We start from the raw sequence: 461,373 nt of genomic DNA, 5'->3' as shown, positions 1-461,373 counted from the left end.
GTGTTCCTGCGCCCCGTGCCGTTGCCTCCGGAGCCGCCTCCTGGCGCAGCGCCGTCGCCCTCAGGCGTGCTCGCGGTGCCGGTATCGGGTGGCGCCGCTGCGCCCGCGAGCATCTGGACGATGGCGTCGAAGGCGAGCTGCATCTGCCCAGGGTCGACATGCTCGGCCTTCTGGCCGAAGATGTGGCGGCGAAGCCGCTCCAGCTCGATGCTGGCGAGCTCGTAGAGCTTGCGGTACTCGTCGCGCTCGTGCGCGGCGCGCGCCAGCTTGTCCTTCAGCTCATGAATCTGCTCATCGAGCGACTTGCTCACGAGGCGGTAAGTACTCGTGACTTTTTGCTTTTTGAAGAGGGTTGTTGCAGGAAAAAGAAGGGCTCTCGAGGCAATGCAGCGCGTGCGCTGCCCGGCAGAGCGCGGACAGGTCGGATGAGATCACGAGCCTGGAGGCGGAGCCATCTCGCAGAGGCGCACGTCGCGCCCCAGCTTCGAAGGCGTGAGCGCGATGCCCTCGAGGATCTTCGCCAGCTCGGCCGCGTCGATGACGACGCTCGTAGCTCCCGGCGTGACTGCACGCGGGGCTCGAAACGTCCCGCGCTCTAGACGCTTGTAGAGCAGGCAATACCCGCGGCGGTCCCACCACAGGGCCTTGCAGCGGTCGGCGGCTCGGTTGAAAAAGAGGAACAGCGCTCCAGAGAGCGGATCCTGCCGCAGCACCTCGCGCACGACAGCGCCGAGGCCATCGAACGAGCGGCGCAAGTCGAGCGGCTCGGTGGCGACGTAGATCGAGACGCGGCCCGGGATCACCGCACGCCTCCGAGTGCGCGAACGACGCGCGCCAGCGTATCCTCATCGAACGTCGGCGGCACGCGCACGACCGCCCCGTCCGGAAACACGATCTCCAGCGCGGTGCCCGGCGAGCACGCCGTAGCGCTCGACGGGGCGACCACCACAGGCAGCAACGCGGGCAGCGTCGCCTTCTCCGAGCGCTGCCGGTACTCGCTCCGCTTCATCCCCAGCCGGCGGCTCCAGGAGTAGAGCGTGCCTGCGCTGACCCCCTCCTGCTCCGCGAACACGCGGGCGGAGTGCCCGCTCTTGTGCCAGCGCGCTACCCGGTCGCGCCAGATGAGTCTGCTCTCGTCCATCCGCACCTCCGGCGCGGCTTTCTACGCAGCGCAGAGGCTCCAAGACAGCATGCGGGTCGCCGAACGGGTACGCAGAAAGTGACGCACCACGGGGTGACGGAAGCCGCGGCCGCGTCGATGTCCCAGCTCGCGCCGGAGATTACCCCGGCAGGAAGGACGACGATGACCATCGAATCCGAGATATTGGCCGCTGTTCGCTCTGCGGAGCGCGGCTTCCGCCCTGGGCCATGCGCGAGCGGCCCGCTCGGCGAGCTCTTCACCGACGCGCTTCCCATGTCCCACGAGGGCCTTTCCGGTGACGGGAGGCGGCGGTGATCGCGAAAGAGAAGGAGGCTGAGATCCTGCGCCTCTACCACGGCGAGAAGTGGCCCGTGGGCACCATTGCCGCTCAGCTTGGGTTGCACCATACCAACGTGCAGCGCGTGCTCGGTCAAGCGGGCGTCGACCCGAAGGTCGTCGCGCCGCGCCCGTCGATGGTCGACCCATTCGTGCCCTTCATCGTCGAGCAGCTCGGCAAGTATCCCTCGCTGCGCTCGAGTCGCCTCTTCGGCATGCTGAAGGAGCGCGGTTATCCGGGCGGTCCCGATCATCTGCGCCGGGTGATCGGCCGTCTCCGCCCCAAGAAGCCGGCAGAGGCATTCCAGCGGCTCCGCACGTTGCCCGGCGAGCAAGCGCAGGTCGACTGGGCGCACTTCGGCAAGCTGACTGTCGGCCGGGCGCTGCGCCCGCTCTGGGCTTTCGTCATGGTGCTCAGTTACTCGCAGCGGCTCTTTCTGCGTTTCTTCCCGGGCGCGGCGATGCCCTTCTTCGTGCGCGGGCACGTCGAGGCGTTCGCCGACTTCAACGGCGTCCCGCGCGTGCTGCTCTACGACAACCTCAAGAGCGCCGTCGTGGAGCGCCACGGCGACGCAATCCGGTTTCACCCCACACTGCTGGCGCTGTGTTACTGAGCACCGTCGTTGATGCCGATGGTGCGCCTGTCGATCCAGCTCTTTGATGGCAGGGTGCTCGACCCACCGGAGAACACCATCACCGAGGCGGATCAGGTGCGATGACGGGGGTGTCCGAGGGCAGCAAGCTGCCAGGGGGCTCCCCGGCCATGCATTGCGCCGAGTCCGATAAAATTCTCAGCGTAGCTACTCCTGAGCATGCTCGCGTTGGTCGAATCCAGGAGCACAGGAAAAGAGGGAGCGCACATTCCGTTCGCCTCTCGAAAATTACCAGCACGACTCCTCGTCCGTCGGCGCAACGAACGGAGTAGGTCAGCGGCAGGAGCGGAGCATCGGCGCGGCGCCGGCCACAAAATAGGCGACGGGAGGAGCTCGTTTGGCCGCGTGCCCCCTCCCGTCGTGCTCCGAATCGCTTGAAAGAGCGGAGCCCTCAACAGATCGTCCATTTGGACCTCGATGTCAAAGGCTGGCTCGGTTCCCCGCCCACCGTAGAGCGCGCGCGGCCAGCCCGCTGCCCCCGTTGCGGCGCGGCGGGGTGCCCGCTGGGGGGCGGGTTGGGGCTGTGGGGTCACGGAACGCGGTCGCGGCAGGTGCGCGGGCCGCTGGCTGCCGGCGAGCGCGGCGGGCTCGTCACGATCGAGGCGCGCCGCTATCGATGCCGCCATTGCAGCGCCGCGATCACGGTCGTTCCGCGGGGCGTCGCGCCGCGACGGCACTTCGCCGCGACGGCGATCGGTCTGGCCCTGCTGCTCGTCGGCGTCGCCGGTGCAGCGCTCATCGATGTGCGGCGGCGCGTCAGCCCTTGGTCCGCCAGCTTCGATGCTGACAGCTGGGTGACCGTGCGGCGCTGGCTACGCGCCATCGACCAGGGGCACCTCTTTGCGGCGGTCCGCCCCAGTCCCCTCGCTTCATCGCTGCGGCAGCGGGCCGAGCGGGCCGCGATGACGCTCGTCGCGATGGCGCCTTTTGCGGCCGAGGTCCCCGAGGCCGCCGTCATGGCGGGCGCCGCGCGGGCTGCGTGATGGCAACAGGCCCGCTCGCCGGGCTCATGTCGGACCCCACCCGGTTGGATCCTCGGTCGGCGGAGCGCCTTGCGCTTGGATGGCTGTGCGGCCGGTGCGGTGTCACCGGCGCGGAAAGGACACGACGTGCAAGACCCCCTCCAGCCGAAGGACCAATCGGAAGCGGTAGCGCTCTATCGCAGCGAGATCATCGGCTCGCTCATGCACCGCGAGCTCGACCGCGGAGAGCTCGCCGAAGCGCTCGCCGACCTGAGCAAGCAGCGGTTTCGCCCACCGCGCGCCCATTCTCCGCGCACATACTCCGTCCCCACGCTCGAGCGCTGGTATTACGCGTACAAGGCGGAAGGCCTCGAAGGGTTGCGCCCCAAGCCCCGTAGGGACAAAGGCCGGGCGCGTGAGCTCACCCCCGAGCAACGACGGATGCTGCTCGATATCCGAGAGGAGCACCCGAGCGCCTCGGTCTCGCTCATCCTCGACACCCTGATCGCGGCGGGCCGGCTCGACAAAGACGCCATCTCCGCCACCACGGTGCGACGGCTGTACGCCGAACACAGCCTCGATCGCATCGCGCTGCGCGATCGCACGGGCGGCAAGGTGCGGCTGCGCTGGCAGGCCGAGCACCCCGGCGCCCTGTGGCACGGCGATGTGTGTCACGCATCGCCGATCCTCGTTAACGGCAGCCCGGCGCCGGTGCGGATCCACGCGCTGCTCGACGACGCCTCCCGGTACATCCTCGCGATCGAGGCGATGAGCGCCGAGCGGGAGGTCGACATGCTGGCGCTCTTCATCCGGGCGCTGCGCAAGCACGGCGCTCCCGACGCCCTCTACCTGGACAACGGCTCGACCTACCGCGGGCACACCTTGCACCTTGCGTGCGAGCGACTCGGCACCACCCTGATCCACGCCCGCCCGTACGACGCCCCCGCGCGCGGCAAGATGGAGCGCTTCTGGAGGACGTTGCGCGGGAGGTGCCTGGACTTCATCGGAGCGCTCGGGTCGCTCCACGACCTCAACGTCCGGCTCTACGCATGGATCGACGAGCACTACCACCGCACACCGCACGCGGCGCTCTTCGGCAAGTGCCCCGCGCAGGTCTACGAGAAGTATCCCCACGTCACCGACGACCTCGACGAGCGGAAGCTGCGCGACGCGCTCACGACCCAGGCCCGCCGGCGCGTGCGGCGTGACAGCACGCTCTCGATGGATGGGGAGGACTGGGAGACCGATCTCGGCTTCCTCGCCGGCCACCTCGTCACAGTGTCGAGGTGCCTCGTCACGCCGAACGAGCCGCCCTGGATCGAACACGAGGGCAAACGCTTCGCCCTGCACCGGGTAGATCCGGTGAAGAACGCCCAGCGGCCGCGACCGGCCTGCAACCTCGATGTCGCTCACGAGGCGCGCGTCCCCTTCGACCCGCCGAAAACGCTCCTGGACAAGGCTCTCGGACGGACGCCTCGCGGTGACGAGGAGGGATGACCATGGACTTCTGCAGCTACTTCAGCTTCACCGCAGAGCCATTTTCCAAGGAGGTCGAAGACGGCGAGCTTTGGCTCCCCCCGTCCAAGCAGATGCTCCTCGAGACGCTCATCGAGGCGGTGCACGCCAGAAAGAGCGTGCTGCTCGCCGGTGACCCCGGCGTCGGCAAGACGTGTCTGCTCCGCGCGCTCCGTCATGCCCTTTCGCCGCAGACGTTTCGCTTGACCTACTGCGCCAACGTGACCCTTGGACGCCGGGACTTCTATCGCCAGCTCTGTCTGGCCCTCGGTCTCGCGCGCTGCAGCACCGCTGGAGACGTCTTCTACGCGGTCAGCACGCACGTCGAGGAACTCGCGAAGGAGCGCGTATTTCCGGTTTTCGTCCTCGATGAGGCCCATCTACTTCATCAGGACACACTCGATCATCTTCACATACTCCTTAATTACGCCTGGGATAGCCGCGCATTGCTTTCGCTCGTGTTGCTTGGCTTGCCCGAGCTCGGCGAGCGGCTCCGCGTGCGCCGCAATCGATCCCTGTATTCACGCCTCCATTACCGATTGACCATCGACCCGCTCACGCCGGACGATACGGCCGACTATCTGCGTGTACGTCTCGGCCGAGTCGGCTGCACGAAAGAGCTCTTCACCTCGGACGCGATCGCGATGCTGCACGAGGCGGCCGCTGGCAGCCTGCGCGACACCGATCGACTCACCACCGCCGCGCTCCGCGCCGCTGCGCGCAAGAAGCGCAAGCTCGTCGAGCGCGACATCCTGAGCCGCATCCTGCAGCTGGACGCAGAGGAGGCCGGATGAACCCCGTCCCCTTGGCCGAGGGGGACACGCGGCGCGGCGACGCCGCGGGCAGCGCAGCCGCCGCCCTCGTCGCGGCCCTCGCGCTCGCCCGCGACGCGCTCACCGCGCGCTACCCGGGCGACCCGGATCCGCTTTGCCCTCGCCTCTACGCCGTCGACGTCGTGCTCCACTACCTCGATCGGCTCGACGACGCTCTCGCTCGCTATCACGCCGTCCTCGACGGCGATGACCGCCTCCCCCTCCGCATCGACTGAGAGCGCCGGCGCTCTGCGACCGCCGCAGTCACCCGACGCATCGCCTCGCTGCAATCGCGGTGAGCGGAGATCCAGCTCGATGATGGCCATCACAGAGCCGGATCTTCCGGCCATCAAACAGCCTGCTCGGTAACAAGTGTTACTGAGCACCGTCGTTGATGCCGATGGTGCGCCTGTCGATCCAGCTCTTTGATGGCAGGGTGCTCGACCCACCGGAGAACACCATCACCGAGGCGGATCAGGTGCGATGACGGGGGTGTCCGAGGGCAGCAAGCTGCCAGGGGGCTCCCCGGCCATGCATTGCGCCGAGTCCGATAAAATTCTCAGCGTAGCTACTCCTGAGCATGCTCGCGTTGGTCGAATCCAGGAGCACAGGAAAAGAGGGAGCGCGCATTCCGTTCGCCTCTCGAAAATTACCAGCACGACTCCTCGTCCGTCGGCGCAACGAACGGAGTAGGTCAGCGGCAGGAGCGGAGCATCGGCGCGGCGCCGGCCACAAAATAGGCGACGGGAGGAGCTCGTTTGGCCGCGTGCCCCCTCCCGTCGTGCTCCGAATCGCTTGAAAGAGCGGAGCCCTCAACAGATCGTCCATTTGGACCTCGATGTCAAAGGCTGGCTCGGTTCCCCGCCCACCGTAGAGCGCGCGCGGCCAGCCCGCTGCCCCCGTTGCGGCGCGGCGGGGTGCCCGCTGGGGGGCGGGTTGGGGCTGTGGGGTCACGGAACGCGGTCGCGGCAGGTGCGCGGGCCGCTGGCTGCCGGCGAGCGCGGCGGGCTCGTCACGATCGAGGCGCGCCGCTATCGATGCCGCCATTGCAGCGCCGCGATCACGGTCGTTCCGCGGGGCGTCGCGCCGCGACGGCACTTCGCCGCGACGGCGATCGGTCTGGCCCTGCTGCTCGTCGGCGTCGCCGGTGCAGCGCTCATCGATGTGCGGCGGCGCGTCAGCCCTTGGTCCGCCAGCTTCGATGCTGACAGCTGGGTGACCGTGCGGCGCTGGCTACGCGCCATCGACCAGGGGCACCTCTTTGCGGCGGTCCGCCCCAGTCCCCTCGCTTCATCGCTGCGGCAGCGGGCCGAGCGGGCCGCGATGACGCTCGTCGCGATGGCGCCTTTTGCGGCCGAGGTCCCCGAGGCCGCCGTCATGGCGGGCGCCGCGCGGGCTGCGTGATGGCAACAGGCCCGCTCGCCGGGCTCATGTCGGACCCCACCCGGTTGGATCCTCGGTCGGCGGAGCGCCTTGCGCTTGGATGGCTGTGCGGCCGGTGCGGTGTCACCGGCGCGGAAAGGACACGACGTGCAAGACCCCCTCCAGCCGAAGGACCAATCGGAAGCGGTAGCGCTCTATCGCAGCGAGATCATCGGCTCGCTCATGCACCGCGAGCTCGACCGCGGAGAGCTCGCCGAAGCGCTCGCCGACCTGAGCAAGCAGCGGTTTCGCCCACCGCGCGCCCATTCTCCGCGCACATACTCCGTCCCCACGCTCGAGCGCTGGTATTACGCGTACAAGGCGGAAGGCCTCGAAGGGTTGCGCCCCAAGCCCCGTAGGGACAAAGGCCGGGCGCGTGAGCTCACCCCCGAGCAACGACGGATGCTGCTCGATATCCGAGAGGAGCACCCGAGCGCCTCGGTCTCGCTCATCCTCGACACCCTGATCGCGGCGGGCCGGCTCGACAAAGACGCCATCTCCGCCACCACGGTGCGACGGCTGTACGCCGAACACAGCCTCGATCGCATCGCGCTGCGCGATCGCACGGGCGGCAAGGTGCGGCTGCGCTGGCAGGCCGAGCACCCCGGCGCCCTGTGGCACGGCGATGTGTGTCACGCATCGCCGATCCTCGTTAACGGCAGCCCGGCGCCGGTGCGGATCCACGCGCTGCTCGACGACGCCTCCCGGTACATCCTCGCGATCGAGGCGATGAGCGCCGAGCGGGAGGTCGACATGCTGGCGCTCTTCATCCGGGCGCTGCGCAAGCACGGCGCTCCCGACGCCCTCTACCTGGACAACGGCTCGACCTACCGCGGGCACACCTTGCACCTTGCGTGCGAGCGACTCGGCACCACCCTGATCCACGCCCGCCCGTACGACGCCCCCGCGCGCGGCAAGATGGAGCGCTTCTGGAGGACGTTGCGCGGGAGGTGCCTGGACTTCATCGGAGCGCTCGGGTCGCTCCACGACCTCAACGTCCGGCTCTACGCATGGATCGACGAGCACTACCACCGCACACCGCACGCGGCGCTCTTCGGCAAGTGCCCCGCGCAGGTCTACGAGAAGTATCCCCACGTCACCGACGACCTCGACGAGCGGAAGCTGCGCGACGCGCTCACGACCCAGGCCCGCCGGCGCGTGCGGCGTGACAGCACGCTCTCGATGGATGGGGAGGACTGGGAGACCGATCTCGGCTTCCTCGCCGGCCACCTCGTCACAGTGTCGAGGTGCCTCGTCACGCCGAACGAGCCGCCCTGGATCGAACACGAGGGCAAACGCTTCGCCCTGCACCGGGTAGATCCGGTGAAGAACGCCCAGCGGCCGCGACCGGCCTGCAACCTCGATGTCGCTCACGAGGCGCGCGTCCCCTTCGACCCGCCGAAAACGCTCCTGGACAAGGCTCTCGGACGGACGCCTCGCGGTGACGAGGAGGGATGACCATGGACTTCTGCAGCTACTTCAGCTTCACCGCAGAGCCATTTTCCAAGGAGGTCGAAGACGGCGAGCTTTGGCTCCCCCCGTCCAAGCAGATGCTCCTCGAGACGCTCATCGAGGCGGTGCACGCCAGAAAGAGCGTGCTGCTCGCCGGTGACCCCGGCGTCGGCAAGACGTGTCTGCTCCGCGCGCTCCGTCATGCCCTTTCGCCGCAGACGTTTCGCTTGACCTACTGCGCCAACGTGACCCTTGGACGCCGGGACTTCTATCGCCAGCTCTGTCTGGCCCTCGGTCTCGCGCGCTGCAGCACCGCTGGAGACGTCTTCTACGCGGTCAGCACGCACGTCGAGGAACTCGCGAAGGAGCGCGTATTTCCGGTTTTCGTCCTCGATGAGGCCCATCTACTTCATCAGGACACACTCGATCATCTTCACATACTCCTTAATTACGCCTGGGATAGCCGCGCATTGCTTTCGCTCGTGTTGCTTGGCTTGCCCGAGCTCGGCGAGCGGCTCCGCGTGCGCCGCAATCGATCCCTGTATTCACGCCTCCATTACCGATTGACCATCGACCCGCTCACGCCGGACGATACGGCCGACTATCTGCGTGTACGTCTCGGCCGAGTCGGCTGCACGAAAGAGCTCTTCACCTCGGACGCGATCGCGATGCTGCACGAGGCGGCCGCTGGCAGCCTGCGCGACACCGATCGACTCACCACCGCCGCGCTCCGCGCCGCTGCGCGCAAGAAGCGCAAGCTCGTCGAGCGCGACATCCTGAGCCGCATCCTGCAGCTGGACGCAGAGGAGGCCGGATGAACCCCGTCCCCTTGGCCGAGGGGGACACGCGGCGCGGCGACGCCGCGGGCAGCGCAGCCGCCGCCCTCGTCGCGGCCCTCGCGCTCGCCCGCGACGCGCTCACCGCGCGCTACCCGGGCGACCCGGATCCGCTTTGCCCTCGCCTCTACGCCGTCGACGTCGTGCTCCACTACCTCGATCGGCTCGACGACGCTCTCGCTCGCTATCACGCCGTCCTCGACGGCGATGACCGCCTCCCCCTCCGCATCGACTGAGAGCGCCGGCGCTCTGCGACCGCCGCAGTCACCCGACGCATCGCCTCGCTGCAATCGCGGTGAGCGGAGATCCAGCTCGATGATGGCCATCACAGAGCCGGATCTTCCGGCCATCAAACAGCCTGCTCGGTAACAACGAGAAGCGCCGCGCCCGCGAGCACCGCGGTCTCGATCGCCTCGCACGCGCCGCCCGCAGCAGCCAGGCATTCCTCCGCATCGTGGCCGAGCGCGGCGGCAACGTCGGCAGCGCGATCGCCCGGCTGCTGCAACTGCTCGACGCCGTCGGCGCTGCCGCACCCTTTTTCAGGACCACCTGTGCCCACGCCGAGCCGTGGGTCGACGCCGCCCCGCGCCCAGCATCGTCGACCACGGCGAGAGCCGCAAGGGACCATGCCTATGGCGATGGTCGGGCGCTTACGTCTCGCCGCCATTGCCGGTGCCCTGCCGTCGCTCTCGCATCGCACGGCAAGCCTATGTCCCTGGCCTGCTCGACGTCAGGATGCGCTCTGCCGAACGGATACCCCGATGACCCTGCGAAAAACGCCGTCAGGTGGCCCCATGCCCCTGCGAACTGGCAGATTTCCGTCCAGGCGCAAGCGTAGGAGGGTCGCATGCGGCCCAAGAATCGGTCGCTGCGGTATTCCAACGAAGACCCGTTTAGGATAAGCTATTGTAGCGTGAACCGATGGCCCAGAAGGCTAACGTTCACGATCAATGTAAAACTCTGCCCGCTCTGCCGAGAATGCGCCATTTGAGAGGGAGGATGACCCATGTTGGGCGAGCGTTATGTGGTTAGAACAGGCGACAGCCTTTGGCGAATTGCGAGTGAGACACTCGGCGACGGTGGACAATGGCCTCGTATTTGGCGGTACAACAATCGCCGTGAAGTGATCGCCGTTACCGGAAGCGGACTACCCAATCCCGATCTCATTCGGCTTGGTCAAACCCTTCTCATTCCCGTGCTTCCAGGGGCAGCAAAGTCAATACCCAGGTGCTCCATGCACACCCGCCCCAAAGCAAGCCTGTCGTCCGGCTCACGGCAGGCCACAACGTTTTTACCGAAATCATCACAATATTTGCCACCACTCAGCTCCTACTTGCTAATGAACCAACTGGCCAGCATGAATTCGCCTATATCTATCAAATACCGACTTGAAGATTTGCCGAGCCATGAAATCGACGTCGGCACCGCCGTCATCATCGAACGCACGAACGGCGACATTTTCCTCATGACCAAGAAGTCGTACCCTGCCATCTACGTGACTCAGCGTAAGCAGATCGAGCTTCAGGTCACAGACGAGGCCAATCAGAATTTTGGAAAGCTGATCGGCGACAAACGCTACATATTCGATCCGGAAAGAAAAATTGTAACGTTTCGCTCGATGCTTGTCAGCCAGAGCAATGCTCCGGACACCGTAGCAACAGCTTTCGGCGTCGAGATGTCGTCTGAAAGTCCGATTCCGACATTGCGTGTTGAAATACGCCTTCCGAAGGTCCTCGAGGGTTCCATCGGCGTTTTCCGCTATTGTGCCGCGAACGTGAGCATTTCACTTCAGATCACGCCGAGGCCGCAATTTCCGCGGCCGGGGCCGCAGCCGCCCGGGTTTCCTTTGCCGCTGCCGCTCCTGCTGCCTCCAGTCGATTGGGATGGTGTCATGGGGAGAGGGCTCGTTGCGGCTGGGAGCGCTATCATTGTTGGCAGCATAATCGAAGATTTTTTTACAATGGGTATCGGCGTTGCGGACGACGTCCCTTCATTTGCCGCTGGCGGTACGATGATAGCCCGAGGTATGATGATGATCCAAGGGGCATCTATGGCTCTCCCACGCGCCGTAGCACCGGCCAACCTGTCGCTGAGAACTACGGTGAGTACGACACGGGCGGCGCCCTGAAACTCAGGCCGCACCGCTGAATCGATCGCGGCTACGCGTTGTCCTATATTCGACTTTCGATCGTTCCGCGACAGATTTGAAGGACACGGCACGAGAAGAGCCGGTCGCTCACAAAAGGAGCGTGAGAGACAACCTTATGCTTCATCAACCGTGCTACTCCTGCCACCTTTTCTTTCTCGATCCCGTGAGCGTTCTGCGACTTGCCGACCCCCGCCTAGCCGATGGGCTTCACGTCCTCCCTGCGCTCGACGAAGAAGCACGTCGCCAGGTCGCTCATCTTCGCCTTCAGCATCTTCGGGGATACCGAAGTGGCTCGATTGACGACACGCCGCCTGCCCGTGCTCCTGCGAAAAATTTCCCAGTGAGTGACGATCATCTGCAACTTGCGCACTTGCGACAGCACGTTCGGCGATCAGGTGCTCGCCAGCGCAGCCATGGCCGGCTGCTCCATGACGTCCACGTTCTCGTCCTGGAGGGCGATTTGTACCGGGAACCCTCCGCCGTGCCGGCGACGCGGCTCGCGGAGGCATCCGAGGAGAGCAAGATATGTGCGCATCGAGAGGATGCGCACGAGTCAGTTGGCCGACGGATCACCAGGGTCGTCATCGCGAAGCTGACGGTGCTCGCCATTGAAGATTTGCTTGCCCGGCCCAGGCGCAGTCCATGAGGCCGAGCCTTGACGCTTTGGAGCGCCAAGACGATGCGCTCTACTGCTGAGCGGCAGCGTATGAAATCATTCCCATCGAACCGGAGCCGGTCGTAGCTCGCTCACAGTGCTAGAGGACCGATCAGTTTGATTTTGTGGTAATCCCGAGCGCTTCGATGGAAGGCTCGACGGCCTCGCCGGGCCATGATCTCGTCCGCGCCTGGAGGTGCACGGATGGAACGATGGTTGCCGCCGGTGGAGCTGTCGCGGCAGGAACAGGCGCTCATGAAACGGTTGAATCGGGTGCGAGCCCTGTTCGGCTTTCTCAGGCTGCACCGGCACGAGCTATTCGACGAGACGTTCCAGGAGCAGCTGGAGAGCATGTACCGGACCACGGGAGCAGGTGAGCCGCCGCATCCGCCGGCGCTGATGTGCATGGTCACGCTGCTCCAAGGCTACGTCGGCGCATCAGATGCCGAGGCGGTGGAGCTGTCGATCGTCGACCTTCGCTGGCAGATGGTGCTCGGTTGCCTGGGGGCGGCCACGCCCGCGTTCGCGCAGGGCGCGCTGCAGGCGTTCCGAGAGCGGATGGTCGAGCATGAGATGGACCGGATGCTGCTGGAGCGGACCGTGGCGCTCGTTCGGTCGGGCGCGATGACGGAGAGCGAGAAGCGGGCGGTGTCCAAAGCGCTGCGCGTGGCCATCGATAGCCGCCCTTTAGCGGGAGCCGGGCGGGTTGATGTTACCGAGCAGGCTGTTTGATGGCCGGAAGATCCGGCTCTGTGATGGCCATCATCGAGCTGGATCTCCGCTCACCGCGATTGCAGCGAGGCGATGCGTCGGGTGACTGCGGCGGTCGCAGAGCGCCGGCGCTCTCAGTCGATGCGGAGGGGGAGGCGGTCATCGCCGTCGAGGACGGCGTGATAGCGAGCGAGAGCGTCGTCGAGCCGATCGAGGTAGTGGAGCACGACGTCGACGGCGTAGAGGCGAGGGCAAAGCGGATCCGGGTCGCCCGGGTAGCGCGCGGTGAGCGCGTCGCGGGCGAGCGCGAGGGCCGCGACGAGGGCGGCGGCTGCGCTGCCCGCGGCGTCGCCGCGCCGCGTGTCCCCCTCGGCCAAGGGGACGGGGTTCATCCGGCCTCCTCTGCGTCCAGCTGCAGGATGCGGCTCAGGATGTCGCGCTCGACGAGCTTGCGCTTCTTGCGCGCAGCGGCGCGGAGCGCGGCGGTGGTGAGTCGATCGGTGTCGCGCAGGCTGCCAGCGGCCGCCTCGTGCAGCATCGCGATCGCGTCCGAGGTGAAGAGCTCTTTCGTGCAGCCGACTCGGCCGAGACGTACACGCAGATAGTCGGCCGTATCGTCCGGCGTGAGCGGGTCGATGGTCAATCGGTAATGGAGGCGTGAATACAGGGATCGATTGCGGCGCACGCGGAGCCGCTCGCCGAGCTCGGGCAAGCCAAGCAACACGAGCGAAAGCAATGCGCGGCTATCCCAGGCGTAATTAAGGAGTATGTGAAGATGATCGAGTGTGTCCTGATGAAGTAGATGGGCCTCATCGAGGACGAAAACCGGAAATACGCGCTCCTTCGCGAGTTCCTCGACGTGCGTGCTGACCGCGTAGAAGACGTCTCCAGCGGTGCTGCAGCGCGCGAGACCGAGGGCCAGACAGAGCTGGCGATAGAAGTCCCGGCGTCCAAGGGTCACGTTGGCGCAGTAGGTCAAGCGAAACGTCTGCGGCGAAAGGGCATGACGGAGCGCGCGGAGCAGACACGTCTTGCCGACGCCGGGGTCACCGGCGAGCAGCACGCTCTTTCTGGCGTGCACCGCCTCGATGAGCGTCTCGAGGAGCATCTGCTTGGACGGGGGGAGCCAAAGCTCGCCGTCTTCGACCTCCTTGGAAAATGGCTCTGCGGTGAAGCTGAAGTAGCTGCAGAAGTCCATGGTCATCCCTCCTCGTCACCGCGAGGCGTCCGTCCGAGAGCCTTGTCCAGGAGCGTTTTCGGCGGGTCGAAGGGGACGCGCGCCTCGTGAGCGACATCGAGGTTGCAGGCCGGTCGCGGCCGCTGGGCGTTCTTCACCGGATCTACCCGGTGCAGGGCGAAGCGTTTGCCCTCGTGTTCGATCCAGGGCGGCTCGTTCGGCGTGACGAGGCACCTCGACACTGTGACGAGGTGGCCGGCGAGGAAGCCGAGATCGGTCTCCCAGTCCTCCCCATCCATCGAGAGCGTGCTGTCACGCCGCACGCGCCGGCGGGCCTGGGTCGTGAGCGCGTCGCGCAGCTTCCGCTCGTCGAGGTCGTCGGTGACGTGGGGATACTTCTCGTAGACCTGCGCGGGGCACTTGCCGAAGAGCGCCGCGTGCGGTGTGCGGTGGTAGTGCTCGTCGATCCATGCGTAGAGCCGGACGTTGAGGTCGTGGAGCGACCCGAGCGCTCCGATGAAGTCCAGGCACCTCCCGCGCAACGTCCTCCAGAAGCGCTCCATCTTGCCGCGCGCGGGGGCGTCGTACGGGCGGGCGTGGATCAGGGTGGTGCCGAGTCGCTCGCACGCAAGGTGCAAGGTGTGCCCGCGGTAGGTCGAGCCGTTGTCCAGGTAGAGGGCGTCGGGAGCGCCGTGCTTGCGCAGCGCCCGGATGAAGAGCGCCAGCATGTCGACCTCCCGCTCGGCGCTCATCGCCTCGATCGCGAGGATGTACCGGGAGGCGTCGTCGAGCAGCGCGTGGATCCGCACCGGCGCCGGGCTGCCGTTAACGAGGATCGGCGATGCGTGACACACATCGCCGTGCCACAGGGCGCCGGGGTGCTCGGCCTGCCAGCGCAGCCGCACCTTGCCGCCCGTGCGATCGCGCAGCGCGATGCGATCGAGGCTGTGTTCGGCGTACAGCCGTCGCACCGTGGTGGCGGAGATGGCGTCTTTGTCGAGCCGGCCCGCCGCGATCAGGGTGTCGAGGATGAGCGAGACCGAGGCGCTCGGGTGCTCCTCTCGGATATCGAGCAGCATCCGTCGTTGCTCGGGGGTGAGCTCACGCGCCCGGCCTTTGTCCCTACGGGGCTTGGGGCGCAACCCTTCGAGGCCTTCCGCCTTGTACGCGTAATACCAGCGCTCGAGCGTGGGGACGGAGTATGTGCGCGGAGAATGGGCGCGCGGTGGGCGAAACCGCTGCTTGCTCAGGTCGGCGAGCGCTTCGGCGAGCTCTCCGCGGTCGAGCTCGCGGTGCATGAGCGAGCCGATGATCTCGCTGCGATAGAGCGCTACCGCTTCCGATTGGTCCTTCGGCTGGAGGGGGTCTTGCACGTCGTGTCCTTTCCGCGCCGGTGACACCGCACCGGCCGCACAGCCATCCAAGCGCAAGGCGCTCCGCCGACCGAGGATCCAACCGGGTGGGGTCCGACATGAGCCCGGCGAGCGGGCCTGTTGCCATCACGCAGCCCGCGCGGCGCCCGCCATGACGGCGGCCTCGGGGACCTCGGCCGCAAAAGGCGCCATCGCGACGAGCGTCATCGCGGCCCGCTCGGCCCGCTGCCGCAGCGATGAAGCGAGGGGACTGGGGCGGACCGCCGCAAAGAGGTGCCCCTGGTCGATGGCGCGTAGCCAGCGCCGCACGGTCACCCAGCTGTCAGCATCGAAGCTGGCGGACCAAGGGCTGACGCGCCGCCGCACATCGATGAGCGCTGCACCGGCGACGCCGACGAGCAGCAGGGCCAGACCGATCGCCGTCGCGGCGAAGTGCCGTCGCGGCGCGACGCCCCGCGGAACGACCGTGATCGCGGCGCTGCAATGGCGGCATCGATAGCGGCGCGCCTCGATCGTGACGAGCCCGCCGCGCTCGCCGGCAGCCAGCGGCCCGCGCACCTGCCGCGACCGCGTTCCGTGACCCCACAGCCCCAACCCGCCCCCCAGCGGGCACCCCGCCGCGCCGCAACGGGGGCAGCGGGCTGGCCGCGCGCGCTCTACGGTGGGCGGGGAACCGAGCCAGCCTTTGACATCGAGGTCCAAATGGACGATCTGTTGAGGGCTCCGCTCTTTCAAGCGATTCGGAGCACGACGGGAGGGGGCACGCGGCCAAACGAGCTCCTCCCGTCGCCTATTTTGTGGCCGGCGCCGCGCCGATGCTCCGCTCCTGCCGCTGACCTACTCCGTTCGTTGCGCCGACGGACGAGGAGTCGTGCTGGTAATTTTCGAGAGGCGAACGGAATGTGCGCTCCCTCTTTTCCTGTGCTCCTGGATTCGACCAACGCGAGCATGCTCAGGAGTAGCTACGCTGAGAATTTTATCGGACTCGGCGCAATGCATGGCCGGGGAGCCCCCTGGCAGCTTGCTGCCCTCGGACACCCCCGTCATCGCACCTGATCCGCCTCGGTGATGGTGTTCTCCGGTGGGTCGAGCACCCTGCCATCAAAGAGCTGGATCGACAGGCGCACCATCGGCATCAACGACGGTGCTCAGTAACAGTTGAGGACACGATCAAGCTGCTCGGCCATGCAGCACGCAGCATCGTCCGCGTCGTGTCGAAGATCACGGAGCGCCCGCCCGAGGAGATCTGTCGCAAGGCGGGCATCCCGCTGCTTCTGGCTCCCAGCATCAAGGCCGGGCTCGATCTCGATTGGAGCGACCCGAGACAGAAGGCGGCGGCGATTCAGATCCTGGAGCGGCAGGTCTCGTCCCTGCAGCAGTGGGTGGACCGCCATCTGGACGACGTTGTCGAGCAGCCGCTCCGCTTCTATCTGGATGCGGTCACACAGGTTCGGGACCAAGACCTGGAAACGGCTGAGGATGGGACCGTTCGCATCCGTCAAGGTGTTGCAGCTGACCGCCGTGTCTCCATCGAGGACGCCGAGATGCGCCACGGAAGAAAGAGCCGCTCGAAGAGGTTCGATGGCTACAAGGAACATATCGCACGCGACCTGGACCTTCCCGTCATCGTCGCCTGCGCTGTCACGCCAGCGAATCGCCCCGAAGAAGAGGGGGCCGCACCGATCGCCAAGGACATCCAACGTCAGCGGCTGTGCCTCGGCGAGCTCCATATCGATCGCGCCTATGTGAACAGTCCCGTCGTTGACGACGTGATACGCGACGGTGGCCAGGTGTTCTCGAAGCCTTGGGGACAGCGTGCTCGCAGACCCAACCTGTTCAGCAAGCGCGACTTCAAGATCGACCTGCGCACCAAGACGATCACCTGTCCGGCGGGACAGGTCGAGGTATTCGAGCCGGGCGACACCGTCGAGTTTGATCCTGAGGAGTGCGGCGCGTGCCCCCTCCGAGCCAGGTGCACCCAAGCCGCCTCGGGACGGGGACGGACCGTGTCCATCGCGGAGGACGAGGCTTTGCAGCGCAAATTCCGGAAGCTACAGCAGACGGGGGCAGGTCGCGCCGTGCTCCGCCAGCGGGTGGCTGTGGAGCATGCGCTCGCCCACATCGCGGCACGAAAGGGCCACACTGCACGCTACATCGGCGCCAGGAGAAATCTGTTCGACCTCCGGCGCGCAGCAGCGATCCAGAATCTCGAGGCGGCCCAACGCCTGATGCAGCAGGCAGCGTAACCTACCGTAATTTAATCGTTTTCAATGTGTTCGCCGCTCTAGAGCGCGAGACGTTTCGAGCCCCGCGCGCGGTCACTCCAGGAGCTACGAGTGTCGTCATCGACGCGGCCGAGCTGGCGAAGATCCTCGAGGGCATCGCGCTCACGCCTTCGAAGCTGCGGCGAGACGTGCGCGTCTGCCAGGTGGCTCCGCCTCCAGGCTCGTGATCTCATCCGACCTGTCCCGGCTCTGTCGGGCATCGCGCGCGCTGCATTGCATCGAGAGCCCTTCTTTTTCCTGCAACAACCCTCTTCAAAAAGCAAAAAGTCACGAGTACTTACCACCTCGTGAGCAAGCCGCTCGAAGAGCAGATTCATGAGCTGAAGGGCAAGCTGGCGCGCGCCGCGCACGAGCGCGACGAGTACCGCAAGCTCTACGAGCTCGCCAGCATCGAGCTGGAGCGGGTTCGCCGCCACATCTTCGGCCAGAAGGCCGAGCATGTCGACCCTGGGCAGATGCAGCTCGCCTTCGACGCCATCGTCCAGATGCTCGCGGGGGCAGCGGCGCTCCCCGACTCCGGCACCGCGAGCACGCCTGAAGGCGACGGCGCTGCGCCAGGAGGCGGCTCTGGGGGCAACGGCAAGGGGCGCAGGAGCACCCCGCACGGACGGCAGAAGTTGCCCGAGCACCTGCCAGTCGAGCGGATCGAGCTGCTGCCGCCGGAGGTGCGCGATGAGCGCGCCGCCGAGATGGTCCGCATCGGCGAAGAGGTGTCCGAGACGCTGGAGTGGAGGCCCGCGAGCTTCGTGCGGCTTCAAATCGTGCGACCCAAGTTTGCCACCAGGGGCGAGCCCGAGGCCGGCGTCGTCATCGCGGATGTAGCCGACAGCCCCGTGCCCCGCTCGCTGGCCGGGCCAGGGCTGCTCGCGCACGTGCTGGTGAGCAAGTATGGCGATCATCTGCCGCTGCATCGGCAGGAGAAGATCTACGAGCGCCAAGGGGTACACCTGGCGCGCTCGACGCTCTGCGGCTGGGTCAGCTCGTGCGCCGAGGTGCTGGGGTATCTGGTCGCCGCCATGGCCAAGGACGCGCTCTCCGCCCATTGCATCGCCATCGACGCCACGGGAGTGCTCGTCCAGGCCAAGGACAAGTGCCGGCGTGGACACTTCTGGGTGCTCGTGGCCGACCGAGACCACGTGCTCTTCCGCTTCACGCCGCGTCACAACCAGGATGGCCCCAAGCAGTTTCTTCGCGGGTACAAGGGCTACGTCCAGGCCAACGCATCGAGCGTCTACGAGGAGCTGTTCCGGACCGAGCAGGTCACCGAGGTCGGCTGCTGGGCCCATTGCCGCCGGCGCTTCTTTGAAGCGATGTCCTCGGACCGGGAGCGTGCGATGACGGCGCTCGGCTTCATTCACCAGCTCTTCGCCATCGACAAGACGACCAAGGACCTGGCTCCCGGTCGCCGCACCGAGCAGCGCCGAAGCCATGCCCAACCCGTGCTCGATGCCTTCCGCGCGTGGCTCGACAGCGAGGAGCTGCTCGTGCTGCCCAGGAGCCCCATCGCTGGCGCCATCGGGTATGCGCGCAACCAGTGGCCCGCGCTCATCCGCTTCCTTGAGGATGGGCGGCTCCGCCTGGACAACAATCGCAGCGAGCTGGAGCTCCGCAGAGAGGCACTCGGGCGTAAAAACTGGATCTTCGTAGGCAGCGACGACGGGGCGGAGTGGAACGCCGTCATCGTGTCGCTGATCGCCTCCTGCGCCCTGCACCAGATTGACCCCTGGGCCTACCTGCGCGACGTGCTGATCCTGTTGCCGAGCTGGCCGCGCGATCGGGTCCTCGAGCTCGCTCCCAAGTCCTGGAAGCAGACCCTCGAGAACACCGACGCTCGGCAGCGGCTCGCTGTCAGCCCGTGGAAGGCGCCGGTCACGCTGGCCGCGTGAGCGCATCGAAGCCTGCTCTGCGCCACGGGTAGCGTCCGGCGACGTCGCGCTGGGCGTGGGCTCCGCTCGCCGGCGTTGCCGCGACGACGCCGTCTCTGCGCCATCGATCGCGGCGGACGCGCTCGACTTGCCGAGGCGCCGCCTTCGCACGCCGGCGTCACCGGTCCCGCGCTTCGCCGGCGTCGCCTTGGGGTCCGTCAGTCCGGTCTCGCCGCCATTGCCGGTGCCCTGCCGTCGCTCTCGCATCGCACGGCAAGCCTATGTCCCTGGCCTGCTCGACGTCAGAATGCGCTCTGCCGAACGGATACGACGGATGGGGGCGCCCGCGTGGGAAGGGCTTTTCTGAGCCGACGCAACCGTGCTCAGAGAGGGCGGCGATGAAGATCTTGAGGCGCTGCGCGTAATGCGTACACCGCGGCGCCCCGGAGTCGTCCTCCCGGGTTGCGCAGGCGGAGCGAGCACTCTCCTTGATGGCCAGCCTCGTAGAGCGGAACCCTTCACCCTCATGCACCATGCTCGATGCGGCGGGCTGCGGCATCAATCTGGGCGCGCGGTCATAGGCATGCTGGCGATCGCGACGGAGCTGTAATCCGTACCATCGCCGATTCGCTCGGGCATGGTCCAGGAGGTGCAGTTGTTCATTGGCATCGCAATGCAGCGTGCGTGATGGATGGTCCCCGCTGTACCGGTTGCGTGAGTGGAAGAGTCAAGCACATAGGCAAGCTCAACGAATGCCTTATTCGGCGCGCCAGCACCCACACCGCGAGTCAACGCTGGAGATCCGACAATATGGATATCGGGAACTGGCTCTTCCGGGAAAGACCAGCTGTCATCATCCGGGTTGAAGAAACTCGTGAAGAGCCTTCCCGCTGTCTCGCTAGAATTCGATCGGTAGGCGACCACGGCGCGCCCATGGTCAAGCGTAGTGAGCGCGACCTGCTGATCCGTAGTGTGCCCCCCCCTCCAGGTCAACTCGCTCCAAGTCGACGTTCGTGCTGTGTACTGCTTCGTGTGGATCACCCCTCCAGCATCAACGAAGACCACTAGCAAATCGGCGGTTTCGTCGCGAAGCGCTGCAATTGTGGGTGGAACGGATCCCGAACTCTTACCGAGCGTCTCTGCGTCTCTTAATCCAAGTCCAGAGGGTTTTATTTTCACCTGAACCAGGTAGTAACCATCTTTTGAAGTCGTGAACGCTACCGCCCTATCACCTGACGACAGCACTGCGACATCAGGTGCTAGTTCTATCTGATCCGATACCTCCGACACCGTGTCAGGCATGCCCCATGCTTTCGGCGAGAAGTCCCTCAGTTGGTACTCAGAGTTACTAGACAGATACGCAGCACTTACAGAATCGTCATTTGAGTCAATCGCTGGCCACGCTTTAATTGCTACATGTCCATTACCCTGATATAAAGGCATCCTACCAGCCGGACGCCATCCGGTTGTGTATTCCCATTGCACAGAGTAAAGGATAGAACTACTCGCATCCTTGCTGTCACGAACCAACCCAATCCCGTGCTCTCGGTTAAGGGCCACTGCCACTCGGCTCGTTGTCTGCGTACCGCTGATCGTCATCGGTGTCCAACCATCCCCGGGGTGATAGTGGGCGCCGAGTATGTTGGGCGCCCCACCGATGAGCAGTAACGTGTCCTTTTGGCAGACCCTGTTATCGCCTGCCTTCGAGCAAAACGCCCCAGCAACACATTGACTATCGACGCTACAACTTGTCGGACAGGCTTGATTCGCACAGACGTACAGATCGCAGTGCGTTGATTCACCCGCGACGCACGCCCCCATGCTATCACAATGTCCTGCTGCAATCGCGGCATTGGCACCGATGTCACACGTTGCTGCCGGACCACATCGATGCCCCATAGTCTCGAATCTGTTCACTGGACATTCGGCATTCATGCCATCACATTGCTCGGCAACGTCGCATTCGTTTTCGGCTGCGCGACACTGGCGGGTGCTCGGGAGGTGAGAACACGTTCCTTTCGGATTCTCATTGCATGCCACACAATCATTTGGATCTCCGCCACCGCATTCCTCGTCGCAACAAACACCGTCGACGCAAAGCATTTCACCGCATTGCGTATCGCGACTACACACATGGCCGAGCACGAACAGCCTAGTACAAGCGCCCTCTTCGCACGTATAAGGTCTACAATCTTCGATGGCGTGTTCGCATTTACCTATCCCATTACAGGTATAGGCATGCTCGAGCATGAACCCGTTATCTTGGCATTTCGCTGGATTACCGCACGGGGTGGGGCTCGGGTAGTATTCGCACTTCTTGCCTCCATCACAATAGCCTGTTTGACCGCACGAGGACGGTTCATTCCGCTCGCACTCGTCCGCCGGATCTAGGCCACGCGCGACGGGCCCGCAGAATCCGTCTTGCCCTGTGCCCCGGAGCGCCTGCGTGCAGGCCTCGCAGGTGCCGGTGCATGTGTCATTGCAGCAAACGTCATCCATGCAGACAAGTCCATGCTCACACTCTGTGTCTACGTCACATGGCTGTCCCTGCGGCCTCTTCGGCAAACATATTCCTTCTTGGCAGATTCCGGTTTCGCAATCATTGTTGTTGATGCATTTCTTGCCAACATCACACTTCGCATCACAGGATCCACCGCAATTGACATCCGTTTCGTTCCCACTCTGGCGGTCGTCTATGCTGCAGCAGAATGCGCCCTCGTTCAGCACGTTGTTGCAATTATCATCCTCCGAGTTACATTCTTCTGGAGTGTCCGTTGCAACAGGAATACACCTAATTTTCCCCTCTTGGCTGTCGCACCTGATTACACCATTTTTGCATTTGGCAGGAAGGCCAGTGTCACATTCCGCTCCAACACCCGGCACATCGTCCGTTTCACCATCACAATCGTTATCTTTGCCGTCGCAGGTCTCCAACCTGGGCAGCACATCGTCCACGCAGTCGCCCCACCGGCCGCCGACGCATTGCTGCCTTCCATAGGCGCACAGGCCTTTGCCGACAGTTCCCTCTGGCCCGCCGTAACAGAACTGCTCATCTCCGTCATTGCAAGAATACCCCTCGTCTACTTCGCCATCGCAGTCATCGTCCAGGCCATCGCGGGTCTCTTTGCTAGGGATGACAGCGTCGGTGCACTGTCCCCAGACCCCGTTCTGACAGCGCTGATGTCCCCCGCGGCAGAGGCCTTTCTCCTGTCCCAGCGTGTCCTGCGAAGCTGGATAGCACAACTTCTCGTCATCACCGCTGCACGGGCATTCCTCTTCGTCAATGGCACCGTCACAGTCGTTGTCTATCCCGTCTCCACACTGGTCGCGATCTGCCCCGGCAAGCGGCGGGCAAGTCGCGGGCAGACCCAGCTGGTCGCACGCATTGACTAGCATCCAGCAAGCGCCTTTATTCTTATGACATTCGAGAGGCTCCAGCTGAGTTTCACTGAAGCTGTTGCACGGGTTGTCCTTGAAATCCGGGTCGACTCCCAGGATATCCGCACAACTCGGCACCACGCCCAGGATGAGCAGCATGAGGAGCACGACCGCGCGGTGTGCCTGCCGAACGCGCGAAAGCGTCGTCCGCGCGCCGTGCGACGCCCGCTGGACCGCCTCTGTACCGCGTAGCTCCAACTTCACCATACCCACTTCACCTCACCGACAACCTGTCGCTCCTGCAAGTTCACCTTGAGCTCTGGCTGTTGCGTGGCCCCAACCCACCTCGGCACTTTGCCCACGCGCGCAGCATCCGGCTCGGTCAAAAACAGCACCGCCGCAGTGCCCAGGCCGGCCAAGCCGATACCGAAGCTCACCGTGCTCACCGTGCTCATCGTCCCCGCCAGCTCGGCCGCCTCCTCCCCTTCCCGGTTGCAGAAGCCGTTCTCGCAGTTCTTCTCGATGGTCCGCTTCTGGCTCCATGTTATTGCACCCGTGATCGCGCATGTCACAGCGCCGGCGAGCCCGATGCCTCCCGTGATGTACGCGACGAGCCGTCGCGCTGCGAGACCTTCATCCACGGTGGGCGGCAGCAGCGCAGGAACATGCTCGAGCGGGCGGCTATACCGCCTGGTCTTCGGCTCGTCGCCTGGCTCCGCCACGGTCAGCTCGATCGTGAGCCGCTCCCGCTTGTTCACGAAGAACCGTTTGTCGCGCGGCGGTCCCCCGGGCGGCTCGGTCCTCACCCACTGCGGCCCCGGGTCGACCGGCAGCGGCACCCCCAACACGACCGGCACAGGATCCGGGCTCGCCTCCGACGCCCGCGTCACCTTGGTGCCTACCGGCGCCGTCTCCGGCAACCGGAACGTCACCCATGGGATGTCGGCGTCCAGCTTCTCGCGTCGCTCCAGCGCGAGCTTCTGCCGGTCCGCCTCGTCCTTCTGCTCCGGCGGGGAAAGACGCTCGAAGAGATCAAGGTACTCGTCATAGTGGAGCGCCGCGGTGGCGATGCGCCCCGCCCTCTCTTCACACTCGGCCAGGTGATAGAGCGTCCGCGGCCTCTTCTCTAGCCGGTAGCTCTTGCGGATAGCAGGACACGCTGCGCCGTATCGGCTGGCCTGGAGATCCGCCAGTCCTTTGTCGAGAAGTTCGTCCGCCTCAGTCGCTGCAGCGCTTGACGCCGCCCCAAGCAGCGCAAACCCGAGCAGGGCTGCAATTCCCCTCGGCACACGGCGCCGACGTCGACGTTGAGCGGGAAGAGAGGAGAACGATCGGGCATGCTCCGCGCACATTGAACCGAGATTAACGGAGTCGCCGCGGCGGCAGCAAGAAGGTCGAGCCAGCATCCAATCGATGACAGGTACCCGCCGGGTGATGGCGGCGAGCACTGAACGGTGACGCCTGGAACGTCCTCGACGTTTTGACTACGGAACGCGCGTGCTCCTTGTACCTCAATAGGGGCGCCGTGCAGATCGAGAACTGTTGCTGGTTCGCCGAGCCCATCCTGAGGTCGTCACGAGCGGCCAGCGGACGCTGAGCATCACGAGGCGCTGCATCATCGTGCTAACCTGACGAACTTGTTGATCGATTTGGCGGCGCCGCGACGGCTCCGCAATTTTCTTCCACGCGCCGCGCGCCCGCATATACCATCGTTTATATGCCGTACGCGCCCGGCACCCGGAGGCGCCGGACACCGCTCCGCCGCGTCCTCTGGGCCATGCTGGCAGCCTGCGCTCTCGCCGACTGTGGCTCCTCGCTGCGACCGTTCCGTCTTCTCGTCGAGGTCCACGTCGCCGCGCGGGCGAACCAGAACTCTCCTATCCCCGTGACTCTGCTGGCGATTTATGACCAGAAACTCTTTCAGCAGCTCTCCGAAATGTCGGCGAAGCAGTGGTATGAGCAAAGGGACCAGCTGCGGCGCGATTTTCCGTCCGGGGACGCTTTCACCGAGTGGGAGTGGGAGTTCGTGCCTGGCTACACTCCCCCTCCTGCCGTCGTGGAGATCCCCCGAAACGCGAACGCGCTCGTGTTCGCCAACTACCGGTCGCCCGGACCGCACCGCATCCGCCTCGGTCCCCACCAGCGGATTCGGATCGATCTGGACGGGGAAGACCTCTCCGTGACCACGCTCGAGGCCATGGAGAGCAGCCGATGACCGCCGGTGACGTCCCGCGCAGCCGCTCGTCGTGCGAGGCCCCTCCCGGGCGGCCCTGCTCTTCTCGGGGAGCTCAGGGATGAGGCGCGCCGCAGAGGTGCCCGCAGCCGTCCAGTGGCACGACGGGATGCTGCTGTCGCCGCAGCATTTCCAGGAGTCCGCGCGGCGATCCGAGCGGCTGCTCGACTATCACCTCGGGCAGCTGCACCCGTTCCATTACGGGGTCCATCACCTCGAGATCGACGTCGGGCTGCTCGCGAGCGGAACGCTGCGCGTCCTCGAGCTCGAGGCGGTGCTGCCCGACCACCTCCTCGTCCACCACGCGGCGTGCGACCCCGAGCTTCAGGTCGACCTCAAGCCGCACGCCGCCGAGCTCGCGGCGGGGCCCCTCACGGCGTACCTCGCCGTCCCGAGAGAGCACCTCGGAGGGGCGGCGGTCGGAGGGGAGTTCGCGCGCTACCGTTCGATCGAGGGCGCGCCGATCCCGGACGAGAATACGGGAGAGGAGCCGCTCCCCATCCCGCGCCTGGTCCCGCTCGCGCGGCTCCTGGTCGCGGCTGCGCCCCCCGCCCGCTTCGTGTGCCTGCCCCTGGCGCAGGTGCGGCGCGAGGGCGAGGCATTCGTGCGCACCGAGTACCTGCCGCCCTGCATGGCCGTTCCCCTCGCCTCTCCTCTCGGCATTCTCTGCGGGCAGATCGTTGCTCGGTTGCGCGAGAAGGCGCTGCGGCTCGCCGACAGGCTCAGCGCACACTCATTGACCAAGGAACGCGAGCTCATCGCCGAGCTACGCCGGCAGATCCAGGCGCTCGTCGCGGCGCTGCCGCCGTTCGAGGTCGTGCTGGGCACGGGACGCTCCCACCCTTACGCCGTGTACCTCGGGCTCTCAGCCCTGGTCGGTCAGCTCGCGGCCCTGGCCCGCATGCCCGTCCCGCCGGTGCTGCCTGCGTACCAGCATGACGACCTGCGGACCACCTTCCGAGGCGCACGCGACCATGTCTTCCGGCTGGTCGACGAGGGCATCCTGGAGTCGTTCACGGCGCATCCCTTCGACTTCAGCGAGGGGCGCTACAGGGTGGAGTTCCAACGGCGCTTCGCCAGACAGCCGGTCCTCGTCGCTGCGCGAGGTCGGCGCGGGACGCCGGAGAAGGACGTCATTGCCTGGGTCGAGAGCGCGCTCATCGGCTCGGTCCGCCGCGCACGCGAGATGCAGCAGAGCCGGGTGCTCGGCGTTGGGCGCCGGCGGGTGGATCGGTATGAAGATCTGATCGCGCCGGGAGGGACCGTGCTCTTCCAGCTCGAGGAGGCGAGCCCGTACCTCGATTCGGATGAGCCTCTCCTCGTCTTCAACGCGGGAGATCCCACCGCGGCGGCCGGACCAGCAGAGCTGGTGCTCTACGTGAAGGTAGGCGACGAACGAGCATGACGGCAGGATTCACCACGCCCACGCATGCGCCGCGGAAGGAGGGCGCCGAGCCCCTCCAGGGGAGCCCCGCACACGGCCTCGCAGGAAGCACGCTCCTGCTCGACGCGTTTCACAGCTTCTACGCCGAGGTCGCGCGGCAAAGACAGCTCCTCGCGCTCGCTCACGGGGCGCTCACGCCAGGCGTCGACACGGTGCGGCAACGACTCATCGACTTCCTTGAAACCCAGGCCATCGGGCTCAGCCGAAAGCTCACCAAGCACGAGCTCCGGGCCTACGACGACGCCCAGTACGTAATGACGGCCATGGCGGATGAGATCCTGCTTCGAGCCGATTGGGCCGGCCGGCACGCGTGGACAGAGCGTCCGCTCGAAGCGCACATCTTCCACACGTACGACGCGGGCGAGCGCATCTTCCGTAAGCTCGATGACATCCTCGACGGGCGCGCGACGGCGCCCTCCGCACTCCTGCTCGTCTACCTGGCTGCGCTTGCGCTCGGCTTCCAGGGAAAGTTTCGCGCGCTCGGCAAATACGGCGAGCCCGAGATCTACCGGCAGGAACTCGCGCGACACCTCCAGCGCGTCGATCCTTTCCTGGGCACGCGGCTCACCGAGATCTGCCCCGAGATGCACGCGCACACCCTCGGGAGTGCGCCGCGGAGCCGGCTGCCAGCGCTGCGGCACGGGGTTCTGCCGCTCATCGCAGTTGCGCTCTGCCTGGTGCTCGCCGGCCAGCTGCTCTGGTCCTACCGCGTCTCCGACGTGGTGGAGGCACTCGACCGGATCGAGGGCGCATCGTGAGCTGGTCGTTCGCGGTCGCCCTCGTGCTGCTCGTCGTGGCGCTCGTCGCGCTGGGGCTCTTCCTCCGGGCGCGCCGCAGGCGTCGCACCGTCACGGGAACGACGAGCGACGCCAACATTGAGCGCGAGATGACGCGGCTCTTCGCCGCCGCGCGCGCGGAGCTCGGAGCATCGCCCGAGAAGGTCCCGTGCTTCCTCGTACTAGGTGCTTCCAGAGCCGGAAAATCGACGCTGCTTGCCGGCGCCGGGCTCCGACCGCGGCCGGGCTCGACCGCGCGCCGGCTCGGCGCCCCAGGTAGCTGCCAGCTGTGGCTCTTCGAGCGGGCGATGTTCGTCGAGCCGACGGGAAGCTTGCTGATAAGCGAGCCGCAAGGCGGAGCAGCACCGCACGCATCCGGCTTCGGCGCCGTTCTCGAGGCGATGCGACACGCGCGACCCGAGCGGCCTGTCGACGGCGTGCTCCTCGCGCTCTCCGCCCGCGACCTGCTCGACGACGACGGCGGAGCGCCGGCCCAGCGGCGGCAGGTCGCCCTTCTGCGCCAGCGGCTCGACGAAGCCCGTCGCCTCCTCGAGATGCAGTTTCCTGTCCACCTCACGATCACGCAGAGCGATCGACTCTCCGGGTTTGACCGCTTCGTTCAGGAGCTCGATCCCGAGCTTCGCCAGGCGACCATCGGCTGGGCTCAGCCGGGCGCGCCCTCGTCGGCGAGCTCCGCCGACATCGTCGACGAGGCGTTGAGCAGCGTGAGCACGGCGCTTTCGGTGATGCAGGCACGCCGCATCGCATCGGATCGGCCCTTCGACAAGGGCGTCGAAGCGTACTTCCTCTTCCCCGAAGCACTCTTCGCGCTGCGTGATCCCCTGAGAGCGGCCGTGGAAGAGTTCCTCCGCCCGCAGGATGGCGAAGAGCCGGTCATACTCCGGAGCGTTTCCTGGGTCGGACTGGAAAAGCCCGAGCCCGAGCAGGCCGAGGCGGCTTCGGAAGAGCTGGCGGGGGAGACCGTGCTCTTCGCGCGGGATCTCATCGAGAGGAAAGTGCTCGCAGAGGCAAGCATTGCGTACCCGACCCGCCTCGCGCTGCGGCGGCGAAGCCGCGTCCTGCGCGCGCTGAACTGGGCAACGGTGGCGCTTGCGCTTGTCTACAGCGTCTTCCTCGCGCTCGATGGCAACCGGCTAGAGCGCCACGCCGCGTCGCTTCTCCCCTTCCTCCACGACCTGTCCTCGGATCTGCGCGACATGCAGCTCGCGGACCCGAACAGCGATCCCTCAGGCACGGTGCGCAGGGAGCGGTCCGTCCGGCTGCTCAAAGGGCTCAGCACGATCGAGACCGACCGGCTCCGCTCCATGCTCGTGCCAGGATCGTGGCTCAGCGGCATTGACGAGCGCGTCGCGAGAGCGATCACGACCGCCTACCAGCGGGTGATCCTCGAAGCGTTCCGCGTGGGCCTGGAAGGGAGGACGAGCCCGCTCTTCGCGGATGTCACGCCGCTCCCCCAAGGCGCGGAGATCGCCGCGGCCACCTTGGAGCATACGCCGGAGTACGTCGTCCTCGAGGCATGGCTGCGCGACGTGGCCGCGTTCGAGGGTCAGGTGGCCCGCTTCGACGCGCTCGCGGCCGGACCGCCGAAGGAGCGGTCTGCGGAGGCCGGCGAGGCGCGAATGCTCAGCGTGGCCGATCTGGCAGACGCTCTCTTCCAGCATCGATCGGTGCCCGCGCGCACGACGGCCTACCAGCGGAGCGCGCTGCTCGCCCTCCCGCGCCTCCCTCCCTTTGACCTCGCGGCATACCGCGATGCCGCACACGCCAAGTCCGATCGCCTCTTCGCCCAGCTTTTCAAGCGCGTTTCACGGACACTCGACGAGGACGCGCTGCGGGGCGACGTGGACGCGCTCCTCCGAGGGCTGAAGGACCTCGAGCACGGCGGACCGGAGTACCGAACCGGAGATCTCTCCTCCCTCCACGACGCCATCGTCCGCATCGAGGCACGGCTCGCTGCGCCGACGCTCTCATGGATGGCGGCCGACAAGCTCCCGCCGAACCCCGCGCTCGACCGCCTGCTCGACGCGGTCCGCGCCTCGAAGCTGCTCGGCGCACAAACCTACAACCTCGTGAAGGATGACGGAGAGGGGCGGCTGCTGCTCCTGAAGAGCTACCTCGGTGGCGCAGAAACCGCGCTTTCCGGGCCGTTGCTCGTTCGTAAAGAGGGCGTGGTGCAGCTCGAGCTGTCGCCATTCGTCGCCGCCCTGAAGGCGCCCGCTGCCGTGCTCCTGCGCCAGCGCTTCATGGCGCCGACGGACAACGCCGACCCGGTGCCGGTGAGCCTCAACGACGCCCGCCTGAGCTGGAACGTGGAGGAGCTGAAAGAGGGAGTGAAGTTCCTCAAGGAGTACGAGGCTTTCACGCAGGAGGAGGGGCTCAAGCGCTTCCCGGAGAAGGTACGGGGTACGCTCGGAGAGCTTGCTCGGCGCGAGCTGCGGGACAACGTCCTCGTCGCGGTCGGCAAGGCCGCTCGCCGGGAGATGGCTCCGCCGCCGAGCGAGTCACGGCGCGTCGAAACGGTGCGAACCGACGTCGCGAGCCTCTCGCTGGCGAGCGAGCCGCTCCGGGAAATCCTGGGGTTCGCGGGGCGCCTCGGGCTGGAGGAGGTGCGCGACCGCGTCCGCGCGCTCGTGCGCGGCCAGGGCGCGCACCTGCTGACGCTCGCCAGCCGGGTGCTCGAGGCCGACGGGCTGTACGAGGTGAAGAACGGCACGTTCGTCTGGTGGAGCGGCGAGCGCAGCCCCGCGTTCGAGGCGTTCGGCGTCGCCGAGGGTGACGGGGCGCAGCTCGCGGAGTACGTGGTCGCCCAGCGGGGTCGGGCCGACTCCCTGACCCGCGCGCTCGCCGAGCCGGTCCTCGGCCTGCTGGAGAGCGCCGAGGTCGCGGCCGATGCGCAGTCGGTCAGCGGCCTGGCGCCGTGGCAGCACATCGCAGGGGCGCTCCGCGACTACGAGAGCAAGAAGGCCGGCAACAGCATCGCCGCCCTGGAGCGATTTCTCGTCAGCGACCTCCCTGCGATCACGTTCGAGACCTGCATCGCGCAGCTCGAGCGCGTGCCGGTCGACGTGCGCTCCGATGACTATTTCGCCAAGCGGCGCCGGCGTATCCTCGTCCTGCTTCGTGACCGGTGCGCAACGCTCGCGGAGGACGAAATCCGCACGAAGTACCCGGGCCTGCGCCGCTTCTTTCACCGGGCGCTCGCCGACCGTTTCCCCTTCGCTCGGCTCGATCCGGGCGTGGAGCGGGAGGACGCGAACCCCGACGACGTTCGGCTCTTCCTCCAGAACGCCAGCGACTTCCGCAAGCGTTTCCGGCCCGCGCTGTCGCTGCGCGGCGGCGCCGCCGCCCGGGCCGTCGTGCGCTTCCTCGATCGCACCGAGAAGGTGCGTGAGTTCCTCGCTCCGATGTGGGCGCAGGGAGACTCGACGCTGGACGGCTCGTACGACGTCACAGTCGGCTTTCGCGCCAACCAGGCGCGTGAGGTGGCAGGCAATCAGATCGCCGAGTGGAGCCTTCGCATCGCCGAGGAGCGGCTGTTCTTGGGCGGACCGAAGCCCACGGCGACCTGGCGGATCGGCGACCCGGTCCAGCTCCCGCTCCGATGGGCCAAGAACAGCCCCGACATCCCCTCGGTCGAGCAGAGCGTCGGCACGGTCGCGAAGGAGCGGACGGTGACCTTCGAGGAGCGTGGGCCATGGTCGCTCCTCCGGCTCATCGCCATGCATGCGCACTCCGTCGACGAGACGGAGCTCAAGAAGGAAGACGCCACCGCGAACCTCCTCCAGCTCGTCGTCAATACAATCCCCGACCCGGCGGGCGGCTGGGTCGAGCGAGCCGGTGCGACCGGCGGAGTTGCCCGCGTATTCGTGCGGCTCGGCCTGGTCGGCAAGGAGAAGGACAAGCCTCTCAAGTACCCGGATTTCCCAACGGCCGCTCCGGTGCTCGACACCGAGTAGCGCGGAACAGGCGGACAACGAGTCACCATATGGCTACGGGTACGATCGCGGTCGACATAGAGCGCCTCCTCGCTCCCATCTCGCAGGCCACGCCCGCCGGTGCCCCGCTCCGCTACGAGGGCACCTACGATCGAGTCCGCGAGGCCCGGCGCGAGGACGATCCCACGCTCCCCCAAGGCGTGTGGGTGACGCGCCTCAAGGCGGCGGACTGGAAGCTCGTGGCCGAGCTCTGCTCCGAGGCGCTGGAGCGCCGCTCGAAGGACCTGCAGATCGGCGTCTGGCTCGTCGAGGCATGGGCGCAGCTCGGCGGACTCGGCGCGATGGCGCCGGGGCTCCGGCTGATCGCGGGGCTCTGCGACCGTTACTGGGACGTGATGTTCCCCGCGCTCGACGACGACGGCATGGAGGCACGAGGTAACCTCATCGGCTGGCTGGACGAGGTGCTCGCGCGGAAGCTCCGGATGCTGCCTCTGGTCGAAGGCAGCGAGGACCGGCCCCCCTGTACGCTCGCCGACTGGGAGAGCGGCCGGACCGACGGCAGCACAGGCGAAAACGCGCGCTCGCCCGAAGCCCTCGCAGCTCGCCTCTCTCTGGTCGAACGGTCGTGGTGGACGGCACTGCACGGCGACGCGCGCGTCGCGCTATCGGCGGCCGAGATGCTGGAGCGAAGCCTCGCAGCGAGGATGGACCGCCCCCCACTCCTCCATCGGACCCGCAGCGCGCTGCGCCTGCTCGGCTCCGCCACGGCGTCCGCCCTCGGCGAGCCCGGAGGCGATACGCCCGCGCCCGGCGCTGGAGGCCCCCCGGCGCAGACCGCGCTGGACGCCGCTCCCGCGCGAGGTCCCGGAGCGGCGATCAACAGCCGGGTAGAGGCATACCGCCAGCTCAACGAGGCAGCCGATTACCTGCTTCGCACAGAGCCCCACAGCCCAGTTCCCTACCTTGTGAAGCGCGCCATCTCCTGGGGCAACATGTCGCTCGCGGAGCTGCTCGGCGAGTTCGTGTCGAGCGCAGACGACCTGGTAGCGATCTACCGGCTGCTAGGTATGCGCGGCCGGGAGGAAGGCGACTCTGGATGATTTCATGAACTCACCGGCGCCGATCCGATCCGTGGATCAGATCGGCCCGGACGCGCGAGGGTGGATTGGTCTCAGGGAGAGCGTCAGCGCGAGATGCACGCTCGACCGAGGCCGCGGGAGAAAGGAACGACCATGACCGAGAGCAAGCAACAGTGGCTGAGCAAAAATCGTCCGCCGCGGGTGCAGATCACCTATGACGTCGAGACAGGGGGCGCGACTGAGAAAAGAGAGATTCCGTTCGTCGTCGGGATCATGACCGACCTATCAGGCACCTCCGAGGCGCCGCGGCCGAAGCTCAAGGATCGCAAGTTTATAGAGATCGATCGCGGAAATTTCAACGAGGTTCTTGCAGCAATCAAGCCCGAGGTCACGTGCCTCGTCGACAACAAGCTCACGGACGAGGGCGGCAAGCTGAAGGTCAGCCTCTCCTTCAAGAGCATGGATGACTTCCGGCCCGAGCAAATCGTTGAACAGGTCGAGCCACTTCGAAAGCTGCTCCGAGCTCGAGAGCGACTGAACGACCTGCTCGCGAAGCTCGACGGTAACGACGACCTGAGCGGAATACTCAAGCAAGTTGTCGAGGACACCACCAAGCTCCAGGCGCTCAAGCAGGAGCTCGAGAAGAACCAGGGCGGCTGAGCCAAAGGCTTCAGACGGGAAGGGGATATAGTCATGGCAGATGTTAACACGAAACCGGTCAGCTCGGCGAGGACAGCCCCCGCCGCAGAGATGAGCCTGATTGACCAGATCCTCGCTCAGGGGATGATCCGCGGCGGGGCGGAGCCGCAGCGACAGCACGCACGCGACCTCATCGACGAGTTCGTGAGCCAGGTCCTCGATGAGAAGATACAGCTCGGCACCGACACGGTGGCGGCCATTGAGGCGCGCATCGCCGAGATCGACGCACGGATCAGCTCACAGCTTGACGCCATCTTGCACCACGAGGAGTTCCAGCGAGTCGAGGCGCGCTGGCGGGGGCTGAACTACCTCGTGACGAACACCGAGACGTCGACGCGGCTGAAGCTCCGTGTCCTCAACGTGAAGAAGGACGAGCTGCGCAAGGATTTCGAGGGGGTCGCCGACTTCGACCGAAGCGCCATGTTCAAGAAGGTGTATGAGGAAGAGTACGGGACCTTCGGCGGTGCGCCATACGGGCTGCTCGTCGGGGATTACGAGTTCGACGGTACGAAGCCCGACGTCTATCTCATAACCGAGCTCTCCAAGGTGGCGGCTGCAGCGCACGCGCCGTTCATCGCGGCGGCATCGCCCGAGCTCTTCGATCTGCCGAGCTTTACGCAGATCGCTGCGCCAGGCGACCTCGCCAAAGTGTTCGAGAGCACCCAGCTCATGAAGTGGCGCGAGTTCCGAGAGACGGAGGACTCCCGCTACGTCGGCCTGGTGCTCCCCCACGTCCTCATGCGCCTGCCATATGGGCCCAAAGGAGAACCGGTCGAGGGCTTCAACTACGAGGAACAGGTGGGCGACGGCGACAGCAACTTCCTCTGGGGGAACGCCGCCTACGCTCTCGCCCAGCGAATCACGAACGCCTTCGCGCTCTATGGCTGGTGCGCCGCCATCCGCGGCGTCGAGGGCGGCGGTCTCGTCGAGAGCCTGCCCTTGCACACGTTCAAGACGAGCGAAGGCGATGTGGTCACAAAGATCCCGACCGAGGTCGCCATTACCGATCGGCGTGAGAATGAACTGTCAGAGCTCGGCTTCATCGGGCTCTGCTCCAAGAAGGGCAGCGCGCAGGCAGCCTTCTTCGGCGTCAGCACCACGAACAAGCCGAAGACGTACAGCCTGCCGCAGGCGAACGCAAATGCCCGTCTGAGCGCACAGCTCCCCTATGTTCTCGCCGCGTCTCGGTTCGCGCACTACATCAAGGTGCTCATGCGCGACAAGATCGGAAGTTTTTCTTCTCGAGAAAACATCGCACACTACCTCAACAACTGGATAGCCGACTACGTACTTCTTAACGACAGCGCCGGCCAGGAGACCAAAGCGCGGCTGCCGCTGCGCGAGGCGCGGATCGACGTCATGGACGTCCCCGGCAAGCCTGGTGCGTACCGAGCAGTGGTCTTTCTCAAGCCGCATTTTCAGCTAAACGAGCTCACGGTCTCGATGCGGCTGGTGGCGGAGCTGCCGCCGCCAGTCGCTTGATCTGAAGCGGCGCGTGCCGCCGGCCGACCGCCGCGTCTGGGAAGAGGCGCGGCCGCGCATAGGTAACCCCATCGTGTGATAGTGACGGAGGAGAAAGGAACATGCAAAACCTCTTCATGGAGTTCGACGGCGTCAAAGGCGAGAGCACATCGGACCAGGGTAAAGACCTGATCGAGCTCCTATCCTTCAATCACGGCGTGTCTATGCCGCTGACAGCTGGGCCATCGAACATGAGCCGCGCGAGCGGCCGATGCGTCCACAACGATTTCTCGGTCGCCAAGTACCTCGACATAGCTTCACCGACACTGAATCTCAGGTGCTGCGGCGGCGAGGACATCAAATCGATAAAGGTGCATCTATGGAAGGCTGATGCCTCCGGCAAGCCGCACAAGTACATGACGTATACCTTCGAGAGCTGCATCCTCACCTCCGTCTCAGTAACCGGCGGTTCGGATCAGCCGATCGAGAATATCACCTTCAACTACAAGAAGGTGACCTGGGACTATTCCCAGCAAAAACAGGACGCCCCGGGCGGCGCAAAAGGCAAGAGCTCGGCGAGCTTCAGCCTCGAAGAGAACAAGGGCAAGTGATCGCACAGGGCCGACGGCACGCCGCGGCATCGGCCTTATCGGCAAGGGCGCGTGATGGACGATAATTGGGGAGCGGCGGAAGCGGGGCGCGTGCCGCTCTTCGACCGCCTCGTCGACGAGGACCTGTCGCAGCGGATCGAGGCACGGCCGAAGCGCAGCCATAACCTCGACGGGCTGCGCGCGTCGGTGCGCCGCGATCTCGAGAGGCTCCTCAGCACACGCTGCCCTGTGCCAGGGGACGTGGCCCTCTCTCGTCAGCGCACGGTCATCGACTACGGCCTGCCGGACCTCGAGCTCGGCGGCCGTAGCCATGTCAAGGAGGAGCGGCTCCGCGTCGCGCGGACCGTACGGCAAGCAATCGAGGCCTACGAGCCGCGCCTCACCCGGGTCGAGGTGGAGCTGCTCGACCCCGAAGGCGGCACGCGCTACCGCGTCGCGATCCGTGCGATGCTGGTCACCGAGCAGGTCCGCGAGCCGCTCAGCTTCACCATGCCACTGCCGGAGACCGGATGACGACGAGCGACCACGACGCCGAGCTGCTTGACCTCTACACCCGTGAGCTCGCGTATCTACGGGAGCGCGGCGCTGAGTTCGCGGCGGCGTACCCCAAGATCGCCGCGCGCCTCGGCCTCGAAGGCCGTCACGCGTCGGATCCACACGTCGAGCGCCTCCTCGAGGCGTTCGCGTTTCTGACCGCACGCCTCCAGCGCCGGCTCGACAGCGATCTTCCCGAGCTGACCACCGCACTGCTCGGCGTCCTCTACCCTCCGCTGCTCTCTCCCGTGCCGTCGATGGCGGTCGCGTCGTTCGATGTGAACTCGAAGGATAGCAAGCTGACCTCGGGCCACGTGATCGAGCGTCACACGCCGCTCTTTGCGGAGGCGCGCGGAGGCCCGACCTGCCGGTTCCGAACCTGCGCCCCGGTCACGTTATGGCCGATCGAGGTTGAGAGCGCCGACTTCGTCGCGCCGGAAGCGCTGGATCTACCGCCGGGCACCAGCGGGGCGATGGCCGCGGTCCGCATCCGCTTGCGGAGCGGCGGCCCTCCGCTGGGCGCGCTCGGCATCCAGCGGCTGCGCTTCTTCTTGGGTGGTGGAGCCCTGAACGGCTACCGCCTGTACGAGCTGCTCTTCGGCAGCACACTGCGAGTCCTCTGCGCCGGGACAGGCAGCGGCCGCGATCTCGCCGTGGCGCGCATTTCTCCTGTCGGCTTCGGGGCCGATGAGGAAGCGCTTCCCTACCCCGTGCACGCGTCCCCAGGACATCGACTGATTCAAGAGTACTTCGCTTTTCCAGAGAAGTTTCTGTTCTTCGATGTAGAGTTCACGCGTTTTCCCGAGGGCACGGCGTGCGACCTGCTGTTCCTGCTGGACCAGCGACCGCCGACGAGCCTCGTGCTGCGGTCTGACACGTTTCGGCTCGGTTGCACGCCGATAATCAACCTGTTTCCGCGCACGACCGACCCGATCCGGGTTGATCACAGATTTCCGGAGTATCGCCTCGTCGCGGATGCGCGCCGCGAGCGCACGACCGAGATCCACTCGATTCACAAGGTCGCGGCCACGGCGCCAGGTGAGGCGGAGCAGGTGGAGTACGAACCGTTCTTCTCGTTCACGCACCACGCCGAGGGAACTGGCCCGCAGGCGTTCTGGCACGCCCGTCGGGTCCCGACGTCGCGTGACGACGTGCCCGGCACGGACGTGATGCTCTCATTCGTCGACCTCAATTTCTCCCCTCGGAGGCCTCCATCGCGGGTGGTATACGCCTCCGTACTGTGCACCAACCGCGACCTCCCTGAGGAGATGTCCGCCGGCGTGTCGCTCTCCCGGGAGCGCGGCGCCGCCATGGGCCGCATCACCTGCCTCACCAAGCCGACCCCGCAGCGCGGTGCTCCGCTCGGAGGACAGGCGCTCTGGCGTCTCGTCTCGAACCTGTCGCTCAACCACTTGTCCATCTCGGGGCCGGGCGGCGCGGACGCGCTGAAGGAGATGCTGCGCGTTTATCTCTTCGCGTCGGCTCCAGAGGCGGAGCGCCAGATTCAGGGCATCGCGGGCGTGTCGGCACGTACCGTGACGCGCCGGCTGGGCGTGGACGCATGGCGCGGCTTCTGTCGTGGCACCGAGGTGACGCTGACTCTCGACGAGGAGCAGTTCGTCGGCTCAAGCCCGCTGCTGTTCGCGGAGGTTTTGAGCCGGTATCTCTCGTTGCACGCGCATGTCAACTCTTTCACCGAGCTCGTGCTGAGGAGCACGGGGCGCGCGGAGGTATGGAAGCGATGGCGACCGATGACAGGCGCGAAGACGCTCCTCTAGACGACTGGGACTGGATCTTCGCCGACGCCCGGCGCTTCGACTTCTTCCAGGCGGTGGCGCTGCTGGAGGGTCTGTCGGAGGGCTGCCGGAGCGTGGGCGAGAGCGCGGAGCCTGCAGCGGAGGCGGTACGGTTTCGCGGGGCGATCGACCTCGCGTTCCCCGAGACGGACGTGGCCGGGATCGAGCGCCGGGCGCACGACGGGGAGCCCGCAGTGATGACGGTAAACTTCATGAGCCTCGCGGGCGCGCTCGGGCCGCTGCCGCCTCCGTTCGCGGAGCTGGTGTACCAGCGGGCCGCGCGTCGCGACTACGCGCTCCGCGATTTCCTTGACATCTTCAACCACCGCCTGCTCTCGCTGGTCTACCGTATCCGCAAGCGGCATCGAATCGGGCTGGGCGTGGCGTCTCCGGAGCAGGACGACGCGGCGCGGTACCTGTATGCGTTGATCGGCCTCGGGCTGCCGTCGCTTCGCGGAAGGCTGGCGGTGAGCGACCGCGCACTGCTGGAGCCCGCGGCGCTGGCAGCGCGAGAAGTGCGGCCGATGGCGGGCCTCACGGCGCTGCTGCAGCACCACCTCGGCGTGCCCGTCGAGGGGGTGCCGCTCACGGGGGCATACCACCCGATCGAGGAGAGCGACCGGACGGCGATCGGGCCGTCGGGGCGCAACCGAGGGCTCGGGCGAGGGGCGGGGCTCGGGCGGCGGGCGTGGGACCAGGAGGGGGGGTTCGAGCTCGTGGTGGGACCGCTGTCGCTCGCGGACTACCTGCGCTGTTTGCCCGGCGGAGACCTGCTCGGGCCCCTGTGCGCTCTGGCGCGGCTCTATGCGGGCGAGGCGCTGAGTTTCACCGTGCTTCTGCGGCTCCGGGCCGAGGAGGCGCCGGCGGCGCGCCTCGGGCAGCGGCGCGGGGCGCGGCTCGGTGTGACGGCGTGCCTCGGCGGCGGCGCGCGGCGGCGAGGGCCGATCGAGAAGCGGCTGCGAGGGGCGGCGCTCCAGGGCACGAGCGGCGTCGACGTGGGGGCAGTGCCCGCGAAGCGGTCCGGTTGAGCGGCCCGCCCGCTGTGCGCTCCGATTCTCCGGGAGGGACGCCGAACACCGATGCTCCAGCTCCGAAACCAGACCCCTTTCAAGGCCAGCATCGCCGTCTTCCAGGACGCGCACGGGGTGGACACGTTGTATGTCGCGATCCGCGCAACCTTCACCTTCCGAGGCGGCGCGCTGCGCGTCGCCGATGCGCAGGAGCCGCTGAAGCTCGCGGACGAGTACTGGGGCGAGCCGGGACAGACCAGCCTGAAGCACGCCGCCGATATGCACCTCGGCAAACCTGCGACCGACGTCGTGCTGGTCGGTGAGGCTGTCGCGCCGCGCGGGCGTGCGGTGCCTTCGCTCGATGTCTCGCTCGCGGTCGGCCCCGTCGCCAAGGTGGTCCGCGTTTTCGGTGATCGCGAGTGGCGCGGTCTGCTGGATCTCCGCATCTCTCCACCGATCCCGTTCGAGCGCATGCCGCTCGTCTACGAGCGCGCCTTCGGCGGCGTGCTGAAGCACGATCCCGAAAAGGGCCCTCTGGAGATCGATCAGCGCAACCCCGTGGGCGTCGGCTTCGGCCTGCGGAGCGCCCCGGTGGAGAAGGCGGTGCGGCGGCTGCCCAACCTCGAGGACCCGGCGCACCTCATCTCCGGCGTGCGCAATCGTCCGCCGCCCGCGGGCTTCGGCTTCATCGCCCCCTCCTGGGAGCCGCGCCGACGTTACGCGGGGACGTACGACGACGCCTGGCAGGAGAGGCGCGCGCCGTACCTTCCCGCGGACTTCGACGCGCGCTTCTTCAACGCGGCCTCGCCGGGCCTCATCTGCTCGAGCCACCTGCGCGGCGGCGAGCCGGTGAAAGTGCAGAACGCCGGGCCGGATCCGTGGGATACGCGGCTGCCGCTCTGTGAGCTCGACGTGAAGGTCGCGATCGAGCGCGACATCGAGCGGCCGCCGATGCGGCTCCAGACAGTGGCGCTCGAGCCCGGCGCGGGGCGGCTCGGGCTTGTGTGGCTGGGCGCGGTCGGCTGCGACAAGAGGGCGCTCAAGGTGAGGCTCGTGGACATCGACATAACGCGCCTCGAGCTGAGCGGGCAGAGATCGTGATGACGACGCGTTGCGCGGACATCCTGCGGGTAGGGATCGTAAGTTCCGTCGGGCTGAGCGTTGAGGTGACGGGCGCGGCGATCCGGGCGGGGATCAACCGGTTCCAGGAGAGCTCGGTCCTGGACCGCCGCTTCAATCCGCTAGTGATGGCGCTCGTGGCGACGCCGGATCTGCCGTCGCTCACGCCTGCGGTTCAGGGCATCGCCGGGCTGACGGCGCGGCAGATCCGGATGCTGCGGCTCGCTGGATCCCCGCTCCGGGCGTGCCTCGAGGGCGCGCCGCCCGGGCCGACCGCGGTGCTGCTCGCGGGGCCCGAGGCGTTCCCGAAGGGTCGCCCTGCGCCTGTCGGGCCGACTTTCCTGGAGCAGCTCGCGGCGCAGGCGGACATCGCGATCGATCTGGCCCGCAGCCGGGTATTCCCCGCCGGCCGCGCGGGCGTCTTCCCGGCGCTCGCCGCGGCGCTGGAGGGGCTTTCTACGCGCCGGTATGATCGCGTCGTGGTGGGCGGCGTGGACACGCTCCTCGATCTCTACCTGCTCGGGACGCTGGACCTCGAGGAGCGGCTGCGCGCGGCCGGGGTCTTCGACGGCTTCATTCCTGGAGAAGGTGCGGCGTTCCTGTTGCTGGCACGTCCGGGCGCTGGGCTCGGGGGCGCGCCGCTGTCGCGGGTCGTCTCGGTGGGCACGGCGGAGGAGCAGGGGCACCGCTACAATGAGGCGGCGCCGTACCGCGGGGATGGACTCGACGCGGCGATAAAAGCCGCGTTCGCGGCCGCACCGGGGGCCCCGGTGCAGACGGTTTACGCCGGGTTCAACGGCGAGAGCTTCTTTGCCAAGGAGTGGGGTGTGGCGATGGCGCGGCACATGAAGAAGATCGCCGAGGATTTCGTGATTGAGCACCCGGCGGACTGCGTGGGCGACGCGGGCGCGGCGCTCGGAGCCATGCTGGTCGGCTTGGCAGCGATGTCGCTCTCGGAGGGCCACCGGCAGCCTCGCTGCCTGGTGTGGGCGCCGTCGGATCTGGCGGCGCGCGGGGCGGCGATCCTAGACAAGGGCTGAGTCAGTAGCAGGAGGAGCGAGCGATGGGAACGACGGTGTTCGCGAACATGCGCGGCGTGGTGCACAAGCAGAGCGGCGGCATGAGCATGGTGTTCCCCGACGTCTGCAAGACGCCCACGCCGGGAGGGCCGGTCCCGATCCCGTACCCGAACATCGGGCAGGCGTCGGACACCTCGGACGGGCCGAAGAAGGTCACGTGCGACGGGAAGATGCCGATGGTGAAGGGCGCCAAGTACGCGAAGTCGAGCGGCGACGAGGCGGGGACAGCGGGGGGCGTGGTGAGCGGGTTGAACCGGGGGGAATGCGAGTTCATGATGTACTCGTTCGACGTAAAATTCGAGGGGAAGAACGTGTGCCGGCTAGGAGATCCGCTGTTCCACAACAAGAAGAACATCATGGGGTGACGTGCCCGCGCGCTTCCACCCGCCGCGATCATCGAGGTGATACATGGAGATCGGTGAGACGGTCACAGGCGTTCAGGCCATGATCGAGCGGAAACAGTGCGTTATTTGCGACAAACAGCACGAGGCCCCCAAAGACGAGCCTGTCGAGCCGACGGTAGGCAAGAGCGGATGGGAGCGTGACAAGAGCATGTCAGGCGTCTTTGACGGCGCCAATGCCGAGCGATGCAAGATCTACAAGGACAACACGTACCCGCCCCAATACACCTCGGAAGGTCACCATAGCCTCGCCTACTCGAGCTTTGTGAAGAATGGCAAGGACGAGCTTCAGCGGTTGAACCACTTCCTCAACAGCGCAGGGTTTCGACCCAACGATAGCCCGAACATCATCCAGCTCCCCGGGCGGGGTGGCGATCCTGGAGCGCCAGCAGCGCTCGAGAAGAGCTTCCAGGCGTTCTGGGTCTCCGTAGAGTCAGGAAAGCCGCTTCAGCTGCACGTCGGGCGTCATAAAACCAGCTACTTCGCCAAGTCGGAGATTCTGGTCCGCAGGATTGCAGAGCTCATATCAAGCCCGACGCGGTGCGAGCAGTCGGATCTGAATAGCCTCAAGGAGAAGCTGAAGTGGTATGCCGATCGGGCTGTCAACCATGCATTCACATGCGTCGCAACGGCTACAGGAGGTTGGGTATGCCACCCAGAAAAGCTGCTGGAAGCCCAGGGTGCCTATAGAGATCACAGCGGCCAGTTCTCGCCATCAGCGTGGCCGGAAATCCGGCTGAACACTGTACCCTTCCGCTGAGCTCGCCGAGGGCTGGACATGTACTATATCATGGAGATGAATCTCGAGCTCGCCGTGATGGCCTCGTTCGAGGAGGCACGCCCCGGGCATGATCTCAAGTGGATGCACGGCCAGCGCTTCGCCTTTGACGTGACCCCGGCCGGGTTGAAGATCATCCTCGAAGAGCCGTTTGACGAGCACATGACCGACGGAGAGGAGAGCGAGGGCGTGCAGCCAGAGACGCTCCCGGATTTCTTCGAGCTCATGCGGGTCCCCATCGGCTCCGGCCGCCTGCGCAACGCGCTGCTGGGCGCAGGGGTGGACAACGTCGAGTACTACCCCGCGCTCCTCGTCGAGTCCTCCGGCCGGACAATGGAAGGCCTCCAAGCGATGAACGTTGTGGGGCTCGTCGATGCCATCGACCGGGGCGCGTCTGCTCTCGTTTCGGACGACGATCAGATCGTGCGCATCGACGCCCTCACGTTGAACGAGCGCGCCATCGGCGATCTGAAGATCTTCCGGCTCCTGGGGTACCGGGATATCCTCGTCGTCCACCCTGCGGTCGCCGACGCCGTTCGCTCCCTCGCCGGCGTACGGCTGTCCCCAGCGCAAGGCTGGAGTGATGAGCACCGGTTTTGACCTCAGGGCAAGGGCCTCATGCGATGCGCCCGGCCGACCCCCGCGAGGTGCCGCGAGCGCGGTATGCCCGCGCTCCCCGGCTACAAGGCTTAGATGCAATGGTTGCAGCGGGCGACTCGACTGCCGAGTCGGCTCGTCTAAGCTAAGTGTTGGGTATGCCAAGCTCCGTCCGCTGCCGCCCCCCCCGCGCGCGCACCTCGAACACCCCCAGTCGCGGCCTCAAGAAACATCGCTCGATCGCCGCCGCCGCCCTCACCGGCTGTCTCCCGCGCCGCAGCACCTCGTTGAGCCCCTCGAGGCCGACCTCCCTCCCCGCCAGGTACCGCCTCCCTGCCGCGAAGTCGCCCTGCTGCCGCACCCACCACCGACCCACCGCCGCCGCATCGGGCCACGGCAGCCCGTCGTCTGGATCAGGGCCCACGTCCTCGTCCTCCGCGTCGTCGCTCGGCCCCGTCTCTTCCAGGGGCACCCCCTCGAGCTCCTCCTTGGCGAGATCGACCCCGGTGATCGACGCCAGCGCCCGGCCGGCCAGGCGCGCCAGCCCGGGCGCGCTCATCCGCTCGATCAGCCACGGCACGAGCGCCGGATCCCCGAGCGCCCCCACCCCTACAGTCACCACCCGCAGCGCGCCTGGCGACCCCTCCAGCCGCTCCAGCCACCGCGCCCCTGCGCGTGGGCCAAGCCGCCGCAGGGCCACCCCCGCTGCGTGCTCGGCGAACGCGCCGCTACCGGAGGCGATCTCGAGCAGCACATCCACCCCACGCGCCTCCCCGAGCAGCGCCGCCGACCACGCCGCCCAGAACCGCACCGCGGCGTCCTCCGCTCCGAGCGCCGGCCGCGTTTGCTCGAGCCCCTCTACAAACCCGAGCTCCCCGAGCGCCTTGAGCGCGCGCGCCCGCAGCCGCACCTCCCCGGCCGAGAGTGCTTCCCGGAGCGCCGGCCCCGGATCCCGCCGCTGCGCCGCGCTCGCCGCGATCCCCACCGCCCTGAGCACCGGAGGCGCCCTCGCGTCGAGCAACGCCGGCAGCACGTCCTTCACCACGAGCCCCGGCGCGGCCCACCCGATCGCGGACACCACGCCCCGCGCAATCGCCGGCTCCTCCGCGCCGCGAGCGATCCACCGCGCAATGTCTCCCTGATCCCGCCGCACGAGCGCGAGCGAGAGCGCTGCGAACACCTCGCCCGCCCCCCCTTCCGCGGCCGCGGCCGCGGACATCTGCAGCGCCCCCGCCCCGCCGCGCCGCAGCAGCTCGAGCTGCGCCGCGAGCCGCTCGTCGAGCTCCGCCAAGCCCATCAGATCGTATCGCGGGTCGCGCGCCGCGCCGTCGCGCTGGCACCACAGGAATCCTGCGTTGTCCACCGCCTGCACGAACACCTCCGCCTCCGTGATCGACAACGGCCCTCCTCCCTCGAAGACCTCCGCGGTGCGGACGTCAGTTGTTCTTCACCTCGCTGCCCTTGACCGTGACCTTCCCTCCGCCCTTGAGTGTGAGGTCTGAGCCGGACTCCCCCGTCAGCGACTGCCCCGCCTTGAGCTTCATCGACTGCTCGCTCTTGAAGGTCACCGTCTTCGCCTCGATGACGAGGTTCCCCTTCACCTTGAGGACGTAGTTCCCCTTCACCTCGTGCGAGAAATCGCTCTTGTTCACGTGGGTTTCGCTCCCCTCGACGACGAGGTCGCGCTTCCCCTTGACGGCATGGGACTCGTTGCCTTGGGAGACTTCAATCGCCAGGTTTCCCTTCGACACCGTCAGGGCGTCGTTCCCCTCTTCGATCGTGACCACGCGGTTCTTCGTCACGCTGACCGTCTGGTCGTTATCGACGCTCAGGTCGTGATCGTTGCCGACGGTGATCGACTGGTCGTGTTGGACGCGGATGGTCCAGTCGTTCTCCACCTCCACGACCATGTCCTTCTGAGCGTGCATGTAGAGCTCTTCGCTGTCCTTCCTGTCCTCGAAGCGGAGCTCGTTGCCCGCGGCTCCCTCCTTCGAGGAGCGGGACAGGAGGGTGCTCTTCGTCTGCTCGCCAGGAAGCGCGTAAGGGACCACCTGCTCCGCGTTGTACACCGCCCCAGTGCAGAGCGGGCGGTCAGGATCGCCCCCGAGGAAGCTCACGACGACCTCCTGGCCGATGCGCGGCAGAAACCAGCTCCCCCAACCTCTTCCCGCCCAGCCCTGGGCGACGCGGATCCAGCAGGAACTGTTCTCATCGTTCTTGCCATACCGATCCCAGTGGAACTGCACCTTGATGCGCCCGAACTCGTCGGTCCAAATCTCCTCGCCGCTCTTGCCGACAACGATAGCCGTCTGCGCTCCTGGAATGACAGGTCTCTGTGTGACCCGTGGGGGCCGGAAAGGGGTGCCCTTGGGGACGGCCGCGAAGGAGTTCTGGTACTCGTCATTGCTGGCGCGATGTGTGACGGCCACGAGCATGTACTCGCCGTTCACGTCGTCGCGCTCGTGTTGGATCAGCTGGAAGGTGTGCCCGGCGGTTAAGGAGCGGCACAAGGTGTTACCAGAGATGCGGCGGACTGCGGCCTCCTCCGCCTCCATCCGACGCGTCGCGAGCGCGTCGCCAGCGCTCTTGTCAACATAGCCACCTGGATACTCGAAGATCGCGAGCTTCGGATCATTGCCGCTGGCCTCGCTCAGCAGCGACGTTCTGGGCGCCTTGAAGTCATAATCGGTAATGGCATACGATCCAGGCACGACCTCCTCGATGAGCTCGCACGCCGTCATCGCGTCCTCGCCGCGCGTGGAGCTCTCGACGGCGCCCACGTAGCGCACGGGGCCGAGCTCGGGACAAGGGGAATTTCCCGCGCTATCGTCTGCTAGGACGAGCGTGTGCTTTCCGTTCTCGTGGCGGAAGTAATAATATATGCCCTCGTCCTCGAGCAGGCGTGAAACGAAGTCGAATGCGGTCTCCTGATATTGGACGCAGTACTCTCGCGGATCGTACGTGCCCGTCAGCTCGTCCGTGTAATCAGGGAAGCCGAAATCGTCAAATACCTGCTTCACGATCTCGGGGACCGACTTGCCTTGAAATATGCGGGAATCTTTGGTCTTGGTAAGAAACCAAAGCCAAGGACGGAGCTCGGCGCGGTAGGCGGTCCGTGGCTCGCTGCCGCCCACGTGAGCGCGGCTGGCCTGTCGAAAGCGGCTGATAATGCCGTGGACGTAACGCGCGCCGCCGCTGGAGAGGCGTATGACCGCGGTGACGCCCTGGCTGATGATGGAGGAGAAGTCGATCGCGCGCTCCTCCGACACGAGATCGAGCTCGAACCAGAAGAGACTCGAGATGCGCTCCTCGCCGCGAAAACCCGCGAGGGCGATCGCATCGGGGCCGAGAGGGCTATGGATCGCGAGGATCGTCGTCGCCTGGTCGTAGGGCATGGCGCGCTCTGGCCTTTCGCTCCGCGAGCCTACCACAGAGCGCGGCGAGGCCGCAGCACCGAGGCGCATCCTGCTCAGAGTTGGCGCGCGCCGCGCGGTGTGCGACAAGGGTCTCGCTGTCCTCGCGTGCGCTGGTGCATCGTGAATCCCTACGACGACGTTACCTACGACGACCTCCCCGTCCCCGAGACGCACCCGGGGCACCTCGGCGCAATCGCCGCACTGTTCGGCCTTCGGCCCGCGCCGCCCGAACGCTGCCGGCTGCTCGAGCTTGGCTGCGGCCGCGGCGCCAACCTGATCGGCATGGCTGCGGCGCTGCCGGGCAGCGCGTTCATCGGCGTGGACGCATCCGCGCACCAGCTCGCGCGAGGGCGCGCCGACGCAGAGGCGCTCAGGCTGCAAAACATCAACCTTCACACGATGGACATCTTCGATGTCGACGAGCGGCTCGGCGCATTCGATTACATCGTCTGCCACGGCGTCTACTCCTGGGTAGCGCCGGCGCTACAGGAGAAGATCCTGTGGATCTGCCGGGCGCTGCTTGCACGCGAGGGGCTCGCGTACATCAGCTACAACACCCTGCCCGGCTGGCACCTCCGAGGCATGCTGCGCGACGTGCTGTTGCGAGAGGTGCCGGCGACCGCTACACGCACGGCGCGCATCTCAGCAGCGCGGGACATGCTCGCGCTGCTCGCGCGCGCGTCAGGGCGAGACGGGGCGCATGCGCTCCTGCGCGACGAGGTACAGCTACTCGAGCGGATGTCGGACGGGGACTTGTTCCACGAGCACTTGGCTGCTGAACACCGGGCGTTCTACTTTCGTGACTTTGCGCGGGCGGCATCGAAGGAGGGGCTCTCGTACGTAGCGGACGCACACCTGTGGACGATGATGCCCGACCGGCTCGGCGATGCAGTGGCGCAGGAGGTGGCGGAACGTTCGCGAGGACTTATCGATACGGAACAACTGCTCGACTACCTCGATCTGCGGTTCTTCCGACGTTCGCTGCTCTGCCATCGGGAGTTGCAGATCGAGCGCAAGCTGACATGGCGGCGGCTGGAGGGGCTGTGGCTTAGAGCAGCGTTGGCGCCGTCTGAGGGGCCGGACGGGCACCGCGAGCACGAGGCCTCGTTTGTGCTGTCGCGGGGCGCGGAGCTCACAACAACGAGCCCGCTGCTCAAGGCGGCGCTCGTGCGGCTTGGGGAGAGTTATCCGGCGGGCGTGGGGTTCGAGGCACTATGTCATGAGGTCCGGGGTCTCACAGGCGCGGACGACGAGGAACTCGAGGTGCTGGGCAAGAACTTGCTCGGGCTGGTAGCGCGGGGCGCGGTGGAGCTCGACGCATGGGCGCGGCCGTGCGCGGCGGCTGTGGCGCCACGACCCACCACGACGGCGCTCGCACGGCTCGAGGCCGCGCAGGGGCGCGCAGGGTGCACGACGCTGCTCCATGAGCGGGTCGCGGTGGACGCGTTCGACAGAGCGCTGCTCGTGCGGATGGATGGGTCGCGGAGCTGGGAAGTGTTGGCCGCTGGGACGGCGGAAGAGATCGCAGCGGGGCGGCTGACCGTGGAAGTGGATGGGAAGCCCAGGCAGGAGCCGGCTGTGCTCCAGGAGATCACGGAGCAGAAGCTCACGCGGCTGGCGCGCCGCGGGCTTCTGCTGACGGGCTGATGCCGGCGGTGGGGTGGGCATGATGGGGCTCGTAGCGCTGCTCGTCGCGGCGGTGGTCGTGGGGATTTTTGCGGAACGGGCACGACGGCAGCTGCGGAGAGAGCTGGAGGGAGCGCGGCGTGCGCTCGCCGCGGGCGAGGCGGCGCTGGGCAGCGCCACGAGCCTCCGCGAGGCGGCGGAGATCGACGCGACGCTGGCACGCGAAGGCGCAGGTGCTCGAGCTCGCAAAGCGGAGGCCGCGTGGTGCGAGGCTGAGGTCGCGCGCCAGGCACGAGACGCGGCGCTGCATGAGGCTGAGGCTGCACGCCAGGCATGGGACACGGCGCTGCACGAGGCTGAGGCCGAACGTACGGCGAGACACGTCGCACAGACAGAGTTGGTACTTATGCGGGCTGCCGCAGAAGAACAAAGGCGGACGGCTTTCGAGGAGGCGCGACAGGCGCACGCCGAGCGCGATTCATTCGCGCTTGAGGCGCATGTGTTGAGGGCGGAATTGTCCGCTGTTCGCGAGCAGTTCGGGGAGAGGCGCCGTAGGCGGATATGGCGGGGAAGATGGCTACGAAGAGGGTGGCAGCAAGGTCCCCCAAGGGTTGGGAGGTTACGGCGTGGTGGTGCCAGGCTTGCGGGCAGGGAGGCACGCGGCCGAATCGTTGCTGCAGATAGCTGGTGCTGCCGCTGAGCCCGACGAGGAGCGGCACCTGCCTGGAACTGGCAGTCGCATCGGCTGGTCTGAGGTTTCGACGTTTTACATTGGCAGCGCGCCGGCATACGCCGATCATGGTCGCCTTGACGGGGCGCAAGAGAGCAACGTCTGCACGATCGACAGGGGTGGAGGGACGCAGCCGTGACGAAAGAGGAGCATCCTGCTGGGACGAAATTTGCAGCGCTCCTCGAGACGCAGCCGATGAGGTCGCGGAAGTGACGGGCGTCGAGCAGGACGATGGGACCGATGCGGTGGAGCACGGGGCAAAGATGCTCCTCGAGTTCCTGCTCGAGGAACACTCCGCATCCGGACTCGAACAGCCGACGCTGCCGGAGCGCATCAACGGCGTCGTCATCGGCGCGCTCGCCGCGTTCGGAAAGGAGGGTGAAGCGCGAGTCGTACTCCCCGGCGAACCAGTCGGGGACGCAACCGCACGTGCCATGGAGGTGCTCTCCACGGAAGATGTGGGACGCGACGTGGCCCTCTTGTTCGAAGGCGGCGACCCGCGCAGGCCAGTGGCGATGGGGTTGGTTCACCATCCAGAGAGCACCGCTCAGCGCCTACCGGGCAATGTGGCCGCCTACGAAGAACGCAAGGGCAGGCTGATGAGTTTGCTATTGATGGTAGCCTCTATAGACTGTTCCCGGCCCCGAGAAAAGCTCGATAGCCTACTCGATGAAGGTTTGTATCGATGGTGAACCATGGCTCACTTCGCGGCGCCTCCCGATGGGGAACTAGGGGAATACGATGTCGACAATCGCTTGGCCGTGGGCTCAATCTGGAGGATGCAGGTCGGGGTTGGAGGGCAGGGCGCAGAAGTCGCCCTTTGGGGGGGAGCCGGGCTCAGTGTTCGATCGAACAACCCCGGTGTGATTGCAAACCCGATTGCGGAAAGGACGTCAGGGGAATTCCGCGTTTTTCGCCTGAAGGGACTCACCATGGGCGCTACCATGTTAGAGGCGAGCCCTGGCTCCGGGCCTCCGTGGGTCTCCCTGCAGGTACAGGTCCTCGCAAAGCTCGAGCGCAAGACGAACGGAGATCACTACATCACACTGAGCAAGCCGCACATGGCCTTGAACGCCTCCGACACTCCCGTCACCTATCACATGCAGTATGACCGGTTCATCTCGAGCAGTGCCAGGCCGGCTGACGTCATGGCCATGGCGACATCAACAGGCGTGCTCAAGCACCTTGTTTTCAGCTCACACGGCCACATTAAACGTGAACCGAATGGCGCGATTGTTAGCATAATCAACATTGGCACCGGCCTGACAAAACAGGACGTTGAGGTGTTCGATAAGTTGAAGCAGACCATGGGTGGTGGGGTCATCTGGTTCGGTGCTTGCGGGATCGGTAACGACAATGAGCAAAACAAGGAACGGGCGGTTCGCTCGACGTGTTACGTTGTCGCCCCTGTCATGTATATGCAGCCCAGGTCTGGGCAACCGAGGAAAGTCCCACTCGGAAAGATCGACATGTATGACCGCTTCATTCCCAAGGTGTTCACGCCAAGTGGCGGAATGATGCCATGGCCGAGTTTTCTTCAATTGGGCAAGCGACTCGGGTTTCAGTTCTAATGGTGAGATTAACTCTTCGACGCTTCGCACCATGGCTACTGCTCGTCGGCTTGTTCGACTGCAGGCTCGGCTGTAGCAACGAGCACAGGGTGTCACAAGACGCCGGCGCAGTGGATCCGAGAGCCTCCGTGTTCTGGTTGCGGAATACGTCTGTACTTGCAGACGATCGCACAACGTTCGTCCACCGAGTGGACACCCCCACCTTAGTCGAGTTACTACCTGATGGGCGTGTTCGCTCAGCCCCGGACGTCCGAGAACATTTCGAGGGGTATTTGAACCCGTCGCTTCTTGCATCCCCTGCGAAGACGGAGGGATTGGCTCTCTATGCGCACAGAACGACCGACTTGCACCTCCGATCCCCGGACGGTCCGTTGATGGGCCGCGTTCATCCGGGTGCCCTGATCAGTGTCGTTCCGGCGAAGTCTGGGTACCTCTCGCTCGCCCTCCCATCCTTCTCTGACAGCTCGCCATCCGAGCTTGGCAAGCCGGTCATTGCGCTGGCCTCCGCCGGGGCCTTTGGCCCCGAGCAGGTGGCGCTCGAAGTTCCGGCACCGGAGGGCCGCCTTGTTGAAGATTTCCCACCCGGTGTGGAGATCGCACCGGCTGCCGGGGCGGAGCCCTTTGCTGTGACGCGATGTGGAGACATCCACGTTCTTGCCGTGCACGAGCAGAAATCACATATCTCTCAGTTCCATGCTGGTGTTGAGCTGCTCGGCTGGGTTGATGCTCCAATCGAGGCGACTCGAGGGCCTTTTCGTTGCAAGCTCCGCGAGATTTTCAGACGAGGGTCCAAGTTGATTGCCCGCGACGGAACCTCGGCCGACGAGGTAGAGGTTTCGGCGGTGCCCTCGAACTACGCATACGGCGAGAACGAGGAAGTTTTGCTCGACCTCATCAAGAGCGGCAAGACCGTCTATTGGCTTACCAGCACGAAGAAAAATGCCCCCCGCTGCGGTCCATGGCGATTCAAGGGAGCGCGGCCGCAGGGGGGAGCAACGGCGTTCGTTGGGCAACTCACGGGCCACCCCGTTCTCGTCGGGAAAGAGCGAATGCTTCCCTCGTTCAATTGGGAGTATAAGCTCTCAGGAAAAACTCGCCCCGGTGAGCTTCTGCTCATGGGACCTCACTTCATGTCGCACACGGGAGCATCGCGAGGCGGGTACCGTTGCACAAACGCATACACTATTGTTGGCAAGACGGAAGATGCGTTACGCGTCTTTCCTGGTGAATGGTCCGTAGATCGAGTGGCCTGGCATATCGATGACGAGGAACGATGGTTTCTTACGAAAGAGGCCTGTGAGGAACGAGGGCGCTCGGCAGGGTCAGCGCTACGGGAAAGGTCGACGCAGCCTCCGGCGGGATTTCATGTGACATGCTTTGAGGAGCTCGCGGACTGATTGACGGGTAGTCTGCGGCGCATCATCTGAGCTCATCCGAAGGGGGCCTTGAGACATGTTCCACCTCACCGCTCGCGTCGCCTGGCACGACTCGCGTTGGAACGGGCGCGTCTGCCGCGTCCCGTCCTGCAATTCCTTCTGCACCGCGCTCGACCGGATCCGCGAGGAGCGCGACGACGCGCGAGAAGACGCCCTGGCTGGGAGACCGTGGAGCGGCCTCAAGCTCGACGATGTGCCGCCGTGCCAGGCCGAGTCCGGCGCGTTCATGAGCCCGGAAGCGTGGACGCGGCGCTTCACCCATCCTTACGCCGGCATCAAGAAGGCCGAGGAGACGCACGGGCACCTCGTGCCCACGCTCGTCAAGGCGCCGCCGTACTCCACCTTCGTCGTGCCCTTCGCCTGGATGCTCAGCAACGAGCAGGAAGGCATCGACGCGAAGCTCCCCGAGCCGCTGCCGCCCGATGAAGAAGCGCCGTTCTCGAGCCCCTGGGCCTTCGGGAGGTCGCGCCAGGAAGCGCTGCTCCAGCTCTTCTTCGGTCGCCTCGTTCCCGAGCGATCGCTCGTGTTCTTCTACTGCAAGGAGGGGCAGCCGCTCGGCGATACGATCTCGCGCCTGGTTATGGGCGTCGGGCGCATCACGGCCATCGCGCCGCCGAAGTCCTACGATACCGCGAAGAAGAAGCCCTCGTACGTGATGTGGGACCGGTTGATCCAGCACTCGATCCGCCCGGACGGCGATGACGGCTTCTTGCTGCCGTACCACGACTACCTCGAGCCGACCGGCGATCCCCGCGAAGACGCCCGGCGGCTCACGCAGCTCAGGGAGATCGCCGCCCCTGCCGATCCCGCACACGTGCGGGTCTTTTCGTACGCGGCCGAGCTCGCGCCAGCCGACATCGCGCTCTCCACGCTTGTTCGATGCCTCGAAGCTGTACGCCGGATCCGGACGCACGGCGTCGCGAAGGGTCCGTGGGAGCGCCGCGAGGAGTGGCTCAACGCTCAGATCGCGACGACCTGGAAGGACCGCGGCGCCTTCCCTGGACTTGGACCCGCCCTCGAAGCGCTCGGGCTGCGCCTTGGAACGGCGCTCGCGCTCGAGCTCCTCTCCTCGAACGCGGTGGCGCGGGACGCGGATCCGTGGCCCGTCGTCGACGCAATCCTCCGGGGAAAGAAGAAGCCACCGCAGCGCGCCTACGCTCCCGACCTCGAGGCGGTTCGCGAGACCTGGACGAATCTCACCGACGAGCAGCGGGATCTGCTCCGGCTGCTCTCCCGGTTCGCGCTTACGTCCGCGCAGGCGAAGCGCTGGTACGATGTGGCCGAGCGGGCGCGGGGAACCACGGCCAAGGTCTCCGACCGAGAGATCCTCGAGAACCCCTATCGCATGAGCGAGGTCGATCTCGGAAACTGGAACGACTCGCCCGTGTCCGTTGGCATGATCGATCGCGGCTTGCTCCCCGAGGCGACCATCGCCGCGAAGCATCCGGTGCCGGCGCCCTCAGCGGTGGGGTCACCCAACGATCCCCGGCGCATCCGGGCCGCCATGGTTGCGGTGCTGCGACGGGCGGCCGAGAAAGGCGACTCGCTCCTCGGTACCGCAGACGCGCTCCAGGAGGTCGCCAAGGTGGATCTCGCGCACCCGTGCGTTGTCGGGAGCAATTGGCCGGCAGCGAACCGCTCGGCGCTCCAGAACGTGATCGAGCTCGTCGATGTCGTGACCGACGACAGGGGCACGTCGACCGCTGCCCTCCAGCTCACCGAGCTCAAGGGGCGCGAGGACCGTCTGCGGTCGACGCTGTCGAAGCGGGCTGGTAAGCCGATCATGCCCGTGAAGGCCGACTGGAAAACGCTCCTCATCGAGGCAATCACGGGCGCGGGCGGGAGCTTCGACCCCAAGAACGAACGCCACGCGCTGGCGATCGCCGAGCAGTCTAGCGCGCTCGCGCGTCTCACGTCGCGTCGCCTCAGCGTTCTCATCGGGCGCGCGGGCTCAGGGAAGACGTCGGTCCTGGGCGCACTGATGCTCTGCCCGCCGCTCGCCAAGGACGGGATCTTGTTCCTCGCCCCCACCGGCAAGGCCCGCGTCCGCCTCGCCAAAGCGACGAACGCCGAGGCGATGACGGTGGCGCAGTTCCTCCATCGCCTCAAGCGCTACGACGGCGCCCGTCAGCGGCCACGCTTCGAGGGCAAGGAGAAGTACCGCCAGGAGAAAACGATCGTCATCGACGAGTGCTCGATGCTCACGATGGACGATCTCTTCGCCGTGCTCGAAGCGATCGACCTCGCTCATGTGCAGCGGGTCATCCTCGTGGGCGATCCGAACCAGCTTCCGCCTATCGGTGTGGGCCGCCCGTTCGCGGATCTCGTCGCGTTCCTGGAGACGACGACCGCAGCAGCCGACGACGGAGCGTCGCTCGGCGACGCGCTCGCTCGGCTCACCGTGGAGGTGCGTACGCTGGCATCGTCGAGCGAGCCGTCGGACACGCTGCGGCTCGCGTCGTGGTTCACCAGGGAGCCGCAGCCGATCGACGCCGACCGCGTCCTCGGCGATCTCGAAGCGGGCACGCCGTTCAACGACCTCGAGGTGGTGCTCTGGAAGACGCCCGACGAGCTGCGGGCGAAGCTGCTCGAGGCCTTCGCACGACACCTCGGCGTGAAGGACGCGAGCGACGTCGCCAGCTTCGACGGAGCGCTGGGCCTCAACGACAAAGGGTGGGTCCCGTTCGACAAGCCCGACGGCTCGGAGCGGTGGCAGATCCTCTCCCCGGTACGCATGCACCCCCACGGGGTGCATGACCTGAACCGGTGGATCCAGCGGCAGTTCCGCGCGAAGGAGCTCGACGCCGCCGTGAGGCGGTGGGCCCCGAGCCTCGGCGACGAGAACATCGTGGCGAAGGACAAGGTCATCCAGACCGTGAACCAGCGGCGCAAGGCGTACGACTGGAAGGAGCGGAACGCCTGCGAGCTCGACATCGCGAACGGAGAGATGGGGCTCGTCAGCAAGGTGAAGGACAACCTCAAGGTGGCCTTCGCCGGCCGTCCGAACGTCACGTTTGACTACTGGCCCAGCCAGTTCGGCGACGGTCGCGCGCCGCTCGAGCTCGCCTACGCGCTCACAGTCCACAAGGCCCAGGGCAGCGAGTTCAAGAAGGTGTTCGTCGTACTGCCCAAGGGCTCACGTCTTCTCACGCGCGAGCTCGTCTACACCGCGCTCACGCGCTCGCGCGAGCGGCTGGTGCTCCTCGTCGAGGGGAACGACGCGACGACGCTGTTCGACCTCACCCGCCCGGAGCGCTCCGAGACGGCGCGACGCAACACCAACCTTTTCCAGGGCGCAGTCCGCCAGGGCGCGGACGAAGTGCCCTACGCCGAGCACCTCATCCACCGGGCCGCGAAGGGCCACCTCGTGCGCAGCAAGTCCGAGCTCGTCATCGCCAACATCCTGTGGGAGCTCAACGTCGAGTACGAGTACGAGCGCGCCTACGACGGCCAGGCCGAGGCACGTCGCGTCCGCCCGGACTTCTCGTTCGTCATGCCCGACGGCGACCTGGTGATCTGGGAGCACCTCGGCATGCTCGACCGCGAGGACTACCGCCGCGGCTGGAACTGGAAGCGCAACTTCTACGAGCGCAACGGGTTCGTGCTGGGGAAGACGCTGTTCACGTCGCAGGAAGGCGAGCGGGGCGCGCTCGATACGCTCACCCTGAAAGAGATGGCGCGCACCATCAAGAAGCTCCTCGAGTAAGGCCATGGACAAGGAAGAGAGAGCGCAGATTGAGCAGGTGCTATCGCGGCTCTCGCGCGAGGACTGGGACGGGTTCCTCGCGAGCGACGAGGGCGCGCGGGTGGGCGAGCGGCTCGACGCCGTGCGGGCGGCGCTCCGTGGATCGGGAAACCTGTCGCCCGGGGCACCCTCGCGTCCGATCGCCGAGGTCGTCGATCTCCTGGGCCATCGGCTGCTGTCCGACGGCGCGACCGGCCCGTGGCTCCGGGAGAAGATCCTCCAGAACCTGCCGACGACGAGATACAAGAAGCTCGAGGCCCTCTACCGCGAGGTCGGAGGACGGCGCGCGGCGCCGCTGCACGGCAACATGACGCAGCAAGGCGCAGGCTCGCGCGTGATGGCAGCCTACTGGCACCAGGGCAGCACCTGGGCGCGCAGCTTCTGCGAGATCGCCGGGCTGCCCGAGCTGCTCGCGAAGTGCCGATCGAACCCCCTGCCCGACGACGAGGAGGTCGTGCCGGTCGAGCCGTTGCCGCCGCTGCACGACTTCCAGATCGAGGTGTACGCCGCCATCCGGAAGATGCTCCTTGGCGGCACCGGGGAAACGGCGTTGCTGTCGCTCCCTACCGGGGCCGGCAAGACCCGCGTGGCCGTGGAGGCGATCTGCGATCACCTCGCCGAGGAGCGGCAGCGGTGCAATGTCGTGCTCTGGATCGCGCAGAGTGACGAGCTCCAGCGGCAGGCGTGGGAGTGCTTCCGGCAAGTCTGGCAGGTGCCGCCGCAGCGCGCGGGGAAGATCATCCGTAGAACGCCGCCGCTCAGCATCGTGCGGCTCTGGGGTGGGCGCGATCCGGATTCGATCGAGATCGGCGACGAGCCCACCGTGCTGGTCGCAGGCATCGATCAACTCGCGAGCTGGGTGGACAACAGGCCGGACTTCTTTGAGAGCTTCCCGATCCGGCGGCTCGCGTGCGCCGTCGTGGATGAAGCTCACTCGCTCGTCACGCACACGCAGCGCGAAGTGCTCGTAGCGCTTGGGCTTTGCGCGAAGCGTGAGTGGCGTGCGCTGCAGGGAGCGGCCCCCGTCATCGGCCTGTCCGCGACGCCGTGGCGCTCGGACGACGAGGAGAGCGCGACGCTCCAGCGGTACTTCCAGAAGCAGCTGCTACGCCCTGACTCACTGGGCCAGAAGCCAATCCAGGCCCTCCAGCAGCGGGGAATCCTCGCTCAGGTCAACGCGGAGCGGCTCCGCGTCGAGGGGACCCGCGCGATGACGGACGCCCAGCTTCGCCGCTTCGAGCAGTTCAGGGACCTTCCCGGCGATTACGTCGCGCAGCTCGGGCTCGAGCACGACCGCAACGCCCGGATCCTCAAGCGCCTCGGCCGGCTCCGGAAGCGCAGGCGCGCACTCGTCTTTGCGTGCTCCGTCGCGCACGCGGAGGTCCTAGCCGTGGCCCTGAACCGCGCCCTTGACGATGGCTGCGCCGCGGTGGTGACCGGGCAGACACCGAGGGCCGAGCGCGCTGCTGTTATCGAGCGCTTCCGCGACGGCGACGGCCTGCGATTCCTCTGCAACGTCGGTGTGCTGACGACGGGCTTCGACGCTCCTCGCGCGGACGTGGTCTGCATCACGCGGCCGACGACGAGCGCGTTGCGGTACGAGCAGATGGTCGGTCGCGGCCTGCGCGGCCCAGAGAACGGGGGGACTGCAGAGTGCCTCGTCGTCGACGTGCAAGACGATGGGCTACCGGAGGGCATCCAGAGCTACAGCCGCGTCGCCCATCTGTGGGATGGCTGACACATGCCGCTCCCCGAGACAGGACCGCAGAGAGCCCATGACAAGGTTCAGCATGCCGAGCGCTGACACGGAGTCATCAGCTCCGACTGTACGTCTTCCTTAGAACCTATCGCAGTAGGAAGTACCTGGGATCTCAGGAGACTATCATCGGGAACATGTGGAACCCCTTGCTTCATCTATTTTGGCCACGAGGCAGCTCTGGATCGGGGTAAGGCCAGAGATTGGTCATCGGTCCGGGAAGCAATTTCCGTTGCTCGAACTTGGGCGGTTGCTTCTCGGATGATGGCAACCTATCGATCACCCACCCCGTAAAGCACCGGTGCTCCGGGTCTCGCGCGTAGCCTCTGCTCGGATCCTTCTCGTGCTCCTCCGTCAGCAACCGGATCATGCCGGAATTCTCGGGATCTTCGCTGACTCTGAACAGTGCCGTGCCCTCGATCCGCTCACCGAACTGTTTGGAGTATTTACCTCCGTGGACTACCACAAAGCTACCGTAGCTTGGCACTTTGCCGTCGCCGCGTGCGTAGTAGAAGTGGATGATGTCACCGAGGTCGACCTCCCTTACCCGATCCGACTGGCTGCCATTACGCTCCACGGCCGAACGGCAGAGAAAGTGCCTTGCCACCGCGAGATGACGAGTCTCGTAATAACCGACCTTGCTCTTGGTTGCTTTATATATCCACTCCTTCATTCGTTACACTCCTTAACGGAAGCAGTCATAGGCATTACCCATCATCGCCTTCGACAGTGCCGCTTACTTCGCCCCATCACCCCTGCTTCGACCTTGTGGCAGTCCCGAGCGCCTCCTCGGCTTCGTTGGATTCACAGCGGGGCCACTCCTCGCCGGCTTGCTTTGCGTACATGGTCTCGAAGAGCTGAGTACATGGAACACATTGCCAATATTGACTTAGGAGGCGCGAAAAGGCCCTTCCCGAGCTTGCAACCGTGACTTATCCTACACTACTGGGAGCAGATGATGCGCCGACCCGTTGCCGCCGTGATCGGAAGCACTCGCGCGACGGCCGACCAGCTCGAGCTTGCCCACGAGCTCGGGACGGCTCTCGTCGACCAAGGATTCCGGGTGCTCACCGGCGGGCTCGGCGGCGTCATGGCCGCGGCGCTCCGGGGCGCGCGCTCGTCGGCGCGTTACCAGTCCGGAGATACCATCGCCATCCTCCCCACGTACCGGGCGGGCGACGCGAGCGACGCCGCGGACGTCGCGATCTGCACGGGGATGAACCACGCCCGCAATGCCGTGCTGATAGCATCCTCTGACGTGGTGCTCGCGGTCGGGGGGCGGACCGGTACACTGGGAGAGCTCGCGCTCGCATGGGAGCTCGGGCGACCCATCGTCTGCGTTGGCAGCTCGGAAGGATGGGCGACGCGTCTCGCCGGCGAGACGCTAGATGACCGGCGCGGCGATCGCGTGCACGGCCCCCTGGCACCTCGCGAAGCAGCGCACCTCGCCCTGACCCTCGCCGAGGCGGTCGTTCCTCCGCCCTCGTTCGTATGACGGGGCAGCTCGCGGTCCTCTGCTACCACCGGGTGCTGCCGGATGCCGACCGCACCGGTGATGCGTGGCCGTACTTTTCCCGCGGGACGGCCGTCTCGCTCAGCAGCTTCGCGCGCCAGGTGGAGCAGCTCATGCAGCACGTCACGCTCGTGGGCGAGGCGGCAGTCTCCGCCTGGGCCGACGGCCGCATGGAGCTCGATGTCCCTTCCGCCTGGATCACGTTCGACGACGGCTATGCAGATGTCGTCGAGCACGCAGCGCCGGTGCTCGCAGCGGTGGAGGCTGCGGCGAGCGTCTTCGTCACCACGTGCACGCTCGCGACGCCGCCTCGGGCGCTGCCCGCGGATCGCTGGTACTCGGCGCTCGCTCGCGCACGGAGGCGCCGGGGCACGCTCGTGGTGGGTGGGCACCGCAGGGAGTTCGATCTCGACCGTCCCGACGATCGGGCGCGGCTCGTTGATGGCCCCGAGCGGCGGCGTTGCCTTCAGGCTCCCGAGGAGGAGCGGGATGCGATCCTGGCCACGCTGGGCGAGACGCTGGACGCGCCAGCCGAGCCCTCGCGGCGGTTGTACCTACTGGCCGAAGAGCTTCGTGGCCTCGTGCGGCGAGGCTGGTCGATCGGAGCCCACGGCGCGACGCACAGGCCGTTTCCGGTGCTCGCTGCTCCAGCACTCACGGCCGAGCTCGACGAGACGGACCAGGTCTTCGCTCGGAACGGCCTTCCGAAACCGACGACCATCGCTTACCCCGATGCAGCGTGGTGCGAGGGGTCCGAAGGAATCGTCGCGGCGCATGGCTACCGTCTCGGCCTCCTCCTCGGCAACCAGGTGACCTCCCGCCAGCCGCTGCGGATCTGCAGGTTCGTGGTGCCGGACGAGCCTCGCTGGGTGGAGCAGACGCTGCTGCCAGCGCTCAGGAGACGTGGATGAGCGCCGCATGGCATCGCGAAGCGGAGTGGCTCGACCGCGTCGGGCGCTGGGTTGCCCTCCACCCCGTGGCCGGAAGCACGTCGGTCCTGGAGGTGGCGACCGAGGTTCACGCCGAGCTGCGCGGTCTCGGCTTCGCCGTGGAAGAGCTGCGGCGCCCCGGGCATGCTCCACTGCTCGTCGCGCGACGTCCCGCGCCGATCGGGATCCCGACGATCGGGCTCTACGGCCATTACGACGTCGAACCCGTGCACGAAAGCTGGCACGGCGACGCGCTGCGGCTCCGGGTCGCCGCGGGGCGCGCCTACGGGCGTGGCATCGCGGACAACCTTGGACCGCTCGCACAGCGCCTCCTGGCGGCGCGAGACGTGCGATCCTGGCCCGGCGTGCTCTGGGTGATCGAGGGAGAGGAAGAGACGGGCTCGCCTGTGCTCGCCGGGCACCTTGCCGCCCTGCGAGAGATCGACGTGACGGTGTGGCTCGACGAGACCGGATACTTCGAGGTCCCGGAACGGCAGCGCATCCTGGCGTTCCGATCGGACAAGCGCCTCGATGATCTTTGCCGCCGCTGGCGGGAGCTCTCCCGCGAGGAATCGGTCTCGGTGGTGCTCGAAGCCCGCGCACTGAACCGCGTCTCAGCGGCATCCGCCGGGCCCGTCAGCTCGCTCTTCGACGAGCGGCCCTATGCGGCTTTCGGACCCAACGACGCGCACTCGAATGTCCACGGCGCCGACGAGTCGCTACCGCTCGGCACGCTCGCGCTGACGGCGCGCCAGCTCGTCGCGACGCTGGAGCACATGGCCTCCGGGGAGCAGTCATGAAGGTCATCGCGTTCCATGTCCAGCACGACGCGGGGCTCGCCGTGGCCCACGACGGCGTGCTTGAGCTCGCACTCGAGCTGGAGAGGTTGTTCGAGGAGCGGTACTTCGCGAGCGCGTGGGATACGGAGATCTTCCGGACGCAGTGGCGGCGGGCGATCGAGGTCGCCGTACGAGCGACGGGGATCGAGCGCTTCGACATGGCCGTGACGAGCTGGGTGATGCCCTCGCTCCGCCGCATCCTCGCCGAGTTGGTCTCGGCCGAGCGCTGGGTAACCGTCGACCATCACCGCGCCCATGCCCTGCACGGGATCCACGACGCGCCCTTTCGGCGCGCCCTCGTCATGTCCTTCGACGGTGGCGGGAACGACGGCACGTGCAACCTGTTCCGCGCGTACGACCGGGCTCTCACGCACCTTCGCCGCGTACCGCTGAACCTCGGCACCCCGTACCGGTTGCTCGCCACCGCCATGCCCGAGGTCACGGGACGGCGCCCTCAGCCGCGCGCGGGGCACCTCTCCCTCGCTGGCAAGCTGATGGCCTATGCCGCCTTGGGGCGCATCCGCGAGGCGTGGCTCGGCCCGGTCGAGGAGTACTACCTGAACTTCCAGGAGCCATTGCAGGCCCTCTACTCGCTCGGCGAGCAGCTTGGCCTGGAGCTCGAGGCCGACGCGGTCGCCGAGGACGAGGCGCGCGATCTCGCGGCGACGAGTCAGGCGGTGTTCGAGAAGCTCGTGCTCCGGATCCTCCGAGAGCACCTCGCGGAGCACGACGAGGGGATCGTGCTCACGGGCGGGTGCGCGCTCAATGTGCGGGCCAATGAGCTCGTCCGCCGGTCGTTGGGTTGCCCGGTCCATGTGCCGCCCGCGCCCAACGATGCCGGCATCGCGACGGGCGCGCTGTGGTCCGTCGAGCCGCCGTCAGCTCCGCCGGACGTGTTCGTGGGGCCATGGCTCGTCATGGACGTGGGCGAGCGCGAGCTCGTGCGGCGCGGGGCCGTGCGGACCGGCGTCGAGGAGATCGCGTCGCTGCTGCGCCGCGGCGCCGTGATCGGCGTCGCCCACGGCCGCGCCGAGCTGGGGCCACGAGCGCTCGGCCACCGCTCGCTGCTGGCGCTGCCCGGCTCTCGAGAGGTGAAAGAGCGGATCAACGCCCGCATCAAGTCGCGGGAGTGGTACCGGCCCTTGGCCCCGGCCGTCGCGGCGGCGCGAGCAGGAGAGTTCCTCCTGGATGCGGCCCCCTCGCCCTACATGTCCTTTGCCGTCGAGATGCGCCCCGAGGCGCTCGTCCGCTTCCCTGCCGCAGCGCACCTCGACGGGACGGCGCGGGCGCAGATCGTCGCGCCAGAGACGTTCCTGGGGCGGTTGCTCGAAGCGCTCGAGCGGCAGGGTGAGCCGCCCATCGTGCTGAACACGTCCTTCAACACGAAGGGTCGTCCCCTCCTCCAGCGCGCCAGCGCGGCGCTCGACGCGCTCGACGAGACGCACCTGGACTTCGCCTGGATCGAGGGCTGGTTGGTGCCGCGCGACGCGGCAACCATGCAACGGTTCGCAGGAGGAGTGCTCCCATGACCCAGCGACCGCGCCTGCTCTGCGACGCCAACCCGATGGCCTACGGGTCGAGCTCGGCGCTCCTGGCCATCCTGGAGCACGCCGACGCCGAGGCGAGCGCGCTGGTACGCGACGTCACGGCCGAGCTGCTCGGCGCCGACCCGGCGATCGCGCGCACCATCGCGGTCGACGTGAAGGATCCCGACGCCGTAGCGAGAGCGCTCGAAGGAGAGCGCTTCGACGCGGCGCTCGTGGTCTCGAACCTGGCCAACATCGAGGTCTACCGCCGGCGCGGGCTGCCGATCTTCTTCGTGGATATCCTGTACTGGTACAGCGCACGCAAGGACCATGCGGTGTGGACGGCTGCGCAGCGCGGCTATGCGCAGGCGTTCCCCGGCGTCCGTGAGCGGGTCGAGGCCCTGCCGCCAGCCGTGCGACCGGTCGTGATCGGCCCCTTGATCCGGACCATGCCTCTACGGTCGAAGGCGCCGCAGGGCACCTTGATCAATCTGGGCGGGGTGCGCTCGCGCTTCATCGATCCTGGCCGGGCGCCGATGTTCCTCGAATGGGTCGCCCGGATCCTGCACGAGGTGGAGCCGCTGCTGCCTCCCGGGCCGATCCTCATCGCCGCCGGGAACGATGCGTGCACCGTGCTTGGTTCCATCCTGCCGCCGCGGGCGAAGGCCATGAGCCTGCCGCAGCCGGCGTACTTGCAGGCGCTCGCCGACGCCGCGCTGTTCCTGACCGCCCCCGGGCTCAACGCGGTCTTCGAGGCGCTCTGGCTCGACGTTCCTGTAGTGTTCCTTCCCCCGCAGAACGCCACGCAAGTGCTCCAGCTCGCCCGCTACGAGGCCGTGGAGCTCGTCCCGCCTGGCATCAACCTCCCGGGCCTGGTCCCTGCGCTGGACCTGCCCGAGCGGATCGACGACGAAGGCGCCTACACCGAGCGGGTGCTCGCAGCGCTCCGGACGGCGTTGCGCTCTGCTGCGGTGCTGGAGGCAGCCGCACGCCACGTCGCAATGCAGATCCGCGAGGTCGCCTCTCGCGAGGCCGCCCGGCGCCGATTCCGGTCGTCGCTGGGCGCGCCGGGCGGGGCGGCGATCGCGAGCGACATCCACGGCTTCTGGCGAGAGCGCGCTCCTTGAGCAACCTGATCGACGCCGCCGTCATCGTGCCCACCACTGGGCGCCGGCCTATCTTGCTGCGGAGGGCGCTCGCTTCGGTGCTCGCTCAGTCCCTCAGGCCACGCGAGATCCTCGTGATCGTCGACGCGGCGGCGGACGCCGTGCCCGGTGTGGCCGCGCAGATCGCAGGGCTCCCCTGCACCGTCCTGGCGGTGAGGGAATCACGAGGCGCTGGAGCCGCGCGCAACCACGGGGCCCGCGTGGCGCGCACCCACCACCTGTGCTTCCTCGATGACGACGATGTCTGGAAGCCCGGTTATCTCACCGCGGTCTTCGCGGACGGACCGGGCTTCGATCTCGCGCTGACCGCCTTCGAGAAGCACAACCGCGACGGGGTGCGGCCCGAAAAGGTTCCCCCGGAGACGCTTGATGCGGGGGTGTTCCTGGTGGCCAACCCCGGTCTGCGGGGCAGCAACCTCGTCGTCACGCGGGAGCTCTTCTGGGCAGCCGGGGGCTTCTCCGAGAGCCTGCCGTCGTTCAACGACATGGACTTCGGCCTCCGCCTCGTCGCAGCGCAACCGCGCCGTTATCGGCGAATCCTCACACCCTTGGTCGAGTACCACGCCCACGACGGGGAGCGCCTGTCCTGTCGCGGAGCGCAGGCCATCCCGCCCGGGATCGAAGGGTTCCTGCAGCTGCATGGGTCGAGGATGGATCACCGGCAGGAAGCTGCGTTCCGTGCGCGCGCGATCGACCTCTGGCGTGTAGACCCCTGGGCTCCGGCGGCGCTGGAGCGGCGGCTGAACCAGGCGCTCGCCGTGGGCACCATCGCGGCGCACTTCCCAGGGCTGCTGCATGCCGCGGAGACGGCCCTGATCGAGGCGACGTGCCGCAGCGACACGGAGGTCGACGAACGGCAAGCGTTCATCGACCGCCTGTGCGAGGCGTTCGAGCGAGATGGCGCTGCGCCGAGGCTTCGGTCCCTGCGCATCGTCGTCATCACGACGGACACGGCCGGGAGCGTGGCAGGGCTCCTCGCGTCGCTTCAGCACGCGCTCGAGCGTTCACGCTGGCGGGCCAGCGCAGGGGGGCCACTCGCCGAGCTGCTCTTCGTTCGCAACGACCGCGATCCCGAAGTCGACGACGAGCACGGTGCCACGCTGCGGACGTGGACCGACCCCAGGATCGTGGTCGCCGAGGTTCACGTACCGAGGTCGTCCCGCCCGCTCTCCCTGTGCGAGGCCAGGGCCTTCGCGTTTCGGGCCGCGCGCGAACGCGGATGGGAGCCATCCCCCGAGGCGCCCGTGTGGTCCCTCGACGAGGATTTCCGCTTCGAGGTCCTGGTTCCCTCGATCGAGCGCGGCTTCCGGCGCATCGCCGGAGGCGCGCTGCTGCATCGGCTCGAGCTCCTGGCGCTGCGTTGCAGCTCGAGCGGCATCGATGCGCTCGTCGGCGGCAACAGCGGGGCGGCGCCCGTGCCTGCGCTCGGCCTCCTTCGGCGGCAGCTCTTCGATCTGACGTCGACGCAGGCTCCAGGGGTTCAGACCTCAGAGACGGGGCGGAGGCTCGCGACCTGGCTGCGACGGCGTGATCCCTACTACGATCTGACGACGGATCGGAGCGAAGACCTCTGGATGCCCCTGCGCGCGGCCTGGTGGCGTGCGTCGGGTGAGTGGGCGTGGGACGAGGTGGTCGAACGGCTCATGCTCGGGTTGCCGGTGACGCGGCCGGCGCTGCCGTCGCTCGACGAGATGCCTCCGACCGCATGGGGGCACCTCAATGCGGCGACGGTCGCGGGCGGCAACACGGTGCTCTTGACGCCGCGGGTGCTGCGGCCGGAGGCGTTCGTCCAGGTTCGGTGGGGCTCGGTACGATCACGGCGAGGCGACACCACGTGGTGCATCAACTGCCGGAAGAGCGGGGCGATGATCGCACGCGCTTCCATCCCGATGCTTCACGAGCGGACGCCACGACGGGGCACACCGGCGAGCGAGGCCACGGTACGCGATGCGGTGGCCGATGCCCTTGGAGTCGGCCTCTATGAGACGCTCGGCACCCTGGGGCGCGCTGAGCAGGAGGCGACCAAGCGCGGCGCAAGACGGCGACTGGCTGCCGTGATCGAGAACCTTGCCGCCGCTACGGCTCAGCTGGAAACGCCGGGGAATCCCTTCCCGTCAGAGCCCCGCACGAGGCTGATCGCGTTCTTGCGCGACGTTGCGGGCGCCCTGGCGGGTGTGCGGCTGGACGAGATTGAGCTCAGCGATGCTCAGAATCAGGAGCAGAGCTCCCCCACGGCTGCAGGCACGAGCGCAGGCGCTGGTTCCGAGAATCTCGTACAACCGGACGAGCAGACGCTTACCTAGCTCTCCGCGTACCGACCGAGCGTGCACCTCGGACGCCGCGCAGCACCACGCGCCGACGTCCTGGTACTGTTCTTGAGCGTAAGGTGGCAGGGGCAACGGTGGTCCACCGACTCCAGTCACGACTATTCTGGCGGCGACCGAAGCCCTGCGAGGTGAACATGGCGACGACCGGAGAGCGATTTGGGAAGGTTCGGCGCGAGCACGTGGAGAAGGCATGCCGGGAGCTCACGGCGAGCGGGGCGTCGACGGGCGGCGGGTCCTATTTCGTCCGCTTCGACGGCCGCGACCTGCCGGCCAAGCGGGTCCTACGCGACGCCTACCGTCACGCCAACGAGCGGGAGATCGAAGCGAAGGCCTTCAGCGGCGGCCAGTTCACGGCACGCATATTGCAGAAACTCGGTTTTGAAGTAGTCGTCCGCTGATCATTCGATCAGATCATTCAGGCGCTCTATGTCCTCGCGGTCGAGGTCCTGTAATTTCCAGAGTTCGCAAAGCTGACCCAGGCCGACTCCTTCGAGACAGTGCGGTCCTCAGTGCCACGTTCCGAAGCCGAGTGGCTTGATCGTGCACAAGAGCGGGTGTTGACGCTCAGGCTGATTGATGGCGTCGCGCGCCGGCTGGCGGATGACCATCACCGTCTTGCGTGGCCCTTAGGCGCGGCCATGTGCCTCCTCCATCAAGGATGGTTGAGCGAGATGTCGGCCTGAAACCATAGTGCGACTGATCCCGAACAACGCGGGCTTCGGTCTGCGACGCGGGCGGAGATCGCCTCGCCGGGCATCATCCCATGCCCGCCTCGAGCCGGACCGACATTGGGCCTTGGGCCCACGGCGCCCCGCGCCGGCAGCACGGTCAACCCCGACGAGAGCCGCCAAAGGCCATGCCCGCTGAGAGCTCGGTCGCGGCACCACCCTAACCGTGGTGCTGTCACTTACCCAGACGAGGTGCCACATGAAGGTCGGAAGCTCATTACAATTTCCTCTCCGAATTTCTACCTTCACATCCAGATAAGCCTCATTTACCCAGCCCGGACGCCTCAGAAGCGACCCTGAGTCATTTCGTTCAGGGAATAATTTTCCAGGTATGCCAACTGATCGCTCCCCGCCGGCTCTTGACGTCGTATGACGCTGCGGGATAGGTTGCACCGGAACCTGACGGTTCGTGACAGTTGTTACGCTCTGCAACCTGAACATACGAACAGAAATGAGTTTCGTCCTCGACGGAACTACCTATTTCTCTGCCGCTGAGGTAGTCCGCGACATTGGCGTGGCTCGCCAGACGCTCTGGCGTTGGAGACAAGACGGGAAGATCCCGGCGGGTCGGCGCTATCGGGAACATCAGGTGGTATTTACAGCCGAGGAATTCGCCGCGATACGTGAATTCGCGCACCGGATTGAGCCCATCAACGATGCACCTCCCAACCAGTTGAGATTGTTCAGTGGTCGGCGTGCCCAACGCTGAGGAGGGACTATGTCGAGTAAACCGAAAGCTGTTGTACTTCTGAGCGGCGGACTTGATTCCACGACTACCCTGGCCATCGCGCAGAGCGAGGGGTACCACGTTCACGCCCTCACGTTTCGATATGGCCAGCGCCACGAGGGCGAAATCGAAGCCGCGCGCCGTGTTGCGCAGCGCTTGGGCGTCGCTCAACACGTTGTCGCACAGATCGACCTTCGGACGTTCGGCGGCTCAGCGCTCACAAGCGACATAGCAGTGCCCAAGGGGCGCTCTCTCGATGCTATCGGGACCGGCATCCCTATAACCTACGTCCCTGCCCGGAACACGATCTTCCTGTCGTTCGCCCTCGCATGGGCCGAAGTACTAGACGCGAGCGACATCTTCCTCGGCGTCAACGCCCTCGACTACAGCGGTTACCCAGACTGCCGTCCAGAATACATCGAGGCATTCGAGCGGATGGCAAACCTCGCAACGAAGGCAGGTGTCGAAGGTCGGCAGCATCTCAAGATCCATACCCCGCTGATCCTCCTGACCAAGGCGCAGATCATCCAGCGTGGTTTGGCACTCGGCGTTGAGTATGGGCTGACGCTCACCTGTTACGACCCATCTGCTCAAGGCGAGGCGTGTGGGCGGTGCGATGCCTGCCTCTTGCGCCTGAAGGGTTTCGCGGAGAGCGGACTCGCGGACCCAGCTCCCTACCGCGTCGACGCGCGTGCACTCGCATGACTTACTCAGTCAAAGAGATTTTCTATACCCTGCAGGGTGAGGGAGCCCAAGCTGGCCGGCCTGCCGTCTTTTGCCGCTTCACGGGGTGCAATCTTTGGACAGGGCGCGAGGAGGATCGCCAGCGAGCCATTTGTCGCTTCTGCGATACAGACTTCGTTGGCATGGATGGACCGGGCGGCGGAAAGTTCCAAACCGCCCGAGACCTCGCCCAAGCCGTCGCGGACGTCTGGCCTCGTAATCCGGCGCGTGTCGCCCCGCGTTACGTCGTCTGTACAGGAGGCGAACCGCTCCTTCAACTCGATGACGCACTTGTCGAGGCGTTCCATGCCGAGGGGTTCGAGGTCGCGATCGAGACCAATGGAACCCAGCTCCCACCAAGGGGGATCGACTGGACGTGCGTGAGCCCCAAGGCAGGTACTGACCTGCTGCTTCGCTCCGGGGATGAGTTGAAACTCGTATTTCCCCAGGAAGGCGCCGAGCCTCACGTCTTCGAGTGCCTCGATTTCTCGCGCTTCTATCTGCAGCCGATGGATGGCCTGTTGCGGCAACGAAACACCGAACTCGCGCTCCGCTACTGCTTGGAGCATCCGCAGTGGCGGCTCAGCCTTCAAACGCACAAGATGCTCGGTATCCCCTGAGAGGGTGATGAATGGAGATTTTCAAAGAGTTCACCTTCGAAGCCGCGCATCGGTTGCCGAACGTGCCACCCGGTCATAAGTGCAGCCGGCTGCACGGGCACTCCTTCCGCTGCGAGATCCACGTGCGCGGAGACGTAGGGCCGGAGACGGGCTGGGTGCTGGATTTCGCGGACATCAAGGCCGCGTTCGAGCCTGTGCACAAGGTCCTCGATCATAATTTTCTCAACGAGATCGAAGGTTTATCAAATCCGACGAGCGAGAATCTCGCGAGGTGGATCTGGGCGCAACTCGCCCCGTCGCTGCCGGGGATCTCGGCTGTCGTCGTTCGAGAGACGTGCACCTCCGGCTGCATTTATCGAGGAGAGGGGTGAGATGGAGGACGTGCAAGGTCGCCGTGATGCACGCGGCATCCCCATCAACCAAGCTGGAGTCAGCGATCTCGCTTACCCGATCGTGGTGCTCGATCGTGCCCGCGAGCGGCAGCACACCATCGCAAAAATATCAATGTCCGTAGGGCTGCCCCATGACTTCAAGGGGACCCACATGAGCCGCTTCATCGAGGTGCTCGAGGAGCACCGCGGTGAGGTGACGGTGCGCACCCTGCCGCGGATCCTGCGCGCCCTGCGCGAACGGCTGCATGCAGAGACCGCGCAGATGAAGGTCGTGTTCCCCTATTTCCTGGAGCGGCGCGCCCCGGTGAGCGGCGCCTGCGGCCTGATCGACTACGAGTGCTCACTCACCGGCGAGACGAGCGGCACGAGCGAAGACTTCGTGCTCGGCGTCCGAGTGCCAGTCACGACCCTCTGCCCCTGCAGCAAGGCCATCAGCGACTACGGCGCGCACAACCAGCGAACCTACGTAACCATTGAGGTCCGTGGGACGTCGCCTATGTCCGACTCGTCGAACTTCATCTGGATCGAGGAGCTCGTCGAGGTCGCCGAGGCATCGGCGTCGGCCCCCGTGTACCCCCTCCTGAAGCGTCCGGACGAGCGCCACGTGACCATGCAGGCCTACGACAACCCGGCGTTCGTCGAGGATGTCGTGCGCGAGGTGGCGCTAAAGCTACAGGAGGATCCGCGCGTCGCCTGGTTCAGGGTGCACGCGAAGAGCGACGAGAGCATCCACAACCACAGCGCGTTCGCGCAGGTCGAGCAGGCGCGGGTGGGCAGGCAGGAGCCGCCGCGGCGTCCCCTTGGCAGGGATCCGGCAGAGGTGTAGCGTGCCGCGCCATTTCGGGCAGAATCCAAGGTGAACGTGACTCGTCCCATCGTCCAGATTGTCGCCGGTTGCACCGATCGGAAGCGGCTTCCGATCCCGGCCGATCTGCGCATTCGCGCAGTCCGCGCGAAGCGTCCGGGGGACCTCTTCGGCACTTGGTGGCGCGCACTTGAGCAGCACACCTCGCGGGCAGTTCCGGCGGTCGATCTCTACGGCGGCGATCATTGGACCGTGGTCCGCGACCTGCCGCGCGTCGCACACGATGCGGGACTCGACGCCCGCCTGTGGGTGGCGTCCGCTGGGTACGGACTCGTGCCCGCGGAAGCGCACCTCCGCGCGTACGGCGCGACGTTCACGCCCGGCCACCCCGACTCCATCGCGGAAGGCAGCGCGAGCGATGAGATCGCGCGCCGCTGGTGGCATTCGCTGGCCGGGCGGCCGGGGCCGCACCGGACCGCACCCCGGACCCTGGCGGATCTGGCGCTTGCGTCTGCGGGTGCGAAGCTGCTCGTCGTGGCCTCGCCCCGCTACGTCCGCGCGGTGGCGGACGACTTAGTGCAAGCCGTGTCCGCGCTGCGGGATCAGGACGACCTGCTCATCGTCTCCGGAGATCCAGGGGCTTCCCACGAAACGCTGCGCCGGAACTGGATCCCATCTGTCGCGTCCCTACAGACGACGGTCGGCGGGAGCCGACTCTCCCTCCATGCACGCATCGCCCGGCGCATCCTCGAGGAAGCCGCTCGACGCGGGATCGCCGCCACCGCGGTACGAGATCGCTTCATCGATCTAGCCCGCGCGGCGCCGCCTCCTCAGCAGTACGATCGAACCCCACTCGACGACGAGGCCGTTCGTAGCTTCGTCGCCCAGAACCTTCGAAGCAATCCGGCGGCCACGCACACGCAGTTGCTCAGGGCCCTCCGTGACAGCGGGCGCGCATGCGAACAGTCACGGTTCAGGCAACTTTTTCTCGAGGTAAAGGAACGTTGATGGCGCGCGCCGCGAAGAAGACGACCGCCCACAAGGGGATCATCCGCCGTGCGGTGATCCGTCGCAGAGCACTGCGCATCATGCAGGACCCAGAGCGACCTCTCTATCTCTTCAGCCTCCGCGCTGAAGAGATACTGAAGATCGCGGACATCTCGCGCATCGCACGCGACGCTCAAGGCGAGTTGCTCGGCTACCAACGCCCCGAGGTACGCCAGCACATCCGGAACATCCAGGCCTATCTCGACGGCCGCCAAGGCGGCATGCTGTTCCCGAACTCGATCATCCTGTCCCTCTCCTCGTCCGTACGCTTTCAGCGAGAGCGCGGCCCCGAGGCCGATGACGGCCTCGCCCATGCAGGGACCATCGTGATCCCGATCCCAGGCATCGACGACCCAAAGCCCGCCTGGATCGTCGACGGCCAGCAGCGTGCGATGGCCCTTTCTCGGAGCCAGCGCAACGATTTCCCTGTCGCTGTCAACGCCTTCGTCGCCGACGATATCGCCACGCAGCGGGAGCAATTCCTTCTAGTAAACAGTACCAAGCCGCTGCCACGCGGACTCATCACTGAACTCCTTCCGGACATCGACACGACTCTGCCGGCGAACCTCGCCATCCGGCGTGCCCCCGCAGTCCTCTGCGACCTTTTGAATCGAGATCCGAAATCTCCCTTTTTCGGCCTGATTCGCCGGGCTTCGTCGACGAAGGCGGCGCGAAAGACCGAGGTGCTCGCTGATACGTCTGTCATGCAAATCCTGCAGGAGAGCCTCACAACCCCCTCCGGCTGTCTGTTCGCCTACCGCAACGTAGCCACCGCGCAGACTGACTTCACCAGCATCCGAAAGCTCCTGCTCATTTACTGGAGTGCTGTACGGGACACCTTCCCCGACGCCTGGGGGCAGCCGCCGACCCAGAGCCGCCTGATGCACAGCGCCGGATTGCGTGCGATGGGCCGCTTGATGGACAGGGTGATGGGATCCATCGACATCGACGCTTCCGACGCGCGGCGGCGCGTGCTCCGTGAGCTTGCACCGCTCACCCGCGTCTGTTGCTGGACGTCGGGCTCCTGGAGCGACCTCGGCCTGCGGTGGAATGAGGTCCAGAACGTGCCCACACACGTCCGCGGCCTGACAGACTTCTTGCTTCGGACCTACCATGATCGAGTGGGGGTGGCGCGGTGAAGTACTTCCTGCCTGACAGCCAGGACCTGGTCGATCCGAGCTTCGACTTCGAGCGGGAGCGAAGGTCCGCGACGCGCCTGCGCCAGCGCGACGACCTCTACGCCCACGAGATTTTCGCGGAACGGGTGCTCGACGGCATCCTGGTCTCGAAGGGCATCGTCGACGGCTCCGAAAACTCCGGGGGCCGCTACACGCTGGCGCAGCGCCACCGCCTCCTTCGCGTCGGGGCGCGCGAGTTCTTCCGCATCGATCGGAAAGACAACATGCCCATCACAACGATGGGTGACTGCGGAGCCTTCACGTATGTCAAGGATCAGGTGCCGCCGTACACTGTCGACGAGGTGATCCGATTCTACGTTGATTGCGGCTTCGATTACGGCATCTCAGTTGATCATGTGATTCTCGCGTACAGCACTGAGTGGGACAAGCCGGGCGCCAAGGTGCCGGACGAGCTGCGCGAGCGACAGGAAATCACGCTTGAGCTCGCGCAGGAGTTCTTCACACGATGGAAGAACGATCGCCTCCCGTTCCAACCGCTCGGCGTCGCGCAGGGCTGGAGCCCGCGCTCTTACGCACGGGCCGCCCAGCAGCTCCAGAAAATGGGATATCGCCACGTCGCAGTCGGCGGGATGGTTCCCCTCAAGACGCCGGAGATCCTGGCTGGGCTCGAGGCCATCGACGGCGTACGGCGGAAGGATACCCGGCTTCATCTCCTCGGGGTCACACGCACTGAGCAGATGCAGGCCTTCGCGAAGATGGGCGTCGAGAGCTTCGACAGCACCTCGCCGCTTCGGCAGGCATTCAAAGACGATAAGGACAACTATTACACGATGGACCGCACGTATGTGGCTGTGCGTGTCCCCCAGGTGGAGGGGAACCCGAAGCTGCAAAAACGGATCTCGTCGGGCAACGTGCCGCAGGGCAAGGCCCGCGAGCTGGAGCGTGCCTGTCTCGAGGGGATGCGGAGACTCGACGCGGGCGAGGTCAAGGTCGACGTCGTACTCGACGCCCTCCAGCGGTACGACGACCTGTGCGGCGTTCCGTTGAGCCATCGCGACGCGTATCGCGAAGTGCTCACCGATCGCCCCTGGACGCAATGCCCCTGCGACGTCTGCCGCGAGCTCGGCCATCATGTGATCCTGTTCCGTGGCGCGGAGCGGAACCGTCGCCGCGGTTTCCATAATACGTGGGTGTTCTACCGAAAACTTGCGCGGGAGCTCGGCGGTGGCGTCGCCGAAGCCACCGCGCGAGAGTCTCCACGCGCAACTCGCATGTCCGCCCCTGAGGTATTCTCATGACGACCGAGCTCTGTTTCCCAGCCATCGAGTTGCGCCAGTCGCCTAAGCGCACCCTCTACACCTTCGCGGTGGACGCTAAGCTGGTGCCGAAGTTCGCGACGGTGTCCCGCATCCGGCGGAAGGACGGAGACGAGCTCCAGGGCTACCAGCGGCCGGAAGTCCTGGCGCACATCGAGGAGATCCGAGCCTACGTGGAGAGCGAGTCCCCTATGATCCCGAACGCCGTGGTGCTGGCGTTCGACTCTCGTGTGCGCTTCGAGCCGCAGGCGGGGCCAAGCAGCCCCTATGCTCGCCCTGGGACGCTCTTCATCCCGATCGATGATGAGGCACCTGAGGAGGAGCGGCCCGGCTTCATCGTCGACGGTCAGCAGCGCCTCGCGGCCATCCGGGATGCGACCGTGGATTCGTTCCCCATTTGCGTGAGCGCGTTCGTGACGGACGACGTGCGTGAGCAAACGGAGCAGTTCATCCTCGTCAATTCGACGAAGCCGCTCCCGAAGGGGCTCATCTACGAGTTGCTTCCCGGTACCGATACCGCTCTCCCGACGCTCCTCCAGCGCCGGAGGCTGCCTGCTTTTCTCATGACGCGGCTGAACCAGGACAAGGCATCTCCTCTCCATGAGATGATTCACACAGTGACGAATCCGTCGGGCACCATCAAGGACAACTCGGTCCTCAAGATGCTGGAGAACAGCCTGAGCGACGGCGTTCTCTATCGCCTGCGGGACGGGAGCGGGAGCGAGATGGATACGGACACCATGCTCGGCGTCCTCTTCGCGTTCTGGAGCGCTGTCAAAGAGGTGTTCGGCGAAGCGTGGGGGCAGCCCCCCAAGAAATCGCGCCTGATGCATGGCGCCGGTATCGTGAGCCTCGGGTTTCTCATGGACACGATCTCGGAGCGGTACCGCAAGAAGGGGCTGCCGACCAAAGCGATGTTCGCGAAGGACCTGAAGCCGCTCAAGCCGCTCTGTCGCTGGACCGATGGGTACTGGGATTTCGGGCCCGGGCAGCAGCGGAAGTGGAACGAGGTCCAGAACACGACCAAGGACATCCAGATGCTGACCAACTACCTCGTGGTGCAGTACAAGTCGCTGGTCTGGAACCGCCCGGGGGCGCCCACGGGGCGTCAGCTCCCGTTGACTGTCAGTCGCTGATCGGAGGTCCGCTAAGGCGAGATGCGAGCATGAGCCAACCCCTGGAACCTGCCGACGTACAAAGCCTGCTGGGACGCTTCCTCACGAAGGGTCTACGGCCGAACGTCGTCTCTCCGAGCGCCTTCTTCGCGCGCAAGACGCTCCGCGAGGCGGCGACGAGTTGGTACCTCGACACCGATGGCTTCCCTTCGCTCCTCGGCGCGCGAGTCCGTCCGCTCGCGCACCAGCTCTATGCGGCCTTGCGGGTGCTGCGCGATCGCGAGCAGCGGTTCCTCCTCGCGGACGAGGTCGGGCTCGGAAAAACCATCGAGGCAGGGCTCGTCCTGCAGGCCCTCTGGCATGGTGCGCCCGATCTGCACGTGCTCGTCGTCGCGCCGGGGTCGATGGCCGAGCAGTGGCGTCGCGAGCTCTATCTACGCTTCGGAGCGCGTCCGTTCTCCGTCATCAGCGCGGTTCAGCTTGGCGAGGCGGAGCGCACTCGCTGCATCGCCTCGCGCCAGTTGATCGTCACGATCGGTGCTTTGACGCGCGACGCGCACCTCCGCAGGCAGATCGCGGAGCGCCCTTGGGACGCACTCGTCATCGACGAGGCCCATCACATCGACGCGTCGCACCCGCTCTATGCCTGGTTGCATGGGCTCGCCAGGGCGACCAAACACGTGCTCGTGCTCTCCGCAACGCCTTCGCGCCGCGAGTTGAAAGGCCTCGCAGCGCTGCTTTCGCTCGTTTCTCCCACCGAATACGCGCCCGGCGATGACAGGCGCTTCGAGGAGCTCGCGTCGAAGCGACAAGAAACATGGATCGCCATCGACCAGGCACGACAGCTTCTCGACGCCGCGGGCGACGAGCTCCGCTCGGAAGGCGCCGTCGACGTCAGCATCGTCGTCGACAGCTGGCCGGCCGAGCTTCTCGCCGAGCCGCGCATGGCGGCCTGGCTACAGGAGGCGCGCGAAGAAAAGAAGCCCAAGGCCGCGCTCGAGCTCATGCGCCGGGCGGTCGTCTGGGCTCGCGAGCGCTGGTGCATCGATCACCGAATCATCCGCACCCGCCGCCGTACGCTGATGCAATTGGATCAGGAGTTCAGCAAGCGCATTCTCGAAGCCGAGCTCCAGTACGACGCGAGCCCGTTCGAGCTCGAGGTCGCCCGCATGCTGAAGGGGATGGCGGCGCCGCAGACCTCGGATCAGCGTGTCTTCGCGGCGATGCTCAACCAGCTCGCAGCCTCTACCCCGGAGATCCTTGCGGAGTTCGTGCAGAAGCGGATCGACGCGCTCGGCCGGCTTCCGTCGACGGACGACGGGACCCTCGCGCTCGCTTGGAACAGCGACCTGGGCTCGGAGGAGGAAGCGACCCTGCTCGAGGAGGCGCCCAGCCGCTGCTCTCCCATGCCTCCAACCGTCGACGGTGAGAACGAGCGCGGGTGGCTCGTGCGCCTTCAGCGCGCGGCGAAGGCTTGGGCGAAGAGCGACGGAGCCGTCCCCCGCCGCCACCAGGAGGCGATCACCTGGATCAAGGAACACGCGGCGCAGGACGCGAGACGTCGCTTCCTCGTCTTCGCCCAAAGCGCAAACGTTGTCGAGGCCTTCGCCGATGCGCTGCGCGACCAGTTGGACGAAGACGCTCGAGTCGTCACCTTCCACCACGAGAAAAGCGAGCAAGATCTCGACCGGGCGGCTTTAGAGTTCACCCGCTCGCACCGCGGCGCCCGCGTGCTCGTGAGCGATGCGCTCGGCGCCGAAGGCCGCAATTTCCAGGTCGCGTGGGCCATCGTCCACCTGGACCTGCCGTTATCGCCAGCCCGCATCGAGCAGCGCATCGGCCGCGTCGATCGGCTCGGACGCCCGTCGGAAGAGCCCATCCGCTCGGTGATCGTCCTCGGGCCGATGCCTGACGAAGAGGTCTTCCACAAGGCCTATCGGGACATCTTCCATGTCTATCAGGAGTCCATCGGCGGATTGGAATTCGTGATTCCGAGCCTCGTGCGCCGCCTCCGAGAGGCTGCGGCCCCTGGGGCGAAGACCGACGTTCTGCTGTCCAACGTGGCAAAAGATGTCGAAGCTTCGCGCGCCGGCGCGGACGAGGCCTTCCAGGCTGTGCACGACGTGGCCCGCCCCGCGCTCAACGCGGCTCGCGAACTCGCCGACAGCCTCGCGGAGGAGCGGGATCTGGATCGGGCCCTCGAGCCGTCTTACTGGCTCCGGGAACTAGGCGCCAGCATTGACAGAGACGAGCAGGGCGGTTGCACAATCAAGCTCTTTCCGAGCCGCCTCGAGGACGAGGCGAGACATCTGGCCGTCCCCGGGTTCACCGGTACGTGGCTGCGTGACTCCGCCCTCCAGGACGAGACGCGCCAGTTCCTTGGTCCGGGGCATCGGATCATCGACGGTTTCTGCGCCCTCCTTGATACCGCACCTCACGGTCGAGCGGCACTCTTCCGCCGCCGGCTGGGCCCTGCGAACAAAGGAGTCCTGTTCGCCATGCTCGTCTTCGTGACCGAGCTTCCGGATGCGGAGGCGTTTCCGGCCGGTCTCGTCGACCGCGCGCGCGCGGTCATCGGACGCGACGTCAATCTCGTGGTGCTGCGCTTCGATGCACCGCAGCAGCGCTGGGAGACCGAACGCAAGCAGCCGGTGATCGACCGCTTGCAGCGACCCTTCGGGCGAGCAATGGGCAGTGGGGACATCGACGCCACGGAGCGCGCGGACGCGCTCTTGAACGATTTGGACGTCTCCGCGCTAGAGCAGGCGGTGCGGGATGCGCAGGCGGAGGTTCAGCATGAAGCGCTCACGAATGGACAGGAGTTCGCCGAAGACCTCCTCGAAGCGTGGGCCGACGACTTTGCGTACTTGGATGCTGTGATGGAGTTCGCCGAACCGGTTGGACGCGAGGGGGCGAAGCGCGAGCGCCAGCTGCGAGAGAAGCTGCTGGACAAGGTCCGATCCCTCACGCCGCGGCTCGACGCGCTAGCGCTCGTCGTCGGGGAGGGCTGAGAGGTTGCGATGACTTGGCCGGACGAGCTCTCGCAGCGGCTGCGCGAACGACTGCGCTCCGCGAGTGCCCCCGCGGACCGCGGCGCACTCGTTCGGGAACTGGCGCGCCTCGCGGACGGTGACGTCGTTGTGGAAGCCTCCTCGCTCACAGGCGTCGACCATCGCCGCTTCGGGCTGCTCGTGACGCTGCAGGGCCAGCGCGCGCGGGTGCGCCAGGCCGATCTACCACCGGCGCTGCCGGTCGAGCTGCGGGAGGAGCTCGCTCACGTGCTGGTCGTCGGTCGCGGGCTCCGGCGGCCGGATCGCTTGATGGCGGCGGACGCGTTGCTGCGCCGGCTGTCGCCGTATACCCATTATCGAAACCCGACGCAGAAGGCAGCCGCGCGCGCGGTCCTCACGATGCCCGGCGGAAGCGTGCTGCTCGCGACCATGGCGACCGGCACCGGCAAGAGCCTCCTCTTCGAGCTCGGCATTCGATGGTGGCGCGAGCAAGCCGAAGAGGGCGTCCATCCCGTCGCGGTCGTCCTCGTTCCGACCGTGTCTCTGGCGCTCGCCCACGAAAACGCTTGCCGGCGATTCCCTGGTCTCGAAGGCGCTGCGGCGATCACCGGGGATACCGACCGCGCCTTGCGCGAGCGCATCGAATGCGATTTTTTGGAGGGGAAGGTACCGCTCCTCTTCGTGTCGCCGGAAATGGCCCTGGGACGACTCGGAAACACGCTGCGCATCGCCGCGCGGCCCGTCGGCCACCCCGAGAGGCCGTCGGCCGTGCGCGCGCGTCTCGACGCCATCTTCGTGGACGAGGCGCATGTCGCCGCAACCTGGGGCAAGAGCTTTCGGCCGGAGATGCAGCGGATTCCCGCCCTGATCCGCGCGCTCCGGGACGATCATCCGGCGCTCAAGACGGTGCTGCTCTCGGCGACCATCGACGATGAAACCCACGCGCTCCTCCGGAGCCAGTTCAGCCGCGGCGACGGCCGCTGGTTGGAGATCGCGGAAAGCATGGCCCGCCGCGAGTTCGATCTGGTGCAACATCGCTTCGAGACCTCCGAGGATCGCGATCGCGCCGTCGTCGACCTCGTCGACGTGTTGCCCCGTCCGGCGCTCGTCTACACGACGCAGGTCAAGCACGCGCAGGCCATCGCCGCGAAGCTGAAAGAACGCGGCTACGCGCGCATCGGGGTCTTCACGGGCGAAACGGGGGGAGACGAGCGCAAGCAGATCGTCGAGGCGTGGCGGGTTGGCACCCTCGATCTGGTCGTGGCCACGAGCGCATTCGGCATGGGAATCGATCAGCAGGACGTCCGTGCCGTCGTCCATGCCTGCCTTCCGGAGAGCGCGAGCCGCTACTATCAGGAGATCGGCCGAGCCGGGCGCGACGGTCACCAGGCGTTCGCCTTGCTGCTCACGGCGCCGGGGGACGCCAGGCTCGCGGTGGGGCTGGCGGTCGGCGCCACGCTCCGTCTGGACGATGCCGCTGAGCGCTGGAATGCCATTCTTCGCTCGGCCGAGTATGCCGGCGAAGATCCCTGGACCGGCAGGCAGCGCAGGCGCGTGAATCCGAGGGCGCACGGAGACCAGCTCCCCCACGAGCACTCCGGGAAGCAAAACCGTCGCTGGAATGAGTCGATGCTCGTTCAGCTGCAGCGCTACGGCGCGCTCGAGATCGAAGCGAGCGAATGCGACGTGGACTCGTGGCAAGTCGTTATCGACCCAACGTATGCAAACCTCTGGGAGCCCGAGTTGGCCGAAGGTATGCTCCAGCGCTTGCAAGAGGTACGCACGGCGGAGGAGGGGGCGGCGAACTCGGCAGTCCATGATTTCGTCGAGCTATGGCGGGATGGGACGCGCTGCCAGCTCGCGGCCCTCTTCGAGGTCGTCGAGGCGGGGCGGGCGACCGCGCCGCCGTGCGGGCACTGCACCGTTTGCCGAGACGCGGGCGAACTGCCGGCCAAAGCGGATGGGCACGGGGGAGCTTCGGTGCAATGGCCGACGCCGGCCGGCGCGAAAAGCTCGGCGCGCGTTCTGCTCGTCGACGAGCTCCGCCTGAAGATGCCGCACGCTTGGCTGCCTAGCCTGGAGGCGCGCGGTGTCGAGCAGATTGTCGCGCCAGACGACTTGGCCGATGCGATTGCGGAGGCCTGGGCAGGCTCGACCAGGCGGGCCGGGTGGGTGCTCGCGTGGTCGGAGGTGCTGCGCAACACCGCTCCTGCGCGGCCTTTCGGTGTTTCCACGGCCGTCGTGCTGCCCACCTCCCCGGGCGAACGACTCCGCCCCTTTGCGCTCGCACAAGGCTGGTCGCGCGAGGGACTCCTCTCCCTCTGGGTCGCGCCCGCCGGAACGGAGATCGATCACCAGCGCCTCGAAGACATCGTCACCAATCAGCCCGCCATCGATTTGCCGAAGGAGACGCTTCGATGACCGCGCCCGGAACGGTTCTCGGAGACCCCCACGTGCGGCCCGACGCCGTGCTAGCGCTCATGCGCTTTCTCGACCAATGCAAGGCAGAGCCGACGGAGGAAGAAGTCTGCGCGTGGATGTTGCCCGCCACGGCGTCCACCACCTCTCCGGATCGGATCGAGAATCCGGCGACGCGTGTCAGAGACGTACGGCACGTTGCCGAACATCTCGATCTCATTGTCAAGGGTCGTTATAAGCTCGTCAAAGAAGCGCCAAAGGACTGGGACGAGTTCGGTGACCTCCTGCACAAGAATTTCATCGAACGACGCCAACACGACGTAATCGACACCTATGCATCGATGGTGGTCGAGATCGAGTTGCGAGGCACCGGGTGGCTCATGGGCAGCGTAGCGAGTATCGCGAACAAGCTCGCCGATCGGGTGAAGCAGGAAAATCAATCTCAGAAGGGGGCCCTCTTCAACCCCTCTCGCTGGGCAGGTTTTCGGGCTTGGGCGATCGCCATGGGGCTCGGTCTCCCCGGGCCCGACAAGCTTGCACCCTTTCTTCCGCATCCTGCGGCGAGGCTCGCACGCGTAGTGCGTACGCTCGACGAGCTGGCCCATGGTCGCGAGATGCGAGCCGACGTCTTCCTCGAATCGATCGGTCGCCGAATGCCTTATTTGGATCACGGCGAACGCTACGACGCTGCCTGGTTCAGGGTGAAAGATCGCCCGGCGCGTGAGGTCTCGCGGGTGCTGTCGTATACGCTGCTCGATCTCGAGCGCAATAGGCACCTGGAACTGCGTTACGAGGGCGGTGACCGGCCCGGCGCCAGGCGTCTCGCCGACGGAGTACGTGCGTTCGCCACCGTGCGACTCGGAGAGGCTGCGCGATGAGCTTCGTCAAGTATGCGTGTTGGAGCGACGGCGAGATCAACACCTTCGTGCGCACCACCGCGCTCGAGGGAGGCAAAGCCGTCTTTCTGGGCGTTCACCTGCCCATTGTCGGCTTCGAATGTGTGGCGGGGCAGCTGCCCGAGCCGACCGAGGAAGCCCTCTTCCAGGCGCTTCTTCAGCGTCGTGCCCACGTGCTCGTCGTCGTGGAAGGCGAACCGGGTTCGGGCAAGTCGCATCTGATTCAGTGGCTGCGCTATCGCTGGCCTGGCGACGGCAACGATCATGTGGTCGTCGTTCCGCGGAGCGATGGGAGCTTGCTTGGCGCACTGGAACGGCTTCGGACGGAGCTCGGCGAGCCCTTCGCGGAACCGCTGCGCGGCCTCGGACAGGTCGCCGAGCACTCGCTGGAAGGACGTGCGCAGGCATTTCTCGGGCAGCTCGTCACGTTTTGCCAGAAGACGAGCTATGCGCAGGGCCTGCGTCTCCCAAAACATGCCGACTGGCTCGATCATACGTCCGCCTGGCGCATCCTGAACCACAATGCGCTCCGCAGCGAGTGGCCAGCTCCGCGAGAGATCGTCAACATCCTAGGCGGCGCGGAAGGCAAGCGCGATCAGCGAATGGCACGCTTCGCGCCGGCGCACGTCGTCCAGATGGTCGAGCTCATCCTCGCCAGCGGAGGCAAGATCGGGTCACTCGCTCCCCAAGCGCTCTTCGTCCAGCTCCAGCGCGAGGTGAACTCGGTCGTCCGGGGAGTGGTGAAAGAGCATCGCGACGACGACGTCGACACGCAGATCGCCGCGCTCGGAAACGGCGCGCCGAACACGACGAAGCTCCTCGAAGCCCTGGATGCTCGGTGCGAGCACGCGGTCCAGGGGCTTCTGGGCATCCAGCGCGACGAACTGCAAAAGCGCTTCCTCGAGGTGCGCAGGCGGCTGCGGGCCGCGAACCGCCGTCTAGTGCTTCTGCTCGAGGACATCACCAATCTGCAAGGTGTCGATCAGCAACTCATCGAAGCCCTTTTGCCATCACCCGCGACCCCCGAGGAGAGCGATCTTTGCGATCTCGTCGCGGTCCTCGGCGTGACGCCGGAGTACCACCAGAAAGCCATCGAAGGTCACGGAAATCTGCGCGATCGGCTCGCGTTTCACATCCGGCTCACGACTTCCGATGAGGACGAGGTGCTCAAACGGAAGGCGCGCTTCCTGCTCGATCCCGAGATCCGCGCGCGCTTCGTCGCAACCTATCTCAACGCCGTTCGCACAACGCATGTGCGAATGAAGGCCTGGGTCGAGCGCGATCCCGACAGCCCCAGGCCGAATGCTTGTGAGACGTGCCCTCGCCGCAAGCCTTGCCACGCGGCGTTCGGTTCTGTCACGATTCCAAAGGTAGCTCATGGTCCGGTTGGGCTTTACCCTTTCACGCGCGATAGTATCGAACGGTTCTGGGGTCGTCTCACGGATCCCGAGCGCAAGCGCACTCAACAAACGCCCCGCGGACTGTTGATCAATGTCATCTCAGTTGGACTAAAGCAACGCGAAGACTTGGTCCGAGGGCATTTTCCGACGGAGGAGTTCGAGCACCGCAGCATCGACAAGATCCGGCCTGGGGCAAGGCTCAATGAGCCACTCGAGAAAGTCTCCGCGCCCGAGGAACGCAAGCGCCTCACGCGGGCGATCGTCTGGTGGGGAGACAAGGACGACGGAAGCGTTCGTACGGAGTCTGGCGGTCGCATCTACTCGGGGATCCCCCAGGGGGTGATGGCGGCGTTCGCCCTGGAGTGGCCGGGTGAGGGAATCATCCAGCCGGCACCCGAGGATGCGCTCGACACGGATGCAGGCGAGACACCGGCAGTGGCCATGGCTGCGACTGTCGAGGTGATTCCCGTCGCGGCTCCGGCGCCGGCCGAGAAATCAGCGGCTCGCCAGAATACTAAACCCCAGGAAGCCGTGCCCTCGGCGCCCCCTCCCCCGAAGCACGAGTCGGTGCTTCCGAGGGAGTGGAGGGAAAGAATCGAACACCTGGATGGATGGGCGGGCGGTGACGATCTCGTGAGCCCAACAGCGTGGGAATCGTTGCTCTTTTCCGCTTTCAACAAACTCGCCCCGGAGGAACTCGGCAGTCCGAGATGGCTCTGGCACCGGACGATGACTGAAGACAACGTCGTCCTGCAGGGGACGCGTCAGAACCCGGATACCCTCCAGTTGGTGATCCAGCGAGGACCGGTGGTCCATCACGGTCTCACTTCTCTCGCCTGGCTGAGGCACGGGACAGTGGCCGATGAGGTCAAGCTTGTGGAGCACTTCGGACATGTGGCCCGGTTTCAGGCCGAGCTCGCGCGGAGGGCCGTCGAGCACGTCCGTGGTATCGAGGCTAAGGTGAAAGAGTATCTCGGCGGCGATCCGGGGGAACTCGCCGCCAAAGCGCTCGTGGTGCTCGCCTGGCTCTGGGCCGAGCCGCCCGCGCAGGGCGAGAGGCCTCTACCCGCAGCACAGTGGCAATTAGCCTTGAGGACGAGGCGCTCTCGCGCCGGTCTCACGAAATCGTGGACGAGCCTGGGGGAGTCGTACCAGGGGTTGATCGACGCTCTCCGGGAGATCGTTGCCGAGACCGAGCGCGTCGGCCAGGAGCCTCAAACGGACACAAGCTTGGATTCGGCGCTCCTCGATCCGGCAGCGATTGAGCGTGCCGTGCGCGAACTGGTCGAGGCCCCGACGCGATGGCAGCCGACGCAGAAGACCTTTCCCGCGAAGAAGCTGCGTGAATTTCTTGCACCCGTCCACTACATCGTCGGCAAGCTCCGCGCCGAGTTCGAGAGCGCGATCGAAGCCGAGGACCATGCCACGCTCGCTCTCGTGAAGGCGATCGATGGTCATACCGGGGGCAACGACGTGGAAGGATTCCTCGCCCGCACGCGACAGACCGTCGAGGGTCTCAAGCAGATCGACCCGAACTTCCTCCCAACGAACCTCGCGACCGAGTTCTCGCAATCACTCAAGGAAATGTCGCAGTGCGAGCTCGGCGCCGGCAGCGAGGGGGTGCGGGCCGCGGACGATGCAATCGCCGAGCTCACGGGAGCGCCGCCCGAGGCCGACATCCCGACCAAGCTCATGCGGGTGGTGAGAGCCCCGCGCCTCAATCTCGCGACCATGCACAAGGCTGTCGACTTGGGGGCGCGCGCCATCCAACACGCACACGACAAAGCTTCGTGCTGGATGGCGGAGAGCGGCGTTGAGGGAACCGACGAGATCGAGGCGGCCGCCGCACGCATCGAGCAAGCGGCGAAGAAGGTCGTCTCGGCGCTGGGCAAGGGAGGCGGCGATGCGTGACACCAATGCGCTCGTCGACGAGCTGATCGGGTGGCTCGACAGGGGAGAGCTCGCCAAAGCGGCCGAGCGGCAGCGCCTCGGTCGAGAGCTCGGAGAGCTGGAGGAAGGGCTCCGCAAAGGGAAGGCCGATCTCGATCGGCTCGACCGCATCGCGGAGGCGGCCCTTCTCCTGCGCGAGGCTCCCCGCGCCGACGTGCGCCGCGAAGTCAAGCGCCTAACCGACACCGCGTCCGCGCTCCGCCACGCACAAACGCCCGATGCGCTCCGCGCGTTCCGCCAGCACCGATGGAAGGACGTGGGCGACGCCGGCAAGGCGCTAGAGCAGCAACTCGTGCTTGCCTGGCGCCGCCGTTGCGATGCGATCTTCGTCGATCACGAGGCGCTCGCGAAGATGCTCATCGGCTTCCAGGTGACCCGTTCGCTGGGCAAGCAGATGGCCACGACGGCGTCGAAGGGGCTCGCGCTGCGCTCGCGCTTCCCGGACCCGAGTATGCGAGCGGAGCTCGAGATCCTCGTGAGCGAAGTCGGCGAGCAGCGCGAAAAGCTGGAGCAGGCTGGCCTGACCGAGGACGTGAAGCAACTCCTGCTCGCCGTCATGCGGGGCAACGCGACCCTCGCCGATCTCTCGAACCAAGCGCTGGATTGGCTGCGAAAGGCGGACGCCCTCCGGTCGTTTCGAATCAACCTGCGCAATCCGCAGTAGCCGAACGCACCGAGGCTTCAGGAGGAGACACGCGTCCGCCCTGCGACGAAGGCGCCGAAACGCTCGAGGATCGTCCGGCTCGTGCATACCTCTGCTAGCGCGTCGTTCATCGAACCGTTGCCGGTCTGGAGGCACCCGGGGCACCCATCGACGCAGAGCTTCGCGCTCAGACGGTAGGCCAGCTCGGCGAGCCGCCCGTCGGGCGAGAGCGTCCCTTCGTCGAGGGCATCGTCGAGATTGCCGTATACTTCCAGGAGCGCCCCGAGTCGTGGGACGAGAGGCGCACGATCGCGGGCCAGCCGGACGATTGTGCTCACCAGCTCCCAGTCGGTCGGTTCGCGGTTGAACTCACCCGCGGTCCGCCGGCGCACGGCGAGCACCTCGCCGAAGAGGTCGAGCAGGTCGAACCGCACGGGGCCGATGGTCTCCGCGCCGTAGATCAGGCGGAGCACGACGTGGAGCGTCGCGCCCTCGTGCGCCGGATCGAGACCGAGTTCGCCCGCCAGCTGCGCGACCCAGGCAGGGTCGCGCGGGTCGTGCGAGCGCCAGCGCGGGTGGTCCGCGAAGCGCGCGTGGACGCTCTCGAGGACCCGATCCGACGCGGCGTTGGGGCAGGCAACGAAGCCCTCTTGCCTCCAGGCAGCGAGGACGACGGGCGCGCGCTCGAGGAAAGCCCGTGTCGTTCCGTCGCCGCCGCCGCCGCGCTCGCACACGGTCAAGACGTCATCGGCGTCACGGCCATACTGAATCGGGACACGCGCGTGCCCAATCACGTTACGCTCGTCGCCGAGGCCATGGATCACGAACAGTTGGCGGAGACGTGTGAGCAGCCCGAGGAGCACCACCGATCGGAGATAATCTCTCAGCCGTTCACGCTTCGTCGTCTCGTTCCATACTTCCTGTAAGGCGCGATCGAGGCCCGAGGTGGCGAGCCCGTCGAGGAGCGCCTTGACGCGTCGTTCGGTGAGTTGGGGGTGCGCCCGTAGGTGTTCCTTCCAGCCGGTGCAGAGCGCCTGCTGGAGCCGGATCGTGTTGCGGCGCGAGAGGCCGATGCGCAGGTCGTCCCGACAGGCTTGAACGGCGGCGGCGGTGGTGCAGAGATCGGCAAGTTGGCGCGCCTCGAACCGAGTCAGGCCCGCGCTGCCGGCCCGGGTGATGACGAGATACCGCAGGAGCTGACCATGGTGCCAGCGACTGCGGGCTTCGTCTCTGGCGAGTGCAGCGATCTCGGCGTCGAGGAACGCATCGAGCACGCCCCGTTCGACCGAGATGCGAATGCCTTCGGGGCACATCCCGTAACCCACCACGCGGGGTGTCTTTCCGTCGTCGGGATCTACGAAGACCTGGCGGGCATAGATGCGGTCGCGGCGGGGCGTATCGAGCACGATCTCGATGTCGCTGCACCAGTAGGCCTGGGTGACTCGGAGCCCGGTAAGCTTCGACCCCCCGCGCGCACGATGGACGAACAGCGTTCCGCCGGCAAACCCTTCGAGCGCGGGAATGGGCAGCGCTTCGGGCGCACGCTCCTCGACGGCAACGACGAAGCCCTGGAGCCGAGCCTGTGTCTTGTGGTGGATGGAAACGGCCCCCTGCACACCGGCGGAGTTCTCCACGGCGCGCTCCTGGGCGGCGTCCCAGGCCCACCAAGGCTCCCAATTCGTATTCGACAGTTTCCCGGCGACGACCGGCGCCATCTTCGTAGGACGGATCACCATGGGATGAAGCGAATCCTTCAAGGCGATCCGCACGTCCTCGGGGACGAGTTTCAAGCGGCTGGCAGCGTCGGAGCCGGGCGCGAGGCTGAACTCTTTCCACTCGTCTTTCCCGCGCTCCAGCCAGGACGCTTCCACGCCGGCGGGAGGCCGCCAGTGGGCCTCCTGCAAGCCCCAGCGCATGGTCACCCGCCCCGGGGCGCACTCCGCGAGCCCCAACGTGACGTCCTCGGGCTTCGTTTGTTTGGCGATGCTGAGCTGAGGAGTGTTGCTCGCGTCGAAGAGGCGCTTCGGAGTCCACGGCAACTGTTCTCGCCACCTCGAGATAGGCTCTCTCTGCCCGTCGCTGCTCTCTGCCTCTCGCCATGCGGCGTTCCAGAGCTCTTGGAGTGATGAGAAGTCGAGCTCCCGATAGATCCCGGGGCCGAAGACGGCGCACACGGCTTGGTCGGCCTCGCAAAGCGCGTCCTGAGGCACAGGCTGGCTCGCTTGCCAGCCGGTCCGCGCCGAAAACCGCGCTAGCATGTCCAGCACCAGAGTCAGCGCCTGACCGCGCTGGACGAAGAAGTTGCCCATGTTGATGGGTACGCGGAAGTCGTCTGCGTCGAGCATTTGCCGCGGAGACCGGAAGTACCATGCGTCTCGCGGCGAGTGGATCGACAACGTCACGCCGGTGAGTGGCCGATCCGCGGTGCGCCGCCCGCCCCGCCCCTTGCGCTGCACGAAGCTCGCCAGGTTGGTCGGCGCGTAGTGTTGGTAGACGAGGGAGATGGCCGGATCGTCGTATCCGACTTCGAGCGTCGACGTGGCAAACACGATATCGGATTTCCCGATCATCCGATCGACGTTGCCGCCGGTGCCCGAGAATACCGGCAACCGACACACCTGGTAGGCGTCGCCGGGCCGCTGCGGACACCCATCTGCGCGCACCTGACGCGCGTCGGTCGCCGCAAAGTACCAGCATTCACCTTCACGGAACCGCTCGCAAGTCTCCGGCTCTTCGCAACAAGCCGTACGCAGGCGGCTTGGATCCTGCGGATCGGGTCCATACAATCGCGTCCGGAATGCAGCGAGCTCCTTCTGTTTCTCGGCATCGATGTAGTCGCCGTGCAGCCGCTTCAGCTTGTCGATGGAATCGAGGAAGACGATGCCCCGGAAGCCTCCCTCGTTCCCCGAGCGCCGGCGCATGCCGTGGCTGAGCAGCAAGAGGGACTGGATCGTGGCCGACGTGCCGGCGACATCCTTGCCCCGCGACTCGACCTCGGGCTGGACGAAGTAGAAGTACTCGCGCCCTCGCGGGTTATCCAGGCGCTCGCTGGCCGTCGGGCGGATGTGCGCGACCTGGTCCGGTGCGTGTCCGGAGAGCTCGGCCCAAGCACGGACGGGATCACCGAGCGTCGCGCTCATCCCGATGGCGAGAGGGTGCTCCTGGCCGTTGACACGGCAGCGCCAGAGCAGGCGCCGCAGTGTCCAGCCGATCTGTGCACCATGAATGTGGGCATAGAGATGAATTTCGTCCGCGAGGAGCGCCCGCGGCGGAGCGTAGCGATTCGCATAGTCGCCGAAGATCACTCCATAGCGTGGATTGTGGAGCCATTGATGGAGCGACTCGGTCACCGGGAGGAAGAGCGCTGGAGGATCGCGCTGGAGACCAACCTTGGTACCGACCCATCCGGCATAGGTCCACGTACACCCGTTGCAACGGAGCGTATCGGCCTCGTCGCCCTCCGTCCCCTGCTGAAGGATGAGCCGCCCGCCGCACACGGGGCAGGGGAAGAAAGGAAAGACCCATTCCGTGGGACCGATGCGCTGCCATGGATCGTCGTTCGCGAGCACCTGATCGGCACTCGGCCATCGTTCGCGGACGTCGCCCGTTTGCAGTCCGACCGTGATGAGAATGCCGAGTTCGTCGCCGAGGGCCTGCGCGTAACGAACCAGGCGCGCGGCCTGGTTCACCGCGAGCCGGATGCGCGGGTAGACGAGCACGGCGCGGGTCCCACGGACGCCGCGCAGCCGATCGATCGCCGAGCCAACGAGCAGCGGAAGGCACGCCGCCTCGGTCTTGCCGGCGCCGGTGTCGGCCGTGATGACGGCGGCGGGGCTCACCCCGCTTGCGCCGAGCCAAGCGGAGACGAGGTGTTCAAGGCTCCGGCGCTGGAAGCCCGAGAGGCGGAGCGGCTCTTCCGTTCGCAGTTCGAAGACTGGTCGAAGTGCACGGGGGAGCGCCTTGAGGACGCGGAGCACGATGGTGTCGTTCGGAAACTTCGCGGCGATCGCAACGATGGCGTTTTCGATGGGCACGTCGCGCACGGGTTTATCGCGCCTCATCGCTAGCAGCTTGAGCGAGCGCACCAGGAATGGCCGGCGGTCCTGGTCCCCGGCGCGGAATCGCTGCTTCACGTAGCGCAGCTCGCGAGCGAGCTCCGCCATGCGCGAGCGCACCCGGCCTTCACGGACGAGCACGAAGCCGTGCTCGGCGAGGCGCGCAGCCGCGTCGGTGATCGCGCGCAGGCTCTGGAGCGTGGCGAGCTGCGATTTGGTTTCGGCCGCCGCGCGCCACTCGGCGAAGGTCACCCACGCTTCAAAGACACCGAGCTCGATGCGGCCGGCTTCGATGTCTTCGAGGCAGTTCAAGAGAGCGAAGTCCTGGTCTGAAAGCGCCGAATCGGGCGGAGGGGGTACGGCAGCAACCGCGTCACCGGAACTCACGACATCGACGGTGATCCCCTTCTCCGATTCCACGAGCTCGATGACGTGCTCGTCGGCCAGCTCCCGGAGGATCGGCAGGAGTACGTCGTTTTCGTGCGCGTCGCACCAGATGAAGCGATCGCGCACCCCGCGCCGCCCCTTCGAGGTCAGGTAATACGGCGACAGCTCGCCTCGACGGCACTCGGCGACCACAGCTGCGATGTTCGCGCGGACGCTCTCGCCCGTACAGGCGAGCGGAAGGAGACCGTCGACCATCGGCTGAAGGCTCCAAAAGAAGCCCGTGGATCCGGGTCGCCCGGTCATCGTGAGGCGCCCCAGTCGGAACAGGTCGCGGTATTCAGCGAAGGACACCTTCCTCGGCCGCAGCGCGCCATCGACCTTATCGCTCGTCGTCGTCCCCCACTTCTCGTTCCGCGTGGCGAGATCGCGGATCTTGGCGTCGATCTCTTGAAGCGCCTCGGTCATGATCACAGCAGGCTCGACGGCCACCGCGCGCTGCTCGATCTTCGGAAGCGGCACGGTGTCGTCGAACGCGCGCAGCCGGACGTCCACCCGCACGCCGAAGCCGAGCGCATGATGCGCGAAGCTATCGGCGAGCTGGCTGCCAAACACCCACTCTCGCAGGATGCGGACGGCGTCGAAGACGTCCTCGTCCGGAGGAAGTACCTCGAGCAGCCGCCTCGAGAGGACGACGATGAGCTTGGAGCGCGGGCGCGTGATGGCCACGTTGAAGCGCTCCGGCGCGTACAAGAAGGCCGCTTCGGCCTGCGCGAACTCGGGATCGGAAACGCCGTACGACATCACGATCGCGTCACGCTCGCGGCCCTGGATGCGATCCACCGTCTCGACGGTGCAGCCGTCGCCGTACCGGCCCGCGCGCAATCGCCTCCGGATGGCCACGTTCTGTGCGCGGTGCGGGGTGACCACGGCGAGGCCCTTCGACCAGACTTGGTCGCCGTACTGCCGGCCCTTCCCATCGACGAGGCGCGGAGCGAGCGCTTCGATGAGCTCGGCGACGACCGCCGCTTCGAACGGGCTCGTCGTCGCCGCCGGGGGCCCGTCGTGCAAGAGGATGCAGACGGGAAACTCCGGGTCGAGTGCCACCTTCAACCAGGGAGTGAGTTCGGCGCCCCATCCATCCACGAGCCCGAGCCTGCGGTCGGCGACCGGCTCGGCGGAGACGTACTCATCGTAGAAGAACTCGGAGGGAGGGTGGGCGAGTGGCGCGTTGAGACGGAAGGTCTCGACCAGCGCGAAGACCGGCACGTTCGCGTCGCGCAGAAAGGTATAGAACGAGCCGGTGAGCGTCGTGTTCACCTCGCTCCACGCCTCGACCCCGATGGGCGCGAGTTGCTTGTCGTCGCCGGCGACGACGATCCGGCCGTCATCCTTCAGAGGAGCGAGCGCCATCAGCGCCTGTCCGACCTTCATCTGAGAGGCCTCATCCAGGCAGACGAGGTCGAAGATCTCCGCGTCGAGCGCGGGATCCCCCCCATGATGGCCTTTGGAAAGGGCGCGAAAAGCGCCCCAGGTGGTCATTCCGACGACGGCCTGGTCTCGAGCGAGCCACGTCGCGAGCTCGCCGTCGTCGATTTTCGACACGCCGGGGCCGGCGACAGCGTCGCCGCCGAGGACGGCGATGTCGACCTCTTCGGTGAGGGTCTTTGCGTGTGCGGCGATGTCCTCGAGCACGTTGTGGATCGCGTTGCGCGTGAAGGCCGTCACCAGCACGCGGCACGGCCGGCCGGCGCGCCGGCGCGCGAGGAGATAGCCGAGGATCATCCACGCGAGCACCGTCGTCTTGCCAGTTCCCGGGGGGCCGAGCAGGAGCGCGCAGCGAGGCTCGGCGAGGCCGAGATAAGCCGCTTCCTGCCGATCGCGCAGCGCATTCACGCCAGCGGCGCGCATGCCGGGCCCGACGATCGCGTGGAGACCGTCGAGCCAGTCCTTCTGCGAAGTCTCGTCGGCGGAGCCGAGCGACGCGGGGGCGGCGACGAAACGGCGAATGATCTCGGCCTTCACAGAGCCTCCCGATCCCGAGCGAGGTGGCGGAGAAACGTCGCGAGCCGCTCGCTGTTCACGTCGAAATATCCGCGGTCGAGGATCCACCCGTCCTTCCCCAGCCGAGCAAGGCACCCCTGGAACACGGGCGACTCGAACACCTTGCGCCCCATGGTGAGGAAGACCAGAGAAGGATCGTCCTTGGGTGGGTGCAGTTTCACGCTAAGCTGATCCCAGATGGACGGATCGAGGACGCGATCGGGATGCCCATCCGAGAGTAGCAGCATGAAATCGCCGGGGGCGATGTCGGCGTCGATCGCCTCGGCCGGCTTTTTGAAGAGGAACCAGACGCCACCTCCTTTATTTGTACCCTGCTTGACTAGCTGCATCGGCCCGATGCAGCTCAGCCGGGAACGGCGGCGATCGACGGGCTGCGCTAGCTCGTGCAGCGTGGCGACGAGCCCGGTGTGCTTTTCGAGGAGCGCCTGAGCGCGCAGGATCTCCAGCGAGGGAGCATTCAACGGATCGACGGTGGCGTGGAGCTGGAAGGGAGCCTTCTTCAGGCGCAGGAACCGGTCGGGCGGCGGGAGGGCGGCGTCGGTCGCCTCGAGCCAAGCCGCGAGACCGGCCATCGCCGAGAGCCGCGCGCCGACGTCGTCGACGATGGCTTTCTGATCCGCGCCGCCTTCAGCGAGCTCCCGGCAGCGCACGAGAGACAGGCGAGACGAGAACGGCCGCGCAAACTCCCTCGCAGGGACATAGGGATCCTTCGGAGCCGGTCGCGACGTCGCGAGCGCGGCGCTCACGCGGGCGAGGTCGTACGAGACCCGGGCGGGCAGAGCGAAGAGCTCTTCCACGACGCTGCGAAGCGCGCTCGCCGGCAGATGATGGTAACCGCGATACGACGGTTCCGGCACGACGAAATCGGGCGGAAAGATGCGCACGAGCTCGAGGAGCTCCGAGATGATACGTGGATCGTGCAGGTTACGCCCCAGGGCCTCAGCGAGGTCCACCGACTCGGCCGACTCGAAGACGAAGACGTGCGCCACGTTCGCCGCGCCACGAACGTTGGCTTCGTGGGCGCGTCGCAGGGTGTCACGCACCACGCCGAGCGCTTCGAGGAGCGCGCCGGCTTCATCCTCCGCACGGGCGACGAGCCGGATGACGCGCGCGCTCTCCGTCCCCTCTTCGATCACGCTCGCGCCGATCGTGGCGAGGCGCGCCGCCATCGGATCGCGATCGGCGACCAGATGAATCTGAACATGCGTCTTCGGCGGCATGCGCAGCGTCACACGTCCGGGAATGCGATGAGGCGCGCCGGCAACGATCGCCACTGCCCGCTCGACGATCTCGCGTCCATTGGTCGACAGTCGCCAGTCGGCGAACGTGGGCTGGAGCACCTGCCCACGCCCGTCGACGAGCGCCCCGACCGTCGTGATTTGCATGCGGCGCAACGTGCTCTTGCTCTGCTGCGACAGCCCCGGCACGGCGCTGACGTCAAGCTTCCGGGGAGGTAGAGTGTCGGCGATCGCCATGCTGCAATGCGGGAGATACGAGCATTGCTCGCATTTGAAATAGATGTGGAACCGCGTGTCATCCAACTCGTGACGGACGGTGCGTGCCGCGGCTTCGCGCAGCTCGCGACGCGCGAAATCCTGGATCACGGCCTCGTAGCTTCGGAGCGGAAAAGCGCTGACTTCCCACGGTTCTGCCGCTGCCCCCGCGGGCCGGTGCCAGATCTCTCCGATCGCATCGACGGAAGCGTCGACCGCGTTCTGCTCGAGGACACCGCGAAGCATCCATCCGTACCAGGCCAGCTGCATCTTGTGGAAAGGCAGCGCCGCATGCGTCGACTTGATGTCGACGAGGCGAAGCACGCGGCGCCCGTCGGACTGCTGTGCGAGCAAGAGATCCACGATGCCGCGGCGAAATTCGATATCCATCGCTTCCAGACCAAGATCCCTCCGGAGCGCGCTCGTGCCGGTGAGGACGAGCTGGTAGGCCGCGGTCGTGCCGGTGCTCCCACGGAGGAACTCGAGGCTCATCCGCTCTCCCAGATCGCTCTCTCCGCTGGGCGGGACGAGCAGGCCGACGCCGCGCATCTTCTCGTACGCCGAGACGACCGCCCCCTCGTACTCCCGGCCAAAGTCGGCCCAGGGAGCGGGCAAGGTCTGCTCTAGAATTGGAATGGTCTTGCGGAGCCGGTGGTCCATCGTCTCGTATACGAGCTTTCGCTCGCATCGATACTGGAACCAGTTTTTGATAGCCGACGCGCTGAGCGATAGTTTCATGATCCGGTACGATCGCTGGTAGCCTCGCCGAGAGGCACGTTGTCCCCAACATCCGAGAGCTTCGTGAACAGCCACTCCGCAGTTTGCTGGTCGACCGTGTCGATGCGCTCCATTTCCTGCGTGTCGCGCCGCCCGGTCCTGGCCCGCACCCCTCCGCTCTGCGCCTCCCTCATCGCTCCGACGAGCCGCTTCTGGGCGTCGCCGGCGGCGTACCTCTCCGGTTCTCGGTCGAACGCGAGGCGAGCTGCCGCCGCGAGCACCCGGGCATCCCGCGCGCCGATCTGCTGCCGCTGGAGCGCCTGTTCGGCCGCCGTGTCCGCCTCGCGGTGATGGCCGACCGTGAACGAGAGCACAGCGTCGAGCCGGCCGTCGCCGAACTCGGGATAGGGCCCTGCGAGCAGGGCGTCCGCCACGATGGGCAGATCCGCTTCGAATCCGGGCATGGCATGTCCGGTATAAACCTTCGTCCAGCTCGTGCGGAGAGCCGCAGCCTCCGCAGTGAACCCCGTCTTTTCGAGCACCGTCGCGCTGAAGAAGAATCGGAGCGCGTCGATCGGGTAACTCCCCCAATTCGGGGCGATGCGCTGCTCGTTCGTGACCGAGCGCGGATCCCGAGCCAGGAAATCGCCCAGCGCTCCCGCGAATGCCGGTCCTGCAGCCAGGCAACCCCAGAGATCGGCGAAGATCTCGCCGAGCCACGCGCGCCACGCAGGCCGGCGGACAGCGGGCACGCCACGCGCCTCCATCGCCTTATCGAGCAACCTCCCGAGCGTCACGGTGAGGCCGAAATCGTCTTCGACCGTGTGGCCGACCTCGTGGGCGACGACGAGCAACTCAGGCAGGAATTCGGCCTGGAACCACGGAATGCCGATCACCGGGATCGGCAGCGCCGCCAGGATCTTTTTGAACGCGATCGTGCTGAAGACCTCTCCCGGCACGGCCTCTGCTGAAAACGAGGAGTATCGGGATATCACGAATGGGCTCGAACCACCGTTGAAGAAGACGAGCGGCGGCTCCCTGCTCGGGCTCCCCTGCGCGCGCTTCAACGCCGGTTCGTAGCAGGCCCACGCGAGCTCGTCGGCGACCAGCAGGTAGTCGCGGAACAACGCGACGTCGCGAAGAACGAGCTTGCTCCGGAAGAACTCCCAGATCCGATGGACTTCGAGGATCATGCGCTCCAACGTGCGACATGCGGCGAGCACGTGCATGGGAGACGAAGCCGCGGGGAGGGACTCCGGACCGGCGTCGATGCGTTTCTCAATCTCCACCTGGAGCCGTCCCAGGATCTCGGCGAGGCGGCGAATCTGCGTGTGGTGTTTCTCGAACGGGCCATTCGCCTCGCTGATCTTCTTCCAGTGCTCGAACTCGTTTCCGAGCGCCCCGAGCTTGCGCCGGATCTCGATCGTCTTGCGGTTCGGGAGCTCCATGGGACCTCGTGCGTCAGCGGTGTGGTACCGGGCGGCGGTTCGGCGTGCTGGTGAAGAGAGCGATGGCGAACGCAGCGATGTCCCCGCGACCGTGGAAGTCCACAGAGAGCTTCTCACCCACCTGGTCCCTGAGCATGCCCTGGTCCCTGAGCATGCCCTGGACGCTCGCCCGGGAATCGCCCAGCGTGTCGCCGGTGGCGAGACCACGAAGCAATAGGTCGTACGCCATCTCCTGCGCATCCGCTGGAAACAGCCCTGTCGCCACGATCGGCGTCGATGCGTCCAACCTGTGGAGCGCGGCAGCGAAGTTATTTCGCAGCAGGAGTTGCCGGAAGATCTCCGTTTCACCGGTGGGTCGGTAGGTGTCGAGAATCAATGTGGTAGTTGTCTCCATCCCGTTCAGCACACGGGCGAGCATCGATGGAAGGAAAGCTTCGGATTTGCGCATCTCTGCCCAGTAGCTGCTCCGCGTCGCTCCACCACCGGAGAAATCGAGCTGAACACCGCCATGGGCCGAGGCTTCCGTGAAGCCCGTACGAACGTGAACGAGCACAGGCTCGAGCGCCGCCACCTTGACGACGTCGTCGAAGGATGGGTCTTCGAAAATCCTGACATCGAGCCCCAAACGCCTGTAGAGCGCGGCGATCGCATTACCGTAGTAACCCTTCCGGCGGCTCCGCTCCTCGACCGCGGCGCTCGGCTGGAGAATCGCCACGACGGGGCGCTGGCTCTCGGGTCGATGGCGTGTGAAGAATTCGCTCTCGGCGTTCACCGACTGGCGGTAGATGCGGAGTCTCCCCTTGAGGGGGCTCCGAGTCTCCTCAATATCGAAGACCAGGACGCCGAGTTCCCAGGGAATCGCGGCGAGCGGGCCATCGTCGACCTCCAGATGGAATGCGAGTGGCTCTGTGATGCTCTTCGCGTGCTGGAACATCTCGACGGCGAGGTGATCGAAAAGAATGCCTCCCATCTCGTCGACGACGCGCCTGGGCTCGGCGGACAGCGCCTTCACGAGGCCGTAGGACACGACCTCGCTGCCGCGGGTGAAGCCGCTCGCCACGACCTCTTGGAGAAGACTGTACTCCCGCGTCTCGTACGTCCACAAGCGTCGCCGCGGAGCGCGCTGATCCATGAGAATCTGCGTGGGGTCGAGGAGGCGGACGCGAACGCGGATCTCGGCCTCCGTCCCCATCTCCTGCGGAGCGAGGGCGCGAGACGACGAGAGCCCCGCCGGCTCGCGGGCGAGCTCTTCGCGCAGGGCTCTGCTGCGTTTTCGCCATGCCGGCGGAGCGTTGGTCAGGTACTCGTCTGCTTCGGCAGCCACCTCCGCGGCTGCGGGATGCGCGATCCTCTCGAGCCGCTCCGCATGCTCGAGCGCGAGCACGCCCGCCAAGAGCCCTGGAGCTTCCGATTTTTCCATGAATGGCGCAAACGGCCTCCTCTCGTTGAAGAAGGAGCGCGCGAAGAACGGCCAGTCGGGGAATTCCAGCCCGAGTCGGTCGAACGCGAGGAGAAGATCGCGCAGCAGAACGAGAGAGCCGGCTTCGTTCACGCGAGAACGCGCCTGCTCTAGCATCTGTAAAGAACGCTGGCCATCACCGAGGACGCGCAGCAACTCCGCTCTTCGAAGAAGATACCGCGCGAGCTCCGCCGGACGCATACCTGACTCGCGCTCGAAATCGTCGAGAGCGAGCAGGGTCAGGAGGTCTGGTCCGGGAGTCTTCAGAGCTCCCGTCGGACAGCGGGCCAGCGCATCGGTGAGCTCGAGCCGCGCCCGCGCGGATTCCATCCGGCCGAGCGCATTCACGAGGAGATCGCCCCAGCGCTGCCGGATGGACGCGTCGGCGCTGGCGAGCCCCTCCAGCGCGAGCTCCGCGAGCAGATGGGGAGCCCTCGCCGATCCGAGTTGCGCCTCGGCACGCGAGAGCTCCGCCTCCGCCGCACCGAAGTCGCCGCGCCGCCGCGACAGCTCGACATATTGGATCGCGAAATGGACGGCTGCCTCGCTTCCATCGCCTAGCGGGAGCGTCGCTGCTTCCCGCAGCATCGCCTCGGCGCCTCGCACGTCGTCCGCGAGGTGGAGCGAGATCTCGACGCAGCGCTGGAGGCAACGCGCGCCGTGCTCGTCACTGCTCGGCGCGCTCCATTCGTACCACTCGGAGCGAGCCCGGCTCAGAGTGCGCATGGCACCGTCGACGTCTAGCGACGCGGCGAGGATCATGCCCTCCAGCTCGAGTCCGGAGGCGCGGAGCTCGCGCACGCGCCGCGGATCGATCCCCCGCTTCTCAGACGACTCCGATTCGCTGGCAACCTGGTCCAGCGCCCAGCGAACAGGCTCGAGAGCGCAGGCGGGATCACCGAGGCTGAGGAAGGCACGCGCCCGCAAATGAGCGAGCTCGATCGCCTCGGCGCGCGGCGAGCCCGCGGTCTCTTCTCGACCGAGGAGCTCGAGCGCGCGGGCGGCGCGACCCTGGCGGAGCACGATGTCGATCCGGAAACAGTGCCATCCGAGCACGCGCGCCTGCGCGTCTCGACTCGCGCGGGCGATGGCCTCCTCGCTGGTCACGACAGCCGCATCGTGACGATCGAACACCAGCTGCAATCGCGCGAGGTCCTCGAGGGCGCGCAAAACCTCCCAGGGCGCGACGGCGACACCCTCCTTGGCGCGCGCGACCGCTTTCAAGGCGTAATCGACGGCTCCGACCCGACCCATCTCCCCGAGCACTGCGGCGTATTCGGACTCCAGCAGGAAGCGATCGCGTGAATCGGGGACCGCCTGGACGGCGCCGTCGAGCATCGCGAGCGCGTCCCCCAGCCTGCGTTCGTTCCGAAGGACCTTCGCTCCCGCCACCGCGAGCTCGGTGGGAGACGGCCGCAGCTGCGGGTCAGGGCCGAGCTCCTTCCGGATGCGCTCGGCGGCGTCGAGCGCGCTCTTTGCTTCGCTCCAGTAGAGGCTCGCCGAATTGCCCGCTGTTCGGGCCAGATCGATGCACGAGGCCGCCCGCTCGTATTCTGCTTCGGCCTGCGTGGCGCGCGAGAGGATCTTGGCGTGCTTCCGGTCCTCACGCAGCGGTTGCGGCTGGCCGGACTCGTCGACGTATATCGAGCTCACGAGGCGACGCGCGAGGGCGTATCTCCGTTTCGCGTCGTCCTCGACTTTCGCCCGACCGATGGCTGAGCGAAAGTAGCTCCCCGCGTCTTCGCCGCGGAGCTGGAAAGCGTGGTAGACGGACTCGATCGTCCACTCGGTCCGGTGCTCGCGATCGATCTCGGCGAGGTGCTCGAAGTGCTTCAGCGCAGCTTCGTGCAGCATCCGGAAGACGTCGTGCTCCCGGAGCAGCCGTCGCATCGGATTGACCACGTCCGAATGGAAAGTGAGCTCGTCGCGTTTGCTGTCGTAGGTGACCCACGAGCTGCCACCCGCAAAGCGGGTGAGTCGACCCCAGAGCTCACGGAGGAAGCCCTCCTCCGGCGCGTCGGGCAAGCGCACCTCAGGACCCTGGGGAAAGACTTTCTCTTTCCGGACTCGCTCCGGTAGCCCATGGCTGGGATCGTCGTAGTTCGCGTCGCCGGCCATCGCGGCCGGGAGGAAGCGCACCATCACATCGCGCAGGAACGGGAAGGTCAGCCGACTCGGCACCGCGCCATAACGCAGCAGCCATTGCAGCTGCGGATCGGGGAGTCGCTTGACCACGCGCTCGATGAGGTAAACGAGATCGACGCTCGGGTAGTCGCGGATCTCCTGTGCCCCGAGCGTGGGCTCCTGCTGAAGCGTGTCGGCGAGCAGGGCGACTTTGAAGGGCAGTCCTTCCGCGCGCTCGATCGCTGCATCGACGGCTTTGCTCTGCGGAATCCCGCGGATCTCGACGAAATACCGGCGCGCATGCTCGGGCAGGAAGGGCTCGACCGGCAGCGTCGTGGTCACCGCCCCGAAGCGGGTTTGGAAGCCCGGCAGGCGCTCGTGCGGACCTCCGTCCCCCGCCGCGTTCTCGCCGAGATCGTACCGGCCCGAAAGGATGATGCGGATCATGGGGCAAACCGCGTGCAGCTCCGCGAGGTAGTCGAGCGCCTTGGAGAGCTGCTCTCGCCGGTAGAAGAGGGCCTCTTCGAGCGTGTCGAGGATCAGAATCACCGGCTTGTCGAGACGCGCCTCCCGGAGCGCCGACGTGAAGCGATCGGTGATCTCGGCAGCGAACTTCACGCGGTCGGCCTCGGATCGGTGCGCGGCGGTCCGTTGGTACTCGGACGCTTCGCGGGCGAGCGTCGAGAACGCGGTCCCGGCGATCTGGCGATGCAGGTGTTCGGCGAACTTTGCGGCGAGGAGCCACGGCCGGCCATCCGGTGAGGAGGCCACGTCCAGATCGTGGTCGAAATCGATGCACGCGCACGGGATGCGCCGCGGCAACGGAACGCACACCCGCGCGATGAACGAGCGCAGGGCCATCGTCTTGCCCATTCCGCCGCGCGCAAACACCTGGAGAATCCAGCGGTCCTCGCGGGTGAGCAGGGCCTCGAACGCCTCCTTCAGCGCGGGTCGCTGGAGGAATCGTCCGGTCTGATAGTATTCGTCGGCGAAGTGGCTCCGTACGTCGAGGTAGATGCAGCGATCGGCATGGAGAGCCATGAGCTCGCCCTTGGGGGGAACGTGCTCGACACCATCGACGCCGAGCGTGTGCCCCTCGAGGAGGAGCCGGAGCAGATCCCAGCAGCGGGCGAGATCGAAGACCCTGTCCGCTTCGTCGTAGAGCACCTCGAAGAGCGCACGCGCCCGGTCGGGCGCGACGAGGGCAGCGTGATAGAGCGCGTCGTCGCGCATGGCGCCCCCACGGGCCATGAAGTACAGGAGCAGCGTGCGCTCGATCGCCACGAGCTCCTCGGGCAGCGCGGCGCCGGCGGCCGGCGGGCCGCTGGGGAACCAGCCCCGGAGGTGCTCGGCGCGCGCCCCGGTCTTCACCCGGTACACACCTGGCTTGCGCGGCACAGCCTCGACCGCGTCATTCTTCAGAAGGCGTTCGAAGGGTAGGTCTTCGCGCCCCGGGACCTTGCTGAGCGTGGTCGTCCAGAGCTCCTCGTCGAACCAGCGCACCAGCGCGGCGCGGCGAAGCGCGTCACGCTCCTCGGGCGGAATCAGCGAACGGGCGATGTCTGCGAGACCCTCTCCTTGCTGAAGGCGGCGGATGATCTCCTCGTACGACATGGGTAGCGATTCCATCATCGTGCCGTCCGTACAGGCTTCAGAAGCTGTTGCACGAGACGCAGTCTACCGGGCTTCCAGGAATCCGTCAGCTGCACAGCATAGGCAGTCAGTAAATTCGTTTGTTCACCGAAATCATTGTAGTGACAGAACTCGCAAGCCAGCTCGAGAAACTCCTCCGGCCTGAACGCCAGGACGCGGACGACGTGCTCGTTCGCCGCACGGCCCGGCACGAGCGACTCGAGGTCGAGCTTCTCGAAATCACGTTCTCTGACTGCGAGGACGACACGGACGTTGCGCACGCGTCCGTCCATGATGGGCTTGAGTAGCAGCGGCTTGACGTATTTCTTGAAGTCTTCGTGAAAGGCAAACTCCAGGTGATCGATGACGACGAGTAGAGGTTCGTCCTTGGCGGCCTGTTCGAGGCCGTTCCGGAACGACTGGAAGATGCGCGTGATCGAGTTCTCCGCTCCGCGTTGGAGCCGGCGATTCGGATCGATATCGACGGGCTCGGTGAGCGGCAGATCCGACACCGGCGGCTCCTTGCCGTCGAGCAGGTGGTCGAGCTCGAAAAGAAAGCGCCGAAATGCCGGCTCCGGGAGCGGCTGCCGAATCGGTGAGCTGATGTCGTCGAGATCGTCCCCACGAATACGGTGAAGGATGGAAAGGAATCCATGCGACTCTTGCCCATTGAGATCAACGTAGCGTCCACGTCGGCCTCGGATGGCATGACCCTGAAGACACCAGCGCAGAAGCGCGCTCTTTCCCACATGGTCTTCGCCGCGAACAATGACGAGGTTGCGCTTGTCCTTGCTCGTGGGCTCGACTTTCTGCCAGAGCGAGCGCCGCTCGAGCCGACGATCCACGAAGTCGTATAGATCTCCAAAGTCAGTGGCGCCGCTGATCTGCTGGGACGCCTCGTCTGAAATCCTCGGGTCCAGCGGGAGCACGCGCTCGGGCGGAACAGTGAGCACGAGCCGGGGAAGTGTCCAGTGGCGCTCGATACCGGCGAGCGCGGTGATGTCGACACGCGCGGCGGCGACCGCGAGGTCGAGAGGGCGGCAGCGCGCCAGATCGCGGTAGACACGCCTGGCGATGGCCGCGGCGGCCTTGTCCCGCACGTCGCCGCGCATGCCGAGGACCGCGACGGCGCCGGCGTCGAGGAACGCGCGCGAGATGTTCCAGCCCGCCGCCTCCTCGATCGAGGAGCGGCAGGCGTTGAGAAACGCGAAGCGCGGCGCGCATGCCGAGAGCATGGTGTGGATGTCGTCGGCTTTCCATAGATTCGCACTGTTGGACGTTTCATCCCAGATCTCGAGCGCCGGCCGCCCGGACGCCCTGTCGATCATCCCGTGTCCGATGAAATGGAAGACGTGTGGTTGAAACGCGACAAGGAGATCACGCAGCGTCTTGAGTGAAGGCTGGCGAAGCACCTCGTAATCGACCGCATGGCGGAGCTGGCGAAGCGCGGTCTCCACTTCCTGCAGCTCTTTCCGCCAGTCGATGGCCGAGTCGTCGGGAGCGCAGCCCACGACGACCAGGACCCGGACCGGCCACTCCGGCGTGGGCGTGGGCGTTTCGAAGTTAATCGTGCCCAGAGCCAGCGGATGTTTGTCGCTCGCGAACAGGCGTCGCGCATCGTCGCGCATGATCTCCCAGGGCACCGCGCCGAGCTCTGCGGGCCGGACATCGATGATGGTGCGAATCCCTTCCAGGCGCTTCCGCAGCTCTCGCCAGGTCGCGCCGATTCCGCTCTTGTCCAGAAGCAGGTGGATATACTCGCCGATCTCCCCGAACACCGCCTCGGGCGTCGTGCTCGGATCCGGCAGCATGCTCAACGCCGGTCGCGGGAACGGGCTGTCCTTCAGGATCAGGTCCTTCGGCAGCCAACCTTGCGCGATGGGCTGGGTCTGCCAGTTCTGCCGGCCGTCGTCGAAGAACAGCTCCACGGGGTAGTCCGACGAAGGGGCGCTCGCTTCTCCGATCCGGATGACCAGTGTCTTCATCTCCGCTTCCCGATGGCTTTCGACCGTTTTGTGCCGTTCGTCATCATGTTGATGTACGCGAAGGTCCTTGCCGGAGCGTTCCAACGACGTTCGCGAGCCCGCGCAGTGAAGCATCCATTCCGAAACCCCAGACGAACGCTCCGACGTAATCGCCGAAGGTGCCGAAGAGCTTGCCGTTGTAATACGTCGTCGTGAGGGCCGAGGTGGTCGCGATCCCCAGCGCGAGTGTCGAGAGCCCGAGATCCATCCACCTCATGCCCCGGCCGAGCTGCGCGATCGCACGGTCGCGGGCGGACGGCGCCACAGAGATCGACGTCTCGGCCTTGGCCACCTCGGCGCCCCCAGCGAGCACAGAGACCTTCACCGCGAAGCGGCCGGGGCGCCCGTACTCGTGTGTCGCCTGCGGCCCGGGGGTCGTTTCCCTTAGATCGTCACCGAACTCCCACGCGAACTGGGCGCCCGCGATCTGGGTGGGATCGCTCACCGCTAGCACGAACGAGAGCCGCGAACCGACGACGCGCGACGCGTGCGAGTCCTTCACCTCCAGGGTCGGGCGTTGTTCGGGGGGAGCCGCCGCCCCCGACTCGGGTGCGCGCCCGAACCGCGGTCCGCCCACCGGTGCCGCCGCCACAAGGTCCTCGCATTTCTTCATGGATTCCTCGGCGGCGTCCGCACGCTCGGCGAGCAGGAACTCGCGTGCTTTCTTCATCTCATCGACGAATTCCGGCACGCTGGAGAGCGTTGCTGCGGATTGCCCCAGCACGTCGAGCCGCTTGCACAGATCGAGGATCTTGTCGTGCTGTTGCGCCTTCAACGCCGACAACCGCTTCTCGATCTCGTCGAGCTCTTCGCCCGCCTTGCTCGAATCAGTTTGCGTCTCGATCCTGGAGAGCCGTTCGGCGAGCACGGCGAGTTCGGTGGTGTTGGCAGGGGTTTCGACCAAGCGCCGCAAGCGCTCCAGCTGGGCCGAGAGGCGCAGCATCCTGAGCATCGTCTCCTGCGCCGGACGCCAACGCTTGTTCAGATAATCCACCCCGAAGGCCGCCCCGACGCCCAGGGTGATGGCGACGAGTGGTGCCCAGACGTCGTCGGTCACTTCGATCAAGAGCGGAATTCGGGTCGGTCCCCGGCCGAGCACAGGGGCTTCTAGAACGACGGCGCTGGCGAACTCACCGGTGCGATCGAATCCCTCGAACACGAGATTCAACGTACCTGCCTTGCATGCGCTGGAATCCGCATCGACCCGCACTGTCCCTGGACCGAGGAGCCGCTGTCCCTTGTCGAGCCGCGCGCGCTCGTAGACTGATTCGAAGGTTGCCGCGCACGGTTCGATCGTCGTCCCCCGTTTCGAGCGCACCTGCCAGGAGAATATCGTCGCGGCGGAGGAAAACGGCGTCGGGCGCAGGAGCCGGACCACGAGCGGGCTCGCTGATTCGAGTGTCTCGGGACGCTTCAAGGTTACGATCGTGGCGATGCTCTCGGGTGCCAAGGACTTGCCGGCATCCGAGGGAGCGTTGGCATCCACGGCGACACCAGATAAACGGAGGGTGACCTGGTAATCGCCCGACAATGCGAACACGTTTTCGTCGGCCACGAGCTTGATCATCCAGCTCGTTTCACGATCGGAGGCACGCCTCTCCGCGGTCGCATCGACGCCCGCCGGCGATGCCAGTGATTTACCATCGGGGCCTTTGATCTCCTCGACGAGGACCTCGAAATCCTTGATCTCCCTTTCGGCGGAGACGACGAATGCCAAAGGCTCGGCCGGCGCCCCGAGCGGCCCGAGGTTGAACGCAAGCCCTTCCCTTACGCGAAGCTTCGAAGAAGGCTCCGCGGCTGTCGGGTTCGCCAACGTGGCGACGAGCAGCACAGCTCCGGCGGGCAGGAAGGACCATGAGCGGACCATTCGCTGACGATGCACTGAGAAGAGCATGCAGATCAAGCTGAACGGAGCCGTCGCCGGCCAGCTTCACGCCCTGCTCGACGATGTTCTCCACGCCGGGGACCCCTCGTACACGAGCTGCAGCGCTTAGAGTGGGTGCGGGCCGGGCTTGGTACGTTGCCGGAGGGCCTGGAGCGTAGACAGGCCTCAACTAGGGCCCGTCGGAGCGCAAGGCCCGGAGGCGAGCGTACCCACGCCCGACCCGCACCCGCTTGCATGATATTGAAAATCCTTGCGAAATCGGCGGAATAAGAATTGCGGAAGATCGCTCCCTTCCAGGAGTACGATATATGTGAACGGCTCCTAGACTTGGCTCAAGGCCCTCCGCATCGCCGCCGTCGTCCTCATGACGATCGCTGAGGTGATCGCCGCCTGCGTGGACTGGCGCCCGCCGTCTCCGCGGCGCATCCGTGCCTGCGGGGTTCATCTTCGTTCCCTCACTTGTTCCCGTTTCCCGCGCCAATCGGGCGCCAAGGAGATCCCATGCCCACCCCGTCCGTCTCGTCTCCCACCCCGTCCAACCCCGTCCCCACCACGCCCTTCATCATCCGCGTGATCAGCGCCGACTCAACCAAGAAGGGCGCCGCCGCGGCTGTCGCCGGCCTGCTCGTCGCCGTCGTCTCGGAGGCGCTCTGGCCGCCGCGGTGAGCGAGTTGGTCGGCGAGGCGCTGCTGGAGCTGATCCGACAGGGCTTGCCCCGACGCATGCTAACGGCCGCGGAGATGCTCGAGTGGCTCCGGGAGGCGGCTACCCCGCCTCCGGGCGTCGAGCTTTTCAGCGCCGACGGCGCGGCCTTCACCGGCATCATGATCGTCGACCGGAACCGGCCGATCCTCATGCTTGCCGCCCGACAGAGCCCGGCACCACGCATCCACATGGGCCCGTCCGTGCCGCCCAGCACACCGCGCTACGGTTCTCCGTACGGCCAGCGGTCCCTGTTCGACGAGGACGACGAGCCCTACTGGCGCGACGGCCATGCCGGCTGGCCGCGATGAGGCTGTCCTCGGGGCTCAGCACCCAGGCGTGCAGCTCGGGGGCGCCCTGGCCGCGCCCGAGGACGAGTTGCTCCGCATCGTGCTGCGCAGCCGGCGCATCGCGGACCGGCTCGCCCGCGCCGCAGGCGGCTGGAGAGACCTGAGCGAGCACGAGCTGGAGCGGCTCGGGCTCACGAGTGTCCAGCGCAGCGCCGTCCTGGCGTTGCAGCAGCTCGTCCGTAGCGGCTACCCCTCGCTGCCGAAGCACAAGTTCTCCTGCTCGGCGGACATTGCCCGCATCTACGCCGACCGGCTGGGCGGGCTCGTTCACGAGGTGATGCTCGGCATCGCGCTCAACGGTCGCAACGAGTTCATGGCCGAGCTCGAAGTGGCACGGGGCGGGAGGCACGGCGCCGCGCTCACCGTCGCCGACGCGCTGCGGCCGGTCATCCGTACCGGCGCCAGCGCGTTCGTCCTCGTGCACAACCACCCGGGCGGGGATCCGATGCCCAGCCCGGAGGACATCGCGCTCACGACGGCGATGAAGAGGGCTGCTGACCTCGTGAGCATTCCTCTGGTCGACCACATCATCATTGGAGGTCGCGGCGGAGGATTCAGCTCCATGCTCGACCTCTGCATCATCCAGTAAGAAGACTGCCGACAGACCGTACCGACTGCATCGTCGAGCTGCGCTGGTCGACAGCCGCGCTGACGATTCATCACATTACAAGGTCACATTCCTGAGGGCGCCCGCTGGCACGAGCTCTCGTGCTCCGGGCGCCTTTCCGTTTTCGAAGAAAGGAACATCTCATGCGCATCAACGGTCGTACGCTCCGCCCCTCGACCCTGGCCGAGCGCCGTCTGCTCTTGTCGCTCGGCACCGCCTCCCTGCGCGTGCCGCGCAGCATGAATCCGTTCGCCGTCGCCCGGCGGCTGCGTCGCGCCGCGCTGGGCAACAGCCCCGATCACGAGTTCGCCCGCAACCTGATCAACGCGAAGAAACGGCCCGACCAGCTTCCGGTGCCCTCGCCGGACCTGGACCTCCCGGAGCCGACGAATCCCGATGAGGGCGTGATTATCCATGGCCGGGCGGCGTAGCGGCCTCGCAGGGCTGGAGCGCGTTCTTCGCGCACACGAGCCCGGATCGCACAACATCGGGGACTACGTCGCCGAGCACGACGAGGAGCTCGCGGTGCTGCTCGGCGTTGATGCCAGCGAGCTCCGGGCACTGGCGGGCCAGCTCGATGAAGCAGCGGCTCCCCGAGTTCGCGCGCTCCTCCAGCACCGAGCTGAAGCCCGCACGCTGCGTCATCAGGCTGCCCGTCGCGATGCCGTCTTGGCGGCAGCGCAGCGGCTTGCCATGACGGCAGTCTGGCGGGAAAGCACGGCGCTGCTCGCGTCGAACGTCCTCCTCGGCGACCTGCTCGCGGATGTGACGATCCAGCACATCAGCCTGGTGAGCCGTATCTTCGCGATACATCTGCCCCGCAAGAAGCTGGTCGAGGTCGCAGAGGTTCTTCCGCGGCAGTTCGCTGATCTGGTGAGCTGGGTGGACCGGACCGGACTCCACTTTCGATGGCGCCAGGGGCGTGGCGGGCTGAGCCTCTACTCGCAGGTGGTGCCAGCCAGCGAGTCCGCCCAGGTCCTCAACGTCAGCATCCCGGCGCCTGTCATTAAGAAGCACCGGCCGGCTCCGGCGTCAGCTTCCCCGGGACGTCGCATCCAAGACGCTCCGCGCCCGAACCCCACGAACGCAGCGCCAGCTGCCCCTCGCAGCGCGGGATGGCTCGCCGAAGCTCTCACCGAAGCTGCGTTCTCGGCCTAGCAGTCACCGCGGTCCATCGTCTTCTGGTGGACCGCTGCTCTGGGCAGCGTGCGGGTCGATCGCGCAGGGCCCGCTTCTTCTCCGCCGCCACACACACTCTCTCCATGACAAGGAGTCCACACCATGAACAGCGCACCGGCAACGCTCGAGCGCGCCCAGCGGCGGCTCGCCGCCGCGGGCGGTCGCCACATCGGCGATCTCATCTCCTGGAACACCGACCGCATCGATGTGACGCGCGAGGCAGCTCGCCGCGTCTTCGCGACCGAGGGGCTCGGCCACCTCATCCCGGACATGGAGCCGGCCACCGCGCTCTCGCGCGCTGCGGCCGAGGTGAAGCGCCCGTCCGGCATCCTCGTCCGGCCGTTCGCGCGGCCCAAGGGCGACACGAGCGCCGCGGTGGGCATCTACGTGCAGAAGACCCGCGAGGGCGAGGCCGGCGACGAGTACGTCTGCGGCGCTCGCAGCCGGGTCGACCGGCACACGAGCACCATCGTGGGCCTGCCGCCCGACGGCGCCCCCTCGATCGCCGAGGCCCTCGCGCACGCCGAGGCGATGGCCGCACACGGAAACCATCTCGTCGCGCACGCCGAGACGCGGGACATCTCCTTCGCCATGGTGGCGACGGCCAAGGCGCTCTCCGGCGTGCCGTTGCGGGACCGAGGCGGGTTCTACCTGCTGCCGCCGTCCACCTGCGGTGCATGGCTCCGGCTCCGGCCGGGGCTCGAGCAGCTCGGCGTGAAGCCGATCCGGATCGAGATGCACGACGCGCCCGACAACGTCGCGGTCGCCAGGGCGGCAGCACAGGGCGCGCTGGAGGCGGATGTCGCGGAGCTCATCGCCGACCTCGACAAGGCGGCCTCGGAGGGCATGCGCCACAACGCGCTCGCTCGGCGGGTCGAGCTCTGCAAGGAGCTGACGGCCAAGGCCGAGCTCTACCGCGGCGTCCTCGCCGGTGTCGCTGACCGCATCACGGCGCGGGTCAAAGAGCTCCAGCACAGCTTCCAGCTCCAGCTCGATGGCGGTGATGGCGTGTCGTTCACCATCCCCGTGGTCAACGACTGAGAGAGCCGGGATTGCCCGAAGGGGAAACGCCTCGCCGTGGGTGACACCGCGGCGAGGCACCGGCGCAGCATGCCCGCTGCGCAGACACACGAGGTGATGATGAAGTCCACGACCAACAATTCGGTTGATATGACCTCTGTGCGGCACAGGTTCCGGACCGTGCGCGACAGCTTGCTTGCCACTTTCCGGGAGCGCGAGAACGCCGTCGAATGCATCCTGCTCGCTGCCCTCTCGGGTAATCACGCGCTGCTCGTGGGTCCTCCGGGAACGGCAAAGAGCGCCTTGTTCTTCGGTTTCTTGTCGTGTTTCCCCGATGCGCGGAAGTTCCAAACGCTGGTCACCAAGTTCGGAACCGAGGACGAGTACTTCGGGCCGGTGAAGCTCAGCGCCCTGAAGAACGATCTCTGGGAGCGCAACCTCGACGGCCGGCTCGCCGGGGTCGAGTGCGCCTTCCTTGACGAGGTGTTCAAGGGGTCCGACTCGGTGCTCAACGCCTTCCTGTCGGCGATGAACGAGCGGCTCTACAAGGGCCGGCCGATCCCGCTGCGGATGCTGGTCGGGGCCTCGAATGAGCTGCCCGAGGAGGAGAACCTGGCGGCGGTGTACGACCGCTTTCTGCTGCGCGATCTGGTCGAGTACGTGCAGGCCGATGCGACCTGGATGCAGCTCGTCGCGACGCCGCCCGCCTACACGGCCTCGGCTCAGATCAAGCTCGCCGAATGGGACGCGGCGCGGGCGGACGTCGGCCGGGTGACGCTGCCCGAGCGCATCGTGCAGGAGCTCCTCCGGATCCGGAACGAGCTCAAGGTCAACGGGATCGTCGTCTCCGATCGGCGCTGGATTGCGCTCACCCGCGTGCTCCGGGCCGCCGCCTGGCTCGACGACTGCGCCGAGGTCGAGCTCGATCACCTCGCCGTGCTCCGGTACGGCCTCTGGCAGAAGCCGGACGATCGCGCTCGCGTCGTCGCCGTGCTCGAGACGGTGGACCGGAGCGCGGTGGCGAAGGCGATCACGGTCGTGGACGAAGCCCTGCGCGCCTATGCCCACCGGCCGACGGAAGTGGCGGCCTACCTGGAGACGCTCCCCAAGCTCGCCGCCGACATCACCGACGCGGCCAAGCGCGTGCAGGAGCAGCTCAAGGAGGGCGTGTCCCGCCGGGCGCAGGCGCGCATCCAGCCGAAGCTGGACGAGCTGAAGAAGGTCCACGACGCGCTCAAGGCCGATCTGTCGAGGCGCTACGCCCTGTAGGAGGTCGCGATGGGGACCTTCCTCCAGGCTCGGCGCGCACACCGCGCCGTGGCGGTTGCAGCGGACCAGGATGCCGCTGCGGCCGGGGACCTCTGGAACGCGATCGTCGGGGCAGGGAGCGAGCCGCTCGCGGGCTCGTTCGCCGAGGCGGTGCAGGACACCGCGCCGGTGGAGCACGCCGCGCTGCTCGCGTCCGACGACGTGGCGGCGGCGTACGCCTTCGAACGGTTGTGGGGCTGCCTCCCGGCCCTGCCCCCAAGGGCGTCGCCCTTCGAGCTGCGCGGCATCGCCCGGGAGAGGTGGGCAGCCTTCGATGCGCAGGCCCGGCGCACCGAGCATCTTGCCGGGGGGTTCGGCTGGGACGTCAGCTCGGCGTGGACCCACGCCCGCGACGTCGAGCTTGCCCACGGGGACCTCCACCAGGTCGAGCGCATCGCTCGCCTCGCTGGGCGCATGTACGCAGCGCTGCGAGGGGCCCGCGCCCGCCGGGTCCACGGCGTGCCCGCAGAGGTCTACTCGGTCGAGCAGGGCAACGACGTGTCCCGTCTGCTGCCGGCCGAGCAGGTGCTGCTCATGGAGCCCGTCCTCGAGACGGTGGTCCTGGAGCGGATCGCCTCCCGGCGGGCAGCCCAGTACGCCGTGCGCGGCGAGGCGAAGAAGTCGAAGGGACCGCTCGTGATCGCACTCGACGAGTCCGGGAGCATGCACGCGGTGCGCAACGAGTGGGCGAAAGCCGCGACCGTCGCGCTCTGCCGCGTCGCCTTCGATGAGAAGCGGCCGGTCGCGGTGGTCCACTACTCGACCTCCACCGTGGTCCAGGCCATCAGGCCCGGCGACACGGAGGCGGTGCTGCGGATGGTGCGTCACTTCCTCGGAGGAGGAACGGCCATCGGCCTCGCGCTCGGCATGGCCGTGCAGCAGGTCCGGCAGCTCGCCCGGCGGGGCCATCAGGGCGCCGACGTCATCCTCGTCACCGACGGCGTGGACGGGGACCAGGCGGCTCAGGAAGCGGCGCTCAGCGAGGGCCTGGCGCTCGGGGTGCGGCTCTGGACGGTGGCCATCGAGTGCGAGGTGCCCGAGACCTCACCGCTCCGGGCCAAGGCCGCGCACTACATGCGCCTCGGCGGTGCAGAGCTCGCGAAGGGTGAAAGCGTCTCTCTCCTGGCCGGCGCCACGTAATCCCAACCCGAGGAAAACAAGATGCCGGACAACGACGAGCTCGAGTTCGAGGTCATCGAGGCGTACACGCGCGCCCAGGCCATCGCCGATGGCACCCTGATGGACGTGACGTCAACGGCGCGGGAGATGGGGGTCAAGCTTCCCGTCGCCGTGACGCACTCCGTTTGGAGCCGCTACATCATGCTGACTCCGGCAGCGCTGCGGGCCCGCAACGACGAGCGCGGCAGACTCTGGGATGTGCTGTGGCTGTTCCGTGCGGCGGCCCAACGCGCACCGGAAGCAAACGAGATCGTCTTCTCGCTGTACGTGATTACCGATTCCGCCAAGCCCTCGTTGGTGGAGCTCAAGGCGGTCTGCGGTCCCGGCGACAACGCCGAGCCGGTGATCACGATCATGCTGCCGGAAGAAGATTGAGGCGACCGCAGCTTCGGGCTGGTCCCGGAGCTGCATTCTTGCTGCTCCTGCAGCTCTCGCGTGCTGCACACCGTCTCTGTGACGCAGCAGCGCGCCCATCTCCGCTTCAAGTAGTGCAACCCGCGGCGACGCCAATCGCCCGGGCTGCGTGGCCGAAACCTCGTACCCCGAGGTCCCGACATGCTGAATGTAATCCGCCCGCCCTCCGCGGGCCAAGGGGGCCGTGCGCCGTCGCGCCGGCGCCCTCGCTCCCATCCGCCTTTCCCGACCGACATCGGAGCAATCCGCACCGCCTCCAGCAACCAGCTGGGGCTGTACGGCTCCCGCTCCTGCCCCGCAGGAGGCATGAGCGTCCGCGTGCGAAGCCGACGGCACACCGCTGCCGACCCGCACCTCTCGTCGCCAACCATGGCCACGCGCGCCGCACAGGCGGCCGGCACCACAGGACACAGCGGGCCGCGCGCTCCCGGGGCGGCTGACCGCTACCGAAACTTTGAGAGGGGCGGGTGAGCCGCGGGCGCAAGGGGGCGCGCCATCCACCCGCCGCGCCACATCCCCCGGCCCGACCGAGCATCGCGGCCGTCATGGCGGAGCGGGCCTTCATCGTGGCCACGCTCATCTCCTGCGGCGTCCCGGCGCGCGACAGCGCCGACGTTGCGCAGGCGGTCGTCCTGGGTGCCTGGCAGGCGATTGAGGCGGGCCGGTATCGTCCCGACCCGGCTGCAAACGCTCGGCAGGTGCTTCGCCGCTGGCTCCGCGGTGTCGCCTGGCGGCAGGCGATGCACTACCTCGAGAGCGCGTACGTGCGTCACGAGGTCCTGCACCACGAGGCGCTCGGTCCTCTGCGCCACGTCGTGGGTCTGAATCTCGAGGCGCAACTCCAGGCGCGCGCCGAGATGGAGGCGCTTCTCGCGCTCTGGCAGATGCCGCTCTGGGCGCGCGAGGTGCTCGCCCTGGCGGCTCTGGGTCATGAGGGCACCGAGATCGCGAGCGTGCTGCACCTGCACCGCGGAACCGCTGTCAGCCGGCTCCGCCGGGCTCGCAAGCTGCTTGCGCGCATGCGTAAGCGACAGGGGGGCCGATGAACCTCGGCGATCCCAAGCACCGCAGGCGTGTCACGTTCCCCGGCAAGCCAGTCACCCAGTGCGTATCTCCCCACGATATCGAGACCTACCTGGAGTCGAAGGGCTACCCGTCGGCGCTCTCGGAAGAGCGCGACTGGCCGAGGGGCATCCCCTACGCCTGGTTGCCGCCCAGCTGGCCGGAACCGCGCGCCCCGCCGATCCACATCCAGCCTCGCATCGTGCGGGGACCACGGCTGTGCTCGCAGCCGATGGAGAAGGTCATCGAGGTCATCGCGCACAACGAGGGACGCACGCCCGGCGAGGTGCTGCGCGAGATCGCCATGCACTCTCAGCTGGAGAACGGCGAGAAGCTTCATCCGCCCCGCCATCACGACGCACACTGTTCTGAAGGCAATCCACCATGACAGAGACTCGCCAGTACCCGGCAGACGACGACACATGGGACGGACATACCGAACGCCCGCCACCGAACGGCTCCATCCGACTCGACGACGCGAGCTACATGCGCAAGTGGATCACGGCGCTTCGGGAGCAAGTGGACCAGGGGCTAAACGCGGCGGAAGATGCCACGCGCCCCGTCCAAGAGCGCGTTCTCTCCCGACACGAGGCGCGCCGCCGCATCGAGAAGGCGACGGAGAGCATCTACAACCTGCTCGACGCTGCGGAGCGCGGCCTCCCCTGACGACCGCAGACGCAAGGGCGCCCGCCTGCGCAGGCTCTGTCTGCTGCGGCACGCTCTCCTGTCTCGGCAACACCCTCACCAGCAAAGGACCTTCCCCATGAACGCTCACGTCAGCAAGGCCCGCGCCGTCCAGTCCGTGGTCGGTGCCATCGAAAAGCAATTCGGAAAGGGAGCCCTCATGTGCCTCGGAAGCGGTGACAGCATCCCCGAGATCCGCGTCATCCGCACTGGCTCGCTCGCGCTCGACGCCGCCCTCGGCGTCGGCGGGTACCCGCGCGGCCGCGTCGTCGAGATCTACGGCCCGGAGTCATCCGGCAAGACCACCCTCACGCTGCACGCCATGCGCGAGGCCCAGCGGACGGGTGGTGTCGCGGCGTTCATCGACGCCGAGCACGCGTTCGACGTCACCTACGCGCGTGCGATCGGCGTCGACACCGACCGGCTCCTCGTCTCCCAGCCGGACAACGGCGAGCAGGCGCTCGAGATCGCGGAGATGCTGACCCGCTCCTCGGCTGTCGACATCATCGTCATCGACTCGGTCGCCGCGCTCACGCCGAGGGCCGAGATCGAGGGGGACATGGGCGACCAGCACCTCGGTCTCCAGGCACGGCTGATGAGCCAGGCACTCCGCAAGCTCACGGGCATCGCGCACCGGACCGAGACTACCCTGATCTTCATCAACCAGCTCCGCCACAAGATCGGCGTCGTCTTCGGCAGCCCCGAGACGACCACGGGCGGCAACGCGCTCAAGTTCTACGCGAGCGTGCGCCTCGACGTGCGCCGGGTCGGGATCGTGAAAGCGGGCGAGGAAACGGTCGGGGCCCGCACGCGGGTCAAGATCGTCAAGAACAAGCTGGCGCCGCCCTTCAAGGAGGCGGAGTTCGACATCCGCTGGGGCAAGGGGATCGACGCCGCCGGCGACCTCGTCGATCACGGCCTCACGACCGGGGTGATCCAGAAGAACGGCGCGCACCTGGCCTTCCGCGGCGAGCACATCGGCCACGGGCGCGATCGAGCTCGCGAGGCGCTGCTCGCGAACGGAACGCTGGCCGCCGCTGTGCGCGCCGGCGTCGAGGCGGCTGGGCACGAGCCCCAGGCTCGCCAGCGGGTCGAAATCGCGGGGACCTGAGCCCTCAGCAGCGACGACCAAGAGCAGGTGGACAGCCCGCGGCGCTCCCCGGTGGGCTGTCTCCCCGGCCCCGAGATCCACCCGCAGTCATCGCTCCACGCGAGCGGGTTTCAGCCGGGTGACTGCACCTCGCTGGAGTTCCCCCGCGACGGCTGCCGATCCCGTCGCGCGGCGCAGGCCGCACTTTCCCATCAGCAACCGAGGAGAAATCATGCTCCAGAGGTGCTCGACGCGCTCGATCTCGGGGATGACCGGGTGCGCCTCTCCATCGTGCATCGAGACAAGAGCGGTGCAACAGCGGTGGATCGGGTCGGGTACAGCGACGCGCTCGCCAGGTGCGCGGAAAGGCGGATGACGCTCTCGCGGCTGTGGCTGTCGGGTGCGCTCGGCGGGATGCACAACATGTGAGCTCAGGCGTCGCAGCAAGCGTCAACGCAAGTTCAGCACACGCACGGGGATAAGAAACGTGAAGGAGGACGACCATGAACATCCTGCGTCACGTCATCCAGCTCATGCTCGACATCAACAAGATCCAGGCCGAAGCCGTGTTCAAGGTGTACGGTCGATTCGGTCTCTACCGGCGGCTGTACATCGCCTGTGGCTTCCCCGAGGGCACCGCAAAGCGGCTCGAGGAACGGCTGCTCGCGCTCGGCCACGAGGGCGTGGCGGAGCAGCACGAGATTCTGTGCCGGTTCGTACGGGGTGACATCGGCGTTGTGCAGCTCTTCGAGGAGCTGACTCAGTGGTTCTCAGACTACATGGAGAACTGCCAAGCCGCCGCGATGGACGAGGTGCACGCTGCTGCCTGATTCCAGGCGCGGGGAGCAGGAGGACGGGCGGATGCTCCCGCCGTTCTCCTTCTTTAGCACCTCCTTCGGAAGCCTGTCGCCCCGACCCCAGTGCCCACGAAGTCAATGCGGCTGAACAGGCGATCGAAGAAGACTCTCCGCTCCTCATGCTTCACCGCCGCGCGACGGCCCAGGCGACTGCGGCCAGCAGCAGGAGGTTGATGTCCGCGACCGCTGTCCCGATCCTCTTGCGGCGTCCCAGAAGATCGTCCTGGCGCAGCCACATTCCGAGCGTGCCGGCGCACGGTGACATCCGTCGGCACGCCGCGATGGTGTGCATCCGCCGATTCCTGGGCCAGCACGCCGCCGTGGCTTTGGCCGACGAGGACCGCAGGCACGTCGCCTGTACGAGCTCGCTGTGACCAATCGCCAATGCGGAGATGCTGGATGTCTGGAAGGCCGGCCTCCGCTCTAGCTTCCTCTGATGGAGCGGCCCCCTCGGCGATGCGCGGCCCGCACCACGAGCCCGAGCTGAGCCGGTGCGTCGCGTATTTCACTGCACTGGCGAGGGTGAAGCCCTCGGCCCAGGAGAGCGAGGTCGCCCATGTCTTCGCTCCGTGGGTCGCCAAGAAGCTGGTCCGCAGGAGCGACGATGGCCACGCGTGCCCGTCGTGGGAGCCGGAGCAGTCGGCATCCATGAGCTCGCTCGATGCCTGGCACAGCGCGGAGGTCTTGCGCAGCGACGTGCCCCCGCTCGAGCCGACATGCCCCCCGGCAGAGGGAGGCCGCCCGGCCTCGCCGATGGCATGGCGAAGCGCCGGCGCCCTCCTGGCATGCGCAACGCAACGCCAGGCACAAGCGCCGCGCGCCCAACGTGCTCCTTGCAGACAGCATTGCGACTCCTGTTACATTGCGCCCGTGATCAGCGATCCCTTCGAGCTCCACGCCGGGGCGTTCACGCCCGCGGACCTGCGCGTTGTCTCGTTCCGCGGGCGTGAGGCGCTCTCCGAGCTGTTCTCGTTCCAGCTCGTCGTGCAAGCCACCCCCGAGCTCGAGGGCCGCGACGCCGAGCTGCTCGGCAGCCTCGCCGCCTTCGTCCTGCGCGATGGGCGCGGGGCCGAACGCCGCATCGAAGTTGTCGTCGACCAAGTGCGCGCAGACGCCGCGTTCATCGCGCGGACCGGCCCGACCTGGCACCTGCGCCTCGTTCCGCCGCTCGCGCTCCTCCGGCGCCGGACCACGAGCCGCATCTTCCAGGACGAGACCGTGCCGCAGATCCTCCAGCACGTCCTTGCCGCGGCCTCCATCCCGGTCGATCTCCGCCTCTCGCGGACGTATGCGGTCCGCAGCTACTGTGTGCAGTACCGCGAGAGCGATCTCGCGTTCGTGCGACGGCTCGCTGCCGAGGAGGGGATCGCGTTCTGCTTCGCAGACGCGCCGCCAGGCACCGTGGGGACCCGCGCCCCCGTGATCTTCCTCGACGACCCCGCACACTACCCCGCAGCGTTCGGCGTCGAGTCCGGCGCCCTCGTCCTGCGTCCTGATGAGGGCCTCATGCCGACAGGGCGCGAGATCAGCTCCTTCAGTCTGCGGCGATCCATCAAGCCAAGCTCGGTACACCTCAGGGACTATGACTTCCGCAGGCCAAACCTGGTCCTGAGCGAGCGGGGCGGGCCCAAGGCGAGCGGGCCGCCACCGCTCGAGGTGTACCAGCACCACGCTGACTACGACACGCCGGATGTCACACCCGATCGCGCGCGGGTGTTCCTGGAGCAGGCCCAGCGCCGAGCGGTCGTGGGCAGCGGCGAGAGCTGGGTGCGCGAGCTCGCGCCGGGGCGTCGCTTCGAGCTCAGCGCCGAGGCCTCCCCCGGGATCGAGGGAGCCTACGCCGTGACCCTCGTCATCCACGAGGGCCATACACCCGAGCTGTCCGGGCGACCCGCGGAGCGCACCTACCGCAACCGGTTCGAGTGCATCCCGGCGACCACGCTGCTCCGGCCGCGTGCGCCGGCACGCAAGCCGAGGCAGGTCCTCGAGACGGCGGTGGTCACCGGGCCGGCAGGGCACGAGGTCCACACCGACGAGCACGCGCGCGTCAAGGTGCAGTTCCACTGGGATCTCGCTGGGCAGCGTAACGAGAAGAGCTCGGCCTGGCTGCGTGTCGCGCAGAGCTGGGCGGGCGCGTCGTTCGGCGCGCAGTTCGTGCCGCGCGTGGGCATGGAGGTGCTGGTCGGCTTTCTCGGCGGGGACACCGACTGCCCGGTCGTGCTCGGGTGCCTGTACAACGCCACGCATCCGCCGCCCTTCCAGCTCCCTGGGGAGAAGCTCAGGAGCGGCCTCCGAACCCAGAGCTCACCAGCTGCGGCCGGCTCCAACGAGCTCAGCTTCGACGACACCGCTGGCGACGAGCAGATCTACGTGCATGCGCAGCGCGACCTCGACGAGCGGATCGAGCGGCGCCGGACGACACTCATCGGTGAGGACGAACAGACCGACGTGCGCGGCAACCAGCACAATCACGTCGCTGGTGAGCGACATGAGCGTATCGGAGGAAGCCGGCGGGGCAGCGTCGGCGGCGATCACGAGGAACGGGTCCAAGGCCACCAGACCGTGCGCGTGGACCGCGACCAGACGAACGAGATCGGAGGGAGTCGGCGGCTCGTCGTGGGCGGCGTATCCAAGGAGGTTTTCATGGATGACGCAGTCACGCTCTGCCAGGACACCTACACGCTCCACGTGGAGCGTCAGGCAGCGGTGACCGTCGGTTCTCGCGGTGATTCGTCCCGGAGCGACTTCTACGTCTTCGGCGATCACACGACCGGAGCCGCGGGCAATCTCGTACTCACGGCGAGCCGATCGCTCACCCTGCAATGTGGCGATAGCATCATCGCCCTCACGCCCGAGGGCGTGAAGATCGGCGGCAACGTGCTCGCGCTGGCCGGAGCGAACGGGGCGAGCATCAAGGGCAAGGGCCCTGCGCTCGACCTGGGCGAGGAGGCTGAGCTCGTTGCCAAGAAGATCCGGATTTTCTCCCCGAACGCCTCGCTCGATCTGGACGACGATGCGCACCTGCGCGGCAAGCTGGTCAAGCTCAACTGCGACTCGGCCGACCTGCTCTCCGACGACGAAAACAAGGAGCCGCCGAGGACCCGGCCGCTGCGGCTCAAGCTGTCGGACGTCGCGATGGTGCCCTACGCGGAAAAGAACTATCGCCTCACGGTCGACGGTCACGTTCACGAGGGAACCACGGGCCCGAGCGGTGAGCTCGAGCTGGAGGTACCGGAAGCCGCAAAGAGCGCGGTGCTCGTCGTCTGGATCGAGAGTTACCCGGAGGGGCCACGCCAGCAGTGGACGCTCAGCCTGCGCGAGAGCGCGCCAGCGGACTCGGTGCCCGGCGCAGCGCTCCGGCTGCGCAACCTGGGCTACTACGAGGGACCGCTCCGGGACGACATGGCCGAGCTACCCGAGGGAGCCGTGCGAGGGCTCAAGGATTTCCAGCGAGACCATGGCGTGCAGGTGACCGGTAAGCTCGATGCGGCGACGGTCGCGAAGCTGAGGGAGACATACGGCCACTGAAGTCGTGATGCGGGCGCGAGTGAGGCAAACAAGGTCTGATTGAGGTGTTGCATGAACTGGACGGATGGCGGTGGCGGCGCCGGGGGAGCGAGCGGAGGGAACGACCCGCGATTCGATGGGGCCGAGGGCGGGCCGCAGGCGTACGATTATCACACGCCCGATCCCCACGAGCCCGAGGCGCTGCCGCCCGAGCAGCCACCGGCCCCTCCACCGCCGCCTCCTCCCCCGAGCACCTTGCCAAAAGATCCGCCACCACCCGCGGCTGCAGACGTAAGCCCGGGACCTGACAACCACATATCCCAGGCAGCCGGCACGCCCTTCACGGGCGCGTTGCCGAAGTGGGTTCTCGAGATTACCAAGACGCAGGACGCCGCCGATCTGGAGCTTACCTACCCCAAGGGCGGGCCGACCACCAAGCGAACCGTTCGGCTCTATTGGTTCCGATTTCTTGGCGTCGGTTTCCTGTCTGAAAATGTGATGGGTATCAATCGGGAGCTCCTCAAGAAGCTGCTTCGCGCGCAGGAGGAGCTCTATCGACAGTACCGCGAATCGATGGGCGCTCCGGTCGACGATGCCGATGATCAGAAGAAATTCAAGGAGTGGTGTGCGGCGAAGGAGCTTGTCGGAGGACAGGGGAAGCGCGGCGGGGGCAACCACCGAGATGGGAGTGCGATCGATATCGAGTATACGGCCTCGCCGTGGGTACCGATCTACGGCGGCGATGGCCCAACCGGCGAGATCCACAACAACAGGAACGTCGAGTGGAGCAGGATCAACGTGTGGGAGCCTTGCTTGGAGGTGTGCCAGCGGGCCACGCTCTTCTGCTTCGGCCACAGCATTCAGCCGCGCAAGTCGAGCGATGCATCACGCTCCTACGATACGTTCAAGAAGGTCCATGATGGCCTGGCAGGCTACCTCGCCTACCGTTATCCCAACGGCGCACAGGGGGACCTGACCGAGGCATCCCTGAGCGACTTCATCAACCGTGTCAAATCTGAGAAGGATACAACGCTCAGCGGTTGCAAGATTTTACTCCGCGATGGGAGCGGAAAGCTCGCTGAACGGAGCCCATACGACGAGCAAGGGGGCCTTGATGAGCGGCTCCTGGGCGAGGCGTATGCCCAGATCGAGGCCGATCGCAAAGTGATGCGGTACGGCATGGTGAAGAACGCCTTGAAGATCAACGCCGACCGAATCGATGAGAGCGCGACCAATTTCCGAGAGCCCTGCCGAGGGTTTCTGATGCTCAAGAAGGATGTCGTGCTGGCGCTGATCAAGGTGGGCCTGCGCTGGGGAGGACAGGACTTTGGCGACATGATGCACTTCGATATGGGATTCGAGGTACTCAACGAGTTCTACGATATCGCCGTCGCACACAAGGCATCGCAGTCATTGAATATGCTGGGGACGAAGGACGATGTCGGCCTCCAAAAGCTGAGGGATGCGGCCGCGGCAGTCAAGAGTGCAGCAGAGACAGCGGGGCCAGCAGCCAACCAGGCGAGCCTCGCCGGCAACACGGCGAAGGAGGACGCATGCCGCGCGGCGGTGCGCTCGGCGGACGCAGCGCTCAGCAAGGTTGTCGCTGCCGGTGATGCCGTGAAGAGAGCAGCCGCCAGCGAGAAGATGCCAGAAAACAAGAAGCAAAAGGCGCTGGATGCTGCAGACGCGGCGCTGGCGGCAGCCAAGCGGGCTGAAACCGAGGCACAACAGGCGGCCGCGATGTAGGTCGACGCCATGTCCGAGCCGTTCCGATCCGGTATAATGAGGCGCGAGATGAGTCGTCTTGTTCTCCTTGGTCTGTTCGTTGCAGTCGGTGTGACCTCCTCTGCCTGTCGGCCAGCGGCGCGACAAGCCCAGCCCGAAGCCGGTGTCGCGCACGCCGCTCCTCGTCCGTCGGCAGCGTCGAGGGAGCAGGTCGGCCTATGTCCACCGATTCAACGCGCCCGGGTGGCCACGTTCAATGAAGAACAACGCACCCATGACAAGCGCTGGCTCTTGCCCGAAGTGGTGGAGAGTCCGCCCAGAGAGCCCGTGCAGGAGGACTCCGAGGTACCGCTGGACGAAGCCAGCGCGCGGGCGCGAGGTGCCACCTCTAGCAACGATCCGGTGTGGATACTGGGCGACGGGGTTCCGCCGTGCCGGATGATGCCGGCGCAGTATCTGCTTCAGCGCGAGAGCTGGGGACCCCAGATCGCGAGAGTCGTGCGGGTGCTCGAGGGGGTGTGCCCTGAGCAGGGTCGGTCGGCACGGTCGGTCGTGTTTCAGCAGACCGAATCGCCGGAGAGGTGCCTCTTGCATAAGAAAGAGACATTGACCCAACGTGCTCCACCCGAAGGTCTCATTCCCCAGAAGCGTTGCGAGGAGCCGGAGTGCCGCTACATGGAGGCGGTGGGCGGCGGTGAACTACCCGGTGCTGGCGGAAGCGCGGTGCTCGAAGTTACAGCCACCTGGCTCTACCCTACGGAAGAGCAAGAATGTTCCTGGGCGCACGACGATTTCTACGGCATCTTCGTCCAGGCGAGAAAAGACCTACCGTTTACCATGATTCCCAAGGTGGACGGCCTTTTCGGTGTCCTGGTCGACGATCGAGGACTCCGTGCCGTGATCGGCGACGCACTATGGATCATGACCTTCGTGCCTATTGCGCTGTCTGGGCAGCCGGAGAAACCGCTCAGCGTGACGGCTCACGTGGCCCACCATGAGGAGAAGACCTGGAACTCGCTCGCACCCTACTGCGGGCCGTGAGCCGGTGGTTGCCGCGAGAGAGGGAGAAGCGAACATGCCAGCGCATGGGCCGAAAGCAGGCAAGCCCGGGGCAAAGCAAGGGGACAAGATCGTCGGCATCGACACGCACGTGGTGATGATCCCCTCGCCGGGCGGGCCGGTGCCCACCCCGACGCCGCTGCCTTTCAGCGGGACGTTGAGCGGCGATCTGAGCCGCGACGTGCTGTTCGAGGGCAAACCGGCCGCGATCCAGGGCAGCACCGCGGCGAATGCGCCCGCACATGTACCTCCAGGGGGCACGTTCCAGCGGCCGCCGTCGAACCAGGCCCGTGTTCATGCGGGCAGCAAGACGGTGCTCATCAACAACAAGCCCGCCGCGCACCTCGGGGATCCGGCGATGACCTGCAACGACCCGGGCGACGCGCCGAACGGGAGCGTGATCGCCGCCGGGACCGTGCTGGTCGGCGACTAGGGCCGGAGGATGGCGGCAGGCACGAAGCCCGCAGCAGGGGCGCAGGAGGCGGGCGAAGGGATCTCGCTGGCGCAGTACGCAGCCATCAGGGCGGCGGTGACGGAGGGGTTCCCGCTGGCGGACGTGCTCGCGGTCGAGGGGCTCACGCCGCGTACGTTCGCGCGGGCCGATCTTGCCTGGAAGCAGCGGCTGGCCGCCGAGCCGGAGCTGCTCGCGGCCTACAAGCAAGAGCTGGCACAGGCCGAGGACTGGCTGGATCGACGGGTCGAGCCGCTCGCGGAGGACCCGACCGCCTGGGCGAGCTTCCTTGCTGTCTTCGCGGCGCACCCGGCCCCGTTCGAGCTGCTGCAGGAGAAGGACCTAGGCATGAACGACGTCGCGCGACTCCGCCGCCGATGGGTGCGGCGCGTTGATGAGGACGCGAAGATCGGCGAACTCCTCAAGGATCTCCACGCGAAGCCCGGGAAGCTGGGATCGCTCCGGGTCGGCCCCCGGGTGCTGCAGCCGTCGAGGGTGGCCGAGGCGCGGGGCTCGGGGAAGGCGGTCGCAGATAAGCACTCTGCGGCGGTGCCGCTGGGCGAGCCCAGGCTGGGCCTGGCCGAGTACGCCGCGCTCTGCGCGGAGCTCGATGCGCTGCCTCAGCAACGCGAACGGGTATTGCGGCGCCACCGCTTGGCCGATGAGGAGATGCGGGCAGCGCTGGATCGGCAATGGCGGGCAGCGCTGGGGCGTGACGCGGCGCTGGCGAAGGACCTCGAGCGGCTCCACGCGCATCACGCGCGTCGGCTGGAGATGCTCCTCGCCCGAGCGCGGGAGGTCGGCAACGTCGAGCGCTCGCCAGCATCCGTCGCCGCCTCGTTCGCGCCTGCCGCGCCGTCTTCCGAGGCGATGGCCGGTCCTGGAGCGCCCCTCATGACCCCGGCGGCGCTGCAGGGCACCGGGCCCCTGCTGGATGTCCCCCGAGGCGCAGCGGTCCCCTTCGTGCCCGTGCACGCCCAGCTCGCGACCGTAAAGGCAGAGCCGAAGCCTCTTCGCGCTGCGGAGTCGCTCACCGGCACCGCTCCCCTGCCCGACATTCCGCGAGGGCCGGAGCTGCCGTTCCCTCAATCGGGTGCAGCGAAGGTGGTGAAGCGCCCGCCTCCTGTGATCGCGGAAACCGCACCGCTCTCTGATATTCCCCGCGGCCCCGCTCTCCCGTTCACGGCCGGAGCATCGGGGACTCCCGTGCCGTCCACACCGACAGCCCGGCCGCAGCAGCCGCGAGCTCCCTCGGAGGTCGCAGAGACGTCACCGTTGCAGGCTCCCCCTTGCGGCCCGGTGATCCCCTTCATGGCAGCGGACCCCACGAGGCGTGCCGGAGCTGTGGCAGCATCGAAGCCCGCTCCGCCGGCCGCTGCAGACCTCCGGGAAACGTCGCTGAACCTCGCAATTCCCCGTGAGCTGCTGACGCAAACCGCGTCCTCGCCGGCCCCGGTGACCGGAGCAGCCTCCCAGACCGCCAAGGTATCGCCGCCTTCCACGCCGTCGAGCACGGCCGGGGACGGAGGTACAGCGCCCCCTTCCGAGCCGCTGGAGACGATCCTGCCGCTCGCCCAGTATGCCGCGCTCTGCGCGGAGCTGGCCCTATGCCCCACGACGGCCGAGGAGATCTTCCGGCGCTACGGCCTGGGTTCCGGCGAGATGCGATCAGCGGTCGATGCGGCCTGGAAGGAGCGGCTCCGAGAGCACCCGGCGGAGTACTCGAGGTGGCAGGACATGTACCAACGCTACTACGCGCACTTCGCCAGGCGAGGTGCGCCCCCGCGGTGAACTGTCTCGATGTTGCGATACCCGATCGCCGAGATGGATATTTACCCACCACGGCCACCGCCGGCACGTACAGCCGGAAGCAGCACATGCAGGGCACCGGCATCCAGTGGTGTGATGACACCGTGAACCCGACGATGGGCTGCGACGGCTGCGAGCACTGGGGTGCGCAGCGCAAGTCCTGCTACGCCGGCGTGCTGCACAAGCGCAAGGGCGGAAAGCACCCGGGGTTCGCGCCGTCCTTCGAGCGCGTGATGCGGTTCGCGGGGCGCATGGCGAAAGCGGCGAGGCTGTCGGAATCTTCGCGACCGGAGCCGGCTCCACAAACCCTGGCTGGACGGCTCGCCGCGCCTGATCTTCGTCTCCGACATGTCCGACGCCCTCTCGAGCGCGATCTCGTTCGCCTCCCTCGAGCAGGAGATCATCCGCAACGTGACCAGCCCCGAGGGGCAGCGGCACCGGTGGCTCTGGCTGACGAAGCGGCCCCAGCGCATGGCCGAGTTCTCGGCGCAGCTCCGCGCGTGGGGCATCCGGTGACCCTCCAACCTCTGGGCTGGCACGAGCATCACCTCGGCCGCGATGATGAACCGCATCGACGCACTACTCGGCGTTGGCGACGCGTCGACCGTGCGGTTCCTCTCCGTCGAGCCGCAGGTTGAAGCGATCGACCTGGACGCCTGGCTCCCCACGATCGACTGGGTCATCCAGCGCGGTGAGTCGGGGGAGGACGCGCGCCCGTTCGACGTCGCGTGGGCGCGGAGGCTACGCGATGCCTGTCGGCGGGCGAAGGTGCCGTACTTCCTGAAGCAGCTCGGCGCGAACGTTCTCCTCGACCACGGTGAGCTCAAGCTCCGCGATCGGCATGGGGGCAAATGGTCGGAGTGGCCTGACGACCTGCCGATCCGGCAGGTTCCGACATCGGACATTGTGAAGGCGCGCTTGCGGCCGGACATCGTCAGGAAGGCGCTTGGGAAGTCCGGCCGGATGCCTCGGCCGGCCGAGTGAGTGTCGGTCGAAGCTGCTGGCTATGTGCGCGCGAGGAGCCTCCCCTCGGGTATATTTCGCCCATGACACGCAAAGGGACAACACCGTGCGGCACGACCAGATCGCCGCTGTGATATCGTGCCAGAGCGCGCCCGAGCGCTCGCCTGTCGGCGCGTCGTCGACGTGGAAACCGAACGTGTGCGGATCGACCGGCAGATCAAGCTCGCCGTCCTTCGACGCGACCACGCCCCGTGCGCTCCCGTCGCCGGCGCGGGCCGCGCGCTGGGGCTGCTCGCTGCTGACGGGCGCGTCGCTAGTGGGACTAGAGTGTTCGCCGGTACCGAGGCTCGGATGGCTGGTTCGAGAGAGGAGGCGAGCGAGGGGATAACTCCGCCCGCTCTCCCGGGCGCACCGCCATGCTTCACCTCCGGGTGCGGGGTGCGTGCCCTCGTGGAGCGGCTCGCTGCGGCGACAGCGCTGCTGAGCCTGAGAGCGCTGGCGAGCGGCAAGACTCCAGCATCGATTCGAGGCAAGCGGCGGGTCCGAACATCGGCCCAAGGTTACGCGCGCCTCGCGTGCCACCGGCAGCCTGAGCAGTCAACCGATCGCCTCGTGAACGACCCGGGTCGCCACCTCATCACCGAGGGCGGTGGCGCGGCTCAGGGTGCGCGCGAGCCGCCGACCACGGCAGCGCGAGGCGACGATCGGCCGTCGCGCTCTCCCAGCTCCGGGACTCGGCGGTTGGGCTCGCGTTGGGTCCATACCTCCGAAGGGCAGCGATCCGTCGTCTCTCCCCGCCGAGAGACCGGTGAAGGCGACAGATCGCGACGGTTCGCCATCGCAAATTCGTCCTTCCGCCACAACGTACTACGCTCGCACGGCGCCAGTTCGCCTCACGTGCTCGCACGTTCTGCGCATCAAAGCACCACCGACGCCGGAGCAGGTGGCAGCCTGAATAGAATGAGAACGAAATGAGTCAGCTCTTCGTCTTGCTCATCGCACCTTATCACTCCACTGCGGCGGCGAGCGTCAAAACATTTTCCGCAAGCACCCACTCCACGGCTCTCGGGCTACAATCACGAAGGAACCGTCGGACAGTATCGATGATTTCCTTGGGCCGAGTTCTCACCACCTCCGGATGACCGAGTGAGGTCAGATAGAGAGCAGCTTTCGATCGGTGCTCCTTCTTCGTTATCCTGGAAAGGTTGAACGCGCAGACATCAGACGCTTCCCCCTCCACAAATTGACGCAGGGTATCCAGCAGCGCCGCAGAGTTCTCCATCACAAATTTCAGGTAACGTTCCCCTGGAGTTGGCTGGTGCGACAGAATCGCGAAGATGAGATACGTCTTCGCTTGATCGCTGACGCACAGGTCATACGCCGCCTCCAGCGCTGGCAGCGATCTCGCGAATTCTCGCCGGCGAATCAGGTGACTCGCGAACACACGCGTCTCGTCGGTGCCTTCGAGGAGCTTGCAGAGGAACAACTCGTCTGGGAGCTCGATCGCGTCACGCAGGAGGTCCAGCAACCCGAGCCTGCAAAATGTATCCTGGAGACATTCCTTCGACTCTTCCACCGCGTCACGCAGGTTCCGTGAGACGTACCTTGCGATGAAGTAGTCCAGGAACATACGATGATCCCATGCGACGAGGTCGTTGCGAAAGAGAGGCGCTATCAACGCTTGATTCTTGTAGTGCTTCAGCTCTCCATGCGGGACGCCCTGTTCTAGAAGTGCGCCCTCGAGCCATGCGTCTCGGAACACGAGGGCGGCGTTATTCACTTTTGCCTCGCCCCGCTCCCGTGCGACCTGGCACGCATACATCCAGGTTCTGTACGCGAGCAACTCGAGCGCTCGGCGCACTCGTTCCGCATCAACGCCCCTCAGCTTGGACGCATAACCTTCCCAGACATAATCGAACACCCCCAGAAGCGTCTGGCTGCGGATGGTCCCCCCGCTGGCGACGGCGTCGCAAAGCAGGTCGAGCACCAGCGGCCTCCTGCAGAGCTCCCTCAGGTTCTCGTTGTCGCGCAGTACTCTCCTGATCGAATCTGCTTCCGCTGGTCCGTGGGTGTTCCCCACGAAGGCGGAGACCTCATCGTCCTTCCACAGGCGTAGCAGGACGAGCTTATGGTCTTGTGCCTCTTGGTTAGAGAGGAGCCAGTGCTTCGGCACGCTCAGGCTGCGGTCCATGCTGATCGTCGCAAAATGATGACGAAGCATGTTGACACGCCCCGAGATCACGAAACGAATGCTCCTGTCACTGGCCACACGCGCGTCATTCGCAATGCCAGAAGCCAGGGCGATCAGAGTTTGGGCGAGGAGCGGGTCGGTGATCTCGTCGATTCCCTCGAGAACGACAATTAGGGGATATTCGCAGGAGGGCGGGACGCGCATCGCTGTCATCGCGCCTCTGAGGCCATCGAAGTCAAACGCCTCGAGCAACGTGCGAGCTGCATCGGGTCGCGACGTGACAACCTTGCGCAAATCAGCGCCCTTAAGTGCGACGCGCGACAGATCCACGTAGGCCACGACCAGAGGCTTAGTGCTGTGAGGGTTAGTGCAGAGCCTGGTTATGAGTTCCAGGCAGAATCGTGTCTTGCCCGTGCCGAATTCCCCGCTAACGTAGGTCACGGGAGGCATGTTCGCTCGCCACGCATCGAAGTCGAACGGCTTCCCCAGCCGCATGACGAACGCACCAGGAAAGTAGCCTGCGTTGTGCCGACGCGCAGCGTCGCCGAGCTCCTTCAGATACGTATATGTGCTTCGGATGAAGTTCTCCTGAATGCCGTCGGGGAAGAACACCTCCAGCGCTCCGGGGCGGTCCATGCGTCGTTCGTGCAGCCTTCTGCAGCGCACGACGTCCCTGCCGGCCAGCGCGGCCATGGTCCGCTCATCGATCGCTTGCGCATCCGCCACCACCAAGGTTTTCACCTGCGGCCAGCACGCGATGAGACTTTCTACTTTACTGTACAGGATCGACGGCTCAACGGGCAGGAGCTCGGCCTTCTCGTTTAGCTCCGCCGTGCCCGCGACCTCGGCCGAGGGCGCACGCGTGTAGAGGAACGAGATCGTGGCGATGGCCGCGCTGAGGCCGAGCGAACCACCCTCGATGCGTGACGTGGAGAAGCCCTCGAGCACGGGGAACGAGAGCGCCTCCGTCAGGTGCTTCGGACTGGGCGTCGCGTCCATCTGCCCGACCTCGTAGAGGGCGCCGTTCTTGGCTGCCACGACCGCCGCCCGTGCGCGCTCGTCCATGGGCGCGCTGGGCAGGCCGCCGTCGTCTACCCGGATGCGGACCGCACGGCTCGGGAGCAGCACGAAGGTCTCGCCGGGAATCAGCGACGGCGCCTGCCATGGGGGCATGGGGGTCATTGGCTCTTCGGGCGCTGCGCTCGCCGCCATCAGGGCAGCGATCCTGGCGTGTTCTCGTGCGTCGAAGACGACCTCTGATCGCAGGATCCGCTCACGCGCTATGCGGGCGTCAGCCAGCGGCACTCCCGGCCCGAGTCGCTGACTCTCGTTCAGCGCCTTCACGAGCGCTTCCTGAGCTACTGCGGTGCGGTTCACGGCCGTACCTCGAAACCTACGTAGAGGCGCTCTTCCGGCTCATCCTCGACCTCGAGCACAATGGGGTCCGCTCCGCTCTCGGTGGGTTGGGGCCCGCGCCGGGCCCAGAGCAGCAACGCGTCCACCGCGTCCGGCGCGCCCTGCACGACGAACTCGACCTTGTCCTTGTCCTCCGTGTTGCGCACCCAGCCGGCGAGCCCGAGCTGGGATGCCCGCTGCTTCAGCGACGCGCGGTAGTGGACCCCCTGCACCTTACCCCTGGCTGTCGCGCGGACCGTGACGTGCTCGCTCTCGCCGAGCAGAATCGACTGCCTGAAGACTTCGCCATCGGCGGGCGCGATCTCGATCAACATCGGCGCACCACCGGCGTGCATGTTGGCGATGGCTTTCCAGACGCCGTCTTCTCGCCGGGCCAGCTCCCCGCCGAGCGTGACCGACCGGAGCGGCTCCGACTCGCACACGACGATCTCGATCGACCGATCCGTGTACGTGACGAGATCGGCCCTGCATCGAAGCGACTCCGGAAGGGGTAGCTCCTGCTCACTGTAGAGCTCCCGGCCGACGACCTCCGTTCCGGCAGCCTCGGCCAAAGGCGGCAGCGCGACGCGCAGCGGCGCGCCGAGCTTTACCAGGATCTCCTCCAGCGCGCGCCGCGGATCGACGCGGGACGGCGCTTCTCCCACCTCGGCGTGGCCTTCTATTTCGGCCGTCTCCTCGAATCGATCGAGCCAGTCCCACGACATGTCTATCCAGTCGCGATCCACGCGTTCGAGCGCCGCGTCCACCTGATCTCGTGTCAGCTCTTTGGTCAGCCGGCGATCGAGCGACCTTGCGGCAGCCTCGAGCTCGCTCAACGCCCACGGCTTACCGGGCGACGTCCTGTCTTCGAGCGCGACCCGAACCCCCCATGCCAACACGGATTCGATGTCGCTTCGCAGCGCGACCAGGCTGTCCATGTCGCCCGACTCTCGGCCCTCGCCGCTCGAGAGCGCCGCCTCGGCGTGCTTCAGCCGGGTGAGCAGGACTGCCGTCACCGGCTGCGCGGACGAGGGCATCTTGTGGCGGAAGAGCTTGGTTGCCTCCCTGGGATCGACGGCGCCTGCTCGCAGCAGGTTGCCTGTGTCGATGAGCCTCTGCGCTGCGTCCGCCGCTCCGCTGACCTCGACGTGCGAGCCGGCGCGGAGCCGAGCCATGGTGGCAGCGATTTTGCTGGCCCTGACGGCAAATATGTTAGTAGCTCTGGTGATCATGAGAGAATTCTCCGTGCAATCGGACGTGATCGTGGAGGACAACCAACGTTGCTTGCGTCAAACTAGACCTTGCTCTGCGGCCTCAGCCCAATCGCGGAGCTTTTTGAACGCACGGTAAAATCTTTTCTTCGCACTTTCAGGTTCGATCTTCAACATCGTTCCGATCTGCTTGAAATCGTACCCTTGGTACACCAGAAGCACGGCCTGCATCTCGCACGGGGTGAGGTGGACCGCTGTGAGCACCGAGGCGAGTGACGGAAGCAGGACCCTGCCGTCGAACGGCTCCACGCTGCTTGGCTCGGGAAGCTCTCCCGTCTCAGTGACGAGATCACAACCGCGACTCCTTCGCCTGGCGAGCGAGATCGACTGATGTTTTGTTGCGACGATGATGAGCCTGCCTATGTCATCGCCGAGCTTCCAGTAGGAGTTACTCATGACGATTCGGCACAGGCAGTCATGCGCGATGTCCTGGGCTTCCTCGCTCCACCGCAGGACGCTGCGCGCTACGGGGATGCACCGCCGTATCAAGGCGGGGATGCTGGGCGCGATGGCCTCCCAGCGCTCCGAGATGGTGGACGGGCTGTAGGTGACCCTGAGGTGCTCGTCGAGCAGTGCGATCGGTCTGGCAGGGAGCATCGGGGAACCCTCTCCTCGGCTGGTGGGCGGCATCTTCGAGGAGACAACGATCCGCGGGTTCGAGCGGGGGACAAGCACGCCGTCGTTTTGTGATACAAATAACTACATTGGCGCTCAATGTCGCATAAAACGGGCTGCGGTCTGACTCGTTTGGTTTCCGCGACGGAGCTCAGGTCGGGCTTGTGGTCGTGTAGCTGACGCGGATCCTCCCTCCCTTGAGCCGGATCTTGCCGAGAGCGAGCCGGCCGATCTGGCCCGACCGCTCGATGTGTGTGCCACCACACGGGACGGGCGGAAACGAGCCGATCTGGATCGTCCTCGCGCCATCAGGCGCTACCGCGGCGATCACAGGCAGGTCGGATGCCACGGCTGCGAGCAGGTCCTCCTTGAGGGAGGCCTGGATCTCTTCAATACGCGGCGGAGCCGACCCCTCGAGTTCAACGCGCGATTCGCCGGGCCAGTGATGGCCGCCGCACGCGCGCAGCGATGGCCAACGTCGCTCGAGCAGCGCAGCGATCAGATGACCGGCCGAGTGCGCGCTCTCTTGCTGGGTGCGCCACACAGGGTCGATGCGCAGGCAGACCTCGTCACCGATCTCGGGAACGACAGGCCCGGCGATGAAGTGGTCGACCTGGCCGGACTCCGTTATGGAGACGTGAGTGACCGGGATTCCTCCGATATCCCCGCGATCCGCCTTCTGTCCACCTCCTTGAGGGTGGAACAGGGTCTCGTTCAGCCGAACCCACGGGGCAGCGCCGCGGCCGACTGCGGTGACCACGGCGGTCGACTCACGAGAGCGATCCCACAGGTAGCGCTTTATCGTCATGGTTCCTCCTTCGCGATGGCCGTAGCGGCAGCCACCCTCGACTGGCCAGGCGCGCGAGCCGCTGGTGCGTTGTCGCCCAAGCTCGTCCTGGTTCGCCGCTCCCGGGGTCTGCGTTCCATGGGGCCCCTGTTGTGGCCCGCCTCCGCCGGCCCTTCCGCGACAAACCAGGGACGAGCTTGGGTGACGCGATACTAGCTAGCTCCAGATGGTTAGCGGCTCGTGATCGCCACGGAAACCGATGAAACACGAGACCGTCACGCGCTGGCCAAAGCTCGGCCTGACCGCGTGAAGGCGCGTCGAGTCGAACAGAATGAGCTCGCCCACCTCGGGCTGAAGAACAGCGGCAGGCCCGTCCAGGAGACTTCGATCAAGTCCGTAACTATCGCGAGCGCTCTGAGCCCGACGCGCATCGTACTCGGCGCGACCGTAGGAGGTGGGCCAGAGCTCGAGCTCCCCTCCTCTTTCAGCGGAGCACACATAGATGTTCGCCGCGAGCTGCGCCGTGAGCGAGCTGGCCCGCTGGTCGCCGGGCGCGTCCCAGCTGAGCACGTCTTGATGAGGCACGGCTTCCGCACCCCCCTCGAACACACGCACCAGCCCGGCGAACATCGGACGCTGATCGTCGAGGGTCTCGAGCCGGACGCCGCCGGTCCACGCATCTGCGAGCTCGACGCGCAGCTTGTCGAACGGCGCGAGCCAGGGCGCACAGGCCATGCGGAGCGCGCGGATCGCCGCGATGGCCTGTGCATAATAGGCTGCCTGCAGGTCGGGGCGCTCGATCGTCTCGAAGAAGGCCTGTCCGACTCTCCCGATGTCGGGCGCGTTGGCGTAGCGGCCGAACAGGGGGCTGTCGATGAGCCGGGACTTGATAATGCCGCACTGGGAGGCCTCAATGAACCCCGGCAGCCGGACCGCGAGGGCCGCTCCGCTGGTGATCGCCGTCACGCAGGCGGTGTCGAGCTCTCCTTGTGTCATGATGCGTCGATCAGGACGACCGGTCGAGGACGGGACATTAGAAATCACGGGCTCGGCTTGCATAGCTTCTCCTCCGTGCCTCAAGAACGAACCAGTGCTCGATTCGGGGACAGCTCCTCGACCGTGTTTCCACCCGCACGCGCGCCCCATCCTCATCCTGGAGCCGCTGCCAGCGCCTCGATCGGAGACTTCACCGACAGCGTCTATGAAACGACGGCACTCACGGCTCGCCTACACGAGCCCGATCGGGTTGCTATTGAAGACCTGCGTGACCGCGCTCGCCGCATCACGAACCCGCTCGTGAAAGCCTGGGAAGACCACACGTCGCGAGCTTTCCCGGCAGACGCTGCGACCGAACTGCGTGGGAGGCGGAGCGTCGAGCACGTCCCCTGGACGATCGGGCACCAGTTGCTGATGGGCACGCGAAGGACCGACGACGGGCAGGAGCGTCGCCTACATCCCGCCGTCAAGCTCGCCGGGTCCAGATCGAGCATCTCGGTCACCGGAACGTCCCGGAGCCGGTGCCGGGACACGGGGCCGCGTACCAAAAGTTTGCCAAATCTCGGGGCCCCTTGTGTCCCCAGCTATCCGCTCCCGACGTTCGCCAAACCTCGCCAAGCGCCGGCAAGACTTCAAGAATTCAGCGGAGGAGAAGGGATTCGAACCCCTGGTTGAGTTGCCCCAACGGCGGTTTTCAAAACCGCTGCCTTCGACCGCTCGGCCACTCCTCCAAATACTTAGAACGACTTGCTTTTCTGCCCGTTCTTGCGGCGCCTGTCAACGCCTCCGTGCCGGCCGTTGCCCATCCCCATCCATTGCCCATCGCGGGCTAGGGCGCCAGCCCCGACGAGGGAGCGACCGGGGCGGTCGGCGCCTTGGTCTGCTTCGCCGCCGCATCCCGGAGCACGCGCAGGCGCCGGGACGTGAGCGGCACCATCCGCTCGTGGCCCGACTTCGACAGGTCGACCTCGCCCTCGTCGATCGCCTGGCGAACGATCGGCTGGGCGGCGTCGAGGTCGACGTCCATGTGCGGAACAGCCCGACGGCGTCGCCGAAGGTGGTGCCTGTGGGGCTCGGCGACGCGGGTGGCGCCGGCACCGCGGCGCCCGCTCGCGGCTGGTCGGGATTTGCCCGAGCTCCTCGAGTTGCGCGATGAGACGCCCTTCTTCTGCATGGTGCGGCCTGCGAGGTCTGCACCTGGGCATCCCTCCGGTAGCGCACGCGCTCGCCGGCTCTTCGATCTCGGTGCGGGATTTCAATGACCCACCGGAGCTCGCCGCTCCGGATCTTCTCGCGGACGATCATGTCGGAGTCCTCCCCGACCTGGCCGTGCACCCAGGGAAACAAGAAGTGCCACGCGCACGACGCGGTCGCATCACAGGGTCGCCTCCGCGCACCAGCGGCAGGAGAACTGCACGCGCCAGAGGCGACCGAACTTGCGCGCCCGAACGCCGTCGACCTCGGCTTCGAGTGCTCGCAGCGGCTCGTGTTTTCCCTCTGCCCAGCGTCGAGATCCCGGCCCCGACACGCCCCCCGAAGCGTCCCAGAACGGAGGCGGAGTCCCGCATGGGAGCTGCGAGCACCCGAGGAGCAGCGTAGACTGCCCGGCGATTCGCCGGACAGTCCCACAGCATGTGCGGATCAGGATCGAACCGGACCCTTGCTCGTGCGTGCTCCAAGGACTGAGACCCAGGCGCGACGGGTACCGCATCGAGCCGCTCCTTCCAGCGGCTCCAGCGAACCGCTGGATGGCTCGCTCCTGCGCCCCGCGCGCATCGCCGTCACGCGCTCGCACCTCGGTGAGATCCTCGATCACCGCGAGGTCGACCTGCGCATCCGGCGCGCGGGGCTGGACGTCGACCCGGGGGTTGTGCCCTTGTTCGGCCGCATGGTGCGCGTTCACGTTCACTCCCTGGTTGGCGAGGAGGACGAGGCGTGAGCGCGCTGTCCAGCCACGCGCTCGCGGCGGTCGCGGCGCACGTGCTCCCTGGAGTCCCGGGAGGCGCGGCCGCCGAAGGCCCCGAGCTCGCGTTCCTGCGCGGCCGGCTCGCCGAGGTCGCGCCCGACGGCCAGGGCTTCGCCAGCGCGCTCCCCGCGGCGTTCGCGCAGCCAGCGGCCGCCGACCGCCCGCTCTTCCTGCTGGCGCGCGCGATCGGGCTCGCGCCGATCGAGCTGCTCGCCGTCGCGCTCGCCGCCGCGCTCGAGGACGACGCGCGCGTGGGTCGCGCGCTGGCCTTCGCGCAGGCGCCCGTGGGCGGCTCGCGGCCCACACTCGGCCTCCTGTCGGCTGCGCTCGCCGAGACCGTGCCGCCCGACATCCGGCCCATCGACGCGCTCGTCACGGGCCAGGCAGCGGGCACGGGGCTCCTCGCCATCCTCGACGACGCGGCGCCGCTGCTCGAGCGCCCGGTCTCGGTCCCGCTCCCGCTCTGCCTGGCGCTCGCGGGCCGCGATGCCGCGCTCCCCGGCACGACGCTCGGCCTCGACGACACGCCCGCGGTGCCGCTGCCGCCCACGCTGCTCGAGGCCGCGCGCCACCACGCCGAGAGCCTCGCCGCGTCGCCCGGTGGGCTGCTCGTGGTACGCGCCCGCGGCCGCGCCGAGGGCCGCACGGTGGCGGCGGAGATCGCTGCCGCGCTGGGCCGGCGCGCGCTCTTCCTCGAGACCGACCGCCTCGCGGGGCTCGGCCCGCTGCTCTTGCTGCGGGGGCTCTTGCCCGTCTTCTGCCACGAGCTCGGGCCGAGCGAACGCAAGATCCTGCCCGCGATCCCGGGGTACGAGGGTCCGGTGCTCGCGCTCGTCGGCGCGGAGGGGAGCGTGGCCTCGACGGCGGGGGGCGCGCTCTCGTGGTCGATCCCGGTCCCGCTCGCAGGGGAGCGCGAGGCCTTGTGGAGCGAAGCGCTCGGCGGGGACGAGGCGCTCGCCGGGGCGCTCGCGCGGGAGCACCGGCACGGCAGCGGCCGCATCGCGCAGCTGGGCCGCGTGGCGCGGCATCACGCGCGCCTCGCGGGCCGGCCGCGACCTTCGGTGGAGGACGTGCGCGCGGCCTCGTGGACTGGCGAGGGCCCGGGGCTGGAAGGCCTGGCCGAGCCGCTGCCGCAGGCCATCGCGGAGGAGGCGCTGGTGCTCCCGGCCGCGCTGCGCTCCGATCTGGAGGCGCTGGTGCTGCGCTGTCGTTGGCGCGATCGCCTGGCGGAGGGCCTCGGCCCCTCGGCGCGGGCGCGCTACGCGCCGGGGGTGCGGGCGCTGTTCCATGGGCCCTCGGGGACGGGGAAGACGCTGGCGGTCGGGTGGCTCGCGACGCGGCTCGGGCTGCCGCTCTACCGGGTGGATCTGGCGAGCGTGATCAGCAAGTACATCGGCGAGACGGAGAAGAACCTGGCCCAGCTCCTCGCGCGCGCGGAGGAGGCAGAGGTGGTGCTGCTCTTCGACGAGGCGGACGCGCTGTTCGGCAAGCGCACCGAGGTGAAGGAGGCGAACGACCGGTTCGCGAACGCGCAGACGAACTACCTCTTGCAGCGGATCGAGTCGTTCGACGGGATCACGATCTTGACGAGCAACAGCAAAGGGAGGTTCGATCCCTCGTTCATGCGGCGGCTGGATGCCATCCTGGAGTTTCCGCTGCCGGGGCCGGAGGAGCGGCGGGCGCTGTGGCTATCGCACCTGGGCGAGGGGCACACGCTGACGCCGCAGCAGGTGAATCAGCTCGCGGCGCTCTTGGAGCTGGGGGGCGGCCATATCCGAAACATGGTGCTTTCGGCGGCGGTGACCGCGAAAGCCGAGGGGCGGGCCATCGGGCAAACGGATGTGCTCCGGGCGGCGGCGAGCGAATGCAAGAAGGTGGGTAAGGGCGTGCCGGGGGAGCTCTGGAGGGGGTAAGCGCTCAGGATGGGCGCTGTTTCAGGCTGGCGGCGATGCGAGCGGCCATGGAACGGGCCTGCTCGTCCGGATCCTTCGCGGCGACTTCCTCGACGAGGGGCAGCACCTCCGGCCAGCTCCGATATGCGATCGCGAACAGCGTGGCTTGACGGAGGAGAGGGTCGGGCATGGATAGATAGTCTCTGAAGATACGCAGTACCTCTTCGTTGAACTTCGGGCAGATGACGGCGAGCCTGTTAACCACGTTAACGCGCTGATCGTGGATTAACAGATCTGACCACGCCTCGTCGGCGAGGTCCTCGAATTCATACACTGGGAGTCGCTTCTTGATCTCATGCACCAGTTCTTTGACGCGAGCGGCACGAACCCAGAGAAATGTCTGCCTGGAGATCGCGTCCTCGACATAGTTGATGGCAGCGCGCTTATCCGGCGTGGCCCAGATCTCTTCGTAGGATCCGGTCTTCGGATCTTTCTCGACCGTACGTTGCAGCTCCAGGCCCATTTCCCGAACAGCATCACCAAAGCCTGATCGGCTCGTGAGATCCATCTCGAGAATCAAGTATTCCTCCGAGCGCTCATCATGCCGAGCACTGTCCGTCATGCGCATTACCCCTCGGTGCTAGCCGCATCGCCTCGCTGCCACAACACCATCAGCTTGTCACGAATATGCTTCTTGATGTCATCGTCCGAAGGCTTGCTCCCTTCAGACACCGTCATCTGGTTGGCCATGAACCAGCGCTTGAGCGTCTCCTTCTCGCGACGAATGCGCTCATCGTATGCCTGCTTCTGCTTCAAAAGAGGCTCTAGCTCCTTCGAGATTGCGGTCGCGAGACGCGGACTATTTTTGGCAACATTTCCCTTTCGCGCAATCTCCTTCTCCAGCCATTCGTACCTCGCCACACGCTCTCCACGTGCGAGCATCAGCGCGCCCCGAGCCCCTTCTTGCGCGCCCGCAAAGGCCGCAGGATGCAGGCCCTTTCCGATCGGCCCCATCGCTTCACTCATTGTCAAACCATTGTTCAGCATGAGCTGCGTGAGCATTCCGGAGTAGAGTAGATCACGGGTCGCACGCGGTCTCTCGGAACGTGGGCTTGCCTCCCGGCCGAACCACAGACCAAAGGCCTCTCCGAGCGCGCCTCGTTTCTTCGCATCAAGAAACGCAGCGTCGTTGACATCTCGGCCTTTCAGCATCGCCTCGAACGCGCTCGCTGCGTTGACGCCCCCTAGCGCATCGTGGAGTTTTTCATAACTACGCGCCCCGCTATCCCGCGCAGCCGACGGGGCATAGATCGCGTCCCCCCATTTATCGTGGGTATCATGCCTGATGTCGACATGGGCCACCTGATCACCGTTCCTGACCGTCCCAACCCGGTAGAATGTTGGAGGGTCGGTGCTACCGTGTGCCATCTGAATCGCCAGTGCCGTCGGATGTTCCGCTTGACGCATATCAACTGGATCCGCGTTGGTTCCAGCTCCAGGACCCCGAGCTTGCTCTTTGGAGGGACCAGATTTGAACAGCTCCTCCGCCACTTCGTCGATAAGCTTTACGATATCTTGCCAGGGGTATACATGCCCCTTGGCGACCTGGATGTCCGGGTTAACGGTAGCGACGAAGTTGACCGTTCCACTCGTTCCCTCGATCGCCAGCCGTCGGAGTCGATAGGCTAGACGCCAGATCGCAAGCCGCGCGACGACCTGGAGGCGTCCCGGCTTCCTCGCCAGCAGCTGTTCGATCTTTGGCGGCAACTCGCGCTGAACGCGCTCCACCCGCGCCTGCACATCCTGCTCGCGCCTCTTCTTCCTCCTCTCCCGCCACTGCCGGTAACGCTCGCGCAGCGCCTGCACGCGCCGCTGGATCCCCTGCAAGAACCGCTGCACCCCCCGCGGCAGGCGCCGGTAGATCGCCCCCATCCCGCGCCGGATGGCCGCCCCCGCCCGCGCAAGCCCCCGCCGCGCCGCCGCCATCGCCCGGCCCGCGCCCCGCCGCACGGCCCCCGCCGCACGCCGCGCCGCGCCCGCCGCACGCCGCGCCAGCGCCCCGATCCGCTGCGCCAGCGCCCTCACCCGCCCCGCGACCGCCCCAGCGGCCCTGCCCAGCCGCAACAGCAGCCAGTTGGACACGAAGTCGATCACCACCACCGCCGCCGCCGCCACCGCCGCCGCGAACTGCGGCCCCGCGTTGCCCCCCTTCACCGCCCTCAAGAACGCGAAGAACAGCCCGAACGCCTGGATGACGCGGCTCACCGACCCCCAGGCCGCGCGCAATCCCTCGATGATCGTCAACAGAGCGCCCGCCGCCGGCACGAGCGCCGAGACCAGCTTCTCGATCAGCAGCTGGATCAACGCGGGCGGGATAGCCGCCTTGATCGCGCCCCACGCCATCCGCGCGATCTGGGCGAAGTCGATCCCCCCGCGCCGCAGCACGTTCCAGATCAACCGGCCGAGGCCGAGCAGGCCCTCGACCTTCTGGTTGAACCACTGCTTGACCGCGCGCTTGAACGCCCCCCACAGGTGGTTGCGCACGCCGTCCAGCGCCGAGCGGCCCAGGTTGCGCAGCCACTGGAGCGGGCTCGGGCGGATGTCGTTGATGAGCGCCATGAAGGCGCCGAGGCCCTCCGCCACCGACCGCGCGAACTGGATCGCGCCCTGCACGGAGCGGTTCACCGCGTCCACCGCGGCGAGCAGCCCGCGCTCGAGCAGGCCGAGCGCCGCCTCGAGGCCGCGGCCGAGCAGGTTCAAGAAGCGCTGCACGCCGTCGCGCAGGCGGTTGGCGTAGCGATCGACCGCGGCGCAGGCGCGGAGGACCCCCTCCCGCACGGCGCGACGGAAGCGGTCGCGCAGCGAGGGGAAGCCGGCGAGGACGCGATCGCCGATGGCGATGAGCCGGTCGCCGACGCGCCGGATGGCCGCCACGACGGCCTGCCGCGCTCGCTCGATGACCGCGGCCGCGAGCCGCTGCGCCGCCTGGATGGCCGCACGCACCGCCGCCCGCGCTCGCTCGAACGCCGCCCGGATGCCCTGCTTGACCCGCTCGAAGAACGCCCGCGCCTGGTTGGCGATCCAGCCGAGCACGCCGCTCGACTCCTGCTGCGCGCTCCGGCGCTGCTCGGCGGCCTCCCGCTCACCCTGACGCCGCGCCGCCGCCGCCTCGTGCTCACCCTGCTGCACGTGGCCCGCCGCCTCGCGGTTGGCCGCCGCCTCGTGGCGCGTCACCTCGCGGCCCGCGTCCGCCGTCGCCCGGCCCGCGTCCCGGCCCGCGTCCCGGACGAGGTTATCCTGCGCCTGCGTCCACGCCCGCCGCTGCGCGCGTGCGTCGGCCTGGGCCTCGGTGCGCGCAGCGGCCTGCTCGCCCGCGCTCTGCGCGACGGCGGCCGTGATCTGCTGCTGCGCCCGCGCCCGCTCTTCCGCCGAACGCTCGCCGTGCTCGCGCCGCCGCGCCGCCATGGCCACGCGCGCCGAGCCCACGGCCGCGCGGACCTCGCCGCCGCGCTCCTCCTCCGCGATCGCAGAGATCGCCTCCTCGGCCCCGCCGCCGCCTGCACCGCCGCTGCCGCCTGTGCTCGCGCCAGCGCCGCCGCTTGCGCCTGCGCCGCCGACCTCGGCGCGCAGCGTCTCGCGTGGCACGTTCGGGTAGATTCGCCCCTCGCCGAGCGGCGCGGACGCGTCCGCGCGCCCCTGTGCGTGCGCCTCGCCGGCGCGCTGATCGAGCGCCGCGCGCTGCGCCTGGACCCGCGCCGGGTCGGCGTTGCCCTCCAGCACCATCCGCGGCGGTGGGCCGGCGGGAACGTCGAGGCCGGGATCCGTGGCGGGCAAGCTGCGCAGGGCCTCGCTCATCGAGGCCGCGTCGACCTGGCCGCCCGCGGGCGCGATGGGCTCGGCCACGGCGGCCACGGGCTGCGGGGGCTCGGGCGGCAGCGGCTCGGGCGCTGACGCGACGGTGGCCTCGCCCTCGGGGGCGCGCTCCACGGTGGCTGAGCCGCCCTCGGCCGGAGGGGGCTCGTCGGCGCCCGCCTCTTCGCGCGTGAGCGGCGAGCCGGTGGGTGCCGCCATCTGCGGCGCGTTCTCGGCCAGCTCCGCGCGCTGCGCCGCCACCGAGCTGGAGGCGGCAGCAGAGACGCTGCGAAGAGCGCCCTGGAGCTGCGCGGGCGGCAGGTGGGCCACGGCGCCGAGCGCCGCGGCCGGGTCGTCCTGCGGGATCGGGGGGGCCGGAGGCGGCGGGCGATCCTGCACGGCTGCGCCGCCTCCGCCTCCGCCTCCGCTTCCGCCGCCGCCAGCGTCGTTGTCCGGAGCCTCCGCGGGCATGGAGACGGCGGGGGACCGGTCGGCGGCGCCCTCGGCGGCAGGCGCGGCGCCCTCGGCGGCAGGCGCTGCGCCCTCGGCAGGCGCGGTGCTTTGGGCCTCTGCGGCGGGGGCGCTCCCCTCGGCTTCGAGAGGCGCGGCGGGCGTCTCGGCCGCAGCCTGCGGCGCGGCAAGCGCGGCAGGCTGAGGTGGCTCGGGACGCTCGTCCGGTGCGGGCGCGGCCTCACCCCTGGGCTCTGGGCCGTCGCCGGCTGCTCCCTGCGCGGCGCCGCCTTCGGCCGGCGTCGGTGCCTGCGAGGCTTCGGCTTCCGGCGGCGCCCCGGCGGGCTCCGCGGCTTCTCCGCCCCCACCGGCCCCGGCTGGCGCGGCTTCTCGCTGCACGGCGGACGCGGTCTGCGCGGCGGGCGCGCCCGCCGGCACCGGCGGGGGCGCGCCGCCTGCAGGCTTTTCGCGCGCAACCGCCGGCTCCGCGTCCATCGCCGGCTCGGCCTCCTCGCCACCGGAGGCTTCGCCGCCTGCCGGCGCCTCACCGCCCGCCGGCGCCTCACTGCCCGCCGGCGCCGCGCCGCCCGTAGGCGCCTCGCCGCCCGCAGGCGCCTCGCCGCCTGCTCGCGCTTCGCCGCCGCCCGTCTCGGCGGGTGCAGCCTCTGCACCGCCCGCGGATTCCGTGCCCCCCGCAGCGTCGCCCGTGGAGCCAGCGCTCTCCGCGGCGCCGCCCCCCTCTGGCACCGCCACCTCTTGAGCCGCAGGGGCGCTGCCGGCGGCGGCCTCCACCGAGCCGCCCGCCGCAGCTTCGACCGCTGCCTTGCCCCCCACGGCCTCCGCAGCCGCCGCGCCCGGCGTTGCAAGCGCGGCGCCCGACGCACCGGCATGGGGCGCCGCCGGCGATCGGCCTTGCTCCTCGGCCACAGCGGGCGACGTTTCCTGCGGGGGCCGCGGCTTGGCCTGCTCCTCGCCGCGTCGAGCCACTGTCGTGGCGGTCCCCGCCACGGCGGCAGCGGCCGCCGCTGCCGTGGGCGCCGGTGCCGACCCCTGCTGGAGGATGTGGCTCAGCTCGTGCGCGAGCAGGCGGCGCGCAGGGGTGGCGCTCTCTCGCAGAGGCTCAACGTCGCCGCCGGCCCGCACCGGCGGCGCTGCGTCCGCCTCGCGGGCACGCTCACCCGAGCGAGGCTCCTCCTCGGCGCGCTCCTCCTCGGCGCGCTCCTCCGCCCGCGCGCCCTCGCGCGCCTCGTCGCCCCGACCTCCCGAGAGGTAGAGCGGCATTCCCGCCCGCGCGCCCGCGCTTCGCGCTTCCGCAGCGAGCTCCACGGCAGCCCCGTCGGCGCGGGTGCCTCGAGCCTTACGCCGTGAGGCCGCGTCCGACGAGCGCTTCTCGCGCTTCTTGGTCTCGAGCTGCGTGGCCATGGCAGAGGCTGACCGCCAGCTCACGATACAGGCGCACCGCCCGCCGCGCGAGCCATCTCCCCCGCGGACTTCCCCTGCCGAGCCGCGCCGCGACCGTCGGGGATGACGTGGCATTCGTCAGCATTCTCGAGTCCGGATTCACAGCGCACGAACGACGAGAACGCGCGGAGCTCATCCGAGATCTCTGGCGCCGACGGCGAATCCAACCGCTGCGATGAGGCGAGGCCGGCCGCTGTCCCATTGCGGCCCCATCACCGCGCTGCGGTCATCCGCTGTCGCGCTGATAAAGCGATGCGCCTCGATCCACTCGAACTCGTCAGCCCCGGCCAGGCGCTGCGCCCCCCACCGCCCTTTGCCCCCCGCCCTTACTTCTCCCTTCCCGCCGCCGTCGCTGCCGTCCCTGCGGCCTCGGCCCCTACCCCGCCCTTCATCACCTCCGCGAGCCACTTCGTCGCGCCCGCACACGTCCCCACCGCGCTGACCTCCCCTCCCCCGCGCCGCGCATACGGTCCTGCCACGATCGCCACGTCGCTCCCTCGCGCCGTCCACGCGATCGGCCCGAGCGACGCCCGCCGCCGGCACGCCTTTCCGAAGCGGCGCTCGATCACCTTCCCCGCCTCTGCCGCGTCGGCCGCGCTGTCGAACCGCAGCCGCCACGCGAGCGCGAACTCTCGCCGCGACGGGTCCTCCGGATCATCGCGCCGCGCCACGGCAAACCGATCCCCACCCCACCCCGCCGCCGCGCCGTTGGCCGCATCGCGGTGGGCGTACGCCGCGAACGCGATGCGCAGCGCCTGCTCGCCCATCACGTCGTCGAAGACGACGCGGAACCCTGGACCGAGCGCCGCGGCCGTCGGGACCGCCACCGCGACGGCGGGCTCCCGCGCGGCGAGCTTCTCGGGGTGGAGCAGCTGCTCGGTGGTCTCCGGCAGCGCGCGCCAGACCGCGTCGACGGAGGCCCATCCGCCCTCCCGGCGCAGCGCCTGCACGAACGCGAAGCCGTCCGTGTACGGGGCGCCCAGCGACTCCTGCAGCACGAGCGGCGTGTCGCCCACGGACGACAGCGCCGTCGACATCGCCACGAGCTTCCTGAGCATCGACTCGTCGACCTGGAACGCCGAGCCGACCAGCACATCGAACATCGCGCTCATCGCCTCGCCCTCGACGAGCGCGTGCGTGGCCGCCAGACGATCGCTGTCGCCGAGCTTGAAGTCGAGCAGCCTCCCCAGCGAGAAGCTCTGGTCCTGGAGCGCATGGACGAGCTCGTGCGCCAGCGTCTCCTCGGCCTCGGCGTCGCTGAGATCGTCGACGAGGTACATCGTCGCGTCCTCCGGCTCGTAGAAGCCCGCGATGCGGCCCTCGAGCAGGCGGTACATCCCGGCGGTGAAGTCATAGTCGGCCGGGATGAGCTCGAGCGCCGCGAGCACCTCGCGCTGATGATCGAGCACCCCGTCGGGGATCTCTCGCTCCACGTGCGCGCGGACCCGCTTCAGGATCTCCCCGCGAGCGAGCACGCGGCTCCGCACCTCGCGGTGCACCGGCAGGCCTCGCGCCTTCGCCACGCGCGCGAGCACGCGCGCGATCTCGTCGCCGGTCACGCGAGCCTCGTCCTCGTCGAGCTCCCCCTCGTCGACCCGGCCCGAGCCCCCAGCCGGAGGAGGTGCGGCTGACGCCGCAGGGCGCCCCGAAGCCTGCGCTCGCGGCGGCGCCGCAGGCGCGGTCGCCGGCGTGCAGCCCGCGAGCGCAGCCAGCCCGATCAGCAGAGCGCCCCCGACGGGCCTGGCCGCCGCGCGCGCCGCCGCCCCGAGCGGCGCGCCGCGCCGGCCGCCGCGCCTCGACGCAGCGCACGCCGGGCTCGCCGCGCAGCGCGCCGGGCTCGCCGCGGCAGCCTCTACGACCCCGCGCCGGATCACGGCTGCTCCTTGGCGGGCGTGCGGAGCGCGCGGATCGCCTCCGCGTAGCGCGCGACCCGCGCGTTGAACGGCAGATCCTCGCCCGGCGCCACGGCGCCGAACACGGCCGAGCCCGCGACGAGCGCCCGCGCACCGGCGGCGATGACCTGCCCGGCGGTCGACGGCGCGACGCCGCCGTCGACCTCGAGCGCGATGTCCAGGCCCGCTCGATCGATCGCCTGGCGCAGGCTCCGCAGCTTGGCGAGCGCCTCCGGGATGAACCGCTGGCCGCCGAACCCGGGATTGACGCTCATCACCAGCACCAGGTCGATGTCCCCCATCACGTGCCGGATCGACTCTTCCGACGTATGCGGGTTCAGCACGACGCCCGGGCTCGCGCCTGCGTCCCTGATCTGCTGGATCGTCCGGTGCAGGTGCGGCGACGCCTCGACGTGGACCGAGATCCGATCGGCGCCGGCGGCCGCGAACTCGGCGACGTAGCGCTCGGGCTCCACGATCATCAGGTGGACGTCGAGGGGAAGACGCGTCGCGGCGCGAACGGCGCGAACGACGAGGGGCCCGATCGTGATGTTTGGTACAAACCGGCCATCCATCACGTCGACGTGGATCCAGTCGGCGCCAGCGGCCTCAGCGGCCCGGACTTCCTCCGCGAGACGACCGAAGTCAGCCGACAAGATCGACGGAGCGACGATGATTTTCTCGTGACGCACGGAGTAGCGCTAGCAGGCGTGACGCGCGGCGGCTAGCCAGGGACATCCACGAGCGCGCTTACGGGGAGGCCGGCGCGGCTGCTAGGCTGCGCAGGTCTGCGCGAGACGTCGCTGTCGTGCGCGCGGACGCTGCAGATCGAAGGCAGGGATCCGAACCGTTCGAGTGAGGTGATGCATGGAGACACGGCCGCTGACGAAGCCCGACTACGACCGGATCGTGGGCGAGATCGATCGGTGGTGGGCAGGCCCAACCAGCGCGCTCGCGCACCCGATCTTCTTTTACGAGCTCGGCAGGCTCGCCCGCGTCGTCGAGGATCGCGGGCTGCTCGTCGGCTTCCTGCTCGGGTTCAGGTGCCCGGACGCGGCGATCGGTTACGTGCACCTCGTCGGCATTCACCCTGACTACCGCCGCCGCGGCGTCGGCAGGATGCTCTATGCAGCGTTCGAGGAGGACTGCCGCCGCGAGGGCTGCCGGCAGCTCAAGGCGATCACGACCCTGGGCAACGAGGGCTCGGTGCGCTTCCACGCCGCGGTCGGCTGGTCAGCGGCCGAGGTCGAGGACTACGCCGGGCCTGGACGTCCTCGGATCGTGTTCACCAAAGATCTCTAGGGCGGATCGCGCGGAGCAGGCTCGTGTTGCGGCGTACGCTCTCGACGGGGTACATCTGCTCGGAGCCGCGAGGTGAAGCGATGCGAGAAGGCGGGCATGTGCACGACGTGGTGGTAGGCGTTCTCGGGTCAACCGGCAGGACGGTCGCCGCGGGCGCCCTCGGTGCATCCAGGTGAACCGCAACCCTGAGCTGGTCGTGCAGCTGCGCGACATCGGCCTGTTCGGAGGCCTGGGCGATCACGTCCTCCAGGGCCTCGCCGACGCGCTCGAGCTGCTCGATCTGGAGCCGGGGGCCGTCGCCTTTCGCGAGGGCGACAACGGCCGCGAGATGTTCGTGCTGCTCGCGGGCGAGATGGAAGTGCTCAAGCGGTCGAAGCGCGACGTCGAGGCTCGGGTCGCTGTCCTGGGGCCGAACGACTGGTTTGGCGAGATGTCGATCCTCGACGTGATGCCCCGCTCTGCGACCGTCCGAGCGATCGCCCCGTCCCGCTTGCTGCGCGTCACCGCGCATGATCTCGACGCCCTCTACCGGCGCGATCTCAAGTCGTACACGCTGCTGGTGCTGAACATCGCGCGCGAGATGTCGCGCCGCCTCCGCGTCGCGGACAGCCTGCTCGCCGAGCTGGTAGCGAACATGCTCGACGAGTACGCGCGGCCACGGCGACCCGGGATCTGAGCCTGCACGATCGCGTCGCGGGGCACGGCTGACGGCGCGCGGCGGCCGCCGCAGACAGCCCGCTGCGGCGGCGCTCCCGAGGCCCTCTGCTGCTCTTCGGGGGCCGTCGCCCGGACGTGCCGGGGGGAGAGCCAGCGCCGCCGCGTCGGGCGACGTCGAGCGCCAGGGCTGCGGGCGCTAGGCCCCTCCGTCGCCTCATCCGCTGTCTTGACTTGTCGCTCCGCCAGCTTCGCCACCCGCGCCGCCCGCACCACCGCCGCCTGCGCCACCGGCGCCGCCCGCACCACCACCACCGCTGGCTGCGCCACCCGCGCCGCCCGCACCACCGCCGCCTGCGCCGCCCGCGCTGGCGTCGGGGCTCGCGCTGCCGGTACCACCTGCGCCCGTCGGGCCGGCTGCGCCCGCGCCCGTGCTGCCGGCCCCGCTTGAGCTGCCGGTGCTCGATCCGGCCGCATCCGGCAGGAGGCCACCGCCGCTCATTCCGTCCTCTTCACCGGTACCGCTGGCGTCGCCCCCGCCTGCGCCGGTCGCGCCGGGGTCGCTGCAATCACCGCACCCGATGCCCTCAGAAGGAGGCTCGGGTTGTGGATTGAAGCCACAGCCCGCGAGGACGACCCCGAACACAAGGACGACAAGCTGGCGCATAAGCTCCCTCCTCATAGCACCCTGCGCATTTCCCTGCCCGCCTGCGCGGCGCCCTGGTCCGTGGGAACGCTCTTCGAGCGCGATCCGTCGCCCGCTTCCTCTCGCTCGCCCTCGCCGCTGAGTCGGCGCCGCCGTCAGGCCCGGGCCGCGGGCTCGCTCAGCGGCATCCCACCTCTCCAGCGCCCCCTTCACCGCAGGGCTCGCCGACCGCGCCACCGGCACCACCCGCGCCACCGGCACCACCCGCGCCGCCCGTGCCGCTGTCGCCACCCGCACCGCCGGCACCACCCGTGCCGTCGGCGCCACCGGCACCACCCCCGCCGCCCGCCTCGCCAGCGCCACCACCGCCAGCGCCAACCGGGTCAGCGCCACCCGTGCCGGTGCTCGCGGAAGAGCCGTTGCTGGCGCCCGTGCCGCTACCACCCGAACCTGAGCTGCCGACCGTTTCGCCCGCCCCCGTGCCGCTCGACGCCCCCGAGGGATAGGGATCCCTGTCATCGATCGGCAGGTCGGGTTGCGGGTTGAAGCATCCGACCGCGAGGAACAGAGCAAGGAACAACAGGCTTCGCATGGCGGGTACGCCAAGCATTGCAATCAATATGCCATGCGAAATAGCCGGGAAGTGCCTCGATGGGTCCGCGGTTGACGCGGTGCTCAGGCACACTCTGGCACGCCGCTCGGGCGGTTGGATCCGACACTTCCCTCCGCGCCGTGCCCTGCGCCGATGGGTCCGGCGCAGGGCGTCGCCCTGGTGTCCACGACGGCAGCTCGCGGTATCGTGCGGCGTGATTTCTGAAGACCTGGGGAACGTCGCGTCGCGGCTCGAAGAGGTGAGGCGCCGGATCGCGAGCGCCGCGGTGCGGGCCGGGCGCGGGCCGGAGGAGGTGCGGCTCATCGCCGTGTCCAAGGGGAAGCCTGCGGAGGCCATCCGCGCCGCCTATGCCGCCGGGCAGCGCGATTTCGGCGAGAGCTACGCGCAGGAGCTCGTCGAGAAGGCCGAGGCGCTCGCCGACCTCGACGGGATCGTGTGGCACGCCATCGGCCAGCTCCAGCGGAACAAGGCGAAGCTCGCCGCGCGCGTCGCGCAGGTCGTGCACTCGGTCGACCGCGAGGAGCTCGCCGTGGAGCTCGATCGGCGCGCGGCCGCGCTCAACCGCACCCTCGACGTCCTGCTCGAGGTGAACGTCGGCGACGAGGCCTCGAAAGGCGGCTGCGCCCCCGGCGATTTTGCGACGCTCCTCGGCGCGGTCGGCCGGTGCGCGCACCTCCGGCCGATCGGCCTGATGACCATCGCGCCGTTCCTCGAGGACCCGAGCGACGTCCAGCCGTTCTTCGCGCAGCTGCGCGCCCTGCGCGACGCGCACGGCGGCCGGGCCGCGCTGCCCGAGCTCTCGATGGGCATGTCGCACGATTTCGAGGCAGCCATCGCGGAAGGCGCGACGTGGGTCCGCGTCGGCACCGCCATCTTCGGAGCCCGCGGATAACGCGGGCCGCGCCGCGCGCCGCAGCCCCGGCGCGGCCGAAGCGGACGCGGCGCTGCCGCGAGGCCCCGACGAATTTTCCTCCGGGCCCTCGGACAAGCCGCGCCGGGACGTTAGACTCCCCCGCGTGGTGCAGGCGAAGGCGGCGAGCAAGCCCTCCTCGATCGGCGTCGGCGTCCGCGCGGCGCTCGTGGCGACGGCGAGGTCGGCCGCGTCGCGCCTCGGCTCGGGCATCGCTGCCGGCGGCGCCGCCGCGTGCGCGCTGCTCGCGCTCGGGTGCGGGCCGGGCGCGATGCCCGCGTCGCTGCGCCACCCGCTCGTCGGGGGCGCCGCGCCGGAGTTCCACGCGGCGTCGACCGCGGCGGTCACCGTGGGCGTGCCCGGCACCCGGAGGACGCGGGTCACCGTGATCGACTTCTGGGCGTCCTGGTGCGCGTCGTGCAGCCGGACCATGCCGGCGCTCGACCGGCTCTGGCGCGACCGCAAGGCGGACGGGGTGGCCGTGATCGGCGTGAACGTCGACGACTCCGAGGCCGCCGCGGAGGCCGCCGCGTTCGAGCTCGGCGCTACGTTCCCCATCGTCGCGGACCTCGATCAGCGGCTCACCGGGACCTACGGCGTCGCCCAGGTCCCCCTCACGTTCGTCATCGACGACGCGGGCACCGTGCGCTGGGTCGGGCGCGATCCGGCGAGCGCGCGCCGCGCCGTCGAGATCCTCCTCTCGGAGCGGCCCGCGCGCGCGCGGTCGGCCTTCGAATGAGCGCGCCCCGGGGCGGCGGCGGCGCCCGACGGCGGCCCGCAGGTGACGAGCCGACCCTCTTCGACGCCGCCCGGCAGCGGGAGCCGGAGCTCAAGGCCACGGTGCCCCTCGCCGAGCGCATGCGCCCGCGCTCGCTCGAGGACATGATCGGCCAGGGCCACCTCCTCGGCGAGGGCAAGCTGCTCGCTCGCGCCATCGCGGCCGACCGGATCCCCTCCATGATCCTGTGGGGCCCGCCGGGCGCCGGAAAGACGACGCTGGCGCGCGTCGTCGCGCACACCACGAACGCCCGCTTCGTCCCCTTCAACGCCGTGCTGGGCGGCGTGCCGGAGCTCCGCGAGATCCTCGCGCAGGCGCGCGCGGCGCGCTCGTACGAGGGCAAGCGGACGATCCTGTTCGTCGACGAGATCCACCGCTTCAACAAGGCCCAGCAGGACGCATTCCTCCCGCACGTCGAGGACGGGACGATCACGCTGATCGGGGCGACCACCGAGAACCCCTCGTTCGCGGTCAACGCGCCGCTCCTCTCGCGGTGCAAGGTCTTCCGGCTCCAGGGCCTCGACGCCTCGGAGCTCGTCGAGCTCCTGCGCCGCGCCCTCGAGTCGCCCGCCGGGCTCGCCGGCGCGGTCGCCGCCGACGACGACGCGCTCTCGGCGATCGCGGCGCTCGCGCAGGGCGACGCGCGCAGGGCGCTCACCACGCTGGAGATCGCCGCGGACGAGGCGGCGCGCGCGGGCGCGTCCACCATCACGCGCGAGGCCATCGCCGGCGCGAGCGAGCACAAGACGCTGCTCTACGACAAGGCCGGCGAGGAGCACTACAACGTCATCAGCGCCTTCATCAAGTCGATGCGCGGCTCCGATCCCGACGCCGCCATCTACTGGCTGATGCGCATGATCGAGGCCGGCGACGACCCGCTCTTCCTGCTGCGCCGGATGATGATCTTCGCCTCCGAGGACATCGGCAACGCCGACCCGCGCGCCCTGGAGATCGCCGTCGCGGCGGACGCCGCGTTCCGGCGCATGGGCATGCCGGAGGGGCTCTACCCGCTCACGCAGGCGGCGCTCTACCTCGCCACGGCCCCGAAATCGAACGCCTGCAAGACCGCCTGGCAGTCGGCGCAGGCCGCCGTGCGCGAGCACGGCGCGCTCCCGGTCCCGCTCACGCTGCGCAACGCGGTCACGCGGCTGATGCGCGACGAGGGCTACGGCGAAGGCTACCGCTACGCGCACGACGAGCCGGGCGGCGTCGCGCAGGGCGAGACCTACCTGCCCGAGCCGCTCGCGGGCAGCCGGTTCTACGAGCCGACAGACCGCGGCTACGAGCGGACCATCGGCGAGCGCCTTCGCCGGGTCCGCGGCGAAGGAGAGGGCGGCTAAGGCGCGGCCCGAGCTCCGCCGCGCGCCGCCCTCACGGCGTCACGGCTCGTCGTCGTCGCCGCCCGCGCCGGCGAGCGCCTGCTGGAGCTCGCTCAGCGCGTGCTGATCTCCCTTGCCACGCGCGACCACGATGCCGTCGGCCAGCCAGGCGCGCCCTTCGTCCAGGCGGCCCGCCTTCACCAGCATCGTCCCGCACATGAGGTACATCGGCACGTAGCTCGGATCGATCGCCCGGAGCGCTCCGAACGTGGCGAGCGCGTCGTCGTGGCGTCCTTGCCCCGCGTACTCCAGCGCGAGCGCGTACCAGTGGAACGGATCCTTCGACCCATCCCGGGTCATCTTCTCGAGCATCAGCAGCCGCTTGCTCACGTCGCCTCCACAACCCCGATGAACGGCAGGTTCCGATAGCGCTCGGCCCAGTCGAGCCCGTAGCCGACCACGAATTTGTCCTCGATCGTGAAGCCCAGGTAGTCGATCGGCACCTCGACCCGCGCGCGCGCCGGCTTGTGCAGGAGCGCGCAGACCTTCACGCTGCTCGGCATCCTCGTGCGGAAGAGCTGGAGCAGGTGCGAGATCGTGAGGCCCGTATCCACGATGTCCTCGATGAGGAGGATGTCCTCGCCCTCGATCGGGCGGGTGAGGTCCTGCGTGATCTGGACGACGCCGGTCGAGGCCGTGCCCTCGCCGTAGCTGCGCACGCCGAGGAACTCGATGCGCACCGGGAGGTCGATGTGGCGCGCGATGTCGGCGGTGAACACGAAGCTCCCCTTGAGCACGGAGACGAGCACGAGCCGGCGCTCCGCGTAGTCCCGGGTGATCTGCGCGCCGAGGTCGCGCACGCGAGCGCCGATCTGTTCGGCGGACAGGAGCGTCCGGACATTCGCCATGGTGCCCGCTAACATCGCGGCGCCCGCGCCACCAGCGCCGAGGCAGGCCTCCCGCGCCACGCCGCGATCCCGATCGCGCGGCCCGGATCGCGCGGTCGCTCTGCTGCTGCCCCGGTCGAAACTGGGGTAGTCTCTGCGCCGCCCGCGATGCCGCTCCCTTCTCTGCCCGACGCTCCCCCGCACCTCACCTCGCGCACCCCGCTGTCCGTCCGCTTCTGCGAGACGGATCTGATGGGCATCGTCCACCACGCGAACTACGTCATCTACCTGGAGGCTGGCCGCATCGACTGGCTGAAGCGACGCGGCCTCTCCTACGAGGAGATGGTGCGGCGCGACCTTCACCTCGCGGTCGCGGAGCTGCGGATCAAGTACCGCCAGGCCGCGCGGTTCGGCGACGACCTCGTTGTCGAGACGACCTGCCGCGAGGTCCAGCGGGTCACCGCGCGCTTCAGCTACCGGATCCTCCGGGGCGAGGACGTGATCTGCGACGGCGACATCCTCCTCGCGTGCCTTGGGTCGAACCTGACGCTGACGCGGATCCCCGACGACATCGTCCAGCTCCTGGCGAGCCCCGAGACGACGGCCGATCGCTAGGGCAGGGGGCCTGGCCGCGCCGTCCGCCGCCTCCGGTTCAGCCGCCGCCGTCGCGTCAGTCGCCGTCCGCCGCCCCGGCCTCGGCCCCGCTGCGCACGATGCGCGCCGGCATCTCGACCGTCTGCGGCGGCTCGATGCGCTCGCCGAGGAACGTGCGCCACTGGACGATGTAGCGCCCGCGCTGGGGCCCGATGACGTAGCGCTCGCTCGCCTGCGGCACGGCGACCGCGGGGATGCCGTCGACGAGCAGGTAGAGCAGCGCGTCGGTCTGGTTGACCGCGACGAAGCCCTCGCCGGGCGCGCCCGGGTCGACGCTCGCGGGCAGCTGGAGCGGCTCTGCTCGGATGGCCGCGAGCTCGTCGCGCGTCAGGAAGACGCCGCCCTGCGCTGACGGGAGCCCGGCGGCGGCGTACGCGGCGCTCGGGGGCGGCATGAGCATGTCGGTCGAGGTCAGGTCCGTTCGCCGCGCGATCGACGTGGCCTCGAACGCGATGCCGCCGCCGCCTTGCCAGGCATAACTCGCGTAGAGCGGCACCTCGCCCGCCACGCACTCGGGCGACTTCGGATCCACGCCGAGGATCTCCAGCAGCGCCCGGCAGAGCAGCGGCCCCCCGTCGCCGGCCTCGGGCACCCTGCCGAGCTCGATGTACAGCGCGCCGAGGCTCGCGTGCACCTCGACCTTGCGGACGTCGACCTCGAGCCGCTTGCCGTCGCCGACCGGACGCGCCGAGCCCGTCGACAGCGGCGTCACGTCGACGCGCCGCTCGCCGAGCAGCGTGCGGAGCGCCCCCGGCGGCACGACCCGGTACTGGGTCAGGGACGGCCAGAGCAACACCTCGCCGTACACATCGTGGCGCGCGCGGAGCTCGGAGCCCACGGGCAGCGGGAGCGCCCGCGACGTGAAAAGGACCCGCATGCGGCCCGTCTCCGCGAGCTCGATCTTCCACGTCAGCTCGGTGAGCTTCTGCGCCGCGTGGATGCCGGCGGCGGCCACCTCGGGCGCCTTGAGGGCCTGCGGCACGTCGCGGAAGCGGAAGGCCGCCTCGAGCGTGACGCCGGGGAGCTCGCGGGGCGAGAGCGCGTCCTCCGGCAGGGGCGTGGCGGGCGCGAGCGGCAGCGGCGACTGCGAGCTGGCCTCGGACATGATGAGCCGGCCGTAGTCGTCGGCGATGATCTTCGCGGTCGCCTCGCCGACGGAGGCGTCGAGCAGGTCCGGCGTCTCGTTCGCGAGCGGCGCGGGAAGGATCTTCGCGTTCGGGCTCGCGCCGGCCTCCACGAAATCGACGGGCTGGTGGCGCGACGGCTCGCACGCGGCGGCGGCGAGCAGCAGGAAGGCCGCGGCGACGCGCGTGGGGATCACGGTTCCGGCGCGGACGTCGATCACGGCTCCCGCTCGAACGAGTGGATCACGTGGACCCGCGGATCGAGCGGCGGCGGGTCGGGCGCGCACTGCGTGTCCAGGAAGACCGCGGCGCACCGGGGATGGCAGCCCAGCAGCAGGTTGCAGTTGGCCGCCTCGTTGTCGAACACCGCGATGACGTGCCCGAGCCGCGAGAGCTGCGGCGCGACGCTCCGCTTGAACTCTGTGTCGGGCATCTCGAACCTCGGCTTCACGACGAGCTCGGTGCCGATGACCCCGATGGGGAAGCCGAGGTCGCGCAGGCTCGCGAACGAGCCGAGCGCCATCTTCGGCAGATCGCGGCCGGTGAGGTACACGAGGGTCGCCCCCGCCGCGTGGCAGTCGCGCGCGTACTGGCTCGCGCCAGGCACCTCGACGTCGTGCCGGATGTGCGGATCGTTGAAGAAGCGGGCCCGCCAGAAATCGAACGCGTGCAGGTGGAGCGCCTCGTCATGGATGCCGAGCCGCTGCAGGTTGTCCTGAAACCCGTACACGATGCCGTCGGGCGACGCGCGCTCGAGGAGGGCCGCGGCGTGGGGGTGCTTGCGGCGCCACTCCTCCGCCAGCTCGTGGAGGATCGCCACCACCCGCGGCCGGTTGTCCATGAGGGTGCCGTCCAGATCGAAGACGATCACCGGAGGCCCCGCCGACCGGTCGGCCGCGCGCTCGACGATGGATCCCAGGAGCCGCGTCCGCTCGAGAGGGACGAGGCGCTTCTCGTAAAACAGCGTGCTCAATGTCGTCGCGCCGCGGAAACGCGCATCTTCCGCGCGGCTCCTCGCGCGGCACCGTAGCGCGAACTCGCCCTTCCCAGAAGCCGAGGCGCCCACCCCCTCGCCAGGCCCTGTGACCCGGCGGTAAGTGTGCCGAAACATCCTACATTGTTGGCCAATCCATTCCGTTCTTCATAGGATTTTCCAAATCGGGACCCCTCGAGGCTCCGAAGGAAGGCCCATGCAGAACCGCATCAAGACCGCTCTGGCCCTGGCGATGGCGCTGACCGCTGTGGCGGGCTGCTCGAAGACCCCTCGCGATCGCCTGCAGGGGCGCTGGTATGGCGACGCGATCGAGAACGCTCCTGTGGAGCAGCTCACGAAGGCGACCGGATGGGTGAAGGGAACGGCGCTCGAGTTCAACGGGAGCAAGGTGACGGTGACCGTGCCCGCGGAGACGCCGCGCAGCGGCACCTTCAAGGTGAGCAAGGTCGACGGGGATCAGGTGACCGTCGCGTTCCTCCGTCCGGAGGGCGGGCTCGATGAAGCGGAGTTCCGCTTCGCCACGGATCAGACGCTGCGCTGGGAGATCGGCGACGGCCGCACCATCCTGCTGACGAAGGCGAAGAACTGAGCCCGACGCCGCGTCCGCCCGGCGCTGCCGCCGGGCGCCGCTGCCGGGCGCTCCTGCCGAGCGCCCCGGCTGAAGCGCGCGCTCGGCCGCCTACCGCCGCACCCGCTCCCTCCGCACCCGCGTGAGCCACCGCGCCTCGCCGCGCTCGCCGTCCCGCGCGAGCAGCACCACCACGTCCTCCGAGAGCGGCCCGGTGAGGCGCCGCCGCGCTTCCTCGATGGAGCGCACCTCGACGCCGTTCACGGACAGGAGCCGATCGCCGGGCTCGATGCCGGCCTCCTCGGCCTCGCTGGCCGGGGGCACCGACACCACGGTCACGGTCTTTCGCTCCTCGCCGAGCGTCACCGCCAGGCTCCCCGCGCCCTTCGGGTCTTGCCGCGCGCCGTCTCCCGGCAGCGCGATCCTCACGCGCTCGGTCGTCCTGCCGGCCCGGACCTGCACCGGCTGCGACTCGGCGCGCCCGAGATCCGCGCTGTACGCCTCGATGACCGCCGAGCCCTCGGGCAGGCCGCCGAGCTGGAACCGCCCGTCGCGGTCGGTGGTCACGACGCCCGGCGGCAGCGGGCCGAGCGGCAGGTACGTCGGCACGCGGTCGCGCGCGACGCGGGCCCCCGCGACCGCATCGCCGCGCTGATCGACGACCTGGCCGGCGACCTCGCCCGCCTCGGACAGGTCGATGCGCCCGAGGTCCGTCGGGCGATCCCGATCGCCCGCGATCGTGACCCGCAGCGTCGCCGGCGCATACCCGTCGCGGCTCACCGTCACGCGGAACTGCCCCGGCGCGAGGTCGCCGAGCGTGAACGCGCCCTCCGCGTCGCTCGTGGCGCGGCGCGGTCCCGTCGGCGAGAACAGCGTGATCCGCGCGCCCTCGAGCCGCTCCCGCCCGCCGCGCCCGGTCACCGTGCCGGTCGCCTTGAGGGCGGCGCCCATCTCGAGCCGCAGCTCCTTCGGCGCGGCGTCGACCTGCTCGACGCGCGGGGACTTGCCGGAGCGCACGAGGCTGATCCGGAGCGGCAGGCCGGCGGCGTCGGGCAGCAGCGCGTCGCCGTCGTCGTCCGTGAAGAGCGTCTTGCGGAGCGGAACGGCGACGTCGAGCGAGAGGACGCGCACCTCCGCGCGATCGAGCGGGTAGCCGCGATCGTCGGTGACGTGGATGGCGACCGCCTCGCGCACCTTCGGGAGCACGACCTCGATCTCCTTGCGATCGCGCTCCGGGACCTCGACGACGAGCCGCGCCACGACGTCCCCCGGCGACTCGGCCCGGGAGACCGAGACGAGCACCTCGTCGGGGACCGCGGCGAAGGCGAACGTGCCGTCGTCCGCGGAGTACGTCACCCGCTCGAGCGAGCCGGCGGTCGCGGCCAGCTCGACGCGCGCGCCGGCGACCGGCTTGCGGTCCTCCTCGAGCACGCGGCCCTCGAGCAGGCCGCCCTGGCGCATCACCACGCGCACGTGCGCCTCGCCGCCCGGCTGCAGGGTCACGATCTCGCTGGGCGTCTCGACGTACTCGGGGTGCCGGACGATGGCGTGGACGCGCCCAGGGGTGACGGGCTCGGCGCGGAACGTGCCGTCGGCGCGCGTGACCCACGGCTCGCCCGACCGCACCGAGGCGGCCGGCAGGGCCGTGTCGCCGCGCGGCAGGTCGGGGATGGGGCCCGGCATGACCCCGAGCTCGCCCGCGGGGATCAGCGGCGCCGGGCCGGGCAGGGCGCGCTCGAACTGCTCGTCCCTGAACTCGGCCATCGCGGTGGTCTCGTCGATGGGCATCCCCTCGGCGTCGGCGCCGACGACCTCGATCGTCGCGCCCGGGACCGGGTAGCCGCGGTCGTCGACGACCTCGCCCACGAGCGCGCCGCCGCGGAGCAGGGGGATGCGCACCTCGACGGCGCCGGCGTCGACCTGCACGGCGTTCCTCGGCACGAAGCCGGCCGCCAGGGCCGAGGCGCTCGCGTACCCCGGCGCGATGGGCCCGAGCGTCACGGACCCGTCGTCGCCCGTGCGGCCGTGCAGCGGGAACGCCGACAGGCCCTGCTCGACGAGCACGACGTTCGCGCCCTTCACGGGCGGCGCGTCCTCGCCGTCGCCGTCGGTCACGAGGAGCCGCACGTGGCGGCCGGGCCCGAGGACGAGCTTCACCTCCTTGCCCTCGCCGCGCCGCACGGGCACGGCCAGCGCGGTCGCGCTCACGGCGGCGCCGCGCCGGGCCTTGAGGTCGTACACCCCGTCGCGGAGCCCGGCGATCCTCGCGGCGCCGGACGCGTCGGTGGTCGTGCTGCGCGCCGGCCACAGGCCGGTGCCGGCGGCGAGCACGGTCGCGCCTTCGGCCGGCTGCCCCTCCGCGTCCACCACGCGGACCGTGAGCGCGCCGAGCCGATCCATGCGGAGCCTGAGCGGCGCCGGTCCGGGCACGATGCCCGTCCGCACCGTGTCCTCGAAGCCGAGCGCCGACGCGCGCACGACGTAGGGCGCCGCCCCGAGCCGATCGAGCCGCGCGCGGCCGCCGCCTTCTGTCGTCGCCACGAAGGGGAGGGGATCGGCGGTCGCGACCGTCACCTCGGCGCCGTCGATCGGGCGCTCGGCGTCGTCGACGACCAGCACGTCCAGCACCTTCGCGGGCCGCAGCACGAGCTCGACGGCGCGGGGGCCTGGCTCCAGCGCGACGCGGGTCGAGGCGCGGGCCCGCTCCGCGCCGTACGCCATGATCCAGGCCTCCCCGGAGGGCAGCCCGGCGAACCGGGCCTCGCCCGCTGGATCGGTCGCCTGCTCGCCAGCGAAGTAAGCGCGGTCCTCGCGCATCGCGAAGACGCGCACGGTGGCGTCCTTCAGCGGGCGCCCCTGCTCATCGCGCACGGTGGCGGTGAGCTCTGCCGCGCGCCCTTCCACCCACGCGGGCACCGGCGGCGCCGGGATCGGCGCCCGCGGCAGGAACCGCGGCCCCAGATCGCGCAGCGTTGTCGCGGCGAGGAAGCAGATCAGCGCGGCGATCGCGGCCAGGACGGTATCCAGCCGCGACCGGCGCTCGGGCGGGTCCGCTTCCGCTGCGGGTTGCTTGTCCTGCTCGGCCACGGCCTGGATTTTTACTCCGGATCCGTGAAAACGCCGAACGTCCAGGCGTCGTTCCCGCGCAGTGGCCCGATCTCGCGACGTCGCGCCGATGTCCCGAGATCAGGCCTGGCGGCCGTGGTGCTGCTCGATCACGGCCTGGATCTCCTCCTCGGACAGGATGTGGTCCGTGGCCTTGGCCTTCGCCAGGATGGCGTCGACGAGCTCCTTCGAGGGCTCGATCTTCCGCTGCCGGAGCCAGTAGTTCACGTTGGAGGCCCCGGACATGTAGCCCACGCAGATCTCCTGCTTCCGCCCGAACATGCCGGCGGGGACGCCGGAGTAGACCCTGTCGGCCATCCAGGAGTCGCCCTTCGACTCGGCCTTGATGATGGCCGCCGCGTGCACGCCGGTCGCCGTGCGGAACGCGTCCCGTCCGACCAGGGGATAATTGATGGGCACCTCCCAGCCGACCGCCTGCGCGGCCGTCGTGCAGTACTCGAGGAGGTGGGTGAGGTCCTGGTGCTCGAGGAGGCCGAGGAGCTTCATGTTGAGCAGGATGAGCTCCATCGCGGCGTTGCCGACCCGCTCGCCGATCCCGAGCGCGGTGCCGTGCACCCGGTCCGCGCCGAACTGGAGCGCCCAGATCGCGTTCTCGAGCGCGAGGCCGCGATCGTTGTGGCCGTGCCAGTCGATGCCGACCGACGCCCCGGCCCCCGCGACGATGGCCCGCGTGAAGTTGATGAGGTTGCGGACCCCATCCGGCGTCGCGTGCCCGACGGTATCGCACAGGCACAGCCGGGACGCGCCGTGATCGATGGCGACCTTGAAGAGCGTCGCCAGCACCTCGGGGCGCGAACGCGTCGTGTCTTCCGTGACGTAGGCGACGGGGAGCCCGGCCTTCACGCCCGCGTCGATCGCCGCGGCGCTCCGCTGGGCGATGAGGTCGACGTCCCACGCCTCCGCGAGCTGGCGGATCGGGCTCGATCCGATGAAGGCGTAGATCTCCACGGGGATCCCTGCGCGCTGGGAGATCTCGATCATCGGCGTGATGTCCGAGACGACCGTGCGGCCTGCGCAGGCGACGCGGAGCGGCAGGTTGTTGTCTGCCACCTCCCTGCACATCCGGAGCACGTCCTCGAAGGCCCGCTGCGAGCTGCCGGGCAGGCCGACGTCGGCGATCTGGATGCCGATCTTGGCCATCAGGTGGAGCAGCTTGAGCTTGCTCTCGATGTTCGGGTCGGCGACCGAAGGGTTCTGCAGGCCGTCGCGCAGGGTCTCGTCGAAGAAGCCGATGTCCTTCGGAATGACCCTCCCGACGCGACCCACCTCGTTCCAGTCGTAGATGAGCTCGGCCGGGCGGATACCGGAGGCAGTGATCGCCATGCTCTATTATAGGAGCGCCGCGCTCGACGCCGAGCCTGAAACGAAGCGCTTCCGGGGCGCTCGACATGACGCAAGGCGCTGGTGAAGACGCGGACATAGATGCTGGCAACTCCACGTGGCAACTCCGCGTCGCGATGCTGCGTCGCAACGCCGCAACGAGCGCTCCGTCACATCGTCACCTCGCCACCTCGAGCGCCGCGTTGAGCACGAGGGCGCGGGGCAGGGTGCAGCCCAGCCATAAATAGCGCCGGGGCGAGGACAGAGCAGGCGGCCACGAGCGCGCTGCGCTGCGCGATGCGGCTCCCGGCGGCGCGGGCCGGCTCGGGTGTGCGGCGAGCGCTCGGTCGAACGTTCGGTTGAACGTTCGATTGCGCGCTGCGGTGTGCTGGCCCTGCGCGCCTGGCAAGCCTAAGCTTGCGGCCACGACGATGTGGCAATCCCTACCTGAGTTCGGGACCGGCGTCCTTTACGCCATTCTGGTCACCGCGGCGTACACCTTCGCCGTTGGGCTCGCGTCGGCGCGCGGGCGGCCGCGGCTGCTCCAGGCGGCCCGCCTCGGCGCGTACGGCACGATCGCGCTGGTCGGCCTCGCGGTGCTCGTGCTGGCGTACGCCTTCGTCAGCCACGATTTCCGCATCGCCTACGTCGCGCAGTACAGCGACCGGTCGATGAGCACGCCGTACCTCATCGCGGCGCTCTGGGGCGGGCAGGACGGCTCGCTGCTCTGGTGGATGTTCCTGACCGCGGTGTTCTCGGGGGCGTGCGTCGCCTGGCTGCAGCGCCGGTACCTGGAGCTCCAGCCCTACGTCATCGCGACGCTGATGAGCGTCCTGATCTTCTTCGCGGCGCTGATGATCTTCGCGGTGAACCCGTTCCGGACGAGCGTGGCGGGCGCCCCGCTCGACGGCAACGGGCTGAACTACCAGCTGCGCAACTTCTACATGATCATCCACCCGCCGAGCCTCTACATCGGCTTCACGAGCGCGGCGGTCCCGTTCGCGTTCGCGATCGCCGCGCTCGCAACGGGCCGGCTCGACAGCGAGTGGATCGTGGCGACGCGCAAGTGGATGCTCTTCTCCTGGCTGTTCCTCTCCATCGGCAACGTGCTCGGGATGCTGTGGGCGTACGAGGAGCTCGGCTGGGGCGGCCCGTGGGCGTGGGATCCGGTCGAGAACGCCGCGTTCCTCCCGTGGCTCACCGCGAGCGCCTACGTCCACTCGACGATGATCCAGGAGCGCCGCGGCATGCTGAAGGTGTGGAACGTCTCGCTCATCTGCGGGACGTTCTTCCTCACCATCTTCGGCACCTGGCTCACGCGGTCGGGCCTCATCGCGAGCGTCCACTCGTTCGCCCAGTCCGGCATCGGCATCTGGTTCGTCGGCTTCATGGCCGTGATCGTGGCGACGTGCACCGCGCTGATCGTCTACCGCCTGCCGCGGCTGCGCAGCGACGGGCAGTTCGAGTCGATGCTGTCGCGCGAGGCCGCGTTCCTCTTCAACAACTGGGGCCTCTTCAGCATCATGATCTTCATCGCGGTCGCGACGGTGTGGCCGCGCATCAGCGAGTGGCTGCTCGATCAGAAGTCGACGCTGGGGCCGACGTTCTACAACATGTGGCTGCCCCCGGTCGCGCTCGTGGTCTTCCTGCTCATGGGGGTCGCGCCGCTGCTCGGGTGGCGGAAGACGTCGCCGGAGCTCTTCCGGAAGAGCTTCCGCTGGCCTGTGCTGGTCACGGTCGTCACGGCGGCGCTCCACCTGGCGCTCGGGAAGCGGGTGGGCTTCGCCCCGTTCGTCGCCGTGGACCCGATCTACCCGGGCCAGCTCGGCGACGCGCTCGCGAAGCTCGCGTCGACCTACCCGTTCTTCACGGTGTCCATCGCCGCGTTCAACGTCTCCGTGGTCGTCCAGGAGTTCGCCCGCGGCATCGGGGCGCGCCAGAAGCGCGGGAGCGAGTCGCTCTTCGCCTCCTTCTACAACCTGATCGCCAGGTCGCGGCGCCGCTACGGCGGCTACATCGTGCACGTCGGCATCGCGGTGATGTTCCTCGGGTTCGCCGGCCGCGCGTGGGGTGTCGACAAGGAGATCAGCCTCCACCCGGGCGAGTCCGTGCAGCTCGAGGAGTACCGCCTCACCTACGCTGGCCCGCGCATGGAGGTCGACAGCGAGAAGCGGATGGTCTTCGCCGACCTCGACGTCGAGCGCCACGGCGCGCCGGTCGGCCGGATCAGCCCGGCGAAGTTCATCTACAAGGCGTCCCCGGAGGCGCCGTCGACCGAGGTCGCGCGGCACATCACCGTCAAGAACGACCTCTACGTGATCATCGGGATGGCGAACCCGCAGACGAAGGTCGCTTCGTTCCAGATCCACGTGAACAACCTGATCTCGTTCATGTGGTTCGGCGCGGGGATCCTCATCCTCGGGGCGCTCATCGCGATGTGGCCCGACATCTCGCTCGAGGAGGCCGGCGCGTTCGGCTATGTGCGGGCGGCGGGGTCCGTCACGGCGTCGGTCGTGTTCGCCTTCCTGCTCGCCGGCGGTCCGTCGCAGGCCTACGGGCACTCCATCCAGGAGGGGCTCGGGCGGCCTGTCCTGCTCGCGCCGGGCGCAGCGGACGGCGACGTCGGCGCCCCGGGCTCCGGCGCGTCGGTTGATCCCGGGCGGGCGCCCGCGATCGGTGCCATCCTCCCGACCGCTGCCCCGTCGAGGCAGCCGGCGTTCGAATGAGCCGCACGCGAAGACTCCTCCAAGGCATCACCCTCCTCGTCGCGGGCGCCCTCGCCCTCGTCGTCCTGCTGCGCTCGCCGGAGTTCGCCCACGGGCAGCAGCTCGGCGAGGGGATGCAGCGCACGGGCGTCGTAGGCATCGCGAACGACATCGAGCGCAAGCTCTTCTGGAGCCTGATCTGCACGTGCGGCTGCCCGCGCGAGACCCTCGGGACGTGTACGTGCGGCACCGCGCACGAGCGCCGCGACCAGCTCCGCGCGGCGCTCGCGTCGGGGCTGTCGATCGAGGCCATCCAGGCCGCCTACGCCGAGCGCTACGGGCCGGAGGCGCTGGCCGTGCCGCCGAACAAGGGGAGCCAGCGGCTGCTCTACCTCTTCCCGCTCGGCGCCATCGTGGTCGGCGCCGGCATCGTCATCGCGACGCTGCGCCGATGGAAGCGGCGCAGCGACGAGGCGGGCGCCGCCGGCGAGCAGCGATCCCCGAAGGGCGTTGTCCCCGGCGCGCGTGACGATTACGACGACAAGCTCGACGAGGAGCTCAAGAGCCTCGACCGCGAAGACCGCGAAGACCGCTGATGAGCGCCGAACAGTCCGCAAAAAGCGCCGCCTCGGCCACGGCCGACGAGACCGTGACCCGGGGCACTGACTCGCCGCTGGAGCGGCAGATCGTGCACTACGCCCGCTTCGGGCTGCCGCTCGTGGCGCTCGTCGGCGCCGGCGTCGCGGGGCTCGTCGCGGGGCCACCCGCGGCGATCCTCGTGCTCGCGGGCGGCGCGCTCGTCGCGGTCATCGCCATCCTCTGGGCGAGCCTCCGCGTGCTGGTGGGGGAGACGCCGCTGAGCGGGGCCGACGCGTACGCGATCGGCGCGCCGCGCACGGAGGAGGAGCAGAAGCAGGCCGTCCTGCGCGCGCTCAAGGACCTGGAGTTCGAGCGGAGCGTCGGGAAGATCAGCGACGAGGATTACGCCGAGCTCGTCACGAAGTACCGCGCGGAGGCCAAGCGGCTCCTGCGCCTGCTGGACGCCGACGCGCAGCCGCGGCGCGAGCAGGTCGCGGGGCTCGTCGCGAGGCACCTCCGGCGCGCTGGGCTCGAGGACGACGCGCCCGAGGCGGAGCCGGGCGAGGACGCCGGCGCGGGCGAGCCGGAAGGCGCCGCCGCGGAGGCCAGGCCGGGGAAGGGGAGGCGCGCCAAGGCCAAGCGGCTGGAGACGCCGGAGGGCAATCGGGAGCCGGCGGCGGACGGCGAGCGCGACGAGACCGCGGCGACGTCGGAGCGCGCGGCGACGCGGGCCGCGGCGTGCGGGGTCTGCGGCACGCTGAACGACGAAGACGCTGTGTTCTGCAAGAAGTGCGGGACGAAGTGCGCGCCCGGCGCGCCTCAGGACGACCAGGCTGCGACGGGCGACGCCGCGGCCAGCGTCGACGAGAACGACGGCAGGAGGGCTTCGTGATGCGCAGGACCGGAACCGCGCTGGCCGCGATCGCCGCGCTGAGCATGACCGCCGCGCAGGCGGTGCAGGCGCAGCCAGCCGCGTCGGCGCAGCCCGCAGCCGGCAAGGCCGCTCCAGCGCAGCCCGCAGCCGGCAAGGCCGCTCCGGCGCAGCCCGGGGCGGCGAAGCAGGATGCGAAGCCGTCGGCGGGAGCCGCGCCTGTCGGCACCGGCAGCCCTGCCGCGAGCGCGACGGCCGCGGCCGCGGGCGCGGCCGACGCCGGGAGCGCCCTTCCGCCGGGGCATCCCGAGGTGGGGGAGGGGCTCCCTTCCGGCCATCCGCCCGTGGGAAAGCCTCCCGCGGGAGACGCCGCGTCCCGGCGCGCATCAGAGCAGCTGACGGGCCTGTTCGATGCGCCCGACGACACCGTCCAGGAAGATACCGGGCTTCCCCCCGGCGTCCTCGTGCTCACCGTGCAGGACCCGGACGGGCGGCCCGTCCCTCGCACCTCCGTCGATATCGACGTCCTGCAGAGCTCGGTGGCGAGGGGCGACTCGCGCGAGCGCATGAGCCGAGAGACGGACGACGCGGGCACCCTCCGGCTCGAGAACCTCACGATCGGCAACGGCACGAGCTACGGCATCTCGGTCACGCGCGACGGCGCGACGTTCTCGCTCCCGCATTTCGGGCTGAACGCCGAGGCCGGAAAGCGGGCCGTGCTCCACGTCTACGACGCCACGCCGGACGTGAGTCGCCTGATGGTCGGGACGCAAGGCATCGTCTACCTCCAGCTGCGGCAGGACTCGATCTCGGTGGAGCAGCTGTTCCAGGTCTTCAACCTCGGCCGCGTCGCCTGGCTGCCCGACGAGACGTTCGCGCTCCCGCGCGACTACAAGGCCTTCAACAAGAGCGAGGGCATGGAAGAGGAGATGCGCTTCGAGGAGGTCAAGGGCACCGGCGTGGCGCTGCGCGGCACCGTGAGCCCTGGCCGTCACGAAGGGCAGTTCCGCTGGCAGGTCCCGCTCCAGGGCGAAGAGCGCCAGACGATCCGCATCGAGCTCCCCCCGCGCATCGCCCAGATGCGGGTGATGGCCGAGGCGTCGACGTCGATGACGCTGAACGTCGCCGGCTTCCCGGCGGCCCAGCGCACCCAGAACCGGGACGGGAAGAAGATCCTGATCACCGAGATGCAGGGCACCCGCACGGAGGGCGGGCTGAAGGTCATCGAGATCACGCTCGGCGGTCTGCCGACGCCGGGCGTGGGCCGGTGGATCGCGCTGCTGCTGGCCGGCGCAACCGTGATCGCCGGGGCCGCGCTGAACCTGGCCCGACGGCGCGAGCAGGATCGCGGGCCCGACGACGAGGAGCGGCGGGAGCTGATCGAGGCGCGGAACGCGCTGCTCGACGAGTTCGTCGCGCTCGAGCGCGCGCGGAAGCGGGGCGACGTCGGTCCCAAGACGTACGACCGTGTCCGTGCGGCGCTCCTCGACGCGCTCGCGCGCATCGTGGCCATGATCGAGGCCAGGCCGGCGCGCGCTGCGCGCAAGACGACGGCTGGCGCGCGCGAGGCTGCCGGCGCGCTCAAGGCGGACGCCGCGGGCTCCCCGCGCCCCTGAAGGGCGGGGGCGGCACCGGACGTCGGACCGATGCCGGGGTGGAAGGCCGGTCTCGCCGCGGGCGCAGCCCTCCTGCTCGGCGCCGTCGTCGTGCTCGCGCTCCGTGGCGCGGGGCCGCCCGCGCGCTGCGCGCCGGGGATGGTCGCGCTCGGCCCGCGATGCTGCGGTGAAGGCCAGCGCCTCGACGCCGGCCGCTGCGCTGGCGCGCCGACGCGCTGCAGCGCCGGCCTCACGGTGACCGCCGCTGGTTGTGTCGCGCAGAGCGCGATCGTCCGCATCGCCGCCGGGACGCTGCGCCTCGGGCCGAGCGACTGGGAAGCGCAGGGAATCGTCGACCCGCGCGCGGTGTTCGTCCCGGCGTTCTCGCTCGACGCGTTCGAGATCACCGAGCAGCGCTATGCGGCCTGCGTGGAGGCCGGCGCGTGCGCCCCGCTGCCGCTGCGCGGTGAGCCCGGCGTCCCTGTGACAGGCATCACCCTGGCGGAATCGGCTCGGTACTGCGCCTTTGCGGGCGGGGCGCTCCCCTCGCGTGATCAGCTCGCCTTCGCTGCGGCGGGCCCCTCGGGCCGCCGGTACCCGTGGGGAGACACCGGCGCGGTCTGCCGGCGCGCCGCCTTTGGCCTGCGCGCGGGCCCGTGCGGGTGGGGCGCGACGGGCCCCGAGCTCGCTGGTTCGCGCCCTGACGGCGCCGCCGTACACGCGGATGGGCGGGTGTTCGATCTGGCCGGCAATGTCGCCGAGTGGGCGGCCCCCGAGCCGCCCGAGGGCGAGTTCTCGGGAACTCACGGCGGATCATGGACGGATGGGGCCGCGGCGGCGCTTCGCACCTGGAATCGTCGGCTTGTCCCGGTATCCATCCGAGCGCCGGATCTTGGCTTCCGGTGTGTCTATCCACCGTAGCGCTCGCAGCGCGCCCAGCTCGCCGGCGCGCCCGTGGAGGGGGGCGGGGGGACGGGGTGGGATGGGGCAAGGCGGCAAGGCGACGATCGGGCAAGGCGAGGGTGGGGGAGGGGAGGGGGAAACAACCTCGCTTCCCGCGCGCAAAACCTTCCGGAAACGCGCTCCGTCGGCTCCGGATGGAGTTAGAGTCGTGAGTCCCAATGACTGTCGCGCTTCTCTCGATCGGGACCGAGCTCACCCGCGGCGAGATCATCAACACCAACGAGGCCTGGCTCGCTGCCGAGCTCACCGCAGCGGGCTTCACGGTCAGCGAGTCCAGCACCGTCGACGATGACGTCGATCGCATCGCCACGGCGATCCGCCAGCTCGCGAGCTCGCACCGGCTGGTGATCGCCACCGGCGGCCTCGGTCCCACGACCGACGACCTCACCGTGCGGGCCGCGGCGCGCGCGACGGGCGCCGACCTCGTGCGCGACGAGAGCACGCTGCTCGCCATTCGCCGGCGCGTCGAGGCCCGTGGCAAGGCGATGAACGCAGGCCACGAGAAGCAGGCCGAGGTCCCCGCCGGGTCGGAGATCCTTCCGAACTCCTCCGGCACCGCGCCCGGCTTCGGCGTCCACCTTGGCGAGTCGACCGTGTTCTTCCTCCCGGGCGTGCCGCGGGAGATGAAGAGCATGTTCGCCGAGCAGGTGCTGCCGCGCGTGCGGCCGGCTGCTCCGAACAACACCTTCCAGGTCCGCCTTCGCACCTACGGCCTGCCCGAGGCGACGCTGGGCCAGCTCCTGAAAGGCGTGGAGGAGGCTTATCCCGGCGTCACGCTCGGCTACCGCGTGCACTACCCGGAGGTCGACGTGAAGGTCCACGCCCGCGCCGGCACGCAGTCGATGGCGCACGAGCTGGCCTTGAAGGCGACGGCTGACGTCCGTGAGCGGCTCGGCACCGCCGTGTACGGGGAGGGGGGCGACGCCTTCCCGGAGATGGTCGGGCGCGCGGTGCGTGCCCGTGGCTGGCGGCTCGCCGTGTCGGAGTCGTGCACTGGCGGGCTGATCTCTCACCTGCTCACCAGCTACCCGGCGAGCGACTACCTCGTTGGCGCCGCGGTCACCTACGCGAACAGCGCCAAGACGCGGCTGCTCGGCGTCGCGGAGGACACCCTGCGCGGCCACGGCGCGGTGTCGGCCGAGGTCGCCGCCGAGATGGCGCAGGGCGCCCGCCGCCTCTGCGAGGTCGACGTCGCCATCTCCGTGACCGGCATCGCCGGTCCGACGGGCGGCACGGCGACAAAGCCGGTCGGCCTCTGCTACTGGGCTGTATCGCACCCCGGCGGCCTCGTCGTGCGCGATCGCGTGTTCTCCGGGGATCGCGAGGAGGTCCAGCTCGGCGCCGCCTACGCCGTCCTGGACCTCCTCCGCCGCATCGCCGGCAATCTTCCTGAGCGCTGACGCAGGCCGAGCGCTGACGCAGGCGCGGGCTGGCGAGCGTCAGTTTGGCGCTGCGCGCGTGAACGTGAGCCCTCCGCCCCCGCGGTCGATGCGCACCGCGTCTCCCTGCTTGAACTCGCCGCCGAGGATCCGCTTCGCGAGCTCGTCCTCGATGCTCCTCTGGATGGCGCGCTTCAGCGGCCTGGCGCCGTACTGCGGATCCCACCCCTGCTCGATGAGGTAGCCCTTCGCCTCCGACGAGATGGTGAACAGCAGGCCGCGTCGGTCCAGGCGCTTCCTCAGCAGATCGAGCTGAATATCGACGATCTGCTCCATCTGCTCGCGCGCCAGCCGCCGGAACACGATGAGATCGTCGAGGCGATTCAAGAACTCCGGGCGGAAGTGCTTCCGCACCTCCTCGACGACGGCCCTCCTCACGAGCTCGGCTTTCTCGTCCGCCGGCAGGTTCGCTCGCTCCTCGATCGCCGCGGCCGCAGGCGTCCCGAGGTTGGATGTCAGGATGATGATCGTGTTCTTGAAATCGACCGTGTGCCCCTGGCCGTCGGTCAGGCGTCCATCGTCGAGCACCTGGAGGAGCGTGTTCCAGATGTCCGGGTGGGCCTTCTCGATCTCATCGAACAGCACCACGCTGTACGGCCGCCGGCGCACCGGCTCCGTGAGCTGACCGCCCTCCTCGTAGCCGACGTACCCGGGCGGCGCGCCGATCAGGCGGGCCACCGCGTGGCGCTCCCCGTACTCGCTCATGTCGAGCCGCACCATGGCCCGCTCGTCGTCGAAGAGGATCTCGGCGAGCGCGCGCGCGAGCTCGGTCTTGCCGACGCCCGTCGGCCCGAGGAACAGGAACGATCCGATCGGCCGGCGCTCGTCGCCGAGCCCGGCCCTCGAGCGCCGGATGGCGTTCGAGACGGCGCGGAGCGCGTCCTCCTGTCCGACGACGCGCCGGCGCAGCTCTTCCTCGAGGCGCAGGAGCTTCTGCATCTCGCTCTCGAGCATCTTGGAGACGGGGATCCCGGTCCACTTCGAGACGACCGCGGCGATGTCCTCGTCGGTGACCTCCTCCTTCAGGTAGCTCTGCTTCGACTGCACCTGGGAGAGGGTGCCGCGGATCGACTCGAGCTTCTTCTCGATCTCCGGGATCTTGCCGTAATGGATCTCCGCGGCGCGCCCGAGGTCGCCCGCGCGCTTCAGGCGCTCCTCCTCGAGCCGGAGCTCCTCGATCTGCGGCTTGAGCTGGCGCAGCTCGGAGATGAGCTCCTTCTCGCGCATCCACTGCGCCCGCATCGCGTCGCGCTGCCCCTGGAGATCGGCGATCTCGCGCCGCACCTCGTCGAGGCGGGCCTTGCTCGCCTTGTCGCTCTCGCGCTTGAGCGCCTGTTCCTCCATCTGCAGCTTGAGCAGGTCGCGCTCGACCTGATCGATCGGCGTGGGCAGGCTGTCGATCTCCATGCGGATCTTCGACGCTGCCTCGTCGACGAGATCGATCGCCTTGTCGGGCAGGAAGCGCTCGGTGATGTACCGATTCGACAGGACGGCGGCCCCGACCAGCGCCGCGTCTTGGATGCGGATCCCGTGGTGGACTTCGTACTTCTCCTTGAGGCCTCGCAGGATGGCGATCGTGTCCTCGACGCTGGGCTGCGAGACGAGCACTTGCTGGAACCGCCGCTCCAGCGCCGCGTCCTTCTCGATGCGCTTCCTGTACTCGTCGAGGGTGGTCGCGCCGATACACCGGAGCTCGCCGCGCGCGAGCGCGGGCTTCAGCATGTTGGCCGCGTCCATGGCGCCCTCGGCCGCGCCGGCGCCCACGAGCGTGTGGAGCTCGTCGATGAACAGGATGATGCGCCCGTTCGAGCCCTCGATCTCCTTGAGCACGGCCTTGAGCCGGTCCTCGAACTCCCCGCGGAACTTCGAGCCCGCGACCATGGCGGCGAGATCGAGCGCCGCGATGGTCTTGTCCTTGAGCGACTCGGGCACATCGCCCGCGACGATGCGCTGCGCGATGCCCTCGACGATCGCTGTCTTGCCGACGCCGGGCTCGCCGATCAGCACCGGATTGTTCTTTGTGCGTCGCGAGAGCACCTGGATGACGCGCCGGATCTCCTCGTCTCGGCCGATCACCGGATCGATCTTGCCCTGTCGAGCGAGCTTCGTGAGATCGCGCGTGTACTTCTCGAGCGCCTGGAACTTCCCTTCCGGGTCCCGGTCCGTCACGCGCTGATTGCCGCGCACGGCCGCGAGCGACGAGAGGAGCTTGTCGTACGAGAGCCCTGCTCGTTCGAAGATCGATTGGATCTCCTTGTCGGCCTTGGTCCCGGCCAAGAGGATGTGCTCTGTCGAGATGTACTCGTCCTTGAGCGCCTTCGCCTCGTCTTCGGCCTTTTGCAGGACCGCGAGCGTGCGCCTCGACAGGTTCGGCTCGGCGCCGCCGCTCACGCGAGGATAGGTGTCGATCTTCGCGTCGAGCAGGCGCAGCAGGGCTGTCGGATCGGCGCCTGCCTTCTGCACCAGGGGTGCGCCGACGCCGCCGTCCTGGCTGACGATCGCCCGCACAAGGTGCTCGGGATAGAGCTCGGGGTTTCCCCGACGGCTGCCGAAATCGACAGCCTCTCGTATGGCCTCTTGGGCCTTCGTCGTCATTCGCTCGATTCTCATGGCCCCTCGAAGCTAAGGCGGGTGCCCCGCCTAGCAAGGGGACGGTCAGGCAAGCAGCTTGCCAAACACGCCGAAGGGCCTCCGAAGAGATACCGAGCGAACCTAGCCGGAGAGCGATGCAGCGGCGGCGCCGTGTCAACCCCCGACCGTGCGCCTCGAGCGCGGGGCCCGGCGTCCCGCACCCCTGGGGCGCGGGGCGATGCACCGCGCTGCCGGGCGCAGGAGCCGCGCCGGGCGCGCAGGAGCCGCGCCCGGCGGAGGGCTCAGATATCGAGGTTCTTCACGTTGAGGGCGTTCTGCTCGATGAAGTTGCGCCGCGGCTCGACCTGATCCCCCATCAGGATCGTGAAGAGCTCGTCCGTCTTCACCGCGTCGTCGATGCGGACCTGGAGGAGAGTCCGCGCGTCCGGGTTCATCGTGGTTTCCCAGAGCTCGTCGGCGTTCATCTCGCCAAGGCCCTTGTAGCGGCTGATCGAGATGCCCTTCTTGCCGCGCTCTTCGATGTACTCGACGAGCGCCTCTCCGTTCTCGATGGCCTCCTCGGCGCTCGAGGTGCGCGCCCGGTACGGGGGCGCGCCGATGGACCGGAGGTCCTGCTCGATCGACCAGGCTTCCTGGTACTCCGGCGAGTTCACCAGATCCCAGTCGATGACGCTCCTCCGAGCGCTCGCGCCCGGGCGCGGCACGACCTCGATCCGGCTCGTCCCGTGCTCCGTGTCCCGGGGCGTCGCCAGCGTGAGCGGGAACAGGTCCGGATAGCGCTGCTTCAGGTAGGCTCGGAGCTCGTCGGCCGCCGCGGCGACCTTCTTTGTCTCGCGCAGGTCGTCGCGCCCGAGCCCGCTCGACCGCAGCACCGCCGCCACGATCCGCGCGTCACAGCGCTTGTCGATGTTGGAGAGCACGGCGCGGAACCGCTTCAGCCGCTGCGCCAGCCGGTAGAGCGGCTGCCCCGAGATGCCCGCCGGGGCCCCGCTGGCGGAGATCTCCAGCCCGTCCACGGCGTTGCCCACGAGGAACTCGTCCAGGGCCGCCTGGTCCTTGAGGTACAGGTCGCGCTTGCCCTTGCGCACGCGGTAGAGCGGCGGCTGCGCGATGAACAGGTACCCCTTCTCCATGATCTCCGGCATCTGCCGGAAGAAGAAGGTCAGAAGCAACGTCCGGATGTGCGAGCCGTCGACGTCGGCGTCCGTCATCAGGATGATCTTCTGGTAGCGGAGCTTGTCGATCTCGAAGCCGCCGGCGTCGTTGATCCCGCACCCGAGGGCGGTGATCAGCGTGCCGACCTCGGCGGAGCTCAGCATCCGATCGAGCCGTGCCCGCTCGACGTTCAGGATCTTCCCCTTCAGCGGAAGGATCGCCTGGAAGTGCCGGTCGCGCCCCATCTTGGCGCTGCCGCCGGCGCTCTCGCCCTCGACGATGTAGATCTCGCTCTTCTCCGGGTCCTTGGACTGGCAGTCGGCGAGCTTGCCCGAGAGCGACGTCACGTCGAGCGAGCCCTTGCGGATCACCTCGCGCGCCTTGCGGGCCGCCTCGCGCGCCTTCGCCGCGACGACCGCCTTCTCGATGATCTTCTTCGCGCTCTGCGGGTTCTCTTCGAAGTACTGCCCGAGCTTGTCGCTGACGGCGGCCTCGACGATGCCCTTGACCTCGCTCGACACGAGCTTGGATTTCGTCTGCGAGTCGAACGACGGGTCCGGGTGCTTGATGCTGAGCACGCACGTCAGGCCCTCGCGCGCGTCCTCGCCCTGCAGGCCCTGCTTCAGCTCCTTGAAGAGGTTGTGCGCGCTCCCGTAGTTGTTGATCGTCTTCGTGAGCGCGGCGCGGAGCCCGGTGAGGTGGGTGCCGCCATCCTTGTTGTGGACGTTGTTCGTGTAACAGAAGATGGCTTCCGTATAGGAGCCGTTCCACTGCAGCGCGACCTCCACGCCGACGGGCGGCGCCGCGGAGCTCCCGCGGCCGTTTGCGCCGTCGCCTGGGGCGCCGACCTCGTGCTGCGAGACGAAGCTGATCACGTCATCGTGAATCGGCTCCTTGGTCTTGTTGAGGAGCGACACGAACTCCGAAATGCCCCCCTTGTACTCGTAGATTTCCGCCCTCCCGTCGGGGCGCTGGTCGTGGAGGTGGATGATGAGCCCGGCGTTCAGGAACGCGAGCTCGCGCAGGCGGCTCGCGAGGATGTCGAAGCTGAACTCGACCGTGCTGAAGACGATCGGATCGGGCTTGAAGGTGAGCTTCGTCCCCGTCTTGTCCGTGACGCCGATCCCCTTCAGCGGCGCCTTCGGCACGCCCCGGGCGTACTCCTGGAACCAGAGCTTTCCTTCACGCTTGATCTCGAGCTTCAGCCACTCGGAAACGGCGTTCACGGCGCTCACGCCGACGCCGTGCAACCCCGCAGAGACCTTGTAGCTGGAGTTGTCGAACTTGCCGCCGGCGTGCAGGACGGTCATGACGACCTCTGCCGCGCTCACGCCCTTCGCGTGCATACCGACCGGGATGCCGCGGCCGTTGTCCTCGATCGACACCGAGCCATCGAAGTGGACGGTGACCCTGATCTCCGTGCACGCGCCGGCGAGGTGCTCGTCGACAGCGTTGTCGACGGCTTCCCAGACGAGGTGGTGCAGCCCCGATCCGTCGTGTACATCGCCGATGTACATGCCGGGGCGCTTTCGCACCGCTTCTAGGCCTTCGAGCGCCGTGATGCTGTGGGCGTCATACGACGCCTTGGTGAGGTCGGTCGGCTGGCTCAGGGTGGGTTCCGTCATCTCGGTCCTGGTGGCGCGCCCGCCGCCTCTCACCGGGGGCGCAGAGCGGCGGAGGCCGCTCGGATTGCCGGAGTTCTTGCAGTGGAGGGGCCGGCTCGATGGCAGCTCGTCAGGTGAGACCCGGGCGCCGCGGCCGCGGCGCCGGATCGATTCCAGGGCCACGAGCGTTCATGCGCGGACCGCTCGTCGATGCCCCGTAAAGACTGCGGAAATGTAGCCGAAATCAGGGGCTCGGGCAAGCGTTTCGCCGGGTCCGGAAGCCTCGTAACACCGTATTTTCGGTGGCCGTCGCGGGCGCGTCCTGAGCATCCCAACTCGTGCGCTGCGGGGCCGGGATCAACGCGTTTGGCGGCGGTCGCAGCGCGCTAGTTCGGCGCGCGTCGCTCGGCGCGCGTCGCTCGGCTCGGCGCGCCGGCGCGCGCCCGCGACGAACGTCAGCCGACCGCGCCGCCTTCGACGTGGAAATCGCGCCGCTCCGAGGAAGGTACGCCCGGCGTGACGATGAGATCGCGCCGCGTGGTCGTCAGGAATACCTGTCCGCGCGCCATTCCGAGGAACATGAACAGCGCCGCGGTCCGGTCGGGATCGAGCTCGCTCGACACGTCGTCGAGCAACAGGATCGGTTCTATGCCCCGGACGGAAGCAATGGCGGCGGTCTCGGCGGCCTTGAGCGCGAGCGTGAGGGCTCTGTGTTGCCCCTGGGAGGCGACCACGCGGGCCGGGTGGCCGTCGAGCTCGAGCAGCAGGTCGTCTCGGTGGGGGCCGAAGCCGGAGCTCGGCCGGTGCGCGTCGCGGCGGCGGTGCTCGCGCAGCGCCGCGCGCGCCTGCTCGGCGTCGCCACTGCCGCCTGGCGCATACCGCGCGGCCAGCGCCAGGTCGGGCGCGGCGATGCGGGCGAAGGCGTGGGTGAGCTCCGGGGCCAGCGCCTGGACGGCGGCCTCTCGGGCGCGCGTCAGCGCCGCGCCGTGGAGCGCACAGAGCTCCTCGAAGGCGTCGAGCTCGGCGCCCGCCTGGCCTGGTGCGCCCCCGCCGCGGTGGAGCAGCTCGTGGCGCCCGCGGAGCGCCTGCGCATAGCGGGCCCGGTGGTCGGCGCTCCGCGGGTCCATGAAGAGCGCCAGGCGATCGAGCAACGTGCGCCGCGCGCTCGAGGGCCCGGTCGACAGCGCGAGCTCCTCCGCGTGGAAGGCGACGACCGGCGATCGCGTCGCGAAGCTCGCCAGGCTCGGGGGCCGGTTGCCGTCGATCCGCACGACGCACCGCTTCTGCTCCACGGCGGCCGTCTGCTCGCGTGCGAGCGGCTGGAGCGCGTCCCGGCGCTCGACGAAGCGGGCGCGCGCGCTCGCGACGGAGGCGCCGTGGCGGACCAGCTCGGCCAGCCGGTGGGTGCGAAAGCTCCTCGATGTCGCGGCGAAGTAGATCGCCTCGAGCAGGCTCGTCTTCCCTTGCCCGTTGTTGCCGGCGATCACGTTGATGCGCGGCGCGGGCTCGACATCCACGCGGCCGAGGTTCCGGAACTCGCGGATGTGGAGCCGCTCGAGGAGGAGGCTCGGGGAGCGCCCCGGGAGCTCGTCGGAGGGCGCGCTCAAATCCGCATCGGCATGATGACGGCGACGTAGCTCTGCTGGTTCGACTCGCTGCCGGGCCGGATCACGGCGGGGTCGAGCTCGCCGGAGATGCCGAGGATGACCTCCTCGTCGTCGATCGACGCGAGCACGTCGAGGAAGTACTTCGCGTTGAAGCCGATGGTGACCTCGGGCCCGCTGTAGTCGACGGCGATCTCGTCGAAGCCCGCGCCGGTGTCCGGGCTCTCGCTGGTGATCCGGAGCGTCCCCGGCGCGATCGACAGCTTGACGCCGCCGGTGCGGTCGTTGGCGGCGAGCGCGATGGCGCGGAGGGCCTCGGCGAACGCGACGCGGGGGGCGCGGACCGAGCGCTCGGTGACGGACGGGATGACCTGCTGGTAGGGCGGGAACTGCGCGTCGACGAGCTTCACCGAGAACTGCATCCCGGCGATGTTGAAGAAGGCGTTGGGCCCGCTCTGCGTGATGGCGACCATCGGGGTCTCCTTCTCGGCGCGCGCCTCTTCGGCGAGGCGGCGGAGCTCCGTGATCGCCTTGAGCGGGATGAGCATGGTGGCCGTGGCGGAGCTGCCGGAGACGGTCGCCTCCATCTTGGAGAGGCGATGGCCGTCGGTGGTCACCATCCTGACGCGATCGCCGGCCCACTCGAACAGGGCGCTGTTGACGTGGGCGCGCGTCTCGTCGGTGGAGATCGAGAAGTGCGTCCGGGTGATCAGGAGCGCGAGCTGCTCGACGGGGAGCTCCAGCGAGGGCGCGTCGACGGCCGGCGCGGGCAGCTGCGGAAACTCCGATCCGGGGAGCCCGGGGAGCGTGTAGCGCCGCGGCGATCCGACGGCCTTGAGCGACGTGTGTGCGCCCTCGGTGGTGGTGATCTGGATCGGGCCATCGGGCATGGCCTTCACGCGCTCCAGAAGGTCCCTGGCGGGGACCGCGACGGTGCCGCCGGTCTTGATGTCCGCGTGGGTCTGGCCGGTGACGCCGAGGTACAGGTCGGTCGCGGCGACGCGGACCGCGTTGCCCTCGGCGGCGAGCAGGACGTTGGCGAGCGCGGGCATGGCGCTCTTCTTGTCCGCCACGCCTTGGCAGCGCGCGACGAGGCGAAGCAGATCTTTCTTGGGGATCACAAGGTCCATAGCCGACTCCGGAGCAGCTCCCTTTAGCAGGGTTATCACCCGGGCGTGGGCCGGAAATGATCGCTCCCGTGACCTTGCGGAACGCCTCTCTCTTCCATGAAATAGATAGGTAAATACGACGTCGTCGTCGTAGGCGCTGTGGAGGGCGGGGATAACTCGGAATGCGCAACGAATCCAATGAGTTAGAAGCGGACGCCCTGGGGTAAATGGACCGTCCTCAGGGGTAGGTGGACAGGGGAGAGCTGGCGGGGGGCGTGTCTCCCCCGATTTGCCCCCAGGGTTGCCGACGGGGTTATCCCCAAGGTTCCCCCAGGGGAGTGTGCGGGGTGACGTGGAACCGAGCGCAGCTTGTGAGCTCGGCCCGACGCGCTGTGCAGTTTCGAGCGACACCCGGATGGAGTATTTCAAATTGTACGGACTTGAGCTCGGTGCGGTGCATCCACTGCGGTAGCCACCACGATCTCGCGGTGGTCGTGTGTCCGTCGACCGGCCTGGTCATTGCGCCGAGCGAGGCTCCATTTTCCCGCGCGGGCCCTCGATCTGGCGTGCCGCCGCCTCAACCGCTCCCTCGCCCAGCAGCACGTCCTTCGTCGAGACCGGCGCCACCTCTTCCGAGGGGGCCGTCGGCCGTGGCACCGAGCTCACCGGCGCGCGGTGCTCCGGTATCGCCTCCGGATCAACGCGCCTTCCCGTCACGCGCCCCGTCGGCTGCCGCGGCAGGCTCGCGGATCCCGGTGTGGCCGACGAACAACGGCGCGAGCCCGACCTCGTCTGGGCGCTCGCTGCTCGGCCATGTGATCGGCGACAAGTACGCGGTCACCGCCATCATCGGAGAGGGCGGCATGGGCGCGGTGTACGAGGCGGAGCACCTCCAGATCGGACGGCTTGTCGCTGTCAAGGTGATGCATCCGCGGGAGAGGACGCAGCGGCGCGAGGCGATCTCGAGGCTGGAGCACGAGGCGCGGGTCGCAGGGCGGATCGGTCATCCGAACATCTGCGAGGTGTACGACATGGGGTGGCTCCCTGACGGCAGCCCCTACCTCGTGATGGAGCGTCTCCGCGGGGAGACGCTGGCGCAGCGGATCGATCGCTGCGGTGTCGTTCCGCCGAACGAGCTCGTCGACATCATGCTGCAGGTGCTCTCGGCGCTTGTGACGGCGCACGATCGGGGGGTCGTCCACCGTGACCTGAAGCCGGAGAACATCTTCCTCTCGGAGCGCGCTGGCATGTTGCCGGTGGCCAAGCTGCTCGATTTCGGCATCTCCCAGGCCTCGGGCGTGGATGGGGTGATGGATCTAACCCGCACCGGCATGGTGATGGGCACGCCGTACTACATGGCGCCCGAGCAGGCTCGCGGGGATGTAGAGCTTGACCGCCGGCTCGATCTGTGGGCTGCGGGCGTGATCCTCTACGAAGCGCTGACCGGCCAGCGCCCCTTCGTGGCGGGCAACTACAACGCGCTGCTCGTCCAGATCCTCACGCTCTGGCACCGTCCGGTGACGGAGCTCGATCCGACGATTCCGCCGGGCCTCTCGCGCCTCGTGGACCGCGCCCTGGCGAAGTCGCGGGACGAGCGATTCCAGAGCGCACGGGAGTTCCAGGAAGGCCTGCGTCGGTTCAAGAACCAGGCGCCGGTGTCGCCGCAGAAGCGCCGTCCGGAGCGCGTCGCCGTTCGGAGCGTCGTCGACGAACAGTCCGATGACGGCACGATGACGTTCGCTCGGCTCGGAGAGGGCGAGGAGGGGCGCGATCCGGGCGGGGTCGTCGTGGCGGGCGCTCGCGGCGCGCAGGCGGGAGCGAGGAACGATCCGCAGATCGCGAGCTGCAGCAACGGACTTCAGGCCCGTCGCGGCGCGCGGTCGCCGGGGGATTCCGATGGTGGCGCCGCGTGCGGGCCCAGCGAATCGGCCGCCGACCTGGACGAGGGGCAATCTCGAGACGACGAGTCGGAGGATCGGCCGACCATTCCTTCGTTGAGCCCGATCGAGAGGTACGAAGAGCTCTCGGAGGATGCCGAGGCGACTGTCGTTGATCCGCCCGCGTTCCCGGAGGACATGACCAACGTCGTCCGGGGCGAAGGTCGCGCTCGAGGCGGCGACCGAGGCTGACGGAAACGCGAGCGCAGGAGCGAGGTGAGCGCTGTGAGCACGATCGAGCGCGTGGTGGCCCGTGGCGTCGTGAAGACGTATGGAGCGACGGCGGCGTTGCGCGGCGTGAACGCGACCATCGAGGCGGGGCGGTTGACGCTGATCGAGGGGGCGAACGGGTCAGGCAAGTCGACGCTGCTCGGGATTCTCGGCACCGTGATCCGACCCACCTCGGGCGCTGTGAGTTACGAGCCACTCGGCGACGACGCCGGGATGGCGCGCGGCACCATCGGCTGGCTGTCCCATGAGTCGCTGGCGTATCCGGACCTCTCCGGTCGGCAGAACGTCGAGCTGGCGGCCGCTTTCCACGGGCTCGACGCGCACGAAGCGTGGCGTCAGGCGGAGGAGCGCTTCGAGCTGGGCAACTTCGCGGTAAGGCCGCTCCGCACGTGCTCGCGCGGCCAGCGTCAGCGCATCGCGCTTGCGCGAGCGCTGGTACACCACCCGTCGTTGGTGCTGCTGGACGAGCCCACCACGGGCCTGGATCGCGCCGGGGTGGCGCGGCTCCTCACGGTCGTGGACGCAGAGGTGGCGCGTGGCGCCGCGGTGGTTGTGGTGTCCCACGAGCCGGAGGTCTTCCGAGCTCGCGCAGCCGCCCGTCTCGTCCTGGAGCGCGGTCGCGTCGTCACTGAAGCTTCCTGACGGGGCGCGCCAATCCCGCTGGGACGTCGGCTCTGCGCCGAGCTTCGCGCCTTGCACAGCTCGACGCCGCCCGCTCAGGACGGGGAGTACGGCGTGAGCTTCGCGAGCCCCGGAGTGGTGGAGGGATGGAACCGCCAAGTCGCCACAAGACACCGGGAGATTCGTGTTCTTCTTGGCGTCCTTGGCGAGCTTGGCGGTTCAAAAGACCCGGCCTTCGGCCAAGGTACCCACCACCTCGGACGCCATTGGCCGTGACGGCCTTTTAGAGACCGAGCTGCGCCACGGCGAGCTGCGCCGCGGCGAGCGATTCCGGCGCGGTTGGGGCGGCGCGCGGCATCACAACGCACTCGGGGGTCGTGCCGAGCGCATGAAGCTCTCCCGCGTTCGTACCGGTCGATGCATCGGGAGCTGCTGGCGGGTTCAGCACGATGATGGCCGGCGGCAAACTAGGAGCTAGCGCGCGGAGGGCGAGCATGCAGCAAGCGACCTCGTGGAGGATGCCCAGCCGATCGAGGCCGACCAGCACCAGCGCATCGGGGGCGAGCGCGCGGACGAGGTCTGCATTCGTCAGCCCTGGGCCGAGGGGGGAGAGGAGCGCGCCGGCGCTCTCGACGATCACCAGAGGAGCTGGCTGCCTGTCGACCCACGAGGCTGCGACATCGAGAGAGATGGCGCGCCCGCAGCGGCGCGCTGCGAGGTGAGGGGAGAGCGGCTCACCGAAGCAGTACGGTGCTGGCTCGGGTTGAACCGGGCTGACGAGCGCCAGGTGCTCGGCGTCGCTGGTCGAGGTGCCGTCGACACCCGACTCGATCGGCTTCAGGCCGCAGACCTTGTGGCCGCGAGACGCCAGCGCTGCGACAAGCGCCACCGACACATGGGTTTTGCCCACTCCGGTCCCGGTTCCGACCACCGCGACCCGGATCTGTCCTGTTTCACGTGAAACAGGACGGCCCCTCATCGCAACGCCTCCCGGAACCCTGCCAGGGCGCGCTCGACGTCGGTCTCGGAGAGAGCCGCGCTCGCCGTAATGCGAAGGCGCGACGTACCTGCCGGCACCGTCGGCGGACGGATCGCCTGGACGAGGACGCCCGCGCCCGCAAGGCGTTGAGACATCTCCACCGCGGCCCCCGGCGACTTCAAGACCCAGGGAAGGATAGGGCCCGATGAGCCAGGAAGCAGCGGAGCTCCCAGCGCTTGCAGACCGGAGCGGAGCCGGCGGGCGACCCTCGTCAAGCGCGCCCGAGCGGCGTCGTCCGCAGCAGCACGGCGGACGCGATCCACCGAAGCGAGCGCCACCATGGGGCTGATGCCGGTCGAGTACACGAAGCTCCTGGCGCGGTTCCACAGGTAGGTCCGCAGCGTCGAGGAGCCGGCGACGAAAGCGCCGTGAAGACCGAGCGACTTGCCGAGCGTGCCGATGAGCACGTCGGGGCGAACTCCGGCCTCGGCGCAGAGGCCGGTGCCGCGCGGGCCGCAGACACCGAGGGCGTGCGCCTCGTCCACCACGAGCGCGGCATCGTGGCGATCACAGAGCTCACGGAGGTGAGGGAGGTCGGGCGTGTCGCCATCCATGCTGAAGAGCGATTCGGTCACCACCCAGCGGCGGCGAGCGCCCCTGGCCCGCACGAGAGCGCTCTCGACCGCCTCTGCGTCGAGGTGGCGAACCACCTCGATCGTCGCTCCGGAGAGACGGCAGCCGTCGATGAGCGACGCATGGTTCAGCGCGTCCGACACGATGACATCCCCCGGCCTGGCCAGCGCGGCGACGGCGCCGACGTTGGCCGCATACCCCGACGAGAACAGCAGCGCCGCCTCCATCTCCAGCCATGCGGCGATCTCCCGCTCGGCCATCAGATGGGCCTCGTGGTTTCCGCTCACCAGGCGGGATGCGCCCGCGCCGCTCGCGCTCGCTAGCTCCGAAGGCAAGGGGAGCCCGGCGTAGCCGAGGTAGTCGTTGGAGCACAGCACCAGCATCCCGGCGGGAGCCGCGGCCGCAGGAGGCGTGCGCAGCAACCCGGCGCGCTCCATCTCGGAGAGCTCGTCCTGCAGATGGCGAAGGGCATTCATCCCTCCAGGAATGGGATCGATGGCCTGGAAAGCTTCATCCGAGGGAGCAAGCATGCGATCTCCAGTCAGCAGCAGGGCCGATCAGCGGGATCGCCCTCGCCAAGTACGGACAGCCCAGCTCACTGCGTGCTGTCGTTCGCTCCGCTGGGCGACGGCGACTCCGAACCGGCGCCGAGGACCGCGTCGACCCGCTGCAGGATACGGCCAAAGGCATCCCGCGCGCGCCCCGCGATCGCCGACGCTCGGGTCTTCTCCTGCTCCAGATCGTGCGCGAGCGCGATGGCGGCGAGCAACATGGCCTGGGGGGTCACGGCGCGGCCGGCGGGCACAACGGTAGCGAGCTTCTGATCGACGACCGCAGCGAGCCGCTGGAGCTCCTCATCGCTCGCGGAGGTCACCACGCGGTAGGTCTGACCTCCTACCCGTAGCTGCACTGTGCGGCGCGCCATTGCCCCCGGACGCTACCATGAACCCCAGCGGGCGCGCAGGGCGGGCTGCGTCGTGCGAACGGAGAGCCTCACCCGCGACGGATGGGCGACGCGCTCTGGAGAACTTCACCACACGGCGCTGGCGCCGCACCTCAGAATTCAGGCGCGCTCACCGCGAGCGCCCTGTAGCATCGCCCATCATGGCTACCGCGGGCCGCCCAGCCGCCTTGGTCGCCGCGCTCCTTGGCGTCGTTCTCCCCCACGGCACCGCACGCGCCGAGCCCCAGGCGAGCGCCGGCGTCACGGTCGGCATCGCCGGCGCTGGCCTCGACCGGAAGCTGTGGGATTCCACCGTCTTTCACGCCGGGCTGCGCGGAGACGTCCTGTTCGGCCGCGCCGCCAACGACGACTTCGGCGTCGGACCTTACGCAGAGGTCCTCACCCACGCCTTCGACGAGATCCAGACGGGCGCCGGCGTCTCCGTGCTCGCGCCCATCCTCGACTCGTTCCCGCTCGTCCTCTCCACCGGCGTCTACGGCCGGTGGAGCGAGGACGCCGACGCCGTGGAGCCAGGGATCGCCGCCGCTGTCTTCTGGGGGGCGCGCAGCTACAACTTCCACGCGCGTTACGGGATGAGCACAGGGCTGCTCGCGCAGCTGCGCTTCGGGCTCGGACCCTCGAAGGAGACCGCGGTCGTCCTTGCGGCCCAGCTCGATCTCGCGCTGCTCAGCCTCCCGTTCGTCTACTTGTTCGAGGCTGCGAAAGGGCCGTCACCCGAAGCGGCCCCGGTGCGTCGCACAAAACCGGCGCGCTGACCGCGCCTCGCGCCAGCGCCCCCGGAGAGCGCGCTACAAGCCGCGCTACAAGGGGACGCTCTGGAGGTACTCCGCGCAGGTCGTGTGGAGGGCGCGGCAGTCCACAGGGCCCAGCGCGCCAGGACAGGTAGCCTCGGCATCGTCGGCCTCCTCGCAGTCCTCACCCGCAGGGTTCTCGCAGCACTCCGGCGGCGCCGTGTCGACACACGTGCAGCCGAAGCAGACCCGGATGGGGTACGTCCACTCCGCGGTCTCGACCTCCTGGCCGCCCAGCGTCCTGCCTCGCACCACCACCGTCGCCCACACCTGCACGTCGTTGCCGCGCTGCGCGGCCTGCCGACGCAGGGCGTCCATCGTGGCGCCGTCGAGCAGAAGGACATCGGCGCAGTTGTAGCCGGGCTCGCTGGATGCACCCGGGTCGACGGTGCCCGTGATCGGAACGACGTACCCCGGCGTCACATCGTTGCCCTCGATGTCGGTGACACGGACCTCGGCCTCGTAGAGCTGGACGCGCGACGTCTCCGTGCGGAGGACGTCCGAGTCGCCGCGCTGCACGATCTGGTTGCCCACCAAGAGCATCGCGGAGTGGCTGCCCTGGAACGCGGCGTCCACCGCGTCCTCGGTCCAGAACCCTTCGCTGGGGCTGCAGGTCGCGTTGCACCGCCCCTCTTCTGACTTCTCCGCCATCCGCATGCGGATGAACAGGCTGCTCTCGTTGTCGGCGCATGCAGACCCGAGCAGCCCACCCGACGTCGCGAGCAGCGCGAGCGCGCACAACCTCCTCGCAAGGCCGGGCGCTGCGTTCACGGATCCTTCTCCTTCATCAGTCATGGCAAACGCCTCCACCGTGGAAATGAGCATCAGCGACGAACAACGACAGCCGCTGGCGCAAGTCGCCCTGCTGGATCGTACTGCGCGAGCCGATCCACGGCCGGGGCGAAAAGAGTAGCGGGTCGGGCCGCAGAGCGGCAAATTCGCGATGGCCGCCCGGCGAGCGACGTCACCGCGCCTCGCGGGAATCACGCGTGAGCCCCAGATACGCTACGATGCCGCCGGCCCGATGAGCAAACCCGAGGAGAGCGGATCCGTCGGCGACTGGAGTCGCCTCGCGATCACCGAGCGCGCCGAAGGCGTCCGCATCTCGATCCAGGTGCGCCCGAGGTCGTCGCGGTCGGCCATCGTCGGGGTGCGCGAGGGCGCGCTCGACGTGTCGCTGACCGCGCCACCCGTCGAGGGCGCCGCCAACGCGGAGCTCGTCAAGCTGCTCTCGCGCGCGCTCGACGTGCGCCAGAGCGATGTCCAGATCGCCCTCGGCGCGAGCGGCAGGAGCAAGGTCGTCGCCGTCCGCGGGCTCAAGGAAGCCGAGGCGCGAGAGCGGCTCGCCGGGGCGAAGCGATGAAGGAAAACGTCGTCCGGTTCGAGAAGTGGGAAGGTCTTGGCAACGATTTCATCCTGGTCGAAGCCGTCCCGATGACCGCCGAGGCCGCGCGGCGCCTCTGCGATCGGCGGTTCGGGATCGGCGCCGACGGCGTGCTCGTCATCGATCGCGAGCGGCCGCGCATGCAGGTCTGGAACGCCGACGGGAGCCGCCCCGAGATGTGCGGCAACGGGATCCGCTGCGTCGCGGCCTACCTCGTCTCCCGAGGCACCCCCCAGAAGGTGCTCACCATCGCGACCGACGCCGGCGACAAGCGGTGCGAGGTCACGCGGGCGGGCGATCGCTTCGACGTGCTCGTCGGCATGGGCCAGGCCCGCATGGGCGAGCCGCTCGTGGTCACGGCGCTCGGCGCGGAGCACCGGTTCGCCAGCGTGGACGTCGGCAACCCGCACGCGGTGACGTTCGATTCCTACACGGAGGACGCGATCGACCAGCTCGGGCCGATCGTCGCGACCACGCCGGCCGAGGGCGTCAACGTCGAGTTCTGCCGCGTTCGGCCGGCCGAGCACGGCGAGGCCGCGCGCATCGACGTGACCGTCTGGGAGCGCGGGGTGGGCCGCACGCTGGCGTGCGGCACGGGCGCCTGCGCCGCGGCGGCCGCGGCGTGTGCCCAGGGCCGCGCGCCGTATGGAGCGCCCCTCCGCCTGGCGCTGCCGGGCGGCGCGCTGCGCATCACCGTCGCCCCCGGATCCCTGGAGCTGCTCATGCAAGGCCCGGCGCGCCGGGCGTTCTCGGGCGAGGTGGTGATCGCGTGACCGCCTCGCTCGAGGGGGTCTGGAGTCCTGGCCGGGCGCCGGCGCACGACGTCTCGCTCAAGGTGCTCGCCGTCATCGCCGACGCGGCGACCCGCACGCTGTTCTCGCGGGTCATCACGTCCGACCAGCTGATGCTCGCCGGCGATCTCTCGGAGGGCATCGTCCTCGCCGAGACCGCCGCGCCCGACATCGCCTTCATCGATGTCGGGCTCGGGGACGGCGCCGGCCTCGCCATGGTCCACCACCTGAAGGCCCTCGCGCCCGAGGCGACCGTCTTCGCGCTGGCGACGAGGGCGGAGCTCGAGGCGGGCGCCCATGCGGTCGCGCTCGGCGGCGCTGGGCTCTTCCTCCTGCCGCTCGGCGGGGACGAGGTGCTGAACGCGGTCGGCTCGGTGCGGCTGCGCTTCGCGGAGCGGGCCCTCCGGATGCAGCTCGAGCAGGAGTCCGCCCGAAGCGCGCGCGCGGCCGGGTGGATCGCCCGCCTGGCCGAGCTCGCCGATGCACGCGATCGCACCGCGGCGGCCCAGCAGCTCGCCGAGGTGTTCGTCGAGGCGACCGGCGCGGCGGCTGCTGCCGTGTACCTCGCCGCGGGGGAGCGCTCCAACGAGCTGGTCCGCTCCGCGGCGACGGGGCCGCTCGACCGCGCTCCCGCCTACGGGACCGAGACCGACATCCTCGATTTCGCCCGGCGCGAGCAGCTCATCGTGGTCCCGCTGTCGCTCCGCAAGCTCTCCGCGGGGCACCTCCTTCTCCAGAAGGAGCCCGGCCGCAGCTCCGCGTTCCCCTCGGTCAGGCGCCCGGACAGCGCCGCCTCGACGCCACGGCGCGCCCCGCTCCTCGACGGCCTCGTCAAGCTGCTCGCCACGCAGGCGACGACGGCGCTCGCCTTGCTCGGCGAACGCGAGCGCTCGACGGGCGGCGCCGCGATGAAGGACCCGGCGTCGAGCGCCTACTCCTTCGCCTACTACGTCGACGTGGCCGGCCGGGAGATCGACAAGGCCAGGCGGCACGGCCGCCGGTTCACGATCGCCACCATCGTGATCGAGCCCGACCCGGCGGCCGCACCGGAGCGCCCGGGCGAGCTCGCCTTCTGGAGGATCACGCCGGCGCCCCCTGCGAACACGCTCAACCCGGGTCAGGTCGCCGAGCACCTGCTCCGCGCCGTGCGCGACACCGACATCCTGGCCCGCGTCGACGAGAACGAGTTCCACCTGCTCATGCCCGAGACGGCCGGCCTGGACGCCCACGCCTGCCATCGGCGGATGCTCTCCCACGTCGCCGAGAGCGAGAAGCGCGCCGGCTATCTGCCGAAGGGGCTGCTCGTCGGCGTCGCCACATTTCCCCATGACGGCCAGAGCCTCGCCCAGCTGCTCCGCATCGCCAGGCGGCGCGCCGACGCCACGAAGTCCTCGATCGTCCACCGCATCTCCCAGGATCGGCGGAGCATCGGCGAGATCTTGAGCCTCCTCGTCCGCGAGGCCCCCGCTTCCGGCGAGCCGTCCGCGATCTCGGCGCCCCGCGCGCTCGAGCTGTCGGTGCCCGATACCGTCTTGCTCGCGACGTCGGTCGTCAGGAACGCGCTCCGCGGGGGCGCCGTGTTCCTGCTTGTCGCTCACCACGACGGGCTGAGCCTGGGCGCGCAGGTCAAGGCGCTGCTGGCCTCGCCGCGCGACGACGTGGTGCTGCACGCCGTCGACCTCCGCTCCTCGCCAGGGTGCGAGGACATCGAGGCGCTCTGCGTCCTCGCGGAGCACGGCGCGTATGCCCTGGTCGGGCGCAATCAGGGGGGCATCGTGAAGGGGTTCCACGCCGCCGATCCGCTGCTCGCGGACTTCCTTGCCGAGCGGCTCGGCCGGGCGGCCGGGCTGCGGGTCTTCGGCTGACCAAGAGGACGGCGATCCAGTGTCTCGCAGGGTGCTGCTTGTTGATTCGGACGTGGACGCGCTCGGCGCGCTCGCGTCGGCGCTCAGGGCGCGTGGTCTCACGGTGACCAACGCGAACGGCGCGTTCGAAGCCGTGGAGCAGGCGTTCAAGCGCCGGCCCGACGTCGTGCTCGCCGCCAGGGCGCTCGACGAGGACAGCGCGCTCGCGGACGCGTTCGCCGCCGTCCCCGACCTCGCCGAGACCCCGATCCTGTTCCTCGTCGACGGCGCCGAGGGCGATCTGGACCCCGACGAGGTCCCGCGCGGCGACGTCGATCACATCGTCTCGCGGATCACCGAGGCGTCGCCGCGCGGCTCCAAGCCGACGATGCCGCAGGAGATCCGCGGCGATCTCCAGCAGGTCCCGCTCGTCGACCTGCTCCAGCTGCTCGCGATGAACCGCCGGAGCGGCACCCTCGGCATCACCACGCCGGCCGGGGCAGGGGAGCTCCGGCTCTCGGCGGGGGAGGTGATCGATGCCGTCTACCGCCGCCTCGAGGGGGAGAAGGCGCTCTACCGGCTGCTCGGCGAGCGTGACGGCCACTTCGCGTTCTCACCCGGCGAACCGACGAGCGTGCGCCGCATCATGGCGCCGACCTCGCGCCTCCTGATGGAAGCGCTCCGCCAGGTCGACGAGGTCCAGCGGCGGCGAACCGATCTCGCGCCGGCCGGGGAGGCCTTCCTTGTGACCGAGCCGGCGAGCGACGATCTCGACCTGTCCCCGCTCCCGGATCACGAGGTGCTCAGCGTCGACACGGCCTTCGACGAAAGCGCCGCGACGTCGGCGAGCGGCGTCACCTCGGTGCCCGACATCACCGCCGCGCCCGTGCAGACCAGCGACGCGAAGGGCAGCCGCGTCGGATCGATGCCGCCGCCGCCGACGCTCCGCGCGGCCGAGCCGACCATGTTCCGGCTCGAAGCGCTGCGCTCCCCGACGACGTCGCCGCCGGCGCCGCTCGGGGAGCCGGCGGAGCGAGCGGCCGTGGCCGAGAAGCTCGCGGCGCTGCTCCAGATGCCGCACAACCTCGACGAGCTGCTCGACGAGATCAGCGCGCCGGATCTCCTCATCCTCGAGGTCCTGATGGAGCTGACGGCGTTCGGGAAGATCCGCCGCGTCTCGCTCGCCGACCTCACAACGCCGTTCGCCCCGGCGGAGCACCTCCCGGTCCTCCGCTCCCTCGTGACGCGCCTGGCCCGGCCGGGCTTCGCGGCGCCGCCCCACCTCGTCATCGCCGCGAGCTCGCGCCGCCTGACGACGCTCTCGCACGCGGTCCGCCGCATCGGCGACGCCATCGTCCCAGCCGAGCCGCCGCCGCACGCGGCGATCCCGAGGCCGCTCGGGGTGATCCGGCTCGGCGATGGCGTCGAGCTCGCCCTGATCGGTCTCCCGATCGAGGAGAGCTTTGCCCCGGCCTGGCCGCTCGCCCTCCACGGCGCGGCTGCGGTCGTCCGCCTCGGCGACGCCGGGCAGGGCGCGCTGGCAGCGCACTGCGAGGCCCTGGAGCTCCTGCTGCTCGACGCAGAGGCCATGATGGGTCCGCTCGACCTCGCCTCGCCCGCTCAGATCACCCTGCTGGTCCGCGCCGCGCTCGAAGCCGCCGCGGGCGTATGACCGGCCGACGCAAACACCGCATCAGAACGGATCTTCCGGATTTCTCCCTCGGAAACCAGCCGTCGGCGCCATCGATATCGCGGCTCGCAGCGTTGCAAGGGCAGCTTTCTGCTATCGTCGCACACGCCTCGCTTCAGCAGTCCGGCGAGGAGAGGAGCGCCATCGTGCTTATTGGAGTTCCCAGGGAGATCAAGACACGTGAGTACCGCGTCGGCATGACGCCCGCGGGAGTCCGGGCTCTGGTCGGGCACGGGCACAAGGTCCTCGTGGAGACCGGCGCCGGCGACGGCAGCGGGATCTCCGACGAAGCCTACGGACGCGCGGGCGCCCTCATCGCCAGGTCGGCGGCGGAAGCGTGGAGCGCCGACATGGTCGTGAAGGTGAAGGAGCCGCTCCCCTCCGAGTACGGCCACTTTCGCCCGGGTCTCGTGCTCTATACCTACCTGCACCTGGCCGCCGAGCCGGATCTCACGAGGGAGCTCGCCAGGCGAGGCGTGACCGGCGTCGCGTACGAGACCATCCAGCACGACGACGGCTCGCTGCCGCTGCTCCGGCCCATGAGCGAGGTGGCCGGCAGGATGGCCGTCCAGGTAGGCGCCTCGTGCCTGGAGAAAGAGCGGGGCGGCAAGGGCGTGCTCCTCGGCGGCGTGCCGGGGACGCGGCGCGGCCGCGTGGTGATCCTCGGCGGCGGCGTGGTCGGGCGGAACGCGGCGACCATCGCGGTCGGGATGGGGGCGCAGGTCACCGTGCTCGACGTCCGCGCCGAGACGATGAGCTACCTCGAAGACGTGTTCGGGGGCGCGATCGAGACGCTCTACTCCAACGCGGAGAACATCGAGACGATGTGCGAGCGCGCCGATCTCGTGGTCGGCGCGGTGCTCGTGCCCGGCGCCAAGGCGCCCCTGCTCGTGACCGAAGAGCTCATCCGGCGCATGGAGAGAGGGACGGTCGTCGTCGACGTCGCCGTGGATCAGGGCGGGTGCATCGCGACCTGCCGCCCGACGACCCACGACAACCCGACCTACGAGGTGCACGGGGTCGTTCACTACTGCGTCGCCAACATGCCGGGCGCGGTCTCGCACACGAGCACCTGGGCGCTCACGAACACGACGATCGGCTACGCGGTGGCGATCGCCAACCAGGGCATCGTCGCCGCGGCCAAGGCCGACAGGGCGGTCGCCCTCGGCATCAATACCTACGGCGGCCAGGTGACCTACGGCCCCGTCGCGGCAGCCCACCGGATGGAGTACGTGTCGGTCGACCGCGCGCTCGGCTGACCCGGGAGCGCGACCTCGTGGCAGCGAGAAAGAACAAGAAAATCGCGATCATCGGTGGTGACGGCATCGGCCCGTCCGTCATCGCCGAGGCGAAGCTGCTGCTCGAGCTCTACCAGGCTCGAGCAGGGCTCCCGATCGATCTCTGGGAGCTCGATCTCGGCGCCGACCGGTACCTGCGCGACGGGACGACCTTCCCGAACCAGATCCAGGTCGCGATCCAGCGCGAGTGCTCGGCGGTGCTCCTCGGCGCGCTGGGTGATCCCCGCGTGCCCAACCTGGAGCACGCGCGCGACATCCTCTTCGGCATGCGCTTCGGTTACGACCTCTACGCCAACGTGAGGCCCGTCCGCGCGCTGTCGGACCGGCTGGTGCCGCTCAAGGGCCGCACCGCCAGGGACATCGACTTCGTCGTGTTCCGCGAGAACACCGAGGGGATCTACGTCGGGATGGGCGGGCAGTTCAAGCGAGGCACCCCCGACGAGGTCGCCATCAACGAAGACGTGAACACGAGGAAGGGCGTGGAGCGCATCATCCGCGCGGCCTTCGACTACGCGCGCGCGAACGGGCGGACGCGGGTCACCATGGCGGACAAGTCGAACGCGATGCGGCACGCGCACGAGCTCTGGCTGCGCGTCTTCCACGAGGTGCGCGCCCAGTACCCGGAGATCCAGTCGAACCACGTCTACGTGGACGCCCTCTGCCTGTACGTCATCCAGGACCCGGCGCAGTTCCAGGTGATCGTGACGAACAACCTGTTCGGCGACATCGTGACCGACCTCGGCGCGGCGCTGCAGGGCGGGCTCGGCATGGCCGCGAGCGCGAACGTACACGCCTCGGATCCGGCGCGGGTCGCGCTGTTCGAGCCGGTGCACGGGTCGGCGCCGCCGCTCGCCGGCAAGGACGTGGCGAACCCGTTCGCGGCGATGCTCACCGCGGGGCTGCTGCTCGCCCACCTCGGGTGGCCCGAGGAGGAGCGCCGCATCGAGCGCTGGGTCTCCCGGGCGCTCGATCAGGGGATGTGCACGGTCGATGTGGGCGGCACGCTTGGCACGCGCGCCGCCGGGGCCTGGGTCCGGGAGCAGATCGCCGCCGAGCTGGGACCGCCGTGAGGTGACCGGGGGGCGCCGGCGCGCGCCTCGGGTGAGCGCGCGAGGTCTCGATCGCCGAGAAGTTCGGGTGTCCGATCCTCCTGTGATACGGGACCGCCAATGGGCGTAGGATCGAGGGCAGTGGAGCACGCGGGGCCGCGCAGCAATGCAGCGAGCGAGGCTCGGCACGAGCGGCTGGGCGGGGCGCGGGCCGAGTTCGTGGCGAACCTGGGTCGCCGCGTGGCCGAGCTCCGCGAGATGGTCCGGCGGATCGAGGCCGACGGGGATGCGCCGCGGCTCGTGGAGGAGCTGAAGCGGCGCCTGCACTCGCTCGGCGCCGGGGCGCGCCTCCTGCGCTTCGTGCGGGTCGCCGAGCGGCTCGCCGAAGGAGAGTCGCAGCTCGCGAACGGCGCGAGGCTCAGCGGCGAGGCCGCCGCCGCCCTGCGGAAGCTGCTCGAGGAGCTGCCCGCCCTGGCCTGGGGGCAGTCGGCCATGGGCGAGGCGCCCGCCCCGCCGCGCTCGAGCGCCGCGGTGCGCGAGCAGCCGTCGGCCCCGCCGCGCGCGAGCGCCGCCGCGGATCAGCCGAACGCGCGCGGCGCCGACGCCCGGCCGGAGGGCGCCGCCAAGGGTCAGGCCACGACCTGGATCGCGGACGTGAGCAACGGCCGCTCGCTCGCGCCGCTCTCGCTCGACGAGGACGAGGAAGCGGGCGCGCCCTCGTCGCGCGCCGCGGATCAGGCGCCGGCCGCCGAGGCGCCGGAGGCCGCGTCGGCCGCGTCGGCCGCGTCGATCGACGCGCCGATCACGGTCCTCGTCGTGGGCGCCGCGCCGCTCGCCGAGGCGCTCGCGCCGGGGGGCGACGACGTCGTGCCGTCGTTCGAGGTGGAGCGCACCGACGACGTGGAGACGGCGATCGATCTGGCGCGGGCCTTCGCTCCGGATCTGGTCCTGCTCGACGCCGACATGCCGGGCGCGCGCGGGCTCGCGGAGGCGCTGGCCGCCGATCCGCTGACGGACCTGGTCCCCGTCGTCGCCGTCGGCCGCTTCGCTCGGCCGGAGGACGCGGCCCCCTACCTGGCGCTCGGCGCCGCGCGCGCGCTGCCGAAGCCCGCGTCGCCCGACGCGCTCCGGCGCGCCGCCGCGGAAGCAGCGGCCTCCTCCGTTCGCTCCGAAGCCGCGCGGGCCGCGCGCGGGCCGCTCGGGGCCGTCAGCCTCGACGAGCTCGGGGCGCGCCTTGCGGAGGAGCTGCGCCGCGGCCTCTGCGACGCCGCCGATCCGAGGAGCCGCGGGTCGAACGTGGATCTCGGCGACGGCGCCGAGGTCCTCGCGGCGCTCTGGGGCGCGGTGGCGCGCATCCGCGATCTCGTGACCATCCGCTCGCAGGGCGGCGTGCGGTTCTCGCCGAGCGGGCCGGAGGGCGCGCTGCCGCTCGCCCCGTGGATGATCCCGCCCAGCGCGCCCGAGGCCGAGCGCTCGAGGCTGCACAGCGAGATCCGCGCGAAGGGGGCGGCGCGCGGGGCCAGCGCGCCCCGCGCGGCGCCGAGCGAGGCGGCGCTCGCGGCGATGGACATCGTGGTGGCGGACGACGATCCGGCGGTGACGTGGTTCCTCGCCGGCGTGCTCCGGGCCGCGGGGGCGAACGTGCACGAGGCGCACGACGGCGCGCGGGCGCTCGACCTCGCGTACCAGACGACGCCGGATCTCGTCGTGAGCGACGTGCTCATGCCGCGGCTCGACGGCTTCGCGCTCTGCCGGGCGCTCAAGCGCGACGTCGTGCTGCGCGACGTGCCGGTCATCCTGCTCTCCTGGAAGGAGGACCTGCTCCAGCGGCTCCGCGAGCTCGGCGCCCAGGCCGACGCCTACCTCCGCAAGGAGGAGAGCGCCGCGGCCTTCGTTCAGCGGATGCACGAGGTCCTGCGGGGCAGGCGGCGCGTCGCGGAGCGCATCGCGACGGGCGGCGAGGTCCGCGGCCGGCTCGACGGCATGACGACGCGGACGCTGCTGTCGCTCTCGTGCGCGCACCGGCCCGACGCGCTCGTGTCGGTCCGGGACGCCGCGTTCCTGTACGAGGTGCTGCTCAAGGACGGCCGCCCCGCCGCGGCGACGAGGACGGCGCAGGACGGGACGTTCCACCGCGGCCCCTCCGTGCTCGCGGCGCTCCTCGGCGTCGGCTCCGGCCGCTTCGTGGTGACGCCCGCGCCCGAGAGCGAGCTCCGGGCGCCGCCGCGCCCCGGCTTCGAGGGGACGCTCGCGGAGCAGCTCATGCCGGCGATCGCCGCGGCCCGGGCCGCCCAGCGGCTGTTCCATGGGCCGCCGCTGATGCAGGTGGAGCGCGTCGTCCTCGATCTGGAGGGGATGGGCGCGACCACCGAGGCGACGCCCGAGCCGGCGCGCTCGCTCTTGAAGGCGCTCGCGCGGGGGACGTCGCCGCGATCGATCATCACGTCGGGGGAGTTCGCCGCGAGCCTCGTCGAGGACGTGCTGAACGACGTCGCGGCGCGCGGCGGCGTGCGCCGCGTGATCGGCCGCGAGGGCGAGGACCTGCTCGCGCCCGCCGTGGCCTACGAGGAGGAGACGCTCCGCGGCGTGCGGCGCCACCCGCCGCCGGCTGCCGTGGCGCTGCCCCCGGAGCTCGCCGGCGACGACGCTGCCGCCGCATCGTCGCGCGCATCGGCCGAGCTCAGCGACGACCAGCTCACGGTGGTGCCCGGCTCGGTGGCGCCGCGATCGGCCGCGCCGGCGCGCGGCTCGGTGGCGCCGAGCTCGGCGGTGTCGCTGCCCGGCCCGGCGGTGTCGGTGCCGGAGTCGTCGGCGTCCATCTCCGTGCTGTCCGTGGACGCCGACGACGAGGACACGGCGTTCGCGAGCGCGCGCAAGGAAGACGCGAGGACGCTCGCGAGCGCCCTGGTCAACCCCCGAGTCCCGAGCGATCTCGCCGAGCTGCGAGGCGACGTGAGCAGCGCGCGCCCGGTGTGGACCTCCCAGGTCGAGGCCGCTGCGCTGGCGGGCGTGACGCCGGCCGTGCCCGGCGTGGCGCCGGCGCCGCGCAGGCCGGAGGCCTCGCTGCCCGCGCTGGAGTACCCGAAGCCCGAGCGGCTGCTGACGCTGGGCTCGCTCCCGCCGCCGCCCGTCGTCGAGGCGCCGGCGGCGCGCAAGGCCTCCACGGCGCCGCCCGCTGCGCGGCCCGCGGATCCCGCGCCCGCGCCCGCGCCCGCGCCCGCCATCGACGAGTCGCCCACGCCTCGCCGCGTGCGCCGGCCGTCGGCGTACGTGCCGACGCCGCAGCCGCCCGCCCGAGACAACCGCACCACGATGTGGGTCCTCTTCGCGGTGGCGGCGTTCGTCTTCGCGGTGGGCGCGCGGCTGTCGCGGGATCACGAGCTGCAGAGCGCTCAGCCGCCCCCCGAGCAGGCGGGACCGTCTGCGGCGGAGGCAGCGGCCGCTGCCCCGGCCTCGCCAGGCGCTGCCGCGCCGGCCGTCGCCGGCTCGTCGGGCGCGGTCGTGGCGGCGGCGCTCACCACCGCGCCGGCAGGGGCGGCCGCCGGGCCGATCGGCGAGACGACGTCGAACCCCGTGCTGCCCGAGGATCTGCCGCTGTCCGCCGAGCACAAGGTGCCCGATGGCCAGGGCATGCTCGAGGTGATCGCCGGCGCGGGCGACACGCTCTTCGTGGACGGGCGGAAGGTCGGCACCGGAAGCGTCAAGCTGCCGCTCGCGCCCAAGGACGGCGCCTACGAGATCCGGGCGAAGCTCCGGGACGAGGAGCGCGTGCGCTTCGCGGTCGTCAAGGCCGGTCGCCTCACCCGGCTCCGCGTCGCGCCGCCCTGGCGGCGCTGATCGGCGAGGCGCGCTGCGCCGGCGGGTAGCAGGCGCGCTGCGCCGGCGGGTAGCAGGCGCGCTACGCCGGCGGATAGCAGGCGCGCTACGCCGGTGGGCTCTCGACGGCGGGGGCCGCCTAAGAAGGGCGGGCGAGCTCGTCGATTCGCCGGGACGGTGACAGGGGCGATACCGGCCGGCGAGCAAGCTCCGACGCGACCTGGTGTTCCATCATTCCGGCAGGGTGGGGGAATGCCCTCGCCACCCCGCTGCAGCCTCCGCCGCAGAGAGGTCCCGGCGTGCGCCGCGGGGCGCCGTCGCGCTCCACGACCGTGAGGACCTCGCGCGATCCCCGCTCGTGGTACAGCACGCCCCGTGCGCGCCCGCGTGATCCGAACCCTCCGTCCCTCTGCAGCGCTCACGCTCGCCTCCGCCGCGGCCGCGCTCCTCTCCGGCTGCACCGGGTGCGAGACGTCGACCCGCGATCTGCCTGCGGACGCCCCGGCCGCGGCGGCCGCGAGCCCCCCGGCGGCGCCGCTGCCCGTGGCGCGCGACGTCGTGCACCTCGTCGACGAGCTGCCGAGCTGCGATCTCGAGCACCGAGGGCTCCTGTTCGATACGGGCGCGGGCGCGCTCCTCGGCCGCTTCGCGTGGCAAGGGACCGTGCCCACCGGCATCCAGGCGGTCGAGCACGCTGGATCCACCTGGGCGCGCATCTCGGAGCGGCAGATCAAGCTCACGTTCGTCCTGCCGTCCGCGAGCCCCATCTTCGTGTCCGCCCGGGCCGTCGGGCTCACCTCCAAGTACGCCACCGTCTCCCTGGACGACCAGCTCCTCGGCACGCTCCGCCTCCAGCGCGACCAGATCCGCATCGCCGCGACCCCGACCACCACGCTCCCCGCCGACCCCGGCCTGCACACCCTCACGCTCCAGTTCTCCGGCCGGCTCCGCGAGGGGGAGTCGTTCGCCGACGTCGACTGGGTGCGCGTCGGCATCCCCGACGAGGACCCGGCCACGTACGGCCCCCCGACGCTGCGCGACGTCGTCGCGCCCGCCGCCGCGCTGTCGGGCGTCCCCCACCGGTCCATCGCGCTGCGCGCCCCGGGCGCGGTCCGCTGCGCCTTTCGCCCTTCCAGGGTGACCCGCCTCCGCACCGCCATCGGCGCGCTGGGCGCGGGGGAGGGCGACGCCGAGATCCGCGTCCTCCGCGACGGCCAGGAGCCCCTCGTGATCCATCGCGTCCACGTCGAGGGCGGCGACAAAGCGACCTGGACCGACGTCGATCTGCCGCTCGCGCCCTTCGCCGGCTCCCTCATCTCCCTCGAGCTCCGCGCCGCCGCCGCGGCCCGCGGCGGACGCATCCTCTTCGGCGACCCCGTCCTCGCCGGATCTCAGGAGCCCCCTCCCCCCGTGCCCGCGGCGCGCGCCGTCGTGATCGTCGCCCTGAACGGGGTCGAGCGGCCCGATCTCCCCCCGTGGAGCGGTCACCCGGAGCCGCACCTCGCCACGCTCTCGGAGCTCGCCACGTCCGCGACGACGTTCGATCACCACCGGGGGCCGAGCACGGTCGTCTCCGCCGTGGCCGCGTCGCTGCTCACCGGCCTCCCGCCGGCGGCCCATACCGTCGTCGACACCGGGGCCCGCCTCCCCGCCCACGTGACCACCATCGGCGCCATCGCGAGCGACAGCAGCGTCCGCACCGGCTTCTTCACCGGCGTCCCCACCACCTTCCGGGCGTTCGGCTTCGGGCCCGGCTGGTCCCGGGTCCTCGAGCACCCCCCGACGAGCGGCGAGACGGCCACCACCCCGATCGACGCCGCCACCGCCTGGATCAGCGAGACCGTCCGTCAGGACGCTTCCAACCGCCTCCTCGCGTTCGTCCACGCGCGCGGCGGCCACCCGCCCTGGGAGGTCAGCCCGAAGGAGCTGAACGCCCTCAAGCCCGCCGAGTACGCCGGCCCCATCGAGCCGCGCCGCGCCGCCCAGGTGCTGGCCAGGCTGCGGAGCCGGCGCCGCGATGTCCTCAGCCCCGAGGATCGCGACCGGATCCGCGACCTGTTCTCCATCGCCCTCGCCGCCCAGGACCGCGCCCTCGGCAACCTCATCGGGGCCCTCAAGACCGCCGGCCTGTGGGACGAGACCCTCTTCATCGTGACCGGCGATCTGGCCAGCGGGCGCTCCGACGCCGCGCTCTACGCCGAGGGCGTGGACCTCCAGGAGCCCATCCTGACGCTCCCGCTTTATGTCCACTTTCCCGGTGATCTGTACGCCGGCCAGCGCATCTCTGCCCCGACCGAGATCGTCGACGTCGCGCGCACGGCGCTCGCCGCCCTCGGCCTCTCGTTCGCCCGCAAGCCGCTCGGGAGGGATCTGGCGGCGGTCGCGTCGGGCCTCGAGGGCGTCGAGCGCGGCCCCCAGATCGCCGCCCTCGGCGATCGTTACTCCACGCGCTGGGGCAACCTCGTGCTTTCGGGTCGGCTCGGCGTTCCCCCCTTTCTCTGCGACCTCGACGTGGACCCGACCTGCGCCTTCAACCGCCGCGAGGTGATGCCCCTCGCCACCGTGGCGCTCTTCCGGCGCACCGTGACGTTCGACCTGTCCGTGCGCGCGCCCGCGGCGCAACGGGAGCCGGCCACGATCGACGCGGACACGGCGGCCGTGCTCAACGTATGGGGCGCGCAGTGAGGCCCGCGCGATCGACGCGCGCCCGCGCCCGCGGGCCGAGCAAAGCCCGCTGACGGCGCCCGGCGGCGCGCGTGCGCCGGGCGCGGGCAAAGGCGTCCGCGACATCGCGGAGGCCGCGCGGGATCACGCGCCGGCGGCGACATGACGCCTCGCTGCGAGGCAGCACGCCCCACGTCGCGCGCGCCGCGACGCCCCCTGCGCGGGTCGATCGACGTACGCCCGCGCCCGCGCGTGCGCGTCGCGCGCTCGCTTCGCGCGCGGGAGGCGCCTGGCATGCTTCGCGCAAACCCCGCAGACCGCACAGGCCAAGAGCGCCTCGACGGCGCTTCATCTTTCCCTGAGAGGAGTCCCCCGCATGAAGGCGACCGACCTATTGAAGGAGCATCACCAGGAAGTCGAAGAGCTCTTCGAGCGCATGTCGCAGGCCGACAACGACGAGATCGGCGCGCTCCGGGACGAGCTCGTGGCGACCCTCGTGAGCCACTCGGCCATCGAGGAGGAGATCTTCTATCCCGAGAGCCGCGAGGCGCTCGGCGCCTCCCCCCTGATCCCGACCTCGTACGAGGAGCACGCCCTCGTCGAGTTCATGTTGCAGAAATTGCTCAGCACCGAGCCGGGTGACGAAACCTTTCACGCCAGGCTCGACGTGCTCAAGGAGCTCGTGCAGCACCACGTCGAGGAGGAGGAGAAGGAGCTCTTCCCCCAGGTCGAGAGCGCCATGGGCGCCGAGCGCCTCGAGGAGCTCGGCAGCCGCCTGGCGATGCGCTTCGGCCAGGTGCGCGAGAGCGACGTCGAGGCGCTCCTCGCTCGGAACGTCGCGAAGAGCATGCCCGCCGCCGGCCGCCGCGCCCGCACAGCGAAGCCGTCGGCGCGCAAGGCGGCGGCCAAGCGTCCGCCCGCGAAGCGCGCACCGGGGAAGCGCGCGTCGACGCAGCGCGCCGAGCCGGCGCGGGGCACGCGCGCGCAGAAGGGACGCCGCACCGCCGCGACCGGACGGAAGAAGACGGCGCCCACGTCGCCCACGCCGCCCGCGAAGGCCGGGCGAGCCGCGACCCCACGGAAGGCGAGCCGGCCGGCAAAGACCAGCCGCACGGGCCGCAAGGGCGGTCGCACGAGCAGCGCCTCCGCACGCTGACCGTCACGAGCGCGCCAGCGCACATCGGCGCACGCCGCGGGACTGGTCCAAATTGGAACAGGAAGGCGGGGAGGCAGGGAGAAAAACCTAGTAAATCTCTCTGCCTCCCTGCCTCCCTGTGATCTTTCTCGGGCAAAGCTGACCCTCACCCACGTCGCGGTAGGTCAACGGCGCGAGCTCCGGCCGGAGGGGGCGGCGGGCCTCGCGCCGTCCCCCAGATCGAACAGCGGAAGCGTGCCACCGGCCTTCGGAGGAGCGGCCTTCGTGGCGGCGTGCTCCGCCGCGATCTCGTGCAGCAGGGCAGGGTCGTCGTGGGCGACCGAGTTGACCCGCGGCGAGACGGGGCGCGCCGCCAGGGCGCCGCGAGGCGCCGGCCGGAGCAGCGCCTCGGCCCGATCCGCGTCCGCGCCGCCGCCGAGGCCGAGCCAGAGGTCCACGTCCTCGGGGTCCAGCAGGACGGGCATGCGGTCGTGGACCGGCGCGACGTCGGCGTTCGCCTCGGTGGTCAGGATCGTGAAACGGAGGTCGAGCCCCCCCGTGTCGGGGGCCTTCGCCGGCTGGCAGAGCCCGGCCAGGCGGAGCAGCCCGCCCCCCGCAGGGTGGAACCAGGTCGGCCGCCGCGCGCCCTTGGGCCCGCTCCACTCGTAGAAGCCGTCCGCCGGCACCACACAGCGGCTCGACGCGAACGCGTCGCGGAACGTCGGCTTCGTCCGCGCGCTCTCGGCGCGCGCGTTGGCCAGCAGCGAAGGCCCGGCGCTGCCGCTGGCGAAGCGCCCCACGAAGCCCCAGGTCGCTGCCACAAGCGCGCGCTGGCCACCCCGCGCGCGCAGCACCGGGTGGACGGTCGCAGGTGCGATGTTGAAACGAGGTCGAAACATCGCCGCTATCTCCGGATCAGCGGCAATCGACCGAGCCGGACCGCTGCGCGAGCGGCCCCCGCCGAGAGACGCCTCGAGCATCGCGGCGAGGGTCGCAAAGTCCGGAAGGGTGAGGGTGAAGCGCGCGCACATAACACTAGATTAGCGGCTTCGGGGCGCCTACAAGGGCGCTCCGGACGTTGGAGGAGGCCGCATGGTCGACAGCTTTGGCACCAAGAGCACGCTGACGGTTCAAGCCGAAACATTCACCTACTACAAGCTCACTTCGCTGGCGCAAGGCGGCGCGTCGATCGACAAGCTCCCGTTCTCGCTCCGCATCCTCCTGGAGAACCTCCTCCGCCACGAGGACGGGCGCGTGGTGCGCAAGGACCACGTGGAGGCCGTCCTCAACTGGGACCCGAAGGCCCGCCCCTCGCAGGAGATCGCCTTCCACCCCGCGCGCGTGCTGCTCCAGGACTTCACCGGCGTGCCCGCCGTTGTCGATCTCGCCGCCATGCGCGAGGCGCTCGCGAAGCTCGGCGGCGACTCGCTCAAGATCAACCCGCTCCAGCCCGTCGACCTGGTGATCGACCACTCGGTCCAGGTCGATCGATTTGCGTCCTCGACGGCCGTGAAGGTGAACGCGGCGCTCGAGTTCGAGCGCAATGAGGAGCGTTATGCGTTCCTCCGCTGGGGGGCGCAGGCGTTCACGAACTTCCGCGTGGTGCCGCCCGACCAGGGCATCTGCCACCAGATCAACCTGGAGTACCTCGCGGGCGCCGTCATGCGGCAGGGCACGCTGGTCTACCCGGATACGCTCGTCGGCACCGACTCGCACACCACGATGATCAACGGGCTCGGGGTCGTCGGCTGGGGCGTCGGCGGCATCGAGGCCGAGGCGGCGATGCTCGGCCAGCCGCTCTCGATGCTCATCCCCGAGGTCGTGGGCTTCAAGCTCCACGGCAGCCTGCCCGAGGGCGCGACCGCGACCGATCTCGTCCTCACGGTGACGCAGATGCTGCGGCAGAAGAAGGTGGTCGGGAAATTCGTGGAGTTCTACGGCCCCGGCCTGAGCGCGCTCTCGCTCCCGGACCGCGCCACGATCGCCAACATGGCGCCCGAGTACGGCGCGACGATCGGCTTCTTCCCGGTCGACGACGAGACGATCGCCTACCTGCGCTTCACCGGCCGGCCCGCGCAGCTCGTCGCGCTCGTCGAGGCCTACTACAAGGAGCAGGGGCTGTTCCGCACGGACAGCACCCCGGACCCGGTCTTCAGCGACACCCTGTCGCTCGACCTCGGCGACGTGGTGCCGTCGATCGCGGGCCCGAAGCGGCCGCAGGACCGCGTCACGCTGCGCGACGCGAAGCGCGCCTTCCGCGCCTCGCTCCAGGGCATGCTCGAGAAGGAGTTCGCCGCCGCCGACGCGCCCGCGGTCAAGGCGTTCCTCGAGGAGGGGGCCGGCCACGCCGCAGCGCGCGTGCCCGCGCTCGAGAAGATCATGCGCCCGGCGGAGATCACCGAGGGCGACACGCGCTACACGCTGCGGCACGGCTCGGTCGTGATCGCCGCGATCACGTCCTGCACCAACACGTCGAACCCGGCGGTCATGCTGGGCGCGGGCCTGCTCGCGAAGAAGGCCGTCGAGCGCGGGCTCACGGTGAAGCCGTGGGTGAAGACGTCGCTCGCCCCCGGGTCGAAGGTCGTCACCGACTACCTGCGCCAGGCGGGGCTCCTGCCGTACCTGGAGGCGCTCGGCTTCCACATGGTCGGCTACGGCTGCACGACGTGCATCGGCAACTCCGGGCCGCTGCCTGACGTGATCGGCGACACGATCCGCAACAACGATCTCGTCGTGGCGAGCGTCCTGTCGGGCAACCGCAACTTCGAGGGCCGCATCAACCAGCACGTGCGGATGAACTTCCTCGCCTCTCCGCCGCTCGTCGTCGCCTACGCGCTGCGCGGCGACGTCGACGCCGACCTCTTCAAGGAGCCGGTCGGCACGGACCGCAACGGCGAGCCGGTGTACCTCAAGGACATCTGGCCGAGCTCGTCCGAGGTCAACGAGGCGATCCGGACGGCCGTGCGGCCCGAGCAGTTCCAGGTGCAGTACGAGAACGTCTTCGCCGGCGACGAGGAGTGGCAGAAGCTCGCGGTCCCGGGCGGCCAGACGTTCGTGTGGGACGAGGGCTCGACCTACGTGCGCAGGCCGCCGTTCTTCGAGGGGCTGTCGAAGGAGCCGGCGCCGCTCAGCGACATCCGGGCCGCGCGCGTGCTCGCGCTGCTCGGCGACTCGGTGACGACCGACCACATCTCCCCGGCCGGCAACATCGCCAAGAACAGCCCCGCCGCGAAGTACCTGGTCGAGCACGGCGTCGCGCCCGCCGACTTCAACTCGTACGGCGCCCGCCGCGGCAACCACGAGGTGATGATGCGCGGCACGTTCGCGAACATCCGCCTCAAGAACGCCCTGCGCCCCGGCGAGGAAGGCGGGATCACCGTCCACCTGCCGGACGGCGAGAAGACGACGATCTACGACGCGGCCATGCAGTACAAGGCCGAGGGCGTGCCGCTGCTCGTGATCGCCGGCGCCGAGTACGGCACCGGGTCGTCGCGCGACTGGGCGGCCAAGGGGACCAAGCTGCTCGGCGTGCGCGCGGTCATCGCGAAGAGCTTCGAGCGCATCCACCGGTCGAACCTCGTCGGCATGGGCGTGCTCCCGCTCGAGTTCGCGCCGGGCGAGGACGCGCAGACCCTCGGGCTCACCGGGCGCGAGGTGTTCGAGATCGACGGCATCTCGGACAACCTCACGCCGGGCAAGAAGCTCAACGTCGTCGCGACCGGCGAAGGCGGGGCGAAGAAGACCTTCACCGTCACCGCGCGCATCGATACGCCGAACGAGGTCGACTACTACCAGCACGGCGGCATCCTCCAGTTCGTGCTGCGCAGCCTGGGCGCCAGCGCCTAGCGCCTCCCGTCGCGCCGCTCCCCGCCGCGCGTCTGGCGGGGAGCGCGGGAGCGGACCCATCTTTGAATGCGGAGCGGCGCGTCGCGGCTGCTGACGCGCGTGCGGGCTTCGGCTAAACCCTGGGGCATGCTCGATCCTCGCTACGTCGCAGAGCACCTCGATGAGGTGCGCGCGGCGCTCGCTCGCCGCTCGCCCGCCGCAGCCGCCAGCCTAGGAGACGACTTCGCGTCCACGGTCAGCGCGAGGCGGTCCAACATCCAGTCGCTCGAGCGGTGGCAGGCGGAGCGCAACGCGGCGAACGACGCGATGGCGCGCCTCGACAAGAAATCGCCCGAGTTCGCGCAGAAGCGCGACGAGCTGAAGGCGCTGTCGACGAGGATCAAGGAGGCCGAGCAGGTCGTCTCCGAGCTCGAGAAGCGGATGACCGAGGTGCTCTCCAGCGTGCCCAACGTGCCGGATCCGTCGGTGCCCGTGGGCGCGGGGGAGGAGGACAACGTGGTCGTCCGGGTGTGGGGCGAGAAGCCGAGCTTCTCGTTCACGCCGAAGAACCACTGGGACATCGGCACGGCCCTCGGCCTGCTCGATTTCGAGCGCGCGGCGAAGCTCTCGGGCGCGCGCTTCACCGTCCTGATGGGCGCCGCCGCCCGCCTCGAGCGCGCGCTCATCTCGTTCATGCTCGACCTGCACACGCGCGAGCAGGGCTACCTCGAGGTGCTGCCGCCCTTCCTCGTGAAGGACTCGGCCCTGTTCGGCACAGGCAACCTGCCCAAGTTCGCCGAGGACCTGTTCAAGACGCAGAAGAGCGACCCGGAGAGGGCGTACGACCTGTACCTCATCCCGACGGCCGAGGTCCCGGTCACGAACCTCCACGCCGACGAGATCCTGGACGGCGCGTCGCTGCCGATCGCTTACACGGCGTACACGCCGTGCTTCCGCAGCGAGGCGGGCAGCCACGGGCGCGACGTCCGCGGGCTCATCCGGCAGCACCAGTTCGACAAGGTCGAGCTCGTGCGGTTCTCGGCGCCGGAGGACTCGGCCCGCCAGCACGAGCTGCTCACCGCGCACGCGGAGGAGGTCCTGAAGCGGCTCGGCCTGCACTACCGGGTCTCGGCGCTCTGCACCGGCGATCTCGGCTTCGGCTCGCAGAAGACGTACGATCTCGAGGTGTGGCTGCCCGGCCAGGGGGTGTACCGCGAGATCTCGAGCTGCTCGAACTTCGGCGAGTTCCAGGCGCGCCGCGCGCAGATCCGCTACCGGCCCGAGCCGAAGGCGAAGCCGCGGCTGGTCCACACGATGAACGGGTCGGCGCTCGCGGTGGGGCGGACGGTCATCGCGATCCTGGAGCAGTACCAGCAGGCGGACGGCACGGTGGTCGTGCCTGAGCCGCTCCGGGCGTTCATGGGCTGCGAGGTCCTCCGCGGCAGGTAACGGCGATGGCAGCGGACGAGCAAGCCAAGCGCGAGCTGCCGGAAGCGAAGAGCGCGCGCAACGGAGGGGACGGCGAGCGGCGCTCGCAGATCCCGGAGCCGCCGGGCGCGCGCAGCGGAGGGGACGGCGAGCGGCGCTCGCAGATCCCGGAGTCGCGGGGCGGGCGCAATGGAGGGGACGGCGAGCGGCGCTCGCAGGTCCACCCGCCCGCGACGAGCGCGGAGACGTCGATGGCGCTCGCGCGCCGGCGGCTGCTCGACCTCTGCAAGCGGCACAAGGACGAGCTCATCGACGACTGGATCGAGAACGTCCTGGCGCTGCCGCCGGAGCGGGGTCGGTACACGGACCGGCCCGTGGGCGAGGTCACGGAGAACGTGCGCTCGTGGCTCGCCGCCTTCACCAGGATCCTCGAGGACGGCAGCGAGACGCTGCTCGACGAGTTCATCACGCACCTCGTCGAGCAGCGCTACGCGACCGGGTACTCGATCAGCGGTCCCCTGATCGCCGCGTCCGAGTTCCGCACCGCGGTCGCGGGCGTCCTCGACACGACGCACGACGACGCCGAGGCGGACGGCTCGACGTCGATCGACGTGCTCCGCGCCGTCGACGCGCTGCTCCTCCAGTTCGAGCACCGCTTCGCCGAGGCGTACGCCCAGCGCTCGCTGTTCGCCTCCGAGGAGCGCTACCGCGAGATCGTCGAGCTCTCGTCCGACGTCCTCGCGACGATCGATCAGGAGGGGATGCTGACGCGGCTGAACGTGCGGTTCGAGGCGCTCTTCGGGCACTCGCGCCAGGCGTGGATCGGCCGGCCGATCACCGCGCTCGCGGTCGCGGCGGACGTGCCGGCCCTGCGCATGCTCGTGATGTCGGCGTCGCGCGCGGAGGCGCCGCGGGAGGCCACCATCCGCTGCGGGACGCGCGCCGGGCTGACCAAGGTGATGACGGTCCGGATCACGCGGCTCTACGGCGAGGACGCCTCGCTCGCGCTCATGCGCGACGTCACCGAGGAGGTCGCGCGCCGCGCGCAGATCCTCCACAGCGAGAAGCTCTCCTCGATCGGCCAGGTCGCGGCGAGCGTCGCGCACGAGCTCAACAACCCCATGGCCTGGGTGATGGCGAACCTCGAGCAGATCCGGAGCGGGGCGCACAAGCTCGTCTCGGCGGCGCGCCCGGTCGCCTCCGGGTCCTACGAGGAGCTGCTGCGCGCCATCGATCTCATCGATCGCTCGTGTCACGAGGCGCTCGCCGGCGTCGAGCGGATGCGGGACATCGTGACGGACCTCAACCTCTTCTCGAGCAGCAGCGAGCGAAAGCCCGAGCGGGTCGATCTCGTCGACGTGATCGAGCTCGCGCTGCGCATGACGGGCCCGCAGCTCAGCCAGCTCTGCCGCATCGAGCGCCACTACGGCCCGATGCCGCCGTTCGTCGGCTATCCGGGCAAGCTCTCGCAGGTGTTCGTGAACCTGTTCATCAACGCGGCGCAGGCGATGCCGAACCGCCCGCGCGACGAGAACATGGTGCGCGTGACGACGCGCTTCGACGCCGGGGTCCACCACGTCGAGGTGGAGGACAACGCGCGCGGGATGACCCCGGAGGTCGTCGAGCGGATCTTCGACCCGTTCTTCACGACGAAGGAAGAGAGCGCGCGCCCGGGGATCGGGCTCTGGGTGTCGCGCAACATCGTCGAGGAGCAGCACGGCACGATGACGGTGTCGAGCACGCCCGGCGTCGGCACCGTCTTCACGATCCGCCTGACCGGCCTGAACCCCACGGATCTGCCCGCGCCGCGGCCGGCGCCGGAGCCGCCGCGCGCGTCGTCGCGCGGGACGATCCTGTTCGTCGACGACGAGCCGATGCTGCTCAACGCCTTCGCGCGCGCGTTCGAGGAGCGGCACGAGGTGCTCGTGGCGAAGAGCGGCCACGAGGCGCTCGACCTGCTGCGGGACCGCGGCGGCCGGATCGACGCGATCGTCTGCGATCTCCTGATGCCGCAGATGAGCGGGATGGCCCTGTACGACGAGATCGCGGAGCGGTTCCCGCAGCTCTTGCCGAAGATGGCCTTCATGTCAGGCGGCGCCTTCACGCCGAGCGCGCGCGAGTTCGTGGAGCGGGTGGACAACCCGAAGATCGCGAAGCCGATCTCGCTCGACGATCTGGAGCGGGTCATCGCCGATCTTCTGAGCGGCGGGTCGAAGCGGGGGCACTAGGCTCGAGCGGGGGTTCGATGGCGGGGGCGAAGGCGAGGACGATCCGGGAGCAGGCGAACCACGCGCGCTACCGGCCGGGGCAGCGGGGAGGCTTCTACGAGAGCTTCTTCCAGCGCGCGAACCACCCGACGCGGCCGCTCGCCTTCTGGATCCGCTACACGCTCTTCAGCCCGGCCGGGCGGCCCGAGGCCGCGGAGGGTGAGCTCTGGGCGGTCTACTTCGACGGCGAGACGGGGCGCCATGTGGTCGCCAAGCGCGAGGTCCCGTTCGCCGGTCGCTGCTCCTTCGCCCGCGACGGCCTGTCGGTCGCCATCGACGGCGCCCGGCTGAGCCTCGGCCGGCTCACCGGGGCGGCGGGCGAGGGGGAGGACGCCATCACCTGGGACCTCGGGTACGAGGGCGGCGGGGAGCCCCTTCTGCTGCTCCCTGCGGCCCTCTACGGCGCCCCGCTGCCGAAGGCGAAGGCGCTGGTCGGCGCCCCGATGGCCGTCTACAGCGGCGCCCTCCGCGCCGCGGGGCGCAAGGTGGACGTGACGGGCTGGGTGGGCAGCCAGAACCACAACTGGGGGACGAAGCACACGGACCTGTACGCCTGGGGGCAGGTCGCCGGGTTCGACAGCCACCCGGACAGCTTCCTCGAGGTCGCCACGGCCCGCCTGAAGATCGGGCCGCTCTGGACGCCGAACATGACGCCGCTGGTCCTGCGGCATCGCGGCGAGGAGATCGCGCTGAGCTCGCTTGTCCAGTCGGTCCGCGCCGAGGCCTCGTTCGACTACTTCACCTGGCGCTTCCGGACGGAGACTGATCGGCTGAGCGTCGAGGGGCAGATCTCCGCGTCCGCCGGCGATTTTGTCGGCCTGGCCTATCGGAACCCGCCCGGCGGCGTGAAGCACTGCCTGAACACGAAGATCGCAGCCTGCACCGTCACCCTGCGGCGGAAGAGCCTGGGCCGCGAGGTCGGGATCGAGACGCTGACGACGGCGCGGCGCGCGGCGTTCGAGATCCTCACGGACGATCGCGACCATGGCGTGACGATCCGCGCCTGATCTACGCCGGACGCACGGCTCGGCGCGGGCGGCCGGGCCGGCGCGGGCGGCCGGGCCGGCGCGCCGCCTCCGAGAGACGCGCTGCGCGCCCGGCGCAAGGTCGGCTAAAGAAGATGGTGGTACGTCACCGCACGAAAGGCGGACGCCATGAGTCTCAAGCACCCCCGGACCATCCTCGTTGCACTGGACAGCTCTCCCAGGGCGCCGCTCGTCCTGGCGGAGGGCGTGGACCTCGCGCAGAAGCTCGGCGGCAGGCTCGTGCTCGTGCGCGGGATCGGGCTGCACCACAGCCTCCCCGCGGAGGCGCTGAACGAGTCGCCGACCCGCGTCCCCGAGATCCTGGAGCGGAGCGACCGGGAGGAGCTTGAGCAGCTCGCGCGCGACGTGCCGCCCGAGCTCCTCGCGAAGGTGGTGATCCACGTCGGCGTCGCCTGGGAGGTCATCTGCCGGACGGCCGACGAGGAGAACGCCGATCTCATCGTCATCGGGTCGCACGACACCTACTCGGGCATCGACAAGGTGCTCGGGACGACCGCGGCGAAGGTCGTGAACCACACGAACCGATCGGTGCTCGTGGTGCGCGACAAGCCGTCGGACTGACGGGGGCCCTCCTGCCTCAGTGGAGCCTGCCGATGAGCTCGTCGCTCAACCTGGGCTGATCGATCTTGCCCAGCCAGATCCGCCAGGTGGCCTTCATGAAATCGATGCCGCTCACGGTCGCCTTCCCGCCGCCGGCGACCGTGATGGTGGTCGCCTTCGCGCGCGGGTCGTATTCGATGGTGACCTCGGCCCCCGACTTGAGGTCTCCCTGGAACGCCGCCACGAACCTCTCGATCTTCGGCGTGTCCGAATACTGGTTCAACGCATAGGCGTCCCGCAGCGCCTTGACGATGCTCGCGCGGTCGACGTCGCGCAGCATCGTCCAGACGAACTTCTTGCTCGTGTCCATGTCGATGACGGCCTCCCTGGACCTCGTGGCAGGGAGCTGCTCCATGTAATGGCTGATCCGATAGACATCGATGTTGACCGCGCCGATGGTCTTCACGCGGACGCCCGTGCCGGTGAGCGTATAACCCGGCAGAGCAAGGAGGCTCCCGACAGCCAGGAAGATCGCCGCGAACGCGGCGAGAAGAGCTGGAGATTTGCTTCGCGCGAAGTGCATTGGATCGACCTCCTCCGGGTTCGCCGCGCCGTGCGGCGCATCGTGTCCGGGCGCCGCGCTCCGGCGATCGCCCGTCGACGGTCGTGAGCGAGCAAGAGCCGAACCACCGACGGCGGGACGTCGGGAGTCGCCGATATCGCGAGATGTCGAGATGTGCCCTGGAGTCAGGCAGGGACGACCCATGGACGTGTGCTCGACGGGGGCTCCGCCCGCGAGGCGGCGCGCTCCCGCCCGCGCGAGGCCGGCCGCGGCGGGCTCTCCCGGAGATCTTTTTTCGGCCCGGTCCGTAGAAGCCGCGCGCTGCGGGGTCCGGGAGATCGCGGCGGAGGGACGCCGATCCCCCCGTGGGCCGCGCCATGGCTTGCGGCGGAAGGAGCTTCTCGATGCGGACGATGCTCGCTGGATTGCTGATGGGATGGGCGGCCCTGAGCTGCGCGGCCAGCGCGGCGGCGCCTCCGGGCACGAGCGCCGCGGCCGCGGCGGCCGCGCCGGGCAGCGCGGCGGAGGACGGGGCGAAGGGGGAGGACGAGGCGAAGAGGGTCGCCGTGGCCGTGGCCCCGACGGCGGCGGCCGAGGCGCCGTCGCCCCGGCCGGAGCCGGCGCCCGCGGGGAACCAGGGGGTCTGGATCGGCGCCGCGGGCGCGAGCGATTTCGTGCTGCCGGGGACGCGCGAGACGCAGCTCGGCGTGTGGATCGATGTCCCGGCGGCCCGGGCGGCGCGCGGACAGCCGCGCACGCCGGCCGCGGTCGTGCTGCTCGTGGACGCCTCCGGCTCGATGCAGGGCCCCAAGATGGAGCACGCCCGCGCGGCGGCGCAGGCGTTCGTCGACAGGCTCCCCGACGGGGATCTGGTCTCTGTCGCGTCGTTCGCCGACACCGCGCAGGCGCGCGTCTCGCCCACCGTGCTCGGCCCGTCGACGCGCCCTGCGGTGGCGCGCGCCATCGCCGCGCTCGGCCCTGAAGGCAGCACGAACCTCTTCGATGGCCTCCGGCTCGCGGAGCAGCACGCGCTCACGGCGCCGTCGACGCACGCCGTCCGGCGCGTGGTGCTCATCTCGGACGGCCAGGCGAACATCGGGCCCTCCTCGCCCGACGTCCTCGGCGCGCTCGCCCAGCGCGGGGCCTCCCACGGGGTGCAGATCACGTCGATCGGGGTGGGGGCCGACTACGACGAGCGCACGCTCAACGCGCTCGCCGTCGGCTCCAGCGGCAGGCTGTACCACCTCTCCGAGGCGCGCGAGATGTCCGCCGTCCTGGAGCGCGAGCTCGCCCTGCTCCAGACGACGGCGGCGACGGGGGCGTTCGTCGAGATCGTCCCGGCGCCCGGCGTGGAGGTGCTCGACGTCCCGAGCGAGCGCACCGAGCGGGCTGGCGACGCGCTCCGGGTGCTCCTTGGCACGATGTTCGGGGGGCAGCACCGCGAGATGCTCGTGCGGGTGAGGGTCAACGCGCCGGCGGCCGGCTCGCACCCGCTCGCGAGCGTGCGGCTGCACTTCCGCGACGCCGAGGCCGGCAACCTCCCGCGGGTGCAGGAGGTGGTCGCCCGCTACGATGTGACGAGCGATCCGGGCCTCGTCGCCGCGCGCCAGAACGAGAAGACCCAGACCATCGCCGCGGTGATCGAGGCGGGCATGATGCAGCTCGACGCGGCCCAGGAGGTGAGCTCGGGCAACTTCGGCGCGGCCGAGGCGAAGCTCGCCGCAGCGGAGGACCGGCTCCGGCAGCAGGCGGCGCGCGCCCGGTCGGACAAGGACAAGGAGCGCGCCGTCCAAGCGGCCTCGGCGGTGGCGAGCGCGCGAAAGACCGCGCGCGCGGCCGCGGCGGCCCCGCCCGCGGCCCGGCGCATGGATGCGCTCGAGATGAACAGCGCCTCCCCGGTCTGGTCGGGCCGCTGATCCGGCGCGGCCGTCGAGGCGCGCCGATGATGCCTGTCCGTCGATGCTCTTGCCTGCCCGTCCGTGACGGGCGGGTGCGGCATCCTTGATGGGAAAATTCGAGGGGATACTTCAGGTGTCCATCATGGGATGGGCAAGTGCGGTGTTCGTCATGCGATGAGCCGGTGCGATGTCCATCATGGGATGGGCAAGTGCGGTGTTCGTCATGCGATGAGCCGGTGCGATGTCCACCATGGGATGGGCAGGTGCGGTGTTCGTCATGCGATGAGCCGGTGCGGCGTCCATCATGGATGGGTTGACCGGCTCTGCACGACCGCCGGCATCCGGTCATGGTTGATCCATGATTCAACATTGACGGCACGATCCATCATGGATTGTAAGGACACGCCCAACGCGGGACCCGACGCCCTCGACAGCGGTCGGGTCCCGCGCGACATTGTCCCGGGCCCTCTGGCACGCCGCCTCCCCGGGCTCCGATCCTCGCCATGAACCCGAACGCCTTCCCGGAGTCGCGCGTCCTCGACGCCGCGCGCGGGCTCTGGTCGCTCGACCCGGCCGTGACCTTCCTGAACCACGGCTCGTTCGGCGCCTGCCCGCGCGCGGTGCTCGAGGCGCAGCAGCGCTACCGCGACCAGCTCGAGCGCGAGCCGGTCCGGTTCTTCCTTCGCGAGCTCGGGCCGCTGCTCGAGGCGGCCCAGGGGGCGCTCGCCTCCTTCGTCGGCGCCGACCCCGACGACCTCGTGTTCGTGCCCAACGCGACCGTCGGGGTCAACACGGTGCTGCGGTCGCTCTCGCTCCGACCCGACGACGAGCTCTGTATCACCGACCACGGGTACAACGCCTGCAACAACGCGGCCGAGGCGGTCGCGGCCCGCGCCGGCGCGCGCGTCGTCGTCGCGCCGGTGCCGTTCCCCATCGAGGCGCCCGAGCAGGTGGTCGAGGCGGTGCTCGCGCGCGTGGGGCCGCGGACGCGGCTCGTCCTCGTCGACCACGTGACGAGCCCGACGGGGCTCGTGTTCCCGGTGGCCTCCCTGGTGGCGGAGCTCGCGGGGCGCGGCGTCGACGTGCTCGTCGACGGAGCGCACGCGCCCGGCATGGTGCCGCTCGATCTCCGCGCCCTCGGGGCGGCCTATTACACCGGCAACTGCCACAAATGGCTGTGTTCGCCGAAGGGCGCGGCGTTCCTCCACGTGCGGCGGGACAAGCAGGGTCTGGTCCGCCCTCTCTCCATCAGCCACGGCGCCAACTCACCGCGCACCGACAGGTCGCGTTTCCTTCTCGAGTTCGACTGGACCGGCACGGCGGACCCCAGCGCGGCGCTCTGCGTCGCGGACGCGCTCCGCTTCATGGGCGGGCTCCTGCCCGGGGGCTGGCCCGCGCTCGAGGCGCACAACCGGGCGACGGCGCTCGCCGCGCGCGACCTCCTGTGCGGGGCGCTCGGCTGCTCGCCGCCGAGCCCCGACGCGATGATCGGCGCGCTCGCGACGGTGCCGCTCCCCGACGCGCCGTCGTCCGCGCCGCGCCTCGATCCGCTCCAGGACGCGCTCCTCGAGCGGTGGGGGATCGAGGTGCCGGTGTTCGCCTGGCCCGCGTCGCCGAGGCGGCACCTCCGGATCTCGGCCCAGATCTACAACGACAGGCCGCAGTACGAGCGGCTCGCCGCCGCCCTCACCGCGCTGCTGTAGCGCGCGCGAGGGGCTCGATCCTGGCGCCGCCGCTCCGCGGCTGGGTGGAAGACGCGTCCAGCGCTTGCCGGAGTAAGCGCGCGCGTCCGAGGAGACGATAGGATGCGCGCTCCAAGGAGACACGATGCCACGTCGAATCCTGGTCTTGTCCTCGCTTTCATGGCTGGCGGCGGCCTTCGTGGTCACCTCGTCCGCTGCGCAGCCCGTGACGCCTCGCCCGACAGCTCGCCCCGCGCCGCCCGCATCGGCGGGGGCGCCTCCAGCACCCGGCGCACCGCAGCCGCCCGCGACGCCGCAGCCATCTGCGACCTCGGCGGGCATACCGCAGCCGCCTGCGACGTCGGCACCGGGCAGCACGCCGGCAGCGGGCACACCGCAGCCGCCGGCATCGGGCACACCACAGCCGCCGGCAGCGGGCACACCGCAGCCGCCCGCGACGCCGCTGCCCGGCGCGCCCCAGCCGCCCGCGGCGTCCGACGCGCCGGCGGCGGGCGCACCTGAGCCAGAGGCGCCGCCGCTCGCGCCGGAAGATGCGCAATCCACGGCGGGAGCTGCCAGGCCACCCGCAGGCTCGGCGTCGCCGGCCGGGAAGGCGGGCGGGCCGGAGGCGGGCCGCGAGGGCAGCGCGGCGACGCCCTGGGTCCTGTCCCTCTCGGACACCGAGCTGGGGCCGCCCGCGCCCGTGTCGAGCGGTAAAAGAGCCATCGACTGGGGGAACGTCCCGCTGAGCCAGCGTGGCGCGATCGGCGTGGAGACCTCCTCGTTCACCGGCGGCGATAGCGACGTCTCCGGGCTTTCGGTCGCCCTCTTCGCCCGCGTGCCGTTCGCCCCGCACACGTTCCTCGACGTCCGGCTCCCCTTCGGGTTCGCGGTCGATGAGCGCACCGACGCCGTGCTCGGCAACGCGACGTTAGGCGCGCATCACGTCGCCAGCATCGGCCGGACGCTCTGGATCACGGTGGGCGGCGACGTCGGGCTGGCGACGCTCTCGGGCCGGACCCACCACCACAGCAGCTACGAGCCGGTCAGCGCCAGCCGGGCGTACTGGGATCTCCACGAGTACTTCCCGAGCATCCTCCCGATCCACGCGCGCCTCGGCGCCGAGGCCCACTTCGGCCAACTGATGATCGCGCGCTTGCAGCTCGAGCCCGTGCTCTACATCCCGCTCGGCCGCAACAAGGAGTACGAGGTCGCGATCCAGCACGCCGTCGAGCTCCAGATCGGCCACGGGATCGGCGGCGGCCTGCGCGCGCAAGGGATGGCGCTGCCCACGTTCGACAACGTCGGCGTCCGGCACGCCGTCGCGCGCAATCTCTACGTCCTGGCCATCGAGCCTTTCCTCGCGATGGAGCGCAACCTCGCGTTCCTCCGAACGGGGCTGCTGCTGCCCGTCGATGAGGAGCTCGGCCCGCCGCTCGATCACACGTGGGGGTTCCACCTGACGATGGGCGTCCGCGTCGATTGAGGGCCTGTCCGGTACGGCGCCCGTGCGCCCTACCGAGACACGCTCCGAGGCCCGCGGCGCGGCCGGGGCGCCCGGCGACGGGCCACGCCTGCCTGGAGCGCCTCTCAACACCTCCGGTTTCGTTCGGCGCTCTAGGCGCCCCGCGCGCGGGATGCCTCGCCGATCGCCTGGGTGATGTGCCCCTCCAGCTCGCCCGTGGGCAGCTGCTCGGACTCCACGACGACGAGGCGCGCTCCCGCGTCCTCCGCGAGCAGCTCGAAGGTCCGCGGCGCGCGATCGTGCAAGTGGCTCGGCAAGACGATCGCCAGCGGGCGGAGCCGGACGGCCACCCCCCACGCCGACGCCGCCTCGCAGGAGCGGACGAGGAAGCGAGCTCGCGCTGCAACCCTGCGACAACGAGCCAGAAAATGGGGGCTGCAGTCGAGCGCCAGCACGACGGGTATCCGGATCAACTGACTGCTACTAGGGGGCTCCGACATAGGACGATGCTACTCCAGCGAAGCGCGATTGCGCGTCCTCTTATCCCGCATAACCGATACAGAGCCTTCCCGAAATAGAAAACAACAAGCTCGCCAGCTCATGTAAGCAGTCACGCGTCATTTTGGTGTATTGGGTAACGTTCTGTGAGAGCAGGATATTTGAAATGGGCGCCGCGGGAACGGCGCCGCCAGCGCGGGAGAGCCCACGCTGGGCGGCGCGCGAAATTCGCCGAGCAATCAGCTCCTCGTCGCGATGCGACAGCAGCGCGTGGTGCCCTGAGCGATCGCGCATTGATGAAATAATGCGCCGTGGACGGAGACGAGCCCGGTGCGCTCCGGCGCAAGCAAGTTGACAGTCGGATGTCAGGCACGCCCGGACGGGTGAAGTCTGCGCACACATGGTGGACGCCGCTCGGGACGTAGGTTTTGAAAGCAGCGTCCACGAGGCCGTCGCACACGATGGCTCGTGTTCAGCGATGGCGCTGCCGAGATCGCCGCATCGGCTCGACGCCGCCCCGAGCCCGTCGAGGTCGGCATGAGGCAAAGGAGTTGGCGAGCACACGTAAAGGAGATCGTGTGTCATCACCCCGCGGTGCGCGAGCCGCGCCAACACGGCCACGGGCAAGAGCTGCCACCCGCCGGCCGCAGCCCTCCCCCGGCGCGCGACGGAGAGCGCGACCGGGTGCGCCGCGCGCGCACCGCGAGGGCGCGGCGAGCGCGACACGCTCTTTTTCGCCAACCACCCAGGGCTCGCGGAACGCCGCAGCAATGGTGAACCGGTTACGTTCCTCACAGAAGCTCGTGGGCGCGATCTGCCGAGCCCCCTGAGAAATGTTTCCGCCAGGTTACGGGCACGCCGACGATGACGTGCGCCGGACCCCGGCGCGATCGCTCCGTCGACAGAGAGCGGGGCCCTCTCCCAGGCCGGCGGCTGCGGAGCAGGGGCACCGGGGAGAGGTCGAGAGAGGTGGCGGTGTCGAGCTGGCACCTGCAATAAGGACCCAACTATATCATCTCGTCGCCCAGATAGAAGAGAACAAGCGATCGCAAAGGCGCCGATCGTGGCGGTGAGCACGACGACCTCGAAGCCAAGGTCGGAGTCCGCGCTGTAGTCGAGCTGTATTTTTACAGCTACGCCCTGAGAAGAGGGGTTATCCTCCGCGGCGGCCGCATAGCCGACCTGATCGGGCGACAGCGTGGATCACCCGTCAGGGGAGGTGGTTCGCTGATCCAGAGAGAGCTCCGACGAGGTCGAGAGGTTAGGAAGAACACTTGCCTACCTTTGGTCAATAGGGGGTTCCCCCCAGACACGACGCACCAGCGCCGGTGATGTCGAGGAGCGGGCCTGTCCACGCGGCGCCGCAGCGCGATGGCCGTCGGGCCGCTGACATGGCCGCGCGGCCTGTCGTCGGAGCGCCGACTCGAGCGACGGGCGGACCGGGCCGGCGGCGCGGTCCGGGCCGCGCGCGCTCGCGGCTGGGCGGCGCCGCGCTCGCGACCGGGCGGCGCCGCGAGCCCATCGCTCACCGGGAGGACGCTGGGGCGCACATGGTATATGCCCGGGCCCATGGCGCAGGTGCACGGCGGCAGGCTCGTCTCAAAAGCCCTCGCGAGACACGGGGTGACGCACCTCTTCACCCTGTGCGGCGGGCACATCCAGGCGATCTACGACGGGTGCCTGGATGACGGCATCCGGGTGGTCGACGTGCGACACGAGCAGACAGCCGGCCACGCCGCCGACGGCTACGCGAGGGTGACCGGGAGGCCGGGGGTGTGCGCCGTCACCGCGGGGCCGGGCGTCACGGACGTGGTGACGGCCGTCGCCAACGCCCAGCGCGCAGGGATCCCGATGGTCGTCCTCGGGGGCGCCGGCCCGCGCGCCCTCGCCGACATGGGCTCGCTGCAGGACATGAACCACGTCGAGCTGATGCGCCCCATCTCGAAGTGGAGCGTCTCCGTCCCGTCGACCGATCGCATCCAGGAGTACGTGGACTCGGCCTTCCGCATCGCCCAGGCGAACGTGCCCGGCCCGGTCTTCCTCGAGATCCCGCTCGACCTCCTGATGAGCTACGCCGGCGACGACGCGCCGGCCACCGCGCCCGCGGCCCCGCCCCGCCCCGGGGGGGATCCGGCCGCGGTCGCGCGGCTCGCGGCCATGCTGAGGGAGGCGGAGCGGCCCATGTTCCTCGTCGGGAGCCAGCTCCGCTGGTCGCCCCGGCGCGATGCGCTGCGCCGCTTCGCCGACGCGGTGAGGGCGCCCTTCTACCTGAACGGCATGGCCCGCGGCGCCCTGCCCCACGCGCACCCGGGGCTGATGAGCCGCTCCCGCCGCTTCGCGCTCTCGCACGCCGACCTGTGCGTGGTGCTCGGGACCCCGTTCGACTTCCGCCTCGAGTACGGCCGCGCCATCGGCCCGGCCGCCAAGGTCGTCCAGATCGATCTCGACGGAAGCGAGCTCGGCAGGAACCGCCGCGTCGACCTCGGGATCGACGGAGATAGCGGCGTCGTGCTGGAGCAGCTGCTCGCGGAGGTGCCCGACAAGGCGGCCGAGCCGTGGCTCTCGGCGGTGCGCGAGGCCGAGGAGAGATCGCGCGCGAAGATGCTGGCGGAGATCGCGAGCGACGGCGACCCGCCGAACCCGCTGCGCGTCTGCGCGGAGATCGGCAGGCGGCTCGGCAAGGACGACATCGTCATCGGCGACGGCGGGGATTTCGTGGCCACGGCCGCGAACGTGCTGAAGCTCGAGTGGCCCCAGCTCTGGATGGACCCCGGCCCGCTCGGGACGCTCGGGGTGGGGCCGGGCTACGCGATGGCGGCCAAGCTCGCGCGGCCAGAGGCCAACGTGGTCCTCGTGTACGGCGACGGATCGTTCGGCTTCCACGCGCTCGAGTTCGAGGCGATGGTGCGCCAGGGCATCCCCGTCGTGAGCGTGATCGGGAACGACGCGGCCTGGACGCAGATCCGCCGGGGGCAGGTGGATCTCTACGGCGAGGGCCGCGCGCCCGCGACGTCGCTCGACTTCACCCGGTACGACCGCGTGGTCGAGGCGCTCGGCGGCTTCGGGGCCTGCGTGGAGCGCGTCGAAGAGCTCGGGCCCGCGCTGGACGAGGCGTTCCGGTGCGGCAGGCCCGCTTGCGTCAACGTGAAGATCGCGAAGAGCGACTTCCGCAAGGGCGCCATCAGCGTCTGATCCCGTGGAGCTCCGGTTCATCTCCCCCGACCTGCAGAGCCTCGACGAGCTCGACTCGGAGGTGCTCGCGTGCGCCCCGTTCAGCGACGCGCGGCCTGCCCATGGCGTCGCCGGCCTCTGCGACTGGCGGCTCGGCGGCCGGATCTCGGACCTGAGACGGCAGGGCCTGATCACCGGCGAGCTCGGCGAGGTCGTCATGATCCCGTGCAAGCCGCGCATGGCGTTCGACAAGCTCGTCCTGTTCGGCGCCGGCCGGCGCGACGCGTTCGACGAGGCGATCTTCCGCGAGGTCGTGCGCCGGATGCTCGCGACGATGGGCGGGCTCTGCACGCGCGCCCCCGTGGTGGAGCTCCCGGGGCGACACGACGGGCTCATCCCCGCCGAGCAGGCGGCCGACGCGCTGCTCGACTGCGCGGGCAGGGAGCGCGGCGACAACGTGTGGACGCTGGTGGAGCGCGCCGAGGGCAGGCAGCAGATCACCCAGCACATGATCGAGCAGCGCCGCCGGGTGCGGCGGGCGCTGTAGCCGCGGGCGCGCGGCGGGACGTCAGCCAGGCTCTTTCGGCAGGTCGACGGTGAAGGTCGCCCCCTCGCCCGGCCGGCTGTCGACCTGGATCGTCGCCCCGAGCGCGTCGGCGATCTGCCGCACGATCCACAGCCCCATGCCGAAGCCGCTGTAGTTCTCGCTGGAGACGGCGCGCTCGAAGCGCTCGAAGATGCGGGCCTGCTGCTCCGGGGCGATGCCGATGCCCCGATCCCGCACCGTCAGGCGGGCGCGATCCGCGAGGTCCTCCAGCGCGACGTCGATGGGCTTGCCGGCGCCGTACTTGACGGCGTTCGAGAGGAGGTTCGTGACGATCTGATCGAGCCGGAGGCGATCCCACCGGCCGACGATCGAGGGGGGGGCCGAGAGGTTGACGGGGCAGCCAGCGGCGCAGAGCTCCTCGCGGAACCGCTCCAGCGCCTCGTTCACCGTGGCCGCGAGGTCGACGTCCTCGAGCTCGATCTGCAGGCGGCCCGCGGAGATGCGCGAGATGTCGAGCAGGTTCGTGATGAGCCGGGCGAGCCGCTCGACCTGGCGCTTGATCATCTCGAGCCGCGGCGTCGCGCGCTCGGCGGTGAGGCCGCCGCGCTTGCCGGCGCGCAGCAGGCCGTCGACCTGCAGCTGCATGGGCGTGAGCGGCGTGCGGAGCTCGTGCGACGCGATCGTGAGGAAATCGTCGCGCGCGCGCACCGCGAGCTGCGCCTCCCGGTAGAGCCGCGCGTTGTCGACCGCCAGCGCCGCGCGCCGCGCGAGATCCTGCGCGAGGTCGAGATCGACCGCGTCGTAGCGCCGGTGCGTCGAGGCGAACGAGAGCGTGCCCAGCGTGCGGCCGCGCGCCGTCAGCGGGACCGTGAGGTGCGAGGCGAGCGAGAGCGAGCGCAGCGCCTCGTAGTGCGCCTGATCGAAGGAGATCGCCCGGACGAACGAGTCGGTCACCTTGGGGATGAGCTCCGGCTGCGCTGTGCGCAGGACCCTGCCGATGCCACGCCCGGCGGAGTCGGCCGTGATCCTGCCGAGGAGCTCGGTCGCCATCGCCATGGATGGGTCCGCGTGGGCGGTCACCTGCCGATCGATCGCGCCGGACTCGTCCTGCAAGAGCAGCACGCAGATCGACGCGAAGTCGGGGAGCGCGACGCGGACGACGCGCCGCAAGGTCTCCTCGAAATCCAGCGACTCGCCGAGGATCTGCCCGGCGGAGACGAGGATGCGCTGCGCCTCGTGGACGCGGCGGCGCTCCGTCACGTCGCGGGTGACCTTCGCGAAGCCGCGCAGCTGGCCGGCTTCGTCGAAGAGCACGCTGATCACCTCGTGCGCCCAGTAGCGGGTGCCGTCCTTGCGGACGCGGTAGCCCTCCTGGATCGAGCGACCGGTCTCCACGGTGGACTGGAGCTCCGCGGTGGGCCTGCCGAGCTCGACGTCCTCCGGCGGGAAGAGGACCGAGCAGTGGCAGCCGATGATCTCGTCGGCGCGGTAGCCGTTGATGCGCTCGGCGCCCGGGTTCCAGCTGGCGATGCGGCCCGCGGGGTCGAGCATGAAGATGGCGTAGTCCTGGACGCCCTCCACGATGAGGCGGAACCGCTCCTCGCTCTGCTTGAGGCGCCGGTCGGCGCGCGCCTCGGCGGCCTCCATCTCACGGCGCAGGAGGAGCTCGCGCATCCTGCGGTTCTCGTCCTCGTAGTGCTTCCTGCGCAGCTGGGCGCGCAGGCGCGCCTTCAGCACCGTGAGCTCGCCCGTCTTCGTCACGAAGTCGTCGGCGCCGGCCGAGAGGGCGTCGAGGATCGCCTTGTGATCGTCGCGGCCGGTGAGCATGAGCAGCGGGATCGGCCGCCACGAGGCGTTCGCCTTGATGCGGAGGCACGTGGCCGGGCCCGAGAGGCCCGGCATCACCATGTCGAGCAGGATGCCGTCGACGCGCGCCACCGTGAGCCGGGCGAGCGCCTCCTCCCCCGAGTGGGCGAGCACCGGTACGTAGCCTTCGTCGCGCATGGCCTGCGCGACCTGGTTCAGGTACGTGGGGCTGTCGTCCACGATGAGGATGCGATGAGACGGTGCATCCGCGGGGCGGTTCACGGGAGCCTCCCGGGCAGGCTCCGGCGAGCGAGGGCTGTCGCCAGGACGGGGCGCGTGAGACTGGTTGAACCGGTGCAGCACCCGTCGATGACCCCCCGTGGCGCCTCCACCCTCATTGGCCACCCATACAGGTTGGCATGCGTTCTCCCCCGGCCGACGGGAAAAGGCTACCTGGCCCGATGCACTTTGCGTACAGCATCCTTTTTCTAACAGCCGCCGAGCGCTCGCAACGTTGCGGCCCCCACCGACGTCCGGAATCCCAGCGCAAGCGCACACGATGCGCTCTGTGGGCCTCGAACGCCCGGAGCCGGTAGAGGGGAAGTTCCCGCGCTACAAACCAGGGAAATGATGCTTGACAAGCGGCTCAGCTCGCCTCGGTGAGCTTGACTCGAGTGAGACGGATGCCGGGCTCGGAGAGCCGCGGCGGCGCGACGGCCGCGATGGCCGCGAGAGGGCGTGAGCGCGCAGCGAACGAGGGGAGCTCCTGTGTCTCGAAGGCTGGGCCGGACAGCCAGCCGCGGCGGGGGAGGGCGGGGAACGCGTGAGTTCCTCAGCCCTCGTCGATGAGCTCCATCATCGTGGCTCGGGCGGGCCCGCCCGCGGGAATCCAGCGGCAGAGCTCGTCGACGCCGACGTCGTCGACCACCCGGCGGAGCTCCGCGCGCGCGGCGGCGGGCTCGCCGAGCGCGGTGAGCGCGTGCGCGCGGGTGATGCGGTAGCGCTGGCGCACCTCGGTCGGCTCTCCCTGCTCGCCGTCGCGGCGGCCGACCAGGGAGAGCGCGCCCTCTGCGTCGCCGGTGCGCACGAGCACCGCGGCGCGCGCTCCCCGCACGAGCGGCCACACCGACGCCGGCGCGCGCTCGTCGTCCAGGTCCGGGAGGAGCCGCCGGGCCGCCTCGATGTCGCCAGCGCAGAGCTGCCACTGGGCGAGGTTGGAGAGGACGAGCACCCGCACCTGCGGAGGTATCCAGTCGCGCGGCAGGTCGCGCACCGAGGCGGCCGCCGCCTTGTAGCTGCCCTCCCACGCGAGCGACTGGCCGACGGCCTGGGCCGCGTAGGCGTAGATGATCCGCGGATCGTCGAGGCGGGTCGGCGGCGTCGAGGCGAGATCCGCGGAGCGCGCGGCCCGCTGCCGCGCCCGCGGGGGCCGAGGCGCGAGCGCCTGGCGATGGGAGCGGCCGGGCCTCGCGGCGAGCCTCTCCCGGACGACGCCGCCGACGAGGAGCAGCAGCGGGATCGCGGCGGCGATCGCGCAGGAGGCGCCGATCCAGAGGGGCGCGGCACGCCGCCCGGCGAGCGCGCCCCACGCGAGCAGCGGCGCCGCGGCGCCGGCCGCGGCCGCGGCGAGCAGGATCGATCGCCGCGTCATCGGCGGGCTCCGGTCCGGATCGGCGCGGGCTCGGCTGTGGGCTTCGCGGCCATCGGGCGCCCTCAGCGAACCTTGAGCATGCCCCGGGGATCCGCGCTCGTCCCGCCTCGCAGCGTGTCGGCGATCGCCTGGTGGAAGCGCTCGAGCCGCTGGTCCGCCGCGTGGAAGACCGTCCCCTCCGGGTACCTTCCCTCCGCGTCGACGACGCCCGCCGGGACGCCGGTGATGATCTCGATGCCCTCCTCGACGGAGCTCACCTCGAACACGTGGAAGCGGCCGGCCTCGATCGCCGTCACGACGTCGCCCCGCAGCATGAGCGCGTCGCGGTTCGCGCTGGGGATCAGCACGCCCTGCTCGCCCGTCAGGCCCTTGGCGGCGCACAGATCGAAGAAGGCCTCGATCTTCTCGTTGATGCCGCCCACGGGCTGGATGCTCCCTTGCTGATCGATGCTGCCCGTCGCGGCGAGCTCCTGCCGGATCGGGACGCCGGAGAGCGCTGACAGGAGCGCGTACAGCTCGCTCGACGAGGCGCTGTCGCCCTCGATGGGCTCGTAGGTCTGCTCGAAGACGAGCGAGGCGCCGAACGACAGCGGGCGGTGCTGGGCGAACCGGGCCGCGAGGAAGCCCGTGAGGACGAGCACGCCCTTGCTGTGGAGCGGGCCGGACATCTCGACCTCGCGCGCGATGTTCACCGGGCCCTCGCGGCCCGGGTAGACGACCGCCGTCACGCGGCAGGGGCGTCCGAACGTCTGCGGGCCGTCGGAGAGGACCGAGATCGCGTTGACCTGCCCGACGTGCCGGCCGGTCACGTCGATGCGGATGGTCCCGTCCGAGAGCAGCTCGTGCACATGGTCGCGGAAATGGCTGCCGCGGCGCCGCGCCGCCTCGAGCGCCTCGTTGACCTCGGGGCCGTCGACGACCTTGCGGCCGCGGCGCTGGGCCCGGTAGCCGGCCTCGGTCGCGACCTCGGCGATGAGCCCGACCTGGGCGCTCACCTTGGTCTGGCTCTCCGCGAGGCGGCCGCCGTGGAAGAGGAGCGCGGTCACGCCGTCGGCCGTGATCGGCGGGAGGCCGCGATCGTGCGCGAAGCCGGCGAGGAACGCGGGGTAGGTGAGGAGCGCCTGATCGAGCGAGATCGTCGTCTCGAAGCGCGCCTGCACCTTGAAGAGCTGCGAGAACTCCGGATCGGCGTCGTGCAGGTCCTGGTAGAGCTGCGGGTTCGTGACGAGGACGACCTTCACGTCGATGGGGATCGGCGGGAAGAGCAGCTCCTCCGCGGTGCCGCGGAAGTACGACGGGTTGTGCTCGGGCACGATGAACTTGCCCGCGAGCAGGCAGGCCTTGAGCTGCTCGTAGAGCGCCTCGTTCTTGAGGAGCGCGCCCGCGGGCAGGATGAGGAAGCCGCCCGCCGCCTCGTGGAGGGCGCCCGCGACGGCGAAGCCGGGCTCCGGCGGGAAGCCGGAGTCGGGCGGCGCGTGCGTGCGGCCGAAGAGGGCGGTCAGCGTGGGGTAGGGGACATCGACGACCGGCGCGCCGGAGTCGGGCGTGTGCTCCGTGAGGAGCGTCGGGACGACCACGCCGCGCGGGAGGGTGGCGCCGCCCTCCTCGCCGCGCGCCTCGTCGACGAGCAGGCGGAACTCCTTCGACACGACCGTCTCGACGTCCGCGAGGAAGGCGCTGATGTCGTTGCGCCCCTCGAAGCGCGCGAGCACCGGCTGGAAGCAGGCCTTCACCCCGTCGCTGAGCAGCTGCTTCACGACGCCGCGCAGCTCGACGTCGGCCTCGTCCTGCACCGTGGCGAGCCGCATCTCAAACTCCTCGATGGAGCCGGCGATGGCGAGCAGGGCCTCGCTGTCCGGCGCGTTGGCGGCGTCCTCGAGCGAGGTGATCTGCACCTCGTCCTCGCCGCGCACGAGGTCGAGGCCGAGCTCCCGCGCGGCGGACTTGAGCTGCTCTTCGAGCCGCCGCTCCTCGGCGTTCACCCGGCGCTGGATCTTGCCGCGCGCCTGCTTGAAGCGCTCGCCCTCGGTCGCGCCGCGCAGGGCGTCGACGAGCTTCTCGTGGAGCTCCTCCATCGCCTCGACGAAGGGGCGCCCCTCGCCCGGCGGCAGCGACAGGACCGTCGGCTCGCTCGGGCGGTGCGGGTTCGGCAAGAGGAGGATGTCGTCGGGCGTGGGGCGGCTCGCCGCGATGCGCTTCGCGACGGCGCGGGCGCAGAACGTGCGGCCGGTGCCGGGCGCGCCGACGACGACGACGTGGAAGCGGGGCTGGCGGATGTCGAGGCCGAAGGCGAGGGCGGCGAGGGCGCGCTCCTGCGAGCCGATGCCCGCCGAGAGCGGCGCGACCTCGTCCGTCGTGGAGAAGCGGAAGCTCTGCGGCTCTACGATCTTGCGGCACTCGCTGGGGGGCAGCTTCCGGGAGACCATGGCGGCGCACCATAGCGCCTTTCGCCGTTCGTTGGCGCGGAGCCCGCCCGGCGATGCGCCCGGGCCCGATCGAAGGCCGAAAGGGAGCGCTTCGCCGTCGCGGGGGCGCGCCGCGCCGGGCGCCCTACCGCCGCAGGACCAGCACGGGGCACGGCGCCCGAGCGAGCACGTCGCGGATGATGCCGCCGTGCTCATCGTCGAGCTGCCCGTGCCAGACCAGCACTACGAGGTCGCTCGCCAGCTGCCAGGAGAGGCGCAGGATCTCCGCCGCCGGCTCGCCCTTGCCGAGGAAGAACCGCGTGGAGACGCCGTGGGGGCAGTGGCCGATCGCGCTCAGGAACCGGGCCAGGAACTCCTCGGTGAACGCGGGCCACTCGTGCTGAGGCTGATCGACGTACAGGGGAGCCACCATCGCGCCCGGCTCGGAGGGCGCGGGCGTCGAGACGGGCGGCCCCTCGTCCGCGGCCTCCCGCGGCGAGGCGCAGCCGACCATCACGATGTCGAGCTCGGCGCCGAGCTTGCGGGCGACCTCTCCGACGGGCGTGATCGAGCTGGCCGTGCTGGGGGTCCCGTCGAGCGGGAGCAGGATGCGCCGCAGCCGCGGCGGGGAGGGCTCCTCGTGGATGACGGAGGGCTCCTCGCGGATGACGAGGACGCCGCGCGCGGCGGACTCCAGCGCGCGCGCCGCGAGGTAGCCGACGCCGAGGCGCTCGTCCATGGGCTCGTCCGCGTGCGAGGCCACGATCACGAGCGTGGTCCCGTAGGTCGCCATGGACGACGCGAGCGCGCCGGCCGGATCGTCGCTCGCCTCGATGTCCAGCACCATGCCCTGAAGCGCCTCCGGGGCGATCCCGAAGTGGGCCGGCACCTCGCTCGCGTCGATCGGCTCCGCGCAGAGGCACAGCCCGTGCAGCGGGGCGTCGAGCCCGCGCGCGACGAGCCGCCCGAGCGCGACGGCGCCGAGGTGGGCGCGGCGACCGTGGAGCGCGACGACCACGTTCCTGCGCTGCAAGCCGCTCTGCGGCGGGTGCTCGTCGGCCTCCTCGTATGCCCCTGGGGGCGACTCGGCCGCTGGCGCCGCCCCGAGCGGCGCCCCGAGCCCGACGGGGGACCCGTCGCGTACGGCGCTCAGCATGTCGTGACCTCCTCCCACGGGCGGATCCGTCCGCCGGTCCGCCGCGTCGCGTAGCGGCGACCCGGCTCGGCCAGCACGGCGCAGGCGGGCTCGCCCGCGTCGAGCAGGCAGATCGGCAGCGGCGCGCTCCCCTCCAGCGCGACCTCGACGCCGCCGTCCTCCACGTGGATCTCGAGCGCGCGGCCTCGCCAGGTGATCGGGATCTTGAGGTGCCGCCAGCCCGGCAGCAGGTGCGGCTCGATCCCGATCGCCTCGTCCTCGTCGGGGCACGGCGGCGCGTGGGGGAGCGCCTCCGAGAGCGCGCTCCGCGGTACGCGCGTGATGCCGGCCACGCCGAACGCGACGGCTTGCCAGAGGCCGCCCATGGCGGCGATGTGCACGCCCCCCGCGGCGTTGCCCATCGTGTTGCCGAGGTCGATGTCGGCGGTCTGCTCGAAGTAGCGCTCGGCGTAGGCGTGGAGATCGAGCCGGGCGGCGACGAGCGCGTGGGCGCTCGGGCTCAGCGAGCTGCCGTGGGCGGTGCGCGGCTCGTAATAGAGGAAGTTGTCGCGGCGGGCGCTCGGGGGCACCGCGCTCCAGAGCAGCGCGATGAGCTGCACGACGTCCGCTTGCTTCACCACCTGGCAGGCCTGCGTCCGCTCGCGCCCGAGCAAGACGTCGACAGGCGCGCTGCGCACGGCGTAGTCGGCGATGGAGAACGGCGCGAGGCCGAAGTAGCCGGCAAACTGCTCGATCAGGCCGGTCTGCGGGTCGATCCCGAGGACGAGGCGGCCCGCGACGTCGCACCAGTGGTCGGGCTCGTCGGGCCGGACGTCGAGCCGCGCGAGCACGTCCGCTCGCGCGACGTTGCGCCGGACGATCGCGGCGGCGACGCGGAGGTTGTACCGCGCCATCCAGTTCGTGAACGCGTTGTCGTCCACGGTCTCGTGGTACTCGTCCGGCCCGATCACCCGCCGGATGTGGGCGCGGCCATCCGGCCCGAGCTCGGCGCGGCTCGCCCAGAAGCGCGCCGTCGCGATAAGGATCTCGGCCCCCTCGCCCCGCTGGAAGTCGAGATCTCCGGTCGCGCGGGTGTAGGCGTTCACCGCGTAGGCGATGTCGGCGCTGATGTGGTGCTCCTGCTCGCCGGAGAGCACCCGGACCACCTCGCCGAACGGCGTGACGAGCAGCGCAGGCGTCGTCTCGTCGCCCGTGTCCGCAGACTCCCACGCGTAGAGCGCGCCCTCGTAACCGAGCGCCCTGGCCTTGCGGTGCGCGCCGGCGAGGGTGCGGTGCCTGTAGAGGAGGAGCGCGCGCGCGGCCTCGGGGTAGCAGTGGGTGTAGAACGGGACGAGGAAGGTCTCGGTATCCCAGAAGACGTGGCCGCGGTACGCCTCCCCGCTGAGCGCGCGCGCGCCGATCGAGCAGCGCGGGTCATCCGGGTTCGCCGCGCCGATGAGGTGGTACAGGGCGAACCGGAGCGCCCGTTCGATCCTGGGAGCGCCGTCGATCTCGACGTCGGCGTGGCGCCAGCGCTCCGCCCACGCCCGCGTGTGATCGCCGAGCAGGTCGGCCATGGTGCGGCCCGACAGCTCGTCCTGGAGCGCCTCTCCCGTCTCGCGCGGCGTGGGCGTGTCGCGCGACGTGTGCAGCGTCGTCGTCCGGAAGAGGCGGCGCCGCTCGGCGACGCGGACGCCGACGTCGCAGCGCTCCGCGATGGATTGCGCGCCCGTGGTGCGCTCGCAGCGCGCGCCCTCGAGGGCCTCCGGCAGGGGCGAGCCCACCGCGGCCTGCTCCGGGAGATCCCGCAGGTGCGAGGTCATCGCGGTCACGAGCCCGCCGTGGGTTTGCCCGACGAGGAGCAGGCTCTTCGCGCTCGCGTCCGCCGCGAAGCCGGCCCAGTGCGCCGCGCCGCTCGCGCTCTTCACGTCGCCGCTCAGGATCGCGTCGACGCGGATCGTCCCGGTGAAGTTGAGGGGAGCGATGGTGAGCGCCTCCATGAGGACGTGGCGGTCCGCGAGCGACGCCGCGTGGAGCGTGTGCAGGTGCGTGAGGTGGCCTCCCTCGCCGCGCCGCAGGCACTCGCGCAGCAGCACGCCGCGCCGCATGTCGAGGGCGCGGCGGTGGTGCAGCACGCCGCTCGTCTCGGCGGAGAACGACTCGCCCTCGATGGAGACGCTCAGCCGGCCCCAGTCGGGGGCGATGACGAGCTCCGGGACGCGGCTCACGTCGGCCGAGGGCTCGAACGCGCCCGCGATGAACGTCGCCGGCCGCGACACGCTCGACCCCTCCGGGAGCGACGCCCGCGAGCCGAGGTAGCCGTTGGCGATCGCGAGCAGCGACTCGATCTCGTGCTCGCGCACGACGTCGAACCCTGGCTCCTCGATGACCCACGCGGCGTCTCGCGGCGCCGTGAGCAGGCCGAGCTCGCGGTCGAGCTCCCGCTGGAGCGCGAGGATCTCGGAGAGCCGCTGGGCGCCGGCCGCCGCGTGGACGGCGCCCGCGAGCTCCGGCGCACCGTGGAGCCCGCGCGCCCCGCTCGCCAGCGCGCCGCCGGTCGACTCTCGCGGTTCCCGCGGCTCCCTCGATTCCGGCGAGATCGCGAGCCGATCGTGCGGCTCGATGCGGAGCGGCGCGATCACCTGCGCGATCAGCGCGGCGATCGCCGAGCGCCCGTCCGGCTCCGCGCGGGCGACGAGCGCGACCGCGGCGCCGTGGCGATCGTGGCCGTGGAGCTCCGCGCCGTCGAGCGCGCCGAGGAAGAGCCGCCGGCGGTTCTCGGCGCGCACGCCGCGAGCGAGCCGCCGCGCGAGGTGGGGCATGGCCTCGCCGGCGAAGATCGCCACGCGCACGCCCATCGCGAGCAGCGCGTCGAGCAGCGCCGCGGCGCCGCCTTCCGCCTCCGCGAGGAGGCTCGCGTCGATCGCGATGAAGCGGAAGCGGTGGTGCAGCTCGGCCGGCAGCTTGATCGCGGCCGCCGGCGGGTTCGCGATGGCGGGGCCGCTCGATCCGCCGCGCGCGAGGACGGCAGGCCCGGTGGCGCTGTCTACGAGCGAAGACATCCTCGGCTCCTCCTGCGGCCGGGGGACGCGAGGAACGTGCCGCCGCGCCTGTGCGGGCCGGGATCGGAGGGCCGCGGCGGCGGTGCGCTAGCGTTGCACGGCGCCGGTCAGGCGACGGCGCCGGTCAGGCGAGCGAGCACGACGAGGAGCCGGTCGACGTCGAAGGGCTTCGCCAGCACACCGGCCACGGCGCCGCGGATGCTGGGATCGTTCACGCCGGAGAGCAGGAGGACGGGCACCTCGACGCCCGCGGCGGCGAGCGCGGTGAGGAACTCCTCGCCGGTCATCTCGGGCATCACGTAGTCGAGCAGGATCGCCCGCGGCCGCGCGCCGCGGGTGAGGCGATCGAGCGCCTCCAGCGGTCGCGTGAAGCCCTGAACGCGGTAGCCCTCGTCGGAGAGCAGGTCCATCAGCGACTCGACCAGCGCAGGGTCGTCGTCGACGACGAAGATCTCCGCGGGAGCGCGCGGCGACGCGGCGGCCGGGCCGGGAGCGGAGACCGGCGAGCTCATCGAATTTCCCTGGATCGCTGGCGATTCCGGCGCATGCGGCGCGCGAAGGATACCAGACGGTCGCCGTGACCGCATGGGCAGGCCGCTCTGGGCGCATCGTTGCACCTTCGGTCACGTCCTCCGTTGTGCCTTCCGCGTCGCGCGGATCTCCTCCGAGCTCAGAAACTCGCTCAGGACGGAGTTTTCCTCACCAATTGGGCTTGCCGCCGCGCCGCTGCTTGCAGATCGTTGAGCACCTGATACCCCTGTAAGGTTCCTCCCAGGACGACCCCAGCAGCTTGACTTGAACTGCTCGTGGGTATCGAATTGTGGTCCGAAGGACACTCCAATCCCCCTGTGGTCATCATGGCGGAAACCCCTGCTAGCAAGCTGCACATCTATCTGATCGACGATCACCCCGTCGTTCGCGAAGGCTTCGCTCGAGCGCTCTCGGACGAGCCCGACATGGTCGTCGTGGGCCAGGCTGGGACGGCGGCCGACGCCTTGCGCGAGACGGCGAGCTGCAAGCCGGACGTGGTGCTCGTCGATCTCAACATCCCCGACCGGGACGGCATCGAGCTCCTCGGGGCGCTGAGAGCGCAGCTGCCTCAGGCGAAGCTCCTCGTGCTGAGCGGGTACGACGACGAGTTCCGCGTCGCCGAGGCGCTCCGCGCGGGGGCGCAGGGGTATCTCGTGAAGACCTCGAAGCTAGAGGAGGTCATCGAGGGCATCCGCCGGATCGCCACCGGCGGAGCGCCGCTCTCGTCGAGCATCGCCGGGGCTGTCGTGCGCGCGATGCGCAAGCCGGCGAGCGAGGGCTCCGGTGGTCTGGACGCGCTGACGCCGCGCGAGCGCCAGGTCCTGCGGCTGCTCGCGGCTGGGGTGTCGACGCGCGAGACGGCCGCCCGGCTCACGATCAGCCCGAAGACGGTGGAGACCCACCGCGTGCGCATCTACGCGAAGCTCGGGTGCAAGAGCGCGGTCGAGCTGACCCGCATCGCGGTCCGCACCGGGCTCATCGAGGCGTAAAGGCGTAACCGACCGCGCTCGCGCGCGGGACATCGCCGCCTCGCCCCGCGGGGCGGGGTGCTACGGCTTCCGCTCCTTCTTCGGCTTCTTCGTCGTCGTCAGCGCTTCCTTCGCGGTCGCCCCCGACGCCTGGCTCACGCTCGCTCGGCCCTTCGCCTCCTCGAGCAGGCGATCGATCCGCACGCCGTCGATGGTGAGCCCATCGATCGCGCAGCCGACGATCTCGACCTCGCGGAGATCCGACGCCTCGAAGCGAGCGCGGCGCAGGCTCGCGTCGGACCAGCGGCTCGCCGCGGCGTCGGCGTCGTCGATGCGCGCGCCGGCGAGCGAGACGTCATCGAGCGATGCGCCGGCGAGGGTCGCGTTGCGCAGGCGCGCGCCGGCGAGCGAGACGTCATCCAGCACGGCCTCGGCGAGCGAGACGTTGTGCAGGCGCGCGCCGGCGAGCGAGACGTCATCGAGCACGGCCTCCGCGAGCGAGACGTTGCGCAGGCGCGCGCCGCGAAGGTCGACGTCGTCGAGCTCGGCCTCCGCGAGCGCGACGTCGTGGAAGCGGGCGCCGTGCAGGTCGACGTCGTCGAACGCGGCCCCGGCGAGCGTCGAGCCGTGAAACCGCTCGGGCTTCGCAGGCTGGGTGCCTTCGTCCTCTGCGGCGTCCGCGCTCGCCGGCGCGATCGGGGGCTTCTTGGCCATGGGTCCATGCTAGCGCTAGGCGCAGGTCGCGCGCTCGCGCGGTCCGGAGAGCCATGAACGCACACGCCGGCTTCGTGCCCCACCACGCCCTCGTCTCCGCGCCCTCCGCGGCGCCTGCCCGCTGGATGCTCGTCCTGCACGGCATCTTTGGCTCGGGCGCCAACTGGCGCACCTTCATCCGCCGCCTCGCCGAGGCGCAGGCCGAGAGCGGCGCGCCTGGCCTTTCCGCCCGGCCGTGGGGCTTCATCCTTGTCGACCTGCGGGCCCACGGCATGTCGCAGAGCCCGCCTGCGCCCCACACCATCGCGGCGGCCGCGGAGGATCTGCTCCGCCTGGGCGACCGCCTCGGCCTCGATATCCACGGCGTGATGGGCCACTCGTTCGGCGGCAAGGTGGCGCTCGCCTACCTCGAGCGCCGGCCCGCCGGGATCGAGCGCGCGTTCCTCCTCGACGCCGATCCGAGCGCGAAGCCCGCCGGCGAGAGCGGATCGGAGAGCCCTGGCGTGCTCGAGGTGCTCCGCGCGATCCCGCAGCCGATCCCGTCGCGCGAGGCGTTCCTCGACGCCGTGCAGGCCGCCGGGTTCAGCCGCGCCATCGCGGAGTGGCTGGCGATGAACGTCCGCCGCGAGGGCGACGGCTTTCGCATCCGGCTCGACCTCGACATCCTGAACGAGCTGCTCACCGACTATTTCGCCCGCGATCTGTGGCACGTCCTGGAGGACCCGCCGGCGCAGGCCGGTCCGGGCGTGGAGCAGCGGCGCATCCATGTCGTGCTCGGCGGCAGGTCCGCGTCGATCTCGCCGGCGTCGCGCGATCGCTTCGAGGCGCTCCCGGCGCGCGCGCCCTGGGTCTCGGTCCACGTCCTCCCGCGCGCCGGCCACTGGCTCCAGGTCGACGACCCCGATGGCCTCTTCGACGTCATCCGGGCGGCCCTGTGACCGGAGGTCGTGAACCCCGCGCGTGCCCCCTGACCGGGCTTTCCGCCCGGCGCTTCATCCACTATCGCCCGGAGGACCTATGCGCATCGCGTCCTGGAACGTGAACTCCATCCGCACGCGGCTAGAGCAGCTCACGAGCTGGCTGGTCCGGGCCGCGCCCGACGTCATCTGCATGCAGGAGACGAAGGTCGAGGACGGCAGCTTCCCCGAGGCCGCGCTCTCCGAGGTGGGCTATCGCTCGGTCATCTTCGGCCAGAAGTCCTACAACGGGGTCGCGATCGCCGCGCGCTTCGGACTCTCGGTCGACGACGTGAAGAAGGGCCTCGACGGCGACGAGCAGGACGTCGCCCGGCGGATGCTGGCGGCGACGATCGAGGGGGTCCGGGTCATCAACGTGTACGTGCCCAACGGGCAGGCGGTGGGCACGCCGGCCTTCGCGTACAAGCTCGCGTGGCTTGAGCGGCTGCGGAGCGAGCTCGAGGCGCGCTACCGCCCGGATCAGCAGCTCCTGATCTGCGGCGATTTCAACGTCGCGCCCGAGGCGATCGACGTCGCGGAGCCGAAGAAATGGGAGGGGCAGGTGCTCTTCCATCCGGACGAGCGCGCCGCGCTGGGCCGCCTGCTGGACTGGGGCCTCGTGGACGCGTTCCGCGCCTGCCACCCCGGCAAGGAGGCGTACAGCTGGTGGGATTACCGGATGGGCGCGTTCCGGCGCAACAAGGGCCTCCGCATCGATCTCGCGCTTGTGACGCGCCCGCTCGCCGCGCGCTGCACCGATGTGTCGATCGACACGCGCCCGCGGGAGCTCCAGCGCCCGTCCGATCACGCGCCGGTCGTGGTGGAGCTCGCGGACGGCGCGGCGCCGCCCGGGGCCGTGCCGGGGACCTGAGCGCGGGCGGACGTCAGCGGGCCGCGTCGGTCTGGCGACCGCCCGCGGCCGCGCTTGGCGGCGCGTTTGCGGCCGCCGGCGCGGCTGATGCGCGCGCTGCGTCGGCCGCCGTCGGCGCCGCCGCGGAAGGCACGCCGTAGATGTCCGCATCCGTCGCCGCGGAGTCGACAGCCTTGTTCGGCTCATCGGCGGCGCACGCGGGGCGGGCCAGCGACTCCTCGATGCAGGCGGCGCGCATCGACGGGGGGCACATCACGCGGATGTGGAAGTGATCGTTGTGCAGATCGGCGTCCCTGGGGCTCATCATCGCGGCCGCGGCCCGGGTCCGGAGCTCCGCCGAGACGCGCTTCTTCGCGGCGTGGGCGAGCAGCCGCGCCTTCAGCGCGTCGGTCACGAAGAGGTACTTGACGCCCGCCTGCCGGTCCTCGAGCAGCGCCTGGACGAGCGCCCAGTTGCGCGCGTCGTCGAACCGCGCGCCGGGGAGGCCGATGGCGTCGCCTCGATCGTCGAACGCGACGAACCGGTCCATGCGGAGGGTCTTGCCCTTCGAGTTGACGACGTAGAACCCGACGTCGGCGTCGCGCCCCGTCTGGTGGGAGTTGTGCCCGTCGAGCGCGCCGCCCGTCTTGGCCGAGAGGTCGCCGACGAGCAGCGCGGAGTCGCCGTGCTTCTTGGCCACCTGGAAGGCGGCTCGCCGCAGGGCCTTCACGAGCACGGGCAGCCCCCATGTCCTCGCGCCCTCGCGCGTCTTGAGGTGCCTCGACGATCGGAGCCGCACCGCGCCGGTGAGCCGTCCGCGGTTGGGAGCGCCCTTCGACAGCGGCGTCCGCTCGTCGGCGTCGGCGGTGCCGCCGCGCTCCGCGCGGGAGGCGTCGTCCCGCACCGCCGCGCGCTTCTTGCCCGCGCGCTCCTGGGACTTCTCCTTGGATCGGGCGCTGCGCGCGGCCCGCGCTTCACCTTTGCCATCGGCCGAGCTCCGCCGCGCGGCGTGGCGCTTGTTCTGCGGGCCCTTGCCCGGCTGCTGTTCGGCCGCAGCCGCATGCGCGCCCGCGGGGGCGCCCTGGGCCGGAGGGGCACCCTGGGCCGGCGCGGCGAGCGAGAGGGCGAGCAGGAGGGCAGCGACGGGACCCCGGGACGCGAGGCAGCGCCGAGAGAGCGGGCGGAGCAGCGGCATGGCGGGGCAGGACCCTACCTTGCGGCGCCGCGGACAGAGAACTTCTTTCACAGCCGCCTCGGGTCAGGCCCAGCCGGTTCGGTCCAGGCGGGCCCACCGAGCGCGTTCCGGCGGCCACGGTTGGTGCTGGTGGACGGTGCGCCGCGAGGGCGGACGGTGCGCCGCGGGGGGCGAGCCCTGGGACGCACCCGGCGCCCGCGTCCGTCCGGGCTGGGCGGAGACGGCGGCCTGAGAATTGCGCACCATCTCGCTTCAATGTCTTGACACAACGCCGCCGGTGCGGTTAGAAGCGTTCCGCGAGCCCCGCCGAGGGGCGCGCAGGAGCGCCCGTAGCTCAGCTGGATAGAGCGTCGGACTTCGAATCCGAAAGTCGCCTGTTCGAATCAGGCCGGGCGTGCCGGGCTCAACGGGCGACTCAAGCGATCCGGCGAGATTCCGGGAGCTGTTCCAGGTTCAGTAGGTTTGACAATTCATTCGGGCCATTAGCTCAATTGGTAGAGCAGTGGACTCTTAATCCATTGGCTGAAGGTTCAAGTCCTTCATGGCCCACCCGAGATGATTGAGGAACCCAGCCAGCCCGAGAGGCTGGCTGGGACAGCCGGGACGACGGCTGGGACAATCGAAGAAGCCGCAAGGCACAGAGGCTCAAGAGCCCGACGACCCAGGGGGGTGTGTCGGGCTTTCGGCGTTTTGAGCGGCGCGTCCGATCGACGTCGCTCCGGCGAGCTCTGCGATACGCCTGCGTCGTGCGCCTTGGGCTTCGTGCTCTCGTACGAGCTCTGCGGGTCGTCGTCCAGCCAAGCGCCGCGCGCAGCGCGCTGCTGGGGGCCCTCCATGTCCGTTCGAGTGGGGTGCGGTCACGCCCGCCGGAGGAGCTCTGCCGCAAGGCGGGCATCCCGCTGTCTCTGGTCCCCAGCATCGGGTCAGGCTCGACCTCGAACGGAGCGGCCAGAAACAGGAGGCAGCGGCGATTCAGATCCTGGAGCAGCGGGTCTCGTCGCTGCAGCAATGGGTCGATCATCCGCTGGACGACCCTGTCGAGCAGCCACTGCCCACCTCTCTGGATGCGCTCACGCAGGTTCGAGACCACGACCTGGACGTCGCCGAGGACGGGACCGTTTGCATCCGGCAAGGCGTTGTGCCTGACCGCCGTGTCTCGATCGAGCAGGCGCGAGATGCGTTATGGCCTCAAGAGCTGCGCGAAGCGGCGCGACGGTGACAGGAACATCGCCAGCAAGGACGGCTTCGAGATCGACCTGCTTGTCGCTCTGGCGATCATAGGACATCGCAGTTGCATCGAGCTTCCTATGCCAGCGCCACGGTCGGCCGCGACGATGTGCCATTGGCGACACCACACCCACCATCGGGTGAGCCTGTTCGGGTGATGGCAGTTCTCCGGCATCGTCTCCGCCGGGAGCGGATACCGTTCTGACCGACCGGAAACTATCATGAGCGCCTCTCCAGCCTCGTCGCGCCGTTGTTGCCGAAACCACCGAGGCAGCGACAGGCACATGACATGCAGATGACGGAGCGCTCTTCCGCTTGAAACATGTCGACCGCTGCCGGAGGAACCGAATTTTCCCGGCAGCCGAAAAGACCTCGTTCCGCATTGCAGGCGATGAGCTTTCCTTGCCATCCAAAAGATTTTATTTTCTTGACGGGCACAATTCGGCGTGAAACGTTTCGGGCGGACCTGGGGGCTTTCGTAGCGGGGGTTCCACGAAGGGGGTTCATTCGGGCCTGGAGTCGATTTCCCTCACGACGGCGGATTGTTCCGACCTGCGAGCGGATCAGCCGGCACGTGCTGCATAGCGACGCCTAGCGTCTGCGCGGTGCATGCCCGCCGGTGGGCTCACAGGGGGCGCGGGCTCGGCATTGGCCGAATCGACGCGGAAACGGCGCTCGTCCATCTGAAAACTCGAGAGCTTCCCGGCAGGAGCAGGGGCTCTCTCCAGTGATTGGGAGCGGCATACCGGAGCGGCATGGCCAATCTACGGGCGATTCACTCGGTAGGCTTCTCGCTGGTGAAATACCTGCGAAATGCCTATCCCGAGGAGCTGAGGCAAGAGCACCCGTGCGATTTTCGCCTCATCTCGTCCGGTGAGATCAACGCCGCGGGCGCCGACTTCGGGACCGCTGTCACGCTCTACCTCTATCGCGTGACGGTGAACCCGCATTTGCGAAACTCGCATCATGTCAATGCGTTGCAGCAGACGGTGCTGCCGCTGTCGGTCGATCTTCATTATCTCGTCACCATCTGGGCCGACAGCGCGCTCGCCGAGCACACGATCCTCGGGTGGGTCGTGCGCGAGCTCCACATGCACCAGACCCTCAGCCAGTCGGATCTCACGTCCGAGGGAGGCTGGGAGGGGGGCGACCTGGTGCAGCTGATTCCGGCGGAGCTGTCCAACGAAGATCTCATGCGGTTATGGGATGCCCTGGATCCGGGGTACCGGCTGAGCATCTCCTACATCGCCCGCGTCGTCCGGATCGAGCCGGAGGTGGTGGCCGAACCGCCGGCCGTGGTGGCACGCAGGCTCCGGGCCACCGAGAAAGAGCGGAATCCATGAGCGGGCGGGGGGCGGGGAGGCTGACATGCCCGACGTGATCGACGTCCGCGTCCTCGGGGCCCTCCGGTTCGTCGATGCCACCACCGGGGTCGGTATCAAGGCGCCGCTGCGTGTCACCGCGCCGCTCGCGCGGTTCGTCCGCAACCGCACGGGCGCTTACGCCGTCACCTGGGCGTCGGGCCTCGACGCGCACGTCGAGCGGTTTCACGCGCCTCCCTCGCCGCCGCTCGACTCGCCGCCGTTCGACTCCCTCCCTTTTGCCGTTGCCGTGAGCGATCCAGCCCGCCGGTACCTCGACCGATCGAGCTCGTTTCGGCTCCCGCGTGACCCGGATCCGGCGCACGCCGCCGACGACAACTCGCTCTTCCGGGCCATGGTGATCCCGCTCTATCCTTCCCCCATCGCCCCGATCGACCCGGGATGGGCCGTCGTTCGCGCGAGCGTGCGGGACAGCAGCGGCGCCGCCCTGCCCGGCGCCTACCTGCGGCTGCGCCGGGCCTCGCAGCCGACCGCCACGAATCCTCCGCTCGCCCGCGGCATGGCCGACGACCGGGGCGAGGCGCTCATCCCGGTCGCCGGCGTGCCCGTCACCAACTGGGAGGCGGATGACACGCGGCCGGTCCTGTCGACGGAGATCGAGGCGGTCCTCGAGGCCTACTACGACGCGAACGCCGGCTCGCCCCCGGATCCCGATCTCATCGATTCGCGGCGGCTGCTCGAGCCGCCGGATCCCAATGCGCTGTCCAAGACAAGTGTGAACGTGCGGTTGGCTTCGGGGAGGGAACTCGCCGTGTCCGTGGTGATCACCCGATGAGGTGAAACCCGCCCCCACAGGCTCTCTGGTAAGGAGGCTCGCTCGTGCCCGAATATCTAGCACCAGGCGTATACGTCGAGGAAACCAGCTTCCGGGCGAAGTCGCTCGAAGGCGTGAGCACGAGCACGACGGGCTTCGTCGGGCCGACACGACGCGGGCCCGTCGCGCCGAGCGATCCCAACGCGATGCCCGAGATCCCCGAGCTCCTCACGAGCTTCGGAGACTTCCAGCGGATCTACGGCGGGTTCGATGATCTGCAGTACGGCACGAACTACCTCGCGCACGCGGTCCGCGCCTACTTCGATAACGGCGGATCGCGCCTGTATGTGGCGCGCGTCGTCGATGCCGCGGCCGGCACCGCGGCTTCAGGGAACCTGGCCGCGAGCATCTCGTTCGTGGCCCGCTCGCCCGGGCAGGCGGGGAACGGGACGATCACGCTCATCCCGCACTTCACCGACGCGACAAAGCGCAGCATGGACCGGGCCCCCCAGGGCACCGTCGTGCGCGTCGGCGCGAAGAGCGCGGCCAGGGCGCGCGGCGCGCAGCTCGTCGGCAACCGCGTGGGCCCCTGGTCCCTCCCGCGCGACGGGCGCCTCATGATCCGCCTGACCAGCGCTGGCGCGAACAACACGCCGGGCACCGGCGCCGAGCTGACGCTCGCCGGGAGCCCGGCGGAGGCGCAGGCGCAGAACGCCATCCCTGCGCCGCTCGACCTGGCCGCCGCGACCGAAGCCGACCGCACCCTCACCGTGCGGATCGATGGCGCCGAGCAGACGGTCGTCCTGCCCGCCGCCGATGGACAGACGCGCGACGAGGTGGTCGCCCTGATCAACCGGTCGATCGTCGGCGGGTACGCTCGGCTCGAGGGCGATCGGCTCGTGATCGGCAGCGACGTCCAGGGGAGCGCCTCGCGGGCGCTGGTGCCGTTCACCGGCGCGGCCGCGGGGCTGGGCTTCACCGCCGAGGTGAGCGCCGCCGGCTCGGGCGACCTGCCCAATGTCCGGCGCGTGACCCTGCAGGACCTGGTGGCCCGCCTCGCCGGATTCCAGGGGGGCGAGGTGACGCCCAGCACCGACGCCCTCGGCAACCTGGTGCTCACCACCGCCACAGCCGGCGCGGGCCTCTCGCTCCTGTCGCCTACCGGCGGCGCGCCCATCCTCAATGCGCTCCTCGGCTTCGCGGCCGACGCCGCAGATACCGGCACCACCGGCGGCGCGGTGACGTTCTATTACAAGGACGACACAGGCTGGCTCCCCGAGTCCGGCGCCGGCGGGCCGCTCGCGCTCGGCCTCGACGACAACGCGGCGCCGAACGCGGATGGGACGGAGTTCGTCACGCTCGGCGTGATCGCCACCGACGCCGACGGCATCTCGAAGACCTATGATGACCTCGGGCTCGCGCCCGAGCACCCGCGTTACATCGGCAGGGTGCTGGCGGACAACCCCAGCCGGCGCTCCGACCAGCTGGAGAACGTGTTCGCGTTCCGCGACGGGGGAGCCACCGTCGCCCAGCTCCGGCAGGCGCTGCTCAACAACGCCGGTCTGCCGCCCATCGGCCAGCGCGCGGTCCCGGTCCGGACGGTGAGCCTGATCGGCGGCACCGACGGCGGACCGCCCGGCCAGGCGAGCTACGAGGCAGGGCTCCGCCAGCTGGCGGTGGTGGAGGGGATATCGATCGTCGCGGCTCCGGGCGAGTCGCGCTTCCCCGACCACCAGGGAATCCAGGGCGCGCTCATCACCCATTGCGAGCGCCGGCGCGCCTACCGGATCGCGGTGCTCGACACCGCGCCAGGGCTCGTCATCAGCGGCGCGCAGGCGGAGAAGGCGCGCATCGACTCGACCTACGCCGCCCTCTACTACCCGTGGGTCGTGGTCTCCAACCCGCTCGCGCGCGTGGGCGACGAGAGCATCCCACGGGAGATCGCCCTTCCGCCGTCGGGCTTCGTGTGCGGTATCTACGCGCGCACCGACGTGACCCGCGGCGTGTTCAAGGCGCCGGCCAACGAGGTCGTGCGCGGGGCGCTCCGCTACGAGGTCGACGTGAACTTCGCGCAGCAGGAGGTCCTGAACCCGGCGGGCGTGAACTGCCTGCGCTTCTTCCCCGGGAGGGGAAACCGCGTGTGGGGCGCCCGTACGGCCAGCTCGGACCCCGAGTGGAAGTACGTCAACGTGCGCCGCTATTTCAACTACATCGAGCGCACCCTCGACGTCGGGACGCAGTGGGCGGTGTTCGAGCCCAACGGAGAGCGCCTGTGGGCGAACATCCGTGAGACCGTCTCGAGCTTCCTCGTGAACGAGTGGCGCTCCGGCGCGCTGCTCGGCGGGAGCCCGAGGGAGGCCTTCTTCGTGCGCTGCGATCGCAGCACCATGGACCAGAACGATCTGGACAACGGCCGCCTGATTTGCCTCGTCGGCGTGGCGGTGGTCAAACCCGCCGAGTTCGTGGTCTTCCGCATCGGCCAGAAGACGGCAGACGCCCGTAGCTAATCGACAAGGAGACGCCCAATGCCGCGTGAAGTACCCTATCCCAACTTCAACTTCACGGTCAGCTTCAACCCGGCGCTCGAGGACGATCCGATCGGCGGGTTCTCGGATGTCTCGGGGCTGATGACGGAGCTGACCGTCGCCGAGTACCGCAACGGCAACGACCCCAACAACCATGTGCGCAAGATCCAGGGCGTGCACAAGGTGGGCGACGTGACGCTCAAGCGCGGGCTCATCGACTCCGCGAGCATCTGGCAATGGATGGAGTCGGCGCGCGTCGACGGCCCAGCCGCCAAGAGGACGGTCACCATCAAGATGCGCGACGAGACAGGGAGGAACGACGTGCAGACGTGGACTCTGCTGCACGTCCTCCCGCTCAAGTGGACCGGGCCGACCCTCGCCGGCAAGGGAGGGGGCGACGTGGCCACCGAGGAGCTGGTCCTCTCCTGCGAGGGCCTCGTCTACGGCGTGCCGGGAACCGCCTAGCGATCTCCGAGGGCGCCCAGGATGAGAGGACTGGTCATCGAGCTGCAAGCACCGTTGGCTCCGCCGGCGCCGAACCGCGCGGACGTGGCGTGCTTCGTCGGCTTCGTCGCGCGGCGGACGGGGGCGTCCGGCCCGCTGCCGTCCATCTTGCCTCCCAGGAGCGCCCAGGCCGCCGCCTACCCTCTTTACCACTGGCTGCAGGAGCACGGATGGGCCCGGTCGAACGAGCGGATTTACGACCGGGCCTCGTCGTCAGCGCAACTCGCCTCACCCGATCTCGCGCCGCCGTCGCCGCTCCCCTGGACGCTCTCCGACGCCGACCTGGATCTGCTCCTCGATGTCCCGGTCCCGATCGACAGCTGGGAGGCATTCGATCGGCTGTTCGCGTGGGAAAGACGCCCGTTCACCGTCTCGGGCGGCGGCGAGACCGTCGTGGGTCCGTCGTACCTGGGCGCGGCGGTGCGCTCCTTCTTCGCGCAGGGCGGGCGCCGCTGCTACGTGGTCCGCGTCGGCGATCCGTGGCGCTATGACGCCGCGCCCGCGGTGAGGCGCGCGGGGCTCGACAAGCTCCTCGGGTTCTCGACAGCGGGCGGGGCGAAGCTCCCGCCGGATCGGCGGGATCGGGCCACCTGGAAGGGGGTTGGCCACCTGTATGGCCTGCCGGAGGTGTCGTTCGTCTGCCTCCCCGACCTCGCCGACGCCGTGGCGGCGGAGCGGCCCTGGCCGAGCGCGGCGCCCTCGGCCCCCCCGAGCGAGGAGGTGTTCACCGCCTGCTCGGAGCAGCCTCCGATCCCCGCGGATCAATTCCTTCGCGGGTTCGAGCCGCCGCGCGCCGACGAGGCGGGTTATGCGAGCTGGGCCGCCGTGATCCGGTGCATCGGGACGATGCTCCAGCGGGAGCTGCGCGAGATCCAGCTCGTCGCCGCGATCCCGCTGCCCCACCCGTCGGTGCCGGCGGCGCGGGTGGACCTGCTCCGCTGGCTGACGTCGAGCGGCTGGCTGGGAGCACAGCTCAACGACGAGGAGGATTCCACGCCCGACGCGCTGTCGAGCGCCTTCGTGCAGCTCGCGTGGCCGTGGGTGAAGACGCTCGGCTCGCGCGGGCTGCCGGCCGAGCTGGAGAGCCCCGACGCCGTGCTGACCGGCGTCCTTTCGCGCAATGCCCTCACGCGCGGGGCATATCGCAGCGCCGCGCGGCTGCCCATCGCCGAGGTCTTCGACGTCGAGCCCGGCTTGCGCAGGGAGGACCTGGCGCTGCCGGAGGTGGGCACGACGCTCGTGCAGCGGGTCTCGCTCCTGGGCCCCACGCCGCGGGGGGTCGAGGTGCTCTCGGACGTGACGACCTCGCTCGATGAGGCTTACCGTCAGGCGAACGTCAACCGGCTCGTGACGGCCATCGTGCGGGCGGTCCGTGTGCTCGGCGAGGACGTGCTCTTCGATGCATCGAGTCCCCGGCTCTGGGCCTCGATCCGCACGTCGGTCGAGTCCCTGCTCGTCGCGCTGTGGCAGGAGGGAGCGCTCTCCGGCTCGACGCCGGCCAAGGCGTTCCAGGTCCGCTGCGACCGGAGCACCATGAGCGAGCGCGACCTCGACGAGGGCCGGCTCGTCGTGGAGATCACGTTCCAGGCGACGGCGGTGATCGAGCGGATCCGCGTCGTTTTGGCGATGTCCTCAGGTGTCACGACAGCACAGGTGACGGCCGCATGAGCGCCCCCGACCCCTTTCTGCTGTTCAACTTCGAGGTGACGTTCAAGGAGTTCAACCTCCAGCAGGGGCGCGAGACCGGCGGCGATCGGATGCTCTGCTCTGCTGCCTTCTCGGAGGTGACGGGGCTCGAGGCGACGATGGAGCCGAAGGTCATCAAGGAAGGCGGAAGGAACTATGGATCGGTTCAGCGGGCTGGGCCTGTGACGTTCGGGACCGTGGTGCTCAAGCGCGGCCTCACCACGCAGCAAGACATGTACACGTGGTTCGCGCTCGTGGCCGGCGGCAACTACGCGCGGCGGCTCACGGCATCCATCGCGGTGCGCAACCCCAAGGGGGATCAGGTCCTCTACACGCTCAGGCTTCACCGGGCGCTGCCCATCAAGTTCAAGTCGCCAGACCTGAACGCCTCGACGACGAACGTCGCGATCGAGGAGCTGCACCTGGCCCACGAGGGCCTGGAGCTCGTCGAAGGATCATGAGCCTCCCTGGCGCCGCACCCAGCAAGAAGGTCGAGCTCTACCGGCTCGGCGCGAACGGCAATCCGCCTGCCACCCCCACGGTGACCGCGCAGTACAACCCGACGCAGCTCCAGTACACGATCACGAACACCGCCGCGCGCGGCAGCGGGTCGCAGCGGACGCAGCGGGTGGACGAGAGCAGCGCCAAGCTGAACATCGAGCTGATCTTCGACACCACCGATACGGGGCAGGACGTGCGCCTCAAGACCCAGGAGGTCGCCGTCCTCATGGAGCCGGACCAGAGCACGAAGGTCCCGCCCAAGGTGGATGTGGTGTGGGGGGCGTTCAAGTTCCGGGGCATCTTCGACTCCTACCGGGAGACGATCGATTTCTTCTCCGAGGACGGGATCCCCCTGCGGGCGACGGTCAGCCTGACGATGAGCAGCCCGTCGGAGGAGAACCGGGTGCCGCCGGCGGTGTTCCACTTCGCCCAGGGGGGGACGGCGGCCGCCTTCAGCGGACAGGCGGAGCTCGGCGCGGCGGTGGAGACGCCGACGGGCTCCGGGCCGTTGACGCAGACAGCGCAGGAGGCGGGAGACCCAAACAGGACGCGGGACATCGCTGCGATGAACGGCGTCGAGGACATCCGGAATCCGGCCGGGGATACCGACACGCTGGTCGTGCCCGAGAACGAGCCGGAGTTGCTCGAGGCTGTGGCGTTCGCGAGCGCCGGGGCGCAGGCGGGGTTCTCTGCCGGCGCGGGCTTCTCGGCCGGTGCAGGAGTGGGTTTTTCCGCGGGTGCAGGAGCGGGCTTCTCAGCGGGTGCAGGAGCGGGCTTCTCCGCGGGCGCGGGAGCGGGCTTCTCCGCGGGCGCAGGAGCGGGCTTCTCCGCGGGTGCAGGAGCGGGCTTCTCAGCGGGCGCAGGAGCGGACTTCTCAGCGGGCGCGGGAGCGGGCTTCTCCGCGGGTGCCGGAGCGGGCTTCTCAGCGGGCGCAGGGGCCGGCTTCTCAGCGGGTGCCGGAGCTGGTTTCTCAGCGGGTGCAGGGACCGGCTTCTCAGCGGGTGCCGGAGCTGGTTTCTCAGCGGGCGCAGGCGCAGGCTTCTCAGCGGGCGCAGGCGCAGGCTTCTCAGCGGGCGCAGGAGCCGGCTTCTCTGCCGGCGCTGCCTTCGGCGCCGATGCCGGAGGCAGCTTCTCCAGCGGCCCGATGGCCGGCTCCCTCGCGTCCGCGGGCGTCTCGGCGACCCAGGGAGCGTTCGCCCTTCTCCGCGCGCCCACGGCGCAGCCGCGCAGGCCGATCGACCCGAGCCGTCTCCTGGTCCGGACCAAGAGCACCAGCTACTCGATCACCAGGCAAACCCAGTACGCGGTGGGCGGCCGGGTGATCGGCGAAGGCTCGGCCAGCTACAGCGCAGAGGTCGGCCAGAGCGGAAGCTTCAGCAGCCGAATCACCTTCGAGGAGGACTGACCGATGCCCATCGTGTTCGATCAGGTGGAGGGCGTCGTGCAGCGCAGCCCCGAGGACACACCCGCTGGCGCGGACAACGCGGCCGACGCCGCTGCGCCCCCGGCAGGCGCAAACACAGAGAACATCGCTGAGCAGATGGACCGCCTCAAGCGGCGCAAGGAACGGTTGATCGCGGATTAGGACGCCCATGGCCGAGACCCAGCTCAGCACGCTGACGCAGTACCGAGCCCGCCCGACGGTTCGTCTGGACGGGAGCACCCGCGACAACGCTCGCGTGAGCGCGCTCATCAACGCGTTCCGCGTGACGGAGCAGGAGATGGGCCTGTCGTCGCTGGAGCTGCGCCTCGTCAACCAGGCGACACCCCAGGGGGGCGGCGACGAGGATCTGGCGCTCGAGGACGAGCGCGATATCAAGCTCGGGACCAAGATCAGCCTCTACTCCGGCGACGAGAACCGGCCACGGGAGATCTTCCGGGGCGTGGTCAGCTGCATCGAGGCCGAGTTCCCGCAGAGCGGCCCGCCCGAGCTCCTGGTGCTGGCAGAGGATCCGCTCCAGAAAGGGCGCCTCTCGCGGCGAACTCAGGTGCACGACCACCTCCGGCTCTCCGACCTGGCGAACCAGCTCGCCTCGCAGATGTCCCTCACGCCCCGTGTCACCGGGTTCACGGAGGACGTCGGTACACACGTCCAGCTCAACGAGAGCGACCTCGCGTTTCTGCGCAGGCTCCTCGCCCGCTACGATGGAGACCTGCAGGTCGTCGGCAACGAGCTGCACGTCTCGCCCCGCAAGGACGTCCAGCGCGGCACCGTGGAGCTCGCGTGGAACAGCCAGCTCTTCCACGTGCGCTTCTGCGCGGATCTGGCCGATCAGGTGACGGAGGTCACCACCTCGGGCTGGGACCCCAAGCAGGGCCTGCGCGTCGCCGGCTCCTCGCAGGGGGCGAACCTGGGGCCCGGCGGCGGGCGGCTGGGCTCGCAGATCCTGTCCGACGTGTTCGGGGCCCGCAGCGAGCACGTGAGCAGCCCGGCGGTGCTCACCGACCTCGAGGCAAGGGCGCTCGCCGACGCCGCCTTCGATCAGCGCGCGCGCCGCTTCGTCCGTGTGAGCGGGACGGCGGAGGGCAACCCGCTCATCCGCGTCGGCACGCTCGTCCGGCTCACGGGGATGAGCCGCCGCTTCAACAACACCTATTACGTGGTTCACGCGTGCCACCGCTTTCAGAAGACGACCGGTCAGTACGAGACCGACTTCCAGGCCGAGAGCGCCTATCTGGGGAATCCATGAGCGAGGTGCGAGCATGATGGGCGAATCGCGGCCCGGCGCACCACGCCCCGGCGTCCTGTACGGGGTCTACCTGGCGGAGGTCGTGGCCGTCACCGGCGACCCCGACAACCTCGGCCGTATCCAGATACGGCTGCTCGGCTTCGACGGGGTCGGGGAGCAGGACGCGCCCATGTGGGCCCGCGTGGCCGTCCCCTTCGCCGGGGCGAACCGCGGCGCCTTCTTCATACCGAACAAGGGCGACGAGGTGGCCGTGCAGTTCGTGAACGGCGACCCGCGCCAGCCGCTCGTCATCGGCGGGCTGTGGAACGGAAACCAGGCCCCGCCCGAGACGATCGGCGGCGACGAGATCGATCGCTGGACCTTCGTCGGCAAGAACGGCACGCGGGTGGCCATCGTCGAGGAGTCGCAGGGACAGGAGCAGATCCACCTCGCCACGCCGAACCAGATGAACTCGGCGGTCATCACCGCGGACAGCGGCGGGAAGATCGAGCTCAAGACCAGCATGGGGACCATCAAGATCGAGACCTCGGGGATCACCATCCAGTCGAGCGCGAAGGTCACCATCCAGGCGTCCCAGGTGGAGGTCAAGGCGGGATACGTGGACGTCAACTCGGCCTTCACCAACTTCTCCGGCGTCGTGAAGTGCTCGACCCTCATGGCGACGACCGTCGTGGGGAGCGTCTACACGCCGGGCGCGGGCAACGTATGGTAGGCCACGACGTCATCTTGCGCGGGCTCGGGGAGACGGCGAGAGAGGGCCCGCCGCTCATCCTGCAGCTCACCGATCAGAACGTGATCGGCGTGCTGCTCGAGACGCTCGAGACCGAGGACGCCTACGGCGCCGTCCGGCCCAGCGCGGTCAAGGCCCCGGTGCGCCTCTACCAGCCGGTACACCGCACGTTCCACGTCGTGCTGCTCGAGGCGGCGTGTGAGCGGCCCGGGCTTCCCCGCCTGGATCCAGCCAAGATCGACAGCGCCGGGCTCGTGGTCCGCCGCGTCGCCAGGGACGGCCTCTCCGCGGACAGGTTTCCGCAAGGCTGGCTGTCCGTCAGCAAGAAGCTGCGCGGCTGGTCCAAGCTCGACGACCCGAAGCGCGACCCCGATCCGGACCGGCGGCGGGTGATCACGGGCGGCGCGCCGGAGATCGGCCGCAAGGCCCTCCTGAGGGCGCGGCTCGAGGAGGGCGCCGAGCAGGTGACCGAGCTGTTCGTGGCGCCGCCGCAGGTCTGCGAGAAGGCCGGAAAGACGCTGCTCTACGGCCTGGTTCCGACGGTCAGCACGGAGATGTCCGAGGCCCCCGCGCCGCCGATCGCCGCCGACGCGTTCGACGTGCAGAGCGGGGAGAGAGACGCGTTCAAGGACGCCGTGCTGCCGGGGTACCTCAAGGCCGGGCTGGGGCTCTCGTTCGGCGGCCTCGCGGAGAGGTTCTTCACGGGCCGATCGGCGGCGCAATACGGGTACTTCAACGACGCCGAGAGGGCGAGCGCCTCCCTGCAGTCCGCCGACATCGCGCCGCTCGCCATCGCGCTGGAGAGCGACAGGACCCGCCTCGACCAGTTCCTCGATTTCCTCCGGTTCCTGCGCATCAGCCTGGACCTGTGGGGCAACTCGCCCGATTCGGTGGAGCTGCGAAGGCTCATTGCCAGGATCGTGGTGCCGGCGAACGCGCAAGAGGACAGGGACAAGACGGGGCGTCCCGCCGATCAGGTGCTGCTCGACGCGTGCACCGCGCTCGTCGCCCCGATCCCGGGCGGCGCGACCGTCTTCCGGTTCCCGTACCGCTGGCCGCTGGTCACCGCCGACCTCGCCGACCAGATCTACGCGAAGGTCAAGGCGACCGTCGCCAGCCGGCTCTCCGCGCTCCAGCCCGGGGTCGCGCGCTTCGACGACAAGTCCGCGCGGTACGAGCTGCGGGCGTTCGTGCGCGTGAAGCGGGACGACGGCTGCCCGCCAGAGCTCGTGTGGAGCTCCAGCAGCGCGGCGTTCCAGATCGTCCCCTGGTACGAGAACGGCACCCTCCCGCCGGTCCAGATCGAGCTGCCGGACGTCTCGAGTGAGAGCGTCAAGTCGCTCCTCCCCAACGTCGCGTTCAAGATGCCGCGGCGGCTCTTCAACTTCCTCAACAGCAACAGCCCCAAGGACCTGCTCGAGGGAAAAGGGAAAGAGGGGCTGGATATCGGGCTGCAATGGATATGCAGCTTCAACATATCCATCATCTTCGTGCTCGCGTTCATCGTGATGTTCATGTTCCTCATCATCTTGAACATCATCTTCTGGTGGCTGCCGTTCATCCGGATCTGCTTTCCCCTCCCCACTGTCTCGAGGCGTGAGGACTCATGACCAGACCCCTCCCGGCTCCGCGGCCGATTGGCTGGCCCTTGCTTCCGCTGCCCGACGCGAAGGGGCGGCTGCGTTACCCCACGCTCGAGGAGAGCGTGCGCGAGATGATCGAGGTCATCCTCCGCACGCGCCCGGGCGAGCAGCTCATGCGCCCTGATTTCGGCGCCGGCCTCGACCGGTTCCTGCACGAGCCGAACACCACGGACACGCGCCGGCGGATCCGCGAGCTCGTCGCCGCGTCGATCGCGCGCTGGGAGTCGCGCGTGCTCCTCGACCGGGTCGAGGTCGACGAGGTGGCGGGGCGCCCGTCGCACGTGCGCGTCGACATCGCCTATCGCCTGCGCCGCACCGGCGTACCGCAAAAGGTAGGTTTCACGATGGAGCTCGGAGGCTGACATGCCGATTCGGCCCCCCGCCCTTGACGATCGTTCGTTCCACGACCTCGTGGAGGAGCTTGTCGCGCGCATCCCGGCGCACACGCCCGAGTACACGGACCCCCGGGTCGGAGATCCGGGACGGACGCTCATCGAGCTGTTCGCCTGGCTCGCGGACACGATGCTCTACCGGGCCAACCTCGTCCCCGAGCGGCAGCGCCTCGCGTTCCTGCGCTTGCTCGGCGTCTCGATGCGGCCCGCGGCGGCCGCGCGAGGGCTCGTGAGCGTGCAGCTCGACGAGGACGTCGCCGAGGCGCCGCGGATCCGCGCGCTCGCGCAGATCAAGGGCGCGGTGCCGTTCGAGACGCGGGACGAGCTGACCGTCCTGCCGATCACCGCCGACGCCTTCGTGAAGCGCCCGATCCGCCCCGAGGAGGAGAAGGCGCTCGGGGCCGAGCTGCTCGCCCAGCTGCCGCTCGCCTACGGCCTCTCGTCGCGCGAGGGCAGGCCCGTCGAGCCGAAGTTCTACGTGACCACGCCCGTCTTCGCGAGCGGCTCGCCCGTGGCGGCCGGCTTCGACGTGATCCAGGAGACGGTCGACAGGTCGCTCTGGCTGGCGCTCCTCGCCCGCAAGCCGGAGCTCGTGGGGCCCGCGCGCGAGGCGCTCGGGAACGATCCGGAGGGACAGCAGCGGATCCTCAACGTGGGGATCATGCCGGCCATCGAGGTCCCGCGCCCGCTCGAGGACGCGGAACTGTTCGAGCAGCTCGCCCGGCGCGCCCGCATCCCCCACGTCTGGGAGATCACGACGGGCCGCACGAGCGGCGGTTCCCCCGGCGGCGCGGAGATGGTCGCGCTCGAGGTGATCCGGGACGACACGAGCGGCCTCACCCGCCGCGGGGTGATCCGCCTGGGGCTGCCTCGTTCTTCGCAGATCGGCGCGCTCGAGAACGACGTGCGCAACGACCCGGCCGCTGGCCTCGGGGACCGGCCGCCGCGGCTCGATGACGCCAAGATCGCCGGCCGCGTTGTCGCCTGGCTGCGCCTCCGGCCGCTCGAGAAGGGGCAGCAGTCGCTGCGCCTCGGCTGGGTGGGCGTCAACGCCATCGAGATCGACCAGCGCTCGACCGTCACCGGCCGGATCATCGGATCGAGCAACAACAGCGCCGATCAGGAGATGCAGCTGCCCGCCGCCAACGTCGACCCGGAGAGCCTCGTCCTGGAGGTCGAGGAGGACAACCTCGGGTTCGTGCGCTGGACGCAGATCGCCGATCTGGCCCTCGCCGGGCGGGACTCCGCCGTCTACAAGCTCGATCCCGAGGCGAGCACCGTGCGCTTCGGCGACGGCGTGCGCGGGCGCATCCCGGGCGCGGGCAGGCGCGTGCGCGTGGCGGTGATGCGCGCCGGCGGCGGCAGGGCGGGCAACCTGCCGCCCGGGTCCCTCAAGGCCATGACCGCGTTCGACGCGAAGCCGCCCTATCCGCGCATCCAGCGCAAGCTCAAGGTGGTGCAGAGCCTGCCGACCGACGGCGGGCAGGACGCCGAGCTCTTGGCGGAGGCCGAGCAGCGGATCCCCGGGATCCTCCGGCACCGCGACCGCGCGGTGACGGCCGACGACTTCCGTACGCTGGCCGTCGAGGCGCCGGGCGTGATGGTGGCCCGCGTGGAGGTGCTGCCCCGGTTCAAGCCGCACCAGCGCCGGAGCGAGGTGCCCGGCGTGGTGTCGGTGATGGTGCTGCCGTTCAAATCGGAGCGGCTGCCGCCCAACCCGCGGGCCGATCGGCCGTTCCTCGAGGCGGTGCACACGTGGCTCGACGCGCGGCGGCCGCTCGCGACCGAGCTCTACACCATCGGCTGCGAGTACGTGCCGCTCGCCGTCACCGTGGGGGTGACGCTCCGGGACGGCTTTCCGCGCGACGAGCAGCTGCTCGCGGTCAAGGAGGCCGTGCGCCGGTTCTTCTGGCCGCTCGCGCCGGGCGGCGCGGCCTTCACCGGCTGGCCGCTCGGCCGCGCCGTGCGCGACCGCGAGGTCGAGACGGTGGTCGCGCAGGTGCCCGGCGTGTCCGAGGTCATCGGCGTCAACCTGTTCCGCAGGAAGGGCAGCGGGTGGGAGCAGGTCACCGAGCGGAACGCCACGGGCGGCTTCGTGCTCCCGATCGAGCTGTGGCAGCTGCCCGAGCTGCTCGCGGTCGTGGTGGTCGCGGACGCGCCGCCCCCGGCCGACGATCCGACGCAGATCCCGAACCCGTTCGCCGACGACGCGGACGCCGGCGTGGCCGTGCCCGTCGTCCCGGAGGTCTGTTAGGGATGGACGCGAACCTCCAGCGGCCGTTCCTCCTCGCCGATGACGAGCACTGGGCGAGGATCGGCGATCCGCCGGGCGTGCAGTACGATCGCGCCCGCAGGGTCCTGCGCCTTTCGTCCACCCGCCGGGCCACGGCGTGGCAGGAGGACGCGGACCGCGCTCGCTCTCTCGTCGAGCGCACCCCCGGATCGATCGACCGCTTCGGCACCCGCGCCCGCTGGGACTCCGTCGGCCGGCGCGTGGTCGCCACGGGCGCCTTCCCCGACGAGGTCGCGATCTACACGGCAGAGCCTTCTGCCCTCATCCACGACGTGGCCATCGGCCACGACGACGTTCTCTACCTGGCGGCGGGGGGGGTCATCCTCAAGGACCTCCGCAACCGCTGGGAGCCCGTGCCCCTGAGCTTCGCGCCGTTCAACGCCTGGCGCCTCGCGCCCATCCCGACCGGAGGCGTCTACTGCCTGGACCGGGTGCTCCACCGGATCGCCCGGGTCACGGGGCTCCCGCAGCGGCCACGCACGGCCTTCGCCTACACGCCCGACACCTTCCGCCCCAAGACGGACGATCCCGATCCGCCCCGCGCTCAGGAGCTCGCCGGGGCCACGTGGCCGACGTCGGAGTCGCCGGTGGCGATCGCCTGCAGCCCCGAGGGGAAGCTCGGGCTGCTCACGTGGGTGGAGGACGCGGACGCGCACCTCCGGATCCTGGGCGAGGACGACCGGTTCGGCGCGCCCGTGCGCCTGCGCGGCGTCCGCTACCCGTACGGCATGGTCTGGGTGGGGAGCGACAAGATCGCGGTGCTCATCGCCCGGCGCGACGAGCAGGGGGCCGAGGAGGCGCCCGTCTACCCCGTGGCAGCGGGCGCGCGGGTGGTGGACCCGGTGGGCGACCTGTACCCCCTGCGCGGCGTGTCGCCATCCCGCGCGAGCCGGCCGCTCGTGGACTGGCCGCTGTTCCTCCACACGACGCAGCCGACGCCGCAGGTGGCGACCCCCGAGGGGCCGCGGCCGCTCGTGCCGATCTCGTGGCCGAGCTTCGCCGCCGTGGGGGAGGCGCGCAACGACCTCGGCCACCGCGTGATCGACAGCGGCGACGTGCAGGCGGTCTGGCACCGCCTCTACCTCGAGGCGGCCATCCCGCCGGGGTGCGGCGTGAAGGTCCTGCTCGCCACGAGCAACGAGCTCACGGTCCCCGGTCCGGAGGCGGCATGGCACGAGCACCGCTTCGGCGCCGTCGCGGGCGACGCCTCGCCCGACGTGCCGCAGGGCGTATGGCTCTCGCAGCCGTCGGAGATCCCGTTCCACCCCGGGCTCCTGCCGTGCGAGCGGCGTCCCCATCGCGCCGGCACCTGGACCGCGCTCATCCAGCGCCCGCAGTTCCGGGTGCGCTCGCTGGTCGGGCGCTACCTGTGGGTGCGGATGGAGCTCCACGGCGATGGCCGGAGCACCCCCGAGGTCGCTGCGCTGCGGGCCTACAGCGGCCGCCGCTCCTACGTAAAAAACTACCTGCCCGAGCTCTACCACGAGCAGGTCTTCGGGCCCGACGCCGACGCGCGCGGCCCCGACGTCGCGGCCACCCCGGCGGACTTCCTGGAGCGGTTCCTCGGCAACTTCGAGGGGATCCTCACGCCCATCGAGGACCGGATCAAGCACGCATGGCTCCTCACCGACGCCTCCGGAGCGCCCGAGGGAGCACTGGAGTGGCTGGCGGGCTGGATAGGATTCACGTTCGCCGCCGCGGTCCCGGTGGAGCGGCGCCGCGCCCTGCTGCAGAACGCCATGGAGCTCTACCGCCGGCGCGGCACGCTCGATGGTCTGCGGCTCGCCCTCGATCTGGTGACCGATGGAGGGGTCGAGCGCGGTGATCTCGTGGTGTTCGAGGACTTCCGCCTGCGGCGCACGTTCGCGACCATCCTCGGCGCCAACCTCGCCGACGTGGACGATCCGCTGCTGCCGGGGCTCTCCGTGAGCGGCAACTCGTTCGTGGGGGATACGTTGTTCCTCGGCGACGAGAACAACAAGGAGTTCCTGGCGCTGTTCTCTGCCGATCTCCCCGTCACGCAGGCCGAGGCGTCGGCCGTGGCGCAGCTCTTCGATCGGCTGGCGCACCGCGCGACGGTGCTCGTGCACGACGAGGTCAATCCGCAGGATCTCGGGCTCATCCGTCAGATCGTGGACCGAGAGGCGCCGGCGCACGTCGCCGTGCAGGTGCTCACCGCGAGCCAGCGGTTCCTTGTGGGGATGTCCTCTCTCGTGGGCGTCGACACCTATCTTGGCCGCAAGCCCGGTTTGCAGCCGGTGCGCGTGGACGTGAGCCAGATCGGCGTGCGCGACCGGATCGAGCACCTCCCCAGCCTGGATCCGCGGCTGGGCCACTCGCCGTCGTCGGCGCAGCCCGTCGCGCGCGTCGCGTCGATCCCGCCGCAGGAGGTGGGGGCCCCGTTCACCCTCGATGCCTCGGCGTCGCGGGCCGCCCCGGGGCGGCGGCTTGTCCGATTTCATTGGATGCTCCGGCGGTGACCGGAGGTCACCGCGAGGAAGGCGGGCTTCATGGCGAATTTCGAGCAGAAAAAGCAGGTAGAGACCGTCGAGAATCACGTGGAGGTCACGTCCGCGGGCGGTCAGCCGCTCCGGCCGGGGCTGCACGTCTTCCAGCTCGTGGTGGAGGACCAGGCGGGCAACCGCTCCGCGCCGGCGACGATCGAGGTGATCGTCCGCGACACCACCGCGCCGACCGCCATTCTGCGCCTCGTGGTGCCCGAGAAGCAGGATCCTGCCGCGTGGCCGCAGTCGGGGAAGGCGTTCGAGCTGTCGGCCGAAGGGTCGAGCGACGCCGACGGCGGCCAGATCGCCAGATACATCTGGACGCTTGTCGAGGCGCCGAGTCGGCTGAGTGTCGTCCGGCCCAACGTCGACGTCGTCCTGACGAAGCCGGTGGACGTCATTACGACGAGGCCCGTCGTGGAGCCGCCGGTCGTCCGGCCCAACATCGATGTCGTTCCGACGAAGCCCATCACGGATTCGCCCACCGACACTCCGCCCATCGTGCCGCCCCGGCGGCCCGTGGATCGCTAGATCATGGTCGTCCTGAAGATCCGGCCCAACGAGACCGCGGAGACCACCGACCCGCACGTCCAGATCACGCTGGAGGCCGGCGTCTACCGCTTCGAGCTGGTCGTGCTGGATAAGAAGGGGAACAAGAGCCAGCCGGTGGAGCTGCAGATCGTCGTCCAGAAGTAGAGCCCCACCTTTCCGCCATGACGAGGAGACACGATGAGCACGCGTCCTGACAGCCTGGACCAGCCGATCGAGCCAGACCGAGTCTTCTATGAGCAGGGGGTCATGCTCGACAAGGAGGACTTCCGCGCCGAGCAGGACTACCACCGTGGCCGCCTGGCCCGCGCGCTGGCGTTCCTCGACGGCAGCGGCACCGTGGCGGGGCTCGAGGTCACGATCGTCCCTCCGCCGGAGGAAGGCATCCACCCCGACGCGGAAGAGGTGCACGTGGCCCCGGGGCTGGCGCTCGATCGGATAGGCCGGCTCGTCGAGGTGCCGAGCATGCCGAACGCCCTGCCGGGGCGCTGCATCCGGCTGAGCAAGTGGCTGGAGTACCAGGAGGCGGGCCGCGCCGTGGATCAGGCAGGGTTCGAGCGATCGGAGCGGCTGCGGAAGGCCTTTCATCCTGACCCTGAAGCTGGCACCACGCGGGGGCAGCTGATCGTGGACGTGTTCCTTCGCTTCGCCGCCTGCGGGCGCGGCAAGACGCCGGCGTTTGCGGCGGGGCCGTTCGATGCGCTCGACGCGGTGCAGCCGTCCCGCCTCCGCGATGGATTCGAGCTCACGCTCGTGCCGCGCGGAGACGAAGAACGCAGAGAAGGAGAATCGGAGCCGCCGCTGCCGAGGAACTACTGGGCGGGGGTCGCGTCTTTGCCCCAGTCCGAGCGGGCCGCGCGGCTGCGCGAGCTGATCTTCGGCGCCTGGGACCGCTTCCGCCCGCGCAAGAGGAATGACCCGTCCGCACAAGACCCTGTCGTGCCGGACTGGCTTGATCCTCAGAACGACAAACACTGGCTCTTCCTGGCGCGGCTCCGTATCCCGTGCACGGACGGGGGGATCGACCGTCCGGCGGTGCGAGACGCGACGCTCCCGGTGGAGCTCCGGAACGACGATCGCGCCTTCGTCTACACCGCGGCGGCGCTGGCCCAGCTGCTCATCTGAGAGGGGAGAGGGCCCGGAAGCGGGCTCGGACGGTCCCACAGGAGGCGTGGATGTTCGATGTAAAGGCTCTTTTCACACCGTTCCGCAGCCTGGCCCGGTTGAACCTCGATCACCTCGACGCCCAGGAGATCGAGCGATACCGCCGGGCGGGGACCCTCGTGGTGAACCCGGCGCGGCGGCGCCCGCGCTACTTCGACGGACGGTTCCTGGCCGCGCACGATCTCACGCGAGAGCAGGACTATTTCCTCGACCGCCAGGCCGACCTGGCCCGCGCCACGGGGCCGGGCGTGCTCCACGGCCTGATGGTCACGCGCGTCGACGACACGACCGTCTCCATCTCGCCCGGGACCGGGGTCACCCCCGCCGGCCAGCTTGTGGTGCTCCGCCGCGACGACGACACCGCGGACGGGCTCGTCGTCAACCTCGCCGACGTCACGCGGATGATGCAGCTCGACCGGGCCTTCCACATCGACGCGGCGCCGAACGAGCCGCCGCGGCGGCGATCCGGCCTGTTCGTGCTGGCGCTGCGCCCCGTGGAGTTCACGGCCAATCCCATCGCCGCGTATCCGACGTCGGTGAACGAGCGGCGGGCCGTCGACGACGGCGAGATCATCGAGGCGGTGGCCGTGACGCTCGTCCCTTACCGCGACGATCACGCCGAGCTCGATCCCCTGCAGCAGCGCGCCCACGTGGCCCGCCGCGTCTTCGTCGACCGCGCGGCCGGGGGCGTGCCGGCGGAGGCGCTGCCCATCGCGATGATCCAGCTCGATCGGGGCTTCGTCGTGTGGATCGACGCCGACATGGTGCGGCGCGAGGTCGGCGGAGAGCACGCCGGCGTGGCGGGGTTCGGCCTCGCCCCGCGCGGCCTGCGCGAGGCCTACGTGCTGCAGCAGGAGGCTCACCTCACCGCGCTGATGGACGAGCGCAGGAGCCGCCCCGGCGGGCTCCGCTTCTCCGCCGCCGAGGTGTTCCGCGCCCTGCCGCCGGCCGGGCAGCTGCCCGTGGACGCCTTGGAGCGGATGGGAGACCTGCGCTACACGCAGTGCTTCTTCCCGCCGCAGATGCCCTGCGCGATGGCGCTGCTTCCGGATGACGAGGTGTCGGCGCTCGTCGACGAGGCGCTGTGGCTCCCGCCCATCGATCTCATGGCGCCGCCCGAGGATCTCGATTTCACGAGCATCCTGGTGCTCCTCCCGGCGCCGCGCGAGCTGCTCGCGGACGACCGCCGCCGCCTCTGCGTCGAGCTCTCTCCGGCGGCGCCCGGCGTGCTGCTCCGCCGGCAGCCGGTCGACGTGTTTCGCAAGCTCCTGCCGCGCCTGCCGACGACGGGGGCGCGCGGGCTCGGCACGCCGGCGGTGCGCCCGCCGATCGTCGCGGAGCGCGAGCTCGACGGCGAGGACGCGGAGCGCAACCACGCGCTCGATGAGCGCTGGCGGAAGGCGCTGGATCGAGCCGTCAGCATGGGGGGGCGCCTCTGGTACGTGCGCCGCCGGACGCTCCAGGGGCGGCACCTTGGCCTCGTGCCGGGGTCCGTGCCCCCGCGGTTCGCGGATCCCGCCCGCGAGGACACGGTGCCGGCCGAGCTCCGCGCCGACGAGTCGCACTCCGTCTCCGCCACAACATCCCCTCCGCCGGAGGTCTAGGCCGCCATGAGCTCGCTCGTTGACCCCACCCTCGGTCCGGATCGCGCGTCGCTGGAGGATCTGTCCCCCGACGACGTACACGCCATGGAAGCGGAAGGGACGCTCGTCGTCGACGCGCGACGCGCCCGCTCTCACTACTTCGACGGCCGCTTCCTGGCCGCGCGGGATCTCCTGCGCGAACAGACCTACTCCCTGTCTCGCCAGGCCGACCTCTCGGGCGCGGGCGCCGTCGGGGTGATCCGCGGGCTCGAGGTGAGCGTCGCCGGCCCCCGCCGGCTCGCGATCTCTCGAGGGCACGGCGTCACGTTCGCCGGCGAGCTCGCGGCGCTCGACGCGCCGCTCGTCGTGGAGGTGGACGACGTGAGCGAGCTCTCGCAGCTCGACGCCTCGTTCGGCCTCGCGACCGTCCCCGCGCCGCCGCCTTCCGCGCGCACCGGCCTCTACGTGCTGGCGCTCCGGCCCATCGAGTACGTGACACGATCGATCGTCAAGTACCCGACGACGGTGGACGGCAGGCGCTCGCGCGAGCCCGCGGACATCGTGGAAGGCGTGGCGCTCACGCTCATCGCCTACCGCGACGACACGGCGGAGCGCGACCCCTGGAAGCAGCGCGCCCACGTCGCGCGGACGATGTTCCTGGAGCAGGCCGCGCGCGGGATCCCCGCGGAGACGCTGCCGCTGGCGATGCTCTCTCTCGAGCGCGGCCACGTCCGCTGGGTCGATCCTTACCTCGTCCGTCGCGAGGTGGGGGCCGAGCACGGCGGCGTCGTCGGCTTCGGCGTGGTGTCCCGGGCGCTGCGCGAAGCCCACCTCACCCAGTACGACCGCCAGCTCCGCGAGCTCCTGGCCGAGCGGCAGGCGCGCGGCGGGCTGCGCTTCGCCGCGGCGGATTACTTCGAGGTGCTGCCCCCCGCCGGTCGGATGCCGGCGGCGGCCATCGATCCCAAGGACTTCACGCAGCACTTCTTCCCGGCGCAGATGACCGTGGACCTGACCATCGTCACCGAGGACGAGGTCACCGCGCTCGTCGAGGAGAGCCTGTTGCTGCCGCCGATCGACGTCCGCGGCGACGCCGAGGACCTGGACTTCACGACGCTCCAGGTGCTGATCCCGATGTCGCGCGCGTCGCTCCGGCGCCTGCGCCTCGAGACGACACCGCGCCCGCTGCGCCTCGTGCCGCCGCTCCTTGTCCGTCGCAAGCCCATCGACGTGCTGAACACCCTCACCCGCAGGGCGGTCGTGCCGAACGCCATCGTCACGGTGGATCCGAAGGCGGCGATCGAGGCTGCCTGGCGCGAGGCCCTGGCCGCGGTGAGCGACCAGCTCCTCTGGTTCGTCCGGCGCCGCACCCTCGAGCTGCGGGCGCCCGAGCTGTTCGCTGAAGGGAGAGAGAGATGAAGGTCACGCCCATCGAGAATCCCTTGGCCGGCGAGCGGGTGGTGGCCGTGCACCCCGCCCTCGCGCCGCAGGTGGACGGCGGGTGGCGCCGGCGGCTCCACCTGTACACGGGCCGCACGCTCAGCGACGCCGCGCTCCAGGCCGAGCAGCAAGGGCGCGTGGGGCGCCTGGCCACGCTCGGGCAGGTGCTCTCTCCCGGCGTGGTGACGGGGATCGAGATCGATCTCGAGCTCCGCGCGCCGCCGGGATCGGCCCCCGAGGGGCGCGCGTTCCTGCACGTGGCGCCAGGGATGGGCCTCACGCATTCGGGTGAGGATGTGGTGGTGTCGCGCGCCCTGCGCGTCGACGTCGCGCGCCTGCGCGTGCCGCCGGGTTCGTTCGGGACCTCGCCAAACGACGAGTCGCCGCGCATCCCGCCGGGCACGCGGCTCGGCGTGCTCGTGCTGCAGCCTTCCCTCGTGCGCCGCGCCGGCAACGTGGATCCGACGAACCCCTGCGATTACGACGAGAGCGAGGCCGCGTTCGCCGACGAGCAGACGATCGACGCCGCGCGCTTGCTGCTGCTCCCCTGGAACCCGAGCTGGGCCGCGCTGCCGGCGAGCACCTCCGCCTGGCGCAACCGGATCGCAACCACGATCTTCGAGCTCGAGCGGCTCCAGGGATCGGATGATCAACATCCCTGGGAGGCCTTCGGCGTCCCCATCGGCCTCGTGGCGTTCCAGGACGATGCGCCCCTGTGGGTGGACCGGTACGCGGTCGTGCGGCAGGGCGGCAAGGCGAAGCGCCGGCGGCCCTTCGTGACCCACGACGCGCTCCGCACGGGTACGGCGTTCCTGTGGCAGGCGCGCATCCAGCAGTTCGCCGAGCAGCTGGCCGGCATGCCGCCGCTCGATCCCGTCTTCACGGGCCAGCACATCGCCGATTTCGCCCACCTGCCGCCGGTGGGGATGCTCCCCCGGGATGCCCTCTCGTTCGACCCGCTGGGGACGGCCGCCAACCGGTTCTTCCCCGCGGGGTTTCGGATCAAGGCGGCGCCTCTGCCGCTCGAGCAGCTCGACCAGGTGATCCACCGCTGCGCCTCGCTCGCGCCGCTCGCGACCGACAGCGCCGAGGATGTCCTCGTCATCGCGCCCGTGCCCCAGGCTGTGTACGAGCCGAACCTGCTGCTCGCCGAGCAGGTGGATCCGATCTTCAAGCGCACCATCGAGTGGTTCCAGTACGAGCGACACGGATGGCGCTTCCGTCGAGCGCTGCTCCGGCGCGATCACGCCGCGCTGGTTCGCGCCGCGGATGGCGCCGAGAGCGTGCCCGTGTACCCCGACCCCGATCCCGAGGCCCTCGAGCAGCCGGAGCAGCCGGCGCTCCCCAGCCCGCTGCCCGGGAGCCTGCCGGACCCCGCGACGCTCAGGGACTACGAGGGTGGCGTGCCGCCGAAGCCGGAGCCCGACGACCCGCCGACAAAGGCCTGGGAGGGTGAAGAGCGCTACGGGGTCGACGGCGCCGATCAGGGCGTCGTCCAGGCGTTCCAGGAGCTCTACGCCGCGCTCGGGATTGGCGACTACGAGGACGAAAACCCCGACTACGACCCCATCAATCCGGGCACCACACCGCCGACGGTGAGGGTCCGGCGCGGGCGGGTGTTCTCCAAGGACGAGATCGACGATTTCGAGAGCGGCATGGGGCTCGATGCCTTCATCGAGAAGATCGAGGCCAAGCTCGCGAAGGCGGACGACACCATCGATTTCTCGTTCCTCAAGGGGCACGCGAACATCTACCGGCTGCGGCAGTTCATGCTCGGCAACATCGCCGCCACGCGCCTCGCGTCGTCGCCGATCCTCACGTCGATCGCCAAGGGCGCGAGCGCCGCTGCCGTGACCGACGAGGTGAACAAGTTCTATCTCTCGGTGAAGGGGAAGCCGCCGCCTGGCACCGTCGTGCCGCCTGGAACGGCCGCGCCGCCCAAGTCCGGCGGCGCGCCCAAGCCCTCGACTCGGGCCCTGGAGCTGCGCGGCACCGCGCCCAGCGGAGGAGCGACACCGAGCTCGACGTTGAGCAGCGCGCTGACGGGCGCCTCGCTTGTGGCGTCGGGGCGAGTAGCGAGCCCGGCGCTTGTCGAGTCTGCCGGCGCAGCGATGCGCGCCTCGCTGCCGTCCTCGACGCGGACCGTGAGCTCGGCGCTGTTGCAGCCTGTCGGCGCGGTGACAGCCGCCGGGCTGCTGGCGTCGGAGATCGCCGGCATCCCGACGGCGACCCAGCCTTCGACGAGCGCGGTGTTCGACCTCGGCGCGCTCGGGGCCCTCATCAATGCAGGGTCTGTCCTCGGGGGTGGAGGCCTCCAGATCCTCGCGCCCACCTTCCAGCCACCCCCGATCTTCCTCCCGCCGCCGTCGCCGCGGGACGTCGTGCAGAAGGATCAGCCGATCGTCGGGGAGGGCGCCTATGACTTCCGGACGGTCAGCATCGCGGAGCGCATCGAGGCCTCGCCGGGGCGTGACGCCAAGAACTATGCGGTCGCGGCGCGGACCGAGGCGCTCGAGGCGCTCGGGCTGCTCATCGAAGAGAAGATGAATGTCGAGGATATCCCGGTCTTCGGCGTGCCCGAGTGGGATTCGAACCGCCAGCCGCTGTTCCACAAACCGTTCCTCGGCCCGAAAGGCGAGGAGCTCGACAGGGAAGAGGAAGGCGCCGTGGAGAACCCCCGCGCCGGGCTGGTCAAGCGGCTCCCTGCGCCGGTCAGCCTGCGTCGCGTCCTCAAGAGCCCGTCGTTCGGCGGCATCAGCCGGATCCTGCGCGACCCGGCGGGCAAAGACGCCGACGAGGGCAACCTCTACTCGGACGCTGCGCTGATCGTCGAGCACGCGATAGCCACCTTGCGCGCGGTGGAGGCGCGCATCGTCGCTTATCGGGCCGAGCTGGACAGGTGCAAGCAAGCGCTGGGCGTGATCACCCGGAACAAGGACGCTGCTGCGAAGCGCCTCGCCGTGATCGACGGGGAGCTGGGCGAGGCCCGGCACAAGCTGTCCACCGCCCGCGCGTTGCTGCGCGATGAGAAGGGTCGGGTCGGTCAGATCAACCAGCGCCGCGCCAACGTCCTGCGCGAGCACCTGGGCTTCCTCGCCTTCGTTCGCCCGCGCTTCGCCGAGGCGCTCGTCGATGCGCCGATGTTGAGCCTGAACCCGGGGTTGTTCGCGGCCCCGGTCCCGGCCTGCCTGAACACCCACTCGGACGCGCCCGAGGAAATCGACGAGATGGTGCAGCTCCTCCGCGAGGCGCCGGTGTCGTGGTTCACCCACGTTCCCCGGATCCTCGACAAGCTCGATCGGGTGGAGCTGCTCCATGGGACGCTGGCCATCGCCAAGATGCGCGCCCAGGTCGTGCGCGTGACCGAGGTGCAGCCGGCGACGTTCCGGCAGCGCGCGCTCCCGGGGCGCTTCGGCCAGGCGATCGTCAACGTGACCCAGACGCAGCAGCGGGTCGTGGGGAACGTCCGCCTCCAGGTGGCGCAGCTCGATCTCGCCCGCTTCGCCGGCCTCGGCTGGAAGGAGACGCGCGAGGTGGCCAAACACGTGCTCTCGCTCGGCGACCTGATCGAGGCCAACCACGGGCGCTCGCTCGTCGCCGACGAGGCGGCGCGCGAGCTGTCGCAGATCGGCCGGATCGCCGGCTGCCTGCACGCGCAGGCCTCGGACGTGCTGCCCGCGATCCGCCTCGAGTGGGCCGAGCGGCTCAGCCAATACGAGGATCGGAACGTCAACCTGCGCAACCTGGCGGTGCTCCCCCGGTGGGGCGAGATCCCCTATGTGGATCGCAAGGAGATCGAGGGGCTGACCGACTGGCTGTACAGCCGGATCGACCCCAACCACGCCGAGGGGATCGCCTGGATGCACGATCTCGTCCGGGTGTGCCTGCTGCTCGCCAGCCACGCGCCGGTCGACGAGATCATCGCCGGCGCGGTCATCGAAGACACGCCGGTGCACCCGGGCAAGACGGTCCCGGTCGCGATCGATCCGATCCGGGTGCGCCTCGGGATGAAGGTGATGTTCTTCAAGGGGCAGGAGATGGTCGCCCACGGCGTGGTCGAGGATCTGGTGGGCAACCAGGCCCGCGCTCGCATCACCGAGGCGAGCGCGCAGCTGGTGCTCACAAAGGGGGCGACGGCGCGGTTCGTGGACCCGATGGCGCGGACGGCGCCGTCGTTCTTCCGGAAGGCGTAAGCGTCGATGGAATCCGCCCGCGCCAACGAGCCGGAGGCCGGCATCCGCCTCGCCGGCCTCGACATCGGCCCGGGTTGGGGGCCATGGCTCGGCCGCGCCGTCCGCTTCCACCCCCTCGATGGAGCCCGCGGTTGAGCGCCGGGCCGACGCCCTCGTCGCGCGCGTCCCGCCCGCCGCTGGTCGCGCTCGCCACCGCCGCGCTCCTCGACGTCGCGGAGCGCGCCGGCATCCGCGGCCCCGAGGTCGACGCCATTGCTGCGCGCGAGCCGAAGGTGAACGGCGCGTGGTGGCAGCGGCTCGGGGACGGCGCGGCCATTCCCGAATCGGATCTGCCCGTGGTCGCGCTCGCCGCGATGCTGGGCCTGAGCGCGAGCGAGCAGCTCGCGATCGCGCTGCTGATCGCGCTCGAGGAGGATCCCGCCCTCACGCGGCTCGTCGCCGCGCTGCAGGCGCCGGCCCCGGGATCTCGCCCGATGGTCGGGCTGCTGGCGACAGCGTTCACCGCGGCCGGCGAGAGCGCGGAGAGGGCCTATGGCGACCTTGTCGACGGCCCGGCGCGCCAGGCCAGCGTGTTCTTGCTGCGCGGGGACGAGCTGCCGCTCGTCGAGCGGCGCATGGCGCTGTCGGCGCCCGTCCACGCCGCGCTGCGCGGGCTGCAGATCCCGATCGCGGGCGTCACCGTGGGTGCGCGCCCCGCGGTGCCGCTCGCGCGCTCGACGGTGGCGGAAGCCGCGCGACAGGCGGCGGCGTTCGGCGACGACCAACAGGCCCTGACCGTGCGGACGCCCTCGATGGCCGAGGGGCGCGCCGTGTGTGCCGCGGTCGCGGCGGCGCTCGGCGCCGAAGCTGGGTTCGTCGAGGGAGAGCCCGCCGCGGGGCTCGGGCCCTGGATGGCGCTGCGCAACCTGGTGCCCGTGTTCGTCTACGAGCTCGGCCCCAGCGAGCGGCGCCGGCTGCCGGAGCTTCCCGGCTACCACGGCCCGGTGCTGGCGCTGGCGGGCCTCGAAGGGACGATCGACCGTGACGGCATCACGATCCCGAGCTGGCGATTGACCGTGCCGACACGCGACGAGAGGTCGCGCCTGTGGCAGGAGAGCCTCGGGGACGAGGCGCTCGCCGCGGCGCTGGCTCGCGACCATCGCCATGGCGCCGGCCGCATCGCGCAGCTGGGGCGAGCCGCGCGCCGCGCCGCTCGCCTCGCCGGCGGTGCCGCGATCGATCGATCCCACGTGCGCGCCGCGGCGTGGACCAGCGAGGGCCCGGGCCTGCGCGGGCTCGCCGAGCCGATCGACGACGACGTGTCCGATGAAGCGCTCGTGAGGACGCCGTCGCTGCGGCGCGATCTCGAGCTCTTGCTGATGCGGTGCCGAGCGCGCGACGAGCTCGTCGACGGCCTGGGCGCGGCCATGCGCGCGCGCCACCGCCCCGGCGTGCGCGCGCTCTTCGTCGGCCCGTCGGGCACCGGCAAGACGTTCGCGGCGAGCTGGCTGGCCAGCCGCCTGTCGGCGCCGCTCTACCGCGTCGATCTTGCCGCCGTGACCAGCAAGTACATCGGTGAGACCGAGAAGAACCTGGCCCAGCTCCTCGGGCAGGCCGAGCACGAGGAGATCATCCTGCTCTTCGACGAGGCCGACTCGATGTTCGGCAAGCGCACCGACGTCAAGGACGCCAACGACCGCTTCGCCAATGCGCAGACCAACTTCCTGCTCCAGCGCATCGAGTCGTTCGACGGCATCGTGCTCCTGACCAGCAACAGCCGCACGCGCATCGACGCGGCGTTCACGCGTCGACTCGACGCCGTGATCGACTTCCCACCGCCGGGGCCGGAGGAGCGGCGCGCGCTCTGGCGCACGCACCTGGGCGCTCATCACGAGCTCGATCCGGCGTCGTTCAACCAGCTCGCGGCGACGTGCGATCTCGCGGGCGGTCACGTACGCAACGCCGTCCTTTGCGCCAGCCTGCTCGCGCGCCGGGACGGGCGGCCGATCCGCCTGCCGGACCTCGTCGCTGGTCTCGCCGTCGAGTACCGCAAGCTGGGGCGCACGCTGCCGTCGGAGCTCGGCGCCGCCACGTCGATCACCCCGGAGGAGAAGCGCTGATGCACGCTGCACCTGCTGCCGCCGCACGCCGCCTGGCCGACGCCATCGCGGCCGCCGCCGCCGATCTCGCCGCGGGCCGTCCGATCGCGCCGCACGCCGACCCGCTGCGCCGCTTGGTCGCCGAGCTGGGCAGCGCGCCCGGCGAGCTCGGCGTCCTCGCCCTGATGCAGGCGCTCGGACCGGCGCTGGACGCGCGCGGCGTGGCGATGCCGCCGCTCGACCGGTTTCCCCCCTCGGTCGCCGCGTTCCTGGAGGCGGCGGATGAGGTGTTCGCCGACGGTTCACCGCTCGATTTCGAGGCGGCCGCGAATCGCCTCGAGCGCGCGGCGGCGGCCGCGTTCGGCACCATCACGCCGAGCGAGGCTCGCGCCCAGGCGCTGCGCGAGCAGATCCGGCGCGAGGTGTCGGCGTCGATCGCGGACACGCTGCGCGGGCAGGGCCTGACGCCGGCGGCGGACATGCAAGACGACGAGGAGGCCGACGCCGAGCGCGAGGGAGCGCGCAAGTGACATGAGCGTCGCGCCCGCGGCCGAGAAACGTCCGCCTTCCGCCGCGCCGGCGGAACGGGCGGCGTCCGCGGCGCGCGCGGACCTCGAGGAATCACCGTCGTCGCCGCCGGCCTACGTGCAGGCAGCGGCGGGCCCCGGTGGCATGGCTGCCGGTGGCGGCGGCGGCGGCGGTGCTGCGGGTGGCGGTGCTGCGGGTGCCGAGGGCGGCGGGCGGAATCGCGCGGCGGCGATCCACGGCATTGCGCGTCACGGGGTGGCGACCGCGTCCGCGCCCTTGCCGTACGCGGCGACGATCCAGCAGGCGTTCGGTCGCCACGACATCCGTCATGTTCGCACGGGCAGCGACGGCGCTCCGAGCAGCGCCGCGTCGCGGCTGGGCGCCCGGGCGTTCACGATCGGCGATCGCATCGCCTTCCGTGGGCCGCCGGACCTGCGGCTCGCCGCGCACGAGGCGGCGCACGTCGTGCAGCAGAAGGCGGGTGTCCAGCTCGACGGCGGCGTCGGCAAGGTCGGCGATCGCTACGAGCGGCAGGCCGACGAGGTGGCCGATGCCGTCGTCCGCGGGCAGTCGGCCGAGGCCCTGCTGAACCAAGAGCGGGGCGGCGGCGAGGCCGGCGTGCAGATGGCCTGTAGCTGCGGCGGGACCTGCTCGAGCTGCAGCGGCGCGGCGGATCTCACGAGCGCGGCGGTGCAGATGCAGCTCGATGCCCTCGCCGAGCGGGACTTCGAGCCCGCGATGCTGGACGTCGGTGGGGGCGCAGGAGCTGGGCGAGAAAGGGGAGCGGGCGGTCCAGGAGGTGGCGGCGGTGGAGGCGGGCCGGCGGCGGATGGGGGCGGTGGCGCCGGCGGCGGTGGTGGTGGAAGCGGTGAAGCAGCAGCCGGTGGCGGCGGTGGTGGAGGTGGCGCAACCGATGCAGCCGGTGCAGGCGCCGTCGCGGCGGGAGCCGCGCCCGCTCCCAATCCAGCGGTCGCGCGCCGGGCCGGAGCGGCGTGCCCCGCGCCCACCGAGCCACCCAGGCACACGCCTGACCAGTCGAGCGGCGAGGGAGAGTCGTGCCGTGACACAAACGAGCTGTCGGAGAGGCGCGCCCCGACCGAGCGAGATAGCGCGGGCACGTCGACCCAAGATCGACCGCGGGAGCCGGCCAACACAGAGATCCACGGCGACACCCAGAGCAGCAGCACGACCACCGAGGAGGCGCAGCAAAGCCAGCAGGCCGAAGCTCCACCACCTCCCCCTGCTCCTCCGGGCTGCGAATCGCAGGGCGGCGGTGGCGCAGGCGGAGGCGGACCGCAGGCCACTGGAGGCGGCGGCGGAGGTGGACCGCAAACCGCCGAGGGTGGAGGCGGCGGAGGTGGACCGCAAACCGCCGAGGGTGGAGGCGGCGGAGGTGGACCGCAAACCGCCGAGGGCGGCGGCGGTGCCGGCGGTCCATCTGTAGACGCTGAAGGGGAGGGTGGCGCTGCCGCTCAGGACGACGCGATGGGCGCTTCTCTGGGCGAGGCATCGGCTCGCCGCGCGGAAGCGATCGACGCGTTCCACACCGGGCGCGGCGCAATGGCAGCGAGCCGCGGTGAGGTGCTGGCCGCCACCGCCGAGGACGCCCGATTCGGCCCCGAAGGAGACCGCGAGACGCGCGAGGCAGCGGCGCAGGTGGCATCGAGCTCGCTGCGCGAGATGAGCACGGAGGCGCGCAATGCGCTGTTCGAGCTCGACCAGGAGGTGCCTCGCAGGCTCGGGACATCGCTCGTCGGCGTCAAAACGGACATCGAGTCAAAGCGCGATCGCGCGCTCGATGACATCGACGCCGCCTATGGCGCCGCGACGATGGCCGCCCATCGCGACGCGCGCGCGGCGAAGGGGGTGATCAACGCGCAGTACGTGGCGAGCGTCGTGCACGCCGTCACGACCACCGTGGCGGCGATGGGGCGCGTGCAGAGCGTGGCAGCGCGCACGACGCGGGCGATCGGCTCCGCGGAGAACGCCGAGCTCGGCGTCGTGCGCAACCTGATCTCGCGAGGTCAAACGGAGCTCCTCGGCGTCGGAACGAGCAAGGGCGGCGAGGCGATGAACCTCGGTCGCTCGTACTGGCGCCTGTACCACCGCGGGCGCATCAACCGGAGGGACAGCGCCCTGGACGGCTATCTGACGGATCGGCGCGCGGATGCCCGCTCCAACGCGGCGATGGAGACCGCGAAGAGCTACCGCGACGGGTTCGTGAACGAGGCTGCCGCTCAGGCGCGCCAGCTGGCGCGCGCGCGGGCCGGTCACTGCGCCACGGTCATCAGCTCGTCGCTCGGCGCGCAGGACGGCATCCAGCAGGGTGCGACGCAGGCTGTCGAGACGCTCGGACAGGTGATGACGGGCGCGCTCGCCGCGGCGGCGGCTCAGCGGCAAGCGCGCGCCGCGTCGGTCGACGCGCAGCTCGCGAACCAGCTTCGCCAGCTCGCTCGGCAGCGTCACGCCCAGCGGCAGACGGCGCGCGACACGGCCTATCTGCAGCGGCTGATGGTGGAGTCGGCCGCGCACGGCGTGGCCGGTGAGCTGCTGAAGGGGGCCGCGCAGGCCGGTCGTGGGATCGCCGACGCGCTGGCGCAGCTGCGCGCCGTGCTCGGCGCGGCAAGAGCTCCTCGACGAGAGCTGGTGCGCGCGGCGATGCGCGGTGTCCAGGGCCGCATCACGGCCCTGCTGGGCCAGCTCCGCGAGCGGCTGGGGTCCGGGCTGGACACGGCCGTGAACGGCGTCGAGGCGAGCCGCGGGACCGCGCAGCGTGCGCTCGACCGGCAGGTGGAGACCGCGCGCGACGCCGCCCGCCAGCTCAAGCAGGCCTTCGCCGAAGCGATGAGCCAGGCGTCGAGCAGCGCGGTGGAGGGCTTCACCCAGGCTCGGACCGAGCACTCGACCGCCATCGAGCGCCTCACCACGATGGTATCGCGGACCTTCGTGTGCGCGCTCTTGACGGTCATCTCCGGGTACATCCGGCTCAACCAAGGGATCCGGGACGGGATCGACCAGCAGAAGACGAGCCTGCGGAACGGCTTCGACCTGCAGATCCAGGGTGGGGTCGACCCACAGGGAGGAGACCGCAAGCCCGGCCTCGCGGCCGACATTCGCAAGTACGCCTGCGTCGCGGCGCAGAACGAGCGCCCGGCGTGGGAGACCGTCGTCACGATCCTGCTGGTCATCCTGATCGCGATCGTGGTCAGCGTGCTGCTCGGCCCCGTCATCGGGGCCGCGATCGGCGGGATGATCGGCGCCGGCTTGCTCGCGACGGTGATCACCGGGATCATCGTCGGCGCGATCGCCGGCGCGCTCTCGAGCATGGCCGGCTACCTGGTCGGCAACGCGCTGGCCGGCCGGCGCAGCACCGGCCGCGGGCTGTGGCACGCGGGCTGGACCGGCGCGCTGACCGGCGCCATCGGCGGTGGCATCGGCGCCTTCGGTGGTGCGCTCGTGAACGCTGCCGGGCAAGCCGGCGCGACAGCGCTCGCGCGCTTCACGGTCACCCTCGCGTTCGACATGGTCAGCGAGTACGCCTCGCAGGTCGTGATGAACGCTGTCGCGGGCAAGGGGCTCGCGAGCTTCACCGATCTCGATCTGCAGGGCTTCCTGATGTCGGGGGCCATCTCCGGCGCATCGTTCTTGCACGCCGCACGCGGTGCCCGCGGCGGTGGCGACGCCGGCGCCGCGAGAGCGCCGCACGAAGCGGGGCACGTGGCGCCGCGCGAAGCCGGGCGCCCGGCGTCCGCCGTGGGACGTGGCATCGCCGCTGCCGAGCGCGGCCTCGGTCGCGCGGCGTCGGCCGCGGGACGCGGCATCGCCGCTGCCGAGCGCGGCCTCGGCCGCGCGGTGAGCTCGGCCGGTGCCCGCGCGCCGCGCGCCGCCGCCGCGGTCCGTGCCGTCGGTCGCACCGGAACCGCCGTGCTAGGCGGCCTCGGCCGCACGCGCCTGGGCCGGGCCCTGGGCAGCGTACAGGAGCACGTCCAAGGCTTGGCCGAACGTTACGCGGCGCGCAGCTCCTACCGGACCTGGCAGGCCATGAGCCGTCGCACTGGCCGCCCCATCCCGCACGAGGTGACGGCCGCCTACCACGCCAGCTTCCCGGAGGGACGCGCGCCCGGTGCGCCGCACGAGACGGCCGCGCCGCACGAGGTGGCCGCGCCGCACGAGACGGCCGCGCCGCACGAGACGGCCGCGCCGCACGAGGTGGCCGCGCCGCACGAGGCGGCCGCGCCGCACGAGACGGCCGCGCCGCACGAGACGGCCGCGCCGCACGAGGCGGCCGCGCCGCACGAGACGGCCGCGCCGCGCGAGACCCCGCCGTCCGGCGACATCCCGCCCCCGACGGCGCAGGATCCACACGCGTCGCAGCGCAGCTCGCACTTCGATGCCCCCGAGATCGAGCCCGGCGTGGTCGGACGCGAAACCTCGGCGGGCCATACCGTGCGCGTGCTGCGCGATGGCCGCGTGATCGTGTGCTCGAGCTGCGGCGAGCTTCGCCTGATGTTCGCCGAAGAGCTGGCCTCGGGCGGGCTGATGCGCCGCCTCCTCGAGATCGAGGCCATGCCGAGCAGCGGCGGCAAGGCGCGCGCCGCGGCCGAGCTGCACGCGCAGCTCGTGTTCGTGCGCAACCAGAGCAATCGCGCTGTCGGCACAGGCCTGATCACCGGTGGCGACACGATCGCGACCCTGCGCCAGGTCGACTCTACCGCCAGGGCGTTCGGGGTCTCGAGCGCCGAGGTCTCCGGCCACGTGCAGATCATCATGGACCGCGGCCACCTGGCCGGCAGCGTCCGTCCGGAGAGCGCGTATGGCCAGGCGCTGTTGCGGCTCGCCGAGCGCATGACCGGTCCACGCATCGAGCCGCGCACGGGACCGCCGAGCCTGCGTGCGCAGCCGCCGGCCGATCCGATCCCCGGCAGCCCGCGCGAGCACGCGGTCGCGAAGGCCGAAGTCGGTGCCGATATCGCCGCGTATCTGCGGCAACGCCCGAGTCCTGCGCGCCCGGAGACCGCCGTCGATCTTGCGGGCGACGCGGCGCGCGGCATCCCGCCGGGCGACTGGCGCTACACAGAGGTCGGGCGTCGCACCGACACCGCAGGATGGCGGGTGCACGAGCAACCGCGATCCGAGACGAATCTCTTCATTCGCGGTCCCGGTGACTACCGCATGATCGTCACGCGACTGCGTCGGATCGCCATCGAACGCCTCGGCGCTTCGCCGGCCGAAGCCGATGCCGCCGCGGCGCGGATGTTCATCGACTTCCTCCAGCGCGGGACCCAGCCCGACATCCTCCAGAACCCGACGATCAGTCCGAGGACCGGAAGGCCGGTCGGCACGCTCGGGCAGGACATCGGCGCGCTGCCCGGCACGTCGCGGCTGATGGTCACCACGGAGGGCATGCGTTCGCGCACCCAATGGATCGATCTGGCGATGGTGCTCAGCGGCGTCACCGAAGGACGGACCGTCGGCGGCCGTTTGCTGACGCTCGACGCGCTCCAGGAGGTGATCCCGGCGTCGCACTCGGCGGGGCTCGACGCGTTCCCGACCAACCCCGCCGTCATCGAGCGCATGCGCGCACACGTCGAAAACGGTCCCGGCAGCGGCCCGGTCCACGCGGACGAAGCGGTCATCTTCGCGCCGAAGGGTCCCGAAGGCGACGCCCGACACGCGGGCGGCTCGACCGGCGCGCGCGAAGCGCCGCGATGGGCTGAGGCCGGTGGACCGCTCCCTCTGTCTGGTACGACCCAGGCCGTCATCCAGCGGAATCGCGCTATCCTCGAAGCGATGCGACGTCATGCGCTGCTGTGGGAGCTCGCCCGCCAGATGCCCGGCGGCGGCACGCGTCAAGAGATGAGGCGACTCGTGATCGACATCCTGTTTGGAGGAACGCTATGAGCGAGCTGATCGTCCTGCCTCTCGGTCGTGGCCCGACCCGCGACGGCGAGCGGATCGCCTTCGCCGCCGCTCAGCCCGACGGGCGCGGCGTCGTCGCGCGCGTCGCCGCGGCGAGCGAGGCCGAAGCGCTGGCCGAGGTCGAGAAGGCGACCGCCGGCCACCGCGTCGCGTGCGCGCCCGAAATGGCCGAATCTGCGGCTGCGCGAGGGTGGGCGGTGCGCGAGCTATCCTACGGCGAACGGCTCGAGCGCGCACACGCGGCGGTCGCGATGTTCTGCGAAGGGATCTTCGACGACGTCAGTCACGCCGCCGCGGTCATCGAGTTCCTCGAAGCCGCGCGCGCGTTCGAGCAGGCGTGGGGCGATCGCGTGCTGTGGCGCGCCGATGTGCGCATCACAGGCGAACTCACCGGCACGGCGCACGATCTCCGCTACGGTGTCGCCGCCTACGGCGTGCCCGAGTGGATGATCGTCGCGTTGCCGTCGGAGCAGATGGCGCGCGTCGAAGCCGGAGCCGCGCGTGTCCGCGACGCTGATCGGCTGCAGGTTGCGCTGCGGACCGAGCCGGCCGCCGCGGTCGCCGCGCTCGCCGATGCGTACGGCCTCGCGCACGTACCGCTGCCGAGCGTTCACGTCGACGGGCGCGGTCATCGCGTCGACCTGCGCTTCCTCACCTGGCTCACGGTGATCATGTATGCGATCAAGAACCGTATCGCCGGGCACAACGGCACCCGCTATACGCCGATGGTCGGCGGCGACTTGCTCGCGGCGGTCGGCGACGTCGTGGTCGGCTGATCGCGTGGCCGGCTTCGGCTTGCCGATCAGGCGCGCGAGCAGGTCCATGGGGCGTGTGCAGAGCGGGGCAGCGCCCACGGCGCGAGCGATCGGCTCCGCGGAGAACGCCGAGCTCGGCGTCGTGCGCAATCGGATCGCGCGAGATCAACAGCTCTCCCGGGGGGCGCGGTGACACCGGAGCGGCGGGTGCGTTTGCTCCGGCTCCACGGCCCGGACGACGCCGCCGTGCGGCGCGGGGCGCTCCTTGTCGAGGACGCGCTCCGCACCGCCTCGCTCCCCGGCGCGGATCGCGGCCGCCTCTACATCGTGCGCCGCCTCTCTCTGGGCGCGATCGATCCCTCGCTCCCTCCGGCCGCGATCGCCGTCGAGATCGAGCGCCGCTTCGAGGCCCTGCGCGTGACCGCGGTCCACGCCGAGTCCGACGGCGCGGCGTCGGCCAGGGCCGTCTACTTCCACGACGACGTGGAGCCCTTCGTCTTGCTGGCCCGGCGGGTGGCGACGGGAGCCGCCGTCTCGGCGTGGTTCTGGCCCCTCGCCGTGCGTGGATACACGCCGTCGCTCCCTGCGCCGAAGGCCCTGGAGGTCACGCTCGCGGGCGCGCTCGACACGCCGGCCGGCGCGGCCGCCGTCGTGCGGATGACGGCCGAGCTGGGCGAGGCTGCCCTCGACGCCCTCTGCGGCGCGCTCCGCCCCGGCACCGGCGAGGCCTTGCTCCTCCGCTGCAACTGGGGCGCGCCGCCGGCCGTCGTGCGTGAGCTTGTCCGTGGCGCGCCCGCGCTGGGCGGGATCGCGCGCCTGGCGCCGCCGTGGCCGAGGGTGTTGCGGAGGTGGGTCGCTCGCTGGGGCGCGGCCGACGCTCGCGCCGTCTGGCTGGCCGCGGTCGCCGCGTGCGCGGGGAGCCCGTCGCTGGCCGCGGACCCGAGGCTCTCGGCGCGTGGCGCGCAGCTCGCCATGATGGCCGCGAATTTCCCCGAAGCCGGCGCGGCAGAAGAACCGGCGGACGACGCTGCTGCCTCGCGGCCGCCGATCGAGGCGCCGCGGGCCGAGCAGCCGGAGCTCGAGGCGGAGGTCGCGGCTCCGCGCGCGGCCGGCGTCCCGCCGGACGCCGCGCCCGTGGCGGGCTCGGCCTCCAGCGCCGACATCGTTGCGCCGAGCGCGGAGCCTGTACGTCCCGCCATGCCGGCCGTCCAGCCCGGCGACGCGGTCTCACCCGCATCTCCGGCGCCGGCTGTGCCCACGCGGCCTTCCGCGCCACCCTCGGTTGCTGCGCCCTCCGTAGCCGCTTCTCCTCCGGCTGCCGGCGAGGGCGCGACAGCGCCGCGCCGCGGCCGCTCATCGGGCCGCGAGCCGCTCTGGCACGGCGTGCCGATGGCCACCGCCGCCGGCGGCCTGCCTCTCGTGATCAGGCCCCTCATGCGGCTGGGCATCACCGACTGGCTCCGCGACCACCCTGCCGCGCTCCGGGGCGGGTTCCCTGTGCGTCTGATGGCGCACATCGGGGCGTGGTGCGGGGTCTCCCCCGACGACCCGGCGCTCGCCGTCTTCGACCCGCCCGCCGAGCCGCTCCCCGAGCTTGCCGCCGAGCCGCCGGAGGTGTGGCGACACGTGTTCGGCGAGGCCACGTGGCAGGCGCTGAGCCGCCGCCCAGCGGGCGCGCCGGCGACCTGGCGCCTGGCCGTCTCGCTCTGGCTTCGCCGCGTCGCCCGGCTCCCCCTTGGCCGGGTCGTCCGGCGCCCCGGCCGGGTCGTGGCCACGCGCACCCACGTCGACGTCCTGTTCCCCCTTGCTGCGGCGGACGTCCGCGTGCGCGCCGCTGCGCTCGACGTGAACCCCGGCTGGGTCCCCTGGCTCGGACGGATCGTGCAGTTCCACTACCTCGAGGAGGTGTGACGCGCGGCCAGCGAGGCGGCCCGGCGAGAGGATGCCGCCGCGGCTCATCCTGCGACGGGCGACGCCGCTCGAGTCACCTCGGCCTCAGCTCCGTGAGGACGAGCAGGTACTCCGGCGGGTTGTTCGGCGTCAGCTTGGCGTACGGGTTCTCCTGCGTCGGGAACCCGGTGAAGCGCTTCCCGTTGTACTCGCCCCAGGACGGGTTCTTGAAGAGCGGGATCACCGGCGCGGCCTGCACGAAGATCATCTGCAGCTCGTCGAGGATGCGCTTCTGCTCGGCCGGCTCGGTGGCGGCCTCGAACTGCTGGAACAGCGGATCGGCCTCCTTCGCGCCGAAGCGGTGCCAGTTGCGGGCGGCTGTCTCGCCCACCGGCTTCAGCAGATCCGCGCTCATGAGATCGCGGTAGAAGTTGTAGGGCGTGGGCTCCACGGTGGTCCAGCCCATCGACATGTCGAACGTGCCCTTCTGGAGCGCCTCGAAGAACGCGCTGAAGTCGTACGTCTTGAGCGACGCGTCGATGCCCAGCTGCTTCAGGTTCTGCGCGATGATCTGGACCGCGCGGACCCAGTCGGACCAGCCGGTGACGACGTTGATCTCGAAGCGCATCGGCTTGCCGTCCTTCGCCCGGATCCCGTCCGCGCCCTTCGCATAACCGGCCTCGTCGAGGAGCTGGTTCGCCCTGTTCACGTCGAGCTTCACCCAGTCGCCCGCCGCCACGGCCTTGTCGTTGCGGAAGCGATTGTAGGAGTCGTCCAGCCCGGTCGCGTCCGCGCCGTGCGTGTAGTTGTTCGCCGCGATCTTGACGATCTGCTCCCGGTCGATGCCCATGCTGATCGCCTTGCGCACGCGCACGTCGTCGAACGGCTTCTTCGTCGTGTTCGGATACAGCGTGGCCGTGCCGCCGACGAGCGGGAACCAGTAATGATGGTTGGCCGGATCCTTGGCGACGAAGACCTTCTCGATTTCGGGGACGAAGGCGCCCGCCCAGTCGATCTCGCCGTTCATGAGCGCCAGGCTGATCTGGTCGTTGCCGGGGTAGGCGGGGAAGCGCAGCCCGTCGACGGCCGGCTTGCCCGCCTGCCAGTAGTTCGGGTTCCGGCCGAGCTCGTAGACCTGGTTCTGGAAGACCTTCACCTCGGTGAACGGCCCTGTCGCCACGGGGTTCTCGTTCGCGTACGTGACGGGGTCGGCGACGTCCTTCCACGTGTGCTCCGGCACGATCGGCTGGTGCCCGATGTAGCTGAGCCCCGGGACATAGGCCCGCTTCAACGTGAACTCGACCGTCGCGTCGTCCTTCGCCGCCACGGTGTCGATGAACTTCCAGACCCCCGAGAGATCGAGCGCCGGGTGCTTCCTTAGGAGCCCGAACGTGAACGCCACGTCCTTCGCGGAGAACGGCTGGCCATCGGACCACCGGACCTTCGGGCGGATCGCGAACGTGAGCTTCTTGTTCCCGTCGCTCCACGCGTGGCTCACCGCGAGCCACGGCGTGTACTCGTTTTTCATCGTGTTGTAGATGAGCATCGGCTCGTAGATGCCGGCGAGCGTCGGGAACCGCACGCTCCCCTCGGAGAGCAGGGGGTTGAAGTTCCGCACCCACGAAGCCTGCTGTTCCCTCGCGATCGTGACCATCGCCGCGCCCGTCGCCGCCGGCTTCGGCGCGGGCGCCGCCGACCCCTCCGGAGCGCCGCGCGCCGCCTCGGCCCTCTCCTTGGAAGAGCAGCCCGCGGCGGCGCTGGCGGACAGCGCCAGCGCCGACAGGAAGAAGATGCGACGCGGCATCGGCCCAGTCTTCATAATAAGCCTCTCCACGCGGGCGACCTCGGGCCCCCGCGACGCCAAGTCTCCGTGACAGCACGCGGCGCCGTAGCTCGGCAGACAGAGAACGAGGGGCGACCGCACGAGATCCCCCATGCCGCGCTCGACCTCGCGGCACGAACTTTACCGGTTAATTCGACTGGAAGTCAACGCACGGGCGCGGCCGTTGTCGCGCGTTCCGTTGTCGTCGTCCGTCGCCCCTGTGGCTGGAGTCCTGGCCTCCCGCGGCCCCCATGCCCGCTGTGCTCGAGTCCCCGCCGCCCTCGTCGAAGCGCTGGACAATGAACCGATTAAGTGATTATCTTGCCGCGCTTCCCGCGTGCCTCGCCGCCACGTCGTAGGGGCAGTGTGCGCGCGGGTTGCGCGATCGCGTGCTTGGTTTCTTAGTTTCTTCTAAACCCGCGCACGGGACAGGTCCTCTCTTCGCCGTGCGCCCCGCCCAGGCCTTGCCACGCAGGGCGTGATCTGCGCGCCATCCGCGGTCCTGCGCGGTCTGCCAGGGCTCTGGTCGACCTGCACAACGAGGAGGGGTCGCCGTGAGCTCACGCGTGGTCGAAGCCGTACGTCGCCAGGTGCAATCCGGAGAGAGGCAGAAGGAGATCACGATGAGCGTTCTTCATGGATCGGTGGCTGGTTGGGCCGGAGCAGCCCTCATCGCGTCGAGCCTCTCCGCGGGATGCGTGGATGGCTCGGGCGACCCGCAGGGCTCGGAGCAGGAGACGACCGGAGCGGGCGGGGGCGCGACGGGCGCGGGCGGCGGGGCCACCGACGTCACGTCTGGCGCCGGCGGCGCCACCTCGGGCAGCGATGCCACCTCGGGCAGCGGCGTGACCTCGGGCAACGGCGCCAGCTCAGGCAGCGGCGCCACGTCGGGCGCGGGCGGCGCCAGCTCGGGCAGCGGCGCCACGTTGGGCGCGGGCGGCGCCAGCTCGGGCAGCGGCGCAGGAGGCGGGGGTGGCGAGGAGTCGCCGGGGTTCTCGGTGCGCGGCCGCTTCCTTTACGATCGCTGCGGCGAGAAGGTGCTGCTCCGGGGCATCAACGAGATGGTCGTGTGGCTGTCGTCGGGGCCCGACGGCCTGCCGGAGTTCGCGGAGATCGCGAAGACCGGCGCCAACGCGGTGCGGATCGTCTGGCTCGCCACGGAGTCCTCCGCGGGCCTCGATCAGGCCATCACCAACGCGCTCGCGCAGAAAGTCATCCCGATCGTCGAGCTGCACGACGCGACGGGGAAATGGGATCTCCTGCCGACCCTCGTGGACTACTGGACGAGGGCGGACGTCGTCGCCGTGATCAAGAAGCACGAGCAGAATTTGCTTGTCAACATCGGCAACGAGGTCGGGGACCAGGTGGACAACGCGGCGTGGGAGGCGGGCTACAAACAGGCCATCACCCGGATGCGCGGCGCCGGCATCACGGTCCCGCTCGTGATCGACGCCTCCAAGTGGGGGCAGAACATCGACCAGCTCCAGGCCGTCGGCCCCGCGCTCGTCAAGCACGACCCCAACATCCTGCTCAGCGTCCACATGTGGTGGACGGACGGGAGCGGGGCCACGATCACGAGAGAGCTGGAGGAGTCCGTGGCGCTGAACCTGCCGCTCATGGTCGGCGAGTTCGCGCAGCACGCGGTGTACGAGTGCGGCAAGCACCCGTTCGATTACAAGACCCTCCTCGCCAAGAGCGTCGAGCACGAGGTGGGGTGGCTCGCCTGGTCGTGGGGTGCTGTCAAGAACAGCGACTGTCAGAGCGACGGACCGTTCGACATGACGACAAACGGCACCTTCGCGGGGCTCACCGGCTGGGGTCGCGAGGTCGCGGTGACCGACCCGAACAGCATCCAGAAGACCTCGGTGCGCCCGCGCTCGATCGAGACCGGATCGTGCAGGTAGGCGTGACGACACCACCCGCTACTACGCTCCGCTATTCTGCCGGCACCGGCGCGAAGTAGACTTGCTTGGGGCCGATGGCGTGCCCGGCGGGGATGGGGGTGCCGAGCTCGTCGAGGCGGAAGACGTCCGGCGGGAGGCGGAGCGACTCGCGCAGCCGGTCCATCGTGGCCGGGACGAACGGGTAGAGCATGATCATCAGGTTCTTGAGCACGTAGAACGAGGAGAAGAGGGCGTCGCGACGGCCCTCCTCCGGGTGCCGATCGTCGTGCGGCTTGAACTGCGCGAAGAGGCTGTTGATGACGCGCGCGTAGTTCTCGATCTCGAAGAGCAGCGTCGGGTAGTCGGCGCGATCCATCGCGCGCACATAGCGCTGGACGATGCGCACGGTGTCCGAGACGACCTTGTCGAGCAGCGCGCCGTGGGGCACGCGTCCATCGAATTTCGAGTGCGCCGCCGAGATAGGCCGCTCGAACGCCGCGTTGAGCGGCCCGGCGAGGAACCGGTTGCGCTCGTCGAGCTTGGCGACATCGAAATTCGACGGCTTCTCCGCCAGGCCGAGCAGCGCCAGGTAATACCGGATCTGGTCCGCTGAATACCCCTTCTCATCGAGGAGCTGATCGGCCGTAAAGAAGTTTCCGCGCGACTTGCTCATCTTCTCGCCCCCGACGAGCAGGTGGAAGCACCCGAGGACGTCGGTGAGCTGCAGCTCGCCGGGCGCCGGCAGCCGGCGCGGATCCGGCTGCGTGCCGAGCCACATCGCGCCCTGCATGAGCACGTAGAAGAAGACGTTATCCTGTCCGAGGAACTGGTAGATCCTCGCCTCGGGATCGCACCAGAAGTCCACGTACCGGGCCGGATCGACGCCTCGCCGTGCGAGCGCGACCTGCGAGAACGCGATGGGCGCGATCAGCGAATCGGGCCAGACATAGAGCGTCTTGCCGGCCAGCTCCGGATCGATGTCCACCGGTAAGGAGAGCCCCCAGGCGACGTCGCGGGTGATGGCGCGGTGGGCCCAGTCCTCCACGGGCTCGCTGGGGACGCCGTGGCGCGCCAGCGCGGCGCGGGCCTCTTCCATCTCCGGCTTGCTGCCGAGCTGCAGCAGGACCTTGCGATCCTGCGTGAACTTGGCCTTGTGCTTCGGCAGCGTCGCCTTGATCTCCTTGTACGTCGGGGCGAGGTCGGCCTCGAAGCGGAGCGACGGCATCACCGTGTTCAGCACGTCCGCGAGCACCGCCGGGCGCCACGAGCCCTGCTTGCCCTGGATCCACCCCCGCAGCGTCTCGGATACGACCCACATGTCGAGCCACCAGTGCGCGGTGTCGCGCATCACCGGCGTGGCGCTGCTGAGCGCGCTGCGCGGATGGCCGAGCTCCGTGGGCGAGTGCTGGTGACCGCAGCGATCGCACTCGTCGCTGTACGCGTCTTCGTTGTCGCACTTCGGGTTCGGGCAGCGCCCGCGCACGAAGCGGTCGGGGAGGAAGCACTGGAGCTCCGGATCGAACCACTGGCTGCTCGTGCGCTTTTCCAGCAGGCCGTTCTCGTGCAGGCGCCGCAGGAAACGGTGCGCGAGCTCCTGCTGGATCGGGAAGCACTCGGGCCGCGAGGTCCCCGAGTAGACGTCGAGATCGATGTCATATCGGCGGAGGCTCGCGTGCTGCTTCTCGTGGATGGCGTCGATGAACTCGCGTATCGGCACCCCCGCCTGCCGCGCCGCGATCTGGCTGGCGGAGCCGTGATCGTCGGTACCGCAGACGAACAGGACGTTCTGGCGGCCGATGACCAGGCCCAGCCACCGCGCGTGGATGTCCGCAGGGACGTGCGCTCCCGCGAGGTGCCCAAGGTGCAACATGCCGTTGGCGTAGGGCATGCCTGCGGTGACGACCGCCCGCCTGGGCCTGCGAACCTGGCGAAGGACCGAGGCGACGTCGGTCGGGGCGCCGTGATAAGATGCCATCGAAGGCCGATATAGCCCAGCGGGCCCATCCGCACAACGGTCGCGCCTCTGGCTTCCTCCGTCGCGTCTGTCGTTGAAAATGCCAACGATGAGAGGATTTGTCAGCCAGAGAGGGAAAGGAAGGAGTCTATTGAAGACTTCCACTTTCACGGCGATCAGGCCCGCTCGGATCACGCGCAGATCACGGCGCGTGTCGTGGGGCAGGGGCGCTGGTGGTCGCTCGCTGGTCTGGGACCACTCGCCCATCCGCGCAGCCGACGAAGGCGACAGGTCCCCGCGGGTGGGGTTCGATGCGACGCGGCCTGGCCGGGAGGGCCTCCAAGCCAGGCCCGCGTGACGCCGGCAGGCGCCGCGGACGCAGCCGGGGCGCCGCGCGGCGCCGGCGGGCCGCCCTGGCGTCGCCCTGCGTCAGTCCAGGCCCGAGCGATCCGTCGCGCCCGGAACCCGCTTCTCGTCTAGACTCGCGGTCGATGGCCGACCTAGCCAGGCAAGCCGCCCCGGACCAGGCACGGCAGCAGGTACCCCCGGAGAGGCCCACCCGACGCTGTCCCGTGTGCGGCGTCCGGTACCCGCTCGACTTCCTCGTCTGCCCCATCGACGCGACCGCGCTGGAGCTCCAGGGCGTGACCGCGACCGACCCGATGGTCGGCGAGCTGCTCGCGGGGAGCTTCTGCATCACCGGCGTCATCGGCGCGGGCGGCATGGGGCGCGTCTATGTCGCCGAGCACATCCGCCTGCCGAAGCGCTTCGCCGTCAAGGTGCCGCACGAGCACTTCGCCAGCCACCGGGAGGCGATGGCGCGCTTCGAGCGCGAGGCGCAGACGATCGCGCGGGTCGGCAACGAGCACGTGATCGACGTCGTCGACGTCGTCCGCCTCAAGGACGGGCGCCCGTGCATGGTGACCGAGCTGCTCAAGGGCGAGGACCTCGGCGGCCTCCTCGACCAGGTCGGCAAGCTGCCGCTCCCCACCGCCATCACGATCTCGCGCCAGGTCTGCCGAGGCCTGGCCGCGGCCCACGCGACCGGCGTCGTCCACCGCGATCTCAAGCCGTCGAACCTGTTCCTCGTCCGGCGCGAAGGGGGCAGCGTCCACGTGAAGATCCTCGATTTCGGGGTCGCCAAGGTGCTCGACGGCGCCGACCTCACGCGCACCGGATCGGTGGTCGGCACGCCCCAGTACATGGCGCCCGAGCAGGCGCGAGGCTCGGCCGACGTCGACTCGCGCGCGGACATCTACGCGGTCGGCGCCGTGCTGTACCGCATGCTGACCGGCGAGCGGCCCTTCCCCGAGGAGGAGCCGACCCGGACCATGCTCCGCCTGCTCACCGAGGATCCGCGGCGCCCGCGCGACATCGACAAGACCATCCCGGAGGGGCTCGAGGCGCTGATCCAGCGCGCCATGGCCCGGGCGCGCGAGGACCGTCCGCCGTCCGCCCAGGAGCTCGATCGCCTGCTCGCGGACTTCGATCTGCAGGATCCGCTCGCGCCCTCGCGGGCGCTCGGCGTGGGCGTCGCGGCGACCGACGGCGCCCCGAACGACGAGCGGGCCACGGTCGTCATCCCGAACGCCCAGGGCCAGAGCGCGGACGACGTGACGCGCAAGGCGCGGCGCGCTCGCCCCGTCGCGTCGCTGCTGTCCATCGCGGTGAGCCTCGCCGCGGGCGCGGCCGTCTTCACCAGCGCCGCGATGGTCCTCCGCAGGGTCTACGGCATCACCGATCGGCGGGCGCTCGGCGAGAGCCACGTCCTCATCGCCGCGGGCGCCGCGGGAGCGCTGGCGTTCCTCGCCCTCGTCGGCACCCTCCGGGTCCTCGTCGGCCGCTGGCGGAGCGCGCCGGCCATGGAGCGCCTCGGCAGCGGCCTCCTGAGCGCGCTCGTGTGGCTGTTCATCTCGTGCGGCGCCCTCGCGCTCGGCGCCGCCGCCTACAACGCGTTCGCGCTGCCGATCCCCGCGCTGGGGCTCGACCCGGCCGACTGGCTCGGCTGGATCGACGTCGGCGTGATCGCCCTGCCGACCCTTATCGCGCTCGTCATGCTCGCCGTGGCGCTGCGTCGCGTGACCCGCGTATCGTAGCGGCGCGGGCGAGGCCGCAAAATCCGCCCATCCCGCGAGCCCGTCAGCATTTTCTCACGCATTCGATAGCTTGTAAATAGGTGGCTCGATCGGCGAGATCCGCGGGCTCGCGAAGCACCCCACGAGGAGGCGAGATCATGCCCGCACGATTCAGGCCCGAGGTGTATGCCGTCGATTTCGGTACTTCCAACTCGCTGCTCTCGGCGGCCAGCGCGGAGGCGACCTGCCCGCCCATCCCGCTCGACGCCGCCGCGGCCGATCCGACCGTCCTCCGGAGCCTCTTGTTCTTCGGGCAGGAGCGGTTCTCCTGCGGAGCGGCGGCGATCAGCGACTTCGTCGCGAACGGCATGCAGGGCCGCTTCATCCGCTCGATCAAGAAATACCTCCCCGACCGCAGCTTCTCCGGCACGCAGATCGGGCACCGGCTCGTGACCATCGAGGACCTGATCGGCCGCTTCCTCCGGGAGATGCGCGAGCAGGCGAACCGGCACTTCGACGCGGACGTCACGCGGGTGGTGCTGGGCAGGCCGGCGAAGTTCGCGACCGATCCGGCGGACGATCGCCTGGCCGAGGAGCGGCTCGGGCGGGCGGCGCGGATCGCGGGCTTCAGCGAGGTCTCGTTCTGCCCCGAGCCGGTCGCCGCCGCGCACGACTTCCACCTGGAGCTCGACCGCGGGGCCGTCGTCCTCGTCGCGGACTTCGGCGGCGGGACGTCCGATTACACGATCGTGCGGATGCGGCCGGAGGGGTTCTCGCCGTCCGACGTGCTGTCGCTCGGCGGCGTCTCTGTGGCGGGCGACGCGCTCGACGGCAGCCTCATGCGCCACAAGATCGCCCGCCACTTCGGCGCGGAGGTCACCTACCGCGTCCCGCTCGGCTCGAACCAGCTGACCATGCCGCGCTCCATCGTCGAGAAGCTCTGCTCACCGGCCGACATGACCGTGCTCCAGCACCGCGATGTCCTCGCCTTCCTCCGCGACGTGAAGGCGTGGTCCCTCGGCCCCGAGGATCGGCGGCGCATGGACCACCTGCTCTGCCTCGTGGAGGACTCGCTGGCTTTCCGGCTCTTCGAGGAGATCGAGCGCAGCAAGTGCGCGCTGTCCGGCGAGGCGGCCACGGAGTTCAGCTTCGATTACCCCACGATGCACATCCGCGAGCGCATCACCCGGGAGGAGCTCGAGGCCGCGAGCGAGCGGCAGATCGACGCCATCCTCGGCGCGCTCGACCGGACGGTGGCGGACGCGGGCCTGTCGTTCGGCGACATCGACGTCGTGTGTTGCACGGGCGGGACCGCCAGGGTGCCGGTCCTCCGGCGCGGCATCGAGCGGCGCTTCGGCGAGGGCAAGGTGAGGCAGCTGCGGAGCTTCCACTCCGTCGTCCAGGGGCTGGCCGAGCGCGCGCGCAGCATCGCGGCCGCGTCCTGCTGAGCGGGCGCCGGCCCCGCCGGTCGGCGAGGCGCTGCCGTTCGACGCGGCCCCGCCCGCTGGCGACGCGGCCCCGCCCGCTGGCGACGCGGCCCCGCCCGCTGGCGACGCGGCCCCGCTCGCCGCCGCGGCTCCGCCGTCGAGCCAGCGGGGATCGCCCTCGACGACCCACGGGTACGCCTCGTGGAGCGCGCGCTCCATCAGGCCGCCGTAGCTGTGGCCGGCCCCCACGGCGTGGACGACGCGCGCCGTGACGCCGCCGCGCTCGAGCACCTCCCGCGTCCTGCGCGCCTGCGCCGCGCAGTCGGCCCGCCCGCACGCGAGCAGCACCCGCGCCCCACCGCCGCCGTGAAAGCGCCGGGCGGTGCCCGGCGTCCACTCGTCGAAGCTGCCGTATCCGCCCTCGATCAGCGCCGCCCGCGCGAAGCGGACAGGGTGCCCCGGCAAGAGCAGCGCGCCCATGATCGCCCCCTGCGAGTACCCCGCATAGATCGGCTCGCGGAGATCCACCCGATCCCCGAAGCGCGCCGCCAGCGCCGAGACCGCCGCGGCGACCTCGCGGCTCAGCGCGTGATGATCCGGGTAGTAGAAGATCCGTCCATCGTCCGGCGCCCGGACGTCGATCGGCTTGCCGCGCGGGCAGAGCACGAAGCCGGCCCCTCGGACGATCTCGCGCCAGATGTCGCAGTGCCACTCCGGCCGATCGCCGGCGCCGTGCGCGACAACGAGCACGGGCCGCGGCCCGTCCCCTCGCGGCGTCACGACGACCGCGGGGCCGAAGTCCGGGACCTCGAGCGCGACGAGCGCAGGCTCGTCCGCGGGCGGCGGAGGCTCCGGCGCAGGCCGAGGCGCGCTCTCCGGCGCATGCTCCTGCCGCGTGGCGGGCGGATCGCTGCGGCCGACACGGCCGAGAGGAGCGGCGAGCGGCGCGCGCGCGCACCCCTCGGCGCCGATCGCGAGCGCGATCCCGAGGACGAGCGCTCGCGGGCCCGAGGCCGGCCGCGCGCGCCGGCGCGTCGCACGTGTCGCAGATGCCTCACGTACCGCGCGTGTCGTACGGGTCGCACGGGATGCGCTCATCGCACGTCGGAGGGTGACCACCCTCAGCACGGGAATCAAGAACCGGACAACACGCCTATCCCGGAGATCCTCGAGCGCCCGGGAGCTCGCGGCGCCTCTCGGCAGATCGACGCCGAGCTCGTCCGCCTGCTCGCCAAGCGTCGTGCGAGCTCGACGGCGTCGGCGTGGCGTCAGGCGGCGACGAGGACGATGCGGCTCACCTCGGGCGGCGCTCCGACGCGGGCGGGCGGTCCGGCGGTGCCAAAGCCGCGGTTGATATAGAGATGCGAGCTTCCACGCTGGTAGAGCCCGGCGACATAGCCGTGAGGGAGCAACAGATCGCCCGGCCGCACCAGGAGGTTGACCTGGCCTCCATGGGTGTGACCGCTGAGCTGCAGGGCCACCTCGCCGGCCGCATCCGGGAAGAACACGGGGTTGTGGCAGAGCAGCACGCGCGGCAGATCGCGGGGCACGTCCGCGAGCGCCCGGCCGAGGTCCGGGCCGCCGCCGGGGACCCGCCCTCGCGCCCACACATCGTCGACGCCGAGCAGCGCGAAGGCGCCGCCGGCATCGCCCACGACGCTCCCGCGGTTCCTCAGCACCCGGGCGCCGCCGCGCTCCAGCGCCTCGAGCGCCGCGTCGATGCCGGCGTAATGGTCGTGGTTGCCCGGGATCGCCGCGACGCCGTGCCGAGCGAGCGGGCCGAGCCTCCGCGTGAGGCGCCCGAGGTGCTCGGCGTACCTCGGATCGAAATCGACGAGATCGCCCGTCATCACGACGAGATCGCCGCGGGCCTTGCGCACGAGATCCTCGGCGGCGCGCATCTCCGGCTCGCCGACGAACACCCCGAGGTGGATGTCGGACAGCTGCACGATCGCGAAGCCGTCGAGGCTGCGCGGCAGGCCCGGTATCGGGATGGCGACCTCTTCAATCGTGTAGTCGTGTCTCCCGACCAGCGTGCCATATAGCGCGCTGCCGCCGCCGATGAGGAAGGCGGAGCCGGCGGCCCCGTTCGCGAGGAAGTCGCGGCGGGCGAGCGCCGGCAGCTCGATCGGCGGCGGGGTCGGCAGGGCCGTGGGGCCGCCGTCCTCGCGCGCCCCGCCCTCCGCGGGGAGGGGCGCCGCGCCGGCAGCGGGGCTGGACCCGCCTTCCGCCCGTGCGGGCGCCGTCGCGCGCTGGAGCGCGGCGCCTCCGAGCCGGGCGATCAGCCGGCCGAGGTCCACGACGGCGAGCAGGACCGCGGAGATCAGGACGCCGAGCGAGAGCGTGCTGCCGCCGAGCCCCATCCCGCGGAGCACCCCGTCGGGCAGCGCGCCGCGCCCGAGCCGCGCGACCGTCATGGCGACGATCCCTGCGGCCAGCAGGTACGCGAGCGCGCGCCGGGCGCGCACACCCAGGCCGAGCAGCGTGGAGGCGCGCCGATGCACGTACAGGCCCAGGACGCTGAGGACGACGACGATGATCAGCCAGAAGGCGGGGAAACGCATGGGAAGCTCTGTACGAAAGGGGACGGAAGCCTAACCGATCGGCGGCGGCCGGCCAGAGAGCGCTCCAGGACGGCCCGGCGTCGGCAACGCGCAACGCGCTGCGACGCATTCCGCGACACGCGGGCGTGGCGTGCGATCTCCCTCGCTGTCACGTCATGAGCGCCGGGCCGGGAAGAGGCCCACGCGCGCGCCGCGGGCGAGCGGCGCACTCCACCTCTCGACGTCGGCCGCGCGCGATGGCGCCGTGCGTCGCCACCTTGCATGACGCCAGGCGCAGCGCTCCGAGGAGCCCTGGTGTGCGCTGTGGCTCGGAGAGTGGGAGTTTGCCGTCGCTGACAACGTTGGAAATAGAACTGAAACCCTTCTATGAGTCTGCCGTGTCACATCCAGGCCCAGCCGTGCTCGCAACTCTGGAGTCGCGCTGATTACGCGTTGCGTTGGATGGACGGCGTTCGCCCCCGCCGCCGGCGCGTTCTCCCCTTGCAGAATCCCCGCAGCTTCTCGTGGCTGGACGCGCGTAGAACGCAGGACGCACGCACGAGTAACGCACGAGTAACGCACGAGTAACGCACACCTAACGCGCGTCGAAAGGCGTCGGTCGTTCTAGCGTGCGCGGAAAAATACCTACATGGCGCACTACGACGCATGCGTGCTGGCCTCGGATAGCCGTCGTTTGTCCTTGCCCGAGAGAGGCCTGTGGTCTAAATTCGGCCCGCTATTTGACGCGTTGAATTGGCTGGTTTCTTCATTGAAGTAATGAGAGGCTTAATATGCTGAGAAGGAAGACGCATCAGCTGGGGTTGGCAACGTCGGTTGCGGTCATTCTCGCGCTCGCGGCGTGCTCGGACGGGGGCGGTGATGCGACGACGGAGGGGACGGGCGGCAACACCAGCGGCGCAGGCGCGGGCACCCCGACGGGCAGCGGCGCGGGCACCCCGACGGGCAGCGGCGCGGGCACCCCGACGAGCAGCGGCAACGTCGACCCGACGACGAGCAGCGGCAACGTCGACCCGACGACGAGCAGCGGCAACGTCGACCCGACGACGAGCAGCGGCAACGTCGACCCGACGACCAGCGCGGCTTCGGGCGGCAGCTGCTCTCCTGCGGTCGACATCAAGGCGCCGGACGGCAACCCGTTCGCGGGCGCTGAGCTGTTCGTGGACCCCGGTTACGTGACCAAGGTCGACTCGTCGATCGCGATGGTCACGGATACGGCCCTGAAGGCGAAGATGGAGAAGGTCAAGGAGATCCAGACCGCGTTCTGGCTCGACACGATCTCGGCGGTCAGCAAGCTCCCGGCCTACCTCGACGCGGCGCTCAAGCTCCAGAACGAGCTTTGCAAGCCGGTCACGGCGCTCATCGTCGTCTACGACCTTCCGAACCGCGACTGCCACGCCAAGGCGTCGAACGGCGAGCTCCACCTCAATGAAAACGGCACCCAGCGGTACCGTGAAGAGTACATCGCCCCGATCAAGCAGATCCTCGCCGCTCACTCGGGTCAGCGCATCGCCGCGGTCATCGAGCCCGACTCGCTCCCCAACATCGCGACGAACCTGGGCACGGAGAACTGCGACGAGGTGACGGGGCAGTCCTACAAGGACAACGTCGCGCACACGCTCAAGGAGCTCAACATGCCGCACGTGTACCAGTACATCGATGCGGCGCACTCGGGCTGGCTCGGGTGGCCTGACAACCAGAAGAAGGGCGCCGCGATCTTCGCCGAGGTCATCAAGGCCGCCGGCAGCCCGGCCAACGTCCGCGGCTTCGCGACCAACGTCGCGAACTACACGCAGCTCAGCTACAGCACCGAGAAGTACGATCAGCAGAGCAATCCCTGCTACGGCGAGCTCGACTACGTCGATGCCATGGCCTCGGCGCTCTCGGCCGAGGGCCTCGGCGACAAGCACTTCATCATCGACACGAGCCGCAACGGCGTCGGCAACATCCGGGACGACTGGGGCTACTGGTGCAACAACAAGGGCGCGGGCATGGGCCAGCGGCCCAAGGCCAGCCCGGGTGGCGCGACGAACCTCGACGCCTACGTGTGGGTCAAGCCGCCGGGTGACTCCGACGGCGTGGGCAAGGCGGGAGAGCCGCGCTATGACTCGTTCTGCGGTATGCCGAACGCGGACACGCGCGCGCCGCAGGCGGGTGTCTGGTTCCACGATTACTTCGTGGAGTGCGTGAAGAACGCCAACCCGCCGCTCTGATCGGCGGGTCGGCCTGCTCCAGGCTGTGACGAGCGCGCTCGGCTGAGCGCGCGGCCGGCGGCCGGGGCAGGCGAGGAGCGTGAGAAAAAGGGGTCTACCTTCCCGCGGACGACGCGGCCCGCTGGAGGGTAGACCCCTTGGAAAAACGCTCCTCGCCTGCCCCGGCCGCCGCGCCGCTTTCAGCGACATCATCCCCAGCACAGAGGGCCCGCGGCCTTTGATGGCCGCCATGCGGCCGCGCCGCGGCGGGCCGTGGCATGGTGGTGCGCGGTGCACGACTCCATCACGCTCGAACAGCTGCGCACGTTCATCGCGGTCGCCGACGAGGGCAGCTTCTCGGCCGCGGCCAGGAAGCTCCGGCGCGTCCAGTCGGCCGTGAGCCACGCCATGGCCAACCTGGAGAGCCAGCTCGGGGTCGCCCTCTGGGACAGGTCGACGAGGATCCCGGCGCTGACCGAGCACGGCCGCGTCCTGCTCGGCGCCGCGCGGCGGGTGTGCGCCGACGCGGACGCGCTCAGCAGCACGGCGCAGCGGCTCGCCGGCGGCCTCGACCCGCTCGTCTCGCTGTGCGTCGACGCCATCTTTCCGCTGTCCGCGCTCGTCGATCTCTGCGTCGAGTTCGCGCGCGTCTACCCCACCGTGGAGCTCGTCGTCCACACCGAGACCATGGCCGCCGTCGCCGATCGGGTCCTCGAGGGGACGTGCCAGCTCGGCGTCGTGGGGCCGACGGCGACGGCCCAGGGGCTCGAGCGCCAGCACCTCACCTCGGTGCGCATGGTGCCTGTCGTCGGCAGGACACACCCGCTCGCCGCCGCAGAGCCGCGCGGCGCGCGCGTCTCGACCGAGCAGCTGCGCGAGCACGTGCAGATCGTGCTGAGCGAGCGCGGCGGCGCGCGCTCGCCGGAGCAGGCCGTCCTGTCCCCGCGCACCTGGCGCGTCGTGGATCTCCAGACAAAGCGAGAGCTCCTGTGCGCCGGGCTCGGCTGGGGGAACCTGCCAGAGCACATGATCCGCGACGACCTCGGCGCCGGGCGCCTGATCCGCATCTGGCCGGCGGCGTGGGGAGACGACGAGCACGTCCTGCCGCTCGCCGTGATCCACAGGCCGGGCCTCGTGCAGGGCCCCGCGGGGCAATGGGTGCTGAAGCGCCTCGTCGAGCTCTGCCGCCAGCACGTGGGGGGCCCGGAAGCGCCGCCGTGACCCGAGGTCGCGCGGGGATCGCGCCGGCGAGGCGCGCGCGCGGGCCCGGAGGGGCGCGCGCTCGCCGCGCACCCCGGCGCGCGCGCGGGCGTCAGAGCGAGAGTCGCGACAGCAGATCGTTCACGCGGAGCGCCGCCGCGACGCTCCCGGTGTCGTGCGCGTAGTCCATGGCCGCGAACAGGTGGGTCTGCTCGAGGTCGAGCCGCTCCGGAGAGCGCTCGAGGAGCGCCATGTAGTGCTCGAAGAAGCGGCGCTGATCGAGCTGCGTGCGCTTCAGCACGGCGTGCCGCACCGTCGCGTGCAGCGCGAAGCGGCCCGTGAACGGCTCCTGCACCAGCCGGAAGCGGCGCAGCGAGGCCAGCGCGTCGCCGGCGCGCCGCCCGGCCCGCGCGAGCTCGGCGAGGGAGCCCTCGTCGATGTGGTCGCCGTTCGAGTGCGCCAGCACCGCGAGCATCCGCCGCGCCGTCGGCGAGAGCCCGCGGAAGGCCCACGCGACGAGCAGGCCGACCTCGGGCAGGTCGTCCTCGTGATCGATGACCCGCACGCGATCGACGCCGCCCGCCACGAGCCACCCGTGGAGCTCGGCGACGTCGGCCGCGCCGCTCTCGACGATGGCGTTGGCGAGCTCCAGCGAGACCGGGTTCCAGCGCAGCAGGCGGGTCAGCGAGGCGACCGCGGGGAAGGGGCTCTGCCCCGAGGTCACGAGCGGCGCGATGACCGGGAAGATCGAGACGCCGGCCACGAGGCAGCGCCGCGCCGTGATGACCCAGGTCACCGCCTCGCCGCGGAGGTCGTCGAGCAGCTCGGCGACGGCGCGGTCGTGCTCGTGGTTGTCGAGCACGATGAGCATCTCCCCGAGCGCCCGCAGGCGGCCCCGCAGCGCGGCCCGCGACGGTGACGGCCCCGCGCCGAAGCGGAGCGACAGCATGCCGCGCAGCGTGCGCGCGTCCCAGGCGCCGACCCGGAACCAGTGGATCCCGCCGGGGAGCTCGCGCGCGAGCTTATGCCCCAGCGCGCACGCGAGCGTCGACTTGCCGCTGCCGCCGGTGCCGACGAGCGCGATGCGGGTCGGGCGCGACGCGCGCACGGTCGCCATGAGGGTCGCGAGCTCGCGGCGTCGGCCGCGCAGCGAGGGGGGGCGGGGAGGGAACACGAGCGGTGATACGGTCATCCCCGCGCGAGCGTACCAAAAAGCGCGCGAGGAGCCGGCGCCCGTCACGGCGATCGCGGCGGGTCACCCGGGCGGTCGCGGCTCGATCAGGAGCTGCTCGATCGCCTGGGAGATCGGCTCCGGCGACATCGAGGTCAGGCGGAGCCGGCGCGGCGATTCGCCCTCCCGGCTCAGGAACAGCGCCGGCACGCCCCGGATCTGGAGCGCTGCCGCCTCGGCCCGCGCGGCGTCGAGCTGCTGCACGACCTCCGCGCTGTCGCGCTGCGCCATCGCTTGCTCGGCGTCCACGCCCGGCACCTCGGAGGCGGCGCGCAGCAGGAGCTCGTCCGTGATAGGCGCGCCCTCGCGCGCCTGGATCCGGAAGAAGCGGTCGACGAAATCCCAAAGCCGACCCTGCATCCCGACCGCGGCGGCCATGCGCGCGGCCTGCACGGAGCTCGGCCCGAAGAACGCGAGATTCCGGAATACGAGCTTTACCTGCTTCGTCCTCACATGGCGTTCGAGGATCGCCGGCAGGACCTCTAGAGCATAATCCCGGCAATGCGAGCAGCGGAGATCGGAGAACTCCACCAGCGTGATCGGCGCGCTCGGCTCTCCGAGGACGATGCCGTCCTGGGGAATGCCGGAATAGAGGTCAATCCCGCCGCTGATCGCGCCCGTGGGCTCCTGCGCGGGCTCCTCGCCGGCGTCGTGGCACGCCGAGATCCCGAGCAGGAGCGCGGCGAGCAGGGCGCCGCGCCGCGCCGCGGCGCCAGGGCGTGAATTGCGTGAATGAGCGAGTGCGTATCGTTCGAACAGCTCAGGATTCATTCTTGAGCATGCGGCACGAACCGTACCTCGACGGGCCGCGTGCCGGAGATGCTTTCACGAGCATCTCGGTAAACCGTGTTGGGTGAGGACCTCCGGGCGAGGAAGGACTCCTCTCCATGGCGCCGCGCGGCTGCGCGGCTGCGCGGCTGTGCGGGTCGAAGCGCGACACCGGCGAGCGTCGAGAGCGCCGCAAGGGGCCAGCGCATGGAGGTCCTCTCTCGGCGTTCCTCCCTCCGTGGCGGTCCGCGCGGCGTCGCGCCCGGCCGCGGGCCGGCGCAGGCCGGGCGCGACGCCGCGTCGGGGCGCTTGCCTGCACCCGGTCCCATCCGCAATGCTCGCGCGGAACCTGCGTGTCCTCCGAATGCCCTCAGCTCAGCGCCGCCCTGGGCCGCGACCGTGAACCGGGCGGCGCCTTCGCCTCGCGCGGCGGCGCGACGGGGACGGGCGCGCCCCTCGACGGATCCGGGCCGCCTGCCGACGGCGTGGCGCGGCAGCTCCGGGATCAGGCGCAGGGCGCGCTCGGCGAGGTCCTCCGCGGCTTCCAGGCGGCGGATCCGCAGGACGGCGGCGTCGCGCGCGCCGGCTCCGCGGAAGGGCGGCGGCGCCTCCGCGCCGGCCTCGTGTCCGCGTTGATGCGGCTCATCTTCCTGCTCTACGCCGAGGCGCGCGGCCTGCTCGCCGGCGTGGAAGGCGGCGGCGCGCCGCTCGCTCGGCTCTTCGAGGATCTCCAGGAAGAACGGCGACGGCAGGGAGACGACCTCGAGCGCCGCCACGGCGCGTGGGCGAGGATCGCGGCGCTCTTCCGCGCGCTCCGCGATCGCGGCCCCGGGGACGCGCGCGGCGGCCTCTGCGATCCGGACGCCCATCCCTTCCTGGAGGGGAGACCCTGGCTCAGCGACGGCGCGCTCCACCGGGTGCTCTCGGCGCTCCTCGTGCGCGACGGCGCGCCGCTCTGCTACGGCGAGCTCGAGGTCGAGCACCTCGGCACGCTCTACGAGGGGCTGATCGCCTTCGACCTCGAGATCGCCGAGGGCGAGTCGATGGCGCTCTTGCCCTCCCACGTCGTCGTCGATCTGGAGGCGCTCCTCGCCCTCCCTGGCCGTGACCGGCCCGCGCGGCTCGAGGAGGTGGCGGACCTGAAGCTCGGCGCGCGGTCCGCCGCGCGCGTCGCCGCGGCCGGCAGCGTGATCGAGCTGTCGCAGGCGCTCGCGCGCCGCGCGTCCCCGAGGCAGCCGGACCGGATCGCGCGGGGCGCGCTCTACCTCCAGCCGGGGCAGCTCCGGCGGCGCGCGGGCTCGTACTACACGCCGCGGGAGATCACGTCGCACGTCGTCGAGCGCACGCTGTCGCCGCTGCTCGACAGGGACGGCCGGCCGGCCTCGCCCGAGGACGTCCTCGCGCTCGCCGTGTGTGATCCCGCGATGGGGTCCGGCGCGTTCCTTGTGGAGGCGTGCCGCCAGCTCGCCGCGCGCCTCGCCGACGCGTGGCAGAGCGCCGGCGCCGCGCCGCCCCTCGCCCCTGGAGAGCCGCCGCGCGCTCGCGCGATGGCGCTCGTGGCGCAGCGCTGCCTGCACGGCGTCGACCTCGATCCGCTCGCGGTCGATCTCGCCAGGCTATCGCTGTGGCTCGTCGTGCAGGACGCGCGCCTCCCGCTGAGCTTCCTCGACAGCAAGCTCCGCTGCGGCGACAGCCTCATCGGCGCCGAGCGCGCGGAGGTCGGCGGCTTCCCGGCCGCCGCGAAGCTGCCCCGCGGCACGGCGGAGCGGCAAGCGCGGCGGGCCCTGCTGCGGCAGGCTCGTGCGCCCCAGCCGCCGGAGGGGGCGCCGCCGGAGGGGACGGCGCCAGAGGGGACAGCGCCGCAGGGGACGCCGCCGGAGGGGGCGCCGCCGGAGAGCGCCAAGGGAGCGCCCGGCGACGGGCCCGACGGCGCAGAGAGAGCGGATCGGGCGGCGCTCGACGCCTGGATGGCGCTGTGGTTCTGGCCGCCCGAGGGCGAGCTCGCGGCCCTGGCGCCGGCGCCGGCCACGTTCGCGCGCTACATGGCCGCCGCGCGCGAGCCGGCCGATCCGCGGGCGGCGCTGTCGCGGCGCATCGCCGAGGAGCGCCGGTTCCTTCACTGGGAGCTCGCGTTCCCTGCCGTCTTCGATCGCTCCGAGCCGGGCTTCGACGCCGTGATCGGCAATCCGCCCTGGGTCGCGTACGTCGGCCGCGCGGCGCAGCCGATCGCGCCCGAGGTCTTCCACCTCCACCTCCGGAGGAACCCGGCATTCCACGGCTACCGCTCGCTGCACGGCCTGTTCGTGCACCGGGCCGCGTCGCTGCTGCGGCCGGGCGGGCGTCTCGGCCTCGTCATCCCCACGTCGGTGTCGGATCTCGATGGATACGGCCCGACGCGGCGCGCGCACGACGCGCTCTGCGCGGTGGACTCCGACCTCCCGAGCTTCGGCAGCGACGCCTTCGACGGCGTGTTCCAGCCGTGCATGGGCCTCCTCTCGACCCGCCTCGCCCCCGAGGCGCCCCGGGCGGCGGCGATCGCCTCGTGGCCGCTCGCGCGCTCGGATCTCGACGTCGTGTCCCGCCGGCTCCTCGAGCGGCTCGGCGCGCTCACCCCGCTGCCGGCTGCCCTGTTCGGCGAGCGTGGTTTTCAGACGACGGCCGAGGATGCCGAGCGCATCCGGCGCGCGGACGCCCCCGAGCCGCCGTACACCTGCCCCATCCGCGAGGGCACCGACGTGGGCGAGCTCATCGCGCGCGCGCCGCGCCACCACGTCGATCGCGCCCGCGTGAAGGGCCGTTTCCGGAAGGACGAAGACTGGAAGGCGGTGCGGCTGCTCATCCGCCAGACCGCCCGCTATCCGATCGCCGCGCTGAGCGACGGCCTCCCGTTCCGCAACTCGATCCTGGCCGGCTTCTGCGACGCCACCTGGAGCGAGTTTGCGCTGCTCTGCTACCTCAACTCGTCTCCCATCCGATGGTGGCATTACACCCGCCACCGGGACGCGCGCGAGGGCATGCCGCAGGTGAAGATTGCGCACCTGCGTGCGATCCCTGCGCCCCCGCCGGCGGGCGCCGCGCTGATTGCCGCGCTCGACGCGCTCGGACGGGAGCTCGGCCCGGCGAACGCGGGCCTGCCGGCCGACGCCCGGCGCCACCTGGACGGCACGGTGGCGAGCATGCTGGAGATGACCGAGGAGGAGCGGGGCTGCGTCGCGCGCTGGGCGGCGGCGACCCCGCTCCCGCGGCCGGACGGCTGAGCGGCGGCCGCCGCGCGCGGACGGAGCGCTCCGTCCTCGGCAACCGCCGTCAGTAGAGGTCAGTAACCGCCGTCGAAGCCGGGCGCGTCCTTCAGGTTGAACAGGACGCTGCGGAGATCATCCAGATCGAACGGCTTCTCGAAGACGGCGGAGGCGCCCAGGCTGCGCGCGGTCGCGTGGAGGTGCGGGTGGCCGAACGCCGTGATCAGGATGACCGGCGGCCGCCGCCTCACCTCGGCGAGGCCCTCCAGGATCTCCATCCCCGAGAAGCAGGGCATCTGGATATCGCTGACGATTGCGTCGATCGGCTTCGGGGGCTCGTTCCCACCGAGGCAGGGCGCCACCTTGTCGAGCAGCTCGAGGCCGTTGCGCGCCTCGGACACCTCGAAGCCGTCGCTCCGGAGCGCCATGGCGATCGTCGACCGGAAGTCATCGTCGTCTTCGGCCAGGACGATATGTTGGCCTTTGCCGAACAAGCCGCAAGGCGGGACCAAGGGCTTATCGCCAATCCAGCTTTCCGTCAGGTTCATGGCAACTTCTCCTTCTTCTGGCCCGCCAACGCTGCGTCTTCGGACTGTCTACTGCGATCCTCGGAGCTCAGCCCCGCAGGATTTGCAGCGCCCGTGCCATCCTGTCCTGCCTTGCGGTGGAGCAGGCTCGACGGGTCCGACCCCGCTCCTGGGCGGGGCGCTGTCCGCGGCGTAGGCGGCGCCCGCGGAGGTTCCCTTCGGGGCTGCAGGGGCAATTTGTCGCGGAAGGGGCAGATCACGCCCACCGCCGGGGCACATCCGCCGCTGTGCCTCGCCGGCACCGGGGCCTGGCTCTCCGCGAGCTTTCCCCGGGCAGTGCGACCGCTACCGTCCAGGGTGTCGCCAGGCCGACGGCGCGATGAGCCCGCTCCTCCTTGCGGACGAGCGCGTTCGGTAGGAGGAGCTCGGGGAGGGAGCGGCGCAGGAGGGGAAGCGGCAGAGGAGAGGGGGGAGGGGCCAGCGCAGGTCGCGCTTGAGGTGGCTCGCTCGGAGCGGGCGCTGGCCTCGGAGAGCTCTCGTTCAACCGGTGTACCGGGCCATTACCGGTTTACCGGTTACCGGTCGATCCTCGGTCAGTCACGGTGCGGCGCGCAGAGGAGGCCGTTGTTGTAGTTGTCGAGCTTCTCGGCGAGCGGCTGGCCGGTCGTCCACGGCGCGTTCTTGCTGGTGCTCTCCTTCACGTTGCTGCCGAGCGGGTACTTCTTGAGCCAGGCGTCGGCCGCGGCGATGGTGTCCTCGATGCAGCTCGACTGGTTGCCGATACCGACGTTGAGCTTGGCGACGATGAGGTGCTTCGCGATGATGTAGGTGACGTCACCCTTGGTCGGGCGGCTGATGATGTCGAGGAGCTGGGACTTCGTGTACGTCTTGCCGCCGATGGTCAGCTGCGAGACCTTCCACGCGCTCTCGTGGTTCTTCCAGTAGCCGGGGGTGCCGGTGCCGGGTGAGGCGGACGGGCAGGCGCCGCAGTCGGCCGCGCAGCTCAGGCAGTCCTCGGATCCGGCCTTGCAGACCCCATCGCCGCAGACCGGCGGGCACTCGCCGCAGTCGGCCGCGCAGCTCGAGCAGCTCTCACCGATTGCGCAGACGTTATCGCCGCAGACCGGCGGGCAGATGCCGACGTCGCTCGGGCACTCGAAGCAGTTCTCGCCGGCCTCGACGATGTTGTTGCCGCAGACCGCGGGGCAAGCGCCGCAGTCGCCGGCGCAGGTCGAGCAGTCCTCGCCGTTCTCGCAGACGTTGTTGCCGCAGACCGCGGGGCAGGCGCCGCAGTCGTCCGAGCAGCTGCCGCAGTCCTCGCCGGCCTCGCAGGTGCCATTGCCGCAGACGGGCGGGCAGGCACCGCAGTCGGCGCCGCAGCTCCCGCAACTCTCGCTCGCGTCGCAGGTGCCATCGCCGCAGACGGGCGGGCAGACGTCGCAGTCGGCGCTGCAGCTGCCGCAGTCCTCGCCGGCCTCGCAGGTGCCGTTGCCGCACTGGGGCGGGCAGATGCCGCAGTCGACGGCGCAGGTGGAACAGCTCTCGTCGCCGCCGCAGACGCCGTTGCCGCACGAGATCTGGTAGCCGAAGTCGGCGTCGAGGAGGTCTTGTGCCCAGCCGAGCGAGACCACACCCACGTTGTCGAGCCCGCCATCGGGGTCGGCCGTCGGCTCCTGTCCGGCGAGCGGACCGCTCGTCATGAAGTTGTCGGGCGTGATGACCACCGAGTAGGTGCCCGCCGGGAGCGTGTCGAAGAGGTAGAAGCCCGGCTGGCCGGTGTAGGGGCTCGTGCCGGTGATGGTGAAGTCGATCAGCTGGCCCCCCTGGAACAGCTCGACACGGACGCCGTTGACGCCGAGCTCGCCGGTCTCCGGCTCGTAGAGCCCGTCAGCGTCGCTGTCGAGCCAGACCGTGTCGCCGATCGACGAGTACGTCACGTAGCCGAAGTCGGCGTTGGTCACGTTCTCGCCCGCGCCGAGGGACACGCCGAACGGCTCGTCGTCGCTGGTCAGGAGGTGGCCGAGCGGGAGCGTCGCGTCGTCGACGTCGACGACGTAACAGCCCGCGTTGAGCTCGGAGAAGCGGTAGATGCCGTTCGCGCCGGTCACGGTCGTCTGGAGGGCGGCGCCGTCGGCGCTACCATCGCAGTTCGCGTCGCCGAAGAGGTCGACGACGACGCCGGAGATGCCGAGCTCGGAGGCGTCCTCGATGCCGTCCGCGTTCGCGTCGAACCACACCTTGTCGCCGATCGAGCCCTTCGGCACCGTGTAACAGACATCGAGGAGAGGGCGGTAAGACATCTCCGTGTGGGCGCTGCCCTTGTACGACGTCTTGCCGCTGGTGCCCTCCTCGAGGAGGATGCCGTAGCTCGGCGCTGTCCCGTTCACCCACTGCTGCACCATCCCGGTGAGGTCGACCGAGCTCCACCCGGTGACGTTGGGCACGAACGAGGTGAACGCGGCGGGGTCCATGCCGCCGAAGTTGTTCCACGTGACGAGCTCCTCGCTCCAGGGGGCGAGCACCTGGTGGACGTACACGGTCTTCGCGGTGCTCGTGTACGTCAGGGCGTAGAACTTGGCTGATGTGATGAGGGAGCCGGCGGGGATGGGGCTCAGATCGAAGCGGAACACGGAGCGCTTCTCGCCGACCGTGCTGGAGTACCCTGTGTTCACTTCGAAGGGGGTCGGGACGTGGTAGCTCGGGGCGAGGCTCCACATCTCTGCGTTGTAGATGTCACCCAGGACACCCCGCTTGATCACGGTGCACGTGGGGGACGGAGCGTTGGTGTTGGCGAGGCTGGTGGCGGTGATGAACAGCGTGGCGAGCGCGGCGGAAGATGCGATTGCGAACTGCTTCATTTGTAGCTCCTTGAGGTCCTCACGGGTGAACCATTGCTGGAGCGTCATCCGAAGTGCAGGCACCATGACACATGGGTCAGGCGAGGTCGGTTTCGCGGGCTCCGGTCGGAATGAGCCCCGCGGGCTGATCAGGATCAGATCAAGTACGCGGGCGCTTTTGCTTCGATCGGAGAGCGGATGCGCAAGGTGACAGTGTTTAAGTTAGCAACTCTAGGGTGAGAGTGTCCAGATCTTTTTGGCGGTGGCGCTAAAAATATCGAGTTGTGCGGTGACAATTTTGGGTCGTGTGGTGACGCTTTTGGCCTGCTCGCGACCCGTGGAGAGGAGCGCAGTCTGGCGCACCGAGTTCGATGGCCAGAACGGCGGCCGAATCGATGGCCGAATCGATGGCCAGCGCGCAGCTCGCAGTTCGTGGGTTGCCGCGCGGCTCGTATGGCGGCGCACTGCGACGCTCAGCAGCCCTCTCCGGGCCTTCGCAGGCGCCGAGGGTCGAACAGGATCGGATCAGGTACGCGGGTGTGCCTGCCGAGATTTGCTGAAGAGTGCGCACGGGACCATTTTTCAAGATAACGAATCTCTGTTTCGACTGTCTAGATCCTTTTTGTGACCTGCGTTCTTTTGTGTTGGGCGTGTTGGGCGTGTCGGGCGTGTGTTGTGCGTGTCGGGTTGCGCGGTCGGTGTAGGGGCCCTGGCGTCGCGCCGTCATCACCGCTCACCGCGCACGGCACGGACGGGGACCGGGCGCTTCGGGCCTGCATCCTGCGTAGGGGGCGTCCGGTCGTGCCCCCTCCTTCTCCTTCTTCGTCCCCGCAAGCGGCCTTCGTCCGCGCGAGCGGCCTTCGTCCGCGCGAGCGGCGCGCCGAGCCTGCCGGGTGCCGCCCGTGCGCGGGCGCTGCTACGGTTCGGCTGTGCGACGCCCGCTGCTCGCTTCATCGGCCCTGTTTCACGCGCTTTGCCTCGCGTCGCTCGCGTCCATCGTCGCCATCCCGCGTGAGGCTGCCGCGCAGGACCTGCCGACGCTGAGCGGGTCCTGGACCGCAAGCGCGCTCACGGAACAGTGGTCGGTCGCCGCCTGGGGGGACGCGTGCGGGCCCAGGCCGCGCCCGCAGGGCGCCCCGGGCGGCGCCGTGCAGATCCAGCAGCACGGCTCGGAGCTCTCGATCTCGGGCGCCGGACGGTCGTGGAGCACCGCCGAGTGCTGGGAGCAGATGCCCGGGCTCGCGCGCAGCAAGCACTCGGCGTCCGGCAACGCGCGCTCCTGGCAGACGCGCTGCACGACGCCGGCCAGCGATCCCCGCCGGGCCGTTGTCACCACCACGACGCAGGCGACCGACGCCAGCATCAACATGGTGGAGACGGGGCAGTACCAGTTCATCATCCAGGACACGACCTGCAGCGCGTCCGTGACGAGGACGCGGACCTACACGCTCGTCCGGCGCGAGGGCGAGGCGCCCCCCGCGGTGAGCGCCCCGCCGCCGGTCGCGAGCCTTCCGCCCGCGGCGCCCGCGACGTCCGCGGCGCCCCCTGTAGCCGAGAAGAAGCCCGCGGCCTCGCGCACCTGCGACGCCCCCGGCGAGCCGGCGCGCCTCGAGGTCACGCCGTCGCGCAAGCTCATGCGGCCGGGCGAACGCTTTCAGTTCCGCGCGCTGGTCATGGATGCGGACGGGTGCGCGCTCCCGACGAGGCCCACGTGGTCGATCGCGCCCGGGCCGCTCGCGACGGCCGCGACGGTCGACGCGACCGGCGCCCTCTCGCTCGGCGCCGGCGCGGGCGAGGGGACGCTCGGCCTCGTCGCGTCCGTCGCCGGCAAGGGGGTGACCGTCGCGATCGAGGTGACGAGCCCCGATCGTTACGACGCGCTCCTCGCGACGAGCGGGCTCAACGAGGCCGGCGAGAGCGAGCAGGCCGCCGTCGCGGTGATCGCGGCCGGCACCATCGGCGGGCGCACGACCTCGGGCGAGGACCTGGGACGCGAGCGCAAGAACCTGTTCGTCGCCATCGTCGGCGGGGTCGCTGCCTGCCTCGGATTTGCAGGGTTGATCCTGCTCCGCCGCGGCCGCCGGCGAACGGGAGGCGAGCTGGAAGGCCTGGCCTCGACGGGCGCCGCCGGCGAGCGCGACGGCGCCGGCGCGGGCGAAGCGCCGGCACCCTCAGAGGCCTCGCTCGCGGGGGTCGCAGCGCCGGCCATGGCGCCCGTCCGGCCAACGCTGCGGGCTCGTGGAAAGATCTGCCCGACCTGCGGCGACCGTTATCCGAGCGAGGCGATGTTCTGCGGGAAAGATGGCACGCAGCTGCTCCTGCTCAATTGATCCCGTCACACTGCGCGCGCTGAGCGGGAGCGATGGGCGCGCGCTGCGTCATCGCGCGGCGCTGCGACGGCGCCGATCATAAAAGAAGTCGCCGCCTTGATCGGTCTCGCGACGTCCCGCTATCCTGCGTCGACCGACCGGGCCGCGTGATCATGCGCGTGTGTGGTCGTTGAACCCATGCCCGCATGCCGGAACGGGAAGGGCGACAGTCGCATGAAGATTACGTGTGAGTCGTGCCAGGCCAAGTACACGATTGCCGACGAGAAAGTCGCCGGCAAGACGGTCAAGATCAAATGCAAGAAGTGCAACCACTCGATGGTGGTCCACGGCGCGAATGAGGCTGCCCCGTCCGCGCCGCAGGACGCGACCGCGGAGCAGCAGGGCGACCTGTCGGATGACGCCGAGGCGAAGCTCGTGGCCGACGCGGGCGGCGCGCCCGCGCCCGACACGTGGACCGTCAACGTCGCCGAGGGCGACGAGCGGACCATGACGACCGCCGAGCTCGTGGCGGAGTACGCGCGCGGAGGCCTGAGCAACGACACGTACGTGTGGAAGGACGGGATGGGCGACTGGTTGCCGATCGCCAGCGTCCCCGAGCTCAAGGAGCGTTTCTCCACGCAGGAGGAGGCGGCGCCCGCGCCCGCCGCAGCGGCCGTCGCCGCTGCGGCGACCGCGGTCGCGACGCCTGCGCCTGCAGCGGCGCCTGCGCCTGCTGCGGCCGTCCCTGCTGCAGCGGCGCCAGCTGCAGCGGCGCCAGCTGCAGCTGCGCCTGCGCCTGCAGCGACGCCTGCGCCTGCTGCTGCGCCGATCCCCACGGCCCCGGCGCCGGCCGGGCTCAGGTTCGGGCCCGAGGGGACCGTGGTCATGAAGGACTCGCGGCGCGCCCTGAACCAGGCCGGGGCCGCGACGCCTGCGGCCGTCGTTCCGGCGAAAGCTCCGAATGCTGCGGCGCCGGCGAGCCCGGCGGCTGCGGCGCCGGCGAGTCCAGCGGTTGTGGTGCCGGCGAATCCAGCGCCCACGATGCCGTCGCCAGCGGGTGCACCGGCGCCGGCGGCTGCGCGTCGCCCAGGCCGAGGGGCCGCGGTCGACGTCTTCAGCGCCGCCGAGCGCACCGAGGAGCCCGGTGCATCCGCACCGCCGCCGGGCGCCGATCGCCAGGTGGGCGAGCGCAACGAGAACTCGGTCCTCTTCTCGCTCTCGGCGCTCACCGCGACCGAGAACGCGGCGGCCAAGCAGAAGGACGAAGACGAGCTCCCGGCGGGAAGGCGTCCCTCGAACCGCCCCTCGAAGAACAACGGTCGCGCCGGTTATGACGACCTGCTCAACCTCGGCGGCGGCCCCATCGCCGCTGCGCCGATGCTCGCGCCGCCGCCGTTGCTCGCTCCGGTGACGGACTCGCGGCCGCCTCCGTCGATGCCGCTCCCCTCCAAGGCGTCGGTGCCGCCCTCGTCGCTCCCGTCGCTCTCTCCGCTGACGGCGCCGGAGGCCTCGCCGAAGAAGGGCCGCACGGGGCTGATCGCCGCCGCGATCGCCGCGGTCGTGCTGATCGGCGGCGTCGCCTTCTTCTTCATGCAGAGCCCGACGCCGGAGACATCGACGGCCACGCCGGAGCAGGCGAACACCGCCCCTGCCGAGGTGCCGACCCCCGCGGAGACGGCGGCGCCGACGCCCGCCGAGACCGCAACGGCCGCAACGCCGTCCCCGGCGGAGACGGCGGCGCCGTCCGCGGAGCCTGCCGCCATCGCCGAGGCGCCCAGCGCCGCGACGCCCGCCGCGACGCCGGCTTCGACCGCGGCGACGCCCGCCGCTGCCGAGAAGCCGGCGGCGGCGCCCGCTGCCGCGGCGGAGAAGCCGGCGGCCGCGCCCGCTGCCGCGGCGGAGAAGCCGGCGGCCTCCGGAGGCGCGGAGTTCAACCGTGGCGCCGCGAGCTCGGCGCTCGGCGCCGCCGCTGGCTCTGCCAAGAGCTGCAAGAAGGCCGGCGGACCGACCGGGACCGGGAGGGTCAAGGTCACCTTCGCGCCCAGCGGGAGCGTCACGTCGGCCGAGGTCCAGGGCGCGCCGTTCGCCGGGACCAGCGTCGGCGGCTGCGTCGCAAGGCTGTTCCGCGGCGCGCGGATACCTGCCTTCGGCGGCGGCCCGATCTCCGTCAGCAAGTCCTTCACCATCAACTGATCCAGGTCGTCGCGGGGGCAGCGCCCTTCACGCGGCCGGGTTCCCGCGCGCGGTCCCTTCCGCGTAGCATCGTGCTCCATGACGCTCGTCCTTCGGAGCAGCGCGCCGGACCTCCGTGATCTCGCCCAGAGCCGGCCGGTGCTCGCCGACGCGCGCACCGGCGCGCCTTCCGGGCTGCGCCTCGTGCGGTGGATCGGCGCGGGCGGCATGTCCGCGGTGTTCCTCGCCGAGCGCGATCCGACGGTCGGATCGAGCCACCTCTCCGACATCGCGCCGACGCTCCTCGCCGTGAAGATCGTCAAACCCGAGACGGAGCACGGGCTCGCTCAGCTCGGGATGAGCAGCATGGACGTCGCCCTCCGCGAGATCGAGGCCCTCGTGCGGGTGAGGAACCTGCGTCCACCGAGCGAGTTCGTGATCGGCCTTTATGGCAGCGGCAGCGCGCTCGTTCAGCTCGAGAACGACTCGGCGCTCTCCTTGCCCTGGATCGCGCTCGAGCACGTCGAGGGCTCGAACGCCGGGACGACGCTGGCCGAGCGGATCGACCTCGCCGGGGACGGCGGCGTCGACCCGGTGCGGGCTCACCGGCTGGCGCGCGGGATGATCGAGGGCGTGCGCGTGCTGCACCGGCTCGGCGTCATCCACCGCGATCTCAAGCCCAACAACGTCTTCGTCGCCGGCCCCGTGGACGTCGAGACCCCGAAGATCGCCGACTGCGGCATCGCGCGGGTCGAGGGGCTGCGGCTCGCCACGATGCAGGCGATGACGCCGGGCTATGGCGGGCCCGAGCAGAGCCTCTCGGCGCTGCGGCCGAGCCACCAGAACCCGCTGGTCGGGCCGTGGAGCGACGTCCACGCGCTGGCCGCGACGATCTTCTTCGTGATCGCCGGCGAGGAGTGGTGCCGCTCGGAGCCGGCCTGGAACACCGGCGAGCGCCGCAGCCTGCGCACGTCGCGGCGGCTGCACCGGGGGTTCCTCGCGGACGTCGACCTGCTCGAGGCGCTCGACCGGGCGCTCCGCGCGGGCGCGTCGCCGAAGCTGCCGCCGGGGACGTGGGATCGGGAGGGCGCGGGCTTCTACGAGCGGCGGGCGCGCCAGCTCTTCGGCGCGTCGATGTTCGGCGACGCGCCGGCGCGGTACGCGAGCGTCGACGAGCTCGCCGCGGCGGTCTTGCCGCCGCTCGAGGCCGTGGCGGCGCGGTGGATCGAGCGCGAGAGCAAGGGGCAGCGGCCGGTGACGCAGTTCCGGCGGACCCGGATGGTCGCGTCGGACGAGGGCGCGCACGCCGCGGTGGAGGTGGTCCCGCCGTCGTCGATCCCCGGCGGTCGCGCGCTGCTCCTCGCGCCGGGCGAGGTCGTCTTCCAGCCGGGGACCTTCGCCTTCGCGTGCAGCGGCGGCGGCCTCTACTGCTTTTCTCAGCGGGAGCCGCAGCTGTTCGACGTGGAGGTGCCGGAGGAGGTGCTCCCACACCTGGCCGCGACGAGGTGGCTCGCGCGCGGGCCGGGCGGCGGCGTCGCGCTTGTCGGTCCGGCGCACGTGCTCCTGTTCCGCGGCACCCTGTTCCGCGACGCGGATTTCTCGCTCATGCCCCTGCCGCGTCGCGCGGGTGGGGGCGCGGTCGGGCCCATCGTCGCCGTGCTGGGCGACGGCCGCACGTTCGGCGTCGTGACGGCGGAGACCGACGACGGCGAAGGCGGCCCGGAGCTGTGGCTGTCGCAGGACGGCGAGCGCTGGAGCGACCCGTTGCTGTTGCTGCTCAAGGGCGAGGTCCACGCCGTTGCATCGGGGCCGCTCGGCTTCTTCGTGGCTGGCGGTTACCGGGGCAGGCGCGGCCGGGCGATGTGGCTCGGCTACGATGGCAAGGCGCAGGTGTTCGCGACGGGCATGACCGACGCGCCGCCGCTGGAGGTGGCCGTCGCCGGCGCCGACGGCGCGGCGTGGGCCGCGGGCGCCGGGGTGGTGATGCGCTTCGATCAGAGCGGCGCCGCGGTGGAGGCGTTGGAGGGCGGCGGCCGCCCTGTGGCGATGGGCCTCGACGAGGACGGGGTGCCGTGGCTCGTGACCGAGCGCGAGGTGCTGCGCCGGCACGGCGCGGGGGTGCCGGTCTGGAAGCGGTACCACGCGCAGCCCGAGGGCGCGCCCAGGCTTGTGGCGATCGGCTTCCATCCGACCGGGGTGCGTGTGGTCGACGCGCTCGGCGGCGGCGTGGTGCTGCGGCCGGCGGATTTCGCGACGACGCGGCCTTTCGTCGGGTGAAGGCTTATTCGACCCGCCGGCGCCGCCGGTCCTGCAGCTCCTCTTCGAGCTCGTCTCGCAGCTTCGCCCTGAGCTCCAGGCCGACCCCGGTCAGGTCGGGGAAGAGCACGCTCGCCGTCATTCCCTGGCTCGCGAGCTGCCTGCGGATGCCGTCTGCCGCCGCCCGGGGGATGATCACCTTGGTGAGCAGCTCTCGCCCGGACGACGCCTCGGCGCCGAGGATGGGCGCCAGGTGATCGAGCGCGAAATCGTGGTCGTTCCTCGATAGGTAGACCGAGAAGATCCCCTGTTGCCGCTCGATGCGGGCCACGTCGAGCGGGGCCCGGAACACGACGAGCGCGGAGTCGACGGCGGGCGGCGCGCCCGTGGCGTCCTCGCGGGGCAGGATGCTCGACACGGGCGTGAAGAAGGGCGGTGTCCTGCCGCCGAGGAAGGAGCGGAGGTTCTCGATCCGGAAGGCGCCTTCCGGGAGGCGCCGGCCGAGCGCCGCGGGAAAGGGGTAGTCCGAGAGGTTGAGTCGGTAGATGGCCGCGTCGTCGGGCGAGCGCTCCGAGAGGGCGAAGAACGCCGCGACGAGGGGGTTATAGGTCCAGTCGAGAAGGCGGGTCGGGACGCCGTGGTGCTGGGCGAGGCACAGGGCGCGCCACTCGTCGGCGAGGATGTCCGGCTCGCCGCGCGCCGCCAGCCGAAAGCGGCGCGCGATGTCGCGCTCGCGCGGGCCGAGCCACTCGCCGTCGACGGGCGAAAGCGGGGGCGAGGTGCGCTCCACGTCGCGGTAGAGCGTCGGCACCAGGCTCCACGCGGCGCTCGCGTGGCCCCGGTAGCAGAACCGCGAGCCGGGCGCGGCTTCGAGGAGGGCCATGAGCTCCGAGAGGCGGGAGATGTGGAGGGTCTGCACCGGGGAGATGGTACGGCAGGCGAGGCGCTCGTGAACAGGGCAGAGCGGCTCGGGCGACCTTGGCCCGAGGAGAACCGCTCCGAGGCGACCCGAACCAGGGTGGGTTGGCAGCACTTGCGCGTGCGAAAGACGATTGAGAGATGAGATGGTTTGCCTCGCCGTAATTGCGCGACACCGTTCGATGTCATCTCATGAATCGCATCCAAAAATAGATTTCTTTTTCATGGTCAATCCATCTGTGACTTGCTAGCGAATCGGCCTCGGAGACGGCGCGCCGCCGAGCCCGTGTTCGGCGGCGCAAGGCCGACGTTTGTCCTTCCGCGCCGCGGAGGCGCTTGCCCCATCACGACGGCCGGCTGCACACGTCGGCCAGGAGGATCGACCCATGGGCGTGCACGTGATTCTCGACATCGATCCGCGAGGCATCGACGAGGCCGAGTGGGCAGCCGCTTACGACGAGACGCTCGGGCTCCTTGAGGCGTGGCAGCCGCGCCTCCTGGGTTGGGGCTGGCGCTCGATCGAGGGTGTGCGCGTGCCGATGTACATGCGCTCGCTCCGTCGTGATGTCGACGACCCCAGGAGGGCATGTTGGTCGGTGGTTGGGGACCGCGACAGCCTGCAAACGGCCGAGTGCCAGTCGCTCTACCGCGACCTCGGCCGGTACACGGCGCGCCGGGATGAAGGCCTCGACGGCGATATCGTGGTCAACGCCGCCATGCCGGACAATGGCGACACCGGCGGCCCCGTGCGCGTCTTCGGAGACAAGACGCAGGGCTGTCCCTACCATTTTGCCGTGCTCGCGGCGGCGATGCTCGTCGAGGAGCGTTTCCCGCAGCACGCCATGGTGTGGGGCGACATCGATCGGCGGCAGGCCGAGGAAGCCAGGCGGTTGGCCGCGCCGCTCCTCGGCCGAGAGCTGCCGCTGCCCGTGCGCGTCGATGCCTCGCGGCTCATCGAGCGCTTGCGTGGCCCCTACGCTGCCGGCGCGTTGCCGGGCGCGTTCAAGCGTGTGTTCCTCGCGGAGGGGGGCGAGCAGCACGAGGCCATGCTGCGCGCGTTTCCGGGCGAGGACGGCGCGCGTGAATGGCAGCGTGCGCTCGCCGGGTGCAAATCGCCGGCTTCGCTCGGTGCAGTCCGCCTGGTGATCGCCTGGCTCAACGCGGGGCGCGGTCTGCGGGATGCGTGCCGGCTCGCGTGCCTCGCGCCGGAGGGCCCGCGCTTCTCACCGGAGGATTTCGTCGCGACCCTCGCGTCGACATGGATCGCCGTGCCGCCTCCTGCGCGTGAGCCGCTCGGCGCGTTTCGCAAGCCGCCGGGGGCGCCGTACACCGTCGCGTCGATGCTCGGTTCCTTCTTCCTCGACAAGGCGGCCATGGGACGGCACCTTCGGATCACCATCGGGCCAGCCGCGATCGCCGCCGATCTCTCGGAGGTGTTCGGCGCTCGAGGTCGTGCGCTCGCAGCGCTGCTGCGCGAGAAGAGCGCGACGATCGAGGCGCATCTCCGCGAGCTCGCGGACGGCGTGAGCTCCCTCGTCGCGAGCGCGGGCGACGTTGCCGGCGACGACACGGAGGCGCTCGCGGTGCTCCGCTCCGCCGACGCGATGGGCCCGAGCCAGCGAACCTGGGTGCGGGCGATGGCGTGGAGCGTGATGACGGTGCTCGAGGGCCTCCGTGATGGGGACCCGAAGGTCGTGGAGGCCCTCGACGACGCGGAGCGGGGGAAGCGCCTGCTCGTACGGGTGCTGGCCGAGGGCTCCCCGGTGCTGACCGAGGACGCGTGGGATGGCGTCCTCGCGGAGCGCAGAGCGGACGTGATCGCGTGGTGGATCGCGCTCGTCAGCATGCGCGCCAGCGAGCTGCACGCGTCGCAGGTCTGCCGTGCCTTCCTCGAGAACGCGGAGCTCCGGAGCTATGCGATCGCCATCGGCCGTGACGAGCGGGAGATGCGTGAGCTCGGCGAGATCGCCGCCAAGATGCGCGCCGGCGGGGTGTGAGGATCGATGACGCCCACCCCTCACGACGCCCTGTTCAAGTCCACGTTCAGCCAGCCGGAGCACGCGGCCGGCGCGCTGCGCCAGGCGCTGCCTGCTGCCCTGGCGGCCCGCATCGACTTCGCGTCGCTGGCGTTGCAACCTGGCAGCTTCATCGACGAGGCGCTCGCCGCGAGCCACAGCGACCTGCTCTTCACCGCGAGGCTGGAGCAAGGGTCGCGGTTCATCTACGTGCTCTTCGAGCACCAGAGCACGATGCACCCGCTGATGGCGTCCCGGTTGCTCGCGTACATGGTGCGGATCTGGCAGGGCTACCTGGAGCGTCACCCCAAGGCGACGCTCCTCCCGGGGATCCTGCCGGTGGTGCTGTATCACGGCGCGATTGCCTGGAACGCGCCGGTTTCGTTCCAGGATCTGCTGGATGTGCCGCCGGAAACGCTGGCGCAGATGGCCGAGCATGTGCCGCAGTTCCGTTTCGTGCTGGACGACATCAGTAACGAGACGGACGAGGCGCTGCGAGCGCGGGCGATGACGGCGCTGGGGCGGCTGGTGCTGTGGTGCTTCCGGCATTCGCGCGACTTCGACGAGCTGGTGAAGCTCCTGCCGGCGTGGCGCGACGTACTCGAGGAGGTGCGTCGGGAGCCCAGCGGAGGGGCTGCGCTCGCGCGCTTGTGGCATTATATGTTCAGCATCGCCGACCCGCGCGACCCCGAGAAAGTGCTGAAGGCGCTGCTCGCGGCGGCGGGACCGGAGGCCAAGGAGGAGATCGTGACCATCGCAGATTACCTTCGTGAAGAGGGGCGCCGGGAGGGCCGGCTGGCGGGCGAGCGAGAGGGCCGGCTGGCGGGCGAGCGAGAGGGCCGGCTGGCGGGCGAGCGAGAGGGCCGGCTCGAAGGGCAGCGGAGCACGTTGCTGAAGCAGCTCCGGCTGCGCTTCGGTGAGCTGCCGGAGCCGATCGAGGCGCGCATCCGCGCCGCGGATGCCGCGCAGATCGAAGGCTGGACCGAGCGCGTGCTCACCGCGCCTACGCTCGACGACGCGCTGACCGAGCGCTGATGCGGCCCGTCCGCGCACGCTGAGGCGGCGGTGATAGCCTGGCGCAATGCGGCGTGCGCTGGGTGCGACTTTCTGGTTTGTGTGCGGCCTGCTGGTGCTGCTCGTCGCCTGCTCCGGATCTGCACCACCGCAGCCGGAGAAGCCACCTGTGGCGGGGACGGCGCAGCGTCCGCCATCCTTGGTGCCGCCGGCGCCCGACCCATGCCAGTCAGCCGCGGAGCTGCGCAAGCTGGTGCCCGAGCTGCTCGGCAAGGGAAGGCTGGATCGGACGGTGCGTGTCATCGGCAAGGCGAACCGGCTGTGTCCTGGGACGGCTGCGGCGACGTGGGCCGCGGAGGTGGCGGCGTTGGCGGAGCTGGGGCGTTACGCCGAGGCGCGGCGGGTGGCGCAGGCGATCGAGGCGGCGGGATCGGCGCCGGAGGACGCCAGGAAGGCGGCGGCGGCGGCGATGGAGAAGAGCGCGCGGCTGGACAGGAGCTTTGCCGAGACGGACGAGGCCAAGGCGGAGATGCGCCGGCTGTACGGGGAGGCCGACGCGCTGTTTGCAAAGGGCGATGAGGCGTCGCTGCGGAGGGCGATGGAGAAGTTCGTCGCCGCGTGGGAGGCGTGGCGGCCCAACGGACAGGCGCTGGTTGCCGCGGGAGAGTGTGCGAGGAGGGTCGGGGATGGGGCCTTGGCGCAGCGGCTGTTCGACCGGGCCATGGTGGATCTGGAGAAGGCGACGGGAGAGGCGCTTTCGCTGGAGGTGCCCAATGGATTCTCAGGATCCATTGAATCGGTTGCCTGGTCGCCGAACGGGAAGCGTCTGGCCGTAGCCCATAAGAATGATATTTCGATTGTTGATACCACGACATGGCGGGAGCGAACTCGTTTGCGGGGGCACACTGATCAGGTGAGAGCGGTGTCGTTTTCGCCGGACGGCAAGCGGCTGGCCTCGGGGTCCCGGGACACGAGCGTGCGGTTATGGGATGCGAGCACGGGCGCGCTGCTCAAGACCCTGGATGGGCACATCGGTTGGGTGAACGCGGTGTCGTTTTCGCCGGACGGAAGGCGGCTGGCCTCGGGGTCCGGGGAGCAGAGCGTGCGGTTGTGGGATGCGAGCACAGGCGCGCTGCTCAAGACCCTGAAGGGGCACACCCATATGGTGAATGCGGTGTCGTTTTCGCCGGATGGCAAGCGGCTCGCCTCTGGGTCCTCGGACAAGAGCGTGCGGTTGTGGGATGCGAGCACGGGCGCGCTGCTCAAGACCCTGGAGGGGCACACCGATTGGGTATTCGCGGTGTCGTTTTCGGTAGACGGCAAGCGGCTCGCCTCGGGGTCCCGGGACAAGAGCGTGCGGTTGTGGGATGCGAGCACGGGCGCGCTGCTCAAGACCCTGAAGGGGCACACTGCTTGGGTGACAGCGGTGTCGTTTTCGCCGGATGGCAAGCGGCTCGCCTCTGGGTCTTGGGACAAGAGCGTGCGGTTGTGGGATGCGAGTACGGGCGCGCTGCTCAAGACCCTGAAGGGGCACACCCATATGGTGAATGCGGTGTCGTTTTCGCCGGACGGCAAGCGGCTCGCCTGTGGGGCCTTGGACATGAGCGTGCGGTTGTGGGATGCGAGTACGGGCGCGCTGCTCAAGACGCTGGATGGGCACACTGCTTGGGTGACAGCGGTGTCATTTTCGCCGGACGGCAAGCGGGTGGCCTTTGGGTCTTGGGACAAGAGCGTGCGGTTATGGGATGCGAGCACGGGTGCGCTGTTCAAGACGCCGGAGGGGCACACCAATGGGGTGCAAGCGGTGTCGTTTTCGTCGGACCGCAAGCGGCTCGCCTCTGGGTCCTTGGACGCGAGCGTGCGGATGTGGGATGCGAGTACGGGCGCGCTGCTCAAGACGCTGGAGGGGCACACCGATGGGGTGAACGCGGTGTCGTTTTCGCCGGACGGCAAGGGGCTCGCCTCGGGGTCCGCGGACAAGAGCGTGCGGATGTGGGATGCGAGCACGGGCGCGCTGCTGAAGACCCTGGAGGGGCACACCGATGGGGTGAACGCGGTATCGTTTTCGCCGGATGGCAAGCGGCTCGCCTCTGGGTCCCGGGACACGAGCGTGCGGTTATGGGATGCGAGCACGGGCGCGCTGCTCGAGACGCTGGAGGGGCACATTCATTGGGTGAACGCGGTGTCGTTTTCGCCGGATGGCAAGCGGCTCGCCTCTGGGTCCTCGGATACGAGCGTGCGGTTGTGGGATGCGAGCACGGGCGCGCTGCTCGAGACGCTGGAGGGGCACACCGATGGGGTGAACGCGGTGTCGTTTTCGCCGGACGGCAACTTGCTCGCCTCTGGGTCCGCGGACAAGAGCGTGCGGTTGTGGGATGCGAGTACGGGCGCGCTGCTGAAGACCTTGAAGGGGCACACCGATGGGGTGAACGCGGTGTCGTTTTCGCCGGACGGCAACTTGCTCGCGTCTGCTGGACAAGACGGATCGGTGATGCTCTTTCGCGTCGCTGACGGGAGTCGACTTGCTGCGCTCCGCGCCCTCAAGGAGCAGGACGCCGGTTATGTATTTACCAGCGAGCACATCGACTTCACGGAGTCCAACCGATGTGCCGCCCGCATCTACCCCATCTGTCGCTTCGGTCCGCTGAGCTTCCCCCTCGACGTGTGCGAGGAGCGCGTCTACGTCAAAGACCTGCTCGCGAAGATCCAGACCGGGGATACCTCCTTTACGGAGCCTGAGTACGTGGACGATCCGATCTCCTGCGCGGCCGAGGCCGTTGCGTCGGAGTGACCCGCGCAGCCATCTGCCACGTGACGGCCCAGGCCACGCGGAGCGCGGGCGCTTGTCGCGGGTGAAGAGCAGCGTGTCGGCCGGCTTCGCGACCCCCCGCGGCACATCCGGGACGACGTCGCCGAGCCGCGGCGCCGCATCGCTGCCGCGCAGGTGTGGGGCCAACGTTAGTCCGCACGGCGGCGACGTTGGCCCGAGGGGCGCCCCCGTGATCCTCGCCCCGCCCGCGAGCCTGCTCGGTTCCTGCCAATGTACGGATGCCGTCCGTACGCTAGAATATACGCCTACCGGAGCTGGAAGGAGTCAGACGATGGCCGCAGGCGGGAGCGCTCGCGCAGAACGGATCGAGCTACGTGCCACAGTCGAGGAGAAGCAATTGCTCACGGCCGCAGCGACCTACGAGCGGACGGACGTGACGACGTTCGTCATGCGCAGGGTGCTCCCGGTGGCGCGAGAGATCGTGGAGCGCGAGGAGGGAATGAAGCTGTCCGAGCGCGATACGCAGCGCGTCTTGGAGCTGCTGGACAATCCGCCCAAGCCGACGCCTCGTTTGCTCAAGGCGGCGCGCGCGAAGCTCCGCGCCCGATGACGTCGCCCGCCTGGTACGAGGAGCCGATTGCGAAGGGACACGACCGGAAGCGCTTCGACTGCGGAGTCGCCGCGCTGAACGAGTATTTGTTGAAGTATGCCCGGCAGAATCATGAATCCGGCGGGGCGAAGACGTTCGTCGCCGTGGCGGACGGGGAGCCAGGGCACATTCTCGGTTATTACACGATAAGCCCCGGATCCATCGAATTGCGCGCACGCCGGAGGTGGTCACCCGCAAGCTCGGTCGCTACGAGGTGCCGGTCTTCAGGCTCGGGCGGCTCGCGGTGGACAGGAGCTACCAGAAGCAGGGGCTGGGTGGGCAGCTCCTCTTCGCGGCAGCGGAGCGCGCGCTCTCCGTCGCCGCCGTGGTGGGCGGGGTCGCGCTCGCCATCGACGCCAAGATTGATTCCGCTGCCGGGTGGTACGAAGGGTTCGGCGCCATGCGCCTGCTCGACGCACCCCTCAAGCTGATCCTTCCGCTGGCGACCATCGCAGCCGCGATGACCGCGAGCCGGCGGGCTGGCACGTTGAAGAAGCGGTGACGGTTCATGATGCTCTCCAGCGTGGGTCGGGTCGCGGTGCTTCAACGTAGATCGGGTCGCGGCTGAGCGCGGTCCAGCCATGTGGTTCGTACGCTCACGTTGACGCGGCGGTGGTAGCCTGGCGCGATGCGGCGTGCGTTGGGTGCGACCTTCTGGTTTGTGTGCGGCCTGCTGGTGCTGCTCCTCGCCTGCTCCGGCTGTTCACCACCGCAGCCGGAGACGCCGCCTGTGGCCAGGGCGGTGCAGCGCTTGCCAAGACCTCTGCCCCCGGCGCCGGCGCCGGCTCCATGCCAGACGGCCGCGGAGCTGCGCAAGCTGGTGCCCGCGCTGCTCGGCAAGGGAAGGCTGGATCGGACGGTGCGTGTCATCGGCAAGGCGAACCGGCTGTGTCCTGGGACGGCTGCGGCGACGTGGGCCGCGGAGGTCGAGACGCTGGCGGAGCTGGGGCGTTACGCCGATGCGCGGCGGGTGGCGCAGGAGATCGAGGGGGCGGGGTCGGCGCCGGAGGACGCCAGGAAGGCGGCGACGGCGGCGATGGAGAAGAGCGCGCGGCTCGACAGGAGCTTTGCCGAGACGGACGAGGCCAAGGCGGAGATGCGCCGGCTGTACGCGGAAGCCGACAGGCTATCCGCGAAGGGCGATGAGCCCTCGCTGCGGGGTGCGATGGAGAAGTTCGTCGCCGCGTGGGAGGCGTGGCGGCCCAACGGACAGGCGCTGGTTGCGGCGGGGGAGTGTGCGAGGAGGGTCGGGGAGGGGGCCTTGGCGCAGCGGCTGTTCGATCGGGCGATGGTGGATCTGGAGAAGGCGACGGGGGAGGCGCTTTCGCTGGAGGTGCCCAATGGATTTTCAGGATCCATTGAATCGGTTGCTTGGTCCCCGAATGGGAGGCGTCTAGCCTTAGCCCACGGAAATGAGATTTCAATTGTTGATACCACGACATGGAGGGAGCGAACTCGCCTGCGGGGGCACACTCGTGAGGTGACAGCGGTGTCGTTTTCGGCGGACGGCGAGCGGCTCGCGTCGGGGTCCTGGGACAAGAGCGTGCGGTTGTGGGATGCGAGCACGGGCGCGCTGCTCGAGACCCTGGAGGGACACACCGGTTGGGTGAACGCGGTGTCATTTTCGTCGGATGGCAAGCGGCTGGCCTCGGGATCCAGGGACAAGAGCGTGCGGTTGTGGGATGCGAGCACGGGCGCGCTGCTCAAGACGCTGGCAGGGCACACCGAGTGGGTGAACGCGGTGTCGTTTTCGCCGGACGGCAAGCTGCTCGCCTCCGGGTCCAGGGACAAGCGCGTGCGGGTGTGGGGTGCGAGCACGGGCGCGCTGCTCAAGACGCTGGCAGGGCACACCGAGTGGGTGAACGCGGTGTCGTTTTCGCCGGACGGCAAGCTGCTTGCCTCGGGGGCCTTGGACAAGAGCGTGCGGTTGTGGGATGCGAGCACCGGCGCGCTGCTCAAGATCCTGGAGGGGCACACCGGCGTGGTGAACGCCGTAGCATTTTCGCCCGATGGCAACGTGCTGGCGTCCGCTCGAGAAGACGGATCGGTGTTGCTCTTTCGCGTCGCCGATGGCAGCCGACTTACCACGCTCCGCGCCATCGATGATCAGGACGCCGGTTATGTCTTTACCAGCGAGCACATCGACTTCACGGGGGCCAATCGGTGCGCCGCCCGCATCTATCCGATCTGCCGCTTCGGACCGCTGAGCTTCCCCATCGACGTGTGCGAGGAGCGCGTCTACGTCAAAGACCTGCTCGCGAAGGTCCAGGCCGGCGACACCTCCTATACCGAGCCGGAGCACGCCGCCGATCCGATCCCGTGCGCGGCGGAGGCCGCCGCATCGGAGTGACCCGCGCCGCCACAGGCCACGTGACAGCCCCGGTCACGCGGAGCGCCCGCGCTCGTCGCGGGTGAAGAGCAGCGCGTCCACCGGCTTCGCGACCCCCGCGGCACGCCCGGAACGATCTCGCCGACGCGTGGCGCGGCTGCGCTGCCATCCAGAATGCGTGCGGCCAACGTTGGCCCGCAGGATGGCAACGTTTACCCCGGGGCGGCGTCAACAACGTTGGCCCAAGGGCCGACCCGACCGAGGTTTGTTGATAGCCACCCCGATCCGCAGATTTCTGCCCCTCACCTCGTGACGGCGTGGCTCAGTGTGCCGGTGAGCGGGCCGACTACGGCGCCCGAGGTGAGTCAGCTGGCGGGAGTTCTCCGGGACCGGACTTCGTCGGTCGGGCGGGCTCGGGGTCGTCCCGTCAGGGATCCGTGATGCGCGAGCTCAGGGCGATTTCCCGTCATCGCCCGCCTCGTCGTCTCCCGACTCGCCCTCCTCCGCCACGCCGTCTTCCGGCTCGGCCTCCTCCGACGCGCTGCCCTCGTCCCCCTCCTCCTCTCCTCCGCCGTAGGCGCCGCGGGAGGCGGGGAACGGCGCATAGTCCTTCAACTTGTCGGTGCCCGCGTACCAGTACTCCGCGGCGGCGCGCAGCCTCCGCTCGGCGTTCACGACGAGGGTGTACGCGGCGTCGCGGAGCTTGCGCGAGCGCACCGTCTCGAGAGAGAGCGTCTTGTCGGCGAGCATGCGCGCGAGCACCGGCGAGAGCTCGCGGAGGCGGTCCGCCGCGGCGGCCTCGCCGCGAGGCGCCTTGTGAACGGCCTCCGCGTGCTCGGAGCAGAGCAAGAGGAGATCGGAGACGTCCTGGACCAGATCCGCGTCGCCGCTGCCCGCCCGGATCGCCATGAGCCGCTTTTGCCCTTCGGGGCTCTTCTTGAAGCGGAGATCGAAGAAGCGGAGCAGCGATTGCTTGATCTGGACGGCCTCGGTGGCCGGCTTCTCGAAGGCCGCGGCGGCCCGCTCCTGGCGCTGCTGCGCCGCTTGCCAGCGCGATTGCACGACGCGCAGGAGCTCGATCTTCTCACGAAACTCGCGGATCTCCTCGCGCGTGAGCTCGGGCTCGCCCTCGGCGAACGGCGTGCGCACGAGATCCGCCGCGTCGCGCTCGGCGGCGAGCTGGATGCGGCTCGCCCAGATGACGCGCCGAGCGAGCTTGCCTGGAAAGAGGGAGGCGTTATCGCCGAGCGACTCGGCCTCTCGGAGCAGCTCGGCCTCGCGCTCGGCGCTCAGCGTGAACTCGGGCGCACCGCCCGACGAGCGGGCCGCGCCTCCGGCGTCGCTCGAAGCGCGGGTGTTCTTGGCGTTCTTGGTCCTGGAGGAAGCGGCGGTGGGTGTGTTCGGTGCCATGGCGATGAAATGTCTCCTTGTCGAGGTCAGCGCCCCTCCGAGCAGAGGCGTGGTCGCTCAATTGGGAAATCGGGAACGCCGAGGCATCGGGTCACAGGAGAGCACGATACCGACGCTTTCGTCGCAAGGTCGCAAGGAGACAGAGGCGCCGCGCAAGCGGACGCCGAGGCTGCGCCGCAGCGGCGACGGCGATGAGCAGGCGTCGAGCCCTCGTACGCGGGGCACCAACTGGGCGCGCAGAGCGGCGCTGGGGCTGCATAGGAGCCACGCGATCGTGCGATAGAACACAAAAATGGGTGCGCAGGAGGGTTGCCGGGGCCGCGTAGGAGCCACGCGAACGTAAGATAGAACACAAAAATGGGTGCGCAGGAGGGTCGCGGGGGCTGCGCAGGAGGGCGCCGAGGCTGCGCAGGAGGGTCGCGGGGGCCGCGCAGCAGGGCCGCCGAGGCTGCGCAGCAGGGCGCCGAGGGCGCGCAGGAGGGTCGCCGGGATCGCGCAGGAGGGTCGCGGGGCCTGCGCAGGAGGGCGCCGAGGCTGCGCAGGAGGGTCGCGGGGCCTGCGCAGGAGGGCGCCGAGGCTGCGCAGGAGGGTCGCGGGGCCTGCGCAGGAGGGTCGCTGGGCCTGAATGACCGGGAGCCCTGGTAACACTTTAGACCGGGAGCCTAGGTGACACTTTCTGGGCTCCCGGGATCGCGGTCCGCGAGGCTCGGAGCCGCGGTCCGGGTGGCTGCCGTCACTTACCGGGGGGTGAGTAGACGCAGACCAATACGATTGGTTACGCGAACGGGGTTCTTCGTCGTCACGTACCAGCAGCCTATTAACGCAATCCGAGTCTCAAGACAAAGACAAAAGCCGTCATCGTCTCTCTTTGCGCGCGGTCGCGCCAGTTGACGGTGCCGAGGCGAGTGCCGCCAAAGGCTAGAAGCGAAGCTCATTCGAGGGGGGGCCGGGGGGGAGACTGGCAACTTGTGAGTTTGCTGTTGGTTCGTTGTGAAGGCGCTCAGCGCTGCTTCTCGAAGCGGAGCTCCTTGTTCTTGAGCGTGACCTTTGCAAGCAGAACCGGCCCGTAGTAGAGGTTCCAGCCATCTTCCTCGACCGGATCGAGCCCCACCGGTTCGTAAGCGAGCAGCCGGGACACTCTCGTCTTCGAGGTCTGCCCGGCGAAGCTCAAGCGGCCCATATCGTCCAGTTTCCGCACCTTCATCGTGTCGGCATACTCGGGCGACTTGGGTCTCTCGGGCAGGCATCGACGAGATGGCGTGTACCGAGACGACGGCGTCTTCATCTCGAGTGCCTCATGCGGACGCTCCGTGTTGTACACCCGTCGGAACTGATCGAACGCGCGCTGCTGTGCGAGCATGGACGCGGCCGGCGGGCTTGCCACTTCGTCCTTTAGCGTGCGATGCATCCGCTCGTGCCGACCGTTCTGCTCCGGATGGCCGGGCTCGATTCGCTCCGGCGTAATGCCGAGCTGAATCCACCAGACGGACAACGCGGAGAGCCCACCGATGCCCGGGCTTGCGAACGGAGGCCCATTGTCCGAGCGGATTCGCGCCGGGAGGCCAAACTCTCGAAACGCTCGCTCGAAGTGAGGCCTTACAGCGATGTCATCTGCCTTGACGAGACCCTCGCACTTGAGTAGAAAACGGGTCGTGTGATCCGTGATGGTCAGCGGGTAGCAGCGCGTCTTGTCGCTGACCACGAAGTGCCCCTTAAAGTCCACGCACCACGTTTCATTCGGATACGCTGTCGGCGCGATCGGCAGCGGGTGCATGGGCGGATGAACCCGACGGCGGCGCGGCGGAATCAACCCGTGCTTCTTGAGTGCGTCGCCGATCGTGCTGGCGGCTGGCAGCTCCTTGACGCCTAGCGACTCCAGTCGCGCACGCAACTTCTTCGGCCCCCACTTCGGGTGCTCCTTGCGAAGCTCGATCAGCTTGTCGAGCACTTCCGCCGGCGTCCGATGCGGGCATGAGTGTGCCACCGGCCGATGCTCTGCGAGCCCGGCAGCGCCACGCGCTTCATAGCGCGCGACCCACTTGTAGCCTGTTTTCCGGCTGATCCCGAAGCGCTCGCAAAGCGCCGTGAACGTCTCGTCGGACTCGTTGACCAAACTGACGAAATGAACGCGCTGATCCATGGGACAGATCGCTTTCCAGGGCACCGACACCTCCGGTCGGTTTCCTACAAAAACCGAGAGCCTGTTACCTAGGCTCCCGGTCTGATCTGTCACCCAGGGTCCCGGTCAACTTTGTAACCCAGGCCCCCGGTCTGTACCCCCAGGGCGACCCGACCGACGTGGGTCAACACAGCCGCCCCGGCCTAGGAGTGCGCACATGCTAACGCGGCGGTGATAGCCTGGCGCGATGCGGCGTGCGTTGCGTCGGAGCTCCTGGTTGCTGTTCGGCCTGCTGGTGCTGCTCCTCGCCTGCTCCGGCTCTGCACCACCGCAGCTGGAGGAGCCGCCTGCGGCCGGGACGACGCAGCGCCCATCGCCGCCCCCGGATCCATGCCAGACCGCCGCGGAGCTGCGGAAGCTCGTGCCCGCGATGCTCGGCAAGGGCCGGCTGGATCGGACGGTGCGTGTCATCGCGAAGGCCAACCGGCTGTGCCTTGCGACGGCAGCGGAGACGTGGGCGGCGGAGGTCGAGACGCTGGCGGAGCTGGGGCGTTATGCCGAGACGCGGCGGGTGGCGCAAGAGATCGAGGCGGCGGGGTCGGCGCCGGAGGACGCCAGGAAGGCGGCGACGGCGGCAATGGAGAAGAGCGCGCGGCTGGACAGGAGCTTTGCTGAGACGGATGAGGCCAAGGCGGAGATGCGCCGGCTGTACGGGGAGGCCGACCGACTGTACGCGAAGGGCGATGAGGCGTCGCTGCGGGGGGCGATGGAGAAGTTCGTGGCCGCGTGGGAGGCGTGGCGACCCAACGGGCAGGCGCTGGTTGCGGCGGGGGAGTGTGCGAGGAGGGTCGGGGACGAAGCCTTGGCGCAGCGGCTGTTCGATCGGGCGATGGTGGATCTGGAGAAGGCGACGGGGGAGGCGCTTTCGCTGGAGGTGCCCAATGGATTTTCAGGAACCATTGAATCGGTTGCCTGGTCGCCGAACGGGAAGCGTCTGGCGGTCGCTCACAGGGATGAGATTTCGATCGTCGATACCACAACCTGGAGGGAGCGAACTCGCCTGTGGGGGCAGACCGAGCTGGTGAGAGCGGTGGCGTTTTCGCCGGACGGAAAGCAACTCGCCTCGGGGTCCTTGGGCGGGAGCGTGCGGGTGTGGGATGCGAGCACGGGCGCGCTGCTCAAGACCCTCGAGGGGCACACCGATGCGGTGACAGCGTTGGCGTTTTCGTCGGACGGAAAGCAACTCGCCTCGGGGTCCTTGGACGAGAGCGCGCGGGTGTGGGATATGAGCACGGGCGCGCTGCTCAAGACGTTGAACGGGCACACCAGTTACGTGACAGCGGTGTCGTTTTCGCCGGATGGCAAGCGACTCGTCTCGGGGTCCAGGGATAAGACCGTGCGAGCGTGGGATGCGAGCACGGGCGCGCTGCTCAAGACGTTGAACGGGCACACCGATGGGGTGACAGCGGTGGCGTTTGCGCCGGACGGCAACCGGGTCGCCTCGGGGTCCTTGGACAGGAGCGTGCGGGTATGGGATGCGAGCACGGGCACGCTGCTCGAGACCCTGGAAGGGCACACCTGGGGGGTGACAGCGGTGGCGTTCTCGGCGGAGGGCAAGCGGCTCGCCTCGGGGTCCTGGGACAGCAGCGTGCGGGTGTGGGATGCGAGCACGGGCGCGCTGCTCAAGACGTTGAAGGGGCACACCAATCGGGTGAACACGGTGGCGTTTTCGTCGGACGGCAAGCGGCTCGCTTCGGGGTCTTGGGACAAGAGCGTGCGGGTGTGGGATGCGAGCACGGGCGGGCTGCTCGAGACCCTGGAAGGGCACACCGACGGGGTGACAGCGGTGTCGTTTTCGGCGGAGGGCAAACGGTTCGCCTCGAGGTCCTGGGACAAGAGCGTGCGGGTATGGGAGGCGAGCACGGGCGCGCTGCTCAAGACGCTGAAGGGGCACACCGAGGGGGTGAACACGGTGGCGTTTTCGTCGGACGGCAAGCGGCTCGCCTCGGGGTCGGACGACAAGAGCGTGCGGGTGTGGGATGCGAACACGGGCGCGCTGCTCAAGACCCTGAAAGGGCACACCGGTGAGGTGAACGCGGTGTCGTTTTCGCCGGACGGCAAGCAACTCGCTTCGGGGTCTGGGGACTCGCACGTGCGGGTGTGGGATGCGAGCACGGGCGCGCTGCTAGCGATGCTGTGGGTGCACACCGATGCGGTGACAGCGTTGGCGTTTGCGCCGGACAGCAAGCGGCTCGCCTCGGGGTCTGGGGATAAGACCGTGCAGGTGTCGGATGCGAGCACGGGCGCGCTGCTCAAGACGCTGAGGGGGCACACAAATCGGGTGACAGCATTGACGTTTTCGCCGGACGGCAAGCGGCTGGCCTCGGGGTCCTCGGATGCGAGCGTGCGGGTGTGGGAAGCGAGCACGGGTGCGCTGCTCGAGACCCTGAAAGGGCACACCGATGTCGTGAGAGCGGTGGCGTTCTCGCCGGACGGCAAGCGGCTGGCCTCGGGGTCCTCGGATGCGAGCGTGCGGGTGTGGGAAGCGAGCACGGGTGCGCTGCTCGAGACCCTGAAAGGGCACACCGATGTCGTGAGAGCGGTGGCGTTCTCGCCGGATAGCAACATGCTGGTGTCCGCTGGCGAAGACGGCTCGACGACGCTCTTTCGCGTCTCTGATGGCAGCCAACTTGCTACGCTTCGCGCCATCCAGGAACAGGACGCCGGTTATGCCTTTACCAGCGAGCACATCGACTTCACGGGGGCCAATCGGTGTGCCGCCCGCATCTATCCCATCTGCCGCTTCGGTCCGCTGAGCTTCCCCATCGACGTGTGCGAGGAGCGCGTCTACGTGAAGGACCTGGTCGCGAAGGTCCAGGCCGGTGACACCTCCTATACGGAGCCGGAGCATGTGGTCGATCCGAGCCCGTGCGCAGCCGAGGCCGCTGCATCGGAGTGAGCCACGCAGCCATGCGCCACGTGACAATCCGGCTCACGCGAAGTGCGGGCGCTTGTCGCGGGCTGTCGATGCTTCTCGGCAACCGCGTGAGTGTGGACAGGCCGACCCCCCGCAGCACCTCCGGCACGACCTCGCCGACGCGCGGCGCTGCGTCGCTGCCATCCGAAGTGGGGCCAACGTTGGCCCGTAGGATGGCAACGTTGGCTCGCGGCGGGGTAAACGTTGCCCCCAAGGTGACCCGACCGAGGTAGGTCAACACGGCCGCCCCGACCCAGGGGTGCGCACACGCTGACGCGGTGGTGATAGTCTGGCGCGATGCGGCGTACGTTGCGTCTGAGCTTCTGGTTGCTATTCGGCCTGCTGGTGCTGCTCCTCGCCTGCTCCGGCTCTGCACCACCGCCGACGGAGAAGCTGCCTGTGGCCAGGCCGGCGCAGCGCCCGTCGCCGCCCTCAGATCCATGCCAGACCTCCGGGGAGCTGCGCAAGCTGGTGCCAGCGTTGCTCGGCAAGGGCAGGCTGGATCGGACTGCGCGTGTCATCGCGAAGGCCAACCGGCTGTGCTCTGCGACGGCTGCGGCGACGTGGGTAGCGGAGGTCGAGACGCTGGCGGAGCTAGGGCGTTACGCCGAGGCGCGGCGAGTGGCACAGGAGATCGAGGCGGCGGAGTCGGCGCCGGAGGACGCCAGGAAGGCGGCGACGGCGGCGATAGAGAAGAGCGCGCGGCTGGACAGGCGCTTTGCCGAGACGGACGAGGCCAAAGCGGAGATGCGCCGGCTGTATGGGGAGGCCGACAGGCTGTACGCGAAGGGAGATGAGGCCTCGTTGCGGGGGGCGATGGACAAGTACGTCGCTGCATGGGAAGCGTGGCGGCCGAATGGCCAGGCGCTGGTTGGGGCGGGGGAGTGTGCGCGGAGGGTTGGGGATAAAGCCTTAGCGCAACGGCTGTTCGATCGGGCGATGGTGGACCTGGAGAAGGCGACGGGGAAGGGACTTTCGCTGGAGATGCCCAATGGATTTTCAGGACCCGTTGAATCGGTTGCCTGGTCGCCGAACGGGAAGCGCCTGGCCGTGGCCGACAGGGATGAGATTTCGATCGTTGATACCACAACATGGAGGGAGCGAACTCGCCTGTGGGGGCACACCGCTTACGTGACAGCGGTGGCGTTTTCGCCCGACGGCAAGCGGCTCGCCTCGGGGTCCGAGGATGGGGCCGTGGGTGTGTGGGAAGCGAGCACGGGCGCGCTGGTTGCCGCCCTGAATGGGCACACCGGCGGGGTGACAGCGGTGGCGTTTTCGCCGGACGGCAGGCGGCTCGCCTCGGGGTCCAGGGACAAGAACGTGCACCTGTGGGAGGTGAGCACGGGCGCGCTGCTCACGACCCTAGAGGGGCACACCGGTAGAGTGACAGCGGTGGCGTTTTCGCCGAATGGCAGGCGGCTCGCCTCGGGGTCCTCGGACGAGAGCGTGCGGCTATGGGAGGCGACCACGGGCGCGCTGCTCGAGACCCTGGATCTGGATTGGCACACCGGTAGGGTGACAGCGGTGGCGTTTTCGCCGGACGGTAAGCGGCTCGCTTCGGGGTCCAGGGACAAGAACGTGCACCTATGGGAGGTGAGCACGGGCGCGCTGCTCAAGACCCTGGCGGGGCACACCGATGAGGTGACAGCAGTGGCGTTTTCGCCGGACGGCAAGCGGCTCGCTTCGGGGTCCAGGGACAAGAACGTGCACCTATGGGAGGTGAGCACGGGCGCGCTGCTCAAGACCCTGGCGGGGCACACCGATGAGGTGACAGCGGTGGCGTTTTCGCCGGACGGCAAGCGGCTCGTTTCGGGGTCCAGGGACAAGAGGGTGCGGCTGTGGTATGCGAGCACGGGCGCGCTGCTCGAGACCCTGGAAGGGCACACCGATGAGGTGACAGCGGTGGCGTTTTCGCCGGACGGCAAGCGACTCGCCTTGGGGTCCAAGGACAAGCGGGTGCGGCTGTGGTATGCGAGCACGGGCGCGCTGCTCAAGACCCTGGAAGGGCACACCGATGAGGTGACAGCGGTAGCGTTTTCGCCGGACGGCAAGCGGCTCGCCTCGGGGTCCTCAGGGTCCGATGACTCGCACGTGCGGCTGTGGGAGGTGAGCACGGGCGCGCTGCTCAAGACCCTGGAGGGGCACATGTGGGTGACAGCGGTGGCGTTTTCGCCGGATGGCAAGCGGCTCGCCGCGGGCGCCGGCGACGTGCAGTTGTGGAAGGTGAGCACGGGCGCGCCGCTCAAGACCCTGTGGGGGCACGACCTGGGGGTGACAGCGGTGGCGTTTTCGCCGGACGGCAAGCGGCTCGCCTCAGGGTCCAGGGACAAGAGGGTGCGGCTCTGGGATGCGAGCACGGGCGCGCTGCTCAAGACCCTGTGGCTGCACACCGATGCGGTGACAGCGGTAGCGTTTTCGCCGGACGGCACGCGGCTCGCCTCGGGGTCCAGGGACAAGAACGTGCACCTGTGGGAGGTGAGCACGGGCGCGCTGCTCAAGACCCTACCGGGGTACACCGATGAGGTGACAGCGGTGGCGTTTTCGCCGGATGGCAAGCGGCTCGCCTCGGGGTCCAGGGACAAGAGGGTGCGGCTCTGGGAGGCGAGCACGGGCGCGCTGCTCAAGACGCTGGAGGGGCACACCGGTGGGGTGACTGCATTGGCGTTCTCGCCGGATGGCAACGTGCTCGTTTCCGCTGGCGAAGACGGTTCGACGATGCTCTTTCGCACAGCCGATGGCATCCGACTTGCCACGCTCCGCGCCATCAAGGAGCAGGACGCCGGTTACATTTTCACCAACGAGTACGTCGACTTCATGGGATCTAATCGTTGTGCCGCCCGCATCTATCCGATCTGCCGCTTCGGTCCCCTGAGCTTCCCGATCGACGCGTGCGAGGAGCGCGTCTACGTCAAAGACCTGCTCGCGAAGGTCCAGGCCGGTGACACTTCCTATACCGAACCGGAGTACGTGATCGAGCCGATCCCGTGCGCGGCCGATTCCATCGCATCGGAGCAGTGATGCTGGCGGCAACCGTGCGCCACCTGCAGGCTCACGGCGGGTCCCCAGCAACGGAATTTACCGTCGATGTCACCGTCGAAGGCTGATCGAGCCGGGAACTCGGGGCAACGCGCTCGTTCCGCTTGTTGCGGATGCTCTCCTGGATGGCCTCGAACTCCGCCTTTGTCTTTGCGTCTTTCAGTTTCACCTCGAGCTCATCGAGGTCCTTCTTGAACTGATCCCGCGCCATCGCTGCGTTACGCTCCGCCTCCAGCGCCTTGGCCTCGCTGTCCTTGGCCCTGGCCTCGCTGACCTTGGCCTTGGCCTCGCTCTCCACGGCCCTGCTCTCGTTCTCCTTGGCCAGCGCGGCCAGCGCGTTCGCCAGTGCCTCCTTGGCCTTGATGTCCTGCGTGTACTGCCACCCCACCGCCAGCGCGAGCGCCACGACGACCAGCCCCACGGCCCCCGTCACCATCTTGCCCCGCCGCTCGACCACGCGCCCCCGCCGCACGAACGCCAGCGCCCGCTCCGACAGCGCGACCCGCCCCGAGCGCGCGAGGTCCTCCGCCGCGATCAGCCGCCGCGTCTTCCGGAGCAGCGAATCGTCCCGCTCCGCCGCGTGCCGCTCCGCCTCCCGCTCCAGCTCCTCCGCCAGCGAGCGATCTCCCCGCGCCTCGTCCAGCCATCGCCGCAACGTGCCCCATTGCGACAGGAGCGTCTCGTGGGCCAGCGTCAGCCCCGACTCCTCGCGCACCAGGATCCTCGCCTCCTCCAGCGCGCCGACGACGTCCCGTGCCTCCGGCCCCACCTCGCGCAGCAGCGCCTCCAGCCTCCGCTCCGCGCGCGTTCCCTGGACCGTGGTCATCGCGAGCAGCACGGCGCGCACGCGCTCCGCGGGCACCCTCGCCGAGAGCGCCCGAACCGTCGCGTCCGCATGCCGCTCCAGCGCGCCACCGATCCCACCGATTGCCATCACACCCGCGCGTGTGATTTTCTTCTTCTCCCGATCGCGTAGCTTCCACAGCTCCGTCAGCGCGAACTGCACGAGCGGCATAGCCGCTCCAGCTTCCCGCAGTTGCCACGACACATCGTCGCGCAGCGCTTCATCCTCGAAGGCATATCCGTACGCACCCAGCGCCTGTTCGATGATCTCCCCCCACCCCTTATCGCCAACGGGCGCGATCTGGAGCAGCCCCCGCGGCAACACCCGTCCGAGCTCCGGCAGCGCCAGCAGCGGATCGAGCAGATCCCGCCGCGCGGCCACCAGCGCGCGCACCCCCGGCACGGGCGGCTCCGCGATCGCCGCGAGCAGGCGCGAGGCCCACGCGGCCGAGTCCCCGGCGCTCACCGTGACGAGCTCCTCGAGCTGATCCACGACGAGCAGCGTCCCGCGCGACTCCGTCTCGGCGCGCGCAGCAAGCGCCGCCGCCGCCTGCTCGGGCGAGCGCTCTGCCGCGTCGGGGACGACGTCGCTCAACGCCGCCGCGATCGCGGCGCGTGGATCCACGCCGGGCGATGCGATCCGCACATCCCACGCTTTCATCCACCCGCCGAGCCCGCCGTCCGCCGCGACAGGCCCCACACCCGCGCGCGCGAGGCTGCTCTTGCCGCTGCCCGAAGGCCCCACGACGGCCACGAGCCCCCGGCTGCGCAGCATCTCCACGGTCGCGGCGATCTCCGCGGACCGGCCGAAGAACACGTCGCGATCCTCCCGCTCGAAGCGCCCGAGACCGCGGAAAGGCCCCCACTCCTCCGCAGGTAGGCTGCGCGCCCGGCCCCCGATCTCGCCGCGCAGCCGCTCGAGCGCGATCGCGACGACCTCCGCGGATCGCGGGCGCTTGTCGCGGGTGGGGGACAGCAGCGCATCCACAAGCTTCGCGACCCCCGGCGGCACCTCCGGCGCGACCTCGCCGAGGCGCGGCGCCGCTTCGCTGCCGTCCAGCACCTCCCCGCGCAGGCCGCCCCGTTCTCCCGTCGCAATGACCGCCGGCAGCTTGCCGGTGATGCACTCGAAGAGCGTCGCCCCGAGCGCATACAGATCGCTGGCCGGCGTCGCGGGCAATCCCTCGCCCACACACGCCGGATCGATGTACCCCATCGTTCCGCTCGGGAAGAGCCCGCCGCTGCTCCCGCCGGCCTGCTCGGCGCCCTCGATCGTGGCCATCGTCAGCGTCGACATGTCCGTGCCCAGCGCCTCTGGCGGCAGATGGCCGAGCCTCACGCGCACGCCGCTCCGCTCCTTGCCGCTCCTCCTGCGCGTGCTCCCGAAGGCGATGCCGAAATCGATGAGCTTCACATGGCCGTGCGCCTCGAGGATGTTGTCGGGCTTGACGTCCCGGTGCACGAGGCCGGCCCGGTGCACGGCCGACAGCGCCGACGCCACGGCGGCGCCGATGGACAGCACCTTGGCGAGGGGGATCGCTTCGCGCCTCCGGATGCGCTTCGCGAGCGAGTCCTCCTCGACGAGCTCCATCACGAGGCCCATCACCGTCGGGTGCTCCGGATCCTCGACAAGGCGATGGAACCGCACGATGTTGGGGTGCTCCACCTGGCACAGGAGCCGCGCTTCCTCGATCACCTGCGCCCGCGGCTGGCGCGCCTCATCGGGCACGAACAGCTTGATCGCCACCCGGCGGATCTCGACCTCGATGTCGCGGTCGCGGTAGAGCTCCCGCGCGAGCGCCACGGGCGCGAACCCGCCCTTGCCCAGCTCCCTCACGATCTGGAACGGGCCGATGCGGCCTGGATTCGCCCGATCGAGCAGCTTCTCGAGCGGCTTGCGCCGGTCGCGGTCGGCGTGGCTCATGGACTGCTGGAACCCCGGAAGGCCTTTGCGCGCGTCGAGCATCGAGCACCCCCCGAACACCGCCGGTACGACGGCGAGCCTCCGACCTCCCGCCGCTTCTCGGCATCCACCCCCGGCTCCGGCATGCTGCATGTAGGATACTGGCCACGGCGCCAGAGGGGAAGGATCGCCGCGGGAGAGGGGCGGGGTATGCCGCGCTCCGCGGGACGTGGCCCGGCGCGGCAGGTAAAACCGCCGGACGGCTGCCGCCGTGCAATTCGCCGGAGCGAAGCGGCGCAGTGAGGCTGACACGGCAGTGGTAGCCTCGCGCGATGCGGCGTCCGCTGGGTGCGACCTTCTGGTCCTTTTTCTTTTGCAGCCTGCTGGTGCTGCTCCTCGCCTGCTCCGGATCTGCACCGCCGCAGCCGGTGGAGCCGTCCGCGGCCGGGACGGCGCAGCGTCCACCACCACCGATGCAGCCGGATCCATGCCAGTCAGCCGGGGAGCTGCGCAAGCTCGTGCCCACGCTGCTCGGCAAGGGCCGGCTGGATCGGACGGTGCGTGTCATCGGAAAGGCGAACCGGCTGTGCCCCGCGACGGCCGCGGCGACGTGGGCAGCGGAGGTCGAGACCCTGGTCGAGCTGGGCCGTTACGCCGAGGCGCGGCGGGTGGCGCAGGAGATCGAGGCGGCGAGGTCGGCGCCGGAGGACGCCAGGAAGGCGGCGACGGCGGCGATGGAGAAAAGCGCGCGGCTCGACAGGAGCTTTGCCGATACGGACGAGGCCAAGGCGGAGATGCGCCGGCTGTACGGGGAGGCCGACCGGCTGTACGCGAAGGGCGATGAGGCGTCGCTGCGAGGCGCGATGGAGAAGTTCGTCGCCGCGTGGGAGGCGTGGCGACCCAACGGGCAGGCGCTGGTCGCCGCGGGGGAATGCGCGAAGAGGGTAGGGGATCGGCCCATGGCGCAGCGGCTGTTCGATCGGGCGATGGTGGACCTGGAGAAGGCGACGGGGGAGGCGCTTTCGCTGGAGGTGCCCGATGGATTCTCAGGACCTGTCGCCTCGGTTGCCTGGTCGCCCGATGGGACGCGCCTGGCCGTTGCCCACGGAGGTGAGATTTCGATCGTCGATACCACGACTCGGAGGGAGCGAGCTCGCCTGCGGGCGCACACAACGCTGGTGAATGCGGTGGCGTTTTCGCCGGACGGCAAGCAGCTCGCCTCGGGGGCCAGGAGCGGGGTCGTGCAGCTGTGGGATGGGAGCACGGGAGCGCTGCTCAAGACGCTGGAGGGGCACACCGATGGGGTGACGGCGGTGGCGTTCTCGCCGGATGGCAAGCGGCTCGCCTCGGGGTCTGACGATGGGACAGTGCGGCTGTGGGAAGCGAGCACAGGAGCGCTGCTCAAGACCCTGCAGGGGCGTGGGGTGACAGCGGTGGCGTTCTCGCCGGACGGCAAGCGGCTCGCCTCGGGGTCCAGCAGCGGGGTCGTGCAGCTGTGGGAAGGGAGCAGAGGAGCGCTGCTCAAGACGCTGGAGGGGCACACCGGTGGGGTGATAGCGGTGGCGTTCTCGCCGGACGGCAAGCGGCTCGCCTCCGGGGCTACGGACAATACCGTGCGGCTGCGGGAAGCGAGCACGGGCGCGCTGCTCGCCACGTTGAGCGGGCACCCCCGCCGGCTGCTCACGGTGGCGTTTTCGCCGGACGGCAAGCGGCTCGCCTCGGGGGCCACGGACAATACCGTGCGGCTGTGGGAAGCGAGCACGGGCGCGCTGCTCAAGACGCTGGAGGGGCACACCGATGGGGTGACAGCGGTGGCGTTCTCGCCGGACGGCAAGCGGCTGGCCTCGGGGTCCGGGGACAGGAGCGTGCGGCTGTGGGAAGGGAGCACGGGAGTGCTGCTCACCACCCTGAGGGGACACACAAGCCCGGTGACGGCGATGATGCTTTCTCCGGACGGCAAGCGGCTCGTCTCGGGATCTCATGATGGGACGGTGCGGCTGTGGGAAGCGAGCACGGGCGCGCTGCTCAAGATGCTGAAGGGGCACACAGATGGAGTGACGGCGGTGACGTTGTCGCCGGATGGCAAGCGGCTCACATCGGGAGCCTTGGACAATACCGTGCGGCTGTGGGACGTGAGCACGGGCGCTCTTCTCAAGGACCTGAAGGGGCACACAAGCCTTGTGAGCACGGTGGCGCTGTCGCCGGATGGCGCGCGGCTCGCCGCGGGGTCCTGGGATGCGACCGTGCAGCTGCGGGAAGCGAGCACGGGCGCGCTGCTCAAGGCGCTGGAGGGGCACGCCGGCGGGGTGACAGCGGTGGCGTTCTCGCCGGACGGCAAGCGGCTCGCCGCGGGGTCCTGGGACAAGACAGTGCGGCTGTGGGAAGCGAGCACGGGCGCGCTGCTCAAGACGCTGGAGGGGCACGCCGACGGGGTGACAGCGGTGGCGTTCTCTCCGGACGGCAAGCGGCTCGCCTCGGGAGATTTGGACGCTACCGTGCGGCTGTGGGAAGCGAGCACGGGCGCGCTGCTCAAGACGCTGGAGGGGCACGACCGCGGGGTGACCGCACTGGCGTTCTCGCCGGACGGCAAGCGGCTCGCCTCGGGGGCTGCGGACAATACCGTGCGGCTGTGGGAAGCGAGCACGGGCGCGCTGCTCGAGATTCTGGAGGGGCACACGGGTCGGGTGACCGCACTGGCGTTCTCGCCGGATGGCAACGTGCTCGTGTCCGCTGCAGAAGACGGATCGGCGATGCTCCATCGCGTCGCCGGTGGGAGTCGACTCGCCACGCTCCGCGCCATCGAGGACAAGGACGCCGGTTATGTCTTCACTCGCGAGCACATCGACTTCACGGGGGCCGATCGGTGCGCCGCCCGCGTCTACCCGATCTGCCGCTTCGGTCCGCTGACCTTCCCCATCGACGTGTGCGAGGAGCGCGTCTACGTGAAGGACCTGCTCGCGAAGGTCCAGGCCGGAGACGCCTCCTCTGCCGAGCCGGAGTACGTCGCCGACCCGAGCCCGTGCGCGGCCGCTTCCGTCGCGTCGGAGTGACACACACGGCCGAGTGCCGCGCGACGACCTCCTCGCCGCGCGCTACGCCCGCGACGACGCCCTCGCCGCGCGCTACGCCCTGCGCCGCCGGCGGAGCAGACCCGCCAGCGCGAGCCCCGCGAGCCACCCGGCGCTCCCATCCCGGCCTCGCGGGCTGGTCGCGCACGGGCCGAGCATGCCGCTCCCGGCCGCGTAGAAATCCTCCGGCTCCACGGAGACCTCGGTCGGCGGCGCGCCCGGGGCGTCGCCGTTGCCGTCCGTCGGATCATCGCTGACCGGCGCGCCGAACGCGCCCGCCGCGGCGATCTTCGCCTGGTTCTTGATGACGTCCGGCGCGTTCTCGTCGACCGTCACCTCGAAGCGCACCGTGACGCTCCCATCGACAGGGATGCTCCCGCCTCGCGCCCCGCTCGCGCCATCCCCGAGCCGGAACGTGACGGTCCGCGTCGCGGGATCGTACTCCCCGAGGTCGTCGCCCGGCGCGTCCGTCTGGGAGCCCGCGCCCGGCCCCTCGACGATCGACAGCGAGCCAGGCACGAACGTCACCCCGGCCGGCAGCACGTCCGTCAGCACCGCTCGCACGGCCTCGTCATTGCCGGTGTTCGTCGCCGTGATGCGGTATTCGACCGTATCCCCGCGGTAGGTCGGCAGCCCGCCGAGATCGGTGGCCACCTTGCTCGACTTGCTGAAATCAGGCCCATAGTTGGAGATCGACGTCACCCACCCCGCGAGGAAATAGAGCTCGTCCCTGCTCGTGGCGACGAGCGTCGCCCGATCGTCCCCCGGCTTGAGCTTCGCGCTGACATCCACGATGTCGATGTCGACCCCCGACATGCTCTGAGGCGTGCCCGGGATCCTCGGGAGATCGCCCTCCACCGACACCGCCTTTCCGAGCATCGACCGGGTGCCGTTGAAGAAGTTGTCCGCGGGGTTCAGCTCGTCGCTCAGCGCCTCGGCCAGATCGGGCTTCCCGGGGTTCGTGGGGTTGAAGAACACGCTGTCCCCCGTGTTCGAGTTGTCGCCCTCGAACGCGACGATGCCGAGCTTCGCCACGAAGCCGGCGTCAGGCACCTTGAAGCCCGAGAGCTCGACCTGCTGCCAGCCCACGTCGGAGACCCGGTCGAGCCCGTCGAACAGCGCGAGGTTGCGCATCGGCGATTTCGGCGCCTCGTAGAACACCACCATCCACCACGCCACGAAGACCACGTCGTCGTCGCTGTTCCTCACGTCGACGACATCCACCCCGCCTACCCGGTAAGCCCCCGCGCCGCTCTCCTTCACGATCGCGGTGACGTCGGCGACGGACTGGTAGTTGTGCGACTCGTTGGGCTTCCCCTGGTTGATCACCGTCTCGACAGAGTCGATGGCGGTCACCGTGCCGTCGAAGCCGCCCTGATGGTGGAGCTCCACCTCGGGATCGGCGCCGGCGGCGTTGCGCGCGGCCCAGTACAGGTACGCGTGCGTCACCGTCGCCCCCTCGGGCAGCGCCAGCACCGCGGTCGTGCGCGCCATCTCCGGGGTGATGTCGAGGGTCGCCTCCGCCTTGCCGTCAGAAGGCGAGTCGGACCTCCAGAAGAGATCGGGCCCCGACTCGACGGTCGACTGTCCGCAGCTGCCGACCGTGCCCTCCGTGGGCCTCGGCGTCGCGGAGCGGCACTCCTGCCCGAGCGAGCTCCCGATGAGGGCGAAGTCGCCCTGCTGATCGACCTGTACACGCAGCTTGGGCTCGGCCGTCGCGCTGGCGGTCGTGAGCCCGATCAGCGTGAGGGACGCGAGCCCCGTGATGCCCAACTGCCTTCTCATCGATCCTCTCCAGTCTCAGCCTGCGGCTTGTACGCGGCCTGTTTGATGATGTTGAACTGGACTCGCCTGTTCCGCTGCCTCCCGTCCTCGGTCGCGTTGTCGTCGATGGGCTGGTCCCGGCCGTAGCCCTGCGCCGTCAGCCTCGTCGAGTCGATGCCGCGGCGGACCAGCGCCGCCATGACGGAGTTGGCGCGGTTCTGCGAAAGGACCCTGTTGTGCTCGACGGTGCCCCGGTTGTCGGTGTGACCCTGGATCTCGATGAGCTCGATCTCCGGGTGCTCCTTCAGCACCTCGGCGACCTCGTCGAGCAGCGGATCGCTCACCGCCTTGATGGTGGCCTTGTTCGTGTCGAACTGCACCTGCTGGAGGATCACGACGTGCTTCTCGGTCACCCGGACCGCCTTCGGGCAGCCGTTCTTCTCGGGGTCCGGATCCGCGAAGCCCTTCTCCCTCGGACAGGCGTCCTTGTCGTCGCGGAACGAGTCGCCGTCGGTGTCGCGCGGGCAGCCGTTCTTCTCCGGGTTCTTCGAGGGGAACCCCTTGATGTCGGGGCAGGCGTCCACGGAGTCGACCACGCCGTCGTCGTCCCGGTCCGGCGGGCAGCCGTTCTTCTTGGGGTCGTCGCTGCGCACGCCGGCGACGGCCGGGCACGCGTCCTCGGCGTCGATGATGCCGTCGGTGTCGTGGTCCGGCGGCGGCGGGCAGCCGTTCTTCCTGGGGTCGTCGCTGCGCACGCCGGCGACGGCCGGGCACGCGTCCTCGGCGTCGATGATGCCGTCGGCGTCGCGGTCCGGCGGCGGCGGGCAGCCGTGCTTCTTGGGGTCGCTGCTGCGCACGCCCGGCACGCTCGGGCACACGTCCTCGGGATCGCCGATGCCGTCCCTGTCCTGGTCCGTCGGCTGCTCCGGCGTGAACGCGGCCATCGCGACGGCGCGCACGTCCGGCGTCCCGATCCCCGACGTGATCCCCGGCCCGACGCCGATGCCCGCCTCCATGAAGGGGAGGAATCGATACCTCGCGTCGAGGAGGAGCTCCGCGTTGGTCGAGCGACTGCTGATGTCCTCGAGCACCATCGCGGCGCTGAGCTCCGGCCCCACCTGGAGCCGGCCATCCATGGCGAGGAGCCCGACGCCGCCGCCCAGCGTGAGCATCGTCCCCTGCGCCACGCCGCCGAACGACTGGGAGCGCCGGACCTCCGTGCCCAGCGCGGTCGACCAGATGAGCCGCTCCGCGCGGCCGCCGGCCGCGACGTACGGCATCGCCCGGACGCTGCCGTCGCTCACGAACGAGTCGTCCGCGCCGGTCGGCAGCCAGACGTACGCGCCGACCGCGAGCTGGAACGGGTCGTGGTATGCGCCATGGAGCTGCATGCGCGCGCCGAGCCGCACGTCGCCGAGCGCCGCGCCGCTCGGCGACGGGAACTGCTGGCCGCCGCCGTTCGGGCTATCCCCCGACTGCAGCGCGGTGAGCGGCGCGTCGAGGTCGAAGGTCACCTTGTTCCAGAGCGGGAGCGACGCGCCCAGGTGGAACGTGAGCTGATCGCTGACGACCGCGCCCATCTCCGCACCGTCGCGCTCGCGCCGCAGGACGAGCGGGTTGCTCGCGTAATCGGCGAGCAGCATTACATGCGGCGTCAGGTGCCCTGCCGCGAACGGAGACGGCACGCTGAACATGCGGTCCCCAGCGGGCGCCGGGACGAAGCGGCTCAAGGCCATGCCCCCGGGCCTGGCCGGCGCGTCCTGCGCGGCCGCGGGCGCGGGGAGGACGAGGAGGGCAGCGGCGGCGAGCGCGGCCGGCGCGGCGGCCAGCGAACGGAAAGACCAAGGTCTCATGAGGTGACACCCTGCATCGGCGGGTTTCGCATGACGATATAAGACGCTGTCGCGGATGAGTATACAGGTCGGCAAGTGCGGAGTCTTGAGCAACGAGCGGCGCCGGCGGCATGTTCGTAGGACTTGCGCGCACCTCACCGGACCATTCGCCGATCGTATCCCGGGTCATCCCCAGCGCCCGTCCCCGATCATCTGAACGAACGAGAGGCTATCGCGCGCGGGCGCCGCACTCTTCATCGCAGCGGCGTCGCCGCGAGCTCGCCGCGCCGCCGCGTCGGGCCAATTGACCTCGTCGAAGCGCGGATATCGCGCGCTGCGCCCCGCGCGACTCGAAGAGAGGCACCGTCCGCCCGGCGCGCCCCGTCGTGGCGCCTGTCCGCCGCACGCCGAGCGCTCTCCACGCGCGCCGCGCACCGCGCGCCGCACGCCGAGCGCTCTCCACGCGCGCCGCACGCCGAGCTCGCGGCCCGCTCGGCGCTCGAACCGCCGCGGCCTTTCAAGGGCGAGCTTCGAACGGCCCAGGGTCCGATCCGGACGGAGACCCTGGCGGACGGCGCCGGGGTGCACTTGGGCGCCTGCGCTCCGGACGCCGAGCGGCTATGGTTGGCGGGACATCGCGATGGGCACCCTTCTCAAGCGTGCGCTCGACCAGGCGGCGGTCTGGCACCGAGCACAGAAGCGCAAGTATCCGAACGCCGACGTCCCCTACATCAGCCACCTCGCCGGCGTGGCGGTCCTGCTCGCGCGCCACGGCTTCGACGATGAGGTGGTCGCGGCCGGAGCGCTGCACGACGCCATGGAGGACCAGGGCGTCACCTTCGACGAGCTGAGCCAGCGCTTCGGCGAGCGCGTCGCCTCGCTCGTCCGCCACGTGACCGAGCAGGACAGGTCGCTGCCCTGGGAAGACCGCAAGCGGCTCTATCTCGCGGCGTTCCCGAAGAAGCCCTGGGAAGCGCAGGCGATCACGCTGGCTGACAAGATCGACAACTTCCAGTCGATCATCGTCTGCGCGCGCGAGCACGGCGATCCGTGGTCGATGTTCAAGCGCGGCAGGGACGTGCAGATCGCCCGGTTCGAAGAGCTGCGCGCGATGGGCCGCGCGCTGCCGCCGCACCCGCTGCTCGACGAGTTCGAGGCCGTGCTCGACGAGCTGCTGTCGACGGGCTGAGCGCCGGCTCCCAGGGGATCCCGGAGCCCGAGGCCTCGGAGACGGGGTGTGTCTCGAACGGGAACGAGGTGGAGGCGGCGCGCTCGAGGCGCCGGAGAGCGAGAGGCCGTCTCGGGGATGGGCGGCCGGGCGAGAGCGCGTGAAGGACCAGGGCTCCCGTGAGCCATCTGCCCCGCTCCGTACCGGATCGGCTTCACTCGCGCCCTCCGCTCCCTCCATGTGAGCACGACGAGCACCCCCGAGGCCCGTCCCGGGCGAGCGACAACCACGCTGCTCCCAGGCGGCCCGGCGTTCCGGAGCGGCCTTCGCGTGCGCGTCGACGGCCGCTCACCGGCACATGCGATGCACCGGCGTGACGCGAGCTCCTCCAAGGAGGCACCGATGAAGCTCCTGTCTGCCCGCCACCATGGATACGTCGATTACGCGGTCGTCGTCGTGCTCGCGCTCGCGCCGCTCGCGCTCCGCTTCGAGCCGGCGCCCACGGCGGTCTGCTACGTCGCCGCCGTGGCGCACCTCGTCGTGACGCTGCTGTCCGATCAGCCGCTCGGCGCTGCCAGGAAGATCCCGTTTTCGGTGCACGGCGCGCTGGAGACCTCCCTCGCCGCCGTTCTCCTCGCGTCGCCCTGGCTGTTCGGGTTCTCCGCCGAGATCGCGTCGCGGACCTTCTTCGTGGTCATCGGGCTCGCGCTCGTGCTCGCTGCCCTCGGGACGAACTACTCGGCCGGCGCCGCCTCCCGGCAGGAGCGCTACGACCGCTACGATCGCTGAGCCGCGCGGGCGGCGCTCAGCAGGCGGCCACCGCCGCCTGCGCCTCGCGCATCACCTCGGGCCAGGCCGGATCCGCGCGCGACACCTCCAGGGCGATCGCCAGCGGATCTTCGCCGGCCTCGATCGCGAGGCGCGCGGCGGCAGAGCCGGTGAGCAGATCGAAGGCCGGGATCGTGTCGACGTACTCGTACCGATCGGTGCGGAAGCGGAACTGCTCGGGCTGCTGCCTGCAGGCGAACGCGATGAGCGCGACGTACGTCGCGACCGGGCGGAAGGCGCACGGATCGGTGACGTGGATCTGGACGCCGCCGCAGATCTTGCCCGCGTGTTTCTGGAAGGTGGGCCGGAAGGTGAGCGGCCGCGCGACGAAGCCGGGGAGCGCGGTGGACGCGAGGCGCGCGGCGAGATCGCGGCCGTCGAGCCAGGGCGCGCCGACGAGCTCGAACGGGCGCGTCGTGCCGCGGCCCTCCGACAGGTTCGTCCCCTCCAGCAGGCAGCCGCCCGGGTAAACGAGCGCGGTGTCCGCGGTCGGCATGTTGGGCGACGGGAAGACGAACGGGCGATCCCACCCGGACGCGAGCACCTCCCGGCGATGACCCTCGACCGCCACGACCTGAAGCCCACAGGCGACGTCGCCGAGCGGGATGCCCTCGCGCCGCGCGAAGAGCGCGACAAGCTCGCCCACCGTGAGCGAGTGGCGGATCGGCACCGGCTCGAGGCCCACGAACGACAGGAACCCCGGCGCCTGCGTCGCGCCCTCGACGGTCTCCGCCGCGCCCCCGAGGGGGTTCGGCCGGTCGAGCAGCACGACGTGCACGCCCGCCGCGTGCGCCGCCCGCAGCGCGAGGAGCGCCGTCCAGACGAACGTGTAGTACCGCGCTCCGACGTCGGCGAGATCGATGAGGAGCACGTCGATCTTCGCGAGATCCTCCGCGGAGGGCGAGAGATCCTCGAAGCGATCGCCGTACAGGCTGACGATGGGCGCGCGCGAGCGCGCGTCGACGCTGCTCATCACCGTCGCCATGTCCTGCGCCTCGCCGCCGTAGCCGTGCTCCGGGCCGAAGAAGAGGCGCGGGCGCACGCCGAGGCGCTCGAGGACGAAGGCGATGTGGGTGAGCTCGCGATCGACGCTCGCCGGGTGCGCAAGGACCCCCAGGCGAGTCGACCGGAGGCGCTGGAGCTGCGGAAGATCCGGGAGGCGGTCCAGTCCGACGTGCACGTCGCTGTGCTACCAAGGCGAGCGCTGGCCGTCCATGTGTCCGCGGTGGATTCTGTGTGACGCGCGGCGACGGGCGGCGTCACTCCTGGGGCGCGGCGTCGTCCGCCGAGCCTTCGTCGGAAGGCCCCGCCGAGCCTCCGTCGGAAGGCTCCGCCGAGCCTCCGTCGGAAGGCCCCGCCGGCCAGGCTTCCTGGCCGTCGTCGCGCAGGTGGATGCGCTCCAGGTAGAGCCCGTCCGGCGGCGCCGTGATCCCGGCGTCGCGCCGGTCCCGCGACGAGAGCGCGCGGGCGATCGCGCCGGGGGCGAGGTGGCCGCGGGCGACGTCCATCAAGGTGCCGACGAGGATGCGCACCATGTTGTGCAGGAACGCGTTCCCCTCGACGTCGATCCGGACGAGGCGCGGGTCCGCAGGATCGAGCGACAGCTCGATGCCGTACAGCGTCCGCACCGTGGTCGTCCGCTCGTCCGCGCTCGTCCGGAAGGCGGCGAAGTCGTGGGTGCCCTTCGCGGCGAGCGCCTCGGCGCGCGCCCGCTCGATCGCGTCGTCCGTGATCCCTTCGACCCGCCAGGCGCGCCGGCTGAGGAACGGGTCGCGGACCAGATCCCGGAGGATCAGGTAGCGGTAACGCTTGCGGAGGCTCTCGAAGCGGGGCGAGAACCCGACGCGCACCACGGCCGCGCGCCGGATCACGATCTCGTCGGGGAGGTGGCGCGCTGTCGCGAGGACCCAGCCGCGCGGCGGCAGCGGCGCCGCCGTATCGAAGGCGACGCGCTGGTCGCGCGCGTGGACGCCCGCGTCGGTGCGGCTCGCGCCGCGGATCTCGCGGATGCCGGGGTCGATGGCGCGCAGCGCACCGAGCAGCTCTCCCGAGACGGTGCGCTGGTCGCGCTGGCGGGCGAAGCCTGCGAACGGGCGCCCATCGTAGGCGACCGAGAGCAGGATCCCCCGGCTGGAAGCGGTGCTCCTCGGCACGGCGCGATGGACGCGCGCGGCCTAGCCGCCGCTCCCCCCGCCGCCGCCGGCCCCGCCGCCGCCCGCGCCGTCGCTGGCCCCACCGCCGCCTGCGCCGTCGCTGGCCCCGCCGCCGCCCGCGCCGTCGCTGGCCCCGCCGCCGCCCGCGCCGTCGCTACCGCCCGAGCTGCTCGTCGAGGAGGTCAGGGACGCATACCCCTTGACGCACTCCAGGTTGACCTGGCCCTCCGCGTTCTTGCAGCACTCCTCGGGGGCCGCGACCTTCTTGTCCACCACGCAGCGCGGGAGATGATAACAGCCGGCCGGATCGCTCTCGATCCCCTGGTCGGCGTTGAGGTTGTTGTTGCATAGCGCCGTGGTCCCCTCATCGACGTGGCACGCGGCGCTGTGCAGGACGAGCGGCGCGAGCGCGAGGAGGAGCAGGCTGGCCATCCGGGGGGGGAGCGTTCGCATCGGCTGCTTCCTATTGCTTGATGGTGAAGTTGATCGGAACGTTCACCACGACGCATCCGCTCTGCGGCGGAGGCAGTGATTTGCCGCGGAAACGTCCCAGGACGCAAGACGCAATCTCGCCCGAGCCCACCGTATCGTTGAGGATCGAGGCGCTGCACACCGCGCCGTTGGAGGCCACCTGCACGCTCACCGTCAGCTTGCCGGAGACCTCCGAGGTGCGCAGCGCGCGGTTATAACAACCCTGCGCCGAGCGAGCGAGCCCCAGCACGGCGGAGTCGAGCGCAGGCGAGGTCGCGCCGTCGCCGCACTTGCCGGAGCAAGGCGACTTGCCGGTGGTCGCCGGGCCCTGCCCCGACGCGACCTTGCCGGCGTCCACGCCGGCGTCCTCGACCTCGTCGACGGGCGGCGGCGGCGGGGGCGCGAAGAGCGGCGGCGGCTCCGCGGGCTTCGTCTCGGCGGGGGCAGCGGCGGTCGGCGCCGCGGGCGGCGCGGCCGGCTCCGGGCGGAGCTTCCAGTAGAGCAGGCCCGCCATGAGCGCGGCAAGGACGACCATTCCTGCGATGTAAGGCCCAGGGCCGCCGGATTTTCCCGGGATCTGCTGGGACGACGGAGGCATCGATGCGGACACGTTGAGAAGTCCTCCCGGAGAGACGCGCGAGGTCCGGCCGCTTCGGTGGACCGTCGTGCGCCGGAGCCGAGACGCGGGCGCGCCCGGCGGGGGCGAGTCTACAAGGGCAGGCAGGGAAGCGCGCCAGGAAACTGGATGCGCGCCGGATGAACACGAGCATGACGGCGCCGCGCGGAGGGCCGCGCGTCGGACGCGGGCGGCTGCCTGGCCGCGCGCAGGCGGCTCAGCGCGTGTAGAACGACACCGCGGTGTCACCGTAGGCGCGGCTCGCGGCGCAGGTCAGCCCGGCGATCTCCGGGGAGGGATCGCGCCGCGCGTGCTCGAGGACGAGGCGCCCGGCCGGGGCGAGCAAGCCGAGCGGACCGGCGAGGCGCGCGGCGGCGGCGGCGGCCTTGGCCAGGACGGCGTAGGGGGGATCGAGCAGGGCGAGGTCGAAGGGGCCCTCGTCGCGGAGCAGATCGAGCGCGCGCTCGACGGGGAGCGGGACGACCCGCGCCGCCTCGTCGAGGCCGAGCGCGGCGAGGTTCTCGCGGAGCACGGCGAGCGCGGGCCGGCCGCTCTCGACGAAGACCGCGCGCCGCGCGCCGCGCGAGAGCGCCTCGATGCCGAGCGCGCCGGTGCCTGCGTACAGGTCGCAGACGAGGGCGCCCGTGACGTCGCCGAGCGAGGAGAACAGCGCCTCGCGCACGCGGTCCGCGGTCGGCCGCGTGCCCTCGCCGCGCGGCGCGGCGAGCCTGCGCCCGCCGAGCCGGCCGGCGATCACCCGCACGGTCGTCCTCCGGTCATCGCGGGCAGAGAGGCAGCGCTCACCAGCGGTACGTCGCGTCGAAGCCGCCCGCGCCGACGCCGACGCTGGGGCGCACGCTCCAGCCGGTGCGCTCCGCGGTCCGGCTGTCGCTCGTCACGAGCAGGTAGGCGCCGACACCCGCGGAGACCACCGCCAGCGGGTAGAAGACGTACTGGAGCCCCATGAACGTGTCCGCCTTCTCGCAGAGCCCGATGCCCGCGTCGGCCGTCCTCGCGTCGGCGTGGACGTCCCCCCGGATGGCCTCGCGCTGTTCGAGCGCGCACACGTCTTTGACGTTGGCGGGGAACAGCCCTCGGTACGCCGCGTACCGCGCGTCGCCCTGGATGCTCGCGACCTGAACCGAGCTGAGGATGGCGACGGACCCGAACACCGCCCCCGCGCCGAGGCCGATGAACCCGCCCATCCGCTTCCAGTTGGCCTGCGACGCCTCCGCCGGCATCTGGCTGAGCGCGACGTCCGTCGTCGTGACGGGCAGGACGACGACCGACGCCTGGGAGTCGAGGAAGCCAGCCGATTTGACGCGCACGCTGTGCGGCCCGGCCGTGACCGTGAAGGTCGCCTCGCCGTTCTGCACATGGCCGGCCGGCTTGCCGTCGATGAAGACGCTCGCCTGCGCGGCGCCCGTCCTCACGCGGAGCGAGCCGCTCGGCGGCCCGCCGGTCAGCGCCGCGATCGCGTCCGCGGCGATCTTGCGGAGCGGCTCGTCGTTGGCCTCGGTGAGGTTCGCGCTGTACTTCACCGGCACGCTCGATTCCGGCTTCCCGCGGGTCCAGAGGTGGAGATCGCCCTCGACCTCGGTGTCGCTCTTGCGGAGCATGCCCCAGAGATAGCGGTCGCTCTTGATCTGGTCGGCGATGCGGGTCTGGCAGCCCGCGTCGGGCCGATCGTCGCACTGGAGCGAGAGCGTGAGGACCTCGAGCGAGAAATCCCCCTCGCCGACCGACCACCCCGGGGCGTCCTTGATGGCGGTGCGGAGCGCCTGGGTCAGCGCGCCGGCCTGGTCGTACGCGTCGTCGGTCCGGAGCACGACGACGGTGATCGGCAGGGCAGTGGGCGACGGCTCTGCCGCCCGCGCGGCGCCGCTGCAGGCGAGGACGGCCAGCATGGCAGCGAGACCGGTCGTCTGTGCGCGCGTCATCATGCGGTCCTGGGCTCCACGCGCCCAAGTTACCCGTCCGGCGGCCAGGAACGCAATCCGTGAGCCGGCGAGGCGCTTCCGCGGCGCGATCGGGAATGACGAGGCGGCGCAGGACGAACTCGGCGGCGCATGGCGAGCTGGCGAGCCCACGCTGCGCGCGCGGCGTTTTTCGTTTCGCCCACGATTGCGCCGTGTCAGAGCGTCCTGGCGCCGGCCCGCGCTGCAGCGCAGGCCCCGCGCGCTTCTCTGCCCGGTCCATGAAGGTCCCCCGAACCATCTTCCGCGAGTACGACATCCGCGGCGCCGCCGAGCGCGACCTGACGAGCGATCTCGCCCGCGAGCTCGGCGCCGCGTTCTCTCTGCTCCTCGGACGCCAGCTCGCCGCGGGGGCGCCGCCCGGCCGGGGTCGGCCGAAGGTGGCGGTCTGCCGGGACGGCCGCCTCTCCAGCGACCGGCTGTTCTCCGCCCTCACGGACGGCTTGCTCGCGGGCGGCGCCGACGTGATCTCGGCCGGGGTCGGGCCGACCCCGCTGCTCTATTTCGCGGCGCACCACCTCCACGCCGACGGCGCGATCATGATCACGGCGAGCCACAACCCGGCGCCGGACAACGGGTTCAAGCTCATGCGCGGCAAGGCCTCGTTCTTCGGCAAGGACATCCAGGCGCTCGCCGACCTCATCGAGGCGGGCGGCAGAGGCGGCGGCAGCCCGGCGGCGGCGCGGGGCGCGCTCACCGAGGTCGATCTCGCGGACGACTACATCGCGGCCGTGCGCGCCGCGGCCCGCCTGGCCGGCACCGACGTCCGCTTCGTGATCGACGCGGGCAACGGCGCGGCCGGCCCGCTCGGCGTCCGCACGCTCGCGGCGCTCGGCTTCACGCCGGACGCGCTCTTCTGCGACATCGACGGCCTCTTCCCGAACCACCACCCGGACCCGACCGTACCCGAGAACCTCGAGGCGCTCCGCGCCCGCGTGCTCGCGACCGGCGCCGCGCTCGGCGTCGCGTGGGACGGCGACGGCGATCGGATCGGCGTGGTCGACGAGCGCGGCGAGGTGCTCTGGGGGGACAAGCTGCTGCTCCTGTTCGCGCGGTCGCTCCTCGCGGAGCGCCCCGGCTCGGCCGTGCTCGGGGAGGTGAAGTGCTCCGAGACGCTCTACGCCGACATCGCCGCGCGCGGCGGGCGCCCTATCCTCTGGAAGACGGGCCACTCGCTCATCAAGACCAAGATGAAAGAGGAAGGCGCCTTGCTCGCCGGCGAGATGAGCGGGCACATGTTCTTCGCCGATCGCTGGTTCGGGTTCGACGACGCGATCTACGCCACGGTCCGCTTGCTCGAGATCGTCACCCAGGCGCGGCGGCCCCTCGGCGAGCTGCTCGCGGACGTGCCGGAGACGTTCGCCACCCCGGAGATCCGCGTCGACTGCCCCGACGCCGTGAAGTTCGAGGTCGTCCGCCGCGTGACCGAGCACTTCCGCCGCGTCCGTCCGGTCGTGGACATCGACGGCGCGCGCATCGATTTCGGCGGCGGGGCGTGGGGCCTCTGCCGCGCTTCCAACACCGGTCCGATCCTTGTGCTGCGGTTCGAGGGGCGGTCCGTCGCGGACCGCGACGCCGTTCGCGCCGAGGTCGAGGCCGTCGTCACCGCCGCCGTCCGCGACGCCGTCGCCGCAGCCCCGCTCCCGTGACAAAGCCCGACGTCGATCAGCAGAGCGAGGCCTGGACGATCCGCCGCGTGATCACCTGGGCCACGGGCGACCTGAAGAAGCGAGGCGCGTCCTCGGCGCGCCTCGACGCCGAGCTCCTGCTCGGCAAGGTGCTGGGCCTCGATCGGGTCGGGATGCTCATCGACGGCGAGCGGCCGCTCGACCGGGCCGAGCTCGCCGCCTACCGGGAGCTGCACCAGCGCCGCCGCGCCGGCGAGCCGGTCGCCTACCTCCTCGGTGTGCGGGAGTTCTACGGCCGCCCGTTCCGCGTCGATCCGCGCGTGCTCATCCCGCGCCCCGACACCGAGATCCTCGTCGAGGTCGGCCTCGCTCGGACGAGGCACCTCGCGCTCTCGGCGCGCGTGCTCGACGTGTGCACCGGGTCCGGCTGCGTCGCGGTCAGCCTCGCGTGCGAGCGGCCGACCAGCCGCGTCGTAGGCGTCGATATCTCGGACGGCGCGCTCGCCGTCGCCCGCGAGAACGCGCTCCGCCTCGGCGCCGTCAACGCGGGGTTCCTGCGCTCGGATCTCTTCGCCGGCGTGCCGTCCGGCCTCCGCTTCGATCTGATCACCGCGAATCCGCCGTACATTCCGGACGAGGACGTGGCCGCGCTGCAGGTCGACATCCGCGGCTACGAGCCTCACCTCGCGCTCGCCGGGGGCCCCGACGGCCTCGTGTTCACGCGCCGGCTCGTCGCGGGCGCGCCCGCGTTGCTCGCCGGCGGCGGCGTGCTGGCCGTGGAGGTCGAGGCCGGCAAGGCGGGCGCCGTCGCCGAGCTCTTCGCCGCTGCGGGCTTCGGCGGCATCTCGAGGCACCTCGACTACGGCGGGCACGAGCGCGTCGTCTCCGGCGCCCTGCCCTGATCCGATCGCCCGCCGGCCCGCGCCGGCGAGGGCGGCGGGCGGCCGCGCAGCGGGCGCCGCCGTGAGGGCCGCGCAGCGGGCGCCGCCGCGAGGGCCGCGCAGCGTGCGCGCGCCTCCGCGAGGATGGGGCTGGCGCGCCGTATGCACTGCGACGCACCGCGAGGGCGGCGTGGCGCAGGCGGTGGCGGGGTTCGGCGGCGACCCGTGCGCCGCTTTCGCCCGCGCGTCCCGGGGGCGCGTTCACGCCGCGAGGGCGGAGAGGTGTCGCATGAGGCAAGTGGATCCCAGGCCGGAGAGCTCGACGGCCGATCTCGTGAAGGAAGCGATCTCCGAGGCCAGGGAGCTGATGCAGGTCGAGGTCGCGCTGGCGCGCGACGAGATGAACCAGGAGATCTCGCGGGCGAAGGCGTCAGGCATCGCGCTCGGCGCGGCGGTGGCCGCGGGGCTGCTCGGGGTCGCGCTGGTGCTCGTCGCGATCGCGCTGGCGATCGCGCCGGAGCCGCTGCCGGCGCTGCTGATCGGGCTCGCGTTCATCGCGCTGGCGATCGTGGTGGGCGTGGCCGGCTACGGGCGCGTGCCGAAGAGGCCGCTCGAGAGGACCCGGGGCCGCCTCGGAGCGGACGTCCGGCTGGTCCGGGAGCACGTCGTATGAAGGGGCTGAACGGCCAGCGCGCCGACTTCGAGCGGAGGGCGGACGAGCTGCGCGACCGGCTGCTCCACACGATCGAGGCGATCGATCTGCGGCGCCAGGCGCTCGTCGACGTGCGGTCGCGGGTGCGTGAGAGCGGCGCCGGGGTGGCCGCCGTGGGGCTCTTGCTCGCGCTCGCGGGCGGCGCGGCGGTGATCGCGCTCGTCAAGGAGGCGCGCGCGCGCGACCAGCGCCCGCGCAGCGAGCGCGTCCGCGCGCTCGTGCGCTACTGGAAGCACCCGGAGTGGGTGGCGCCGCGCGGCAAGCCGAGCATGCCCCGCGAGATCGGCCGGAGGATCCTGGTGGGCATGGCGACGTTCGTGGCGATGCGGCTCATCCGGAGCGGCATCCGGCTCACGCTGGCGCCGCCGGGTCGAGACGCGTGGGAGCGGCGGGGGCCGCTCGAGCTCGGCGACGCGGGGCTTGTGCGAGGGACCGGGCCGTCCGGTCAGGGCCCGGTGTAGAGGGCGGTGCGCCACCCCAGGTAGAACCCTGGCTGGCGGACCGAGGTGCTCCAGGTGTAGTCGGCGTAGAGCCACGGGCCCATCGCCACCTTCCAGAGCCGGATCCCCTCGTAGAACACGCCGAGCCCGAGGCGGGCCGGGAGGGCGCCGTCGATGACCTCGGCGCCGCCGTCGGCGTCGGAGGTCGTGTACGCGACGCCGGTGCCGGCGTCGAAGGCGACGCCGGCGTCCCTCCAGCCCTCCGCGAGCGAGAAGAGCGGGAAGACCTCGGTGTGGAACATGAACCCGCCGGCCAGCGAGGCGTGATCCGCGGCGCTCAGGCTGTGTCCGCCGAAGGCCGCGCCGAACGTGAGCCAGTCCGAGAGCGCGCCGCCGATCCAGACGTAGCCTCCGCCGCCGATCCCGACGCCGGTCTCCGTGTAATGGCGCTCGTATCCGATCTTCTGGACGTCGTTGGGGAACCCGGCGGCCCCTCCGAGCGCGAGGCCTCCGGCGATGCCCGCGGCGAGCCCGCTGCGCCGCGTGGCCGATCGGGGCGCGAACAGCGGGTCGGCGGCGGGCGTCTCTCCGGACGCCGCAGGCTGCGCCGCCGCGGCCGCAGGGAGCAGGCAGAGGCCAAGGAGCGCCGGCAGCGCGGACGCGCGCGCGCGTCGGAGGGGAGGACACGTCGCCATGGGCTCCCTTTCCTATACGATGACGCGGGGCTCGGCATCGCAATCCTGCGGCCCGTCGCGGACCGACGCGTGGGGCCTGACGGCGCGCGGTCGGGCGCGTCGGCCTTGGCCCGTGCGCCCGCCGTCCCGCCGAGGCGCCGCGGAAGACGGGGTTGCGGGAGGCGGAGAAGGGGTTGCGGGAGGCGGAGAAGGGGTTGCGGGAGGCGGAGACGACCTCGAGGAGAGCGGAGACGACCTCGAGGAGAGCGGAGACGACTTCGAGGAGAGCGGAGACGACTTCGAGGAGAGCGGAGGCGACTTCGAGGAGGGCGGAGGCGACTCTGAAAAATCAAGGACTGGACGCGCACTTACGCTGCTTCATCTCGACCCGCACGCCGGTCTCCCGCTGCTCCGACCGCCTCGCCCGGGCGGGGCGGCCTCGCCCCCTCGCCAAGCGAGATGCAGCGCTGACAGCTCCAGCACCCTCGTCGTCGTGCTCGGAACTTCGACGCCTGCGTCCCCGGAACGTCGCTTCCCCATGCACGGCGACTTTATCCACACCGCCCCCCTCCACAAGCACGCTTCGGAACGCGGTCTGCGGAGCGGCTACGTACGCACAGCCAGGAGGCAGCGAGGACCTCATACGTTTTGCGTGCTCTTACCGGCACGGCGCTCCTGCCCGATAATACTCCCAGGGCTGCTTGCTGCTCCGGTTGCTCTTGTCTGCGGCCGCGTCCGCCCGTACCTGTGCTCGCTTTGCATCGCGGGGCGCCAGCATGGCCCGACTCCATGTGCGTACGAGCAGAGGTTCAGATGGGCTGTGGGCGGCTCGTTCGAAGAGGGAACGATCGCCGATGAGCGAGAGAGCGATGAGGCGATCGCTCGCGAGTGCTTCTGCTTCGGAGCGATCGAGGGTCCACCCCTCCGGGCATCGGATCTGCGCGAGCACGTCCGGTCGCGGTAAAGACCGTGTCCGATCCTCTGCAATATTACGTAGAAACGACCGCGATTGATCGTCACCGATGGCGTGTGCCAAGGCGAGCGCAAGAGCGCGGAGTGACGTCTGCCCTCGCGCCCCCATCGCATCGTTCAGGGCGCCAAGTGGGTAAGGCGCGCCGACGTGCGCAGAAGCTTCTCCTAGCTCCAGGAGCGAACGAGGCAACGAGCGCAGGGCAGGCCCAGGGACTCGCAGCAACGAAAGCACGATTGCGCGGCGCTCGTCGGGAGGAATGTTCGATCTTGTGACCCATCGGCGGAGAGCTTCGAGGCCGCGCGTATCCCGCGTTCGTGCGAGGACCTCGGCGACGATATCTACCGGAGTGGAAGACGTCACTTCGCTACCGAGCGTCACGAATGCGGCTTCCCGAAGGGTTCGCCAATCAGGGCTGTTTACGGCCGGCAGCGGCGCTGTTCCCGCCGCAATGGCGAGGAAACGGGAAAGCCTGTCCTCCTGTGCCTGAACCGGTATCGGCGCCGCATCGAGAGGAGGCGGAGAAGTTGCGATCGTCCTGCTAGGCGCGAACGCTTCCGGCGGCGACTCACATCCGAGAGGTAGACTCAAGGACCCTGCGATTACAAGCGCAATGCCTTGGACCCTCATACGTAAAATGAATCTCGCAGGAACCGTTCCAAAAACGTCGTCAGTATGGGAGGCGGAAAGGTCCTATATCCGCCGAAGATCGCGAACTGGTGCCGCGTATCGTCGTCGAAACGCATGTCGGGAGCTTCCTTCACCACGTGATCCCAGTAGGGGTTGTCGCCTTGTTTCCAGCCATCTTCGGTGAGTGGTACGGTGGTCACGCGGGGCAGAGGGTCTGGTGACGTAATGCCGGCCATCTGTTTCACGGTCCGCACGATGCTCTCGTTCGCGACCATACGGTATGCGCCGCCCACGAGGCGCAGGCGCGACTCGGGCCGTGACATGGCCCATTGTACAATGGTGCCTGCATAATCGGCAGTTCCCGTGGCGTCGAACCCGTACACTTCATCGGTGCGTTGGATCGTACTTCGAAGCGCAGGCCAAAGCCCATCGCCGCCGCGGCTGAAGCCCGACAATCCGAGTCGCCCCAGGTGAACCTGGCTGACTCCACGGCCGATGCGCTGCTCGGCCCAGAGTAGGTGGAGCGCGGCTTTGAGGAGCCCGGGGAGGCCAGGCTTGATGGCTTCGCCAAACTGGGCGCCGCTCGGCCATGGGTGTATCATCACCACCGCTTTCTTGGACTCAACGAGCGACTTTTCGAAGCTGCAGCGAATCAAGTTATACCGCTGTGTTCCGTCAATGTAGTCGCGTTCCCAATAGGGTACGCTCAGGTCGCTCTTAGGAGCTAGGAGGTAACGGGCGAGCGCGCTCATCTGGTGGGGCTGATTTACGGCCGTGTAGGGATATGAGGCTGGCCGGAAGAACACCAGCGTGGCGATCGATGACATGGATGATGTTTGGCAGATGTCAGGAATGCTCGCGAACCAGATGAGGGGGGTTCCTTGCGTATACCCCAAGACACAAAGGCTCGTGCCAGGTTCGTGCTCCTTTTGGTAATAGGACCAATTTTGTGCATAAGCGGCCCAGAAGGGCGTAATATTCACGAACGTCGTGCGTAGCGAGATCACGGCAACGCCATTTTTGTTCGCTGCGGCGGCAACGTTCACGAGCGGGTGCACACCCTTATAGGCCGCGATCAATTCGGGAACCACTTTCGTCCCGTCTTCGACACGAAAGGGCTGGTCAATGCGAAGCACCTCATGTTGTTGGGGAGGCACGTCCATCTGGGGTTGTTGGGGAGGCATGCCAACGACCCGCCCAAAAGATGCGGAGAAGCGTGCTCGCAGGACGAAGCGTCGCACGCCATCCGGAAGTTCGAACTCCCGCCGCCCGAGAGCGCTTGCGGAGGGGAGTACGGGAGTGTTGTCGACTTCGACATGCACATCTGCGAGCGCGTCGGGGAGGAGCGGCGATGCTTCGCCGCTCCAGGTGATGTAAACCTTAAGGCTCATGCGATCTTGACGTCTTCCACGCGCTCGTTGCTGGGCTCTGTGGGATCGACCCACCCTTCGAGTACGAGTGCTGCCATGTTCGCGCGGAACCACAACTCCTCGAGAAAGGGTGGAGGCGGGCGTGCGGGCACGGGTTCCGGAGAGCGAAGCAACCCTTCGAGCCATTGAAAAACGGTTCCCATGTGACCATCGAACAGCGCCTGGTGGACTGTGTCAATAGGCGCTTCAATCCAAACCGGCGGCGACCGCGATGGGGGAGGCTCATAATCTTCAGGGGGAGGTGACGCGAGCGGCAAGGAAACCCAGCTTGGGACGGCTTCTGCCGGCATTCTCAAAACATCGCCGGGAAATAGCAGGTCCGGCGAGCGTCCTGGATAATTCGCCCTGTTGAGGTCCCAAATTTCTTTCCACCGCGATGCGTCCCGAAAATAACGCTTTGCGAGCAAGCTCAAGTTATCGCCTGGTTGCACGGTGTACAGGTCAGGTGGCGCCCAAGGGCTTGTGGCCGAAGGTGGTGGTGCAACTCGCGACGGAGTTATCGGTTTGGTCTCTGCAACTTTCTCATACACGATCGCCACCGCGTCGAGTGCGTTGGCGTGCAGAGCAAGGTGGTGGGTTTGTTTGTCCTGCCTTAAGTGAGCCGGGACTGCGTCCTTAGCGACATAAAGATTCTCCCAATCTGCGGACTGGAAAGCATAAACGATATCCGTGCGCGTCACGATCATGAGCCGCTGCGGCTCGCCATCGGGTAGGATGATTGGCTCGTGGAGGCGTGTCGGCAGACGGATGTGCCACCCTTCGCCTTCAGGCAAGGGTCTGCTGCGCCGAGGGCGGTTTTCGTGTCCTTGCATCGCTTTCGCGAGGTCTATCTTGTCTTCGATGCGCGCGCTCCCAAAACCGGGTGCCGCGTCGCTCACGCGAACGCGCCCGCTTCCGTCTGTGATGTGCGTCGCGGTGCTGAGGGGAGTTGAGACGACGATCTTGACGCCGACGATTGGAACATCACGCTCATCGAGAACGATTATCTCGTAAAAGGAGCGAGTGGGAAGGTCCGTTGTCGGTGCGTTCTTTGGAGAGGGGCGAGGGACCTCTGCATCAGGTCGAAGGATGCCGGCGGCGGTCTGGACCGACCGAATGCGGTAGGCCACGAGCGCGCCATCTTCGAGCGCCCGGCGGACTTTGACCTTCCACTGTGCTGTGGCACCCAGCGCCTGTGCGCTCGACATGTTGCCGAGCGCATCGCAGATATCGAGAAGCAGGTGCCTGCTCCTCAGGTCATCGGGAAACCACGAATCGACCCACGACGACGCTTCCAACGGGGATAGCGGAACGGCCTGCTCGTGAGGTCGGTTGTTGAATCGCTGCACGAGCAATATCGCGTCTGCCAAGCCACCTACACGCCATTCTCGACGCATGGTTAGAAAACCTCGAGTCTACCTGTCGATGTCTGGAAAAGGGAGTAAACCGAGGGCATTCCGAAATGTCAAGGCTAGGCTGGCGGGGCGGAGCCCCAATCCTTCAGCGCTCGCGAGTGTGGGTGGCCACGCGGATCCGCGGGAATTGGACGCGAACTAGCCCCCGGAGATAGCTCGCTGGCGCGATGGACGTCGACGCGCGTGCCCGAGTCGCGCCGGTGGTGCCCTACTCGTTCTCGCACTCCTTGACGCAGAACGCTACGTGCGCGCCACCAGCGCCGCAGCCTGCCGCCGCCAGGAGCAAGAGCGCGAATGCCGCTTCTTTCATGGCGCTCAACCTACGCCTGGCCTTGCTCGGAGACCAGAGGGATCCGGTAATGGTCGCAGGTGCCTGGCGAGAGTCCACATGAAGGTGGGGAGATCATGGATCCCCTCTTCCCGGATTCACGTTCAGTAACAACCACGAGCACGAGCACGACCATGACCGCGCCGGACGAGGAGGCGACGGACGGCGAAGACCAAGGCGACGAGGCATGCTCGGGCCGCGCAGCGCGCGGAACTCGCTGCATCGAGCGCGGCGCCCGGGCGTTCGCGCTATAGTCCCGCCGTGACGCACGAAGCTTCCCTGGAGCGGGCGCCGGCGGGCGGGATCGTCCTCCGGTGGCTCGTCGGACTGCGCTGGGCGGTGTTCGCGCTGCTCGCGGCGACCCTGGCCGTCGACGAGGCGCTGTTCGGCTATCATGTGCGGTACGGCATCGCCGTGCCCATCCTGGCGCTGGCCGCCGGGCTCAACCTCGCCCTCGACCGGCGGGTGCGGTCCGATCAGGGCGCGCAGAGCGCGCTCGTCGCCGGCGTCGTGGCGCTCGACCTCGTCGCGATCGCCGGCGTCCTCGCCGCGTCGGGCGGCGCGGGCAACCCGTTCAGCGCCCTCTTCTTCGTGCACGTCGCCCTCGCCGCGGCGCTCCTGCCGCCGCGGACGACCTTCGCGCTCGCGGCGCTCGCGGCCTGCCTCTTCGCGGCGCTCTTCGCGCTCCCCACCGGCGCGTGCTGCCCGAGCCACCCGGAGCACGGCGCGTTCTCCGCCCACCTCTACGGGATGCTCCTCGCCTTCGTGCTGAGCGCCGCGCTCGTCGCCCACGTGCTCCTGAAGGTCCGCCGCGCGCTCGACGAGAGCGCGGCCGAGAACGCGGCGCTGCGCCGGCGCGCGGAGGAGGCCTCCCGCTTCCAGGCGCTCGGCGCGCTCGCGGCCGGCACCGCCCACGAGCTCGGCACCCCGCTCGGCACCATCGCGGTGCTCGCCGGCGAGGGCCTCCGCGACCCCGCGTCGAGCGAGGCCGCGCAGCGCCGCGCCCGGACGATCGCCGAGCAGGTCGAGCGCTGCCGCGTGGTGATCGCGCGCATGCGGGCGGACGTCCGCGCGAACGACCTGCGCGCCGGGGTCGACGTCGGCGACGCGGCCCTGCGCGGCGTGGAGGCCTGGCAGGCGGCGCACCCCGGCGTCGCGGTGGAGGTGCGCGGCGACCTCGCGCCGCGCCGCACGGTGCCGCTCGACGCGGCCGACGTCGAGGCGGCCCTGTTCGCGCTGCTCGACAACGCGCTCCAGGCGCTCGGGCCGAGCCCCGCGGCCGCCGGGCCGATCGTGGTCACCGTCGGGGACGAGGGGGGCGCGCCGGTGATCAGCGTCGAGGACGGCGGCGTGGGCATCGCGCCGGGCCTGGAAGGGCGGCTCGGCGAGCCGTTCGTGACGACCAAGGCGCCCGGCGAGGGCATGGGCCTCGGGCTCTACCTTGTGCGCACGCTCATCGAGCAGGTCGGCGGCTGCCTCACCGTGTCGCCGAGGCAGGTGTCTGGCGAGGGCGGCCCGCGCGGCACGCGCGTCGCGCTGCGCCTCGCGCCGGTGGACTCATGAGCTCCGAGGCCGCAGGCGAGCCGACGTTGCTCATCGTCGACGACGACGCCACCTTCCGGACCGCGCTCGGGCAGGCGCTCGGCAAGAGCGGGTTCGCGGTGTCCCTCGCCGGCACCGCGGAGGAGGCCGCGGCGATGGCGCGGGAGCAGGTGTTCGAGTACGCGCTCGTCGACGTCCGCATGCCGGGGCAGAGCGGCATCGACCTCGTGGGGGCGCTGCGGAGCATGGATGACGGCATCCGTATCGTTGTGTTCACCGGATACGGCACGATCGCGAACGCGGTGGCGGCGATCCGGGCCGGGGCGGTCGATTACCTGACCAAGCCGGTGGACGCGGCCCGGTGCGCGCGGTCGCTGCTCGGCTTCGCCCCCGCCGCGCGCGGCGATGACGACGAGGACCTGCCGTCGCTCGAGCGGGTGGAGTGGGAGTACCTCCAGCGCGTGCTCGCGGACTGCGAGGGGAACATCTCGGAGGCGGCGCGCAAGCTCAGGATGCACCGCCGCTCGCTCCAGCGGAAGCTCTCGCGGCTGCCGCCGAGGTCGTGAGGGCGGTAAGCGGTAAAGGAGACGGCCCGCGAGGAGGGGCGGTTCCGCTCGATCGAGCGGGCCCTATGGAGATGCCATGGCCTACAAACCCATCGAGTCCTACGGCGTCATCGGCGACATGCACTCCGTCGCGCTGGTCGGGATGGATGGATCCATCGACTGGTGCTGCCTCCCCCACTTCGACTCGCCGAGCGTGTTCGCGGCCATCCTGGACGACGAGCGCGGCGGCCGCTTCGCGATCTCGGCGGAGAACGGCGCGTCGCGCAACAAGCAGATGTACATGCCCGACACAAACGTCCTGCTCACGCGGTTCCTCGACGTGGACGGGGTCGGCGAGGTCTGCGATTTCATGCCCATCCACCGGGACACGTACGGCGCCTATCGCCGCGGGATGCACCAGATCGTCCGCGTCGCGCGCGCCGTCCGCGGCGCGGTGCGCTTCCGGCTCGCCTGCCGCCCCGCGATCGACTTCGCCCGCCGCCCCCACCGCGTGATCCTCGACGACCCGCGCGGCGCCGTCTTCGACTCCGATGGCCTCGACCTGGCGCTCGTCAGCCCGGTCCCCCTGTCGAGCGACGGCGCCGGCGGCGTCACCGCCGACTTCGTGCTGCAGCCCGGCGAGTCGGCCACGTTCTCGCTGCGCCAGGTCGAGGACTGGACGGCCAACGCCGATCTGCTCGCCACGCCGATCAACGGCGAGGACGCCCTCCGGCGCACGGTCGCCTTCTGGCGGTCGTGGCTCGCCCGCTCGCGCTACAAGGGGCGCTGGCGCGAGATGGTCGATCGCTCGGCGCTCGTCCTCAAGCTGCTCACGTTCGAGCCGACCGGCGCGATCGTCGCCGCGGCGACGACGAGCCTGCCCGAGGAGATCGGCGGGGTCCGCAACTGGGACTATCGCTACGTCTGGGTGCGCGACGCCGCGTTCACCCTCTACGGCTTCCTCCGGCTCGGCTACACGGAGGAGGCAGCGCGCTTCATGGAATGGCTGAGCGCCCGCGTCAGCGAGGAGGACGGCCCCACCGGGCCGCTCCAGCTCATGTACGGTATCGACGGACGCCACGAGCTGCCCGAGGTCGCGCTCGGCCACCTCGACGGCTACCGCGGGTCGCGGCCGGTCCGCGTCGGCAACGGGGCGACGAAGCAGCTCCAGCTCGACATCTACGGCGAGCTCATCGACTCGGTGTACCTGTTCGACAAATACGGTTCTCCCATCTCTTATGACTTCTGGCGCGAGCTCCGGCGCATGGCCTACTGGGTGTGTCAGAACTGGGAGCAGTCGGACGAGAGCATCTGGGAGGTGCGCGGCGGCAGGCAGCAGTTCGTCTATTCGAAGCTCCAGTGCTGGGTCGCGCTCGACCGGACGCTGCGGCTCAGCGACAAGCGCTCTCTGCCGCTCGACTGGCAGCGCGTCGCGTGCACGCGCGACGACATCTACGAGGCGATCATGGCCCGCGGGTGGGACGCGCAGCGAAGGACGTTCGTGCAGGCCTTCGGCGCGACCGCGCTCGACGCGAGCAACCTGCTCATGCCGCTCATGCGCTTCATCTCCCCCACCGATCCGCGCATCCTCGGCACGCTCGACCGCACGCTCGAGGAGCTCGCGAGCGACACGCTCGTCCACCGCTACGAGCTCGGCAAGGGCGCAGGCGACGGCCTGACCGGCAAGGAGGGCACGTTCAGCATCTGCACCTTCTGGCTCGTCGAGGCCCTGGCGCGCGCCGGCCGCCTCGATGACGCGCGCTTCATCTTCGAGAAGATGCTGACGTACGCCAACCACCTCGGGCTCTACTCCGAGCAGATCGGGCCGAGCGGAGAGCTGCTCGGCAACTTCCCCCAGGCGTTCACCCACCTCGGCCTGGTCAGCGCGGCGTTCTACCTGGATCGCGCGCTCGGTCAGGGCGGCTGAAGATCGGATGCGGGGTCCTCGCGCGCGCTCCGCCGGCGATCGGCGGGGCGTGGCTCGCGCGCGAGCGGTGGGAGGGCGGGAGCAGCCGCCGGCAGCCCGGGATATCCAACCCCGGACTGCCGGCGCTCACGAGCCCCGTCGAAGGAGGGGCGCTGGCGCGGCGCCGAGGGATCCAGAGGCGTAAAGCCCCTGGTGCGCCGGCCGGCGTTGTGGGGTCAGATCACCAGCCCCAGTTGCCGAAGCCGCCGCAGCCGCCGAAGCCGCCGAAGCCGCCGAACGGAACGATGGCCGTCGTGCAGCTCGTGAACGACGAGACGATGGCGCCGCCGCCGAAGCCGCAGCCGCCGAAGCCGCCGAGGCCGAAGCCGCCGAGGCCGCCGAGGCCGAAGCCGCCGAGGCCGAAGCCGCCGCACCGGCCCTCACGCTGCCCGGTCTCCTGCCCGACCGCGCCCGTCTGGCCGAGGCCGACCTGTCCGAGCTGCGCCGGCCCGCCCTGCCCGATCTGCGCGGGGCCGCCCTGTCCGATCTGCGCGGGGCCGCCCTGTCCGATCTGCGCCTGCGAGAGCTCGCCCGTCTGCCCGAGGCCGAGCTGCGCCGGCCCTTGCTGCCCGTAGCCGCCCTTGCCCGGGAGGCCCTTGGACGGGTACTTGCTCGGAAACTCACCCTTGCCGGGCAGCGCGCCCTTGCCGGGGCTCATCGGAATGCCCTTCGAGGGCAGACCCTTGCTGGGGGGCAGACCCTTGCTGGGGGGCAGACCCTTGCTGGGCATCTGGCCGACCTGCGCGGGACCCTGCGAGGGCGTGTACCCGCCGCGCTCGTCCGCCTCCAGCGCGCTGTTCGCGGAGTCGACGCTCTCGTCATCCATGTTGAAGTCGTCGTCCGCGCCGACCGCGCAGCCGGCACCGAGCGTCAGCACCATCGCGAGACCCATCGTCTTGTGAATCGAGATCATTGGTCCTCCCCGGTGTCCCTGTTGAGCCTTGCGGCCCCCGAACACCTTGGTGCACCCAAGAGCAGGCTGTGTGCCTTGCTCTTCTGTGCAGAGGCTGCCGCTTCGATCAGCATGGATTCGCGGGATGGCGTCCGCGAATCTGGCGCTCCTCGGATCTGCGCTCCTCTGGGATTTCTCCGCGATTCAATCGCGGTGGATCCGGGCGAGCGCGGCGCTCTGCGGAGCGGCGTCGCGCTCATGATGGATAGGATAGAAGGAGCCCCGCCGCGCGCCGCGCGCTCGCGCGGGAAGAAGGAAGACGCGAGCGCGGCGCCCTGCAGCGCGGATCGCGCGCTCACGCGCGGTGGCCGCGGCGAGCGGAGGTGTTCTCAAACAGGTAAAACCTCCCTCCGGAATCGGAAAAGAGCGGGCTCGCGCCGCGTCGACATCGAGGGATGCAAACGAGCGTCTTCGGACGCAAATGGACGTCGTCGGACGTGATCGGACGTGATCGAACGCAAGCGGATGTGATCGGATGCAAACGGACGTGATCGGGCGCGCCCATGGGCGCCGTCCGAGCGAGACACGCGCGCTGCGCCCTGCCTGCTCAGCGCCTCGCGTTCCGACACGTTTGTGCATTTCTCTGCTCGTGAGAGCGGAATTGTCGGCCCCGGTCGGAACCGTCCGTCGACGTGCGACGCGATGCGGCGAGCGGGCGACGATGCCGCCCGCGTCGCAATAGACCGCTCTATCTCCTGCGCCGCTTTCCTGCTCTGGTGACGGACGGAGTCGCAGCGGCTGTCATTCCCACTTGCGCAGGACGCTCTGTAAATGGTCCAGTGGTGGATGTCGGAGACGGGGAGGGCGCATCCGAACGTGTAGTTTGCCCCACGGCTCTCGATAATTCGAAGGCGGGTTGTCTCATGTCGTCCGGGACGCTGGCTCCTCGGCAGCGTGCTCGGCGTTGGCCGAACGGCGGCGGCGGAGCGCCGGATCGAGCTGCCCTGGCGAGGTTTGCAGGATCGGCGCGCGTCGGTCGCGGCGCCGCAACAGAGCAGAAACATGTCTCAGCGTCGCATTGCGGCCGTCGCCGCGTATCTCCCGGAGCGCGTCGTCACGAACCAAGAGCTCATCGCCAGCTACGGTGTCCCTCACTCTGCGGACTGGCTGCAGGAGACGACGGGGGCCGCGGAGCGGCGCTTTGCCGGTGTGGCGGAGACCACACTTTCCATGGCCGCGGCGGTGCTGCGGGAGCTCATCGAGGTGGGGCGGCTCCGCGATCCCTTCGTCGATGTCCTCATCATGACGAGCGACGACGGCGAGGCAGGGGACGCCGGCGGGGCAGAGCTCGCCGCGTGCATGGCCGGCCTCGTGCCCGCGCTGACGATCGATCTCTCGCCCGCTCAGGGCGGCTTCGCCGCGGCCGTCGAGGCGGCGAATCGGCACCTCGACAGGGGGTGTCGGCGCGTGCTCATCGTGGCGAGCGAGGTGCGGTCGCGGCGCCTGCGCGCGGGGCAGCCGTGGGGCAACCACCAGATCACGGAGATCCTGGGAGACGGCGCCAGCGGCGTGCTCCTCGAGCGGGTCGACGGCCTCGGGGCCGACGTCCCCCCGCGCTGCGCCGAGCCGCCCCCGTCTCGCGGCTCCGCGCCTTGCTTCGCCGCGGCTCACGCGAACCGCGGATAGACCTCCTCCTCGAACAGCGCCTTCACCTGGTCCCCGGGGGCCTCTGCCACGAACTCCTCGTAATCCTCCCGGACCGGCACCCGGTATCCGCCCCTCCACGGCGCGACCGCGTTGAGCCACGCCGTGTGGAGGGTCAGCCCCGGCCGGAACGCCGGGTGTCCCAGCTTGCAGAGCGGCCCTCGGGCCAGGTTCGTCGCGTCGAAGATCCAGACCTCGGCGCGGCACGGCGTCGCGACGAGCGCGACGACATACCCGTCCGTGTCGGCCCCGCTCCCGCCGCGCCGCGGCACGAACTGCAGCGAGCTCAGCCAGCACCCGACGGCGCGCCGCGGGAACTCGTAACGATCCTCGATCCGCATGGCGCGGTGGTTGAACCGGAACAGGCTGTCGGGGTGGCCGCCTTCCGCGCGCATCCGCCGGAGCGCGGGGAGGGGGAGCGACCTGTGCGGGTGCGCCGCGTAGAGCCGGTCGATGAACTCGGTCGACAGCTCGTCCCATATCCCGCCGCCGCGCCAGTAGACGTTCTCCAGGCGCTCCGGCGGCATCCACGACGCGCCGGTCTCCCGGTACGCGTAGAGGCCGACGCCGAGCGCCCGCGCCGCGTCGGCGAACACCGCCTGATCCACGACGCGCTCGGTCGCCGCGTCGAGGGTGTACCGGCCGATCCGGTTCACGTCCGCCTGCCCGAGCGGGAACAGGCCGCGCAGGCGCGGCGGCGCCGGCGTCTTGTCGGCCGCGTGCCGGTCGCAGGGCCGCAGCCACTCCCCGTGATCGGTGGCGCAGTTGTGCGCCGCGTGCACGGTGATGCGATCCCCCGCGTCCTCGTAGTCGACGAGGAAATGGAGCGTCTCCAGCGGGACGACGATCTTCTTCACGGCGACCGGCCCGCCGCCCGGCCGCAGCGCGTCCCGCCGGATCAGGTAGAACGTGGTGCTCGGCTCGTGGGGCATCGTCAGGAGCGAGCGGAGGAGGCGCTCGACCCCGGGGCTCTCCCTGGGGCTCCGGAACGCCACGCTCTCCAGGCCGATCCTGAAGGCGGTGTCCGCGAGCACGACCCAGCGCCGCGTCAGCCCGATCTGGTGCACGCTCTGCTCGATGCGCAGCGGCGCGCCGCTCGGCAGCACCAGCGTGTGCCGCTCCGGCTCGTTGTGCCCGTCCCACCGCAGCAGATGCACGAAATCGCCCGCCGGCTCGTCGAGCGCGACGCCGCCGAAGCGCGACGCCTGCCGCGCGAGGAGCTCGCCCGGCCCCGGCGGCGCGCTCGGGCGGAAGCGCGAGGGCAGGAGCTCGAGCGCGCGCTTCGCGAACGCCTCGATCCGATCGGCCCTCGGGCGGACGAGCTGCTGCTCGATCATCGACGCGGCCGCCGCCGCGAGCCGATCCCAGGAGCGCGGGAGCGCGCCGAGCTCATCGAGCCGCGGCAGCGACGCCACGAACAGGTGGAGGAGCGAGCGGCCGTAGTTGACGGTGAGCAGCTCGCCTCGCTCCGCGTCGAAGCACGGGTGCGCGGTCGAGAGCGTCATGGGAAAGGGATGATCGACGGGCGCGGCCGGGTACCATGTGCTGTTGCGCCCGACCGGCGTGACGAGCTCCAGCGTGGCCGGGTCGATCTCGTAGGGCCTGCCCGTGTCGCTCGTGACGAGCAGGCGCGCGGGCGCGCGCGGCGCGTGCATGGGCACGAACGCCGTGTTGAGGTGGTTCCGCAGGCCGAGGTGGGGCGAGAACCGGAGCAGCCCGGCGTCGCGGAAGCCGAGCGCCTCGAAGCGCGTGCCGGGGCGCGAGGCGGCGTCCGCGTGATAGCAGGGCGTGCGCGCGATCTTCGAGGTCAGCCGGACCGCGCCGCCGCGGCCGAAGTCGAGCCGGTAAATCATCCCATTGCCATTGAGGATCGGCGCGCCGTCCGCTCTGGGCAGGTCGCCGTCCACCGAGCCGACGGGCCCGATCGCGAACACGTGGCCCGTGAGGTCCCTGGGCACGCCGCCCGAGTGCGATGAGTCCAGGACCGTGAGCTCGACTTTCGTCAGCTCTTCCGTGCTCGCTGCCATCAATGCATCGGGGACGCGCTGGCGCATGACGACCTCGGTCACACAAAGCTACGCCAATCCGCGCGCCGCGTGGTGCCGCGCTGCGCCGCGCGCCCCCGAATGCTCCCTCCATCGTTCACCCCGCCGTGATTCCCGCCTGGGACGGACGCGCGCTGGCGGCCGGCGCGGCGCCGCGTGCCCTGCATTGTGCTGCGGCGCCGCGCAGCTGCCCTGGTTTTCCGCGCATTGGCGCCGTCTCGGCGGCTTGCGAAGGTGCTTGTCGGCCCCATCTGTACCCGTGATCAGGAGGCACATGTTCGACCAGGGGCTGACAGTCCTGCGGATCCGTGGAATCCCGATACGGCTGCACATCACATTGCTGATATTCCTGCCGTATGTCGCCTATGTGGCGTCGTCGCAGTTCTCGGTGATCGCGACGTCGCTCGGGATCCCGCGCGAGGAGCTGCGCCTGCCGCCGCTCGCCTGGGGGGCGATCCTGGCTGTCGGGCTGTTCGTCGCGGTGCTGGCGCACGAGATGGCCCACTCGCTCGTCGCGCTCAAGAACGGCATCCGGGTGCGCGCGATCACGCTGATGATGCTGGGCGGCGTCTCGCAGATGGAGCGCGATGATCCCGAGCACGAGGCGTGGATGGCGTTCGCCGGTCCGCTCATGAGCTTCGGTATCGCGCTCGGCAGCTACGTCGCGTATCGGCTGCTCCCGGTGTCGGCGGAGATCGGCGCGGGGCTCCTGGCCTTTGCGATCACGAACGCGCTCCTCGGCGCGTTCAACCTGCTGCCGGCCTTCCCGATGGATGGCGGCCGGGTGCTGCGCGGGCTGCTCCTGCGCCGTCTCGGGCGGACCCGCGCGACGCGCGTCGCGACCTCGATCGGCAAGGCGATGGCGGTGGCCTTCGGGCTCTTCGGGCTGCTGTCGTGGAACGTGATCCTCGTGCTCATCGCGGCGTTCGTCTACATGGGGGCTTCGGCCGAGCAGGCGCGCTCCAGCACGAACGAGCTCCTCCGCGGCATCCCGGTCGCGCGGTTCATGACCGACCGGCTCGGCGAGGCGTATGCGGACGAGAGCCCTCGCGCGGTGGCCGAGCGGCTCCTGCGCCACAACCTCGTCGGCGCGCGGGTGATCGACGATCCCCGGGACGGCGAGGGGCGCCGCGAGATCGGCGTCGTCACGGTCTGGGATCTCGCGCGCCAGCTGCAGGGCGGCGCCGCGCCGGCGACGGTGGGCGCGGTGATGCCCGTGGATGTGCCGAGAGCGCACGCGGACGACGACGCGTCCCGCTCGTTCGACGCGCTGGCGAGCGGCGAGGCGAGCGCGGTCGCGGTGCTCGACGAGGGGGAGCGCGTGATCGGCCTGGTGACCTCGGCGGAGATCCAGCGCGCGCTCGCGCTCGCCGGCGCGCTCCGCGCGGCCCGCTGAGCGCCGCGTCGGCCGAGATCTCGAGTCGCGCAGCGCTGGCACTCGCGTTGCTGAGTCGCGCCCCGAGGAGCAATGACGTGAAGCAGAGCAACAACGTGACTCCGCCCGTGCGAGGGCGGTCCAGATCTCTCGGTGTGACGAGGGCCTCGCTCGCCGCGGCTGCGCTCGCGGCCGGCGCCTCGCTGCTCATGGGGTGTATGGGCACGGTCGGGACCGAGGGTGGGTTCGTCGTGTCCGGCGTTCCGGCGGTGCGCGCCGAGGTCGTCCCGGTGGAGATCGCCGCGTATCCGCGCGTCTACTTCCGTGGGACGTTCGCGTACCTGGTCGACGGTCGCTGGTTTTACCCGACGAACCGGGGCTGGGTCATCTTCGAGCAGGAGCCCAGGGAGCTCCGGAACTACAGGCAGACGTACGAGACGTCGCCGCGGTACGTGCCTGAGCGCGAGCTGAGCTTTCCGCGCGAGCGGGGGCGCCGTTACTACACACCGCGCTGACGGCGAGGCAGCATCGAAAGGACGGGTACGAGGATGAATCAGGAGAAGAGCGTCTTTCCCCTCTGCGGCCTCGCGCTATCGAGCCTCCTGGCCATGGGCTGCTTCGTCGATGTGGGGCCCAGCGCCCAGCGCCGGCCCCGGCCTCAGCCGGCCGTCGGTAGCCTCACGGTGGAGTGGACCGTGGCCAACCGGACCGACACGCGGGTCTGCTCCCTGTACGGCCGCGGAGGAGCGGATTTCGAGCTGGTCGTCTACCGGGGCAGCCGCGAGGTGGCGAGAGAGTACGCCCGATGCGAGGACTTCAGCATGACCCTGGATCTCCCGCCCGATGACTACACCGCCATCGCGACGCTCGTGGAGCGGGGCAGCGAGCGCCCCGTCACCACGACGCTGAAGCTGGACGCCATCGACATCGTGAACGGCGCTGAGCTCAACCTCGATGTCGACTTCCCATCGAGCTCGTTCCTGCGATAGCGGCTAACCCGATCGCGGGATCGTGAGGCGCACCCGCGTCTCCCCGCGCGGCCCGTCCTCGATGGCGATACCGTAGTTTGTGTGCGCGGCGATCGCGTGCGCCGCGATGAGCGGCAGCGCCGGCGGCCGGCCCTGCGCGACCGCCTCGAAGTCGCGGCTCAGCACGACGCTCCGCGCCGCGGCCGGGAGCGGCGGGCCGGCGTCGTCGAAGGTGATCTCCACCCCGCTCGGGCCCTCGGAGAGGGTGACGAGCACCTCGCTGCCCGGCGGGGACGCGCTGATGGCGTGGTCGAGCAACGCGTGCAGCAGCACGGTCAGCGCGCCTTGCGGCACCACCTCCTGCGTGGTCTCCGGCGCCTCGACCACCACGCGCACGTCGTGGCGGGCCGCGCGCGCGAGATCGTCCTTCACGACGTCGCGCAGCACGTCGGCGACGTCGCAGTGGCGCGGGAACTCGTGGAGCGGACACGAGCCCAACCTGGCGAGATCGCTGACGATCTCGGACGCCGCGGTCACGTGGCGCCCCACCGAGGAGGCGGTCTCGCCGGCGTCGCCGCCGTGGGTCCGGAGCGGCGCGATGTCGCGGCCGATCGCCGACAGGATGCCGCGCAGCTGCGTCCCGAGCACGCGCACCGCGGCGACGAGCACCGCGAGGCTGTCGCCGCTCGGGGGCAGGTGCGACACCGGCTCGCTGCCGCCGAGCCGCGAGAGGACGCCGGACAGCGACCCCCGCTCGCGCTCGCCCTCGGCCCGCGAGAAGACCGCGGCGAGCTCGCGCGCGTAGGCCTCGCCCTGCGCCTGCGCCGCGGCGAGCTCCTTCTTGAGGCTCTCGACCTCGAGGCGCTGGAGATCGACGTCGGCGGGCAGCGTCAGCGTCTGCATCTGGCCGTCGAGCTCGAGCCGGCCGCCGTAGCGCAGCGCCATGCGCGACAGCCACACCCGCTCGGTCTCGAAGTTCACCGGCGTCTCGGGGCCGAGGTTGACCCGGACGCTCACCTCGTCGCCGACGCGGTGGATGCTCACCTCGGGCGCCCCGGTCAGGCTCGTGGGGTCGCCGCCCTGCGCGATGAGCACCTGGAGCATCCGCCGGAGCTCGGTCTCGTCGCCGAACACGGTGGTCCCTTCGCCCATCTCGATCTGCACGCGCGCCTCGGGCGCGACCTCCCAGAGGAGCGCCGTCAGGTCGACGCGGCCGCGCCGCCCGCGCGGCATGGGGCGGCCGTGGAGGGAGGCGAGCATGCTCACCGCCTCATCGAGGCGGTTGAGCGTGCTCTCGACGCCGCCCGAGCTGTCGTCCGGCGACGGCGACGGCGGCGGCGCGCTCTCGGTCGCGATCATCCCCACGCCCTGGCGGAGCTTCTGGGCGGCGCTCCGCGCCTCCTGGGCCAGCAGCCACGTCAGCTCGGGTCGGGTCAATCTGTCGCTGGTCACCCTGTTTTTCCCTCTATCCGCCACGCTCCGCGGAATCGCGCGCCATGATGCCAGACGTGGCGGTGCCCTGCTACGCTCATTGCCGCTCACCTCGTTCGATGCGGACTCGCACTTCCTCCTTCTTGACGCCTTCCTCCTTGACGCGTCTCGCCCTCCTCTGTGGAGCGGTCGCGGCGGCGGTCTCTTCGGGTGCTGCCTGCGCCTCGAGCGCCCCGAGCCCCTTCCCATCGGCCGCCGGAGCGGGCGGAGCCGGCGGTGAGGGCGGCGCGGGGAGCGCGGGGGGCGAGCAGGCCCCAGCGGACCCGACGCTGGGCGGCCCGTGTGTCGACGACGATCAGTGCGAGGACGGATTTCCCTGCACCTTCGACGCGTGCGACACCGTCCTGGGGCGGTGCCGTTTCACGCCGGACGACAGCGCCTGCCAGAACGACGTCTACTGCGACGGCGTCGAGCGCTGCAACCCGCGGCTCGGCTGCGTGCCCGGCGCGCCGATCGCGTGCGACGATCTGAACACCTGCACGATCGACGCGTGCGACGAGGCGACAAGGGCGTGCTCGAGCGCGCCGCGCGACGCCGATCTCGACGGCGATCCCGACGAGCACTGCGGCGGGGGCGACTGCGACGACGCCGATCCCACGGTGTCGTCGGCGCAGCCCGAGGTCTGCGGCAACGATCGCGACGACGACTGCGACGGGCGCGCCGATGAGGCCGGCTGCGTGTCGCCGGAGCACGACACGTGCTCGGACGCGCTGGAGATCACCGCGCCGGGCTCGTACGCGATGACGACGGCGGGCGCCGGCTTCGACTACGCGAGCTCGTGCGGCCTGTCCCGCCCTGCGAGCACGCACGACGTCGTGGCCGCGGTGATCTTGCCGGCAGGGCCGCCGGTCGACGTGGAGGTGACCGCGCGGACGGAGGCCCCCGACGAGGAGACGGAGGCCACCGACGTCGCCGTGACGCTCGCCGGCCAGTGCGGCGACGCCGCGACCGAGCTCGCGTGCGGGCGCCCCTACGAGACGGCGGACGGCGGCAAGCTCGCGAAGCTCCGGGCCCGCGGCCTCGGCGATCCGGAGCGGGCGACGGCGCTGCCGCTCTACGTGACGACGAAGGTGGGCGCGCCGGTCATCGTCGACGTGGCGTTCCTGCCGAAGGCGCCGGCGCCGGAGAACGAGACGTGCGGCACGGCGGCGCCCCTCTCGCCGGGCGCGCCGGTGCTGGCGACGATCCTGGACGCCGCGCGGGATCTCGGGAGCGCGTGCGAGACCGAGCTCGGGGAGCTCGTCTACACGTTCGAGCTCGAGGAGCCCCGGGACGTCGACCTCTACGCGATCTCGGCCGACGGCGACGGCGATCCCTCGATCTCGCTGCGGAGCGCCGCGTGCGCGCTGCCGGAGGACGAGCTCGCCTGCCAGACGGCGGCGGCGCCGCACCTCTTCCGGCGCGCGCTGCCCGCGGGGGTGTACACGGTCGCGGTCTCCGCGACGGCGCCGACGTCGGCGCTCGTCACGCTGGAGCTCTCGCCGCCGACCGAGCCGCCGCCGGACGAGCGGTGCGACGCGGCGGCCGAGCTCGCGCCGAACCGGACGGTCTCCGTGTCGCTCGTCGGCCACCAGGACGACGTGGATCTCGGCTGCGGTCCGGCGGCCGTCGACGCCGTGTACGCGCTCGAGCTGCCGGTCGCGTCCGACGTGCTCCTCGTCGAGCGGCTGTCGGCCGGTGACTCCGGCGCGATCGCGCTTTCCGCGCCGGCGTGCGGCGGCGAGGCCGATCGGCTCGCGTGCGGCGAGGGCGAGGTCACGCCGCTCCGGAGCGCGCGGCGCAACGTCCCGCCGGGGTCGTACCGCGTCGTGGCCGAGGCGCAGCTCGGCCAGCCCGTGAGCGTGACGGCGTTCGTCCGGCCGGCGGCGCCGCCCACGCTGGTGCCCTTCTCCGACGCGTGCGAGGGGGCGCTGGAGATCCCGGAGACCGGCGGCTTCTTCCAGGGCAACACGACAAACGCCGCCGCGGACTTCGACGCCGGCTGCGACCGCGCGGGCACGGCGGAGGGCGGCGCCCGGGACCAGCTCCTCCGGCTCACGCTCACCGCGCGCAGGCGGGTCGTGCTCGACATGGCCGGATCGAGCTACGAGACGCTGCTCTCGGTCCGCCGCGGCCCGAGCTGTCCCGGCACCGAAATGCCGCGTTCCTGCACGATCGGTGCGGACCCCCAGCGGAGCTTCCTCGATCTCGTGCTCGATCCTGGCGTGTATTACCTCCAGATCGACGGCCACGCGCTCGCGTACGGCCTGTGGTTTTTGGACGTGAGGGTCGTCGACGCCGTGGACGACGTCGATCCCTGACCGGCGGGCCTTTACAAGCTCCCCCTATCCCTTGCTAACGTCGCCCCGATGTTCGGCCGCATCTCTGCGATCGCCCTCAACACCTACCGGGAATCGCTTCGGGCGCGCATCCTCATCGGCCTCGCGGGCGTCGCCTTCGCTGTCGCGTTCTACTCGATCATCGTCGGCGCCTACACGCTCCGCAACGCGGCGCGGGTCGTCAGCGATCTCGGCGTCGCGTCGATCTCGCTCTTCAGCATCGCGGTCGCGGTCATCATCGGCGCGACGTCGCTGTACCGCGAGCTCGAGCAGAAGACGATCTTCCCGATCCTGGCGCGACCGGTGCGCCGCGGCGAGTACCTCGTCGGCAAGTACCTCGGCACGCTGCTCACGCTCGCGGTGTTCATCCTGGCCGACGCCGGGCTCGTGCTGCTGATCAGCTCCGTGCTGGCCGGCCGTTCGCTCGCCCTCGTGGTGGGCGCCGGCGCCGCCTCGCTCGCGGTGCTCGGGCTCGCGGCGTGGCGCTCGCCGCTCCTGCGCACGTACGGGTTCATCGCGTGGTCGGCGGTCTTCCTCGCGCTCGGCGTGCTCTTCTCGGACGGCGCGTCGACGGAGCGGCGCGTCGTCCTCGCGGGCGGCGCGCTCGCGTTCCTCGAGGTCGGCATCGTCGCGGCGATCGCGACGCTGTTCTCGTCGTTCTCGACGCCGTTCCTGTCCTCGCTGCTCACGCTCGGCGTCTTCCTCATCGGGCGGAACGCCGACTCGCTCGCCCGGCTGCCCGTGAAGTACTTCGGCCCCCAGATCAGCGCCGGGGCGCGCGTCGTCTCCAAGGTCGTCCCGAACCTCCAGATCTACGTGCCGCCGCGCCCGCTGCTCGCGGGCGAGATCGCCGACGCGAACCTCCTCGTGTACCTGGGCTGGGCGGCGATCACGTGCGCCGGCTGGGCGCTCGCTCTCCTCGCGGTGGCGACGTTCGTCTTCAAGAGACGCGACTTTCTGTGAAGCTCTCGGTCGTGCTCGGCGCCCTGCGCGGCCTCGCGGTCGCGGGCCTGCTCGTGGGCGCGGCGTCGCTGCGCGTGGTGGCCGCGGGCGAGCGCGAGATCGCGGAGAGCACGGAGGCCCTGCGCGCCGGCGATCCGCACGCGGCGGCGCTCCACGCGCGGCGGGCGGCGGGCTGGTACGCTCCCGGGGCGCCGCACGTCCGCGTGGCGTACGAGCGGCTGATCGCGCTCGCGACGGCGGCGGAAGGCCTCGGTCAGGCCGACACGGCGCTCTTCGCGTGGCGCGCGGTGCGCACGGCCGCCCTGGAGACGCGGTGGCTCACGACGCCGCACGCGGAGGATCTTGAGCTTGCCAACGCGGCCATCGCCCGCCTCTCGGCGGCGGCGCCGCGCCCGCCGGGCACCCGGACCGAGCCTGCGGCGGCGATCGAGCGGCAGCACCTCGCGGCGCTCGCGCGCGACGACGCGCCGCGGGTCGGCTGGGTCGTCGCGCTCGTCGGGGCGTTCGCTGCGTGGATCGCGGGCGCCGTCTGGGTGGTGCGGCGCGGGGTCACGGTGACCGGGCAGTGGGTGTGGCCGCGGGCGGTGCCGGGGCTCGCGGTGTGCGCGGCGGGGGTCGCCGTGTGGCTTCTGGCGATCTGGCAGGCGTGAGGCGCGGAAGGCGCATTCCGCGTCTACTCAGCTACGCCTGGTTGGTCGGCTTCAATGGGGCCGCCGCCTGCGCGGCGGAAGGTGGCCGACGTGCTGGGAGGAAAGAGAAGGGTCCGGACGGGTAGGACCCTACCGCCGCGCCCCGCGACAGGGCAGGCTGATCTCGGCATCACGTGGCGTTACACTCCCGGTCAAAGCCGCATAGACAAGCGAGTTCATCCATGGAATCCAGCCCGAACAACGAACTCTATGTTGCCGTTATACTCTACGAGTCTTGGTCACCGGACCCATCGTACACACCCATGTACGAAGAGTGCTTCGCGCTAGTGCGCGCCGAAAGTGAGGAGCAGGCACGCACGCGCGCCGAGCAACACAGTCGTGCGCATGAAACATGCTTCAACAATGTTCTAGGGCAGGAGATTCACTGGAAGCTGAAGCGCGTTGTGGATGTAAGCCGTGTTCTTTCGGACGCGCTTGATGACGGCGCGGACATCTACGCGCGGCATTTCAAGAACTATGAGGCTTACCACGCGTTCGAGCCGTTGCTCGGCGGCAGTATCGACTGACAGATGATTTGGGAGGGGGGTGGAGCGTGCGCAGGGGCGTCATTGTCGGGATTGTGCTCTCAAGCCTGTTTGGGACTCTTGCGCCGATCCCGCCGTTGTTCGGACCCTCGCTCGCGCTGGCTCAGGGCTGCAACACGAACGAAAACCTCGGCGATATTGCGGTGTCGTTCGTCGCCAGATGTTGCAAGGGATCCATTCTTCGTGAGTTCCCAGGCCAGCTACTGTGGACAACGATCCGAGAGATCCGACGCGGAACAACAGCGGACCACAAGAAGGCTTGGAAGCTGCTGAACGACCGTCGTTTCAGGAGGTAGCTTGAGGGGCGAAGGCTACCGCACCGAAGCGTCGGCGATCACCGTTGCGACCAGGACGATCGCAGTCACGACGGCAAGCGCCCACGACAGGGAGATCGTGTCGTGATCTATTCAGGGAAACGCAGCGTCTCGACCCGGGTGCCGTCCTCCCCTCGGATCTCTTCGCCAGACCAATCCCAGCTCACGCCGCCCTTGCCCGGCGGTCTGCGATCGTAGGTGACGCCCTCCAGCGTGAGCTGGTCCTCGTCGATCAAGGCGCCGCCGCGGTCGGGTCCTCCCTCGCCGCCGCGACACGACCAGGTGCCGTTCCCCGCGGCCCCGCCCGGTGCGCCTCGGCCGCCGTCGCCGCCTTCTTCCGGCTCCCCGCCGTCCCCGCCCGGCCCGGCGCCGAGCGTCTTCAGCGGGCTGTCGCGCACCGCCAGCTTAACGTGAAGCACGGCGATGCCGGTGTTGGGCTGGTCGTTCCCGCCGCCTCTGCCGCCTCGACCGTCGCAGCCCCCTGCGCCGCCCGATCCGCCGCCGGCTCCTCCCTTGGAGGCCACGTCGCACACGGCGAGCCCGCCGCTCCTCGCCTGCCCGGCAGAAACCGCTTGACGAGGGAAACACCTGCTACCGCGTTTGCGGAACCAGGGACTGACGAGGTGGTGGCAGGGGCGAAATGGGGCGGTGGGGCGAAACGGGGCGGGCCAGCCGGGGTGGCGGTCAGGATGGCCACAGGAGGGAATGCGCTGGATACGACAGCTGCTGATCGGGGGGCGCGGGGGATTGCAATGCGACGCGCGCGACACATCGATCTCCGGGGAGCGGCTTTTGCAGCGCTCCGTTCCGAGGAGGAAACGAAGTTCATGAAGAATCAGATCAAGACGATCCTGTTGCTCGGCGTCATGTCGGCAATCCTGGTGTCCATCGGCGGGGCGCTGGGGCCGGGGTACCTCGTCTTGTTCGGCGTGCTCGCGCTCGCGATGAACCTCGGTGCGTATTTCATGTCCGATCGCATCGTGCTCGCGGTGCACCGGGCCGCCGAGGTCTCGCCGCTCGATGCTCCGGAGCTGCACCGGATGGTGGAGCAGCTCTCGATCCGGGCGGGGATCCCGAAGCCCCGCGTCTACGTCATCCCGGACGCGCAGCCGAACGCCTTTGCCACGGGGCGTAACCCGGAGCACGGCGTCGTGGCGGTGACCGAGGGCATCATGCAGCTCCTGAGCGAGCGCGAGCTGCGCGGCGTGCTGGCGCACGAGATCGCGCACATCAAGAACCGCGACATCCTTGTATCGACGATCGCGGCGGCGTTCGCCTCGGGCATCACGTGGGTGGCCCACGCCGTGAGCTTCGCCGGGATGTTCGGCGGATCGTCGGACGACGAGGAGGGCGGGAGCCCGCTCGGCGGGCTGGCCCTGGCGATCGTCGCGCCGATCGCAGCGACCCTGGTGCAGCTCGGCATCTCGCGGTCGCGCGAGTACATGGCGGACGAGCTCGGCGCCAAGCTGTCCGGAGACCCGGAGGCGCTCGCCAGCGCGCTGTCCAAGCTGGAGCACGGGGTGGCGCTCGTGCCCCCCGAGGCGGCGCGGCCGGCGACGGCCAGCCTCTTCATCGTGAACCCGCTCGCCGGGGCTGGCTCGGTGCTGAAGTGGTTCTCGACGCACCCGACGACCGAGGAGCGCGTGAGCCGGCTGCTCTCGATGGCGTCGAGCGGCCGGACGGCGCGGGGGTTTTCGAGCGCGATGGCCTGACGGCGAGCGCCGCCGTCTCGGCGCCGATGCGCGGCAGCGCGACGATGCGCGGCAGCGCGACTAACTAATTGATCGCTGCGATGCAGGTGTACGTCACGCCGTCATCGGCTGTGTCGCAGTAAGAGCCGCTCTGGCAACAGTCGTTCACGGGATCGCAGATCTGATCGACGTCGAGGATCTCCGAGCATACGGACCCCGGCGTGGTTCCCCCCGCGCCGCCTGCCCCTGCGCCGCCCGCGCCTACGCCGCCGCTCCCGCCCCCGCCGCTGTTGTCCTCGTTGATGTCGAGGGTCCAGTAGGCGCGGTGGTTGTTCTCGTCGAGACCCTGGAACGGGACGCGGAACGCCGGGTAGCTCGGGTCCTGGCCTGCAGCAGCCTTCTGGACGTCGATAGCGGCCACCCAGATCTGCTGGGTCCCCTCGGGGCGAACGACGCCGTACTCCCGCTTCGTGTTGAACGCGATCCAGTTGAGATCGCCTGGCGGCGCCCAGGTCGGCTGGCTGTTCTGATACTGCCCGTCGGTCATCTGGTTCGACGTGACGCGGTTCGCGTTGAGGAGCTCCACCGGCTGGCCGCCGCTCGCGCTGAGGACCAGGAGCTGAGCCGTGTTGTCACCGTGGCCGCCCTTCCCCTGCGAGAACGCGATCCATGCCGCGTCCGGAGAGAAGCTCGGGAAGAGGTTGCTCTTCTTGGCGGGCGGCGCGAGCAGGACCGATGACTGCCCCCAGGTGCCGTCGCTGTACGGGATACGCGCGAGCGATGCGCCGCCGGGAGCGTCGCCGTCGCCCGTGGCGAAGACGACCTCCGTCCCGAGGGGTGACCAGTCCGGGTGCGTCCCCTTCAGCGCGCCGGTCGGGAGATCGTTGACATAGGCGCCGGTCTCCCGCTCGACCATCCACATCGCTCCCTTCGACGCGGCGACGACCCGCGCGTCGTCGGGCGAGATCGTCGCAAAGACGTGTCCGTCCGTGTCCTTCACGCTCTTGACGAGCGGGTCGGGTGGCGCGTCCGGCGTTACCCCGAGGATCCACAGGCTGTTCCCGGAGTCGGCGGACACAGGGGCCGCCATGTACTTGCCATCGCGCGAGACAACGTGGCATGCGACACACTTGACCTTGTCGCCGTCGGAGTACGTAGTCGGGGGCTTGCCCACGATATAGTCCTCCGGAGCTTGGCGAGAGATCTTGCCCCGCCGCACGCCGGCAGAGGTCGTCGACCAGTAGAAGATAGCGCCTTTCACGTCCTGCTTGGAGAAGCCTATCTCGATGGCGGCCGATCGGCGCACGGTGGCGGGCGTCGTCGAGGTATCGAGCGCGTCGACCGTCCACGTGGCGGTCCCGCCGGCATTGGAGCCAGCGATGTAGTTCCAGGTCGTCTCGTCCACCTCCCAGCACCCGGCGGCGGGGCTGGCCTGCTTGCAGAGGCCGTGCGCGCCGTCCGTGAATACGGTGACCGTGGAGCTCGCGCCCGTGAATACGAGCCGGAACTCCGTGAACCCCTGACTCCGCCACTGGAACAGGGTGCGGTAGACGTTGCGCGGAAAGCGCGTTTGATCGCTCGGGTAAACGATGCTCGGCGCGGGAGCGCCCGTGACGGGGGGCCCCGCCCAGGCGCCTTGATCGCTCGGCGCACCGAGGACCGCGCTCAGGTGGAGCACGACGGTCGTCTCTCCCGTCACGCATCCATCGCTCGCAGCGACTCGCACCGTGCCGCCCGCCGAGGCGAAAGGCGCCAGAACACCGCCCGCGATCGTCCCCGTGGGCGTGTCGTCGCCGCGCGTCGCGGACCAGGTGAGCGCCCCCGGCTCAAGCTCCCTCGTGGTGCCATCGGAGAGCGTCCCGGTGGCCGTGAAGGTGATCGGCGCAGCGGAGCGGCCATCGATCTCCACCGTGGAGTTGTCAGGCGACAGGGCGATCGACTGCAGCCCTGGGATGCACACGACGTGTCCGCCACCTGCGCCGCCTGTGCTACCTGCGCCACCTCCGCCATCTGCGCCGCTTGTGCTGCCTTGACCGACACCTGTGCTGCCTTGACCGACACCTGTGCTGCCCGTGGACACCCCCTCCACCTCAGTGTCGCTCCCGCAGGAGCAGCCCCCTATACAGAACGCGAGCAAGACCGGAAACAGCGAGAACCGCATCGGCGCCTCCCACGGAGTCAGCGAGAACCCCATTCCGGCAGGCTATATCGGGCACTGCACGCGAGTAAAGCGAGCGTCGATTGTCGAGCGTCAACTCATTGGCTGTGAGTTGCGTTACGGGTCTGCCCGTTAACCCATCTTCACCAATCAAGGGGCCGTCCGCCCTGGCCATCCGATAGCGCGTTGGTCGCGAATTCTAGCTCAACAACCTACCTACGCATCGAAGGGCCCGCCCTCACTCCACATCTTCCGGGTCACCGTCGTCGTCATCGTTGTCGTCGTCCTCGCCGTTATCCTCGCCGTCCTCTTCCTGCTCGGGGGGCTTCGGCGCGAGCACCACGGGCGGGTAGTGCTCGCCGGAGGTGTCACGGCGCCCGGCCTCCCACGCGTCCTCGAGGTTGACGAGCTCATACCAGCCGAGGCGATTCACGGCCTCGAAGAAGAACCTGCCGTCAGCGCTCGGCTCGAAGCTGAGGGGCTCCGGCTCGAGCTCGGCGAGCGTGCGAACGCCGCCGTCGTAGATGCCCCAGATCCGGATCGGCTTGCCTTCGGAGGCCTCCAGCACGGCCACGCGGCCCCCCGCGGCGCTCTCCACGACGCGCAGATCCAGGTCGCCGCGCGCTTCGAGCCTGGAGGCGCCGCCGCTGACCGAGAAGATCCAGGTCTCCGACGAGGTGCCGACGATCACCCGCCCCGAGGCGAGCGCCTCGAGCGTGTAGATCTCGTCCTCGCTCTCCTCCTTGCTGAAGTCGTGCACGAGGAGCGGCTTGCCGTGCGGGAGGTCTACCCACCAGAGCTTTGTGTCGCCGTCTGTCGCCACGAGGGCGGCGCTCCGATCCGCGCTCACCAGGCCTGTCGATGAGGGGGAGCTCGCCTTCACCGCGGTCTCGATGAGCTCACCGTCCTTCAGCACGGCAAAGACGAACGAGCGCCGGCCTTCCTTCTTCCACCCGATGTACACGTCGGCGGGGCGGTAGCGCTCGATCTCCCGGGCGCCCGGCCCGAATTGCGCGCGCACGTCCTTCGGGATGTCGTCCTCGTCCTCTGGCAGCGGGCGCTGCTCGCCCAGGTAGCGCAGGCCGACGCGGCCCGGGGCAGGCTCGATGGCGTACTCCTCGGGCGCCCTCTTCGGGCCGGACTCGGGCGCCTCGTCGTCGTCGTCGTCGTCGTCGGACGGCGTGTACACGGCGACCTCGGGGGACGTGGCGAGCCGCTCGACCAGCGCGTCGAGGCCGAGCAGCTCGTAGGTGTCGCCGTCGTGATCCATGAAGGCTCGGCCCTCGGCGATCCGGACCTCGCCCACGGAGGCCTTCACGCGGGCCACGCGGCGCAGCGTGCCCCCGTCGAAGCCGACGATGGTCAGCCCGTCCTCGGAGTCCTCGCCCTCGTAGCTCTTGACGAGGAGCAGCCGGCCGCCGAGGGCGGGGGTGAGGCCGTAACCGCTCACGCCCCAGCGCTGCTCGAGGACGGCGCCCTCTCCCTCGCGGCGGTAGACGTCGAGCGACTCGCCCGTGGCGAGGATGACGCGGTCCTCCGCGCCGTAGGCAATCTCGGTGATCGACGCGTCGTGCTCGAAGAGGCGGCGCAGCTTGCCGTCCGCGAAGGAGAGCTCGGCGACGAGCTTGTAGTCGAACCCGTACAGCGCGGCGCCGCCGTCCTCGCGCGCCGCGATGTAGCCGTGGGGGCCGGGCAGCGCCTCGCCCTCGGCGCGCTTCAGCTCCCCGCCCTCGATCCAGGCGGCCGTCACCGGCTTGCGCCGGAGCTTCGCGATGCCGTAGACGCGGCCGCCGGGCGCGACCGAGACACAGGAGGTCGACCCGAACAGCTCGCGCTCCGCGCGCTCGATCTCGGGCTCCGAGGGCACCTCGCGCGACCTCCGCCGCTCCACGCGGAGCGCGCCCTCCAGCACCTCTGGCCGGGCGCCCTCTTCCTCGTCGCCCTCGCCGGCCGCGCTCTCGCCCTCATCGGACGCGCTCTCGCCTTCGTCGTCGCCGGGCTCGCGCTTCTTCAGCTCGGGGAAGGACTCCGGCTGCGCCGCGAAGCGAGCGGCGAGCTCCTCCAGGCCGAGCAGCTCGTAGTACTCGCTACCGTCCTCCACGATGACGCGGGCGCCGTCGATCACGATCTCGCCGACCGCGATGCGCACGCGAGCCAGCCGGCGCACCGTGGATCCATCGTGGCCGAGGATGGTGACGCCGTCCGCGCTCTCGTCCTCGTCGTCGAAGCACTTCAAGAGGAGCAGGCGTCCGCCGAAGACCGAGCGCATCCCGTAGCTGTCGAGGTCCCAGCGCCCCTCGAGCGCGAGGCCCGAGCCCTCCCGGCGGTAGACCTCGATCGTGTCGCTCGCGACCAGCACCCGGTCCTCCGGGCCGTAGGCGACGTCGGAGAAGGGCTCGTCGTGCTCCAGGAGGCGTCGCACGGAGCCCGCCGCAAATACGACCTCCCACACGGCCTCCGAATCCTCCCCGATCAGCGCCGCGCCGCCGTCGTCGCGCGCGGCGAGGGACACGCCGTGCGTGGTGGCGAGCGGATCGCCCTGAGCGGTGCGGCGCTCGCCGTTCTCGATCCACGCGGCGACGGGCGGCTTTCGCTTCGGCTTGGCGACTCCGAAGACGAGGCCGTTCGGCGCGATCAGCCACTCGCCGCTCTGCCCGAAGAGCTTCAGTTGCTCTTCGGAGGGCTCGGGCACCTTGTAGCCCGGCACGCGCTCCAGCCGGAGCCCGCCGGAGATGACCCTGGGCTTGTCGTCGTCGTCGTCGCTGGTCTCCGCCTCGTCCGCGTCGTGGTCGTCGTCCGCCGCGCTCGCCGACGAGCGCTCCTCCGCGGGAGGCGCGGCGCGCGCCGCCTTGCGCGCGGCTTCGACCTCCGGATCCACCGAGCACGCGGCCTCGAAGCGCACGCCTCCGCCGAAGCGGGGCAGCTCGACGGGCCACCTCGGGCCCGTGGGGGGCTCGGGTCGTTGCTCGGCGGACCAGGCGTCCCAGTCGGTGTCGCTCTCGATCGCCTCGGCCAGGGAGGCCACCTCGATCGGGTGCGCGCCGTGCGCCGCGGTGAGGGCCCGCTGGACCGCGCGCGCCATGTCGTCGATGCAGGCCTTGCTCCACCCCGCCGGCCGCACCCGCACGAGCGCCCAGCGATCGGCCCACTGGAAGGGCTCGCAGTGCTCCACCGCGCGCGGGTCGAGCGCCCGCTCCCACGCCTCGCCGATGGCGCGCCGCGCGGCCGCGTCCGCGGGCGCCACGAAGCAGAGCTCGTAGGAGAACAGGTCCCCTTCGAGGTCGAACCAATCGCTCGGCGCTGCCCCGAAGAACGCGAACGGATAGGGCGGAGATCCCGGCATGGGGAGGAACGGTATCGCAGGGGAAAGGTCAGGCGAAACGATTTGAGGATGTCAAGGGTGACTGGCCAAGCTCGCTTCCGGCGACAGGAGACAAGAGCCAACGGCGGCGAGCGCGACGGATTGACGACCGCGTCGGCGAGCGGCGACTGGAGCGTGGCAGCTGGAGGTCAGGGACCGTGATTCAGGGGTACATCGCTGCTCACGTCGAAGCCGGCGCGCCCGGCTCGAGCCGCGCCCCGAGCTGCAGGAGCCGGCCCAGATCATCGGCGTTCCGCCAGGTCTCGACGATCTTCCCGTCCACGATGTGGTGAATGAACATCGCGGTGAACGTCTGCTGCCGGCCGTGGCTCGGGATGCCCAGGAAGCTTGCCTGTGCGCACGTGTTCTTCGCGCGCACGACCACCTTGTCCCCTTCGGCGATCACGTCCTCGATCGACCATGTTTGCTCGATGGCGCCGAATGTCCCGAAGAGCGTGCGGAGCCCTTCCGGCCCTGCGGGGAGCGCGGGCGGACCGCCGTGCATCCTCCACGACGGAGAGATCATCTCGCAGAGCTCGTCGATCTTGTGTTCGCTCACGAGATCGAGAAACCGTCGCGCGATCGACTTGTTATGCTCGATTGAAGACATCGCTACACACCCTCCTCGTGTCATGCCGAGAGCGCATCGCCGCTCGGCTGACCTGTGATCGGCTCCCGACGCCTGGTCGATCGCGCCGCCGGGGGTTGTTGCGGGCGGCGTGGCGCTGGTGCCGTGTTGTTGCCGCGTTGGTGCAGGTGTGGTGCCAGGCGCCGCAGCCGGGCGCTCCCGCCGAGGAGCTGGCTGCTCCACGTGGCGTCGTGCTCACGCGCCCCGATCGAACGATCGCCGATGACGGCGCCAGCCACCACCAGCCTGGGGGGCGGCGCCTCCATGGTGGTGTCGGGCGCGCCGGCAAGCCGCCGCGCCCGCCCCGCTACGACGCCGCGCGCGGCGCCTCGCCGAGGAGCTCCAGCCTGGCCAGGCTCCCGCAGGTCTCCGACAGGGCGCGCATCAGCCGCAGCCGGTTGTCCCGCACGGCCGCGTCGTCGGTCATCACGAACACGTCGATGAAATACTGGTGCAAGAGCGGCGCGAAATCCGCCACCGCCCTGAACGCGGCGTCGTACGAGCCGCTCCGGACGTCCGACGCGATCTGCTCGCGCAGCTTGAGGTACCCCGCGAAGAGCGCCGTCTCGCTCGGGTGCACGTCCTGGCCGAACGGCGCCACCGGCTCGCCGGCAGGCGCCTTGTCGGCGATGTTCGTGGCCCGCTTGAAGACCTCGCCCACCCGCGCGCGCACCTCCGGGCTCAGCGCGTCGATCGCGCGCACGCGCGCCCTGAGATCGAGCGGGCGATCCGCGGCGACGCGCAGGCACGCGAGGACCGCGTCCTGCGGGAGTCGGTCGGAGAGCAGGCCCCGCAGCCGCTCGGAGAAGAACTCGCCGAGGCGCGTCGCGAGCTCCTCGCGCGAGACGTTGAGCTCCACCCCGGCGTAGCCGTCGTACGCGGCGTGGAACGCGGCGCCGAGGCGCAGATCGAGATCGCGATCCAGCAGCGTGCGCAGCACGCCGAGGCACGCGCGGCGCAGCCCGTACGGGTCGGCGGTGCTCGTGGGGACGAGCCCGATCGCGAAGCAGCCGACCAGCGTGTCGAGCCGATCGGCCATCGCGACCAGCGCGCCGGCGTGCGTCGGCGCCGTCGCGTCCGCGGCGCCCTTCGGCAGGTAGTGATCGCGGATGACGTCGGCCACCTCCGGGCTGACCCCCTGGGAGAGCGCGTAGGCGCGGCCCATCTCGCCCTGGAGCTCGGGGAACTCGCCCACCATCAGCGCGACGAGATCGCACTTCGCGAGGTGCGCCCCCGAGGCCGCCGCCACCAGCGTCTGCTCGGGCAGCATCAGGAGCAGGCCGAGCTCGCGGGCGAGCCGCTCGACCCGCTCGGCCTTCGCCAGCACGCTGCCGAGCCGCTTCTGGAACACGATCCCGCCGAGCTTCTCGCGGCGGCTCGCGAGCGGGACCTTGACGTCCTCCCGGTAGAAGAACTGCGCGTCCGACAGGCGCGAGCGCATCGTGTTGTCGTTGCCGCGCTTGATCTTCTCGGGCGCCTCCGCGGTGTTCACGACCGCCAGGTACCGCGGGAGCAGCGCCCCGGTCTTCGCGTCGCGGACGCCGAAATAGCGCTGGTGGCCTCGCGCGACCTCGAGGATCACCCGCTCCGGCAGCTCGAGGAACCGCTCCTCGAAGCTGCCGACGATGACGTGCGGCTCCTCCACGAGGGAGAGGTTCTCGCCGATCAGGAAGTCGTCCTCGATGAGCACCCCGCCCGCGTCCCGCGCCGCGGCGAGCAGGCGCTCGCGCATCAGGCGCGCGCGCGCCTCGGGGTCGACGAGCACGTGCGCCGCGCGCATCGCCTCGACGTAGTCCTTCGCGGCGCCGATCGCGATCTCGCCCGACCCGAGGAAGCGGTGGCCGCGGCTCGTGCGCCCGCTGCGGACGCCGGCGATCTCGACGGGGATGACCTCGCCGCCGGAGAGCGCGACAAGCCACTGGATGGGGCGGCCGAACGCGAAATCTCCCTGCCCCCAGCGCATCGACTTGCGGAAGGGGATGGCCGCGATGAGCGACGTCAGGACCTCCGGGAGGAGCTCGGCCGCGGGCTTGCCGGCCTCACGGCGGGTGCCCGCGAGGTACTCGCCCTTCGGCCCCTCGACGCGGCGCAGATCCGCGACGGAACAGCCGAGCTTCTGCGCGAACGCCTCGGCCGCCTTCGTGGGCGCGCCGTCCTTGAAGGCCGCCTTGACCGGCGGGCCGGTGACCTCCTCCTCGAGATCCGGCTGGCGCGCCGCGACGCCGGAGACGAGCAGCGCGAGCCGACGCGGGGTGCCGAGCGCGCGCACCGCGCCGTGGCGGAGCCTGAGCTCCGCGAGGCGCTTCGTTGCGAGATCCGGGAGCGCGCGGAGCGCGGCCTCGACAAACGACGAGGGGAGCTCCTCGACGCCGATTTCGAGCAGGAGATCGCTCGCTTCGTTGGACATGGGACCGCGGACGCTACCCCAGAACCGCTCGTTCGGCGAGGTGGTCGAGCGATCGGCCCGCGCCGTTCGCCGTTCGTGCCGTTCGCCGTTCGCGTCGTTCGTCGCCGTCCGCGCCCGCCGCCGTCCGCGTTGCCGATCACGTCACGGCGCGCCGGGCCGTGCGGACGGCGCGGGACGAGCAGCGCGCGCCGTGACGTCCGCGCGGCTCAGCGCTGTGCCGTGCTCCGGAGCGCGCGCGCGAGCACCTTCCTGAAGGCGATCGTCTCGCCTCCGTTCGGTTTGTCCTTGCGCCCGTAACGGGTCGCCGCGCCGACTCGGGCGACGCACTGGGCTGCTCGCGTGTACCGCCGTGTCGCCTTTGCGACCGCCCGATCGCCCGGAGCAGACGCCGACGCGACGGCCGCGCCGAGCTCGTTCAGCGCCTCGTCGAGCGGGGCGCAGCCCTCGGGTGTGCTGGGCAGCTCGAGAGGGGGCGGGGCGTGGCAGCAGCGGGCGCGGAGGCTGGCGAGGGTCGCCATGTCGTGCCAGCCGAGCACGGCCCATTCCTTCGTGGCGTCCGAGACGCCCGTGGGCCCTGCGGCCTGGATGAGGTGGTTTTTGAGGGCCGCGACGCCCTTCATCGGGTCGACCTCGGCGCAGAGGGACGACAGCTGGCCCGCGGTGGCGGCGTCGACGCTCTTGCCGGGAAAGAGAGGCGCCGCGCACGCGGCGAAGTCGGCGGTGGCCGCGGCGTCCATCGCCGCGCTCGCGGCGCCGGCGTCCGTCGGCGCCGCCGTGCCCGCGTCTTCCGCGTCTTCCGCGTCTTCCGCGCCCGCGTCTCCGGGCGCCGGGGCGCTCGGCTGCGCGGGCGCGGCGCAGGCGGCGGGCGCGGCGCAGGCGGCGGGCGCGGCCTCCGACCCGGCGGGTAGCGCCGGGTCGGACGGCGGCGCGGCTTCGCGGTGACGCAGCCAGAACCAGGCCGCGGCCACGGCGCCCGCGATGGCCACGGCCCCCAGGACCAGCGCGGCCCACCGCCGCGCCGCGGACGGCGTTTCGCGGCGCGAGCCAGGCGCTGGCACCGTGACTGGGGCGCGAGGCGGCGGCACGCCGAGCCCGGACGCGCCGCCGCGCGCGGCGACGCCGCCGGGCGCCATCGGGAAGGGGTGCGACGGCTCGTGCGTGTCGTCCTCGCCCAGCCAGGGGAGGTCGACGGCCGGGACGTGGGGCGTCGGCGCGCCGGGCGCGCCGATGCGCGCGGCGACGCTGCCGGGTGCCATCGGGAAGGGGTGCGACGGCTCGTGCGTGTCGTCCTCGCCCAGCCAGGGGAGGTCGACGGCCGGGACGTGGGGCGTCGGCGCGCCGGGCGCGTCGATGCGCGCGGCGACGCTGCCGGGCGCAACCGGGAAGGGGTGCGACGGCTGGTGCCTGTCGTCCTCGCCCAGCCAGGGGAGATCGTCGATTGTTCGCGGGCTCGCCGGGGCATCCGCGTCGAAGAGGGGCACCGCGGTGGGTGAGAAGGGCGGTCGCGCTGTCTCAGCGGGCGCGACGGGCGGCAGCGCCCTCTCTGGAAGCGCGATGGGCGGCAGCGCCCTCTCTGGAAGCGCGATGGGCGGCAGCGCCCTCTCAGCGGGCGCGACGGGCGGCAGCGCCCTCGCTGCGGGCGCGAAGGGCAGCTGCGCCGTCTCTGCGGGCGTGGCGGGCGGTGGCGCCGTCTCTGGGGGCGTGACGGGCGGTGGTCGCACAGGCGCGGGCGGGGAAGCCGCCGCGCCCGCGCTCGAGGCCCCCCTCCGCGTTGGGCCGGCGAACCCCGGCGATGTGGCAGGCGACGCGGGCTTCGCCTTCGAGGGATGGTCTGGCGCCTCCAGCGGCGGGGGGGCCGGCGTGCCGGTCGTCGACCGGAGCCCCAGGGTCGCGAGCCCGTGCAGCGGCAATGGCGTCCGGCGGGCCGAGGCGCCCGCCAGGGGAGGCGGCTGTGAGCTCGTGTGGCCATGCGGCGGCGCGCTCCTGCGAGGCGGCTGCGAGCCGGTGCCCTCGCGCGGCGGAGCGCTCTTGCGAGGCGGCTGCGAGCCGGTGCCCTCGCGCGGCGGAGCGCTCTTGCGAGGCGGCTGCGAGCTCGACGACCCCCGCACCCCGCCGCTCGAGGGGCGCGGCGCTGGGATCGTCCTCGCCGGCTCCGCGAGCGCGTGCTCATCGAGCGGCGGCAGATCCTCCAGCCCGTCGCCCGGCCGCGCCGCCTCCAGCGCGCGCCGGAGCGCCGCGACCTCGGCGATCCGCTGCTCCGCGTCGCGCGCGAGCGCCTGGTCCAGCACGCGCCACAGCGCGTCGCCCGCCGCGCCGGGCGGCGTCACCCGCGGCGCAGCGCCGGCGCCTTGCTTGCGGCGGAGCTCCTGGTCGCTCTCGGCCGGGAAGGGGAGCGCCCCCGAGAGCGCCGTGTACAGGGTGACCGCGAGCGCCCACGTGTCGTCCTGGCGCGATGGCCCCTCGCCCGCGGCCCGCTCCGGCGAGCGGTATCCCACGAAGGAAGGCGTGGCGAGCGGGTCCGAGAGCCACGCCCTCGACGTGCACGGCTCGCCCTCCATGACCACACAGGCGGCCGACAGTCGGCCGTGCACCGTCCCGCGCGCGTGCAGGCTCTCGACGCGCTTCGCCAGGCGGACGACCCAGCCCACCGCGTCCCTGTCCGGCAACGGACCGGCGCGCGCGATCCTCGCAGCGAGCGTCTCCATACGAGCGCGGCAGCGTAGTGCGACGAAAGCCGGCTGACCACATTGTCGCTCTTCCGCGACGCGCCCGAGCGCGGATCGCCGGCGTCTGGCCCGAGAGCGCCGCGATCAGCCGCCGATCACGTCGGCCATCGTGTATCGGCCGGGCGGCTTTCCGTGCAGGTGCCACGCCGCGCGCAGCGCCCCGCGCGCGAAGAGGTCGCGGCTGGTGGCGCGGTGCGTGAGCTCGATGCGCTCGCCGGGGCCGAGCAGGTGGACCGTGTGGTCGCCGATGACGTCGCCGCCGCGCACGGCGAAGATCCCGAGCTCGTTCGCCTTGCGCGGGCCGACGTTGCCCTCGCGGCCGTGCACGTCGGCGAGCGTCGCGGACGGCTCGCGGGCCGCGCGCACGGCGTCGGCGAGCCGCACGGCCGTGCCGCTCGGCGCGTCCACCTTGGCGCGGTGGTGCACCTCCACGATCTCGACGTCGTAGCCGGGCCCGAGCCGCCGCGCCGCGCTCGCCGCGATCTCCGCGAGCACGTGGATGCCGATGCTCGTGTTCGGCGACCAGAGGACCGGGACGTGCTGCGCCGTCTCGTCGAGCAGGCGCTCGCACGTGCCGTCGAGGCGCGTCGTGCCGCTGACGACGGCGACCTTGGCCCGCATCGCGAGGTGCAGGAGCCGGGGGAGCGCCTCGGGCCGCGAGAAGTCGATGACCACGTCAGCGCCGAGCAGCCCGGCGCTTGTGTCGTCGCTCATCGCGACCCCGATGGTGCCTGTCCCCGCGAGCTCGCCGACGTCGCGGCCGATGCGGGAGGAGCCACGCGACACGATCGCGCCCACGACCTGCGCGCGCTCGTTCGCCGCGAGCCGGACGATGGCCTGCCCCATCTTGCCGCTCGCGCCGTGGATCGCGACCTTCAGCAGCCGGGCGTCGTCTCCCTGGGCGGCCCCCATGATCGCGCTCATCGGCACGCCTCGATGATCACCGTTCGATTTCACGACGCCTCGCGCCTCGCCTCGAGCCGCTTCATCGCCTCGGCGATCTGCTGCCGGATCGCCTCTCCGGCCGGCGCGAGGGGCAGCCGGACGGCGGCGCTCATGCGGCCCAGGGCGGCGAGCGCGGCCTTCGCGGGGGCGGGGTTCGGCTCGGCGAACATGAGCCCGTGCACCTCGAGGAGCGCGAGGTGGGCCGCCCGCGCGCCCGCGAGATCGCCTGCGAGGAACCGCCGGGTCACCGCGCTGGTCTCGCGCGGCAGCACGTTCGACGTGACGCTGATGACGCCCTGCGCGCCGAGCGCCATCATCGGGAGCGTCAGCGCGTCGTCGCCGGACAGGATCGTGAGCCGGTCGCCGAGGCGCCGCACGAGCTCCTGGCAGCGGAGCACGTTGCCCGAGGCGTCCTTGATGGCGACGACGTTCGGCGCGGCGGCGCAGATGCGCTCGGTCGTCTCGGCGGAGAGGTCGACCCCCGTCCGGCCCGGGATGTTGTAGAGCACGATCGGCGCCGGGATGGCCTTGGCCACGGCCAGCGTGTGCTCGCGGAGCCCGTCCTGCGACGGCTTGCTGTAGTACGGCATCACGACCATCACGCCCCCCGCGCCAGCGGCGAGCGCGGCGCGCGAGGCCTCGATCGTCTTCTTCGTGGAGAACGAGCCCGTCCCCGCGATCACCGGCACGCGGCCGCGCGCCGCGTCGACGACGCGCCGGATGACGGCGTTCGCTTCGGCTTCGCTGAGGGTCGGCGACTCGCCCGTGGTCCCGCACGGCACGAGCCCGCTGACTCCGCCCGCGATCTGCGCCTCGACGAGCGCGTCCAGCGCGTCGAAGTCGACGGCTTCGCCGTCAGGCGTGAATGGCGTGACGAGGGCGGTTAACGTTCCCGACAAGGGGAGCTGCGACATCCGACGACCATGATCGCCACCCCGGGTGCGCGTCAACAGGAGAGGACAGGTTCGCCGCTGACTCCACGCTCTCCGCGGGTTCCTGCTCGGCGCGACGCCGAACGGCCGCGGCCGTCGCGAGCTCGGGGGTCTCGCGGCGCGGGCCGGCGCGGGCTCGGACGCCTCGCGGCGCGGACCGGACGCTCCAGGGCCGGTCGGCGTCTGCTATCCTGCTTGGCGTGGCGCCTCGCTCCTTCGGGGGACTTGCCCGAGCGCGTCAGGTCCCGGAGAGGCACCGGCCATGGATCTCGCCCAGTACATCAAGAGCATCTCCAGCGCGGCCAATACCATCCTCGAAGGGATGGCGGTCACGTTCTCCCATCTGTTCCGGGAGCCCATCACCGTCCAGTACCCCGACAAGACGGACCGCCCCGTCAGCGAGATGCTCCCCCCGCGGTACCGCGGCTTTCTCGAGGTGCAGATGGACATCTGCACCGGCTGCAAGCGCTGTGAGCGCGCGTGCCCCATCGAGTGCATCGCGATCGATCTGGAAAAGGATCCGGCGACGAAGAAGCAGGCGATGAGCCGCTTCGACATCGACATGGGCAAGTGCATGTACTGCGGCCTCTGCGTCGAGGCGTGCAAGACGGAGTCGACCGGCGCGATCCGCCACACCCGCGAGTTCGAGGGGGCGGCGCCGACGCTCGATCACCTCACGTTCCGCTTCATCCCGGAAGGCCTCGTGCCGCTGTACAAGGCGCCGAAGGACCTCGGCGAGGTGCCTGTCGGCGAGTACGGGCCGCACGCCAGGGAGGCCCGCGAGCGCGCCATGCGCGACAACCCCGCTGCGCTGGAGGAGCTGCGCGCCATCTGGCGCAAGGAGAGCGGCAAGCAGAAGGGCGCGCAGGGCGCTGAGGGCGCGGAGGCCGCGGCCGGCGCGAACGGCGCGGCCGGATCGGGCGCCTGAGCGAGGGCGTCCGGCCCGACGTCCGGGGGCGTCGCGCGCCACGTGCAGGGGTCGGCCTTGATGGGCGGTGGGCAGCCGTCTAACGTCGCGCGCCTCATCCCATGCCCTCCCTGAGCGCACTCGTCTTCCTCGGGCTGGCCGCGCTGACGCTCGGCTCGGCCGGGCTCGTGGCGTTCTCCAGGAACATCATCCACTCCGCGCTGGCGCTGCTCGGCACGTTCCTCGGCATCGCCGGGCTGTACGTCACGCTCTCGGCCGATTTCCTCGCGGCGACGCAGGTGCTCGTCTACGTCGGCGGCACGCTCGTCCTCATCCTCTTCGCCGTGATGCTCACGAGCCGCATCGCGGAGATGAAGATCTCGAACCCGCGCGGCGGGCCGGCCGTGGCGTTCGGCCTGGTCACGGCGGTGCTGCTCGTGCTCGGCAGGGTGGCGACCCAGACCCCTTGGCCCGCGGAGGCCAAGCCGGCGATGCCGTCCACCGCCAAGCTCGGACACGCGTTCCTCGGCGAGTACCTGCTCCCGTTCGAGCTCGGCTCGGTCGTCCTGCTCGCCGCGATGATCGGCGCGGTCGTGCTCGCGCGTCGAGCCGTCAGGCGCGCCTGGGAGAGGGAGTAAGCGATGGAGGTCGGTCTCATCCATTACCTCACCGTCGGCGCGGCGCTCTTCGGTCTCGGGCTGTTCACCGTCATGACGCGGAAGAACGCGGTGGGCATCCTCCTCGGCGTCGAGCTCATCCTCAACGCCGCCGCGCTCAACTTCATCGCGTTCGACCACTTCGTCGCCGGCGGCGTGTCTGGCCAGGTGTTCACGGTCTTCATCATCGTCCTCGCGGCGAGCGAGGCGGCGATCGCGCTGGCCATCGTGCTTCAGGTCTACCGCAACTACCGAAGCATCATGGCCGACCAGCTGACATCCCTGAAGAACTGAAGCTGGCGCGAGAGCGGTCACCCGTGCGGAAGCGCGCGCTGGGCGTGACGCGCGCGGCGCCCTGCCCGGCGGCCGCCGCGCCGCGCGGCGCCGACGCCGACGCCGACGCCGACGCTGGGATGGACGCGCCCGCGCAGGCTTCTCCAGGTGGAGCTCAATCGCAGCGACAAGCAGGAAAAACCTGACCTTGCTAAGCCCCAGGGGCCGACCCACGTTCGAAGCCATGCAGAACCTATCCAAGTCGGAGCTGGTGGGGTTCGTGGAGCTCGAGGTCGGTTCGCTTGCTGTGCAGGTGCCGATCCGCGCTGCAGAAGCGGCAAAAGAGCTCCCGCTCGCTTCCTTCGAGGCTGAGGGCGACAATTGCGCCATCCTCGTGCGAGGCGATACGTCGTCGAAGGCGGTCGAGGTCGCGCTGCGAAACGCGGCGCAGGAGGCGGTCAAGCACCTCTCGAAGAAGTTGCTGAATTAGGGCAGCAGCGCCCTGCGGCCCCGCGGTGGGCTGCGGGACGCTGCGCACGGTCACGGGCTGCGCAGCCCTCCGGGCGTGTGGATTCCTGCTCGGGGACGGAGCGGGCACGTTCCCGCTGGTCATCGAGCGCGCAGCAAGCTAGGAGCGGGCTCATGGTCGAGCCCTCCTGGTTTGCGAAGCGCTGATGAACGCCCCGCCCACGCCGAGAGTCGCGGGGAGCGCGCATGATCGATGGGAGCGCGTCCGGCAGATCGCCCTGCCGGTCCTCCTGCTCGGGGCCGTCGCCTTCTTCGCCAGCTTCGTCCATCGCTTCTACCCCATCCAGCACTGGCTCTTCTGGCGCTACGCCGGCTACTGGCTCCTCTGCGGGCTCTGGACGGCCGCCTGCGTCTCTGCGGGCAACCTGACGATCAAGCTCGTCGTCGGCCGCCCTCTGCCGATCGTGGAGCAGCTCGCCACGAGCTTCGCGATAGGCGTCTTCGAGTTCGCCTTCCTCATGACCGTGGCCGGGCTCCTCCGGCTCTATGGCACAGCGCTCTTCGTGCTCCTGCCGCTCGCGATGCTGGGCGCGGGGTTCGTTCCGCTCCGGGGTTACCTGACGCGGGTCGTCCGTCACGTCCGCCACGCTCAGCAAAGGGCGGCGCGTCCGCCGGTCTGGACCTACGCGATCCTCGCGCTCGGGCTGCTCGGCGTGGGAATGGTGTACTTCGTCATCCTCACCCCGGAGAACGTCCAGTTCGACTCGCGGTGGAAGCACCTGGCGCTGGCCGAGGAGTACGCCGTCACCGGGGGCATTCGCCGGTTCCCCGAGGGCTGGACGGTCGAGACCTATCCCCACTTCGCGACCTTCGTGTACTCGTGGGCATTCCTCCTGCCGCGCGGGCTCCTGTTCGACAAGGTCGAGCTCGCCGCGCACATGGAGTTCGTGGGGTTCCTCTGGACCCTCGTCGCCATCCCGGCCGCCGTGCGGCTGATGATCCCCCGCGGGCTCGGCCCGTACACGCTCCGGCTCTCGTGGACGGCGCGCTTCCTCTTCCCCGGCATCTTCCTCTACGACTCCAGCCTGAGCGTCGGTGGCGATCACATCGCCTCCATCTTCGCGCTCCCGGCGTTCACCCTGATGATGCGCGCGTACCGGGATCTCTCGCCCCGCTTCATCGCGCTGATGATGATGATGGTCTCCGGCGCCGGGCTCACCAAGTACACCGGCGCGGTCATCCTGGTGCCTTTCCCCGCGCTCTTCCTCGGCGCGCGCACGCTCGTCCTCGCCTACCGCTCGCTCCGCGGCCAGGTCGCGCCCGCGATCCGCAAGAACTGGTACCTCGGGCCGCTCGTGGCGGCCTCCGCAGGCCTGCTGTTCACGTCCACGCATTGGGCGAAGAACTGGGTCTACTACGGGGATCCGCTCTATCCCACGCTGTACAAGATCCTCCCCCTGCGCCCCTGGACGCAGGACGCGGCCAACATCTTTGTTTGGGGCTACCAGGACTTCCAGTTCTGGCGGCCGGAGCGGAGCGCGGACGGTGTCCTGAGGACGCTCAAGGCGCTCGTCGATTTCTCCTTCATTCCGAACGACTACGCCAAGTTCCACGGCAAGGTCCCCACCTTCGGGTCCGTCTACACGCTGCTGCTCGTCTGCCTGCCGTTCCTCAAGGGGACGAAGCGCGTCTGGGCGCTCGTCGGCTACGTGCAGGTCGGCCTCCTCTGCTGGTACTGGACGCACCACCAGGACAGGTATCTGCAGGCGATCGTCCCGCAGATGGCCGCCGCGACGGCAGCGATGGTCGCGCTCGTCTGGCGCGCGGCGGGCGAGCACCGCTTCGCTGTCCTCGCGGCGAGGACGGGCCTCGGCACGCTCGTCGGGCTGCAGGTCATCTGGGCGGGCGACGTGTACTTCATCCCTGGTCATGCGATGGTGAAGTCGCCGATCAAGGCCGTGATAGATCTCCTCTCCCAGGGGTACGCGAAGCGCTACGCGCAGCGATTCGACATCTACCGGACGTTCCAGTCCATCTCGCGGGCGCTCCCCAAGGGGGCGCGCGTGCTGCTGCACGACAACCACAACCACCTCGGGATCGGCGCCGAGACGGTGTCGGACTGGAACGCCTGGCAGTACGGCATCAGCTATGGCCGGCTGCGCACGCCCCGTGAGGTCTGGGACGTCCTGAAGGGCATGGGCGTGACCCACGTGGCCTGGGATAACCATACAAGCAGGGGGTGGGACACGGTCGCTGGAGATCTCATGTTCTTCGACTTCGCGCTCCGGCGTACCGTGAAGCCCTCGAAGCACGGCGGGATGATCCTTGCCGAGATGGGTCCGGCCCCCGATCCGCGAGCCCCGTTCTCCACCACCGTCGCTTACCTGGGCTGTGGCGACGCGTACAAGTCAGGCCTCTACGAGGTCGGCGATCTGACGGTGCCGGTCTTCGGGCCGAACAACAGGGCGTTCCCGGCGCCCAGGGTGAGCGGTCCCCCGGGCGGCGAGAGCGCCGCGGCGCTCCTGGAGCGGGCGGGGTTCGCCGTGGTCGACTCGAAGTGTCACACGTTGCCCGCCCAGGCCACGCGGGACTTCACGCTCGCCGCCAAGCGGCGCGTGCTCCTGGGCAAGAAGGGGCAGCAGCTCGACATTTACCTTCGCAAGGAGGAAGCCCCGAGCGCGCCGGCCGCTCCGCCTGCGCCTGAGCCGTCCTCCACCGAGTCCGATCTCCCCCCGGAGCCAGGCGAGGACGAGCCCCTCCCCGGCGAGCGCTGATCGGCGCTGGAGACGAGCGGCAGAGATGAGCCGCCAAGGCGCCAGTCCGGGCGCGAACCAGGCGACTCGAGGCCGCCTCAGGCTGCCTTTCGCCTCGCCACGCAGAAGACCGAAAGCCCGAAGCTCGGCCGCCGACCGCGCGCGATGAGATCGACCTCGGCGCGAAGGACGGCCCCCATCGCGGAAGCGGCGAGGCCCGACTTCGGCGATGGCTGCTTCATGCTGGTCTTGCCCGGGCGCAGCAGGCGAGCGGCGCTCCAGGCGGCGCGCGAGCCGACGGCGGCAGGAAAGAGCAGCTGGTTGAAGTAAGCGCACGCTTCGACGTGGAAGCCGGCCGGCAGCGCGTCGCGGAAGGTCCGCGCGGTATACCGGCGGAAGTGCTGCAGCGCGCGGTCGTGATCGCTGAACAACCACGGATACGCCGGCACCGTGGCGACGAAGACCCCGCCGGGCCTCAGGTGATCATGGACCCACCGGAGCGCGGCGCGGTCGTCCTCGATGTGCTCGATCACGTCGAGCGCGCAAATCACGTCGTAACGCCGGTCGAGCTCGAACGGGACGGACGTGCTGTAGAGCGTCCGCGCCGCGCCCGTCCTGGCGATGGCCTCCTGTCCGAGCGGGCTCACCTCGATCGCGTCGACGACCCCGAACTCCGTGAGGACACCCAGGTTCTGGCCGACCCCGGCGCCGATCTCCAGGAGCTCCAGCGGGCGCTCTCCAGGGCCGAACGCGCGGACCAGGTGGGAGAGCAGCCGGGCTCTCCCCGTCTTCAGCCAATCGCCAGATTCCTCGGAGTACTGCTGGTATGCCGTCGTTTCCATCCGCTCTTCACTCTGCCGGCGGGGTCGATTCTTCCTGGGGAGGCGAGGCTTGAGGGGATGGCGACTCGGCGGGTGAGGTCGGCGCTTCCTCGGCCGGGGTCGGGATCTCGATCGTCAGGTCGTCCACCTTGGAAGGCTGTTTCCGCGGCCTCTTCGGCGGCGGCGGCGGTGGGCGCCGCTTCTTCGGCGCCGACGTCGCGGCGGCGCTGGCCGAAGGCTGCGCAGCAGGAAGGTCCACCGGCGCGGCCGTCGCAGCGGCGCTGGGCTGAGGCGCTGAATCCTGCGGCGGTGCAGGCTCGGTCGCGGGCGCCGGCGGCGTGGGCTCGCCCTCCACCGTCGGCGTGGGCTCGCCCCCCATCGTCGGTAGGCTCAGCGGCACGCCCTGCGAGCGCACGTACTGCCAGACGACGAGACCGCCGAGGGCCATCAGCGTGAGCACGACCCAGCGAACGAGCCGTCGGCGGCGCGAGCCGGCGTCGAACTCCGGGAACGCGCCCTCGTGGGCGACCCCGCTCACGCTCGAGCCCTTCATCCAGTGCTCCGGACCCTGGCCGGAGGGCACGGCGCGCTCCCGCGGGGCCGGGGCAGGCGGCGTCGGGGCGGGCGCGAACGGCTGCTCGATCGGCCTCGAGGCGGGCGGCGCGCCATCCATGGCCGCGACCGCCTCGCGTTGCGCTCGCCCGATCCCGTCGCGACGCTGCTCCGGCAGCGCCTGGCTCGGCGGCGGCGCCTCGGGGGCGCGCGCCGTCGCCTGAGGATCGGCCTCGTCTGGGTCGAGCGCGCGGAGCGGCCGCGAGGCGGGCGGCGGGTCCGCGGGCGCGGTCGGAGCGACGGCCGCACCACTCCGAGGCGCGAGGTCCGCGGGCGCATGCGCTTCGGGTGCCGGCGCTGCCAGGTCCGCGGGCGCGCGCGCTCCGGAGGCCGGGGCCGCGGGCGCATGCGCTTCGGGCGGCGGCGCCGCGAGGTCCGCGGGCGCGTGCGCTTCGGATGCCGGCGCCGCGTGCGCGTGCGCTTCGGGCGCCGGCGCTGCGGGCGCGTGCGCTTCGGGCGCCGGCGCTGCCAGGTCCGCGGGCGCGTGCGCTTCGGGCGGTGGCGCGGCGGCGGCCCGCGGGTCGAGCGCCGCCGGCGCCGGCGGCGCTGCCCAGGGCTCGTCCACCTCGGTGTCGACCGGCTCCTCGTCGAACTCCTCGATATCGACATCGACCAGCGACGGCGAGCTGTCCGCTGCCTTGCGCGGCGTCTCGGTGGGCGCGAGCGGCAGCGGCGACGACCCAGCCGGGGCCTCGACACCGCCGCTCACCGCCACGGCGGACGCGCTGCTCGGCTGCGCGGAGAGCGGCGTCCCCGTGGAACGCGACGGCGGCCCCTGCGGAGCGCCGTCGCTGCGCTGCGGCGGCGTTGGCGATCGATCGCCGAGCCGGGACGGCAGCGGCGAGCGCTCGCTGAGCGGCCGCTCGCCGAGCTGAGCGGAGGTCGGCGGCTGCTCGCCGAGCGGAGCGGGAGGCCGCTCGGTGGGCCGCGGCGGCGCGGCGGGTCGCTCGGTGGGCCGCGGCGGCGCGGCAGATCGCTCGGTGGGCCGCGGCGGCGTCGGCGATCGCTCGCCGAGCCGAGAGGACAGCGGCGGGCGCTCGCTGAGCGGCGGGCGCTCGGTGAGGCGCGGCGGCGTCGCAGGCCGCTCGCTGGGCAGCGCGGGGATCCTCGCGCTCGGCCTCGCCGACGGCGGAGCAGCGTCTACCAGCGGATCGCCCGATGCTCGCTCGGGCGATCGCGTCGAGGCGGCGCCCGCGGGCTCGGCCACCCGGGGGAGCGGCGGGGCCTTGGGGATCACCGAGCCCGTCGCCGGCCGCGGCGGGGCCGCCGGCGGGCGCGTGGGCGAGGCCCGGGGCGGCATCGGCGGAGGCCGCGGCGAGGCCACGCTGCTCGGGGCCTCGATCGACAGGTCGGCGACGCGGGCGAGCGACTCCGCGAGATCGCGCGCGCTGCTGAAGCGCCGTGCCGGGTCGCGGTCGCAGGCGCGCGCGAACCACCCGTCGAAGCTCGGCGGCAGCTCCGGATTCACCCTCGACGGGACCGGGATCTCGCCGAGCGAGATCTTGATCAGCAGATCGCCGACCCCCTCGCTGTCGAACGGGAGCTCGCCCGTCACGCACTGGTAGGCGATCACGCCGAGCGCCCAGAGATCGGCGCGGTAGTCGACCTCCCGCAGCCCCTTCACCTGCTCCGGGCTCATGTAGTGGGGCGTGCCCATGAGCGTGCCGACGGAGGTGCGCTGGGCGGCCCGCTTCCCCTGCCCCCTCACCTTGGCGATGCCGAAGTCGAGGATCTTGACGATCTCATCGTCCTCGTTCGCGCAGAGGAAAAAATTCTCCGGCTTGAGGTCGCGGTGCACGATGCCGGCCCCGTGCGCGCGGGTGAGCGCGCGCGCGACCTGCGTCACGATCTTCGACGTCTCCTGGAGCGAGAGGCGGCGCCTGCGCGCGAGCCGATCGAAGAGGTCCTCGCCGTCGAGCAGCTCCATCACGATGAACGGCTGCTCCGCGTCGATGCCGTGATCGATGATCTGCACGACGTGGGCGCTGCGGAGCTGCGCAGCGGCCGTCGCCTCGCGGCGGAACCGTTCGCGCGCGTCCTCTTGCTTCGCGAGCTCCGGATCGATGAGCTTGACCGCGACGTGCGTGCCGAGCGCCAGGTGCTCGGCGACCCACACCGCGGCTTGCGCGCCCTGCCCCACGGGTCGGATGAGGCGGTAGCGCTCGCTCAGCACCTGACCAGCTGCGATAGACACGGCGGCAAAAGCCTACGTCGAGGGGAACATCCGTGTCGAGTTCCTGCGTGCCACCTCAGATGCCATGCGGAACGGTTTGCTTCATCAGCTCGCGCCACTCGTCATGGGTGAGCTCTGGATAAATGTAGTCGCCCTCGAAATTTGTATGGTGCAGGAGCAACCGGGCGACATCGACGATGACGCGGGCGACGTCGCCGCCCTGCGCAACGCTCGCCAGCGCGTCGGTCGCTTCACGCACGGCGGCGTGCTGCTTCAGCGCGACCTGGACCTCCTCGGCGAGCCCGCGCGACTGGAAATGCGGGAAGATGGCGGTCTCCTCGTAGCGCATGTGTCGCTCCATCGGCCCACGCAGGAACGCGAGCAGGCTCGCGCGCTCGGCGATCGCCTCGTCCGCGGAGCGCTGCGCCAGCTCGATCAGCTTGTTCGCCGTGCCGCGAGCGAGCTCTTCCTCTTGGAAGAGCTCGCTCACCATCCGGTCCAGTTCCATGGCGTGCGGGGCGTCGTAGTCCAGATCCGGCGGAGGGTCGAGCCGGGCGCGGCGCGACCTCGCGGCCAGGCGGGGCGGCTCCCTCGCGCGGCCGTCAGCCGCGCGGCCGTCAGCCGTGCGCCCGTCAGCCGCGCGCCCGTCAGTCGTGCGCGCGGGCGCGGACGATCGCGGCGAGGCGGCCGACGACGCCGTTCGCGACCATGGCGAGCACCTGCTTCTCCAGCGCCTGTCGCTCGCTCGGCCTGCCGCCGAACGAGATGCGCGAGCGGGCGGTGGCGCCGCCGACGACGCGGCCGACGACGGTGCAGCTCACGCGGTGGACGTCGCCCCGCGTGGCCGAGGTGAACTCGACGACGCGCGCGCTCAGCACCACCGACTTCGCCTTGCCGAAGTCCGCCTTCTTCGCGGCGCTGGAGAGCAGGCCGCGCAGCGCGCGCGCTCGCTGGGCCTGGCCCTCGCCCGCGGGCACATCGACGCTCTTCCATTCGATCTTGGTGTCGCGGGCGAAGGTCGATGCTGGCGAGACCGTGAGCGTGGTCAGGGCCATCACCGCCGAGAGCAGCCATCGTGACGCGCGGCGCATGCGAGCAGGGTAGGGGGCCGAGAGCTCGCCGGCCAAGTTCGCGCAGGGTGTCCCGGCGCGGCGCAGGCGCGCCCTCACGCGATCGCCGCGCTCGCGCCGCGATCGGGCCCGCGCTATGCCGTGGCCCGGAAGCGAGGATCGATGGAGCGCAGCTCGCCGGGGGGAGATCGACGGGATCGACGAGGACGAGATCGCCGCGCTGCACGCGCGCACGCCCGCGCGTTCCGCGGGGGCGGGTGGCTCGCGGCGCTGCTCGCGATCTCCGTCGTGCCCGAGGCGGGCTACGCGCAGGCGCCGCGCGCGGGGGGCGCGAAGGCCGGCGCGAGCGCGGCCGCGGCGGGCAGCGCGCAGGCGCCACGCGCGGGGGGCGCGAAGGCCGGCGCGAGCGCGGCCGCGGCGGGCAGCGCGCAGGCGCCGCGCGCGGGGGGCGCGAAGGCGGGCGCGGCGGGAGGCGCGCCGGCACCGGAGAAGCGCGCGCCCATCGTGCAGGCGCTGCGGTGGACCGCCGCGACGCCCGACGAGATGCTCGGCGCCGCGCTGACCCGGGCGCGGCGGGGCGGCGACGACGCGATCGCCGGGCTCGTGATCGCGGCGGCGCTCGCGGACCGCGCGGCGCAGGGCCGCGCGCGAGAAGGCCTCGCGCAGATCGGGGCGTCCTCCTCGCCGCTCGCCGACGACGCGCGCTGGCTCGCCGCGTCGCTCGCCCCGGAGCCGCCGGCGGCGACGTGGCCCGGCGCGCGCGCCGTCTCGTACGACGCGCCCCCGGACCCGTCCGGGCTCGTCAAGGCGTTCGCGGTCCTCGGCCCGTTCCAGGACAACTCGGGCGGCGGGCTCGCGCTCCGCGAGGGGCCCGAGGCGGAAGGCCAGCGCTTCTCGGACATGCGCGCCCGCTACGCCTGGGGGGTGTACGACGTCGCGTGGCGCAGGGTGCTGCCCGCCGCGTCGACCGCGCGCGGCGTGCCGCTCGATCTCTACATCCATCCTCGCGCCGAGAGCTGCACGTACCTCGCGTCGCGCGTCACCGTCCCGGCCGCGCTCGATCGCAAGCCGATCCTCGCCCACGTCGCCGCGACCGGCGCCGTGCGGCTGCTGTGGGACGGCGCCGACGTCGCCGCGAGCGACGCGGCGCACGCGCGCCTCGTGCTCGACCGCATCGCCGCGCGGATCGAGGCGCCCGCGGGCGATCACCTGCTCGCCCTCAAGGTGTGCACCGGGGCCATCGCCGACGAGGGGCGCGTCCGCGTGCGCTTCACCGACGAGGAGCGCAGGCCGGTGGCGCTCGCGACCTCGTCGGACCTCACGCCGCTCCAGCTGCCGCCGGCCGCGGCCCCGGGCGCGCGCGCCGCGACCGCCGTCCCGACGGCGCTCGACAGGGCGCTCGACGCGGGCGCGGCGCAGTCGCTCGATCAGACCCTCACGGCCGTCGTGGCGCGCACGCTCGGGGGGGCCGACGACCAGCGATCGCCCCGCGCGCCCGGGCTGCTCGACCGCGTGACGCGGGCGCCGGGGATCTCCGCCGACGCGCTCGCCCTTGCCGGGTGGGTCTCCCCGTTCGGCGCGAACCGCAGCGGCTGGCTCGAGGCCGCGCGCGCCCGCGGCCTCGCCGAGAAGGACCGGGCCACCGCGGCGTTCGCGCAGCGCCGGCTCGTCGCCGCCCACCTCGCCTCGGACCGGGGCGACTGGGCCGCGGCCGCGCTGCGCGAGGAGCCGCTGCGCGCGGCGCGCGATCCCGAGGCGCGCGTCCTCAGGGCGCTCGTCAAGAAGAAGCTCGCGGCGGCGGGGCTCACGCGGGCCGGGCTCGAGGAGCTGCTCGCGGTCGAGCGCGAGCAGAAGGACCGCACGCCGGTCGTCGTCTGGCAGGAGATCGCGGCCGCGGCCCGGCTGGATCCGGCGCTCGATCTGCGGGCCGCGCGAAGGCTCGCCGAGATCGCGCCCGAGTCGCGCGGCGCGTCCTACGTGCTCGCGTTCGAGCCCGAGGGCGGCGCCGCGCTGGAGGTGGCGGCCGCCGGGGCGCTCGCGCAGCAGACGTCGGCCGACGACGTCATCCGCATCGGCCGCGCGCTCCACGACGCGGGCCGCGTCGCGTGGGCGCGCGAGGTGCTGTCGTACGCCACGCAGGTCGCGCCGAACCAGCCCGCCGCGTTCCAGGCGCTCGCCGCGGTGCGGGAGGGCGGCGCGAGCGCGCGGCCCGAGGCCGTGGCCGCCGCGTCGCGCCTGGCCACGGCCGCGCTCGCGCGGGCGCGCGACCTCACGCCCGGCGATCCGTTCCTCAAGGCCGAGCTCGCGCTCCGCCTCGGCGAGGGCTCGGCCGGCGCGCCGGGCCGGCAGCGCATGCGCGATGAGCAGCACATCGTCGCGCCCGGCGTCTTCCTCGCGCGCGGGCGGCAGACCCCGGCGAAGAAGGGGGAGGTGGCCGACCGGCAGCTCCACTGGGTGCGCGTCGTGACGTACCACCCGGACAAGCGCGTCTCTCAGCTCATGCACTACGCGCGCGAGATCGTCATCGAGCCGCGCACCGATCAGGATCTCTACGAGCGCGACATCCCCGCCGAGGGGGCGGACACCGAGCTCCTGTTCGCGCGGGTCCACCGCAAGGACGGGACGGTGACGCAGCCGGACGAGCAGGGCGCGGGGGGGCAGAAGCCGTTCGTGCGCTGGCCCGAGCTGAAGGCGGGGGACGTGGTGGAGGTCGCGGTGCGCTCGTGGACCGGGGGCCCCGTCGGGCGCCGGGGCGACGCGCCGTTCTACTTCATCGACTACGTCGGCTCGACCGACACGCGGCCGATCCTCTACAACGAGGTCGTCGTCGACTCGCCGACGAGCGATCCCCTCGCGATCGACGTCTTGAACGGCAAGGCGGAGCGGGTGCTCCGGTCCGAGAAGGATGGCCGCACGGTGACGCGGTACATCTGGGACGACCCGCCCGAGGTGCCCGAGGAGCCGCTCGCGCCGCACCTCGCGGAGGTGCTGCCGGTCGTCGTGGGCTCGACGTTCCACGGCTGGCACGACTTCCGCGAGTGGTACCGGGGCGCGGTCGCCGGCTTCATGGAGCCCGACGATCAGGTCCGCCGGCTCGCCGCGGAGCTCACCAAGGGCAAGGCCACGCGCGAGGACAAGCTGCGGGCGCTCTTCGACTTCGTGGCGGACGACATCCGGTACGTGAACTTCGTGTCCGGCGAGTGGTGGCTGCCGAACCGCCCGCAGGAGCTCCTCGCGCGGCGCCAGGGCGACTGCGACGACAAGGCGATGCTGCTCATCACGCTGCTCAAGTCGATCGGCATCGAGGCGACCGAGGTGCTGGTGCAGACGCGCTACACGGCTCAGCCCTCGCTGCTCCGGAGCGAGGTGGCGGCGATCCCGGTGTTCGATCACGGCATCGCGTACCTCCCGGGCGCGGGCGGCGCGCCGGGCCTGTGGCTCGACGCGACGAGCCCGCAGAGCCGCCTGGGGCCGCTGCCCGCGATGGACGCGCGCACGCTCGCGCTGTTCGTCGACGAGGGGCCGCCGAAGATCGTGGAGACGCCGGCGAGCTCGCCGGCCGATCACGGCGTCGACGCCGAGTGGACGATCGCGCTGCTCCCCTCCGGCGCGGGCGATCTCTCGGCGAAGGAGCGGCACATCGGCGACGCGGCGTTCGAGCTCCGGTCGAACCTGGCGGAGGCCGACGCGCGCGCGCAGTGGGTCGAGCAGTACCTCGCGTACGGCTGGTTCCCGACCGTCGACGTGAAGCCCAAGGTGGCGTTCCAGGCCGATCTCCCGCACGGCGCGGCGACGCTCGAGTACGAGGCGCGCTCCGAGGGGCTCGCCCGCCGCGAGGGCGCGGAGCTCTCCGTGCCGCTCTCTGGCGCGTCCACGATGACGTCGCAGCTCGCGCCGCTCGTGAAGCGCACGCTGCCGGTGATGCTGCCGCCGAGCTTCGCGCCGCGGCACCACAACCGGACGATCACGATCACCGCCCCGCCCGGGTACACGTTCGCCGAGCTCCCGCCGGGCGGCGACGAGAACGGCGGCGCGTTCGGGCGGGCGGCGATCTCCTTCGCGAAGGTGCCCGGCAAGAACGCGGTGGTCGTGAAGGAGCGCGTGATCCTCGATCAGTCGACCATCCCGGTGGCCCAGTACGCCGCCTGGCGCGGCTGGCTGCAGCGGGTCGACGGGCTCCTGCACCGGATGGTGCGGCTCGTGCCTGTCGCGCCGGCGCCCCAGCAAGCGCGCCGCGCGCTGGGCATCGAGGCGGGCGGCGGTGCCGGTGCGGGGCCAGCGGCGCGCGGATCGAGCCACTGACGAGCGGCTTCGTCGCTCGATCCGACGGCGCGCCAGGCCCCTCGCTCGTCCGCTGGCGGCGGCGTTCGCGCGCGTCCACCGGTCGGCCACGCTGCGCCCTCGCGGTTGGTACCGTTCTGGCTAGCCGGGCTTCGACGTTCGCACGCAACCACGCGCCAACGCTGCCCAGGGGAGGGACTCACCATGTCGCTCGAAGAGTACCGACGCCCGCGAATGATCGTTCTTAGCCCGCGCTCGACCGCTTATGACGCCGTGAGGGCGATGATGGACAACCACGTCGGCGCGGTCCTGGTCCACGACGGCCAGCGCCTCGCCGGCATCGTGACCGACCGCGACATCGCGCTGGAGGTCGTGGCAGGCGACCTCGACGCGCGCAGCACGATGCTGCGCGACATCATGTCGGACGAGATCGCGACGCTCGAGCTCGACGCGTCGATCGACGACGCCGTGCGCACCATGCGCGATCATGCGTGTCGGCGCGTGCCGGTGACCGAGCAAGGGCGGCCCGTCGGCCTAGTGACCCTCGACGATCTGCTCGCCGATGGGGTCATCGACGCGGCGACCGCTGGCTCCGTCGTGAAGGCGCAGCTCGAGGTGGCCGCCCGCTTCAAGCCGGAAGGCGCGATGCACCCCGAGGGGACCGCGCGCCCGGAGCGCTCGCACGGCCGCGTGCGCGCCCTCACCCGGCGCAAGGCGCGCGCGGACAGCGCGTATGGCCGGCTGATCCACGCCGTCGAGCGCCACTCGGGTCTCCAGCAGCGCGACCGCGCGGAGCTCGCGCTGCAGATCGTCCTCGGCTGCCTCTGCCGCAGGGTGACTTCCCAGGAGGCGCGGCACCTCGTCGCGCAGCTCCCCTCGAAGCTCCACCCGTCGCTCGAGCCGTTCCTCGACGGGCCCGACAAGCGCATCACGACCGCGACCATCGAGGCCGACGTCGCGCGCGAGCTGCGCATGGACCGCGAGGCCGCCGGTTTCGTGCTGCAGGCGATCTGCGAGGCGGTCGCGGACAGCGTGTCCGCCGGGGAAATCGAGGGGTTCCGCGGTCAGCTCCCGCTCGACATGAAGGACCTGTTCCCGCCCACCCCGCTGCGCCGGGCCGTCTGAGCCGGCTTCCGCGCGACAGGCCACGCCGCGCGCCGGCGTAGCGCGCGAGCCGCGCCGGCGCGTGAATCGGACGGGGGATCGGGCGGGCTCGGCGCGCGTGCGCCGCGCGCTGCCTACGCTTGCGGCCAGACCACGCCGCGGGCGCGCAGATCGGCCACGGTGTCCGCGAGGGTCTCGAGCGGGTCGCGCGGCGTCCAGCCGAGCTCGCGCCGGGCCTTCGTCGCGTCGAGGTACCAGAAGTGCTGGCCCATCTCGGCCGACACCGGATCGACCGGCAGATCGAACGGGAGCCGCTTCCGCGCCTGCTCGATGAGGTGCGCGCCCGCCTTCGCGAGCGCGATGCTGCGCGGCAGCCGCAGCGCGGGGGCCGGGACGCCCGAGATGCGCGAGAGGCGGCGGAAAAAGACCTCCAGGCTCATGTTGGCGGCGCCGAGCAGGTAGCGCTCGCCCGGGCGGCCCTTGTCCATCGCCAGCACCATGCCCTGCGCCGCGTCGCGGGCGTCGACGAAGGAGAGGCCGCCCGCGGGGGTGAACGGGAGCCGGCGCTCGAGGAAGCTCACGACGTCCCCGGTCGAGGCGCCGTGGACGTCGCCCGGACCGAGCAGGATGCTCGGGTTGACGGCGAGGACCTCGAAGCCGGGCCCGCTGCGATCGAAGGCCGCGCGCTCGGCGTACAGCTTCGAGCGGTAGTACGGCCAGCCGGCGATGAGGTCGATCGGCGTCGGCGCCGCCTCGTCGCGGACGTCGTTCGCGTCCTTGCTGACCGCGACGATCCCGCTCGTGCTCGCGATCACCGCGCGCTTCACCCCCGCGTCGCGGCAGGCGTCGAGGGTGATCTTGGTCCCCTCGACGTGGGTCCGGTAGAGCACCTCGGCGTCCTCGCGGCGCCGCGAGACGCGCCCGGCGCAGTGGAAGACGCCGTCGCAGCCCTCCGCGGCGCCGCGCACCGACGCCGCGTCGAGGATGTCTCCGCGGCGGAGCTCCACGCCTCGCTCGGCGAGCGCGGGCGCCTCTGCCCGGCAGAGCGCCACCACGTCGTGGCCCTCCCCACGGAGCGCCGTGACGAGGTGCGATCCCAGGAAGCCCGTCGCGCCGGTGACGAGATAGCGGCTCATGCGAGGTCGAAAACCTTCTGGAAGGTCTGGAGGAGGGAGATGTCGTTCGATTTCACGAGGCCCGTCATGAACTCCATCGGGCTCGGTGTGTAGGCCTCGCGGACGATCTTGGCGAATATCTCGGGCGTCGTCTTGAGGACACAGTCCGCCTGCTGGCTTGGCTTACCGATCCGCGCCTCGCAGCTGGCCGCGTCGATCCGCAGCGTCCACTTCGCCTCCTCCTCCGTTCCGAGCGTGACGTAGTACGTGATCGGCTGGGTCACCCGGCCTGCCACGTATTTCGACTCGAGCTCGCGGAAGAGGACCGTGAGCGGGTGCTCCTTGGTGGTGGCGGCCTGATCGATGCTCTCGACCCGGCGCAGGTCGAGGGCGCTGCCCTCCTTGAGCTTGATGACGGCGAGCTGCGTGAGCTCCGCGACCTTGCGGCACGCCACCGCGTACTTCATCCCGGCGGTGAGCCGCCGGAGGTCGCCGATCTCGAGCGGCGGCCCGATGCGCGCGACGAGGTCGCGGCGGATCGGGACGCTGCGCCCCTTGGGGAGCGCCTCGAAGGTGCCGCCCAGGTAGAGGGGCAGGATGTCGACGTTGTGCGTGAGCGCGAGGTGCCCGATCGCCGGCTTGAACTCGAGGATGCCGCCGTCGGGGCTGCGCGTGCCCTCGGGGAAGAGCAGCACGGTCCGCCCGCGGTCCAGGATCTCGCCGGTCTGGCGCAGCGCCGTGCGGAGGCCGCCCTTGCGATCGAAGGGCGCCAGGTTCGTGAGGTTCTCGAAGTAGGCGCGCCGCCAGCGGTTGCCCTCGAAGAAGTAGTCCTGGGCGGCCAGCGAGACGATGCCGTCCCCGTAGCTGCCCAGCGCGAACTTCACGAGCCCCATGTCGAGGTGGCTCGCGTGGTTCGAGACGACGATCGTGTTGCGGTTGTGCGGGATGAACGCGCGCCCGTAGACCTTCGGGCGCATGACGTTCCCGTAGAAGCCGGACTGGACCTTGTTCATCCAGTGCTTGGCGAAGTCGGCCACCGGGCGGGGGATGTGGATCGGCGGCTCGCCCAGGCCCTGGACCTTCGGCTCCACGGCCGCCGAGCCGGCGTCGTGCGAGACGGCCGCCGCGGTCGCGCTGGACGCGGCCTCGGCGGCGAGGCGCGTGACGATCGCCTTCACCTCGGAGCGCTTCACCTGACCGGACGGGGTGCGGGGCAGGTCGGCGTCGTGGAGGTGCACGGCCATGGGGTGGCACGGCTTGGGCAGCGCCTGGATCGCCGTCCGGAGCGCGTCGAGCGCGCGCTCGTGCTGCGTGGCGCGCGCGAGCGCCTCGTCGTCCTCGCCGCCCTTCGCGCTCGGCGCCGTGGGGACGGCGAGGCAGGCGACCTGCTCGCCGCCGCGGCCGTTGTCGATCCCGACGATGGCGAGCTCCTTGATGTGCTCGACCTTGCCGAGCAGGCGCTCGATGTCGGTCGGGTACAGGTTCTCGCCCTTCGCCGCGCTGATGACCTCGCTCTGCCGGCCGACGAGGACGAGCCGCCCTTGCTTGTCGAGCTTGCCGAGATCGCCCGTGCGGAGCCACCCGTCCGCGTCGAGCGCCGCCTGGGTCGCGTCGGGGTCGTCGGCGTAGCCCTTCATGACGTTGGGGCCCCGCGCGAGCACCTCGCCGACGCCGTTCGCGTCCGGGTTCGCGATCTTGATCTTCACGCCAGGGATCGGCTTGCCGACGTTCCCTGGGCTCGCCGCCGGCGACGGTCTGGCGACGGTCAGGAGCGGCGCCGCCTCGGTCAGGCCGTAGCCCTCGGCGAGCGGCAGGCCGAGCCCCTTGAACACCGCGGCCGTGTCCCTCGGGAGCGCCGCGCCGCCCGAGATGAGGAAGCGGACGTTGCCGCCGAGCGCGTCGTGGACGCTGCCGAAGAACAGCCGCCCCGCGTTCAGGCCGAAGCGCTTGCCGAGCATGCGGTTCAGCTCCATGGCCCAGCTGAACGCGGCGGCCGCGGCGGGCCCCTGCTCCTTCACCCTGGCGACGATCTGGCGCTCCAGCATCTGCCAGAGCGCCGGCACGCCGACCATCGCCGTGACGCGCGCCTTCTTCAGCCCGTCGCTCACCCGATCGGCCGAGATCTCGTCGAGGTAGATGATCCTCGCGCCCTGCGACAGCGGCAGGAGCAGGCCGCAGGTGGCCTCGAAGGTCTGGTGGAGCGGCAGCACGCTGAGCACGCGGTCGCTCGGCTTGAGCGGGAACAGCGGCGCCAGCGAGGCGAGCAGCGCGGTGAAGTTGCCGTGCGTGAGCAGCACGCCCTTCGGCTCCCCGGTCGTGCCGCTCGTGTAGACGACGCTCGCGACGTCCTGGCTGCCAACGCGCACGTCCGGGGGCGCGAGCCCATCGCCGGACGCCGGGCCCAGGTCGGCCACCTGGCCCTCGGCGAACCCGACCATGTCGAAGGCGTACAGGTTCGGCAGCGCCGCGCGCACGTCGGCGCCGAGCTTCTCCTCGACGCCGCTGTCCCAGAGCACGACCTTCGCCGTCGACGAGCGGAGGACGTCCGCGAACGCCTTCGCGTCGAGCCCGGGATCGATCGGGACGGCGACGGCGCCCGCGCGGAGGATGCCGAAGTAGGCGACGGGCCACGCCGGCTGGTTCGATCCGGAGAGCGCCACGCGGTCGCCGCGGCGGACGCCGAGCGCGGCGAGGCGCGCGGCCGTCATGCAGGCCGCGTCGCGCAGCTCGCGGTAGCTCGTGCGCGAGAGCCCGTCCTGCTCGAACCGCTGCACCGAGAGCGCGTGATCGAAGCGCTCGGCGACCTCGTCGAGCAGGTCGACAAGGCTGTCGTAGGGCCGGAGCGGCTTGATCTCCCGGCGGAGCATGTCCTCGAGGATCGGGAAGGCCCACTTCTCCAGGCCGGGGAGGTGGACGTTCCAGATGTAGTCGCGCCAGTCGATCTTCTCGGGCGCCCAGACGAAGCGCGCCCGCTCCTCGGGGGGCATCCGGTCCATCGCCGCGCGCGTGTTGGCGCAGGAGTAGATCCAGTCGCCCTCCGCGACGAACGGCATGAAGACCTCGAGGAGCGTGGCCGTCTTCTGCTCCGTCTTGGCGGCGCTCTCCAGCGCGGCGGCCGCCGGCTTGAGGAGGGCCGCGGCGGGGCCGATGCTCGCCGTCTTGAGCAGGCCTCCCAGGCCGCGGAGCGCGCCCTCGATGGCGCGCGCGCCGTGCGCGCCGTACTGCTGCCGGGTCAGCCCGCGCGGCTCGAAGCGGGACGACACGATGTCGAAGAGCGCGGTCTTCTTCCCCTCGAACACCTGCCGCCGCTTGTAGAGCCCGGCGAGCTCCAGGTAGCGGGTCACGCGGCAGCCGTTCGTGTCGGTCGTGCCGTACTGGTACACGGCGGGCGCGCGGCCCTCGATGAGCTCGCAGAGCGAGGCGATCATGCCGCTCGCGGTCATGTCGACCGGGATGAGGTCGAGCCGCACGTCGTGGTCGCCCGGGAACTGCACCTGCCCCTTCGAGGCGAGGTAGAGGTAGGGCGCCGAGGTGTTGACGCCCTCGTTCCAGCCGCAGAACGGGAACTCGACGGCGGTCTCGACGACGGCGGGGCGGACGATGGTGAAGGGCAGCCCCGAGCCCGCGAGGACCTGCTCGCCGATGCTCTTCGTGTAGGTGTAGATGTTGGTCCACCCCCAGAAGAGCGCGCGCTCCTTGCCGGCCTCGATGAGCCGGTCCTTGATGAACTTGCGCTTCACCCTGGCGAGCTCGTTGTCGAGCGCGCTGCCCCGGCACGGCTCGCCGCGCGAGGCCAGGTTGGCCTTGGCCTCGTCGAGGAAGGCGCTCTGCCGGAAGGCGTCTTCGCACCGCTGGCGCGCCTGCTGCACGAGGTCGAGGCACTCGCTGATCTCGCGCTGCGGATCCCAGTGCGACCGATCGAGGGTCCGCTTCGGGCAGGCGGCGCCGAACCACGTCTCGCCCGCGGCGCGGGGGAAGGGGATCTCGGCCGGGTGGTTCTCCTCGATGAGCCCGGAGCGGTAGCCTGCGACGAAGCAGGTGCTCGTGTGCATCACCTTGGCCCCGAGGGTCCGCGCGAGCTCGACGAGGTTGCTGATGCCGAACGCGTTGACCTCGAGCGCCTCGTCGAGCGGGGGGTTGAAGTCGACGACGCCGGCCACGTTCACGACCGCGGCGATCGTGCCGGTGAGCTCCCCAACGCGGTCGCCCAGCCCGAGCAGCGGCAGGCCGACGTTGCCGTTCATGGGGGTGATCTTCTGCCGCAGGTACTCCTCGAAGGCGGGCCCCGGGTACTGCTCGCGGATCGGATCGAAGACCGGCGAGGTCGCGATCTGCGACCAGAAGCGCTCCTCCGGCGACTGGCTCTCCTTGGACCGGACGAGCAGGTAGATGTGGCCGATCTCCGGGAACCTCGCGAGCAGCATGGCCAGCCAGACCTTGCCGAGGAAGCCGGTCCCTCCGACCACCACGAGCCGCTTGCCCGAGAGCACGTGCGACGGCACCAGCGGCGGGGCCGCCACGGTTTCCTCGCCCTTGGCCCCACCCGGCGACCCCGGCTCTGCCTTTCCGGCGCCGGCCCCGTTCGTAACACCCATATGGCTCATCGAGACTCCAGGAAGGCCGCTCAATTCGCGCCTGGGCAGGAACGCGTCAAGGGTGAGGTGCCGCGAACCGGGGTTCGCGCCGTCCCGGCATGCGGTTTGCTCGATTTGGTCGAGGAATCGGCGTTTCCGCCGGGGACCGGCGAGGCGGTCCGGGTCACGTTCGCGCGTGGTCGCGCGTGGATGGCGGGGGCCGTGGCAGATCCGGTGGGCTCGGGGCAATGCCTTGCCGACGGGCGGAAGGCGACCCAAGCAGTGCGGCCCATGATCTTCGGTGCGCACGAGTCCGTGGCCGGCGGCCTTCACCGCGCGATCGCGCTGGCGGGGGAGGATCGCTGCGAGGTGGTGCAGATCTTCACCAAGGTCTCGGGCCAGTGGCGGGAGCCGGCGCTGAGCGCGGAGCAGATCGCCGCGTTCCGCGCCGCGCGCGCGGGCTGGGCTGGCGTGGGCCGGACGCTCGCCCACGCGAGCTACCTCATCAACCTGTGCGCGGACGACGCCGCGATCCTCGAGCGCTCGCGGGAAGCGCTGTTCCAGGAGCTCGCGCGGTGCGACGCGCTCGGGATCGACTTCGTGGTGTTCCACCCGGGCGCGCCCCGCAGCCTGGGCGAGGAGGCCGGCCTCGACCGCATCGGCGAGAGCCTGTCGATCGTGCTCTCTCGGGGGAAGGGGCTCCGCGCGCAGCTGTGCATCGAGAACACGGCCGGGCAGGGGTCGACCCTCGGCGCGCGCGTCGATCAGATCGCCGCGATGATCGAGCGCGCCGGGCCGGAGGGGTCGCGGATCGGGGTCTGCGTCGACACGCAGCACGCCTTCGCGGCGGGGCACGATCTCCGGAGCGAGGCCGGCTACGAGCGGTTCTGGAGCGACTTCGGCCGGCTGCTCGGCATGGAGCGGCTGCGGTGCATGCACGTGAACGACTCGAAGGCGGCGCTCGGCCAGCGGGTCGATCGTCACGAGCGCATCGGCGATGGGGAGATGGGGCTCGCGCCGTTCTGGCGCCTCGCGAACGACGCGCGGCTCGCGAGCGTGCCGGCGGTGATCGAGCTGCCGCCGCTCTCGAAGGAGCGGCGCGGCTACATGGAGGAGATCGCGCGGCTGCGCGGCCTCAAGGGCGCGGCAGAGCCGCCGGCGGCCTCGCCGCCCCCCGTCGACACGCGGCCCGCGAGGAAGGGAAAGCCGCGCGGCGCGCGCGCATGACCAGCGCGCGCGCAGGACCCGACGCCCCGGCTGGCCACGGTCCCGGCCCGCGCGCGGCCGTCCTCCGCGCGTCCTGCGCGCTCACCCCGCCCGGTGCGGCACGCGGACGCCCTTCTCGTCCGCGACGCGGATCGCCGTCTCGTAGCCCGCGTCGGCGTGCCGGATGATCCCCATCCCGGGATCGATGGTGAGCACCCGCTCGAGCCTCTGCCGAGCGGCCTCGGTGCCGTCGGCGACGATCACCATCCCGGCGTGCAGCGAGTTGCCGATCCCGACGCCGCCGCCGTGGTGGAAGCTCACCCACGACGCGCCGCCCGCCGTGTTCGCGAGCGCGTTGAGGATCGCCCAGTCGGCGATCGCGTCCGAGCCGTCCTTCATCGCCTCCGTCTCCCGGAACGGGGACGCGACCGACCCGCAGTCGAGGTGATCGCGCCCGATCACGATCGGCGCCTTCACCTGGCCGGTGCGGACGAGCTCGTTGAAGGCGAGCCCGACCTTCGCGCGATCGCCGTAGCCGAGCCAGCAGATCCGGGACGGGAGCCCCTGGAACGCTATCTTCTGCTCCGCGAGCTCGATCCAGCGGCGGAGATCGGGGTCGCCCGGGACCGCCTCGAGCACCGCGCGGTCGGTGGTGAGGATGTCCTCGGGATCGCCCGAGAGCGCGACCCACCGGAACGGGCCCTTGCCCTGGCAGAACAGCTCGCGCACGTACGCCGGCACGAAGCCGGGGATCGCGAACGCGTCCTCGGCGCCCGCCTCCATCGCGCAGGTGCGGATGTTGTTGCCGTAGTCGAAGACCTCGGCCCCGCGGCGCTGCATCGCGATCATCGCCTCGACCTCCATCCGCATCCCCGCCTTCGCGCGCGCGACGTACTCCCCGGGATCGCGGCCGCGGAGCTCCGCCGCCTGCTCCAGCGTGAGCCCTGGCGGGATGTAGCCGACGAGCGGACCGTGCGCCGCGGTCTGCTCGGTGACGAGGTCGGGCGTGACGCCGCGGCGGACGAGCTCCGGGTAGACGTCGGCGGCGTTGCCGCAGAGGGCGATGGAGCGCGGCGCCCCGCGCCGGACGCTCTCGAGGACGGCGTCGAGGGCGCGGTCGAGATCGTCGATGCGCTCGTCGACGTAGCGGGTGCGGAGCCGCTTCTCGATGCGCGCCGGGTCGATCTCGACGCCGAGGCAGGCCATGCCCGCCATGGTCGCGGCGAGCGGCTGCGCCCCGCCCATGCCGCCGAGCCCCGCGGTGAGCACCCAGCGCCCGCCGCCCGGGGCGCGCGCCGCGTGCGCCTTCCGCGCGGCGACGAACGTCTCGTACGTGCCCTGCACGATGCCCTGCGAGCCGATGTAGATCCAGGAGCCCGCGGTCATCTGCCCATACATGGTCAGGCCGAGCGCCTCGAGCCGGCGGAACTCGTCCCACGTCGCCCACCGGCCCACGAGGTTCGAGTTCGCGAGGAGCACGCGGGGAGCGTCCGGGTGCGTGCGGAAGCGGCCCACCGCCTTGCCCGACTGCACGAGCAGCGTCTCGTCGTCCGCGAGCTCCCGGAGCTCGCGGACGATCACGTCGAACGCCTCCCACGATCGCGCCGCCTTCCCGGTGCCGCCGTAGACCACGAGATCGTCGGGCCGCTCCGCGACCTCCGGATCCAGGTTGTTGTGGATCATCCGGAGCGCGGCCTCCTGGACCCACCCCTTGCAGCTCCGCTCGCTCCCGCGCGGCGCGCGCACCACCCGGGCCCCCTTCTCTCCGGTCGCCATGCTGTCGTGTACTCCAGCCGGTCCGGATCGACCAGAAGGCGCGGCGTTCGCCGCGGCGCGCGACGCGCGACGTCAGACGCCGCGGCGTGACGGAAGCCTGCTCCGCGTAGCCGACCGCCCTCCGGGGCAGCCTGCTTCGTCCGAACCGGAGTATGCTCGCCCGGGGCGCGCGCAGCGCCCGCATCCGGGAGAGCTCATGATCTCGAGGATCCGTTCGGCTCTAGCGCACTGTCCAATCCCGGCCCTTCCGTTCGCAGCCCTGGTGCTCGCCGTCGCGACCACGGGGTGCGACAAGGTCGGCTGCTTCGACTGGACCGAGATCGAGGGGGCGTGCCCCTCCCAGGACGAAGCGCTCGCTTACTTCGGCAGCGACGCGTGCGGTGGCCAGGTCGAGTCGGTCGACAGCGAGCCCGAGTACGACGGCGATTATTGCTGTTACGACATCACCAAGCGGAACGATGATGGCATCTGCACCACGCCCGACGGGCGCGCGGCGCCGCCGCCGCAGCCCGCTCCGCCGCCCGCGTCGCCTCCGTCGCCTCCGCCGAACTGAGCCGCACCACAGGACACCTCGCGGCCCGCGCCAGCCAGGTCAGGGCCCGGGCGAGCGCCAGGCAGACCCTTCTCGGCCCTCCCTGCTAGCGCTCGTCCAGCGCGTTCCTGTCGAGCTCCTGGAGCGCCGCGAGATCCCGCGCTGCCAGCTCCTCCACGTCGCCGACGGCCTCGCGCGGGTAGGCCAGCGCGATCTCGCCGTCGTGGAGGTAGACGTGCTGGCTGTCGATGCACCCGTGCGCGCCTCCGGCCGCGTGGAGCGCCGCGACGGCCTCGCCGAGGCGCGCGCGCTGGCCCCGGGTCAGGGCGCGCGCCTCGTCGGCGAGGGCGCGGCCCAGGGGCGGCGCCACCCAGACTTCGCCCTCGGCGAGATCGACCCGGAGGACGGACGGCAACGCCGCGTGGCCGGCGCGCGCGAAGGCTCGGGCCCGGGCGAGCGTCGCGTCGTCGAGCTGCAGCACGAGGACGTCGCGGTCGAGCCAGACGTCGTGCCATCGCCCCTCCGTGTCCCGGCCGTCGCCGACCTCCAGGGTCGCCGCGAGCCGCGCTGCCGTGGCGGGCGGCGCCTCGCTCGATCGAGGCCGGGCGCTCGCGCGCGAGCGCGGCGGCCGCGCGCGCTCTGGCCAGGCGAGCGCCGTGATCGCGCGCCGCGCCTCGAAGGCGTCGGCCGGCCGCGCGGCGGGGTCCTCCGCGAGCAGCGCCGCCACGGTCGCGTCGTGGGCCGCCGTGAGGTCCGGGTGGACGTCGCTCGGCGCGGGATCGAGCTGCCCGCGCACGGCGGGGGCGGGCGGCTCTCCGGTGAGCAGCTCGGCGAGCACCGCGCCGACGCCGTACAGATCGCTCGCCAGCGTCGCCGGCCGGCCCATGCGCTGCTCCGGCGACATGTACGCGAACGTCCCGATCGCGCCGGCCGTGGCGGTGGACGAGAGATCGCCGAGGTGCGCCGCGCCGAAGTCCGCGAGGTGAGCCGTCCCGATCTCGTCGAAGAGCACGTTGCTCGGCTTCACGTCGCGGTGGAGGATGCCGAGGCGGTGCGCTTCGCCGAGCGCGGACAGGAGGGCGCACGCGATCTCGGCGGCGCGCGCGGGCGTGACCGGCTCCCCCCGCAGCCGCTCGATCAGGGACCCGCCGGTCATCCAGGCGAGCACCATCGCGGGCCCCTCGGGGTGGTAGGCGCGGAGCGCGACGACGTTCGGGTGCCGGAGCTGGGCGAGGGCGCGCGCCTCGCGCTCGAACCTGAGGAGCGCGTCGCGGCCAGCGCCGAACGCCGCGCCCGCGAAGATCTTCACGGCGACGCGCTCCGCCGTGATCCGGTCGCGCGCCTCCACCACGCGCGCGTGGGGCGTCGCCGTGACCTCGCGCAGGGTCTCGTAGCGCCCGAAGAGGAGCGGCCCGACGGGCGCGGAGCCCGCCGGGGGAGGGCCCGCGGCGGCGCTCAGGGGAGCGGCGCCTCGCGACGAGAGCGCCTCGTGGCCGGGTGGATCGAGCCGGGCGAGCTCGTCGCGCACCGTCCGCGCGGCGTCCTCGAGCCCGAGCTCGCCCAGGCAGCGGCCGAGCAGCGGCAGCGCGCGGGCCCACTCCGGGGCGGAGGGCGGCAGCTGCTGCAACGCCCGCACGGCGGCCTCGGTGCGGCCGTGGCGCGCGAGCAGCTCGCCCAGCGCGAGCCACGCCGCCGCGTCGCCCGGGCGGCGGCGGAGCGCGGCCTCGAGCACCCGCGCGCCGTCGGCGGGGCGGCCGGCGAGCTCGAAGCTCTCGGCGGCGCGGCACGCATCCTGGGCCGCGGTGAACGCCTCTGCGGCGGCGGCGTGAGCGCCGAGCGCCGCGAACAGCGCGCCTGCGTGGCGCGGGAACCCGCGCGCCGCGAGATCGGCGGCGACGCGCAGCGCGGCGTCCCGGGGCGACGCGGCGGAGACGAGCTCGAGCGCCTCGCGCGCCAGCGCCTCGTCGCCGCCGAGCGCGGCCATCAGCGCCGCGCGGGCCGGGTCCTTGGCCGCGAGCGCCTCCCGGGCCGCGCCGGCGAAATCGCAGACCCGCTCGAGCAGCTCCGAGGCGCCCGCGTGATCGCCGGCCGCCACGAGGAGCGCGGTGCCGCTGTCACGTTGCCCGATCGCGGCGAGCTCGGCCGCGCGCCGTCGCAGGTCCTCGTACGCCACGCCGACGTCGGTCGCAGCGCCGTCAGCGCGCGGCGATGCGCGCTCGGCCGTTCACGGAGAGGTCGAAGCGCACCTCGCCGAGGTCGATCCCCGGGGCGTTGAACGGCACCTGCCGCGTGCGGTGCACGGCGAGCGTCGCGCTCGCCGGCAGGGGCCCGAGCGTCGAGGGATCCAGCAAGGAGCCGGGGATCACGCCCCTCCCCGTGTCCCTGAACGCGCACCGCACGGTCGCGCCGTGCGTCGAGGTCACGTCGACGTAGATGATGTCCCGCGTCCGGCCGGCCTCGCCGCCCTCGTCCGCGCGCCACTGCACGACCGCGCCGACCCCGGCGTCGAGATCGACGCCGTCGGCCAGCTCGGCGTCGCCGATGCGCACCTCCTCGGGACCGGCGGGGGCGTTGGCCTCGAACGCGAACCGGTCGAGCTGCCCCGAGCCGGAGCTCTCGAACACGTACCGCGCCGGCGCAGGCAGATCGCTGGTGGCGTCGCGCGACGTATAGAACACGCCGAAGACCAGGGCGCCCACGTCCGGGAACGCGCGGGCGGCGAGCGGCATCTCGGTGCTCTCGGTCCTCATCGTCACGTCGCCCGCGTCGAGGAGCTCGATGGGGCTGAGCGAGCTGAAGCTGCTCGCCGCCTCGTCATCGGCGGCGGGCGAGAGGACCATGCAGCTGCCGGCGGAGGGGAGGACGAACGGCTTGCCGACCGCCCCCTCGGCGAGCTCGGGATCCATGGCGGACGAGAGGCGCATGAACTTCGCCAGCACATTGGTGACCGCCCCCGCCCCCGGCCCCTCGACGTCCGCGCTAGGCAGCGCGGCGTCGTCGAGCTCGACGGGGGTGGCGGTCGAGCCAGCGTCCCGGCTCAGGTTGATCGCGCGCTCGACGCGCACGACCCCCTGGGTCACCACCCCGTTGGCCTCGGTCGCGTCGCCGGCGACAGGCGCCGAACAGCCGACGAGAGCCGCACCGGCGAGCAGGCATGAGGTGGCGAGGGCGCCATGGGGACGCATAGATCCGAGTCTAGGTCGGGTCCTCCGGCCGGGCAAGCGCCTGCGCTGACCACCGAGAATGGTCGTGAATCCGCTTCGTTACGTTTTTTGACGTCGTAGCGCGGCTACACTTTTCCGTTTGCATTTACGTTTTCGCGCTCTCGCGCTTCTACGCGCGGTGCGTCTGCCACGGCGGGGTCAGAAGGCGACCGTGAGGCCGCCACCCGGGGCGATGGTGCCCTGATCGATCGAGACCGGCTCGCCGGCGATTTCTCCCACGGCGTGGTGGTAGGTCGCGGTGGCCTCCAGCGCGACGTGCACATGGCGGAACCCTGCGCGGACGCCCAGCACGAACCCGAGCTGGAGGTGCTGGCCTGACGCGTCGACGACCGGTCCCCGGGGCGCCGCTCCGGCGCCGGGCAGCCGCACCTCGCCGCCGAGGAACTCGAGGCCGAGCCGGGGACCGAACCAGAGCGCATAGAGATCCGCGTCCGACCGGAAGCCGAGCAGGACAGGGACGTCGACCCCTGCGCCGTAGACGTCGATCCCCTCTGCGCTGGGGCCCGGCCCGCCCGCGAGGAGCGCCGAGGCGCCCAGGCCGATCGACAGGGCCGCCTCGCCGAGCGGGAACGCGTGGCGCCCGTCGAGCCGGATCGCTCGCCCCGTGTACGTCAGCCCGGCCTCGTTCTCTCCCTCGATCCCGACGCGAGCGCTGGCCCAGGGCGCAACGCCCGGCGATACGGTGATCTCGGAGAGCTTCCGCCGCGCGGCGCCCTTCGCCGTCGCCGGGTCGGCGCTCGCGCCTGCGTTCGACGCGACGCCCGTCGCTCCGGCGACGACCATGTCGCCCGACAGGCCCCCGCCGAGGCGCACGGCGCCCGGGCGGAGGACGTGGGCCGGATGGAGCAGCGGACCGCTGCCATGGCAGCCCGCGCAGGCACCTGCGAGGAGCGCTGCGGCCCAGCGCCGGATCACGCTGTGACCCGGGCGCCGCATTGAACCGACGGTGCCGGCGGAGGCATGGAAGGCGCGGCCGGAGAGGCGACGCGAGCGTGCTCGAAGCGGCGCTCTACTTGCGGAAGCGCGAGGGGTAATCGTTGGCGGCGGCCCGCTTCGTCAGCTCCCCATCGTCGGGGTGCAGCCTGACGGCGCGCGCGATGAGGACTTCCTCGGTCTCCACGATCTGCGGGTTGGGCAGGCAGCACTCGACCGGGCACACGGCCTGGCACGCTTCGTGATCATAGAAGCCGACGCACTCGGTGCAGAGCTCCGGATCGATCACATAGATCTCGTCGCCCTCGCTGATGGCCTCGTTCGGGCATTCCGGCTCGCAGGCGCCGCAGTTGATGCAGTCTTCGGTGATGTAAGTCGCCATGGCCTTCGCTTCGTTCTCCGGGGTCAGCCCCGGTCCGCTCGTTTGTAGAGGCCTGACCGCAAGGTGTCAATTCGGGCGGAAGCGAGCGCCGGTTCCGGCACGGTGTCGTGGTCGGCGCGGGCCCGTGCTTGCGCGCCGGCGCCCCTGCCGGTACTAAGCGGCCTCCTCGATGCTTCGCCTCACTGGGCCCGCCCTCCTGCTCGTCGTCCTCGGCGCCTCCTCGCTGCTCGCCGGATGCGGCCCCCAGATCGGCGATCCGTGCACCACGTCGCTCGATTGCATCCAGCAAGAGCAGCAGCTCTTCTGCGATGGGACGCAGCCCGGCGGCTACTGCACGGTCTTCAACTGCGGGCCGGACAGCTGCTACGGGAGCAGCGTCTGTGTCGCGTTCAACCCGGTGCTCGATCAGGCGTGCAGCGAGGCGGAGAACGTCCGCTCGCCGCGCTTCGAGCGCACGTTCTGCATGGCCACCTGCGATGAGGACGACGATTGCCGCAGCGGCTACTCGTGCGTCTCGCTGGGCCGCATCCAGGGTGTCGCAGGGAGAGCGCCGGGCGAACGCAACGCCGCGATCATCGACGCCGACCCGGAAGGATCGAAGGCCTGCCTGCCGAACCCGCCGCCTTCGCCGAGCGCGGCCAGCGAGCCGCCGGGCGACGCCGAGGGCAGTCCTGGGGTGTGCAGGGCCGCTCCTGAACAGGAGCCGTGGACGCCGGGCGCCTCGGGCGCGGGAGGCGCCGGCGGGTCGGGCGGTGAAGGGGGTGGCGTCGGCGGCTCGGACGGCGCGGGAGGCGCTGGCGGTTCGGACGGCGCGGGAGGCTCGGGCGGCGAAGGCGGTGGCGCTGGTGGCCCGCAGGGCGAAGGCGGCGCCGGCGGTTCTGGCGGCGGCTGAGCGCCGCTCGGTGCGGTCCGGCGTTGCGCGTCGAGCGTGCTAGCGTTGGCCGCGTGTTCGGATCGGCCCCCGCGAAGAGGACGCTCGAGGCGGCGCTGCGCGACATCGCTTCGCAGAAGCCCGCCGTGCGCGCCGAGGCCGTGAGCGACCTCGTCCCGTATGTCGCGACGGCGCGGGAGCAGGTCGTGCGCGCGATCGAGGGCGCGCTGCGCGCCGATGAGCACGCGGCGGTCCGCGCGGCGGCGGCCATCGCCCTCGCCGACACGAAGGCCGTCGAGGCGCTCCCCTCGCTGCTGCTCGCCGTCGAGGACGTGGATCCCCACGTCCGGCAGATGGCGATCACCGCGCTCGGTGAGATCGGCGACGTGCGAGCCACGGGCCGGCTCCGCCGCGCCCTCTCGGACGAGCGGCCCGAGGTCCGGTTCCAGGCGGTGATCGCGTTCCCGCGCGTCTGCGCCCAGCAGGTCGACGCGCTCGAGGCCGTCATGCAGGCCACCCACGACGACGACCCGCTCGTCTGCCACATCGCCTTGCGGATGTTCGAGGAGCTGGGGGAGTCCAGCGGCGAGCTGCCTTCGTCGGGCATGGCGCGAGCGCGCGCGCTGCTCGACCACGCGTCCCCGCTCGTCCGGGCAGCGGCGGCGGTCGTCACCACGCGCTTCGGCGATGCGGTGGGCCACCCGGTGCTCGCCGAGATCGTGGGAGGAAAGCTCCGCGGGGTCGATCACGAGGACGAGGCCGCGGCCATCGAGCTCTGCGGCGAGCTCGGCCTCGACGCTTCCCGGAGCGCCCTGGAGCGGCGCGCCTTCGGGCTCAGGCTCGGCCTTGGCCGCGATCCGCTGCGCTGGCACGCGCGCGTCGCGCTCGCGCGGATGGGCCATGAGCGCGCCATCCGCGAGATCCTCAGCGAGCTCGGCGCGTGGGACCGCCACCGGCGCACGCTCGCGGTCGCGGCCGCCGGTCGCGCCCGCCTCTCGGCTGCCCGCTCCGTGATCGCGGCGATGCGGGGAGACGAGCGGAAGGCCGATCAGGGGGCCGTCGAGGAGGCGCTCGCCGCCATCGCTTCCGAGGTGGATGCATGAACGATGAAGCCCAGTTCAGCGAGGCCGACCTCGCCCCGAGCCCCGAAGAGCGCGCCGCGTCGCGCCGCTTCCTGATCGATCGCGTGGCCGCGAGCGTGGCCGCGCTCGCGGCGGGCGCCTGGGCCGGCGGCCTCGTGGCGCTGGGCGCTTGCGCCGCCCCGTTCGTCTTCCGGCTCGCCCCGGCCCCCTTCTCCGGTGACGCGATGAGCGCGGCGTTCGCCCGCTTCGATCAGTTCGCGCTCGGCGCCGCGGTGATCCTCCTCGGCGCAGAGGTGGCGCGCACCTGGGCCGCTTACCGAGGGGGCGCGGGCCGCGCGGCCCGCGTGCGCCGGCTCCTCGCCATGGTGATGGCCGGGTGCGCCGCGTACGTCGGCCTGCTGCTCACGCCGCGCATCGCGGCGCTCCACCGCGAGGGCGTCCGGCGCGGCGAGGGGGAGCTCGGCATGGAGCTCGAGCGCGTCCATCGCCGCGCCGAGCTCGTGAGCAAGTCGGAGGTGTTCCTCGGCGCGAGCCTGGTCCTGCTGCACGTCTTCACGCTCGGCGCGCGCCGCCCCGAGCAGGACGACGACGAGGAAGCGGCCGCCCCGCTGCCGCCCGGCCCGGGGTGAGGACGCCGGGCCTGCCGCACCAGCGCCGCCGCGGGGGCGCCGATCGAGCCGCCGTGGGGCGCGGCACTCGATCCGCCGTCGCGGATCGCGATCGCGCCCTCGGCACGGAGGGATCCGATGCCGCGTGACAACAAGCTCTATAGCGGCTTCGTCAATCACGACTACATCCTCACCTTCTCGATCGCCGACGAGGCCAACCGGGCTCGCCTCGTCGCGCTCTGCGCCGGACCGTGGCAGGGCGACGAGGTCACGCCCGACACCTGGGAAGTGTCCAACACGCTGAGCCCCGATGAGATGGAGCGCGCCATCCTCGATCTGATGGGCGACGCGGATCGCGCCGCCTATTACTACCTCTCCGACAGCAAGCGGATGTTCCGCGTCCTGCTCGGCTGAGCTCGGGCGCGAGGGATGTGAGCCGCTTCGCTACGGCGTGCGGCAGGCGCGGGACGGGCGTCGCCGCGGGCCGAAGGGGCCGCGGGCGCCGTCATTTCGCGGTATGGTCCGGCCATGAGCGAGCTGGAAGCCACGCCGTCCGGCGCCTCCACGAGGTCCGCCGCCGACGCCCCTCCACCTCACGCGCCCACGTCCCGACCAGGGGAGGGGGGCGACGAGGGCTTGCTCAGCGTCCTCCGCGACGACGGATCGCTGGATCCCGCGACCGATCCCGGCCTGAGCGACGCGCTGCTGCTGCGCGCGTACCGCGAGATCAAGCGCCTCAGGCTGCTCGACGCGCGCATGCTCCTGCTCCAGCGGCAGGGGCGGGTCGGCTTCTACGGCGCGTGCACCGGCCAGGAGGCGACGCCGATCGCCACGGCGCTCGCGGTCGAGCCCACGGACTGGATCTTCCCCGCGCTGCGCGAGAGCGTGATGATGCTGGTGCGCGGCTTCCCGCTCCGCGCCTATGTGGCCCAGGTGTTCGGCAACTCGGGCGACCTCCTCAAGGGGCGCCAGATGCCGTCGCACATGAGCGGGCGGCAGGTGAACCAGGTGTCGTGGTCGAGCTGCATCGGCCCGCAGATCTCCCACGCGGTCGGCGCCGCGTGGGCCGCGAAGCTGCGGCGCGAGAGCACGGTGGTGGTGGGGTTCATGGGTGACGGAGCGACGAGCGAGCCCGACTTCCACAGCGCGATGAACTTCGCCGCGGTCTTCAAGGCGCCGTGCGTCATGATCTGCCAGAACAACCACTGGGCCATCAGCGTGCCGACGGACCGGCAGACGGCCTCGAGGACGATCGCCATCAAGGGGCGGGCCTACGGCGTCCCGTCCGTGCGGGTCGACGGCAACGACGTCATCGCCGTCTACCGCGCCGTCTCCGAGGCGGTCGCGCGGGCCCGTGCCGGCGGCGGCCCCAGCTTCATCGAGGCGCTCACGTACCGCGTCGGCGCGCACTCCTCGAGCGACGACCCGAGCCGCTACCGGTCCCAGGAGGAGGTCGATCGCTGGACACAGCGCGATCCGCTGCTGCGCCTCGGGCGCCACCTCGCCGGCCGAGGGCTCGTCGACGACGCGTCGGAGGCCTCCCTCGAGGCGGAGCTCAACGCCGAGATCGCGGCCGCCGTCGCCGAGGTCGAGGGGATGGCCCCGCCTGCCCGTGAGACGCTGTTCGACGACGTCTACGCGGAGCTGCCCTGGCACCTTCGCGACCAGCGCGCAGAGCTCCTGCGCTCCCCGAAAGCGCCGACGCACGACGGCGGGCGCTGACCACGGGGAGGGATTTCCCCTCGCTGCGAGGTCGTGTAAGCCCCGGGCACCCAGGGACGGCTCGCGGTTGCGGGCGCGGCCTCAGGGCTGTCGGCGAGGGGCTTGCCTGACCAACCCCGGCGCCCCTAGTTCCAGTCTCCGAAGCGCACAAAAGGACAAGGATGAAGACCTACGACGCAATCGTGATCGGAGCCGGCCCCGGCGGTTACCCCTGCGCCATCCGGCTCGCTCAGCTCAAGCAGAAGGTGCTCTGCATCGAGAAGGAGAACGTCGGCGGCGTCTGCCTCAACTGGGGGTGTATCCCCTCCAAGGCGCTGATCTCCGCCGCGCATCTCTACGAGAAGTCCCAGGCCGGCGCTGCGATGGGCATCAAGGTCAGCGGCGTCGAGCTCGACGCCAACAAGATGCAGGACTGGAAGGAAGGCATCGTCAAGAAGCTCACCGGCGGCGTCGGGTCGCTGCTCAAGGGCAACGGCGCCGACGTGGTGAACGGCACCGCCACGGTCGTCGGGCCGAAGCGCGTGGACGTGACGCGGGCGGACGGCTCGGTGGAGCAGTTCGAGGCGACAAAGGCGATCGTCATCGCGACGGGCTCGACGACGATCGAGATCCCGACGTTCAAGTTCGACGGCGACACCATCATCGGCGCGAAGGAGGCGGTCAGCCTGCGCCGCGTCCCGAAGCGGCTGATGGTGATCGGCGGCGGCGTCATCGGCCTCGAGCTCGGGATGGTCTACCAGGCGTTCGGCGCCGAGCTCATCGTCGTCGAGGCGCTGCCGGAGCTGCTCACGGGCGTCGACCCCGACTGCACAAAGATCGTCGAGCGCAAGATCCTGAAGCGCGGCGGCACGATCCACAAGAACGCCAAGGCGCTCGGGTACGAGAAGCAGAAGGACGGCTCGGTCGGGGTGAAGATCCAGGCCGAAGGCAAGGAGCAGACGATCGTCGTCGACACGGTGCTCGTCGCCGTCGGCATGCGGCCGAGCAGCAAGGGGCTCGGCCTCGAGAAGGTCGGCGTGACGGTCGATCAGCGCGGGTTCGTCCCGACGGACAAGTTCTGCCGCACCAACGTGCCGTCGATCTACGCCATCGGCGACGTCAGCGGGCCGCCCCTGCTCGCGCACAAGGCGACGAAGGAGGGCGAGATCGCCGCCGAGGTGATCGCGGGCCACAAGGCCGAGAAGGACTGGGTCGCGATCCCGGGCGCGATCTTCACCGATCCGGAGATCGCCACGGTGGGGCTCACCGAGGCGGAGGCCAAGGCGAAGGGCCTCGAGGTCAGCATCGGCAAGTTCCCGTTCTCGGTGCTCGGCAAGGCCATGGCCATGAACGAGACCGAGGGCTTCGTGAAGATCGTCGCCGACAAGAAGACGAAGCAGGTGCTCGGCGTCCACATCGTCGGCCCGGAGGCCAGCACCATGATCAGCGAGGCGTCGCTCTCGCTCGAGATGGCGGCCTTCCTCGAGGATCTCTCGCTCACGATCCACCCCCACCCGACCCTCGGCGAGTCGCTGATGGAAGCCGCCGCCCACGCCATGGGCGCAGCCATCCACATCGCCAACCGCTAGAGCGACGGTCACCCGCTTCGGATACGGGCCCACCTCGGCGTTTTCGGTGCTCAGCGCACCGGAGTGCGCTTGCGCGCCGAAAACGCCGATCTGGGCCCGTCTCCTGTGCGGGAGACCGCCGCTCTGCTCTCTGTGTAGAGAGGTGGGCGGAAGCCGCTGTCGCGCACCGGAAGGCTCGAAACCTCGAAGACAGCAGAGAGCTCGCGGAGGCGCGCGTTTCTCGGCCTTCTCGCAAGCTCTCGATTTTTCGCTGATTCTTGACGGGGTGGCGCTCTACGTCAGTCGCGCATGAAATGGCACGTATACCCGGCCGGGTACTTCTCCAGGTACTTCTGGTGGTACTCCTCGGCGCGCGTGAACGGCCCCGCCTCCACGATCTCGGTGACGAGCGGCGCGCGCCACTTGCCGCTCTTGTCCACGCGCGCCTTCACCTCCTCGGCGATGCGCCGCTGCTCGGGCGTCGTGACGAAGATCGCTGAGCGGTACTGCGTCCCGACGTCGTTGCCCTGGCGGTTCCGCGTCGTCGGATCGTGCATGCGGAAGAACCACTTCTCCAGCAGCTCGGCATAGGACAGCTTCGCGGGATCGAAGGTGATGCGCACCGACTCGGCGTGACCCGTCGCTCCGGTCTTCACGTCTTCATAGGTCGGCGCCTTCGTCCGGCCGCCGGCATAACCGACCTCCGTCTCGAGGACACCGGGGATCTGCCGGAGGATCTCTTCCATCCCCCAGAAGCAGCCGCCCGCCAGGACGGCCGTCTCCAGCGTCGTCTTGCACCCAGGCGCCTCCCCCGGCGCCGGCACGGCGCAGGCGTTCGCGCTCGCCTGCTCCGGAGGCGCGCCGCCGCGGCCCTCGAACAGCGCCCGGTAGGCGCCGTAGCCCTCCGCCTCGAGGCGATCCAGCGGGATGAACCGGAGCGACGCGGAGTTGATGCAGTAGCGCAGCCCGCCGGGCGCGGGCCCGTCCTCGAAGACGTGCCCTAGGTGCGAGTCGCCGTCCTTGGAGCGCACCTCCGTTCGGACCATCCCGTATGCCCTGTCCGAGCGCTCCACGACCCGCGCCGGCTCGACGGGCCGCGTGAAGCTCGGCCAGCCGGTGCCCGAGTCGAACTTGTCGAGCGACGAGAAGAGCGGCTCGCCGCTCGCGGCATCCACATAGAGGCCCACCTCGTGGTTGTCCCAGAAGGCGTTGCGGAACGGCGGCTCGGTCGCGTCGCGCTGGGTGACCTCGTACGCGAGCGGCGTGAGCCGCTTTCGCAGCTCCTCATCCGACGGTTTGCGATAGCTTCTGTCCGACATCGTCACAGCCTCCTTGGACCCCGGAATCACCTTGCTCGCCCTCTCCGCACCGCCCGCGCGAAAGCACGCGAACACGGCGGCGCACGCGACGAGGACGAGCGCGAAGAGAAGACCAGCAGCGCGGAGCCGTTTCATGATCCACCTGGCCTGTCGAGGGTAGCGCACCTACCCGTCCTACGCCGCGCGGCGCCCCTGGTTTCGCTCGGCGAGCGCGGCGCGCGCGGCCCTCGCGCAGCGCCGGCCTCGGCGCTACGGGCCGCCGCTCTCGAGCGAGGCATCGCCTCCGGCGTCGCCTCGGTCGAAGCACTCCGCAGGGATCTCGCGCGCGCGGCGGACGAGGCGGGTCGCCCCGATGAACGCCGAGGTGACCGGATCGTAGTAGCCGCTCGCCCCGTGCAGGCCCGGGATCGCGCGCTGGTAATGGCGCGCGACCCGCGCCATCAGCGCCTCGCGGACGTATTTGCCCACCATCGACGCCATCGCGACGCACAGATCCGAGGCGTCGCTATCGCGGACGAACGCGATCTCGCCGAGGCCGGGGAAGCGGTAGGCGCTGCGGGCGCGGCCCTCCTCGAGCACGAGGTGCATCCTCCCGGCGAGCGGGCCGAATGCGGACCCGTACTTGCCGAAGCCGCCGACCTTGCCGCACACCGCGGAGACCTCCGCGCCGGCGAGGCCGCCGAGCTCCAGGATGAGGCGCTCCATCGCGTGGAGATCGAGCACGAACCTGTTCTTCCCGGCGCGCGCCCCGTCGTTCATCCGCTTCGCGCAGAGCAGCACCGAGCGCACGGCGACGATCTCGACCCCCTTCTCCGCGAGCTTGTCGAGGTCCTTGCCGATCGCGCGCAGCAGCTCGTCGGGCGCGGTGAACGCCTCGCCCTCCGCAGACCAGCACTGCTCCTCGACGTGGCCCGGGCAGAGCGCGCGCAGCGCGGCGCGATCGTCGAGCGCGACGGCGTGGAGCAGCTCGTCGACCGAGGGCGCGCCGCTGGCCGCCCCCGCGCGGCCGCAGCCGCGCGCGACGAGCGCGCGAGCCCAGGCCTCGCCGAGCGAGACGTCCCCGTGCGCCACGAGCTGCTTCGAGTCGCCGAGCCGCTGCGCGAGGGCGCCGCGAGGGGCGCGGCCGGCGACCTGCCAGCCCGCCTCCGTGACGCGCGACAGGACCGCCGTCACCACCATCGGACCGAGCCTCGGGCCGAGGCCGTTCTCATCGACGCCGATGCGGTAGCGGACGGCGGGGGCGGCGGACGTCATCACGGCCCCTCTGCCACACCATGGCGCTCGCGTCACCGCGCGCATCTCCGGCACGCCACCCGCCGTCCTGCTCGGGACCACTTGCCGGTTCGGTCGCAAAATTCTCAAGCTTTCTCGAGCTCATGCGTGAGCCGCGGCGCCGCGCCCACCTTTTCCCCGGCTCCCGCCGGGGCCGCCGCTATAGTCGACGCCTCATGCGCATCCTCCCCGTGCCCTGCCTCAGCGACAACTACGCCTACCTCGTGGCCGCGGACGGGCGGCGCGAGGCGATCGTCATCGACCCCTCGGAGGCCCAGCCGATCATCGCGGCGCTCGAGCGCGAGAAGCTCAGTCTGGTCGCCATCGTCAACACGCACCACCACCACGATCACGTCGGTGGCAACGAGGCGCTCCGCGAGCGCTACGGCGAGCTCCCGGTCTACGCGCACTCGAGCGACGTCGGGCGTGTTCCCGCGCAGACGGAACGGGTCGAGGAGGGCACGCCGGTCCGGGTCGCCGGCCTCACGCTCCAGCCGCTCCACGTCCCCGGGCACACGCTCGGCGCCGTCTCGTATTGTGTCGAGGACGTCGTGTTCACCGGAGACACGCTCTTCATCGCCGGCTGTGGTCGCATGTTCGAGGGGACGCCGGAGGGGATGCACGCCTCGCTCTCCAAGCTCGCCGCGCTCCCGGCGCACACGCGCGTCTTCTGCGGTCATGAGTACACCGTGAACAACCTCCGTTTCGCCGAGACGGTCGAGCCCGAGAACGAGGCTGTCCGCGAGAAGCTCGCGGCTGCCCGCGCGGCGCGGGAGCGGGGCGAGCCCACGGTCGGGAGCACCATCGCCGACGAGCTCGCGACGAACCCGTTCCTGCGCTGCGGCGAGCCGCGTTTGCAGGCCCGCTTCCCGGGGGCCACGCCGTCCGACGTGTTCGCCGCCGTGCGTCGCGCGAAGGACGATTACCGCTGACTTCCGGCGTCGCGCGCGGCCGTATTCCGCTCGCCGCCGCCCTCCGATTTCTATACGACTAGGCCCATGGACTCCCGCGCTCCCATCTTCGGGTTCAACGACGCGCGCGACGAGATCGTGCGCACCGTGGTCGATCGGGTCATCGGCGCCACGAGGGATCCGCTGCTCGCGATGAACGAGGCGGCGTATCAGGAGGCGAAGCGGCTCGAGGGCTCCCGGAATCCGCACGACGTCCGCGAGCTCGCCGAGTGGCATCGCCTCGCCCGCTCGCTCGGCCGCATGCACGACGCGGAGCGCCGCCGCCGCCTGACGGAGCTCGCGGAGGAGTACGCGTGGGACATCGCGGGGAACTTCGACCCGCGCGTCTACCAGCTGTCCTCGCGGCTGCTGCCGCCGGTCGTGAGCGCGCTGCTCGCGCCGCGGAAGCTCATGACCGTGGTCCGCGACCCGCGCAAGCTGGTCAGCCTCGAGCTCCTGGCCGACCGGGTGCTCGTGGAGGGCCCGCTCGCGAAGCTGCGGTCGCTCGTGCAGCGCGGCACGGCCGTCTACGTCCCGACCCACCTGTCGAACATGGACTCGATCGTGTTCGGCTATGCCCTCGAGCGCGCCGGCCTGCCGCCCGCCACGTACGGCGCCGGCAAGAACCTGTTCACGAACCCGGTCCTCTCGTTCTTCATGCACAACCTCGGCGCCTACCGCGTCGACCGGCGCATCCGGCACAACCTCTACAAGGACGTGCTGAAGACGTACTCGGGCGTGCTGCTGGAGCGCGGCTACCACTCGCTGTTCTTCCCCGGGGGCACGCGGTCGCGCTCGGGCGGCGTGGAGCGGAGGCTCAAGCTGGGCCTCGTCGGCAGCGCGTTCGAGGCCTACACGCGGACGCTGATCAACGGCCGAGAGCGCCGCATCTTCTTCGTCCCGGCCACGATCAACTACCTCATCACGCTCGAGGCCGAGACGCTGATCGCCGATTTCCTCTCCGAGGCCGGCAAGGGCCGCTTCATCATCGAGGACGACGAGTCGAGCCGCATCGGCCGGATCGCCTCGTTCCTTCGCAAGCTCCTCGCGATGAACGCCGCGGTGGTCATCCGCTTCTCGGAGCCGCTCGATCCGTTCGGCAACCGCGTCGACGAGCTGGGCCGCTCGTTCGACGCCCGCGGTCGTGAGGTCGATCCGGCGAGCTACGTGAGGGATCAGGGCGGCAGGGCGGTCATCGACGCGGCGCGCGACACCCAGTACGCCCGCGAGCTCGGCGACGAGATCTGCCGGGCGTACGCGCGCGACACGGTCGTGATGGCGACGCACGTCGTCGCGGCGGCGAGCTTCGCCCGGCTCCGCAGCCATTCGCCCGCCGCGGATCTCTTCACGGTGCTCCGGCAGCGCGACGTGGTCACGGTGCCGCGCGACGACCTCGCGGCCGACGTGGTGGCCCTCTGCGATCGGCTGCGCGAGCTCGAGCAGCGGGGGTGCATCGTGCTGGGGGAGGACGTCCGGCTCGGCTCGGGCGGTGACATCGTCGAGCGCGCGATGCGCGCCTTCGCGGGCTACCACTCGTCGCCGGTGCTCGACTCGCGGCCCGACGGCATCGCGCTCTGCGACACGAACCTGCTCTTCTACTACCAGAACCGCCTCGCCGCCCACGGGGTGGCGTGGGACGTCATCGCGCCGCCAGGCGTCCCTTCCGGCCTGCAGATCCAGCCGCCGCTCCCGCCGCTCGCGCCGGCCTCGTCGCCGCCGTTTCCAGAGGAGCAGCGGGCGCCGGAGGAGCAGCGGGGGTCGTCCTCGCCGGCCTCGTCGTCCTCGCCCCGCGCGGGCGCGGCGGACGCGCATGTGGGCTCGATGAACGGCGCCGGGGGTGGCCAGTGAGCGCCGGGGCGAGCGCGCATGCGGTGCCCTCGGTGGGGGTCATCGGCGGCGGATTCTGGGGCGTCGCGCTGGCGCTCGCGGCCAGCCGCACCGGGGCGGAGGTCCTCCTGTACTCGCGCCGCGAGCAGCCGCAGATCCTCAAGGACGGCCCGCGGATCGTGCGGGACCACGCGGAGGTCGCCCGGGCGCGGCTGCTCGTGATCGCGGTGCCGTCGAACGCGGCCCGGACGGCGCTGCGCGCGCTCGGCGATCACATCGACGGCTCGCACCTCGTGATCCACGGCGTGCGCGGCCTCGAGGGCGAGGCGCTGAAGACCGTCTCGGATCTGGTGCGCGAGGAGACCCCGGCGCGCCGGGTGGGCGCGCTGGGCGGCCCGGTGCAGGAGGACGAGCTCCGGGAGGGCCGCCCCTCGGCCATGGTGTGCGGCTCGCGCTTCCCGGAGGTCCACGCCGCGGTGACGGCGGCGTTCCAGTCCGAGGCGCTCCGCGTCTACACCACGCCGGATCTCCGGGGCCTGGAGTGGGCGTCGGCGCTGGTCGGCTGCCTCGCCATCGGCGTCGGCTTCGCCGAGCAGGCGGGCGCGGGGCCTGGGTTGCTCGCCGCGCTCATCTCGAGGGCGGTCGACAGCGCGGCCCGCGTCGCCGTCGCGGCGGGCGCGGAGGATCGGACGATGCTGGGGCTCGGCGGCTACGGCGACCTGCTCGCCTCGATCCGGCTCGAGGGCCGCCCCGAGGTGGTGCTCGGCAAGGCGCTCGCGCGCGGCCGGACGCTCGACGAGGCGGTCGCGGAGGCCAGGCTGCGGGTGGAGGCCATCCCGCTGATCCCGCGCGTCGTGGCGTTCGCGAAGGCGCGGAAGGTGGATGGAGGGGTGTTCGAGGCGCTCGAGACGATCCTGAAGGGCGGCGCGCCGAGGGCGGTGCTCGATCGGATGTTCGCGGCGTGAGGCGCGATAACGAGGAAGCGCTCACTCGTTTGCGAGCGCGACGACGGCCTGGGCCACGCCGGTGACGACCTTTGCTGCGCGCGCGTAATCGAGCGTGTCCGGCGTGTCCTTGTCGGTGTGGTACCGCCGGTTGCGCAGAAAGGCCGTGTCCGTGATCATGACCGCCGGATATCCCGCTTCCCAGTAGCTCCGATGGTCGGACCAGTCCACGCCTTGAACGAGCGCCGGAGCGCTTAGGGAATACGCGGGCAGATCGGTCGCGCCGCGCATCGCCCCTTTGACGGTGCGAACGAGCGAGAGCCCCTCCAGGTTGCCGACCACGGCCACGAAGTTGCCCTTCGTGGGATAGAGCATCGCGAGCGGCGCCAGCGGGAACGCCTGGCTGTCGTCCTCGTCGGTGAAATACCCGATCATCTCCAGGCTGATCATCGCCCGGACCTTCACGCCTGCCGCTCGCATCGCGCCTGCGTGATGGGCGCTGCCCATCTCCGCAGAGCGGAAATAGGGCGGCTCCTCCAGCGTGAACGCCACGAGCTCGACGTCGCCTCGGAGCGGCGCCTGGCCGAGCAATCGCCCCAGCTCGAGCAGCCCTGCCACGCCGCTCGCGTTGTCGTCGGCGCCGGGCAGGTCGTTCGCCGCATCGTAGTGGGCGCCGACCACGACGCGCTCCGACGAGTCCGGGCCGAACCGGGCGAGCACGTTGCGGTACGTCCGTCCCTCTACATCGTAGAGCTGCTCGGTCACGCGCCCGCCAGCGGCCCTGAGCTCGTCGCGCAAGTACGCCGCGGCGCGGTCCAGCTGCGCGATCTGCCGGTGGCCCCGCGGGCGGAACTCTTCCACGAGCATCCGAACGTCGCGCTCCACGTGAGCGGGGTCCGCGGAGAGCGCCGGAGCGGGCGGCGGGAGCGCCGCCACGAGGGGTTGGCTGACGCAGGCTCCGAGGGCCGCGAGGCCGGACAGGAGCAGCGCCGCGGCGGCCGCGGCATACCGGCCGTAGCGGGGGCGAAGCCCTGGGATCGCGCGAGCGTCTTCCGTGGTCGTCGCTGCGCCCGTGGTCATCGAGAGCAGAGGACAGCTGAGGGCGGTGCCCTGTTCCTGGCGTGGGCACGAATCGACGGCGATCTCCGAGACGGCCGCCCGCGATGAGCACGCAGCGGCCGTCCCACGGCGCGGGGTCGCCGGGATCGGCGCCGCAGGGGATGTCGCCGGGGCTTCCAGGCGCCGGGAAACCGGCTCCGAGCTGCGCGTCGCGGCCGGCCGTGCGGTCAGCCGCCGCCTCTGGCTCGCGTCGCGGCGCGGCCGGCCGCGCCGTCAGCCGCCGCCTCTGGCTCGCGTCGCGCCGCGGCTGGCCGCGCCGTCAGCCGCCGTCTCGCTGGCTCGCGTCGGTCGCCCTGGGAGCGGTGGGCAGGTCGGCGCCGTCGCAGCAGCGGAATCCCGTGGAGTAGTCGTGATACGTCGGCTCGTGGGCGATGGTGGTGAAGTAGCAGCCGGGGCCGAGCTCGGTTGTCGTGCTGAAGAATCCGCCCATGAACACGCCGTTGCCCTCGTGCCAGGGCTGGTCGCGGCGCTCGACGCCTTCGGTGCTCATCCGAATCACGAGCTCGCCATCGACCATGTCGCCGACCCACTCGTGCAGATTCCCGATCATGTCGTGGACGCCGAGCTCGCTGGCGCAGCCGGCGTGCTCGCCGCTCCTCGCCAGGAAGCCTGGTTTCTGGTCGAGGTCGGGGCTGTTGAAGTGTCGCTCGTAGCTCCACCCGCCCGGGGGGTGCTCGCCGAAGACCTCCCGCAGGAGGTGGGGTTTGCCGGTGTTGCACCGCCCGCGCTCACCGCGCGGGCCGTAGGGGTAGCGGTGGGTGCCGTTGCCGCGGCAGGCGCGCTGCCATTCCCGCCGCGTGCAGAGGCGCTTGCCGGCGGCGACGCAGGCGGCCTTGGCCTCGACGCGGCTGATGTACGCCTGCGGAAAGACGCCGGCTGCGCTGCGGGCGAGGTACCGGACGCCCGGCTCGGGGCGCTTGAAGTGCGGGTGGACGGCGAGCTCGCCGCCGGCGTCGGTGACCAGGTGCGCCTCGTAGCGATCGATGCAGAAGCCGCTGACGAGGACCATGTCGTCGGGGCAGGGGCCCGGGGACGGCGCGGGGTGGGTGGACGGCGGGACGGCGGTCGAGCCGAGCGGGGGCGCTTCTGCGAGGGAGGCGCTCGGGGTGATAGTGGTCGGCGCGGGACCGGGGGCTGACCCGCCCAGGAAGGCCGTGCCGTCGTGCGCGCTGCCGGCAGATGCCGGCGCCGTGAGCGCGGAAGCCGCGGCGGGAGCCGTCGCCTCGCCGGCGGGGGGAGCCGTCGCCTCGGCAGCGGGCGTCATCGGGAAGGCGCCGGGGGCGTCTGCCTTCTTCGCCGGGCTGGTGCCGCCGTCGTTCGGAGCGGTGCACGCGGTGAGCCATACGAGGGCGACGAGCAAGGCTGAACCTGCGGGGCGTGACGGGCGGCGTTGGGGCAGCGAGGATCTCTTCGACAGGCGAGCACGGAGGCGATCGCGGGGCGGCTCAGACGGCACGGGGCGGAGTGTACACGCGCTCCGCGCGGCGGCGTGAGATTGCGGTGCGCCCTTCCATCTTGCCCGCCCGCGCGGCGGCGTCGCTCCGGTGGGCTCGCGTCGTAACTGAGATCACGCTGAGGGTAGGAGCGAAGCGTCGAAGTCAAGGAGCCTGTCGCGCTCGATCGGCGGAGCGATGGTCTCGTCTCGACGCAACGGCCCGCGAGAAGCGTTGGGGCTGACGCCCCGCGTGTTTCGCACTACGATGGCACGCATGAGAATGCGCACGTCGCTCCGATGGCTCACTGGTATCGGCATCATGGCCGTATCCGGCTGTGGGCTCGTCCTTGGTCTAGACGACTTCGAGGACGCCGCGCCTGCCGGCGGCACGACGGCGACGGGGACAGGCGGAGGCTCCACGTGTGAGCCTGAGAGCGTGGCCAAGTGCTACTCCGGCCCCCCCGGGACGAAGGGCATCGGGATCTGCGAGGCCGGGACGCAGGCGTGCAAGCAGGACGGCTCCGGGTACGAGGCGTGCGAGGGCGAGGTGACGCCGGCGGTGGAGACGTGCGCGAGCACGGACGACGAGGACTGCGACGGGAAGGACTGCGTCAGGTGGGCGAGGCTCATCGGCGGGGCCGAGGAGGAGAACGTGACCGGCGTCGCTACTGACTCAGCGGGCAATGTTTATGTTGGTGGCAAGTTCACGGGAGCGATGTCGTTCGGAGACGATGTGCTCATCGCTGCCGGAGGTAACGACGCGTTCCTGGCCAAATTCTCTGCTTCTGGGGAGTACGTCTGGAGTCGGCAGGTGGGCGACGTAAAAGGAGATACCGTGTACGCGCTCGCGGTTAATTCCAAGGGCGAAGTCATGGTCACGAGCTTGGAGCTCGAAAGTCAGCTGGCCGCGATGAACATGGTGCTGCACAAGTACGACCCGGATGGGCGGTTGCTGTGGCGGAAACCGCTGGGCGGAAAGATCTGCGGGCTCGTGCCGAGCGCCGTGAGGGGGATGAAGTTCCTTCTAGATGGGGACGTGGTGCTCGTGGGGGACTTCTGTGGGACGATCCGATTCGATGACGAGCACGTCATTTCCAACGAGACCGATCGGGAGGATATGTTTGTCGCCAGGTTGCGATCTTCTGACGGTTCCGTCGACCCAGAGAGCGGCTGGGTTCGTGTGTGGGGCGGTGAAGATGCGCAGATTGTCCAAAGCGTGATCGTCGATGCAGCTGGCAATATCATCCTGGCGGGGATCTTTTATGACGAGCTGGTTCTGGGTGACCTCTCCCACGCGTCCGCCGGTGGTACCGATGTATTCCTGATGAAGCTCACGAGCCGTGGCCTCGTGAGCTGGGCGAGGGTTGTGGGAGGCACCGACGACGAGTCGCTGTGGTCCATCGCTGTAGATAGACTGGGCGGTCCGGCTATCGCGGTAGGGTTCCAAGGGACGGTTGATTTTGGCGGTGGTGAGGTCGTGGCAAATCAACGTGCGGGGGCCTTGCTGAAATATACGACCTCTAACGTTTACGAGTGGGGCCGAGTCTTCGATACGGGCCTGAGTGTTGGGGGAATCTTGGCCGAGTCCGCGAGTGATGTGGTGATCGTCGGTGGCCTGGTCGGCGCTGTGGAGTTGGGCGGCGAACTGCTTCGCGCGAAATCCGAGAGAGATTTGGTGCTCATGAAGGTTGGGCTCGAAGGTGAACCTCTCTGGACTAGGACCTTCGGTTTGATGGGGGAGGACGGCACAAGCGCGATCGCGAGCGCGCTCGGCAGTCGCGGTGAGCTGCTGATTGCCGGCACTGCGAGGGGAAAGATTGATTTCGGTGCCGGAGCGATGACCCCACAGGGCGACGTGGATATCTTCGTCGCGAGCTTCAAGCCGTGAGGCGCCCGAGAGTGCTCCGGTGTCTCGCGGCCTCAGATGGCGAGGGCGATCGCCCTGTGCCGCTCAATTCATGGGCTGCATGGGTCTGCGACAGCTTCGCACGTGTCCGCACAGCTCGTGCAGGTGCACTCATAGGCAGCGCGGTAGAGCGCCACCACCTCCTCTTCACCGTCGGCAGCGGCAGCCGTGTCGCAGCGCCTGAAGCACTCGGGCTGAGGGTCGTCCATGAAGCACCCCTGGGTACATGCAAGCCATTCTTGGCAACCGGGATTGCCTAGGCAGCTGGTCAAGCAGCCGCTTGTGAGCGCACACGCGCGGCAGTCTGAACCGTTGTTGCCGCCGCCAGCGCCCTGCTCACCCGCACATGCGCTGACACACGCGACGAACCCCAGGTTGGTGGTGGCGAGATCGTCACATTCTTCCGCGTCGAGAACGCATTGCGCAACGCACTCATACTGTGGGTTAGAGCAGTCTATGGCGTATTGCTCGCAGATGGCTGAGCCGCACTCGTCGGCCTTGTCGCAGGCCTGATCGCACACGGTGGCGCCGCCGTCGCTGCCGCCCTCGCCGTCCCCGCCAGCTCCGCTCGACGTCGCGGCCGTCGAGCTGGTGCTCGCCCCTGTCGTGCTCGCCCCCGTCGTGCTGCTCGTCGTTCCCGCGCTGCCGCTCGCTCCGCTGCCCCCGTCGCCGCCGGGGTCCTCCGTCGTCTCGCCCGAGCACGCTGCGAACGCGGCGCCCGCCGCGAGACAGAAGATGAACACCAAAGAAGAAGTCCTGCTGCGCATCGCCGTTCTCCTTGGGCATGCCGCGGGTGTTCCACGTAATTGCCCCAACGGCGCGGGATCGTTCGCCTGCTTCATTCCCCCGGCAAGATTTTTCGCCGAGGAGCCCATGCGCGGGCACGCGCATCCCCGCGACCAGCTCCCGGCGACGCCGTCGCCCACCCGGAGCCGGCCCCGACGTCGCCCTCCGCGTCGCGGCCACCCCCGGCGCGCCCCCCGGCCCGGCCCACACGCCGTGCTCGACGAGCCCTCGCCGCCGGTAGCCCTCGACTCCCTCGCCGCCGCCCCCTCAGCCGGGCCCCGGCGACAGGGCCCCGAGCTCCGCGCCCTTGCGCTCCACGCCGAGCAGATCCCGCGCGGGCACCTCGCGCGCGTCGCCCTGCCCGACCAGCATCTTCGACGACCGCTTCGGCCTGAAATCCGGGCGGCTCGGGTTGAGCTTCCACCAGCCCCCCTCGAAGAGCACCCACGGCTCCTCGCCGGCGCGCACCACCTCCGCCGCGAACCGCGCGCGCGTGATGCCCGTGATCGCCCTCGTCTCCGGAAGCGCGGCCGCGAGGCGCTTCAGCCCCTCCGGCATTCCGCCGTAGCTCACCTGGGTCACCACGTTGTGGCCCGCGTCGAACCGGTAAATGCTCGTGCTCAGCACCTCGATCGACGGCGAGGCGTCGCTCACGAGGACGTTGTTCCGCAGCCGGCAACCCCAGCTCCCATTGCCGCACTGGAGCGCGGCCCGGCCCCTCGCGCTCACCACCACGGTGTTGTTGCGGATCAGGTTGTTGCGGCAGCCCCAGAGCGGCAGCGCGTCAGGCCCGCTCACCTGCTCCGGGGCGCGCGGGCCGGGCTCCACATAGGCCCGGTCGAACGGGTTCCCGTTGTCCCACTGCGCGATCCCGCTGGCGAGGTTGCCGTAGATGAGGTTGTTCTGGATGACCGAGTCCGACACCCCCGCGAGGTTGATCGCCCCGCCGCCGATGCGCCCGTTGCCGTTGATGACGTTCTGCTCGATGATGAAGTTCACGCCGCGGCCGTCCGGGAACCCGTGCTCGCCGAACCGCTCCGTCGCGCGCTTCATCAGCTCCGCGGCCCAGGCGCGGGTCGGCTCTCTCCGCGGATAATCCCGGAACGACGGGTGCTCCAGCACCGCGTCGAGCGAGGCCTCCGGATCGAGGTTCGCCTGGAACCCGCTCGCGCTGTTGCCGAAGAACACGTTGCGACGAACCACGTAGTTGTCCGAGCCGTCGGAGATGTAGGCTCCGTGCTCGCCCGCCGAGAAGGCGAACAGGTTGTCCTGCAGGAGGACCGTGTGGCTGTCGGTGGAGTGAAGCCCCCACGTCCGATGGTGATGAGCCAAGTTGCCGACGACGGCGATGTGGTGCGCGAGCCTGCTGGTCTCGCCGAAGGCGCCGTCGATCATGATCCCCGCCCTCGGCGCGGCCGCGCTCTGCTTGCCAGGCGCGCTGCTGCCGGCGAGGTGGAAGCCCTCGATCACGACGTGGTGCGCCGCCTTCAGGTAAATCATCCAGTTCGGGTCGGCGGCGCACGCCCGGTCGATCACGACCTCGCCCGGGCTCCCCATCGCCTTGAAATGGATGTACCGCTCCTGGCCGGCGCTCGGCTTGTCGCCGACCGAGAACCCCGCGTACGTCCCGGGCAACACGGCGACGAGATCGCCGCCGCGCGCCGCGTCCGCGGCCTCCTGGAGCGTCGCGAACGCGCGCGTGACGGGGAGCTCCCGCGGCTCGGCCGCGGCGCCGCGCGCGTTCAGATCGAGCGCGGCCACGCGGATCGTGGCGGGGGCCGGCGCGCCGACGACGAGGACGCGCTCGTACCGCGCCTGCACTTTCATCGTCTGGCGCACCCACTCGTCGGAGTCCCTCGTGGCCACGAACGGCTCGACCGCCGCGGGCGCCGGCGACTCCGGCGCCCCGGGAGCCTTCGCTGGCGCGGGCGGCTTCTTCGCCTGCCCGGGCGGGGGCGCCGCCTCCTCGGACGGCGGCCCCGCGACCTGGATCGTGGCGCTGCAGGCGAGCGCGGCGAGCGCGACGAGCACGCCGCCGATGCGCGCGCAGCCTCGGGTCAGCTGGATGACGCGGTTCGATCCTCTCATCTCGACGCTCCGGGGAAAGGCCGCCCATCCGAGGCACGCCGCACGTGCGGCGCCCGGCTCTGTTAACCCGGGCTTACCCCAAAACGCGCGCTTCAGCCAGGCGAGCCCGCGCCTCGGCCAGGGCCCGCGCTCGCGCACGGCCCGCGCCGAGCGCGGCGCGAGGTGCGACATCGCCTTCCAGCGGCGGCCGTCATGCGGCCGACACGTGCCCGTTTGCTTCCGTCGCTGCCCTTCCTTTGGTACGAAGAGCTCATGAAAGCGCTGCCCTCGCTCGTGAGCGTCGCTCTTGCCGGCGCCACCCTCCTCACGCTCGCGCCCGAAGCGCAGGCGAACATCAAGAATCCGAACGACCATCCTCGTTACTTCGCCGAGCTCGAGCCGCACGGGGATTTCGTCTTCATGCACCGCGACTACGGCCTGCGGCGGTACGGGCCCAGGTACTACGACGACTTCGGCGACCCCGAGTTCGGTCTCGGCTTCAGGGCGAGCATCGAGCTCGCCGATCCGGCGTTCATCCCGAAGCTCAACAACACTGTCGCCATCTCGTTCGGGCTGGATTTCACCAACTGCAGGTACTGCCGCCGCGACTTCACCATCTGGAGTCCGGTGACGATGCAGTGGAACTTCTTCTTCACCGATCAGTGGAGCGCGTTCGCCGATCTCGGCGCTACCCTCCGGACCGACGGGTTCTATCGCGACGTGTGGCTCGACTTCGTCGGCATGGTCGGCGGCCGCTACCACTTCAACGACAACATGTCGCTCACGATGCGGATCGGCTATCCGTTCTTCAGCGTTGGCGTCTCGTTCTTCGTCGGCTGACCTGCTCCCCGCTGGCTCTGGCCCTCTGGCGGGCTGAGCAGCCCCGGGCGCTGCCCTGCTGTCGCGCTCTCCTGCCGGCGCCGGGGCGGGTGGGAGCGCCCGGCCTCCGCCGCGGGCGGCTCCTTGCCGATGCGGGCGTACGACGCGGGCATCGGGCGCGTGCGGACGGGGCCCGCCCTGGTTAGACTAGCCGGAGATGGTCGGCTGGTATTTCGTAGGCATCCTCGGTCTCGCCCTGCTGATGGTGGTCCACGAGGGAGGGCACTTCCTCGCCGCGCGCGCTTACGGCATGCGCGTGTTGAAGTTCTCGATCGGCTTCGGCCCCACCTTCTTCAAGGTTATCCCGAAGGACGGGTACTACTGGTTCACGACCGCCGCGGACAAAGTCCGCGTGCGGCTCTTTCGCCACGACCCGGTGAAGCACGGCCCCACCGTGTTCCAGGTCGCGATGATCCCCTTCCTCGCGTACGTGCAGATCGCGGGGATGAATCCCCTCGAGGAGGTCGATCCCGAGGACAAGGGCAGCTACGCGAATGCGAGCCTGATGGGCCGGATCGCCGCGATTTTCGCCGGTCCGCTCGCCAATTACCTGTTCGCGTCGGTGCTCTTCTTCGCGAGCCTGATGACGGGCGGCAAGCCCTACCGGTTGACCGACATCGGCGTGGTGGCCGGGATGCCGGCCGCGGCGGCCAACCTCAAGGACGGAGACCGCATCGTCGAGATCGATGGAACCCCGGTCCAGGACTGGGAGAAGATGGCAGAGATCATCTCCCACAGCCCGGGCCGGCCGCTCGACATCGTCGTGGAGCGCGCCGGCGAGCGCGTCCAGGCCAAGGTCACGCCGGCGAACGAGAACGGCGCGGGCAAGATCGGCGTGATGGCGATCGGGGCGGTCCAGTCGGCGCCGGTGACCGCGAAGGAGGCGGCGATCCTCGCGGTGACCAAGCCGCCGAAGGTCGTGCAGAGCCTTGTCGTCGGCCTCGGCCAGTACCTGACGGGCAAGGTCGACGGAGAGCTCGGCGGTCCGAAGCGGATGATCGAGGAGACCGCGCACGCGGCCAAGCGCGGGTGGGCCGAGGGGCTCGAGTTCCTCGGGCTGCTCTCGGCCTACCTCGGCGCGTTCAACCTGATCCCGTTCCCGGCGCTCGACGGCGGCCGCCTGATGTTCCTGTTCTACGAGGCCGCCACGCGGCGCCGGCCGAACGCCCGCATCGAGGCGCACATCCACCTGGTCGGCGTGTTCATGCTGATCGGGCTGATGCTCTACGTCACGGCGAACGACTTCGGCCTCGGGTCGAAGTAGCGTCGAGCCGGCGCTCCCCGTGGCATCGAGGCCGCCTGCGCGGGTTCCGGCGTCGTCGAGGCGCCTCGCCCGCGCGGCGGCGTGGCTCTCGCTGGTCTCCGTGGCGGGCGCGGCGGAGGCCGCGCCGCCCGGTCCAGGCGCGTGGTCCGACGAGGAAGAGGAGGCCGTCTTCGACGTCCCGGCGCCTCCGACGCTCCCCGGGCTCACGGCGCGCGATCCGACCTTCACCTTCGAGTACACGGCGGCCGTGATCGAGACCGACGCGGCGAGCCGGGCCGGCGGCAGGAGCGCCTTCGCCTGGTACTCGCACGGCGAGATGGAGACGCCGCTCGTCCCGCGCAAGTGGTTCGTCGGCGCCGTGCACGACAGCGCCGCGGCGAGCGTCCCGGGGGTCGAGCGATCCATCCTGCTCGGGAGCCCCGAGGTGTATGCGCGGGGCGTCTGGTCGAGCGTGCGCGGGCTCGCCTCCGGCGGAGGCTTCGGCGTCGTGCTCCCGGTCCCGCGCGACGTCTCGCGCGACCGGGCCGAGGTGCTGCGGACGGCGCGCGTGGTGCGGCCGTGGGACGAGACGCGCTTCCGGGAGCTCACGCTCACGTTCCGCCCCTGGTTCGATATGCGGCACATCACCGGGCCGTTCATCTTCCAGCTCAGGCAGGGCCTCGACTGGTCGCTGGTCGTGCGCGGCCTGCGGGCCGGGGAGCGCCGCACCGACATCACGGCGCGCACGGCGTTCTACTTCGGCTACCGGCTCGCGAGGCCGGTCGGGGTGGGGCTGGAGCTGTGGGAGGTCTACCAGCTGACGCAGGACCTGCCGGACGACCGGCGCGCGACGTTCGCGATCTCGCCGAGCGTCCGCTTCATCCTGGCGAACGTGCAGCCGGCGCTGAGCGTGCTCTTCCCGGTCACGACGCCGCTGCGCGGCGACGTCGCCTCGTACTACGCCGCGCGGTTCAGCGTCGGGTTCACCTTCCCGACAGGCGCTCCGCGGCCGCCCCGGTGAGCGCGGCGGGCGCGCCTGCGGCCGAAGGCGCGGGATCTCCTTCGAGTGTGCGTGCATCCAGCGCGGGCGCTGGGTACCCTGGCCGCGTGGTCAACGCAGCACGGCTCCGGCGCGGTCTGGCTCTCGCGGCGCTACTCGGCCTGACCGGCTGCTCGACCCAGCTCGTGAGCCTGAAAGAGGGGCCCCGCGAGTACGTGGCGACGGACTACGAGAACGTGCTGCGCAACTGGACGCGCACGGAGCACCTGTTCGCGCTCTCGGAGCTCGACAACTTCCTCACGGCCACCGCGACCTTCGAGTCGTGGGACTTCCGCTGGGCCTACGTGGTCCGCTACGCGCAGGACTACCGGCTCACGATCGAGCAGCGCCAGAAGCTGCTCGAGAAGACGCTCGAGGAGACGCGCCAGCGCCACCAGTTCTTCGTCGCGATCTTCGGGGGCGAGCGCAAGTACAACGACCTGTCGACGCCGAACAGCGCGTGGATCGTGCGGCTCATCGACGACACAGGGAACGAGACGGCGCCCGAGGAGATCGTCGCGATCAACAAGCCGAACGCGCTCGAGCGGACCTACTTCCCGTACAACACGGTGTGGCGGCAGGCGTTCCGCATCCGCTTCCCGCGCGCGACCGCGGACGGGAAGCCGACGATCTCGCCGAACGCGAGGTGGTTCGGGCTCCGCTTCGCCGGGGCGCAGGGCAACAGCGAGCTCGTCTGGCAGGTCAACGAGGAAGCGGAGCCGGTCGATCCGGCCGAGCTGGAGCAAGGGATCGAGCGGCCGTCGCGGCCCGAGCGCGGCCGGCTCTAGCGCCGCGCGGCAGGGCACCCCGTCGGGGCTCGCTGACACGCGGCGCTGGCCGAGCCCCGCGCGGCTCTAGCGCCGCGCGGCGGGCGCCGGCCCGCGCGCCGCCTCAGCCGCCCTGAGCGTGCAGCGAGACGGACTGCGCCAGGATGGAGAGCAGCTCGGGCGTGCTCTCGAACAGCTCCCGCAGCGTGGGGTGATCGGCGATGAGCACGAGCGCGCCGCTCCCGGCCGCGCGAGCGATCGACGGCGCCGGTTGGCCTCCGAGCAGCTCGGAGGCAAACAGGAGCTCGCCGGGCCTCGCGGCGCCGGCGATCTCTTGCGATCGCTCCGTGACCAGCTCCAGCGCGCCGGCGCCGATGATCACGAGCCCGGGGATGGGGTTGCCGGCGTGGATGAGGTGCTCGCCGGGCGCCAGGTTGCGAACGCGGAGCCGGCCGAGGACGCGGCGCAGGAGCGTCTCTTCGAGCTCGCCCAGAGGCCCCATCGTGGCGCCGGCGAGCGCCTGGAGCCGGTCTGCGACGGCGCGCAGCTCGTCGAGCACCCAGGGGCAGCTGCGGAGCGCGTTGTCGATGGTCGCCTGTTTCCAGATCGCCACCCGCGCGCCGTCCGCGCCGGCGACGACGCGCAGCGGGATGCCTTCCTCGAGCGTCCCGCGGGACGGCACGAGCGTCCTGATCGCGGCGCGCTCGGCGGGGACATCGACGATGTTCGCGCACACGGCGGCGCCCCCGCGCAGCACGAGCGCCGCCCCGTCGACGGCGAGCTCCTCGTCGGACGCGAGGTCTTCCACGTGCGCCGCGAGCGCGAGCTCGTCGTGCATCTCCTCGGGCAGGTCGGCGAACGCATCGATCTGCTCGATGTCGCGGCCGGTGAGGGCCGCCGGCTCGGCGACGGCCGGCGCGGCGCTTGTTGCGTCGGGCTTCAGCAGGCCCGGCTCGATACCGAGGGCCGCGACCGCCCCCCTCGCCGGCGGCGCTTCGGGCGGTGCGTCGAGCACCATCGCGGCGAGGTCGACGGTCTCGCCTGCGGCCGCCTGGTGCGGCTCGACCGCGCGCACATCGGCGAGCGGCGCCGCGGCGAGCGGGGTGTCGACCGTGGCCGGCACCCGGGCGCCAGCGGTGGACGCCGGGCGCGGCTCGACGGCGGGCGGCTGGGCCGAGGGCTCCTCGTCGAGCGCGAGATCCGCGTCGTCGAGCAGCTCTTCTTCGGGCTCCGGCGCGGTCTCGCCCGACGCCTCATCGAGCGCGCGCGGGTGCAGCGCTTGGACCTCGGCGCCGCCTTCCTCGGCGCCGCGGGACGGGTCGGCCTTCGCCTGCTGGTCGTCGTCCTGCTCCGCTGCCTGCGGCGGCGGGGGAAGGCTCGCGAGCCGGGACGAGCTCGGCGCCTCGAGGTCGCTGTCGGAGAGCTCGATGACGACGGTCCCTTCGGTCGTCGACTCCGGGGCTGACGCGTCTGCTCTCGCAGGAGCCTCGACGTTTTCGCCGGGGTCCGCGGAAATTACGGCGCCCTTCGCGGGGACGCTGTCGGCGGAGGCCCCGAGGTGTCCTGGGGGTTCGTTTCCGGTGGGCGCCGCCGCGCGGACGCGCGCCGCGGGGGTCGGCGGCACCGGAGGTCGCGCGGAGACCGGCGTCCGCTTGAGCGTCAGATCGAGCGGCGCTGCCGAGGTGATGACCTCGTCTTCGTCTTCGTTGCTCGTCTGTGGCGTCGAGGGATGCCTGCGAGCCACGAGGTACGTATCGCCGCTCGGCGTGACGATCTCCTGGGGAGGCCGAGGTGGCGCGGCGGGCTCCGCGTCCTCGGACCACGGGTCGAGGATCGGCTCGCGCGGCCTGCGCTTCGAGCTGCTCGCGCCCTGCGCGGGTGACGCCGTGCCTGTGCGGGCCGGGGTGGGCGTCGAGGCCTGAGCATCCACAAGGATCTCCCCGACGTCGTCCTTGTGCGCGCGCTCGTCGGTGGGGGCTGGAGGGCTCGGGATCTGGTGCGACGCGGAGGCCGGGTGCGGTCCCGCGGCGGCCAGCGGCGCGGCGGGTGGCGCGGGCGGCGGGACGGACGCCGGCGACGAGGGCGCGGCAGGCGGCGGGACGGACGCCGGCAACGAGGGCGCGGCGGGCGGTGGGACAGACGCCGGCGGCGGCGCGGCAGGCGACGGAGGTGGCGCGACGAACGGCGGCGCGGTGGCCGTCGAGGGCGCCTCGGGAGATGGAGCGGGCGGCGCGATCGGCATCGAGCCTGCCAGCGTTGGCGCCGCGGATGGAGGAGGCGCGAGGGGTGTCGAATACGGCGGCGCTGCAGGGGCCGCGTGTGACGGCGGACGCGCGGCAGGCGACGGAAGTGGAGCGGGCGGCGGAAGTACGCCGGGCGGCGGAAGCACGCCGGGCGGCGGAAGCACGCCGGGCGGCGGAAGCACGCCGGTCGACGGAAGTGGAGCGGGCGGCGGAAGAACGCCGGGCGGCGGAAGTGGAGCGGAGGCCAGCGTTGGCGGCGGCGGCGTCGGGGGAGGTAGCGCCTGCGGGTGTGGCGGCGGCGTCGGGGGAGGTAGCGCCTGCGGGGGCGGCGCGCCGGTCGGCGGCAGCGGTGGCGCGAAAGACGGCGGCGACACTGGCGGCGGGAGCACCTGAGCGTGCGGCGGCGCGCCGGCTGGCAGCGCAGCGGGTGCCAGCGCGCCGGGCGGAGGCAGAGGTTGCGGGCGCGGAGGTTGGAAAGACGCCGGATGCGGTGCTGGCGCAGGCTGCGGGCGCGGAGGCCCGAACGAGGGCGGATGCGGCGCAGGCAGAGGTCCGAACGAGGGCGGATGCGGCGCCGGCGGAGGCCCGAACGAGGGCGGATGCGGCGCCGGCGGAGGCCCGAAGGACGGCGGATGCGACGCAGGCGGAGGCCCGACGGAGGGCGGATACGCCGCGGGCGCGGCAACTCCTGGCGCTGGCGGCGGTTGCAGCTCCGCGACGAGGCTCGGCAGCGGTGGAGCAGGTGGCGGTGCGGCCGGAAGCGCCGATGCCGGCGGAGGCAGCGGCGCCGCGGGCGGCGGCTCGCTCAGCGTCCGTGCACCGGCGGGGCGAGGAGGCTGCAGGGGGAGGGGGCTCACCGCAGCGTCGGACCGGCGGCGCGCCGGCGACGGAGTCGGGGCAACCTGCGGCTCCTGCGGCGCAGGTGCGGAGGAAGGGCGAGGGGGAGCCGACGAAGGCTGCCGCGATGCTCCCCGCGGTACGGGAAGCGGTGGTATCAGGGCGGGCGGCGGCGCGCTCTGTGTCTTCGCCTGCGCCGCCGGCCGATACGGGTCCGAGGTGAGCTGCTGCCGTAGCGACGGCACCGCCGGTGGAGGAGGAGGCGGCGGAATGGCGCTCGAAGGCACCGGAACCGGTGGCGGCGGCTGACTCCGGTAAATCGCGCCGGCCTGGACGTTGGGTGCGGCCGCCGGCGGTGCGAAGGCCGCGGCCGCTGGCGGCGCGGAGGGCACCGTCATCGGCGGCGCGGAGGGCACCGTCATCGGCGGCGCGGAGGGCACCGTCATCGGCGGCGCGGAGGGCGCAGTCTGCGCCGGGGGCTGAGCGTGCGGTGGATCGAGCCGCTGCGGGTACGCGGCGGGGGGCGGTTGCGAGCGCGACACACCAGGCGGCGCTGCCGGAGCCAAGGGCGGCGGCTGCTGGAGGGTCGGCGCAGCCTGCGGGACGGCACCCCCAGAAGGCTGCGGCATCGGTCGCTGCGCGATCGGCGGCGCGGGGTGCGATGGGCTGCCTTGCGCATGGCCGGCGGGCGCGGTGGAAAACGGCGCGATCGGTCGGGCTCCGGCTCCCGGCCCGCCCTCCGCGCCCGGGTGGAGCGGCGGCGACGGCCGCGACGATCCCGTCAGTCGCTCCGCTTCGGCCTCCAGCTCCGGCTGCGAGAGCGGCTCGAACATGTCGATCTCGATCGAGGGCATCGAGGCGCGCAACTCCTGGGTGAGCGACATGCGGCGGCGCCAGGTCTGCTCGTCCGACGGCGGCGCTTTGTCAGAGGACGGGGGCGGCTCGTCGCCTTCGCTCTCGATGGTCTCCAGGAGATCGGGATCGCTCGGCTGCCCGATCTCCGAGGCCATCACCTCCTCGAGCGCCGTCACGCACAGCCCGAGCTCCGAGGCGCGGAACGGCTGCCCAGCCGCCCCCGCCGCGTCGGCCGCGCGCCGCAGCCACACGATGGCGTCGCGCCGCTCGCCTCGGGCCCACAGCGCGCTTGCCGTGGAGATCCCCCACACGACATCTTCATCGTCATTCGGGTGCGGTTCGGGGAGGGCGACCACGCGGTTCGCCATGAGCAACACCACCTATCACAGGCCCGACTGCGGCCGTTTACCCCATGGTACCGAGCGAGCCGACGTCCCGGATCGGGCGTCGCGCGAGCCCCGCGGCGCAGAAAGCCGCTCGACCAGGAGCTTAGCCGCGCTCGCTACGGCACGTACAAATTACGGTACGGATGTCGCTTTTGCGTCTCGCGTCGCCGTCTGGGGCCGCTGGGACCCGGTGCTGGCACACATCCGCGAGGCGGGCGCGGGTCCAGGGCGACGCTCCGGCGCGAATCCGACGTGAATCCGACGTGAAGTAGCGAACGCCGCGTGCCCGCGCGGAGCGCTCGGCCGGCCCCGGTTGCGCGCGGCTCGGCCGGATGTCCGTGGCCCCCTCAGCGGCGCCGGATCAGGTGGAGCGCCGTCCGCCGATGCGCCGCGGTCGGCAGCCCAGGACCGCGGCGCGACGGCACATTTCATCGACACCATCCCGCGATGCCGCCTCTCCGGGCATGCGTCTCGCCAGCCAGCCGATGAGCGTCAGACCCGCTGCGCGGGCGTCTGCGGGCATCGTCCCGTCGTTCAGGAGGCTCGCGATCTGGGCGATCAGACGCGTGCGCGTTTCCTCGGGCGCCATCCTGGGTGCTCCATGAAGCATTCGAACGGGAAAGTCAAAAGAACCGCCATGCCGGCGCGCAGCCCCGTCGGCGGCAACCTCGGGGCCGTAGGCTCCTCGACATCCCGTCTGTCCCGCTTGCCCGGGTCGACGGCGCGCCAACACCCGTTGTGTAACAGCGTCAAGACAAATCACATGGATCAGATCGGCGCGATCAGCACCTCGCGATCCTTGGCGCCGTTTGCAGGCCCGACGAGCCCGCGCTTCTCCATCGCCTCGACCAGCTTGGCCGCGCGGTTGTAGCCGACGCCGAGCTTGCGCTGCAGCCAGGAGGTCGAGCAGCGCCGGGTATCGGCCACGATGCGCACCGCGGCGTCGTACATCGGATCGGCCTCCGCGTCGGACGTGTCGGGCTCCTCGCCCTCGTCGTCCCGGGGCCGAAGGATCGCTTCGTCGTAGACCGGCTCGCCCTGGAGCCGGAGGAAGTCGGTGATCCGCTGGACCTCTTCCTCCGAGCAGAACGGGCACTGGACGCGGCGGGTGTCGTTCGAGCCGTTCATCTTGATCAGCATGTCGCCGCGGCCGAGCAGGTGCTCAGCGCCCTGCTCGTCGAGGATCGTCCGGCTATCCACCTTCTGCGCGACCCGGAAGGCGATGCGCGTGGGGAAGTTCGCCTTGATCATGCCGGTGATGACGTCGACGCTCGGCCGCTGCGTCGCGAGGATCACGTGCATGCCGGCGGCGCGCGCCTTCTGCGCGAGCCGGGCCACGCTCGCCTCCACGTCCTTGCCCTGCTGCATCATGAGGTCGGCGAACTCGTCGACCACGATCACGATGAAGGGGATCTTCTCCGGCAGCGCCGCGTCCGATCCGTCCTTCGCCGCGTCGATCTCCACCTCGAGCCCATCGGCGCCGATGGCGCTCACCTTGGCCGGGGGCTTCGGCGGGCGCGCCTCGCCGCGCTGCACGCGCTCGACCCAGGCGTTGTAGGTCGTGATGTTCTTCGTCCCCGCGTTCGCGAAGAGCTGGTACCGGCGCTCCATCTCGTCGACGGCCCACTTGAGCGCGTTCGCCGCCTGCTTCATGTCCGTCACGACCGGCAGGAGCAGGTGCGGGATGCGATCGAAGGGCGCGAGCTCGACGACCTTGGGATCGATCATCAGGAGCCTGAGCTCCTCCGGCGTCTTGCGGAAGAGCAGGCTCACCAGCATCACGTTGAGGCCGACGCTCTTGCCGGCGCCGGTCGCGCCCGCGACGATGACGTGCGGCATCGACGCGAGGTCGGCGAAGTACGGCGTCCCGATGATGTCGCGGCCGAGCACGCACGGCAGCGGGGCCTTCATCTCGACGAAGCGGCGATCCTCGACGAGCTCGCGCAGGTTGACGGGCAGGCGGTGCTCGTTCGGGATCTCGAAGCCGATCCGGTTCTTGCCGGGGATGGGGGCGACGATGCGGACCTTGCGCGAGAGGCCGAGCGCGAGATCGTCCGCGAGGCCTGCGACCTTCGACACCTTGGTGCCGGCGGCAGGGGAGACCTCGAACGTCGTCACGGTCGGCCCCGGGTGGATCTCCTCGACCTTTCCGCTCACGCCGTAGTCGGCGAGCGTCTTCTCGAGGAGCTGCGCGGTCGCCTTCAGCTGATCCGCGTCGAGCTGGAGGCGCCCGCCCGCGGCTGCCTCGAGCATGTCCGTCATCGGCAGGCGGAAGCCCGCCCCGGCGGCCGGGACGACCTTCACCACGGCCGGCTTCTCGCTGACGAGCTCGCGGCTCGTATCGACGATCGTCGGATCGCGCGGCGCGGCGCCTCGAGCCCGCTCCGGGCCGACGGCGGTCGGGGGCTCGCGGCGGGCCATCGTGGCTTCCGGCTCGCGCGCGGGCAGCTCGCGATGGGCCACCGTGGCGCTCAGCTCGCGCGCGGGCAGCTCGCGCGCAGGCAGCTCGCGATGGGCCACCGTGGCGCTCAGCTCGCGCGCAGGCAACTCGCGCGCAGGCAGCTCGCGATGGGCCACCGTGGCGCTCAGCTCGCGCGCAGGCACCTCGCGCGCAGGCAGCTCGCGCGGCTCGCGCGCAGGCAGCTCGCGGTGAGCCACCCTGGCGTTCGGCTCGCGCGCGGGCAGCTCGCGCACCGGCGGCTCGCGCCGGTCGCGCACGGGCAGGATGGGCGACGGCGTCGGCACGTCGAGCTCTTCCTGTTCGTCGAGGGCGGTCGCCAGCTGGTCCTCATCGCCTGGCTGGTCATCGCGTGGCTCGAGCGCCGCGAGCTCCACCGGCTCGTCCTCGTCGAGGTTCGCCTCCTCCTCGTCGATGTGCGCCTCGCCTTCGAACGGCGGCTCTTCGCTGTCCTCCCGTGTGGCAGCAACGCGCGGCGCTGCGGGAGACGCGGCGCGACGCCGCGCAGCCGGGCGCTGCGCTGCCTCGCGCGGCTCGGCGTCGCGCTGCGCCCGGCCGCGCGGCTCGGCGCCGAGCGACGCTGCCTCGCGCGGCTCGTCGTCGCGCTGCGCTGCCTCGCGGGGAGCGGCGCCGCGGGTCACCAGCTCGTGCGTCTCGCCGCCGTGGATCACAAGCTCGTGCGTCTCACCGCCGTGGATCACAAGCTCGTGCGGCTCGGCGCCGTGGGTCACCACCTCGTGCGCCTCGCCGCCGTGGATCTCCGCTTCGCGCGGCTCGGCGTCGTGCTGCGCCGCCCCGCGCGGCGCCGCGCTCGGCTGCGCCTCCTCGCGGGGCTCCTTGACCTGCGCCTTCCGCCCCCGCCGCGGCTTTGCCGGGGCGGCTGGCTCCTCCAGGGAGCCGTCGAGCGGCGCGCTCTTCCAGACATCGAGCGCCGGGGCCTCGACGGGCGTCGGCTCGATGGGCGTGTGCCTGGCCGAGGCGTCGGAGGGCCGCTCGTCGGCGTCGTCGGCCAGCGCGGCGATGATCGCGTCGGGGCTCGAGTTGCGCGCGATGATCGGCGGCGCTTCCTGCGTCTTGGCCGCCGCCTGCCGCTCCAGGTCGCGCGCCGCGGCCCACGCGCCGAAGAGCGCGCGCGCCCAGCCGGCGACGCGCGCGGCGATGGCGATCGCGAGCTGCTCGGCCCGATGCGCCAGCTCGATGAACGAGAACGTCGCGCGGCCCATCAGGATGAGCGCGACGATGGTGAGCCCGATGATGTAGGACCCGATGTTCGAGAAGAGCGCGCGCAGCACCTCCCCGAACAGCTCGCCCACGGCCCCGCCGATCGGCATCGCGCCGAACGCGACCGCGCGCGGGAACGCGACGTGCCCGAGCGCGGCGAGCACGATGACCACCACGACGTCGCCGCTCAGCCGGAACAGGCTGGCGATCGAGCGCTTCGCCCCCAGCAGCGGCATCGCCAGCAGCGCGAGCTCGAGCGGGACGAACCACGCGATGACGCCGATCGCCTCGATCGACGTCCCCGCGAGCGCAGCGCCCACGGGGCCCACCCAGTCGTCACCGGAGACCTCCGGCCGCAGCGGATCCCCGCGAAAGGAGGCGAGCGCCAGCGCGCTGTACAGGGCGGACACCAGCAGAACCAGCGCCGCCGCATCCCGGGCGTAGCCGTGCCCCGGCGGCGCGGCAGGAGCCGCGATCCCTGCTGGGCTGGTGCGCGCGGCGCCGCGCGCCCCGGACCGCAGGGGCTCGCCAAGGCCGGCGGCGGGCTGGGCACGGCGAGGAGCGAACAAGGGGACGTGCATACCTACCTGGACCTACTTTGCTCACATATGCGCACTCGACTCCGGGGGCAAGAAGTATGGGAGGGCTGCAAGAATGCAAGAAGAGGAAGAGGTGGGAAGGGGCGGGGCGGGCAGCTGAAGCGGCGAAGCAGGCGCTGCCGTGCGCCCGCATGCGCCTGAGCTCGCCCCGTGGCGTGGAGAGCAGCCGCTCCGGGCAGCGGGGCGAGGGGAGGGAGCCGGGAGGCATCGCAGGCCGCCGGCGCTGGAGTTTTGGCCGGATTTCGCGCAGACTTTGAAAAGGCTCCTCCCTTCCCGGCCTTGAAAATCTTTCAAACAAAGCGCTGCGGGCGGTACCATCCCGACCCTCCTGGGACGTGCATGGAAACTGTCGAACGAGCAGGGCGGCGCGCCGGCGCTGCGGGCCTTCTTTTGCTGTGTCTCGCGACCGCGGGCGCAGGGCTCGCGACGAGCGGGTGCCGCGTCAACGAGAACGACATCCATCGGTGGGAGACCACGGCGCACGGCCCGGACAAGCTCAGGGCGGTGCTGTTTCACGATAAGTACGACAGCTCGCTCCGCATCGAGGCGGCCACCTCGCTCATCCGCATGAAGCCGCGGCAGGGCCGGCGCGTGGGCATCGGCATCATGGTCGAGACCCTCGCGACGATGGAGCCGGAGGCCCGGCAGTCCATCGTGGCGGCGCTCGTGCCGTCGATCATCGCCGAGCTGAGAAAGCCGCCGCCCGTCGCGCAGCCAGGGCAGCCGCTCCAGCAGGACGCGTCGTTCCCTTACAAGGACGCCGCGTACGCGATGCTCACGTCGGAGCGGACCGTGATCATCGCGGACGAGGGGCTGAAGGAGGGGCTCAAGGCCGCCCTGATCGACTGGGCGATGGCGGACTTCGAGCACCGGCTCGAGGACCGCTCGCAGGCCTACGGGATGGAGCAGCTCCTGCGCTTCATCGGCCCGGCCGCTGTGGCCGGCCTGCCGAAGCTCATGACCCGCGAGGCGAAGCGGCTCGACCAGCTGGCGTCGCTCGTGGCCGAGTACGGCGACGCTCCGACGAAGGAGGCCGCGTCGGCGAACCTGGTGACCATCGCCAAGTTCGTCACCTCCGGCGAGTGGACCAACGTCAAGAAGCCCGAGCTGCAGGCGGCGAACGCCGCGTCGAAGCTCACGCCGACCGAGAAGCAGTTCGAGGCGCAGCTCGCGCAGTACCAAGAAGAGGAGCTGTTCCGGGTCTTCGGGTCGATGAAGAAGCTCGGAGGCCGGCCGTCGGTGGACTTCCTCCTCGGGTTCGCGGCGGACAAGGAGCAGCCCGAGAAGCGCCGCCAGGCCGCCCTCGCCGCGCTCGAGGGCCGGCTCGACCGCAACAACCCGAGCGACATCCAGCGCATCCTCGAGATCGCGACCGCCGATGCGCCCGACGCCGTGCTCGACCAGGCCTTCCGTCGCGTCGGCGAGATGCCGCGTGAGCTCGTCGTCGAGAAGCTCTACGGCCTCTTCAAGACCGACAAGTGGAAGATCCGCCGCGCGGCCGCGGCGACCATCCTCAAGATGTCGACGGTGAAGCACATCGACGAGTTCATGAGCAGGCTCCCCGACAACAAGGAGAGCAAGGGGTTCGCCATGCCCGAGGCGCTCACGTACGGCGCGGCGCTCGGCGACCTGAAGGAGGGCTCGCCCGTCGAGGCGCTGAAGAAGCACTTCGCCGCGGGCTCGGCGCCGGCGCGCACGAGCGCGATCGCCTACTACTTCACCTTCGGCACGGCGGCCGATCTCGCGGCGGTCAAGCCGCTCGAGGGCGACACCACGCGCGCGCCGGTATGCGACGCCGACCCGGACTGCAAGTGGGCGTGCGAGGTGCAAAAAGAGGGATCGACCGAGCGCGAGCTCAGGGACGTGAAGACCGTCGGCGAGTTCGTTCAGTACTGCATCGAGCCGGCCATGCAGGACAGGAAGCCGGAGCTCGAGAAGGGCGAGAAGAAGTGACGCGCTTCTTCGTCCGCCGCGCGCGGCACGCGCGGCCCAGAGCCGTCAGTTGCTTGCAGGGAAGAGGCCGGGAGGAGGCTTCCCAGCGCAATTCATCCTCCATTATCGTTGGGAAGAGATGAGCGCGGATCCGAACAAGAAAAGCGCACGGACGTTCCAGTGTCGCGATGTCCTTTGGGAGACGTTCGAGCAGATGGCGCGCGAGCTCGAGTGCTCCATCGACTACCTCATCAATGAGTCGATGAAGCAGTACGCGCGGCAGCGAAGCTACAGCCCGCGCACGCCGTTCCCGCCGCCCGCCAGGGGCGACGCGGTGCCCCCCTCCGGGCACATGGCGGTCCCGCACGCTCATCAGGCCAGCGTGGCGCCTCCCCTCGCGACGCCTCCGCCGCCCGGGCTGTCGACGCCCGGCTCGGCGCCGCCTCTCGGAGCGATCGGCGCGCAGCAGCCAACAGCAGGGATGCCCTACGGCTCGGCCGTGGCGCCTGCTTATGGCGCGTCCTCGCCGCCGTACGGCGTGACGCCTGTCGGGCCGGGGCCGACGCCGGTCCCGGCGATCACGCCGCCTCCGCCGCCTCCGGGGCAGGTCCGTCAGGGCGCACCGCCTCCGCCCCCGCCGCCTCCGGGCAGCAGCACCACCGGCGGCAAGCGGCCCAGCCTGCCTGTGCCGCCGCCCGTCCCGGGTCGCGTCGGCCCGCCCCCTCCGCCGACAAGCGTGAGCCGCCTCGGTGCGCCGCCGCCGCTCCCGTCGCAGGTCACGAACCCTGGCGGACGCCAGAGCCTCCCCGGCGCCTCGGCGAGCCGCTCGGGGCCTCCGCCGCCGCCGCCGATGAACAGCGCCGCGGGTTATACCTCGCCGATGGGGCCGCCGGTGGCACCTCCGCTCGCGCCCCCGCTCTCGCCGCCGCCGTACGTCGCTCCGCAGGCATCCAGCAGCGTGCCGGGTCCGCCGCCGATGGCCATGGGGATGCCGAGCCAGGTCCCCGTCGGCCCGACGCTCGCCGCGTTCTACGCGGGGCAGCGGTTCGTGGTGAACAAGGACCGGTTCATCATCGGGCGCGGCAAGCAGTCGAGCGATCTGACGATCAAGGACCCGAACGTGTCGCGCCAGCACGCGATGGTCGAGTTCCTGAACGGCCAGTACTACATGGTCGACATGGGCTCGACGAACGGCGTCGAGTACAACGGCCAGCGCATCGCCCGGAAGGCCATCGTCGAGGGCGATCTCTTCCGGATCTGCGATCACGAAGTGCGCTTCTCCTACCGCTGATCCCGCCGATCGCGGCACGCCCGCGCCTCCGTCGGAGCCCGCCGCGATCGCGGGCGGGAGTTTGGCTGGAGCGCGGGCAAAGGCTTAGGATCTCGCCGCAGGATGAGGAAGCGTGGAGGCGCCGAGGCGGGCTCGCAGGAACGGCGCCGCGGCGCGCCGCGACGGGTGCGCCGCGGCGCGCCGCGCATCGGCGCCGCGGTGGCCGCCCTCGGCGCGGCGATCTGGAGCGGAGCGGTCCTCGCTTCGCAGCTGCCGCCGTGGGTCTCCGCGGACGACACCCCGCTGCCCGCATGGGTCAAGAGCGCGCGCGTGCTCAAGCGCGACCAGCCGCTGTTCGACGGCCCCGGTGAGGGCGCGCGCCGGCGCGGCTCCGTCGATCGCAACGTGCAGCTGCCCATCTTCGCGGCGCGGCGCGCCGACGGCTGCCTCGGGCGCTGGCTCGAGGTGGGCGCCACGGCCTGGGTCTGTGACGACGCCGTCGAGCTCTCCGCCGCGAGCCCGATCAGCCCGCTGGTGCGGACGTGGCGCGAGATGCCGGACGGGCTCCCCTACCGCTATTACTTCGTCGGCCCCGAGGGGACCTTCGGCTATCGGCGGGCCGAGGCGGCCGACATCGAGGAGCCGGACGCGCAGCTCGAGCCCGGCTTCGCGGTGGCGATCGTCGAGGAGCGGAGCGAGGGAGGCGCCCGGTACGGCCGCACGAACAGCGGCTTCTGGTTGCCGATGCGCGATCTCGGTCCGGTGCACGCGTTCGCCTTCCACGGGGTGGACGTCGCGCCGGGCGCCGCGCAGATCGCGACGGCGTGGGTCGTGTCCGAGAGAGCTCCGCTTTACACGCGGACGGGGGCAGCCTTCACGCGGACCGAGGAGACCAAGGCGCGGTTCGAGGTCGTCCCCTACCTGGAGGAGGCGCAGGGCGCGTCGGGGAAGCTCGCGCGCATCGCGGAGGGCGACGTCGCGGCGTGGATCTCGACCCGCGATCTACGGCGCCCGTCGGTGGCGCCGCCGCCCGAGGTCGACGTCGAGGCGGGCGAGCGCTGGATCGACGTCGAGCGCGCGACGCAGACGCTCGTGGCCTACGAGGGGCGTCGCCCCGTGTTCGCGACGCTCGTCTCGACCGGCAAGGGCGCGCCCGGGTCGCCGCGCGCCACGCCCGCCGGCACCTACCGGATCTGGGCCAAGCTGCTCACCTCGGACATGGACAACCTCGAGGACGAGGCCGCCGAGCGGTACTACCGGATGGAGGACGTCCCCTACGTGCAGTACTTCTCGAAGGGGGTCGGGCTGCACGGCGCGTTCTGGCATCGCTCGTTCGGTCAGGTGCGAAGCCACGGCTGCGTGAACCTGGCTCCGCTCGATGCGCAGCGGCTGTTCTGGTGGACGTCGCCCCGGCTCCCCGCCGGATGGACGGCCGTCCTCCCCACGGCGCACGAGCCGGGCACCGTCGTGCGCGTGAGGTAGCGACAGGCGCGAGGCCCGTCGGGGTAGCAGTGAGGGAGGCGGGAAGGAGCAGCGGAGCCGGGCCCGTTGGGCGCGGCGAGCGCTGGCTCAGGGGGCGATCTTGCCCTGGAGGAAGAAGGCGATGACCCAGGAGAGGAGCACGAGCGACTCGATGAGCGCCAGGCCGAGGATCATCGGGGTCTGGATCCGGGCAGCGGCGCCCGGGTTCCGGGAGATGCCCTCCAGGGCGGCGGCCGCCGCGCGCCCCTGCCCCATGGTGCCGCCGAGGGCAGCGATGCCGATCGCGAATCCGGCAGCGACGGCGAGCCACGAGTTCGCGTCGTACTTGTTCGACGCCGCGCCATCCTGCGCCAGCGCCATAGCGGGAACCAGTACCAGCGCAGTGCCGACAACGGCGGACAGCGACAGCTTGCTCTTCAGCGACATCCGAATCTGCTCCTTTCAAGCCACACAGCCCGCGGGGCTGCATGCGAAACATCTGCGTGGGTCGGGGGCCGCGCGGGCGGTCCCCCATCGAGATCCGGGGATCGCTCCAGGGACCTCTGCTACTGCTCGGTAGGGGCCGCGCTTCCGCGATCCACCCACCGCCGTGGGGCAACCCATCGACAGCGGGGCCCCTCTAATCCGATTTTCGAGGGCTGGCTAGCCTTCTCTTCACCTCCAGCGCCATTCTCCGCGGCGCCGGTGGGCGGCTGACCAGGCGGTCAGGCGAAGCGGTCAGTGGTGGTCCGCCTTCTCGGTCGCGAGCCCGATGTAGATGCAGCTCAGCAGGCAGAAGACCAGCGTCTGCACGACGATGACGATGATCGCCAGGAACATCAGCGGCACCGGGACGAACAGCGCGATGAGCCCCAGGAAGATGCTCGCCACGAGGTGATCGACGCCGATGTTGAGCATGAGCCGGATCGAGAGAGTGACCGGGCGGACGCAGGTGGAGATGATCTCGATGGGGAAGATGAGCGGCGCCAGGTACCACTTCGGCCCGGCGAGGTGGGCGACGTAGCCCCAGCCGTTCTCCTTCAGCCCGTAGTAGTTGAACAGGACGAACACCACGACCGCGCACCCGATCGTGATGTTCAGGTTCGAGGTCGGCGGGTTCACCCCCGGGATGAGCGCGGACGCGTTCGAGAAGAAGATGAACGCGGCCGAGCCCCCGATGAGCGGGAAGTACCGCTTCGCGTTCGCGGGCCCCATCACGTCGCGGGCCATCCCGTAGAAGTAGCCGAAGAACGCCTCGAAGAACGTGCGCAGCGTGAGCTTGTCCTCCGGGATCACGGACTCGTTCAGGCGCCGGTACTGCCCGCGGACCTCGCTGGCGAGGAGCACGAACAGCACCATGATCAGAAGGCTCATGAAGATCGGCTCGGTCCCGCGGTAGTCCACCGTGTGGTGACCGATGAACGTCTTGCCGATGTTGCGAGCGTTCTCCCGGAGTCCGGGGAGCTGCGCCAGGAGGTACGTGAGGAACCCTGTGTGCTCAGGCATGGCTTTCGTCGTCGATGCGCCGCGCCGGCCGCCGCGCGGCAGTGCCGGCACGGCCGCGAGCGCTGGCGAACCTTGTGGGAGTTCACCCTCGGGCGAGGGGCCTCGCCTCTACCACAACTCGTTTACGGTGGGCACCCTGCAGCGCGCCAAGTCTCCTCTCGGCGCGCGGGTCGCCCGAGGAGGCGCCGGTCCCGGCGGGAGCTCAGCCGTGAGCGCTCGGCGGGCTTCCGTCCGCAGGGGGCTTCGGGCCGAACAGCGTCCCCAGGCTGATGCCGACGACGAGCGAGGCGTAGCCGACCATCAAGGCGACGCCCGAGACCATCTCGCTCTTCAGGATGAGCCACACGCCGCCCATCAGGCCGGTGAGCTTGATCATCGCGATCAGCGTCCACGACACCGTGTGGCCCCGGCGCGAGAGGAACGCGTCGACGATGCGCGCGAAGACGTACAGGTTCGCCGTCGCGATGGCGCCCCCGATGCACACGCCGAGCGCCGCGCGGACGCCGTACGCGAGCAGCGCGGCCACGGACAGGACCGCGGCCGTGCCGGCGACCCAGCGGAGCACAGACCGCATGGTGGCGTCCCCGACGCCGGGCCGTTCCTCCGCGCCGGGCTCCTCTTGCGGCGGCTCGCCCCCGGGGGCTCCGGGCCTTCGCTCAGCGCTCATCGCTCCCCTTCGCGTCCTGCCGCCCGTCGGGATCGACGGCACTGTCGCTCGAGCCCGTCCGTCGTTCGTCGTCCGGCGCGCGCTCGTCCGGCCGCGGCTTCCGGTCGTCGTACCTCGGCGCAGGGTTCCCCTGCTCGCGCTCCTCGCGGGCGGCCACGGCCTGCATCTCCTTCCACGCCCGGAAGACCGCCTTGCCGGCGGCGCCGAGCCCGAAGAAGAACCAGAGCACCGACAGGTACGGATCGGTCCCGAGCTTCGCGTCGAGCCAGCGGCCGATGAACAGGCCGACCAGCATGCACAGCACCACCTCGAGACCGACGGTCCCGTAGCTTCCGACGGCCTTCCAGTCCTGCTTCATCAGGGGATCCGATCACCGGGCAGTACTTGGGTGCCTCCGGTCGCGATTACAAGCGGTCTCGGACGGGGTCAACCGCCGTCCGGCGTCGCCGCGCGATGGCCCTGCGCACCGTCTATCGCCCTAGCGCCGCGCGACAAGCGCCTCGAGCGAGGACCTCATCGCGCGCGCCGCCTTGCCCCGGTGGCTCACGAGGTTCTTCTCGGCCTCGTCGAGCTCGGCCATCGTCCGTCCGTAGCCTTCCACCACGAACAGCGGATCGTATCCGAAGCCGCCCGTGCCCCTGGGCTGCCTGCCGATCCACCCCTCGCAGCGCCCCTCGGTCACGATGGGCTGCGCCTCGGACCGCGGATCGAGCAGCACCATCACGCAGCGGAAGCGCGCTCGGCGCCGGTCGTCCGCCACGCCCGCGAGCGCCGCGAGCAGCGCCTCGTTGTTCTCCGCGTCGGCCGCGCCCTCCCTTGCGAAGCGGGCGGACCGGACGCCCGGCCGGCCGTCGAGCGCGTCCACCTCGAGCCCCGAGTCCTCGGCGAGCGTCACCATCGCCGAGCGGAGCGCCCCGGCGCGCACCTTGAGGAGCGCGTTGTCCAGGAACGTCGCGCCGTCCTCGACCACCGGCGGCGCGTCCGGCAGCACCTGCGCGAGCGAGAGCACCTCGATCGGGAGATCCGCGAGCAGCGAGCGCAGCTCCACGAGCTTTCCTCGGTTCGAGGTCGCGGCGAGCAGGCGCAGCGGCTCCCGGCTCACGCGACCCTCCAGCGGTCCGTCTGGAACAGCGTCGTGAGGTCCACGCCGGCGCTGGACAGCGCCCGGTGCTGCGCGCTCGCGAGCGACGCCACGCCCGCGAGCGCGAGGTCGGTCATGCGGTCGAGCTCCGCCCGGGGGATGGCCTCGTCCTCGGCGGTCGCCTGCACCTCGACGATCGAGCCGATCGCCGTCGCCACGACGTTCATGTCGACGCGCGCCGCGCTGTCCTCGGTGTACACGAGGTCGAGGGCGAGCCCGCCCGGGAGGTGGCCCACGCTGATCGCCGCCACCTGATCGCGGAGCACCGGCGCCTCGAGCGATCCGGCCGCGCGCATCCGGTCGAGCGCCAGCGCGAGCGCCACGAACCCGGCGGTGATCGACGCGGTCCGCGTGCCGCCGTCGGCCTCGAGCACGTCGCAGTCGATCGCGATCGTCTGCTCGCCGAGCTGCTTGAGATCGATCGCCGCCCGGAGCGCCCGCCCGATGAGCCGCTGGATCTCCTGCGTGCGCCCGCTCGGCGCCTTGCCACGCCCGTCCCGCGGCTCCCTGCGGGCCGGGCTCGACCGCGGGTGCATCTGGTACTCGGCCGTCAGCCAGCCCGCGCCCTTGCCCATCATCCAGGCGGGCACCGTGGGCTCGACAGACGCCGTGCAGAGCACGACCGTCCTCCCGGCGCGGTAGAGGACGGATCCCTCTGCGTTGCGGTGGAACCCGAGGATCATCTCCACGGGGCGGTGGACATCGAGCGCGCGGCCGTCAGGGCGATTCACGGGGCCGCCTTAGCACAACTCGCGCGTCGCGCGGGCCCGCCTCGCGGCGGGCGAGGCGCCCTGCGGGCCAGCGGCGCTACATCCCGAACCAGGGACCCGGGTCGATCACCTCGGCGCCGCGCCTCAGCTCGAAGTAGAGCTTCGCGCCGTCCGGTCCGCTCGCGACCGTGCCCACCCGCGCCCCGCCCGGGAGCTGATCGCCGGCGCGCACGTCGGCCGCGCCGAGGTTCGCGTACACCGAGTAGAGCCGCTCGCCGTGATCGACGATCACGGTGAGCCCGTAGTCCGCGTACGTGTCGGCGAAGGCCACCCGCCCTGCTGCCACGCTGCGGACCGGCGCGCCGTCCAGCGCGGTGAGCTCGACGCCGGGGCCGCCGGCGCCGCGGCGCGATACCTTGCGCACCTCCGCGCGGCCGGCGATCGGGAAGGGGAGCCGCCCCATGAGCGAGCGCAGCCCGGCGCGGCGATCGGGCTCGGCGGGCCCGGTGTCCGCGCCGTAGATCGCGAGGTAGTCGGGGCGCACGCTCGTCTCGAACGCGCGCGCGAACGCGGCGCGCCGCTCGTCTTCCTGCGCCAGCGCGACCCGGGCGCGGTTCATCGCCTCGCGGTGCACCTCGAGGGGCGCGCGCTCCGCGCCGAGGCGCGTGAGCCGGTCCGCGAGCTCGGCGCTGCGCCGGGTCAGCTCGGCCTCGCGGGCGAGATCGCGCTCGAGGGCGAGCCGAGTGCGCTCGACGCGGGCGGCGTGGTCCACCAGCGCGTCGAACCCGCCGCCCACCGGGAGGAAGCCCGCGCGGACGTGGCGGTAGTACGCGCGCCCGCGCGCGATCATCCGGCGGCGGGTGAGCTCGAGCGCCGGGCCGATCGCGTCGAGCTCCGCGCGCAGCGCCTTCTCCTCGGCGTCGAGCTTCGCGAGCAGCCGATCGAGATCGTTCTCGGCCAGCGCGGAGCCCGGGCGCGCCGCCGGAGCCGGGGCCTTCGCCGTCCGGGCGGACATCGGCGCGGGGGCGTCGGGCGCCAGCACCTCGGCGCCGCTCGTCGCGGCGCCGGTGAGGAGCGCCAGCGCGAGCGGCGCGAGCTGGGCGCGGCGCCTCACACCGCCACCATCTTGCGCAGCGTGAGCAGCGCGGTCGTGGCGCCGAGCGCGGCGCCGAGGCTGACCATCCCGAACGCGACCTGCCAGGGCAGGAACGACGGCGAGACGCCGAGCAGGTTGGCGAGCTCGTGATCGAAGCGGCCGCGCACCATCATGAACAGGGCGCCCAGCACGAGCAGCGCGCCGGCCGCGCCGGCGGCGCCCTGCGTCGCGCCCTCGACGATGAACGGCCGGCGCACGAAGCCGTCGGTCGCGCCGACGAGCTTCAGCACCTCGACCTCGATCTTCCTGCGGTGCAAGAGCAGGCGCATCGTCGAGCCGATGACGCTCACCACGGCGCAGAGGACGATCGCGGCGAGGCAGGCGCTCGCGGCGACGCCGCCGCTGAGGAGGGACGAGAGCCGCTCCGTCCAGCGCTGGTACGTCTCCACCGTGTCCACGGCCGGCAAGGCGCGCAGCTTCACCGTCATCGAGGCGAGCGCCTCGTCGGAGACCTCCTCGGTGAAGCCGACCTCGAGGGACGCAGGGAACGCGCTCGGCGGAAGCGCGGCGAGGGCCTTGTCGCCGTCGTCGTGCACCACCTCGCGGCGCGCCTCGGCGCTCGTCACGAGCCGCACCTTCTTGACGCCTTCGGTGCCCTCGAGCGCGCGGGTGAGCTCCGCGGTCTCCGCGTCGGTCGCGCTGTCGCGCAGGTAGACCGTGGCGCGGCCGGCGCGCGACCAGCGATCGCGCACCGCCATGAGGTTCGTGACCACGAGGAGGGCGGACGCGAGGCAGACGAACGCGACCGCGAGCGAGAAGATCGACAGCGCCTGCAGCCGCCAGTCGCTCCTCCCTGCACGCCAGGTGCGAAGCCATCTCCGCCGATCGTCACGCTCGCTGGTCTGCATCCGGTTCCCTCTCTCCGTCGTGAGGCGGAGCCCTGGCGCTACGCCGCGCCGCGCACGCCGCTGTCGATCTCGTCCTCGTCGTCGCCGCCGGCGACGTCGCCTCCGGGCCCGAGGCCGTGCGGCACGTCGGTCGCTTTCCCGTCGTCGAGCACGACCACGCGCCGAGGGCGTACGTCGAGCAGCGTCCGATCGTGCGTCGCGAACAGGACCGTCGTGCCGGTCTCATGGATGTCCTCGAACAGCCCGAGCAGATCGATCGCGAGCTGCGGGTCGAGGTTGCCCGTCGGCTCGTCCGCGAGGATCAGCGTCGGCTCCCCGACAATCGCCCGCGCGATCGAGACGCGCTGCTGCTCGCCGCCGCTCAGCACCTGGGCCCGATCGCCGCCGCGCCCCGAGAGACCGACGCGCTCGAGCGCCTCGCCGACCCGGGTCCGGAGCAAGCGCGACGGGAGGCCGAGCACCTCCAGCGTGATCGCCACGTTGTCGAACACGGTCCAGCTCGGGACCAGCTTGAAATCCTGGAACACGAAGCCGATGTTGCGCCGGAGCGCGGGGATCGACGCGTCGGTCAGGCGCGCGATATCCCGGCCGAGGAACAGGATCCGGCCATCGTCGACGCGCTCGGTGCGGTGCACGAGGCGGAGGAGCGTGCTCTTGCCCGAGCCGCTCGGGCCGGTGATGAACACGAACTCGCCCCGCTCGATCGAGAGCGACATCCCGCGGAGCACGGGCTGATCGGCGCGGTACGATTTGTAGACGTCCTCGAAGACGAGGATCGGCCTGCGCGCGGCGGAGGCGTCGTAGCGGTGACCGGGCCGGAGCGCCGGACGAAATGAGCCTTGCGGGGGGGGCGCCGCCATCGGAGCCTTCACCTATCAGCCTCCTCGCACACGGAAAACTTTTCGGCCGACGCCCGGGCGAGCGCCCTCTGCGGGTCGCCTTTTTCGGCCTCCCGCTGGCGGCGTTGCTGCTCCACGGCGACGGCCACGAGATCGCCCTCGCCGCGATCAGCCGGGCCGACGCGGTGGGGCTCCGCCGTGCCCGCCGGGTCTTCGGCTCGCGCCTCCTGCTGCGCCCCGATGTCGACCGCCCGGAGCTCGCGTCGCGCGTCGAGGCGCTCGCGCCCGATCTCCTGGTGAGCTGGTTCTGGACCACGCGCCTGCCGATGTCGCTCGTAAAGGCGGCGCGGCTCGGGGGGGTCGGCGTGCACCCCTCGCTCCTCCCTCGTCATCGCGGGCCGGACCCGACCTACTGGGCGATCGCCTCGGGAGACGCCGAGAGCGGCGTCACGGCGCACCGGATCGAGGCGGAGTACGACACGGGCGACATCCTGGACCAGGAGAGGCTCCCCATCGATCCGGGGTGGACCGCGTGGCGGCTCGCCCGGGCGCTGGACCGGCCGAGCCTCCGGGTCCTGCGGCGCACGGTCGCCCGGTTCGCGCGCGGTGAGGAGGTGGCGGGCGTCGCCCAGGATCCGGCGCTCGCCACGCAGGCGCCTGCGCCTGACGACGAGGCGTGCGCCATCTGCTGGTCCTGGCCGACGGAGCGCGTCCTCCGCCATGTCCGCGCCCTGGCGCCGGCGCCGGGGGCGTGGACGGAGATCGAGGGCGCCTGTGTCATCGTCCTGCGGGCCGCGCCGGCGGCGAGCTTCCCTGAAGCGCTCGCGCCGGGCGAGGCGGTGGTTCAGGGCGGGGTGGTCCTGGTGCGGACCGGCGACACGGCCGTCGCGCTGCTGGAGGGGGAGATCGATGGAGAGCCGGCGTCGGTGGGCGAACTCGCGGCCCTCGTCGTGTAGGAGGCGTCGCGCCGGTGACCGCCGGCCGGGGCGCGCTCGGCGGCCGGCGGGGTCGCCTGGCCGGCTCGTGGCCATCGAATCCTGAGCCTACGCGCGCGTGACCGCGTAGGATGCGCCCCTCGGAGGATTCATGTCGGAACCCGCGCAGCTTGCGAAAAGCGCCCGCGAACTGCTCGCCGCGGCGCTCAATGCGCTTCAGTCGAACGGGGGGGTGTCGCCTGAGATCGAGGCGCTCGCCGAGCCCATAGCGCAAGCGATGGGCATCATGCACCGCATCGAGCGCTCCGGGGGCCAGGCCCTCGACGGCAGCGACATCGCCCTCGGCCACGTGCGCGACGTCCTGAACCGCCTGCAGAGGATCACCGCGGCCGATCCGGTGGTCGACGTGCTGATGGAGCACGTCGCCTCCTCGCTGAGCAAGGTCCACGCGCTGAGCAGGGCGCACGCCGCCGGTGCCTCCGCGCAGGCGCGCGCGCCGGTAGCTGTGGCAGCGCCAGCGCCCGTCGCGCCCGCGCCGGTAGCTGTGGCAGCGCCAGCGCCCGTCGCACCCGCGCCGGTAGCTGTGGCAGCGCCAGCGCCCGTCGCGCCAGCGCCGGTAGCGGTGGCAGCGCCTTTGCCCGTCGCACCGGCGCCGGTAGTCGCGGTGGCAGCGCCAGCGCCCGTCGCACCGGCGCCGGTAGTCGCGGTGGCAGCGCCAGCGCCCGTCGCACCGGCGCCGGTAGTCGCGGTGGCAGCGCCAGCGCCCGTCGTGGTGGCAGCGCCAGCGCCCGTCCAGCACACGATGCCCTCACCGCAGCAGCAACGGCATGCGCCAGCGCCCGCCTCGGCCGCTTACCCCGCCGCATCGCACCCGGCCGCGGACGCACGTGGCGCACCGCCGCCCCAGGCCACGCGGCAGCCTGTCGACAACCGCACGTCCGCGGCGGTCGTCGATGTCGAGCTCGGCGCTCTGACGCCGTCGAATTTTTACAAGGGGCTCGCTGGCAACGACGTCATCGAGCACGGGGGCATCTTCGTCGCGACGTACAAGATCCCGCCGACGGGCTCCGTCGTGACCTTGCGTGTCCGCTTGCCGGGCAACTACGAGTTCACCGCGCAGGCCGCCGTTCGGTGGACGCGCGAGGCTGGCGGCTCGAGGGACTCGGCCGAGCCAGGCTTCGGCGCCCGGATCACGCAGATCTCGGCGGAGGGTCGGCAGCTCGTCTCCCGGTTCACGCGCAACAGGGAGCCGCTCTTCTACGACGACCTCTGAGGTCGCCGCGTCGCATCGATCTTGGTGAACTCTTCTCCCGCGCGCCCCGGCTCGCGAGCGAGCCGGCCGCTCCACCGCGCAGCCTCCGTCCTCTCTGCAGCCGCCCTCGCGGCGCTGCTGCTCCTCGCGCCGCGGTCCGCCCAGGCGACGGGCGACCCCGATCTCGCGTTCTGGACGTTCGAGACCGCCCACTTCCGCGTGCACCACCCGCAGGACCTCGCGCCCATCGCGGCGCGCATCGCCTCGCTCGCCGAGACGATCTACGGGCGCGTCGAGGATGCGCTCGGCTATGCCCCGCAGAGCCCCACAGAGATCCTGCTCACCGACGACTCCGAGATAGCGAACGGGTCGGCCGGCACGCTCCCCTACAACTCGATCCACCTCCTCGTGTCCGGTCCGGACGACCTGTCGACGCTCGGCGACTACGACGACTGGTACCTCGATCTCCTCACGCACGAGTTCACGCACATCGCGCACATCGATAACACCTCGGGGATCCCGGCGATCCTGAACGCGATCGTGGGCAAAACGTTCTCGCCCAACCAGGTGCAACCGCGGTGGATCATCGAGGGGCTCGCCGTGGTGAGCGAGAGCCACCACTCGAGCGGCGGCCGGATGCGCTCGAGCATGTTCGACATGTACCTGCGCGCCGACGTGCTCGAGGACAACATCGCGGGGCTCGATCAGATCTCGAGCTCCGCGTTCCGCTGGCCGCAGGGCAACCTCTGGTATCTCTACGGATCGAGGTTCCTGGGCTGGATCATCGACGTCTACGGGCCCAACACGATGCGCGCCGTCTCCGCCGACTACGGGGCGTCGCTCCTCCCGTGGGGGATCAACCGCGCCATCCGCCGCGTGACCGGCAGGACCTACGTCGAGCTGTACGAGGGCTGGAAGGACCACCTCCGTCGGCTCTACGGAGAGCAGATGGCGGCCGTCGAGGCGCGCGGGCTCCGCGAGGGCGCGCGGCTCACCCATCACGGGCGCAACGTGCTCTACCCGCGGTTCGTTCCGCCCGTCGCGCGCCGGACCGCCGCGGACGAGATCGTCTACTTCCGCGACGACGGCAAGGAGCGCCCCGGCATCTACCGCCTCTCCCTCGCCGCGCCCGCGCCCGGGAGCGAGCGCGAAGAGGCGCTTGTCGCGCGCACCAACGCGGCCTCGCGGCCGGCGTTCACGCCGGCGGGTGACCTGATCTTCACGGCCCTCGCGCCGTGGCGCAACCACTACTACCGAAACGATCTGGTCTTGCTTCCGCGCGGTCACGCGGCGCCCGACGGCGACGAGCCCTCGCGACGCCGGTTGACGCACGGCCTCCGATCCTCGGCTCCAGACGTGAGCCCGACCGGAGATCACGTCGCCTTCTCCCTCAACAGCAAGGGCACCCGCTACCTGGAGATCGCTCGGCTCTCCAGGGATGGCGTCCTCTCCGAGCGGCGCGATCTCGTGCCGAGCGCCCGCTTCGAGCAGGCCTACTCCCCGTCGTTCTCTCCCGACGGCAAGCGCCTCGCGTACAGCGTCTGGACCGCCGGCGGCTATCGCGACATCCGCGTGGTGGACGTCGCCACCGGCAGCTTCCGTCAGGTGACCCGCGATCGCGCGACCGACATGAACCCCGTCTGGTCGCCCGACGGCGAGACGCTCTATTTCACCTCCGATCGCACCGGCATCAACAACGTCTACGCCTACGACCTCTCGTCCGGCGCGCTGCATCAGGTCACCAACGTGAGACTCGGGGCCTTGCACCCGGCGATCAGCCCCGATGGCAAGACTCTTGTCTATGTCGGATATACCTCCCGGGGCCACGATCTCTTCGTCATGCCGCTCGATCCGGCGCGCTTCCTCCCGGCGCCGCCGCCCCCGGGCGATCGACCCGATCCCGCGACCGAGCCTCCGGCGGTGCGGCTCGAGCGCGTTCCTTACAACCCGCTTCCTACGCTCGCGCCGCGCGCGATCTCGCTCGACTACGCGCCCGGGAGCTATGGCTCCAACGCGCTGACGGTGAGCGTGACCGGCACCGACATCGTGGGTCGCCACACGGTCTTCGGCGAGCTCACCGTGCAGCCGGACGCGCCGGCGCCGAACGTCTTGCTCGGGTACAACTATGGCCGGCTGCCCATCGACCTCGGCTTCCGCGCGTACCACGCGATCTCGCCGCGCAGCGGCTACCGCTTCAACGGTCGAAACGTCACCTACGACGAGCGATCGATGGGGATCTCCTCCGGCATCAGCTATCCGATCCGCGGCGAGTTCTCGCGGCATACCCTGAGCGCGTCGTTCAGCAGCGCCGCCTTCAAGGGGCAGCTCCCCATCGGCGACAAGCTCGACCCGTACGCGCCCCGGACCATCCTCCCGCCGCGGGGCACGCTGAACTTCGGGCACCTCGGCTACGCATTCTCGAACGCCGAGGGCTCGATCGACGCCGCCGGCGCGCCGCGCGGGGTGTCGCTGAACGCTGGCCTCGATTACGCCGGCCCGGAGACGGGCAGCAGCTATACGAGCTACGCGTTCTCGACGGGCCTCAGCGCCTACGTCGCGATGCCGTGGTCAGGTGATCACACCCTCGCGTTCCGCGTCGCCGGGGCCGTCTCTGGCGGCAACTTCCCGAGGGGCGCCGCCTATGCCGTGGGCGGGTACGATCTCGAGAACCTCACCCTCGTCGACACCTTGCTCACCGGGGTCACGAATAGCTCGTTCACGCTCCGCGGCTACGCGCCGGGCGCGATGTACGGCCGCTCGTATTTCTCGCAGACGGTCGAGTATCGCGTGCCCGTCCTGCAGCCTGACCGCGGCCTCGTGACGCTGCCGGTCTACCTGCGCCGCATCGACGCGAGCGTCTTCCTCGACCACGGCGGCGCATTCAACCACTTCGAGATGGACGAGCTCGCCCTCTTCACGCGGAAGAGCCTGCTCTACTCGCCCCAGCTGCACGCCTCCGTGGGCGGCGAGGTGTGGCTGAGCATGAACCTCGGGTACGTCCTCTTCTCGCAGCTGCGCTTCGGGTACGCCTATGGCCTGAGTGAGCTCGCGATCCCCGGCGGTCAGTTCTACTTCGTCGCGACGAACTCGTTCTGAGCGCCGCGCCCGTGCTGGAAACTTTGCCGGCGCCGACGCCTTCGCCCACGGTGCTCGGCATGCGCCGCGTCCTCCTCGCCCTGAGCCTCTTGCCCCTCGCCAGCTGCGGCATCGCCCCGAGCAACTCCCAGCGCCTCACCGAAGCGGCGCTCGAGATGAACACGGCTACCCGGTTCGGCCGCATGGATGTCGCGCTCGAGCGCGTGGGCTCGAAGGCGCGCCAGGATTTCATGAGCCGTCACGCCGCGTGGGGCACCCGCCTTCGGGTCGTCGACGTGGAGTTCGGCGGCTTCGAGATGACCCAGCGCGACGAAGCCGAGGTTTACCTCGACGTCCTTTGGCTGCGGAACGACGAGGTCACGGTCCGCACCACCCGGGTCGCGCAGAGCTGGCGGGACGAACGGGGCCATTGGGAGCTCATCGGCGAGGAGCGAAGAGACGGCGACACTGGGCTCCTCGGCGAGCCCCCGCCCAAGCAAAGCGGGGCCGGCGATGCGGCGAGCGCGGCCGACATGGGTCGGCAGCCCGGCCTGAGCCTCCACACACGTGTGATTCGCGACGAGTGAGCGCCGCCGCGGACGCGGCGCGCGGCCACGCGCAGAGGACCGCGCCGGAACGGGCGCAGCGCTCGGCGCGCACAACCTCGATGATCGCTGGGAACGCGCCGTGGCGCGTGATCCCACGGGGGCGCGGTCGATCGACCGCGCCACGCACCCGATCAAGCAGCCGGCGAGGGGCTCGCAGGAGCGGCGCTCTTGGGAGCGCGGGGCTTCTTGGCCTTGCCAGCGACCTCCGTCGTGGCCTTCGACAGCTTGCTGCGCTTGGCGCGCTCCTTCTTGGCAGCCTGCGCCTTGCGGCGCCTCATCTTCATCGACTGGCGGCGATCGCGCTTGCCCATCTGCTTCAATCTCCTCACGGTCGGGGGCACGGGCGCGGCATCATGACCACAGCTCGCCAGGCGAGCCCCATCCTGCACCGGTGGATGGCCTACCGCGGGGCCCCTCAAAGGGAGCGGGACTGTGCCCAAGAGCGAATGGAAGCGCAAGGGGCAATGCGCGCGGAGATGCAGTTCTCGTGCTAGACGAGTGTGCAGTAGAACGTGCCGCCGTCAGCCGGTGATCCCCGCCTTACCCGGCTCGGCGCCTCCGGCGCGTGGTCGCGTGGTTGTACCAGGTGCGCGCTCGTTCCGCAGGATCCGCAGGATCCGCAACTTTCGAGCAAGAACCGCGCGCCGCCCGAGCAGTACCTGGCAGGGCTCAGCCGCCGACCGCACCGTCCAGCGCGACTTCGCGGCCACGCACCTCGAGGCGGTACCGGGAGTTCACGGTTTCTATGTAGAACACTTCGCGCCCGGCGAGGCGCAACACGCGCTTGACCGGCGTCGTGACATATTCATGCATTCCGTCGGAGAACTCGATGACGATGACCGAGCCTTTCCGTGGTGCACGGACGAGCCGGCCAACGACTGCGCGCGATCCCCGGCCGAGCTTGCGGAGCACAACCTGCACAACAGAGATGCTAGCACGCAGATCTCGGCCGAGCACAAGCTGCACAAGCAGCGCGTCTCGCAACTAGGTCCCACCCTGGCCCAGGGTGTCCGGCTGCATCGGAGCGACCCGGACCTTCGCGCCGCGGACGGCGAGCCGGTGGGAGGGGGGCCGGCCCAGGGCGGAAAAGTTCTATAAATCGATCGTGGCCGCGGTGTGTACGATGATCCTGCACACCTGCGGGCCGCCAGGCAGGCACATCGGTCCGCTGCGCATCGTCATCGGATCTTGGTCAGGGCGGAAATCATGACCAACGTTTCTGGCTTGCGGTGAGCCCGCTGCGGGCTTACGCGGTGGTCTGCCTGACGCCCCGTCGATGCGCGCGCAGCGCTGCCGGCCGAGGGGGACCTCGCCTGGGGCACGGCGCCGCGTTCAGGTGCGTCTGCGCAGCGGCGCAGCGCGACGCGTTGGGTTGGTCTGGCGCGCTGCGGCTCGGCGGCTCGGCGCGTCGTCTGTTCCGCGTGTCAGCGGCGGTGAGCTGTCGCGCCGGTCCTGTCGTTCGGATCGCTCACGCCGGGCGCGCCCTTGTCGGCGAAGTAGGTGCGGAGCATGTCGCATGCGACGTTCGTCGCCTTCACCCGCCATTTCGCGCTGTTGGCGACCATCACGGAGATGGCGACCTCGGGCTTGCGGCTCGGCGCGAACCCGATGAACCAGGTGTAGAAGGGCCCCTCGGGCGTCGGCTTCGTGAGCGTCCCCGTCTTGCCAGCGACGCGGATATCCGGGAGGTAGGGGCGGCCGTTGCGATCGTGGAACGAGCGGTAGCTGGTGCCGTTATCCACCGTCGACTCCATCATCGCGGTCACCGCGTTGGCCGTGCTCTCGTCCATCACCCGCTTGAGCACCTGCCGCTCGGTCGGGCCCTGGTAGATCTCGCCGATCTCGTCCTTGACGCTCGACACGACGTGGAGCCGGACCATCTCGCCGCCGTTGGCGAGCGTCGTCGCCAGGTTCGCCCCCTGGAACGGTGACAGCGTCGTGTTCCAGAAGCCCGCCGCGGTCCGCGCGAAGCCGAGCTCGTCCTCCGGGAGCGAGATCGTGCTCGTCGCGACCTTCACGTCGAACGGCGTGTCCTGCCCCCAGCCGAGCTTCTCGGCCACGGCGCCGAGCTTCTCCTGGTCGAGGTTCTTCGCGGCGAGCCGCGCGAACACGGTGTTGATGCTCCGGCCCATCGCCTGCGCGAGCGTCGCGCAGTACTTGTCGCGCCGCTTGTTGTCGACCATGTCCGCCTGCCGGATCGAGTGCTCGCCGCCCGAATAACACTGCTTCGTGTTGGGGCTCAGGCCGGCCTCGACGAGCGCGGTGCCGGTCACGACCTTGAAGACGCTCGCCGACGGCGCGGTGGCCTCTGCGGCGACGTCGTGCATCGCCCCCTCGTTCACGTAGCTCGCCCAGACGAGCACCTTCCCGGTGCGGATATCGGTCATGACGACCGCCCCCTCCGGGACCTGGCCTGCCCGCAGGAAGCCGAGCGCCGCCCGCTGGTACATCGGGTCGATGGTCAGCTCCGCGACGCGGCCGCCGTGCGCGGGCGCCGTGGGCGGGGCCTTCCTGTCGTCGATGCGCGTCAGGTCGACGTCCGTGAGCGGCGGCGGCGTCACCGTCCGCGTGATCGTGGGTCCCCCGGCCGTCGTCTTCTTTGCGAGCAGCCCCCCGAGCTGGACGTCGTGCTCGCGCAGCATGGGGAGGGTCACAGCCACGAGCCCCACGGCTGCACCGACGGCGATCCACTGACGCATGTCGCGCATGGCCCGACGGGTACCCCGCCAGGCTGTCCTGGGCCAAAATTGAGGCGTGCCGCCTCGCCGGCGAGGCGCCCGCGCCGCTCGCCCGCCGCGAGGAGCGCGAGCGGCGCGGATCGTTGGAGGACAAAGAATGAGGGGCGCGGCCGGGACGCCGGCCGCGGTGGGGCGGGCCGCGCGTCAGAACGACATGCTGACCCTCGCGCCGAGCTCGTGCAGCGCGTGCGCGTCCGGATCGGAGGGCTTCAGCGTATTGCCTGGCACCTTGAGGAGGTTCTTGTTGGTGCCGCTGCCCGGCGTCAGGTAGGCGCTGTAATTCAAGCCGATTCGCACATTTTTCGTGTGCCAGTAGTTCGCGGCGAGGCCGATCTGCATGACGTTGAGGTCGGTGCCCGGGCCCCCCTCGGCGCCCGGAGTATCCTCGTCGTACGTGCTGCCCTTGCGGCTCCCGCCGTCGTACGTCGCGTTGATGCCAGCGAGGAGCGCCGCGACCTCGAGCCCCGACTTCGGCTTCTCGAGCTCCTTCGACAGATCGATCTTCGTGGGGCGCGGGCTGAACCCTGGATCGCCGCTGACGAAGGCGTCGCCCACCGGCCACGCCGAGAGCTGCACGTACCAGCCGAGCCCCTTCACCTCGCCGAGCCGTTCGGTGTTGGTGAGCTGATAGCCCTCCACGGCCTCGCGCGTCTCGTTCGCGACGTAGTACGCCTCGGCGCGGAGCTCGACCATCTTGATGGGCAGCCGGAGCTCGCCGCCGAACGCTCGCTGCGAGCCCGACGGGATGACGTGCGTCGGGCGGCTCAGCGAGTCCGTGTAGCTCGCGCCCCAGAGCGTGTAGCCCTGCCCCGTCCTGATGGGCGCATAGTCGTAGCCCACGTAGTCCTGGTCGCGCTCCCCGAGGCGCGCGCTGACGCCGATCTGCGCCTTCGCGAGCAACCCCTGCTTGTCGCTGGCGAACGGGCGCGCGAACACGCGGCCGATGAAATCGGGCTCGCTGTCGACGCCCGGCCGGTTCTGGCCGTCGCCGCCGACCACGCTGACGCCGTAGACGACCATCCTGTCGGCGACGTCGCCCCAGATCGTCAGGCCGACGTCCTTGCCCTCGGGGTAGGCGAAGCTCCGGGTCGCGATGGTGCGCTCCATGAACGTCGAGGTGTTGTCGCTCGTCTGGTTATCCATCGAGAAGAACGACTGGTGCTGCCCGAACAGGAAGTTGAGCGCGGGCATGACCGAGTAGTTGATCCAGACGTCGGCGAGGACGGCGCTCGACGTGGTGCTCTCGACAGGAGCGAAGCGCGCGGTCTCGGCCGTCGGCGCCTGTCCGGGCGGACCGGCGGCGTTCTCGGTCCGGCCGTTGCTGTTCCCGAGCCCCTGGCCGCCGAAGTCGACGTCGACATCGAACGAAAACCGCTTCATGAACTCGCCGGCCACCTCGAGCCGCGCGCGGCGGACGAAGAGGCGCGGCTTGAGCGCGCTCCCGCCGCCCGTGGCCGACACGTCCGACACGCCGGCGCCGAAGCTGCTGGCGAAGTCGAGGTTCAACCTCCCCTTCGGGTAGAGCCGGAAGGTGTCGTTGGCGTCCCGGAGGAAGAAGCCGCCGTGCCAGCCTGCGAGCGGCTGCTGCTCTTTCACGACGGCGGCCTCGGCGGTCGGCGCGAACACCTGTTCTGGCGGCGGCGGCGGCGGCGTGGCGGTCGGTGCCGCTCCAGGGGGCGGCAGCTGCTCCGCGGGCGGCGTCTGGTCGGGCGGCGGTGCGGGAGGCGGCGTCGGGGCGGCAGCGGCAGGAGGCGCCGGCGCCGCACCGGCAGGAGGCGCCGGCACCGCGGCGGGGGGCGGCGCCGGAGGCGGTTGCGCTGGGCCCTGGGGTCCAGGCTGTGCTAGCGCCGACAGGCCCGACAGCGTAACAGTCATGCCCAACAGCGCCGATGTAGCTAACCTCATGCAGTTCTCCCTGTGTGCGGCTCGCCCGCTCGCCGGATCTCGCACGCACTACAACGCGAAATTATGACCAGGACGTTACGATTCTGTGTAGGCCGCACGGCGAGCGGGCGCGACATTCGAGCGCGAGGTGGGCGGCGTCAAGGTCTCGTTGACGGGGTGACAGCACGTGCCGGCCACGGAGCGCCGGAGAAGAGGCGGGGAAGGATCACGCGATGACGACCAGCGTGCGGATCACGGCGGATGTCGAGGTGCTCGACAACAGCACCTTGGTGGCCCTCGCCGGGCCAGGGAACGAGAATCTCAAGCTCATCGCGCGCACTCTTGGCATCGAGTCGGGCGTTCGAGGCAACACGATCCGGCTCGCCGGGGACGCCGACAAGGTCGCGCTCGCCGAGCGGTGCCTGGCAGAGGCCGCGCAGATGTTGAGGGGCGGCGCGGTCCTCGATCCGCAGGACTATGTGCGCGGAGTGCAGGCGCTCCGGGACGACCCGGGGATGACGTTGCGGGAGCTGTTCGAGGACGTCGTCCTCATCTCGGCGCGCCGCCGGCCTATCTCGGCGAAGGGGCTGGCGCAGAAGCGTTACATCCAGGCGATCCGATCGCACGACATGACGTTCGGCATCGGGCCGGCTGGGACGGGCAAGACCTACCTCGCGATGGCCATGGCGGTCCACGCGCTGCTCGAGCGCCGCGTGAAGCGGATCATCCTCACCCGTCCGGCCGTCGAGGCGGGAGAGCGGCTCGGCTTCCTGCCCGGCGATCTCGCCGAGAAGGTGAATCCTTACCTGCGCCCGCTCTACGACGCCCTCCATGACATGATGGACGCGGACAAGGCGCAAGGCCTCGTGACGCGCGGCCAGATCGAGGTCGCCCCGCTGGCCTTCATGCGGGGGCGCACGCTCAACGATTGCTTCGTCATCCTCGATGAGGCGCAGAACGCGACGAGCGACCAGATGCGTATGTTCCTCACCCGCCTCGGCTACGCCTCCCGTGCCGTGGTGACGGGCGACGTCACGCAGGTCGATCTCCCGCACGGCGCGCGCAGCGGCCTCGCGGAGGCGCGCGATCTGCTCACGGGGATCGAGGGGATTGCGATCTGCTCGTTCACCGAGGTCGACGTCGTGCGCCACCCGCTCGTGCAGCGGATCATCGTGGCGTACGAGCAACGGGACGCCGAGGTGGCCCGCCAGCGCGAGGAGCGGCGGGCGGAGGCGGGGCGCGGCGGGGCGCGCGGTGGCGCCGCGGGAGAGCCTGGGGCTGCACCGCAGGGGCCGCAGGATCGACCGCCACCGGGCGAGCCGGGAGGAGCCGGCGCAGCGAGCTGACGCGCGGCGCGGCCGAGCGAGACGCCGGCGTCGACGTCTCGCCCCGCAGCGCCGATCATTTCTTCTTCAGCTCGACGGGGGACTCGCGCACCAGGAGGGCATCGGGCCCGGTCACCCGGATCCTGCCGTGGATGACGTTCTCCTTCAGCTCGCCGACCAAGATGCCGGTCATCGCGTTCGGCGCGCGCGGATCCTCCGGGAAGACCGATGCGCGGAGCATGCCGTCCTCGAATTTTCCTCCGATCGTCGCGTTGCCGAGCGCTCCCTTCGCGGTGCCCTTCAGCTCACCGCTCGGCTCGATGATCAGCGTCACCGTCCCGGGGCCGGCCACCTGCTTGCCGTCGTCCTTCTGGCGCTCGGCATCCTTGACCTTCGGAGGCAGCACGACGCTGCCTTTCTTGGCGTCGTAGCGCCCTTCCCATGTCCCCTGCCATGCGGGCGTGCCCTTCGGCTCGCCCGTGTCTCCGGGCGCGCCTGCGCTCGGCGCTGCGGCGACCGAGCTCGCCGCGGGCGGCGCGCTCACCGCGCTCGGCTGAGGCGGCGGGGGCGCGGGCCGCTCCGGCTCGCTCGGGCGAGGCGGGTTCTCCTCGCATGCCGCGAGGACGATGGCGAAGGACAGGAAGAGCGCGGGGGCACCGCCGCGCGCCCGGCGAGCTCGTGTTCCGGTGGCGTTCACGTGGAGGCTTTTATTACGAGCCGGGCTGGCCGTCGCGTCGATTTGACGGGCCCGCGCCGCGCCCGGGATCCGCGCGCGGCGCCCTCGGCTCAGGACGCCCTGCGGAACGCGACGGTCCAGTGCCGGTCGCTCGTCACCTGCGCGCATTCGGGGGGAATCCGGAGCGAGCGCAGCATCCCACGCACCTCCTCGAGCGAGAGCGCAGCGCGCAGCGACGCTTCAAAGAGGGCTCGCTGGTACGCGGTGTCGTTCGCTGCGTACGTATCCACGAGGGCGGCGGTCGACGCCTCGTCCTCCGGACGGACCAGGTCGCGCACGAACAGGAGCCCGCCGGGCTGGAGGACCCGGAGCATCTCGCGCAGCGCGTGCAGCGGCTCCGGGATGTGGTGGACGATGCTGTTCGAAAGCACGGCTGAAAACGCCTCGTCCGGTTCGGGCAGCGCCTTGGCGTCCGCGAGCGCGAGCGCGATGGACTCGGTGAGCCCGGCCTGCTCGACCCGGCGGCGCCCGAGATCGAGCATCGACGCGGAGAGATCGATCGCCTTGATCCGCGCCGTGGGCACGCGCCTGCAAAGCTCGATGGGCAACAGGCACGTCCCAGTGCCGACGTCGAGGGCGTATCCGAGACCGGGGTTGTGAGAGAGGAGGGCATCGCAGAACGCCGTGTTCACGGCGGCGTGATCCATGCTGTCGTAGGCCCGCGCGTCCTCGTCAGTATCCATGACCTCCGGCTCGAGCACGCGCACCAGCGACATGCGCGCATCCTTCTTCGCCCGGTGCGCGCGTGTCAACCGATACTCGGCGGCTGGCCAATCTCGGCCGTCGGCCGGACCGAGGTCGATCGGGGCCGGGTGGATCCCGGGCGTCGTATACATGGACAGGAAGGCGTTTGAAGAAGTCGAGGCGGAGCGGGCCGGCTCCCCGTCGTCGTCCTCCTTTCATTGGGCCAGGCGCCAATGTCGTAGAGGACGTGCCCTCAGGGCGGACGC

At 70.3% G+C, this 461,373-nt stretch carries 341 protein-coding genes, 3 tRNA genes and 3 pseudogenes (1 of these 347 only partly in view); 219 read left to right on the top strand and 128 right to left on the bottom strand.

The genetic code is table 11. The features are described 5' to 3' along the window. The 3 genes from WME90_RS43210 to tnpA all read right to left on the bottom strand — a co-directional run. On the bottom strand, positions 1-311 hold the 5' end (the start) of the coding sequence (locus tag WME90_RS43210) for a hypothetical protein (protein ID WP_437277935.1). Its footprint begins 346 nt before the window's first position; only the first 311 of its 657 coding nucleotides appear in the window; its start codon is at positions 309-311; its stop codon lies beyond the left edge, outside the window. Positions 312-431: 120 nt separating this feature from the next. Next, positions 432-803 carry an IS66 family insertion sequence element accessory protein TnpB gene (gene tnpB / locus WME90_RS43205; RefSeq protein WP_437277934.1) on the bottom strand — a complete coding sequence of 124 codons (372 nt, stop codon included), beginning with the start codon at positions 801-803 and terminating at the stop codon, positions 432-434. Continuing rightward, positions 800-1,141, bottom strand: a complete 342-nt coding sequence (gene tnpA, locus WME90_RS43200; RefSeq protein ID WP_437277933.1) for an IS66 family insertion sequence element accessory protein TnpA — start codon at positions 1,139-1,141, stop codon at positions 800-802. The genes tnpB and tnpA overlap by 4 nt, the downstream gene beginning before the upstream one ends. Before the next feature lie 311 nt (positions 1,142-1,452). On the opposite strand from tnpA, the gene WME90_RS43195 reads away from it, so the two are divergent. The 9 genes from WME90_RS43195 to WME90_RS43155 all read left to right on the top strand — a co-directional run bounded on the left by WME90_RS43195 (position 1,453) and on the right by WME90_RS43155 (position 9,365). Next, positions 1,453-2,091 carry a hypothetical protein gene (locus WME90_RS43195; protein WP_437277932.1) on the top strand — a complete coding sequence of 213 codons (639 nt, stop codon included), beginning with the start codon at positions 1,453-1,455 and terminating at the stop codon, positions 2,089-2,091. Between the two features lie 590 nt (positions 2,092-2,681). Continuing rightward, entirely contained in the window at positions 2,682-3,113 is a 432-nt protein-coding gene (locus tag WME90_RS43190) for a hypothetical protein (RefSeq protein WP_437277924.1), read from the top strand. Positions 3,114-3,239: 126 nt separating this feature from the next. Continuing rightward, the gene (locus tag WME90_RS43185; RefSeq protein ID WP_437277925.1) at positions 3,240-4,589 is read left to right on the top strand and encodes a helix-turn-helix domain-containing protein; all 1,350 of its coding nucleotides are present in this window, start codon (positions 3,240-3,242) and stop codon (positions 4,587-4,589) included. Then, positions 4,586-5,401 carry an ExeA family protein gene (locus tag WME90_RS43180; RefSeq protein WP_437277926.1) on the top strand — a complete coding sequence of 272 codons (816 nt, stop codon included), beginning with the start codon at positions 4,586-4,588 and terminating at the stop codon, positions 5,399-5,401. The genes WME90_RS43185 and WME90_RS43180 overlap by 4 nt, the downstream gene beginning before the upstream one ends. Beyond that, a complete protein-coding gene (locus WME90_RS43175) occupies positions 5,398-5,655 on the top strand; it encodes a hypothetical protein (RefSeq protein WP_437277927.1) in 258 nt (85 codons plus the stop codon). The genes WME90_RS43180 and WME90_RS43175 overlap by 4 nt, the downstream gene beginning before the upstream one ends. A gap of 736 nt (positions 5,656-6,391) precedes the next feature. Further along, positions 6,392-6,823: a hypothetical protein gene (locus WME90_RS43170; protein ID WP_437277924.1), complete on the top strand. Its 432-nt coding sequence runs from the start codon at positions 6,392-6,394 to the stop codon at positions 6,821-6,823. 126 nt (positions 6,824-6,949) lie between these two features. Further along, positions 6,950-8,299 carry a helix-turn-helix domain-containing protein gene (locus WME90_RS43165; protein ID WP_437277925.1) on the top strand — a complete coding sequence of 450 codons (1,350 nt, stop codon included), beginning with the start codon at positions 6,950-6,952 and terminating at the stop codon, positions 8,297-8,299. Continuing rightward, on the top strand, positions 8,296-9,111 hold the full coding sequence (locus WME90_RS43160) for an ExeA family protein (protein ID WP_437277926.1): 816 nt from the start codon (positions 8,296-8,298) through the stop codon (positions 9,109-9,111). The genes WME90_RS43165 and WME90_RS43160 overlap by 4 nt, the downstream gene beginning before the upstream one ends. Beyond that, complete coding sequence (locus WME90_RS43155; RefSeq protein WP_437277927.1) at positions 9,108-9,365, top strand: hypothetical protein; 258 nt, start codon at positions 9,108-9,110, stop codon at positions 9,363-9,365. The genes WME90_RS43160 and WME90_RS43155 overlap by 4 nt, the downstream gene beginning before the upstream one ends. Before the next feature lie 113 nt (positions 9,366-9,478). Here the strand turns inward: WME90_RS43155 and WME90_RS43150 are convergent, their stop codons facing one another. Beyond that, positions 9,479-9,688 carry a hypothetical protein gene (locus tag WME90_RS43150; RefSeq protein ID WP_437277931.1) on the bottom strand — a complete coding sequence of 70 codons (210 nt, stop codon included), beginning with the start codon at positions 9,686-9,688 and terminating at the stop codon, positions 9,479-9,481. Positions 9,689-10,135: 447 nt separating this feature from the next. Here WME90_RS43150 and WME90_RS43145 point away from each other — a divergent pair, with 447 nt between their 5' ends. Next, on the top strand, positions 10,136-11,257 hold the full coding sequence (locus tag WME90_RS43145; protein ID WP_437277930.1) for a LysM peptidoglycan-binding domain-containing protein: 1,122 nt from the start codon (positions 10,136-10,138) through the stop codon (positions 11,255-11,257). Between the two features lie 214 nt (positions 11,258-11,471). Here WME90_RS43145 and WME90_RS43140 read toward each other — a convergent pair whose 3' ends face one another. Next, positions 11,472-11,648 (bottom strand): hypothetical protein, encoded by a 177-nt coding sequence (locus tag WME90_RS43140; RefSeq protein WP_437277929.1) that lies wholly within the window; start codon positions 11,646-11,648, stop codon positions 11,472-11,474. Between the two features lie 489 nt (positions 11,649-12,137). Here WME90_RS43140 and WME90_RS43135 point away from each other — a divergent pair, with 489 nt between their 5' ends. Beyond that, the gene (locus WME90_RS43135) at positions 12,138-12,665 is read left to right on the top strand and encodes a transposase (protein WP_437277928.1); all 528 of its coding nucleotides are present in this window, start codon (positions 12,138-12,140) and stop codon (positions 12,663-12,665) included. 113 nt (positions 12,666-12,778) lie between these two features. Here WME90_RS43135 and WME90_RS43130 read toward each other — a convergent pair whose 3' ends face one another. The 4 genes from WME90_RS43130 to WME90_RS43115 form a co-directional block, all read right to left on the bottom strand. Next, positions 12,779-13,036 (bottom strand): hypothetical protein, encoded by a 258-nt coding sequence (locus WME90_RS43130; RefSeq protein ID WP_437277927.1) that lies wholly within the window; start codon positions 13,034-13,036, stop codon positions 12,779-12,781. Then, complete coding sequence (locus WME90_RS43125) at positions 13,033-13,848, bottom strand: ExeA family protein (RefSeq protein WP_437277926.1); 816 nt, start codon at positions 13,846-13,848, stop codon at positions 13,033-13,035. Before WME90_RS43125 ends, WME90_RS43130 begins: the two co-directional genes overlap by 4 nt. Next, complete coding sequence (locus tag WME90_RS43120) at positions 13,845-15,194, bottom strand: helix-turn-helix domain-containing protein (protein ID WP_437277925.1); 1,350 nt, start codon at positions 15,192-15,194, stop codon at positions 13,845-13,847. Before WME90_RS43120 ends, WME90_RS43125 begins: the two co-directional genes overlap by 4 nt. 126 nt (positions 15,195-15,320) lie before the next feature. After that, positions 15,321-15,752: a hypothetical protein gene (locus tag WME90_RS43115; RefSeq protein ID WP_437277924.1), complete on the bottom strand. Its 432-nt coding sequence runs from the start codon at positions 15,750-15,752 to the stop codon at positions 15,321-15,323. 653 nt (positions 15,753-16,405) lie between these two features. On the opposite strand from WME90_RS43115, the gene WME90_RS43110 reads away from it, so the two are divergent. Both WME90_RS43110 and tnpC read left to right on the top strand, forming a co-directional pair. Continuing rightward, the gene (locus WME90_RS43110; protein WP_437277923.1) at positions 16,406-17,440 is read left to right on the top strand and encodes a transposase; all 1,035 of its coding nucleotides are present in this window, start codon (positions 16,406-16,408) and stop codon (positions 17,438-17,440) included. A gap of 326 nt (positions 17,441-17,766) precedes the next feature. Beyond that, positions 17,767-19,365: an IS66 family transposase gene (tnpC, locus tag WME90_RS43105; protein WP_437277922.1), complete on the top strand. Its 1,599-nt coding sequence runs from the start codon at positions 17,767-17,769 to the stop codon at positions 19,363-19,365. Positions 19,366-19,902: 537 nt separating this feature from the next. Here tnpC and WME90_RS43100 read toward each other — a convergent pair. After that, a complete protein-coding gene (locus tag WME90_RS43100; RefSeq protein ID WP_437277921.1) occupies positions 19,903-20,646 on the bottom strand; it encodes a hypothetical protein in 744 nt (247 codons plus the stop codon). A gap of 1,275 nt (positions 20,647-21,921) precedes the next feature. Here WME90_RS43100 and WME90_RS43095 point away from each other — a divergent pair. Further along, positions 21,922-22,737: a hypothetical protein gene (locus WME90_RS43095; RefSeq protein WP_437277920.1), complete on the top strand. Its 816-nt coding sequence runs from the start codon at positions 21,922-21,924 to the stop codon at positions 22,735-22,737. A gap of 245 nt (positions 22,738-22,982) precedes the next feature. On the opposite strand, the gene WME90_RS43090 is transcribed toward WME90_RS43095, so the two are convergent. Then, positions 22,983-24,011 (bottom strand): hypothetical protein, encoded by a 1,029-nt coding sequence (locus WME90_RS43090; protein ID WP_437277919.1) that lies wholly within the window; start codon positions 24,009-24,011, stop codon positions 22,983-22,985. A gap of 428 nt (positions 24,012-24,439) precedes the next feature. Here WME90_RS43090 and WME90_RS43085 point away from each other — a divergent pair, with 428 nt between their 5' ends. The 16 genes from WME90_RS43085 (at position 24,440) to WME90_RS43010 (ending at position 42,298) form a co-directional block, all read left to right on the top strand. Beyond that, positions 24,440-24,937, top strand: coding sequence for a hypothetical protein (locus tag WME90_RS43085; protein WP_437277918.1), 498 nt, complete (start codon positions 24,440-24,442; stop codon positions 24,935-24,937). A 79-nt stretch (positions 24,938-25,016) separates the two neighbouring features. Further along, complete coding sequence (gene tssK / locus WME90_RS43080) at positions 25,017-26,360, top strand: type VI secretion system baseplate subunit TssK (RefSeq protein WP_437277917.1); 1,344 nt, start codon at positions 25,017-25,019, stop codon at positions 26,358-26,360. After that, entirely contained in the window at positions 26,357-27,157 is an 801-nt protein-coding gene (locus WME90_RS43075; protein WP_437277916.1) for a DotU family type IV/VI secretion system protein, read from the top strand. Before tssK ends, WME90_RS43075 begins: the two co-directional genes overlap by 4 nt. Further along, positions 27,154-31,152: a type VI secretion system protein gene (locus WME90_RS43070; RefSeq protein ID WP_437277915.1), complete on the top strand. Its 3,999-nt coding sequence runs from the start codon at positions 27,154-27,156 to the stop codon at positions 31,150-31,152. The genes WME90_RS43075 and WME90_RS43070 overlap by 4 nt, the downstream gene beginning before the upstream one ends. A gap of 29 nt (positions 31,153-31,181) precedes the next feature. After that, the gene (gene tssA / locus WME90_RS43065) at positions 31,182-32,231 is read left to right on the top strand and encodes a type VI secretion system protein TssA (RefSeq protein ID WP_437277914.1); all 1,050 of its coding nucleotides are present in this window, start codon (positions 31,182-31,184) and stop codon (positions 32,229-32,231) included. 132 nt (positions 32,232-32,363) lie between these two features. Beyond that, the gene (gene tssB, locus WME90_RS43060; protein WP_437277913.1) at positions 32,364-32,870 is read left to right on the top strand and encodes a type VI secretion system contractile sheath small subunit; all 507 of its coding nucleotides are present in this window, start codon (positions 32,364-32,366) and stop codon (positions 32,868-32,870) included. Positions 32,871-32,903: 33 nt separating this feature from the next. Beyond that, a complete protein-coding gene (gene tssC, locus WME90_RS43055; RefSeq protein ID WP_437277912.1) occupies positions 32,904-34,391 on the top strand; it encodes a type VI secretion system contractile sheath large subunit in 1,488 nt (495 codons plus the stop codon). Between the two features lie 101 nt (positions 34,392-34,492). Then, entirely contained in the window at positions 34,493-34,981 is a 489-nt protein-coding gene (locus WME90_RS43050) for an Hcp family type VI secretion system effector (RefSeq protein ID WP_437277911.1), read from the top strand. 54 nt (positions 34,982-35,035) lie between these two features. Then, complete coding sequence (gene tssE, locus WME90_RS43045; RefSeq protein WP_437283733.1) at positions 35,036-35,494, top strand: type VI secretion system baseplate subunit TssE; 459 nt, start codon at positions 35,036-35,038, stop codon at positions 35,492-35,494. Further along, positions 35,491-37,293, top strand: coding sequence for a type VI secretion system baseplate subunit TssF (tssF, locus tag WME90_RS43040; RefSeq protein WP_437277910.1), 1,803 nt, complete (start codon positions 35,491-35,493; stop codon positions 37,291-37,293). Before tssE ends, tssF begins: the two co-directional genes overlap by 4 nt. Continuing rightward, a complete protein-coding gene (gene tssG / locus WME90_RS43035) occupies positions 37,257-38,339 on the top strand; it encodes a type VI secretion system baseplate subunit TssG (protein ID WP_437277909.1) in 1,083 nt (360 codons plus the stop codon). Before tssF ends, tssG begins: the two co-directional genes overlap by 37 nt. Positions 38,340-38,390: 51 nt before the next feature. Then, positions 38,391-39,422: a DUF2169 family type VI secretion system accessory protein gene (locus tag WME90_RS43030; RefSeq protein ID WP_437277908.1), complete on the top strand. Its 1,032-nt coding sequence runs from the start codon at positions 38,391-38,393 to the stop codon at positions 39,420-39,422. After that, on the top strand, positions 39,422-40,480 hold the full coding sequence (locus WME90_RS43025; RefSeq protein ID WP_437277907.1) for a hypothetical protein: 1,059 nt from the start codon (positions 39,422-39,424) through the stop codon (positions 40,478-40,480). The genes WME90_RS43030 and WME90_RS43025 overlap by 1 nt, the downstream gene beginning before the upstream one ends. 23 nt (positions 40,481-40,503) lie before the next feature. Beyond that, positions 40,504-40,884, top strand: a complete 381-nt coding sequence (locus WME90_RS43020) for a DUF4150 domain-containing protein (RefSeq protein WP_437277906.1) — start codon at positions 40,504-40,506, stop codon at positions 40,882-40,884. Positions 40,885-40,927: 43 nt separating this feature from the next. Continuing rightward, positions 40,928-41,680 (top strand): hypothetical protein, encoded by a 753-nt coding sequence (locus WME90_RS43015; RefSeq protein ID WP_437277905.1) that lies wholly within the window; start codon positions 40,928-40,930, stop codon positions 41,678-41,680. 54 nt (positions 41,681-41,734) lie between these two features. Further along, positions 41,735-42,298, top strand: a complete 564-nt coding sequence (locus tag WME90_RS43010) for a hypothetical protein (protein WP_437277904.1) — start codon at positions 41,735-41,737, stop codon at positions 42,296-42,298. Positions 42,299-42,440: 142 nt separating this feature from the next. Here WME90_RS43010 and WME90_RS43005 read toward each other — a convergent pair whose 3' ends face one another. After that, positions 42,441-43,694 (bottom strand): TIGR02270 family protein, encoded by a 1,254-nt coding sequence (locus WME90_RS43005; protein WP_437277903.1) that lies wholly within the window; start codon positions 43,692-43,694, stop codon positions 42,441-42,443. A gap of 37 nt (positions 43,695-43,731) precedes the next feature. After that, the gene (locus WME90_RS43000) at positions 43,732-45,690 is read right to left on the bottom strand and encodes a type VI secretion system Vgr family protein (protein WP_437277902.1); all 1,959 of its coding nucleotides are present in this window, start codon (positions 45,688-45,690) and stop codon (positions 43,732-43,734) included. Positions 45,691-45,831: 141 nt separating this feature from the next. Between WME90_RS43000 and WME90_RS42995 the strand changes: the two genes are divergently transcribed. The 6 genes from WME90_RS42995 to WME90_RS42970 all read left to right on the top strand — a co-directional run bounded on the left by WME90_RS42995 (position 45,832) and on the right by WME90_RS42970 (position 56,557). After that, positions 45,832-47,358 (top strand): methyltransferase regulatory domain-containing protein, encoded by a 1,527-nt coding sequence (locus tag WME90_RS42995; RefSeq protein ID WP_437277901.1) that lies wholly within the window; start codon positions 45,832-45,834, stop codon positions 47,356-47,358. Positions 47,359-48,276: 918 nt separating this feature from the next. Beyond that, complete coding sequence (locus WME90_RS42990) at positions 48,277-48,759, top strand: DUF6484 domain-containing protein (RefSeq protein WP_437277900.1); 483 nt, start codon at positions 48,277-48,279, stop codon at positions 48,757-48,759. Positions 48,760-48,762: 3 nt separating this feature from the next. After that, complete coding sequence (locus WME90_RS42985) at positions 48,763-49,638, top strand: hypothetical protein (RefSeq protein WP_437277899.1); 876 nt, start codon at positions 48,763-48,765, stop codon at positions 49,636-49,638. 374 nt (positions 49,639-50,012) lie between these two features. Next, positions 50,013-51,035, top strand: a complete 1,023-nt coding sequence (locus tag WME90_RS42980; protein ID WP_437277898.1) for a hypothetical protein — start codon at positions 50,013-50,015, stop codon at positions 51,033-51,035. Positions 51,036-51,090: 55 nt separating this feature from the next. Then, positions 51,091-54,780 (top strand): AAA family ATPase, encoded by a 3,690-nt coding sequence (locus WME90_RS42975; protein WP_437277897.1) that lies wholly within the window; start codon positions 51,091-51,093, stop codon positions 54,778-54,780. Between the two features lie 4 nt (positions 54,781-54,784). Continuing rightward, positions 54,785-56,557 (top strand): DEAD/DEAH box helicase, encoded by a 1,773-nt coding sequence (locus WME90_RS42970; RefSeq protein WP_437277896.1) that lies wholly within the window; start codon positions 54,785-54,787, stop codon positions 56,555-56,557. A 172-nt stretch (positions 56,558-56,729) separates the two neighbouring features. Here WME90_RS42970 and WME90_RS42965 read toward each other — a convergent pair whose 3' ends face one another. Further along, positions 56,730-57,248 carry a hypothetical protein gene (locus tag WME90_RS42965; RefSeq protein WP_437277895.1) on the bottom strand — a complete coding sequence of 173 codons (519 nt, stop codon included), beginning with the start codon at positions 57,246-57,248 and terminating at the stop codon, positions 56,730-56,732. A 306-nt stretch (positions 57,249-57,554) separates the two neighbouring features. Between WME90_RS42965 and WME90_RS42960 the strand changes: the two genes are divergently transcribed. The 7 genes from WME90_RS42960 to WME90_RS42930 all read left to right on the top strand — a co-directional run bounded on the left by WME90_RS42960 (position 57,555) and on the right by WME90_RS42930 (position 65,273). Continuing rightward, positions 57,555-58,070, top strand: coding sequence for a TIGR00725 family protein (locus WME90_RS42960; protein ID WP_437277894.1), 516 nt, complete (start codon positions 57,555-57,557; stop codon positions 58,068-58,070). Beyond that, positions 58,067-58,999, top strand: coding sequence for a polysaccharide deacetylase family protein (locus tag WME90_RS42955; protein WP_437277893.1), 933 nt, complete (start codon positions 58,067-58,069; stop codon positions 58,997-58,999). Before WME90_RS42960 ends, WME90_RS42955 begins: the two co-directional genes overlap by 4 nt. After that, entirely contained in the window at positions 58,996-59,817 is an 822-nt protein-coding gene (locus WME90_RS42950; protein ID WP_437277892.1) for a M20/M25/M40 family metallo-hydrolase, read from the top strand. Before WME90_RS42955 ends, WME90_RS42950 begins: the two co-directional genes overlap by 4 nt. After that, entirely contained in the window at positions 59,814-61,385 is a 1,572-nt protein-coding gene (locus WME90_RS42945; protein ID WP_437277891.1) for a carbamoyltransferase C-terminal domain-containing protein, read from the top strand. Before WME90_RS42950 ends, WME90_RS42945 begins: the two co-directional genes overlap by 4 nt. Beyond that, entirely contained in the window at positions 61,382-62,509 is a 1,128-nt protein-coding gene (locus WME90_RS42940; RefSeq protein WP_437277890.1) for a hypothetical protein, read from the top strand. Before WME90_RS42945 ends, WME90_RS42940 begins: the two co-directional genes overlap by 4 nt. Continuing rightward, the gene (locus WME90_RS42935) at positions 62,506-64,851 is read left to right on the top strand and encodes a glycosyltransferase family 2 protein (RefSeq protein WP_437277889.1); all 2,346 of its coding nucleotides are present in this window, start codon (positions 62,506-62,508) and stop codon (positions 64,849-64,851) included. The genes WME90_RS42940 and WME90_RS42935 overlap by 4 nt, the downstream gene beginning before the upstream one ends. Positions 64,852-65,009: 158 nt before the next feature. Continuing rightward, positions 65,010-65,273, top strand: a complete 264-nt coding sequence (locus tag WME90_RS42930) for a hypothetical protein (protein ID WP_437277888.1) — start codon at positions 65,010-65,012, stop codon at positions 65,271-65,273. Between the two features lie 640 nt (positions 65,274-65,913). Here WME90_RS42930 and WME90_RS42925 read toward each other — a convergent pair. Beyond that, positions 65,914-66,306, bottom strand: a complete 393-nt coding sequence (locus WME90_RS42925) for a hypothetical protein (protein ID WP_437277887.1) — start codon at positions 66,304-66,306, stop codon at positions 65,914-65,916. 75 nt (positions 66,307-66,381) lie between these two features. Between WME90_RS42925 and queC the strand changes: the two genes are divergently transcribed. From queC to WME90_RS42860, 13 genes are read left to right on the top strand one after another with little or no spacing between them, the layout of a single operon-like run. Further along, positions 66,382-67,035, top strand: a complete 654-nt coding sequence (gene queC / locus WME90_RS42920) for a 7-cyano-7-deazaguanine synthase QueC (protein WP_437283732.1) — start codon at positions 66,382-66,384, stop codon at positions 67,033-67,035. Next, positions 67,032-67,673, top strand: coding sequence for a 7-carboxy-7-deazaguanine synthase (queE, locus tag WME90_RS42915; protein WP_437277886.1), 642 nt, complete (start codon positions 67,032-67,034; stop codon positions 67,671-67,673). The genes queC and queE overlap by 4 nt, the downstream gene beginning before the upstream one ends. A gap of 11 nt (positions 67,674-67,684) precedes the next feature. Then, the gene (queD, locus tag WME90_RS42910; protein ID WP_437277885.1) at positions 67,685-68,044 is read left to right on the top strand and encodes a 6-carboxytetrahydropterin synthase QueD; all 360 of its coding nucleotides are present in this window, start codon (positions 67,685-67,687) and stop codon (positions 68,042-68,044) included. A 1-nt stretch (position 68,045) separates the two neighbouring features. Next, positions 68,046-68,891, top strand: coding sequence for a GTP cyclohydrolase FolE2 (folE2, locus tag WME90_RS42905; RefSeq protein ID WP_437277884.1), 846 nt, complete (start codon positions 68,046-68,048; stop codon positions 68,889-68,891). Between the two features lie 30 nt (positions 68,892-68,921). Continuing rightward, the gene (locus tag WME90_RS42900; RefSeq protein WP_437277883.1) at positions 68,922-69,878 is read left to right on the top strand and encodes a hypothetical protein; all 957 of its coding nucleotides are present in this window, start codon (positions 68,922-68,924) and stop codon (positions 69,876-69,878) included. Further along, positions 69,878-71,056, top strand: coding sequence for a DGQHR domain-containing protein DpdB (dbpB, locus tag WME90_RS42895; RefSeq protein ID WP_437277882.1), 1,179 nt, complete (start codon positions 69,878-69,880; stop codon positions 71,054-71,056). The genes WME90_RS42900 and dbpB (WME90_RS42895) overlap by 1 nt, the downstream gene beginning before the upstream one ends. Next, positions 71,053-72,354, top strand: coding sequence for a tRNA-guanine transglycosylase DpdA (dpdA, locus tag WME90_RS42890; protein WP_437277881.1), 1,302 nt, complete (start codon positions 71,053-71,055; stop codon positions 72,352-72,354). The genes dbpB (WME90_RS42895) and dpdA overlap by 4 nt, the downstream gene beginning before the upstream one ends. Beyond that, positions 72,351-73,508 (top strand): DGQHR domain-containing protein DpdB, encoded by a 1,158-nt coding sequence (gene dbpB, locus WME90_RS42885; protein ID WP_437277880.1) that lies wholly within the window; start codon positions 72,351-72,353, stop codon positions 73,506-73,508. The genes dpdA and dbpB (WME90_RS42885) overlap by 4 nt, the downstream gene beginning before the upstream one ends. Before the next feature lie 29 nt (positions 73,509-73,537). After that, positions 73,538-76,498: an SNF2-related protein gene (locus WME90_RS42880; RefSeq protein WP_437277879.1), complete on the top strand. Its 2,961-nt coding sequence runs from the start codon at positions 73,538-73,540 to the stop codon at positions 76,496-76,498. A 9-nt stretch (positions 76,499-76,507) separates the two neighbouring features. Then, complete coding sequence (locus WME90_RS42875; RefSeq protein ID WP_437277878.1) at positions 76,508-78,919, top strand: helicase-related protein; 2,412 nt, start codon at positions 76,508-76,510, stop codon at positions 78,917-78,919. Continuing rightward, on the top strand, positions 78,916-79,794 hold the full coding sequence (locus tag WME90_RS42870; RefSeq protein ID WP_437277877.1) for a hypothetical protein: 879 nt from the start codon (positions 78,916-78,918) through the stop codon (positions 79,792-79,794). Before WME90_RS42875 ends, WME90_RS42870 begins: the two co-directional genes overlap by 4 nt. Next, complete coding sequence (locus WME90_RS42865; protein ID WP_437277876.1) at positions 79,791-83,123, top strand: hypothetical protein; 3,333 nt, start codon at positions 79,791-79,793, stop codon at positions 83,121-83,123. Before WME90_RS42870 ends, WME90_RS42865 begins: the two co-directional genes overlap by 4 nt. Next, positions 83,116-83,826 (top strand): hypothetical protein, encoded by a 711-nt coding sequence (locus tag WME90_RS42860; RefSeq protein ID WP_437277875.1) that lies wholly within the window; start codon positions 83,116-83,118, stop codon positions 83,824-83,826. The genes WME90_RS42865 and WME90_RS42860 overlap by 8 nt, the downstream gene beginning before the upstream one ends. Before the next feature lie 17 nt (positions 83,827-83,843). Here the strand turns inward: WME90_RS42860 and WME90_RS42855 are convergent, their stop codons facing one another. The 4 genes from WME90_RS42855 to WME90_RS42840 are packed head-to-tail and all read right to left on the bottom strand — an operon-like array spanning position 83,844 to position 96,763. After that, entirely contained in the window at positions 83,844-90,269 is a 6,426-nt protein-coding gene (locus WME90_RS42855) for an AAA domain-containing protein (RefSeq protein ID WP_437277874.1), read from the bottom strand. Continuing rightward, positions 90,266-92,539: a hypothetical protein gene (locus WME90_RS42850; protein WP_437277873.1), complete on the bottom strand. Its 2,274-nt coding sequence runs from the start codon at positions 92,537-92,539 to the stop codon at positions 90,266-90,268. Before WME90_RS42850 ends, WME90_RS42855 begins: the two co-directional genes overlap by 4 nt. Next, positions 92,536-93,966 carry a hypothetical protein gene (locus WME90_RS42845; RefSeq protein WP_437277872.1) on the bottom strand — a complete coding sequence of 477 codons (1,431 nt, stop codon included), beginning with the start codon at positions 93,964-93,966 and terminating at the stop codon, positions 92,536-92,538. The genes WME90_RS42850 and WME90_RS42845 overlap by 4 nt, the downstream gene beginning before the upstream one ends. A gap of 13 nt (positions 93,967-93,979) precedes the next feature. Then, on the bottom strand, positions 93,980-96,763 hold the full coding sequence (locus WME90_RS42840) for a hypothetical protein (protein WP_437277871.1): 2,784 nt from the start codon (positions 96,761-96,763) through the stop codon (positions 93,980-93,982). Between the two features lie 423 nt (positions 96,764-97,186). Here WME90_RS42840 and WME90_RS42835 point away from each other — a divergent pair, with 423 nt between their 5' ends. Genes WME90_RS42835 through WME90_RS42825 form a run of 3 tightly spaced genes read left to right on the top strand, consistent with a single transcriptional unit; the run spans position 97,187 to position 98,989 of the window. Continuing rightward, entirely contained in the window at positions 97,187-97,504 is a 318-nt protein-coding gene (locus tag WME90_RS42835) for a hypothetical protein (RefSeq protein WP_437277870.1), read from the top strand. Positions 97,505-97,507: 3 nt separating this feature from the next. Next, on the top strand, positions 97,508-98,311 hold the full coding sequence (locus WME90_RS42830) for a hypothetical protein (RefSeq protein ID WP_437277869.1): 804 nt from the start codon (positions 97,508-97,510) through the stop codon (positions 98,309-98,311). Positions 98,312-98,329: 18 nt separating this feature from the next. Continuing rightward, positions 98,330-98,989, top strand: a complete 660-nt coding sequence (locus tag WME90_RS42825) for a hypothetical protein (RefSeq protein ID WP_437277868.1) — start codon at positions 98,330-98,332, stop codon at positions 98,987-98,989. A 188-nt stretch (positions 98,990-99,177) separates the two neighbouring features. Here the strand turns inward: WME90_RS42825 and WME90_RS42820 are convergent, their stop codons facing one another. After that, complete coding sequence (locus tag WME90_RS42820; RefSeq protein ID WP_437277867.1) at positions 99,178-101,166, bottom strand: CHAT domain-containing protein; 1,989 nt, start codon at positions 101,164-101,166, stop codon at positions 99,178-99,180. Between the two features lie 43 nt (positions 101,167-101,209). Then, on the bottom strand, positions 101,210-103,099 hold the full coding sequence (locus WME90_RS42815) for a PKD domain-containing protein (RefSeq protein WP_437277866.1): 1,890 nt from the start codon (positions 103,097-103,099) through the stop codon (positions 101,210-101,212). 492 nt (positions 103,100-103,591) lie between these two features. Here WME90_RS42815 and WME90_RS42810 point away from each other — a divergent pair, with 492 nt between their 5' ends. The 15 genes from WME90_RS42810 to WME90_RS42740 all read left to right on the top strand — a co-directional run bounded on the left by WME90_RS42810 (position 103,592) and on the right by WME90_RS42740 (position 113,515). Then, positions 103,592-103,756 (top strand): hypothetical protein, encoded by a 165-nt coding sequence (locus WME90_RS42810; RefSeq protein WP_437277865.1) that lies wholly within the window; start codon positions 103,592-103,594, stop codon positions 103,754-103,756. Continuing rightward, on the top strand, positions 103,753-104,103 hold the full coding sequence (locus tag WME90_RS42805) for a hypothetical protein (protein WP_437277864.1): 351 nt from the start codon (positions 103,753-103,755) through the stop codon (positions 104,101-104,103). Before WME90_RS42810 ends, WME90_RS42805 begins: the two co-directional genes overlap by 4 nt. Continuing rightward, a complete protein-coding gene (locus tag WME90_RS42800; protein WP_437277863.1) occupies positions 104,084-104,731 on the top strand; it encodes a JAB domain-containing protein in 648 nt (215 codons plus the stop codon). Before WME90_RS42805 ends, WME90_RS42800 begins: the two co-directional genes overlap by 20 nt. Positions 104,732-104,892: 161 nt before the next feature. Beyond that, on the top strand, positions 104,893-105,180 hold the full coding sequence (locus WME90_RS42795) for a hypothetical protein (RefSeq protein ID WP_437277862.1): 288 nt from the start codon (positions 104,893-104,895) through the stop codon (positions 105,178-105,180). Then, a complete protein-coding gene (locus WME90_RS42790; protein WP_437277861.1) occupies positions 105,164-105,907 on the top strand; it encodes a hypothetical protein in 744 nt (247 codons plus the stop codon). The genes WME90_RS42795 and WME90_RS42790 overlap by 17 nt, the downstream gene beginning before the upstream one ends. A gap of 123 nt (positions 105,908-106,030) precedes the next feature. After that, on the top strand, positions 106,031-106,969 hold the full coding sequence (locus WME90_RS42785; protein WP_437277860.1) for a hypothetical protein: 939 nt from the start codon (positions 106,031-106,033) through the stop codon (positions 106,967-106,969). 129 nt (positions 106,970-107,098) lie between these two features. Beyond that, positions 107,099-108,217, top strand: coding sequence for an AAA family ATPase (locus WME90_RS42780; protein WP_437277859.1), 1,119 nt, complete (start codon positions 107,099-107,101; stop codon positions 108,215-108,217). Between the two features lie 9 nt (positions 108,218-108,226). After that, positions 108,227-109,396, top strand: coding sequence for a vWA domain-containing protein (locus WME90_RS42775; RefSeq protein WP_437277858.1), 1,170 nt, complete (start codon positions 108,227-108,229; stop codon positions 109,394-109,396). Between the two features lie 21 nt (positions 109,397-109,417). Further along, positions 109,418-109,810: a DUF6573 family protein gene (locus WME90_RS42770; protein WP_437277857.1), complete on the top strand. Its 393-nt coding sequence runs from the start codon at positions 109,418-109,420 to the stop codon at positions 109,808-109,810. Positions 109,811-110,394: 584 nt separating this feature from the next. After that, positions 110,395-110,895 (top strand): RNA polymerase sigma factor, encoded by a 501-nt coding sequence (locus WME90_RS42765; protein WP_437277856.1) that lies wholly within the window; start codon positions 110,395-110,397, stop codon positions 110,893-110,895. Then, positions 110,892-111,299, top strand: coding sequence for a hypothetical protein (locus tag WME90_RS42760; RefSeq protein ID WP_437277855.1), 408 nt, complete (start codon positions 110,892-110,894; stop codon positions 111,297-111,299). Before WME90_RS42765 ends, WME90_RS42760 begins: the two co-directional genes overlap by 4 nt. Next, on the top strand, positions 111,296-111,577 hold the full coding sequence (locus tag WME90_RS42755; RefSeq protein WP_437277854.1) for a hypothetical protein: 282 nt from the start codon (positions 111,296-111,298) through the stop codon (positions 111,575-111,577). The genes WME90_RS42760 and WME90_RS42755 overlap by 4 nt, the downstream gene beginning before the upstream one ends. Positions 111,578-111,674: 97 nt before the next feature. Continuing rightward, positions 111,675-112,706, top strand: a complete 1,032-nt coding sequence (gene recA, locus WME90_RS42750) for a recombinase RecA (RefSeq protein ID WP_437277853.1) — start codon at positions 111,675-111,677, stop codon at positions 112,704-112,706. Positions 112,707-112,928: 222 nt separating this feature from the next. Beyond that, the gene (locus tag WME90_RS42745) at positions 112,929-113,114 is read left to right on the top strand and encodes a hypothetical protein (RefSeq protein ID WP_437277852.1); all 186 of its coding nucleotides are present in this window, start codon (positions 112,929-112,931) and stop codon (positions 113,112-113,114) included. Between the two features lie 74 nt (positions 113,115-113,188). After that, on the top strand, positions 113,189-113,515 hold the full coding sequence (locus tag WME90_RS42740) for a hypothetical protein (RefSeq protein WP_437277851.1): 327 nt from the start codon (positions 113,189-113,191) through the stop codon (positions 113,513-113,515). Between the two features lie 151 nt (positions 113,516-113,666). On the opposite strand, the gene WME90_RS42735 is transcribed toward WME90_RS42740, so the two are convergent. Next, complete coding sequence (locus WME90_RS42735) at positions 113,667-113,834, bottom strand: hypothetical protein (RefSeq protein ID WP_437277850.1); 168 nt, start codon at positions 113,832-113,834, stop codon at positions 113,667-113,669. Positions 113,835-114,412: 578 nt separating this feature from the next. Here WME90_RS42735 and tssI point away from each other — a divergent pair. The 6 genes and pseudogenes from tssI to WME90_RS42705 form a co-directional block, all read left to right on the top strand. Next, on the top strand, positions 114,413-117,070 hold the full coding sequence (gene tssI, locus WME90_RS42730) for a type VI secretion system tip protein TssI/VgrG (protein ID WP_437277849.1): 2,658 nt from the start codon (positions 114,413-114,415) through the stop codon (positions 117,068-117,070). A gap of 51 nt (positions 117,071-117,121) precedes the next feature. Further along, entirely contained in the window at positions 117,122-118,795 is a 1,674-nt protein-coding gene (locus WME90_RS42725; protein WP_437277848.1) for a hypothetical protein, read from the top strand. 222 nt (positions 118,796-119,017) lie between these two features. Then, entirely contained in the window at positions 119,018-119,815 is a 798-nt protein-coding gene (locus tag WME90_RS42720; protein ID WP_437277847.1) for a hypothetical protein, read from the top strand. A gap of 34 nt (positions 119,816-119,849) precedes the next feature. After that, entirely contained in the window at positions 119,850-120,266 is a 417-nt protein-coding gene (locus WME90_RS42715) for a PAAR domain-containing protein (RefSeq protein ID WP_437277846.1), read from the top strand. A gap of 9 nt (positions 120,267-120,275) precedes the next feature. Further along, entirely contained in the window at positions 120,276-122,075 is a 1,800-nt protein-coding gene (locus tag WME90_RS42710) for a hypothetical protein (RefSeq protein WP_437277845.1), read from the top strand. A 315-nt stretch (positions 122,076-122,390) separates the two neighbouring features. Continuing rightward, positions 122,391-123,077: pseudogene (locus WME90_RS42705) on the top strand (DUF5131 family protein); the annotation flags it as partial. A gap of 985 nt (positions 123,078-124,062) precedes the next feature. Here WME90_RS42705 and WME90_RS42700 read toward each other — a convergent pair. From WME90_RS42700 to WME90_RS42670, 7 genes are all read right to left on the bottom strand, one after another. Beyond that, on the bottom strand, positions 124,063-126,624 hold the full coding sequence (locus WME90_RS42700; RefSeq protein ID WP_437277844.1) for an NACHT domain-containing protein: 2,562 nt from the start codon (positions 126,622-126,624) through the stop codon (positions 124,063-124,065). After that, entirely contained in the window at positions 126,621-127,916 is a 1,296-nt protein-coding gene (locus WME90_RS42695; protein WP_437277843.1) for an acylphosphatase, read from the bottom strand. The genes WME90_RS42700 and WME90_RS42695 overlap by 4 nt, the downstream gene beginning before the upstream one ends. 15 nt (positions 127,917-127,931) lie before the next feature. Next, the gene (locus tag WME90_RS42690; RefSeq protein WP_437277842.1) at positions 127,932-128,510 is read right to left on the bottom strand and encodes an RNA polymerase sigma factor; all 579 of its coding nucleotides are present in this window, start codon (positions 128,508-128,510) and stop codon (positions 127,932-127,934) included. A gap of 169 nt (positions 128,511-128,679) precedes the next feature. Continuing rightward, positions 128,680-129,336, bottom strand: a complete 657-nt coding sequence (locus WME90_RS42685) for an alanyl-tRNA editing protein (protein WP_437277841.1) — start codon at positions 129,334-129,336, stop codon at positions 128,680-128,682. Between the two features lie 195 nt (positions 129,337-129,531). Then, entirely contained in the window at positions 129,532-130,374 is an 843-nt protein-coding gene (locus WME90_RS42680) for a 2OG-Fe(II) oxygenase (protein WP_437277840.1), read from the bottom strand. Positions 130,375-130,955: 581 nt separating this feature from the next. Continuing rightward, positions 130,956-131,042 (bottom strand) — tRNA-Ser (locus tag WME90_RS42675). Positions 131,043-131,140: 98 nt separating this feature from the next. After that, complete coding sequence (locus WME90_RS42670; protein ID WP_437277839.1) at positions 131,141-131,338, bottom strand: hypothetical protein; 198 nt, start codon at positions 131,336-131,338, stop codon at positions 131,141-131,143. 908 nt (positions 131,339-132,246) lie between these two features. Here WME90_RS42670 and WME90_RS42665 point away from each other — a divergent pair. After that, complete coding sequence (locus WME90_RS42665; RefSeq protein ID WP_437277838.1) at positions 132,247-134,190, top strand: ATP-binding protein; 1,944 nt, start codon at positions 132,247-132,249, stop codon at positions 134,188-134,190. A gap of 4 nt (positions 134,191-134,194) precedes the next feature. On the opposite strand, the gene WME90_RS42660 is transcribed toward WME90_RS42665, so the two are convergent. Beyond that, positions 134,195-134,791: a hypothetical protein gene (locus WME90_RS42660; protein ID WP_437277837.1), complete on the bottom strand. Its 597-nt coding sequence runs from the start codon at positions 134,789-134,791 to the stop codon at positions 134,195-134,197. Positions 134,792-134,796: 5 nt separating this feature from the next. Next, complete coding sequence (locus WME90_RS42655; protein ID WP_437277836.1) at positions 134,797-138,072, bottom strand: hypothetical protein; 3,276 nt, start codon at positions 138,070-138,072, stop codon at positions 134,797-134,799. A 1,461-nt stretch (positions 138,073-139,533) separates the two neighbouring features. Between WME90_RS42655 and WME90_RS42650 the strand changes: the two genes are divergently transcribed. After that, complete coding sequence (locus WME90_RS42650) at positions 139,534-139,839, top strand: hypothetical protein (RefSeq protein WP_437277835.1); 306 nt, start codon at positions 139,534-139,536, stop codon at positions 139,837-139,839. A 419-nt stretch (positions 139,840-140,258) separates the two neighbouring features. Here WME90_RS42650 and WME90_RS42645 read toward each other — a convergent pair whose 3' ends face one another. Beyond that, positions 140,259-141,806, bottom strand: a complete 1,548-nt coding sequence (locus WME90_RS42645; RefSeq protein WP_437277834.1) for a hypothetical protein — start codon at positions 141,804-141,806, stop codon at positions 140,259-140,261. Beyond that, entirely contained in the window at positions 141,803-142,516 is a 714-nt protein-coding gene (rpe, locus tag WME90_RS42640) for a ribulose-phosphate 3-epimerase (protein WP_437277833.1), read from the bottom strand. The genes WME90_RS42645 and rpe overlap by 4 nt, the downstream gene beginning before the upstream one ends. Before the next feature lie 175 nt (positions 142,517-142,691). Between rpe and WME90_RS42635 the strand changes: the two genes are divergently transcribed. Further along, positions 142,692-143,126 (top strand): GNAT family N-acetyltransferase, encoded by a 435-nt coding sequence (locus tag WME90_RS42635; protein WP_020741352.1) that lies wholly within the window; start codon positions 142,692-142,694, stop codon positions 143,124-143,126. 172 nt (positions 143,127-143,298) lie between these two features. After that, complete coding sequence (locus tag WME90_RS42630) at positions 143,299-143,802, top strand: cyclic nucleotide-binding domain-containing protein (protein ID WP_437277832.1); 504 nt, start codon at positions 143,299-143,301, stop codon at positions 143,800-143,802. A gap of 195 nt (positions 143,803-143,997) precedes the next feature. On the opposite strand, the gene WME90_RS42625 is transcribed toward WME90_RS42630, so the two are convergent. After that, positions 143,998-144,447 (bottom strand): hypothetical protein, encoded by a 450-nt coding sequence (locus tag WME90_RS42625; protein ID WP_437277831.1) that lies wholly within the window; start codon positions 144,445-144,447, stop codon positions 143,998-144,000. Between the two features lie 785 nt (positions 144,448-145,232). Here WME90_RS42625 and WME90_RS42620 point away from each other — a divergent pair. From WME90_RS42620 to WME90_RS42610, 3 genes are all read left to right on the top strand, one after another. Further along, on the top strand, positions 145,233-145,931 hold the full coding sequence (locus WME90_RS42620; protein ID WP_437277830.1) for a YggS family pyridoxal phosphate-dependent enzyme: 699 nt from the start codon (positions 145,233-145,235) through the stop codon (positions 145,929-145,931). A 124-nt stretch (positions 145,932-146,055) separates the two neighbouring features. Beyond that, a complete protein-coding gene (locus WME90_RS42615) occupies positions 146,056-146,688 on the top strand; it encodes a TlpA family protein disulfide reductase (protein ID WP_437277829.1) in 633 nt (210 codons plus the stop codon). After that, entirely contained in the window at positions 146,685-148,067 is a 1,383-nt protein-coding gene (locus tag WME90_RS42610; RefSeq protein ID WP_437277828.1) for a replication-associated recombination protein A, read from the top strand. The genes WME90_RS42615 and WME90_RS42610 overlap by 4 nt, the downstream gene beginning before the upstream one ends. 39 nt (positions 148,068-148,106) lie before the next feature. On the opposite strand, the gene WME90_RS42605 is transcribed toward WME90_RS42610, so the two are convergent. Together WME90_RS42605 and hpt are read right to left on the bottom strand one after the other, a co-directional pair. Beyond that, on the bottom strand, positions 148,107-148,436 hold the full coding sequence (locus WME90_RS42605) for a tetratricopeptide repeat protein (protein WP_437277827.1): 330 nt from the start codon (positions 148,434-148,436) through the stop codon (positions 148,107-148,109). Further along, positions 148,433-148,954, bottom strand: coding sequence for a hypoxanthine phosphoribosyltransferase (gene hpt, locus WME90_RS42600; RefSeq protein ID WP_437277826.1), 522 nt, complete (start codon positions 148,952-148,954; stop codon positions 148,433-148,435). Before hpt ends, WME90_RS42605 begins: the two co-directional genes overlap by 4 nt. 147 nt (positions 148,955-149,101) lie before the next feature. Here hpt and WME90_RS42595 point away from each other — a divergent pair, with 147 nt between their 5' ends. Continuing rightward, a complete protein-coding gene (locus tag WME90_RS42595; RefSeq protein ID WP_437277825.1) occupies positions 149,102-149,548 on the top strand; it encodes an acyl-CoA thioesterase in 447 nt (148 codons plus the stop codon). 55 nt (positions 149,549-149,603) lie between these two features. On the opposite strand, the gene WME90_RS42590 is transcribed toward WME90_RS42595, so the two are convergent. Next, positions 149,604-150,932, bottom strand: coding sequence for a hypothetical protein (locus WME90_RS42590; RefSeq protein ID WP_437277824.1), 1,329 nt, complete (start codon positions 150,930-150,932; stop codon positions 149,604-149,606). Then, a complete protein-coding gene (locus tag WME90_RS42585; protein WP_437277823.1) occupies positions 150,929-151,684 on the bottom strand; it encodes an HAD family hydrolase in 756 nt (251 codons plus the stop codon). Before WME90_RS42585 ends, WME90_RS42590 begins: the two co-directional genes overlap by 4 nt. 217 nt (positions 151,685-151,901) lie before the next feature. On the opposite strand from WME90_RS42585, the gene WME90_RS42580 reads away from it, so the two are divergent. Next, the gene (locus WME90_RS42580; protein WP_437277822.1) at positions 151,902-152,294 is read left to right on the top strand and encodes a hypothetical protein; all 393 of its coding nucleotides are present in this window, start codon (positions 151,902-151,904) and stop codon (positions 152,292-152,294) included. Positions 152,295-152,384: 90 nt separating this feature from the next. Here WME90_RS42580 and WME90_RS42575 read toward each other — a convergent pair whose 3' ends face one another. Both WME90_RS42575 and WME90_RS42570 read right to left on the bottom strand, forming a co-directional pair. Next, entirely contained in the window at positions 152,385-155,360 is a 2,976-nt protein-coding gene (locus tag WME90_RS42575) for a carboxypeptidase regulatory-like domain-containing protein (RefSeq protein WP_437277821.1), read from the bottom strand. A gap of 99 nt (positions 155,361-155,459) precedes the next feature. After that, a complete protein-coding gene (locus WME90_RS42570) occupies positions 155,460-156,722 on the bottom strand; it encodes a LeuA family protein (RefSeq protein ID WP_437277820.1) in 1,263 nt (420 codons plus the stop codon). A 428-nt stretch (positions 156,723-157,150) separates the two neighbouring features. Between WME90_RS42570 and WME90_RS42565 the strand changes: the two genes are divergently transcribed. From WME90_RS42565 to WME90_RS42540, 6 genes are all read left to right on the top strand, one after another. Beyond that, positions 157,151-159,445 carry a heme lyase CcmF/NrfE family subunit gene (locus tag WME90_RS42565; RefSeq protein WP_437277819.1) on the top strand — a complete coding sequence of 765 codons (2,295 nt, stop codon included), beginning with the start codon at positions 157,151-157,153 and terminating at the stop codon, positions 159,443-159,445. Continuing rightward, complete coding sequence (locus WME90_RS42560; protein ID WP_437277818.1) at positions 159,442-160,020, top strand: cytochrome c-type biogenesis protein; 579 nt, start codon at positions 159,442-159,444, stop codon at positions 160,018-160,020. Before WME90_RS42565 ends, WME90_RS42560 begins: the two co-directional genes overlap by 4 nt. Next, positions 160,020-160,895, top strand: coding sequence for a hypothetical protein (locus WME90_RS42555; RefSeq protein WP_437277817.1), 876 nt, complete (start codon positions 160,020-160,022; stop codon positions 160,893-160,895). Before WME90_RS42560 ends, WME90_RS42555 begins: the two co-directional genes overlap by 1 nt. Continuing rightward, positions 160,895-162,490 carry a carboxypeptidase-like regulatory domain-containing protein gene (locus WME90_RS42550; RefSeq protein ID WP_437277816.1) on the top strand — a complete coding sequence of 532 codons (1,596 nt, stop codon included), beginning with the start codon at positions 160,895-160,897 and terminating at the stop codon, positions 162,488-162,490. Before WME90_RS42555 ends, WME90_RS42550 begins: the two co-directional genes overlap by 1 nt. 30 nt (positions 162,491-162,520) lie before the next feature. Further along, positions 162,521-163,390, top strand: coding sequence for a formylglycine-generating enzyme family protein (locus WME90_RS42545; RefSeq protein WP_437277815.1), 870 nt, complete (start codon positions 162,521-162,523; stop codon positions 163,388-163,390). A gap of 200 nt (positions 163,391-163,590) precedes the next feature. Further along, positions 163,591-164,832 carry a CinA family nicotinamide mononucleotide deamidase-related protein gene (locus WME90_RS42540; RefSeq protein ID WP_437277814.1) on the top strand — a complete coding sequence of 414 codons (1,242 nt, stop codon included), beginning with the start codon at positions 163,591-163,593 and terminating at the stop codon, positions 164,830-164,832. A 39-nt stretch (positions 164,833-164,871) separates the two neighbouring features. On the opposite strand, the gene clpB is transcribed toward WME90_RS42540, so the two are convergent. The 4 genes from clpB to dnaN all read right to left on the bottom strand — a co-directional run bounded on the left by clpB (position 164,872) and on the right by dnaN (position 172,956). Continuing rightward, on the bottom strand, positions 164,872-167,481 hold the full coding sequence (gene clpB, locus WME90_RS42535) for an ATP-dependent chaperone ClpB (RefSeq protein WP_437277813.1): 2,610 nt from the start codon (positions 167,479-167,481) through the stop codon (positions 164,872-164,874). Between the two features lie 263 nt (positions 167,482-167,744). Further along, positions 167,745-170,243, bottom strand: a complete 2,499-nt coding sequence (gene gyrB / locus WME90_RS42530) for a DNA topoisomerase (ATP-hydrolyzing) subunit B (protein WP_437277812.1) — start codon at positions 170,241-170,243, stop codon at positions 167,745-167,747. Positions 170,244-170,677: 434 nt separating this feature from the next. Further along, positions 170,678-171,829, bottom strand: coding sequence for a DNA replication/repair protein RecF (gene recF, locus WME90_RS42525; RefSeq protein ID WP_437277811.1), 1,152 nt, complete (start codon positions 171,827-171,829; stop codon positions 170,678-170,680). After that, positions 171,826-172,956, bottom strand: coding sequence for a DNA polymerase III subunit beta (dnaN, locus tag WME90_RS42520; protein WP_437277810.1), 1,131 nt, complete (start codon positions 172,954-172,956; stop codon positions 171,826-171,828). Before dnaN ends, recF begins: the two co-directional genes overlap by 4 nt. 734 nt (positions 172,957-173,690) lie before the next feature. Between dnaN and WME90_RS42515 the strand changes: the two genes are divergently transcribed. Together WME90_RS42515 and WME90_RS42510 are read left to right on the top strand one after the other, a co-directional pair. After that, the gene (locus WME90_RS42515; RefSeq protein ID WP_437277809.1) at positions 173,691-175,064 is read left to right on the top strand and encodes a serine/threonine-protein kinase; all 1,374 of its coding nucleotides are present in this window, start codon (positions 173,691-173,693) and stop codon (positions 175,062-175,064) included. A 33-nt stretch (positions 175,065-175,097) separates the two neighbouring features. Continuing rightward, positions 175,098-175,745, top strand: a complete 648-nt coding sequence (locus WME90_RS42510; RefSeq protein ID WP_437277808.1) for an ATP-binding cassette domain-containing protein — start codon at positions 175,098-175,100, stop codon at positions 175,743-175,745. A gap of 262 nt (positions 175,746-176,007) precedes the next feature. Here WME90_RS42510 and bioD read toward each other — a convergent pair whose 3' ends face one another. The 3 genes from bioD to zapA all read right to left on the bottom strand — a co-directional run bounded on the left by bioD (position 176,008) and on the right by zapA (position 178,246). After that, positions 176,008-176,703: an ATP-dependent dethiobiotin synthetase BioD gene (gene bioD / locus WME90_RS42505; RefSeq protein WP_437277807.1), complete on the bottom strand. Its 696-nt coding sequence runs from the start codon at positions 176,701-176,703 to the stop codon at positions 176,008-176,010. Then, positions 176,700-177,812, bottom strand: a complete 1,113-nt coding sequence (locus WME90_RS42500) for an aminotransferase class I/II-fold pyridoxal phosphate-dependent enzyme (RefSeq protein WP_437277806.1) — start codon at positions 177,810-177,812, stop codon at positions 176,700-176,702. Before WME90_RS42500 ends, bioD begins: the two co-directional genes overlap by 4 nt. A gap of 119 nt (positions 177,813-177,931) precedes the next feature. Beyond that, a complete protein-coding gene (gene zapA / locus WME90_RS42495; RefSeq protein ID WP_437277805.1) occupies positions 177,932-178,246 on the bottom strand; it encodes a cell division protein ZapA in 315 nt (104 codons plus the stop codon). A gap of 194 nt (positions 178,247-178,440) precedes the next feature. On the opposite strand from zapA, the gene WME90_RS42490 reads away from it, so the two are divergent. Then, positions 178,441-179,055, top strand: a complete 615-nt coding sequence (locus WME90_RS42490; protein ID WP_437277804.1) for a hypothetical protein — start codon at positions 178,441-178,443, stop codon at positions 179,053-179,055. Positions 179,056-179,100: 45 nt separating this feature from the next. On the opposite strand, the gene WME90_RS42485 is transcribed toward WME90_RS42490, so the two are convergent. After that, positions 179,101-179,862 (bottom strand): hypothetical protein, encoded by a 762-nt coding sequence (locus WME90_RS42485; RefSeq protein WP_437277803.1) that lies wholly within the window; start codon positions 179,860-179,862, stop codon positions 179,101-179,103. Positions 179,863-180,115: 253 nt separating this feature from the next. On the opposite strand from WME90_RS42485, the gene WME90_RS42480 reads away from it, so the two are divergent. The 9 genes from WME90_RS42480 to WME90_RS42440 all read left to right on the top strand — a co-directional run bounded on the left by WME90_RS42480 (position 180,116) and on the right by WME90_RS42440 (position 194,783). Beyond that, positions 180,116-180,454 carry a DUF167 domain-containing protein gene (locus WME90_RS42480; protein WP_437277802.1) on the top strand — a complete coding sequence of 113 codons (339 nt, stop codon included), beginning with the start codon at positions 180,116-180,118 and terminating at the stop codon, positions 180,452-180,454. Further along, positions 180,451-181,248 carry a diaminopimelate epimerase gene (dapF, locus tag WME90_RS42475; protein WP_437277801.1) on the top strand — a complete coding sequence of 266 codons (798 nt, stop codon included), beginning with the start codon at positions 180,451-180,453 and terminating at the stop codon, positions 181,246-181,248. The genes WME90_RS42480 and dapF overlap by 4 nt, the downstream gene beginning before the upstream one ends. Further along, a complete protein-coding gene (locus WME90_RS42470) occupies positions 181,245-183,131 on the top strand; it encodes a diguanylate cyclase domain-containing protein (protein ID WP_437277800.1) in 1,887 nt (628 codons plus the stop codon). The genes dapF and WME90_RS42470 overlap by 4 nt, the downstream gene beginning before the upstream one ends. Before the next feature lie 52 nt (positions 183,132-183,183). After that, the gene (locus WME90_RS42465) at positions 183,184-184,782 is read left to right on the top strand and encodes a DUF4388 domain-containing protein (RefSeq protein ID WP_437277799.1); all 1,599 of its coding nucleotides are present in this window, start codon (positions 183,184-183,186) and stop codon (positions 184,780-184,782) included. A gap of 164 nt (positions 184,783-184,946) precedes the next feature. Continuing rightward, positions 184,947-186,059 carry an alanine dehydrogenase gene (ald, locus tag WME90_RS42460; RefSeq protein ID WP_437277798.1) on the top strand — a complete coding sequence of 371 codons (1,113 nt, stop codon included), beginning with the start codon at positions 184,947-184,949 and terminating at the stop codon, positions 186,057-186,059. Between the two features lie 17 nt (positions 186,060-186,076). Next, positions 186,077-187,168, top strand: coding sequence for an isocitrate/isopropylmalate dehydrogenase family protein (locus WME90_RS42455; protein WP_437277797.1), 1,092 nt, complete (start codon positions 186,077-186,079; stop codon positions 187,166-187,168). A gap of 120 nt (positions 187,169-187,288) precedes the next feature. Then, complete coding sequence (locus WME90_RS42450) at positions 187,289-190,984, top strand: response regulator (RefSeq protein ID WP_437277796.1); 3,696 nt, start codon at positions 187,289-187,291, stop codon at positions 190,982-190,984. A gap of 366 nt (positions 190,985-191,350) precedes the next feature. Beyond that, positions 191,351-193,648, top strand: a complete 2,298-nt coding sequence (locus WME90_RS42445; protein ID WP_437277795.1) for a sulfatase-like hydrolase/transferase — start codon at positions 191,351-191,353, stop codon at positions 193,646-193,648. 355 nt (positions 193,649-194,003) lie between these two features. Further along, positions 194,004-194,783 (top strand): hemerythrin domain-containing protein, encoded by a 780-nt coding sequence (locus WME90_RS42440; RefSeq protein ID WP_437277794.1) that lies wholly within the window; start codon positions 194,004-194,006, stop codon positions 194,781-194,783. 164 nt (positions 194,784-194,947) lie between these two features. Here the strand turns inward: WME90_RS42440 and WME90_RS42435 are convergent, their stop codons facing one another. Continuing rightward, complete coding sequence (locus tag WME90_RS42435) at positions 194,948-195,793, bottom strand: SOS response-associated peptidase (protein WP_437277793.1); 846 nt, start codon at positions 195,791-195,793, stop codon at positions 194,948-194,950. A gap of 61 nt (positions 195,794-195,854) precedes the next feature. Between WME90_RS42435 and acnA the strand changes: the two genes are divergently transcribed. The 5 genes from acnA (at position 195,855) to WME90_RS42410 (ending at position 203,889) form a co-directional block, all read left to right on the top strand. Beyond that, on the top strand, positions 195,855-198,608 hold the full coding sequence (gene acnA / locus WME90_RS42430) for an aconitate hydratase AcnA (protein ID WP_437277792.1): 2,754 nt from the start codon (positions 195,855-195,857) through the stop codon (positions 198,606-198,608). A 126-nt stretch (positions 198,609-198,734) separates the two neighbouring features. Next, entirely contained in the window at positions 198,735-200,036 is a 1,302-nt protein-coding gene (serS, locus tag WME90_RS42425; protein ID WP_437277791.1) for a serine--tRNA ligase, read from the top strand. Positions 200,037-200,041: 5 nt separating this feature from the next. Next, entirely contained in the window at positions 200,042-202,243 is a 2,202-nt protein-coding gene (locus WME90_RS42420; protein ID WP_437277790.1) for an ATP-binding protein, read from the top strand. Between the two features lie 17 nt (positions 202,244-202,260). Next, the gene (locus WME90_RS42415; protein ID WP_437277789.1) at positions 202,261-203,289 is read left to right on the top strand and encodes a hypothetical protein; all 1,029 of its coding nucleotides are present in this window, start codon (positions 202,261-202,263) and stop codon (positions 203,287-203,289) included. Positions 203,290-203,436: 147 nt separating this feature from the next. Beyond that, positions 203,437-203,889 (top strand): universal stress protein, encoded by a 453-nt coding sequence (locus WME90_RS42410; protein WP_437277788.1) that lies wholly within the window; start codon positions 203,437-203,439, stop codon positions 203,887-203,889. Between the two features lie 16 nt (positions 203,890-203,905). On the opposite strand, the gene WME90_RS42405 is transcribed toward WME90_RS42410, so the two are convergent. Next, a complete protein-coding gene (locus WME90_RS42405) occupies positions 203,906-204,451 on the bottom strand; it encodes a chalcone isomerase family protein (RefSeq protein WP_437277787.1) in 546 nt (181 codons plus the stop codon). A 383-nt stretch (positions 204,452-204,834) separates the two neighbouring features. On the opposite strand from WME90_RS42405, the gene WME90_RS42400 reads away from it, so the two are divergent. Then, positions 204,835-206,346, top strand: coding sequence for a vWA domain-containing protein (locus WME90_RS42400; protein WP_437277786.1), 1,512 nt, complete (start codon positions 204,835-204,837; stop codon positions 206,344-206,346). A gap of 111 nt (positions 206,347-206,457) precedes the next feature. Here the strand turns inward: WME90_RS42400 and WME90_RS42395 are convergent, their stop codons facing one another. Continuing rightward, positions 206,458-206,634, bottom strand: a complete 177-nt coding sequence (locus WME90_RS42395; RefSeq protein ID WP_437277785.1) for a hypothetical protein — start codon at positions 206,632-206,634, stop codon at positions 206,458-206,460. Between the two features lie 197 nt (positions 206,635-206,831). Here WME90_RS42395 and WME90_RS42390 point away from each other — a divergent pair, with 197 nt between their 5' ends. Then, on the top strand, positions 206,832-208,031 hold the full coding sequence (locus WME90_RS42390) for an aminotransferase class V-fold PLP-dependent enzyme (RefSeq protein ID WP_437277784.1): 1,200 nt from the start codon (positions 206,832-206,834) through the stop codon (positions 208,029-208,031). A gap of 124 nt (positions 208,032-208,155) precedes the next feature. Further along, positions 208,156-209,496 carry a hypothetical protein gene (locus WME90_RS42385; protein WP_437277783.1) on the top strand — a complete coding sequence of 447 codons (1,341 nt, stop codon included), beginning with the start codon at positions 208,156-208,158 and terminating at the stop codon, positions 209,494-209,496. 131 nt (positions 209,497-209,627) lie between these two features. On the opposite strand, the gene WME90_RS42380 is transcribed toward WME90_RS42385, so the two are convergent. Beyond that, positions 209,628-209,948 carry a hypothetical protein gene (locus tag WME90_RS42380; RefSeq protein ID WP_437277782.1) on the bottom strand — a complete coding sequence of 107 codons (321 nt, stop codon included), beginning with the start codon at positions 209,946-209,948 and terminating at the stop codon, positions 209,628-209,630. 1,648 nt (positions 209,949-211,596) lie between these two features. Between WME90_RS42380 and WME90_RS42375 the strand changes: the two genes are divergently transcribed. Together WME90_RS42375 and WME90_RS42370 are read left to right on the top strand one after the other, a co-directional pair. After that, on the top strand, positions 211,597-213,165 hold the full coding sequence (locus WME90_RS42375) for a thiamine pyrophosphate-binding protein (protein ID WP_437277781.1): 1,569 nt from the start codon (positions 211,597-211,599) through the stop codon (positions 213,163-213,165). Positions 213,166-213,169: 4 nt separating this feature from the next. Next, entirely contained in the window at positions 213,170-213,691 is a 522-nt protein-coding gene (locus tag WME90_RS42370) for a M17 family peptidase N-terminal domain-containing protein (RefSeq protein ID WP_437277780.1), read from the top strand. A 21-nt stretch (positions 213,692-213,712) separates the two neighbouring features. On the opposite strand, the gene WME90_RS42365 is transcribed toward WME90_RS42370, so the two are convergent. The 6 genes from WME90_RS42365 to WME90_RS42340 form a co-directional block, all read right to left on the bottom strand. Next, entirely contained in the window at positions 213,713-215,779 is a 2,067-nt protein-coding gene (locus WME90_RS42365; protein ID WP_437277779.1) for an ATP-binding protein, read from the bottom strand. A gap of 550 nt (positions 215,780-216,329) precedes the next feature. After that, positions 216,330-217,148, bottom strand: coding sequence for a hypothetical protein (locus WME90_RS42360; protein WP_437277778.1), 819 nt, complete (start codon positions 217,146-217,148; stop codon positions 216,330-216,332). Positions 217,149-217,210: 62 nt separating this feature from the next. Then, positions 217,211-219,574: an AAA family ATPase gene (locus tag WME90_RS42355; protein WP_437277777.1), complete on the bottom strand. Its 2,364-nt coding sequence runs from the start codon at positions 219,572-219,574 to the stop codon at positions 217,211-217,213. A 124-nt stretch (positions 219,575-219,698) separates the two neighbouring features. Then, the gene (locus tag WME90_RS42350) at positions 219,699-220,709 is read right to left on the bottom strand and encodes a universal stress protein (RefSeq protein ID WP_437277776.1); all 1,011 of its coding nucleotides are present in this window, start codon (positions 220,707-220,709) and stop codon (positions 219,699-219,701) included. Continuing rightward, positions 220,703-223,750, bottom strand: a complete 3,048-nt coding sequence (locus WME90_RS42345; protein WP_437277775.1) for a glycoside hydrolase family 65 protein — start codon at positions 223,748-223,750, stop codon at positions 220,703-220,705. Before WME90_RS42345 ends, WME90_RS42350 begins: the two co-directional genes overlap by 7 nt. 107 nt (positions 223,751-223,857) lie before the next feature. Continuing rightward, the gene (locus WME90_RS42340) at positions 223,858-224,262 is read right to left on the bottom strand and encodes a response regulator (protein WP_437277774.1); all 405 of its coding nucleotides are present in this window, start codon (positions 224,260-224,262) and stop codon (positions 223,858-223,860) included. 345 nt (positions 224,263-224,607) lie between these two features. Between WME90_RS42340 and WME90_RS42335 the strand changes: the two genes are divergently transcribed. Continuing rightward, positions 224,608-225,270 (top strand): response regulator, encoded by a 663-nt coding sequence (locus tag WME90_RS42335; protein WP_044970202.1) that lies wholly within the window; start codon positions 224,608-224,610, stop codon positions 225,268-225,270. Between the two features lie 60 nt (positions 225,271-225,330). Here WME90_RS42335 and WME90_RS42330 read toward each other — a convergent pair whose 3' ends face one another. Further along, on the bottom strand, positions 225,331-225,963 hold the full coding sequence (locus WME90_RS42330; RefSeq protein ID WP_437277773.1) for a pentapeptide repeat-containing protein: 633 nt from the start codon (positions 225,961-225,963) through the stop codon (positions 225,331-225,333). Positions 225,964-226,016: 53 nt separating this feature from the next. Here WME90_RS42330 and WME90_RS42325 point away from each other — a divergent pair, with 53 nt between their 5' ends. Together WME90_RS42325 and xth are read left to right on the top strand one after the other, a co-directional pair. Continuing rightward, positions 226,017-226,901 (top strand): alpha/beta fold hydrolase, encoded by an 885-nt coding sequence (locus WME90_RS42325; protein WP_437277772.1) that lies wholly within the window; start codon positions 226,017-226,019, stop codon positions 226,899-226,901. Between the two features lie 79 nt (positions 226,902-226,980). Next, positions 226,981-227,790, top strand: coding sequence for an exodeoxyribonuclease III (gene xth, locus WME90_RS42320; RefSeq protein WP_437277771.1), 810 nt, complete (start codon positions 226,981-226,983; stop codon positions 227,788-227,790). A 13-nt stretch (positions 227,791-227,803) separates the two neighbouring features. Here xth and WME90_RS42315 read toward each other — a convergent pair whose 3' ends face one another. Further along, entirely contained in the window at positions 227,804-228,964 is a 1,161-nt protein-coding gene (locus WME90_RS42315; protein ID WP_437277770.1) for a penicillin-insensitive murein endopeptidase, read from the bottom strand. A 323-nt stretch (positions 228,965-229,287) separates the two neighbouring features. Between WME90_RS42315 and WME90_RS42310 the strand changes: the two genes are divergently transcribed. The 27 genes and pseudogenes from WME90_RS42310 to WME90_RS42180 form a co-directional block, all read left to right on the top strand. Beyond that, positions 229,288-229,361: transfer RNA gene (locus WME90_RS42310), tRNA-Arg, on the top strand. Positions 229,362-229,440: 79 nt separating this feature from the next. Further along, a tRNA-Lys gene (locus WME90_RS42305) sits at positions 229,441-229,513 on the top strand. A 626-nt stretch (positions 229,514-230,139) separates the two neighbouring features. Further along, the gene (locus WME90_RS42300; RefSeq protein WP_437277769.1) at positions 230,140-230,349 is read left to right on the top strand and encodes a hypothetical protein; all 210 of its coding nucleotides are present in this window, start codon (positions 230,140-230,142) and stop codon (positions 230,347-230,349) included. A 639-nt stretch (positions 230,350-230,988) separates the two neighbouring features. After that, a complete protein-coding gene (locus tag WME90_RS42295; RefSeq protein ID WP_437277768.1) occupies positions 230,989-231,534 on the top strand; it encodes a DUF4255 domain-containing protein in 546 nt (181 codons plus the stop codon). A gap of 25 nt (positions 231,535-231,559) precedes the next feature. Then, a complete protein-coding gene (locus WME90_RS42290; RefSeq protein ID WP_437277767.1) occupies positions 231,560-232,348 on the top strand; it encodes a hypothetical protein in 789 nt (262 codons plus the stop codon). A gap of 44 nt (positions 232,349-232,392) precedes the next feature. Continuing rightward, the gene (locus tag WME90_RS42285) at positions 232,393-234,834 is read left to right on the top strand and encodes a phage tail sheath family protein (protein WP_437277766.1); all 2,442 of its coding nucleotides are present in this window, start codon (positions 232,393-232,395) and stop codon (positions 234,832-234,834) included. A gap of 18 nt (positions 234,835-234,852) precedes the next feature. After that, complete coding sequence (locus WME90_RS42280; RefSeq protein WP_437277765.1) at positions 234,853-235,317, top strand: phage tail protein; 465 nt, start codon at positions 234,853-234,855, stop codon at positions 235,315-235,317. Positions 235,318-235,338: 21 nt separating this feature from the next. Next, a complete protein-coding gene (locus WME90_RS42275; RefSeq protein ID WP_437277764.1) occupies positions 235,339-237,024 on the top strand; it encodes a hypothetical protein in 1,686 nt (561 codons plus the stop codon). After that, complete coding sequence (locus WME90_RS42270; protein WP_437277763.1) at positions 237,021-237,503, top strand: phage tail protein; 483 nt, start codon at positions 237,021-237,023, stop codon at positions 237,501-237,503. The genes WME90_RS42275 and WME90_RS42270 overlap by 4 nt, the downstream gene beginning before the upstream one ends. Continuing rightward, entirely contained in the window at positions 237,500-238,948 is a 1,449-nt protein-coding gene (locus WME90_RS42265) for a CIS tube protein (RefSeq protein WP_437277762.1), read from the top strand. Before WME90_RS42270 ends, WME90_RS42265 begins: the two co-directional genes overlap by 4 nt. A gap of 3 nt (positions 238,949-238,951) precedes the next feature. Further along, positions 238,952-239,128 carry a hypothetical protein gene (locus WME90_RS42260; RefSeq protein WP_437277761.1) on the top strand — a complete coding sequence of 59 codons (177 nt, stop codon included), beginning with the start codon at positions 238,952-238,954 and terminating at the stop codon, positions 239,126-239,128. A gap of 7 nt (positions 239,129-239,135) precedes the next feature. Then, the gene (locus WME90_RS42255; RefSeq protein ID WP_437277760.1) at positions 239,136-240,233 is read left to right on the top strand and encodes a phage late control D family protein; all 1,098 of its coding nucleotides are present in this window, start codon (positions 239,136-239,138) and stop codon (positions 240,231-240,233) included. Positions 240,234-240,246: 13 nt separating this feature from the next. Continuing rightward, positions 240,247-240,945, top strand: a complete 699-nt coding sequence (locus WME90_RS42250) for a phage baseplate assembly protein V (protein ID WP_437277759.1) — start codon at positions 240,247-240,249, stop codon at positions 240,943-240,945. Further along, complete coding sequence (locus WME90_RS42245) at positions 240,939-242,573, top strand: hypothetical protein (protein WP_437277758.1); 1,635 nt, start codon at positions 240,939-240,941, stop codon at positions 242,571-242,573. Before WME90_RS42250 ends, WME90_RS42245 begins: the two co-directional genes overlap by 7 nt. Next, positions 242,570-242,968: a GPW/gp25 family protein gene (locus WME90_RS42240; protein WP_437277757.1), complete on the top strand. Its 399-nt coding sequence runs from the start codon at positions 242,570-242,572 to the stop codon at positions 242,966-242,968. The genes WME90_RS42245 and WME90_RS42240 overlap by 4 nt, the downstream gene beginning before the upstream one ends. A 1-nt stretch (position 242,969) precedes the next feature. After that, a complete protein-coding gene (locus tag WME90_RS42235; protein ID WP_437277756.1) occupies positions 242,970-245,252 on the top strand; it encodes a putative baseplate assembly protein in 2,283 nt (760 codons plus the stop codon). A 2-nt stretch (positions 245,253-245,254) separates the two neighbouring features. Continuing rightward, complete coding sequence (locus WME90_RS42230) at positions 245,255-247,771, top strand: phage tail protein (protein WP_437277755.1); 2,517 nt, start codon at positions 245,255-245,257, stop codon at positions 247,769-247,771. A gap of 30 nt (positions 247,772-247,801) precedes the next feature. Beyond that, positions 247,802-248,326, top strand: coding sequence for a hypothetical protein (locus WME90_RS42225; protein WP_437277754.1), 525 nt, complete (start codon positions 247,802-247,804; stop codon positions 248,324-248,326). A gap of 3 nt (positions 248,327-248,329) precedes the next feature. Further along, positions 248,330-248,491: a hypothetical protein gene (locus WME90_RS42220; RefSeq protein WP_437277753.1), complete on the top strand. Its 162-nt coding sequence runs from the start codon at positions 248,330-248,332 to the stop codon at positions 248,489-248,491. A gap of 33 nt (positions 248,492-248,524) precedes the next feature. Further along, positions 248,525-249,469 (top strand): hypothetical protein, encoded by a 945-nt coding sequence (locus WME90_RS42215; RefSeq protein ID WP_437277752.1) that lies wholly within the window; start codon positions 248,525-248,527, stop codon positions 249,467-249,469. 50 nt (positions 249,470-249,519) lie between these two features. Beyond that, complete coding sequence (locus WME90_RS42210; protein ID WP_437277751.1) at positions 249,520-251,112, top strand: hypothetical protein; 1,593 nt, start codon at positions 249,520-249,522, stop codon at positions 251,110-251,112. Positions 251,113-251,118: 6 nt separating this feature from the next. Next, positions 251,119-252,510 (top strand): hypothetical protein, encoded by a 1,392-nt coding sequence (locus WME90_RS42205; protein ID WP_437277750.1) that lies wholly within the window; start codon positions 251,119-251,121, stop codon positions 252,508-252,510. Continuing rightward, positions 252,507-256,724 carry a hypothetical protein gene (locus WME90_RS42200; protein ID WP_437277749.1) on the top strand — a complete coding sequence of 1,406 codons (4,218 nt, stop codon included), beginning with the start codon at positions 252,507-252,509 and terminating at the stop codon, positions 256,722-256,724. The genes WME90_RS42205 and WME90_RS42200 overlap by 4 nt, the downstream gene beginning before the upstream one ends. 6 nt (positions 256,725-256,730) lie before the next feature. Next, entirely contained in the window at positions 256,731-256,859 is a 129-nt protein-coding gene (locus tag WME90_RS42195) for a hypothetical protein (RefSeq protein WP_437277748.1), read from the top strand. Then, on the top strand, positions 256,856-258,823 hold the full coding sequence (locus WME90_RS42190) for an ATP-binding protein (protein ID WP_437277747.1): 1,968 nt from the start codon (positions 256,856-256,858) through the stop codon (positions 258,821-258,823). Before WME90_RS42195 ends, WME90_RS42190 begins: the two co-directional genes overlap by 4 nt. Continuing rightward, positions 258,823-259,332: a hypothetical protein gene (locus WME90_RS42185; RefSeq protein WP_437277746.1), complete on the top strand. Its 510-nt coding sequence runs from the start codon at positions 258,823-258,825 to the stop codon at positions 259,330-259,332. The genes WME90_RS42190 and WME90_RS42185 overlap by 1 nt, the downstream gene beginning before the upstream one ends. 1 nt (position 259,333) lies before the next feature. After that, positions 259,334-259,753, top strand: a pseudogene (locus WME90_RS42180) (eCIS core domain-containing protein); the annotation flags it as partial. Between the two features lie 1,391 nt (positions 259,754-261,144). Here WME90_RS42180 and WME90_RS42175 read toward each other — a convergent pair. Then, the gene (locus tag WME90_RS42175; RefSeq protein WP_437283768.1) at positions 261,145-261,339 is read right to left on the bottom strand and encodes a hypothetical protein; all 195 of its coding nucleotides are present in this window, start codon (positions 261,337-261,339) and stop codon (positions 261,145-261,147) included. A 211-nt stretch (positions 261,340-261,550) separates the two neighbouring features. Here WME90_RS42175 and WME90_RS42170 point away from each other — a divergent pair, with 211 nt between their 5' ends. From WME90_RS42170 to WME90_RS42160, 3 genes are all read left to right on the top strand, one after another. Then, positions 261,551-265,231 carry a hypothetical protein gene (locus WME90_RS42170; protein ID WP_437283767.1) on the top strand — a complete coding sequence of 1,227 codons (3,681 nt, stop codon included), beginning with the start codon at positions 261,551-261,553 and terminating at the stop codon, positions 265,229-265,231. After that, positions 265,228-266,025 (top strand): hypothetical protein, encoded by a 798-nt coding sequence (locus WME90_RS42165; protein ID WP_437277745.1) that lies wholly within the window; start codon positions 265,228-265,230, stop codon positions 266,023-266,025. Before WME90_RS42170 ends, WME90_RS42165 begins: the two co-directional genes overlap by 4 nt. Positions 266,026-266,211: 186 nt before the next feature. Next, positions 266,212-267,915, top strand: coding sequence for a hypothetical protein (locus tag WME90_RS42160; protein ID WP_437277744.1), 1,704 nt, complete (start codon positions 266,212-266,214; stop codon positions 267,913-267,915). Positions 267,916-267,988: 73 nt separating this feature from the next. Here WME90_RS42160 and WME90_RS42155 read toward each other — a convergent pair whose 3' ends face one another. Further along, positions 267,989-269,698 carry an ABC transporter substrate-binding protein gene (locus WME90_RS42155; protein WP_437277743.1) on the bottom strand — a complete coding sequence of 570 codons (1,710 nt, stop codon included), beginning with the start codon at positions 269,696-269,698 and terminating at the stop codon, positions 267,989-267,991. A 641-nt stretch (positions 269,699-270,339) separates the two neighbouring features. Between WME90_RS42155 and WME90_RS42150 the strand changes: the two genes are divergently transcribed. Beyond that, entirely contained in the window at positions 270,340-271,620 is a 1,281-nt protein-coding gene (locus WME90_RS42150; protein WP_437277742.1) for a cellulase family glycosylhydrolase, read from the top strand. 31 nt (positions 271,621-271,651) lie between these two features. On the opposite strand, the gene WME90_RS42145 is transcribed toward WME90_RS42150, so the two are convergent. Then, the gene (locus WME90_RS42145) at positions 271,652-273,574 is read right to left on the bottom strand and encodes a methionine--tRNA ligase (protein WP_437277741.1); all 1,923 of its coding nucleotides are present in this window, start codon (positions 273,572-273,574) and stop codon (positions 271,652-271,654) included. A 551-nt stretch (positions 273,575-274,125) separates the two neighbouring features. On the opposite strand from WME90_RS42145, the gene WME90_RS42140 reads away from it, so the two are divergent. Both WME90_RS42140 and WME90_RS42135 read left to right on the top strand, forming a co-directional pair. Next, on the top strand, positions 274,126-275,649 hold the full coding sequence (locus WME90_RS42140) for a serine/threonine-protein kinase (RefSeq protein ID WP_437277740.1): 1,524 nt from the start codon (positions 274,126-274,128) through the stop codon (positions 275,647-275,649). A 137-nt stretch (positions 275,650-275,786) separates the two neighbouring features. Continuing rightward, positions 275,787-277,076, top strand: coding sequence for an Hsp70 family protein (locus WME90_RS42135; protein WP_437277739.1), 1,290 nt, complete (start codon positions 275,787-275,789; stop codon positions 277,074-277,076). A 1,247-nt stretch (positions 277,077-278,323) separates the two neighbouring features. Here the strand turns inward: WME90_RS42135 and WME90_RS42130 are convergent. After that, complete coding sequence (locus tag WME90_RS42130) at positions 278,324-279,619, bottom strand: metallophosphoesterase (protein ID WP_437277738.1); 1,296 nt, start codon at positions 279,617-279,619, stop codon at positions 278,324-278,326. Between the two features lie 800 nt (positions 279,620-280,419). Here WME90_RS42130 and WME90_RS42125 point away from each other — a divergent pair. Beyond that, entirely contained in the window at positions 280,420-281,829 is a 1,410-nt protein-coding gene (locus tag WME90_RS42125) for a glycoside hydrolase family 6 protein (RefSeq protein WP_437277737.1), read from the top strand. 270 nt (positions 281,830-282,099) lie between these two features. Then, positions 282,100-283,029, top strand: coding sequence for a LysR family transcriptional regulator (locus WME90_RS42120; protein WP_437277736.1), 930 nt, complete (start codon positions 282,100-282,102; stop codon positions 283,027-283,029). A gap of 91 nt (positions 283,030-283,120) precedes the next feature. On the opposite strand, the gene WME90_RS42115 is transcribed toward WME90_RS42120, so the two are convergent. Together WME90_RS42115 and WME90_RS42110 are read right to left on the bottom strand one after the other, a co-directional pair. Then, positions 283,121-284,200 carry a hypothetical protein gene (locus WME90_RS42115; protein WP_437277735.1) on the bottom strand — a complete coding sequence of 360 codons (1,080 nt, stop codon included), beginning with the start codon at positions 284,198-284,200 and terminating at the stop codon, positions 283,121-283,123. A 63-nt stretch (positions 284,201-284,263) separates the two neighbouring features. Beyond that, positions 284,264-285,010 (bottom strand): DsbA family protein, encoded by a 747-nt coding sequence (locus WME90_RS42110; protein WP_437277734.1) that lies wholly within the window; start codon positions 285,008-285,010, stop codon positions 284,264-284,266. Positions 285,011-285,360: 350 nt separating this feature from the next. On the opposite strand from WME90_RS42110, the gene WME90_RS42105 reads away from it, so the two are divergent. After that, a complete protein-coding gene (locus tag WME90_RS42105) occupies positions 285,361-288,264 on the top strand; it encodes an Eco57I restriction-modification methylase domain-containing protein (RefSeq protein ID WP_437277733.1) in 2,904 nt (967 codons plus the stop codon). A 59-nt stretch (positions 288,265-288,323) separates the two neighbouring features. On the opposite strand, the gene WME90_RS42100 is transcribed toward WME90_RS42105, so the two are convergent. Then, the gene (locus tag WME90_RS42100) at positions 288,324-288,794 is read right to left on the bottom strand and encodes a response regulator (RefSeq protein WP_012240681.1); all 471 of its coding nucleotides are present in this window, start codon (positions 288,792-288,794) and stop codon (positions 288,324-288,326) included. Positions 288,795-289,366: 572 nt separating this feature from the next. Beyond that, the gene (locus tag WME90_RS42095; RefSeq protein ID WP_437277732.1) at positions 289,367-291,631 is read right to left on the bottom strand and encodes an SdrD B-like domain-containing protein; all 2,265 of its coding nucleotides are present in this window, start codon (positions 291,629-291,631) and stop codon (positions 289,367-289,369) included. A 908-nt stretch (positions 291,632-292,539) separates the two neighbouring features. Here WME90_RS42095 and WME90_RS42090 point away from each other — a divergent pair. From WME90_RS42090 to WME90_RS42080, 3 genes are all read left to right on the top strand, one after another. Continuing rightward, positions 292,540-293,940 carry a hypothetical protein gene (locus WME90_RS42090; RefSeq protein WP_437277731.1) on the top strand — a complete coding sequence of 467 codons (1,401 nt, stop codon included), beginning with the start codon at positions 292,540-292,542 and terminating at the stop codon, positions 293,938-293,940. A gap of 213 nt (positions 293,941-294,153) precedes the next feature. Then, positions 294,154-296,112, top strand: coding sequence for a zinc-ribbon domain-containing protein (locus WME90_RS42085; protein WP_437277730.1), 1,959 nt, complete (start codon positions 294,154-294,156; stop codon positions 296,110-296,112). 78 nt (positions 296,113-296,190) lie between these two features. Further along, positions 296,191-298,368, top strand: coding sequence for a serine/threonine-protein kinase (locus WME90_RS42080; protein ID WP_437277729.1), 2,178 nt, complete (start codon positions 296,191-296,193; stop codon positions 298,366-298,368). 4 nt (positions 298,369-298,372) lie between these two features. Here the strand turns inward: WME90_RS42080 and WME90_RS42075 are convergent, their stop codons facing one another. Next, positions 298,373-299,266: an FRG domain-containing protein gene (locus WME90_RS42075; RefSeq protein ID WP_437277728.1), complete on the bottom strand. Its 894-nt coding sequence runs from the start codon at positions 299,264-299,266 to the stop codon at positions 298,373-298,375. A gap of 385 nt (positions 299,267-299,651) precedes the next feature. On the opposite strand from WME90_RS42075, the gene WME90_RS42070 reads away from it, so the two are divergent. From WME90_RS42070 to WME90_RS42045, 6 genes and pseudogenes are all read left to right on the top strand, one after another. Continuing rightward, positions 299,652-301,262, top strand: coding sequence for a hypothetical protein (locus WME90_RS42070; RefSeq protein WP_437277727.1), 1,611 nt, complete (start codon positions 299,652-299,654; stop codon positions 301,260-301,262). 6 nt (positions 301,263-301,268) lie between these two features. Continuing rightward, complete coding sequence (locus WME90_RS42065; RefSeq protein WP_437277726.1) at positions 301,269-302,315, top strand: Rpn family recombination-promoting nuclease/putative transposase; 1,047 nt, start codon at positions 301,269-301,271, stop codon at positions 302,313-302,315. 46 nt (positions 302,316-302,361) lie between these two features. Continuing rightward, positions 302,362-305,085 (top strand): hypothetical protein, encoded by a 2,724-nt coding sequence (locus tag WME90_RS42060; RefSeq protein ID WP_437277725.1) that lies wholly within the window; start codon positions 302,362-302,364, stop codon positions 305,083-305,085. A gap of 310 nt (positions 305,086-305,395) precedes the next feature. After that, positions 305,396-305,674 (top strand): DUF1778 domain-containing protein, encoded by a 279-nt coding sequence (locus WME90_RS42055; RefSeq protein ID WP_437277724.1) that lies wholly within the window; start codon positions 305,396-305,398, stop codon positions 305,672-305,674. Then, positions 305,671-306,215 (top strand): annotated as a pseudogene (locus WME90_RS42050) (GNAT family N-acetyltransferase). The gene WME90_RS42055 and the pseudogene WME90_RS42050 overlap by 4 nt, the downstream one beginning before the upstream one ends. Positions 306,216-306,749: 534 nt before the next feature. Beyond that, positions 306,750-308,063: a WD40 repeat domain-containing protein gene (locus tag WME90_RS42045; RefSeq protein ID WP_437277723.1), complete on the top strand. Its 1,314-nt coding sequence runs from the start codon at positions 306,750-306,752 to the stop codon at positions 308,061-308,063. 429 nt (positions 308,064-308,492) lie between these two features. Here the strand turns inward: WME90_RS42045 and WME90_RS42040 are convergent, their stop codons facing one another. Together WME90_RS42040 and WME90_RS42035 are read right to left on the bottom strand one after the other, a co-directional pair. Then, positions 308,493-309,452, bottom strand: coding sequence for an ATPase (locus tag WME90_RS42040; protein WP_437277722.1), 960 nt, complete (start codon positions 309,450-309,452; stop codon positions 308,493-308,495). A gap of 1,000 nt (positions 309,453-310,452) precedes the next feature. Beyond that, positions 310,453-311,616, bottom strand: coding sequence for an IS481 family transposase (locus tag WME90_RS42035; protein ID WP_437283583.1), 1,164 nt, complete (start codon positions 311,614-311,616; stop codon positions 310,453-310,455). A 385-nt stretch (positions 311,617-312,001) separates the two neighbouring features. Here WME90_RS42035 and WME90_RS42030 point away from each other — a divergent pair, with 385 nt between their 5' ends. Both WME90_RS42030 and WME90_RS42025 read left to right on the top strand, forming a co-directional pair. Then, a complete protein-coding gene (locus tag WME90_RS42030) occupies positions 312,002-314,530 on the top strand; it encodes a hypothetical protein (RefSeq protein ID WP_437283731.1) in 2,529 nt (842 codons plus the stop codon). 327 nt (positions 314,531-314,857) lie between these two features. Further along, on the top strand, positions 314,858-317,566 hold the full coding sequence (locus tag WME90_RS42025) for a hypothetical protein (RefSeq protein WP_437277721.1): 2,709 nt from the start codon (positions 314,858-314,860) through the stop codon (positions 317,564-317,566). Between the two features lie 31 nt (positions 317,567-317,597). Here WME90_RS42025 and WME90_RS42020 read toward each other — a convergent pair whose 3' ends face one another. After that, positions 317,598-320,351 carry an nSTAND1 domain-containing NTPase gene (locus tag WME90_RS42020; protein ID WP_437277720.1) on the bottom strand — a complete coding sequence of 918 codons (2,754 nt, stop codon included), beginning with the start codon at positions 320,349-320,351 and terminating at the stop codon, positions 317,598-317,600. A gap of 311 nt (positions 320,352-320,662) precedes the next feature. On the opposite strand from WME90_RS42020, the gene WME90_RS42015 reads away from it, so the two are divergent. After that, positions 320,663-323,380, top strand: a complete 2,718-nt coding sequence (locus WME90_RS42015) for a WD40 repeat domain-containing protein (protein ID WP_437277719.1) — start codon at positions 320,663-320,665, stop codon at positions 323,378-323,380. 72 nt (positions 323,381-323,452) lie between these two features. Here WME90_RS42015 and WME90_RS42010 read toward each other — a convergent pair whose 3' ends face one another. Then, entirely contained in the window at positions 323,453-325,183 is a 1,731-nt protein-coding gene (locus tag WME90_RS42010) for an isopeptide-forming domain-containing fimbrial protein (RefSeq protein WP_437277718.1), read from the bottom strand. Further along, positions 325,180-327,015: an OmpA family protein gene (locus WME90_RS42005; protein ID WP_437277717.1), complete on the bottom strand. Its 1,836-nt coding sequence runs from the start codon at positions 327,013-327,015 to the stop codon at positions 325,180-325,182. Before WME90_RS42005 ends, WME90_RS42010 begins: the two co-directional genes overlap by 4 nt. Before the next feature lie 619 nt (positions 327,016-327,634). On the opposite strand from WME90_RS42005, the gene WME90_RS42000 reads away from it, so the two are divergent. Then, positions 327,635-328,183 carry an HD domain-containing protein gene (locus WME90_RS42000; protein WP_437277716.1) on the top strand — a complete coding sequence of 183 codons (549 nt, stop codon included), beginning with the start codon at positions 327,635-327,637 and terminating at the stop codon, positions 328,181-328,183. A gap of 381 nt (positions 328,184-328,564) precedes the next feature. After that, positions 328,565-328,951, top strand: a complete 387-nt coding sequence (locus WME90_RS41995; protein ID WP_437277715.1) for an SPW repeat domain-containing protein — start codon at positions 328,565-328,567, stop codon at positions 328,949-328,951. Between the two features lie 16 nt (positions 328,952-328,967). On the opposite strand, the gene WME90_RS41990 is transcribed toward WME90_RS41995, so the two are convergent. The 6 genes from WME90_RS41990 to WME90_RS41965 form a co-directional block, all read right to left on the bottom strand. Beyond that, the gene (locus WME90_RS41990) at positions 328,968-330,170 is read right to left on the bottom strand and encodes an exo-beta-N-acetylmuramidase NamZ family protein (protein WP_437277714.1); all 1,203 of its coding nucleotides are present in this window, start codon (positions 330,168-330,170) and stop codon (positions 328,968-328,970) included. Between the two features lie 79 nt (positions 330,171-330,249). Then, entirely contained in the window at positions 330,250-331,143 is an 894-nt protein-coding gene (gene truA, locus WME90_RS41985; protein ID WP_437277713.1) for a tRNA pseudouridine(38-40) synthase TruA, read from the bottom strand. Between the two features lie 21 nt (positions 331,144-331,164). Beyond that, a complete protein-coding gene (locus WME90_RS41980) occupies positions 331,165-331,596 on the bottom strand; it encodes a hypothetical protein (RefSeq protein WP_437277712.1) in 432 nt (143 codons plus the stop codon). Positions 331,597-331,606: 10 nt separating this feature from the next. Beyond that, positions 331,607-332,212 (bottom strand): AgmX/PglI C-terminal domain-containing protein, encoded by a 606-nt coding sequence (locus tag WME90_RS41975; protein WP_437277711.1) that lies wholly within the window; start codon positions 332,210-332,212, stop codon positions 331,607-331,609. Positions 332,213-332,447: 235 nt separating this feature from the next. Then, positions 332,448-332,993 carry a 16S rRNA (guanine(966)-N(2))-methyltransferase RsmD gene (gene rsmD / locus WME90_RS41970; RefSeq protein ID WP_437277710.1) on the bottom strand — a complete coding sequence of 182 codons (546 nt, stop codon included), beginning with the start codon at positions 332,991-332,993 and terminating at the stop codon, positions 332,448-332,450. Between the two features lie 37 nt (positions 332,994-333,030). Continuing rightward, on the bottom strand, positions 333,031-334,173 hold the full coding sequence (locus WME90_RS41965; RefSeq protein WP_437277709.1) for a PEGA domain-containing protein: 1,143 nt from the start codon (positions 334,171-334,173) through the stop codon (positions 333,031-333,033). A gap of 254 nt (positions 334,174-334,427) precedes the next feature. On the opposite strand from WME90_RS41965, the gene WME90_RS41960 reads away from it, so the two are divergent. From WME90_RS41960 to WME90_RS41945, 4 genes are all read left to right on the top strand, one after another. Continuing rightward, positions 334,428-335,855, top strand: a complete 1,428-nt coding sequence (locus WME90_RS41960; protein WP_437277708.1) for a phosphomannomutase/phosphoglucomutase — start codon at positions 334,428-334,430, stop codon at positions 335,853-335,855. After that, entirely contained in the window at positions 335,852-336,736 is an 885-nt protein-coding gene (prmC, locus tag WME90_RS41955) for a peptide chain release factor N(5)-glutamine methyltransferase (RefSeq protein ID WP_437277707.1), read from the top strand. Before WME90_RS41960 ends, prmC begins: the two co-directional genes overlap by 4 nt. A 268-nt stretch (positions 336,737-337,004) precedes the next feature. Continuing rightward, positions 337,005-337,388 carry a phage holin family protein gene (locus WME90_RS41950; protein WP_437277706.1) on the top strand — a complete coding sequence of 128 codons (384 nt, stop codon included), beginning with the start codon at positions 337,005-337,007 and terminating at the stop codon, positions 337,386-337,388. Further along, positions 337,385-337,888, top strand: a complete 504-nt coding sequence (locus WME90_RS41945) for a hypothetical protein (protein WP_437277705.1) — start codon at positions 337,385-337,387, stop codon at positions 337,886-337,888. The genes WME90_RS41950 and WME90_RS41945 overlap by 4 nt, the downstream gene beginning before the upstream one ends. Here the strand turns inward: WME90_RS41945 and WME90_RS41940 are convergent. From WME90_RS41940 to WME90_RS41930, 3 genes are all read right to left on the bottom strand, one after another. Further along, positions 337,873-338,562 carry a hypothetical protein gene (locus WME90_RS41940; RefSeq protein WP_437277704.1) on the bottom strand — a complete coding sequence of 230 codons (690 nt, stop codon included), beginning with the start codon at positions 338,560-338,562 and terminating at the stop codon, positions 337,873-337,875. The genes WME90_RS41945 and WME90_RS41940 overlap by 16 nt on opposite strands. A 1,575-nt stretch (positions 338,563-340,137) precedes the next feature. Beyond that, a complete protein-coding gene (locus WME90_RS41935) occupies positions 340,138-341,532 on the bottom strand; it encodes a hypothetical protein (RefSeq protein WP_437277703.1) in 1,395 nt (464 codons plus the stop codon). Further along, positions 341,529-342,947: a LysM peptidoglycan-binding domain-containing protein gene (locus tag WME90_RS41930; RefSeq protein ID WP_437277702.1), complete on the bottom strand. Its 1,419-nt coding sequence runs from the start codon at positions 342,945-342,947 to the stop codon at positions 341,529-341,531. The genes WME90_RS41935 and WME90_RS41930 overlap by 4 nt, the downstream gene beginning before the upstream one ends. 607 nt (positions 342,948-343,554) lie before the next feature. On the opposite strand from WME90_RS41930, the gene WME90_RS41925 reads away from it, so the two are divergent. The 3 genes from WME90_RS41925 (at position 343,555) to WME90_RS41915 (ending at position 347,307) form a co-directional block, all read left to right on the top strand. Then, on the top strand, positions 343,555-344,856 hold the full coding sequence (locus WME90_RS41925; RefSeq protein WP_437277701.1) for a sensor histidine kinase: 1,302 nt from the start codon (positions 343,555-343,557) through the stop codon (positions 344,854-344,856). Further along, positions 344,853-345,401: a response regulator transcription factor gene (locus tag WME90_RS41920; protein WP_437277700.1), complete on the top strand. Its 549-nt coding sequence runs from the start codon at positions 344,853-344,855 to the stop codon at positions 345,399-345,401. Before WME90_RS41925 ends, WME90_RS41920 begins: the two co-directional genes overlap by 4 nt. A 76-nt stretch (positions 345,402-345,477) precedes the next feature. Then, positions 345,478-347,307, top strand: a complete 1,830-nt coding sequence (locus tag WME90_RS41915; protein WP_437277699.1) for a glycoside hydrolase family 15 protein — start codon at positions 345,478-345,480, stop codon at positions 347,305-347,307. Positions 347,308-347,527: 220 nt separating this feature from the next. Here the strand turns inward: WME90_RS41915 and WME90_RS41910 are convergent, their stop codons facing one another. Next, positions 347,528-348,259: a hypothetical protein gene (locus tag WME90_RS41910; protein ID WP_437277698.1), complete on the bottom strand. Its 732-nt coding sequence runs from the start codon at positions 348,257-348,259 to the stop codon at positions 347,528-347,530. Between the two features lie 1,041 nt (positions 348,260-349,300). Here WME90_RS41910 and WME90_RS41905 point away from each other — a divergent pair. Then, on the top strand, positions 349,301-349,924 hold the full coding sequence (locus tag WME90_RS41905) for a hypothetical protein (protein WP_437277697.1): 624 nt from the start codon (positions 349,301-349,303) through the stop codon (positions 349,922-349,924). Here the strand turns inward: WME90_RS41905 and WME90_RS41900 are convergent. Then, complete coding sequence (locus WME90_RS41900) at positions 349,906-351,996, bottom strand: carotenoid oxygenase family protein (RefSeq protein ID WP_437277696.1); 2,091 nt, start codon at positions 351,994-351,996, stop codon at positions 349,906-349,908. The genes WME90_RS41905 and WME90_RS41900 overlap by 19 nt on opposite strands. A gap of 265 nt (positions 351,997-352,261) precedes the next feature. Between WME90_RS41900 and WME90_RS41895 the strand changes: the two genes are divergently transcribed. The 3 genes from WME90_RS41895 to WME90_RS41885 all read left to right on the top strand — a co-directional run bounded on the left by WME90_RS41895 (position 352,262) and on the right by WME90_RS41885 (position 354,351). Continuing rightward, positions 352,262-353,383: a site-2 protease family protein gene (locus tag WME90_RS41895; protein ID WP_437277695.1), complete on the top strand. Its 1,122-nt coding sequence runs from the start codon at positions 352,262-352,264 to the stop codon at positions 353,381-353,383. A gap of 77 nt (positions 353,384-353,460) precedes the next feature. After that, positions 353,461-353,877 (top strand): hypothetical protein, encoded by a 417-nt coding sequence (locus WME90_RS41890; protein WP_437277694.1) that lies wholly within the window; start codon positions 353,461-353,463, stop codon positions 353,875-353,877. A 33-nt stretch (positions 353,878-353,910) separates the two neighbouring features. Further along, complete coding sequence (locus WME90_RS41885) at positions 353,911-354,351, top strand: hypothetical protein (RefSeq protein ID WP_437277693.1); 441 nt, start codon at positions 353,911-353,913, stop codon at positions 354,349-354,351. 3 nt (positions 354,352-354,354) lie between these two features. On the opposite strand, the gene WME90_RS41880 is transcribed toward WME90_RS41885, so the two are convergent. Then, the gene (locus WME90_RS41880) at positions 354,355-355,782 is read right to left on the bottom strand and encodes a sensor histidine kinase (protein ID WP_437277692.1); all 1,428 of its coding nucleotides are present in this window, start codon (positions 355,780-355,782) and stop codon (positions 354,355-354,357) included. Positions 355,783-355,919: 137 nt separating this feature from the next. On the opposite strand from WME90_RS41880, the gene WME90_RS41875 reads away from it, so the two are divergent. From WME90_RS41875 to WME90_RS41860, 4 genes are all read left to right on the top strand, one after another. Beyond that, positions 355,920-358,121, top strand: a complete 2,202-nt coding sequence (locus WME90_RS41875; RefSeq protein ID WP_437277691.1) for a putative metal-binding motif-containing protein — start codon at positions 355,920-355,922, stop codon at positions 358,119-358,121. Positions 358,122-358,169: 48 nt separating this feature from the next. After that, positions 358,170-359,102: an ABC transporter permease gene (locus WME90_RS41870; protein WP_437277690.1), complete on the top strand. Its 933-nt coding sequence runs from the start codon at positions 358,170-358,172 to the stop codon at positions 359,100-359,102. Further along, positions 359,099-359,752: a hypothetical protein gene (locus WME90_RS41865; RefSeq protein ID WP_437277689.1), complete on the top strand. Its 654-nt coding sequence runs from the start codon at positions 359,099-359,101 to the stop codon at positions 359,750-359,752. The genes WME90_RS41870 and WME90_RS41865 overlap by 4 nt, the downstream gene beginning before the upstream one ends. A gap of 221 nt (positions 359,753-359,973) precedes the next feature. Then, entirely contained in the window at positions 359,974-360,318 is a 345-nt protein-coding gene (locus WME90_RS41860; protein WP_437277688.1) for a DUF4288 domain-containing protein, read from the top strand. Positions 360,319-360,739: 421 nt separating this feature from the next. On the opposite strand, the gene WME90_RS41855 is transcribed toward WME90_RS41860, so the two are convergent. Next, positions 360,740-361,183, bottom strand: coding sequence for a hypothetical protein (locus tag WME90_RS41855; RefSeq protein WP_437277687.1), 444 nt, complete (start codon positions 361,181-361,183; stop codon positions 360,740-360,742). 294 nt (positions 361,184-361,477) lie between these two features. On the opposite strand from WME90_RS41855, the gene WME90_RS41850 reads away from it, so the two are divergent. Continuing rightward, on the top strand, positions 361,478-362,362 hold the full coding sequence (locus WME90_RS41850) for a zinc metalloprotease HtpX (RefSeq protein ID WP_437277686.1): 885 nt from the start codon (positions 361,478-361,480) through the stop codon (positions 362,360-362,362). Between the two features lie 64 nt (positions 362,363-362,426). Here the strand turns inward: WME90_RS41850 and WME90_RS41845 are convergent, their stop codons facing one another. The 7 genes from WME90_RS41845 to dapA all read right to left on the bottom strand — a co-directional run bounded on the left by WME90_RS41845 (position 362,427) and on the right by dapA (position 375,480). Continuing rightward, positions 362,427-364,301, bottom strand: a complete 1,875-nt coding sequence (locus tag WME90_RS41845; protein WP_437277685.1) for a TolB family protein — start codon at positions 364,299-364,301, stop codon at positions 362,427-362,429. 436 nt (positions 364,302-364,737) lie between these two features. Further along, positions 364,738-367,842 (bottom strand): hypothetical protein, encoded by a 3,105-nt coding sequence (locus tag WME90_RS41840; RefSeq protein WP_437277684.1) that lies wholly within the window; start codon positions 367,840-367,842, stop codon positions 364,738-364,740. A gap of 199 nt (positions 367,843-368,041) precedes the next feature. Beyond that, positions 368,042-368,470 carry an ester cyclase gene (locus tag WME90_RS41835; protein WP_437277683.1) on the bottom strand — a complete coding sequence of 143 codons (429 nt, stop codon included), beginning with the start codon at positions 368,468-368,470 and terminating at the stop codon, positions 368,042-368,044. Positions 368,471-368,795: 325 nt separating this feature from the next. Further along, the gene (gene glyS, locus WME90_RS41830; RefSeq protein WP_437277682.1) at positions 368,796-370,895 is read right to left on the bottom strand and encodes a glycine--tRNA ligase subunit beta; all 2,100 of its coding nucleotides are present in this window, start codon (positions 370,893-370,895) and stop codon (positions 368,796-368,798) included. Between the two features lie 206 nt (positions 370,896-371,101). Next, on the bottom strand, positions 371,102-373,600 hold the full coding sequence (locus WME90_RS41825; RefSeq protein WP_437277681.1) for a hypothetical protein: 2,499 nt from the start codon (positions 373,598-373,600) through the stop codon (positions 371,102-371,104). A gap of 105 nt (positions 373,601-373,705) precedes the next feature. Further along, entirely contained in the window at positions 373,706-374,503 is a 798-nt protein-coding gene (dapB, locus tag WME90_RS41820) for a 4-hydroxy-tetrahydrodipicolinate reductase (RefSeq protein ID WP_437283730.1), read from the bottom strand. Between the two features lie 71 nt (positions 374,504-374,574). Then, complete coding sequence (gene dapA / locus WME90_RS41815; RefSeq protein WP_437277680.1) at positions 374,575-375,480, bottom strand: 4-hydroxy-tetrahydrodipicolinate synthase; 906 nt, start codon at positions 375,478-375,480, stop codon at positions 374,575-374,577. Positions 375,481-375,760: 280 nt separating this feature from the next. On the opposite strand from dapA, the gene WME90_RS41810 reads away from it, so the two are divergent. The 5 genes from WME90_RS41810 to WME90_RS41790 all read left to right on the top strand — a co-directional run bounded on the left by WME90_RS41810 (position 375,761) and on the right by WME90_RS41790 (position 380,576). Further along, positions 375,761-376,426, top strand: coding sequence for a NuoI/complex I 23 kDa subunit family protein (locus WME90_RS41810; protein ID WP_437277679.1), 666 nt, complete (start codon positions 375,761-375,763; stop codon positions 376,424-376,426). A 101-nt stretch (positions 376,427-376,527) separates the two neighbouring features. Continuing rightward, positions 376,528-377,043 carry an NADH-quinone oxidoreductase subunit J family protein gene (locus tag WME90_RS41805; protein ID WP_437277678.1) on the top strand — a complete coding sequence of 172 codons (516 nt, stop codon included), beginning with the start codon at positions 376,528-376,530 and terminating at the stop codon, positions 377,041-377,043. 3 nt (positions 377,044-377,046) lie between these two features. Continuing rightward, positions 377,047-377,355 carry an NADH-quinone oxidoreductase subunit NuoK gene (nuoK, locus tag WME90_RS41800; RefSeq protein WP_437277677.1) on the top strand — a complete coding sequence of 103 codons (309 nt, stop codon included), beginning with the start codon at positions 377,047-377,049 and terminating at the stop codon, positions 377,353-377,355. A 259-nt stretch (positions 377,356-377,614) separates the two neighbouring features. Beyond that, positions 377,615-377,824, top strand: a complete 210-nt coding sequence (locus tag WME90_RS41795; protein ID WP_437277676.1) for a hypothetical protein — start codon at positions 377,615-377,617, stop codon at positions 377,822-377,824. A 184-nt stretch (positions 377,825-378,008) separates the two neighbouring features. Next, positions 378,009-380,576, top strand: a complete 2,568-nt coding sequence (locus WME90_RS41790; RefSeq protein ID WP_437277675.1) for a hypothetical protein — start codon at positions 378,009-378,011, stop codon at positions 380,574-380,576. A gap of 77 nt (positions 380,577-380,653) precedes the next feature. Here WME90_RS41790 and WME90_RS41785 read toward each other — a convergent pair whose 3' ends face one another. From WME90_RS41785 to WME90_RS41770, 4 genes are all read right to left on the bottom strand, one after another. After that, on the bottom strand, positions 380,654-381,397 hold the full coding sequence (locus WME90_RS41785) for a class I SAM-dependent methyltransferase (RefSeq protein ID WP_437277674.1): 744 nt from the start codon (positions 381,395-381,397) through the stop codon (positions 380,654-380,656). A gap of 7 nt (positions 381,398-381,404) precedes the next feature. Next, positions 381,405-384,182, bottom strand: coding sequence for a protein kinase domain-containing protein (locus WME90_RS41780; RefSeq protein WP_437277673.1), 2,778 nt, complete (start codon positions 384,180-384,182; stop codon positions 381,405-381,407). 55 nt (positions 384,183-384,237) lie between these two features. After that, the gene (locus WME90_RS41775) at positions 384,238-384,669 is read right to left on the bottom strand and encodes a hemerythrin domain-containing protein (protein ID WP_437277672.1); all 432 of its coding nucleotides are present in this window, start codon (positions 384,667-384,669) and stop codon (positions 384,238-384,240) included. 139 nt (positions 384,670-384,808) lie between these two features. Beyond that, positions 384,809-385,252: a hypothetical protein gene (locus WME90_RS41770; RefSeq protein ID WP_437277671.1), complete on the bottom strand. Its 444-nt coding sequence runs from the start codon at positions 385,250-385,252 to the stop codon at positions 384,809-384,811. Positions 385,253-385,393: 141 nt separating this feature from the next. Between WME90_RS41770 and WME90_RS41765 the strand changes: the two genes are divergently transcribed. Both WME90_RS41765 and WME90_RS41760 read left to right on the top strand, forming a co-directional pair. Then, complete coding sequence (locus WME90_RS41765) at positions 385,394-389,533, top strand: transglutaminase domain-containing protein (RefSeq protein WP_437277670.1); 4,140 nt, start codon at positions 385,394-385,396, stop codon at positions 389,531-389,533. Between the two features lie 183 nt (positions 389,534-389,716). Beyond that, complete coding sequence (locus WME90_RS41760) at positions 389,717-390,637, top strand: DUF2267 domain-containing protein (protein WP_437277669.1); 921 nt, start codon at positions 389,717-389,719, stop codon at positions 390,635-390,637. Between the two features lie 113 nt (positions 390,638-390,750). On the opposite strand, the gene WME90_RS41755 is transcribed toward WME90_RS41760, so the two are convergent. Next, positions 390,751-391,752 (bottom strand): NAD-dependent epimerase/dehydratase family protein, encoded by a 1,002-nt coding sequence (locus tag WME90_RS41755; RefSeq protein ID WP_437277668.1) that lies wholly within the window; start codon positions 391,750-391,752, stop codon positions 390,751-390,753. Then, a complete protein-coding gene (locus WME90_RS41750; protein ID WP_437277667.1) occupies positions 391,749-396,326 on the bottom strand; it encodes an AMP-binding protein in 4,578 nt (1,525 codons plus the stop codon). The genes WME90_RS41755 and WME90_RS41750 overlap by 4 nt, the downstream gene beginning before the upstream one ends. 270 nt (positions 396,327-396,596) lie before the next feature. On the opposite strand from WME90_RS41750, the gene WME90_RS41745 reads away from it, so the two are divergent. Then, on the top strand, positions 396,597-397,532 hold the full coding sequence (locus tag WME90_RS41745; RefSeq protein WP_437277666.1) for a deoxyribonuclease IV: 936 nt from the start codon (positions 396,597-396,599) through the stop codon (positions 397,530-397,532). An 81-nt stretch (positions 397,533-397,613) separates the two neighbouring features. On the opposite strand, the gene hutU is transcribed toward WME90_RS41745, so the two are convergent. Next, the gene (hutU, locus tag WME90_RS41740) at positions 397,614-399,287 is read right to left on the bottom strand and encodes a urocanate hydratase (protein WP_437277665.1); all 1,674 of its coding nucleotides are present in this window, start codon (positions 399,285-399,287) and stop codon (positions 397,614-397,616) included. Between the two features lie 262 nt (positions 399,288-399,549). Between hutU and WME90_RS41735 the strand changes: the two genes are divergently transcribed. Next, on the top strand, positions 399,550-399,840 hold the full coding sequence (locus tag WME90_RS41735) for a hypothetical protein (RefSeq protein ID WP_437277664.1): 291 nt from the start codon (positions 399,550-399,552) through the stop codon (positions 399,838-399,840). Positions 399,841-399,925: 85 nt separating this feature from the next. On the opposite strand, the gene WME90_RS41730 is transcribed toward WME90_RS41735, so the two are convergent. The 4 genes from WME90_RS41730 to WME90_RS41715 all read right to left on the bottom strand — a co-directional run bounded on the left by WME90_RS41730 (position 399,926) and on the right by WME90_RS41715 (position 404,358). Further along, positions 399,926-401,992: a protein kinase domain-containing protein gene (locus tag WME90_RS41730; RefSeq protein ID WP_437277663.1), complete on the bottom strand. Its 2,067-nt coding sequence runs from the start codon at positions 401,990-401,992 to the stop codon at positions 399,926-399,928. Positions 401,993-402,014: 22 nt separating this feature from the next. Continuing rightward, entirely contained in the window at positions 402,015-403,004 is a 990-nt protein-coding gene (locus tag WME90_RS41725; protein ID WP_437277662.1) for a hypothetical protein, read from the bottom strand. 177 nt (positions 403,005-403,181) lie between these two features. Further along, the gene (locus WME90_RS41720; protein WP_437277661.1) at positions 403,182-403,958 is read right to left on the bottom strand and encodes a hypothetical protein; all 777 of its coding nucleotides are present in this window, start codon (positions 403,956-403,958) and stop codon (positions 403,182-403,184) included. Between the two features lie 94 nt (positions 403,959-404,052). Beyond that, positions 404,053-404,358 carry a YfhL family 4Fe-4S dicluster ferredoxin gene (locus WME90_RS41715; protein WP_437277660.1) on the bottom strand — a complete coding sequence of 102 codons (306 nt, stop codon included), beginning with the start codon at positions 404,356-404,358 and terminating at the stop codon, positions 404,053-404,055. A gap of 169 nt (positions 404,359-404,527) precedes the next feature. Here WME90_RS41715 and WME90_RS41710 point away from each other — a divergent pair, with 169 nt between their 5' ends. The 6 genes from WME90_RS41710 (at position 404,528) to lpdA (ending at position 410,209) form a co-directional block, all read left to right on the top strand. Continuing rightward, positions 404,528-405,250, top strand: coding sequence for a hypothetical protein (locus WME90_RS41710; protein WP_437277659.1), 723 nt, complete (start codon positions 404,528-404,530; stop codon positions 405,248-405,250). Between the two features lie 53 nt (positions 405,251-405,303). Further along, entirely contained in the window at positions 405,304-406,332 is a 1,029-nt protein-coding gene (locus WME90_RS41705) for a HEAT repeat domain-containing protein (RefSeq protein ID WP_437277658.1), read from the top strand. Further along, on the top strand, positions 406,329-406,940 hold the full coding sequence (locus WME90_RS41700; RefSeq protein WP_437277657.1) for a DUF4149 domain-containing protein: 612 nt from the start codon (positions 406,329-406,331) through the stop codon (positions 406,938-406,940). Before WME90_RS41705 ends, WME90_RS41700 begins: the two co-directional genes overlap by 4 nt. 117 nt (positions 406,941-407,057) lie before the next feature. Next, complete coding sequence (locus tag WME90_RS41695) at positions 407,058-407,333, top strand: hypothetical protein (protein WP_437277656.1); 276 nt, start codon at positions 407,058-407,060, stop codon at positions 407,331-407,333. Positions 407,334-407,447: 114 nt separating this feature from the next. After that, a complete protein-coding gene (locus WME90_RS41690; protein WP_437277655.1) occupies positions 407,448-408,641 on the top strand; it encodes a thiamine pyrophosphate-dependent dehydrogenase E1 component subunit alpha in 1,194 nt (397 codons plus the stop codon). 161 nt (positions 408,642-408,802) lie between these two features. After that, positions 408,803-410,209, top strand: a complete 1,407-nt coding sequence (lpdA, locus tag WME90_RS41685) for a dihydrolipoyl dehydrogenase (protein WP_437277654.1) — start codon at positions 408,803-408,805, stop codon at positions 410,207-410,209. 278 nt (positions 410,210-410,487) lie between these two features. Here lpdA and WME90_RS41680 read toward each other — a convergent pair whose 3' ends face one another. Both WME90_RS41680 and WME90_RS41675 read right to left on the bottom strand, forming a co-directional pair. After that, positions 410,488-411,642, bottom strand: a complete 1,155-nt coding sequence (locus tag WME90_RS41680) for a bifunctional methionine sulfoxide reductase B/A protein (protein WP_437277653.1) — start codon at positions 411,640-411,642, stop codon at positions 410,488-410,490. A gap of 114 nt (positions 411,643-411,756) precedes the next feature. Further along, complete coding sequence (locus tag WME90_RS41675) at positions 411,757-412,761, bottom strand: hypothetical protein (RefSeq protein ID WP_437277652.1); 1,005 nt, start codon at positions 412,759-412,761, stop codon at positions 411,757-411,759. A 194-nt stretch (positions 412,762-412,955) separates the two neighbouring features. Here WME90_RS41675 and gloB point away from each other — a divergent pair, with 194 nt between their 5' ends. The 3 genes from gloB to WME90_RS41660 all read left to right on the top strand — a co-directional run bounded on the left by gloB (position 412,956) and on the right by WME90_RS41660 (position 416,521). Further along, on the top strand, positions 412,956-413,711 hold the full coding sequence (gene gloB, locus WME90_RS41670; protein WP_437277651.1) for a hydroxyacylglutathione hydrolase: 756 nt from the start codon (positions 412,956-412,958) through the stop codon (positions 413,709-413,711). Positions 413,712-413,777: 66 nt separating this feature from the next. Then, on the top strand, positions 413,778-415,577 hold the full coding sequence (locus WME90_RS41665) for a 1-acyl-sn-glycerol-3-phosphate acyltransferase (protein WP_437277650.1): 1,800 nt from the start codon (positions 413,778-413,780) through the stop codon (positions 415,575-415,577). 23 nt (positions 415,578-415,600) lie between these two features. Then, a complete protein-coding gene (locus tag WME90_RS41660) occupies positions 415,601-416,521 on the top strand; it encodes an NAD(P)-binding domain-containing protein (protein ID WP_437277649.1) in 921 nt (306 codons plus the stop codon). A 21-nt stretch (positions 416,522-416,542) separates the two neighbouring features. On the opposite strand, the gene WME90_RS41655 is transcribed toward WME90_RS41660, so the two are convergent. Together WME90_RS41655 and WME90_RS41650 are read right to left on the bottom strand one after the other, a co-directional pair. Next, positions 416,543-417,580 carry a M28 family peptidase gene (locus WME90_RS41655; RefSeq protein WP_437277648.1) on the bottom strand — a complete coding sequence of 346 codons (1,038 nt, stop codon included), beginning with the start codon at positions 417,578-417,580 and terminating at the stop codon, positions 416,543-416,545. A 298-nt stretch (positions 417,581-417,878) separates the two neighbouring features. Continuing rightward, positions 417,879-418,979 carry a formylglycine-generating enzyme family protein gene (locus tag WME90_RS41650; protein WP_437277647.1) on the bottom strand — a complete coding sequence of 367 codons (1,101 nt, stop codon included), beginning with the start codon at positions 418,977-418,979 and terminating at the stop codon, positions 417,879-417,881. A 349-nt stretch (positions 418,980-419,328) separates the two neighbouring features. On the opposite strand from WME90_RS41650, the gene WME90_RS41645 reads away from it, so the two are divergent. Beyond that, positions 419,329-420,942, top strand: a complete 1,614-nt coding sequence (locus WME90_RS41645) for an SBBP repeat-containing protein (protein WP_437277646.1) — start codon at positions 419,329-419,331, stop codon at positions 420,940-420,942. Between the two features lie 1,071 nt (positions 420,943-422,013). On the opposite strand, the gene WME90_RS41640 is transcribed toward WME90_RS41645, so the two are convergent. Further along, entirely contained in the window at positions 422,014-423,834 is a 1,821-nt protein-coding gene (locus WME90_RS41640) for a right-handed parallel beta-helix repeat-containing protein (protein WP_437277645.1), read from the bottom strand. A gap of 252 nt (positions 423,835-424,086) precedes the next feature. Between WME90_RS41640 and WME90_RS41635 the strand changes: the two genes are divergently transcribed. From WME90_RS41635 to WME90_RS41620, 4 genes are all read left to right on the top strand, one after another. Next, complete coding sequence (locus WME90_RS41635; RefSeq protein WP_437277644.1) at positions 424,087-424,653, top strand: hypothetical protein; 567 nt, start codon at positions 424,087-424,089, stop codon at positions 424,651-424,653. Positions 424,654-424,849: 196 nt separating this feature from the next. After that, on the top strand, positions 424,850-425,956 hold the full coding sequence (locus tag WME90_RS41630; RefSeq protein WP_437277643.1) for a M50 family metallopeptidase: 1,107 nt from the start codon (positions 424,850-424,852) through the stop codon (positions 425,954-425,956). A 19-nt stretch (positions 425,957-425,975) separates the two neighbouring features. Continuing rightward, on the top strand, positions 425,976-426,956 hold the full coding sequence (locus WME90_RS41625) for a hypothetical protein (RefSeq protein ID WP_437277642.1): 981 nt from the start codon (positions 425,976-425,978) through the stop codon (positions 426,954-426,956). Between the two features lie 86 nt (positions 426,957-427,042). Beyond that, entirely contained in the window at positions 427,043-427,762 is a 720-nt protein-coding gene (locus tag WME90_RS41620) for a hypothetical protein (protein ID WP_437277641.1), read from the top strand. A gap of 103 nt (positions 427,763-427,865) precedes the next feature. On the opposite strand, the gene WME90_RS41615 is transcribed toward WME90_RS41620, so the two are convergent. Next, positions 427,866-429,671 (bottom strand): cyclic nucleotide-binding domain-containing protein, encoded by a 1,806-nt coding sequence (locus tag WME90_RS41615; protein ID WP_437277640.1) that lies wholly within the window; start codon positions 429,669-429,671, stop codon positions 427,866-427,868. Between the two features lie 40 nt (positions 429,672-429,711). Between WME90_RS41615 and WME90_RS41610 the strand changes: the two genes are divergently transcribed. Beyond that, positions 429,712-430,377 (top strand): hypothetical protein, encoded by a 666-nt coding sequence (locus WME90_RS41610; RefSeq protein WP_437277639.1) that lies wholly within the window; start codon positions 429,712-429,714, stop codon positions 430,375-430,377. Between the two features lie 780 nt (positions 430,378-431,157). Beyond that, positions 431,158-431,304 carry a hypothetical protein gene (locus WME90_RS41605; protein WP_437277638.1) on the top strand — a complete coding sequence of 49 codons (147 nt, stop codon included), beginning with the start codon at positions 431,158-431,160 and terminating at the stop codon, positions 431,302-431,304. Positions 431,305-432,423: 1,119 nt separating this feature from the next. Here WME90_RS41605 and WME90_RS41600 read toward each other — a convergent pair. Both WME90_RS41600 and WME90_RS41595 read right to left on the bottom strand, forming a co-directional pair. After that, positions 432,424-432,651 carry a hypothetical protein gene (locus WME90_RS41600; protein ID WP_437277637.1) on the bottom strand — a complete coding sequence of 76 codons (228 nt, stop codon included), beginning with the start codon at positions 432,649-432,651 and terminating at the stop codon, positions 432,424-432,426. 179 nt (positions 432,652-432,830) lie between these two features. Next, positions 432,831-436,322, bottom strand: a complete 3,492-nt coding sequence (locus WME90_RS41595; protein ID WP_437277636.1) for a DNA translocase FtsK 4TM domain-containing protein — start codon at positions 436,320-436,322, stop codon at positions 432,831-432,833. A gap of 357 nt (positions 436,323-436,679) precedes the next feature. On the opposite strand from WME90_RS41595, the gene WME90_RS41590 reads away from it, so the two are divergent. The 3 genes from WME90_RS41590 (at position 436,680) to WME90_RS41580 (ending at position 441,024) form a co-directional block, all read left to right on the top strand. Further along, positions 436,680-438,293, top strand: coding sequence for a hypothetical protein (locus WME90_RS41590; RefSeq protein ID WP_437277635.1), 1,614 nt, complete (start codon positions 436,680-436,682; stop codon positions 438,291-438,293). A 118-nt stretch (positions 438,294-438,411) separates the two neighbouring features. Next, the gene (locus WME90_RS41585) at positions 438,412-439,563 is read left to right on the top strand and encodes an FHA domain-containing protein (RefSeq protein WP_437277634.1); all 1,152 of its coding nucleotides are present in this window, start codon (positions 438,412-438,414) and stop codon (positions 439,561-439,563) included. A gap of 102 nt (positions 439,564-439,665) precedes the next feature. Continuing rightward, positions 439,666-441,024: a L,D-transpeptidase gene (locus WME90_RS41580; protein ID WP_437277633.1), complete on the top strand. Its 1,359-nt coding sequence runs from the start codon at positions 439,666-439,668 to the stop codon at positions 441,022-441,024. A gap of 87 nt (positions 441,025-441,111) precedes the next feature. On the opposite strand, the gene WME90_RS41575 is transcribed toward WME90_RS41580, so the two are convergent. The 9 genes from WME90_RS41575 to WME90_RS41535 form a co-directional block, all read right to left on the bottom strand. Then, complete coding sequence (locus WME90_RS41575) at positions 441,112-441,450, bottom strand: ATP synthase F0 subunit C (protein ID WP_012240589.1); 339 nt, start codon at positions 441,448-441,450, stop codon at positions 441,112-441,114. Between the two features lie 291 nt (positions 441,451-441,741). Beyond that, positions 441,742-442,509, bottom strand: a complete 768-nt coding sequence (gene atpB / locus WME90_RS41570; protein WP_437277632.1) for a F0F1 ATP synthase subunit A — start codon at positions 442,507-442,509, stop codon at positions 441,742-441,744. Between the two features lie 202 nt (positions 442,510-442,711). Then, positions 442,712-443,083: an ATP synthase subunit I gene (locus WME90_RS41565; RefSeq protein ID WP_437277631.1), complete on the bottom strand. Its 372-nt coding sequence runs from the start codon at positions 443,081-443,083 to the stop codon at positions 442,712-442,714. 82 nt (positions 443,084-443,165) lie between these two features. Next, positions 443,166-443,534: an AtpZ/AtpI family protein gene (locus tag WME90_RS41560; protein ID WP_437277630.1), complete on the bottom strand. Its 369-nt coding sequence runs from the start codon at positions 443,532-443,534 to the stop codon at positions 443,166-443,168. A 120-nt stretch (positions 443,535-443,654) separates the two neighbouring features. Then, positions 443,655-444,278, bottom strand: coding sequence for an RdgB/HAM1 family non-canonical purine NTP pyrophosphatase (gene rdgB / locus WME90_RS41555; RefSeq protein WP_437277629.1), 624 nt, complete (start codon positions 444,276-444,278; stop codon positions 443,655-443,657). After that, entirely contained in the window at positions 444,275-445,048 is a 774-nt protein-coding gene (gene rph, locus WME90_RS41550; RefSeq protein ID WP_437277628.1) for a ribonuclease PH, read from the bottom strand. Before rph ends, rdgB begins: the two co-directional genes overlap by 4 nt. 76 nt (positions 445,049-445,124) lie before the next feature. After that, positions 445,125-446,141, bottom strand: coding sequence for a murein hydrolase activator EnvC family protein (locus WME90_RS41545; protein WP_437277627.1), 1,017 nt, complete (start codon positions 446,139-446,141; stop codon positions 445,125-445,127). Continuing rightward, complete coding sequence (locus WME90_RS41540; protein WP_437277626.1) at positions 446,138-447,031, bottom strand: cell division protein FtsX; 894 nt, start codon at positions 447,029-447,031, stop codon at positions 446,138-446,140. The genes WME90_RS41545 and WME90_RS41540 overlap by 4 nt, the downstream gene beginning before the upstream one ends. A 38-nt stretch (positions 447,032-447,069) precedes the next feature. Beyond that, positions 447,070-447,807: a cell division ATP-binding protein FtsE gene (locus WME90_RS41535; protein ID WP_437283729.1), complete on the bottom strand. Its 738-nt coding sequence runs from the start codon at positions 447,805-447,807 to the stop codon at positions 447,070-447,072. Positions 447,808-447,995: 188 nt separating this feature from the next. Here WME90_RS41535 and WME90_RS41530 point away from each other — a divergent pair, with 188 nt between their 5' ends. The 4 genes from WME90_RS41530 to WME90_RS41515 all read left to right on the top strand — a co-directional run bounded on the left by WME90_RS41530 (position 447,996) and on the right by WME90_RS41515 (position 453,719). Continuing rightward, positions 447,996-448,826, top strand: a complete 831-nt coding sequence (locus WME90_RS41530) for a methionyl-tRNA formyltransferase (RefSeq protein ID WP_437277625.1) — start codon at positions 447,996-447,998, stop codon at positions 448,824-448,826. A 211-nt stretch (positions 448,827-449,037) separates the two neighbouring features. Further along, positions 449,038-450,078 carry a hypothetical protein gene (locus tag WME90_RS41525; RefSeq protein ID WP_437277624.1) on the top strand — a complete coding sequence of 347 codons (1,041 nt, stop codon included), beginning with the start codon at positions 449,038-449,040 and terminating at the stop codon, positions 450,076-450,078. A 24-nt stretch (positions 450,079-450,102) separates the two neighbouring features. After that, positions 450,103-453,153: a BamA/TamA family outer membrane protein gene (locus tag WME90_RS41520; RefSeq protein ID WP_437277623.1), complete on the top strand. Its 3,051-nt coding sequence runs from the start codon at positions 450,103-450,105 to the stop codon at positions 453,151-453,153. A 59-nt stretch (positions 453,154-453,212) separates the two neighbouring features. Then, positions 453,213-453,719 carry a hypothetical protein gene (locus WME90_RS41515; protein WP_437277622.1) on the top strand — a complete coding sequence of 169 codons (507 nt, stop codon included), beginning with the start codon at positions 453,213-453,215 and terminating at the stop codon, positions 453,717-453,719. A 152-nt stretch (positions 453,720-453,871) separates the two neighbouring features. On the opposite strand, the gene WME90_RS41510 is transcribed toward WME90_RS41515, so the two are convergent. The 4 genes from WME90_RS41510 to WME90_RS41495 all read right to left on the bottom strand — a co-directional run bounded on the left by WME90_RS41510 (position 453,872) and on the right by WME90_RS41495 (position 458,353). Beyond that, on the bottom strand, positions 453,872-454,051 hold the full coding sequence (locus WME90_RS41510; RefSeq protein ID WP_437277621.1) for a hypothetical protein: 180 nt from the start codon (positions 454,049-454,051) through the stop codon (positions 453,872-453,874). Between the two features lie 358 nt (positions 454,052-454,409). Beyond that, on the bottom strand, positions 454,410-454,661 hold the full coding sequence (locus WME90_RS41505) for a hypothetical protein (protein WP_129354294.1): 252 nt from the start codon (positions 454,659-454,661) through the stop codon (positions 454,410-454,412). 503 nt (positions 454,662-455,164) lie between these two features. Continuing rightward, complete coding sequence (locus WME90_RS41500; protein WP_437277620.1) at positions 455,165-456,448, bottom strand: penicillin-binding transpeptidase domain-containing protein; 1,284 nt, start codon at positions 456,446-456,448, stop codon at positions 455,165-455,167. A gap of 174 nt (positions 456,449-456,622) precedes the next feature. Continuing rightward, the gene (locus tag WME90_RS41495; RefSeq protein ID WP_437277619.1) at positions 456,623-458,353 is read right to left on the bottom strand and encodes a porin; all 1,731 of its coding nucleotides are present in this window, start codon (positions 458,351-458,353) and stop codon (positions 456,623-456,625) included. A gap of 242 nt (positions 458,354-458,595) precedes the next feature. On the opposite strand from WME90_RS41495, the gene WME90_RS41490 reads away from it, so the two are divergent. Next, positions 458,596-459,708 carry a PhoH family protein gene (locus WME90_RS41490; RefSeq protein ID WP_437277618.1) on the top strand — a complete coding sequence of 371 codons (1,113 nt, stop codon included), beginning with the start codon at positions 458,596-458,598 and terminating at the stop codon, positions 459,706-459,708. Between the two features lie 55 nt (positions 459,709-459,763). Here the strand turns inward: WME90_RS41490 and WME90_RS41485 are convergent, their stop codons facing one another. Further along, positions 459,764-460,384, bottom strand: a complete 621-nt coding sequence (locus WME90_RS41485; RefSeq protein WP_437277617.1) for a hypothetical protein — start codon at positions 460,382-460,384, stop codon at positions 459,764-459,766. An 89-nt stretch (positions 460,385-460,473) separates the two neighbouring features. After that, the gene (locus WME90_RS41480) at positions 460,474-461,139 is read right to left on the bottom strand and encodes a class I SAM-dependent methyltransferase (RefSeq protein WP_437277616.1); all 666 of its coding nucleotides are present in this window, start codon (positions 461,137-461,139) and stop codon (positions 460,474-460,476) included. Positions 461,140-461,373 lie beyond the last annotated feature (234 nt).

This window comes from Sorangium sp. So ce375, assembly GCF_051473855.1.
In the GTDB taxonomy this organism is placed as follows: Bacteria; Myxococcota_A; Polyangia; order Polyangiales; family Polyangiaceae; genus Sorangium.
Note: the sequence above shows the minus strand (reverse complement) of the source record. Positions and strands in the feature narration are given on the sequence as shown.

Coding starts and splice junctions, on each gene's coding strand:
- tnpA (WP_437277933.1), bottom strand. CDS start 1,141: ATGGACGAGAGCAGACTCATCTGGCGCGACCGGGTAGCGCGCTGGCAC.
- WME90_RS43180 (WP_437277926.1), top strand. CDS start 4,586: ATGACCATGGACTTCTGCAGCTACTTCAGCTTCACCGCAGAGCCATTT.
- WME90_RS43175 (WP_437277927.1), top strand. CDS start 5,398: ATGAACCCCGTCCCCTTGGCCGAGGGGGACACGCGGCGCGGCGACGCC.
- WME90_RS43160 (WP_437277926.1), top strand. CDS start 8,296: ATGACCATGGACTTCTGCAGCTACTTCAGCTTCACCGCAGAGCCATTT.
- WME90_RS43155 (WP_437277927.1), top strand. CDS start 9,108: ATGAACCCCGTCCCCTTGGCCGAGGGGGACACGCGGCGCGGCGACGCC.
- WME90_RS43145 (WP_437277930.1), top strand. CDS start 10,136: ATGTTGGGCGAGCGTTATGTGGTTAGAACAGGCGACAGCCTTTGGCGA.
- WME90_RS43135 (WP_437277928.1), top strand. CDS start 12,138: ATGGAACGATGGTTGCCGCCGGTGGAGCTGTCGCGGCAGGAACAGGCG.
- WME90_RS43130 (WP_437277927.1), bottom strand. CDS start 13,036: ATGAACCCCGTCCCCTTGGCCGAGGGGGACACGCGGCGCGGCGACGCC.
- WME90_RS43125 (WP_437277926.1), bottom strand. CDS start 13,848: ATGACCATGGACTTCTGCAGCTACTTCAGCTTCACCGCAGAGCCATTT.
- WME90_RS43100 (WP_437277921.1), bottom strand. CDS start 20,646: ATGCCTGACACGGTGTCGGAGGTATCGGATCAGATAGAACTAGCACCT.
- WME90_RS43085 (WP_437277918.1), top strand. CDS start 24,440: ATGCCGTACGCGCCCGGCACCCGGAGGCGCCGGACACCGCTCCGCCGC.
- tssK (WP_437277917.1), top strand. CDS start 25,017: ATGAGGCGCGCCGCAGAGGTGCCCGCAGCCGTCCAGTGGCACGACGGG.
- WME90_RS43075 (WP_437277916.1), top strand. CDS start 26,357: ATGACGGCAGGATTCACCACGCCCACGCATGCGCCGCGGAAGGAGGGC.
- tssA (WP_437277914.1), top strand. CDS start 31,182: ATGGCTACGGGTACGATCGCGGTCGACATAGAGCGCCTCCTCGCTCCC.
- tssB (WP_437277913.1), top strand. CDS start 32,364: ATGACCGAGAGCAAGCAACAGTGGCTGAGCAAAAATCGTCCGCCGCGG.
- tssC (WP_437277912.1), top strand. CDS start 32,904: ATGGCAGATGTTAACACGAAACCGGTCAGCTCGGCGAGGACAGCCCCC.
- WME90_RS43050 (WP_437277911.1), top strand. CDS start 34,493: ATGCAAAACCTCTTCATGGAGTTCGACGGCGTCAAAGGCGAGAGCACA.
- tssE (WP_437283733.1), top strand. CDS start 35,036: ATGGACGATAATTGGGGAGCGGCGGAAGCGGGGCGCGTGCCGCTCTTC.
- tssF (WP_437277910.1), top strand. CDS start 35,491: ATGACGACGAGCGACCACGACGCCGAGCTGCTTGACCTCTACACCCGT.
- tssG (WP_437277909.1), top strand. CDS start 37,257: ATGGCGACCGATGACAGGCGCGAAGACGCTCCTCTAGACGACTGGGAC.
- WME90_RS43030 (WP_437277908.1), top strand. CDS start 38,391: ATGCTCCAGCTCCGAAACCAGACCCCTTTCAAGGCCAGCATCGCCGTC.
- WME90_RS43025 (WP_437277907.1), top strand. CDS start 39,422: ATGACGACGCGTTGCGCGGACATCCTGCGGGTAGGGATCGTAAGTTCC.
- WME90_RS43020 (WP_437277906.1), top strand. CDS start 40,504: ATGGGAACGACGGTGTTCGCGAACATGCGCGGCGTGGTGCACAAGCAG.
- WME90_RS43015 (WP_437277905.1), top strand. CDS start 40,928: ATGGAGATCGGTGAGACGGTCACAGGCGTTCAGGCCATGATCGAGCGG.
- WME90_RS43000 (WP_437277902.1), bottom strand. CDS start 45,690: ATGCCCTACGACCAGGCGACGACGATCCTCGCGATCCATAGCCCTCTC.
- WME90_RS42985 (WP_437277899.1), top strand. CDS start 48,763: ATGGCTCACTTCGCGGCGCCTCCCGATGGGGAACTAGGGGAATACGAT.
- WME90_RS42980 (WP_437277898.1), top strand. CDS start 50,013: ATGGGCCGCGTTCATCCGGGTGCCCTGATCAGTGTCGTTCCGGCGAAG.
- WME90_RS42975 (WP_437277897.1), top strand. CDS start 51,091: ATGTTCCACCTCACCGCTCGCGTCGCCTGGCACGACTCGCGTTGGAAC.
- WME90_RS42970 (WP_437277896.1), top strand. CDS start 54,785: ATGGACAAGGAAGAGAGAGCGCAGATTGAGCAGGTGCTATCGCGGCTC.
- WME90_RS42965 (WP_437277895.1), bottom strand. CDS start 57,248: ATGAAGGAGTGGATATATAAAGCAACCAAGAGCAAGGTCGGTTATTAC.
- WME90_RS42955 (WP_437277893.1), top strand. CDS start 58,067: ATGACGGGGCAGCTCGCGGTCCTCTGCTACCACCGGGTGCTGCCGGAT.
- WME90_RS42950 (WP_437277892.1), top strand. CDS start 58,996: ATGAGCGCCGCATGGCATCGCGAAGCGGAGTGGCTCGACCGCGTCGGG.
- WME90_RS42945 (WP_437277891.1), top strand. CDS start 59,814: ATGAAGGTCATCGCGTTCCATGTCCAGCACGACGCGGGGCTCGCCGTG.
- WME90_RS42940 (WP_437277890.1), top strand. CDS start 61,382: ATGACCCAGCGACCGCGCCTGCTCTGCGACGCCAACCCGATGGCCTAC.
- WME90_RS42930 (WP_437277888.1), top strand. CDS start 65,010: ATGGCGACGACCGGAGAGCGATTTGGGAAGGTTCGGCGCGAGCACGTG.
- queE (WP_437277886.1), top strand. CDS start 67,032: ATGACTTACTCAGTCAAAGAGATTTTCTATACCCTGCAGGGTGAGGGA.
- queD (WP_437277885.1), top strand. CDS start 67,685: ATGGAGATTTTCAAAGAGTTCACCTTCGAAGCCGCGCATCGGTTGCCG.
- folE2 (WP_437277884.1), top strand. CDS start 68,046: ATGGAGGACGTGCAAGGTCGCCGTGATGCACGCGGCATCCCCATCAAC.
- dbpB (WP_437277882.1), top strand. CDS start 69,878: ATGGCGCGCGCCGCGAAGAAGACGACCGCCCACAAGGGGATCATCCGC.
- dbpB (WP_437277880.1), top strand. CDS start 72,351: ATGACGACCGAGCTCTGTTTCCCAGCCATCGAGTTGCGCCAGTCGCCT.
- WME90_RS42880 (WP_437277879.1), top strand. CDS start 73,538: ATGAGCCAACCCCTGGAACCTGCCGACGTACAAAGCCTGCTGGGACGC.
- WME90_RS42875 (WP_437277878.1), top strand. CDS start 76,508: ATGACTTGGCCGGACGAGCTCTCGCAGCGGCTGCGCGAACGACTGCGC.
- WME90_RS42870 (WP_437277877.1), top strand. CDS start 78,916: ATGACCGCGCCCGGAACGGTTCTCGGAGACCCCCACGTGCGGCCCGAC.
- WME90_RS42865 (WP_437277876.1), top strand. CDS start 79,791: ATGAGCTTCGTCAAGTATGCGTGTTGGAGCGACGGCGAGATCAACACC.
- WME90_RS42860 (WP_437277875.1), top strand. CDS start 83,116: ATGCGTGACACCAATGCGCTCGTCGACGAGCTGATCGGGTGGCTCGAC.
- WME90_RS42850 (WP_437277873.1), bottom strand. CDS start 92,539: ATGAAACTATCGCTCAGCGCGTCGGCTATCAAAAACTGGTTCCAGTAT.
- WME90_RS42845 (WP_437277872.1), bottom strand. CDS start 93,966: ATGGAGCTCCCGAACCGCAAGACGATCGAGATCCGGCGCAAGCTCGGG.
- WME90_RS42840 (WP_437277871.1), bottom strand. CDS start 96,763: ATGCTCGACGGCGCCGTCCAGGCGGTCCCCGATTCACGCGATCGCTTC.
- WME90_RS42830 (WP_437277869.1), top strand. CDS start 97,508: ATGGCTGGGATCGTCGTAGTTCGCGTCGCCGGCCATCGCGGCCGGGAG.
- WME90_RS42820 (WP_437277867.1), bottom strand. CDS start 101,166: ATGAAGACACTGGTCATCCGGATCGGAGAAGCGAGCGCCCCTTCGTCG.
- WME90_RS42815 (WP_437277866.1), bottom strand. CDS start 103,099: ATGCTCTTCTCAGTGCATCGTCAGCGAATGGTCCGCTCATGGTCCTTC.
- WME90_RS42810 (WP_437277865.1), top strand. CDS start 103,592: ATGCCCACCCCGTCCGTCTCGTCTCCCACCCCGTCCAACCCCGTCCCC.
- WME90_RS42800 (WP_437277863.1), top strand. CDS start 104,084: ATGCCGGCTGGCCGCGATGAGGCTGTCCTCGGGGCTCAGCACCCAGGC.
- WME90_RS42795 (WP_437277862.1), top strand. CDS start 104,893: ATGCGCATCAACGGTCGTACGCTCCGCCCCTCGACCCTGGCCGAGCGC.
- WME90_RS42790 (WP_437277861.1), top strand. CDS start 105,164: ATGGCCGGGCGGCGTAGCGGCCTCGCAGGGCTGGAGCGCGTTCTTCGC.
- WME90_RS42785 (WP_437277860.1), top strand. CDS start 106,031: ATGAACAGCGCACCGGCAACGCTCGAGCGCGCCCAGCGGCGGCTCGCC.
- WME90_RS42780 (WP_437277859.1), top strand. CDS start 107,099: ATGACCTCTGTGCGGCACAGGTTCCGGACCGTGCGCGACAGCTTGCTT.
- WME90_RS42775 (WP_437277858.1), top strand. CDS start 108,227: ATGGGGACCTTCCTCCAGGCTCGGCGCGCACACCGCGCCGTGGCGGTT.
- WME90_RS42770 (WP_437277857.1), top strand. CDS start 109,418: ATGCCGGACAACGACGAGCTCGAGTTCGAGGTCATCGAGGCGTACACG.
- WME90_RS42765 (WP_437277856.1), top strand. CDS start 110,395: ATGGCGGAGCGGGCCTTCATCGTGGCCACGCTCATCTCCTGCGGCGTC.
- WME90_RS42760 (WP_437277855.1), top strand. CDS start 110,892: ATGAACCTCGGCGATCCCAAGCACCGCAGGCGTGTCACGTTCCCCGGC.
- WME90_RS42755 (WP_437277854.1), top strand. CDS start 111,296: ATGACAGAGACTCGCCAGTACCCGGCAGACGACGACACATGGGACGGA.
- recA (WP_437277853.1), top strand. CDS start 111,675: ATGAACGCTCACGTCAGCAAGGCCCGCGCCGTCCAGTCCGTGGTCGGT.
- WME90_RS42740 (WP_437277851.1), top strand. CDS start 113,189: ATGAACATCCTGCGTCACGTCATCCAGCTCATGCTCGACATCAACAAG.
- WME90_RS42735 (WP_437277850.1), bottom strand. CDS start 113,834: ATGCACACCATCGCGGCGTGCCGACGGATGTCACCGTGCGCCGGCACG.
- WME90_RS42725 (WP_437277848.1), top strand. CDS start 117,122: ATGAACTGGACGGATGGCGGTGGCGGCGCCGGGGGAGCGAGCGGAGGG.
- WME90_RS42715 (WP_437277846.1), top strand. CDS start 119,850: ATGCCAGCGCATGGGCCGAAAGCAGGCAAGCCCGGGGCAAAGCAAGGG.
- WME90_RS42710 (WP_437277845.1), top strand. CDS start 120,276: ATGGCGGCAGGCACGAAGCCCGCAGCAGGGGCGCAGGAGGCGGGCGAA.
- WME90_RS42690 (WP_437277842.1), bottom strand. CDS start 128,510: ATGCTCCCTGCCAGACCGATCGCACTGCTCGACGAGCACCTCAGGGTC.
- WME90_RS42685 (WP_437277841.1), bottom strand. CDS start 129,336: ATGACGATAAAGCGCTACCTGTGGGATCGCTCTCGTGAGTCGACCGCC.
- WME90_RS42680 (WP_437277840.1), bottom strand. CDS start 130,374: ATGCAAGCCGAGCCCGTGATTTCTAATGTCCCGTCCTCGACCGGTCGT.
- WME90_RS42670 (WP_437277839.1), bottom strand. CDS start 131,338: ATGGACGTCGACCTCGACGCCGCCCAGCCGATCGTTCGCCAGGCGATC.
- WME90_RS42660 (WP_437277837.1), bottom strand. CDS start 134,791: ATGACGGACAGTGCTCGGCATGATGAGCGCTCGGAGGAATACTTGATT.
- WME90_RS42635 (WP_020741352.1), top strand. CDS start 142,692: ATGGAGACACGGCCGCTGACGAAGCCCGACTACGACCGGATCGTGGGC.
- WME90_RS42625 (WP_437277831.1), bottom strand. CDS start 144,447: ATGCGCCAGCTTGTCGTCCTTGTGTTCGGGGTCGTCCTCGCGGGCTGT.
- WME90_RS42610 (WP_437277828.1), top strand. CDS start 146,685: ATGAGCGCGCCCCGGGGCGGCGGCGGCGCCCGACGGCGGCCCGCAGGT.
- hpt (WP_437277826.1), bottom strand. CDS start 148,954: ATGGCGAATGTCCGGACGCTCCTGTCCGCCGAACAGATCGGCGCTCGC.
- WME90_RS42595 (WP_437277825.1), top strand. CDS start 149,102: ATGCCGCTCCCTTCTCTGCCCGACGCTCCCCCGCACCTCACCTCGCGC.
- WME90_RS42580 (WP_437277822.1), top strand. CDS start 151,902: ATGCAGAACCGCATCAAGACCGCTCTGGCCCTGGCGATGGCGCTGACC.
- WME90_RS42570 (WP_437277820.1), bottom strand. CDS start 156,722: ATGGCGATCACTGCCTCCGGTATCCGCCCGGCCGAGCTCATCTACGAC.
- WME90_RS42565 (WP_437277819.1), top strand. CDS start 157,151: ATGTGGCAATCCCTACCTGAGTTCGGGACCGGCGTCCTTTACGCCATT.
- WME90_RS42560 (WP_437277818.1), top strand. CDS start 159,442: ATGAGCCGCACGCGAAGACTCCTCCAAGGCATCACCCTCCTCGTCGCG.
- WME90_RS42555 (WP_437277817.1), top strand. CDS start 160,020: ATGAGCGCCGAACAGTCCGCAAAAAGCGCCGCCTCGGCCACGGCCGAC.
- WME90_RS42550 (WP_437277816.1), top strand. CDS start 160,895: ATGCGCAGGACCGGAACCGCGCTGGCCGCGATCGCCGCGCTGAGCATG.
- WME90_RS42545 (WP_437277815.1), top strand. CDS start 162,521: ATGCCGGGGTGGAAGGCCGGTCTCGCCGCGGGCGCAGCCCTCCTGCTC.
- WME90_RS42540 (WP_437277814.1), top strand. CDS start 163,591: ATGACTGTCGCGCTTCTCTCGATCGGGACCGAGCTCACCCGCGGCGAG.
- clpB (WP_437277813.1), bottom strand. CDS start 167,481: ATGAGAATCGAGCGAATGACGACGAAGGCCCAAGAGGCCATACGAGAG.
- gyrB (WP_437277812.1), bottom strand. CDS start 170,243: ATGACGGAACCCACCCTGAGCCAGCCGACCGACCTCACCAAGGCGTCG.
- dnaN (WP_437277810.1), bottom strand. CDS start 172,956: ATGGACCTTGTGATCCCCAAGAAAGATCTGCTTCGCCTCGTCGCGCGC.
- bioD (WP_437277807.1), bottom strand. CDS start 176,703: ATGAGGGGCCGTCCTGTTTCACGTGAAACAGGACAGATCCGGGTCGCG.
- WME90_RS42500 (WP_437277806.1), bottom strand. CDS start 177,812: ATGAATGCCCTTCGCCATCTGCAGGACGAGCTCTCCGAGATGGAGCGC.
- WME90_RS42490 (WP_437277804.1), top strand. CDS start 178,441: ATGGCTACCGCGGGCCGCCCAGCCGCCTTGGTCGCCGCGCTCCTTGGC.
- WME90_RS42480 (WP_437277802.1), top strand. CDS start 180,116: ATGAGCAAACCCGAGGAGAGCGGATCCGTCGGCGACTGGAGTCGCCTC.
- dapF (WP_437277801.1), top strand. CDS start 180,451: ATGAAGGAAAACGTCGTCCGGTTCGAGAAGTGGGAAGGTCTTGGCAAC.
- WME90_RS42440 (WP_437277794.1), top strand. CDS start 194,004: ATGAAGGCGACCGACCTATTGAAGGAGCATCACCAGGAAGTCGAAGAG.
- WME90_RS42435 (WP_437277793.1), bottom strand. CDS start 195,793: ATGTGCGCGCGCTTCACCCTCACCCTTCCGGACTTTGCGACCCTCGCC.
- acnA (WP_437277792.1), top strand. CDS start 195,855: ATGGTCGACAGCTTTGGCACCAAGAGCACGCTGACGGTTCAAGCCGAA.
- serS (WP_437277791.1), top strand. CDS start 198,735: ATGCTCGATCCTCGCTACGTCGCAGAGCACCTCGATGAGGTGCGCGCG.
- WME90_RS42420 (WP_437277790.1), top strand. CDS start 200,042: ATGGCAGCGGACGAGCAAGCCAAGCGCGAGCTGCCGGAAGCGAAGAGC.
- WME90_RS42415 (WP_437277789.1), top strand. CDS start 202,261: ATGGCGGGGGCGAAGGCGAGGACGATCCGGGAGCAGGCGAACCACGCG.
- WME90_RS42410 (WP_437277788.1), top strand. CDS start 203,437: ATGAGTCTCAAGCACCCCCGGACCATCCTCGTTGCACTGGACAGCTCT.
- WME90_RS42405 (WP_437277787.1), bottom strand. CDS start 204,451: ATGCACTTCGCGCGAAGCAAATCTCCAGCTCTTCTCGCCGCGTTCGCG.
- WME90_RS42400 (WP_437277786.1), top strand. CDS start 204,835: ATGCGGACGATGCTCGCTGGATTGCTGATGGGATGGGCGGCCCTGAGC.
- WME90_RS42395 (WP_437277785.1), bottom strand. CDS start 206,634: ATGATGGACGCCGCACCGGCTCATCGCATGACGAACACCGCACCTGCC.
- WME90_RS42390 (WP_437277784.1), top strand. CDS start 206,832: ATGAACCCGAACGCCTTCCCGGAGTCGCGCGTCCTCGACGCCGCGCGC.
- WME90_RS42385 (WP_437277783.1), top strand. CDS start 208,156: ATGCCACGTCGAATCCTGGTCTTGTCCTCGCTTTCATGGCTGGCGGCG.
- WME90_RS42360 (WP_437277778.1), bottom strand. CDS start 217,148: ATGACGCGGCGATCGATCCTGCTCGCCGCGGCCGCGGCCGGCGCCGCG.
- WME90_RS42355 (WP_437277777.1), bottom strand. CDS start 219,574: ATGGTCTCCCGGAAGCTGCCCCCCAGCGAGTGCCGCAAGATCGTAGAG.
- WME90_RS42350 (WP_437277776.1), bottom strand. CDS start 220,709: ATGCTGAGCGCCGTACGCGACGGGTCCCCCGTCGGGCTCGGGGCGCCG.
- WME90_RS42345 (WP_437277775.1), bottom strand. CDS start 223,750: ATGTCTTCGCTCGTAGACAGCGCCACCGGGCCTGCCGTCCTCGCGCGC.
- WME90_RS42340 (WP_437277774.1), bottom strand. CDS start 224,262: ATGAGCTCGCCGGTCTCCGCTCCCGGCCCGGCCGCCGCGTCGCCGCGC.
- WME90_RS42335 (WP_044970202.1), top strand. CDS start 224,608: ATGGCGGAAACCCCTGCTAGCAAGCTGCACATCTATCTGATCGACGAT.
- WME90_RS42330 (WP_437277773.1), bottom strand. CDS start 225,963: ATGGCCAAGAAGCCCCCGATCGCGCCGGCGAGCGCGGACGCCGCAGAG.
- WME90_RS42325 (WP_437277772.1), top strand. CDS start 226,017: ATGAACGCACACGCCGGCTTCGTGCCCCACCACGCCCTCGTCTCCGCG.
- xth (WP_437277771.1), top strand. CDS start 226,981: ATGCGCATCGCGTCCTGGAACGTGAACTCCATCCGCACGCGGCTAGAG.
- WME90_RS42315 (WP_437277770.1), bottom strand. CDS start 228,964: ATGCCGCTGCTCCGCCCGCTCTCTCGGCGCTGCCTCGCGTCCCGGGGT.
- WME90_RS42300 (WP_437277769.1), top strand. CDS start 230,140: ATGCGTTATGGCCTCAAGAGCTGCGCGAAGCGGCGCGACGGTGACAGG.
- WME90_RS42290 (WP_437277767.1), top strand. CDS start 231,560: ATGCCCGACGTGATCGACGTCCGCGTCCTCGGGGCCCTCCGGTTCGTC.
- WME90_RS42280 (WP_437277765.1), top strand. CDS start 234,853: ATGCCGCGTGAAGTACCCTATCCCAACTTCAACTTCACGGTCAGCTTC.
- WME90_RS42275 (WP_437277764.1), top strand. CDS start 235,339: ATGAGAGGACTGGTCATCGAGCTGCAAGCACCGTTGGCTCCGCCGGCG.
- WME90_RS42270 (WP_437277763.1), top strand. CDS start 237,021: ATGAGCGCCCCCGACCCCTTTCTGCTGTTCAACTTCGAGGTGACGTTC.
- WME90_RS42265 (WP_437277762.1), top strand. CDS start 237,500: ATGAGCCTCCCTGGCGCCGCACCCAGCAAGAAGGTCGAGCTCTACCGG.
- WME90_RS42260 (WP_437277761.1), top strand. CDS start 238,952: ATGCCCATCGTGTTCGATCAGGTGGAGGGCGTCGTGCAGCGCAGCCCC.
- WME90_RS42255 (WP_437277760.1), top strand. CDS start 239,136: ATGGCCGAGACCCAGCTCAGCACGCTGACGCAGTACCGAGCCCGCCCG.
- WME90_RS42250 (WP_437277759.1), top strand. CDS start 240,247: ATGATGGGCGAATCGCGGCCCGGCGCACCACGCCCCGGCGTCCTGTAC.
- WME90_RS42245 (WP_437277758.1), top strand. CDS start 240,939: ATGGTAGGCCACGACGTCATCTTGCGCGGGCTCGGGGAGACGGCGAGA.
- WME90_RS42240 (WP_437277757.1), top strand. CDS start 242,570: ATGACCAGACCCCTCCCGGCTCCGCGGCCGATTGGCTGGCCCTTGCTT.
- WME90_RS42235 (WP_437277756.1), top strand. CDS start 242,970: ATGCCGATTCGGCCCCCCGCCCTTGACGATCGTTCGTTCCACGACCTC.
- WME90_RS42230 (WP_437277755.1), top strand. CDS start 245,255: ATGGACGCGAACCTCCAGCGGCCGTTCCTCCTCGCCGATGACGAGCAC.
- WME90_RS42225 (WP_437277754.1), top strand. CDS start 247,802: ATGGCGAATTTCGAGCAGAAAAAGCAGGTAGAGACCGTCGAGAATCAC.
- WME90_RS42220 (WP_437277753.1), top strand. CDS start 248,330: ATGGTCGTCCTGAAGATCCGGCCCAACGAGACCGCGGAGACCACCGAC.
- WME90_RS42215 (WP_437277752.1), top strand. CDS start 248,525: ATGAGCACGCGTCCTGACAGCCTGGACCAGCCGATCGAGCCAGACCGA.
- WME90_RS42210 (WP_437277751.1), top strand. CDS start 249,520: ATGTTCGATGTAAAGGCTCTTTTCACACCGTTCCGCAGCCTGGCCCGG.
- WME90_RS42205 (WP_437277750.1), top strand. CDS start 251,119: ATGAGCTCGCTCGTTGACCCCACCCTCGGTCCGGATCGCGCGTCGCTG.
- WME90_RS42200 (WP_437277749.1), top strand. CDS start 252,507: ATGAAGGTCACGCCCATCGAGAATCCCTTGGCCGGCGAGCGGGTGGTG.
- WME90_RS42195 (WP_437277748.1), top strand. CDS start 256,731: ATGGAATCCGCCCGCGCCAACGAGCCGGAGGCCGGCATCCGCCTCGCC.
- WME90_RS42185 (WP_437277746.1), top strand. CDS start 258,823: ATGCACGCTGCACCTGCTGCCGCCGCACGCCGCCTGGCCGACGCCATC.
- WME90_RS42165 (WP_437277745.1), top strand. CDS start 265,228: ATGAGCGAGCTGATCGTCCTGCCTCTCGGTCGTGGCCCGACCCGCGAC.
- WME90_RS42155 (WP_437277743.1), bottom strand. CDS start 269,698: ATGCCGCGTCGCATCTTCTTCCTGTCGGCGCTGGCGCTGTCCGCCAGC.
- WME90_RS42150 (WP_437277742.1), top strand. CDS start 270,340: ATGAGCGTTCTTCATGGATCGGTGGCTGGTTGGGCCGGAGCAGCCCTC.
- WME90_RS42145 (WP_437277741.1), bottom strand. CDS start 273,574: ATGGCATCTTATCACGGCGCCCCGACCGACGTCGCCTCGGTCCTTCGC.
- WME90_RS42135 (WP_437277739.1), top strand. CDS start 275,787: ATGCCCGCACGATTCAGGCCCGAGGTGTATGCCGTCGATTTCGGTACT.
- WME90_RS42130 (WP_437277738.1), bottom strand. CDS start 279,619: ATGCGTTTCCCCGCCTTCTGGCTGATCATCGTCGTCGTCCTCAGCGTC.
- WME90_RS42115 (WP_437277735.1), bottom strand. CDS start 284,200: ATGACCGTATCACCGCTCGTGTTCCCTCCCCGCCCCCCCTCGCTGCGC.
- WME90_RS42110 (WP_437277734.1), bottom strand. CDS start 285,010: ATGAATCCTGAGCTGTTCGAACGATACGCACTCGCTCATTCACGCAAT.
- WME90_RS42100 (WP_012240681.1), bottom strand. CDS start 288,794: ATGAACCTGACGGAAAGCTGGATTGGCGATAAGCCCTTGGTCCCGCCT.
- WME90_RS42095 (WP_437277732.1), bottom strand. CDS start 291,631: ATGAAGCAGTTCGCAATCGCATCTTCCGCCGCGCTCGCCACGCTGTTC.
- WME90_RS42085 (WP_437277730.1), top strand. CDS start 294,154: ATGAAGATTACGTGTGAGTCGTGCCAGGCCAAGTACACGATTGCCGAC.
- WME90_RS42080 (WP_437277729.1), top strand. CDS start 296,191: ATGACGCTCGTCCTTCGGAGCAGCGCGCCGGACCTCCGTGATCTCGCC.
- WME90_RS42070 (WP_437277727.1), top strand. CDS start 299,652: ATGGGCGTGCACGTGATTCTCGACATCGATCCGCGAGGCATCGACGAG.
- WME90_RS42065 (WP_437277726.1), top strand. CDS start 301,269: ATGACGCCCACCCCTCACGACGCCCTGTTCAAGTCCACGTTCAGCCAG.
- WME90_RS42060 (WP_437277725.1), top strand. CDS start 302,362: ATGCGGCGTGCGCTGGGTGCGACTTTCTGGTTTGTGTGCGGCCTGCTG.
- WME90_RS42055 (WP_437277724.1), top strand. CDS start 305,396: ATGGCCGCAGGCGGGAGCGCTCGCGCAGAACGGATCGAGCTACGTGCC.
- WME90_RS42045 (WP_437277723.1), top strand. CDS start 306,750: ATGGAGAAGAGCGCGCGGCTCGACAGGAGCTTTGCCGAGACGGACGAG.
- WME90_RS42040 (WP_437277722.1), bottom strand. CDS start 309,452: ATGGCACCGAACACACCCACCGCCGCTTCCTCCAGGACCAAGAACGCC.
- WME90_RS42030 (WP_437283731.1), top strand. CDS start 312,002: ATGCTCGGCAAGGGCCGGCTGGATCGGACGGTGCGTGTCATCGCGAAG.
- WME90_RS42020 (WP_437277720.1), bottom strand. CDS start 320,351: ATGAGCCACGCCGACCGCGACCGGCGCAAGCCGCTCGAGAAGCTGCTC.
- WME90_RS42015 (WP_437277719.1), top strand. CDS start 320,663: ATGCGGCGTCCGCTGGGTGCGACCTTCTGGTCCTTTTTCTTTTGCAGC.
- WME90_RS42010 (WP_437277718.1), bottom strand. CDS start 325,183: ATGAGAAGGCAGTTGGGCATCACGGGGCTCGCGTCCCTCACGCTGATC.
- WME90_RS42005 (WP_437277717.1), bottom strand. CDS start 327,015: ATGAGACCTTGGTCTTTCCGTTCGCTGGCCGCCGCGCCGGCCGCGCTC.
- WME90_RS42000 (WP_437277716.1), top strand. CDS start 327,635: ATGGGCACCCTTCTCAAGCGTGCGCTCGACCAGGCGGCGGTCTGGCAC.
- WME90_RS41995 (WP_437277715.1), top strand. CDS start 328,565: ATGAAGCTCCTGTCTGCCCGCCACCATGGATACGTCGATTACGCGGTC.
- WME90_RS41980 (WP_437277712.1), bottom strand. CDS start 331,596: ATGCGAACGCTCCCCCCCCGGATGGCCAGCCTGCTCCTCCTCGCGCTC.
- WME90_RS41975 (WP_437277711.1), bottom strand. CDS start 332,212: ATGCCTCCGTCGTCCCAGCAGATCCCGGGAAAATCCGGCGGCCCTGGG.
- WME90_RS41965 (WP_437277709.1), bottom strand. CDS start 334,173: ATGATGACGCGCGCACAGACGACCGGTCTCGCTGCCATGCTGGCCGTC.
- WME90_RS41960 (WP_437277708.1), top strand. CDS start 334,428: ATGAAGGTCCCCCGAACCATCTTCCGCGAGTACGACATCCGCGGCGCC.
- WME90_RS41950 (WP_437277706.1), top strand. CDS start 337,005: ATGAGGCAAGTGGATCCCAGGCCGGAGAGCTCGACGGCCGATCTCGTG.
- WME90_RS41945 (WP_437277705.1), top strand. CDS start 337,385: ATGAAGGGGCTGAACGGCCAGCGCGCCGACTTCGAGCGGAGGGCGGAC.
- WME90_RS41940 (WP_437277704.1), bottom strand. CDS start 338,562: ATGGCGACGTGTCCTCCCCTCCGACGCGCGCGCGCGTCCGCGCTGCCG.
- WME90_RS41935 (WP_437277703.1), bottom strand. CDS start 341,532: ATGAGCCTTAAGGTTTACATCACCTGGAGCGGCGAAGCATCGCCGCTC.
- WME90_RS41930 (WP_437277702.1), bottom strand. CDS start 342,947: ATGCGTCGAGAATGGCGTGTAGGTGGCTTGGCAGACGCGATATTGCTC.
- WME90_RS41920 (WP_437277700.1), top strand. CDS start 344,853: ATGAGCTCCGAGGCCGCAGGCGAGCCGACGTTGCTCATCGTCGACGAC.
- WME90_RS41915 (WP_437277699.1), top strand. CDS start 345,478: ATGGCCTACAAACCCATCGAGTCCTACGGCGTCATCGGCGACATGCAC.
- WME90_RS41910 (WP_437277698.1), bottom strand. CDS start 348,259: ATGATCTCGATTCACAAGACGATGGGTCTCGCGATGGTGCTGACGCTC.
- WME90_RS41905 (WP_437277697.1), top strand. CDS start 349,301: ATGTCTCAGCGTCGCATTGCGGCCGTCGCCGCGTATCTCCCGGAGCGC.
- WME90_RS41900 (WP_437277696.1), bottom strand. CDS start 351,996: ATGCGCCAGCGCGTCCCCGATGCATTGATGGCAGCGAGCACGGAAGAG.
- WME90_RS41895 (WP_437277695.1), top strand. CDS start 352,262: ATGTTCGACCAGGGGCTGACAGTCCTGCGGATCCGTGGAATCCCGATA.
- WME90_RS41885 (WP_437277693.1), top strand. CDS start 353,911: ATGAATCAGGAGAAGAGCGTCTTTCCCCTCTGCGGCCTCGCGCTATCG.
- WME90_RS41870 (WP_437277690.1), top strand. CDS start 358,170: ATGTTCGGCCGCATCTCTGCGATCGCCCTCAACACCTACCGGGAATCG.
- WME90_RS41860 (WP_437277688.1), top strand. CDS start 359,974: ATGGAATCCAGCCCGAACAACGAACTCTATGTTGCCGTTATACTCTAC.
- WME90_RS41850 (WP_437277686.1), top strand. CDS start 361,478: ATGAAGAATCAGATCAAGACGATCCTGTTGCTCGGCGTCATGTCGGCA.
- WME90_RS41840 (WP_437277684.1), bottom strand. CDS start 367,842: ATGCCGGGATCTCCGCCCTATCCGTTCGCGTTCTTCGGGGCAGCGCCG.
- WME90_RS41835 (WP_437277683.1), bottom strand. CDS start 368,470: ATGTCTTCAATCGAGCATAACAAGTCGATCGCGCGACGGTTTCTCGAT.
- glyS (WP_437277682.1), bottom strand. CDS start 370,895: ATGTCCAACGAAGCGAGCGATCTCCTGCTCGAAATCGGCGTCGAGGAG.
- WME90_RS41825 (WP_437277681.1), bottom strand. CDS start 373,600: ATGGAGACGCTCGCTGCGAGGATCGCGCGCGCCGGTCCGTTGCCGGAC.
- dapA (WP_437277680.1), bottom strand. CDS start 375,480: ATGTCGCAGCTCCCCTTGTCGGGAACGTTAACCGCCCTCGTCACGCCA.
- WME90_RS41810 (WP_437277679.1), top strand. CDS start 375,761: ATGGATCTCGCCCAGTACATCAAGAGCATCTCCAGCGCGGCCAATACC.
- WME90_RS41805 (WP_437277678.1), top strand. CDS start 376,528: ATGCCCTCCCTGAGCGCACTCGTCTTCCTCGGGCTGGCCGCGCTGACG.
- nuoK (WP_437277677.1), top strand. CDS start 377,047: ATGGAGGTCGGTCTCATCCATTACCTCACCGTCGGCGCGGCGCTCTTC.
- WME90_RS41790 (WP_437277675.1), top strand. CDS start 378,009: ATGAACGCCCCGCCCACGCCGAGAGTCGCGGGGAGCGCGCATGATCGA.
- WME90_RS41785 (WP_437277674.1), bottom strand. CDS start 381,397: ATGGAAACGACGGCATACCAGCAGTACTCCGAGGAATCTGGCGATTGG.
- WME90_RS41775 (WP_437277672.1), bottom strand. CDS start 384,669: ATGGAACTGGACCGGATGGTGAGCGAGCTCTTCCAAGAGGAAGAGCTC.
- WME90_RS41770 (WP_437277671.1), bottom strand. CDS start 385,252: ATGCGCCGCGCGTCACGATGGCTGCTCTCGGCGGTGATGGCCCTGACC.
- WME90_RS41765 (WP_437277670.1), top strand. CDS start 385,394: ATGGAGCGCAGCTCGCCGGGGGGAGATCGACGGGATCGACGAGGACGA.
- WME90_RS41760 (WP_437277669.1), top strand. CDS start 389,717: ATGTCGCTCGAAGAGTACCGACGCCCGCGAATGATCGTTCTTAGCCCG.
- WME90_RS41755 (WP_437277668.1), bottom strand. CDS start 391,752: ATGAGCCGCTATCTCGTCACCGGCGCGACGGGCTTCCTGGGATCGCAC.
- WME90_RS41750 (WP_437277667.1), bottom strand. CDS start 396,326: ATGGGTGTTACGAACGGGGCCGGCGCCGGAAAGGCAGAGCCGGGGTCG.
- WME90_RS41745 (WP_437277666.1), top strand. CDS start 396,597: ATGATCTTCGGTGCGCACGAGTCCGTGGCCGGCGGCCTTCACCGCGCG.
- hutU (WP_437277665.1), bottom strand. CDS start 399,287: ATGGCGACCGGAGAGAAGGGGGCCCGGGTGGTGCGCGCGCCGCGCGGG.
- WME90_RS41725 (WP_437277662.1), bottom strand. CDS start 403,004: ATGCGTCCCCATGGCGCCCTCGCCACCTCATGCCTGCTCGCCGGTGCG.
- WME90_RS41715 (WP_437277660.1), bottom strand. CDS start 404,358: ATGGCGACTTACATCACCGAAGACTGCATCAACTGCGGCGCCTGCGAG.
- WME90_RS41710 (WP_437277659.1), top strand. CDS start 404,528: ATGCTTCGCCTCACTGGGCCCGCCCTCCTGCTCGTCGTCCTCGGCGCC.
- WME90_RS41700 (WP_437277657.1), top strand. CDS start 406,329: ATGAACGATGAAGCCCAGTTCAGCGAGGCCGACCTCGCCCCGAGCCCC.
- WME90_RS41695 (WP_437277656.1), top strand. CDS start 407,058: ATGCCGCGTGACAACAAGCTCTATAGCGGCTTCGTCAATCACGACTAC.
- WME90_RS41690 (WP_437277655.1), top strand. CDS start 407,448: ATGAGCGAGCTGGAAGCCACGCCGTCCGGCGCCTCCACGAGGTCCGCC.
- lpdA (WP_437277654.1), top strand. CDS start 408,803: ATGAAGACCTACGACGCAATCGTGATCGGAGCCGGCCCCGGCGGTTAC.
- WME90_RS41680 (WP_437277653.1), bottom strand. CDS start 411,642: ATGAAACGGCTCCGCGCTGCTGGTCTTCTCTTCGCGCTCGTCCTCGTC.
- WME90_RS41675 (WP_437277652.1), bottom strand. CDS start 412,761: ATGACGTCCGCCGCCCCCGCCGTCCGCTACCGCATCGGCGTCGATGAG.
- gloB (WP_437277651.1), top strand. CDS start 412,956: ATGCGCATCCTCCCCGTGCCCTGCCTCAGCGACAACTACGCCTACCTC.
- WME90_RS41665 (WP_437277650.1), top strand. CDS start 413,778: ATGGACTCCCGCGCTCCCATCTTCGGGTTCAACGACGCGCGCGACGAG.
- WME90_RS41655 (WP_437277648.1), bottom strand. CDS start 417,580: ATGACCACGGGCGCAGCGACGACCACGGAAGACGCTCGCGCGATCCCA.
- WME90_RS41645 (WP_437277646.1), top strand. CDS start 419,329: ATGAGAATGCGCACGTCGCTCCGATGGCTCACTGGTATCGGCATCATG.
- WME90_RS41640 (WP_437277645.1), bottom strand. CDS start 423,834: ATGAGAGGATCGAACCGCGTCATCCAGCTGACCCGAGGCTGCGCGCGC.
- WME90_RS41635 (WP_437277644.1), top strand. CDS start 424,087: ATGAAAGCGCTGCCCTCGCTCGTGAGCGTCGCTCTTGCCGGCGCCACC.
- WME90_RS41630 (WP_437277643.1), top strand. CDS start 424,850: ATGGTCGGCTGGTATTTCGTAGGCATCCTCGGTCTCGCCCTGCTGATG.
- WME90_RS41600 (WP_437277637.1), bottom strand. CDS start 432,651: ATGGCGCCCGAGGAAACGCGCACGCGTCTGATCGCCCAGATCGCGAGC.
- WME90_RS41595 (WP_437277636.1), bottom strand. CDS start 436,322: ATGCACGTCCCCTTGTTCGCTCCTCGCCGTGCCCAGCCCGCCGCCGGC.
- WME90_RS41590 (WP_437277635.1), top strand. CDS start 436,680: ATGGAAACTGTCGAACGAGCAGGGCGGCGCGCCGGCGCTGCGGGCCTT.
- WME90_RS41585 (WP_437277634.1), top strand. CDS start 438,412: ATGAGCGCGGATCCGAACAAGAAAAGCGCACGGACGTTCCAGTGTCGC.
- WME90_RS41580 (WP_437277633.1), top strand. CDS start 439,666: ATGAGGAAGCGTGGAGGCGCCGAGGCGGGCTCGCAGGAACGGCGCCGC.
- WME90_RS41575 (WP_012240589.1), bottom strand. CDS start 441,450: ATGTCGCTGAAGAGCAAGCTGTCGCTGTCCGCCGTTGTCGGCACTGCG.
- atpB (WP_437277632.1), bottom strand. CDS start 442,509: ATGCCTGAGCACACAGGGTTCCTCACGTACCTCCTGGCGCAGCTCCCC.
- WME90_RS41565 (WP_437277631.1), bottom strand. CDS start 443,083: ATGCGGTCTGTGCTCCGCTGGGTCGCCGGCACGGCCGCGGTCCTGTCC.
- WME90_RS41560 (WP_437277630.1), bottom strand. CDS start 443,534: ATGAAGCAGGACTGGAAGGCCGTCGGAAGCTACGGGACCGTCGGTCTC.
- WME90_RS41540 (WP_437277626.1), bottom strand. CDS start 447,031: ATGCAGACCAGCGAGCGTGACGATCGGCGGAGATGGCTTCGCACCTGG.
- WME90_RS41515 (WP_437277622.1), top strand. CDS start 453,213: ATGCGCCGCGTCCTCCTCGCCCTGAGCCTCTTGCCCCTCGCCAGCTGC.
- WME90_RS41510 (WP_437277621.1), bottom strand. CDS start 454,051: ATGGGCAAGCGCGATCGCCGCCAGTCGATGAAGATGAGGCGCCGCAAG.
- WME90_RS41500 (WP_437277620.1), bottom strand. CDS start 456,448: ATGCGCGACATGCGTCAGTGGATCGCCGTCGGTGCAGCCGTGGGGCTC.
- WME90_RS41495 (WP_437277619.1), bottom strand. CDS start 458,353: ATGACTGTTACGCTGTCGGGCCTGTCGGCGCTAGCACAGCCTGGACCC.
- WME90_RS41490 (WP_437277618.1), top strand. CDS start 458,596: ATGACGACCAGCGTGCGGATCACGGCGGATGTCGAGGTGCTCGACAAC.
- WME90_RS41480 (WP_437277616.1), bottom strand. CDS start 461,139: ATGTCGCTGGTGCGCGTGCTCGAGCCGGAGGTCATGGATACTGACGAG.